Below are 461,373 nucleotides of genomic sequence, written 5' to 3' on the forward strand. Positions count from 1 at the left end.
ACGTCGTTGCTTCGGATAATCACGTCACGAAAAATTAAGGAAAAAACCTGCATTTATAGCTCAGTTCTTTTATAATGATAGAGGACTGAGTTTTTTTGTCGCCAACGTTGAGGTTGGCACCATCACGAGATGGAAAAAAGAAGAAGGAGGTGCTGCATGTCAGAGGGACAAATTCGCCAATCGTTGAGCGGCTTTTACGACGTTTTTAGCGATGGTGAGCTGTATCGAACCCGTGCGCGGGGCAACTTCCGTAAGCGGCGAATCACGCCACTGGTGGGCGATCGGGTGCGTTTCGAAAGCTCGACACCCAAGGAAGGGTACATCTTAGAAATCTTACCGCGGGATAACGCGCTGACCCGGCCACCCGTGGCGAACGTGGATCAGGGCGTGGTCGTGACGGCGGTAGCGTCGCCCGAATTCTCCACGAACCTGTTGGACCGGCAGTTGGTTGCCCTAGAGGTGAGTCACATTGCGCCGGTCATTTATTTCACCAAGACCGACCTGATTGCCGATGACCGTTACCAGGAATTTGAGAAGTTGGCGGCGGGTTACCGACAGATTGGTTACGAGGTCTGCTTGACGCGCGAACCGTTTGCCGAGAGTGGTCTGGCCGACCTGCGTCGCTTACTAGCGGATAAGGTGACGGTGATCATGGGACAAACCGGGGCCGGGAAGTCCACGTTACTTAACCACATCTCACCGGACCTGACGCTAGCGACCGGCGAGATTTCCACGGCGTTGAACCGGGGGAAACATACCACGCGTAAGGTCAGCCTGATGCCGGTGGCCGGTGGACTGGTTGCCGATACGCCGGGCTTCTCATCCTACGACACCCTGACGATTGACTACCGCGAATTGGGCCACTATTTCCCCGAGTTCGCGTTGGCTTCGCGGGATTGTCGCTTCCGGGGCTGCGTTCACGTGAACGAACCGGGCTGTGCGGTCAAGGACGGCATCGCCGCTGGAAAATTCATGCAGAGTCGTTACAACAACTACCTGCAATTACTCACGTTGTTAAAGAATCAAAAACCTGTTTACAATAAAAAGAAATGAGGAAGAAAATTTATGATTAAAGTAGCGCCATCAATTTTAAGTGCAGATTACGTCAATTTACAACCAGACATCGAAAAGGTCGACAAGGGCGGTGCCGAAGTCTTACACATCGACATTATGGATGGTAACTTCGTCCCAGCGCTGTCATACGGTCCGGGTTGGGTAAAAGCCATTCGCCCCATCACCAAGATGGTCTTAGACGTGCACATGATGGTTCAAAACCCAGAACGGTACGTGGATGACTTTGCTAAGGCCGGCGCCGACATCATCGGGGTCCACGTTGAAGCAACGCCACACATTCACCGGGCTCTGCAAATGATCCAAAACGCTGGGGTAACCCCCGAAGTGGTCATCAACCCAGGAACCCCAGTGTCCGCTATCGAACCGGTCTTAGACATGGTTGGCCAAGTGCTGGTCATGACCGTTAACCCCGGTTTCGGTGGCCAGAAGTTCTTACACAGCACGGTCGAAAAGATTGCGCAACTCGACGCCATCAAGAAGGCCAAGGGTTACGACTTTGATATCGAAGTTGACGGTGGGGTTAACGACAAGACGGTCGTTGACTGTGCCAATGCCGGGGCAACGGTTGCCGTGGCTGGGTCGTATGTTTTCAACGCCGATGACCCGGTTGAACGCATCAATGCCTTAAAGGCCGCAACGAAATAATGCCACGGGGCGGAACGTTCAATCTCCTCGTGGGTGGGCCCAAGGCTGAGTGGCCGGACGACCTGCGTTCACGGAAAATTGACGGCTCCTGGATTGGCGTTGATCGGGGGACGTTACGGTTAATCGATCACAATATTCAGCCGGTGGCGGCGATTGGGGATTTTGATTCCTTACAGCCAGACGAGCTCCAACGGGTTCGTCGCAACGTTAAGGATATTCGCCAGGCCAAGGCGGAAAAGGACTTCACCGATACCCAGTTTGCGGTGTCGGTGGCGTTGAACGACTATGGGGCCGAGCGCGTGGACATCTACGGGGCGACCGGTGGCCGGTTGGACCATTTTCTGGCCAACCTGTTCATCGTGCTTCAGCCGGAGTATAAGCGCTACGCGAACCGGATTCGCTTGATTGATAAGCAAAACACCATTTCGTTTTACCTGCCCGGGCACTATCAAATCACGCGGGAACCGGATAAGCATTATCTGGCCTTCATCCCGCTGACGTCGATCGACCACCTGAGTCTGATTAACGAAAAATACCAACTTCACAACGAGCCGATTCCGTATCCCATTTCGCTAGCCAGCAATGAATTCATGGGTGACACGGGCGAGTTCCAATTCGATACGGGCTTGCTGTGTGTCATTCAAAGCTGTGATACCTACGAGGCCCGCCACGAATAACGTGAGGGGTACCGGGGTAATTATGGTAGCTGATTAAAAATCGTCGTTCACGGGAATTTTTCCGGTGAGCGACGATTTTTTGGTAGAAGTATTGAACTAAAGGTTGGAAGTAGACTTAACACGCTGCTTCCGTAACGACGGTGTTCTGTCCACTAAAATTAGTGAAGCCAGAGGCCTACGCCTGCCAGGGGTTCCGCCTGCTATGGGGGACGCCTCCAGCCTGAGAGGCGGGCTTTCGGTTCGCTTGGAAGCCTTGCCAAACCCGCAAGTCTCCCAAGTCGCCCCACGCTGTAAGCTGAGAAAAAACCTCAGCTAACACCGTCGCCACAGCTGGTTCCACCCCTGGCGATCTCCGGCGGGGTAGTTCTTACCAGCAGCATCAAAGTTTGTCGACAAATCAATTGTTATCCGGGGGTAAGCCGTTGGTTGCTGGTCAGCGCTCTCGCAGCCGTGAGTGAGCCAAATATAGGTTCAGCCGTGGGAGTTCCCTTAGTGGCTCGGCCCGTCCGCCCACCGCGATCCAACCCATATTTGGCGAACGGTAAGGCGGCCAGCCCAGAAGATAGTAAACCACGTTGTGCTGAACACGAAAAAAGCGAGGGGCACAGGTGAACCTGTACTCCTCGCTTTTTTCGTTTAACCGTGTCCGTTTAACTAGACGCGGGTTACCTTACCTGATTTCAAAGTCCGAGCAGAAACCCAAACCTTCTTCGGCTTACCGTCCACTAAGATGCGAACCTTTTGTAAGTTCGGCTTCCAAGCGCGACGACTTGAATTCAAAGCGTGAGAACGCTTGTTACCGAAGCGCGTCCGCTTGCCGTTGATAAAATCCTTTGCCATGGCGTAAACCCTCCTTTGTTGATTCATTCATTACTTTTTTTAAAAGCAGTGCTTTTTGCTCACCTGACTAATTTACCATACTCTTTTGCGGAACGCAACGTTTTCTTTCAAGGAAATCTACTTGACACCTATTTCCCCTTAGAACGTGGTTTTCAGTCTTCCCATTTCTATTTTGGGCGTGGTTGTGGTAAGATTAATTTCTGTTAAGATTGTATATCCAGATAAGGAGGCTATTTCCATGGCCGTAAAGATTAAGACTCAGTACGGAACAATTGATATTACAAATGAAGTGATTGCGACCGTAGTTGGGGGTGCCGCGACTGATAATTATGGTGTCGTGGGCATGGCAAGCAAAAATCAGATTCGGGATAATGTCAATGACATCTTACGACGGGAGAACTACGCCCGCGGGGTGGTTGTGCGTCAGGAAGACAATGGCGTGGCCATCGATGTTTACGTGATTGTGAGCTACGGGACGAAGATTTCCGAAGTTTCACGGAACGTTCAATCTAAAGTCAAATATAACCTAGAAACGATGTTAGGCGTGACGGCTAATTCCGTTAACGTTATTGTTCAAGGGGTGCGGGTGTTGGCTGATTAGCCAGACGTACTGAAATCAAGGAGGATACTTAGTTGAAAGTAACAGAAATTACTAATCTTGAGTTTGGTAAGATGGTCCAAGCCGCCTCGCAAAAGCTAAACCAGAATGCCGATTTTATTAATTCATTGAATGTTTTCCCCGTTCCTGATGGGGATACCGGGACTAACATGAGCCTGTCGCTACAGAGCGGGGCCAAGTACGAACGCGACGCCGATACCGATGCTGTCGGGGCGTTGGCGACCGCACTGGCCAAGGGCTTGTTGATGGGGGCGCGGGGAAATTCCGGCGTGATCCTGTCTCAGATTTTCCGGGGCTTCTCGCGGAAATTGGCCGACAAGCAGACGTTGACGGCGCAAGACCTGGCCGATGGGTTCGCAGCCGGCGCAGAAACGGCTTATAAGGCCGTTATGAAGCCGACCGAGGGAACTATCCTCACGGTGGTCCGCGAGGGGGCTCAGGCTGGTTTAAATGCCGCTAAAGAATCCGACGACGTGTTGGTCGTGATGGATGCCGTGTTTGAGGCCGCTAAAGCTGCTTTGGCCAAGACACCAGATCTTCTGCCCGTCTTGAAGCAAGTCGGCGTGGTCGATTCCGGGGGCCAAGGGTTGACCTTTGTGCTGGAAGCCTTTAATGATTCACTGAACGGTCGCGTGGCCGAAGAAGGCGACTACCAACCAGACAACGCCGAAATGGATGAAATGATCGAAGCTACCCACCACCAAAGCGTGCAAGGCAAGCTCGATCCCGACAGCATTAAGTATGGTTACTGTACCGAAATCATGGTCCGCATTGGTCGCGGCAAGCAAGTTCAACACGACTTCGACTACGACACCTTCTACAAGTACCTTGCCGATCTCGGGGACTCCCTGTTGGTGGTCAATGATGATGAGATCGTCAAGGTCCACGTCCACACGGAACACCCAGGCAAGGTGATTGCTTGGGGCCAAGAATTTGGGGATCTGGCAAAGGTTAAGGTCGATAACATGCGGATGCAGCAAGAGACCATCATGGAACATGATGAAGAGGCTGCTGAAGCGGCGGCACCGGCGACTGAAGAAGAAGCCCCTACCGATACGGCAATTATCGCCATTGCGGCCGGTGACGGCTTAGCCACGCTCTTCAAGAGTCTGGGCGTCACGCACGTGGTCAACGGTGGGCAAACCATGAACCCAAGTACCCAAGACATCGTGGACGCCATCAATGGGAGTAAGGCCAAACGGGCCATTGTGTTGCCGAACAACAAAAACATCTTCCTGGCCGCCGAACAAGCGGCTAAGGTGGCGGACATCCCAGCCGTGATCGTGCATTCCAAGACGGTTTCGCAGGGGATGACGGCCATGTTGGGTTACAACCCCGACGCCGAATTGGCGGATAACCAGTCGGCAATGGAAGAAAACCTGAGCGCCGTGAAGAGTGGTCAGGTGACCCACGCCATTCGGGATACCGAACTTGATGGTTTTGACATCAAGGAAGGCAACTATATGGGAATTGTCGATGGCACCATCAAGGTGACCGATGCCGATTTGCTCAAGACGGCGGTCGCTACGGTGAAGGCCATGTTAGACGATGACAGTGAAATTGTCACGATTATTTACGGTGCCGATACGACCGAAGACGTGGCGGATCAGCTACAGTCGGCCGTTGAAGACTTAGACGACGAATTAGAAACGGAAGTTCACAGTGGGGGCCAACCGGTCTACCCATTCCTGATTTCTGTGGAATAAGGCTTAACCAAAGGGGTCCAGGACATTTGTCCCGGTCCTCTTTCACGTTATTGCGGCTTGGATTGGTCCGTGATTTCGGTCTAGTCGGGTTAGCGAGAAAGTCGTAAAATAAGGATAGCTAGAAATTAAGAAAGCGTCACCGATGCTGGTGGACGATTGACGATGGTGGCTTGCCGTCAAAGGGATCAGCTGCGCAGTTCAGAATGACTGGCTAGTTCGCCACTGGTCAGCGGCTACGTTGTTGATCAGAGTAAAAGTTAAACGGCTTTCGAATGGACGTGACCTCTGGGCTGTTCACTGTCCTGCCGGAGATCGTCAGTAGTGGAGTCAGCCGTGACAACGCCCTTAGCTGGCGATTTCAGCCAGGTTAGGGCGTGGGACGACTTGGGAGACTCACGGTCTGGGTGAGGCTTCCAAGCGAACCGGAAGCCCGTTCTGTGGCTGGAGGTGGTCCCCACAGCAGGCGGAACTGCTAGCAAGCGCAGGCAACAGTTTTAGCCAATTCTAAAACAAGGTTAACCAAGCAACTAAAATGATGGGAGGGGTGTTGGCATGGTTAGTTTAAATGACTCGGTCAGTGAACTGGCTGGCGTTGGGCCCAAGCGCGCGCAGGCCTTGAAGTCGCTGGACATTGAAAATGTGAATGATTTACTGACGTACTTTCCCTTCCGTTACGAGGATCTGCAGGCCAAGGACCCGGCCGAGTTGACCGACCAGGCGAAGGTCACGTTGAAGGGCACCGTGGCCGCCGCTCCCGTCATCTCGCGGTTCGGTCGGCGCAAGACCCGCCTGAACTTTCGCCTGTTGCTGGATGAACATACCATTATTCCGGTGACGTTCTTCAATCAGCCTTGGTTGAAGGATAAGCTCGAAGTGGGCAATGAGCTGGCCGTGTACGGGCGGTTCGATGCCAAACGCCAAAGCCTGGCCGGGATGAAGATTATTGCCAGTGCCGATGGCGGCATGGGGTCCATCTACCCGGCCAATAAGGAAGTTCGTCAGGGTACGATTCAGAAATTGGTGGAGAGCGCCTATACCACCTACGAACCGGTCATCGTTGACCTGATTCCCGAACCGTTGCGTGTCCAGTATCGCCTGCTGCACCGGCGCCAAATGATTCATGACATGCACTTTCCGGCGGGGGATGCCGCCGCGAAGGCCGCCCGGCGCACGGCCAAGTTTGAAGAATTTTATTTATTCGAGACGCGTCTGCAGATCGTTAAGCAACAGGATCACACGTTACATGGCCAGACCCTGGCGTATGATTTGACGCGGCTCAAGGCCTTTATTGCTGCGTTACCTTACGAGCTGACCGCCGCGCAGAAACGTGTGGTCAACGAGATTTGTTTTGATTTAAAACGCCCCGTACACATGAACCGGTTGCTACAAGGCGACGTTGGGAGTGGGAAGACGGTGGTGGCGGCCATTGCCATGTACGCCGCCATCACGGCCGGGGCGCAGGCCGCGTTGATGGCACCCACGGAAATCTTGGCGGAACAACACGCCAATAATTTGGCGAAGTTATTTGCCGACTTTCCGGTGAACGTCGCGCTACTGACCGGGGCCACGAAGCCCGCCGCGCGCAAGACGCTATTGCCGCAGATTGCCAACGGAACGGTCAACCTGATCGTTGGGACTCATGCGCTGATTCAGCCGGAGGTGAGCTACCATCACCTAGGCTTAGCCGTGGTAGACGAGCAACACCGCTTCGGCGTCAATCAGCGTCAGGCCTTGCGCGAGAAGGGGCAACAGCCCGACGTTTTGGCCATGACCGCCACGCCGATTCCCCGGACGCTGGCGATTACGGCTTACGGTGAAATGGACGTTTCGGTCATCAATGAATTGCCGGCCGGTCGCCAGCCGATTAAGACCACGTGGATTCGCAGTAATCAGGTGGACGCCACGCTCCGTCAGGTCAAGGCCGAGTTGAGCAGTGGCTCGCAGGCCTACGTGGTGACGCCGCTGATTGAAGAATCGGAAGCGGTCGACATGAAGAATGCCGAGGCCATTTACGCGCGGTTTAAGGAGGAGTTTGAGCCGACGTACAAGGTGGGCCTGCTTCACGGCCGGATGAAAAATGATGAGAAGAACGCCGTCATGGATGCCTTCAAGGCCAACGAGTTTCAGGTGTTGGTGGCCACCACGGTGATTGAGGTGGGGGTCGACGTGCCCAACGCAACGGTCATGTTGATTTACGATGCCGACCACTTTGGCTTGGCTCAGCTTCACCAGTTGCGTGGCCGGGTCGGTCGGGGCAAGAAGGCCTCGGCCTGCATCCTGATTGCCGACCCGAAGAACGAGTTGGCGGTGGAACGCATGACGACCATGACCAGCACCAATGATGGTTTTGTTTTATCGCAAAAGGATTTGGAATTACGGGGCCCGGGTGATATTCTGGGTAAAAAGCAATCCGGGGTGCCGGACTTTAAAGTCGGCGATCCCGTGGCCGATTTGAATATTTTGAGCGTGGCCCAACAGGCGGCTAAGGAAACGGTGGCCGCTCCCGACTGGGCAGAGCAAGACGCCAATTTGGCATTGGCCGCGTTTCTCAGTACCACGGCCCACCAGAATACTACGATGGATTAGAAGGAGACGAATGATGAAAATTGCCGTTGATGCAATGGGTGGCGACTACGCCCCCGCTGAAATTATCAAAGGGGTTGAACAGGCTCGAGACGCTTACAGCGACGTTGAGTTCTTGGTGTATGGCCAAGAAGAGCAGGTGAAACCGCTGATTCAAGACGACACGCGCATCACGCTGATGCCGGCCGCCGAAGGCATTACCATGGAGGACGAACCGGTCCGCGCAATTCGCCGCAAGAAGCAGTCTAGCATTGTTCTGGCGGCGACGGCCGTGAAGGAGGGGGCCGCGGATGCCTTCTTCTCCGCCGGAAATTCCGGTGCCGTCTTGGCCGCGGGTCTGTTGATTGTTGGCCGGATCAAGGGCATCGACCGGCCGGGGCTGACCACTACGTTACCCGTGTTGCGGAAGCCGGACCAGTCCAGCTTTGTCATGCTGGATGTGGGGGCTAACGCCGATACCAAGCCATTCAACGTTGTCCAATACGCCGTGATGGGTCAGTACTACGCGCAATCGATTATGCACGTCAAACAGCCGCGGATTGGTCTCCTGAACAACGGGACCGAGGCCGATAAGGGGGATATGGCTCATCAGGCGATCTACCAAGCCCTGGCCAGCATCGACAGCCTCAACTTCATCGGTAACGTGGAATCACGGGAACTGTTAAACGGGGCGGCGGACGTGGTCGTTACCGATGGTTTTACCGGAAACGCCACGCTCAAGGCCATCGAAGGGACCGCGTTGTCCATGCTCAAGCTGATCAAGGGTGAAATCATGAGTGGTGGCCTGGGCGGTAAGATTGGGGCCGGCCTGTTGAAGCCGGTCTTCAAGAACGTCCAGAGTGCCATGGATTACTCGCAGTACGGCGGGGCCGTTCTGTTGGGCCTTAAGGCACCGGTTGTGAAGACTCACGGTTCCAGCAAGGCACCAACCGTCAAGAACACGATTGGTCAGATTCGCGAATTGGTCGAAACCAAGAGTGCCGACCAGCTCGTCACGTATTTCGCGGACCACACCGATGAGATGGCGGCACTAAAGGAATCCTTGAAGTAAAGTTGCCTCGATTTGATGACTGAACGACGTAAGGTGACCGCGGTGAGCAATTAGTCGGTTGCTGACGAGCCATTCGGTTTATACTGGTGGTGGGAGTCAGACCGTCACCGGCAGGGCGCAGGTCACCCGTGAAACGACGAAGGGTGCCCTATTAATTTGCTAGACAAGGTCTGCCAAAACGGTTAGACTACTTATTGAATACTGTGAGCGAGGGATTAGATATGACAAGAGCAGAAATTTTTGACAAGATTGCGGATATTATTGCCGACCGGTTTGAAATCGATCGGGACCAGATCAACGAGCAGTTGAACTTTAAGAAGGATTTAGACGCCGATTCGATTGATTTCGTGGAATTTGTCCTGGAATTAGAGGATACTTTTAACGCGGAAATTTCCGACGAGGACGCCGAAAAGTTAACGACGATTGGCGAAGTGGTCGACTACGTTGTGGCGCATCAATCCGAAGCAAAATAAGCACTGAGCGAGTCCGGGCCGCATCCTTTTGCCCCGGGCTTTTTCAATCAAGAGCGGTTGGGCTGCGGGTGCGGCCAGTGGTCGGAAAGCCGCATGAGGGCAGCCGTCGCGAATTTGGTGCTATGCCGCACTGAAGGGCCGCTGGTGGCTTTGCTTGTAGTCAATCGTTGGATGGATTAGCAACGTAGCCGGGAGTGAAGCCCCAGATGAGCTCAGCCGTGGGATTATCTAAGTGGCGATAGCCGGTTAGATAATGGCGTCTTGGAAACACCGATTTGGGATGGTTCCAAGCGAGTTTCGAGACCGTTCTTTGGCTCGAAACGTCCTGCCCACCGCGTTCCAACTCATCTGGGGCGAACGGCAAGGCGGCCAGCCAAAACTACCACCCATCAGTCAAGGTAAAGAAAACGCAATAGAAATGAGGGAATTAGCGCGTGATTGCTGGATTAAATCAAGAATTAAAGGATAATTTTGATATTCATTTTAAAGATCAATCCCTGCTAGATGAGGCGTTTACGCAGGCTTCCTACGTGAACGAACACCCCAATCAGGGCTTGAAGTTCTATGAACGGATTGAATTTTTAGGGGATGCCGTCATGCAGTTGGTCGTCTCCAACTATATCTTCCGTCGCTACCCGAACATGCCGCAGGGGCGGTTGACGCGGCTGCGGGCCGCCATGGTTAACGAACAGAGCTTTGCTAGTTTTGCGCGTGAGTGTCACTTCGACCGGTACATTCGGTTGGGTCGGGGTGAAGAGAAGGCGCAAGCCCGGCAACGGGACTCCCTGTTATGTGATATTTTTGAATCATTCATCGGGGCGTTGTACATGGACCAAGGCTTGGACAAGGTCGTGGCGTTTGTGACCACGGTGGTCTTTCCCAAGTTGGATGAGGGTCGGTTCGATGAGTTCTTCGATCACAAGACGGAACTCCAGGAATTGGTTCAGCAGCACGGGTCGGTGGACATCGACTATCGCTTGTTAGACGAAGAAGGTCCCGACAACGATCGGGCCTTTGAGGTGGCGGTTTACGTGGACAATAAGAAATTGGGTGAGGGCCACGGCCACTCGAAGAAGCACGCCGAACAGAACGCGGCGCGCCACGCCCTGGAGAATTTGAAAACAGAGTAAGGATGACTAACGATGCGGTTGAAGACATTAGAAATTAGCGGGTTCAAATCCTTTGCAGATAAAACCCGAATTGACTTTTTGCCGGGAATGACTGGCATCGTCGGCCCTAACGGCAGTGGCAAGAGTAATATTTCCGAAGCCGTCCGTTGGGTTTTGGGGGAACAGTCCGCCAAGAGTTTGCGCGGCAGCAAGATGCCCGATGTGATTTTTGCGGGGTCGGCGGACCGGCACCCGTTGAATCGGGCGGCCGTGGCAATTACGCTGGACAATAGCGATCATTATCTTAAAAGTGACTACACGGAACTCACCATCAGTCGGATTCTTTACCGGTCCGGCGAGAGCGAGTACCAACTAAACGGTCAGAGCTGTCGGTTACGCGACATCACGGAACTGTTGATGGATTCGGGAATGGGGCAGGATTCCTTCTCGATTATTTCGCAGGGCCGTGTTGAAGCAATCTTTAACAGCAAACCGGAGGACCGCCGCAACATCATTGAGGAAGTTGCGGGCGTTTATAAGTATCGGAAACACAAGGAAAAGGCCCAGCGTGAGCTCGAGGAGACCATGACCTACCTGCATCGCGTTGAGGATATCATTGCGGAGTTGGAAGGACGCTTGGAGCCGCTGGAAGAGCAGAGCAGTTTGGCCGAGGATTATTTAGACCAGCAAAAGAAGTTCGCCCTGTTGGAGAAGACCCAGTTGGTGCGGCAACTCCACACGGAACTGGATCAAAAGGGCGCGGCCGATGACGCGGTGACGGCCAAGCAACAGCAGGTCACCGATCACCAGGCCGCCGAGCGCCAACAGACGACGACGGTTCAGCGCCTCAAACAGCAACAGGCCGACCTGTTGGCCCAAAAGGATGCGCTTCAGGCTAAATTGGTGGCGGCGACCCGGCAGGTTGAGCAGTGCCAAGGCCAGGTCAATCTGTCCGGTGAGCAGCAACGCCACCAAGACGAGCAACGCCAGGCAACCGAGAAGCAATTGGCGCAATTGGCCACCGACATGGCCCACGACCGCGAGCAGTTAGCGCAAACGGAACAGAACTTGCAGGACTTGACGGCCCAGTTGAAGACGGCCCAGCAAACAGTTCGCGACTTGGTCAAGGCGACCGCGCCGGAAACGGTGACGCAACTGCGCCAGCACTTGGAGAAGTTACGCACACAGTATTTTGACCAAAAACAGGCCGTGGCCAACTGGCGCAATCAACGGCAGTATATTCAGCAGAATCAGGAACGTTTGCTCCAGCAGGGAGAACGGGTGGCCCGGCAAATTGCGGACCTCCAAGCTACCGAACGCGAGGCCCAAGCGAAGGTCGCGACCGCAACCGAAGCGGCGACCAGCCACAAGGCGGCCCTGAATGAAGCGGAACAGGCCTTGGATCAAGAGGCCGGTCATTATCAGCAACAGCAACAAGCCTATCGCCAACTCCAGCACAACTGGCAGGCGGCGTTGGAAGTCTATCAGCGGGCGCAAACGAAGGCGGTCAGTCAACAGGCGGCCTCGGCCGAATACGGCGGCTTTTATCAGGGGGTCCGAGCCGTTCTTAAGCAGCGGCAACGGTTCCCTGGTTTATTGGGAGCCGTCTCGGAACTGCTGGACGTGCCGGAACGCTATACGGTGGCCGTGGAATACGCCTTGGGCGGCCAGCTCCAGCAGGTGGTGGTGGATCAAGAAGCCACGGCCAAACAAGCCGTGAGCTATCTCCGCCAACAGCGAGCCGGCCGGGCAACCTTTCTACCGCTGACGGCCATTCGCGGTCGGCAAATCGACCGGGGGACGCGGCAACAGTTAACGCAATTATCGGGATTCTTAGGCATCGGGAGTGACTTGGTCAAGATTGCCGATCAGGCCCAAAGTATTTTGCATTATCTGTTAGGAACGACCATCTTTGCGGCCGATTTAGACACCGCGGTGGCCATCAGTCAGCAGATTCATCACCGTTACCGGGTGGTCAGTCTGGCCGGTGATGTCGTCAGTGCCAGCGGGGCCATTACCGGGGGACAAAACCGGCAGAATCACAGCAGTGTGCTTCGCCAGCAGCAGGAATTGCAGCAGCTGCAGGCGTCCATTGGTCAGATGAAACCGCAACTCCAGGAACAAGAGACTAAGATTAAGGCGGCCCGTGAGGCGATGCTGGCCAGTGAACAACGGAGTCAAACGTTACAGGCCAAAATCAACCAGTTACAGCCGCAGTGTCGGCAGCTGGATGACGAACTCGCCCAGGCGCAGACCACGTTGACGCAGGCTAGCCGCCAGGTCAAGGCCGCCCAGTTGGATATCGACCAGGCCAAGAATGCCGGGGATGACCAGCAGGACGCGCATTTGGCCGAACAGATTCTAACCGGTGAAAAGCAGATTACGACGACCGAAGCGCAGGTGCAAGCCGTACAGAAGCAGATTGAAACGGTCACCGCTGAACAGGCGGACAAGCAGTCGCAGCTCACGGAGAAACAAGCGTGGCAAGCCGCGGCCAAGGAACGCCAACAGCAGCAACGGGCAACCTGTGCCGACCTGAAGGCCCAGATCGAAACGGCCCAGCAACAGGCTGAACAGTTGACCGCCCAACGCGATCAGCTCGACCACCGTGCGGACCTGTCACCGGCCGAAGCCCAACAGCAGTTGGCTCAGGCCCAAAAGGATCGGCAGGCCATCGACCACGAGTTACGGACGACCGATGAGCAATTGACCACGGTCAACGATCAGCTCGCGCAGGCCGAGACCGCCAATCAGCGAACCAGTGGCCTCTTACAGCTGGCCAACGATGATTTGCAAAAGGCTCAGGTGCAGCAGACCCGGCTCGCCGCCCTAATTGACCAGCAACAGAATCAGTTGGCCGAGAAATATCAGTTGAGTCTGGCCGGGGCCGAGCAGGAAGTCAGCGATTTACCGGGTAACGAACTGGCCGTGCAGCTGAAGCTCCTCAAGAAGGGCCTGGACGAGATCGGTCCGGTCAACGTCAACGCCATTGACGAGTACCAGGAGGTTCGCGACCGCTATGATTTTCTAACCAAGCAGCGCGACGACCTGCTCACGGCGCGTGACCAACTCACGACCACGATGGACGAGCTCGATGGCCAGGTTAAACGCCGCTTCAAGCAGAGTTACGACCAGATTGCGGCCAAGTTCTCCGCCACCTTCCAGCAAATGTTTGGCGGGGGGAAGGCCGAGCTGGTCTTGACCGATCCGCATGATTTATTGACAACCGGGATTGACATCATGGCGCAGCCGCCGGGCAAAAAGTTCCAGAACATGGGGCTTCTGTCCGGGGGAGAACGCGCCCTGACCGCCATTACCTTATTATTTGCTATTTTACAAGTACAACCCGTACCATTCTGCATTTTAGACGAAGTGGAGGCAGCGCTCGATCCGGCCAACGTGACCCGATTCGCCCGCTACATCCATCAATTCCAAGATCAGACTCAGTTCATCGTGATTACCCACCGTCAAGAAACGATGGTGCAAGCCGACATTCTTTACGGGGTAACGATGCAGGAGTCCGGCGTTTCCAAGATGGTCGCCGTGGATCTGGACCAAGAAACCACGAAGGAAAGGAAGCAATCCTAATGGGATTATTTGATATTTTTCGGCGCCGGGCGAAGAAAGAACCCGCCAGTGAAGCGCCCCAGTCGGCCGCTAGCAGTGCCGCCACGGAAACGTCGACGGCATCTTCCGCCGCTACGACCACGCCTAGCAGTAGTGCGGACGTTGCCGTAACGCCGGCCAGTGCGGCGGAATCGACCGCGCCGAGTTCCGCGAGCGTAACCGAAGCACCGGCGTCAAGCGCTGAAAGTTCGGCGGCACCAACACCCGACGCCACCAGTGAGGCGGCTGTTGAGCCGACCACGCCAGCCGAATCCATGGCAAGCTCTGCTGCGGCGTCACCCGCTAATGTCGCAACGAGCGAAGCGGCGGACGAAGCGCCCCAGTCCGTTGCAGCAGCGGTGTCACCAGCACCGGAGTCTGTGGCCGCTGCGGAACCTGCGCAGCCAGAATCAGCAGAGACACCGGCCGAGGCGCCAGTTGAGTCGGCCGCTAGCAGTGCCGCCGCAGAATCGACCCCCGCTGCTCCGGATGACCAATCGGCAGCGGCGCAACCCGTCAGCGACGAACAGCTCTACGACAAGGGCCTGGCCAAGACGCGGCATACCTTTGGTGAACGGCTGAACGCCTTGTTGGCGAACTTCCGGCACGTCGATGAGAGTTTCTTCGATGATTTGGAAGAAACCCTGATCGGCGCCGACGTGGGCTTCGACATGGCCGTTAAGCTCAGCGATGAATTGCGCGACGAGGTCAAGCTCCAGAACGCCAAGAAGTCTGCCGACGTGCAGAACGTGGTGGTCGAGAAGTTGGTGGAAATTTACGATGCTGCCGGTAATGACGAAAGTACCGCGCTGAACATGGCCAAGGAAGGCCCGACCGTGATCCTGTTTGTCGGGGTCAATGGGGTTGGAAAGACCACGACCATTGGGAAGATGGCCAACCGCTACCACCAGGACGGCAAGAAGGTGCTGCTGGCCGCGGCCGATACCTTTAGAGCCGGGGCCACGGAGCAGTTGGACGTCTGGGCTAAACGTGCGGACGTGGACATCGTGACCGGGAAACCCCAGTCCGATCCCGCCGCCGTGGTCTTTGACGCCGTGCAGAAAGCCAAGCGCGAAGACTACGATATCCTCTTCGTGGATACGGCCGGTCGGTTGCAGAATAAAGTGAACCTGATGAACGAATTGGCCAAGATGAAACGGATCATCACGCGTGAAATTCCCACGGCACCGCACGAGGTCTTATTGGTGTTGGATGCCACAACCGGGCAGAACGCGCTGACGCAGGCCAAATTGTTCAAGGAGTCCACGGACGTGACGGGAATCGTGCTGACCAAGCTCGACGGCACGGCTCGTGGGGGAATCGTGTTGGCCATTCGCAACGAGCTCCACGTGCCCGTGAAGTTTATCGGCTTGGGTGAACAGATCTCCGACCTGCGACCGTTCGATCCGAACGAGTTTGTCTACGGCTTGTTCAAGGGGTTAATCGACGTTAAGGCGTTGGAAAAGTAAAAATTTTGACCTGAATGAAGGCTAGGTGGTCTTGACCGTTTTGCGGTTTCCGACGACCTAGCCTTTTTGCTTGCCGTTGCCCCCACTTACGGCGATATGATTCGTGATAACTGATGAAACTGTAACCGTTATGTCATAGTCGCGTTCGGTAAAATTGGCGTAAACTAGAATTAGTCCGGTTTCATTGCGGGGTTAAGTGGAACTAGACAGGAAAAGTTAGGGAGGAATTTAGGTATGAAAAAGATTGTTCAAACACTATTGGTTTTGGGTGTGGGGGCCGGCGTCATGGGCGCCACTAGCCTGTCGGCGTCCGCTAACAGCCAGTATTCGGCCAAGCGCTCCAAGTCGGTGCGGTTGGTTTGGCGTAAGCCTATGAAGCAACACGCCTTCACGGCAACGCAGGGCGCCCGTTATTCCCGCCACTTGGGGATTCGTTACAGTAATAACGATGTCACGCCGACCGTGACCTGGTACACGGATGCCCATGAAAAATTGTACAAGAAGAATAAGGGATACAGCGCCATCTACTACCACGTCAAGAGTGCGGATGGAACGTTACAGGGGTGGATTTGGCGCGGCTACTTAAAGGCCGCCGGTAGCACGCCGACCACGACTAAGCCGACGACGCCGACCGTCTCGGCCCCCACGGGTAAGCTCACCGAGAGCAATGAAAAAGCCTTTGCCGCGGCGCTGAAACAGTTATTCCCCGGCACGATTACCGACCAGAAGCTTTCTCGGGAAGCCAATGCGGCGGCCTGGCCAACGGATGCCGTTGACGGCGATTACGTGGGGCCTCATCAAACGGTGATTCATTTACGTAATCCCCAGTCCGATGCCTTGCCGTTCTACTTCAAGGCTTACGAACCACTGTTGACGGCGGCCGGTTATCCCGCTAGTGTCCGGGCCGGGTATGCGGGTTGGCACATTGGAATTGATATCCATGACGATTGGGGCGATGAGGGCGCTAACCGCGGCGACGCCCTGATTTACCTGGAACCGGCTAACGACTAGGCCAAATCAGACTTTATGACGGCAGGGCTAGCCGTTTCCAGCAGCTTTGTCGGGGTCTGTCCGCCTAACCGTTCGCCAAATTTGGTCTGGAACGCGGTGGGCAGGACGGGAAAAGCCAAAGAGCTGTCTTTTCCCTCGCTTTGAGCCGAAAATCACGTCTCAAAGGCGCCATTTCTTCAAGGAGACCACTTGAAGAAATCCCACGGCTGAGACCAAATTTGGCTCACTCACGGCTACGGATGCTGTGACCAATTACCGTGACTGAAAGCCGCCGTCCCAGTGCTGTTCGTGTGGGCTGGCTTTAGCCGCTTGTAACCGGAGGCAGTCAGAGATGGAGGCAGCCGTGACGGCGGTGTTAGCTGACGTTCTGGGTCAGCTTACAGCGCGGGACGTGTTTGGAGACTGATGGTCTTTATCAGGCTCCAAGCCGAGCCGGAGGACCGTTCCTCAGGCCGCAGGCGGTCCCCACAGCGCCGGAATCTCTGGCAGACGCAGGTGGTCAGTGGCGAACGGTAAGGCGGCCAGACGAGAATATTGAATCGGTTTCACCGAGAAGTCATTTCCTAAACCGTGGAATGGCTTCTTTTTCTATCGTTTAGCGGAGAACCCGCGAAAAAAATTGACGAAACCGCTAAAAATCGGTACTCTAGTAGAGTGTGTAAGTCCGTTCGGTTTGGTCGGCGAGGGTGCGCTGGTGACCGGGCGGCAATGGGTGACTATCTGGGAGGACCAAGCATGGAGATTGAAAAAAATTATCGGATTAATTCCTTATTTGCGTTCTACCAGCCGTTGCTGACCGCAAAACAGAATAATTATATGCAGTTATATTACGGTGATGACTATTCCTTGGGTGAAATTGCCGAGGAATTCAACGTGAGTCGGCAGGCGGTGTACGACAACTTGCGGCGAACCGAGAAGATTTTAGAGGATTACGAGGGTAAGCTGCATTTGTATCAGGAATTTACGGCGCGCAACCAGCAGGCCGATGAGATTCAATCGTACGTGGCGGACCACTATCCCCACGATGCGACGCTGAACCGGTTGGTTGCGGGACTTGAAAATCTAGAAGAACAATGAAAGTTAGGTGGCAAGACGAATGGCGTTTGAAGGATTAACGGAACGATTACAAAACGCAATGCGTAGACTCAGAGGAAAGGGGAAAGTTTCCGAGAGTGATTTACGCGAAACGATGCGAGAGATTCGCTTGGCTTTACTGGAAGCCGACGTTAATTTTACGGTCGTTAAGGACTTTGTTAAGCAGGTCCGCGAACGGGCAATGGGTGCCGATGTGCTGGAGGGGTTGAACCCCGCCCAACAGATCGTCAAGATTGTTGACGAAGAATTAACCAAGACCATGGGGGACGAAGCCGTTCCCCTGAACAAGTCCGACAAGATTCCCACAATTATCATGATGGTGGGGCTCCAAGGGGCCGGGAAGACCACGACTGCGGGTAAATTAGCCCGGAAGTTGAAGGAAGACGAAAATGCGCGGCCACTGATGATTGCCGGCGATATTTACCGGCCAGCCGCCATCGAGCAGTTGGTTCAGGTTGCTAAGGGCATTGACGTGCCGGTCTTCCAATTAGGAACGGACGTTGATCCGGTCGAAATCGTGCGGCAAGGGTTGGCGCAGGCTGCCGAGAACCACAACGACTACGTCATCATTGATACGGCCGGTCGTTTACAAATCGATGAACAGTTAATGGACGAATTAGCCAAGATTAAGGCCTTGGCGCATCCGGATGAAATTCTTCTGACCGTCGATGCCATGACCGGGCAAAACGCCGTGGCCACCGCCGAAGGGTTTAACGATAAACTCGACGTTACCGGGGTGGTTCTGACCAAGTTGGATGGCGATACCCGTGGTGGGGCCGCCCTGTCGATTCGGGCCGTCACCGGCAAGCCAATCAAGTTCATTGGTCAAGGTGAAAAGATGACCGACCTGGACGTCTTCCACCCCGATCGGATGGCGTCTCGGATTCTGGGGATGGGGGACATGTTATCCCTGATCGAAAAGACCCAGAAGGAATACGACGAGAAGCAAGCCCAAGAATTAACGGAAAAAATTCAGGAAAACTCGTTTGACTTTAACGACTTTCTGGACCAAATCGCTCAGATTCAGAAGATGGGTCCCATGGATGAAATCATGAAGATGATTCCGGGAATGGCCAACAATCCGGCCATGAAGAACGCCCAGATGGACCCCAAGGATATGGAGCATCTGAAGGCCGTGGTCTACTCCATGACGCCGCAGGAACGGACGAATCCCGACCTGTTGAATCCGTCACGGCGCCGGCGAATTGCGGCCGGTTCCGGTCGGCCCATTCACGAGGTGAACCGCATGATTAAGCAGTTCAACCAGATGAAGAAGATGATGAATCAGGTCTCCAAGGGTAACATGTCCGGTATGGAACAATTAATGGGCAACACGGGCATGGGCGGTGGCGCCGGCATGGGCCGCATGCAGAAGATGGCCATGAACCGGATGTCCCGTCAAATGAAGAAAAATAAGCGTAAGCGCCTCAAGAGTAAGAAGAAGCGGCGTAAGTAACTGGGCGCTGGACTAGCGACTGAACGGTCGACAGTCCGCAACGCAAAAGGGTAGACAGCGACTGATTTATCCGGTATACTACCCCTAAAGCAAGTCATAAGGGAGTAACTAGCAGGAACCTCTGCGGCAATATCGTCAGCAAGAAGCCAATCCGGTATTGTCTTAAATAGTGAGACTTATGTGTGTTCACAATTTTGTGTGCATGCGTAAGCCTCATTTTTTTAACCGGTAATTGTGGTCGTTAATCATGATTATCAGTTAACTAAATGGGGCGAGCGCACACCATAGGAGGAAATGGAAAAATGGCCAAGATCCCAATTTACCAGCAACCTGTATCCACTATTTACCAGGCGCTACAGACCGATGACCACGGGCTGAGCGCCGCCACCGTGCAAGAACGGCTGGCCCAAAACGGCAAGAACGCGTTGAATCAACAGAAGACCACCTCGCTCTTGCAAAAATTCATAGCGCAATTCAAGGACTTTATGATTATCGTACTGCTGGTCGCGGCCTTGATCGCCGGGCTGACCGGTGAGGTGGTCGATGCCATCATCATCCTGATTGTGGTGGTCTTAAACGCCATCTTCGGGGTGTTCCAGGAGGCTAAAGCCGAGGAAGCCATCAACGCGCTCAAGGAGATGTCGGCGCCCAACGCCACGGTGCGGCGGGACAACGTGGTCACCACCGTCAAGAGTGACGAGCTGGTGGTCGGCGACATCGTCTTACTGGAGGCCGGCGACATCATTCCCGCCGACTTACGGCTGACCGAGGTCGGCTCGTTAAAGGTTGAGGAATCGGCGTTAACCGGTGAATCCGTGCCGGTCGAAAAAAGCGCGGCGGTATTGACCGCCGACGACTTGGCTATCGGTGACCGGGCGAACATGGCCTTTATGAACAGTAACGTCACCTACGGCCGAGCCACCGGGGTCGTGGTCGCGACGGGGATGCAGACGGAGGTCGGCCGGATTGCCGGCATGCTGGAAGCCGCCGACGAGACGACCACACCCCTGCAGGCCAACCTGACGCAACTCGGGAAGTCTTTGACCATTCTGATCCTGGTGATTGCCGCCATCGTCTTTGCGATGGGGATGTGGCGTCAGGCCGAGAGCTTGATTGACATGTTGTTGACGGCGATTTCCTTGGCCGTGGCCGCGATTCCCGAAGGATTGCCGGCCATCGTCACGATTACACTGGCGCTGGGAACCCAACGGATGGCTAAACGCCACGCCATCGTCCGGAAGCTTCCGGCGGTGGAAACGCTGGGGAGTACCGACATTATCGCGTCCGATAAGACCGGGACGCTGACGCAAAACAAGATGACGGTCGAAAAGGTTTATCAAAACCATCAGTTGGTCGATGCGGCGACGGTGGACTTTGCGCGCGACAACCGCCTGGCGCAGACCATGATTCTCAGTAACGATACTAAGATGACCCCAGACGGTTTGGCCGGGGACCCGACAGAAACGGCGTTGGTCCAGTATCAACTCGACCGGCACTATCCGGTCCAGCAGGTTCTAACCGACTTGCCCCGGGTAGCCGAGATTCCCTTCGATTCCGAGCGGAAATTAATGTCGACCGTTCACCCGCTACCCGATCAGCGCTTCCTGATTGCGGTGAAGGGGGCGCCAGATGAGCTGTTGAAACGGACCACACAATTGGCACGGGATGGCCAAGTGGTACCGCTGACGGCAGATGACCGGCAGACGATTCTAACGACCAACCATGATTTGGCGACCCAGGCGCTGCGGGTGTTGGCCTTTGCCTACCGCATCGTCGATCAGGTGCCAAGTGAGTTAACCAGCGACCGGGTGGAAAATGACCTGGTCTTCGCCGGCATGGTAGGGATGATCGATCCCGAACGGCCGGAGGTGGCGCAGGCCGTGGCCGATGCCAAGGCAGCCGGAATTCGGCCGCTGATGATTACCGGGGACCACAAGGATACGGCGGCCGCCATCGCCACGCGGCTAGGTATCATGACTGCCGGTGAGACGCAGGCCGTGGTGACCGGTGCCGAACTGGATGAGATGGACGATGCCACCTTTGCCAAACGCGTCAAGGACTTTGCCGTCTACGCGCGGGTCGCGCCCGAACATAAGGTGCGGATTGTCAACGCCTGGCAACAGCACGGCAAGGTCGTGGCCATGACCGGGGACGGTGTGAACGATGCGCCCGCCCTGAAGGCCGCCGACATTGGAATTGGCATGGGGATTACCGGGACCGAGGTCTCCAAGGGGGCCAGCGACATGGTCCTCGCCGACGATAATTTCTCGACGATCGTGGTGGCCGTGGAAGAGGGACGGAAGGTCTTTGCGAACATTCAAAAGGCCATTCAGTACCTGCTGTCCGCCAACCTAGGGGAAGTTCTGACGCTCTTCATGATGACCATGTTGGGCTGGCAAATCCTGGCCCCCGTTCACATACTATGGATTAACCTGGTGACCGATACGTTGCCGGCGATTGCTTTAGGGGTGGAACCCATGGAACGTAACATCATGAAGCAACCACCGCGGGGGCGTCAGTCGAATTTCTTCTCGGGCGGGGTCCTCGGCGGGATTCTCTACCAGGGCCTGCTCGAAGGGGGCATCACGCTGTTCGTTTACTGGATGGCCATCACGTACCCCGTGCATGCGACGGCTAGCCTGGCTCACGCGGACGCGTTAACCATGGCGTTTGCCACGCTGGGACTGATTCAGCTCTTCCACGCCTTTAACTCCAAGTCGATTCATGGCTCGATCTTTACGGTGGGGCTGTTCCGCAACAAGTTCTTCAACTGGGCGATCCTGATTGCCTTTGCCTTACTGGCCATGACGATTCTGGTGCCGGGCTTAAACAGCTTGTTCCACGTGGCTAGCCTGAACCTGTTCCAGTGGAGCATCGTCCTCGGCGCCTCATTGATGATGATTGTGATTGTAGAAATCGTTAAGTTCTTCCAGCGACGCGTGGTAAAATAAGCGTAATAGCTGGTTGACTGACCGAATTAAAAAACGGTGGTCGTTTACCTGAGCGACCGCCGTTTTTTAGTTGTCAGGCGACCATAGATTGGAGTGAAGGTCGTGGCATTGACGTATCAGGCCTGTCTACAGGCAACGAATGTAATCTTAGCGAGTGGTAGCGTGCCCACCATCGTGGGTGAGGCCGGCATTGGAAAGTCGGCGTTAGTCGCCGATCTGGCCCGACAGCGCCACGCCAAGTTGTTTACCACGGTGGTGAGCCTCGTGGAGAAGGGGGATCTGGTGATTCCGGTGCCCCCACTGACCAGTGATTCCTTCGTTCAGACGGAAAAATACGGGTCGTTGGCCGATGTTCAATTCGGCTACTCGCACACGCTGGTCGCCATGATTCGCTACGCCGAGGCCCATCCGGATCAGGAAATTATCTGGTTTCTAGACGAATTTAATCGGGGCACGCAGGCGGTCCAAAGTGAGCTGATGAACCTGGTCTTACAGCGGCAAATCAATACGCTGACGCTTCCGGAACAGGTGCATCTCATCTTGGCGGAAAATCCGGACGCGACCATGGCCGGCTTCGAGCAGAGCCACTACGGCGTGACGCCGGGGGATGCCGCGATTGCCGACCGGACGACGCGCCTCGTGCTGGCGGCCGACACGAAGACGTGGCTGAGCTGGGCCACACAGCCGGTGGCCGGTGAGCCGCGGATCGTGCCGCTGGTGACCGACTATTTGGCGGAGAACCCCGCCGATCTGCACGTGGTGGCCACGGCCAACGCGACGGCCGATGACGACCTGCAGCCGACGCCGCGGGCCTGGGAACGTGTCTCACAGGCGCTCCGGGAGCTGGAGAACCAGCAGCTGTTCAACCAGACGGCGGTCGTGACCGCCATCATGCAGGGGAATCTGGGGATGACGGTCGGCACGGCCTTCGCGGGTTACGTCCAGGAGAAACGGCCGGGGCTGACCGTGGATCAGGCCTTTCAAGACGCCACGGCACCGACAACGTTTAAGGCCCTCGCCCCCGCCCAACAACAGCAGATTTTACGATTATGTCTGGCCGATCAGGCCGATTGGCCGCTGACCACGGGAAGCAACGCCCAGCGGTTCAGTGAGCTGTTGGCGGGGTGTCCCGCCGATGGGCAATTTGCCATCGCTCAGGACATGGCGGATACGCCGAACCTCTTCGAACAGTTGGCCGCGGCCACGGCGACGACGCCGGGGGTGGCTCAGCTGTATCAGCAGCTCACGGCGATTGGTCGGCGCGGCAGTCAGATCGAGGTGTAAGTGATGCCGAGTTTAACCCAGGATTTGAAACGATTAGCAACCGGCCCCGCCGCCCAGCAGGACGCCAATGCCCACCAGGCCTACCGGGATGCCGTGATGTACCTCTTACAAACAGACCCGTTCTACGGCCGCGTTTTGAGCCAAATGACCGTGGAGATTGCGCCGGGTCACTCGCCCTTGGCGTTGCGCCCCACGGCCACGGATTGGCGCTTACGACTGGCTCCCGCGGCGCTCGGCCGACAGGATTGGACGGGGACGCAGTGGGTCGCCATGTTGCGGCATACCGTCTTGCATTTACTCTGGCAACACCCTCAGCGCTACGCCGAGGCCCTCAAGACGCCGGCACAGGCGGGTCTGGTGCGCTGGGCGACCGATGCCGCGGTGAATGATTATCTGACGGACCTGCCGACCACGGCGATTACCAGTCGGCGCTTGCAGCAACTCATTGGTCAACCGGTGCAGCGCCAGCAGGATTCGGCCGTGTACCTGCGGCAATTGCGGGACTGGCGGGCGAAGCACCCCGCGAGCGCTCGGTCGCTACCGACCGGTGGTCCCGCCAACCGCGGTGATCAGGTGGCGCGGCGAAGTGCCGAGGCCGGAAACGACCCTAGCGATCTGGACGGTCACGCCACGTGGCGGGCAGCCGATGCGACCGCGGCGGCCACGCGTGAACAGTGGCGGCGCCAGCTCTTTCAGCGAACGGCCGATTCCCTGACGGCTAAGCAACGGGGGACCTTACCGGGAGCCATGCGCGCGGCGTTGACGCCCACCGTCGCGGAACAGCCACTGGACTGGCGGCGGCTATTGAAGCGGGGGCTGGGTCAGGTTCCCGCGGGGCGGCAGCCGGCTTTCGGCCGATTCAATCGGCGCCAGCCCGCGAGAATGGAGTTGCCGGGGCAGATCGTCACGACTTGGCAGAAGATTTCCGTGTTCGTCGACGAATCGGGGTCCATGGGGAACCGCGAGATTAGCTACCTCCTGGGGCAATTGGCCACGTTATTGGCCGTTTATCCCGCGCAGGTGACCGTTTACCCGTTTGATACGGTCGTGGACCCCCAGCGCCGCTTTAGCCTGCAGCGGCGCCCCCAGCATCTGATGCGAACGGGCGGTGGTGGCACCCGGTTTCAAGCCGTATTCGATGCCTTACCGCGGCTATTGCAGGGCGCGGCCGGTCAGCTGGTGATTATCTTGACGGACGGTTACGGCGAACGCCAGCTTCAACCAACGCTACCGGTGCCCGTCATCTGGCTACTAACGAGTCCGGTAGCGGCATTTTCGGTGAAAAACGCGCCCGGCACCGTGGTGAGTCTGACGACCGATCCACAGTGGCAGGCGATAAGGGGGCAAAAGTCATGACACAACAGTTAACGGCAAGTGAATTAAGAGCGCTGATTAAACGAACGGCCCCTTACCGAAACGCCCAGGCCATCCTGGCCGATGAATGGGGGAGCCGGGCGATGGAAAATCCACTGTTTCAGGCCCCGATTACCGTGGCCGACCTACGTTTTGCCCAGGATTTACAGGCGGCGGGGGTCTTTCCCGTGAAATTAGACTTCACGGATTACGGCGCCGTTCAACGCTGGATTGCCGCCAATCAGCGGTTTTTAACGGCGGACGATCGGGCCTGGTTACAGCGTCCTTTTGAATAATTTCGAGGTGTAAAGAAAAAACCCTTTACATCATATCCAGAAACTGGTATATTATTACACGTTGAAAGAAATACAGGAGGTGTCTACATGTCAGTTAAGATTCGTTTAAAGCGGATGGGCTCTAAGAAGCGTCCATTCTACCGGATTGTGGTTGCCGACTCACGGAGTCCTCGTGATGGCCGTTTCATCGAACAAGTTGGAACGTACAACCCAGTTACCCAACCTGCTTCAATCACGTTGAAGGAAGAAACTATCATGAACTGGTTGAACAACGGTGCTCAACCTTCAGATACGGTTAAGACTTTACTCTCCAACGCTGGTATCATGAAGCAATACCACGAAGCTAAATACACTAAAAAGTAGTGATTAGCCATGACCGATTTTAAGGCATTAATTCTAGCAATTGTTAGCCCACTCGTGGAACATCCCGAAGCGTTGGTGATTACACCGGCGGAGACGGACCGGTTCTATGAATATCGGTTAACCGTTCATCCGGACGATATCGGGCGGGTGATCGGTAAACAAGGCCGCGTGGCGCAGGCGATTCGTACGATCGTCTACAGCGTTCGCGTTCAAGGCAATAAACGGGTACGACTCATCATTGATGACCGCCCGGCAAAGACTCTCGAGTGAGGCGACAACGTTTCCTCGAGTTTTTTTGTACCCAATATCACGGGAAATGTGCTGGGGTCGCCTTGCCGTTCGCCAAATATGAGCTGGAACGCCGTGGGCAGGACCGGGACGAGCCTGTGAAGCGGTCTCGTCCCTCGCTTGGAACCACCAAAGGCCGGTGCTTCCAAGCGAGGTGGAAGCCCGTCCTTTGGCTGGAGCCGGTCCCCACAGCAGGCGGAATTGCTGGCAGCCGCAGGCCTCGTTGCGGGTAAGGCGACCAGTACGACGACAGTTGCCAGAACAATACAAGATTTAATGAAGCAATCAAAAAAGTTAAAAATAAGGAGGCCAGTCAGATGGCATATTACACAGTCGGCACCATCGTCAACACGCACGGCATCAAGGGGGAAGTTCGCGTGGTCGCCATCACCGATTTTCCAGAGAGTCGGTTTGCGGTCGGCGCCACGCTCTACGCCTTTCAGAAGGGGCAGACCCAACCGGTGAAGCTTACGGTGGCGTCCGAACGGCCCCATAAGAATTTCTACCTGCTGAGCTTTGAAGGCAAGCCGTCCATTAACGACGTGGAGATTTATAAGCAAAGCACGCTGAAGGTGACCGATGACCAGCTACAAAATGACCACCTCCAACCCGGTGAGTACTACTACCACCAGATTGTGGGCTTGGACGTGGTAACCGAAGACGGCGAAAAGCTCGGGACCATCAAGGAGATTCTTTCGCCCGGCGCCAATGACGTCTGGGTGGTTGACCGTCCGGGTAAAGACGATCTGTTATTGCCTAAGATTGACCAAGTCGTCAAGAACGTTGACCTGGAGAATCAGCGGGTCACGGTAGAATTGATGGAGGGACTCGAGTAATGCGAATCGATGTGTTAAGTTTATTTCCCGATATGTTTTCCGGTCCCATGCACGACTCCATTGTTGGTAAGGCCATCGAAAATGGCCACCTGACCATGCCCGTCACCAATTTTCGGGATTATTCGACCAATAAGCACGGCAACGTGGATGACTACCCGTTCGGTGGCGGGGCGGGGATGCTGCTGCAACCCCAACCGATCTTCGATGCCGTGAAGGCCACGCAGGAACAGGCCGAAGCCGAGGGGTTACCCAAGGGCCGCGTCATCTTGATGGACCCGGCCGGCGTGACCTTTAATCAGCACGTGGCCGAGGAATTTGCCCACGAAGAACACCTAACCTTCCTGTGTGGGCACTACGAGGGCTATGACGAGCGGATTCGCTCACTCGTGACGGATGAAGTCTCCTTGGGAGATTTCGTCTTGACGGGGGGCGAATTGGCCTCAATGGTCATGATCGATGCCACGGTGCGTCTCTTACCCGGCGTGCTGGGCAACGAGGAATCTGCGCCCGGCGATTCCTTTTCTTCCGGCCTGTTGGAATATCCGCAATACACGCGGCCAGCCGATTTTCGAGGAATGAAGGTACCGGACGTCCTCATTAGCGGCAATCACGGGAAGATTGACGAGTGGCGGCAAAAAGAGGCCCTGCGGCGGACCTACACGCGGCGACCGGACCTCATCGACCATAGCAAGCTGACTAAGGAACAGAAGCACTTGCTGGCGGACGTTCGGATTGAAGAGGAAGAGCGGCAGGCCGCCGAACAGGAGTCAAGAAAATAACCTTTACAGGCATTTCGAGATATGATACACTTACTTTTGGCTGTTTAGCCACAAAAACAACATTCCGCTGTCGAAACTGAGAATGAGTGTTGGCGAAAGGATAGAATTAATTATGCGCCAAAATACTTTAATTGCTAAGATCAACCAAGAACAATTACGGGACGATGTGCCAGACTTCCGTGCCGGGGATACTGTTCGGGTTCACGCCCGGATCGTTGAAGGTACCCGCGAACGGATCCAGTTGTTCGAAGGTGTCGTCATCAAGCGTAAGGGTGCTGGCATCCAAGCAACTTACACGGTACGTAAGATGAGTAACGGTGTCGGTGTGGAACGGATCTTCCCATTACACTCCCCACGGGTTGCTAAGATTGACGTTATTCGTCAAGGTCGTGTTCGTCGTGCTAAGCTGTACTACCTCCGTGAACTTAACGGTAAGGCAGCGCGGATCCCAGAACGCCGTCGCAACTAGTTATCAGTCAAAGACCAATCACTTCGGTGGTTGGTCTTTTTCTATGGCCAAGTTCGTCCTGGTTGTGTTCGCAAGAGCGTGGGCAGTGAGGTGAAGCAATCTGTTGGGGACGAGGTCCGGTGAAGAATAAGAATGAGGATTTAAACTAGCATCGTAATTTTTCGTTCGCAAAACAAAGCAGACCAACCAGTGAAGGACTCACCAGTTGGTCTGCTTTGTTGGGTTCTGGGCGTTAGGAACGCGAAATTTTTAAATCATTATTTTTGTGGGTCGTCGATTGCCGTTGTCCGAGGACGCATGAGCTTGAACCCGATCAGCGCGCCGCCCATCAAAACGATGACGACTGCGGCAGTTATCCCCATGGTCAGAACCGCGGGACTAATCCCGGTGCCACTGAGGGCTTGCGTCAGTCCCAGGTTGGCGTACGTGACTGGCAGGAATTTCGCTAGCGGCGCGTAGAGCGTCTTCACGGTTTGGACCGGGAAGATGCCATTGGCGACGCAGAGCTGTAAGAAGAACAGGACGCCGATGACCAGAACGGCCAGGCGACCCATGAAGAGCCGGAGCACGAGTTCGACGACTAAGACGGCTAAGGCGAAGAGACCGGTTAAGGCCATGAAGGTAAACGGTTGGGCCGCATGGAGCATGATGGCCATACCGGCACTGGTAATCAGGGATTGTAACAGGACCCAGCCCGTTAAGTTGGCCAATTGCCGCGGCGTTTGTAACTGTTTACGATAATCAAACCAGACGACCAGGCCGGTCAGTCCCAAGAAGGTTAGGAGTGAAACCACGAATGGTGCGATGGCGTGGCCGAAGTTAGGGACGTAGCTGAACCGCTCGTGAGCCAAGGTCGAAGGCGAGGCAAACATGTCGGCCGTTCGGTCATTCAGTGGTGTGGCCTTCACCTGCTTGGCACCGCTTTGTAGGGCCGTGGCCAGTTTACCATTACCCCGTTGGAGCTGCTGCGTGCCCGCCATTAGCTTAGGCGTGTTTGCGGCGAGCTGCTGTGATCCGGCCGATAATTTGGTGACGCCAGCGACTAGTTGGGGAGCCTGCTGGTTCAGGGCTTGGAGCCCACCACGGAGTTGCGTGCCACCGTTAGCCAACTTGGAAACGCCGGTAGTCAAGGCCGGAACTTGACTGTTGAGCCGGGTCAAGCCGTTCGCCAATTGGTGAGTTCCCGTGGTTAGTTGCCCGGCACCGGTGACCAACTGGCCCATGCCGCCGGTCAAGGCAGGGACCTGACCATTTAAGAGGTCCAACCCGTTAGTGAGCGTGAGTGACCCGTTGAGTAGTTGGGTCACGCCACCGGTTAAGGCGGGCACTTCGCCCTTGAACTTGGCGGTGCCGGTCGCCAGTTGTTGGGAACCGCTGATTAGTGCTGGCCCGTTGGTGGCGAGCTGCTGGCTACCGGCAAGCAATTGCTGCACGCCGGTGGTGAAGGCCGGCACCTTCTGATTGACCTGTGTTAGGCCACTGGCCAGTGTTTGGGTGCCACTAACGAGGGTACCGTACTGCTTGACGAGGGCATCGTCGTTGGTGTTGACGGCACCGTTGAGTTGACTTAGCGCCTGGTTTTGTTGGGTCATCGCGCCCGTGATAGACGAGAAGAGCGCTTTGAGTTGCTGGGCGTCTTGCATGACCTGTAGTAGGGCGGTCGAAGGTGTTGTCTTGCCGGTTGGGGCCAAAGCCGCCACCTCACGCTTTAGCGTGGCCACCGTTTCTGACGAAGTTGACGTATCTGGCGTGGCCGTAGCACTCGCTTGGGCGAGTTCATTGGCGGCCGCCGTGACGGCTGCCTTCGCCGCGGTCGTATTCGTTGCGGTGGCCGACTTATGCTGTCCAGCATTGGTTAGGGCCGCGGTCATGGCAGCCTTCTGCGTCGCGGACATCTTCGTTTCCTGGGCCACGGCGTCAATCTTGGCGTCGATTTCGGCTTGGGTCATCCCGGTCGACTGCGAGGCTGCTTGGGGCTGGTCCAATTGCGCGACCGCCGCTTTTAATTTGGTCGCCGCTCGTGAGACCTTGGGGGTGCTGGTCGTGGCGGCGGAATCTTGTAGCTGGGTCAGCGTGGCTTGAACGGCCTGCACCTTGGCAGACGATGCGCTACCGCTGGCGAGTGTGCCGGCTAAAGTGGCTAAATCAGCCTGAAGCTTCTGCTGTAGCTGATCGCCTTGGGTTTGCAGGGTGGCGGTCCCGCTTGCGGCCTGGTCCTTGAGGCTGGTCATGGCGGTCCCCAACCGGTTGACGTCGGCCTGTCCCGCGGCCACTTGACTGGCCAATGACGAAGAGCCGTCGCTTAATTGGGAGACGGCGCTGGCCAGCGTTTGACCGTTCGTGTCCAGCTGTTGTAAGCCCGTATGGACCTGATAAACGCCGTTGACATATTTAGCCGTACTCGTGGCCAGTACTTGACTGCCATCGGCCAGTTGGACCACGCCGGATGCCAGCGCGCCAGTCTGTCGATTGAGCTTCTTGAGCCCGGCCGTGACCTGGGCGGAACCGTTGTCTAACCGGTTGACGCCACTGGTCAGGGGAGCCGTCTTGGTGGCCAATTGCTGCAGACCGCCGGCTAGCGTCGTAGACCCGGTCGAGACCTGGTTGGCGCCGGTGGCTAGTTGGTTGACGCCGCTGGCTAGCGGTTGGGTTTGGGCCTGAAGGGTTCGAAGGCCGGTCGACAACTGATCGGCGCCCGCGGCCAGTTGGTGAACCCCCGTGGGCAACTGCTGGACTTTCGTGGTTAGCTGGAGCAGGCCGTCCTTAACCTGGTTGACGCCGGTCGTGTAGGCATTCATGCCGTCTGCCAGTGTGACGGTTCCATCCTTGAGTTGCGTGGCCCCGTTGGCGGCCGTTTGAAAGCCGCGCCCGCTGGCCTTGATCTGGTCAAACATACTCAGTGCGTAAGCCTTGGTCACCGCTCGTTTGACGGCGGTATTTAGTTCAGCGGCGCCGGATTGACTGATAATCTCACCAATATAGTTCAACGAGTCGTTGGTTTTGTAAGCGAGACGCATCTTTTGGGGATGGCCAGAGGTCACGGTCGTGGCGCGCTGCGAGAAATTAGCGGGGATGGTGACGACGGTGTAATACCGGTTGTGGCGCATACCCGTGGCGGCAGCCTTAGCGGAAAGAAATTTCCAGCCCAGCTGATGGTTATGCTTGAGTTGGTGTACGACCTGTTGGCCCACCGCCAGACGTTTGCCTTGATAGGTAACCGGGCGATCCTCATTCACGACGGCTACCGGCAACTGATCGGTCCGACCGAACGGGTCCCACAGTGAATGGACAACCAGGCCGGCACAAACCACGGGCAGTACCAGTCCGGCGGCTAGGGCACCACCGGTTAAAAGCTTATGTTTCATTCTCCACACTCCTCAATAATGCCTTAAAATGTATAGGGCATGTCGCATTGTAATGCAAGACCTGATACTGATTTATCTCCGCCTTAGAAAATTAGTATAGGGCATGTTGCATTTATGCTAAAAAATTGACTGAAATTTCAGCCATATTTTGGAGTCTACTCGTCTAGGTTTTAGATTGCAAGGTTTATTTTTTGATGGAAGCCCATCCAAGCCTGGAATGGTGGGGCGTTTGGCTTGGTGATTTTTTTCACTGGACAGGGGAAATCAGGGGGAGTTGGGGAGAATTTGAGGGTTCTATTTTTTTCGAGTTGAAATACTTATTGGGGCGACGATTAAATAGACGTTGTTGGGGGGCCTTACCGTCATCTTATTTAGAATCATTTGTAGAGGTTTGCCTGAGTGTTTGGGAGAATTCCCGATTAACGAAGTCTGATGACAGCAAAGTCAAAATAAACCTTGACGAGTCAGACTTTATCGTGTATAGTTACTTCTTAGAGTTTAAGAGATGCTAATAAAGAGATTCAGAGAGATTGTTTAGCAAGCCGGAGTTTCTTAGATTTGAAAGTCGCTCGCCCATTCGTAGGAATGGCGGGCGATTTTTTTATGCCTCTACTTATTACTAATGGACTTTCCACTAATTTTGTTGCAAGTTTTCACTAATTCCGGCGAAAAAATCGTTTTAACCCTTAACTCGTTCAGTAACTCATCAATTTGGTTAGATACTTCCTCAAGCTAGGCTCGCTGATTGGCTTTAACCGGGTAGTTCAGTATGATGGGTAGCAAAGAGGGAGGAATGCCAAATGCCAAAGACAGTTGTGCGGCTCATCATTGAGATTATGGGGGGCCTGGTGGTATCGGCGGGCCTATTGTCGCTATTTATCTCCGGGACCTACGCCTACGTTCACGCGGCCGGGGTGACCCATTACACGTTGAATTTATTGGGATTGGCCTTTTTCCGGATTAGCTATGTGGCGGGCCATTACGCGGGCCACACGATTTCTGCCGGCATGGGAATCGTGTGGCTACTGACCACGGCTTTTATTTTAGTCCTAGGAGAAATTCGTCATCGGCTCGTGACGCACCGGTGGTTGTAGGGGGTGTTTTCGCGTGAAGATGACGACACAAAAACTCACGGGGGTGGGGATGCTAATTACGCTGGGAATCGTCTACGGCGACATTGGTACCTCGCCTCTTTACGTCATGAATGCGATCATCGACCAGGCGGGCCGCCGCGAACTCACGACGATAACGCCGGTGATGTTAGGAAGTATCTCACTGATCTTTTGGACGCTGATGCTGATTACCACGGTTAAATACATCCTGCTGGCCATGCGGGCCGATAACCGGCATGAGGGCGGCATCTTCGCGCTGTATGCGTTGGTCCGCAATCGCGCCAAGTGGCTGATCCTACCGGCCTTGATTGGTGGGGCCGCCTTGCTGGCCGATGGAACGTTGACGCCCGCCGTAACGGTGACCTCCGCTATCGAGGGCTTGAAGAATCAGACGTTTGGTCCGTTTCACTTCAGTGGGGAACAGGGCTGGGTTCTCTTGGTCGTGACCGGGATTTTGGTGGGGTTGTTTCTGGTCCAACGCGTGGGGACGCAACTGATCGGCTGGTCGTTTGGCCCTTTGATGCTGATTTGGTTCAGCTTTATCGGATTGGTGGGACTGTACAATTTGGCCGCCGACCCGGCGATTCTGCAGGCGCTATCGCCGCTGTACGCCCTGAATTTTCTGGTGAGTCCGGACAACCGACAGGGCGTCTTCATCCTCGGTAGCATCTTCCTGGCGACCACGGGGGCCGAGGCGCTGTACTCGGATATGGGCCAGGTGGGCAAACGCAACATTTACGGGACCTGGCCGTTCGTCTACCTGATGCTCATGCTGAGCTACCTGGGCCAGGGGGCGTGGATGATCCGTCACGCCGAACAGGCCGGTGTCAATCGGTTGGTCAATCCCTTCTACGCGATGGTGCCCAGTCAATGGCGTTTATTTGCGATTGGGATCGCCACGATTGCTGCCATCATCGCTTCGCAGGCCCTGATTACCGGGTCGTATACGTTGGTCCACGAAGCGATTGGCCTCAAGTTGTTGCCGCGCCTGCGGATTAAGTTTCCGGGAAATGAAATCAGCCAGCTGTATATCTCCACGGTCAACTGGCTGCTGTGCTTGGTCACGCTGAGCATCGTCTGGTTCTTCCGGACCTCCAGTAACATGGAAGCGGCCTATGGTTTGGCGATTACCATTACCATGCTGATGACCACGCTGCTCCTGCACGCCTTTCTCCAGCAGCGGGGACACCGGCACCTGGCCACCCTGTACGTGGTCGCCTTTGGCTTGTTGGAAAGCCTCTTCCTGTTTGCCAGCCTCGCAAAGTTTATTCGCGGTGGGTACGTGACGCTCTGTCTGACGCTGGTGATCTTAACGGTCATGGTGTTTTGGTACTACGGCAATCAACGGCGCAGTGCCCACGTGGCCGAGGACGAGCACGTCTCACTACTGGATTTTCTGCCGCAACTGACGGCGTTGAGTGGCGATGAGCGGGTGCCGTTATTTGCCACGAATCTGGTCTACGTGGGCCACGTGACCGCGGATTACGAGATTAAGCGGGCGGTCGTCTATTCCATCCTAGATCAACAGCCCAAGCGCGCGGCAGTCTACTGGTTCGTGACGGTTAACGAGACGGATACGCCCTATGAATGTAGCTACGCGGTCAAAACGTTGGGCACGGATAACGTGATGGATGTGCAACTGTACCTGGGTTTTAAGAAGCCTCAGCGTCTAAACGTTTACCTGCGGCAGATTGTAAATGACCTCTTGGCCTCCGGTAATCTGGCGGATCAGACGCCGAGATACGCCAGTGAACCGGGCCGGCAGGTGGGGAATTTTAAATTCGTCATGCTTAACCAGCAGTTACAGGACTTGGGTGCCCAGGACGACCTGCCCCCGTTGGACCGTTGGCTGATCGGTGGTCGGCTCCTGCTACAACGGATTAGCTTGTCGCCGCAACACTGGTACGGCCTGGAGTTTAGCGATGTCGTCGAGGAGCGGGTGCCGCTGTTTATTGCCCATGCGCCGGACCGGACGTTGCGGCGGCGGTGACCAGAGAACGCCTTATCGGTGGGCACTATAACTGAATTTAGACGAAAAAAAGTTCTCAGACACCACATCTGAGAACTTTTTAAAATCACAATTAATCTTCGTCATTGGCCGTGACATTCTCCTTAGCCGAACGCTTCTCGGCGTTGCGGTAGAAGATCCAAGCGACTGCTCCGAAGAAGATGGGGCCGATGATCGTCCAGAAGGCGGTCTTGTAATCGGCGTCCAAGATTGGTTGGAGGCAGGTGAAGACGATGCCGGCAATCAAGACGAGCAACACGATGCCCACGATGATGTTAGTGAAGACCTTGTTCTTGTAAACCACGAATGGCCGTTCCAAGTCGGTCCGCTTCTTAAAGAATGGGAAGGCCCCAATCAAGAAGAGGTATGGTGCCGACGTAGAAACGTTGGCCATGTTGGTTAGGATTTGGTAGAATTCCTTGGCAGCGGAGCCCCCAAAGGAAACGAAGAAGATGAAGACGGCAACGACCGTGGCTTGAATCCACATGGAGTAAGCCGGCACGCCAGCCTGGTTGAGACGCGTCATCTTCTTAGGCCAGAGCTTTGGTGAAGAGCCCAAGATAAAGGACTTCAGTGGGGAGTAAACCAACACGAAGAAGGACCCCAGGTAAGCCATGAACATGCTGAGTCCAGTTAGTCGAGCCAACACGTCTCCAATCAACACGGACGTGCCGTGTGACAGGTTTAGAGCGTGGCCCATGACCAGTCCCAAGTTATTCATCAACACATAAGTAATGTTCCCCAAGTTAACGGAGCCACTCCCGAGGACGTCATGCCAGTTGGCACTGATCCCCCAGAGGAAGATGGACAGGGAGTAGGCGATGGTGATGGTAATCGTGGAAATGATCAGCCCCTTAGGGAAGGTCTTTTCCGGCTTATCCATACTATCGGTGATGCCCCCCATGGATTCCATCCCGGCGTAGGCAAAGACGGCGTAAATCACGAATGACAACAGGGCCATCGGTGACTGGAATTGCGGGTTAGGTGAGGCGATGAAGCTGTGTAAGCCATTAACCGGTTCGGCCAGTTGACCACCATTTAAGAACCAGATTAAGATGCTGGCAATGAAGAACAGGATAGTCAGACCCATCACGAAGATCCCACCCAATGATGAAATCTTAGCGATGGAGCTAACGCCACGGGTGGCAAAGAAGGTGACGGCCAGGATCCAGACAATCCCGAGAATCCCGATGGTTTGCGTGGAACTGAGGCCCAGGATTCCCCAGGTCTGCGTCTGGTCACTCCCGGAAATCAGCGTAGATAGTGGGATCCAGACCTTGGTTGAGGTCGACAACATCCAGATAATCCAAGAGGATAACCAGATGAAGGTCCCGATGAAGGCCATCTTTTCACCGATGGATTCGGCGAGCCAGGAGTAGATGCCCCCCTTGGCTTCCTTAAAGGTCGATCCGTATTCCGCCAGCATTAAGGCACTCGGCAGAAAGAAGAACAGCGCGGCGAGGACGTACCAGATGATACTGGCATAGCCCATTTGGTCGTAGGCCACGGTTCCGTTGGCGAAACCATAAATGGCCGAAAAAATCATTAAGATCAGGCTAAAGAGTCCAATCTTTTTTTGCTTTTCCATTAGATTAATATCTCCCATATTGGCGTGAAGGCTAGGCTTCACGTGTGTTTATAAATTCAAATCTTGGTGATAGTTCAACGGGCCCAGATCGGTTGCTTGGGTGATCAGGGTAGCCGCTAGCTCGCGGTAACGTCGAATTCCCAATGCGGCGTTAGCGTTGGCCTGTTGCGTCAAATAATGGCTGAGTTCGAGACCGCTGAGTTGCTGGCCCACGGCATCGGTCTGCTTGACGGATTGCTTAAAGGCGATTCGCAAGTCTTTTTGAACGGCGCTGACGGTCGGCCAGGCCTCATGGTAGTGCGCATCGAGCAGGACGCTAACTAACTTGTAGACCCAGTAAGCGGACTTGGAATCATAGGTGGCTTGGCCTAAATGGTAAGCGTCCGGCGTGGCGTCGATGCCGGCGTAGAATGGCACGTAGACGCTCTGCGCGCCGACCCCCATGGCCAGCCACTGAATGCCGGCTAGGGCCGGATCCAGGTCGGGCCGCAGCTGTAAGACGTGTGATTCCTGCGTCTTGGCCAGGCTGACCGGGCGGAACCGTTTGCGCTCTTCGGCGGTGCCAGACCCGACTGGATCGTAGGGCGTTTCTTCAAAATGACTGCTGAGGTAGCCCTGGGCATCGTCAATGCTTAGTAGCTGGTCGGCGTAGCGAATGAAGGGCAGGTTGAAGGATTGCGGGTCCTGGTCGATTTCCGGATTGAAGCGGCGTTGGCCATACCAGACCCGGGGCGTATTGTAGTAGAGATCGGATTGATCCTGCGTCCCGAAGATGTCGCGCCAGCTAAAGCGACCGCGACTTGGATTCAGGTGATTGTCGGCCACGAATTCCTGCAGATGGCGGGCAAACATGAAGTTTTCGCTATCGTGGAAGTCGATGTCTTGAATCGCCATCTGGTTGGCGACCACGGCGTAACCGTTATCCGGAATGCGCTGGGCGACCCAGTAGTGGCCGGCCCCGGTTTCCAGATACCAGGCTTCGTGTTGGTCGGCGAACAAGATGCCGTTGGATTCGCTGGTGCCGTAGTGTTCGACGATTTGGCCTAAACGGGCCACGCCGGCTCTGGCGGTTTGGACGTAAGGGAGAACCACGGTCACCATGGCTTCCTCGCCAATCCCGTCCTTTACTAGCGGATCGGCACCCAGCACGCGTTCGTTAGAATACGTACTCTCGGTGGCACTCATGGCCACGCCAAACGCGTTGATCCCGTCTTCCTCGAACAGACCGTACTTGTCGGTCCACTCGGGCGTGGCGGTATATTTGGCCGCACTCAGGGGTAAGGGCATGGTGAAGCCGTTATCCGTGCTGACAAACTGTTGCGGCGTGGTCGCAGTGTGGGCGGGGTGAACGACGAAATGCTTGGGCCAAGCGGCCTTGGCGTCTTCGTTGCGGCCAATCATGACCGACCCGTCCGTGGTGGCTTGCGCGCCAATTAAAATACTGGTACAAGCGGAATAATTCATGGGCGTACTCCTTTCTGTCGGTTGAATAAAATGTACGTTATTCATTCTAACATTTTTAAGGGAAAACGGGACTAGTTTCGGGATTTTTTTAATTATTTTACACGATTTTCTCATCATAATAAATATTTATACAATTTTATGATTACGGTTATCCCGGGGCTTTCAATTGTTGTGGGTCTGAAAAACTGTCGGACTGGTTGTTATTGGGCTGGCTAAGTCGCAGGAGTTGTGGTTAAATAGTGAAAACGACTGACGATAGAAAGGCGTGAAAATGAGAATTATGTTAGAAACTAAGCGACGCGAGGTCGGCAAACACCTCCTAATCTTGGTAGGATCGGCCATTATTACAGCCATTGCGCTAAATGAATTCTTAGTTCCCGGTAAGATTTTCAGTGCCGGGATCAACGGTATCTCTCAGATTATTGCCACTTTGTTGGCGGCGGGCGGAATTCACCTGAGTACCGGGTGGTTCATCCTCCTCTTTAACATTCCGATCGGCTTGCTGGGCTGGTTCAAGGTGGGACGCGGCTTTACCATCTATTCCATCATGGTCGCGGTGCTGAACTCGGTCCTGGCGATCATCATACCGGTTAATAATATTTCTAATAATTCGTTACTGGCCGCCTTATTCGGGGGAATTCTGACCGGGGTGGGCGTGGCCTATCCGCTGAAGAATGGCTTTTCGACCGGTGGAATGGATATCGTGGCCGTGGTGCTAGAGAAGACCACGGGACGGACGATTGGGACGCTGATGTTGATGATTAACTTCGGCATCGTGATCGTGGCCGGTTTCCTCTTCGGCTGGGAGAGCGCGTTATACACGATTATTTCGATTTATGCAATGTCACGGGTGGTCGATAGCATTCACACCCGCCATCAAAAACTCACGGCCTTTATCGTCACGTCGCAGCAGGAGACCGTCATAGCGGAACTTAATAAGACTCTCATTCGGGGTATCACGGTGATTCCGTCGTTTGGGGCCTATACGCGGCAGTCGAGCACGGTCCTGATGACCGTTATTTCGCGGTATGAACTTTATACATTGGAGCATGCGGTCAAGGAAGTCGACCCCCAAGCCTTCGTCAACCTGGTCAATACGGTCGATATCGAGGGGAACTTCTATAATGAGACGGAACAGTTGAAGTTGCGCGAGGAGACGGCCAAAAAGTAAGCCAGTAATTGCCATCATCGGTGGTTACCGGTATAATAGCCATATCCATAAAGAGAAGGGAACGAAAAAAATGCCAATTGTTAACATTGATTTGATTGCGGGTCGTTCACAAGACCAACTCAAGGCCTTGGTCCAAGACGTGACGACGGCGGTTACCAAGAACACCGGTGCCCCGGCTGAACACGTTCACGTGATTCTGCGCGAAATGCAGCCTAACCGTTACGGCGTGGCCGGCGTTTTGAAGAGCGACGAAAAGTAATCAGAATTTCCGAAATCTTATAAACCGCCACCAACCCCGATACATTCGCCTTGGTGGCGGTTTCATTTGCAAAAACGTTTGGCGCGGCGGACACTTTTCGGTATACTAGAGACAAGTGCGACATCACGGTGGATTTAGGCCGTTGCTAACAACGAATGAATGGAGAGTCTAAGACAATGAATGATCAACAATACATGATGGCAATTGACGAAGGGACGACGAGTACCCGGGCTATTTTATTCGACCGGCACGGCCAAATTGCTGGACAGGCGCAGCGGGAATTTCACCAATACTTTCCGCAACCGGGTTGGGTGGAACACGACGCCAATGAAATCTGGAACGCGGTCCAGTCCGTCATTTCCGATGCCCTAATCGATTCCGACGTGCAACCGTACAAGGTGCGGGGCATCGGGATTACCAACCAACGGGAAACCACGATCGTGTGGGACAAGAAGACCGGGGAACCCATTTATCATGCCGTGGTTTGGCAATCCAAGCAGACCAGCGACCTGGCCGATCAATTGAAGGCCGATGGCTACACCGAGGCGATTCACGACAAGACCGGGCTGGTCATCGACTCCTACTTCTCGGCAACCAAGATTCGTTGGATCTTAGACCACGTTGACGGGGCCCAGGAACGCGCTGAACGCGGCGAACTGCTCTTTGGGACCATTGACACCTGGATTCTCTGGAAGCTCACCGGTGGCCGGGTTCACGCCACCGACTACACCAACGCCAGTCGGACCATGTTATACAATATCCACGATTTAGTGTGGGACGAAGACATTTTGAATTGGTTGAACATTCCGGCAGCGATGTTGCCAGAGGTGCGGTCATCTTCCGAAATCTACGGTTACACGGCCGGTTACACGTTCTCCGGGGTCCAGGTGCCCATTGCCGGAATTGCGGGGGACCAACAGGCGGCCCTATTTGGTCAAACGGCCTTTGACAAAGGGATGGTCAAGAACACCTATGGGACCGGGGCCTTCATCGTGATGAACACCGGGGAAGAACCTACGTTGTCCCACAACGGCCTGTTGACGACCATCGCCTATGGCCTGAACAATAAGGTTACCTACGCGTTGGAAGGGTCAATCTTCGTGGCGGGGTCCGCCGTGCAGTGGCTTCGCGATGGCATGCGGTTCTTCGAGCACGCCAGCGAATCCGAGAAGATGGCGGTCGATGCCAAGACCACTGGGAACGTTTACGTCGTGCCGGCCTTTACCGGGTTGGGGGCGCCATACTGGAATCAGGAAACGCGGGGCGCCGTTTTTGGCCTGACTCGCGGGACCACGCGCGAACAGTTCGTGCGGGCCACGGTGGAAGCCATCGCCTATCAGACGCGAGACGTCGTGGATACCATGACCAACGAAACCGGTCTGGATATCCAGTCGCTGAGTGTCGACGGGGGTGCGGCCAACAACAACTTCCTGATGCAGTTCCAGGCGGATATCCTAGATACGCCAATCAAGCGGGCGGCCATCAACGAAACCACCGCGCTGGGTGCGGCTTACCTCGCCGGCTTGGCGGTTGGCTTCTGGCCAGACATGGACGCCATTCGGAAGATGCACGCCTTGCGTGATGAGTTCACGCCTCAGATGGCGGCCGACAAACGTGAGAAGTGCTACAAGGGCTGGCAAGCGGCGATTAAGGCGACGCAGGCTTTTGAAGACTAGACGACTTAAACAAACGACCACCGCCCGTCATGGGTAGGTGGTCGTTTTAGGTTATAGAAAAACTCCCAAGACGGCCGATGAACCGCTCTTGGGAGTTTGACGATCAAACTAGATAGTGATTTATCGTTTGACCGACTTGATGCTTAGAATTAAGATTCCGCCGATCAGTGAGAAGACGAAGGAAACGATGAAGATCCCGGAGTAGCCGAACATGGAGATGACGGCCGCGGCAAGTACCGGCGCGATGGCCTGGGTAATGGTGTTTCCCAGGTTGTAGACGCCCAGGAAGAAGGCCACCCGGTTCTGGTCGGGAATTACTTCCAGATTCAGCAGGTTGTCTAGAGAATTCCATAGCCCCATCCCGATTCCGGCGGCAAAGGCGTAGGTCACGATGCCAAACGTATCACGGAAGAAGAATAGCATCAGGGCGGCCAGGGCCAGAAATAGCGTGGAGAAGCCCACGGGGAGCTTCAAAATCTTAAATTTGTCGGCCACGGGTCCGGCCACGAAGCCCATGAAGACCCCAAAGATCAGCATAATCAGGTTGATTAATTGAATGGACGACTGGGTTTGACTGCCCCGGTGAAGGAAGTCGGTCATGATGTAGAGGATGTAGCCGGTGATGGCAAAGTTGCCGACGCCTTGGAACAGCTTGGCCAGTAACGCCATGTAGTAGTCCCGTCCGATCGACCAACGGGGGAAGATTGAAGCGGCGTCCTTCAGGGTTAACTTGGGCTTGGGTGCCTTCTCGGCCAGCTCCTCATCGAGGTTAGAGGGTTCGTGGACGATGAGCGCGGCGATGGCGACCCCGATAAAGGTAAAGATCCCGAAGATAATGAAGCCGAGTCGATATTGACTGAGGAAGAGGGCGCCAACCACGTTGAACCCGTTATTTCCTAGTGCCATCCCTAGCCCCCCGTAAGCGGAGGAAGCCGTTCCCCGGCCATCCTTGGGGGCAAAGTCAATCCAAGCCACCATGGGCGCCACGATGAAGTTGAGGGCGGCTTGGCCCACCATCCACGCCGTTAGGAGAACCGGAATGTTGGGCGAGAAGGACGCCGCAATCATGGCTAGCATGAAGACGAAGGCCCCACCCAGTAGCCAGGGCGCACGCTTACCGAACCGGGACTTGGTCTTGTCCGACAGGGCTCCGGCGATCATGTTGGACAATGCCGCCACAATCATCCCACAGGTCGAGAAGAGTGCGACCAACTCTACCTTGTGGGCGGCGTTGAAGTGCTGAATCAGTGCCGGCAGGAATAAACTGTTCATGACGATGTAGGGACCGAGCCAGCTGGCCGGACCAATGATGAGTCCAGGAATCAGACGCTTGAGAGAAATCGTGGTTTTAGTCATAGCTGAAAGCCTCTTTCTTAATTGTTTTTGACCGTGTAGTAATCAAAGTCGGCGTAGGACTGTAGCTGATGGGCATCGACGGCACCGATGAAGTTGAACAACGCCGTGAAGCCCCCGATTTCACCGGGCGCGCCGTTAACGCCCTCGTCCGACAGGTAGGTCACGTTAAAGGCGTCGCCTAAAGGCTGCCAATCGGCCGATCCGTCTAAACGGTAGGTAACTTGAGCGGTCCCCTGATGGTAGTCCAGCCGAATCTCGGTGGTGTCGTTAGGGACCGTGACCTCGTCAAAGACGTGATCGATGCGGTCGCCTAACTTGGCTTGCAGAACGCGTAGGACGGTGTGGTCTTCGGTATCGGCCTGACAGATCCGGGTGTATAGCCAGTTGTTGGAGTCGTAGTAGAGCCCCAGTCCGGCCGTTTCTGAATAGTGGTCGGGATGGAAGGTAAGCTTGGTTTGAACCGTGTAGTCCAGCGAAGTGGCGCGCGTGGCCATAATGCTGGGATTCACCTGAGAGAAAAACGAGTTATGCCCGTGAATTCGCAGGTGGCCGGGATTTTCCGTGGTATTCACCCAGCTGGCGTCTTGCGTTCGGTACGGCGTCATGAAGCGTCGATCGTAGGTGGTCTTGGCGAAGTCATCGTGAATGTCAAATTGTGTTGGCGATTGGGTGGTCGCTACCCCCTTTAAACCGGCCACTTGCATCTTAGCCAGATTACTGCCATCGGCCATTTCCAGCCAGCCGTCTTGGGTCCAACGCATCTTTTGCAGGGAGGTTTCGCGGCCCAGTGGATTCTTCTTTTGCCCCGCCAGTGGCCGGGACATCAGGTGTGCAACGTACCATTCATCCGTTTGCGTGTGGACCAAGGAGCCGTGTCCGGCCTTTTGCATGAGCGACTGCGGGTTAAACATCTCGAAGTGTCCGGCGTCCGGATCGCCCAGCGAGAAGAGGTGACGGGGGGACGAGGTAATGATGGGTTCACCGGTAGGATTGGGTTCGTAGGGACCGAAGACGGTCTTGGCGCGGCCAATCTCAACGCCGTGCCCGTAGCCCGTTCCGCCGGCCGCAATCAGGAGATAGTAGTAGCCGGCGTGTTTGTAGAGCTGTGGGGCTTCGGCGCAGCCACGCGTGGTAAAGCCAGTAGTGACCCGGTGCCAATCGCCGATGATACCGCCATTTTTCAGGTCAACCTCGGCAATGACGATATGGCCGGGAGCCTGGTAGCCGGTGCGGGTCTCCCATTCAAGAATGGCGGCGTAATGCTTGCCATCGTCATCGTGAAAGAGCGCCGGGTCGAAGCCGATGGAGGTCAGATAGACGGGGTGGGACCACGGCCCGGTAATGCTATCGGCCGAGACGGCAAAGGAATCCGAGTTGAACTCGCGACCGGCCATGTTTTGCATGTGGGAGTAAGCTAACCAGAATTTCTGGGTATGCGCATCATAGGATAAATGGGGCGCCCAGATGCCGGCCGGCGTGTTGGTTCCCCGCAGGTCAACTTCGCCGTGGTTGAGGGCGTAGCCAATGAGTTGCCAGTTGGCGAGGTCGGTTGAGTGGAAGATTTGAACGGCGGGCGTCCAGTGGAAGGTTGAGGTGGCGATGTAATAATCCGCACCCACACGAATGATTGAAGGGTCGGGGGCCATTCCGGGAATAATTGGATTTTGAATTTGTGACATGGTAATTTCACACTCCATTTGTTAAAATTAGGGTACTTGTAGGCTGTCGTAACAGCACTTCGATTAGTCGATAATGAGAACTAATTTCTGAACTCAGAATACTTTGGAAGCGGATACAAGTCAATGATTGCTCATCAGGTTGTCGCTTATTGCTGGCAACTAGGTAATGATTGTCACTTTTTTGGAAAGGATGAGGACGATGACTCGGCAACATCACGAAAATGTCGTGTCCAACTTAGACATTGGGATTCGGTTCTACGAATCTGACGTGACCACCAGTGGGTACGTCCCCTTTCACTGGCACAGTAGCCTCGAATTGGTTTGTGTGCTGGCCGGCCGGCTGACCTTTCAGTTCGACGGTCGGGCCCACGTGATTCGGGCCAACCACTTCGCTGTGGTTTCCTCCGGCGTGATTCACGATGTCACGAATACGCCGAACCGGTCGCTGGTTTTGCAGATTCCACTGGGGTTCATCGAACAGTACGTGAGTCATCCGGAACGGTTGAATTTTTCCACTATGGGTTTAGAGGATACGCCGGCCTATCGCGAAGTGGTGACGACGTTTAAACGTTTAAATCAAATCAACCACGAACGGCGGCGTGGCTACCTCCTCGATACCGGTATCACGGTCTTGACGCTATTGAAGATACTGGTGTTAAACTTTACTGACTCAGACGATCCCTTGACGGAGAGTTCAAGTCATTTAAAATCGATTGTGATTTATATCAACGAGCATTACCGGGAAAAATTGAGCGTCAAGGCGGTGGCTCATCAATTTGGATATAATGCCAGCTATCTGTCGCGACTATTTAAGGCCCAAACGGGGGTCACCCTGGGGCACTACGTCTATCTGATTCGCTTGAATAACTTGTATCGCGACTTGTTGGATACGGAGATACCGGTGGACACGTTGATGGATAGGCACGGCTTGACGAACCGGCGAACCGCCCGTGAGATGTTTCAAGAGATGTATGGGGCACTTCCCAAGCAGATTCGGCTGCGCTATCGGCGAAAACGAGAGTGACCAGGGAAAACAGCTCGTTTTTTTGGTTGGAACGGGGAATTAATATCGCTTGATACGGCTTTTTGTAGCCTACATTTACCGGTAACCTCACCCGAATTGCCTTAAAATAGGCGGATATTCTGAAATCTGAGCCAAAATAAGGTCGATTCTGTGAAAACTGCAATATCTAAATGCTGTTAAATCAGCTTATTGTAGCTAGCAACCATTATTTTCGGCAAGAATGCAACAAACTCCCGAAAATTTACATTAGTAAAAGTAGTGGGGTAAATTGGAATGTGACGGCACCGACCGGGCGGAAAGTAAATCCATGAGTTTAATGATTGATTGCGTTACAATTTAAGTAATTAAGGAGGAATCAGCGATGGCAGTGTTTACGGATGAACAGAAATTACAGATTCTTGAGGACCTGGTGGCGATTCGGTCGGTGAACGATCACGAAACGCAGGTTGCCACCTACCTCCAACGGTTGTTGGCCGACCACGATATTCAGGCCGAGTTGCGTCCCTTGAGTGACACGCGCGCCAATTTAGTGGCCGAGATTGGAACGGGCCACCCCGTTTTAGGCGTTTCCGGGCACATGGACGTGGTGTCGCCCGGTGACGAGGCGGCTTGGGCCAGTGACCCGTTTCAACTGACACAGCGTGGTAATAAGCTGTACGGTCGCGGGATCACCGACATGAAGGCCGGTCTAGCGGCGCTGGTCATCGCCATGATTGATCTACACGCGGCCGACCAGCCAACGCAGGGCACGATTCGACTCATGGCAACCGTGGGCGAAGAAGTTGGCGAGACGGGCTCTGCGGCCTTCTATGAGGATGGCACGATGAGCGATGTCGACGCCTTACTGATTGGCGAACCCACCGGCTACCACATCTTCTCCGCGCACAAGGGGTCGATGGACGTGAAATTAACCTCGCAGGGGAAGGCGGCCCATAGCTCCATGCCCGAATTGGGGCAAAACGCGATCGATCCGCTCCTGTCGTTACTGAGTCAGGCCAACGAAGCCTTTCGCCAGACCGATCGGGTCAACGCCACGTTGGGCGAGCTGACCTTTAACACGACCGTCTTCAACGGCGGTAATCAGGTCAATTCGATTCCGGCCAGCGCCACGGCCGAAATGAACGTGCGGACGATTCCCGAGTTTGACAACGCGGCCGTGACTCAGACGCTCCAACAACTGGTGACCCAGGTCAACGAACAGGGCGGTCGCGTGACCATGGACATCTACATGTCACAGTCCCCGGTCGAGGAGCCCAAGGATAATGACTTGAGTAATCTGGCGGCGGCCATCGGTGCGGGGTACGCGGGGGCCCCGGTTCCTAAGCTCGCCTTGCCGGCCGTGACGGATGCCTCGAACCTCTTAAAGGACAAGGGGCACAACTATCCGTTTATCGTCTTCGGTCCCGGTAACGAGACGGCCCACCAGGTCGACGAGTACGTGGATCGGCAGATGTATCTGGACTTCACGATGCTCTACCAGAAGCTGATGACGGCCTACTTGGCGGACTAGGTCGAGTGTGTTGTGAATAAAAGTGAGGTTAACAAAAAGCCAGCGTCGAGCATCTAAAAACGATTGCTCGCGCTGACTTTTCTTATCTTTGCGTCTATTCGGCTAATTTTAAATAGTCCTGCAGGTAGGTGGCTAACCCGTCGTGGTCGTTATCTCGCGTGGTCATGTCATTGGCCAGTTGCTTGATGGGGGCCGTCGCATTTTGCATTGCCACCCCCCAACCAGCGTAATCAATCATGGCGGCATCGTTATGCTCGTCGCCAAAGGCAATGATGTTTTGCCGTTCCACGTGATAGTGGTGGGCCAAGACTTCGACGCCGGTGGCCTTCTGCACACCCTTTACGCCGAGTTCCACGACCGCGTTGGGGCCACCCCACGGCGCCGCATCAATCGTATCGCTAAAGTTGTGGCGCAGGTAACTCAACAGGTGTTCCTGATGGCTACGGTCCACCGCCACCGTCAGACTGGTTGGGTTCTCGCGCAGCGTCTTTTGGTTCAAGATTTCATTAGATTTCAGCACCGTGGGGAAGAAGCCGACTTCCACGGGATGTTGACGCACCGCCAAGAAGAGGTTCTTACCCTCGGCCGCAATCATGTTGATGCCGAGCTCCTCGCGGTGGGCCAGGAGGTCAAAGGCGATCTCCTTGGTAAAGGTATACTGGTATTCACCCGACCATTGCTGGTGGGGGATGTGCCCCAGACTACCATTAAAGTTGATCATGGGACCATCCAGATTGAGTTCATCGTAAAAATTTGCCGAGATGCGGTTCGGCCGTCCCGTCACAATGCTGACGATGTGACCGGCTTTGCGGGCCTGAGTCAAAACGGCTTTCGTCTTAGCCGAGATCTGGGCATCCGCATTTAAAGTGGTGCCATCCAAGTCGATGGCAATAAGTTTTCGTTCCAACAGAGAACACCTCGCAATTTTGAAATAAAGTAACCCTTACAATTTAACACAGATTGCGGTTGGTTGCATCCTTTTCGCGCCGCCGTGGGGTAGTGCTGGCTTCTTAAAACGGGTATAATAGGCAGAGGAAAAGTTCCAAATGCGGCATTATGTATATAGCAAATAGATTGATTGTAACATACAAGATGGAGGAATAACGGTGAATTTACCTGAAGACTTTGTAACGAAGTATCAACGGCTACTGGGGCCAGAAGCGGCCGATTTTTTGGCGAGTTTTGACGCGCCCAGCCTGAGCGGCTATCGCGTTAACCCGGCGCATCACCATTTGGCGGCGGCTTTGACCGCGGCCAAGCCGGTGCCGTACGAGCCGCTGGGCCATTTCGGCACGGTGGGCGGTCGGACCCTGGCGCACCAGAGCGGCGCCGTGTACAGTCAGGAACCCAGCGCCATGTTTGTGGGGGCCACGGCCGCACCACAACCTGGTGACAAGGTGCTCGACCTCTGTGCCGCGCCCGGGGGCAAGACGACCCATCTGGCCAGCTACCTGCAAGGCAGCGGTCTGCTGGTGACCAACGAGATTAATCGCAAACGCGTGAAGGTGCTGGCGGAAAACGTCGAGCGTTTCGGCGTCCGGTCGGCTGTCATTTTAAACGACTCGCCGGATCGGCTGAGTCCGGTCTTTCCCGCGTATTTCGACAAGGTTCTGGTAGACGCACCGTGTTCCGGTGAGGGGATGTTCCGTAAAGATCCGGATGCCATGAGCTACTGGTCCCTCGATTACGTTCAGGAGTGTGCGGACCGGCAACGCGAGATTCTGACCGAGGCCCTGAAGATGGTCAAGCCCGGCGGCCAACTCATCTATTCCACGTGTACCTTCGCCCCGGAAGAAGATGAACAGATGATGGCGTGGGTCCTGCAGAACTTCCCCGACTTTCACCTCGTGCCCATCACCAAGGTTGGTGGCGTCGTGGATGCCCGGCCGGAGTGGGCCGATGGCAATCCAGAATTAAAGAAGGCCGCCCGGCTCTTTCCCCATTTGATGGCCGGCGAAGGGCACTTTGTGGCTAAATTAGAGCGTGCGCAGGGCGATGTTCCGGCCGTGCACGGCCAAGCAAAGTTAGGCACGCCCCTGACCGGCGACCAAAGGAATCTCTGGCAGGACTTTGCCCAGCAGGTCTTGGGCACCACGACCTTGGCCAATCTAGTGACGGTCAAGGATCAACTCTTCGCCGTTCCCGCCGACTTGCCTAATCTCAAGAAATGCCACGTCTTCCGGCCGGGCCTGCATCTGGGTACCTTCAAGAAGAACCGCTTCGAGCCGGCCTACGCCTTGGCGCTGGCCAGCGATCCTCTGACGGTCAATCAGACCTTGGCCATTACGCGTGACCAGTGGCGCGCCTGGGTTCACGGCGAGACCTTCACGCTAGCCACCGCGCCGCAGAAGGGCTGGTACCTTCTAACCTGTGCCGATCAGCCCGTGGGCTTCGGCAAGGTCGTGGGCACCACGGTGAAGAATTTCTTCCCCAAGGGGTTGCGCTTCACGGTCTACGATACGGACGCCACCCTTTAATTCGAATCATCGTTAACGCAATAATCCCCAGTAAGGTCACCTCCTGATGGTAGCATCAGAAAGCACCTCACTGGGGATTTTATGGTTTTTGTAAGGGACAAAATGCGTTACTTCGTCAGACCGCGCTGCCGGCAATAACTCTCCAGTTCAGGGGAGAGGAGGAGCTGTTTTTCCCGGAGGGCCGCCAAGTTGCGGGTGCCAAGTAACGTCATGATGGTCCGCAGACCGGTTTGCCAGTCCAGTAGCATCTGGGTGGTCGTGGCCTCGTCGGTCTTGATCAGGCTGTGTAAAATCCGCCCGGCGCTCCCCACCACGGACGCCCCCAGGGCCAGCGCTTTGATGGCGTCCAGCGGTTGGCGCACCCCACCGGTCGCAATGACCTGAAGTGCGGGGACCTGACGCGCCTCAAACAGGGACTCGACGGTCGATTGCCCCCAGCCGGCCAGATAGGTGAGTTCCTTCTCCGGTCGCCGGAAGTTTTCAATCTGGGCAAAATTAGTACCCCCACGGCCGCCGAGGTCCACGTATTGCACGCCGATTGCGGCCAGTTGGGCCAGTGTTTCGTGAGCCATGCCGAAACCGACTTCCTTGACAATCACGGGCACGTCGAGGGCGGCGACAATCTCGCCGATTTCGTCTAGCCAGTGAAAGTCCCGGTCTCCCTCGGGCATGACCAATTCCTGGGCGGCGTTGATGTGAATCTCTAAAGCGTTGGCGGCCAACATGTCGACCGCGGCCTTCGCCTGGGCCACCGAATGGCCAGCCCCAATGTTGGCGAAGACCAGGCCGTCGGGGTTATTCTCCCGCAGGACGGTGAAGGTCGGTACCGCACCGGCGTCCTTGAGGGCAATGCTCTGAGAGCCACTGGCCACGGGCATCCCGGTGGTGGCGGCGATGCGGCCCAGCGCGGCGTTAACCTTGCCCGTCCGCGGACTGCCGCCGGTCATGGCCTCAATCATCAGAGGAACCGGCAACGTGAGAGGGCCGAGGGTCGTGTGGACGTCGACGTCTTCGTAAGCCATCTCGGGAAGCCCCTGGTGGACGAACCGTAGCTGGTCAAACTGACTGGTTGCGGTGGGTTGATAGAATTTTTCGGCCAGCGAAAGGTGTTCGTCCTTCCGGTGGGCGTGCCGTGAAAGTTGTGCCATAAGGGCGTTCTCCTTTTATTCGATCACGTGATGAACGTTTAACTTCAGGGGTTCAATACCGCGGTGTTCCCATTCCTTGAGCAGGCTAGCGAGATCCTTGGCCGCATTGATGATGACGATACCACAATCCCCGCCACCGGCACCGGACGACTTGGCCGCGCCGCCGATGTGGACGGCGATGTCGCACATGGTCTTGAGCAACTTGGTCTCGATGGTGACGTGACTGAGATTAGCCAGTTGGTTCAGCAGTTGACGGTTAATACCGATTTCGGTCTGAATAGCGTTCAGGTCTTGGGCGTGGAAGCCGGCGATCATGCGTTGCAGACAGGCCTTGCTTTCTCTGAGGAAGGCGTGGTAGTCCTCGCGCCGAGTGGCCTTAAACAGGGCCACCTTGTCGACCAGGTGAGAGGTGGAGGCCGGCGTACCGGTCCAACCAATCATGAGCCGCAGTGATTCCGGCGGCGTCAGCAGTTCAATCTGCAGGCCGGGCCAGTCCATCTGGAGCAGGTCCGTCAGGCTAATTTCACGGCGCGCGGAGGCTAACCAGTCGCGATCGAAGGCCTGGTAGGCAATCCAGCCGCCGTAAACGGAGGCTGCGATATCACCCAGTGAACCATTGCCCTGCACGTCGAGGTGCGCGATGGCCGCCAGCTTGAAGAGCCGGTCCTTGGGCATGTCGATGTCGTAGAACTGGCATAGCGCCTTGACGGTGGCCACGGTGACGGCGGCCGAAGACCCCAGCCCGTATTTCTTACCATCGGCACTGTCGAGGTCACTGTTGACGTTCAGGTGGTAGATGGCAAGGGGCTTGCCCAGCGACTGCGCGTACTGTTCGGTTAACCGAATGGCAGATAAGATGTAGTGAAAGGGATTATCCCGATTGTCAAAAACGAGCTCGCTTCCCTGGCGTTGCCAGTAAAGAGAGTTCTCTTGGTATTGTTTGGAGGCGATCCGGCCGTAGTCGTGGCTCGGCGTGATGGTCACGGTGACGAATTGGTTCAAGGCAACGATAATCGCCGGATAGCCCGGCTCCACCACGGCGTATTCGCCAGCAATATAGAGTTTTCCGGGTGCTTGCGCGGAAATCAAAAAATCAGGTCCCTTCTGTAACCGTTAATAAGTTTTATAGTGTTTAATCAAAGTATTTTAGCCTTTAAGATAGTGTCGTCAACTCAATCGAGAAATTGGATTCCCGGACCGGGGTGGGCGACGATGACGTTGTTTGCGCCGAATTGTTGCGTGAAACGTGCCGTTAGCGCGGGCACGTCGGCGGTCTGACAGAAGACCTTGAGGTTGGGACCGGCGTCTAGCGTGTAGTAGCAGGCGATTCCCTGGGCACGGAGCTCCTTGACCGTCTGCATGGCACCGAGGGTGTCGCCGTTAAAGTAACTGTACGGTGGCCACGCGCTGAGCGTCAGGGCGTGCATCCGCATGGCGTTGGACTCGAGCGTCTCGCCCACGGTGGTAAAGTCGTGAGCCAAGATGGCCGGCTTGATGGCCGCTAAATCATCGGCGACGATCTGTTTCCAGGCGGGGTAGAAGGGCGACGTGTTCACGCTACTCTGCATCCCTTGCCGCGAGCTAATCTTCTTATGATGGGGGTCAAGCACCAACGCCACAACGGCGATGGGCCAATCCACATCCTCGACGAACGGCACGCCATACGAGCTGAGGTCGTCGTGACCCGCGTGCCACTCAACGAAGCCACCGAAGACGGACCGGGTTGCGGAACCCGATCCGCGGCGGGCCAGCCGGGAAAGGGCTGTGCGGTCAAGCGTCAGCCCGGCCGCACGACTGGCCGCCCCGGCTAACGCGGCAAAAGCGGAGGCCGAGGAAGCCAGGCCGGCCGCGGTTGGCACGTGATTTACGGACGTTACTCGCGCAAAAGAGGTGCGCGAAGACTGCTGGCGCACCAGGTTCAAGAAGTTATGTACTTTAGTGGCCTGGCTGGTCGACAGGCGTTGACCGTTCACCGAGACCTCATCGGCGGTCAAACGGTCGTCAAAGACCACCGTGGTGTCGGTGTAGAACTGATCCAGGGTCAGGGACAGGCTTCCCGTTTGCGGGATAATCAGGTCGGTGTCGGCCTTGCCCCAGTATTTAACCAGCGCGATATTGGTGTGGGCTCTTGCGGTTACCGTGGCATTCATTGGTGTTCCTCCTCTAGGTTAAAGGCTTCAATCCACGTTGCCGTGGCCCCGGCCGCGACTAGGCTGTCTCGCACCCGTTGCGTGGTCGTTAAATCGGGACACAGGGCAATTAGACAACCGCCCATGCCACCCCCGGTTAATTTAGCACCGAGGGCGCCGTTGGCCGTGGCAATCTGTGTCAAACGATCCAGCTCGGGGGAGCTCACGCCTAGGCCGTGGAGCTGCGTCTGCGCCGAACTGATGATGGTGCCGAGTTGAGCCAGGTCCGGTTTAGCTAGGGCCGACCGGGCTTGCACGCTGAGGGCGCCCAGCGTTTCAATTTGTTGGTCGGTTTCGGTCGGTAGCGTGGTTTTACGCCGCGCCACGGCGGCCACGGCCTTACCGGTTTGGCCCTTGATCCCGCTGTCGGCGATGACCAGGTAACCCTGTAAGGCAAAGGGAATCTGGGTGGTCTCTTGGTGCGGAACGAACCAGATGGGCACGTCCGAGCTGACGGTGGCGGCATCGATGCCGCTGGGGTTGCCGTGCGTAATCTTTTCCGCAATTTCCGCGTTGGCCAGCAACAAGTCGCGATTCAGCGGCCGGTCAAAGAACGCGTACATCGCGCGGGTGATGGCGACCGCGACCGCCGCCGACGACCCCATGCCCCGTTCGGCGGGCAGGTCGCTGGTGATGACCATGTCGAAGGGCACCTCGTGACCGTCGAAACGGGTGAGTAAGGTGTCTATTAATTTCGCCACGCCGGCGAGGTTCTGCCCCAGCTGGCTAATCGGGCCATCGAAGTAGCGACTACTCAGCCGCTGTCCACGGGTGGCCGAACGCATGGTGACGTTGGTGGTGACCGACGGCAAAGGTAAGGCGATAGCGGGTTGTCCGTACACCACGCTGTGATCACCGATCAGAATGATTTTGGCATTACTTTGTCCACTTACCGTTCTACCCAAGTTTGGTCGCTCACTTTCTCCATTAAATTTCCTACCAGAATATCATACTCTACTGATTCTGATTGCGCTAGTTTTGCTATCGAAAATTCGCAATTCTACGAAAAATTAACCCTTTCTATAGAAAGTTTGGCGGAAAAACTGGAAGTAAGGGCCCCTGATAGCAGGTATTTAGGGCCGATGACGGGCAAAAAAAGGGGGGTTAACCCAACGGAAATTAGCCAAAATGACTTTTAATTCGAAAAATTGTGGCAACCCTTTCTCAATTAGGGCGGTGTTGGTTTACCCGCATTAGACGCTAAGCGATAACGCATTTAACTAAAGATTGAACGTAGAACTAACGCGCTGATGCCCGTAACAACGGTGTTCTGCCCACTAAAATTCGTGAAACCAGGAGCCTACATCTACCAGGGATTACGCTCGCTATGGGGGACGCTTTCAGCCTAGAAAGCGGGCTTCCGGTTCGCTTGGAAGCCGTGCAGAACCCGCAATTATCCCAAGTTGTTCCACACTTACCAATCGTAGCGGCCAGGTCAGAGAATGTCCGCACGTTGGTAGTAGCGTCGGGCGCCTAAGTGGTGTATCATAGTGCCAGTTATTAACGCAATCGTGCAGAAATTGGTGAGCAAATTATGGATAAAGACACGGTTTACGCGGTGGTCGATATTGAAACTACCGGAACCAGTGTGACAGATGGCGACCGCATTATCCAAATCGGGTGCGTCTTCGTCCAGCATAACAAGATTATTAATCATTTCGAAACCGACGTGAATCCGCTGCGGGAGATTCCCGCGGGCATTTCGCGGCTAACCGGCATCACGAACAAACGGGTGCGGCACGCGCCACTCTTCGATGACGTGGCCGCCACGCTGTACAGCCAGCTGACCAATACGGTTTTCGTGGCGCACAACGTCAACTTTGATTTACCCTTTATTAACGCGGAGTTCGCCCGGGTGGGGTATCCCAAATTAAACATTGAAGGCTTAGACACGGTGTCGTTGAGTCAGATTTTACTGCCCACGGCCGCCAGCTTCCGGCTGCGCGACCTCAGTGGCCTCTTTAACATCGAACACGACAATCCCCATTCGGCGGATAGCGATGCCAGCGCCACGGCGGAACTCTTCATTTTCTTGTTCCGGCGCTTACGGGCCTTACCCCTGGTTACGCTTCAACAAATGATCGACCTGCATCCCGAACTACCGCTCCAAACGGCGGCTCTTTTTGACGTGGCCTTGCGGCTAAACACGGCCAAGCCCCGCAAGTTACCGGATTATCTATACATTAAAAACGGGCTGGCCCTGCGGCGAACCCCCGAGCTACCGGCCACCACGTTAGCCGAACCGTCGAAGTATCCCAAGACCAAAAAACAAAAGCAAAAGCTGATGCCGGCTAACCTGGAATGGCGACCGGAACAGGCCAAGATGATGAATTACATTTATAACAATTACGCGGCCAGCGATCAGCATCCCGTCAAGCAGATGATTGTCGAGGCGCCGACCGGAATCGGGAAGAGCCTGGGGTATTTGTTGCCGATGGCCTATCTCAATCAGCAGGGACGCGCCGTGGTCATCAGTACGGCCACGACCTTGCTGCAAGAACAACTCCTCGACCAGACCTTGCCCCTCTTGAACCAGATCGTGCCGTTTCAGATTAACGCGGTGCTGGTCAAGGGCAGTCGGCACTATCTGGACTTACAAAAGTTTGCGGCCACGTTGCAAATTGCCGAGAGTTCCAAGCAGACCCAGCTGTTGAAGCTTCGCCTGCTGGTGTGGCTGACCATGACGACTACGGGCGACCTGGACGAACTGCACCTCGCGACGTACCGGGCCCCGTACTTCCAAGAGGTGGTCCACGAGGGCGCGACGTCAACGGACAATCCGTTTTACGAAGACGACTTCTTACGGCGCCGCGACCAGCGGATGGCCCAGGCGCAGGTGATTATCGTCAACCACGCCTATTTGAGCGAACACGCTCAGGACCTGGGGGAGCAGTTGGATCGGCCTTACCTGGTGATTGACGAGGCCCAGCACTTGGCCGAAAGCACGCTACGACAGCGGCGGACGCAGGTTAAGTTCGCTCAGTTGACCAACGCCTTACATCACGTGCAACGGGACATCAATCGTGAAATTGGTCCCAGCCTCCTCAACCTCTTTTTAGGGGATGCGCAGGCGACGGCGATTCTCAATCGCATGGTGCGCTTGAGCGAGGAGCTGGAGGCCACGCTGAATCAGCTGGTGAGCCAACTCTTCTTGGCCTTTCTGGCGCGACAGCGGGGAAATAATCAAAACCAGACCATCGAAAAATTAATTCCGACCGCGGACCTCGACGCCTTGCGTCCCCAAACGGACCCCCTCGTGGCGACGGTGGTGGCGGATACCACCGACCTGTTGGCGGAACTGGGCGCGTTGCGGCGGAGCTTCGATCGTCAGCAGGACCGCTTCTCGGCTTCGGAACAACACCTGTTTGCGCAGGTCGACACGCGGATTCACCAGTTTGACGACGAGATCTCCCAGCTCCAAGACATCTTCGCCCAGGTGACCAAGACCCACACGGCCAGCCTGTTTTGGGTGACGATTAACCACGTGGGCGATCGGAATAGCTTACAGTTGGCCAGCGGTTTGCTGGCCACGGCGGGCTTTTTGCGCCGCCAAATCTATACGCACTTTCAGCCGGTTCTCCTGACGGGGGCCACGCTCTTCTCGTCCGGGCGCTCACAGTACGTGTTGGATCAATTCGACCTGGAACGCGATGAGACGGTGACCCACCGAATGCGGTCGAGCTTCGACTACGCCCAGCAGGCCCAACTCTTTATCGCCGATTCCGGTCCCGAGTTGAATCGCGTCTCGCCCGACGATTACGTGGTGTACTTGACCGCGGCAATCACCCAGATTGCGGGGGCCGTGGACAAACAAACCTTGATTCTCTTCAATTCGTTAAGCGTGATTGCCCAGGTCTACCAGCAGTTGGTTAAGCAACCAGAATTTGCCCAGCGCGAGATCTTCGCCCAGGGGATTAGTGGGAGTCGCGAACGCATGGCCAAACGCTTCGCTACCAGTCACGGCGCCATCCTATTGGGGGCCGCCAGCTTCTGGGAGGGTATCGATTTGCCGGCCGAACAGCTGGAACTGCTGATTGTGACCCGTTTGCCGTTCGATTCGCCAGACCGCGTCTTCGTCAAGGCCGATTACGTGCGGCTGGAGGCGGCCGGCAAGAATCCGTTCTATAATGCGGCCTTACCGGCGGCGACCCTCAAGCTTCGGCAGGGGGTCGGGCGCCTGATTCGGACGCCGGACGACCACGGCGCCATCGTGATTTTGGACCAACGCCTCATCGAACGGCATTACGGGCAAAGTATTCTCCGGGCTTTGCCAGCTGACTTACCACGAACCACCGGTGATGTGACGGCGATTTCCCAAGGTTTAGTTAATTTTTTTGAAAAAAGACCAGTCGATTCCCAGACGCCACCGGAAGTTTGATATACTTGGGAGAGATTGAATTCTGACAAGGGAGTACGATGGAAATTGATGAGACAACAATATCAACGGCGTCAGCGACCACGCCACTGGGTTCTGCTCAGTGTACTAATCGTGATCCTGATTCTGTTGCTGAGTGCGGGCTACGTGATTAATAAGGCCACCAAGCCCCTCAGCCAAGACCAAGCGCGAGCGGAATCGGTCGCCAAGAAGTCTGGCCATCTGACCAGCACCAGTGGGTTTTACTGGACGAATCTGGATACGACCTACTACACGGTTGCCGGTAAGAACAAGGCGAAACAGGCCGTCTACGCCATCGTCCCGAAGTCCGGGAAGAACGTCACGGTCCTCAAGCAAAGCGACGGGCTCTCCCGGAATGCGGCCTTACAGAAGGTGTGGCAACACAACCCGAAGAAGGTGCTCTCCGCGGCCCTCAGTATGTTTAACGGGAAGCCGGCCTGGCAGATTAGCTACCTCAATAAGAGTGGCAAGCTCTGCTACCTGACGTACCAGTACAGTAACGGACAAGTCTTACAACAAATCTCCAACATTTAATTCAGGAGGCGGGTAACATGCATTTGTCAAATCGCGCCCAGGGGGTCAGCCCCTCGGCCACGTTAGCTACCGGGCAACGCGCGCAGGCGCTTCAAGCCCAAGGCATCGACGTCATCAATCTTAGTGTCGGGCAACCGGATTACACCACGCCGCAAGCCATTAAGGATGCGGCGGTCGCGGCAATTCAGGCCGATCGGGTCAATGGGTATACGGCGACCGAGGGCGTCTTGCCCTTGCGCCAGGCGATTGCGGCCAATCTGGCCACGTTGCACGACATCCACGTCGCCCCCCAGCAGGTCGTGGTGACCACGGGCGCCAAGATGGCCCTCTATGCGTTATTTCAGGTGCTGCTCAATCCTGGGGATGCCGTGTTACTGCCCGCACCTTACTGGGTCAGCTATAGCGAACAGGTGAAGTTGGCGGGCGGGCAACCTATTGAGGTAGCCCCGACCGATTCGCTCAAGGTGACCCCCGCGCAGTTAGCGGCGGCCGTGACGCCGACGACCCGCGCGATTGTCTTAAACTCGCCGCAAAATCCCAGCGGGACGACCTATACGCGTGCGGAACTGCGGGCAATTGGTGAGTTTGCCGTGGCCCACGACCTGGTCATCGTGGCCGATGAAATCTACGGCGAACTGCTCTACGATACGGACCAGGTGGCCCCGTCGATGCTGGGTATCTCGGCGGCCATTGACGACCACACGGTGCTGATCAACGGGGTGTCTAAGACCTACGCGATGACTGGGTGGCGGATCGGCTATGCCGTGGCCAATCCGACCATTACCCAGGCCTTGAAGACGCTACTCTCTCACATGACGGGAAATCCGGCGGCGGTGAGTCAAGCCGCCGCCACGGCCGCGTTGACCGGGAGTCAAGCCTCGGTGGCCGAAATGAAAGCGGGCTTCAAGCACCGCCGCGACGTCATTTATCCGCAATTGGCGGCGTTACCGGGCTTTCGCCTGACGAAACCAGCCGGGGCGTTTTACTTCTTCCCGGACGTCACGGCGGCGATGGCACGCAAGCACGTCACGACCACGGCGGACTTCGTGGACTTGATCTTAAACGAGGCCCACGTGGCCACGGTCACCGGCGAGGCGTTCGGCTTACCCGGGCACATTCGGTTGAGCTACGCCACGGACCTCGCGACGTTACAGGCCGCGGTCGATCGACTCCGGGCGTTTATGAGCGATTAAGCCACACAACTTTTACTTTTTAAAAGGTTAGACTAAAAACGATCGGACCGCCAGCTAGGCGTTCGGTCGTTTCTTGCCACTGACGGCTTGACGGCATCGGTGGCTGAACAGGGGGATTTTTAGAAATGGAAGATTTTACACAGCGGTATGTGCAGGCCGGGCAAACGAGCATTGCCAACTATCTGCTCGACCACTTTCGTGAGGTGGGGATGACCACCGACCAACTCTTGGTGTTCCTACAGTTACGGCGTTACATGGACCGGGGCCAGAAGATGCCGGAGGCCGAAGATATTGCGGACCATCTCGGTTGGGATAAGCAACGCGTCTATCAGATTTTACACGAGTTGATTGCCAATAAATTGATGACGATTACCAGCGTACCGGACGCGCAGGGCCAGAAGCAAGACGCTTATGACTTTCGGCTATTGCTAGAAAAGCTCAGTCAATTGGCCGTCCAGACCACGAAGCAAGAAGTGAAACAGGCCGAGACCACCGACCGGGCCACCGTCTTTAACCAGATCGAAACGGAATTCGGTCGGCCACTGTCGCCACTAGAGATGGAGAGTATTAACCAGTGGCTAGACGACGACCACTACCGGCCGGAGCTGATCCAGCTGGCGTTAAAAGAAGCGGTCTTAAGCCAGGCCTACAGTCTAAAATACATGGACCGGATCCTCTTGAATTGGGAAAAGAAGAATCTGAAGACGGCCGCTCAGGTTCAACGCGACAAGGAACGTCAGAATCCCCGGCCCAGCAAGCAAAACACGGCGACACCGGGCAATGATATTCCGGACGTGCCGATCTTTAAATTAACGGATAACTAGCGCCGGGTAACCAGTAACGACAACATTAAACCAAAACAAAAGTTGAAAGATAGAAAGTGACTAAAACTAAGGTCATCGCGCAACTCATGGTGTTAAGTTTAGTCGTTCACAGTTTCGCAGTGGAAAGTGATCGCCTTACCGTTCACCAAATATGGGTTGGATCGCGGTGGGCGGACCGGACCGAGCCTGAGAAACGGTCTCGGCCTCGCTTTGAGCCGAAAGATCACGTCTCAAAGACGCCAGTTCCCTAAGCGGCATGAATCGTGCCACTAAGGGAACTCCCACGGCTGAACCCATATTTGGCTCACTCACGGCTACGACAGTGCTGACCAGCAACCAGCGGCTCAACCCTGGGTAACAATTGATTTGTCGACAAACTTTGATACTGCTGGTAAGCACTACGCCGCCGGAGCTCGCCAGGGGTGGAGCTAGCTGTGTCGACGGTGTTAGCTGAGGTTTTTTCTCAGCTTACAGCGTGGGGCGACTTGGGAGACTTGCGGGTTGGGCAAGGCTTCCAAGCGAACCGGAAGCCTGCCTCTCAGGCTGGAGGCGTCCCCCATAGCAGGCGGAACCCCTGGCAGGCGCAGGCTCCTGGTTTCACTAATTTTGTGGACCGAACACTGCCGCTACGGAAATCAGCGCGCTTATTCTGCTTTCAACCTTTAAGCCAAAACAAAAGCGATGCACCGTTCTCAATGAAGGGAACGGCGCATCGCTTTTAATTTAGGCTAGTTATCATCGTCTTTGTTCTGTGTGTTATTTGCGGAAGACGTGGTGGTTGAACTCGAGTTGGTGGTCGTGTTGTCGTTGTCGTCATTACCATTGTTACCGCCAGTGGTCTGCTCCGTGCTGGAGGATTCCTTGCTGGTGCTGGACTGGCTAGTGGTTGACGATTCCGTTCGATAACTGCTACTGGAATTCGTGGTGACCTGACCGTTGCTGCTGTATGCGGAAGAGCTCGTGGTATTGGTCGAACCGTACTGGCTGGTGGACGTGGTGTCGGAGACGGTTCCCGGATGACCGGTGATGTAGTACTCCGTCTTGCCGTTTTGCGTGGTCTCGGTGACCGTACTTGGTTTCGTCCAGTCCGAGTTGGTACTCTTGGTGGCCAGATAGTTCATTTCATACTTGTAGATCTCTTGGGCAATGGTCGTCTGGGTCTCGCTGACGTAGTGGCCGGTCTGGAACTGCTTGTCGTACCCGGTCCAAACGGAAACGGCGTAGTTCTTGGTGTAACCGGTGAACCAGGAATCCATCGTGGCCCCGTCCGGCACCTTGTCGGCGTAGTCATCGGGGTAGGAGTCCGTCCCAGTCTTCCCGGCTTGGTACAGCCCGGAAATGGCGGCGGAACGACCCGACCCGTTTTCATTGGTCATGACGTCTTTCATCATATCGGTTAGCATGAAGGCGGTCGCGGCACTCATGGCCCGTTTGCCCACGGAAGCGTAATTGTGGGCCTTGCCGTCTTGGGTGACAACCTTGGATACCAGATAAGGCTTGTAGTAGGTCCCACCGTTAGCGAAAGCGGCGTAGGCGGCGGCCTCCTGTTCGGTCGAGATGTACAGGCCAATCCCATTTTGCAGGGTCAGGGTCTTGTCAAAGGACATCCCCAAGCCATTCAGGAACGTGGTGGCCTTCTTGATGCCCACATTTTGGAGGGTCCGAACCGCGGGAATGTTCCGGGATTCGTAGAGGGCTTTGCGCATGGTGATGGTGCCCTGATACTTCTTGTCCCAATCGTACAGGCTCTTGGTGGTCCCGGGATAGGTGAACGCCGTATCCTTCACAGGCTCGTACGTCGGGTACTTCAGATATTCGATGGCTGGACCGTAATCCATCAGCGGCTTGGCCGTGGAAGCACTGGAACGGTCGGTCTGCACGGCACGGTTCAGGCCGAAGGTGACGTTACCGGTCTTCCGGCCCCCAATCATAGCGACGACCTTCCCATTATTCGGGTTGACGATGGTCGATCCGACCTGGAACTTATTGGACGGGAAGTTGACGTAGGCCGTCCCGTTGACGATGTTGTACAGCTTCTTTTGGGCGCCCATGTCGAGGTTAGTGTAGACCTTCAGGCCGCCGGTGGTCGTGTTATAGCCCTTGGCCTTTAGCTCGGCGTAAACCTGTTTGAGGTAGGCGTCGATGACCTTGGTCGTCTTGGCACTCGCCGTGGCGGTCGACTTATGGGTCGAGGACAGGCCGGCCTTGATGCTGGTAGCCTTCGCTTGAGCCGCCTGGGCGGTGGTGATGACGTCATTCTTGGCCATGGCGTCCAGAACCAGGTCCCGGCGCTTCTTCGCTAGTTCGGGATAGGTCGTTGGGTCGTAGTTCGTAGGGGACTGCGGCATACCGGCTAACAGGGCCAGTTGAGCCAAGTCTAAGTTTTTCAGATTGGTGCCGTAGTAGTACTGGGCGGCTGTCTGCATCCCGTAGACCCCGTTCCCCATGTAGACCTTATTAATGTAGTACTCGAGAATCTGGTCCTTGGAGTAGTTGTGATCGACCTTCAAGGCCAACCAGGCTTCCTGGGCCTTACGCTTGAGGGTTCGATCGGAGGCGGCGGTGGAGAAGACCGATAACTTCACGAGTTGTTGGGTTAATGTACTGCCCCCCTGCATTCCTAGGGAAGAGCCGGTGACGTTGGCCAAAGCCGCGCCCACAATCCGGATGGGGTCAACCCCATTGTTCTTGTAGAAACGCCGGTCTTCGGTCGAGACTACGGCCTTCTTCAAGGCGTCCGGGATGTTCTTGGACTTGACGTAGCTGCGGTTCTGCGCACCCAGACGGGAAATCACGGTTCCGTTGGCATCGTAGACTCGCGTGGAGGCGTCGCTGGATAACGCGGACTGGGAAATCTTCGGCGCACTCTGCGCGTAGAAAAAGAACAGGCCGGCGCCAAACAGAATTCCAAGAACGGCCACGGCCACGATGACAAAGAGCACCCGGCGGAAGGTCCGCCACCCGTTGTGTGGTCGCTTGGGACCGCCGGATTTACCGGTCGGTCTGACATTACGTTCGGCATTGCGACTCATCCGGGTCTCTCTGCTTGAATTGTTACTAGACATGGTAATCTCCTTTGCGTTTAAACGTGTCAGCTACCGCTTTAGTAGTTGGTCCACGGCGTTAAGATAGGGTACCGGCAGCTGAAGCTGGGCGGTAATTTGGATGCCACTAGCGGCAATCTCCGTATAAGGAATGGATTTGCGACCACCGTTAGCTTGAGCATCCCAGAAGGTAAACAAATCGGCGGCGGGGTACAGATAGATTTTTTGGCGTTTAACGAATTTGATAATGGCAAAACAGATACCGCCTTGAACCGTGCAGGCCCGCATATGATCGATCTGATGTTGATGGAAGTTCTTTAGTGGAAACGACGACAAGTTCTTGGTTTCCTTGGCATCGAAATCCAGGTAGTGTCCCTGGTAGACACCGTTATAATCAGTCGTGGACGCGGTGCTGAAGTAAGCTTCTTTAATCACCGCGGCACTGCGCTTGGGATAGTCGACCTTGACGATCCGAATGGGCGTTGGCTTCTTGTGAACCACCGCGAGCCCGTGCGTCTGATAATAGGTGTTACTCTGATTCAATTCTTCTTCCAGCGTCATACCCCGTTTACCATAGTTGGTGTAGTGGCTGGCAAACTTGGGCCCCGTTGCGGTTGCTGGCGCTTGGTAGGCATGCCCATTGGGATACCGAATAGTCATTGACTCCTCACTCCTTGTTGAAAGCTGGCTTTCATTTGCGGCCCAGTTATTGACATTATACCAAGCTGACCCGGAAATAAAAACTCCCAAACAAATTCTAAAGAAATTGTTTTCTTTTTCAGTCGGCTTTTCAGGCCCGGCTAATCGCTGATCATTGGAAACTAAAGGTTGAAAGTAGAATTAGCGCGTTTCCTCCCGTAACAACGGTGTTCTGTCCACTAAAATTAGTGAAACCAGGAGCCTGCGCCTGCCAGGGGTTCCGCCTGCTGTGGGGGCCACCTCCAGCCTGAGAAGTCGGCATTTCAGGCCCGATGAACCTGGGCCATCGGCAATTAAGGGGGCGTTAATCGTCACAGCCGATAATTATTTTGAAGGGACCACCGCAGTTAGCTGTCAGCGCTTACAAATTGTGCTACGATAACTTTAAGCAGTCACAATCATGAAGGGAGCACACCGATGCCAATTTTAGTTAAGGAACAACAATTTCACCTACAGACGGCGCACACCAGCTACATCTTTCACGTGATGGAAAATGGGGAGTTGGGGCAGTTGTACTACGGTCCACGGCTTCACGACCAACCCGCCTTTCCCGAGTTGACGGCGCGCGAGGAACACGGGGCCATGCCGGCGTGGCGGTTGGACCACCCGGACGTTCAGCCGGAGACGTTGAAACAGGAATTTGCCAGCCTAGGTAAGGGGGACTACCGCGACCCGGCCTTTCAGATTACCGGGGAAGACGGTAGCCGGATCAGCGAATTTCGCTATCAAAACGCGCGGGTTATCGCGGGCAAACAGCGGCTAGAAGACCTGCCGGCCACGTTCGATGACAGCGCCGATGACGCGCAGACACTGGTCATTACCTTGGCGGACGCCGTTACGGGGCTGACGCTGGCCTTGAGCTATGCGGTCTTTCCCCATCAAGACGTCATCGTCCGGAGCGCTAAGTTCACCAATCACGGTCGGGCCACGGTTAAGCTGGATCGGGCGTTAAGCCTTCAGCTGGACTTGCCGGACGCCAACTACGACCTGCTGCAGTTCTCCGGGAGCTGGGCGCGCGAACGCCACTTGATTCGCCGTCGGCTCCGCAGTGGCATTCAGAGTGTGGGGAGCTTGCGAGGGGCTTCCAGTCACCAGCAGAACCCCTTCATCGCTTTGGCCCGGCCGGATACCAACGAAGATCAGGGCGCGGCGCTGGGCCTAAACCTGGTCTATTCGGGAAACTTCCTCGATCAAGTAGAGGTTGACGCCTTTGGTACGGCGCGGGTCTTGACCGGCATTAATCCGACCGAATTCGGTTGGCAACTCGCGGTCGGCCAGAGCTTTCAGACGCCGGAAGCCGTGCTGAGCTACACCGATCGGGGATTGAACCAACTGAGCCAGCAAATGGGGGCCTTTTACCAGCAACATCTGGTCACCCCCCGATTCGCACAGCGGCCGCGGCCCGTGCTCATCAACAATTGGGAGGGGACGTATTTTAATTTCGATGAGGAGAAGCTGTTGGCGATTGCCCGCGAGGCCCAGCGCCTGGGGATTGAAATGTTTGTCTTAGACGATGGCTGGTTCGGCCACCGAGACGACGACACCACCTCACTGGGGGATTGGGACGTCTACGCGGCCAAGCTACCAAACGGAATCGCCCACCTAGCTAACCAAATTCACGGGCTGGGCCTGCAGTTCGGGCTGTGGTTCGAACCGGAAATGATTTCCCTCGATAGCGACCTGTATCGCGCCCATCCCGACTGGACGGTCGGGGCACCTCACCGGGAAATGACGCCGGGGCGGAACCAGTTCGTCCTTGACATGGCCAATCCGGTGGTCGTGGATTACCTCTATGATAAGATGAGTCATCTGATTGAAGACGCTCGGTTGGACTACATCAAATGGGACATGAACCGTAATATCACCGAGGCCTTTAGCCAAACGTTGCCGGCCAACCGGCAAGAGGAGTTCGCTCACCGCTACATGCTGGGCGTTTACCGGCTGTATGCACGGTTGACCGCGGCCTATCCCGATGTGCTGTTTGAATCCTGCGCATCCGGTGGTGGGCGCTTCGACCTGGGAATGATGGCCTACGCTCCGCAAGCCTGGACCAGCGACGATACCGATGCCGTGGAGCGATTGCGGATTCAATTTGGCACATCTTATGGCTATCCACTGGCGATGATGGGCGCCCACGTGTCCGCGGTACCCAACGACCAGACGGGGCGGATCACGCCGCTGGCGACGCGCGCGGCCGTGGCCTACTTCGGTGATTTGGGCTACGAGCTCGACGTGACGGCGTGCTCGACCGCCGAAAAAGCGGCCATTAAGGCTCAGGTAGCCTTTTACAAGGCCCACCGCGACCTGTTCCAGCAGGGTACGTTCTACCGGTTAGACAGTCCCTTCACGGGCGATAAAAACGTCGGCAGTTGGCAGGTCGTGAGCGCCGATGGCCGCCGGGCGGTGGCGGCGCGCTATCAAATCCTGAATCAGCCCAATCCGGCGTATAATCGGCTTTACTTGCGTGGTTTGTTGCCCAATCAACGGTACCAAGTCGCCGGGGACGACCACGTCTATTTCGGCGATGAACTGATGCACGCGGGGCTGCTCGTTCCCAACCTACTCACGACAACGCAGGGCGTCGACGCCTCGGCTGACTTCAGCGCGCGGGTCTTCGTGATTGCGGCGGTCGATTAGCACGCGATTTAGTTGCCGTTAGCGAAAAACTTCGCTACACTATAAGGTATAGACCTAAAGGCTGAACGGCATAGCTTAGGCGAAATCACAATCGTTGCGTCGGTAAGCCTTGTGTGAGCTGGCCGCCTTACCGTTCGCGGAATCTAGGCTGGAACGCTGGGGAAGGCCGGTCCGAGCCAAAGAGCGGTCTCGGACCTTGCTTTGAGCCGGGAAATCACCGCCTCAAAGTCACCGATTTAACGGCAAAAGTCGCCGCTAAATCCCCCGGCTGAGCCTAGATTTCGCTTCACTCACGGCTATGGTCATGTGCGCCAAAATGGTTGATTTGGTTCAGTCTCGCTGGTTCTTGCTTGGTGCAGACTAGCATCGTAGTGTGGCGTCGTTTAGGAGATGCACGGTTACGGTCATCGCTAGCGGGGCAACTTTCAGCGTGAGTAGTTGGTTATGCCCCGTATAGCCGTGAGTGAGTCAAATTTGGTCTCAGCCGTGGGATTTTCCCAAGTGCTTTGCTTGGGAAAATGGCGTCTTTGAGACGCGGTCTGACGGCTCAAAGCGAGCGACGAGACCGTTCCACAGGCTCGGCGCGTCCTGCCCACCGCGTTCCAGACCAAATTTGGCGAACGGTAAGGCGGCCAGCGCGATCAATCTGAGCATTCAACCTTTAGGTAGAGACTAATTGAAGAGGGGGTAGTCGGGTGAGTCGACTGTGGCTAACGGGCTATCGAAGCTATGAACTCGGGGTATTTGGTAATCAGGACCCCAAGCTACTGGTCATTAAGGATACGTTACGTAAATTGTTGATAAATAAGGTCGAGTCCGGCACGGATTGGTTAATCACGGGTGGCCAATTGGGCGTTGAGCAGTGGGCCGCCGAGGTGGCGCTCAAGCTCAAGACGGATTATCCGGAGCTAAAGATCGCGATAATGACGCCGTTTGCGGAATTTGGCGGCAATTGGAACGAGGCCAATCAGGCGCAGTATGCGACCTTGGCGAGCCAGGTGGATTTTCACCAATCGGTTAGTGAACAACCCTATCATGGCCCCCAACAGTTAAGAAACTATCAAGAATTTATGCTGACCCATACGGATGAGGCCGTAATGGTATATGATTTAGAAGTCGAAGGCAAACCCAAGTATGATTATCGCGCCATTACGCAGTTTCAGGCGCAACATACTTACCCCTTAACCCTGATCGATATGGATTGGTTACAGGAAAGTGCCAACGAATATCAAGAAAATTTAAATAATGGTTCCCAAATCGAATGAAAACTGGTATTATATTAATTGCCGGTTTGATAAGACAACGAGGTGTAGAGGACAATGGAAAACGTTAATTTCACTCCCAAGGAAATTTTGCAAAAGCAATTTCGACAAAAGATGCGTGGTTACGATCCAGACGACGTCGATAGCTTCTTAGACAACGTCATTAAGGACTACGACACCTTTGTTAAGGAAAATCAACGGCTTCAAGAAGAAAACGAACGGTTGTTAGCGAAGGTCGATGAACTAACGAAACAAGTTCAAGTGGGCGGCAGTCAACGCCAAGCCTCAACGACCAGCCAACCGGTTTCAAGTGCCACGAATATGGACATCTTGAAACGGCTTTCCAATTTGGAACGGCACGTTTTCGGCTCACAATTAGATAATGATCCAAACGAGTCACATCGTTTGTAGAATTATAAAGACTGGTGTAAATCCTGAGTAATCGCGGTCGGCTTTTGTCGGCTGAGGAAAGTCCATGCTCGCACAGACTGCGATGTCTGTAGTGTTCGTGCTCGGTGAAAAAATAAGCCGGGGGACGTTAGTGATAACGTTACGGCGGGAAAACACGGCTACGGCTTCGGCTATGCCCTAGTATCCCTGAAAAGTGCCACAGTGACGATACGTCTAGGGAAACTTAGACGGTGGAACGCGGTAAACCCCTCGAGCGGGCAACCCAAACTTTTGGTAGGGGCGCTTCACATATGGAAATGAACGAAATGTGGGGGGAGAGGAAACTCTCGAGATAGATGATTACTGCCAGTCAGCCGTTTGCCTGAAACGGTTGGGTGGTACAAAACATGGCTTACAGGGATTTACACCATGTCAGGTGGGTGGGAGCTTGCTCCCACCCTTTTTTTAAACATTTAACGGGGGAATCCCCAAGGTGTTCATGGGTTGACCGGGGCGATTGGTGGTACACTAATGGCAGTTAAGCCGGTGGTACCTGTGAACGGGACAATCGAGTGGATTGTCGGTATCAGATTGAAGATGAGGAGGAAGTTATGAAGAAATTTCACTTATATGCCGCCACTGCGAGTGGTATCGAGGCGTTAGCCGGGCGCGAATTGCGCGACCTAGGGTACGAAACGCAGGTTGAAAACGGCCGGGTCCGCTTTGACGGGACGGTCGAGGATATTTTACGCGCCAACCTGTGGCTACGGACTGCCGACCGGGTGCGGATCATCGTGGCCGAATTTAACGCGGTGACCTTTGACGAGCTGTTCGAAGCCACTAAGGCGGTCGCTTGGGACGAACTGTTACCCATGGACGCGGCCTTTCCGGTCGAGGGCCGGTCGAAGAAGTCACAGCTACATAGTGTGCCGGACGCTCAGGCCATCGTGAAGAAGGCCGTGGCCACGAAGCTCGCGGCCGTCTACCACCGGCGGACCCGGATGCCCGAAACGGGGGCCACTTATCCGCTGGAAGTCATGATTGACAAGGATCACGTCATGCTGACGCTAGACACCACCGGCCCGAGTCTATTTAAACGTGGCTACCGGGTTGGCAAAGGGGGCGCGCCGATTAAGGAAAACATGGCGGCGGCCTTGATTGCGCTGACCAGTTGGCACAAGGACATGCCGTTCTGGGATCCCGTTTGTGGGTCCGGAACGATTCCAATTGAAGCGGCGTTGATTGGGCGGAACCTTGCCCCCGGTTTCAACCGCGACTTTACCTGCGAGAGTTGGGAATGGGTGCCCCAAGAGTTGAGCGACAAGGTGCGCGACGAGGCCGATGCCAAGGCGGACTACGACACCCCGCTCCAGATCTTTGGGACCGATATTGACGAGAACATGGTTGCCATTGCCAAGAAGAACGCCGAGGAAGCGGGCTTGTCGCAGGACATCACGTTCCGCCAGCTGGCTGTGCAGGATTTCCAAACGGATCTGAAGCACGGGGTCATCGTGGCCAACCCGCCTTATGGGGAGCGGCTGAGCGATCAGGCCAGCGTCCGGGAACTGTATAAACAGATGGGGCAGGTCTTCAAGCCCTATACCGACTGGTCCAAGTACGTCTTGACGGCCGATTTGGAGTTCGAACACTTCTACGGTCAAAAGGCCACCAAGACGCGGAAACTGTATAACGGTGCGCTACGGACGGACTACTTCCAGTTCTGGGCCCAGCGCAAACCACGGCAACGTAAGGGGTAATGTTTCGTGATTAAAGCGGATTGCATCTTTTGCCAAAAATCCGAGATCGTCTTGGAAAATGACCTGGCGAAGGCCTTCTGGGACATCCATCCGGTGCGCGAAGGCCACCTGTTGATTGTCCCCAAGCAGCACTACGCCACGTACTTCGATGTCCCGGTCGAAACCAAGCGGGCGCTCGATGACTTATTGACGGCGGGGAAACGATTGCTTGATGAACGGTACCATCCGGCCGGCTACAATATTGGCATCAACGTCAATCCGGCCGCGGGGCAGACCGTGATGCACGCCCACATCCACCTCATTCCCCGGTATCCGGGGGACGTGAAAGATCCGCGGGGCGGCATTCGCAAGATGATTCCCCACGCGGTAAAGGCTTGGCGCCATAAATAAAACCAAAAACGATTGATGGTCGACGTTGAGCGACCATCGCTAAGGCTAGCCGACACGGTGACGTGCGGCTGGCCTTTTTCGCAATCTTTTTTTAGAAGATTATGTAAGGAAACATAACATAGTCAACCGGCTTAGTGGGAGGACACCTAGACCAAATGGCTTGATTTAGGTCGTTAGTAAGTCAAAGCGGCTAACAATAGGCTATTCTAAATCTAAGAGTAGACGTGGACCATTTTCAATGTTAGAATTTGTGACATTAAGAGATAAAGAGGGCGTCGCAGATGAATCTTGCTAACACCGCATTTGTTTTAATTGCTAGTATTCTGGTCTTGTTCATGACCCCGGGATTGGCCTTTTTCTACGGGGGATTGGTTTCGGAAAAGAACGTGGTCAACACCATGCTGTCGGTCTTCATCATGACGGGGGTGGCGATTTTACTCTGGATCTTCGTGGGCTACAGCATGGCCTTCTCCGGTGATGTTGCCGGTGTCGTGGGGAATCTCCACCACATCTTCATGGCCGGGGTTAACCTGGCGAGTTTGACGGCGAGTCACATTCCGCTGGGAGCCTACTCCTTGTTTCAAATGATGTTTGCCATCATCACGCCAGCGTTATTTGTCGGCGCGGTCGTTGGCCGGATTCACTTTAAGTTTCTTCTGATTTTCCTGATTGCTTGGTCCATTCTGATTTACTACCCCATGGTTCATCTGGTTTGGAGTCCACTGGGCTGGCTGGCCAAGTTGGGGGTCCTGGACTTCGCCGGCGGGACGGTCGTTCACATCAACGCCGGGGTCACGGCGCTGGTTCTCTCTGCATGGCTGGGACCACGGCTGTCCGGTAACCGGGACAATCCTCACTACAACTTACCCTGGGTCTTGCTGGGGACGGCCATCTTATGGATTGGCTGGTACGGGTTCAACGCCGGCAGTGCCTTAGCCGTCAATGGCGTGGCCTTGCAGGCGGCCATTACGAGTACCGTGGCCACGGCGATGGCGATGGTCACCTGGATGTTCTTGGATATTTGGACCACCGGGAAGCCCACGCTGGTTGGGGTCTGCACGGGAACGCTGTGCGGCCTCGTGGCGATTACGCCGGCGGCCGGGTACGTGACGGTCATGGGGTCCGTGGCGATTGGCCTGATTGCCACGTGTACCAGCTATGCCTTCATTCGCCTGCTGAAGCCGCGGCTGGGCGTGGATGACGCGCTGGATGCCTTCGGGTGCCACGGCGTCAGCGGAATTGTCGGCAGTATCCTGACCGGGGTCTTTGCGACCAAGGCCGTTAACCCGACGATTGCGGAGAATGGCTTGGCTTACGGCGGCGGCTGGCACCTCTTTGGGATTCAGCTACTGGCCACGGCCTTCACGATTGCCTTCGTGGCCATCATGGGTTGCGCGGTTGTCGCTATCTTACAGCGGTTCATGCCGATGCGGGTCACGGCCGGTGAAGAGGAGTTGGGCCTCGACCAAGGCGAACACGGCGAACAAGCCGATTACGCCGTGGGCCTTAGCGAACGCCTGATGGATGAACAACCGGACCAGGCCCGGTATGAAACGGAATTTCGGGGACAAATGCAACACCTGGAACACCCACTGCCGCAGTCACCGCACGGCAATGATCATTAGAGCCACGCAAAAGTTAGTGACTTTATTAAGCTTGCTCAAAGTCGTTGTCGCTAGCGTGTAGACCTGCTAAACTAAACGTGTGGTTAGGGGCCACGAAAATTAATTTAGCTTGGGGGGAGCAATATGACAAAAGACACGATTGCTTTAACGGTTTTAGTGGTCTTAGCGGTGGGCTTCTTGAGCCTAGTGCTGGTCTTAATGAAATCACCGATGTGGATCGTCTTTCCGGCCGTATTTGGCGGCTTGGGACTGGTCTGCTATGGCATCGATAGTGTGATTGGAAAAGTTAAAAGTCGTGAACGCGAAGCTTAATTAAGCGAGATTAAAAGGGCCCCCAGGGCTGGAAAGAGATTTCCGGTCCTGGGGGTTTAGTGTCCTTGGCGGCGTGGTCTTTACAGGCCGACCGGCGACTTGCTAAAATGGGAAGGGTAAAGGCGATGAGTGGACGTGAAAGTAGAAGAAATGAATCAAGTGGCCGATGGCGGCGATTACTTAAAAATTGTGGCCTGCACGGCGGTGATGCTCCAATCCGTCCTGGGCTTAGCCTGGGATGTGCCGCGGGTCGTCGCCTTACGACCAGTTTTGGCTGGGCTTTATCTGGCCGTTAAGTTTACCGCGCCGGCCTTCATCTGTGGCATCTTGTTCACCACGATGCGAACCACGGCGACCCACCAGCCGGGCTACGGGGCGTATTTGAAATGCCAGTGGTCGGCCCTGTTTTTCCCCACCATTTGTTGGACGCTGGCGTATCTCGTGATCTTTCCTGGGTTGCAGCAACACCACCCCTACCATAATAGGTTGAGCTTTGGCTGGCAGTTTATTAACGGTAATGCGGCGCCCCATCTGTGGTACAACACGATGATGCTGCAGATGATTTTTCTAATGCCCCTGTTTTGGGCCATTCGTCGGGGGAGCCGAACGCGGCGGATGGCGCACTGGATTTTAGGTCTGACCGTGCTGGGCTATCTCTTGTGGCTGGGATGGTACAACTTGAGCGTGTATCCTACGTCGCGGGTAACCCGTTGGTATCTTCTGGACCGAATCTGCTTGGGCTTCTTTCCATACGCGATTCTGGGCATCGCGGCCTGGGACAACTGGGCTATTTGGCAGCGACGCTTACGCCGGTGGTGGCCGGTGCTTCTGGGGCTAGCGGTGGTCGCCTTAATCGGGCAGTGGCGTACTTTGATGGCGTGGACCTTACCAATCAGCCTGGACCGGACGAGCTATTACCTGCCGGCCACGGTCGGCTACGTGTTGGCGGTGATCGGGCTGGTGTTGGCCGTAGCCGGTTGGCAACAAGCCCACCGGTCGCGGTGGCTGCCGGTCATTCATCGACTGGCGGGGATGGCCTATCCATCCTATTTGGCCAACGTCTTTTGGCTCCAGGTGATCTGGCGATTGGGCGGCGCGGCCCTGACCCGCAGCCAGCCCGTCATCGGGATTGGCGTGTGCTACCTGCTAACCTGGGGCTGGTCGTTTGGATTTACGGCCGTTTTGACTAGAGTGATTAAATGGAGGAAACGACAATGACGAGAACGCAACCGGTAGAATTGGTGACGATGGTGATGGTGACGGACCCCGCGACTGGCCGAGTCCTGGTCGAAGATAAGGTGAACGTGCCATGGAAGGCGGGGCATAGCTTCCCCGGCGGTCACGTGGAAGTCGGGGAGAGCTGTGCGGCCGCCGCAATCCGCGAGGTCTTCGAGGAGACGGGGCTGTCGTTAAAAGAAGTGACGTTCTGCGGGACCTGCGAATGGTTCTCGGCCGACCGTAGCCGACGGAAGCTGGGTCTGTTGTATCGCGGCGATCGCTTCACCGGTGAGATTCGAGCCAGCGATGAGGGGCCCATCTACTGGTTGGACCCGGCCACGCTGACCGTGGCAAACAGTGCGGAGGGCCTCATGACTTTACTCAAGGTCTTTCGTCACGAGACGGCGGCCGTGGTGAGCGATGCGTGGAATGGTCCGCTCCGGATAGACGGCGGGTCGATGGCGTGAACCGTTTGAAAAAAATGGCAGAATGCGTACACTGGAGTTAGGGTCAAAAAGGAAGCGATAAACGTGAAGACGATTAAGGAAACCCAACGCTGGTATGGCTACTTCTTTATGGGATTAAGCGTGCTGGCCTTGCTGCTGACCGCGGTGGTACGGGTTGCGCCGTTTCAACGCGCCTTGCTCCTAACCACGGCGTTGACGCTGCTGGTGTACGGCCTCACCTATGAAGCCAAGATAACCCGTCGATGGTGGCAGGTTTTGCTCGCCATCAGTGGGGTCGTGTTCCTGCTGGACGTGGGCACGACCTTGGCCACCACGACACGGTTGCTGGCGCCGCTACTGAGCTTCTTATTACCACTGACTTTTCTCGGCATTTTGCTGGGGTATCTCCGGCGGTATATTATCCGTTAACTAAAAAATTCTGGGCGATTAGGCCCAGAATTTTTTTGTTCTAATTTAAAGGTTGAAAGATAGAAATCGACTAAAACTATGGTCGTCGCGCAACTCATGACGTTAAGATTAGTCGTTTACAGTTTCGCTGTGGAAGGTGGTCGCCTTACCGTTCGCCAAATAGGGGTTGGAGCGCGGTGGGCGGACGGGCCGAGCCACAGTGCGGTCTCGACACCTCGCTTTGAGCCGATAACCCGCGTCTCAAAGACGCCAGTTCCCTAAGCGGCAACCCGTGCCACTTAGGGAACTCCCACGGCTGAACCCCTATTTGGCTCACTCACGGCTACGAAAATGCCGACCAGTAATCAGCGGCTTAGCCCGACGTAACGACTAGTTTGTCGATAAACATCGGTGTTGCTGACAAACACCCTCCTGCTGGAGATCGCCAGGGGTGGAGCCAGCTGTGTCGACGCTGTAAGCTGAGGCGACTTGGGAGACTTACGGGCTTGGCAAGGCTGCCAAGCGAACCGGAAGCCCGCTTTCCAGGCTGGAGGTGTCCCCCATAGCAGGCGGAACCCCTGGCAGGCGCAGGCTCCTGGTTTCACCAATTTTAGTGGACAGAACACTGCCGTTTCGGGAATCAGCGCGTTTATTCTATCTTTCAACCGTTAGTTCTAATTTAGAAAGCCGAAACGAGCATCAAAGGGCAATTGTTCGGCTTTCTTTTAAGCGAAGAGCGTGACCAAAATGTCCCAGGTCATGTGGACGGCGATGCCGGGCCATAGCGAGCGGCTCTTGGCGTACAACCAGCCGAAGAGGGCACCGAGGGCCGCCACGGTAATCAAGTTGCCGACCCAGGTCATGGGGCTCATCACCGGTACGGTGGTCAGGTAGCGGGGGATGTGGAGGCAGGCGAAAGCCAAGGCTTGAATCGTGTTGGCCTTCGCTAGGCTGAACTTCTTGAGCAGAACGTTGAAAAAGTATCCCCGGAAAAGGAATTCTTCGGCGACCCCCACGACGAGGAAGTACCGGCCCCAGTATTCGGGGATAAAGGTGGGATTGACGCGTAGGCCGTGATGAACGATCCAAAATTCCGCCAATAGATAGACCACGATGCCGGCCCAGATGGCGTAACCGGCCGCGAAGTGCCAGTTGGGCCGCCACTGTTTGCGCTGGTCGATCGCTAAAGCCTCGGTTGGCGCGCGATGAAGGAGCAAAATGGCCCCACCCACCCAAACGGCTAATTTGGTCGCGTCGAGGGCGAGTTCCTCCGGCCACCCGGTCAGGTGATGCTCAATGGGGGTGTTGATGCCCAGCTGGACCAGCAACCAGATAATCCAGAAGATGATCAGCTGTAACGTAAAACGACGAGTAGAGATGGTTCGTGACATAGACGGCACTCTTTTCTAAAAGAAGTTTATCCCCATTATAAAACTTTTGCCGGCGTTTGCGTGTAAAGCTTATGTAAGGATTACCACGAGAAGAAAATGGATGTTATCATCGTTTACATTTAATGTATACAGTGATAACATATTGATGTAAACGGTAGTAACATGCAAAAGGAGGCCGAAATTTTATGACAGAACACCCGTACCATCGTCAAAATTTGGCAGCGGCCATTGCCCAGCAGGCCCGCCAGCAATTGGAAGAACAGGGGGTCGACCAGCTTTCGCTCCGGCAAATTGCCCGGTTTTTAGCGGTGACCCCGGCGGCCGTATATCGGCATTACCCGGACAAGGCGGCCTTGCTCGCCCAGCTGCGCACGGAAATCGTCGAAGAGCTGACGGCGGCCCTTCGCGCTGGCGTCTTGGATTCGGCCGACGCGCCCACCATGTTGCGGCGAATGGTCACCAACCTCTTAACTTATGCGGCTGAGCATCCCCGTGCGGTGACCTTTATTTTGAGTGCGCCATTGGTGGCACCGCAAAGCCTGCGGACGGTTGTGACCCTACTGCTGGCTCAACGGGCAACGGCTTTGTCGGCAGAACAGGCCACGATGACCGTTTGGACCTTTCTGTTAGGCGTCCTGCTACGGCTGCCCGATCCGGCCGTGGATGTCGAGTGGGTAACAGCCCAGTTACAGAAATTACTCGTGGCGTGAGGCAAAACGATAGTTTAGTAAACAAAAATAGCCAAGTAAAATATTTAGTTAAACGCTTTACTTGGCTAATTTTGCACCCACCGTGGAACCGGTTAATCCCCTAGTGAGACGCCGACCGACCATACCTAATCGCCTGATAGGTCAGGCGTTTGGGTTGAAAAATCACTTTACTTCCTAAAAGTAAGTGATAAACTATTAAGCAACGTGACGCAAGTCTGCCAAGCAAACGATAACTTAACGAAATGAGGCTATTAACATGAAAACAAACTTTATTGAACTCGCCAAGCAACGCCGAAGTATCTACGCACTGGGTCGTAACGTCTCCTTCTCTCAGGACGACCTGGTCGATCTGATCGAAACCAACATCAAGCAGGGACCGTCCTCCTTTAACAACCAAACCACGCGGGCCATCATCTTATTCGGGGCTTCCCACGAGAAACTCTGGGATATCGTGGCCGCTGCCTTACGCAAGGTCGTCAAGGACGATGATGCCTTTGCCAAGACGCAAGCCAAAATCAACGGCTTCAAGGCGGCTTACGGTACGGTGCTCTTCTTCACCGAGACCCAGACGGTTAAGGAATTTGAAGAAAACTTTCCACTATATGCGGACAACTTCCAGGACTGGTCCGAACAATCCCAAGGGAACGCCCAATATGCGGTCTGGACCTCGCTGGCCGAAAATGGCTTGGGGGCAAACCTCCAACACTACAACCCACTGATCGACGACGCCGTGCGGGAAGCCTTTGACGTCCCAGCCAGCTGGCGGTTACGGGCAGAAATGGACTTCGGTTCCATCGAAGCTCCAGCCGGTGACAAGGACTACATGGACGACGGCGAACGGTTCCGGGTATTTAAGTAGGTTTCAATTTTTTAAAGCAAACTAAGGAAAAGCTCAGCATTAGTGAAGGCGTTCATACTAATGCTGAGCTTTTTTAGATTTGGATGATGCAGCTGTATCGTCATTAGGAGCTGGACCAAGCTTAAGCTAAGCGTCTTGAATGGGCGCTGATGGCCAAGCGACTCAATCACCGCGGTTGTAGCCTGTAGCCAACCGCAACAACGTTGCCCCCGAAGACGGCAAATGAATGCCATCCTCGGGGATCACTAATCCATCAGAACAACATAAGCGGTCGCCAGTCCCAGGACCTCATAGGTAAAGAGGAGCATGGCCAGCTGATAGGTGAGAAGAAAGGTGTGGAGGTGTGGTGTACGGCCGAGGAGCAAGGCGTGTTGCCGGTAAACCTGGCGCAAGCGGTGGTCGATGACCAGGTGGCGTCCAGTCGTAACAGTCACGCCGATAGCGAGGATGACGAGGAGCGTCAGCAGGCTAGGGGCCGAATCGAAGTTGGGGAAGAGGTTGGGTAAAAAGATGAGCACGACGGCGGACGACAGGATCGCCGCAATCATGGTGAGAGCGGCGATGAACCGCCAGTGCCGCGATTGATTGGCCAGTCGTCGGACGGCGGGATGGGTCTGGTGAAACTGTTCGAGCTTGAGGACGTGTTGTGCCTGTTCGGTGAGCGTTTTATCCTTAGAAATGCGATAAATAATCACGAGATAGGCCACCGCCAAGAGAACTATGATGAACGCGGAAACGTAGAAAAGGCGGTTAAAGAATAGTAGCATGCGAATCTCCTCCAAATGACACGGATTTGTGTTAAATGATACCCTTTTTGGGACCGGTAAGGAGGCTTAGCCGCTCTTATCGGCCATCGTCCTAAATTTATGCGAGGTTAGGCCTCGCTGATGGAAAATGTGAGCGTCGCGGATTAACTAAGCGTTATCCCCAGCAAGGTATGCTAAAATGAGAGCTAGTTAATATTGTCTTGATTAGGAGGTCAAGTTGCATGCAAAAGAGAATTGCCATTATCGGTGGCGGGATCGTTGGGGCCACTGCAGCTTATTATTTGAGTAAATTACCGGGTAGCGAAAAGGTCAAGGTCACGCTGTTCGATGACGGCGTGGGCCAGGCGTCTAAGGCCGCCGCGGGCATCATTTCACCGTGGCTCTCTAAGCGTCGGAATCAGCAATGGTACCGCCTGGCGAAGGCCGGGGCCGACCTCTATCCCGAATTGATTCACGAGGCACACCTGGGCACGGACGTCTATCAACAGACCGGAACCATCGTAACACGCGAGGACGAGGCGGATCTGGAAACCTTGTTCGCCCTAGCTCAGGATCGCCGGAAGACCGCCGCAACCATGGGTGAGGTCAGCACGCTAACCGCCCAACAGGTGCAGGCCCAAGTCCCACTGCTAACGAATCCGCAACCGGGCGTCCTGATTACCGGTGGGGCACGGGTCGATGGCGCGGCCTTGGTCAACGGCCTCTTGGATCTGGCTAGTCAACGCAACCTCAAGGTCAGCCACGAACGGGTCAAGCTTAACGCCCAGGGTCAGGTATTGACCTCGTTGGGGGCTCGGCAATTCGATCGCGTCATCATTGCGGTTGGCGCCTGGCTCAAGGAACTGATTGCGTCGTTAGGCATCGTGGCCGATGTCCGGCCACAGAAGGGTCAACTCATCGAACTGGCCGTGAAGGACTATCCGCTCCAAGAACACATGCCCGTGGTCATGCCCGAGGGCGAGCGGGACTTTGTGCCGTTCGATCACGGGAAGTTAATCGTGGGGGCGACTCACGAAAACGATGGCAAATTCGACCTCAGCGTTAATCCCGAGGTGACGGCCGACCTGTTGGCCAGTGCCCAGCGCTTGGTCAAAAACGTAACGGCCGACAGTCTGACCGGCGTGCGGGTCGGTACCCGGGCCTATACCCGGGACTTCGCGCCTTTCTTCGGCCTGGTACCGGACCACGAGGACTTCCTAGTGGCGTCCGGCCTGGGGTCGTCCGGTTTGACCACGGGACCACAGATTGGCAAGTTCTTGGCCGGATCGGCGCTGTACGGTGGGACCCCCGATTGGAGCCAGTACGAGAAGCCGTTGACCACCTACTTGACGTCTTCGGCCGAATGAAGCGCCTGATTGGCCAGCGTGTGGGCGCCCTGGTTTTGCTTTTCAGGGACCCACTGCGTGAGCACCAATTGGAAGGGGGCCTGGGCGGCCAGTAGCGCGTCGACCGCCGATTGGTAATGTTTTGCATAATGTTTGGTTAAACTGTCGTTGACAATCTGGCTATCGGTATAGAATAGAACGGTCGTCGTGGCACAGTCGGCACCGACCAACCGGGCGAGTTCCAGAAAGCCCAGTCGTGCAATTTCAAATTCGGCGGCGTGGTTGTTGGTGGCGGTGAGGGCGAACTTGAGCTGGGTCTGTTCGTGATCGTGAACGATCAGAATGCCCCCGGCGCTCAGGCCACTTTGCGGCTGAGTCGCGGCATCGGTATATAAGGAAAACAAAGAATCACTCCAATCTTTTGCGTGAGGTGTTTTAAGTTATGATAACCCAAGAACGACGATTTTTGTATCAACCTAATCCGGTCAGCAGCATTATTTGCTGGAGCTGGACGCTGATGGTGCTGATGCTCGGCGCCATCTTCTGGCTGGAAGTGACCCACTTTAACTGGTGGACGCTGGGCCTGTTTGCGGCGTTTGCGCTCCTGTGTTGGATCGAGGTGCACTACCGCAATATCACCATGGCTAACGGCGTGCTCACCGTCAGCACCGTGTTGAATCACCACCACCTGGTGATTCCGTTGACCCACGTCAGCAGTGTGCACGTGTCGCGCTACCGGTTGGGGCTGGTTGCTCAGGGGAAGATTTATCAATTTTTGCTGCCACGGAACTCGGCGATTGAACTGGCGGGCCTGATTCAGGCCGCCATGCTGGACGTGGTGAAGGAGGAACGGCATTGAACGATATTGAAATTTCACAGGCGACGCCGCTAGAGCCTATCGAAAAAGTTGCGGCCAAGGTGGGGTTAACGCCTGACCAGATCGATCCGTACGGCCATACGAAGGCCAAGATTAACCTACCACTGGCTGGCCACCACGATGCGGGCAAACTGGTGCTGGTCACCTCGATCAACCCTACGCCGGCTGGTGAGGGGAAGTCGACGGTCGTGGTGGGCCTCGGGGATGCCCTGAACCGCGCCGGCCATAAGACGGTCCTGGCCTTGCGGGAGCCCTCGATGGGGCCGGTCATGGGCCTTAAGGGAGGCGCGACCGGTGGCGGTTACGCCCAGGTGGTCCCGATGGAAGACATCAACCTACACTTTACCGGGGACTTTCACGCGCTGACCGAGGCGCACGACACCTTAGCGGCCCTCATTGACAACCACATTCAACAGGGCAATGAGCTGCGGCTCGACCCCCGGCGCATCGTGTGGAAACGCGTCTTGGACATTAATGACCGGGAATTGCGGCAAACGGTGATTGGCCTAGGCGGGCGGACGTCCGGGGTGCCGCGGCAGGATGGCTTTGACATCACCGTGGCCAGCGAGCTGATGGCCGTGTTGTGCTTGAGTGAGGACCTCGCGGATCTCAAACGCCGGGTCAACCGAATCCTGATTGGCTATAACGTGGATAAGGAACCGGTGACGGTGGGCGACTTGAAGGTTGGCGGCGCGATTACGCTGCTTCTGAAGGACGCCATTAAGCCTAACTTGGTGCAGACGTTGGAACACAACCCCGCGATCATTCACGGCGGGCCCTTTGCCAATATTGCCCACGGGTGTAACTCCGTGCTGGCGACCCAAACGGCGCTACAACTTGGGGACTTCGCCGTGACCGAGGCCGGCTTCGGTGCCGACCTGGGTGGTGAAAAGTTCATGGACATTAAGACGCCGGTTCTTGGTAAGACGCCGGATGCCGTGGTCATCGTGGCCACGGTGCGGGCCCTCAAGTACAACGGTGGGGTCAAACGCGCCGACTTGGAACAAGAAGACGTGGCCGCCTTGCGGACCGGCAGTGCCAACCTGAAGCGCCACATCGCCAGCATGCAGCAGTATGGCGTGCCCGTGGTTGTGGCAATCAATCGCTTCACAAGCGATACCGATGCCGAGATTGCGGCGTTGACGGCCGAGATTACGGCCCTAAACGTCCCGGTAGCCACCACGACTGTTTGGGCCGATGGCGGTGCGGGGGCGATGGATTTGGCCGAAAAGGTCGTGGCTGCCACCCAACAACCGAGTCATTTCAAGCGTCTGGCGCCGGAACACGCGGATCTGATGACCCAGATGACGGCCATCACGCAGAAGATTTACGGCGGAGCCAAGGTTGAACTGTCGACCAAGGCGGCCCGGCAGTTGAAGACCTTTGCCAAATACGGCTGGGATCATCTGCCCGTCTGCATGGCCAAGACCCAGTATTCGCTGAGTGATGACGCGCATCGGTTGGGGGCGCCCACGGACTTCACGATTCACGTCCGCGAGTTCGCCCCACGGCTGGGGGCCGGCTTCGTCGTGGCCCTGACCGGTAACGTCTTGACCATGCCCGGCTTGCCGAAGCATCCGGCGGCCCTGGACATGGACATCGACGCTGATGGCAAGATTACGGGATTGTTCTGATTTTTGAGTCGTCAATCAATGATTGGGGAGGCCGAGTGTAAACTTGGCCTCCTTTTCTGACCCTGAGACAAAGCTCGGTGACGGTCTCTCTATTAAGTACTAATGTATTTTTCGACCGATTTGTTGCGAGAAATTTGACTAAAAACGATATTTTCGTTTTAATGGTCAATTGATTCAGCTGCTGACCGATTAACCAGATGCGCCGCGATCGCCGCTGGACTGGGCTTTAACGCCGGTTGGGGCACACACATTTCCGGGCCATAACCGTTGGGCCCCACACTGACTCAGCGGTTGGGTCGGGTTCTCGAACTTTTATTTCGTTCAAACCGTCGGAAGCCGGCTTTTTCTGGTATAATTTTCACCAACGACTTATAGGAAAGGTGTTCCAGAAGTTATGCTGATTGCTGATACGATCTTAATTATCTGTCTGGTCGGAATCGACCAGTGGATCAAGTCCGCCGTGGTGGCCAACATCCCCCTCGGCGGCGAACAGAGCTTCATTCCAGGCGTGGTGTCGTTGACCCACCTCCGGAATAACGGGGCGGCCTGGAGTATCCTGCAGGGGCAAATGTGGTTCTTTGCCGTGATCGCGGTGGTGGCCCTGGGGATTATGGGCTACTTCTTTTGGCAGTACCGCAATCGCGGGGAACACTGGCCGGAAGAACTGGGTCTGGCATTGATGATGGCCGGAACCATCGGGAACTTCATTGACCGCTTAATGCAAGGCTACGTGGTCGACATGTTCCAACTGGACTTTATTAATTTTCCAATCTTTAACTTTGCCGACAGTTGTTTGACGGTCGGTGTGATATTTATTGCGATTGGCGTCTTTTTGGCCGATCGCCGGGAGGCATAGTCATGCAAATAGAAGATTTTACCGTTCAGGAGACGGCTCGCTTGGATAAGCTGGTTGCCGAAACGGTTGCCACCATTTCACGGTCGCAGGCCAAGGGGGCCATCGAGGCCGGGCAGATTACGGTGGATGGCCAGGTGGCTCGGCCCAAGGACAAACCGGCCGTGGGGGCGCAGATTCACATCGAATTGCCCGATCCGCAGCCGATTGACCTGACGCCGGAGAACATTCCCCTAGACATCGTCTACGAGGACGACGACGTCATCGTGGTGAACAAGCCGCAGGGGATGGTGGTCCATCCCGCCCCGGGGCATCCCAACCATACGTTGGTCAACGCACTGCTCTATCACAGCCCGCTGTCTAGCATCAATGGGACGTTGCGGCCGGGGATTGTCCACCGAATTGACAAGGACACCTCAGGTTTATTGATGGTGGCCAAAAATGATCACGCCCATCAGAGCCTGTCGGCGCAGTTGCAGGCCAAGACCAACCTCCGCGAATACGTGGCTATTGTCCACGGTAATTTCAAGGAAGAAGAGGGCGTCATTCGCGCGCCACTCGGTCGGTCACCCAAGGATCGCAAGAAGCAGGCGGTCGTGGCCGATGGTCGGCCGGCCGTTACCCATTTCCGGGTATTGGAACGGTACGGCGCTTACACGCTGATTGCTTGTCGGTTAGAGACCGGCCGGACACACCAGATTCGGGTGCACATGGCCTACATCAATCATCCGGTGGCCGGTGACCCCTTGTACGGCCCCAAGAAGACGCTCAAGGGTGAAGGCCAGTTCCTACACGCCCGCGAGCTGGGCTTTGTTCAACCTACGACCGGTGAACAGCTGGACTTTACGGCGCCGGTGCCCGCGCACTTCAAGGCTGTGGTTCAAAAACTGCGGCGTGAGGCCGGATTACCGGTTGACAAAGCAATTTAGGTTTTTTATGCTAAACGTACGAGATAAGCGGGTTTGCCGGTAGCTAGGCGGGCGGGTTTCTTCACCAGATTTTGCCGAAGAAGCCTGCCCGTTTCCTGCACATGAACGCCGTGAAACTTTAAGGAGGAATTTAAGATGGCAAAGGTAGTTGTGGACGCAATGGCAATGCAACGGGCCCTGACCCGGATCACATATGAAATTATCGAAAGAAATAAGGGTGTGGATGACCTCGTTATTCTAGGCATCAAAACCCGTGGCGTGTATTTAGCACGACGAATTGCCAGTCGCTTACAACAACTTGAGAACGTGACGGTCCCTGTGGGCGATCTGGATATCACGTCTTATCGAGATGACATTGAACACGATGCCGACCGCGACCCCAAGGTATCCGCGGCCAACATCAACTTTTCGGTTGCCGGCAAGAAGGTCATCTTGGTCGACGACGTGCTCTACACCGGCCGGACGATTCGTGCGGCCATGAGTGCCGTGATGGACCTGGGCCGGCCTAAGTCCATCAACCTGGCCGTTTTGGTCGATCGGGGACACCGCGAATTGCCGATTCGTGCGGACTTCGTGGGCAAGAATATTCCGAGTTCCCAACGCGAACGGATCAAGGTCTCGGTCAGTGAGATCGATGACCGTGACGCCGTAGAAATCCAACAGGCATAGACTTGACGAAGGGGCCGATTTAGCATGGCAAAACGCTATTTGATTTTAGAAGACGGCTCGGCCTACGCCGGTGAAGGATTTGGTGCTGGCGCCACTACGAGCGGAGAAGTCATTTCCAGCCTGAACCTCTTGGGCTATCAGGAAACGATTACCGATCAAATTTATCACAACCAAATCATTATTTTTGCACAACCTGCCATTGGCAACGTGGGGATCAACCACGACAGCTACGAATCGATTCTACCGACCGCCAAGGGGATGGTGGTGCGCGACGTTACGAACATCTCGACCAATCGCTTGTCGCGGTTGTCCCTCGACGAATTTCTTCAGCAGCACAACATTCCCGGGATCAGCGGCATCGATACTCGCTATCTGGTACGCAAGCTTCGTAAGATGGACGGGCCAGTCAAGGGGAGTATCGTGGATGTCGCGGACGCACACGCCTTTGACCAGTTGAACGCCACGGTGCTGACGAATCGCCAGGTCGATCAGGTTGCCACGCCCAAGCCGTATCCCAACCCGGATACCGGGAAGAACGTGGTGGTGATTGACTTTGGCCTCAAGCACGGGATCTTGCGGCAATTGTCCGAGCGGCGGTGTAACGTCACGGTTCTGCCGTGGACGGCCAGCGCCCAGGACGTCTTGAACCTGGACCCGGATGGCGTCTTACTCTCCACCGGTCCCGGGTCGCCCCTGGACTTAGGCGAAGGGGTTTTGGAGATGATTCGGACGGTGCAAGCCGAGATTCCGCTGTTTGCGATTGGCTTGGGGCACGAACTGTTTGCCCTGGCCAACGGGGCCCAGCTCGCGGCACTCCCCGTCGAGTATCACGGGAGCAGTCACCCCATTCGCCGGATCATTACCAATGACATTCTTTACGCGACGCAGGGTCAGGGGTACGCGGTGATTGGCAAATCAATCGACCGTGACCGTCTGATTACGACCTACGTGGACTTGATCGATGGGACCGTGCAGGGCTTACGCCACCGGGATTACCCGGCGTTTTCGGTGCAGTTCTTTGCGGACGGGGCCCCGGGGCCGCACGAGAGTCGCGACCTATTCGATGAATTCATGGAATCTATGACAGCACGGGAGGGATAAGGCTTGCAGAACTTGGATGACTTACAGAAAGTTTTGATCATTGGGAGTGGTCCAACGGAGATTGGCCACGAGACCGAGCTGGATAGTGCCACGGTACAGATCATCACGAATTTTAAGAAACACGGGGTCCGGACCATGGTGATTGATAACAATCCCTTCTCCGTGGCCCTCGAAGAGATTCAACCCACCAATATGTACATTCAGGCGGTGACGACCGCCAATGTTCGCCACATCATTGAACGCGACCAACCGGACGCCATTCTCCCCACGCTGGGCGGTTTATTAGGCGTGCGGATTACGCAGGAACTAATTGAAAGCGGCGACATTGGCCGCTTCGGGGTCACCATCTTGGGGATGCCCGCGGCGACCGTGCGGCAGATTAACAATCCCGCGGCCCTCAATAGCACGCTCAAGGAGATTCACGAGCCGGTGATCGAGGCCCAGGTGGTGGGTACCGAGGACGAGGCGTTGGGCCTGGTCGAATCGATCGGCTTTCCGCTGATCGTTAAACCTGTGGCGCCCCGTTTAGACACCAACCGCACGATTTGTGAAAACGTCGACGAGATGCTGGACGCCCTGAGCCAGGGCTTTTCCCAGTCGCGCTTTGACCAGTGTACCTTGGAGCGCAGTGTGGTCGGCTACAAGGAAGTCGAAATGATTGCGATTCGCGACGTGGCGGATACCAAGATTCTGATTGCTGGCCTGGAAAATGTGGACCCCATTGGGATTCACTCCGGCGATTCGATCGTGGTGACGCCACCGCAGACGCTAAACGATCGGGAGTATCAGGACTTGCGGGACGCGACCTTCCGCGTGATTAGTGAGCTCAACGTGGTGGGGGTCATTCACATCCACTTTGCGCTCAATCCCGACAATCAACACTTCTACGTCACAAAGATTGCGCCATACTTCACCCGCGGGGTGGCGCTTGCCGCCCGGACCACGGGTTACCCGTTGGCCTTTGTCGTGGGGGCCTTACTGCTGGGACAACGGCTGGTGGACATCAAGCTCCCGAGTCGCTTCATCAAGCAGACGGCCATCATGGAGCCGACCATTGACCACGTGAGCGTCCGGATTCCCATCTGGCCGTTCCAGGAGATTCCGGATGCCGATCAGCACCTGGATACGGCCATGAAGGCGGTGGGGTCGACCATCGGGATTGGCCGGTCGGTGGAAGAGGCCATGCTAAAGTCGGTCCGTAGTTCGCAGTTCTCGCCACGAGACGTCCTGCCCAGCGTCAGCAATCTCACCGATGGGGAAATGATTAGCCAACTGATTCATCCGTTGGCGAACCGAATCCTCGTCTTGATTGAGGCGTTACGCCGGGGGTACGCGCCCGATGAATTGAGCGAATTGACCAAGATTGATAACTTTTACTTCGTGAAGCTCCAGCATCTGTTGAAAATCGAAAAGCAGATTAAGGATAACCCGCTAGATGTGGCCACCCTGAAAGTGGCGCGCTACTACGGCTTCGGTGACGGGATGATTGCCCGCATTTGGCAGACGGATACGGCCACGATCCGTGGCTTGTCCGCCGAGGCCGACATTCGGCCGACCTACAAGATGATTGAACCCACGGCCGGCGAATTCGATGAGCACGCCAGCGGTTACTACAGCACCTTCGAGTACGAAAACGAAAGTGAACCCCTGGGGGACCGGACGGCCTTGGTTCTGGGGCGTGGCGGCAATCAGCTGGGCCCCAACACGGCGGCTGAATACTTCACCACCGAGATGCTCAAGCAGCTCAAGCGCGCGGGGTATCACACCATTTTGATGAATACGAACCCCAACGCCATCGGAATCGCGCCGGAATTCACGGATAAGCAGTATGTGGACCCCATTCAACTGGGGGACGTGCTCAACGTGATTCAAGTGGAGCACCCGGACATCGTCATCGTTCCGGGGAACCGACACTACCTGACCCGCGAACTGGGCAAGCTGGAGCTGAACCTCCACGTCTTGCCGCCGGACCAAGAGATCGGCCGACCACAGCCGCAGCGTGCGACCATCGGCGTGAGCCTGTTTGTTCACGAGCAGCATAAGATTGCGGTGGGCATCATGGACATGATTGCCCCGGGGATGAATCAAACCATCGCACAGGTCACGGCCTTTCGAATGCCCGCTGAGCTCCCCAAGGCCGATCGCTTACGGTTGGTCGAGCAGGCCAAGCAGGCCGTGAGTGAGCATCAGTTGACGGGGATGGTTCAGGTGCTCTTTGCGCCCAAGAAGGACAGCAAGCAACTCGAAGTCGTAGGGTTACGGCCGACGCGGCTGACCGAGATGGCCTTCTTGAGTAAGGTCACCGGGATTAACTGGGTCCGCATGTTGACGCGCCAACACATCGGCACGCTCGATGACGCCGAGTTAAGCGCGGTCAAGATTGACCTGAACAGCCAACGCGTCGCTTTGATGAACGCCGTCTTCCCGTTCCGGCAATTGCACGTCTTGAACCGGCCGGGGACCACGGACCAGGAGATGGGCGCCACGATTGCCTTTGGTTCTAGCGAGGCGTTGACGCTGAGCAACCTCAGTGACACGGAACAATTGGATAAAATTATCAACCGGACGATTTAAGCGGTCTTTCGGTAAAAACAAATTAATTGTATAGTTCAAAAAGCGTCCCATCAATGAAACTGATGGGACGCTTTTTGCGTTAAGAATCATTTGTATAATACAATCAGACTAGTTATCCGCCAGCTTTTCAACCAGGGTGCTCTCTGGGGTGACGTAGACCGTCCGTTGTCCCGTGAAGATGACGAAACCGGGCTTGGCGCCGTTGGGCTTGTGCAGGCGCTTGACGGGCAGGTAATCCACGGGCACGTTGCTGGACTCGCGGGCCTTGGAGAAGTAGGCGGCCAGGTTAGCGGCCTCCAGAATCGTGGCCTCACTCGGGTTATCCGAATGAATGATAACGTGGGACCCCGGCATGTCCTTGACGTGGAGCCAGATGTCCGTGCGCTTAGCCGTGTGCAGGCTCAGCTGATCATTTTGGAGGTTGTTCTTCCCCACGGAGATCTTAGTGCCGTCGCTAGCCGTGAAGCGGTCGGGCTTGCTGACCTTCTGCCGGCGTTGCTTCTTGTTCTTCTTCTGGTGATCGTGGTCGCGCAGGTAGCCACCTTGTTGGAGTTCCAGCCGAATGTCGACCAGGTCCTTGGGGGCGGCCAGCTCGATCTGGGCCATGATGTTGGTGAAATAGTCCACGTCGGCCTGCGTAAGCTTTAACTGTTCGTTCACGTAGGTGACGGCGTTCTTGGCCTTTTGATACCGTTTGAAGTATTTCTGTGCGTTTTGATTGGGCGATAATTGGTTGCTTAGCTTAATCTTTAGGGGTTTATTCTCATCGTAGAAGTTGGGCAGGGAGACCTCGGTTTGGCCGCGTTCAACCTGGTTCAGGTAGGTGGTCAGGATTTCCCCCTTGATCCGGTATTCGTCGGCGTTTTCCGTCTCGGCCAACGTCCGCTGGAGCTTCTTTAACTTGTTGCGGTTCTTCTTGAGCTCGTTACGGACCACGCGGATGAGGACGCTCCCTTGTTGCTGGACGCGGTCACGTTCGGCCTTATCCTGGTAGTAGGTGTCCAGTAACGTGCTGAGGGTTTCGGCGGTCTGCTGCTGACCCTCTGTAGGATAGGGGAAGGCCGTGAAGCTAGTCTTGCCCTTGGGCGAGATCGTCAGCGTCGGTGCGGGCCGATCGAAGCCGGCAAAGAAGTCTTGGAAATGCGTCACGGCATCGCCCGGTTCGTGAAGGACCGAGGCAAGTGCTGCCGCAGTATCCTTACCCAAGCCTTGGTACTGGTGCTGCAGCGTCTGGGCGAGGACTTCGCGGTTCGGAAAGTCCCGTAAGGTCTGCGCGAGGTCCGGTCGTGGCCCGGCAAAGGGGTCGCTTAAGTCCTGCTTCGGCGGATTGATGTACTGGGCACCCGGCAACAGCAGGCGGTAGCGGTTCTGGTCGGACCCCACGTGCTTGATGGCGTCCAGAATCTTTTCGCTGGCGCTGTCCACTAAGATAACGTTACTGTGACGTGCCATAATTTCAATGATTAAGAGGAGTTCCTGTTGGTCCCCCAGCTCGTTGCGGGAGGTAAAGTGTAGGTGGACGACCCGGTCGTTGGCCACCTGGGTGATGCCCTTCAAGATGGCGCCTTGTAAATACTTACGCAGAATCATGGTGAAGTTCGTGGGTACGGGCGGATTGACATAGGGAATCTGCGTGACTTGAATCCGCGCGTAGGTCGGGTTAGCCGATAGGAGAATCGGGTAGTTGTGACTGTTGGCCCGAATCGTCAGGACGACTTCATTGTCGTAGGGCTGGTTAATCTTGCTAACACGCCCCGTCGTCAGGGTGCGCCCGAGCTCTTGGACCATGGCATGGGTAAAGGACCCGTCAAATGACATAGAAAACAACACCTTTCTAATGGTTAATTTTTAAGTTTAGTAATGGAGCTTTGCGGTCCGGTGGGGGTTCTCACAATTGGGGACGGCCAGCGCCAGCCAATTTCACCGTTAAAAACGACACAACTTAAAGTATACCGGCCCGGGGAAGGAAGTGCAAAGAAGTTTCCTTGGAATCCGAAAATCTTCCGTAAAACTTGTCATCAAATTGACTTGTGATTAGCAAGCAAATCGTTGTACAATACAATCAAAAGGAGTGAGGGCAAATGAAATCCAGTTTGGCGGCGTTAATGGCCATCAACAAAGTACAACAGACGTTGCTGCAACGGATGACCAAGCAACATCATCTGACCGTATCCGAATGGCAGTTACTGGACCATATCGGGAGTGGTGAGAACACCCAAGAAATTCTAGCCCAACAGACCAAGTTGGATACCTCGACCCTGAGTCGTCAACTCAAGGGGCTGGTGGCCAAGGAAATGGTCACCAAGAAAGCCATCGGTCGGGATAAGCGTCAGTTGGTGTATACAATAACGGACAACGGTACGGAAACGGCCGCAACCATTAACTCGGCCTTCGAGACGTTGTCCGATGAGGTCTTCGAACATTGGTCAACCGATGAACGCAATTTACTACAAATATTATTAAACCGGCTCGATAAAAGTATGGACCGGCAACGCACCGTCAAGGAACTTTGAGGGGCGTTTAAGCATAAGGAGTGAGTGATTATTCAGCAAAGATTAGTTGTAATTTCACTAGACGCAATGGGTAGTCGAGACTTAGATGAACATTTGGAAGAGTTGCCGAATCTTCGGCGCTTGGTGGCCACGGGTACGCGGGTCCGCCGCGTCCGGGGGATTTACCCCACGCTGACGTACCCCTCCCATACCACGATTATTACCGGGCAGTATCCGGCGGTTCACGGCATCGTCAACAATACCAAGTTACAGCCGCAACGCCAGTCGCCCGATTGGTACTGGTATCAACGGGACGTCAAGGTGCCGACGCTGTATGATCTGGTTCGGCAAAAGCACGAGAAGACCGCGGCCTTCCTTTGGCCCGTTACGGCCGGCAGTAAGATCACGTACAATCTAGCCGAGATCTTTCCTAACCGGATCTGGACCAACCAGGTGCTGGTCTCATTGAAGGCCAGCAGTCCGGCCTTTCTCCTGCGGATGAACCAGAAGTATGGGCATCTGCGGCGGGGCATTCAGCAACCGGAACTCGACGACTTCATCACGGCCTGTGCGGTTGACACGCTGGTACATAAGAAACCCACGCTGACGTTGATTCACCTGGTCGATATGGACAGCATGCGTCACCGGTATGGGGTGCGGTCCACGGAAGCCATGGCGGCCCTCAAACGCTTGGATGCGCGGGTGGGCAAGCTCATCGATGCCACGATTGCGGCCGGGACCTTTGCGGCCACCAATTTCGCCATCCTGGGCGACCACTACCAAATCAACGTGGATCACATGATTCATTTGAACCAGGCTTTCGCCGAACGCGGGTGGCTGACGCCCACGGCCAACGGTACCGTCAAGAATGACTGGCACGTCTGGGCCAAGTCCTGTGACGGGAGTACTTACGTGTACACGCGAAACTTCGCGGATACCAAGAACCTGCGGCAATTGCTGGAACAGACGCCGGGGGTGGCGGGTGTCATCACCGGAGCGGCAGCGGCGAAGCGCGGGGCGGACCCGCACTGCCAGTTCATGGTCGAGGCGCAGGCCGGCTACTACTTTACCGATGAGGCGAAGCGCCCGGCCGTGGTTGAGACCGTCGATCCGGACAGTCTGGGGCAACCCGACCGTTACCACGGGGTCCACGGCTACGATCCGGATAAGCCCGATTACTTTACCACGCTGGTGTTAAACGGGCCGGCCATTAAGCCTAACGTAACGATCGAAGAGGCCCGGCTGATTGATGAGGCGCCGACGTTTGCCAAGTTACTCGACGTGCACTTTCCGGAAGATTTGCCCGGACAGGCGCTAACCGCCGCATTTAAGGGGGCCGCGCATGAAACTGACTAAGGAACAGTGGAGCTGGGTCTTCTACGACTGGGCCAATTCCGGCTACGGAATCATCGTCACCACGGCGGTCCTCCCGATCTACTTCAAGGGTGTGGCCGAGAGCAGTGGCGTCACGGCGGCCAATGCCACGGCTTATTGGGGATACGCCAATAGCTTTGGCACGCTACTGGTCGCCATCTTGGCGCCGTTTCTGGGGGCGTTAGCGGACTACCAGGGCTTTAAGAAACGCCTCATGGGGGGCTTTGCTAGCCTGGGGATGGTGATGACGCTAGGATTAGCGCTCCTGCCGTCCTCGCAGTGGCAGTGGCTCCTGGTTATCTACATTCTCTCGATTCTCGGCTACTCCGGGGGGAACCTCTTCTACGACAGCTTTTTAACCGACGTTAGTGATAACCGGCAAATGGACCACTTGTCCAGCGTCGGTTACGGCTTTGGCTATCTCGGCGGCGTGCTGGCCTTCCTGCTCTTCATGGTGCTGGAATTCACCAACGGCTTTGGTCAGCTGTCCAGCCTGGGGGTGGCGCGTTGGGGCTTTGCCTTGGCCGCCGTGTGGTGGATCGTCTTCTACGTGCCGTTCCAACGTAACGTTCACCAACGCCACGCCCTAGACGTGACCACCGCGCCGTTACGCCAGAGTTGGCGGCGGGTGTGGCAGACCATTTTGCACCTACGCCAGCATAAATATCTGGCCTGGTTTTTAGTCGCTTATTTCTGTTACATCGATGGGGTCGATACCATCTTCACCATGGCGACCTCGATTGGCCTCGATATCGGCATCAACAGCACCACGCTGATTATGGTGCTGCTGGTGGTACAACTGGTGGCCTTTCCCTTCTCCATCTTCTACGGGTGGCTAGCGGGCAAGACCAGCACGCGAACCGGGATTCTCATCGCCATCGTGGTCTACCTGCTGATCTGTCTGGACGCCCTGAATTTGAAGACGACCACGGACTTCTGGATTCTAGCCGTCCTGGTCGGAACCAGTCAGGGGGGCATTCAAGCCCTCTCTAGGTCCTACTTCGGGCGTTTAGTCCCCAAGGAGCGGTCCAGTGAATTCTTCGGTTTCTACAATATCTTAGGTAAGTTTTCGGCCGTTCTGGGTCCCGTGCTGGTGGGGGTGGTCACCCAAATGACCGGCCAGTCGCGGATTGGTGCGGCCTCACTGTCCATTTTATTTGTACTCGGGTTGATTATTTTTCTGTCAATTCCGCGAACAGCCGTGGACAAATCCTAGTCGTGTCGCGTGATTTATGGTATTCTAGTTTCTGAAACTTAATTCGTTGTTGAATTGAAGATAGGGTTTAAAGTGATGCGGTGTTCAAGGCTCGGCGGTTCTTTTCCAATCGGGGGAGGTTGCCGGCAGGTCTCTGAGTCCCGTATTCGATAAGGCCTAAACCAAAGATAAAGTGGGGGTACAAACATGAAGATTGCTGTGGTCACCGATAGTACCAGCTATTTGTCCGCAGAAGAGGTCGAGCGGTATCACATTCACGTCGTACCAATTCCGGTGATCATTGATGGTCGCTCCTATGATGAAGATGTTGATATTACCACGAGTGAATTTTACGAACGATTACGAAATTCTAAGTCCTTTCCGAGCACGTCGCAGCCACCGTTAGGCGAAATGATTAATCTCTATGATCATTTGGCCGATGAGGGGTATGACGCGGTGATTAGTATTCACCTGGCCAGCACGATTTCGGGCTTCGTTAACCAATTAAAGGCCTTAGCGCCGACGATTGAAAAGATCAAGGTGATTCCTTACGATTCGCAAATCACCGTTAAATTGATGGGATATTTGGCCATTGAGGCTTCCCGGATGGCGGCCAAGGGTGCCGATCCGGATGAGATTATCGCCAGATTGGATGACTTACGGTCCACAATCGGGGAATACTTCGTCGTCGATGACCTGCAGAACCTGGTTCGTGGGGGTCGCTTGTCCAATGCGTCCGGTTTTATCGGTAGCGTCTTACGGATTAAGCCGTTATTGACGTTTGACGATGAGACCCATGAGATCGTCGCCTTTGAAAAGGTGCGGTCGCGTAAGAAGGCGTTGGCCCGCGTGGAGGACCTCTTTGTTGAGGCCCAATCCAAGGTCGATTACCCCTTGCGTGCGTTGGTCTTAGACGCCAACGATCCCGAGGGCGGTCAGGCCTGGGCCAACAAGATTGCCACGCAGTATCCCGAGATTCCCGTGGAGCGGTCCTACTTTGGGCCGGTCATTGGGACTCACCTGGGCGAAAAGGCGTTGGCCTTGGCGTGGCTGAAAGATTTTGATCGCGCGTAACGCGTGCATCTCCTGGTGGGTTATGGTAAGCTAGTTGCTGTAATTAAAATTTACGGAGTAGGAAATAAAGCGTCAAGTGCCGGTGGAACGCAATGTGAACGCCGGACGAAGGGCAATTGGCCCGCGATTTTATTTCCGCATTGGCCGCAGCGATGTGGCAACTCCCTTAGGAGATGTCTGAATTGAAGATGACAGTAGAAACTCGGCTACCCAAGCTGAGCACGTTGAGTTTGGTCACGATGGGCCTGTTGATGGCGTTACAATTGGTGATCAAGAGTTTCTCGGTGGGACCGGCGTTCCTGAAGTTTAGCTTTACGTTTCTGGTCGCGGCGTTGATTGCCCGGTTGTTTGGCCCCTGGTGGGGGATGATGACCGCCGCAGTCGTGGATGTGATTGGGACGTTGATGTCGGGCGGGCCGTTCTTTATCGGCTTTACCGTTTCGGCCGTGCTGGGTTCGCTGATTTACGCGCTGTTCCTGTATCGTAAACCGGCCAGTTGGTCCCGGTTGATCATCGCTCAGGTGATCATCTCAGTGGTGGTTAACGCCCTGCTGAACACGTTGTGGGTCGCGATCATGTATAAGACCCCGTTCTGGGGCTTGCTACCGATACGGCTCTTAAAACAGGGCATTATGACGCCTATTCAGGTGATCTTACTCTACCTGTTGTTCAAGAGCCACGTGGTTGCCGTGATCCAGCAACGTTTAAAACTTTAAATGATAAGCAAGCACCATTTCGGCGGCGACGTCGGGGTGGTGCTTTTCCTTGGAATCAACTAGGTTAGCTTAAATAAATTACTTTAACTTACAACATTTACTCAAACACCTCTCCCGCCACAACGACTAACCAACCACTTAAACACTAAAGATCCCTAGGGAGAGAGTTCGTTAAGTGCCGGAACCCTTAACTTTTTCTATTGAATCGGGGATTTGGCTTGTGTCGCATGACAATTTCAGTTATAACAAGGGTTGACGAGGTGCCATTTCGGGGAGGATTTTTATGAAACAGCTACTACAGCTCTATGATAAATATAAAAGCGTCATTGCATACCTGTTCTTCGGGGGACTGACCACGTTAGTTAACCTGGTCGTGTTCTTTGTGACCGCCAGCATGTGGCACTGGAACTACCAGATTGGGACGGCCGTGGCGTGGTTTGTGTCGGTGCTGTTTGCGTACCTGACCAACCGTGTCTGGGTCTTCCACTCCCATTTCACCACGTTTGGCGCGCTGGGCCGCGAGATTGTCACGTTCTTCTCGGTCCGCGCCGTCACACTGATTATGGACGAAGGAATTATGTGGATCGGGGTCTCGCTGTTATCGCAAAACGAGATGTTAACCAAGCTGGTTGACCAGGTCGTCGTGGTCTTGGCCAACTACTTCTTCAGCAAGTGGTTTGTCTTTCGGAAGACCAAGGCGGCTTCGTCGATGAATGACTAATTAAAAATAATGATGCCAAAAATCACGCTATCTCTTAAGAGAGCGTGATTTTTTTGCGATCATTTAGACGGTTTAGGGAGACAATACTTTTACAGTTAATACGATTTTGTGGTTTTTTTGCCAAATTCTGCAACAAAATCATCGTAAATTACATTAGTAATAAGTAGGGCTTCCAATTGTGACGGAAACGGCGTGTACCCAAAGTTGGCTGGCGAGCATTAAGGTTGATAACTGGATAATTCCAGGCTTGGAATGGTCTGATTATCAGTGGAACCGACTGTCTTTTGGCACCCGTTTGGCTACTTAAGGGAGGGACATACAAGGGTCTGATTTGCTTTGTCCCAGACTTTGGACGAGGGATATTAGGCCACGGCTCGCTGTTGCTGGCGATGGTGGCGTCGCAGACGGTCGTAGACGGCCACAGTGGCCCCGCCGATGAGAATGCCAATTGCGTTGGCCAGCACGTCGTTAATATCACTGCTACGGTTAATTAGCCAGTGTTGGGAAAGGATGTACTGCATGGTCTCGATACTGCTGCCGGCGAAGAGGCCGAACAGTCCTACGCCCAACAGGGGCAACTTGGGGGCCAACCATTTCAGCAGTAGGCCCAACGGTAAGGTTAGCAGAATATTTTCTGCGAAGCCTAGGTTAAAGACGTCGAGTTGGGTAAGGTTCACGCGGCCAAAGCCGACCGGCATGATGTAGACGCCGGTGCCAGAAAAAGAGATGGGGGTAAAGAGAATTGCCGCTAATCCGGTCAAATAGGCCAGAGTGATCAAAGCGAACCAGCGATGTTTACGCATGGTGGTGACAATCAACAGGCCACTTAAGCAGGCCATGAGGAAAATAATTAATAGGGGTTCCCAGCGCATCGAATCACCTCCGTGAGATGCGAAAGACTTAAACGGTCGATTAACATGTTTCTAGACTAACGCACAATCGGGCGACCGGGGGGATTCCGGCTTGGGTTTTAAGGTTTCTTTGGCGCTTTAGCAAATTCATAAGGTCTTCGGCAAAGAAAGGTCACACTTTATCGTGATTAGGGCGTGGCACCAGTCATCACGTGGTATAAATAAATTTGTAAGGCGGACGCTTTGGTGAATACCGGCAAATCTGCTAAAGTTGAAGACAGACATAATGGACATCACAAGGGGGAATTAGATGCAACGGTGGTTAACGTGGCCGGTGTTCTACGAATTAACGGAGATCTATACGGCGCCTTTAAATATCATGTGGTTCGTCTTGGGGGTGGCGATCGCGCAATTTCATTTGGGCGTGGTGAACTGGGGCAATGTGGGTTTGTGTTTGATTACGGTCTTTGTCTTCGATCTGGCCGTCAATGTGTCGGACAACTATTACGATTATCTTCACGCGCATGACCGGGTGGACTATGCGCAGAAGACCAATCCAGTGGGCCGGTTGAATCTGCCAGTGGCTGGTGTCGGCTACCTCGCGATTGGCCTGTACATATTGGCTCTTTTGCCGGGAGTCTGGTTAGTCTGGCGAACCGGCTGGGTGGTTTTCCTGCTGGGCGCGTTGGGGTACGCCATTGGGATTTTCTATACGGCGGGACCACGACCGATTAACGCGACGCCGTTCTGTGAAACGGTGGTGGCCTTGTCGATTGCCTTTTTGATTCAGCTCACCTGCGTGGTCGTTTCCACGTATGGGCGCAGTCCGCTGACGTGGCACACGGTGGGGATTACCTTTCTGCTGTGTCTGCCGTTAACGTTGATTTTCTTCACGTTACAATTGGCCAATAATACGGCGGATCGTGAGGAGGACATTCGTAACCGGCGCTACACGTTGGCGTATTACTTGGGACAGTCGGGGGCGGTCAAATTGATTCAAGCTTTCCTGATTATCGGCAGCCTGTGGCCATTAGTCAACGTGGTGCTTCATATCGCGCCTTCAAGCACTGGTTACACGGTCTTGGTGCTGCCGGCAATGTGGTGGGGTATGCGACCATTCTTTAAGGTTCAGGACAAACAGAAGACCTTTATGGCCACGGTGAAGAGTGCGTCACTGTTCTTCATCGCTTATCCGTTACTGTTTGTGGCGGGGGCTTGGCTTTAGTTTAGGTGAACGCTCAAAGCGAGGGCCAAGACCGGGTTGGGTTTGGCTTGGCCCGCTCCTGTCCACCGCGTTCCAGGCCAAATTTGGCGAACGGTAAGGCGGCGGGTAATCCACAATATAGTCGTCGCCGACAGAAAAAACGATCGTGCAAGCTGTCACCAACTTACACGATCGTTTCGTTTAAACGCCTCTATAAAGAATTAACTAGGCGCTACTGACAATGTCCAGGTTACGGTGCTCTGATAGTCTCCGGCCGTGATTTCGGGATCCGCTGGGAAACTCAGCTGACTGTCCGTCACATCGAAGCTTTGCCCATCGTAGTCGCTAGACGTATAAATCTTGGTTGCCGTATTGGTCGCCGGAACGTCTTCGTCCAGCCGTGATGTCGGATCGTACAGATCGAGAATCACCGAACTGAGCTGACCGTTATCGCCATCGCTAAGCGTGAAGGGTGCTAGGCTAGCGGTTAACGTCCAGTCGCCACCGGTTTCTCGGCTATCCATCACGGTTAATTCACCATTATTGTTCCCATCATAGTTACTGCCGCTGGTCGCTTCATCTAAGTTTTCCAGCGTGGTACTGCTGGTGGCTGCCGAAGCGACCTCGGTACTGCCAAAATTGAAGTTAGGCACCGCCGTCAGTGACAACAGGCCACTCTTGTTGACGGTGAGGAGTGCCGCGTTGGTGTTGACCGTCTTGGTGCTCCCGTTAACGGTGTAGTTCAATGTGGCGTAGTACGAGGTGCCGTTGTCGCCACCGACAGTGGTCTTGCTGACGGTGTAACTGGATGCCGTCGAATTGAGCGCGGTGGTCGTACCGTCATCGACCTTGTACCAGTTTGCGACGGTCATGCCGTCCGGTAAGTCCTTCAGCGTGAACGTGGCATCGCTGCCTTCGTTCACGGTGACGTTTTGCAGGGCGCCGACCATAATCTTGGTGGAATCGCTGTGACCATTACTGGTCCCGGTGATCGTGACGAGGCCGTGGTCGTTCGCGGTACCGTCCATGTTGCTGGAAACACTGGCGGTTGTCACGTTACCATACGCATCAACGGCGGCGAGGCCGGGATCACTACTGGTCCAGGTGATCGGGTCGGTCGCGTTGTCTGGCGTCAGCGTTGCGTGAACGGTGGTACCTTCGCCGTTGTACAAGGCATTGCTGTCGGCGGAAACTTGAATATCGGTCGTTGGAACTCGGTCGGGCGTAACGGTTACTGTGGCAATTCGTGACCATTCGTTGTAAAAGAGACCAATCCCGGTAAAGTCATATTCACATTGAAACATGACTGGCGTGTCCTTGGTGACGTCGGGTGCGGTAAACGTATAGGTCGTGCTGTTACTACCGACCTGTTGATATGTTGTGCCGCCGTCCGTGGATTCCCACCAGACGTATTTCCGACTGCCGAGAGGGTTCGTGGCGGCTTCCAAAATATTACGCGTCCCTTTAGCGGATAGCGTCACACTATGACCAGAAATGACGTTGGAATCGATGGGTTGCTGAGTAAAGCCACCGGCGAGGTTAATCCCAAGAATCGACGTAGGAGGCGATGTTGGTGTTTGTGGGGCGCTCGTGGCCGCTTGCGCCGTGGTGCCGGCAACCAACCAGCCCACTAACACAGCGAGGCTTACGAGTAGGCCTCGTAAGAAGCGTTCCCAATGCATCATCATTCCCCCTTTGTCACGACTTTAAATGAGATTGGGCCTCGTCCGACGGCTTGGTCGATGACGTCTGGCTATCGGTATGGGTTAACGTCGATTCCGGCGTATCCGGATCATCGTCGTCGCGTGAACGGCGCTTGCCTAACCAGTAGGCCAGACCGATCAACAACAGAATCAACAGGATAGCGAGGATGACGAGCCAAATCCACCAATTGTTAGGCGTCTTATCCGAGTGCAAGACGGCATTGTGTGTCCGAGCGGTCTTAGCGGTCAACGTGAACGACCGGCTAAAGTTCCAGACGCGTTTGCCACTGGTGGCGTGTAGTTTAAGTGTATATTGACCAGCGGCTAAACGCTTCTTGCCCAGTCCAATACCGAAGTTGAACCAACTATTGGGCGCCATTGACCCGTTCTTTAAGGATCGCGTCAAAACTTGCTTCCCCGTCTTCGCGTTCAGGACTCGAGCGTGAATATCTAAGTCACCGAAGAGGGCTGGTGTGAGATTACGCAACTTGGCCAAGACCTGAGGCTGACCATTTTGCTTTTTAACCGTAACATCGGCTAACTTAAGATTGATAGGTAAGATTTGATTTGGCTGGCACCATAAGGAAACGGCAACGACTTCCGCATAACGGTTCTGGAGGTTTAAGTTGCCACGCGCAGACGATGGATTGACGTTTGGATCAGTCACGAAGAGGCCGCCTAAGACTTCTCCGGTGAAACCAGATGCCGGCGTCTTCGTGGTAAACGTCACGGTCTTGCCCTGGTGTGCGGCCAGATGGACGGTAACCGCGCCAGACGTCATTTCAGTAAATGTGACTTGTGCGGAAGGGTCCGTGCGATTTGATGGCACAAACACGGCCTTCCCGGTGTCTGAAGTCGTCGCGTTAACTGGGATGACCTTGAGTGTTCGTGCGGACTTGCTAGGATTCGTGACGGACAACTTGAGAGTTTGACTGCCACTGGGCTGAACTTTGAGGTCGTAATAGTCGGCCTTTTCTGAGATCTGATTCTTAGGAAGTAGTGGCGTTGCGGCGAAGTTTGAATTCGTCGTTTCCGCGGCGTGCGCCGAAAGTGACGCACCACCACCCAACAAACTAATCAGAGCCAGAAACGCAACGAGCCACCATTTAAACCTGTTCAAATTCATTGTCAGCACCACCTTTAGTCATTAGAATTATGAAGCCGGCGTTGCGGTTGGTGCAGCTTGCAAGGCCCAGAAGAGCGTTGCATCGTAAGTCCCAGAAGAAACAGAGGCTGGTTGTTGACCAATCGTCAAGTCAGTGTTCGCATTCGTGGTTGCACTGTTGCTACCTTCACCGGATTGCGCAGGTGCGGTCCACAAAGTAGAAGGATTAGAAATCCAATCGTTGGTGATTGCACCACCGCTAAGCGCAACATTGGTTGGTGCTGGGGTTGCGGTGTTGGCCATATTTTCTGGCGTCATCGACAAGTTCAACGTGGTGTCAGAAATCGTTTCACTGCCGGTCAGTGAGGTGAAGGGACCCATCCCCACGGTCAAAGACCAACCCGCGTGGCTACCACGGTAATCGGTAATGTTTAAGTTCCCGGTGTTGTTCCCATCGTAACCCTCACCACCGGTCGTACTCCCAGCAGCCAACTTCAAGGTGCTGGTCCCGGAAGTTAAACCACTGATGCTGGCGTTACTCAGTAAGAGGTTTGGGACGGCGTTAAGGGTTAACATCCCAGGCGTCACTGAGAATTGAGCGTTAGACATCGCCTCCGCATTGCTGGTAGCGGTGGCTTCGTATCCCGTAGAAACCGTGGTTAAGTTACTCGTTGCGGTCCCTGGACCGGCCGCGTTAGCTACCACAGGGGATAATCCTAAAACTAAAGCAATCACAGCAAAACTACTGCTGGCACGATTAATAATTTTTTTGATGTTGATCATCATACTTCCTCCAATCTAATTGTGCCCAGTTTGAACCGACTGACCTGTTTACTGAAGCGGCAAGCAGGCCAATCATAAAACAACTTTAAATATAATTGATTAAGTGACCATTTCCCTCTCTGCAACTCTATAGTAGCAGGTCTAGACGGGGACTTGGACCGATTGGCTTACTTTGCGATGTCTGTATACTAACCGCTAATAGTGAGATGCTGATTTTGACATTTTAGAAAAAGCGTCACCACTAACGACGCGGCACAGTCATTTGCTGGGTCGATTAGTCGTATAGTTTACCTGATAATGTCTAGTAGATAAGCCATGCGTCGTGGGCCACTTGTTGAGCAAAAGGTAATGGGGTTAGCGATTCTTCCGGAAAATCCAGTAGAGTCCGCCGAGTAATAGGATGACCAGCAAGGCGCGCACGCCCCAGCCAATCAGCCAAAGGACCATGGCTTGGGAAACGATTTGATTCCAATCGGTCGCGAGGGTGATCAACATCAGGATCAGGCCTCTTTTCTATAGGGACAGTGCCTTAATCCGCGAGCGTGAGCGTCTCGGCGATGGCGACCAGTGACTGGAGATTTCGGGCGAAAGCCTGCTTGGCGATGGGCGCTAGCAAGCTGAGGGGTACGCGTAACTGGGACGTTTCTCCTACCTGCAGGGTTTCCGTCAGGGTAGTCAGACCCGCAGCTTGCTTTAGCGTAAAGCTGAGGCGGTAGGCGAGCTGACCCTCGGTACTTTGGTAAATGACCTGTTCGGCAGTTGTGGTGATGCTGACGCGCTCGTGGACGTTCAGGGCCGGTGGCCGGCGCGTGATGAGAACATCGGCGTTGTCCGGCGTAACGCCGGTAATTGCCGGATTCCACAGGGGAAGTTTTTCCGGTTGAGTTAGTATGGTGCGCAAGCGGTCGGCAGGTACCGATGTCGTTACGGTGTTTTGAAAAAGCGTGTTTGTCATAAAAAAGGCCTCCTTAATTTGGATGGCCTTACTGTACCCGATTATCGCGGTCGGTGATAATCAGGATTCTGATAATTTAAAATTTTTCGGGAACTGCTTCGTGAAAAAGCGTGGAGAGAAAGCGTTGCTTTTGCCGGGCCTCCGCCGCGTCGAGCGCATGACCGGCCCGTTGCGCAATCTCCGCAATCAGGCGGTAGCAGTTGGCCAGCATGTAATGGGACTGATGGTCGGTGATGAAGCGAATCCCCTGTAATAGCCGATCGGTGGCGAGTTCGGGTTCTTGTAGCCAGTAGGCGGTCAGTGCTGCCAAATAAAAGAGAATATTTTGATTTTCCTCGTAGGGCATCTGATCCAACTGGGCTAGGGCTTGCGCCGTGAGCTGCTGGGCGCTACGGGGCAAGTGTTGCTGGGTCTTGACCGTGGCCAGCGAGGCGAGCGCCAGTCGCGTAAGGGTCGTGGGTCGGCGAGACACAGCCATATCGGCGGCAAATTGCAAATTTTGCTGGACGGCGGTGAGACCAGCGTCACCGTGAAGTTGCGCCACGCCCAGGTAATAGTAATAGGCTTGGGTCTGTGCGTCCGTGGTGACGGCGGCTAGCGTTGACGGTGCCAGGAGAAAGTCGCGGAGGTCGCTGTAGCGGTGCTGGTTACAGAGGACCTGCATGCGTGTGTTCAGCGCATCATCTCCGCTGATGGCAAAGTCGCTGGCAAGACTAATTTGATCAAGGGAGATGGCTAACCGGCGACATAGCGCCACGAGTAGCTTGGCATTGGGCGTGTAGCGGTCGTTTTCGATGGCGGATAACATGGATTGCGCACAGATACCGGTCGCCACCGCGGCCTGGGAAAGGCCTTGGCGCTTGCGGGCCTGCTTGAGAGTGGTGCCAAGTGACATGACGGTCTACCTCCTAAACGGATTGAGTTGGTTTAAATGTACCGATTTGCGCTGGCGATTACCAGCGATTTGCCCGCTAGTCGTCAAATTTCGATGAGGGTTACCTAGCGGATTTGTCCGCTTATCTTTTTTGGTGGCATCCCTCAAAGGTCGGCGTCATTAACGCTAGGTAAGCGGTACACATTAAATCTTTTGGGGGCCAGATTGCGGTGATGATCGCGCCCTTTTTCAATGACACGTAAAAGAATCTTGAATTTGACGCTCACCTGAACCGTAAAGTCGGGTAGTATAGAGGTAAAAGAAAGTGGGGGCGTACCATGTTAAAAGACGATCAGATTGTTTGGGCGATTCATCAGATGGAAGCGGAGATGGGGCCGGTGGGGCCGTCGCTAGATTCGCGGACACCATTTCAATACTTAATCTCGGTGATTCTGAGTGCGCAGGCGACGGATGTGTCCGTCAATAAGGTGACGCTGGTGTTGTTTGCGAAATATCCTAACCCGCAGGACTTGATGGTTGCGGATGTGACCGACGTGGAAGGTATCATTAAGAGTGTTGGTCTCTTCCACAACAAGGCCCGCAACATCATTAAGACGGCGCGCATCGTTCATGAAGAATTAAACGACGTGGTGCCGACCGATCGCAAGGGCATCATGGCCTTACCGGGTGCCGGGCGGAAGACGGCCAACGTGGTATTGAGTGACGTCTTCGACCAGCCGACGTTCGCGGTGGATACCCACGTTTCCGCCATTTCGAAGCGGCTGCACTTCGTCGACCAGGCGGCATCCCCGTTGCAGGTAGAAAAGAAGATTGTCGGCGTATTAAAACCGGAGGAGCTGCACCAGGCGCATCACACGATGATTGAATTTGGCCGGAAATACTCGATGAAGCTGACGCCGGAAAAAGAAGTTTGTCAGCTGATTAAAGATTGCGATCGATTGAATGAGGAGAATGAGGGCTTAGCGTAAAGGAAGTGTGCGCATGACGTATACATTTATTGGCGATATTCACTCGGCGGCGGATGATTTGGAGGTGCTCCTCCACGCCAGCGATCTACAGAACAGTCGGCTGATCTTTCTTGGCGATTATGCGGATGGCCTGGCGTTGCGAGCTGGGACGGATCGGCCAGATCTCATTGCCCCGTTGGCCGTGTTGGACTTGATTCGCGACCGCGTTAACCACCACGGGGACGTCGCCCTTTTGGGAAATCACGATGACTTTTGGGTCCAAACGGCCCGCGGTGACGATCTGAGTTATCAGACCTGGCGACTAAATGGTGGGGCGAGGACTTGGCGTAAGCTGGGCATTCATTCAAGTAATCCCACTGTCGTGACGGCGGCGCTCAATGCGGAGCCGTTGCGTGGATATACGGCATTTTTAGCGAGTCTGCCCCTGACTTGGGAGCGACCACACCTACTGGCGGTGCACGCCGGTCTTAACTGGGATTATCCGCTTGACCAGCAGGTGCGTGATGATCTGATGTGGATTCGTGAGGATTACTACTTTGACCAGAGGCGTCAGTGGCATCGTAACCTGACGAACAAGGTCATCGTGACCGACCACACGCCGGTTCAAGCTTTAACGGATTCGGACTACGGCTTCGTGAAAATGCAGGCGGACGCCCAGGACACGCCGCGGTATTTGATTGATGCTGGCAGCCGATCGGGCGCGGCTAATGGCGGCATCTTTGCTCTGACGTTGACCGCGACCGGCGAAGTGGTTGCCATGAATTGGGTAATTCAGGGACAGCTCTATGACGGCGCCGCCCCGCATTTATTGGGATAGTTGAAAGCGACAAGCGTTAGTGGGGGGCTCCGTCAATTCTTGTCGATTTATATGAAATAAGTGGTGTTGTCTTGACTTTAAAAATGAAAAATAGTGACGTTCTAATCATCTAGAGCGTGGCTATTTTTCTGACCGTCCGAACCATAGAATAGTGACTATTAGGGGTTCACGGAAGCAATGGGCCGTGTTCGGTGAGGAGACTCGGGTACCGCGTACGCTGTCTACTTGTGACGAATTTAGGATGACTGGTTGTCCGTCTGACCGGTGATTAATGATTTTTTATCGTCATTCGGCAAGTTTCATTCGTATAATATCTTCAATAAATAAAATATTACGGATATAAACTTTGCACGGCGAGAAGAAAGATTTATACTCTATGTTGAGTCTAATCGAAACAGAGAAATTGAAACAAACTATGGCGGGCCTTTAACCATCAATCTGGGAAAACTTAAGCCAAGCCATCAGTCTAATCCTAGCGATTAGCGCAAACGAGGAGGATGTTATGTCACTATTCTTTGCCATTATTTTGTTATTACTGGCCGTCATTCCGGCGCAGTTGCTTTTTGATCGATTCAATCGAATTCCCTTGGCGATTTACCAGATCTTGTTGGGACTGGGCCTGTCATTCCTACCACTATTTGCCAACTTAACGATTGACCCTGAGGTGTTCTTGTTGGTGATCATTTCCACCCTCATGTTTAGCGATAGTCGTCACCTAAACTTAGGCCGTTTTGCCGATTCGCTACGGGGGACGCTGGCCTTGGCCATTAACCTAGTCGTGTTATCAATCCTGGTGGTGGGGGCTTTGGCACATTGGATTACCCCCGAGCTGACGTGGTTTGGTGGCTTCATGTTGGCCGCCATTCTCTCCCCAACGGATGCCGTGGCGTATCAGTCGATCACGGCGAGAACGCCACTCCCGGCCGATGTCAATGATCAGCTTGAAAATGAGTCGTTGTTAAATGATGCGACTGGCCTAGTGGCCTTTAACCTGACCGTTTCGGCGTTGAGTACGGGCCATTTTTCATTGGTGAAGGGGCTCACTAATTTTGGGTACGTCTTCTTAGGCGGCATTGTGATGGGCCTTTTCTTGGGCTGGGGCTTCATGACCATCCGTCGTTGGATGATTATGCACGATTCCAGTATCAATATCGTGATTGTCCCCTTAATCTTAGGGACGCCATATTTCATTTACTTTGTGGCCGAGGAGCTGGGCATGTCGGGAATCCTGGCGGTCGTTGCGGCGGGGCTCATTCGAACTTGGGAACAGAGCAACTGGCAATTTACGGCCTCTCGTATTTAGAATAGTGCGTATGCCGTTGAGGATCTGATTAGTGCCGTTCTGAATGGGGTGGTCTTCATCATTCTCGGAATTAATCTGCCTACGATTTATCGCTTGGGGATTAACCTGAATATGAGCCTACTGCGGATTGCGGTCATCAGTCTGGTCCTCTATCTGGCCTTGGTCGCCGTCAGGTTCGGTTGGTTCTACACGAGTTATGCGCGTGAAGGCCGGCGAGAACGGGTACGGAAGAGCTTATTGGCCGGATTAAATGGGATCCACGGTACGGTCACACTGATGATGGCCTTATCCATCCCGCAAACTTTGCCGGGTCTATCGATGCAATTACGATCGGCTCTGGTCTTAATCACGACACTGGTGATTCTATTGAGCATGTTGCTGCCAATTATCTTCACATCCAGACTCGTGGGAGAAGCGGTGACGCCCGACCCTGGACGCGACGATGCGGAGATTTGGAATCAACTCGTTGATCGGGCGTTACGGGAGCTGCAGAAGCAACAGCTCCCAGCGGAGTTCTTTAACTTTATCTATCCGTTGGTCGTCACCCAACGGCCGATGGCGAAATTAAAACAACGTGAGCTGATGCGCTTATTTCATCAAACACAAGACATCGAGCGTCAGGCAACTGGCCGTTTGATCACCGAACAGCAGGTCACACCGGCCGTTGTCGCACAACATGCGGCGGCCATCGATCGCGAAGTCTTGAATCAGCAGTTAACGCCGTGGACGACCTTACTGTATTGGTCGAAAGTGCTCAAACATCAGCCAGCAACAAAGGCGGATGTCCAATCGGACCATGACCGTATGCATCAGCGGCAGCGAATTGAAGCCGCGAGTTACACGGCCATTATGAACTTTTTAAAACGACAGGATCGGGATTTTCAGTCGGTCGAGGCGAACACGTTAGCCCGTATTTATAGTTCCCGGCACGATGAAACCTTGGATACGGGGACGATTAATCAGGAACGGTTTTACATGCTACAGTTATTTGCGGCAGAAATCGAACAGGTGCATCACTTGTATTGGCAGCATGAAATCACGCTTGCGAAAAGCCGACAGTTTATTTACGATTTGAGTTTGCAACAGACGACGTTTATCGGTCACCATTTTTAGTAGGCGGCTTATACGAGAAGGCGGCTTTTTCATTTTGGCAGACGACTGAGTAAATCGCTACTAGAGGGACTGTGAAACAGTCCCTCTATCTATTACTAATGTAATTTGACGGGAATTTGTTGCAGGGGTTGGGTGCGATTTAAGCCTTTCTTAAATGTTGCGCATTAAAGACGGGGCCTGATCTATATTTCAAGAAGTAAAGCGTCATTTTTTCAAGTAGCTGAGGTGATTTTACAATTTGTTTTTTAAAATTATTACACGGAAAAAACCACTGGATTGGCAACAATCAGGTGGGCTTTTTCAAATATCTTGATTATTTACAACTGTGCTATAAGATCTTTAAATCTTTGCTCGATATTGTTTAGGTGTCATTCCAAATGATGATTTGAATTTCTTTCCAAAATAACTGGCAGACTGAAATCCACAATTTAGCGAAATTTCCGTTAATGGTTGTGAAGTGTCTTTTAAAAAGGAGAGTGCCATCGACATTCGATAATCGTTTAGAAATTCATTAGGCGTTTTATCAAAGACAGATTGAAAAATCCGAAAACAGGCGGTGCGACTGATTTGTGCATTTGAAGCCATGTCTTCGACGGCGAATTTTCGTGAATAGTTTTCATGAATAAATTGAATGAGTTGCTTAATTATTTCTTCGTTTTTCTCATCACTAACCGATTCATCTCTGAAGAATTGAAATTTAGTGATAAGTTGATTTCAAATTTTAAAGGTCAGTTCGAGACTCTGCAGGTCATACGTAACCCCAGTGCCCGTTAACTCACAAAGATGGTTGATACTGGAAGTTATTTCACTATTGCTATGATCAGTTTTTTGAAAGAAGAGATACTTTCGATTTGAATGAACGACAGGTGAAAGTGCTTGTTCTCCAAAATTCCCAAACGCAGGTGTATTGAAGAGCGTTCTGGGAAGCGCAAAACAATTTAAAATTGAGCCGGCAGTCTAAGCCTTAGCGCTATGGAGGACTTCAGAATTATTGACATTGTTGCTGACATGTAATATAATGACGATTAATAGATGCCGGACGGGCCTTAGGGCGCCGTTCCGGCCCTTTTTTTTGGAGGTGTTTTTAAATGTGCAAGACAGGCAGAAGTGCAAAAGAAGAAGTCATCCAAATTCCAAATGATAAATTGAATAAGGCATATACGCAGTTTCCTTATACTTTGGACGAACCAGATGGAAGTAAGAGAAGTCTTCTATTAAAAAGAGACGGTTATTCTTTCCCGATTACTGACATACATAATGTTTTACCGGATGGAACTCAGTTTCTAAAAAAAACAGTCAAGGTTCCGCTGTCAACTTCAGAGTTAATCGAAAAGTTACAAGACAAAATTCACAAGATTACTTTTACCGATAGTGAGAAACAACAAGCGCAAGCAGATCTTGACGTAATCAACTATTACAGAATTTCGGCTTTCAGAAAAAACATTAACCAAGATAGCACAACTTACACTGACTTGATTGCTTTATATCAATTTGATCGCTTTTTACGAAACTCCATTAGTAGGTTAGTACCTACAATTGAAATATCGCTTAAAACTTCATTAGCAAGGTTTATTGCAATGAACTATAAAAATAGTGATCTGGAATATTCTGGTGGACTAGCATACTTAAACCTCAGCATTTACAAGCAGAGCTCAGGTAAACAATTAGAAGTGAAGAGAATGCTGTCTCAATTTTCCGAAGAAATGACTCGACTAATCAATAAAGACAGTATGATTAAACACCACGTTACCAATTATGGTGGTCAGATTCCAATTTGGGTACTCTTTGAAGAAATAACGTTAGGCGAGTTCTCCAAATTTGTCTCACTGCTACCGTCAGAACTAGTTCAACAATGGTGCGAAGACTTGTTTGTTGCACCTTTCAGGATCTTTTCCAACACACATAAAGATGTTAAAGGGTGGATATCTACAATTCAGGTGTTACGCAATACCGCGGCCCATGGATCGAAGATTTACGGGCAATTTTTGACGTATAATCCACGTATTTCAGATGAGAATTTGAGCCGTTTAGATTTGGAAAACATGGGAAGAATCACTCCAGAAAACCTGAGACATACTTTGTTTGCTGGATTGTTGACGCTTAAAATATTTTATTCACGACTTAGACTAGCAGATAAAAAAGAATGGAATACCTTTTTAGATAAACTATCTAACAAAATTAAAAAGAATAGCATTGTAGACATAAGCAAAATTGGTATGCCACAGAACTGGTTTGAAGTTTTACAAATAGATTTGGAAGAACAGTAGGTTAGCTATTAAGAGGAAAATGTTGTCACTACTTGAAAAATATTAAAGCCTGATATTATTTTTCATGTGTAAATTGCAAGAATAAGTTAGCGATTAGGACCAAATACTGATACCAAGGGGTCCTCAGGAGCTTGGAGTGGAGTAATACGCCTAGCCGCGCTCAGCTGGCTATCATGAGTTTCATTTACGCGATTGACGAAGATGACCTCATCCTAATTGGCATTCGCATAGGCACGCACGATAAGTTGTTTTTTAAACAGAATCATGCTAACAGATGAGAGGATTCTGTTTAATTATCATCAGGTGTCAGCCAAAGAGCCGTAAATGCACAAGGGTCTGGGACAAACGTTCCAGGCCCTTGTGCATTTACTTTAATTCGCCAAAACGTGCGCCAAAAGGAGCCGGCTAATCATCCCTTTGTTCCACTTTCGTTTTTTACCGTCCGGACCAAAATATAGAGAATAAGCCAATGATAAAGAGTCCTGCCAGCACGGCCCACCAGTAACCAGCAAGAAAGGTCCCAGAAGTTCATGCGACCGAATCGGCGGACGTAGCGGTTGTGTTTAGGGTCGAAAACAAATTCAGTCGTATCGACCTGGGCCTCGTGTGCGGTTCCAAACACGAGGGTATCCAGGCTCACGTTAAAAATGTCCGTTAGTTTTGTGAAGTTAGCGAGATCAGGCGTTGAGTCGCCAGATTCCCATTTGGTGATGGCTTGGCGGGTGACAAAAAGTTTGGTCGCCAGGTCGTCTTGCGTGATGTGCTGGTCCTTACGTAATTTTTTAATTGTTCGGGAAATTGGCTCATTTTGGATACTTCCAGGAAATTAGAAACGTTTCTTTCTAAAAATTAGATAACCGGTCACGATAAAGATGAGCGTATAACTGAGTGTTCCCAGTAATAGCTGGCCATTGCTGAGGTGACTGGTCGCGTGATACATGATGTAATTGTAATATTGTCGGGTGAGACTGGTCATATTGAAGGGGTTCCAACGCAAGAGCTGGACCCACTTTTCCGCATTCAATAGATTAGCTGAGACGAATTGGCCCGTGTAGACCATCAGCAGGCTCACGCTGATGACTAAGGCATTACTAAGGTTGCATCTGCCTGCTGGTAAGCCGTATGCGATGGGGTGAGTAGTTGGGCGGTGAGCTGCGGATTGGCCGTCATCAGGCGGTAGTAGCGTTGATGGCGCTGATTGAACGTGTTGATGGTCCACAATGATCTGGCCATGGTCAATCAAAATGACCTGAGTCCATGACCTTCTGCAGTTCACTGAGAATGTGACTAGAAATCAAGCGCAAATTGCAAGAACAAGTTAGCCACTGAGGCCAAATACTGATACCAAGGGGTTCTCAGGGGCTTGGAGAGGAGCAATACGCCTAGCCGAAGACGCCGACGAAGCGCTCAGCTGGCGTTTGGAAACCCAGTTGGCGACGAGGCAAGTTGTTTAGCTTGTCGGCCGCCCTGGCAACGTCAGCTGGACTGATAGCGTCGAGGGACGTGCCCTTAGGAAAGTACCGGCGAATCATACGGTTATGGACCTCGTTTGAACCGCGCTCGCTGGACGTGTAAGGATGTGTAAAGTAGACTGGGGCAACTATGCCATGACCTGCGGAAGGGTCGTAAACTCGGGACCATTGTCCGCAGTAATTGATTTGATAATGGGCCCGTACTCAGCGATGATTGACTTCATCGCGTAGGCCACTGAATCGGCGTTGCGACCATCAATCAAGCGGATAATTTGGAAGCGCGTCTGGCGTTCAATCAACGTCAAGATGACACTCTCTTGACCATCGCGCTTCACGACGATTGTGTCGATTTCAAAATGCCCGAATGTCTCACGAGAATCCACTTCCGCAGGGCGTTCCTCAATACTTTGACCCAATAGGCGCCGATACTTGTGGGCGGTGCGCACGTGCTTTGGTGGGCGACGGCTCAGCTTCTCGGCAAGATCCAGGTTACAGACCTCGAGAAATTGCTTATCGATGTACTTGTAAAATGTCTGGGTGCAGACCATCTCTTCCGGTCGAAAGAGGCCAAGCGCTTTAGCGCGACCGACCACGGCGTCTGGTGCCCAGCCGTCGGTCTTAAAGCGCTCCACAAAGAAGGTCAGGAAGTCCGCCACCTGGGTGAATTTGTACGGCCGGTGACAGGCCACCCGTTTCTCGTGATAGCGTCGTTCGGCAAGCTCCGCAACGTAGACCTCAAAGTACTGTTCCTTGCCGTTAACCCGCTGTTTATTGGACACCAAGCCTCGTCTGATCTCGTTACTGATGGTCTGGTGACTGACCCCAATCAAATCAGCTATTTTACGGCGAGAATAGCCGTCATGGTTGAAGTAGACCTCAATGTTTCCACGTTCTTTCAAAGTTAGATGGTGACCCTTGGGGCGATTCATGGTAAGCTGTTCTTGCATCAAGACGAAGACCTCTTTCATTGTTTGTGTAGGAACTCCAATGATACCTGAGGTTTACGTCTTGGCGTATTTATTTTGGTCTAGATTTCTAAGTGGCAAACTTGATTATAAAATTCGCCGTCAAAATAAAGTCCGTTTTTTCTACATTTAATTTAGTTGCTCATTGTATGATTACATAAAATGAAGTTCAGTATTATACAGTACACCAAAATCTTCATGTTCTAAGTAGTGGAGATGTTGTTTGTGAGATTAACCACTTAAAAGGGTAAGATTGAATGGATTGGTTCAGATAATTTTATCAGCGAATGGCTAGAATGTCGTCATAAGAACGAAACTGAAACAAAACGGAACAGGCAATTACTCGCTTGTGAGTTTGCCTGTTCCGTTTTTTAGTTATATTGTTTGAGTCGTAACGATTATTTGGTCAATTGTGCGATAGCTTCACCCAGCTTAACTGGGTTCATGTACTCGCGATATTCACTAATTAAGCCGTCATTATTTGTACGGACATAGAAAACGTAGTTTTGATCGTACGGCGTATCGTTAACTAGTGTAGCATCTGCATGAGCAAAGCCAATCGCAAAGTTATCATCATTTGTTTCAACAATTTCTACATTACTGTAGTCCATGTTCTTAAACATTTGTGGTAAGCTACCGAAAGTGCTGGCAACGGCTTCCTTACCTTCGATTTTATCAGGTGTTCCGGCTGGAGCAAATGGGACAAATTGAGTAACATTGTTAGCAAACATGTCTTGAACGCTTTTGATATCCATTTTTGAGATTGCGTTTAAGAAATTCTCTAAAGTTTTAGCTGCTTGTGACATTGTAATTCCTCCTTGAATTTGACTGACTATCTTAACAGTTTTATTGTAAATAGTGGGCATGCACTGAACAAGTACTAAAAAAAGTTTAGTAGGTAAGAAATGGAGAATATTATGGAAAACTGTGATACAAAATTCGCTTTGGAAATCATCTAAGGAAAGTGGCGCCTTCGTATTATTTGGGAACTCATAAAAGATGAGCCAATTAGATTTAATGAGTTACAGCGACGTGTAACAGGCATCTCGCCAATTGCACTTTCTAATGAGTTGAAGCACCTGCAAAAACTAGATTAGATGTGCGACAACAGTACGATTCAGTACCGCCACAAGTTGAATACCGGTTAACGACTGTCGGTCGTCATTTAGATCAAGCATTATTTGCTTTGGGTGACTGGGGACACCAAGTGCGTGAGAAACAATCATGAAAATGTTTAATCTATTATGAAATATTTTGTTGACGGCGCTTTTGAATACCGTCAATAATTTCTTGAACCGTAATTTTTTGCATTTCTTTTTCGGTAGCGCTTTGAATCCGATCGTAAGCGTCATTTAATGTTTGCTGAATGTTAGCACCAACCGGGCAGTCCATATTAGTACGCGGATCTACATGAAGAATATCATGATTAGTTTCAACGGCTTTAAAAACATCTAATAATGTAATCTCAGAAGCTGGTTTCGCCAACCGTGGCCTTGCGGCACCTACCGTGCTGGCCAGTAAACCGGCATCTTTTAAGTTAGACATTAAACGTCTTACGACACTTGCATTGGACTCAATACTTTCAGCAATAGTATTGCTACTAAGATTGCCGGCTGGAACAATACTTACATAGGCTAAGATATGGATTGCGTCACTGACTTTATATGAATACTTCATGTAAAAGTACCTCCTTAAAATTGTTTCTAACGACTGGGCTTAATTGGAAACATTGCATTTCCACTTGCAGTTTTTTCAGCTGGAACTTCTTCTTGTAGAACATCCCAATGTTCATTAATTTTTCCATTGTCATCAAATCTAAAGAAATCAACAGCAATCATTGTTTTGCCAAAAAAGTTTGTATATCTTCCGTGTACCGCAACAATGTCGCTTTCTTCCATCACGACACTAGGTTCCCAATTCATTTCGTTATCGGTCAAAACACCTCGTAAAGCTTCAATGCCATTTTTTACGGAAGGGTTATGTTGAGTCCAGTCATTACCAAAGAAGGTTTCAACCTTATCCATATCCTTTTCAGTGAACACAGCATTCATATAGTCAAGAGCACGTTGTTTGTTTGTCATAATCAATTACCTCTTTATCTGTTGCTTTATTAAGCACAAGTAATATCATAACACCTGTTGTTTTAATGTCAACAGATTAATTTTAGTTTTGATATAAAAATGTAGATAATTAATCAAAATTTATGTGTGTTTTTAGCAAAAAAGTAAAATTAAAAACGGCTGGAAAATTTTTTTACTTATTTTCTGCTTTTAAAAGTAAATTTTTCTGAACTTTATTCTTAAACAGTCAAAAAGGTAATGACAACAGCAGTGTTAACACCAAGGCAATACTTTTATTCGATTTTTTTAAAATAGCACTTTTTTATGACGTGTCCGATTGCAGACCTTGTCTTTTGAATTGTTTTTAATTAACTGAAAATAATTCTTTGGCGAATTTTATAATCAAGTTAACCACGATAAACGGTTCCTAGAGATCTGTAACCTAGATCTTGCTGAGAAGTTAAGCCGTCGCCCACCAAAGCACGTGAGCACCGCCCACAAGTATCGGCGCCTATTGGGTCAAAGTATTGAGGAACGTCCTGCGGAAGTGGATTCTCGTGAGGCGTTCGGACATTTTGAAATCGACACAATCGTCGGGAAGCGCGATGGTCAAGAGAGTGTCATCTTGACGTTGATCGAACGCCAGACGCGCTTCCAAATTATCCGCTTGATTGATGGTCGCAACGCCGATTCAGTGGCCTACGCGATGAAGTCAATCATCGCTGAGTACGGGCCCATTATCAAATCAATTACTGCGGACAATGGTCCTGAGTTTGCGACCCTTCCGCAGGTCATGGCATAGTTGCCCCAGTCTACTTTACACATCCTTACACGTCCAGCGAGCGCGGTTCAAACGAGGTCCATAACCGTATGATTCGCCGGTACTTTCCTAAGGGCACGTCTCTCGACGCTATCAGTCCAGCTGACGTTGCCAGGGCGGCCGACAAGCTAAACAACTTGCCTCGTCCCAACTGGGTTTCCAAACGCCAGCTGAGCGCTTCGTCGGCATCTTCGGCTAGGCGTATTGCTCCTCTCCAAGCCCCTGAGAACCCCTTGGTATCAGTATTTGGCCTCAGTGGCTAACTTGTTCTTGCAATTTGCGATCAGAAATCAAAGTAGCTAGCATAGAAAAACGCTCAAGGCCTGAATACCTTGAGCGTTTTTACGCGATTACATTTTTTCCAAACCCTGCCGTTGCTCCTCATCAATAATATGCGTGTACAACCCCGTTGCACTGGTCGAATTCTGACCAAGCTGGGTAGCCACGAGCTGTTCGTTCTTGGTGGCTAGATAGAGCTTGGAAGCCAGAGTGTGCCGGAGCTTGTGGGGGGTAATTCGGACCTTGAACGCCGCCGAGTATTTGGCGACCATCTTTTCCATGGAATTGGCCTGCATTCGCGAGGCCTGACCGCGATAATTGCTGAGAAATAAGGCACGGTCGCCACTGAGGGCGTGGTAAGTGGCCGTACGATGGTCGACGTAGTCCTGAATGTACGGTAGCGTCCACGGGGCAATCGGGACGGTGTCGCGTTGACCGCCCTTACGGATGACGCCAATCGTCCCGGTCTTGAGATTCAGATGCCGCAGGTCGGCGTTGGCCGCTTCGGAGACCCGCAGCCCGCTGCCCAGTAGCAGGGCGTTGATGGCCAAATCTCGGCGTTTGTCCCGGTGAAAGTAGCGCTTCTTGGCCGGCGACAGGAGCGCCTCATATTTTTGATCGATAAAGTCTAGGTAGTCGTGGTCGGTATTCCCCAGCATGAGCTTGGTCTTGAGGTTGGCTGCTCGGGTGGCATAGGTCTCGCTGGTGCGGACCAGGGCAATCTTGTGCATGACGTTGCGGTCGAAGTAGGCCTCGCCGTGGTCGTCCTCCGTATCCTCGGTTAGGTATTTAAAGAGTGAGGAGAGGGCATTGAGTGACCGATTGATCGTGGGGTGGGTGCGACTGCCAGGAGCACCGGTCAGTTTGGTCTGGTTCAGCAGGGCCGATTTATACAGCTCAACGGTTTCTTTCTTTAATGTCGCCAAGACCTGAATGTCAATGTCGGCGGGGCGTTGAGCGGGGGTCAAGCCTTCGCTAATCAGCCAGTTGAAGAAGCGCCGGAACTCTGTTAGGTATTGGTATAGGGTGGCTGGCGACAGGGGAATTGTGGCCTTGGCCTGATAATATTCCTGAACGTACCAGGGTGCCGTGGCCAATTCTTCGTCGATTAATTTTAAATAATGTTGTTTTTCCATAGAAGTGGCCTCCAAACATATGTTCTCATTAACCATGATACCGGGGAATCTAAAAATTAGCAAGTCCCCCGTTTAATTTTTGTGGACTACTATCTTTAAAATATTTGTTTTAATGAAAGTAATTGCCATATTAATTATCGCCAAAACCTAGGTCACCTAAGACTTGCCAAGTCAACGGATGGCACGATCAGGTAGCAAAACCACCGTTGTGGCGGCATTTAACGCAATTTGCCCTGACTGACAACGGTTTTCTTTGAATTGACCGACTATTGGCAACGAATCCCGGTATAACAACGTTTATCGCGGCTTTTAAGTCCTGAGAGTCGACTTGAAAGCCGGTTGTAAGTCGCAATACCGGTCAACTTTGAAGCCAGCGACGGCTTTATCTGAATTGGCTAGAATTACCCAGGCGGCGATTAACATTAACCGCCAAGCCCTAAGTATGCCAGTCCAGCTTAGACTGGTGATCGGTCGTCCAGCGCTCACGTTGTCAGCATCTGAATCGACCGAGACGAGACCTCGACCAGTCGCTAAATCAAGCGGTCCTAGGCGGCCATTTTAGACGTCGATTCTGAGCACACGTTCAGCAATCAGATGGAGACCTGACCACGAGATTAACGCAGAATGCGCCTCAAAATAAAGCTGATTGGCGTTGTTCTAACGGTCTAACGACCACAACCGGTGAAGCGGTGAGTGGTTAGCCATGTCGAGAACGCCAGACGAAAAAATTTGCAGCGACCTTTGATGAAGAACCTTATTTACTTCGACAGCTTCTGGCGGGTTAAGCCGGCTAGAAAGTCGCAGCCGGATTCGGTCAGTGAATGTGGTGACCAATTAAAGTGGAATGGGGGCACCACCAAAATTCACGGTGGAAGTTTATTTCATTCTCTACTTTACATAATATATATTATCGAAAGTAGATTAAAATCCAAAAAATAAGGGCGTTTACGCAATCTGGTTCTTCAACCTACCGATCACGCTGAGCCCTTATCTCGTATTTAAATTTGGCCTTCACGACTTAGCGCTTGTAAAATCCGCCGCGTGATTGGCGTAAGTTCTGTTGGCAACGCGTCCAATGGAAAATATGTGGCGCTGCTGGTTTCGGTTTGGTCCGCATACAACTCGCCGGTCGCCGTCAGTTGGTAAACCGTGGTCACGGAATCAATCTGGTCGCCATTGGGATACGTATACTGCATGCCCGGACCGCTAACCACCGTCAGCAATTTTGCTTGTCGACCGATTAAGCCGGTTTCCTCACGCAGTTCACGACTAGCCGTCGTTGCCAGGTCTTCGGCGAGTTCCTTGGAACCGGCCGGCAAGCCCCAGAGTCCATTGTCCGTTCGTTTAACCAGTAAGAGTTGTTGCGCGCGTAATACCAAGGCCGCGGCGCCCACGACGATTAGCGGCTGCGAGCCCATTTTTTGCCGTAAATCCAACACGTAACTCATGACGTCACCATCCTTTACCCTTAATTGTAACGCACACCTAGACAGTTAGGCCTGCCAATTTTGACGAATAAAGTCCTCACGACCGCCCATTTCCTCAATCTGATAGCGAAACGGGTTCTTGCGGTAAAAGTCCTGATGTTCTTCCTCCGCGGGATAAAACGGTTGGGCGTCCTCGATGGTTGTCACAATGGGCGCATCAAATTGACCACTGGCGGCGAGCTTAGCCTTAGAGGCCGTGGCGATTTGACGTTGCTCAGGACTATTCACGTAGATGACGGGCCGGTAGCTGTCGCCGCGGTCCTGAAATTGACCGCTGGCATCGGTGGGATCGGTTTGCCGCCAATAAATCTCGACGAGGTCGGCGTAGCTGATGATGGTCGGGTCGAACGTAATTTTCACGGCTTCGGTGTGGCCGGTCGTGTGACTGGCGACCTCGGCGTACGTGGGATTGACCGTGTGACCACCGGTGTAGCCGGAAATCACGGATTCGATGCCCGGCTGCGTGTCGAACGGCTGAACCATGCACCAGAAACACCCGCCGGCAAAAATCGCGGTTGCTTTTTCACTCATAACGGGACCTCCTTAGGATTGTTTCGGAAATAATTGTTCAAAGTCGTGGTAGCCCTGGGCCTCTAGTTCGCTGGCCGGGATAAACTTCAGGGCCGCCGAGTTAATACAGTAGCGTAAGCCCCCCGCTTCCTGCGGCCCGTCGTTAAAGACGTGACCGAGGTGCGAGTGCGCATCCGAGCTCCGAACTTCTTGGCGAACCATCCCGAACGAATGATCCGTATTTTCCTTGACGTTGGCGGCGTCGATCGGTTTAGTAAAGGACGGCCAGCCACAGCCCGCATCGTATTTATCCGTGGAACTGAAAAGCGGTTGGCCACTCACCACGTCCACGTAAATGCCGGGTTCATAAAAGGCATCGTATTTACCGGTAAAGGCCGGCTCCGTCGCGGCGTTCTGTGTCACGGCGTATTCCTCGGCAGTTAGCCGGGCTTTCAAATCAGCTGCTGAATCGGGTTGTTTCATGCGAATTCCTCCAATCAATTGCACACAATCTTTTGCCTTAGTTCTAGTGTAAGACTCTGAGGCCAAAAGGCAACTAATTTGCCTAACTAATCTGCCTAACTAATCTGCCTAACTAATCTGACCCCCAACCGATGCGATTCTGATGGACTTGATGGTTGAAACATTGCAGCGGCCGATCGTTTAGCCGCTAAGACAAAAAGCGCCGACCCCTCGCGGATCGACGCTTGCCTTCTATTCAGCTGATTAGCTGGCTTGTCCAGCCGGTGTTAGATAGCGCTTCTTGACCCCGTTGATGTCGACCTGTTGGATGCCAACGGACCGATTCTGGTAGTACATCACGCTATGCTTCGATGGGTTGTGAGCGAGGCCCATCGCGTGTCCTAATTCGTGTTCTGCAACGTGTAAATCATCTGATCGAGAATAGCCGTAGCTGTGAAGCAAGGACGGATTGAGTTCCGAATCGACCTTGAAGAAGTAGTCGTTTCGCGCCCAAAATTCCGTCAAACCAACGTCCCTGCCTAACCGCTTCGCTTGGCTTGCCGAAGCCGTAGACAACTTAATTTGAGCCGTCTTGTTGGAAGCAAGCCTGAAGGTAAAGGCCCCCGTTTTATTCCAAGCCTTGATTGCCGAGCGCCAGATCCGTTGGTAGTAAGCGGATTTGGTGGTAATGGCGTAGGTGGCATGGTTCTGCGCGAATCTTTCAGGTCCAAACGGTGTCGTGGTGGCTGCCAACGCCACAGCACCACCAACTTGGCTGACAAAAAGACTGATCGCAACAATGGCCATTACGATTTTTCGACCCCAAGTACTTCTTGTCATGCAAAATCCCTCTCTCTTATCAGAGGAAAATGCCTGACGACTACCATCGACCCGTATTATATGCGGGTCGGTTAAAAGTTGCGATAAAAACGCCCCGCGCAGCGAAAGTTTCTGCACGGGGCGTCCCAATTATTGTAAATTAACCAAATTAAGCGTTAAAAGCATCGGTCAATGGTGGGACCACTTGCTTCTTCCGAGAAACGACACCAGGTAAGCTGGCTCGGTTGTCTTCAAGCTTGGCGTTAAAGGCTTTTTCAACGATGTCTTTAGGTTCACCGGCAACGATCATTTCGGAATCGCTGTTCAAGACATTCGTGGCCAAGGTGATGAACAGGTCGTAACCGTCAGCGGCGATTTCGGCGTTCATTTCCTTTTCCAGACCGGCTTGACGAGAAAGCACATCGTTCAGGTCAACCGTGTTGATTTGGCCAATCCGGACGCTGTGACCGTTCATGTCGAAGGATTTGGCATCGCCATCAATTAATTCCTTGTCGCTCTTGGCGGACAGATTAGTGCCGGCCTTCAGCATGGCAATCCCATAGCTTTGAACGTCGATGTCGGCAATTTCGGCCAAGGCCCGTACGGCTTCGCGGTCCTTATCGGTGGTGGTTGGGGACTTCAACAACAGGGTGTCGGAAATGATGGCGGATAACATCAAGCCCGCTAACTTAGCTGGGATTTCAATCTTAGCTTCGTCAAACATTTCCGTCAGGATGGTGCTGACACACCCCACGGGTTCGGCCCGGTAGTACAGGGGTGAATCCGTGTGGAAGTTAGCAATCCGGTGATGGTCCACCACGAAAGTGACCTGAACCTTGTCGAGGTCGCTGACACTTTGTTGAGCTTCGTTGTGGTCGACCAGCATAACTTGGTCGACTTCGTTTGAGGCCGTCTTGATGACCCGAGGAGCGGGTTCGTCAAAGTGGTTCAACACATAGTTGGTTTCCATGTTGGGTTCGCCCAAGGCCACGGCTTCAACGTCGTAGCCCTTTTGAGTTTGGAGGTAGGCAAAAGCCTTAGCTGCCACGATGGCATCCGTATCAGGATTTTGGTGACCGAAAATTAACGCTTTACTCATTAGTAAAAAACTCCTTTAATCCATATTTTTAAGGTTATTTGTTACGCAATTGTTTAAGGCGCGAAATGTAATCGTCGGTGTGGAGATAGCGATCAAACTGCGCGAGAAAATGGCTGATGCGCGGGATCTCCGCCTTGCCCTTGCGGAAGACAAAGGCTAAATCAAAGCGAATATTGGGCTCAAAGTGCGCCGTCCAGGTCTTAGGCAAGTCGTCTTGCCCGACCATAAACGAGTTAGGCAACGCCGTGGACGCCCCGGTCTGCATGGAAAAGTGCAGTAATTGGGTTGGCGTGGTGAAGTTGGCCACCCCTTTGGGAAAATCAGCCAGTTGGTTCTTGTAGGCCTCGTGAATCGTTTGATTCAGGTAGTAGCCGTCCGGATACATGGACCAGACGTTGGCCGTGGTGTCCTTGAACTTAATCCGGTGTTTCTTGGCGAGTTGTTCATCGTGGTGAATAAACAACAGGTCATCCGAAATAATCTTCTTGGATTCGTACGGCTTCCAATTCTTAATAGAATCGTCCGGCAGGTACATGATCGCCAAATCAATCTTGTTATTTTCCAGCCGCTCCCAGATTTCCTTTCGGGTCAACATGTGAAAGGAAATCTTGAGTTCGGGATTGTTCTGGTAAGACAAGATGGCAAAATCTTCAAAGACCGCGTCCTCGATGGAAGCCAGCAAGCCAATGTTAATTTCACCCTGCGTGGCACTCGTAGACTGCTGAATCTCATCGGTCGCCTGGTTCAAAATGGCGTAGATCTTGTGGGTCGCATCTAACATGGTGTAGCCCGCATCCGACAACCGGAGCTTCTTGCCCACGGAGTAGAAGAGCGGTGCCCCCACCGTTCGTTCGAGTTTCTTAATCTGTTGGGTTAAAGCTGGTTGGGTGATGCCCAGAATCTGGGCCGCCTGCGTATAATTCATGGTTTCTGCAAGTTGCAGGAAATACGTCAGGGTTTTAGAAGAAAAAATACTCTCTTGCTTCGTCTTCATCCGCATTTACTCCTTATGACTGGCGTGACGAACCGTCTTAGCCGACAACTACGTCAGCCTAATAGTAACTATTAATCTCTATAATAGGCTGTTTTGAATGAAAGCGCAACGATTACCGCTCGCAAATCCACGCGTTGCCGGGTCGACATCACCTAATCGAGGACTAATTCGGTGGGCTTGACGCGCAGCGACACGGGCGTTCCTTCCACGTCCGTATCCACCACGAATGAGCCGTTGGAGTAGCGTCCGCTCAGCGGGTGTTCGGTTGGTAAGACGTCGTGTGTGCGTTCGCGACTGGTCATGATTTCCAGTGGCGGATTGCCGGCCGGAATCGTCATGAAGTCCACGACCCGGTGCGGATCACGCTTTAATTCGCGCAGGACCAAGACCCCACGCCGCGCCCGACTGGTGACGGAGAGTTCCTTCATCGCCAAACGCTTGAAGCCCCCACGCTGGGTGACCAGCGCAATGGTATCGGTGTCGGTGACCAGGGCCAAATTAACCACCTCGTCATCGTCACGCAGGTCCATGGACCGGACGCCGGTGGTTCTTGCCCCGTTGACCGAGACCTCATCGACCGGATAACGGAGGGCGTAACCGTTCTTTGAAATCAGGAGAATCCCCGATTCCACGGGTTCCGTCAGGTAGCTGACGTGAACCACGCGGGCATCGTCGTGCTTGAGCTTTTCGTAAACCGCGGCTCTGCTCTTATACGTCCGTCCTGGCGTCAGGTCGCTAAAGGCCGTCTGCTTGACGTACCCGTCGCTGGTCGCAATCAGGAAGCGTCCGGGTTCCTTCAGTGACTTAAAGGCAAAGGTGGCCACGATTTCCTCGTCGCTAGCGAGACCAATCGTCTGGGAAATGTGTTCCCCGGTCTCCTTCCACTTCACGTCACTAATCTCATGGACGGGCCGGTAGATTAGATTCCCCTTGCTGGTGAACATCATGAGGTGATCTAACGTGCTGAGCTTCTGCATAAAGATTGGGTAATCCTCGTCCTTGAGCCCATTGTCCTCGGGATCGGAGGCGGTATACGACCGGACACCTGAGCGCTTCAGGTAGCCGTCGTGACTGACCAGGACGACGACCTCTTCATCGGCGACCGTGACGGTGGTCTTAATCTTGAGGTCTTCAATCTTGTCCTGGATCTCGGTCCGTCGAGGGTTCCGGTAGGTCTTGGCGATGGCCTTGAGTTCCTTGCGGAGCACCGCATTTAACGTCTTGGGTTCGGCCAAGATCTTATGGTCCTGTTCGATGGCCGCCGACAGCTTGTCGGATTCGGCTTGGAGCTGGGTTACGTCCGTGTTGGTTAACCGGTAAAGCTGCAGGGCCACGATGGCGTCCGCCTGCTTTTCGGAGAAATCATAGGCGCTGACTAAGTTGTCGCGCGCATCACGACGGTCCTTGCTGGCCCGAATGGTCGCAATCACCTTATCCAGAATGGACAAGGCCTTAATTAACCCGACCACGATGTGTTGCCGGTCCAAAGCTTTTTGGAGCTCATATTTGGTCCGCTTGGTGATGACGTCGCGTTGGTGTTCCAGATAGGCGGTCAGAATGGTCTTTAAGCCCACGTGTTCCGGCCGCATGTGGTTAATGGCCACCATGTTGAAGTTATACGTAATCTGTAATTCGGTGTTCTTAAACAGATAGTTCAAGACTCCCTGTGCATCGGCATCACGCTTCAATTCGATGGCGATGCGCAGGCCGTCCCGGTCCGTTTCGTCCCGGACTTCGGCGAGGCCTTCGACCTTCTTGTTCAGGCGAATCTCGTCAATCTTCTTGACCAGTTGGGCCTTGTTGACTTCGTAGGGAATCTCGGTCACGATGATCTGACTCTTGCTACCACGGAGGGGTTCAATCGCCGTCTTGGAACGGACGACCACCCGACCCCGCCCGGTTTCGTAAGCCTTCACGATTCCGTCTTTCCCCTGAATGATGCCCCCAGTTGGGAAGTCGGGGCCCTGAACAAACGACATCAGTTCCTCGAGCGTGGCCTTGGGATGACTGAGCAGGTAGACCAAGGCATCCACGACCTCGCCCAAGTTGTGCGGCGGGATCTCCGTGGCATATCCGGCGGAAATCCCGGTGGACCCGTTCACCAGCAAATTAGGAAAACGGGCGGGTAAGACCGTGGGCTCGTACTCGGTGTCATCGAAGTTTAAGACCATTTCAACCGTGTCCTTGTCGATGTCACGCAACATTTCGCCGGCGAGCTTACTGAGCCGGGCCTCGGTGTACCGCATGGCGGCCGCCGGGTCACCGTCCATCGACCCGTTATTCCCGTGCATTTCGACCAGGGGTTCGCGAACCTTCCAGTCTTGACTCATCCGGGTTAACGCTTCATAGATGGAGCTATCGCCATGGGGGTGAAAGTTTCCCATGACGTTTCCGACGGACTTGGCGGACTTCCGGAAGCCCTTGTCGTAGGTGTTACCGTCCTTGTTCATAGCAAATAAAATTCGCCGTTGAACGGGCTTCAAGCCATCGCGAATATCGGGGAGTGCCCGCTCTTGAATGATGGATTTGGAATACCGGCCAAACCGGTCGCCCATGACTTCTTCTAACGTTAATTCTTGAATCTTTTGTCCTTCACTCACGAAAGATGTGCTCCTTTCACCGGTTATTTAGTCGTTGGATCCACAGGTTCTGAGGCTTCCAACAGGCTGGTGTTATCGTCTTCCAACGTAAATTGCACGTTGTTTTCAATCCACTTCCGGCGGGGTTCAACCTTGTCACCCATTAACGTGGTAACCCGGCGTTCGGCCAGGGCCGCGTCGTCGATTTGGACCCGAATCAGCGTCCGCTTGTCGGGGTCCATAGTCGTGTCCCAGAGTTGTTCGGCATCCATTTCACCGAGTCCCTTGAACCGTTGGAGGTTGTAGCCGTGCTTGGCGATCTTCTTGGTCTTCTGGTCTAATTCATCGTTGGTCCAAGCATAGTCGATCGTGGACTTCTTACCGGTCGTCTTAATCCGATACAACGGTGGCAAGGCGATGTAGACGCGGCCAGCGTCAATCATCGGCCGCATGTACTTGTAGAAGAAGGTGAGCAGCAGAATCTGGATATGCGCCCCATCGTCATCGGCATCGGTCATGATAATAATCTTGTCATAGTTAGCGTCTTCGATGTTAAATTCGGCGCCGACTCCCGCCCCGATGGTATAAATCATGGTGCTAATTTCTTCATTCTTCATGATGTCGGGCAGCTTGGCCTTTTCGGTGTTCAGAACCTTCCCCCGGAGCGGCAGGATGGCCTGGAACTTACGGTTACGCCCCTGCTTAGCGGAACCCCCGGCGGAATCCCCTTCGACTAAGAACAGTTCATTCTTCGCCGAATTCTTGGATTGTGCGGGCGTCAGCTTACCGGACAAGAGGCGTTCGTGCTTCTTGTGACGCTTGCCATTCCGGCTCTCGTCACGGGCCTTCCGGGCGGCCTCACGCGCTTGGCGGGCCTGAGTCGACTTGCGAATCAACATCTTCCCGAAGTCGCCGTTTTCCATGAGATAGTAGCCCAGCTGTTCGCTGATGATGCTATCCACGGTTGCCCGAGCTTCCGGCGTTCCCAACTTTTCCTTGGTTTGCCCTTCGAATTGCAGAAGGTTTTCCGGAATCCGCAGGGAAATGACGGCGGACAGGCCCTCTCTGACATCAGTTCCTTCGAGGTTCTTATCGCGATCCTTGAGTAAGCCGACCTTGCGGGCATATTCGTTGAATGCCTTGGTCCAGCCACTCCGCATACCGACCTCGTGAGTCCCGCCATCCTTGGTACGGACGTTGTTGACGAAGGACAAGAGGTTTTCTGTGTACCCGTCGTTGTATTGCGCGGCGACTTCGACCTCGATGCCGTCCTTCTTGCCGTCAAAGTACATCACGTCGCCGAGGGTATCCTTGTCTTCGTTAAGATAACTCACGAATTCCTTGATGCCATCTTCGAAATGGTATTCTTCGGCCTTCTCCTGACCCTCGCGTTCATCGGTCAGGGTAATCTTGACGCCCTTGAGCAGAAAGGCCGATTCCCGCAACCGTTCGGCCAGGGTGCCGAAGTTGTAGACGGTCGTGGTGAAGATCTGACTGTCTGGTTTAAAGGTAATCGTGGTCCCGCTATGCGCACGCGTCTTGCCTTTCTTTTCTAACGTGCCTTGGGGATGGCCCCCCTTGGCGAATTTTTCTTGATAGCGGACCCCGTCACGCACGATGGTTACGGTCAGTGAGCTGGAGAGCGCGTTGACCACGGAGGCCCCCACACCGTGCAGCCCCCCAGAGGTCTTATAGCCCCCTTGGCCGAACTTCCCGCCGGCGTGGAGCACCGTTAAGATGACTTCCGGCGTCGGTAGTCCCGAGGCGTGCATACCCACGGGCATACCCCGGCCATGGTCAACGACCGTGATACTGTTGTCCTGGTGGATGGTAACGTTGATTTCCTTACCGTATCCGGCCAGTGCTTCATCAACGGCGTTATCGACAATTTCGTAGACCAGGTGATGAAGCCCCCGGCCGTCGGTGGAGCCGATATACATCCCAGGACGTTTACGGACAGCTTCCAATCCCTCCAAGACTTGAATAGAGGAATCGTCATATTTAGGTTGTGCTTTCGCCATGCGTAAATCCCCTTTACTTTTACTAGTTTCGATTTAACTTTACGATACCCTTTAGTTTACCGCAATGCGAACGTATGTTCAAATGAACCGTTTAAATCGCATGGGGCGGGTTTTCAGTAACCACATTATCATACCACAGGAAACTAAAAACTGGCTAGTTTCCTGATATAATTGGCGGAACGCGGAAAACATGCTAAAATATAGAGCAGCTTATTAGTGGTGGCAAACAGGCATTGCGAATTGCCACCGGGAGAAAGAGCGGAGGAATGACGTGTGAAATTAATCGGGTTACTCATGGTGGCCTACCTGCTGGGGGCCATTCCAAATGGCGTCTGGGTGGGCAAGACCTTCTTCCATACCGACATTCGGCAGTCTGGTTCTGGAAACATTGGGACGACCAATACTTACCGGGTGCTGGGCCCCTATGCCGGGACGGTGGTCATGGTCTTGGATATCGCGAAGGGAACCGTGGCCACGTTGCTGCCCACCTGGGGGCACGTGACCACCATCTTGGGAACGGCCACGCCCCTACTCTTCGGCTTATTTGCCGTCTTGGGGCACACCGTCTCGGTCTTTGACCACTTCAAGGGGGGCAAGGCCGTGGCAACCTCAGCGGGGATGCTACTGGCCTACAATCCCATCATGTTCGTGATTGCGGCCGGCCTGTGGGTCAGTCTGATCTACTGGACCAGCATGGTCAGCCTAGCCAGCATGATTGCCTTTTCGCTAATCACGCTGATCTCGCTAGGCTTTCACGATTGGTACCTGACCGGAATTGCCCTGGTCCTGACGATCTTCGTCTTTTACCGGCATCGAACCAATATCGTCCGGATTAAGAATGGAACGGAATCCCTGGTGCCATTCGGACATGGCTACCAGAAGCGTCACGCCAAATAAGAACACGGAAGGCTCTCAACGACTATTGCCGTTGGGAGCCCTTTTTAATGAGCCAATAAACGTTAGAAATAAGTCACCTGGTAAGCGGCGTGAAAGTCGGCCCCACCGGCCAGTCGTTGAATGGCCACCTTGGTGGTTAGGTCGCCCGTTGCTTGGACGTCGTCGGCCAACCCCCACCAGGGCTCCAGACAGACGAACGGCGCTTGCTTGGGGTACGGTGACCAGATGCCCAGGTACGGAGCCGCCACCGTCAGGGCAACGCCGTGGTCGTCCGCTGGGGTACTCAGCATGACGGTCGTTTCGTGATTGTCCAGCGTGAGGACCTGCGCATCGTGGGCAAAGAGCTCGTGATTCAGGGCCAGCGGCTGCGTGAGGTCTAGGGGTACGCTATGCTGGGTATCGCTGTATGGCCCCACCAATGGGACGCGCTGATAGACCTTTTTAGGCGAAACGGTCACGTGGTAGTCGGTAAAGTCCGCGGCGGCCCTGCCGAAAGGCACGTTGAACCCGGGGTGCGCGCCGAACGAGAAGACCATGGGCGCGGTGGCCGGATTGGTTACCGTGGCACTGACCCGCAGCTGATGGTCGACCAGTTCGTAGGCTAACGTCAAAATGAAGTCCAGTGGGTACAGGGCCTTGGTCTGCGCGTCGGCTGTGAGTTCCAGGCTCACCCGAGTCGCCGTCTGTTCGGTGACGGTGAATTCCCGGTCGCGGGCAAAGCCGTGCTGGGTCAACCGATACGTCTGGTCATTCAGGCGGTACTGGTTATCCTGTAAGCGCCCCACAATGGGAAAGAGGATGGGCGCGTGGCGGCCCCAATAGGCCTTATCCGCTTGCCACATGTACTCTAAACCACTGTCATTATCCTTAACGCTGGTTAATTCGGCCCCTAACGGATTGATCTGCACCGTCAGGTAATCGTTGTGCAACGTAATCATCGAAATTCCTCCCACTTATTCTGCTGGCCCTTTGGCACGAAGCCTCCCAAATACTGGCGTACCGAGGCGAGATGACCACGTGTGCGCCGAAAAAGTAATCGGTTTCACGCGCGTCTTGCCTCATTCGGGCCCGTTTAATCTCTATCATACCGTATCCCACGAAAAAGGGCCAAGACAATCGTCCTGGCCCCCACATCGGTTTATAGGATGTACCGTGATAAATCCTTGTTTTGAACAATGTCGCCGATCTTATCGTTGACGTAATTCTCGGTAATCGTGACATCGCCGGTCCCCATGTCGGGCCCTTCGTACAGCAGGTCTTCCAGGAGTTTTTCCAGAACGGTTTGTAACCGCCGCGCCCCAATGTTTTGGTTCTCGTGGTTGAGCTCAAAGGCCAATTCGGCAATCCGTTCGATGGCTTCCATCGTGAAGGTTACCTTGACGTTGTCGGTCCCGATCAGCGCGATGTATTGCTTAATCAAGGCGTTGTTCGGTTCCGTCAAGATCCGTACGAAGTCTTGCTTGCTGAGGTCGTTTAATTCGACCCGAATTGGGAAACGCCCTTGTAGTTCGGCAATCAAGTCGCTGGGCTTGGATTCGGCGAAGGCGCCGGCCGCGATGAAGAGAATGTGGTCGGTATCAATCGTTCCGTACTTGGTCTTCACCTGAGTACCTTCGACAATGGGGAGAATGTCGCGTTGAACCCCTTCACGAGAGACGTCGCCACTGTTTTGGCCACTGCCCTTGGTGATCTTGTCGATTTCATCGAGGAAGATAATCCCGGTGTTTTCGGCCCGCTTGATGGCATCGTGGTTGATGTCGGCGTTGTTGACCAGCTTCTCGGATTCCTCGCTGACCAAGATTTCCCGCGCTTCGGCCACCGTGACCGTCCGCTTAATCCGCTTCTTGGGCATGATGGCGCCCAGGGTGTCGTTTAAATCAATGCCCATTTGGCCCAGCATGTTGTTATCCGTGGCGCCGGCTTGTTGGGGATCGTCCATTTCAATTTCAACGGTGTGGTTTTCCAACAGCCCTTGATTGAGTTGTTCCGTCAAAGAGAGACGCTCATTACGAATCTCGTCAGTGACTTCTTCCTGTTCGCTGGGTGCGGTCGGCATCTGGCCGTTTTGCATCTGGGAGAACATGTTCATCATGTTGGCGAAGTCGTTGTTGTTCTTGTTTTCCTTCTTCTTCGCCGGGGCCAACAGCTTGACCAAGCGCTTGTTTGCAGCTTGGGTCGCGTCGGTCCGGACATTCTTAAATTGGTCTTGTTTTTCCATGGCCACGGAGACCTCGACCAGGTCGCGAACCATCGATTCCACGTCGCGGCCCACGTAACCAACCTCGGTAAACTTGCTGGCCTCGACCTTGGTGAATGGCGCGTGAACAATCTTGGCTAACCGGCGGGCAATTTCGGTCTTCCCGACCCCGGTTGGTCCAATCATCAGCATGTTTTTAGGGGAAATTTCCTCTTGCATGGCGGCATCCAGTTGCATCCGCCGGTAACGGTTTCGTAAGGCAATGGCGATAGCCTTCTTGGCTTCATCCTGGCCAATGACGTATTGGTCCAGTAAGCCGACAATCTCTTTAGGTGTTTTATTAATGGCGTCCACTGTACAGTCCTCCAGTATTAAAGTTCTTCAGAAATAACGTTTTCGTTGGTAAAGATATCGATACCACCGGCAATGTGAATGGCGCTTTCGGCGATTTCCTTGGCGCTCATATCCTTGGCGTGGTGGTGTAGGGCCGTGGCGGCAGCTAAGGCAAAGTTACCACCGGAACCGATGGCTAAGATGTCATCGTCGGGGGCAATGACTTCCCCGGAGCCGGAAACCAGCAGCATTTCGTCCTTGTCCATGACAATCAACAGGGCTTCGAGCTTCTGTAGGGCTTGATCTGAGCGCCATTGCTTGGCGAGTTCGACAGCGGCCCGTTGAAGATTACCGCTGTATTCGTTGAGTTGACCTTCGAATTTTTCTTCGAGGTTAAAGGCATCGGCAACGCTCCCGGCGAAGCCCACGACGACTTGATTGTTGTAGATCCGCCGAATCTTGTGGGCGGTCCCCTTCATGATAACTTTTTCTCCCATCGTGACCTGTCCGTCACCGGCCATTGCGTTGTGACCGTTGTGCCGAACCGCACAGATGGTAGTTGCTTCGAATTTTACTGGCATTAGTTAATCGCTCCTTATGATTGTGTCGAATGATCGTGATCTTCGGTGGCGCGCGGGAAGAATTGGCGATAATCGCGTTGAAGATGTTCCCGCGTCACGTGGGTATAGATTTGGGTGGTCGACAGGCTACTGTGACCCAGTAGTTCCTGAACCGACCGCAAGTCCGCCCCGTTATTGAGTAAATGGGTGGCAAACGTGTGCCGCAGCATGTGGGGATGAATCTCAGTGGTGAGGCTACTGCGTTTGATAATCTGATTCAGCAGGTAGGTCACCCCCGCTGCGGTCAATTGCCCGCCGTGCGCATTGATAAAGACAAAGTCGTGCTGCTGATGGTACTGGGCCATTAGGGGCGTCCGCGCGGCGTCGACGTAAGTCGTTAGAGCGTCGCTGGCGTAGTGGCCGAATGGGACGTACCGTTCCTTATTGCCCTTCCCGTGAATCAACATGATGCGGTTGTCAAAGTCAATATCGTGCAGGGTCAGGTTGACACACTCGCTGACCCGGATACCCGTCCCGTACAGGATCTCCAGCACCGCAGAATCGCGGGTGGCCAGTTGGTGATTGGCGTTGCCCGCGGCGGCCGTGAACAACGCCGTCATTTCCCGCTCGTAGAAAAAGCGTGGCAGGTGATTCTGATGGTGCTTGAGCTGGACGTAGGCAAACGGATCGTCTGTCGCTAGCCCGTTACTCATCAGAAAATTGTAGAACGAGCGTAACGTGGAGAGCTTGCGGGCAATCGTGGTTCGCGCGTAGTGGTGATCGTAGAGGTCACTGAGATAGACTTCGACGTCCAGCTGGTCAATCTGCGTCCAGGGTTTAAGGCCCCCGTTATCGCGCAGAAACTGGCTGAACTCGTCTAAGTCTTCCTGATAGGCCTTGACGGTTTCGGGTGAGTATTGCCGTTCCCCCTGCAGGTACGTCATGAATTGTTCGACTGCTGAAGCCACGGCTGACACCTCCTGTACGTGTTAATGCTAGCAAACGCGCTTAAAAAACACAACTAACTCATCAAAAAATGGCGGATTAGGGGGCTGACGGCCAACGTGACTGGGGAGGGTCGCTTTTAGCGGCCATGTCTTGGGGCAAAAAAAGCCCGAGATAACCTTATCCCGGACCCTTGATGCATGCTTATTTCATTATTTTTGTGGAGCTTCTTCGTAATCGCCATTTGGACAAACGATCTGAACGCCGCCTCTAATCTTCTTGGCAACCAGGTAGTGACCGTCCTTAGGGCAATCACGGCCGACCGGCTTGTCCCAGGAGACGAAGTCACAGTCGGGATACCGGGAACAACCGTAGAAAATCCGGTTCTTCTTAGACTTCCGTTCGATGACTTGGCCCTTGTGGCAAACGGGACAAACCACGCCGATTTCCTTCACGATTGGCTTCGTGTTGCGGCAATCTGGGAAGCGGGAGCAGGCGTAGAACTTACCGTAACGCCCCATCTTCACGACCATTGGGGCCCCGCAGATGTCACAGTCAAAGCCGGCAGGTTCGTCACGAATCTGAATCTTTTCGATGGCTTCTTCGGCGTGGGACACCTCGGTAGAAAACGGCTTGTAGAAGTTGTCAATCACCTTGACCCAGTCCTGCTTGCCCTCTTCAACCCCATCCAATTCGTCTTCGAGGTCGGCGGTAAAGCCCACGTCCACGATATCGGGGAAGTAGTCCTTGATAATCTTATCGACGATTTCCCCCAGCTCGGTGGGTTCGAAGCGCCGGCCAACTAGTTTGACGTAGTACCGCCGTTGAATTGTGTCCAGCGTTGGTGCGTAGGTCGATGGCCGGCCCACACCGTTTTCTTCCAACGCCTTAATCAGGTTGGCTTCGGAATACCGTGCCGGCGGCTGAGTGAAGTGTTGGGCCGGATCGGTCTTGGCCAATTTCACTTGGTCACCGATTTCGAGGTCGGGTAGGAGATTATCCTTTTCCTTACCGTCCTTATAAATCTTTAAGAACCCTTCGAACTTCATCTTTGATCCGTTGGCCCGGAACGTCACGCCGTTTTGTTCCAACGTCACGGCCATGGTGTCCATGATGGCGTTAGTCATTTGGCTGGCAACGAAGCGGTTCCAAATGAGTTGGTATAACCGGAACTGGTCCCTGTTCAACCGTTCCTTGAGGCTAGCCGGTGTCCGGAAGACAGACGTGGGCCGAATCGCCTCATGGGCGTCCTGGGCACCCTCGGGCAGCTTGCCCTTGATGGGCTTGGTTGCCGCATACTCGGCACCGTACTTCTCGTGAATGAACGTGGAGGCCTCATGCTTGGCGATGCTGGAAATCCGGGTGGAGTCGGTCCGCATATAGGTAATGAGCCCCTGCGTCCCTTCCTTGCCCAGGTTAATCCCTTCATAGAGCTGTTGGGCGGCCATCATAGTCTTACGCGTCCGGAAATTCAGCTTGCGGTTGGCGTCCTGTTGCATGGAACTCGTGGTAAATGGGGGTTGTGGCGAACGCTTCCGTTCCTTACGTACCACGTTGGTGATGTCAAAGTTCCCCTTCTTATCGAGCTTGGCCAAGACGTCCTGCACCGCGGCATTGTCCTTCAGGCCGGCTTTCTTGCCGTTGAGGCCGTAAAAGCTGGCACCAAACGTATGCCGGGCCTTCTTGAAGTTGGCATCGATCGTCCAGTATTCTTCGGGTTGGAACGCCTTGATTTCATTTTCCCGTTGGATAATCAAGGATAAGGCGATCGACTGCACCCGACCAGCACTGAGGCCCTTCTTAACCTTTTTCCAGAGCAACGGCGAGATGGAGTAACCCACCAGACGGTCCAATATCCGCCGTGCCTGTTGGGCATTGACCAGATTCATGTCGATTGAACGGGGCGTCTTAAAGGCTTCCTTAACGGCGTCCTTGGTAATTTCGTTAAACGTTACCCGGTTCTTGTCGGTCACATCTAGATTTAAAATGTGGGCAAGATGCCAGGCGATGGATTCCCCTTCACGGTCGGGGTCAGAGGCGAGGTAGACGGCCTTGGCTTTTTTGGCCTCGGACCGCAATCCCTTGATGACGTCACCCTTCCCCCGGATGGAAATGTAATGCGGGTCGTAGTTGTTATCGAAGTCGATCCCCATCGAACTCTTAGGTAAATCTCTGACATGGCCGAGACTAGGCACAACCTTGTAGGTGCGGCCTAAATATTTCTCAATGGTCTTGGCTTTAGCCGGTGATTCCACGATAACTAATTTTTTTTGCGGTTTCCGCCGCTTCTTTGTACTAGCTTTCGCTTTGGTCTTAGTCGGCAAATCACATTACTCCCTCGGTGGGCAGACCACAAAGCCCCGTTGCACGCGTGGCCTCGCGTCTACATACTTGTTTTTACGACGAACAATCCGTTCGCTAATTTTTTCACTATAATCCCACTCATGGTATTTCAAGTTAGGGTAACTTGTCAACTAAAAGTTCTTCCATTATATGTTCGGAATTCAAGATTGGTTTTGCGCCAGCTAAAATTAATTCGTTGGTCCCGACCGAGTTTTGACCGTCAATCGTGCCCGGGACGGCCAGCACATTTCGATTTTCTTGTAGCGCGATATTGGCCGTGATTAGGCTGCCGGAGCGGTGTGCGGCCTCGATGACCAGAACGCTCTGTGCCAGACCGGCGATGATGCGGTTGCGTTCCGGAAAATGATGGCGGGCTCCGGGCGTGCCCCACGGATATTCCGACAGGATGAGTTGATGGTGGGCTAAAGTTTTCATTAAGTCTCGGTTGGCGGCCGGGTAGCAGGTGTCTAACCCGGTGCCAATCACAGCGATGGTGGTTCCCCGGTGGGCCAACGCCACCTGATGAGTCAGCGTATCCACGCCCTGCGCCAGACCGGAGACCAGGCAGACTCGTTGTTCCACGATCGGCGGCAACAACAGGCGCATGGCCCGTAAAGCGTAGTCCGTGGGCTTACGCGACCCCACCACGGCCAGCTGGGGCGCCCGTAGCCGGCGGAGGTCGCCTAGAAAGTACAGGGCCAGCGGCGGCGCGTAGGTTTCTCTGAGCTGGACCGGATACGCCGCGTCGACGATGGTCATACAGCCGCTGTGGGTCAGATTTTCCGTGACGGTATCGTTGGTTTCACGACTGAACAAATCCAATTGGAGCGCCGCCGTCAGTTCGGCGTTGAGCGTGAGGTCCGCGGCCATTTGTGCGACCACCAGGCTATCTACCACGGTGATTTCGGGATGACCGTCTAACCACCGCCAGCAGGCATTCGCCGTTTTCCGGCCAACGCCCCGTACTAAATTTATCCGCATGAAAAAATCACGAAGTGTCAGTTGCATGGAATCAACCTCCCAGTCCTCTTTAGGACTAACTCCGTGATTGTGCGTCAATTATTTTTCGAACAGGTGAAAAAGTTTTGCGATGAATCGGGGTCACGCCCCGGTCGGCCAGTCCGGCCAGGTGTTCGGCGGTGCCGTAGCCCGCGTTATTTTTAAAACCATACCCGGGATACAGCCGGTCGTAAGTGTCCATCAGGTGGTCCCGGTAGACCTTGGCTACGATGCTGGCGGCAGCCACGCTGGCACTCTTGGCATCACCCTTGATGAGGCGCGTCTGCGGCAGGTCCACGGGGATCTGCATGGCATCAACGATCAGGTGTTGCGGGGCCACCCCTAGTCCCAGTACGGCCCGCTGCATGGCCACGCGCGTCGCCTGGTAAATGTTAATCTGGTCAATCAGAGCGCTACTGCCAATCCCGATGCTGACGGCCGTGGCCTGAGCGAGAATCAGCGGATAAAGTCGTTCCCGTTCCTTGGGCGTCAACTGCTTGGAGTCGTTGACCAAGGGGATGTCGAAGTCTTGCGGCAAAATCACGGCGCTGGTGACCACGGGACCGGCCAACGGTCCACGGCCGACCTCGTCGATACCGGCCACCAGCTTTCCGGCGGCCCAGAGTTGGCGTTCGAAGTGCAGACGTTCCTGGAAGGCATTTTCGGCCGTTGCCTGGCGGTCTAAGCGCCGTTGAATCTGTTTCAGGAGCAACTGGGCCCCCTTCCGCGAATCGGCCGCTAGCGTCACAAGACGGGGGTCTGCGGGGTCGGTTACATCGGCCAGGTCTTGTTTTAAACTGGCGAGGCTAGGTTGCTTACTACTCACCGGACTCACCCGCCTGTGGTGCGCGGTCTAAGGTGAAGCCGCCGAGTTTCTTCCGCCGGGCGTCTAGAATCAACCGTTCGCTGGCCCGTTCATAGTCGTCACGCATACCAACCTTTTCCGTAATCTTTAGCAGCAGGTCGACATCGCTCAGGTCGAGGTCGGCATCGTTGAGGTGGTAACGTTCTAACAGGGCAGAGGCGTGGTATTGACGGAAGAAACCGAGGGCGTACAGGGCGACGTCGTCCTTGGCGTAGAGCTTCTCTTTGATGGCCCCGGTCAACGCCAATTTCTGAGCGGTTTCTTGGTCCTTGAACTTGGGCCACAGAATGCCGGGGGTGTCTAGCAGCTCCAGATGTTTGCTGGAACGGAGCCACTGTTGGCCCTTGGTGACGCCGGGAGTGTCCCCGACCTGTGCGGCCTTGCGGTTCACCAAGTGATTGAGCAACGTGGACTTTCCCACATTGGGGACGCCGACCGTCATGGCCCGCATCGGCCGTTCTTTCAAGCCCTTGGCCTGTTCGGCGGCTAGCTTGTCGGCCAGAATGTCCAGGGCAATCTTGGTAATCTGCTTGGGGGTCACGTTCGCCCGCGAGTCGATGGCGATGGCGGGTTGTTGGTGTTCCCGGTAGTAGCTGAGCCAGGCAGCGGTTTGCTGCGGATCGGCCAGGTCCTTCTTGGTTAAGATGATTAAATGGGGCTTGTTCTGCGCGATTCGGGCCACCTCGGGATTACGTGAGGCCGCGGGAATCCGGGCGTCCACGAGTTCGAAGACGATATCAACCAGATGAACGTTTTCTTCCATCTGGCGAATGGCCTTCGCCATGTGCCCGGGGAACCATTGAATAGTGCTCATAGTGCTCTCTCCTTTGATATAGCAACGTTTGTAGTGTGTCAAAATTTTAAAATTACCAGAATTTGCCATAAATGTGCCCTGTGGCCTGTATGAATTACGGCAAATTCTCTTCATGATCAATCCCCGTATCTTCAGCGAAGATTTCAATTGTACGTACCGAGTTTCTCTGTGAGTGGGCCATGAGATGGATATATCCGTCTGTCGTTATTTTTTCGATATGGTCCACTCACGCCTGAACCTCTTTTTTCTTTCGCTTTTCGAAGCGCATGCTTTTATTCTTTCTCGTTTGATTAAAGAAAAAGATGAAATGGAATTCCAATTAACGAATCCCATTTTACCATTTTCTCTATTGTTTTAGATAGACATGTTGCTTCCCAAGCAGAAATTCCTTAAATAAGTCGAAGGTGATCCAGATCAACTTGTGAAATGCCCCTCAAGGTTGGACGTGTGAAGCTTAGAACACTCTGAAAAGCTAAAATATCTTTCCATTCGTCGAAGTCTAAACAACATCCATAAATCATGGCAAGTCTTTATTAAAATTTTCCTGTAATCCAAAAACGACCACCATTTCTGATAGCCGTTTTCGGTGAATTTCACAAATTATTTGACGGTCATAACTAATTTCTTATTGGCTGTAATATACTGCCCATTTTGCAAAACGAACCGGGTCGTTAGGTTGTGGCGCTTAATCGCAGTTACTTTAAGCGTCTTTCCCTGCTTGACGGTTTTCACTTTTCCAGTCAGGTTTAGGTTTCGGTACACATTGATGCCTGACTTGCTAAGAACTTTGATTCGCTTGGCCGCTTTTTGGTAATAGACCGGGCCAACAAAGTCCGTTCTGGCTGTGATGTACCCCGTCTTACCGGCGGTCTTACTGTTGTGATTGACATCCTTGACTTGATACCGCAATAAACCGGCGTTAGAACGGGCATAACCAGTGACGACAAACATGGGCCGTTGAGACCGTTTGGCCTTAGCGTATTTGACGATTCTCTGATTTTGCTTGAAAGTAGGCTTCTGATACAAATACAACGTCTTCAAGCCATAAACCGCAGACTTCTTAGACACAACGGTTTCCGTATCAGCTTCCGCAGCATTAACCGTTAATTTCACCGTCATCGTTTTTCCATTGTCTGCCTTGAGAACGACGTCGTAGGTGCCCGGCTTGGTTAAGTCGATTTGGCTTGTATCCACTGTCACCGGTATCTCATTTCCAGATGAATCCTTGGCTTGGGCATTGAATGTTGTGGCGTCTACTTTTTGACCGACCGTGATCGTTGCACTGGAATTAGTGGTTAAATCAGATTGATCAACGTGAACTGGGCTGACTGGGATATTGTCGCTTGGTTTTGATTCCAGGTTGATGTAGAAATCAGCCTGGTACGTTGAAGAACCCGCTAACTTAGTTAATTGTAATTTTTGGGAGGCTGCTTCCTTAGTTTCAGCCAAATTCATCGTTGCAGATTTATAACCACTCTCATTGTAAAGTTTAAAGCCGTTGTCTAGAGACTCTTCTGCCATCGTTCGAGGGGTCATTCCGTATTTTGCTGCGGTAGTGGCGTTCACAAATGGCATAATTTCCTGGACTGCTTTTTCATACGAGGCGGCGGATTGGTCGTCAGCGTATTTAAAAAGCACGTTGTACACGTCAAAAACATCATAATTTGGGGTGAAGTAGTCATCAGGAAAATACTCGTCAAAGCCTTGCTGCATGGTTACCCCGTTGCTAATAGCCATTGATTCAGTAAAGTCTATAAAAGCTTTTGGCTGCTCTCCCTTTACCCGGGTACAGACCCTGAAGTGAACATCAGCAGTATCTCCTGCTTTATCAGCCGCACTTGCAACATCAACGTTAAGAAAAGTCCCAACCACTAGCGAAATCATAGCGAGTCCAACTGCAATCACTAACTTTTTCCAACGCGTATGTATCATCCATATCACTCCTTCCCCCAAATTATACCGCTCACATAAACGGTTTGACCACTAAAACTTTGATAATACTTAAAATATATCGAGAGAAACTTCAAGTGCCTTGGTTTACTTCCTTCTGACCGCCACACCCCGGTCGTTCACTAACAGCTCGGGCCGAGCATAGCCCAAGAAACACGCTTAGCGATAAGTGATTTGAGTCTCGTTTCCAAAGGATAAAAGCAAATGCTCATGTCCTCCAGATTTTCGTTTGACACCACAAAGGCCCACTAGCATATTTCGTTAGTGGGCCTTTCCATAGAGTGAAACCAGCGTCAATCATCGGGCTATAAATTTGGCAGATCACGAAATCTGTAACCACTAGCTACGCTTGCTTGACACTATCCCTATGGCATGTGATCGGCATCAAATGAAAGACAGGAGAAAAAATCATGAGTAAAATTCAGAGCTCCCTTTTAAGTTATCCCAACCGTGGCCAATGGGACGATAGCCGGTACCGCGACAACGTCAGCGGGCGCGGCATCAAAGATTTACCGGAGACTTACCATCCTAAAAGATTCAAAGTAATCTTAAAAATTTCACTTTAGAGTAGCCAAGCGCTGAATTTTTGCCACGGTTGGAACTTGTTGCATTAGATCAGGAATATGCTTGGTAATCCAGCCAATATCACGTTGCCACCAAGCGAGATCAAGTAACGCTTGAATCACGTCTGGCTCAAATCGCTTCCGAATCGGTTGTGCCGGATTACCACCGACAATCGTGTAAGGTGCCACATCTTTGGTCACCACACTATTTGCCCCGATAATTGCCCCATCACCAATTTGGATGCCCGGCAACACGGTCACATTTTGACCAAACCAAACATCGTTGCCAACTACGGTATCACCCTTTAACGGCAAGTCCGTCAAACTGGGAGTTTGGGTCTGCCATTCACCACCTAAGATATTGAATGGATAAGTCGAAGCACCTCGCATCATGTGATTAGCACCGTTCATGATAAATTCGATGCCGCTAGCAATCGCGCAAAACTTGCCAATGATTAATCGGTCATCCAAAAATGAATAGTGGTGTGTCACATGAGCTTCAAAGTTTTCTGGGTTGACGGGATCATCGTAATACGTAAAGTCGCCAACTTGAATCGTTGCGCGCTGCACCACGTTTTTGATAAAAACCAATGATTTAATTGCTGGATTTGGATAAATCGCGTTTGGATTAGGAATTGCCATCATTACTTACCCATAACTACCGCCGATGACGGGTAGTTTTCCTTTCGTTAAGCTACACTCATTGTATTCGGATTGCGTAATTCTTGCCAGAAATCGCGCTGTTGCAAAGCGAGCCTGCATTTCACGTAAACCAGTGAGTCTTTCGTTAGCGGCCCCGCTTGACTTGGCGAACAATATCTCTCGTTTTAATGGCTGAGCACCGCCGTTATTTTTTGTAAATCCGAAAGCCCAGGAAATTGATTGCCGTATCTGCTCAATTTCAGCGGATCACAGAAGTCACTTTGAAAATAATTCCTGACGGCTTGGTTGCGGTCGAATTCGGTAATCGTTTTAAAACGGAAGGCATCTATTAGCGCACGTTCGGGCTCATAGATGTTGAGTGAACCGCTATCTTCTTCATTTCGAACGCTTGTCAAACCAATGGGATAATACCGATTGTCAACGTGATGAATCGTCACGATATAGTTTTCAAATGCGTTAGGAATCTTGTAGCCACGTGGAACAGTCAGGTCTAAATACGTGTATTGGCGGTCAATGAGGTGCCACCAAGTTAAAGCCGTTTGCCCCGAAATAATTGCTTTAGGGTAACGTAACTGAATAGCTAAAAAATCATCATTTGACAGATTCTCGTTACTCCATAATTGAACGCCGGCACGTCCAGTACCAAACCTGGCGACTTCTCCAGCATCGACCAACTTGTTCAGATAGTATTTGGAAATTCCAGCGTCCTTAGCCTCTCTGGTTGTAAAGATTGCGTTTAGTTTGAAGAGTCTTGGAAGAAGCGATTCAATCTTCATTTTCACACCTCGTACAATACTTTTTGGTAATTATAGCATGAGGGTTCAAAAAGCACGTAAGATTGACATCGTCCTTTTCGGCCTTCCCTTCGACGACAAAATAAAAACCCATCAGCTGCATGCCAATGGGTCTTCACATCATCTGTTAAGCTAACGCCGCCAAATACATTTGCCAAGCATCGTCGAAGATGGTCATGGACGGTAGGTACGCCGCATTTTCCTCGAGGTACTTGGATAAGGGGTCAAATTCGGTCTCCTGCTTGGGGAACGAACTGTCCAAAAAAGCATTGTTGGCAAAGCTTGCGACGGGGTCGTAACTTTCAGGATTGCGTTGAGTCATTAAAAACTGGTAAAACGTCTTGGGCATGACGGGCCTCCTTCATTAATCCGGGATCCGGGCTTGGAAGACAAACTTACCAGCGCCGGACATATCAATCTTCTTGGCCGCGTACGACAACTTTTTCCCGTTGCCAATCGCGGTTAGGTGCAACGTGGCAATCTTTTTGTGACTGTCCATGGATACCCACTTGGGCAGCGGATAATTCTTGGCCACGTAGCTCATGACGAAGCTGACCGGAACGGGTAGCGACCCGACCGAGAGCTTCTCCGCCTTCAGCTGCACGTCCCCCGAGGATAACACGGTTGGCTTCAGGAGTAAAACAAAATTCACGTTGGCCCCCAAAACTTTGGTGGAACCCGTCAAGATGGCGTGGTCGGTCACTTGGAAACTATACTTCACGGACTGGCCCTTTAGCGATTTATTGACGTAGTAATCGGCCAAGGCGTTGACCTGCTTCTTGTTCAGCGTCACGTCAATGTTGGTGGTTTCCGTGGCGGGTTTGGCCGTTGAGGCAACCTTCGTGGTGCCGGTGGCCTTAATCCCCACGGTAATCAAAGCGATGACCAGTAAGGCCACCAAGGCTAGGAAACCCCATTTCCACCAGTTTGGGGCCGTATTTTCTTTTGGTGCTGCATGCCGTTGCATATGATTAATTTCCTCCTTCTCTGACCGCGCTTACTTCAACAGCCACTGCTGCTGATGGGCCTGCATTTCCTTGAAGACGTAGCGGGTCATCAAGCGATACCCCTTGGCGTTGGGATGGAAATGGTCCGCCGGCGACAGGTAATGATTTAACTCGTCGCTTGCATCGCTGGCCAGGATGGTGGCCTGGAACGTCTGGGTCGAAATCTTACCGTTGTTGATGTCTTGCGAATTGCGTTTCAACTTGGCCTGTTGCGTGGCCGACTTGAACTGACCGACTGACAGCGCTCGGTTGATATCGACCCAATACAGGTTATGATAGCTGCTGGCCGTCTTCTTGGTCGCGACGTTCCAGTCATCTACGGCATTGGTGACCTGATCGATGTTGGCGAAGTAGACGTAGACCGGATTGTAAATGGAATAAAGGAAGATCGGCGCCTTGGGATTGTATTGTCTTACCGTATTCAACAAGCGCTGAAGCTTCTGTTGGTAAGTATCCTCCGCATTATCCAGTTGCGTGTTGAGCTTTGATTGCTGGCTAATCGTGACGTTTTTGGTCAGCGTCTGCAGCAGGTCGTTACCGCCCACGGTCATGACAATGGCCTGGGACTTCTTGACCTGTTGCTGCATGGCCGGGCTATTCACCAGGCGCTTTTCAATCTGGTCACTACGGTCACCGGACTTGCCGTAGTTGTGCATGACCACCTTGACCTTGTCGCGGCGGTGAATCATGGTCTTCAACCGACCGGTATAGCCGCCCTTCTTCTGCTGGTCACCGACACCCTGGGTCAATGAGTCCCCCAGCGCCACGACCCGCACGACCTTACGCCGATTGACGGCGTTGGGATGGGGGCCACTCAGAGTGGTACGCGCGCCGGGATGCCAGTACGTCAGCACGGCCAGCGTGACCAGGACCACGAGGAGAACCACCCCCGTAATCTTACTAAACCCTTTTACATTTTTCACAAATATCCCCCCTCGGGATAAAGAAAAAGCGGTGGCCTAGCCACCCCTTTTTCATGGTTAATGACTTATTTACTTGGTTGGATCGGTGTAGTACATCAACGCGAAGGCCCCAGGCCCCCCGTGAGTGGCAATGATCGGCACCGTTTCACGCACGAGCACATCCTTATCGGGCAAGATTTCGTGCAGGTGGCCCTGAATCTTATCGACGGACTCGAAGGCCTCCACGTGAGAGATTCCAATCGCCATGATATCGGGGGTTTGTTTGATCTGTTCATAGACTTTGTCAAAGTACCGATCGATGGTCTTCATACCCCGACCCTTGGCGCGAATCTTCAGCTCGCCACCGGTGACTTGTAGCACAATCTTAATGTTCAACAGGGACGTTAACATGCCGGCGGCCCGGCTCAACCGGCCCCCCTTGAGGATGTTTTCCAAGGTGACGATGCCCATGAACAACTTGGTGTGGTCGCGTACGGCCGCGGCCCGGTCCAAGATGGCCTGTTTGTCGGCGCCCTCGGCCGCCAATTTAGCCGCTTCGACGACTTGGAAAGCCAGAGCTTGGTCGGTGTATTGGCTGTCAACCACAGTCACATCGGTCTTCGACAGCTGAGCGGCTTGTTCGGCCGTGTGCACGGTCCCACTGATGGCGGCTAACATGTTGAAGCAGATCACACTACTGCCATCTTCTCCCAACTTGTCGAAAGTTTCAACGAACTTGCCTAAAGGCGGCTGGCTCGTTTTGGGCAAGACCTTGGAGGCCTTCATCTTATCAATAAATTCTTTATTCGTGATGGATTCCCGTTCAACGTAAATGGTGTCATCAATCATGACCGTCAACGGGATAATGGTAATATTGTAATCCTGGATTTGCTGATCGGTTAGACCCGCAGACGAATCCGTAACAATTTTAATTTTAGCCATGGGTATCCCACTCTTTCTGACCAGAGATTTTGGTTTATGCTACAATATGCGTAATGAAACATACGGTAATAGTATAGCAGAATTGTTGAACTTTTTCAGTAATTCTGCGAACTCACCGCGCTGAATATCAGAATTTTCTGATAACAATCCCTAAAGGAGGAATTTGTTTGGTAAAAGAACGGAGTCGCACGTACCAGATTGTCAATGAGGTGTTGAACGCCGTGACGCATGGGATTGGTGCCGCCCTGAGCATTGCCGGCCTGGTCATCTTGATTCTACAGGCCCATGGCAAGGGTGGCAGCCTCCGCATGACGACGTTTCTGGTCTACGGCATTATTCTCGTGCTCTTCTATTTGGCGTCAACCCTCTTCCATGGTCTGTACTTTACCCGTGCGAGCCACGTCTTTCAAATATTTGATCATTGCGCCATTTACTTGTTAATTGCGGGGACCTATACCCCATTTAGTTTGTTAGTCGTGGGGGGCAAACTTGGCTGGTGGATGTTCGGGATTATCTGGGCCATGGCCGTGGCTGGGATTATTTACAAGGCCATCTGGCTGGGCAAGCTCCAAACCCTCTCGACCGTCATCTACGTGGTCATGGGGTGGATGTGCCTGATGGGCATTGGCCCGCTATACCACGGACTGGGACTCGTCGGCTTCCTGCTCCTCTTTTTCGGGGGCGTGGCCTTCACGTTAGGTGCCGTCATCTATAGCTTCAAGGGCGTCCCGTTTGGCCACGTCATCTGGCACCTCTTCGTCATGCTGGGGACGGGACTGATGTATTTCTCGATTCTGCTTTACGCTTAATCGTGTCGACAGGTAGAAATTGGCTAAAATCATTGTCACCAGACGATTTAGGGTGTTAAAAAAACTGCCGCCAATCATCGAGATTTTGATGATTGGCGGCAGTTTTAGCAGTTTAACGCCGCTGATACTGTTCAAAATGGTAGTCGTAGGGATTCTGATCGTTGCGAATGCCCGGCTGGGTCGCGATTAACTGGAACTTATCGTAGTCAATGACGGGCATCCAGGTATCGCCGGTAAAGTTGGCATCAATGACCGTCCGATACAGGAAATCCACGTCGTCTTGGAGGCCGACAAAGAGCTGGGCGCCCCCGACGACGAAGAGCTTCTCGTCCTGATGGGCCGCGGCGTATTGCCGCACGGCGTCCAAGCTATCGAGGACGATGACGCCCTCCGGAAAGTTGGCGGCCGGTTGATGGGTCACCACGATGTTTTGCCGATTCGGCAGTGGTCGCTTGAAGGACCGGTACGTCCGAGCCCCCGCGATCACGGTGTTACCCGTGGTGACGGTCTTAAAGAAATGCATATCGGCCGGCAGGTGCCACGGCAACTGGCCATTTTGGCCAATCACGCCGTTGTGCCCTTCCGCCCAAAGAAAGATTAACATGGTTCACCCTCCATTCTGGTTAAACGGCGACCGGTGCCTTGATGGCCGGCGCTGGATCGTAACCGGTCACCTTGATATCGGCCATGTCGTAATCGAAGATGCTTGATTTGTCGGGATTCAACCACAACTTTGGTGCGGCCTTAGGTGTCCGGGCCAGCTGGGTCTTCACCTGTTCGATGTGATTGCTGTAGATGTGAGCGTCCCCCAGCGTATGCACGAAGTCGCCGACCTCTAGGCCAACTTCCTTGGCAATTAACGAGGTTAACAGCGCGTAGCTGGCGATGTTAAACGGCACCCCGAGGAAGATGTCACCGCTCCGCTGATAGAGCTGACAGCTCAATTTACCGTCGTTTACGTAGAACTGGAATAACGTGTGGCACGGTGGTAGCGCCATGGACGGCACATCGGCCGGGTTCCATGCCGAAACGATCATGCGCCGGGAATCCGGGTGCGTTCGCAAGGTCTCAATCACGTTGGCAATCTGGTCAATCGTTTCGCCATTCTTGTCTTGCCAAGCCCGCCATTGACTGCCGTAGACCAAGCCGAGGTCGCCGTACTGGTCGCCAAAGGCCTGATCGGTGAGAATCCGGTCGTCGAAAGCCTGCTTCTCGGCTTGATACTGCTGTTTAAAGTCCGCATCGACCAGGGAGCGCCGGCCAAAGTCGGTCATGTCCGGGCCGTGGTAGTCGGAGCTTTCGATGAACCGCTGAAAGGCCCATTCGTCCCAAATATGGTTGTGGTGTTGCAATAAGAAGCGAATATTGGTATCGCCCCGTAAGAACCACAGGAGTTCGGATTTAATCAGGCCGAACGGCACCTTCTTCGTGGTCAGTAATGGGAAACCCGCTTGCAGGTTAAATCGCATTTGGTAGCCAAATAAACTCAGGGTTCCCGTCCCGGTACGGTCGGACTTCTGGTGGCCCTCCGTCAATACCTTACGCGCCAAATCCAAGTAAGCATCTTCTAGCATTCAGGTCGTCTCCTATTCCGCGTATTCACTGAGGTATTCCCAGCGTGTCATCTTTTCATCGAGTTGCTTATCCAAGTCGTCCAATTGCGCTTGCAAATCGGCTAGCTTGTCGTAGTTGTCCCCGTTGGCATTCATTGCGTCTTGGACCTGAGACTTCTGGTCTTCCAAGCCATCGATAACGCCCTCGATGCCTTCCCATTCCTTCTGTTCGGCATAGGTCAACTTGACTTTTTTCTTCGGCTTGGCCGGTTGACTGGTTGCGGGCTTGGCCGCCTTTTCCTTAGCCGGCTTGGCTTTGGCCTTGCGCTGCTGTTGCGCCGCGGCCAGGTACGCACTGAATCGGCCGGAGTAGCGTTCAATCTGGCCATTGCCATCGAAGATTAACAGGCGGTCGGCCACCTTATCGAGGAAGTAACGGTCATGGGAAACCGTAATGACGGTGCCGGCAAACTGGGAAATATAGTCTTCCAAGACGGTTAACGTGCTGATATCCAAATCGTTAGTTGGTTCGTCCAGCAGCAGGACGTTGGGCTGTTCCATCAGAAGCTTGAGCAGGTAGAGCCGCCGCTTTTCACCCCCGGAGAGCTTGCGAATCAACGTGCCGTGCATGAACCGTGGGAAGAGGAATTGCTCCAACAATTCGGTCACACTGACAGAGTTCCCCGCCTTATCGGTCACGTTTTGGCCGACTTCGGAGAGGTAGTTAATCATCCGCTTATCGTCCGGAATAGGCTCAATTTGCTGGGTGTAGTAGGCCATCTTGACCGTTTCCCCAATCGTCACGATCCCGGAATCCAGCGGTAGCCGTTGGGCAATCACGTTGAGCAGGCTGGACTTGCCGGCCCCGTTCTCACCGCTAATCCCAATGCGTTCGCCCCCCTGAATCAGGTCGCTGAAGTCCTTGAGAATGGTATGGCCGCCTAGGGTAAGGTTGGCGTCCTTTAACTCAATCACTTTCTTGCCGAGCCGTTGTTGGCCCAGCGAAATGGCCACGTTGTCTTGAACTTGCCGCGTCCCCACATTGCTGGCCAGATCGTTGAAACGGTTAATCCGGGCCTGTTGCTTGGTCGATCGCGCCTTGGCCCCGGCCTTCATCCAGGCCAATTCCTTTTTGTAGAGCCGTTGTTGCTTCTGGTCGGCCTCGGCTTCTTGGTTTACCCGTTCCGCCTTCTCCTGGACGTAAGCTTGGTAGTTGCCGGGATACTGATAGAGCTTACCAAAGTCGAGCTCCCAGATCTGGTTGGCCACTTGGTCCAAGAAGTACCGGTCATGGGTGACCACGAGTAAGGCACCCTTGTAGGATGCGAGATACTGCTGTAGCCAAGCGATGGAATCGAAGTCCAAGTGGTTCGTCGGTTCGTCTAGCAGGAGTAAATCGGGCGATTGGATCAGGACCTGAGCGAGCCCCACCCGCTTGATTTGGCCCCCGGACATGGTCTTAATGGACTGTGAGAGGTCCGTAATCTTCAGCTGGGTCAGGATGGTCTTCACATCGCTCTCGGCTGTCCAAGCTTCCTCTTCGTTCATCTGCGCCTCGGCGTCCAGGTAGCGTTGCTGGGCCTTGGCATCTTCCGGATGGTCGCCATAGACGGCTAAGGCCGCCTCGTAACGCCGAATCGTAGCGAAGACGGGCTGGTCACCGGAGAAGACGGCGTCCATCACGGTTAAATTCTGGTCCAAATCGGGCTGCTGCGTCAGGTAGCCAATGGTATAGTCCTTAGGGGTAGATAGCTCGCCGGACTGCTCATTGCTGACCCCGGCCAGCGTATTCAGTAGAGACGTCTTCCCACTCCCGTTGACTCCAATCAGGCCAATGCGGTCGTGTTCGTTAATAATAAAATTTAAATTGTCAAAAAGCGTCTTCTCGCCGTAAGTGCGGTGGAGATTTTCTGCGCGTAAAGTTTGCATAGTCTTTTCACTCTCTTACTTAAAATTATTCGGTTGTGGCTTGAGCCACTAAGGCCGCGCGATCGTTGGCCACACTGCCGGTCACAACGCGATATTCAAGGTCGCCTAAGATGGCACCAAGTTGTGGACCGGGTTGAATGCCGGCCTGCATCAGGTCCTTACCCGTCACGGCCAGCTCCTTTTTATTCCGGATCGGCAAGGCTGCCAAACGTTCGGTCAGGCTGGCCCGGCGATCGGGCGCCCCGAGAATCACGGCAACCTCATTGGCCGTAGCGATTAACTGCCGACCGCACTGATAAAGCTGCCAGTCGCTTAAGTCCCCTTGGCCTAGCAACGTGGCGGTCTTGTTGGCCGTCTGCACGGCGTTAATCGCCTGGTTGGCCGTCTTCCAGTGTTTCATAAAGGTCGTTATGGCGGGGGTATCTAAGCCAAAAGCGGTGGTTAGTAGGGTCCAAGCGGCGATGTCGGATGAGACGCCGTGGGTCAGGCGTTGCGCCAGGTCCCGTATTGCCGTTTCGTGGGGGGCGAAGTCCGGACAGTACTGCCACAACCCGGTGGCCAGCATATCAGTCACCCCTCGTTGTGGCGTCTTGCCCGTCAGTAATTTGAGTAATTCGACCTGCGTCCGTTCCACGGCAATTTTTGCCAGTAGTTGCGCATGGTCGGTGATGGCGGCCAGCGTGTCCGGCACGATGGTAAAGTCGAGTTGACTGGCAAACCGGACGGCCCGCATCATGCGTAGCGCGTCCTCGTGGAACCGCTCCTGGGCGTTGCCAACGGCGCGAATCCGTTTCTGCTGTAAGTCGGTTAAGCCATCGAACAGGTCGATCACTTCACCGTTCTCGCGCATGGCCAACGCGTTAATCGTAAAGTCACGGCGCTTCAAGTCCTCGGCGAGCGACCGGACAAAGGTCACCTGGTCTGGCCGGCGAAAATCCGTGTAGGTGGATTCCGACCGAAATGTCGTGGTCTCGTAGCCCGTCCCGTGGTCGAGAATCATCACGGTGCCGTGCTCAATCCCGGTGTCCACCGTCCGTTTAAACAAGCCCTTAATTTCCTTAGGATAGGCGCTCGTCGCGATATCGACATCGTGGATAGCCTTGCCGAGAATGGTATCCCGGACACTTCCACCGACAAAGTACGCCTCGTAGCCGGCTTGCTCAATAGTCTGGAGGACCGGTCGGGCAAGCTCAAATTCTTGTGGTAAGTGTTCCAACTTCATGGTTAATGTCACCTTTCGCCAGCTGTAATAGCCAAATGTGCCCGATAATTTTATCGCGACACTCTATATGTCAGTCTAACAGATTCAAGCGGATAATTGAATTTAAAGTGGCCCACTGACCACGAGTTTCTCGCCGGTTACCGTTTGCACTGTGCTATGATGGAAAAGTAAAATTTATTTTGGTTAGGAGAGAACGTCATGACTCAAGTTAAAGACGAATCTATCCGGCTGATTGACCTGTTGATGATTGGGATTGGCTGTGCCACCATGGCTTTTAGTCTGGTATTTTTTAACATTGCCAATCACTTAGCGGATGGCGGAATTTCGGGGATTACCCTGATTATTCGGGCCCTCTTCCATCTAGACCCGGCCTATTCAACCATTTTGATTAACGCCCCCTTACTCCTGATTGGGTACCGATTTTTGGGGCGGCAATCCTTGATTTACACCATCTACGGTACGGCGATGCTGGCCTTATTCCTGTGGATTTGGCAGCGGGTTCCTCTGGCGATTGACCTCCACAAGGATCTCTTACTGGCTTCGCTGGGAGCCGGTCTGACCGGTGGCTTGGGGTCCGGCCTGCTCTACCGATATGGCGGTACCACGGGCGGCACGGACATCGTAGCTAGAATCATGGAGCGATTCTACGGGGTGCCGATGGGTCAGACCCTATTGTGGCTAGATGTGGTGATTCTGCTGATTTCGTTAGTTTACATTGATATTCAGCACATGGCCTACACGTTAATCTACTCCTATGTCTTCGCCCGGTTGGTGAATTTCACGCAGGAAGGCGCGTATGCCGCGCGCGGAATTATCGTAGTGTCGGCGCACTACCAGGCGATTACCGATAGCATCATGGATGAGCTACAGCGCGGCGTTAGCCTGATCAATGGCGAAGGTGGCTTTTCCCATCAGCCCCGGCAAATGATTTACGTGGTTGTGGCGCCTAGTGAGCTCCACCGTCTCCGGCAGATCATCGCGCGGCATGACCCCAAAGCCTTTGTCTCCGTGATTAATGTCAACGAGGCCCTGGGCGAAGGGTTCTCCTTTGCGCGACCGAAGAAGAGTTTTCTCAGCAAGTTCAAGCCTTAGTTTAGGTTTGGCAACCGCGGTTTTTGCGGTTGCCTTTTTTGTGTGGATACAAGTTAAAGTAATTATTGTGTGCTAACCTAATTAAAAAAGAATGATTCCTTAGAACCACTCTTTCGTCCAAACTGGCTTAAAAATCCTGATAGCCTTCGAGCATCAACGCCATGTCGGCATCGTCCGGCACAATCTTTAAATACGCCGTGAGGAGCTTGACCACCTGCTCGCTGGCCCCCTCTTCGCGGTAGAAGTAGATGGCGGGCTTCAGGAAGTCGGGCTGATCCATGAAGAATGGTGCCGCCGCATCGTAGTATTTCCGGGCGGCCGCAAAATCTTCCTGATGTTCGGCCGTGACCGCCAAGTTCCAGTAGAGTTGTGGATCGGCATCGTCGGCTGAGACGTACGGCTTGGTCAGCGCCGCGTTCTCGTCCCAACGTTCTTGCTTCACGTACAGGTTGCTCAGCTGAATCACCGCCGCGAGATCGTCGCTGTCGAGATCGTGGCCCTTCTTCAGGTACTTCTCGGCCAAGTCCTCATCGTCGAGCTTCGTGGCCACGTGAGCCGCCTGGAGCCAGAGTTTCTCGTTGTACTGGTCGACCCCGAGACCCTCCTGCAACGCCGTCAGAGCTTCCGCTAGACGATTCTCCTGTTCCAACGCCTGCCCCAGGTACGGGTACAGGGAGGTGTAGTGGGCGTCGCTATCCTTCAACTCGTTGAAGAGTTTGATGGCCTCGGTCCGTTCCTTCAGCTGCAGGTAGGTAAAGGCCGTTTCAAATTTCACGTCCGGCGTCATATCCCCGGTATGAATCTGCTTGAGGTAGCCGATCGCCTGCTCGAAGCGTCCGGCGTTGGCGTAGGCCACCCCCAGCCGTTCCACCAGGTTGACCTTGGAGAGCTCCGTCGTTCCGGCCGTAATCAGGTCTAAATACAGCGGAATGGCCTTTCTGAACTCACGCATGGTGAAGTAGAGCTCCGCCAGCGCAAACGTGATGACGGGCTCGTCAGGGGCCAATTTTTTGGCCGTCAATAATTTCTGTTCGCTGACCTCGAACAGCTCCTGGGTCTGGTATAGGTCCGCCGCCACCATCAAGGCTTCAACGTAGGCCGGAGAATCCGGGCTCACCTGATTCAAGTAGTCCAAGGCCTCGTCGTTCTTATCCTCATCGATCGCGATATCCGCCAGGTTGGTCCGGAGTTCATCCTCGTCCGGATACTTCTTCAAGAGTTTCTCGTAAATCCGCCGCGATTGATTCAAAAAGCCCAGGGAGTAAAGCTCTTCTCCCAGGCTAAACAGCGTATCATCGTCATCGTGACGTAACGCCAAGGCGTACTGCTTCTTAAAGTCATCGAGCTGCCCTTTTTCCAATTCATCAAGTGCTGTTTGTGCGTAACTCATAACCCGCCTCCATTAGTCTCGTTCTACCGCGTTACCGGGCAATTGGCCCGCGCGTTTTCTTTATCAAAAATGGTTGAAAATTCGCTATCTTCGGCACGGCCACCTTGCCAGTAATAGACGCGTCCTTCAGCAAGCCTTTACTGGGATTATCAGCGACCGTTTCCAACTAAAAAGCAACAGCTACCATTATACGCAATCCCTTCAAACATGGAAACAATCAACACTCGGTCGGCCAAATTTTGGCAAATAAAAAACCAGTCCGACGATTGCCGACCTGGCCCTTTATCCATTAAATAATTAATTGTCATTACTTAACGGCATCCTTTAAAGCTTTACCTGGCTTGAATGCAGGTACTTTGCTTGCTGGGATTTGGATTTCTTGTCCAGTTTGTGGGTTACGGCCCTTACGAGCTGCACGTTCACGTACTTCAAAGTTACCAAAGCCGATCAATTGAACCTTTTCGCCTTTTGCTAACGTTGCTTGGACAGAATCGAATACTGCATCAACTGCAGCAGTTGCGTCCTTTTTAGTTAAACCAGTTGCAGTTGCAACGTCGCTAACCAATTGTGCTTTGTTTGCCATGTTTGAATTCACCTCCTGCAATGAAGATTAGATGAATGCCATCTAGTAATCATTTTTGAGTGGTCCAAAAATGATGAAACAAATACGGTCAACCGCATCATTTCTTAATCAAAGATAGCACAGGAAGCCTTATATGACAAGGGATAACGCCATTTTTTAGCAATTATCCGCTAATTTTACGTTTTTCACCCGAAAATGGGCCAAAATCGGCCTTAGAGTAGGTCTAAAGCGCTTTTTTCCTACTTCCGTGCGCGCTCGATCAGATGGATGGGCGTCCCCTCGAAATCGAAGTGTTCCCGGATCTGATTTTCCAAGAACCGCTCGTAAGAAAAGTGCATCATCTTCGGGTCGTTGACGAAGACCACAAAGGTTGGCGGTGCCACGGCCACTTGCGTTGCGTAGTAGACCCGCAGGCGCTTCCCGTTATCGGACGGCGTTGGGTTCAGGGCAATCGCGTCCATCACCACGTCGTTCAACGTGGCCGACTGAACCCGCTTGTTGTGGTTCTCGGAAACCCGTTTGATCATGGCCGGCAATTGTTCCAATCGTTGGCCCGTCTTCGCGGAAACAAAGATAATTGGGGCATAGCTGAGGTATTGGAACTCCAAACGAATCAGGTTTTGGAAGTCCGTCAGGGTGTGGTTGTCCTTCTTCAAGGTATCCCACTTGTTCACCAAAATGATGATCCCGCGCCCGGCTTCATGAGCGTAACCGGCGACGCGCTTGTCCTGCTCACGAATGCCTTCTTCGGCGTTCATGACCATCAGAACCACGTCAGAATTATCAATGGCCCGCATGGCCCGCATGACACTGTACTTTTCGGTGTTCTCGTAGACCTTCCCACGCTTCCGAATCCCGGCCGTATCGACCATGGTAAACTTCGTGCCATCGGCGGTAAACTTGGTATCGATGGCGTCTCGCGTGGTTCCGGCAATGTCGGAAACAATCACCCGGTCTTCACCCAGAATGGCGTTCACCAACGAGGACTTCCCCACGTTAGGCCGGCCGATCAGACTGAAGCGAATCGTGTCGTCCTTGGGAGCGCCGGTATCGTCTGGAAATTCCTTAACGACGGCATCCAACAGGTCTCCCAAGCCCAAACCGTGGGCCCCGGAAACGGGGTACGGATCGCCCAATCCCAGAGAATAGAAGTCGTAAATGGACTCCCGGACCTCCGGGTTATCGGCCTTATTGACGGCCAATAGGACGGGCTTATTCGCCCGGTAGAGAATCTTAGCGACGTTTTCGTCCGCATCCGTCACCCCTTCAGGTGCGCTGGTAATGAAGACAATCACATCGGCTTCTTCGATAGCGATTTCCGCCTGTTGGGTAATTTGGGTGATGAATGGTTCATCACTGAGGTCAATCCCCCCCGTATCAATCATCCGAAATTCGGTGCCCAGCCATTCGGCACGCGTGTAAATCCGGTCACGCGTGACCCCCGGCGTATCTTCAACAATTGAGATTCGTTCACCGGCGATCCGGTTGAACAAGGTCGATTTCCCGACATTTGGGCGACCCACGATAGCGACTACTGGATAAGCCACGACAAATCCCTCCTTTTTTAAATCACTTATAGTTTAATTTAGATGACGCACTAGTCGGCCGGATTGGCCAACCGCACGCAAGTATCTTAGTCTACACGACAAACCCCGGACTGTCAAAGCCCGACTTGCCGTGTCTTAGGCGGTATGACAACAAAAGGGTTTGGTGCGAAACCAACAAAGTTCCGCGCCAAACCCTTCTTCAACCAAACATGTTAGTTGTTTTCGTTGTCTTCCATGTCCTTCTTCAGGCTATCACCAATCAGATCGCCTAAAGAGAAACCAGTGCTTTCTTCTGGGGCGTTAGCCGTTGAAGTTTCAGCAGAGTTCCGGTTGTTCCGACGACGGTTGTTGTTACCGCCGTTGTTGTTCCGGCTCCGATTGTTGCTGTGGTTTTCGGAAGCTTCGTCACCAGATTGTGGCTTTTCTTCCAAAGCCTTGATGGACAATGCCAAACGGTGATCGTTTGGACGAACATCTAAGACCTTAACCTTGATTTCTTGACCAACCTTCAGCACGTCAGCAGGCGTTGCGATGTGTTGGTGAGAAATTTGAGAAATGTGAACCAAGCCTTCAACGCCAGGGAATACTTCAACGAAGGCCCCAAAGCTCGTCAAACGCTTAACAGTTCCGTCTAAGACACTGCCTTGTGGGGCTTTGTCTTCAATACCATCCCAAGGTTCTGGCAAGGTTTGCTTGATGGAAAGGGAAATCCGGTCGCGGTCTGGATCTACGGATAAGACCTTAACCTTAACTTCTTGACCCACCTTCAAGACATCGCTAGGCTTTTCAACCCGTTCAAAGGCGATTTCTGAAACGTGAACTAACCCATCAACACCACCAAGGTCAACGAAGGCCCCGAAGTTGGTCAAACGAGCAACCTTACCTTCGACAATGTCGCCGGCGGTCAGCTTAGCCATGATTTCGGCCTTTTGTGCTGCCCGTTCCTTTTCAACGATTGCTCGGTGAGATAAGATCAGACGGTTTTCGCTAGGTTCGATTTCGACAATCTTGAATTCCAGGGTTTGACCCTTGAATTGAGATAAGTCTTCAACGAAGTGATCGGAGACCATGGATGCGGGAACGAATCCACGCACACCGGCATCAACGACTAACCCACCCTTAACCACTTGGGTAACGGGTGCAGTCAACGTGTGGCCTGCTTCGAATTCCTTTTGGATGTCGTCCCAAACCTTACGGGCTTCCAAACGACGTTGTGACAGTAAGTAACTGCCGCCTTCCTTGTCAGTACCAATACGCGAAATTACGACGAGGTCTAAAACGTCCCCGACTTTAATTACAGAATTAATATCATCAACTGGCTTCGTGGAAAGTTCCTTCTTTGGAACAACCCCTTCAATCCCAGTGTCAGCAATACCGACGATTGCTTGTTGGTCGTCATCGATCGTTAAGACTTCACCCTTAACGACGTCACCGACTTTAACGTTATCGATGCTGTTTAAAGCATCCAATAGTTCGTTATTTTCATTGTTTTGACTCGTGCCATTTTCACTCATGCGAATTTTTCCTCCTTGCGACAACTCTAAATACCATTTTAGCTGATTATGCTGCTAAAAGCTAGTAAAATGCCCATTTCTATAGGGATTCTTTTTCACGGATAATTTCAGCGATCCGATCGGCCACTTCTTGGATGGACATTGAGGTGGTATCTAAGCGAATCGCATCCTTAGCCTGGGTTAACGGTGAGATCTTACGCGTGGAGTCTTTTCGGTCCCGCTCCTCAATCTCGTGTTTCAACGTGGCCAGCGGCGTATCGATGCCCTTGGCGGCGTTATCCTTCAAGCGCCGTTGCGCCCGTTCATCCACGCTGGCCACCAAGAAGATCTTGACCTCAGCGTGGGGCAAAACGGTGGAGCCGATGTCGCGACCGTCCATGACGATACCCCCGGCCTCGGCAATCTGCCGTTGACGCTCGGTCAGTTCAGAACGAACCGCCGACTGGGCCGAAATCTGCGAGACGGCATTGGTCACGTCCGGCTGGCGGATGGCCAACGTCACTTCGGTATCGTCCACGAACACCTTTTGAACGGGTGTCCCCGGTTCGAAACGAATCGTAATCTGATCCAGCAGTTGTTTGACCGCGGCCTCATCATCTAACGCCACGCCCGCTTGTAACACCTTCCAGGTAATCGCCCGGTACATCGCGCCCGTGTCACAATATATGTAGTGAAACTGTTGGGCCACGATCTTAGCGACCGTACTCTTACCGGCCGAAGCTGGGCCGTCAATGGCGACCTGCAAACCTTGTTTTTCCATGCAAACCAAACTCCCTATCAATGAATTAAATCTTATCTAACCCGTAGCTTTTGCCCAGGGTGTAGTGAAGCCCCTGAAGAAAGTCCGTTGAGTTGTAACAACTTATCGACCGAAATGCCGGCGTTTGTGGCCACCCGGTAGACACCCTGACCGGATTCAACCGTGGCGTACTTTTCACCGGCCGTAGAACTGCTGGCCGAGCTGCTAGCACTGGTGCTGTGACTACTCGTGGCCGCGGAACTGCTATGGCTGGTCGTAGCCGAAGAACTGCTAGCCGTGGTTGCCGAACTAGCAGTTGTGGTCGATGTCGTTGATTTTTTGCTGCTTGCCGAAGAAGTGGTCTTCTTCGATGATGCCTTGCTTGATGATTTATGGGTGCTCTTGGCCTTCTTAGAAGATGAGCTAGACGAACTGGCCGCCACCTTCTCCGTATTCTGTGGCCGATTGACCGCACTTTGACGGGCCAGGCCGTAGACCAACGAGGCTGCCGCAATCACAATGATGATTGCCACCAAGATAACGGTAACCATGGTGTTGCTATGATTTTGCCGCCGCATTTTCGTTCGTGACAGGTTTCCCTGATCGTCGCGATCATCGGCAAACGAAGAATCCCATGGATGGGACGCTTGCTCCTTCGACGTTTGATCGTCACGCTTTTGACTCATCATCTAACCTCCCTGAAAAACTTTCAACCGTAATTGTACCATACCAGCCCGGCGAATTCTCTAAAATCTTCTTAAAATAACCGTCGTAACCGTTTTGTCCAATCCGCAACCGGGGCCTCCGTGACCGGCTCGGTCGGGGCCAGCAAGCCCAATCGTGCCAAATCCAGGGGCATCCCCGCCGGCGAACAGCAATGGTCATCGTGTTCGGCACTCTGTTCATCGAATGCCAGTAGCCAGTTGTGCCGCAGGCAATGCGGCTCCCGCACGTAGGCCAGCATCTGGGCCAGCGCGCGGTTACGCTCCTTCTCCCGACGACGGAACAACTGGATGACGGCCGCCTCACTAATCCCGTGCCGGCGATAAAAGGCCAACAGGGCAATGGCCGCATCGTCTTCGCTGAAGGCTTGCGGTCGCGCATAGTAACGGTGGATGGTCTCGGCTTCCGGTCGGTTGGTTTGCCCCAACATCAACGGCAGCTGTTCATCCCCACTGGCATACAGGAGGATCGCCACACTCGGTTGTCCGTCACGCCCGGCCCGGCCAATCTCCTGCGCGTAGCTTTCAAAGTCGGCCGGTAAGTGGTAGTGAATCACGTAGCGCACATCATTCTTGTCGATACCCATACCAAATGCACTGGTCGCACAGATGACGTCCAACTGCCCCGCCATGAACTGCTGTTGAATCTTGAAACGGTCCTCACTGCTGAGACCGGCGTGGTAAGCCGCCGTTTTCCGCTGGGTCTGCTGTTGCAGGCTCAGGGCCGTATCGGTAGCCTGCTGCTTACTCGAGAAGTAAATCACCCCGGGGCCCTGTAGCTGACTCACCAGCGCCGTCAGCCGTTCCTGCTTAGCCGGTTCGTTAGCGACCTGCTCCACATCGAGAAAGATATTGGGTCGATCCACGGACTCGGCTACCACCGTGGGCCGGGTCCGCAACTGTTTAGCAATCTCGTGACGCGTCGTTTGTCCCGCCGTTGCCGTGAGCATCAGGGTCAACGGTTGCTGTAGCTGGGTACGAATCGCCCCGAGCAAGAGATACTCCGGTCGAAAGTCCGGTCCCCACTGAACGATGCAGTGGGCCTCATCGATGACGAGTAGGCTTAGCGGTAGCTGCTTCACCCGCGCCAACATCTGCGGTTGCGCCAGCATTTCCGGCGACATGAAGAGAAATTGGTAGGTGTCCAGATGCTGCAAGATAGCCTGACGATCGGCATAGCTAGTCAGCGAATTAATCGCCGCCGTTCGTCGAAAGCCGGCCATGTGCATCCGGTCTACCTGATCGTTCATCAACGATAATAGCGGCGAAATAATCAGGACACAACCCGGATGCCGGTACCCGTACAATTGATAGATGAGGGTCTTCCCCGCCCCGGTCGGTAACACCGCCAAGGTATCTTCTCCCGCCTCCAAGGCGGTGAGGGCATTCCGCTGGCCCGTCCGAAACGCGTGAAAGCCAAAGACCTTCTCCAAACTCGTGGTTAAAGGTTCAAGCACGCTGCTCACCTCGCTTATCACACCAAATCGCATACAATCGAAAATAAAAGAAGGCGTAGCGCGCCTGCAACGCCTCGGGTAAGGCCGTGTATTGCCAGGAATCAATCGGTCCGGTCAAGGCCGCGGCGAAGGCCTGGCGAATCGACGCCGTCAAGATGTCGTCGTAGGGAAACCGCGTCAGGGGCAGTAAAATTGCCGCCTCCAGGAGATGTTCTCTGGCCGTATTAACCTTGATTCCCCGAGCCGCTGCAATCTGGTCCAACGTTCGGCCCTGTCCTACCGCCGCTAACGTCTGCTGGGCGCTTCGGGTCACCGGCGACTGCCACGTTGGCCGCAGTAAAGACGTCAACGGCCCGGTCGTCCGCGCGTCCAACGCAATCTGCATCATCCCGTCCAGTTGCATCAGCGTCACCTCCCACGGGGTATACTGCCACGCTTGAGCCAACTGTGCGGCCGTCTGCCCGGGTTGCTGATAGCCGGTAAATAGCGCCGTGACGGCCTCGGCCACCTGCGTGGGCAACCGGTTCAGGCTTTCTTTTAGCGAATCGAACATTTGTTCGGATAGGCTAGAATGCGCCTGCTGATAGAACCAACGGCGAACGGCCTGCCGCGTCTGCGTCCCGGTTGCGAGCGGATAATAGCGTTTCACCGCATGAGCATACTGGCTGACCACCTGAACCGCCAGTAAAATTCGCTCCCTGGCCGCCATGAGGTCGATCTGATTCCAGGACGCACGGGTCAGCGGGGTGAAGTAAGTTGCCTGCCGTTGCGCGTCCAGCCCCTTCTCCGTTAACCGCACCTGATCCGGCGTCTCACCGGTCACGATGAGGCCCCGTTCTTGGAGTGCCTGGGCCGGGGCGTCTAGGGCCCCCCGGGGGAGCTTCTTAGCCAGTCCCACCAGATATAAGGCCCGGTAGCGTTGCCCCCAGTAGAGGGTCGACACCGTCTTCTTTCCGCGTAACAGGTTCTCAATCACCCGCAGGCGCCGAAACTGTTGTGCATCTAGTAAAGCCAGCAGATCCGCCGCTTCCATGGTTCCCCGCTCCTCTCGATTTAGTCTGCACCTAGTTTACCATACGAAAAGGGCCGGCAGTGCGCCAGCCCTTGATTTCATACAAATTCGTTATCGATTGACTCATGATAGCGTGTGCTTACGTAGCCAGGGCGCCATTCGCCGATTCAGCAACATGAACAGCACCCCAAGGACGATCCCCTTGATGAGGTTGAAGGGGATCACCCCGAACAAGATGAGCTTATTCACCGGTAACCCCAGGGACATCCCCCAGACCTTCAGATACAGGGGCGTAATGATTCCCCAATTAGCCAGTGACAAGACGATCGTCAGGCTCAATGTCCCCACGATCACCGCCACTACCTGGCGCTTGACCGTCCATTCGTGACGCCGTAGCACCGCACTCATCGGCAGTACCAGCGCGAGGTCGGCGATAAAGGCCGTCAACACGCCAATGAAATTCACGATGTCCAAGCCGGTGGTCACGAAGTACAACAGCTCCTTGACGGCGGCAACCGTCACCGCCCCCACGGGACCGAAGACCCCCAGCCCGAGTAACACGACCAGATCACTGAGGTCGAGTTTCATGTACGGGACGATGGGAATGATGGGAATGGAGACAAACATTAAGACGTAGGCCACCCCGGCAAATAACGCCATCTCGACCATCGCGCGAACGCTGAACCGTTTCTGACTACTTTCCATGACACAAATTCCTCCTTGCGGCCATCCCAGTGACGCGACCCCACGAAAAAAGGCCTCGCCACAGAAGAGCGAGACCTTGGAGTTTACGTCAAAATTAAGCTACGCAAAAAGCAACGTCCCATCTTCTGCATACCAGACTATACTGTCGGTTTCGGAGTTGCACCGAATCAACCGCTCGCGCGGGTCGCGGACTTTACCGCCGGTCGGGAATTACACCCTGCCCTGAAGATGAACCTTAAATTTTAGTACACCTTTAATGTACTAAACGAACCAACGTCTGTCAACGATTTGCCTCAGGCCAACCCGGTCAGCCGCCGTAGTTCCTTGACTTCTTCCGGCTTGAGGTGCCGCGATTCGCCGGGTTGAAGCCCCTTGAGCGTCAAGAAGCCGTATTCCTCACGCTTTAATTTTTCCACGGGATAGCCCACGGCCGCCAGCATCTTCTTGACCTGGTGGTTCTTGCCTTCGTGAATCGTCAGCGAGACAATCGCAATCTTTTTCTTATCGTCGCTACTCAGCAGCTTAAACTTCGCTGGCGCGTACTTGACGTCATCGACCGTGATGCCTTGGCGTAGTTGCCGCATGGCATCGTTGGTTGGAATGCCCGTGACCCGCGCCACATAGGTCTTCTCCACGCCGTACTTCGGATGGGTCAGCCGATTGGCCAGTTCCCCATCGTTGGTCAGTAGGAGTAGCCCGGACGTATCATAGTCCAAGCGGCCAACCGGGTAAATCCGTTGGTCCACGTCCTCGATTAAATCGACCACCGTTTGACGGTCCTTGTCGTCATTAGCCGTGGAGATGACACCCCGGGGCTTGTACAACAACATGTAGACCGGCGCTTCGCTGGTAATCGGCACGCCGTCGACCAAGATCTTATCGTGGACGCCCACCTTGGTGCCCAGTTCCGTGACGACACTGCCGTTGACCTTCACGCGACCGCTCATGATCAACTTTTCTGATTGACGCCGTGAAGCCACGCCATCGTGGGCTAACACTTTTTGTAGTCGTTCCATTTATGCTTCATCTCCTGTTTCTCCTGATTGGTTCAATTGCTGGTTAAAGGCCTGTAAGAACAGGTCGCCACCCTCTTCATCGGTCGCTTCACTCGGGTTCGCCGCCGCTGGTAAGGGGGGCAAATCGGTGAGTTGCTTGAGACCAAAGTAATCCAAGAAGTACGCCGTGGTCCGGTAGAGCTTCGGTCGCCCGGGTTCATCCAAACGCCCAGCGTCTTCGACCAACCGCCGTAAGACCAATTTTTGGACGGTCGAGGCGCTCTGCACCCCACGAATCTCATCGACTTCGATGCGCGTGATGGGCTGGCGGTAGGCGATGATGGCCAGCACCTCCAGTGAGGCCGGCGATAGGCTTGTACTCAGGGGATTCTCGAAATATTGCTTAATCACGTCGCCGACCGCTTCCTTGGTCACCAGGCGGTAGGTGGTGTCATTGACCATGAGCTCGAGGGCCGAGTCCGGGTCCGCCGCATACTTCTGGGCCAACCGTTCCAGACTGGCTAAGATGGCGGGCCGCAACAGGCCGGTCGCCGCCGCTAGGTCCGCAACCGTAATGCCCTCATCGCCACTCACGAACAATAAACTTTCAATCTGTGCTAGGGGTGACATCCGTGGCATACCGTCCTTTCAATCGTAAGAAGTTAACCTGTAGTGGGACCAGACGACTCACCTGCTTTAATGCAACCTGGCGTTGCCGGGCGAGCTCTAACACGGCCAAAAAGGTCGTCACGATCTCGGGCAGGACCGGCGTCTCGCCGATGAGTTGTTCGAAGCTCAGTGCCCCGTGACTGTGTTCCAGGCGGTGCAGCACCGTTTTCATCTGGTCCTTAATCGTGTAGTGGGCCTGCTGGATGCTCTGGGTGACCGGCTTGGCCACCATCGCCCGGTGCACGAGCTTGGCTAGGGCCGCCTGTAGGTCTGCCGTTTCAATCCCCGGCGCCACCGTCAAGGCCACCGAATCCGGTACGGCCATGGCCGGTCGGGTGAAATGCTGCTGACGTTCCTGGGCCCGGGCCTTTAAGACCTGCGCCGCCTGCTTGTAACGCTGGTATTCCAATAGCTGGTTAACCAAGTCTTCTCGTGGATCACCTAAATCGTCCTCATCGCTGGGTTCCAGCGTCTGGGGCTTGGGCAGAAGCAGCTTCGCCTTAATGGCCATTAAATTGGCCGCCATCACGAAGTACTCCCCGGCAATGTCAAGCCGTAACGTCTGCATCTGATGCAAGTAGTCCAAGTACTGACTGGTGATGGTGGCAATGCGGATATCATAAATATCCATTTCGTTGGTTTTGATTAGATGTAACAGTAAGTCCAGGGGGCCTTCAAAATCACTGACCTGAATCAGTGGTTGGCCGCTGGTTGTGGCTTTGTCCATGGTGATACTCCCATTTCGCAATAATCTTAGCTGTGGAGAGGGTCCCCATCAGTCGTTTCGTCGGCAGAGTCGTCGCAAGTTGGTCCACCAATTGCCAGGTATTCTCCGTCAGATCCTTGTCGGGCATCAGCGTCAGCAGCTGAACAATCACGTACTTGCCCTGCACCTGCGTCCCGACAGCCCCGGCAAAGTCATCGTGATCGTCCTTCCAGAGATACAGTGTGCGTTCCTCGCTACTCTGGTACCAGGCCAACTCGTGCTGCAGGCGATCCCAGTCCTTAAAACTCGGCATCAGGCTCAACAACCCCATGGCAATCTTTTGATAATCACTCCGATATTTCAGTAACATACAGTGCCTCCGTTAAGTCGTCTCCATACTCTACCACACTTGTGCCCTCGCGGCTAGGCCCGGGGGTGATACTGGTCATAAACCGCGGCCAGTCGTTTCTTCGAAATGTGGGTGTAAATCTGCGTGGTGGTGATGTCCGCATGGCCCAAAAGTTCCTGAACCACCCGGAGATCCGCCCCGTTCTCCAGGATGTGCGTGGCAAAGGAGTGGCGCAACGTATGGGGCGTCACGTCCTTTTGAATATCGGCCAGCGCGACATAGTGCTTAATCTTTTGCCAAATGGCCTGCCGAGAAAGACCGCCACCATGGGCGTTTAAGAACAGATACGGGCTCTTGCGCTGCTTGAGTAGTCGCGCGCGGCTGTGGGCCAGGTAACGCTGGACCCAGTCCGCGGCCACATCGCCAATCGGAATGATCCGTTCCTTATCGCCCTTACCAATCGTCTGAATGAGCCCCATCTCCAGGTGTAAATCCACCAGCTTGAGGTGGACCAATTCGCTGACCCGTAGCCCGGTGGCGTACATAACCTCCAGGATGGCCCGGTCACGCAAGCCGTACTTGGTGCTGGTATCCGGGGCGGCTAACAGGCGATCCACCTCGGCCACCGTCAGGACCGCCGGCAAATGCTCCGCGTGCTTGGGCGCGGCAATGTTGGCCATCGGGTTATCCGCCAATTGGTGAGTCTGCACGGCGTACCGGTAGAACTTTCGCAGCGCCGACACGGCATGAATCACGGAATTACGGGACTTGCCACTTGCCGTCAGGGCGCTCAGATAATTCATGACGGTCAACCGGTCGACCTGCCAAAAACTCGTAAGCTTTTGGCAGGTCAGATACGCCGTAAAATTGTGGAGTTCCTGCGTATAGCTCGTGACGGAATTCTTGGCCAGCCCCTGCTCCACGGTTAAATAGTGGGCAAAGTCTAACGTCTGATCGGCTAGTTCGGTCATCCGAAACGCCCCCTCGTCTGATTAGTCCTTGGTCTGGTCCGCGTCCGCAACCAGCCACAACTGCCCATCGTGTTGGGTAATCTTCCGCGCCTTCAACAGGTGACCAATGGCCCGTTTGAACTGACCCTTACTAATCCCAAAGTAGGCCTTGATGGCCGCCGGGGCACTCTTGTCGCTAAAGTCCAGATGGCCGTCCTCACTGTGTTCCAGCGCGGCCAGGAGCATTGCGGCATCGTCATCGATGGCTTCGTAGGTCCGGGGTCGTAAGGAAAGGTTCAGGGTCCCATCGTCGTGGACGCCAATCACCCGCGCGTGCAACTCTTCACCCAACCGCGGTTCCGTTTCCCGTTCCGACGGATGAATGAAGCCCAGTTCGTAATGGTCGGTCATGACCCGGGTTCCCACCAATTTCAGCTGGTAAGCCCGCGCCACCACGTTAGAGTTTTGCAGCATCTTCTTAGCCGGTTGGGCAATTGCCGCATAGATGTCGCCATCGGCCAGCACACCCCATAACCGTTGCTTGTTGTCCTCTCGTAAGGCAATCATCAGCCGGTCGCCCTGTTGTGGCCAAAGTTCCATCATGGCTGGCAGGTCATCCAAGGACACCACGATATCCTTATTGGGCAAGCCAATATCCACGAAGACGCCCAACGTCCGTTGCGTCCGAACCACCGTCCCGAAGCCGTAATGATCGACTTGGACCTGTGGCGCGTTCCGGGTGATCTGCATATCATGGTCTTCGTTTTCGTAGGCGAACCCCTTGAAATTAGAGCCCAGTTTCAACGGCTTCTTGATCTCCGCCTTATCCAGTCGAAAGGTCGTCCCCGCGACTTGGACATAATAATCATTTTCGTTTTCATCGGTCACTTTTCCCGCGATGATGCGGCCTAATAGTTCTTCCATAATCTCCTCAATTCTACTGGTTTACCCAGTCAACCGTACAAAAGTGTCTAACCTTTATTTTACACGGAAACCCCCGAACTAGCGAGCCTTATTCTGACAAATTTATTTATGCCGAACGACCACCCTCGACTAGTGTTCGGGCTTAACCGTCTGGCCCCCAGCAAAGAGCCTAGGTTAGAGCCTTCCCGACGCTTGCGAGTCTACTTTAAATCGCCGTAATGCATACCGGCTAATCGTCCTTGGTTCCACTCTCCCCAAACAAAAACGGACCCCCGACAGAGGGTCCGTTTTCAATAACAGGTTTATCTCTTATTAAAGCGCGTTGGAAGCACCGTGGTAAACGATACCGCGACGTGAGTCAACAGTAATCAATTCGCCATCGGAGATCTTGTCGCTGGCACCAGTAGCGCCAACGATAACAGGAATCCCCATGGAAATTCCAACAACAGCTGCGTGAGAAGTCAACCCACCGTTTTCAACGATAACGGCGCTAGACTTTTCGATAGCTGGCAGGTAGTCTTTGTCGGTGTTCTTGGCAATCAAGATACCACCTTCAACGACTTTAGCGTTGGCATCAGCAGCGGAGTTTGCGATAACGGCCTTGCCGATTACCGTGTCATCACCGACACCTTGGCCTTGAACTAACTTTGAGCCGATCAATTGGATCTTCATCAAGTTAGTCGTGCCGCGTTCGCCAACCGGTACACCGGCAGTGATTAAGATCAAGTCGCCTTCCTTGGCCAAACCAGTTTCAACGGCCTTGGCAGCAGCTAAATCAAACATAGCGTCCGTATTAGCTGGCTTTTCGGTAACGATTGGGTAAACACCCCAGTTAACCATCAAGCCACGACGGGTCCGGTCGTCAAAGGTAACGGCTAAGATATCAGCGTTTGGCCGGTACTTAGAAATCATCTTGGCAGTGTAACCAGATTCCGTAGCTGCAACGATGGTCTTAACACCTAATTCGTTAGCAACCCGGGCAACGGAAGCACCGATGGATTCAGTAACGTCACCGTTATCAAAGTCCAAGTTGTCACGGCCAAATTCTGCCAAAGCATTTTCAGCCTTGATGTCGATCCGGTTCATAGTAGCAACGGATTCTACTGGGTATTCACCGTTAGCACTTTCACCAGAAAGCATGGTTGCGTCGGTACCATCAAAGACGGCGTTGGCAACGTCAGAAGCTTCGGCACGCGTAGGACGTGGGTTTTCTTGCATAGAGTCCAACATTTGGGTAGCGGTGATAACAGGCTTACCTAAGACGTTGCACTTCTTGATCAAAGCCTTTTGAACCAAAGGCACGTTTTCCGTTGGGATTTCAACACCCATGTCACCACGAGCGACCATCAAACCATCGGAAACCTTGATGATGTCATCAAAGTTGTTGATACCTTCTTGAGATTCGATCTTAGGGAAGATTTGAACGTGTTCCATGTGCTTTTCTTCGAGGAGTTCACGGATGTCCATAACATCTTGTGGCTTCCGAACGAATGAAGCAGCGATGAAGTTGATTTCGTGGTCCAAACCAAAACGAATATCATCGGAGTCCTTTTCAGTAATCCCTGGTAAGTTGATGGAAACGCCAGGTGCGTTAACACCCTTACGGGAACCTAAGACACCATCGTTTTGAACCTTAACAACTAATTCCTTAGTTGCATCGTCTTTCTTTTCAACGACAGTATCTAATAAACCATCATCGAATAAGACGTGGCCGCCTTCGTGGACGTCATCGTATAAACCAGGGTAGGTAACAGCGATCTTTTCCTTCGTACCTTCGAGTGATGCATCCATGGAGATCCGGAATACGTCGCCGGTGTGGAAGTCAAGCTTGCCACCCTTTTCAACAGTCGTCCGAATTTCGGCACCCTTAGTATCTAACATGATACCAACGGTCTTACCAGTAATCTTTTCAGCCTTGTGGACCTTTTCCAAACGGTCTAAATGTTCTTCATGGTCACCGTGTGAAAAGTTGAACCGGAAGATGTTGGCGCCAGATTCGATTAACTTAACAATCGTATCAACGTCAGTACTTGCAGGACCAAGGGTACTTACGATCTTGGTTTTCTTCATTAGAAAAATCTCTCCTTTAGAATTGGCCGAAACGGTTCACCAATCTCGTTAAAAATTGGCATGCCAAAAGTTTCGGCTCAAATTTGATTCCAAAATTATTCTATCACTTTTGAAAATTTATGTCTGCTATGTTTATCGATTTTTCGTCACTTTGTACACAATTTCTCAAAGTAAGCGTTTTCCCTTTTCGGACGGGGCTGAAAACGCACTGAAAGCTACTCGTTTTATAACTCATTCGTTATTGAAAAAATAATCAACCGATTTTAATTCGGCCAACTTTTGACTCTATTTTTTCGGTCGCCTGCCCACCGCAATCCAACCTATATTTGGTGAATGGTCAGGCGGCCGCTTTCCACTACGAAATTGTAAACGACTAAAATTAGCGCCATCAGTCGCACGATGACAACAGTTTAAGGCAATCTCCGCCTTTCCACCTTTCCCCCATTATTCCCTCACTAGCTCTACTCCCCCGTCAAATAACTCAAAACAAAACGACCGCCCAGAACGGAGACGCTTTCTGGACGATCGCTAACGATTTAAACGGGTTTTGAGTCTCGTGTTAGTGCTGCCCGAGAGCTCCCTTTATCCTAAGCCTCGGGATTAACACATTGCCGGCATGTGGCTAGGCCTCACCCGGCACCGGAATCGTGAAGCCTAGTTCGGCGATGTCTTGGTCAAACGTCTTCACGGTATCGACCGACACCTGGAAGGCGTCCTTGCCAAACTTATCGAGCTTGTTCAAAATCTTCGGTGGCACCGTGATGATGTCACAACCGGTCTCATCGGCCTGAACCACGTTAATGGATTCTCGGGTGCTGGCCCAGAGCAATTCGACGTTGGCCTTGGCGTGGCAGAGTTCCGCCGACTGCTTCATCAGTGGCAGTGGGTCCACGCCCGTGTCGGCCACCCGACCGGCGAAGACGGAGACGATACCCCCGGTCTTAGCGTCTAAGGCATCCACGGCCAGCCGCACTTCCGCTAGCGTGGTAATCGCCGTCACGTTCACCCGAACGCCCGCGGCAGACAACGCACTGATAACGGCCGTGTTGTCTTCGCCGTTGGCCCGAATGATGGGGACCTTAACGGCCACGTGCTGCCCGAGGCCGGCTAGCACCTTGGCCTCGGCCAGCATGCGTTCCGGCGTGTTACCGAAGACTTCAAAGCTGATGGACTGGTCCGGGAAGGTCGCCACGGCCTCTTTGGCAAAGGCCAGATAATCCGTAATGCCGGCCGCCTTCATCAGGCTCGGATTGGTGGTAAAGCCCTCGACTAACCCCCTGGCCGCCACGGCCTTCATGTCGGCTAACTGGGCCCCATCGGAATACACTTTAACGTTTAATTTCATTAAAAAATACCTCCAAAGTTGAATATCTCGTTCATTGGTATATATAATACAGAACATGATATGAATAGTCTAGAGGTATTTTTAGCAAAATTGGTCTATCCATTTTCATAAACCACATTTCCGGCACCCATCAGGCGCTCCAAGGGTCCCTTTAAAGTGGGGTCCGCCCGCAGCCACTGGGTCTTGGGCAACAGGCGTTTCTGATCGGTCTGGGGTTGATAAACAATCACCGGGACCGGTCCGGCATGCTGGGTGAGCAGTTGGGCCAATTGCTGGGCCACCGGTCGTTGGTCGTGGTCGGCATCCACCCGAATGAACCAGCGCTGACCCGATTGCGCCGTCGACTGGCTCGGCTGTAAGTTTTCGGCCGGCTCCAAGCGGTCCGCCACAATCTGCAAGCCACGTTGCTGTTCCACCTTGCCCCGCACCACGATGACCTGGTCCGTCTTGAGCCATTCACTGGCCAGCCGGTACTGGTTGGGGAACACGGTAATGCTGACGTCGGCGGTCTCGTCACTCCCGGTGAGAAAGGCCATCGGCTCGCCGCGCTTGGTCCGAATCGTTCGAATCCGCGTGACGTAGACCACCACGGTCACCCGCCCGTTGACGGCCAGGTCGCTAACCGTCACGGCATGCAAGCGTTCGGCTAATTTAGCAAACTGCGCGACGGGATGCCCCGACAAATAGGCGCCCAGCACGGCCTCCTCCTGCGTTAGCTTGGTCATCAGGTCGAAGTCGGGCTTGCGCGTAACCTTGGGCGCAAGGGCTGCGAACAATTCCACGTTGTCGCCGGACAGCTCCACGCTACTCAGAAATTCCGGTAAAGCCGCGATCAACTCCGCGCGATTGTACCCGAAGTGGTCGAAGGCCCCGGCGTACACCAAGGCGTTCAACAGGTCGGCCTTCCGGTATTTACCGTCGATGCGCTGCAAGAATTGATGGAGGTCTCGGTACGGCCCGTGCTCGTGTCGATCCGCGAGTAATTCTCGCAAGAAGTCGCGGCGCACGCCCTTGATGGAACTCAGCCCGAAGATGATGGCTCCGTCGCGAAGGTTGAAGTACGCCGAGGAGCGGTTGATGTCCGGCGGCAGAATCGTAACGCCGTGGCGCTTGGCCTCCGTCAGGTAGAGCTTGGTCTTCACCGGCACGTTAATCACCGAATTCAACAGGGCCGCGTAGAACGGTCCGGGGTAATGGGCCTTGAGGTAGGCCAACTGAAAGGCCAGCTTGCTGTAGGCCACGGCATGTGATCGGTTAAACCCGTAATTGGCGAACCGGTCCATGTAGGCGAAGACCTGTTCGGCCGTTTCCGCCGCGTAGCCCAGTTGTTGCGCACCGCCAACGAACTTCTTTTGCATGGCATCCATGGTCTGCTTCTTTTTCTTACTCATGGCCCGCCGTAGCAGGTCGGCTTCCCCGAGGGTAAAGCCCCCCATGGTGCTGGCCACCTGCATGACCTGCTCCTGATAGACCAGAACCCCATAGGTCGGTCCCAGGATCGGCTTGAGTGCCTCGGCCGCGTAGGTCACGCGTTCCTTGCCATCTTTGCGCTTGATGAAGGTATCGATGTTTTCCATGGGGCCCGGCCGATACAAAGCGTTAACCGCGGCCACCAGTTCGAAGCTATCCGGACTGAGTTGCCGCAAGACGCGCTTGATACCGGCGGATTCGAATTGAAAGACCCCGTTCGTCTCGCCCTGCGCGAAGAGTTTCAGCGTGGCCGCATCGTTGAGGTCGATACCGTTGATGTCCAGCGCCTGTCCCGTCTGCTTTTTCACCAGTGCCAAGGCGTTGGCCAGAATGCTCAGATTCCGCAGGCCCAAAAAGTCCATTTTTAACAGGCCGACCGCTTCGACGGTGTCCTTGGGATACTGCGTCATCAGCAGCGTGCCGGCGCCCGGTTGCAGCGGCACCAGTTGGGTCAGGTCGCCTTGGCTCAGCACGATACCGGCCGCGTGGGTGGAGTAGTTTCGAGGAAGCCCTTCTAGCTTACTGGCCGTTTCAAAGAGCAACTTATTCTGTGAACTATCGGCCACCAGGTTTCTTAGCTTCTGGGACTGCTGGTAGGCCGCGGCCAGCGTAATGTGTAATTGGTTGGGAATGGCCGCACTCCAATCGCTCATCTGGTACGGCGCCATCCCCAGGACCCGGCCCACGTCACGCAACGCCGCCTTGGCCGCCAGCGTGCCAAACGTAATGATCTGCGCCACCCGAGAATGGCCGTACTTGTCGTGGACGTATTGGAGGACCTGCTCGCGTTTATCGTCCGGAATATCCAGGTCGATATCGGGCATCTGGGCCCGCTCCTCATTCAAGAACCGTTCGAACAGAAGATTGTAGGCCAGAGGGTCCACTTCCGTAATCGCCAGGACGTAGGCGACCAGGGAACCGGCCGCCGAACCCCGGCCCGGCCCGGTCTGGATGTGCGCGCGGTGCGCAAAGTTCATGACGTCCCAGACAATCAGGAAGTAGTCGTCAAAGCCCATGCGGTGAATGACCCCCAATTCGCGGTCTAAGCGCTGCTGGTAGGGCTGGCTATCCGTGATCTCGTTAGCCGCTAGCCGCTGACGGAGCCCCGCGACGCACAGCTGACGGAGGTAATCTCGTGAGCTCTGTTGGTCGGGCGTGGGAAATTGGGGCAGTTGGGGTTGTTGAAATTTCAAGGTCACGTCACAAGCGGCCGCGATTCGTTCCGTCGTCGCCACGGCGTCCGCTAGTCCCGCGTGGTTAAAGCGTTCCGCTTGTTCCGCGGCCGGGCGCAACCAGTGGGCGCCCAGCGTCTTCTGTGCGGCGGGGAGATCCTCGATCACCGCCCCAGCATCAATCGCCCTGAGCACCGTCACGGCAAAATGGTCCTCGCGGTCGAGGTAGTCGACCGGTGTCACCCCTACCAAGGGTACCTGCGTGGTCACCTGTAGCTGTTGGAGCTGCTGTTGGGTCATTTCCGGTAGATCGGGACTCACCCCCACGGCCAGCCGCTGTGGGACCCACTGCTGGAGCCGTTGGACCACCCGCGTGGCCGCCGGTGCATCCCCAATCGCCAGCAATTGATGAATTTCGCTATCGAGCGGGGCAATGACGTTAAGGTGGGTTAAGTTGGCCACCTGTTGGCTCAGATCAACGGGCGCCGCGGCCACCTGATAGGCCGTGGACAGCCGCATCAACTGCTGATAGCCGGTGAAATCCCGCGCTAGAAAAATCAGGTCGGTGGGTTGCGTGGCATCCCCGGTCGCCTGTACCGTCAAGGTCAGTCCCAAGATGGGCTTAATTCCCGCTTCTTGGCAGGCATTATAGAAGGCCACCACCCCGTACATGACGTTCTTATCCGTCAGGGCCAGCGCGGTGTATCCACGGTCCTTGGCCGTTTGGACCAACTTGGGAATCCGATTGGTACTCTGCAGCAGGCTATAGGTACTCATGACCTGTAATGGGACAAACATCCTGTCCCCTCCTTTCGTGATGATCAGTTATCGTTATTATACCAGAAAATGGGGTAAAAACCGGGATAGCGAACAACTGTTTGCTTGGCAATTTTACCCCTTCCCGGTAAGCTGACGGTTACGGTAAAGCCCGCTACTTATTTTAGTCGACCTGCTGTCTTGCGCATTAACCGAGAGACGCTCACCAGCAGTTGCAACTCACCACCCTAACGCAATACCCGTTCCCATCAAAAAAGCCGCCCGCCAGTATTTAGGCGGACAGCCTTCATCACATCATGATTACAATAAGCAAGGAGCTGAAATCAGCTATCCACGCTAAGGAAAAGTGGGGTCAACTGCCTCCAATTGGCCATTAACCCCACTCTTCATGTCGAATGACGCCTTAGCCCTCCGGCGTCTGCACCGTCTTCACCTGTAAGGCGTGTGTGAAGACCAGCCGATCGTCGGCCACATCAATCGTAATCAGACTATTGACGGGGATGTTCCCGGCAATGAGTTGCCGTGCCAGTGGCGTTTCCACGTGGGTCGTGATGAACCGCTGCAGGGGCCGAGCCCCATAGGCTGGCAGATAACCCTTTTGCGCAATCCAAGCTTGGGCGGCCGGCGTGATCGTCAGGTCCAACTGCTGTTCGTGAAGCCGGTTAGCCAAATGGCCAATCAGCTTAACCACAATCTGTTGAACATCGGCCAGCGTCAATGGCGTAAACATGATAGTCTCGTCGATCCGGTTCAGAAATTCCGGTCGGAAGTGGGCCTGCAAGAGCTTGGCCACCTGCTCCTGGGCACTGGTCGAGATATGCCCCTGATCGTCGGTCCCCTGCAAGAGCAGTTCGGACCCCAGGTTAGAGGTCATGATGAGAATCGTGTTCTTGAAGTCAATGGTCCGGCCCTGACTATCCGTCAACCGACCATCGTCTAAGACCTGTAGCAAGAGGTTAAAGACGTCTGGATGGGCCTTTTCGACCTCATCGAAGAGCACAATGGTATACGGATTACGCCGTACGGCCTCGGTCAGTTGACCGCCTTCCTCGTAGCCCACGTACCCGGGAGCCGCCCCGACCAATCGCGAGACGGATTCCTTTTCCATGTATTCACTCATGTCGATCCGCACCATATGGTCTTCACTGTCGAAGAGGTTCTCGGCCAACGCCTTGGCCAGTTCGGTCTTCCCGACCCCGGTCGGCCCCAGAAAGAGGAAGGACCCCAGTGGCTTGGTCGGGTCCTGCAAACCCGCTCTGGAACGCAGGACGGCATCGGCCACCGCCGAAACGGCCTGGTCCTGACCCACCACGCGGTCGTGCAAACGATCGGCGAGTTTTAACAGCTTCTCCCGTTCGCCCTGAACCAGCTTGGTCACGGGAATTCCCGTCATCCGGCTCACGACGTTGGCAATTTCATTTTCCGTAACGGATTCGGAGACCAGCCAGTCCTGCTGCTGATCTTGCTTTTCCAGGTCAGCCAGCTCCCGTTCCAACCGCGGAATCGTCCCGTGCTGCAGCTCGGCGGCCTTGTTCAGGTCATACTGGGACTCGGCATTCTCCAGGTCCCGCTTGGCCCGGTCCAGCTCGGTCTTCTTGGCCCCGACGCTCTTGATCGCCGTCTTTTCCTGATTCCAGCGGGCACTCAACTTGTCGACCTTTTCCTTGGTGTCGGCCAATTCCTTGGTCAGTTCCTTGAGGCGGGCCTGCGAAGCCTCGTCCGTTTCCTGCTTCAACGCCGTCTGTTCGACCTGCATTCGCATCATTTGCCGCCGGGTCTGATCCAGTTCGGTCGGTGCGGAGTTCATTTCCACTCGGATCGAGGCTGAGGCCTCATCGACCAGGTCAATGGCCTTATCCGGTAAGAACCGGTCGGTCAGGTAACGGTCGGACAATTTGGCCGCCGCAATCAGCGCGTTGTCGTGAATCTTGACGCCGTGGTGGATTTCGAAACGCTCGCGCAATCCCCGCAGAATCGTCACCGTGTCGTCCACGCTGGGCTCATTGACGACCACCCGTTGGAACCGCCGCGCTAACGCCTTATCCTGTTCCAAATATTTCCGGTATTCATCCAACGTGGTGGCCCCAATCAGGTGGAGTTCGCCACGGGCCAACATCGGCTTCAGGAGGTTACCGGCGTCCATGCTCCCTTCGCTCTTGCCGGCCCCCACGATGTTGTGGATTTCATCAATGAACATGATAATCTGCCCGTTACTCTTGGTGACCTCCTTCAAGACGGCCTTCAGCCGTTCCTCGAATTCACCGCGGTACTTGGCCCCGGCGATTAACGCCCCCATGTCCAGGGAAAAGATGGTCTTGTTCTTCAAATTATCGGGGACGTCACCGCGCACGATCCGTTGGGCCAAGCCTTCCACGATGGCCGTCTTCCCGACACCGGCCTCCCCGATCAAAACGGGGTTGTTCTTGGTCTTACGCGACAGGATCCGAATGACGGAGAGAATCTCCTCGTCACGGCCGATAATCGGGTCGATCTTGCCGCTACGCATGGCCTTCACCAGGTCGATGCCGTATTTTTCCAGCGCCTTGTACTGGTCTTCTTGCGTCTTCGAGGTGACCCGCTCGCCGCTTCTAATCTTATCCACGGCGTTACGAACCATCTGTTCCGTGATGCCCTGGGCCTTCAGGTAGTCCGTCAGGCTCTCGCCGTTCAGCTGCATCAGGGCGATGACGACCGTGTCGGTGGCCAAAAAGTCATCGCGATACTTGTCCTTGATCGCATCGGCCTTCTGGAGCAGATCCTTCAGGTTGCGGGAAAACTCCTGCCCGTACTGGATGCCACTACCGGAAACCGTGCTGATGCTGTCGAGTTCCCGGTCGAGTTCGCCGTCCATCCCCGCAATGTCCACACCGGCATTGGCCAGAATCTCGCGCCCGAGTTCCCCGGGTTGAATTAAATACTTGAAGAGGTGAGCCACCGTCACGGCCTGGTGCTTACGCGTCATGGCGATCCGTTGGGCCTCGCCCAGCGCCGCCGTTAGGGCTTCCGTCATTTTTTCTGGATTCATCGTACGTCCTCCTTGAGTCATTGAATTTAAGTCTATCGATTAGTCACAGCCCCCGGCTTAACGAAACCAAGGGTCAAAAAAGAGGCAACCCTCAGGTTAACCTCCATTTTTCACTCATATTCTAACTGATTTTGACCAAAATTCAAAATAATTTGACCAATTTTGACTAATTAATTTAAGCCTGTTGTTCGGCGAGTTCCGCAATCTTGATGACCACATCCGTTGCCTGTTCCATAGTTTGTTCGGAAACGTATTCGAACCGCCCGTGCATGTTTTCTCCACCGGCAAACAGGTTCGGCGTTGGCAGACCCAGGTAAGAGATCTTGGAGCCATCGGTCCCCCCACGAACGGGGAAGATTAACGGCTTGATGTTCAGGTCTTCCAGAGCTTCCTTGGCCAGGTCAACCACCGTCATGTCCTTTTCGATGACCTCACGCATGTTGTAGTACTGGTCCTTGATGGTGACCTTAACCCGGTCGCTACCGTAAGCCTTGTTCAACTGGTCGGCCACGCCTTGGAAGAGCTTCTTGCGGTCCTCAAAGATTTGGCGATCGTGATCGCGGATGATGTAGCTGAGGTGGGCACTGTCAACGGTACCGTTCATGCTGTACAGATGGAAGAAGCCTTCCCGGCCTTCGGTATGTTCCGGCCGGTCGTGTTCTGGCAAGGCCGCGTGGAAGTCCATGGCCACTTGCGAGGCGTTAACCATGACGTCCTTGGCCTCGGCCGGGTGCACGTTAGTCCCGGTAATTTCAACCTGCGCGTCGGCCGCGTTAAAGGTTTCGTATTCCAATTGCCCAAGTGGCCCCCCATCGACCGTGTAAGCGATGTCGGCGCCGAAGTCCTTCACGTCGAAATGGTCGGCCCCGGTCCCGATTTCTTCATCGGGGCCCAAGCCAATCTCGATTTCACCGTGTTTGATTTCGGGATGAGCCAGTAAGTATTCGGCGGCAGCCATGATTTCGGCAACCCCGGACTTGTCATCGGCCCCCAGCAAGGTGCTGCCATCCGTGGTAATCAGGGTGTGGCCCTTGTAGTTCTTCAGGTTCGGGAAGACGGCCGGGTCCAGCGTGTACTTGCCGGCGTCGTCCAACTTGATGACGGACTTGCCATCGTAGTTTTCCACGAATTGGGGGTTAATGTTTTCACTATTGAAGTCGGCGGTATCGAAGTGAGAGATAAACCCAATCTTCTTAACCTTCTTATCCGTGTTGGCTGGTAAAGTGGCATAAACGTAGGCGCATTGTTGATTAATGTGCACATTCGTTAAGCCGATTTCCTTCAGGTCTTGGACCAAGCCCTCAGCGAATTTGGTCAGCTCCGGTGTGGATGGAATCGTCCCGGAGTTCGGGTTAGAACGCGTGTTGATCTTGACGTACTTCAAGAACCGGGGAATCAGGTTTTCATACTTTGCCAAAATAAATCACTCCTCAATTGAATTAACTAACTTACGTTTTCAGTGTACCCGTTTTCACGGCTAAATAAAAGTGAAGGGATCGGTATTTAATTGCGAGGCCACCACCGTGATGGGCCAGTCGTTCTCGGTCGCCCACTGGGTGAAGAGCGCCTGGAGATGGGGCTTACAAATACTCTCGATGTGGTGCCCGGGATCGACCACGTTTAACCCCGCGGCAATCATATCGTGACCGGGATGATACGAGATATCGCCGGTCACGTAGACATCGGCCCCCTTGGCTAGCGCCGCCTGGTAGAATGGCCCGCCGCTACCACCGAGGACGGCCACGCGACTAACCGGGGCGTCCGGTGTATGGCTAATGAGCCGCAAACCGGCCACGTTGAAGATGCGTTTACAGTCCTCGGCAAATTGCCGTACCGTAGTCGGCTGGGCCAGGTTGCCAATCCGCCCCATCGTGATTGCATCCGTGGCGGTCGCCCCGTTGCTGGGCACCAGACCCGTGATGTCTTGCAGGCCCAGCGCTTCTGCCAACCAATCGTTCATGCCGTTGGGCGCGCTATCCAGATTGGTGTGGGCACCGTAGACCGTGATGTGGTGCTGCAACAAAGTCGCATACATTTTATTCTGTGGAACGGCCAGGTCGAGATTCTTGGCGGGGTGAAACATCATGGGGTGGTGGGCAAAGATAAAGTCGGCCCCCACAGAAATGGCCTCGTCCACGACCTCGGGCCGCACGTCTAACGTCACCAACACCTTGTGAACCGGGGCATCCAAGTCGCCTAGTTGTAGACCCACCGGATCACTGGGTTCCGCCCACGTCTTCGGGGCGAACTGTTCAAATCGATCGACTAACTCACGCACCAACACGTTGCAAGACCTCCTCAATCTCCTTGATTTCCGTTTCTAACGCCGTCACCTTTTCCGTGGGCACGACCTTGGCCGACCGGACCTGTGCTAAGACCTGTTGGGTGCGGGCCAACTCACGCCGCCATTTGGCGATAAAAATATCATTATGCTCGGCCAAGAGGTACGGGCCAAAGCGCAGTTGCTCGGCCGTGTACTGCTCGGGCTGCGCGGCTTTATCGGCCACCAGAATTTCATAGTCGTGGCCGTCCTCCGTCACGATCTTTTCGGTAACCAGCTGGAAGCCGTGGGTCATCAGGAATTGGCGCACGTTTTGCTCGCCCACGTTGGGTTGTAGAACCAGACGCTTCACACCGGCCAACCGGTTGAAGTCTCGCGTCAGAATCTGGGCAATCAACGTGCCCCCCATGCCGGCCACGACCACCGTATCGATGTGGTCGCTAGCCTTAATGGCCTGTAAGCCGTTGGCCAGCCGCGCCGTGATTCGGTCGCTTAAGCCCTCTCTTTCAATCTCGTGTTGCGCATTTTCAAACGGGCCCTTGACGACCTCGCCGGCCACGCCGCCCACAATCTTTCCGCGCTTAGCCAGGTTGACTGGCAAGTAGGCGTGGTCGGTACCGATGTCCGCCAAACGGCTACCCGCAGGGACGTACTCGGCGACGGTGGCTAGCCGAATTGATAAATGGTCTGCATCCATTCACACATCTTCCTCTCTATTTTTTCACTAGTCTAAGTATAAGCTAGTCCGTGTCGCTTGAATAGCGGGAAATGGTTCACAAGCAAAATTAGTGATTTTCGGCAACGTCGTCCTTGCCATCCGCCTTACCGTTCGCCAAATTTGGTCTGGAACGCGGTGGGCAAGACGCCCTGAGCCTGAGAAACGGTCTCAGGACTCGCTTGGAACCGCCAAGAATCGGCGTTTCCAAGTCGCCATTATCTAACCGGCTATCGCCGCTCAGATAATCCCACGGGTGAGACCAAATTTGACTCACTCACGGCTACATGGGATGACGATCAATCTAGTTTGGTTGAATATTGCCTTACCAGCAATGCTACTATCAATTTCAAAGCGCTCAATTCTCGCCATCAGATCCCGCCTCACCGCGCTGGCGCAATCAACCGAGACTAGAATGACACCTTCTAATCTTTTTTCAAAAATAATTCTTCAAAACGTGCAACAAATTCCGTGATTTTTACATTAGTAATAATAGAAGGTCCAAAAAAGCCCGCTCCACCAGCAGGCAGAACGGACTTTCTCTTCATGTCAGACCTAATACTTATGAACGGTTACGACGCGTCGGTTTTTCTTCGCGTTGTTCGTCCGCTTCGTTCTGGGCCCGTGCCATCTTAGAGTATGGATACGGGTAGGTAATCTTCATGACGGCTGGCATCACGATTGGCAGCAAGATGACTAACAGGATAATCCCGATAATCACGGCCAGCGCAATCTGAATCAGCGTCATGACCCCGGAAGGAATCAATGCGGCGAACGTTCCACTCAGGATAACCCCGGCGGACAAGACGACCGTCCCGATTACCGTTGCGGCACGCAGCATCTTTTCGCTGGTAGCGCCCGGCTCGTGGAGGAACTCACGGTACTTCCGCATCAGGAAGATCGAGTAATCGACCCCTAAGGAGATCAGCATGACAAACGTGAAGAACGGTGTGTTCCACGTCAACATGTCGGTGCCCAGTAGTGGATCAACCAACCAGTGCACGATGGTCAGCGCACCGGAGTACGCCACGACCAAGATTCCTTCGATGACGATCGGTTGAACCAGTGAACGGGTCACGATCATCAAAGCGATGAAGATCCCGGCTAACATGATGATGACCGTCCGCGTGAAGTCACTGGAGGCCATATCGTTGATGTCGTTGGTCTGTGACGTGTTCCCGCCAAAGGCTACTTCGGCATTCTTCAGGCTCGTTCCGGCCAAGGCGCCGTTAACGACCTTCTCGAGTTTTGGCAAACGCGCCATGGCGGCCGCCGAACTCGGGTCATCGTCCAAGACCACCGTTAACTTGGTAATCTTCTTGTCGGGCGACAGGTAGGTCTTTAATGCCGGCTTAAACGCACTGCCGTGGAGCTGCTTGCTTGGAATGTAGAAGGTTTCCGAAGCCGCCGACTTTTGCAGGCCCTTCAGATAGGTGTTGGCCGAGCCCACCCCGGTGGAAACCTGGGTCAGGCCGGTCGTTGCCGACGTCAGGCCCTTACGCAACGCCGTCAGTTGTTTGCTCATAGCGGCGAGCTTTTCGGCCATGGTCTGGTTCCCTGCGGCAACTTGGTTGGCGCCGGAGACCAGCGTTGGCATCTTGCCGTTGATGGTAAACATTGCCCCGGACAATTGACTCGTCGCACTAGCCAACTGGCTGGACTGGGCGCTGGCCGTCTGTAAGGCGGTCGCGGCCCCCGGCAAGACAACGTTGGACTTCTGAGCTAACGTGGCCACGGCGCTCTGGAGTTGCGCGGTCGAGCCTTGCAATGCTTGAAGCTGACTGGCGACGGTCTGATCGGCGGAGCCAATCGAAGTGGCGTCGCTCCCAATCTGCTTGAGTGAACTGCTCAACGTGGCCTTCAACTCGCTTTGCGCGGCACTTTGCTTCTGCAAGATACCGGCCAAGACCGTCTTTTGCGCGGCCGACAGCGGGACGCCCTGTTGACTAAAGGCCGCCGCCACCGTGCTGGCGCTCATGCTTGGCAGGTTCTGAGTGGCACTTTGCACCTTGGCCAGTTGTGAGGCGATGTCTTGGGTGCTGTTCTTGATGGTCGTCAGCGAGGTCGTCACGCCACTCGTGTTGGTCGAGCTAGAGGCCACCTGCGAATTCAACTGCTGAATGGCCGCGTTCAATTGCGGTAGAGCTGCTTCTAACTGTGCGAGTTGCGCCGCCTGTTTCCCGCCGGAAGCGGAAGAAACCTGACTGTTCAACGAGTTCACACCGGTAGACACCTGCGAAATGGCACTCTGCAGTTGCTGCGTCCCGGTGCTGACCTGCTTGGCACCGGTGGCCAACTTGTTGGCGTCCTTCACCGCACCACTGACGTTTTGTTTGCTCAGTGAACTGTTGGCGGACTTCAGGCCCTTGTTGACCGTGTTGACCCCTTTTTGGGCCTTGGCCAAACCGGTCGTGACGGAACTCATTTGATTCCGGACGTAGAGCTTCTTGATGGCCTTCCCCCCCGGTTGGGTGACGGAAGCCACCGTCTTGACCCCTTCGGATTGTTGGAGTTGCTTGGTCAAGCGATCCACAATCAACAGGGTCTTCTCGTTGTCCATCTTGTGTTTGCTTTGAATGTAAATCGTGGTAGGTTCGGCAGTCCCCTTGGAGAAATGCTGTTGTACCACCTTGAAGCCTTGCTTGGCTGGCACATTGTCGCCAATCTCGACTAAGTTATCATAGTCCAGCGTGCCGTGAGACGTCAGGGCCAACGGAATAAAGACGATTCCCGTGACGATTAGCGTAATCACGGGGCGGATCATGGCGTGCTTGGCCATGCCGTGCCAGAGGCGACTGTCGCCCTCGCCCTGGAATTTCTTGATGGGCCAGAACATGTGGGGCCCACAGATCGCCATGAAAAATGGGTTCAGCGTCAGGAGGACAGCCAGTAAGACCACGACCCCCACGGCAATGCCGACCGCCGAACGATACAGCGAGAAGTTGGCAAAGCCTAGGACACTCATCCCAATCAGGACGGAGAGCCCAGAGTACAGGACCGTCCGCCCACCGACCTTGGTGGCTTCCTTGGTCGCCGTGTAGCGGTCCTTGCCGCTCGCCAGGCGCTCGCGGAACTCGTTATATAGAAGGATGTTGTAGTCCGTCCCAATTCCGAACAAGACGATGACGATGAAGACTTCCGTAAAGTTTGAGAACGGGAAGTTAAAGCGGTTGACCAAGTTGGCCACCACGGAAATCGAGGTGATCACGGACACCGCCACCGTTAACAGTGAGAACAACGGTGTAATTGGTGACCGGAAGACTAGCCAGAGCACCAGGAAGATGAAGATGGCGGCAATGATTTCCGTCTTCTGCACCCCGGCCTGGGTGGCATCGGAGAAGTCTTGGTTCAAGACGTCCGCGCCGGTAACGTAGGTTTTGACCCCGCTGGTCTTGGCCAGCTTGGTAATCTGGTCACGAATCTTGGTGACCGAATGACTGGAGGACTTATGCACGTTCAGCTGAAGCAGCTGGGTACTCTTGTCCTTGGAAATCAGCTGGGAAGCGGCCGTGGAACTGTCGCTAGCCGCGGTCACCGAGCGAATCTGGTACTGATCTTCGTGATTCTTGATGCGGGTGATGGTCCGGTCGATCTGGTCGTTCTGCGAGCTAGTGAGCTTCGAATTGCCATTGTTAAAGACCACCACGACCGCCGTGGTGCCCCGTTGCGAGCGACCCCACTTGTCTTGCATGGTCGTTGCCCGGGTACTTTGGTAGCTGCTAGGAACGGTAATCTGCCCCTTATCCGCCACCAATTTACTCATGTTGGGAATCGTGACGATGGCCAAGATCACAATGACCAGCCACCCAATCACATTCCAGATGTAGTGCTTATTCATCCAACGCACGGTGAAACCTCCTTGACGATTTTCGTTTATTTTTACGGTCGGTCGACGGCGCACACGGCGGTCCGGCCGACACTATTCTGCTGATTAACGGGTCAGCCACTTGGTCCAATCCAGTTGGAGGGATTGGTCCCCCGTGGTCGGCAACACATCGCCAATTGATAATGTTGCCAGTTCCTGACGAAAGCGGGCCTCGGCCTGGGCAAAGACGCTCAGGACGTTGGCCACCGGCCGCGTATCCTTGAAGTCTTTCAATTCATACGTTTCCATGAAAGCGTCCTTGTGTTCCAGGTCGAAAACCTTGGAAACCAGCCCCGTGCTGTGCACGAAGGCCGTGGTCCCCTCAATGGCATTGAAAACATCCAGTAGGGTAATTTTCACGGGATCTTTGGTCAACACGATGCCCCCATCGCGTCCCGGAACGGTCTTCACGATCCCGCCGGCGGCCAATTTTTGGACAATTTTCTTCAAATAACTGGTCGAAATGTCTAATCGCTCGGCCACCAAACGACTATGTAGCGGTATTTCTCGGTCCTGAATCCCCAATAATGCCACGATGCATAGGGCCTGTTCCAAACTCGGTTTTGCCCTCACGATGGCCCTCCTTTCTCCTGTCTCCCTTAACTTTTAAACGAGATACATTATATCCCCTTTAGCCATTTTTTCAAGACTTTTGACGCAATAAATCGCCTGATCACCAATTATTTTTTAGTGTAAACGATTTCAATTCGTCGATGCCACTATATTATAAATGACCAATAATAAAAACCATTTTGGCTCGCCCCTGGTCAATTTTGAGCTGGCGTCTTCCCAGCTCGTTGGCCAGCACGCTTTCTGAGCGTTTTCTCACGATTGCCCGTTCTATTTTCAGTTCATTTTCATTTTTTACAGCCAACTGAAAGCAAAAAGCAATTCACCTTTCAAACGTGATGTAATTTCTAAGTCGGCCTGACTTTTTCATCAAAATTGGACACAAAAAAGCCCCGTCAGCCCAACAGCCACTCAGCTGTCGGTCCAACGAGACCTTGATCGTTATTAAATTATTCCAAGAAATCCTTCAACTGCTTGCTCCGTGACGGATGACGCAGCTTCCGTAAGGCCTTGGCTTCGATTTGACGAATCCGTTCCCGGGTAACCCCGAAGACCTTGCCGACTTCTTCCAGAGTCCGGGTCCGACCATCATCCAAACCAAACCGCAACCGCAGAACGTTTTCTTCCCGGTCAGTCAGCGTGTCCAAGACACTTTCCAACTGTTCCTTCAGCAGTTCGTAGGCCGCGTGATCGGCAGGACTCGTGGCATCCTGGTCCTCAATGAAGTCACCCAAGTGCGAGTCGTCCTCTTCACCGATTGGCGTTTCCAAGGAAACCGGTTCTTGGGCAATCTTCAAGATTTCCCGAACCTTTTCCGTCGGCATGTCCATTTCGGCCCCAATTTCTTCGGGCGTTGGTTCCCGCCCTAAGTCTTGGAGGAGTTGCCGTTGAATCCGAATTAATTTGTTGATGGTTTCAACCATGTGCACGGGAATCCGAATCGTCCGTGCTTGATCGGCAATCGCCCGCGTAATCGCCTGACGAATCCACCAAGTGGCGTACGTGGAGAACTTGAACCCTTTCCGGTAATCGAATTTCTCGACGGCCTTCATCAGCCCCATGTTCCCTTCTTGAATCAGGTCCAGGAATTGCATCCCCCGGCCCACGTAACGCTTGGCAATGGAAACGACCAGCCGTAAGTTGGCTTCGGCCAATTCTTGCTTAGCCTCTTCCTCGCCGTTTTCAATCCGTAAGGCCAAGGCCACTTCTTCGTCGGCCGTTAACAGGTTAACTCGACCAATTTCCTTCAGGTACATCCGCACGGGGTCGTTGATCTTAACCCCGGTGGTCGTCCCGGCGTCCTTTAATTCCTTCTTCGAAACGGCCTTTTGGGCTTTAACGGCCCGTGGGTCTGGCTCACCCTTAGCATCAACCACACTGATCCCAGCATCGGAAATCGTTTCGAGTAACTTATCCATCTGCTTAGCATCCAGCGTGTAAGGTGTCGCGACCTTGTCAGCCAGGTCATCGTAGGTGATGCTCCCGGCCTTTTTCGTGTTTTTAATTAAAGCGCGCACCGTTTTGTTGTATGCTTTCTGATCAAACATTGGTTGATCCGTGGTCTTTTTCGCCATTAAAATACCCCCTAGATTAAACTTGTTTGTTCGCTTGACGCTGTCGTTCTAATTGAACAATCTCGACAACGAGTTGGCGTTGTCGTTCGGCATCGCCGAGTCGCGAGGCTTCCGTCAGTTGATTCTTCTTCTGACGCAGTTGCGCTTCGACCGGTGCCTCATCCATAATGACCGCTAAATAGTCATCGATTTCCCGCGGGGTTGCCGCCGCGGACATGGTCGTTGTCGTCTCCAAATCAATGACCAGTTGTTGCAGGCGGTCTTCTTGAATGAAGTCCGTGAACTGCGCCGTCTGGTACACCTGATGGGTTTGAAAATAACCTTGGGCCAAGGTGTAAATAATCTGATAATCGTCGTGTACGAAGCTAAAATCGGCAATGCCAGAAAGCTTCGCCCACACATTACGGTCGTGCAAGCACCGGTAGAGCAGGCCGCGTTCCGCGCGCTCCAACCGATTCAACGGTCGTTGTTGCCGATGAACGGTTACCGGCGGCTCATTACTGGGAGCCGGTTCCGGTGTTGTCGGTCGTTGGCGTTCCTGCTGGGCCGCAGTGTCTCGCTGCACCTGCTTGAGTTGCGCCGTCAATGCCGACTTGTCAATCTGCAGCTCGGTCGCTAACTGGCCCAGATACAGATCCAATTCAACCGGCTCGTTGACCTGAGCCAACAGGGACAAGACCTGGTTGACGTAGGCCAAGCGCTCGCTATCCGTTTCCAGCGCCCGATTACGCCGCAGAAAACGCATTTGAAAGCGCAACGGCGGTTCCTTAGCCGATTCCAGCATTTGCCGAAACGCCGCGTCGCCGTGAGCCTTGCGATACTCATCGGGGTCCTGCCCCTCGGGGAGCTGAATCACGCTGAGCGCCAAGTGACTGTGTTGGCCCAACAGTCGCAACGCCCGGTCGATGGCCCGCTGTCCGGGTTCATCCCCGTCGTAACAGACGTTGAGCTTATCCGTGGTCCGCTCGATGGCGTAGATTTGCTCGGTCGTCAGGCTGGTCCCCATGGAGGCAATCCCGTTCTTGACACCGGCCTGGGTCGCCGAGATGACATCCATGTACCCCTCGAATAGCGTCACCTCACCGGCCTGCCGAATCGCGGGCCGCGCCAAGTCAAAGTTAAACAACAGCTTACTTTTATTGAATAATGTGGTTTCAGGGCTGTTTAAATACTTTGGCTGGTCATCGGCCTTATGCAGGAGTCGCCCGGAGAAGGCGGCCACGTGCCCACTGGCATTGCGCAGTGGAAACATGACCCGTTCGGTGAACCGGTCGCGCAGGTCCCCCTGGGCATCTTCGATGAAGAGCCCGGACTGGCGCATGAGCTGATAATCGCTCTGCCGCTGGTCGAAGAAGGGCTTGAGCAACCGCTGGCCCGGGGCAAAACCCAACTGGTAGGTCTCAATCGTCTCGTCGGTGAGTCCCCGGTCGTGCAGGTAGTCCAGCGCCGGCTGCCCCATCTCGGTGTTCACCAGGATGTGGTGGTACAGCTTGGCCGCCTGCTCGTGTAGGGCCAGAAGCTGGCCGGTCTTCGAATCCACGGCGGGACCCGTGGACTCCTGTCGGTACTCACTGGCCAGATCAACGTGACTAAAGTCGGCCACCTTGACCACCGCTTCGGGGAACGTCACGTGCTCCAGCTCCATCAGGAACTTGAAGACGTTGCCGCCCCGTCCGCAACTAAAACAATGGAAGATCTGCTTATCTTCCGAAACGGAAAACGAAGGTGTCCGCTCCTCATGAAAAGGACACAAGCCAAATAAATTTTTACCGGACTTCTTCAGTTGCACGTACTGGCCGACAACGTCCGCAATATTTGTGGCCGTTCGAACCGTCTCAATCACGTCTTCGGGTATCTTCGCCAACCAATCACTCCCTTACGTGTTCCCGTTTGCCCACCATAGCCTTGAAAAGTCGCACCCCGGAAACCCGAAAAGTGCGACTTTTTAATTAGAATTCGTGCGCAAAAATACACTATATATGATACCACCTATGGGGGCATTGTCAACTTTAAAGGCTCACGCTAACACTGAGTCCATTATAGCAAATTTCTGGCGGTTCGGGGCAAGTAACGCGAGCCCTTTTTTCGGGGTTGCCAACTTCAGCCATCAGTCGACGCCGCAACCGGAAATTTAGCCCAAACAAAAGAGGCCGCAACTGCCGGCCCCTTCATACTGCTACGTCGACGTCACGCCAACGCGTTAAACTCTATTTGACAATCAATTGATCCAAATCACCCAGACCCATGGCGAGACTAGCCAGCTTGCTTAACTCGGTCAGCCGGTTGTTCCGAACGGCATCGTTCTTGTCCATGACCATCGTGGCTTCGAAGTAAGCGGCAATCGTCGGTTGGATGTCGGCCAAGGCCGTGTACAGGTCGTTTAGCCCCTGGTTAGCGGCCGTCGCCACTTGGGCAACGCCTTGATCCAAGGCCCCTTCGCTGTCGTTTTCAAACAGTTGTGGGTCGACTTTGGCCGTCGCCAGGTCGGCTGGAGCCTTCTGGGCTAAGCGCATCACCCGCGTCAGAGATTCGATGACGGCCTTAAAGTTATCGTCATCGGCATGGCTGGCCAAGATATCGGCCGCCGTGAAGATCCGTAAGACATCGCTGCTGGAGCCGTTAGTCACGGCGTCGATGATGTCGTGGCGTTGCTTAGCAGACCGTAAGATCTTGCGAATCCGGTCCTTGATGAAGTCAACAACCGCTTGGATTTGGCTGGCTTGATCCAGGTCAGGGGCCACTTGAGCTGACGTTTCGGCCGCGATAAAGTCATTGGCCAATTCGGCAACGGGTAAGGCCCAGCCTTGATCCTTGGCAATCCGGACAATCCCGGTTGCCTGCCGCCGTAAAGCGTAAGGGTCGTTGGAACCGCTTGGAATCATCCCGGCGGCAAAGAACGTCAGAATGCTGTCGAACTTGTCGGCCAGGGCCAAAACGGCACCCGGAACGGATTCCGGCAGTGCACCATCGGCAGAAATGGGTTCGTAATGTTCGCGAATGGCTTGGGCAACGGCTGGATCTTCGCCGTTGAGTAAGGCGTATTTCTCACCCATGACCCCTTGCAACTCGGCGAATTCGCCGACCATCCCGGTCACCAGGTCGAACTTGTAGATTTCGCTGGCCCGTACGGCGGCCTTGGTTTGAGCATCGTTTAGGTTCAGATGCTTGGCCAAGACCTTGACGATGGCCGTGACCCGGTTCATCTTTTCTGCCATGGTACTGATCTTGTCGTGGAAGCTAACCGACTTGAGGCGTTCCACGTAGTCGGCAATGGTCTTCTTCTGATCTTCGGTGTAGAAGAACATAGCATCTTCCAGCCGAGCGGTCAGCACCTTTTCGTTACCGGCGACCACGTTTTGGAGATCGTGGTCCGTCCCGTTCCGAACGGAGATGAAGACCGGCAGTAACTTACCGCTGGCGTCGCGAGCGTAGAAGAAGCGTTGGTGATCGCGCATGGAGGTGATCAGCACTTCGTCGGGGATGGTCAGGTACTTTTCGTCAAAGCTTCCGGCAAAGGCGGTTGGCCATTCGACCAGGTTGTTGACCTCTTCCAGTAATCCCGCATCAACATCGACCGTCCAGTCGTTGTCGGCGGCCAACTGGTCAATTTGTTTCTTGATGAGGGCCTTGCGCTTGTCGGCATCGGCAATCACGTATTGGCTGGTCAAGTTTTCTTCGTAGTCCGCAGCCGTGGCCAATTCGATTTCCTTACCCAAGAAGCGGTGACCGCGCGTGGTCCGGCCGGTCGTCACGTCCAGGATGGTAAAGGGAATCACGTCATTATCCAACAGTGCCACGAGCCAACGAATTGGCCGGATGTATTGGAAATGGTGGGTACCCCACTTCATCATGGTTGGGAAGGTCATGGCCATGATGATGTCGCGCAGACCCGCTAAAACAGTGGCAACGGGTTCACCGGCGATAAACTTATCAACGTAAACGTATTCCGTGCCCTTGATTTCCTTGAAGGTAATGTCGTCGGGGGTCAGGCCCTGTCCACGGGTAAATCCGATGGCGGCCTTGGTCCAGTTACCATCGGCGTCTTGGGCGATCTTCTTCGCCGGACCCTTGACGGATTCACTAATATCTTCTTGCTTGTCGGCCAAGCCGCTGATTAAGAGGGCTAAGCGTCGAGGCGTGGAGAACGGCTTGATTTCCGCATAGTCCACGCGTTGTTCCTTCAGGTAATCCGCCGTGCGCTTGACCAGTTGCTTAATGGCTGGCGTCACCACGTGGGCGGGCATTTCTTCCAAACCAATTTCCAGTAAAAATGTGTGTGCCATTATTTGGCCTCCTCATCAGCTAATAATTGTTCACGAAGCTTCTCGTCTTTGACCAACGGGAATCCACGCTTCTTCCGTTCGGCAACGAAGGCCCGGGCCACGGACCGCGCCATATTCCGGATGCGAGAGAGGTAGCCGGCCCGTTCGGTAACGGAGACGGCGCCACGGGCATCCAACAGGTTGAAGGTGTGACTGCACTTTAAGATGTAGTCGTAGGCCGGGTGAACCAAGCCGTTAGCAATCTGCTTCTTGGCTTCGGCTTCGTATTCGTCGAAGTGCCGCAGCAACATGTCCTGGTCGCTTTCTTCAAAGCTGTACTTGGAGTGTTCGTATTCGGGTTCCTTGAAGATGTCACCGTACTTGACGCCATCGGCCCATTCCAGGTCGAAGACGGAGTTGACGTCTTGCACGTAGGAAGCCAAACGTTCCAGGCCGTAAGTGACTTCGGAGGTGACGGGATCAACTTCCATCCCCCCCACGACTTGGAAGTAGGTAAATTGGGTGATTTCCATTCCGTCTAACCAAACTTCCCAACCAACACCGGCACAACCCATGGATGGGTTTTCCCAGTTATCTTCCACGAAACGAATATCGTGTTCCAATGGGTCGATGCCCAGTTCCCGTAAACTGTTCAGGTAAAGTTCTTGAATGTTGTCGGGTGACGGCTTCATGATGACTTGGAATTGGTGGTGTTGGTACAACCGGTTAGGGTTCTCCCCGTAACGACCATCGGCTGGCCGGCGGGATGGTTCAACGTAAGCCGCGTTCCAAGGTTCCGGACCGATTGCCCGTAAGAACGTGTAGGGACTCATGGTACCGGCCCCTTTTTCAGTATCGTAAGCTTGCATCAGCATGCAGCCTTGTGCAGACCAATACTGTTGTAACTTTAAAATGATTGCTTGCATGGACAGTTTTTCTGTCATGGGTGCAGTTCCTCCTTGTTTGGTTGCCAGGCGACAAAATGCCAGCTGGTTGACCGATTAAACAAATAAGCGCGCAAAAAATCCCTACGAGAATTCACCGAGGCAAATTCACGTAGGGACGAAGTTTTATTTTCGCGGTTCCACCCTACTTCTAGTCAGCGACTAGCAGCTTACTTGGAAACGACTCCGAATGTGCCAACTCACACCGCCCTGGATTCGGCTTCCACTCTCCCGAACTCGCTAAACCAGTGACACTGCAACTCTCATTCATCATAATCGACTTATTTAACTGTGTTTTATGATAGCCGTCCGGAGCGGGGTTGTCAATGGGCTTTGCGCAATTACGCCGACCCTTAACCAAATTTTGAAACGGTCTTTCCCTTTTCCTGGTGCTTGAGTAAATCGCGATACTCACGGATGTACTTGAAAGGAAATGGAATCACCGTGTACTGATTGAGACGAACGAAGAAGACTTGTAGCAAAGATTCATAGGTTTGAAACATGTTTCGAATATCTTCTCGCGGTTGTCGGCTATCCAACACCTCAATGCATTTCAATGGAATCGCCTTGGCCAGCTGATCCTTAATCGGTTGATGATTTCCCACAAAGTAATAAGATTTCCCTCGAATCTCGAGCAACCCCATCCCATAGGTACCAATCCAATATTTGGCAAATCTTTTCTGTCGAACCGGAGGATAGAGCCAAATACCGTTCCGCTCGTGCAACTGATCGTTCAACGCCTGGATAACTTTTAACTGCCGACCGAGTGTTAGTTGCAGATTAACTTGTTTCACCTTTAACGTGGACTGGTTCAATCGAGAGAGTTCCGCCATCAATCGCACGTGGTCCCGTGCTTGTTTGGCGTTAGTCAATGTCAGGCCCTTAGCCGCCTCAATGAGATCATTTTGGTAGATTCGGTTATTACCATCGGCAGCGATTAACTCTTTTCTCAAGTGATTGCCATCGGGAAGCGTCATCAACTCGGTGCCATAGATTAGAAAAACCTGCGTGGCACTTTGAAGTGCACCCAACAATTGACTGGTCCGACTTCCTGCAGCCTGCCAGATCCGCCAAGCCAATTGGCTTAACTCGGACTCAGTTGCCCCCCTTGCGTCCGCCGCAAATGTCGTCGATTCAAATGATAATTGTCCCGTTGGTGTAACCGTCAAACGCGTCGCCTGAATGAGCGTTTGCTTAGTGGCGCTTTTGGCCTTGTTGATCACAATATACCGAAAACGGGCTGCGGCGGCTATTTTTTCCGGCGTTGGCAATCGTAGCTGACGCGTGATCACCTCCCATTTAATCATCAATTGTGCCAGTGTCATGTGGAATTTCTTATCCTTCAGCAGCTCATCGGCTTTAATCCGCCACTGATAGTCACCGGTGGTTGCATTAAAGTCAGTAAAATTAGCTAAGGTTAAATGCTGAATGATATGCTGACCATCGCTGCAAAGGTAATCTGGATCATTCAAGTCTTTGACCACTTGAAGATTCAATCCTCGTATCGGTTTGGTTCCCGCAGTAATGGTCACATTGTGCGCCTGCAATACGTTGCTTTTCTGCGCCCGATCAACGAGATCCTTCATGAAGGCAACGACCACCGGCTGTGCAGGGTTGGCCAAAAAATGCAATCGCTTTTCGGCAAGTAAGGTCGTCACAATGGGCTCATCCGTCGAAAGTTTTGGCCGTTGATAATCTGCCACCGGAAATGCTCGGAGCTGGAGTAACTGCTTTAAGCACATTTCATACTGATCATTCACCGTTGCAATAATCTGATCAATAATACCCACTCTTGTCTTTTCGAATTGTGGTAATTCTTGAACCGATAAAAAGCGGGTCACGTTCTTTTGACCATTTAAGCTATGTCTTTGAAAAACGGGCTGAGTCTTAGACTTCGTGTATTTGAAGCAACCATTGCTAACCACAAATCCTCGGTCATTAGAACTGGCTCTAAAGGTCCGGGTCTTGAGCTGCAGAATATGCTGTTTAATCTCAACCTGAACAGCCGTACGCAACGTCTGCGATTTTTCTGGCTCAAGTACCAAGTAAAGATCACTCGTTGCTGCTCGATTGACCAGCTTTGCGTGGTCATCTCTTCGTCCCTGCCACGACCTTTTAATCAGTAGCATGAGCACCATGTCGGAATCAAACCCCGCCGAACGAGCCTGCGATAGCGTCATTCGCGTTTGTTTAATCACACGACTTTTAATGCGCTTTGTTGACTGCTTGTCCGCCAACACTAAGTAGCTGTACGTTGAGGTTGCTGCATCAATCGGGCGTTTGCCCAACCCCTTAATCGCTGTGACACCACTTTGCTCAAACCAGTTGGTCAGTGCGGCCGGTTGACCCGTCTCAATCAAAGCAAGTTCGAAACGCTGGTCAAACCCGACCTCATCAAATTCATAATCCAGGTAATTGGTCAAAGCCAAATCGCTTACATCAGCCATTTAAGAAGTCTCCTATCTCTCTTTGATCGGCCATGGTCACCGCAAATTCGCCCTTTCGATTCAACAAGAAGGGTACCTCCATGATACGATCATCCCTTAATTTCTGTGAATGAAACTGTCGTGTTCCCACTGGTTCCAATAAATTAACGATCAACACCCGCCAATTTTTACCGGGGTCTCGTTGCTGAATTTCAGTTAACTTGGACTTTACATGTCGGCGTTCATCCCCAACATCTCGACGGTGGGGCTGTCGCCAATGCTTAAAATCAACCAAAACGTGTTCCTTCGTCTGAAAATCAAAAAGTTCATAGTTCGGAAGCGTTAAGGGCTGTAGACGCACCGGCCAGAATTTTTCGATTAAGTACTGACCGCACTTTTCACCCAGAATCCCCAAATAGCTGTCAAATTGAGCTGGATTCATCACGTAGTCAGTGGCTTGCCAACTTAATGGCCACTGATTTTCATTAAACAACCGGCGTAAGCCGGGATTACGGTCGATAATTGGTAAATCTGCTCGTTCGGCCGAAACTTCCATGTTTCCAGAATGATCCTGCTTAAAGTCAAAGTTTTCGCCTTCGCGCTGCACGCGGTAGGCGGTATCGTTTCGCTGAAGATAGGCAAATTCCGGCTTGGTTTGCCGCATATTGTACTGATGCATTGTCATTGTGGGGTACTTAATGAGCGTTTCCCGATATCGACGGTACTGCCGGCCTGCTTCTTCCTTCTTTTGTAAATGTTTCACCATCTCGTCAACGGCTCGTTGCGTTTCACAAGTTTGCTCTAGCCAATGGATGCCTTGAATTTGATCTGGCGTTAAAATGAGATGCTTTTTCTGACGCTGATAGTCCCGAATTGCCTGAGCAACTGACCCCAACTGATAATCCGCCAGCATCGTCACATTAAAGTAATCCGCGACCTCTGTTCCTAACATTACGGTTGTCTCCGGCAATTTGTTAAAGGCGCGATCCAGGCGACCAACCGCTTGTAAAATTATTCGCGTGTGAGCACCCACGTAACTCAACGTTTGTCGAAACTGCCGAACCGGAATTCCCTGACCCTGGAAACGCGCATAACGATCTACTTCCGCCAAACTAATTTCACCGTTATCAACCAATCCCAGTAATTCATAAAATCCTTTGATCCATTGAAATCGGTTTTGCTGGGTAGCCACTGCTGGAATTTGCGTGAAAACGTTGGTCACCTGACCCAAGTAGACCCCACCGATATCAACCATCTTAAATCGCTGATCAGAGGCCCGGGCAGATTTCGGCGCAATAGCTAACGTTCGCCCTCGCTCCAACTTGCCAATCGGATAATGCAAGTTTTGCCCCACACCTAGCGTGGCATACGCACTGAGCAAGTACACGCGAGTTGCCTCTTTGGCTGGCAGCTTTAGTGCTGTGGCGACTTGCATTTCAATAGGATCTTGATTGGGCGACAGTTTCTTAGCGATCATACAGAGGCGTGGCTGGATGGCCTCTGCTGAACACAAGGCTTGGGTCAATCCCTGCCAGACATTCTCGATGAATCTACCACTCATCTGTAAAGACTGATAATCCTCTTCTCGCTTCGGCAGAATGCTCTGTAATCCCAAAAACGTCGGGATTTGCGGATGGCCCAAAAAGTAAATAAAACTGTCAAATAAGTCTAAGTATCGCTTTTGAATGAACGCATAATAATCCGGATTTTGACTATCTTGAAACTGCTGGTGAACCTTTTTCATCGTTTGCTTAACATCCTGTTCCAGTTCTTTAAGCCAGCTTTGCTGCTCTTTAGACAGCCGAAAGTCAGGCACCCGCTGCCGGATGAGTTGCCGCAAACAGGTTCCACTCTCACAAATCGCCGATTGCGTCGTCACTTCTAAGACCCGAACCTTGCCCTCCTTTTCTCGGTAGCGGCGGCTTACATCAAATTCACTTAGCACCTCTTCGGGCAGATTTTTCATGCCATCGATCAAACGTTCTCCCAATTGTTCACGTAAAAAATTAAAATCGAAGTTGTTCAACACGGTTTCCACATTCACCGTTGCTGATAGTCCCACCACGATTCCGCGCTTGACCAGTTTTAATAAGAATTTTTCAGGAGTGGTTTGAACATTTACGACTTCGATTTGTGTCCGATTGAGATGCGCATCGCTATCCGTCAAAGAAGTGAGCTGGAGCCCATATTTTTGCAGATGTTGTCCGCAACGATCCGCAAACCTTGTAGGAACGAAGTTTGCCTGTTTTACCTCGGGTTGTTGGGTGAGTCGATCGACCGTTCGCTGGGTTTCCTGGGACAGCCACAATGCATCCCCAATGGTACGGACGGCATCCTCCAAACGTAACTGATTATCCAAGTCGGTCCGGTGACTATTCACCTCATCTTGATAGGAACCACCCCACGCATTCATCAGACGAATCAGGGTTTTCAAGAGGCGATGAAGCTCCCCGATCATCCCATAAAAATGCAAATTTTTACTTACCTCGGGACGCACTTTAGTCAAGACGACACGTTTATTATCTGGATCGTCTTGACTCCACCACGCATGACTACTGGTGATGGTTAAACTGGATACGTTGAAGATAAAATTAGTCTGTGCCAAGGCATCAACCGTCTTATAGTCCATCGTCAGCTTATACGCATTTTCCAGCTTATTGGTCTGCTTCTTTAGCTGACTAAATTGTTGATTGCAACGTAAGATGGTCATGATTTGTTTAGAACGACTTTTCTGCGGATGATTCATGGCCGAATAAAGTTCTCGAAAAAAGGCTAAACAATCAAGCGGCATTTTCAAGGCTTCCTCGATAATCTGATTCACGAGAATTCCCTTCATTTCATCAATCTCGTCCAAAACGATCATCGCATTTCCCAGAGAATCTGTACTGGCAAGGTTGATCGATGAAGTGCCAAAGAAAGCCGGATGACTCCTAGTGAACTTAGACCAAGTAAGTAAGACTAACTGATGACGATGTAAATTAATCTCCGGGAAATAGCGATTCAGATAGTGCGCAGCGGGTGTGTCAGCGTGAGCCACGTACTGACAAAATTGAGTCTGACCCTGACGTGACAACGGCAGGTCTAACTTTAATTCCGCGGCAACAGCCTGAATGAGCAACTGCTTGAATGCCGTGTAGGCTTGTCGCAAGTTTTGATAATCCTTAATTTGGCCCTCTTCCATCATTTGTTCCGGTTGCTGATGATGTCGTTGATGGTAAATTGTCAATTGCTCCAAGGCTCTGGTCAGTTTTCCCGACCTAAATACCGGCGGAATATCCGCCTGGCCCTGTAAAATGGCCCCCACACTCTCCTCGAGTGAGCGGAGAACGGCCATCGTTTGATAAACGTAGCGCTCTTGCTCGGATTGCGACTTAAACGACCCGTTCCTCAGTTCATACTGATCAACTAACATCTTTCTGAATTCATTGGGATGCAGATTGATTTTCTTGGTGGCTACAAAATAGGCCCGAAAAGAAGAATCCTCAACTATTCGCCGACACAAATAAGTCAATACGCCAAAGGTCTTACCGCTTCCAGGAGGCGCTGAAACCGTCACCAACGCTCCCGGCTGATCGGCGTTTAAATCGTACACCGGTTGTAAAATTTTGGCGAAATCCAAGCCTGTCATTATTAACTCCTAATTTCATTTACAACTAATTTAGCAAAAAGCGGGATTTTAGACAACTACCTTTACATATTCTGTACATGATTTACCGTTAATTTACGTGGATATTAATTTTATTTTAATCGGTCCCATTTTAATCATAAAAAAAGAACGACAGCCCTCGCCATCGTCCTTCCATACTTTCATTCATTTAGGCTTGCGACTCAGGCCCCGACTCGCCCGGCGGCATCGTCATCCGAGCCGACCAGGACTGCATCTGATCCAAGAACCGCTTGCTCTTGGGGTGCACCCCAATTTGGCTATCGTAGATTTCATCCATCAATTGCCGAAGGGCGTGTTCCGTCTGCGGTTTGACGTTGATCGTGTGGAGCTTGTCTAGGTCGAGCACGGAGAACTGTCGCAGATAGTAAATCGTCCGCTGATTCAGGTGCAAGCGCCGCGGGTCCAACTGCCAGTGTTGCTGGCACAACAAACCCCCGTAGCTTTCCGAATAGTCAAACGGCAGGTCATTACGGCCACAGACTGCACACCCCTGTAGTTGCGGCGCGACGCCAAAGGCCGGCATCAGCTGAATCTCCATGATGTTGGTCACAATGGCGGCGTTGACCCCATCGTCAATCAGCGTCAGGGCGCGCTGCACACGGTGATACCAGTCCGGTAGCGGTTGGCTATCCGGGAAGGCCACATCGACCAAGCTCATGACGTAGGTCGCATAGGCATTCTTGAAGATATCCGCGCTGATGTTCTGATACTGGCTGGTCTCTCTGGCCGTACGGATATAGGACAGGCCATCATCGGCGATATCGCCGACGTAGCTACCCACCGTAAACGGCAAAATATCCGCCACCATCTTGAAGCCCTTCTTCTTCGCGCCGCGGACCAGGAACATCTTCTTCCCGAATTCCTGCGTCAGAAATTTTATCAGGAAGTCGCGTTCTGCATAGTCCCGCCGAAACAGGAGGATGCCGTGAAAATCCGTCACGTTACGTGCCACCGTCATCCCCGCTTTCTTTTCAGTCTAAAGGTCATCCTTGCGATAGCCGTAGCTCTTCAGCAACGTGGCCTTGTCGCGCCAGTTCGGTTGGACCTTGACCCACAGTTGCAGGTAGACCTTACTACCCAGCAGGTGTTCAATGTCGCGGCGTGCCATAGTCCCAATCTTCTTGAGCATGCTACCACCCTTGCCGATCATGATGCCCTTTTGCGTTGGCCGTTCGACAATGATTGTGGCCTCGATGTGGACGTGATCCTCGTCCTTTTGCTTCATGCTTTCGATCTCAACCGCCACGGAATGCGGCACTTCCTCACGCGTCAACATGAAGATCTTCTCGCGAATTAATTCGCTAACCACGAACCGTTCGGGGTGGTCGGTCACCTGATCTTCGGGATAATACTGTGGACCGTTGGGCATTTCACCCACGAGGGCCGTCAAAAACTCATCGACGTTATTACCCTCCAACGCGGAGATCGGGTAAACGGCCTTCCACGGTAGCGCCGTCTTGTATTGATCCATGACGGACAGGAGGTCATCAGGGTGAATCTGGTCAATCTTATTGATCAACAGGTAAACCGGGGCCTTGATGCCCTTCAACCGGTCGATAATAAAGTTGTCCCCGGCGCCCCGTTTCTCGGCGGCATTAATCATGAACAGCACGGCATCGACTTCGTTTAGCGCGGACATGGTGGACTGCACCATGTAGTCGCCCAACTTACTCTTAGGCTTGTGCACCCCCGGCGTATCGATAAAGACGATCTGCGCCTCATCGGTGGTGTAAATCCCCTGAATCTTGTTCCGCGTGGTTTGCGCGGTATCCGACATGATGGCAATCTTCTGGCCAATCACGCGGTTTAAAAACGTTGATTTCCCCACATTGGGCCGGCCAACGATGGCCACGAAACCTGATTTATAATTTGGATTATCCATATTTTCCTCCACTTAGAACCAACGACTTAACGCCGGCAACATGACCAGCGCCCCGACAATCACCGCAAAGATGGCGGCCAGTAGCACGCCCCCCGCGGCCACGTCCTTAGCGCGTTTAGCCAAATCATGATAGGTCGTCCCCACCACGAGATCCACGACGGCTTCCACAATCGTATTGAGCGTCTCGGCAATCAAGACCAGAAAAATGGCCAGAACCAGCCACAGCCACTCATTTAGCGTCAACCGCAGAATAACTCCGGCGATCACGGCCAATGACCCCACCGCCAAGTGTTTGCGGAAGTTTCGCTCATAGTGAAATAACGCCCGTAGGCCATCCCACGCATGACCTAACGACTGCACAAAGGCACGATTCTTGCTGGTTTGTTGATGCTTATCGCTTGAGGCCATAGGCATCTAGGATATCGGCCTGCAGCTTGAACATGACTTTCTCGTCTTCCGGCTTCATGTGATCGTAGCCGTTCAAGTGCAAGAAGCCGTGGACCACGAGAAAACCCAGTTCCCGTTCGTAGGAATGGCCCAGGTATTCGGCCTGTTCTTCGACCTTATCCATGGAAACGAAGATGTCGCCAATGTTTTCTGGAATCTCGGCGGCCATTTCTTCATCCATGACCAATGGGAAATCATCATCGGCCGTCTCGTCATCCTCGATGGCAAAGCTGATGACGTCGGTCGCCCGGTCAACGCCACGGTATTTCTTGTTGATCTGATGAATATCTTCGTTGTTCATCAGGGTCACGGACATTTCGGTATTTTCGGCCAATTTCAAATATTTACCGGCATACTCCAAAACATCCTTAATCATGTCCACGTGCTTCGCTGGCACGCCGTCTTTGGTCTTATCATAAATCTCTAAATCCATTATTTATTAGCTCCATTTGGTTTAGTATCGTTGGCTTCATAAGCATTAATGATGCTGGCCACGACTGGGTGCCGGACCACATCATCGGCATTAAAGGTCACAAAGTTAATGTGGGCCACGTTCTGCAAGATGTGTTGGGCCTGAATCAGCCCCGACTTGGCATTGTGTGGCAGGTCAATCTGCGAGATATCCCCGTTGACAATCATCTTCGAACCAAAGCCCAGCCGCGTCAGGAACATCTTCATCTGCATGTTGGTCGTGTTCTGCGCTTCATCCAGGATGACGAAGGCCGACTCCAATGTCCGCCCACGCATGTAGGCCAGCGGCGCAATTTCGATGACGCCCCGATCCATCAAGCGGGTGGTATGTTCAGCACCTAAAATAGCGTACAGGGCGTCATAGATTGGCCGCAGATAGGGGTCAACCTTTTCCTTCAAGTCCCCGGGCAAGAATCCCAGACTTTCACCGGCTTCCACGGCCGGACGGGTAATGATCAACTTCTCGACATCCCCGTGCTTGAGGGCGGCCACGGCCATGACCACGGCCAGGAAGGTCTTCCCGGTTCCGGCCGGGCCAATCCCGAAGGTAATGTCGTTGTGTTTGATGGCGTCGATATACTGCCGTTGGCCAAAGTTCTTAACCCGCACGGCCCGGCCCTTGGCATCCTTAATCAGCGTTTCCGTGTAGAAGTCCTTGAAGTACGTCAAGGTCCCCTTACCGGCCATCTTCATGGCGCTAATCACGTCGGCACTGTTGAGCTTGATGCCCTTGGCCAATAGGTCGCTCATATTTCGTAAGATAGCCAACGTTTGGTCGACCGCATCCGCAGCGCCGGAGACTTTGATTGAATTGCCAAAGGGCTTGATGGTCACCCGTAAGCCCTCTTCCAGGATGGTGACAAACTGATCCTGGGCACCCAGCAAAGCAACCTCGTCTTCGGGCCGCGCCAAGATATATTCTTTTTCAATCGCTGTATTTTCAGTCAAATACGGTGGCTCCTTTGTTTTTTAAATTAACGGCTAAGGGGCGTTCTAATCCGCGCCGCACCGGGCATGACTGACTCAAATCCAATCAACCACTCGCGGCGGTCCCCTTAGCGTGTGTCCAATAGTCAAATTTTAGCATACTGCCGGGGATTGTAAAAGGATTCAGCGCGAAAACCGGGGAATTAACCCGTCCAGTTCGGACTTTATGAGGGTTAACCGTTTCCATCATCGTTTTGATATTCAAGCCGAGTGATTCCGCTTAAAAACGGGAAACCGTCAGCATCGACGAATTTCCCGTTTTCCATAGCTTACTTATTCAACTGGGCCTTCACCGTCTGGTTAACGATGGCACCATCGGCCTTACCCTTGACTTGGGGCATGACCACACCCATGACCTTGCCGAAGTCGCCCATGCCGCTAGCGGAGACCTTGGCGATGCTGTCCGCCACGATCTTAGCGATTTCGTCTTCGCTCAATTGCTTAGGCGCGTACTTTTCGACGATGGCGATTTCTGCCTTGACGCCCTCTACCAAGTCATCGCGATTCCCCTTGGCAAATTCCGCCATAGATTCCTTACGTTGCTTCAGTTCACGCGAGACAATCGTCAATTCTTCGTCCGACGACAAGTCGTGACCTTGCTTAACCTTTTCGTTGGTTAATGCGGTCTTCATCATCCGGATAACGTTCAGGGACAGCTTGTCGTGGGCCTTCATCGCCGTCTTTAAATCAGTGTTGAGTTGGGTTTCTAAACTCATTTCATTTCCTCCTAAAAAACATGATTACTGTTAAGTCTACACCTATTTAGCCGAAACGTCAGCCGAAGTTATTTCACTACCGGACGACAGGTCCAGTTGGCACACTGAGGCTGGGCCAATAACGCTAAGTCCCGTCAGAGCCTTCCGGATTGTCTTTCCCACCAAAATGCGCTAACCTAGCCATAGCTTCAGCAGTGACGAAAGGGGAATTTTATCATGCCAGATATGCGGGCGATTGGGTTTACCGAGAAGTTACCCATTGAAAATGAAAAGAGTTTAATCACGTTTTTCGAACCCCGGCCAACGCCGAGCGGCCACGATCTATTGGTCAACGTTCAAGCCACTTCGGTGAATCCGGTGGATACCAGCGTCCGGCGTGGGACGACCGGCACCCTAACCACGCCCAAGGTCATCGGTTGGGATGCTTACGGCACCGTGACGGCCGTGGGTGAAGCCGTCACGCTCTTTCATCCCGGCGACCGGGTCTTTTACGCCGGATCGTTTAAACGGCCGGGAACGGACAGTGAGTACCAGCTGGTGGACGAACGTCTCGTGGGTCACGCCCCCACGACCCTCAGTCCGGCCGAGATTGCGGCGATGCCCTTGACCGCGCTCACCGCTTGGGAGGCCCTCTTTGAACAACTGGGCATCACGATGGACCCGGTCGTCAACGCGGGTAAAACCATCCTCATCATCAACGGGGCCGGTGGCGTTGGCTCCACGGCGACCCAGTTGGCCCACCTCGCCGGACTGACCGTCATCGCTACGGCCTCGCGCCCCGAGACGATCGCCTGGACCCGAGCTCACGGGGCGGACGCGGTCGCTAACCACCGCAAGGACCTGGTCACCGAGGTCCACGCCCTAGGTTATCCCACCGTGGATTATATCCTAGAGTTGAGCAACCTCAATCAACATTGGGCCGAGATCGTCGCGTTGATTAAGCCCAGCGGTCACATCGTGTCCATCACGGGTAGCGACCAGCCGATTGACCTGCGCGCCCTCAAGCAGAAGCGCGCGACCTTCGCCTGGGAATGGATGTACACCAAGTCTTACTTCGAGACCGACGACATGATCAGCCAACACGAGATTTTAGAAAAAGTGAGCGCCCTGCTGGACAGCGGTCAGCTCCAGTCCACGGTGACCAAAACCTTTACGCCCATCAACGCCGCCAATCTCCGGGCCGCCCACGCGCTAGTGGAAGCCAACCGGATGATTGGGAAGGTCGTGTTAGCTAACTAAAGCTAACTATCTTCTATTATCGGACAAAATAGCCATTTCTACTGAAATAAATTCAGTAGAAACGGCTATTTTAGTTCATATCGAGTTATTGATCTATCGCACTCTACTTAGTCAAATACGACAATTGGTTTGATTACCTTACCGCTAGCCGAATCTGCAAAGGCTTGATTAATCTCTTCAAACTTGTAAAGCTTGGTCAGCTTATCGAATGGGAAGAGACCCTTTTGATAATATTTAACGATTTTAGGGATGAAGATCTGTGGAATGGCGTCACCTTCAATGACCCCCGCAATCGTCTTGCTTTCAGCCATAATGTCATCATTCACGTTGAACGTGACGTCGCCAGCAATTCCGACAACCGCATCAGTTCCACGCGGCTTGATTGCATTAGCCGATTCTTTGATACATTGTGCAGCCCCAGTCGTCTCCAAGGCAAAGTCGGTTCCATTACCCGTAATACGTTTGATTTCGGCTACAACATCAACATCGGGCTTGCTTTCAATAATATCGGTTGCCCCTAACTCACGAGCCATGTCCAACCGATATGGGTTAGGACGATTAACAACAATGATGTGTTCCATGTTTAACAGCTTAGCCGCCATAACACCGGACAAACCAACCGCTCCAGCACCAAAGATGACAATAGAATCGCCAAATTTAGGCTTAAAATATTGGAGCACGGTTCCCGCACCAGTCTGAATTCCACAGCCTAATGGCCCGAGTAACTTAAGATCGGCACTCCTATCGACCTTTACTACGCCACGTTCGGAAACGACCGAATAAGTACTAAACGAAGATTGACCGAAGAAGTTTGAGATGGCTTGACCATCTTGCGTGATGGCGGCGGAGCCATCTTTTCGACGACCACCAAAGTTAATTTGGTTCAACTTCTCACATTCTGCAGGATGCCCGGTCAAACAATTGTCGCATACCCCACATGAATTAAATGACAAGACAACGTGGTCTCCGGCCTTAACCGTCGAAACAGAGGCGCCAACCTCTTGGACAATTCCTGCGCCTTCGTGACCAAGGACCACTGGGTAACCTGCCATGCCGGCGTCACGGCCGACTGCATCGGTATGACAGACACCGCTGGCGACCATTTTTACGAGAACTTCATCACTTTCCAAATCTGCTAGTTGGGCTTTCTCAATCGTTAAAGGTTCGCCAGATTGACGAGCCATCGCTACCGTAATATCCACTGAATCTACCTCCATAGTTTGATCATCATTTAACAAATAGTTTTATTTTAACCCAAAATTTGCAAAAATCAATGATTCCTAATGAAAGTTTAGTTAATATTCACTATTCCGCTTGGCTACTTAACCTTGAACGGCCGCCACGATTCAGCTTACAACAATTTCCCCATACAAAAAACCGCCGACCCATTCAGGTCAGCGGTTTTTGAGTTAAATTGCAAAAAGAGCTTAGTAACGCTTCTTCTTGGCTTTACGCTTACGCGCAGCTTCTGATTTTAACTTTTTCTTCACACTTGGTTTTTCGTAAAATTCACGTTTACGGTATTCTTGTAAAGTACCGCTACGGGAAACCGTACGTTTGAAGCGCCGAAGAGCGTCGTCAAAAGACTCGTTTTTGCGAACGACTGTCTTTGCCATATAAAATTCCCTCCCTCCGAGCACAAGTAATAACGCCGGTTAGCTTTTGACCACCGGCGTAACGGTTCTTAACTATTATACATAATCATCCAAACCGCGTCAATAACGCAAGTAAAGAAAATTTGAACCGTTTTATCAGTGGGGGTAAACTAAGGGTAATCACCTATTAAATACGTCAGAGGAGTTGCTCGCCATGCCGCAGATTACGATCTTTATTATTTCCGATTCTTCCGGGGAAACGGCGCTAACCGTGGCCCAGACGGCCGTTTCTCAGTTTCCGACCGTGCAAGCCAGCTATCAACGATTTCCCTTTATCCAAACCGATTCCATTCTCGATGGCATTCTTAATTTAGCGAAAAAACAGCGTGCTATGATTTTTCACACGTTGGTCAACGCCACGCTGAGCAAGAAAGTTAGGGAATTTGCGACCACCAATCAGCTCCAGCAGTTCGACTGCATCCAACCCGCCATGGGCGTCATGCAGCGGGCAACCGGCCTGACCCCCGAGGGCGTGCCCGGACTAGTCCACAATCTAAACGATACCTATTTCGACCGAATCGCCGCCATGGAATTCGCCGTCACCTACGACGATGGCAAGGACCCCACCGGCCTGTTGAAGGCCGACATCGTGATTCTCGGCGTCTCACGGACCTCCAAGACCCCGCTGTCCCTCTTCCTGGCCAACCGGAATCTTCGGGTGGCTAACCTCCCGTTAGGCCCCACGACACAGCTTCCCGATGAACTCTGGCAGGTCGATCCCAAGCGAATCTTCGGCTTGACCAACAAGCCCGAGGCACTCCGTAAGATTCGCCAGGAGCGGATGATTTCTTACGGCTTGCCCGCGGACAGTGCTTACTCCGACACCAAGAAGATCAGCGAGGAACTGGCTTACGCGCAGAAGATTTATAAAAAAATCGGTTGTCTCGTGATCGACGTATCCAATAAATCCATTGAGGAAACGGCCACGCTAATTATGGAGAGTGTGGACTACGACTTGATTCCGCATTCCTTAACGGATTAACGACGCACCCTCCCTTTAAACGACCAAACTCGGAAAACCAACTAAGGCTTTCCGAGTTTTTTTTCAATTTTTATCGGTCTGATGGCCCCCGCTTTAGCCACTATCGCGTCAAATAAGCCGCTACCGGATTACCCGCCAAGACATCGGCTTCCAGATCCGGATTGAACCGTTGGTGCTTGAGCATCGCAACCTCGTAGCCGTGCGGGTTAACCCCGTGCTTTCTGTCCGGACCAATCACCGGTGTTTCCATAATCTTCGGCACCGTGGTGAGCTGCGGATGGTGGGCCACGTAATTCAACACGTCAAAGCCCAGCGTTCCCAGGCCAATGTTGGTGTGCCGGTCCTTGTGGCTACCCTGGGGATTCTTAGAATCGTTCAGGTGAATAACCTTGAGCTTATCCAGTCCAATCACGTGGTCGAATTCGTTCAGGACGCCATCGAAATCCAGGCCAATCGCATAGCCGGCATCACTGGTATGGCAGGTGTCAAAGCAGACCGACAGCCGGTCGTTAGCCGCCGTCGCCGACATAATCGCCGCCAATTCCTCGAAGGTGCGACCGACCTCGGTTCCCTTACCGGCCATCGTCTCCAGGGCAATCTGTACGGGTTCGTCGGCCGCCGCCAGGATCTCATCGAGGCCCTTGGCAATCTGGGCGATGGCGGCATCCGGACCGGCCCCCACGTGTGCGCCCGGGTGAAGCACAATCTGTGTGGCCCCTAAGGCCGCCGCCCGCTTGACCTCGGCCGTCAAGAATTCAACGGCAAAGGCGAAGTTCTGTGGCTTCATGGTATTGCCAAGATTCACCACGTACGGCGCGTGAATAACCACCGCGCGTTGATCGTGGTCGGCCATGAACTGCCGGCCGGCGGGAATATTCAGCTCGGCGATGGGCTTGCGCCGCGTATTCTGCGGTGCCCCGGTGTAAATCATAAAGACATTCTCACCGTACTGGGCGGCCTCCTTGGCCGAGCCCAGCAGCATCTCCTTGCCCTTCATGCTGACGTGAGAACCAATCAGAAATTCTGTCATCTTCAGTCATCCTTTCCACTGATCATCAAGCGGGCCACGCGTTGACTCGCCGTGCCGTCTTCCCAGTCACAGAACTTCTGGTAGAAGGCCGCCTGTTGCTGCCGATACGCCGGAAAATCGCCCTGCCGTTGCCACTCATCCAGTTGTTGATAGAAGGCCGGCGCGGTGGTGACCAACGGCCCGGGAATCTCTCTTTGATAGTCGAAGTAAAACCCGCGGAGTTGGTCACGATAGTGCGCCAAGTCATAGGCGAAGAACAGCTGGGGACGTTTGAGATTGGCGAAGTCAAACATCACGGAGGAATAGTCGGTAATCAACAGATCGGTCACCAGGTACAGCTCGGCGATGTCCGTATCGGCCAACACGGTCACCCGGTCCTCGTAGCCGCGAATATCCACGGCATCCTTAACCAGGTAATGCGGCCGAATAATCAAATGGGTCCCGGCCGGAACGTGCTGGAAAAATTCACCCAGGTCAAACGGTAAATCAAAACGGTAGACGCCGGGGCGGACCGCCATGTCATCCCGCCAGGTCGGCGCGTAGGTCACGATGAGCCCGCTGACCGCGCCCAGCAATCGCTGCCGCAGGGCCGCAATCTTGGCCGGCTGATTAGCCGTATACAGAACATCATTACGCGGATAGCCAATCGTGAGAAAATGCCCCCGGTAGCCAAACGCGCGTTTAAAAATATCACGGGAATATTGATTCGGCGCAATCAGGTAGTCCCAGCGCGACGAGGCCGTCACGAACTGCTGGTGATAGTCGGCCGTGCTGGTCCCCGGAATGGCCACGTGCTCGATGTCGGCGCCCAACTTCTTTAGCGGCGTGCCGTGCCAGGTCTGAATGGTCCGGGTCCGGCGGTTGGGTCGCCACCAATTCGGTAACCGCGAGTTCAGAACCCAGTACTGGGCCCGTGCCATCAACCAGACCCACTTGGGCGTGAAGCGCTTGACCAACCGGATCTCCGGATAACGGGCCTTCAAGGCCGCATACGTCCGGGGCTTGACGCTAAAGTACGCCGTTTCTCGATAGCGCGGGTCAGCGGCCACCAGCGCCCGGTAAATGGCCGCCGGATTGTCGTTAATATCCTTCCCGTTAAAGCTTTCAAACATCACTAGTCGCCGTTTAATAGGTAAACAAATAAGCCCATCGTTCAGCACGATGAGCCCATAGCGAGCAACTAGCTTCAATGACTGCGTGATTTTTCGTAAACCGTTCGCCATTTGAGGTTGCTCCTTTCAATTAGATTAAATCAACAAAGCGTGACCGGAACTTGTAGTGCAGGTGGGACCCCACAAGCAGTAAGAAGAACACGAAGAGCCAGAATTCCAGCGTCAACATCGGCTTATCCCAGAACCAGCCGGTCCCCAAGAAGGATTCCCGGAAGCCCGCAACGATGTAGTAGTACGGGTTCAATTCCAGTAAATGAATAAACGGTGTTGGGAAGGATGGCGTCACGAAGTTAAACAGCACGCCGGACACGTAGAATAACATCCGCATCACGGATTGTAACAGGATGTGGTAATCGCGGACCAGCACACTGATACACGAGTTAAAGATCCCTAAGGCCACCAACAGGCAGATCATGGCGAAGAAGTAGTAGATCCACTGGAACCAAGCCACCTTCGGGTAAACCCCGTTGAGCAGGCCAATAAAGATGGTGAAGACCATCATGGTCCAGAAGGAACTCAGGTTGCTGACGATTTTAATCGTTGGCAACGCGGAGACCGGGAACTTCATCTTCGCCACCATGTTGACCCGTTGGTAGATACTCTTTGAGCCATCCAGGGTCGCCCGGTTCATGAAGAACCACGGCGAAATCCCGATGACCATCCACGGCAGGTAGCCGACACCACTAATGGGTTGACCGTGCTTTAACCCCACACCGAAGACTAACCAGTAAATCGCAATTTGAATCAACGGGTATAAGTACTCCCACATTAAACCTAAGTAATGACTTTGATAACTTGCTTGATCTTCGTAGCGCGAAATCCGAAAAATAATTCCGATACTCGAGACCTGTTCTTTGAATAAGGTCATGACCTCTTTCAAGGCACTGCACTCCTTTAAATTTTAATCGCTGATGCTTACTTCGCGAGTAGCGCCGCATAGCGGGCCACAACGCGTTGGGTTGCCGCACCATCGTTGGCGGAATTCCACCGTTGGTTAAACTGTGTCAGATCGGTGGGTTCATCGGCGCGAATGGCCGCGGCCAATTGCGTCGTGGTCTTAATGATCGGCCCCGGCAACCAGTCTTCCAGATCGGGTTGAACGCCCGGATCGCGCCGGTAGTCGTCCCAGTCGAACAGGAAAAACAACAGGCTATGCGCGTTGGGCACCAGGCTGTAGTCAAAGGCCACCGACGAATAATCCGTCACCACCGTTTCAGCAACGTTGAGTAAGTCCGTAGTACTGATGGACTCGGTAACGACCACCTGTTGGCCGAGCTGTTCTTGGAGCTGATGGGCGCTGGCCTTTAGGGCCGGATGCACCTTCACCACCACTTTAGCGTTCGGGTCGGCCGTCAATGCCGCTGCCAAGCCGGCCGGCGGCGTGAAGGTCACGCCCTCCCGGTAGGTTGGCGCGTAGAGAATCACGCGGTGTCCCGTCAGCTCGGGCGCCGCCTCGGCCACGGCTTCGCGCGACAAGCGTTGCCACTTGGGATCGCGATACCGATCCGATCGCGGATAGCCGAGCACCTGCATGCGCGCCAACGGTACCCGGTAGCTTCTTGCGAAGACGCGTGCCATGGCCGGAGACCCCACGACGTATTCATCAAAGTGGTCATATACCGCCTGGAACCGTCGCTGATCGCTGGCCGACCGTTGCGCCGTGGTGGGATCGTCCCACCCAAAGCGCTTGATGGCCCCCGCCGCATGCCAGACCTGAACGATCCGCATGCGTCGGGGATGGCGCAAGCCGCCGAGAAACGCGTAGTAGTTATCGCAAAATAGGACGCGCGCCTGCATCACCGTTGGAATCCCGGTGAAGACGAACCGCAGATCATCGCGAAACGGCCGCACATCAATCCCGGACCGCGCCAAACGCTGCGCCGCCCGTTCCTGCTGCGGTCGGTAGAACACGACTAATGGTTGTGTGACCGGTGACGCCTGCGCCAACGCGCGAACAAAGGCCAGGTTATCCCCGAAGCTCATCAGGTAGATGAACCGCCGTTGCCGGCGCCAACCGCACAACCCCGACATCAGTCGGATTAACCACAAATAAATATCTTTCACGCTATCACCAATATCACTTATTTTCGCTGTCCATAACACCGAGAATTATACCACATCTCCGTCACGAACCTAGAGAAATTTAATAACCTTTAAGAAATGGCCCATAATTTCGCTAATTTTGATGGTTCTCGGCGACCGCGTTTGCATCAATCAGCCGCCACTGACCCCTTCACCTCAGAACCAGCGGCCGACATTTGGGGAGCCACCGGGTTGCGACTTACCCGAGCAAAAAATTTCCGAAATCCTGCAACAAATTCCCCCGATTTTACATTAGTAATAAGTGGGGGGGCAAATAAATACAGCGGTGAGGCCCCGCCCCATCGCTGCATTCATTACCACTTCGGTTCGTAGAAATGTCCCAACACCTTAATCGTATCCGAGATGCTCACGAAAGCGTGGGGATCGGATTCTTCCATGGCCACTTCTAGCTCATCCATTTCGTAACGCGTAATCACCGTGAAGAGGATTGTCTTCTCATCGTGACGGTAAGCCCCTTCCGCACCGTGGACGATCGTAATCCCTCGGCGCATGTGGTTTTGGATACTGTCAATCACCGTCTTGGGCCGATCGGTAATCACCATGACCTGCATCCGCTGTTGGCGCGTGAACGTCATGTCGATGACCTTAGCGTTCACGAACAGCCCCAATGCGGAGTACAGGGCATACGGCCAGCCGTAAACGAAGCCGGCACTGATGACGATCAGACTGTTGAAGGCAATGTTGATCGTCCCCATGCTGCGCCCGGTCTTACGCCGCAACACGATGCCGATGATGTCGAGTCCCCCGGTCGAGATACCATTTTTGAGGGCAAAACCGGTCCCAAAACCGTTGACCGCACCCCCAAAGATCGCACAAATGATGGGGTCACTCGTCAGATGCACGGGCTGGATGACCCGAATCATGACGGACGCGAACAAAACACAGATAAACGTGAAGACGGTAAAGGACTTGCCAATCTGCTTCCAAGCCAAGACGAACATCGGAATGTTAATCAGGAAGAGCCCAAGGGCCGTGGTGATGTGAAACGCGCCTAATCCCGCTGTCAAACTGTTCACCAACTGCGCCAACCCGGTCACACCGGAGGAGTAAATATGCCCCGGCGTCCAGAAAAAGTTCACCGCAATCGACACCAAAACCCCGTAAAAGAACGCCACGGAGAATTTCGCCGTATAGGTATGCCGTTTTAACAACTGCTGCACATCATCCATGATTTAAAACCTAACCTCGCTTCATTTGTCCTATTTCACACTATGCTCGGCTTAGTATAGCATTTATCCCGGTCAACGGCCACGGCAATGCGTATCTTTTAGCGACTTCTAATGATTCCGCCAGTGCTGGTCGATAAAGGCGGCGCGACCCCCGGCCTCTTCTTCGGCGAAACGTTCGGTATGCTTGCGATAGAACTGTTGGTGCCGCTCCTCGGCCACGAAGAACGGTTGAACGACCTGAATCTGCGTTACGATGGGTTTATCGAACTGTTCTCGTGCTTGCAGGGCCGCTTTAGAGGCGGTCGCGGTGGCCGCTTGAGCCGCACTATTGACAAATATCACCGGTCGATAGTTCGTCCCTCGGTCCTGAAATTGCCCGGAAGCATCGGTCGGGTCGGTTTGTTGCCAGTATAACGTAACTAACTGTTCATAGGAGACCACACTGGGGTCAAACCAGATCTTGACCGCCTCGGTGTGGCCGGTCGTCTGACTCTTGACCTGCTCGTAGGTCGGATCGGTGACGGTCCCGCCGGTATACCCGGACAGCACCTTCACAATGCCGGGAAAGGTGTCAAACGGTTTTACCATGCACCAAAAGCACCCGCCGGCAAATGTTGCCGTTTCAATTTGTTGATTCATATCGATCACTCCATCTTCTAATAGTCTTCTCTGTTTTTGGGGAGGTGTCGACTAGCCCTGACGACCCTCTCGCAAGGCACTAACGCTGGGGGGGCCAGGCACTAATTCCTGATAGGCCTGTCGCATCAGGGGGCTCCCGATTAGCAACAGAAGACCCCGCCACAGATAAAGCGGTCACCGACCGGCTGGGCCTACCCGTCGCCGATTCATCAGCATTTGCACCTTGATTGCCACCCCAATTCACCCGTATTACTTTAAAATATTAAAACTTAATGAGAAAAAGTCAAGCGACCTTCCAACCCCCGATGACCGAATCTGCCCGGTTCACTCAAAAACGCCAACCGCATCCGCAGTTGACGTTTGATGAGTTCTGATTAACCTTGGTCGGTTTCATCTTTCTTCGCGATCAAGAGGTCGAGGTCAAGCAATTGCTTGTCCGCCACCGTGGTTGGTGCTTCGGTCATCGGTTCCGTGGCCTTCGAGTTCTTAGGGAAGGCAATCACATCACGAATGTTATCGCGCTTAGCTAACAACCGGGCGAAACGATCCAATCCGATAGCCAGACCACCATGAGGCGGGAAGCCGTAATCCAAGGCTTTCAGCAGGAAGCCAAATTGCTTTTCGGCCCGTTCCGGCGTAAAGCCTAAGGCCTTCAACATCTTCATCTGTAACTCGCGGGTGTGAATCCGGATGGACCCTCCACCGAGTTCCAGACCGTTCAAGATGATGTCGTAACTTTGGGCGTAGGCCTTGTGTGGGTCCTCACCATCGTTCAAGTAATGGGCATCCCCTTCAGCCGGCATCGTGAATGGGTGGTGCGCTGGGACCCAGCGTTCCAAATCAACATCGTAGTCGAACAATGGCCAGTTCACGATCCACAAGAAGGCCCACTTATTTTCGTCGATCATGTCTAGTTCCTTGGCAATGGCCACCCGCAGGTAACCCAACGTCTGGGCCACAACCCGCTTAGAGTCGGCAGCAAAGAGCAACAGGTCGCCACTCTTGGCCCCGGTAGCGGCGGTAATCTGGTCGAACCAGTCGCCTTCCTTGAAGAACTTCGCGATTGGGCCGCTGAAGCCGTCATCGGTGACCTTCATCCAGGCCAAGCCCTTGGCCCCGAAGCGTTCGATGTATTGACCGTACTTGTCGATGTCCTTACGGCTGTATTTATCAGCCCCGCCAGGAACGGCAATGGCCTTGACTTGACCACCGTTGGCTACGGCGCCAGAGAAGACCTTGAAGTCGGTGTTGGCCATGATGGCAGACAGGTCCTTCAGTTCCATGCCGAACCGGACGTCTGGTTGGTCGGTCCCGAAACGGGCCATGGAATCGTCCCAGTCCATCCGTTCGAATGGCAACTTCACGTCGACGTTCAAGGTATCCTTCATGACCTTGGCAATCAAGCCCTCGGTCAGGTCCTGAATTTCTTCGGCCGTCAGGAAGGACGTTTCCAGGTCAATCTGGGTAAATTCGGGTTGCCGGTCGCCCCGCAAGTCTTCGTCACGGAAACAACGGGCGATTTGGTAGTACCGATCGAAACCGGAGCCCATCAGCAATTGCTTGAACAATTGTGGGGATTGCGGCAAGGCGTAGAAGTGCCCCGGATAGATCCGTGAAGGAACCAGGTAGTCACGGGCCCCTTCCGGCGTGGACTTGGTCAGGTCCGGCGTTTCGATGTCGATAAAGCCGTTCTTATCAAAGTAGCTGTGGACGGACTGCACGATCCGGTTGCGCAGCATTAAGGACTTTTGCATTTCTGGCCGGCGCAAATCCAAGTAACGGTATTGCAACCGCAAGTCGTCGGAGGCGTTGACACCATCCTTGATTTCAAATGGCAATTCCTTGGACTTGTTCAGCAGGTTGATGCCGGTAACCCGGACTTCAACCTTCCCGGTACGCATGTCCGGGTTGATTTCCTTGGGTGCCCGCGCAACGACTTCCCCTTGGATCTCAATGACGTATTCGCTCCGTAATTGGTCGGCAACGGCCAGGGCGTCTTCGCCGTATTCTTCACTAAAGACCAGTTGGACGATGCCTTCGCGATCCCGCAGATCGATGAAGATCAAGCTCCCGAGGTCCCGGCGCTTTTGCACCCAACCCTTTAACACAACGGTTTGGTCGAGATAGTGTTCATCGACTAAGCCGGCATACGTGGTACGTTTCAAATTCTTTTCCATGCTTATCCCCTCTTATTTTGCCGCAAACTTGGTGTTCACAACGTTTTGGAAATCTTGGTAAACGTCAGCCAATGGGACGCTGACTTCTTCACCGGTTTCCATGGATTTTAAATTAGCCGTTTGATTGGCCAACTCTTGGTCACCAATAGTTAAGGTATACTTGGCCGCTAGCCGGTTGGCCGTCTTGAATTGGGCCTTCGGTTTGCGCGCGAGGTAGTCGCGATCGGCGGTCAACCCGGCGTGCCGAATGGCCTGAACCAACTTGAGCGTCTCTAGCGAGGTGTCGTCCCCGATCCCCACGACGTAAACGTCTAAGGGGTGATCGTTGGGAATTGTGACCTTTTCAGCCTGCATCAGTAAGACCAGGCGTTCAACCCCGAGGCCGAATCCGACCCCTGGCATTTCTGGACCGCCCAGTTCCTTGACTAAGCCATTGTACCGGCCACCGGCCAAGACGGTCGTGTAGCCCTCACCCAGGGCCGGTGAATCGGCCATGATTTCAAAGATGGTGTGGTTGTAGTAGTCCAGCCCGCGCACCATAGTGGAATCAACGTCGTAGTCGATCCCGAGTGCATCGAGACTCGCTTTTACCCGATTGAAGTGGGCCGTAGCATTCGGCGTCAGGAAGTCCAGAATCGACGGCGCATCGGCCACGATTTCTTGGTCGTGCTTGTCCTTGCTGTCCAAGACCCGCAGTGGGTTCTTGTGTAACCGCACCTTGGAGTCCTCACTTAATTCGTCAAAGTGTGGTTCCAGGAAATCGATCAGCGCTTGACGGTAGGCATCGCGACTTTCCTTATCGCCCAAGGTGTTGAGTGCTAGACGCAGATGCTTTAAGCCTAGCTTACCCAGCAGGTTCATCCCCAAGGCAATGACTTCAACGTCTAATTCCGGCGCGTCACTACCAAAGGCTTCCACCCCGATCTGATGAAATTGCCGTTGCCGACCGGATTGCGGCCGTTCGTAACGGAACATCGGCCCCATGTAGTAGACCTTGTAAGGCTTGTTGGTTTCTGGTCCGTAGAGTTTATTTTCAACGAAGGCCCGAACCACACCGGCCGTTCCCTCGGGACGCAGGGACAAGTGACGATCCCCCTTATCCTTGAAATCGTACATTTCCTTGGTCACGATATCCGAAGTGTCCCCGGAAGTCCGTGAGAAGACCTCGAAGTTTTCGAACATAGGTGTCCGAATCTCTTCGAAGCGATAGTTAGCAAACAACTGGCGCGCGGTGGCTTCGACGAATTGCCAGGTCTGTGATTCGCCCGGTAAGATGTCGGCCGTTCCCTTTGGTCGTTGATAACGCATGAGCATTCTCCCTTTCTACGCCTGCAACGAACCCGGTAGTCTCAGAGCATAAAAAACGCCCCTGTCAATTGACAAGGGCGCAGGTATGCACGGTACCACCTTTTTAAAGTTCTCTGCAGGATAACGTTGCAAACGAATGACGCAAGCGCCATTAGCCTCAAAAGTGTCTTCGGAGTCACACCGCTAACCGCTCCCAGCAACGCGGTCTCTCTTCAAGCGGGCTTTCCCTTACTATTCTCTCTCATTGGCAATCTATTTTATTCTTCCTAAGCTTACTGAAAGTGCCGTGAAAAGTCAAGGCACGCCCCACAAATTTAAAGGTCTTAAAAATCTTTCGTGGTATAATTGAACCTAATTTGATGAAGGAGAACTCAGCATGCATTTTAAACCACGCAACTGGCCGGGGCTCATTACCGCGCTAGTCATCCTCTTGATCGCCGGGGGGCTGTTATTTAGCTTCACCCGCAATAATTCCGTGACCGCCACCGTCAGCAATCTTAATCTCCGAAACGGTCCCGGTCTCACCTACAAAGTGACCCATAAGGTTAAACCCAATAGTCGCCTGACCATCCTGGGCGAAAAAGACAACTGGTATCACGTCCGCGATAGTCAGAATCACTTCGGCTGGGTCGCCAGCTGGCTGGTGGACCATCCGGGCAGTCTCAAGAAAGTTACGAATCTGTCGGAGGCCACGGTCGTCTTAGACCCGGGTCACGGCGGGAGTGATTCCGGCGCCCTGTCGATTGACCAGAAACACGACGAGAAGACCTACACCCTGGCCCTCGCCCAGCAGGTGGCCAAGCAACTCCGGGCCCGCGGAACGCACGTGATCATGACCAGAGATAGCGATAAGTCCGTCAGCCTGGCGGATCGACCGGCCCTGGCCAACACGAATCAGGCCAGCGCCTTTATCAGTTTTCACTTTGATTCCTCGCCGACCAACAACCTGGCCTCCGGAACTACCACGTACTATTATCACCGGAATACCTCCTATAAGTTGGCCGAGGCCATCAACGGTGAAATGAACGACCTGGCCCTCGCCAATCGTGGTATCAAGTACGGTAACTTCGAGGTCATTCGCGACAACAGCCGCCCATCGTTGCTCCTGGAGATGGGCTACATCAACACCAAGAAGGACTTCCAGTCCATCAAGAGCGCGCATTACCAAAGACAGGTGGCCACCCGTGTGGTCAAGGGTCTCAGCGCCTACTTCAGCTCGCAATCCTAGCATTTTAATATAGAAAGAAGATCTTCACATGCAACTCACTTCGGCATGGCTCAACCAATTGCCGTTACCCACTATCACGGCGGCAACGCCCGTTTCCGGTGGCGACATCAACGAAGCCTTTCGTCTAGAAACAGCGGAGGGCCCCTACTTCTTGTTGGTCCAACCCGGCCAACCCGCCAGTTTCTATGCCCACGAGGTTGCCGGTTTAAAGGCCCTCGGTCAGGCCGTCAACGTTCCGGAAGTCATCGCAACCGGCGAAATCGACCACGATGCCTACCTGGTCCTGGAGTTCCTGGAAATCGGGGACGGTAGCCAGTATGAATTGGGGCAGGCCGTCGCCCGCGTCCACCGCGTGACGGCCCCCAAGTTTGGCTTCGATCAGAGCAATCTGGTGGCCAAATTGCCCAAGGACAACACCTGGCAGACGGATTGGACCACCTTTTATCTGAACCAACGCTTAGATCCGCTGGTGGCTCGGGCAACGGCCCACGGACTGTGGAACGCTTCCCGGCAAACGGCCTACCAGCGCGTCCGTCAAGCCATTGTCGATGAAAATCGGGAGCGCACGATCCAACCGTCCTTATTGCACGGCGATCTGTGGGCCGGTAACTACCTGTTCACGGCCGATGGCGTCCCCACGCTGATTGACCCCGACGTGTTGTATGGCGACCGGGAGTTTGACCTCGCCATGACGACGATCTTTGGTGGCTTTACCGCCGAATTCTACCGGGGCTATCAGGACGCTTACCCCCTGACTGCCGGCTACACGGAACGCCTGCCACACTACCAGCTTTACTACCTGCTGGCCCACCTCAACTTATTCGGGGAGACCTATGGTGAGGCGGTCGACCAGACGCTGGCCCGCGGATAGTTTCCGAAAGGTTGCCCAAATTGAGCAAAAGCTCCCGTCTTCTTCACGGAAGACGGGAGCTTTTTGTTACCTTTCACTTTCGATAGGCAAAAAGCGTTTTATTAGGAACTTGTATCATACAAAATTAAGTATTTAGCTTCCGGATATCAATCTATTAATAACTAGGTGATTCGGTTAGTTTCACCCCAAAATGAGCCGATCGACTCTCAATTTCCCCTAAATCACTTGTAGCTAACAAAAAGGGTTACCTCAGTCCTAGGGAATCCTATTTCGCCGCTAACCAAGCCTGTAAATCGGCCAATCGCGTCACCCGGACCTCCGGCTGGCTCTCGTCGACAATCAGATGTTCCGGATCGAACAGCGCGCCGGCCATGCCAGCTCGGTGACCGGCCGCGACATCCAGGTTTCGATCGCCAATCATGATTGCCGTGCGCTTGTCCACTGCGTATTGCCGACAGAGGGCCAACAGGCTGGTGGGGTCCGGCTTACGGGGATAGTCATCGTCTTTGGTCACCGCCCCACTGAAGTACTGGGCCAAATCTAATGCCGCGAGCCGGTCCCAAGCACGGTGGTCGCGGTGCGTCAACAAGAAGTTTCGTCCACCGGCCGCCGTCACCGCGGCTAACAGATCGGCCGCTCCGGCGAACGCCTCCGTTTGCGCTAATAGCGGCGCCGCCAACTGTTCATAAATCTTGGTCAGGCGATCGCGGTCCACCTGAAATTCCGCGGTAAACCGCTGATAGGCCCGCCCCAGACTGTGCTGGCGCATGGTGCGGTAAATTTCTTCCTCGTCAATCTCAAAATCATTGACGCCACAGGCAATCAGGGCATCCCCGAAGGCCTGTACCATTCCGGGATACGTGTTGACCAGGGTACCGTCGAAATCCCAAAAGAGTTGCTGATAACGCATCGTTTTTCCTCCTACAGACGGACGTAACCCGCCTCAATTTATTTGTGATCCGTGTCAAACCAGATGGTGACCGGTCCATCGTTGACCAGGGCCACCTGCATGTCGGCACCAAAGACACCGGTAGCGACCGGAATCCCCGTGGCGGCCAATTTCTGATTCAATTCCTCATACAACTTTTGGGCATGTGCCGGTTCGCCGGCCGCCGTGAAGCTGGGGCGGTTGCCCTTTTTGGTACTAGCATATAAGGTAAATTGCGACACGGATAGAATGCTACCGTCCACATCGGCCAGGCTCAGATTCATCTTGCCATTTTCGTCCTCGAACACCCGTAATTTACTAATCTTGTGGACCAGGTAATCGACCTCTTCACTGGTGTCGCTGTCCTGGGCGCCGACCAACAGGCAAAATCCCTGTTGAATGGCCCCGTGGACCTGCCCGTCAATGGTGACGGACGCCTCACTAACTTTTTGAAGTAATACACGCATCTGTCCAATCCCGCCTTTCTGATTTTTCGCGCGAAAAAAGGGCGACCAACCGCCCCTCATCGCGTTAATGCTTTAATGGAACGCCCGCTTAACCACGTAGACGTCCGGAATATTCTTGATATTATCGATGATCCGTTGCAACTCAAACTGGTTACGCGTGCCGAGGCTGACCGAGATGATGGCCATCCGGTTGTGATCGACCTTGCCGTTGATCGACGTCAGGAACTTCGTGTTGTTGTTAATCGTCCGCAGCACGTCGTTTAACATGCCATTACGGTTATAACCCTGAACCTCGATGTCGGCATTGTAGTTGGTCTTGTCGCCGGCCATGTTGCCCCAGCGCACCGCCACGATTCGCTCGCCATTTTCCTCGGCGTGCTTGACGTTGGGACAATCCTTGCGGTGCACGGAAACCCCACGCCCCTTGGTGATGTATCCCACGATGTCGTCGCCGGGAACCGGTGAACAACAGTGGCTCAGCCGAATCAACAGGTTGTCCACGCCTTCGATCACCACGCCATCGGATTCCTTGCCCTTCCGATCCTTGCGATCATTGTCCGGATCGTTCTTAATGGTCTGGTGTTCCTCCAGCAGTTCGCGTTCCTCCTGTCGCTGGCGCTCGTTCTCCTCGGCCTGGCGGACCCCCTCCGTCAAACGGTTAGCAACGCCTCGCGGCTGGATGTCGCCGAACCCAATGGCCGCCAGCAGGTCATCGGCGTGCTGGTAATGCATCTTGGCGGTGACCTTCTCCAAGTTCTCCTTGTTCATCAAGGCCTTGGGGTCGTAGCCCAATTCGCGAATCGTCCGCTCCACGGCGTCCTGACCAGCCACGATATTTTGCTTGCGGTCGGTCTGCCGGAAGAACTGCTTAATCTTGTTTCGTGCTCGCCGCGTCGAAACCAGCTTCAACCAATCCCGACTTGGGCCGGCCGAACTCGAGGACGTCCGAATATCCACGATGTCCCCGTTCTTAATCTCATAGTTCAACGGGACAATCTTACCGTTAATCGTGGCCCCGGTGGTGTGGTGGCCGACCTCCGTGTGGATGGCGTAGGCCATATCCAACGGCCCGGCGCCCTTCGGCAGTTCGAGCACGTCGCCCTTCGGTGTAAAGGCGTAGACGTGGTCGCCAAAGAGTTCGCCCTTGACGCTGTCCATGAAGTCGGAGGCGTCATCGGTGTCTTCCTGCAATTCGATGATGTGCTTGAAGATGTTGAGCTTGTCACCGGTATTGGTCTCTTGAACCTTGTCCTTGACGCCTTCCTTGTAGGCCCAGTGTGCCGCCACCCCATATTCGGCAACGGCGTGCATTTCCTTGGTCCGAATCTGCACCTCAAGCGGCCGCCCCTCGGGTCCAATCACCGTGGTATGCAGCGATTGGTACATGTTGGCCTTGGGCATGGCGATGTAGTCTTTAAACCGCCCGGGCATGGGTTTCCACTGGGAATGAATGGCCCCCAAGACGGCGTAACAATCTTTAATGGTATCGACAATCACCCGGATGGCTAAAAGGTCATAGATTTGGCTAAACTGTTTGTGCTGATCCTTCATCTTCCGGTAGACCGAATAGATATGCTTGGGCCGGCCGTAAATCTCCGAATCCAGGTTCAAATCCTTAATGGACGCCTGAATGACCTTGATAGCCCCGGCAATGTACTGTTCTCGCTGATCACGCCGCGAGTTCATCAGGTGAACGATGCGGTAGTACTGCTGCGGATTCAGGTAACGCAGGGAAATATCTTCCAGTTCCCACTTGATCGTGCTAATCCCTAAGCGATCGGCCAATGGCGCGTAGATTTCCAACGTTTCATTGGCAATCCGACGCTGCTTATCGGGCCGTAAATGCTGGAGCGTCCGCATGTTGTGCAGACGGTCGGCCAATTTAACAATCATGACCCGAATGTCCTTGGACATCGCCAGGAGCAGCTTCCGGTGGTTTTCCGCCAACTGCTCACGATTGGACTTGTACTTGATCTTCCCCAGCTTCGTGACGCCATCTACAATCAAAGCCACGTCATCGCCGAAAAGTTCCCGCACATCACTCAGCGTTACCCCGGTATCCTCCACGATATCGTGGAGAAAGCCCGCGGAAACCGTTTCCGGATCCATATTCAAATCGGCCAGAATGCCGGCCACCTGAATGGGATGCATAATGTAGGGTTCACCAGATTGACGATGCTGGTCCTTGTGGGCAACCGTTGCGAAATGACAGGCTTTAACCACCATCTCAACGTGTTGCGCATTCATATATTTACCGACTCTGGCAATTACTTCTTCAGCCGTCCAGACACGTTCTTTGGTCATATTGGACGCCACCACCCTTAGTTATAAATTATGATTCGACAGTCTTCTTCGTTTGGGTCAATCCGTAACTGAGGTACGACAGGCACAGATAGACCACCGCGAAGTAAATCGTATATTGCGGTAAAAATAGATAAGCTCCAATCAGATAAGTCACGGGCCAGATGATAAGCCACCACCCCGGTTGCGTCCGCCGATAAATGGCGCGTCCCAGACCGATGGCCAGGCAACCATTCACCACGGCTAATAGGCCGCCGAAGCGCCAGACGGGACTAATCCCCACCCAGGCGACCAGCGCGGAAACCACGATTCCCATGATCAGACCGATAACCCAATACCGCCAACCAATTTTCTCCAAAAATGCCATTGCACGTTCACCCAACTCTCTTATAATTGGAACTATTTTAGCATGTTTTCACGGAGATTTCATCAAATCATCTCGGTTGTTGCAGTTCCAATACCATCGACATGGCCGAAAGTAGGTATAACGGCGCCGTTTCGGTCCGTAAAATTCGCGGTCCGAGGCCAACCAACGTGGTTTGGGCGGCCTGCGCCAACGCGACTTCGGCCGGGCTGATCCCGCCCTCGGGTCCGAAGATGGTCAGGACCTTTTGACCGGGCGTTAACGCCTGTAGCTGCCGATTTAAGGCACTCTGCTCGCCCTGCTTGGCCGATTCTTCATACGCCATCAAACGCACGTCTACGGGCTCCTGAAGGACGGTTTTGAGGTTGGACGCGTAGCTTACGACGGGGCGGCGCAACCGATGTGATTGTTCGGCCGCGCCGTGGGCAATCTTCGTGAGGCGTTTGAGCTTCTTGTCGACCTTATTGCCCTGCCACTTGGCCACGGACCAGTCGCCACCAAAGAAGATGATTTGGTCGACACCCAGTTCGGTCGCCTTTTGGGTAATCCACTCCGCCTTTTCTTGCTTGGGTAAACCGCAGGCAATGACGGCGTGTACCGGCAATTCGACTCGCGGCGTGGGTACCGCCGTTAACCGGACCCGCGCCTCATCGCCGGTGACTTGGGTCAACTGACCGTGAAATAAGTGGGCCGTGGTGTCGACGAATTCGGCGGTGGCCCCCACCTCGGCCCGTAAGACGGTGATCCAGTGGTGGTAAATCACGGCGGACAACGTCACCTGGTCGCCGTCTCGATGCGCGGATTCTAGGAAATAACGTTGCATGCCTATTCGTCCTCCGTTGGCTTGTGCGCGATGACCCCGCGCCAATCCTTCATTTGTAAGATGTTATCAATGATAAAGCCCTGCTTTTGCTGGGCCGCAACGACCTCATCGAGCTTGTCGGCGATAATGCCGGACGTCAGGAAGTAGCCGCCAACGGTCAGGTTTTCCCAGGCTTGGGGCACCAGTGGCAGGATAATTTCGGCCAAAATGTTGGCCACAATCAGGTTAACCGGTTGATGAATGCCCTTCAAAAGGTCGTTAGGCTTAGCAATCACGTCCTTAGCCACGGGGTTCAGGTCCAAGTTGGTCTTGGCGGACCGCACGGCCACCTCATCGAGATCGAAGGCTGTGACGGACTTGACGCCCATGTATTTGGCCGCAATGCTCAAGACACCGGAGCCCGTTCCCACGTCGTACATAGATTCGCCGCCCCGCACGACCATCTCTAAGGCCGTCATGGAAAGACGCGTGGTCGGATGGGTCCCGGTCCCAAAGGCCATGCCCGGATCAAGCCGAATGACGTTTTCGCCGGCCTGAACGGGTTGGTAATTTTCCCAGCTCGGCGTCACGGTTAAGTAGCGGGTGACCCGGACCGGATGGTAGTACTTCTGCCAAGCCGTGGCCCAACTCTCGTCGTCCACGGCCTTAGTCGTAACCGTGCCGGGCTGCGGATCGAGGCCAAACTGACTGAGTTCGCTGACCCGCTGCTTGATAGTCGGTAGGATTTCCGGCACGAAGACCGTCTCCGGATAGTAGGCGGTAATCAGCGCGCCCGTCGTCCGGTGCGGAATCGTCTTTAAGTCCACGATTTCACCGAACTTTCCGGCCTTGAGGTTGGCGTAATCCGCGGCATCATCGATCTTGACACCACTCGCCCCGGCCTCCTGTAAGATGTTGCTGACCGCTTCAACGGCCTCATTGGTGGTTAAGACACTCACTTCGGTCCATTCCATAACTGATTTCCTCCTTATTTTATGTAAAAAAGAGCTGGGGACAACGTACATGTCACCAGCTCACCGCTAAACATTTAAGAAATTGACGAAGACGGCCGCCTAGACCTTCTCGGTTTTTGACGGGTGGTCAGCGTTTTTTTGCTTTCGCTGGGCAAGACGTGTTTCCAGATAATCCAACATGTCCGCCTCATTTTGGAATACGCGGGGATGCTTCTGTTTATGCAGGCGCAAATCAATCTCGTTGATTCGCTGACGCCCGGTCCACGTATGCCCATACCGAATGATTACCCGGTTATTGAGCGAATCTTTTCCGAATTTGAAGACGTAGACGCTCTCTGGCGCCATCAACGGCCGAATATAGGACTTCTCGTAACGATAGTTGTTCTGCCGCAAAAACTCTTTGGTTCGACTCAGCATGGTAATCACCTCCTAATTCATGACAATCTACTCGGTTCTCAAACATTTTAAGGCCACTTCGGTTGTCTAACCCACTTTAAAATGTATCAATAATTGATAATAGTTGATTTCACACCAGATTGCAAGCAAAACGTCCACGCGCCACAACATTTGTGGCCCTTGATTTCAGTCTGGCATCGCCTATTTTGTAAACACTTACATTATACCATACTGTCCTCACGGTTTCCGTAAAAATCCAATGGCTTTCTGTAGAAAAAACGGTCTCAGCGTTTCGGTTGCAATTTATAAATAAATCGTTAAGAATAGAAGATAAAACGAAGCGGCTAGTGGCCGCGAGGAGGAAAATTATCGTGATCAAAGAGTTTAAAGAATTCATCGCCCGCGGCAACGTCATGGACCTGGCCGTTGGGGTCATTGTCGGGGCCGCATTCACGGCCATTGTCAATTCATTGGTGGAAAATCTGATTAACCCGCTACTGGGGATTTTCATTGGGAATATCGATTTTTCCGATCTGGTGTTCACCGTGGGGCAGGCCCACTTCCGCTACGGGGCGTTTATCAACGCCATCATTAATTTCTTAATCATCGCGTTCGTGGTCTTCTTGCTGATTAAGTTCCTAAACAAGTTGCTTCCCAAACCCGCCGAGAAAGAAGCCGAACCGGAACCCAGCAAGGAAGAACAATACCTGCAGGAAATCGTGGAACTTTTAAAGAAGGAACAACACTAAGCTTACTTACCAAGAGAGTGCGTGACAAGGGGCGATTGGCCGGCACGCCTAACTGATAACCGAACAGTCCCAGGCTGGGGATGGTTTGGTTATCCGTTTTAACCGGAACCGCCACGTTTCAAACATTTAAGGTGATGCACAAGGTCTGGGATATTTTCCTAGACCTTTTTTGTTCCCCCCGACGTACGTGATTTAACCCAAAGTTTTTGGTCACCGGCTTTATTTTTGGGCAAATTTAAGAATTCATCTTGAAATCCCTATCACAGCCCCATAAAATTAAAGACAGCGATTGAGGCCTCCCGTCCTTTTTGACGGCTAAAGCCGCAATCCCTGCAATTATTTTTGATAAGGAGCGACAACGTATGCTAATTTTTATTTGGCTACTGGCTTGCGCTGGCGGTGGCTACTGGGCCTATACCCACCATCGTAAGTGGCTGGTAGCCCTCAGTGCCGTCCTATTCGTCTTTGGCGGCATCGGTGCGCTGGGCGCCAGCCAACCCGAGACGACCACGAAAACGGTAAAGGTCGGCACGCAGCGACTCGCCAAGGCCCAACGCGAATCCAAGCAGCTCGCCGCCTCAGCCAGTCGCCAAGACCGGGCGTTGGCCCTCGTGTCGAGCCAAGCCGAGGAATCCGAATCGGTGAGCGAATCCAAGGCGGATAGCGCGAGTGAAGCCGTGGCCAGTTCTCGGGCCACCGCCAAATCCGCATCCCAGGCGGCCGCCAAAGCCGCTTCTGAACAAGCGGCTTCCAGCAGTCAAGCGACCCGGACCAGCCGAGCAAGCCACAAGCAAGGCGATCTCGACACCGACAAGGCCAAACAGATTGTAGGGAACCGCAATTCCAAGATTTATCATACGCCCGATCAGGCCGGCTACCACATGAACAGCAGCAATGCCGTTTATTTCCAAACGGAAGCCCAGGCCAAGGCGGCGGGCTATAGAAAGGCGTTACGCTAATGAAAAAATTAATTACCCTGACCGTAAGCCTCCTCGCCCTACTAGGCATCGGGCTGAGCGGTTGCGGTCAACAAAAGTCGACGGCCAAGTCCGCCAGCTCCAGCACCAAGGTCGTTTACGACCACGGCCCCCAGAAGAAGGCCAGCAGCCTGGAGAAGGCCAACTCCGCAGAAAAAGCCCGCTTAGATAGGCGACAGGCCAAGTTAAATCGGCAACAGGCGAGCCTCAAGGCGGCGGACAAGGCCACTAAAGCCCCGGCACACCATGCGACGAAATCGTCCGGCGTCAACCTGGCGAACCTGACCTACAGCGGCCAACAGGAAATCACCGTTAACCAAAACAATCCCGGCTTCAGTCAGTCCGAGCTCTCCACTAAACACGGCGCCTGGGCGACCTATGCCAATCTGGATAGTTTGAACCGGGTGACCGGCGCATCGGCCCTGCTCAACCAGTCACTCATGCCGTCCGCGAATCGGGAAGCCTTGACGGTCGACCCAACCGGCTGGCATAACAAGCGAACCAGTCACGGCTGGTTGTACAACCGCAGTCATTTGATTGGGTATCAATTTACCGGGCAAAACAACAATCCGAAGAACTTGATGACCGGGACGCGGACCCTGAATAGTCCGAACATGCTGCACAACGAGATGGACGTGGCGACCTACCTGAAGGCCGATAAGTCCCACTACGTCCGCTATGCGGTGACGCCCATCTTCAAGGGTGATGACTTGGTCGCCCGTGGTGTGCAGATGCGGGCCCAATCGGTGGGGTCTAACGCCGTCCGGTTTAACGTCTATATTTTTAACGTCGAACCCGGCTATACCATTGATTACGCGACCGGCTACAGTCATGCGAGTTAATGACTTGACCAATGTTTACGAATAATTGACCCGTTCGCTTACCATTCTCGGAGAAAATGCTATACTATTTTAGAGATACGATAGCGTAAAGAAAATGGTTAATCCGACAAAATCGTTACCTAAATTTAGGAATCGGCAAGAGGATGAATAAGATGAGAAATGAGAAACTAGAACTGACCAAGACGGATTGGCAACGGGCCCAGACGGCCGTTTTCAACGAGTACGATCGGTTCGTGAAGCAACTTCACGTTGAGGGCGTGGACTACACGATTCTCCAGGCCCGGCGAATTGTCATTTATCAAGACTTGATTGAGGAATGGAAGCATAACTTACCAACGTTGATGACGGACCTGGAAGATAATACTCAGGCTCTCACGGTGTTTGCCGACCTCGCGAAGGATGGCCAAAGTCACCTCCTAACGCGTTGCGCAAAGAAGATGGAGGCTTGGCCGGACTACATCCCATCGCAGCTGACAATTTGGCTGGAACTCGCCGAAGACGCGGAACGGGAATAACTAAAAACGCGTAAGACCACTGGCCCTACGCGTTTTCTAATGGGACGGCCTCATCGGTAGCCCAGGTAATCAAATTGAGCCGTACGAGCCGGTTCAGGTAAAGCGTCAGTTCGGCCGCGGTCAGATTCAGCTTGCGTTGAATGGCCGCCATGGTCATGGGCTGTTGCGGTTCGATGGCGATACCTAGTAACGTTTCCACGAGTGACACCTCGATGGGATCCAACCGATCAATCACTTGGTTCAGTCGTTGACTGAAGAGGCGAATGCCCCCTTTGAAATTAAAAACCATCATTCTCATCCCCCAAATAAGTTACGATTTTCAACTGGTTCAGTCTTAGCCTATCACCACGGCGACTAATTCGAGTTGTTAACGACTGACTAAGAAAGCACGCTTGACCAACCAACTTCACCGGTTAAGGAGGAAACTTGTCATGGATTCATTGGTTCAAACAATTTTAGCAAAAGTGGCGAAATTGCCCGCCAAGCGGACGTTGATGTACGATGTCGAGGGCTTTGAAGAAGACCAGGTCACGGCGCTACAGGAAAAATTAACGGCGGCCGCGGACTTACACGTGGAGGTCACCGGCACCCGGCACCATCCGGTATTGGAAATTCACCAATAAACGTTGAAAGGACCAACACTCAAGCGGCGTTGGTCCTTTCGTTTAAACTGGCTTGCCATAATCTAATAAGTGCAATTGCTGAAATTTGGTGAGTCGCTGTTCGATTTCCTCGGCCGAAAGCTGAATTTCCCCGGCCGGAATCACCGAGTCGTTCGTCCACGACCACTGGGTAATCTGATCTAACAAGTGAATATCCTCATCGTCTAAATCGTTAATCACCATGGTCAGTTGGTGTATAAAGGCCTTCGTTCCGCCGTGAAAGGTAAACGCTAATCCCTTAATCATCGTCCACTCCCCCTTTGTTCGAGTTGGCTGTGTCCCTCTATTTACCTGCAAGGTTACCATCATCGGCGTTAACTACGTCGAAATTTGACTTGTCTAGGTAGGACAATTTATGAACGATCTGAGCGGCTGATTAATTTGGTTGGCGGACGCGGGGTAAAAGAATTGGCACCGCGCTGACATCCCCCCCCTACTTGTGCCATAATATGGGTAAATGACTGGTAGCGTCACTGAACCGGGGAGGTCGCGTTCATGAAGGAAAAGATCGGGTGTTGGGGCTGGCTGGGAATTCTGCTGGCCATCGCGTTAATCTATGATTATTGGTACATCATTGTTCCTCTGATGGTTGCCGCCTACTGCGTCTTGCTTTGGCGGAAAAAACACGCTGCGCCGAAGGACCCGATTGTCACGGACAGTGTTTCGAACCCCACCGAATCTTTGCCGGAGAACGTCCCAACCATCGACGCCAGGCCCACGGTTAAAGACCTGTTTGACGCGACCAAGGAATCGAGTGCCCTAACCCTCCGGCTGGATGAAGAGAATAAATTTTACGATTTTCAAGACGACCAATTGGACTTTAACCTAGTCTTAGCGGACTACCAGAACAATCCCGGCCAGGCGCGTCAGGACATGCAAATAATCGTGGATAGTCTGTGTGAGCTCAGCCAAACGGTTTACGAAGAGACTGGCGACCTAGATTATTCGTTTCGCGAATACATTTACCAACCCGACTTCACGATTTTGCTGGTTCAGGCTAAGGCCGGCCAAGTGGAATACTTTCTGCTAGATGATCCCCAGTTTTTGCGACTAGCCAATGGGGATCCGGAACACCCACTGCTGGAAGCCGCCCCCATGGACGACAACCTCGCGATGCAGCTTCGCCAACTCAAGGCCTTGTTTGACGAGGGCGTCATTACCCAAGCGGAATTTGAGGCGAAGAAGCGGCAGTTGTTGGGAATTTAAACGATCTGAGGATTGCTAACCGCCACCTAATTTAATCCATAAATCAAGCTTACCCGCTGACACGACAATGGGGTAAGCTTTTTTCATGGATTGGTTTTCGTCAGCCCCCGCCTATGGCCGATGACGGCCAAAAATCGTGGCCCCTAGGGAACTGAGGGCCAAGCCAATGATGCCCCAAACCTTCAACTGGCTATGTCGCTCGTTCGTCTGGGGCAGTGTGGCTGGTGTGGGCTTTGCCCCGGGCTTAGCATTGCCCCTCTCCCTGACGGATACGACTCGTTGGGCCGAGAGCCGGGGACGTTCGGAAAGGTTGACCGGAATCCCCTGAATCATCGCACCAGCGCTATCGGCTACCGCAGTGGCTTCATCTAGCATGTCTGGCGTAGAAGAAAGTAGCTGTGTTGGCGTTGGGGCTGCTGGCTGAGCCGGGGTTGGCGTTAACGGCACGGGCGTAACCGGCACAATTGGTGGCGTCACAGGATCCGGGTCACTGACATGGGTATCACTGCCGTTATTGCTGCTATTACCGGTGCTGTGATTATCGTCAGCCGCCATGGCCGCTGCGTAAATGTAGATAACCGTTTGCGGGGTGGCTGTGTATTGCCCAGTCGCGTTGTGGTCTTTAACCGCCTTGAACGTGTACCCTTTGATCTTTAGTGGACGGGTCGTGTAAGCTTCTCCAATGTAGCCATGATCTAGGACCTGGTCCTGAGCGAGTGCCTTTCCAGCTTCGTCTTGATAGTGAACGGTTACGGCTGCGGCTTTGTCGGCTAGGATGTAAGGCTGGACAACGCTAAAATCGGGGCTTGCATCACTGCTTCCACTAACGCCAGTCAAAAAATACAAATCTTTTTGGTGAACGATATTTGGAAAATAGTTTGGAAAATTATCCAAAAGTTTTCCTGAAAGTTGGTCCTTAATACCGGTAAAAATCAAGCCATGATTTTTATCTGAAGCAAAATATGAAGCTCCTAAAATGTAATAACGTCGATAAATTTCACCATCCCTATTTATCCAAATAGGTGCACTTGCCCCACCAGGTTTAGTAGATAAAGTAGCTTTTACTCCGTTTGGATAATAATAATTACTTGTTAAATGTGCCGTCCGGGTTTTACGATCAATGTATATTGGTTTCAGTTTGATAAATTGATTTCCAAGACTAGGATTCACCAAATTCGGCAAATTCTTCAATGGTCGAAAATCACCGATATCATTAACTATTGCATTAAAATACTTCAGATTAGTTAAGTTAGTTACTATCGAAATATCACTAACCCGATTACACTGAATGTCCAAAGAAGTTAAATTTGTCAATTTAGCCAATGGTGAAATATCTCGAACATCGCCCTGAAAAAAAAACATGATCATCGATACCATTACTATTACTATCTAGATTTACACCATTATTAAGCCGAATTTCCGTTAGATTGGTTGCGTACTCCAGCCCCTTCAACGAATACTCAGTTTCACCATCAATATAGGTGTCATTATTGCTAAAGCTTGTGAGCAATAGCATGTCGTCCTTGGAAATATCCGCAACTTTTTTCCACTGCCGACCACTACTTAACTCATTTAGATTTCTTAAAACCGCCTGCTGCAACCTTTTATTAGGCATCCACTGGTCAATGGTTTCGGCATCGATTCGTGCGGTCGGCATAGGCTTTTCCCCCGCCGCTACCGACTCAGGTCTAACACGCCTGGCAATTGTAACCGTCGTATCGCCTGAACCACTATCATCAGGGACGCTCAAACTACCCGAGTGCTCATCACCGTGGTTACCATCCTTTATCTCCCGCTGATCATCGCCGTCTTCCAAAGTCGACTGGCCCGAGGGTTCTGGCGTTGTGCCTTCATCCCCGTCAACAACTTGACGGCCATTAGCATCATGGGAATCGTTGTTATTAATCTCATTATTGTCAGCATTATCAGTATGCTTTGGGGGTATCGACGTTTTCTCTTCATCTGGCACCCCATCCGGCTTCGCTTGCCTTTCACCATTAGAAATAACACTTGATTGCCGCGCACGATCCTCGGCTGGAACAGTATCCGCCCGCGCCGTTTGCCCACTGACACTAATCAACGTCAAGGCTATTACGGCCGCACTTGTTAAACCCCCACACCTAATCGATTGTGGCCTTTCTCTCACCCGCATTGCATCCACTTCTCCCAATAGAAATAGTTTACAAAAACCGCCCTGCACTTATGGTCAAACAAAGCATAGCATGAGCCAACAAATTAGGCAATACTATAAACAATTTTATATAATCTCTCAAATCCCTAATGGCCACGGGATTTAGACGACCTCTCCATCTTATTTTCACGCGCACAATCCGGATAAAATATTAGAAATACACGATACAAATAAAAAAATTATATTTCCATTTAAATAATTCGGCCCTATCCGCAATAAGTCCCCTCCCAGCGAGCAATTACTGGGAAAAAATAAAAACGCCCACAGGGGACGCTTTAGAAATCTCGCGCTTTTATTTTCATGCGCAAGCTCGGGTTAACCTAACACTTTCAATTCTTAATTCATCACCCAAGAATCGTCATACGCCAGTGAAAGCGCGACGCCGTTCGAATTTCTACCAAATTAGTGCTGTGACACGCCACCTAGAAATTCCCTCGCTTAACATCCTCCCACAGCCCATCACGAGACTTAATGTGTAACTCATACTCATGGCTAGCCGCATTTAAGATGAGGTAGCGAAACGTCGCGCCATCCCCATCAGTCAGATTAAAGCTTAGGCTATGGTTAGCCGTCACGTCCCGATTGAACTGATTCCGATGCCCATGGATTGCGATAATACCGGCCATTTCAGTCGAATCCGCCCACACCCGATCAATATCTCGCGTATAGACCGAGCGCTGGCCGTCACTCAGTCCATGAATAAAGGTATTGGTCGCCGTCAGGGCAATGCCTGCCGTTAAATGCTTCGGTTGAAGCCACTGAGCCACTTGCACCGGTTCCAAGCCGGCATGACTCAGCAGTAACTTTTTCCCGGCAAAATTAATCGCTAAATAGGTCCCCATTCCAGCAATTAAAGTTTGAACCTCCCTTTCGGTAATTCCTGCTGTCTCTAATTGTGGCAACGTTTTCTCTGTAAATTCCTTTAATGCGGCAGAATTTTCTCGATGCTCCTGATACCAAGCCAATAAGCGATGTTCATGATTTCCCAACAGGTTCAAGCCATCATTATGCGCAATTAAAGCTCTAATCACACCGGCAGGATCTGGACCGCGGTCAATGGCATCTCCTAAGAAGGCCACCATCGTATCAGGACCTAGCCTCGCCAATTGCTCGTTCAAATGACGGGAATCCCCGTGGACGTCGCTAAATACCACGAGTTTCTTAGGCGAATGAAGCGTTTCGAAGCGCAATGGCTTCACCAATTCGTCAAGCATCTCGTGGGGAGTGATAACGCGACCGAACCCGGACCAGTCAACGTTTTCGTAGCGCCGAGTGTACTTGGGCAATCGGTCCACGGATTCATCGTCATACCCTTCTCCTAGACCGCCAGGATTATCCATCGCCTTAACGACGATCACCTCATATCCCCAGGCAGCCGCCTTGACCTTTCGAAACCACCGTAAGGCTTCCTTGGACAAGAAGTTTATGGCTAATACGAACGGCTCCTGATTATCTAAACGTTGGCGAACCAAGCGATCCAAGACTCTCTTGGATAAAGCTACAGAACTAGCATTGACGGTCTTAATCAGTCTCCCGTTGCGAAGCAAGACGCGCGGATTTCCTGCGGCCAAGCGAATACGCTGCTCCGAGACGACATAGGGCTCCAAGCCCTCCTGATGATAAAGCCAGTCTTCCGCACCTGGGAGACCAACGTAGGCATAAATCTTTTTCGTACTACCCGTTAATCGCTCACCTAAGTACGCCATCACCTGATTGCTCTCCTTCCGCTCACCTCAAGCATTATTTCTTCAACTTCAATCTATCTTCTCGATCAAGCTCCGCATACCGCCGTTTAACAGCGGCAAGGAATTCGAGTTCTTGTTCAGAGTAGAAGCTCTTAAATTCATCAACGCTAAACCCTGCCGGATCATCGGCCAAAAACTTCAGGACTTCATCAAACGAATGCGCGTGTTCTTGATGGTGGTCTTTACGTGAGCGACTATTCCAAAGGGGAAAATACAGCCCGCTGTCGGAAAATTCACTCATGACCCAAATAATATCCCCTATCTCCGGTCCATGACTTCCGAAACTGCCCGTTGAATCTTCTTGACGCCATTTCTGTTGGAACGGTGTATCCACCACCCATAATTCCTCCCGTAAATGCTTCTTGGCAACGTTGACCGGTCGCATAACCCCCTCATACTTTCGCTCAAACCTGCGTTCAGCGTGATCAGCCCACAAACGACGAATAAATTTAAACGTGACCCCCATCTCCCATCTCTAATAACTATTTTCTCGCAATACGATTATTTATCTTCAAATGCTTCAATTAATCGACCACTGTCAGCATCAAATACGGCAATATTTCCAATCTTCCCGGCAGGACCACTGTGGTTGCCGCCATCAACAAAGTAGCGTGGTTGCTCACCCGCATACTGAATCGTCAGAACGCCACTGGGACTTACCGTCCGATTACGCAACGTTGACTTCGACTTGGGAGCGTCGTAAATCCCCGTAATCAGGGAGGTTGGCGTATGCCCACTGATAATTGCATAATCTAGCCAGTTATGCGCATAGTTCGGGTAGATAGGGCCGTACCAGTAGGGTTCTCGTAGCCAATATTTTTCATGCCGCGGCGTGTCGGCTATTGGATCGGTAAGCGTCAGGTCTAACCCCGCGTGGACAAACAACAACTTACCCATCTTCAAAGTTAGTGGTAAGGCGCCCATCCATGCGATCAACTCGGCATAGAATTGTTTAACGATCTGAAAAGCATCGTCAATATTCTTTGCCGTTTCCCCCGTGGTCAAGACTGCTTCAGCAATGACATCCTCACCCATGCCATCTAACCAAAATTCATTCTTTCCCGTTAGACTTTCCCAAGCAGCGGCATCATGATTCCCCTGGATAACGAAGACGTGCGTGGGGTCTGCACGCTGCATGTCAAAAATTTTCTGGGCCACCGCAAAACCTGTATGGTGGTGAAAAGAATCTTGATAATCTCCGAGAAAGACCACCGAAGCCTGGGGATGACGTGCCCAGATTTCAGCTAACTTGGGAAAGACCAACATTTGGCCATGTACATCCGACAGTACTATCACCTCTCGAATAGGATCATCCCTTCCATATAAATCACAAATCGATTGACGTTTCGACCTGTAGCGAACGGCAAGCCTGCAACCGAATCGTTAGTCGACTGCGCCTAATCATCTTCAAACTTATCAATCAGTAGGCCGGTTTCACTGTCAAAAACACCGATATTCCCTAGTAAATCCGGACTACCAGCGCCAACACCAACATCAAGGTATTCGCACCGTCAAAACTAAGTCAAGCATCCCGATAGCTATTACGAAAGAAATCCAGGGCCGCCTGCTCGTGATTTCCCATCAACACCACGGTATGTGCCGGATTGGCTGCTTGCATGTGCCGTATTCGGTCAATTAAGGCGAATCCCAGGTTGTCGGTAGACGTATCTATGTAGTCGCCTATAAACACGGTCGTCGCGCTACGATACTTGGCCTGAACCTTTGCCAGTTGGTCTAAAGTCTCTAATTTCCCGTGTAAGTCATCGAGTGCTATATAAATCGCCACTTTATCCATTCTCCCTGACGCAATGATTTTAATCGCAATTGTTACCACCTTTGGCAATGCTCAGTATAGCACTTTACCGTACAGACAGCATCTATGATATTAATCGCGAAAAATAAACGTTCATAGTAACGGCTGGGTCCTCACAGGTTTTTTTTCGAGCCCACCACTAATACTCACATGCCATTCACAAGATTTAATTGCAAGACTGTCGATATCCTTTTTGAACTGATGATGAACCTGTAGCCTAACTCGACGTTTTTTCCTCGTCTCATCCTGCTATTTCAGCTTTCGTCGAATACAGGTTCGACTAATTTTTTACCATAAGACTACCTAAAATTGGAAGTTCGACCTCCGAACGTTGACCGGCTACCAAAGCATCTTTACAATAGTCTTTATGGAGGTGTCATATGGAATCACGAAACCAGAAGTTCCGGCGTTTAGGCGCAGGTAGGATGACCCGAATTTTTCAGGTGATGAACCTCATCGCTAATTTGAGTGCCCCTCAATATGTTTATACCATTGAGGATATCACTGAGCTATTTAACACCTATCAAGAACTAGGCAAAGCCTCTCAGAAATATTTTCAAGAGACTGGCCCTACCCGTTACAACGAAATGCCTGATAGTTTTACCTTCACTAATCAATCAACCACCAACCCGGAATCACGCGTTGCTCACGAACGTTTCCGCCGATTAGCCGAAAAGAGAATGAGCCGTGTTGTTCATACCCTGCGCTTGCTAACCAATCTCTCGGACCGTTCGAATTACACCTATTCTCCTGAAGAAGTAACTGAATTATTTGTGGCTTTCAAGAAAAAGGGACAAGCGGTAGAAGCGCTGTTTGCGCCCTTGGAAACTGAATTTACTTTTAAAAATCAAGAGTGACTATTCCCCAAATTTACTCGACCAAATTTAAAATTCACAGCCACGTCAACGAAGTGTATTTTAGCATAATACAGTACATATATCAAATGTACGTTCCATTTTCCTTATTTACTTTTAAACGGCAAGCTAAATAATGCGTTTGGTGTCTACTCGTCCATAGCCTTACTATATTTTTAACTGTTACGTAAAGGGAACTATTCCCTATTTATTTAGCTCAGATTTGAATGATTACCACCTTGAAGTTTTAATTGAATCATGGAAAAGATCTCTATTTCATGAAATTTTACTACTATGAACAACCGTAGTAGTGCGTATCCTACTTTAAATAGTACGGGATAAGTTCATATAAATCGAGTAGTTATTGAAAGATAATAGATTCAATCATACAAGTTTGAAGAAAATACAAATCAGCTACCCAAGGTTTTTACTTTATTTTCAGCAAAAGCCAAGTACCGACTAACACCATACATGCTGACAGGGCCGAATTTAGTGTTTCTCATCTGAGTAATGTTGGCCACTTCCTAAGTGTGAACAAAATAAAAACGCCCCGAAGGACGTTGTATGCTCGAAATTATACTTCTAGTTTTGTTCTTAACGCCTCAGTTAATACCTGGGAAACATTAATTTTCCGTTCCTTAGCAATTACATTTAAATATTCTGGGATAGTCACATTTTTGCGAACGGTTCGTGAATACTTAATACGAAATTCCGCTAAGTCAACGGAAATATAAACCAAATATTCTCCATTTTCTAGTTTAATATCTTTCGGATCAGATGGTTTAGGATAATCCGATTGATCTTCCAATAAGTTACCAATCAGATCTTCAGCCATAGCAACAGCGTCCAAGGTATCGTTTCCTTGCGTAAACCCGCCTTTTAGGTCAGGGACTCGAACAAAAATATAGTCCCCATCTTCGCTAAAAATAGCAGGGTAAATTACCATATCCTTCTTCATAGAGTCGATCTCCTTTGTGTTTTTTGTCAGTTTCATACTGTAGATAGAAAAAATTAAGTTAGTACTTGAGAGTATACCAAAACGATCACTCATTTTGGCCGCAATAAAGGAACGCTATGGTTTCTCTATATTTGCTTCTCTCAAAATCGCGCGCTCCAACCCTTTCCCAAGTTCCTTAGCATGAATCGGTACCATGACAGTAACATTGCTTTGGATGTTATAGAGTTTTAAATGCGATGATCCATTCTGCGATTTCTCGATAAAGCCATGTTCCTTCAACAGTTTAACCATCTGTCGTGGCTTCATCGGCATACTACTCACCTCTTTATTATCGATAGTCACATTATACACATTGAATACACACTTAGCAATAAAAAGATATTCTTATGTACAAAAAAGGGAGCTATTCTACCGCATAAGGCTCCTCAGACTAATTTTGGTTCTATGATATTTGGTGTTGATGGAGAAATCCCTCGACACTATTTTTGTGTAAAAAAGAGTAAGCACCTAATAACTGACCGTCTATGATTGGTGGCCACAACACGATATGATTACCTCATCAAATAAATTGGTGAGGTTTTTTATGGAAGATAAGGTCTGTCCTCAAAGGCCTTATCTTTTTACTACAATTCAATATGGCCGGTTATTTGGTGCTTACTCAATTTCTTCCCACAACCCACTATTTACGTGGAAAAAGTGCAAAAAGCGCCACACATTAGGCATTGAAGCTGCCCAATATGTGGCGCAAACGTTGCTATATCAACGTTTCACTACTTCGTTTCATCCTCATCAGTCTTCAAAACGGCCATGAACGCCTCCTGTGGGATATCCACCTTCCCCACAGCCTTCATGCGTTTCTTCCCAACTTTTTGCTTCTCCAACAGTTTCATCCGCCGGGTACGGTCACCACCGTAGAGCTTGGCGGTCACGTCCTTCCGGTAGGCCTTGATCGTAGTTCTGGCAATGATCTTGGCGCCGATTGCGGCTTGGACTGGGATTTCGAAGTTTTGCCGCGGAATGATACCCTTCAACCGTGAGGCAATCTCACGACCGCGTTGCGCGGCGAACGTCCGGTGCGCAATAAAGCTCAGCGCGTCGACCTTATCCCCATTCAACAGGATATCAATCTTCACCAGATCGGCCTCCTGGTACCCGTTACGTTCGTAATCCAACGACGCGTAACCGCGGGTACTGGACTTCAATTTATCAAAGAAATCGAAAATAATTTCCGACAATGGCATGTTATAGATAATATTCACGCGGTAATCATCCAGATATTCCATCGTCAGGAACTGGCCCCGCCGATGTTGGCACAGCTCCATGACCGCGCCCACGTAGTCGTTAGGCGCCATAATCGTCGCCTTTACGATCGGTTCCTCGATTCGTTTGATCGCGGAAGCTTCCGGCATCTCGGCCGGGTTCTCCACCGTCTTCATCGTCCCGTCCGTCAAGTACGCGTGATACGTCACGGATGGCGCCGTGGTAATCAAATCCAGATTGAATTCCCGTTCCAGTCGTTCCTGAATAACATCCATGTGGAGCATCCCCAGGAACCCACACCGGAACCCAAAGCCCAACGCCTGCGAGGCTTCGGGTTCGAATTCCAACGCGGCATCGTTTAACTTGAGCTTCTCCAGGGCTTCACGCAAGTCATTCAGCTTGGCGTTATCCGTGGGGTACAACCCGGCGTAGACCATCGGATTCATTTCCCGATAGCCCGGTAATGCCTTCTCCGCGGGCATCTCGGCGTTAGTGACGGTATCACCCACCCGGGTATCCGCGATATCCTTGATGCTGGCCGTGATGTATCCCACATCCCCGGCAATCAGGTAATCACGCGAAATCGGCTTCGGTGAGTTCACCCCCACCTCGGTGACTTCGTATTCACTGCCGCTATTCATCAGGAGAATCTTATCGCCCGGTTGAACGGTCCCCTCGAAGAGTCGCACGCTCATGACCACGCCACGATAATCATCGTAAACGGAGTCAAAGACCAAGGCCTTCAACGGCGCATCCAGCTTTCCAGTTGGTGCCGGCACCTTGTGAACGATCTGTTCCAACAATTCCGGAATCCCCACGCCTTGCTTGGCACTAGCCAAAACGGCATCGGAAGCATCCAGACCAATCACGTCTTCAATCTCTTGCTTGACCTTATCCGGATCGGCCGCCGGTAAATCAATCTTATTGACGACCGGCACGATTTCCAAGTCATCGTCCAGCGCCAAATAAACGTTGGCCAAGGTCTGCGCCTCGACCCCCTGGGCGGCGTCAACGACCAACACCGCACCCTCACAGGCCGCCAGACTCCGTGAGACCTCATAAGAGAAGTCCACGTGACCCGGGGTATCAATCAGGTGAAACTCATAGTCGTGGCCGTCCTTGGCGTGATACGTCAATTCAACCGCGTTTAACTTAATCGTAATTCCACGTTCGCGTTCAAGATCCATGCTATCCAACACTTGATCTTGCATATCGCGCTTGGAGATGGTATCCGTAAGCTCCAAGATTCGGTCCGCAATCGTTGATTTTCCGTGGTCGATGTGGGCCACGATGGAAAAGTTACGGATGTATTTTTGATGGTTTTTTAATTTCTCAAGATCCATGTTGATTTCCTACTTTCTTAAACACCATGTCCAGACAATTATACCAACCATCAGCGGTAAGCACAAACCAAAAGGAAGGCCGGCGTCGTAAATTTTTGCGATAACGCCGCCATGACAAAAGGTCCGGGCATTCACCCGGACCTCCTGAACTATTTCGTCTCGTTTTCGTACTGTTGCAACTGATTAGGCCCTAACTGCTGCCATTGCTTCTCATAGAATTTATCATTAATCTTGTAGTGCGGTTGCGCCTGCTTCTGAGTTAAGAAGGGGTCCACCCGCCGATCAATGGCCAGCCAGCCCCGCCAGCCGGGATGAATCGTGTCGGTCATAAAGTACGGCACGTTCCCCTTGTCTGACAGGTCCACAATGTTATTAAAGCCTTGCGACTGCAGTTGATAATGAATCTTCTGGTCGAACTGCTTCAACATCGTAGCGGACAGGCCGGTATACTTCTGCCACCGTTGGTTAATCGGTGGAATGATAAAGATGACGTTGGTATTCAGACGAGCAAACTGATCCAACACGAGCTGGAAGTCACTATATTCGGGTGACTTGAGGTACGAGAGATTCTTCTGGAACCCTTTCAGATTCCCCGACTTAATCTCTTGCTTCAATCCCTGGTTATAGAACTTATCACTAATCTGGAATCGGTTATTGCTCGTTGCCTTTTTCCCGAGCCGACCACCGAGTTGATCCAGCGCCGAATAGGAGTAATGAGTGGGTAACTTCTTGGCTTGCCGGTCAACTCGACTCAAGTTCCGCGATGGTAAATTAATGCCGGAGAAGAACTGATCCTCTTGGGTCAACATGTTCTTCCGCGTTTGCAGGTAGAACCGTTGATAATCCGTCAATGATTTACCAGCCGCCACCCGTTGTAAGGCCGCATAGATGAAATGATCGGACTTGGCCGCCGGCATCTGTAAGAGCCGCTTAGCCGCGTACTGGTCAATCGCATCGTGGCGGTAATGGGATAGCCATTCGGTCGTCTGCAATTGAGAATAGTAGAAACCAAAGGCATCCTTCCGCGTCCCGTTTTTCACGAACCACTGCGGTGAAACAAAGAAGACCGCTTTCTTATTCCGTAACTCCCCTTGAATATTCTGCATCACGAAGAATTGCGTTAACGACTGCGTTCCCCGGGCACCTAAGAGAAACGGCCGGTAATCCCGATGATACTTCTGGGCCAGAACGGACGGATGCATCGGATCAATCCGTGACCATTCCGAGGACCCGAAGAACGGGACGTACCCGTTGCTCAGCGCCGCTTCCTTAATGTGCTTACCGCGTAAAACGTTGGGTGACAGTGACACCGCCGCCTGGCGCTCGCGAGTGGCACTAATGTGCTTAAACCCGAAAGTCACCGGTGAAGCGAGCACCGCAAAAACTAGAATCGCCGCGAGAATTAACGGACCAAAGATCCGTAGTAATCGCTTTGCCATTGGCTAGGCCAGGCTTTCAACTTTCGCAATAATCTTGTTGGGCGTGTCCCACTCTGACCGCTCAAATTCGGAAACGGGCACATTCACACCCAGTTCGCTTTGCAGCGACAGCAATAATTGGACGGACGCCATGGAGTCCATGATGCCGCTATCGAACAGATTTTCATCCATTGCCCCGCTAACATCGCTACCCGTTAAGTCGTTTAAAATGTTTAAAACCGTTTCTTTGATATCCATTTTTATTTCCCCCTCGATGAAATAAACCCTTTTAAATTAGTTAAAACCAAATTTTATCCAAAATCCCCGAAAAGATTAGGAAGCTAAAGCAGACCAAGTTGCCCGTCAAAAAGATGGCAAAGATCTGAGTGAAATGATTGTGCGGCACGCTCTGACGATGCTTCTTCTTGTAGCGCAACCACATATCGTTGACCATCAAGGCCACCCCGTGGAAGAGGCCGTAGGTAATGTAATACCACGTGACCCCGTGCCAGAACCCCATGACTAACATGTTAATCACGTAGGTCACATTCGCCGTGGTCGTCGGTTTCTTGAAGACCTTATGCTTCATGAACCAGAAGACCAGACGCATGTAAATGAAGTCTCGGAACCAGAAGGACAGCGTAATGTGCCACCGATTCCAGAAGTCCTTGATGTTCGGAGAACGCCACGGTTGCTTGAAGTTCATCGGCGTGGCGATCCCCATGATATAGGACGTCCCCACGGCGAACAAACTGTACCCCGCAAAGTCAAAGAACAGGTCGGCACTGTAGCAGTACATGTACCCGACCAGTGGCCAGGAGATATCCAAGAAGCCGCCCCGAGAGTGCATCGCCATCAGCTGCAACTTCGGCATCAAAATCGTTCCGAAGTAGTAGGCCAGAATAAACTTGTACATGAAGCCAACGAACAGGTAACGAATCCCCTTTTGCAACATCCCCAGGTACTTATCCCGATCCGGTACCGACCGATAGTCCGCCTCAAACCGGCGATACCGGTCAATTGGCCCGGACGAGATGGTTGGGAAGAAGAGCATGAATTGCAGGAACGTCATCACGTTGTAGTTCTTGATGGCCCCATCCCTGGTCTCCATAATCGTCTGCACGGCTCTGAAAGTCAGATAGCTAATCCCCAGAAAACCAATCAGTGAAGCCTGACCGTTTTCCACGGCCGGCGTCACCTTGACAATCGTCAGTGGCGCAATCGCCAAGATGACCATCAAGTAAAAGAACGGCCCCGAATTGTGATTCCTTCGGTAAACGGCATACCCCCAAGTCAAGCCCACCTCGTACAAAATGTAAATTATCAAGGCCACCCCTTGGGTCCATTTGGCACCGCCAAAGGTTAAGACCAGAAAGAAGATTGAAATTAACGTTTCGTAAAGGCGTGACCGTTTACCGTACAGAAGACCAATCATCAGTGGCAGTAACGCCACCCCCAACAAGGCGAAATACGTTGGGTTGCCGTACGGTTCAAATGTCAACATTAGTGATTGACCTCAGCAATAATTGATTTGATATCGACCTTGCCGTTGGGGGTCATCGGTAGGCTGTCCTTGTACACAAAGCGCTGTGGAATCATGTATTCCATCATGTCGCCACCCTGTAAATTATCCTTGATCGCCTTGGTAAGGTCTAATTCACTGGCAAAGTTGTGTTCGCTAGGAACCACCCAAGCAATCAGTTGACTGACCTTGTGGTTCCGGTCGTAACGTGGCACCGCCACGCCGACCTGAATGTGGTCTTCTTGGGACAGGTAGTGGTTCACCTCTTCCAATTCGATCCGATAGCCGTGGAGCTTAATCTGAAAGTCGGTCCGGCCCCGGTACATAATCAAACCATCGGCCTGCATCACACCCAGGTCCCCGGAGCGATAGACCGTCTTGCCGTCAACCGTGACGAACGCCTTAGCCGTCTTCTCCGGATTGTTCAGGTACCCCTTCGACATTGAGGGCCCACTAATCAGAATTTCGCCCTCGGTTCCAGCTGGTACCGGCTTCAGCTGGTCATCGACCACACTGATTTCGGTGTCACCCTTGGCGTAACCAATCGGCAGCCGTGGGTAATTGGCCAGCGTATCGGCGGTAATTTCCACCTGAGTCACCGCTACCGTGGTCTCCGTCGGCCCGTAGGTGTTAAAGATCCGGGCATCCGGGAACCGACTGTGCAGCGTCTGGGCCGTGGCATGCGTTAACTCCTCGCCACAGAACAGGAACCGGCTCAATCGTGGATAATGTGCGGCATCAAAAGTGGGCTCCAACAAGCAAATGTCCATAAAGGACGGCGTTGACACCCAGACATCCAGGTCCATCTGCGGTAACGTCTCAAAGAGTTGTTTGAAATTATCCGTGACCGTCTTCGGCAGGGCCACCAACGTGCCACCACTGGCTAGCGTGGGCCCCCAATCCATGACCGACAGATCAAACGAATACGGTGCTTGTGATAACGTCCGTGGTTGCGTTGGCAATACAAAGTCTGCACTGAGCATCCAGTTGACGTAGCTTAATAAGTTTTTGTGTGAAATTTGAACGCCCTTCGGTTTACCAGTCGTTCCGGACGTGAAGATGATGTAATAGTTCTCATCCCCACTCACGGCATGATCCGCCTGGTAATCCACGGCGGGACCCGCGAAGATGGTCTGCAAATTGTCCGGCGTCACCACCGGTGTAGCACCTAAGGTTGTGGGCAGCGCGCTGACCGCAATAGCCGCGGCGGGCTGCGCAATTTCATTAATCGTTGTAATCCGCTCTAATGGTGAATGCGTATCTATCGGAACGTAAGCGTGGCCGCTTTTGACAATCCCTAAGAAGGTCGCCATCATATTAAACGTTTGGCCCCCATAAACTAAGATGGGCGCATGTGCTGGTAATTGCATGGCATCCAAATGGGCGGCCAAAGCATCCGAGCGTTGTTTCAGGTCTCCGTACGTGTTCGTGTGCCCAAGATCATCATACGCAATTCGATCCGGTTCGCGCGTCGCAAACCGATCGATCGCCGTGATCATGTTTTCTATCATTCTATATCCCCCCCAAAAAATCCGTGGTTAGTGGTTAGCTGACCCCGCAGCTAGAACTCGTTGTAAATAAACGTCGAGTTGTTCAACCCACTATAACCATACAAGTAAACCAAAATCATCAAAATCACAAAGTAGAATAACGTCCACCCAATAAAGGCCACTACTGGTTGATGCCAGATCGCCAGCCACTTTGCTCTCATGAAATTCACCCCCAAGTTTGCTGGTCGATTCGTCCCCCAAACCAGCTTCCGTTCGCAACCACGCACCGTGTCATTTCCCCGACGAATCCACGATGCGTGGTGAGGAGTTCCGCAGTTACCCTGCGCTCCTTATGTTCTGAGAGTATCATTGGCAAAAGCTGATTGCAATTAACCTTACTCAACCTTAAGGCTTTCTTTTGTTTTCATAATTTTCGTTATTGATTCGGCCCATCAAAAAAGGCCGCCGAACTCGTCGGCAGCCTTGATAGATTAGCACTTAGAGCACTTCGGCCCGCAAGCTAATTTTCGTTGAATTTATCACGCATTTTGTTAAATAAGTTACCTTTGCCAGAACCTGTAACACTTTCACCGCTGGCCTTGGCGAAGTCTCTGAGCGCGTCCCGTTGACCCTTATTCAGGTTCTTCGGCGTCATGACCTTGACCGTCACGTGCTCGTCACCGTTACCGTTGCCGCGAAGCCGTGGCGCCCCCTTACCGCGTAAGCGGAAGGTGGTGCCGCCCTGCGTCCCGGCAGGAATCTTTAGTTTGACGTCCCCGTGAACGGTCTTGACCGTCACATCATCCCCCAGAGAAGCTTGGACGAATGAAATCGGTTGATCAAAGTAAATCTCAGTCCCATCACGCCGGAAGTCTTTGCTTGGCGTGACTTGGAAGATGATGAAGAGGTCGCCATAGCCACCGCCATTTTGACCGGCTTCACCCTGACCCTGGAGCCGCATTTGTTGACCGTCATCAACCCCAGCTGGGATCGTGACTTCAACTTCGTGCTGTTCTTCCTCGTGGCCAGAACCGCCACAAGTTGGGCACTTTTCCTTGATTTCCTGACCAGTACCGTGGCAGACGGGGCAAGGTTGTTGACTCCGCATCCGACCCAACGGTGTGTTGGTTTCGGTCGTCACATAACCCGAACCGCCACATTGGTGACAGGTGACGGGTGACGTCCCCGGCTTAGCACCGTTCCCACCACACGTATGGCATTGCGCCTCGCGAGTGTACTTGATCTTGGTCTTCTTGCCAAAGATGGCCTCTTCAAATTTGAGGGTCATCTGGTACTGTAAATCACGGCCCGGGCGTGGGGCGTTAGGATTACGTTGTGCGCCACCGCCGCCAAAGAATTGGTTAAAGATGTCGTCGAAACCACCGCCGCCACCAAAACCGCCGAAGCCGCCACCGGCACCAGCACTACCGCCGCCAAAGCCACCAAAGCCTTGGGGACCATCGGCTGAACCGTATTGGTCGTAATTAGCCCGTTTATCCTTATCACCTAAGACGTCATAGGCATCCTGAACCTCTTTGAACTTGTCCGCCGCGTCGGGGGCCTTGTTCAAATCTGGATGATACTTCTTAGATAATTTCCGGTAGGCCTTCTTAATTTCTTCTTGGCTGGCATCCTTGGAGACACCTAATACGCCATATAAGTCCGATTGCGCCATCGTTTTCCTCCCAATCCATTCCGAAATTTTTCGCTACTAGTAAGAATAGCATACTCGAAACAAAAAGCCAAAGCCCCACGGACTCTGACTTTTTGCCTTACTCCTTGCAACGAGACAACGACCGTTTACTTCTTATCCTTGTCATCGTCATCGTGGACTTCATGGAAGTCACCGTCAACGGTGTCACCATCTTTGCCATCAGCCTTGGCACCATCGGCACCAGCGGCTTGGCCAGCAGCACCATCAGCGCCACCTTGAGCTTGTTGGGCTTGTTGGTATAACTTGACAGACAAGTCTTGGATAATCTTGGTCAGATCATCCTTCTTGGTCTTCATGTCATCCAAGTTGTTGGCTTCTTGAGCCTTCTTTAAGGCATCACGAGCATCTTCGGCCTTCTTGATTTCATCGTCGGAAACCTTGCCCTTAACGTCTTTCAACGTCTTATCCGTCTGGAAGAGTAATTGGTCGACTTCGTTCTTGGTGTCGACTTCTTCCTTACGCTTCTTGTCGGCAGCTTCGTTTTCCTTGGCTTCCTTCATCATCTTGTCGATTTCTTCGTCGGACAGACCACCGGAACTCTTGATGGTAATCTTTTGTTCCTTGTTCGTACCCATATCCTTAGCGGAAACGTTAACGATCCCGTTCTTATCGATATCGAAGGTGACTTGGATTTGAGGAACCCCACGAGGTGCGGCTGGGATGTCAGCGAGTTGGAAGTTACCCAACGTCTTGTTGTCGGCAGCCATTGGCCGTTCACCTTGTAAGACGTGAATATCAACGGCTGGTTGGTTATCCGCAGCGGTTGAGAAGACTTGGGACTTGCTGGTTGGAATCGTGGTGTTCCGGTCGATTAACTTCGTGAACACGCCACCCATGGTTTCAATCCCTAAGGACAATGGGGTCACATCCAACAGCACAACGTCCTTCACGTCACCGGTGATAACCCCACCTTGAACGGCGGCACCTAAAGCAACGGCTTCGTCAGGGTTGATTGAGTGGTTGGATTCCTTACCCGTCCACTTTTCAACGGCTTCTTGAACGGCTGGAATCCGCGTTGAACCACCGTTTAAGATGACAACGTCGATGTCGCCAGCCTTTAAGTCGGCATCCTTCAACGCATTTTCAACAGGAATCCGCGTCTTTTCAACCAAGTCAGCGGTCAATTCGTTGAACTTAGCCCGGCTCAATGACTTTTCCAAGTGCAAGGGGCCGTTTTCACCAGCGGAAATAAATGGCAAGCTGATTTGGGCTTCAGTCACACCAGAAAGGTCCTTCTTGGCCTTTTCGGCAGCGTCCTTCAACCGTTGTAAGGCCATCTTATCCTTGGATAAGTCCACACCATTTTCTTGCTTGAAGTCGGCGATTAACCAGTCCATGATCTTCTTATCGAAGTCATCCCCACCTAAGTGAGTATCACCATTAGTTGACAGAACGTCAAAGACACCATCACCTAAATCCAAGACGGAAACATCAAAGGTCCCACCACCAAGGTCGTAAACCATGATCTTTTCATCTTTGTCTTGCTTGTCCAAACCGTAAGCCAAAGCAGCGGCCGTTGGTTCGTTGATGATCCGTTCAACGTTCAACCCGGCAATCTTACCAGCATCCTTCGTTGCTTGACGTTGCGCGTCGTTGAAGTAAGCTGGCACCGTGATAACGGCCTTTTCAACCGTATCACCAATGTAGTCTTCGGCGAAAGACTTCAAGTGTTGTAAGATCATCGCTGAGATTTGTTGTGGCGTGTAATCCTTGCCATCAACCGTGACCTTGTAGCCGGCTTCACCCATGTGACTCTTGATGGATGAAATGGTGTTAGGGTTGGTGATTGCTTGACGCTTGGCCACTTCACCGACTTGTGTTTCACCATCTTTAAAAGCGACAACGGATGGCGTCGTCCGAGCGCCTTCCTTGTTCGCAATAATCTTCGGGGTACTACCTTCAAGAACGGCAACGGCTGAGTTGGTCGTCCCTAAGTCAATTCCGATAATTTTGTTACTTGCCATCAAAAATTCCCTCTTTATTAGTTTTTTATTTGATTTATTGTGCTACGACAACCATCGCTGGCCGCAGAACCCGGTCCTTCAATTGGTAGCCCTTCTGGAGAACCTTGACCACCGTTTCAGTGGTTTGGCCCTCTTCAACAGGAACCGATTGAACGGCTTGATGCAACGTTGGGTCAAAAGTCTTCCCAATGGCTTCAATCTCCGTGACGTGGTTACGCTTCAAGGCATCTTCCAAGTGATCGTAGGTCATCTGGACACCCTTCTTCAGTTGTTGCCCCGTCTCGTCCGTTGCTTCGACCGCCAGAGCGCGCTCCAGGTTGTCAATGACGGGGAGCACGTCCTTCGCCAGTTGCTGGCCATCGTACTTGATAAGTGTGGCTTGTTCCTTTTGGAAACGCGCCTGCATGTTTTGGACTTCCGCCTCCGCACGAAGATACTTATCTTCAAAGTCACTGGCTTTGCTCTTGAGTGCATCGACTTCAGCAGCAGTGGCAACCTTCTTAGCAAATTTTGGTTTCTTTGGTGCTGCTTCCTTAGCCGGTTCAGTCTTTGAATCTGGCTTGGTCGTGGCGGCCTTTGCCGCAGTTTGGTCATCGGTAGACGCTTGTTGCTTGTCAGCCACGATAAAAACCCTCCCTTTCTTTACTCGTCATAAAACCGGTAATAATCTAATAGTTTTTTCGCGAGCTCTTCACGAAACGCGCCGACAATGCCGAGCATCCGAGAATATGGCATCCGCGTGGGTCCTAGAATGGCAATCATGCCCTGACCGTGCTGGTCAACGTCATAGGTTGCCGTGATTAAACTGAAGTTCCGCAGCGCATCGTTGGTCATTTCATTTCCGATCCGCACCGAAATCTTATCACTGGGTTGCCCCAAAACACTGGCAATATCATCGGTCTTATCGATCAATGAATACAGTGACTTCAGTGAATCAACATCACTATCCTGGGAGAAGTTCAGGAGGTTGAGTCGCCCGCCAACGTAGAACCGCTCCTGAGCGGCCCGTGTCAGCACATCGCCGAAGATATCCAAGAATCCCTGTGGACTCTGAAGATAATTGGCAATCTGCGCGGGAATCTCGGCCTGCAACTTCTTTAAGACTTCCGGTAAAGTCAACCCCACGAGTTGGTCATTAATCAAGCGCACCACAGCCTCTAGCTGTTCGCCATCGACATCACCCGCCACGTCAAAGGTCTGATTCTCAACGTCCCCGCTATCGGTCACGAGAATCGCCATAATCTGCCGCTTACCCAGTGGCACCAAGCGGAACCCACTGAGTCGGCTATCCTTCAACTCCGGCTTGAGCGTAAACGCCGTGTAACTCGTCAAGTTGGACAGGATCGTCGCGGATTGTGAAATGATTTCGTCAATCTTGTGAAAATCGCCGCCCAATGAGGACTGAATCACATCGATATCGTTCGGCCGTAGTGGATCGGGCTTCACCAGATGATCAACGTAATACCGGTAGCCTTCGACCGAAGGAATCCGGCCGGAAGAGGAATGGGTCTTCTTAATCAGACCCTGTTCCTCCAAGGCTGCCATCTCGTTACGAATTGTCGCTGAGCTTACGTGGATGGGTAACTGCTTGGCTAATGCCTTAGACCCCACCGGAACACCGGTATTGGTGAAGTCACGGACAACGGCTCGCAGAATCATCATTTGTCTTTCTGAAAGCATCACAATCACCCCTTTTTTAGCACTCAAACTAATCAAGTGCTAAGACACATATATAATGTAGCAAAACCGGGTTTTGAAGTCAAGAAATCTGGTAGAAAAATTAGCAATCTCTGCAATTAAGTGCTAATTTGCCAAATTGTAACCGATTTACCGTGTCTCTAGGCTTTTCGTCGGTGATCAGCCTAACCAGTCCCCAGCATACCAAATATTGGGGGACTTGCAATTATCTTCCCAAACCGAGCGTTGTGCCCGGCCACGGCAAAAAGCCCGGACACTGCCGGGCTTTTGTCGTTAATTTGGAGATGACCGGAATCTCTGACGAACGCCGGTAGTCATTCACGACTACCCGTGTTTGTGCGCGAGATCAGTCGGCCGCAACCTGCGAGAAATACTCCCGGGTGGCCACTTCGTCTTGTTTCAATTGGTCGATGAGACCCTGGGCGGAATCGAACTTGACTTGCCCCCGTAGCCGGTGGTGCCACTCGACCTCGACGTTTTCACCGTAGAGGTTGCCCTGATAGTCTAGGAGGTTCATCTCCACCGTAATCGGGCGATTGTCGCCAAACGTGTCATTGCGGCCCACCGAAATCATGCCGGGATACCAAATGGCCCCGACCTTGAGCCGGGCCGTGTAGACGCCAATACCCGGAATCCATTCGTTCTCCGGCGTTAAGACGTTAGCGGTTGGAAAGCCAATCGTCCGCCCGCGAGCTTCCCCGTGAACCACCACGCCAGTCGACCGGTACAGGTAGCCCAACAGATTATTGGCCGTATCCACATCGCCGGCTTTCATGGCCTGACGAATCCGTGTGGAACTAATCTTCTCCTGGTCGCTGGCTTCCTTGGCGACGGTCTCCACGTCAAAACGGCCCTGCGCGTACGCCGGGAGCCGGTCCATCGTGGCCACGTCTTTCTTGCCATAGGTGTGGTCAAAACCCGCCACGGCCGCAACCGTGTGAAACGCCACGAGGTAGTTATCCACGAACTCCTGGGGCGTTTGGGCCGAAAAATCTCCGGTGTAGCTCACGAGAAAGACGCGATCCACGCCCAGTCGGTCCAGCTGCTGGAGCTTTCGGTCCGGCGTGCTCAAGTATTTTCGGTCATCGCCCTCTAGCGGCCGGTAAACCAGCGCCGGATGATGATCGTAGGTCAATACCGCTAGCTTCACATGCTTGGCCGTAGCGAGCGCCTTAGCCCGTCTGATGACCGCCTGATGCCCCCGGTGGACACCGTCAAAGAATCCCATGGCCAAAACGACCGGATCATCGGGAATCTGTCGCGCATCCAGGGGGTGATGTATTCGAATAACTTCCATGACAAGACGCCTCTTTCTCAAATCTTAATTCACCGCAAACATCTTGAGCGGCTTATATTGCTTTTTTTCGGGTAAATACTGGTACAGACACTTTGTTTGATCCTGATAAGTCAGGGCCACGACCGGAGCCGTACTGCCGACTTGTTCTTCGTCCAGGAACACGCCATTTCTGACGAGACCCCAGAGTCGTTCGGACAACGCCACGTGAGGGTAATCCCGCAAGGCATAGTCGATCGGCCGCAGAATCGGGGTCAGGTCGTCGGCGGCCATGGCGGCTTCCACTTGGGCTAACGTCACCGTCTGGTCCAGTGTGAAACCACCACTCCTTAACCGCGTCAGGGAGGCCATCACCGCGGGGACACCGAGCTGCCGACCCAGATCGACCGCCAGTGTCCGCACGTAGGTCCCCTTGGAGCAGGCGATCTCAAACGCAATCGTCTGGGTTCCCTGTTCGGCATCGAACTGGCCCTCGTCGACGAGGTCAAAGGACTTCACGGTAATCGTCCGGGTGGGGCGTTCCACCGTCTCGCCGGCTCTAGCGTACTCGTAAAGCTTGCGCCCCTTCACCTTGACCGCCGAGTACATGGGCGGCGTCTGTTGAATGGTACCGGTCAGTGCCGCGGCCGCTTGAAGCAGTTTAGCGCGATCGAACGGCGCTGTCAAAGGCTGCCGGTCAATCACGTCGCCGTCCAAGTCCTCCGTGGTCGTGGCCAATCCCAACGTGACGGTCCCCTTGTAAACCTTACCCGAGGCCATCAGGTAAGGCACGACCTTCGTGGCACTTCCAATACAGATGGGTAGAACCCCATCGACACCGGGATCTAACGTGCCACTGTGTCCGACCTTTTTGGTGTGCAGGATGCCCCGAAGCTTCGCCACGCAGTCAAAGCTGGTGAGGCCCCGTTCTTTATAAAGCGGAATAATCCCGTCCATGTCATGCTTCCTCCGTTTCTGGATGTTGCTTTGCTTTCTGTTCAAAAATATCATTGGGGGGCAATTGGCGTTGCCTGGCCATTCGCCTGCGGCTGGGCTGAAACGCTGGGGACGGACCGGAGAGAGCCTGAGAAACGGTTTCGCTCCTCACTTGGTGCCACCAGAGTTCGGTGTCACCAAGACGCCCATTCCTGACTGGTAAATCATCAGTCGGAAATGCCCCGACTAAGCCCAAATTTAGCTCACTCACGGCTCTATTACAATCGACCAGCAATGTTAGTTTACACTCAAATTAACGGATACACCGAAAAACAGTGTTTATTCAAACTGCATCGCCGGAGGAGGCCAGGAATGGAGCCAGCCGTGGGTGTGAAGTTAGCTGGCGTCTTGAGTCAGGTTACTGGTTACTTCACCGGACGCACTTGGAGACGCGTTCTTCGGCTCCAAGTCGAGGCAAAAGACCGCTTCATCAGGCTTTTGCCGGTCCCCACAGCAGGCGGAATTTCTGGCAGCCGCAGGCGATAGTTTTGGCGTACGGCCAGGCAATCACCCCCGGTGGAACCTAAAAAGAGGCGTTGATCCGTTTGGACCAACGCCTCCATCTCGTTCACGCGGAGATTACTCCTGGTGATGGAGATCGTTTAGCAGTTCATCGATCCGGCTACCGTAACGCACAGACTGGTCCTGCTCAAAGGTTAACTCGGGCGTCTTGTAGATGCTCAAGCGTGACCCCAATTCAGACCGAATCAGTCCCGTAGCTTTCTTCAGGCCCTGCTGTGTCTTTTCCACAGAAGAAGCCTTGTCCGATAAAATACTGTAGTAAATCGTTGCCTGCTGCAAGTCACCTGTGACTTCCACGCCGGTAACGGTGACGCCCTCGACCCGTGGATCGCGGACACGTTTTAGGAGAATATCCGTAACTTCCCGCTGGATTTCTTGTTCCAACCGGCCAACTCGATATTGTGCCATGACGTTTGCCTCCGATTTTTATTTAACGGGAACTTCCTTCATCACGTAGGCTTCGATCACGTCGTCTACCTTGATGTCGTTATAGTTCTCGATAGTTAATCCTAATTCATAACCCATCTTAACTTGCTTGACGTCGTCCTTGAAACGCTTCAGACTGCCCAGCTTGCCTTCGTAGATGACCACGCCATCCCGAATCAACCGAACATCGGCGTCCGCGGTAATGTAACCTTCCGTGACCATCCCACCGACAATCGTGCCGACCTTGGAAGCGTGGAAAATGTCCTTAACTTCAACTTGGCCCGTCACTTGTTCTTCGTAGGTTGGTTCCAACATCCCCTTCATCGCCGTTTCGATTTCATCGATGGCGTTGTAGATGACGTTGTGGAGTCGAATATCAACCTTGTCACTGTCGGCTTGGGCCCGTGCTTGTGGCGTTGGCCGTACGTTGAATCCGATGATAATGGCATCGGAAGCTTCGGCTAAGGTGACATCACTTTCGTTAATGGCCCCAACAGCGGAGTGAATAATGTTAACCCGCACACCGGAAACGTCAATCTTCTTGAGACTGCCGGCTAAGGCTTCAACGGAACCTTGAACGTCCGCCTTGATGATGACGTCAACTTCCTTCATTTCGCCTTCCTTGAGGGAATCGAAGAGGTTGTCCAACGTCACGTGGCTGGTGTTCTTCCGTTCCTGAACCAAGGCTTCCTTGGCCCGTTCTTCACCAGCGGCCCGCGCCGTCTTTTCATCGTCAAAGACCACGAACCGGTCCCCGGCTTCTGGCACATCGTTTAAACCGGTGATTTCCACTGGCGTTGATGGCTTAGCGTCTTTGATGCGACGCCCACGTTCGTTGGTCATGGTCCGCACCTTACCAAAGGTATTGCCAACCACGATTGGGTCCCCAACGTGTAGGGTCCCTTGTTGAACCAACAGGGTGGCTACGGAACCGCGACCTTGATCCAACCGTGCTTCGATGACGGAACCGGCCCCATTTTGTTCTGGGTTAGCCTTTAATTCCAGCACTTCGGCCTGCAGTAAGATCATGTCGAGCAGTTCATCGATGTTTTTGCCAAACTTCGCTGAGATTTCAACGAAGATGGTGTCGCCACCCCAGTCTTCAGGAATCAATTCATATTCCGTCAATTGTTCCATGACGTGGTTCGGGTTGGCACCCGGCTTATCGATCTTGTTGACGGCCACGATGATTGGCGTCCCGGCGGCCTTGGCATGGTGAATGGCTTCGATGGTTTGTGGCATGACCCCATCATCAGCGGCCACAACTAAGACCGTAATGTCGGTGATTTCGGCACCACGCGCCCGCATTTCGGTGAAGGCCGCGTGTCCTGGCGTATCCAGAAAGGTGATGGACTTGTCGTTGTAGTGGACTTGGTAGGCACCAATGGCCTGCGTAATCCCCCCGGCTTCACCCTCGGTAATGTGTGAATGCCGCAAGTGGTCCAACAACGTCGTCTTCCCGTGGTCAACGTGGCCCATGATGGTCACGACTGGAGCCCGGGTTTCTTGATGGTCCGTGTTGGCCATCTCGGCATCGAAGAACTTATCAATATCCGAAACGTCAACTTGAACCTTTTCTTGGGCTTGGATGCCGTAGTCATCGGCTAAGATTTCAATGGTATCTTTATCCAATGACTGGTTCTGGTTGACCATGACGCCCAACATGAAGAGCTTCTTCACGATTTCGGCTGAGGAACGGTGTAAAATTTTGGCCAAGTCTTGGGCGTTCATCCCGTCCGTATAGACTAAAACATCTGGTAAAGCCTTGTTCTTCCGTTCTGGCGCACCCTTGTGTTGATTGGTGTCCTTGATCCGTTGGTTCTTCTTGTAGCGATTGTTGTTATTATTACGGCGGCGATTGTTGCGGTTGTTCCGGTTATTCCGGCCCCCACGACTATTGCCGTTGCTACCGCGCCGGCCGTTACTGTTATTTGTATTATTATTCAAGCTTCCACCAAATCTGCCGGTCCCGGAATTATGTTGCGTGCTGTGTTGATTTCCGGACTGGCCATTTTTATTTTTATTATCGTTACGGGTGTTCCGTTGTTGATTCCGATTGCCACCGTTGCCGGTCGCGTGCTGGTTTGTCGTTTGGTGATTGCCGCCATGATTAGCGCGGTTGCCACCGTTGTTTGCGTGATTTCCCGCTTGACCGGTCGGCCGGTTACCATTGCTGGCCGCTGGTTTATGACTGGTCTTCGGGTGATCACTCTTTTGACTAGCCGGCCGTGCTGCTTGCATCGCCGGTTGCTTGGCTGGCTTAGCCTGCTTAGGCTTGCCGGCCGGTCGGTTGCTAAATGCTTCGCGGAGCTGACGTTCTTCGTTCTCGCCGAGCGTTGACATGTGGTTTTTCACCGGAAAGCCCTTTGCTTCGGCTTTCGCAATGATCTGTTTACTGGAGACATTAATTTCTTTGGCGAGTTCATAAATTCGCTTTTTCCCCATATCTTCACACTCCTTTGTATTCTGCCGATCACGAGAACGTCAGGCGGCTACTTAGCAAGTAATTGTTGTAACTTCCGGACGAAACCCGGATCGGTGATTGCAAGGACCGTGCGCGCCGACCCAATGGCCGTGCTCAACTGGTCCTTCGTAAAGTCCTCGTTTAACGGAACGTCATAGCTGGTGGTCTTGTCGCGAAATTGTTTCTGACTGGTCTTGCCCGCATCGTTTGCGAGTAACACCAGCTTAGCGGAACCATCGCGGACCGCTGCCATGACGAAGGATTCGCCGGTGACCAGCTTGCCTGCTCGCCGAACCAATCCTAAAAGTTGTAAAGCGCGCTCGAGATTAGTCATTGTCGAATAATTCCCGCCGTGCTTGTTGATGATCCACGTAGGCAATCAGGTCATCGTAGAATGAATCATCAATCTTAACGCCAAAGACGTGATCGAAGGTCCGTTCCTTCTTGGCCCGCTTGGCAATGTCCACATCCAAAGCGATGTAGGCACCACGGCCGGATTGCTTACCGGTAGGATCGACACTAACCTCTTGGTCCTGGTTACGGACGACCCGAACCAATTGTTTCTTCGGTGCCATTTCCCCAGTGACAATATCCTTACGCATGGGGATCTTTCGTTGTTTCATGGGACCAAACCTCCTTAGATGTGGTCTTACTCAGCCGATGAATCGTCAGTCGCAGCGTCACTCGTCTCATCGACGTCCGCTGGGGCTGCCGTGGCATCATCGTCAGTGGAAACGTCCGGCGTGTCTGCGGAAGCCTCAGGCGTTTCGTCTGAAGCGGCAGGAACGTCTTCGTCCGTCGCTGGCTGGTCATCGGCTGCCTGGTCAGCTTCCATTATAGCAGAAGCTTCGGATTCTGATTTAATATCAATCTTATAACCGGTCAACTTAGCGGCTAAACGGGCGTTTTGGCCCCGCTTCCCAATGGCCAGGGATAATTGATAGTCCGGCACGATGACTTGGCAAGCCCGTTCGTTGTTCGGGTCAAAGATGACGTCCAACACTTCGGCGGGGTTTAGGGCGTTAGCGATAAACTTCGCTTCGTCGTCCGTCCATTCCACGATATCCATATTTTCGCCGCCCAGTTCATTCACGATGGTCTGAACCCGTTGGCCACGAGGACCCACACTGGTTCCCACGGGGTCGATATCGGGGTTATTGGAGCGAACGGCCACCTTGGCGCGGTCACCGGCTTCACGGGCAATTGCCATGATTTCAACGGTTCCGTCAAAGATTTCAGGCACTTCTTGTTCGAACAACCGCTTCAATAAGTCAGCGTGCGTCCGGCTAACGAAGACTTGGGGGCCTTTAGTGGCATTTTCCACGCGGGTCACGTAAACCTTAATCTTATCGTGAATCCGGTACGTTTCGTTAGGCATCTGGTCTTGACGGCCCATGACAGCCTCAACCTTGCCTAAGCTGACGTAAACGAAGCGGGAATCTTGACGTTCAACTTCACCGGTGATGATTTCATTTTCATACTGGCTGTATTGATCGTAGATGATGTTCCGTTCAGCTTCCCGTACCCGCTGTAAGATGACCTGCTTGGCCGTCTGCGCCGCGATCCGACCAAAGTTCTTGGGCGTCACCTCAAACTTGATGTCATCGCCAATTTCGTAGCCCTTACTGATGGTTAAGGCTTCGTCTAGGCTAACTTCCAGCCGTGAATCGTAGACCTGGTCCACGACCTTCTTAACGGCATAGACGTGGATGTCACCCTTCTTCTGGTCGAATTGAACCTCGACGTTTTGGGCTTGGTCGTAGTTTCGCTTGTAAGCCGAAACCAAGGCCGCTTCCAAGGCGTCAATGACGACTGATTTCTGGATACCCTTCTCCGTCTCCAGGACGTCAAGGGCACCTAATAATTCTTTACTCATGTTGTGTTTCGCTCCTTATTTAGTTAGAACTTGATGGCTAACCGGGCTTGGGCAATCGCGTCACGTGGAATGGTCAACGTCTTGATACGCCCCTTTAAATTAACGGTTAAGTCCAGTGAATCGTCACGTAGCTCTTCTAACGTGCCTTCATAAACCTTGCTTTGGCCAATCTTTTGGTAAAGCGACACATGGATGTAATCACCCACGGCCCGCTCGAAATCTTCCGGCTTCTTCAGCGGGCGTTCGGCACCGGGTGAAGAAACTTCCAGAAAGTAGGCTTGGGGAATGGGGTCCGGATCGATAGCGTCTAGCTTCTCAGACAACTCATCACTCACCATCGCACATTCTTCAATATTAATGCCCCCGGGCTTATCAATGTAGACCCGTAGGTACCAGCTCTTACCTTCCTTGACAAATTCAACGTCAACTAATTCAAACTGATGATGCGCCACAATTGGCTGGGCCAGGGCCGTCACGGTCTCGACGACTGTACTCAAAGAATTCCGCCTCCTACATTTTTTCCATTAAAAAGAGTGAGCATGGACTGCTCACTCATTTAAAAAACGAGTTTAACTACAAAGCCTACTTTACTACAGTTCACGCGGGATTGCAACCATTGTGCCGACTACTGCTCGCAAGTGAACAGTAGCAAAATAAATCCCGCAATCGTAATGAATTCAAAAACCAATAGATTCAGTCGATTCAAAGCCATTTCCTTTAAGCTAATCGCCTTCATCACCGTCAGAATAAATGCAATCAGGAAGTAACCAATCACAACCGCGAGGAACGGTGCGGCCGCAACAGTTGCCACCAAACCACATAACACATAACCTAAACCAATCAAACAATAGCCTGCCAGAAAAAGCCATCCATCTGGTAACCGTGCAAACCGCTGGAGCATGGTGAACACCCGCTTTCGTTAGAGTTTATTACTGGTTTCATGGTTCTTTGATTCCTCACCATCATTGTACCATAGTTCGGTTGTTTTGTAAGCGCTTACCGGCCGATTAATCCGGTTAACTGCGGGTTAAGCGTCGATCCCTAGCGGCCGGTCTTGTCGGTCAGCTAACCAACCCCAAAAAGCCCATTAGCACAGCGTTTAAGCTGTCCTAATGAGCTTTCTAAATCGGCATAACAAAATTCTCGGGCTTGCGCTACCCACGACTGGGGCCAAATTTGACGCACCCACGGCTGGATCAGCTATGACCAACTCATTTTGATGGTCACCCTCGCCAGTCAACTACGCTGGGCTCTCAACTGATGTGAGCGGTCAAAATTAGAACCAACGATGCTACAGCTGTTGGTTATCTCAACTGATGCCACGAAACGCGTTTCGACTGACGCAGATCATCCCGATCGGAGCCGAGAGTGAAGCCCAGTATGAGCTCAGCCGTGGGATTATCTGACTGGCGTAGCCAATTAGATAATGGCGACTTTTGGTGGTTCCAAGCGATTTCTGAGACCGCTTCTCAGGCTCAGGACGTCCTGCCCACCACGTTCCAGCTCATATTGGGCGAACGGGAGGCGGCCAGCACCATCCCAAGTTGTCTGACCAAGAAAACAGTCATAATCTACATCATGTCGTCGAACAAGCTCAATTGGTTCTCATCCGGTAAGCCATCGAGCACGCCGTTTTCCGTCATGAAATCAATCAACGTCTTGGAAACCTTCCCCCGCTTAGCGAGGTCTTCTTTCGAGATGAATGGTCGGTCGTTACGGGCCGCCACAATCTGCTTGGCCACGTTCAACCCGAGCCCGGGAGCCGCCTTAAATGGTGCAATCAAGGTATTCCCCTCGATAATCCAGTCGGCCGCATCGGACTTCTCCAGGTCAATCATCTTAAATTCGTAGCCCCGTTCCAACATTTCATTGGCCAGTTCAAGCACTGTCAACAGGTTCTTATCCTTCGCCGAGGCATCCATCCCCTGGTCATTGATGGCCTTCATGGCCGCCTTCACCGCCGTTTTCCCCTGGGCCATGGCCACGACATCGAAGTCGTCGGCCCGCACGGAGAAGTATGCGGCGTAGTAAATAATTGGGAAGTAAACCTTGAAATAGGCCACCCGCAGCGCCATCAGCACGTAAGCCGCGGCGTGGGCCCGAGGGAACATGTACTTGATCTTTAAGCAAGAATCAATGTACCAGTCCGGGCAGTCCGTTTGCTTCATTTTTTCTTGCCATTCGTCGGGAATTCCTCGGCCCTTCCGCACGTGTTCCATGACCTGGAAGGACGTTTCGGAATCTAAGCCGAAGTTGATCAAGTCGGTCATGATGTTATCCCGACACCCAATCACGTTGGCGATGGTGGCGGTCCCCGCCTTGATTAACTCCTCGGCGTTACCCAACCACACGTCGGTCCCGTGAGACAGACCGGAAATTTGGAGCAGTTGTGAATAGTTTTTCGGGTGAGTTTCTTCTAGCATCCCCCGGACAAAGCGCGTCCCGAATTCAGGCACACCCAGCGTCCCGGTCTTCGACTGAATCTGCTCCGGCGTGACGCCCAGCGAATCCGTACCGGAGAACAACGCCATGACGCCCGGATCATCCATCGGAATCGTCTGCGGATCCACCCCAGACAGGTCTTGGAGGGTCCGGATCATGGTCGGGTCATCGTGGCCCAGGATATCAATTTTCAAAATATTATCATGAATCGAATGGAAATCAAAGTGGGTCGTCTGCCAAGCCGCGTTCTGGTCATCGGCCGGGTACTGGATCGGCGTAAAGTCGTAAATGTCCATGTAGTCCGGCACAACAATAATTCCCGCGGGATGTTGGCCAGTGGTCCGTTTGACCCCGGTCGCGCCCTTGGCTAGTCGGTCAATCTCCGCGCCCCTAAACGTCTGTTCCGTATCGCGTTCGTAGGCCTTCACGTAACCGTAAGCCGTCTTATCCGCCACCGTACCGATGGTTCCGGCCCGGTACACGTTCTTCTCGCCGAACAAGACCTTGGTGTAGTTATGGGCGATGGGTTGGTAGTCCCCGGAGAAGTTCAAATCAATATCGGGGACCTTGTTTCCCCTGAATCCCAAGAACGTTTCGAACGGAATGTTATGGCCGTCGCCGATCATTAAAGTACCACACTTCGGGCACTTCTTTTCGGGCAAATCGTATCCCGAGCTGTATTCCCCCTTGGTGTAGAAGTGAGAATACTGGCAGTTCGGGCAACGATAGTGCGGTGGTAACGGGTTGACTTCCGTAATTCCGGTGAACGTGGCGACCACACTGGAGCCAACGGACCCCCGGGACCCAACCAAGTAACCATCCTTGTTGGACTTGGCTACCAGCCGTTGGGCGATCAAATAAATCACGGAGAACCCGTTGCCGATAATCGACTTGAGTTCGCGGTCTACTCGGTGTTGCACCAGCTCCGGCAAGGGATCGCCATACCAGGCGTGCGCCGTATCCAGGGTCCGTTGCCGAATTTCATCCTCGGCCCCTTCCATGCGCGGCGTATACAGCTTGTCCTTCAACGGATGAACCTCGTCAATCTCATTAGCAATCTTCTGCGTGTTGGTGACGACAATCTCCTTAGCCGTGTCCTCACCCAGATAGGCAAAGTCGGCCAACATTTCATTGGTCGTTAGGAAGTGTGCATCCGGTAGTTCCTGCCGGTTCAGCGGGTTGGCGCCCCCCTGCGAGTGAATCAGAATCTTGCGGTAAATGTAGTCTTCCGGATTCAGGTAGTGAACGTCCCCGGTCGCCACGACCGGTTTGTTCAGGTCATGGCCGAGTTGGACCATATTGCCCACGATTTCTTCCAGGTTAGACTCATCGGCAATCAAGCCCGAATCAATCAGGGGTTGGTAGGCCGCCTTGGGTTGAACCTCCAAGTAATCGTAATACTTAGCCTTCGCCGCAGCCTCCACCTGGCCTTTTTGCATCATCGCGGTGAAGACTTCACCGGACGAGCAGGCCGACCCCACGATAATACCCTCGCGGTAGTGATCGAGCACGCTGCGTGGGACCCGGGGTACGCGGTAGAAGTAGTCTACGTTCGACGCTGAGACCAGCTTGAACATGTTCTTCAAGCCCTCCTGCGTCTTCGCCAACAAAATCGCATGGCTGGGCCGCGCGTGTTTATACGCGTCGTTGTCGGTCATGTGGTCATTGAGCTGGTCGTGATACTGGATATCGTAGCGGTCCTCGGCATCCTTTAAGAACAGGTAGTTCAGGTGACCGGTAGACTCGGCATCGTAGACGGCCCGGTGATGGTGCTCCAGACTGACGTGGAAGCGTTTAGCCAGCGTATTCAACCGATAGCTCTTGAGCGTCGGGTATAGGAAGCGAGCCAACGTCAGAGTATCGATGATGGGATTGCTGATTTCCGGCATGCCGTGGCGCTTGTAACCGGTATTCATGAAGCCCACATCGAAGGTCACGTTATGTCCCACGATAATGGCATCCCCGCAGAATTCCCGGAATAGCTTGAAGACCTCTTCTTCGGACTTGGACCCGGCCACCATATCGTCGGTGATACTGGTCAGGTTCGTGGTCTGTTCGGACAGCGGAAAGCCGGGATCGATGAATTCTTCGAACTGATCGACCACGTTCTTGTGTTCCATCTTGACCGCCGACAGTTCAATCACCTTATCGTAAATGGCGGACAAGCCGGTGGTTTCCACGTCAAAGACGACGTACGTGGCACCGTCTAACGGAACGTGAGCGCTGTTGTAGCCAATCGGTACCCCATCGTCCACGAGGTTCGCTTCGACCCCGTAGAGCATCTTAATGCCGGCTTTAGCCCCGGCATTGAACGCGGCGGGGAAGCCTTGGACGTCGGCGTGATCCGTAATCGCCAGAGCGGGCATCCCCCACTTCTTCGCCTGACTGACGTAATCACCAATCGGATTGGTGGCGTCCATCTGACTCATCGTGGTGTGCAAGTGGAGTTCCACCCGTTTCTCGTCGGCGGGCGCAGTGTCCTGGCGACTGGCGTGTTTAACCTCGTTGATGTCGTAGGCGTTTAGGGCCAGGTCACGCATGAAGCTATCTTCCTGGACGCTCCCACGAACCTTCACCCAGCTGCCCTCTTCGACACCGGCAAATTGGGCCTCGTCCTCGGCACCGCGGGAGAACTTCTTCACCACGATGGAGGATGTGTAGTCGGTAATCTTAATCGTTAACAGTTGCCGACCGGACCGCAACTTCCGAACTTCCTTGTCGAAAATGTAGCCTTCAACGATGACCGACCGTTCTTCTTGAGTGATATCGACCATCCGCATCGTCGGTTGGTCGCCCTTGATGGCCTTCCCAATCTGGGTGGGGCCACTGGCGGCCTGAACCTCACCGTTGTTCTGACTGGCGCGTTTCTGATTGGCCTTCTCGATGGCTGCGGCGGCCTGTTGGGCCAGCTGGGCATCGGTCTTTTCTTGGCGGGCCTTGAACTCGTCGATCTTGGCCTGCGACTTGGACTCATCGACCATTACGTGAATGTTGAATTTCGGGAAACCCGCCCGACGATAGGTATCCTCAATGGGGCCCAGCGCTTGGCTGGCTAGGAAGTTCTTGACGACCTCGTTTTGCGCGTACAGGAGGACTCGGCCATCCGGGTCCATCTGCGGCACCTGGGACTGGCAGAGTTCCTGTACCAGATTGCTGGTCAGGCCGCTGTTCTTAACGACCCATTCCCAGTAGTCCCCCAGCAGGCGATCGGTCAACGCCGGTTGGTCCACCTCGATAGAGGCTTCGACCGTCGCAATCTCCCGAAAGGCAATCTGAAGGTGGTTATGAAATTCCACGAAGGCCGTAAATGGCAAGATGCTCGGCAGCTTCAGGTAAAAATGCCAGCGCCGTGACTGTTCGTGAACGGTCAACCGGTCAATGGTCGCGGTCTGGAAATACGGCCGATCCGCCGCTCCAGACAAATCTAGTTGTTGTAATAATTTTTCAAATAATGCATGGCGATCTTCGTCCACAAGCGAACTCCTTTCACACTGTTTGACTCTATTTGCAGTTTAAATGGTTTTAAGCTGGCTGAGCGGAATCTTCGACATTAACCACCGCAGACTAGCGACGCTAACGCGAGGGGGCTTCCCGCTCATTTTGGGCTCTCGTCACGTAGAGCAGTAACCATCAGCCTCGTCTTGGCAGATGCCAGCGTTCCAGCTCATAGTTGGCAAACGGCCGGGCAGCCAATCCCGCCAGCCATTCCTAAGTTAAAAGACTAAAAAGACCAGCAGCTAGCTGGTCTTTTCGGTAAGCTAGTCGATGTCTTTAAAGAGAATTTCCACAGTGCTTGCGACTTCGTCCTTAATAACTTCGACCGTTTCACCAGTCTTTCTGATCTTAATTTCAACGATACCTTCACCGGCCTTCTTCCCGATGGTGATGCGGACCGGAATCCCCATCAGATCGGAATCGGCAAACTTGACGCCGGTCCGTTCTTTCCGGTCGTCCGTCAAGACGCGGTAACCCTTAGCCGTCAACTGTTCTTCCAGTTCATCGGTTAAGTTGGCTTGGTCTTCTTTCTTCAAGTTGACCGGAACCAGGTGAATGTCAAATGGCGCGATGTTCCGTGGCCATACCAGACCGTTCTCGTCGGCCTGTTGTTCGGCAATGGCCGACAACAACCGACTCACACCAATTCCGTAGGACCCCATGACAACGGGCTTTTGACGGCCACCCTCATCGAGCACGGTTGCGCCCAAAGCATCGGAGTACCGGGTACCCAGCTTAAAGATGTGACCAATTTCAATTCCCTTGGTGAACTTCAGCACACCGGAACCGTCTGGCGACAAGTCCCCCGGTTGAACTTCCCGGAAGTCCGCGTAGTCGTCGACTCTAAAGTCACGGCCCGCGTTGGCGTTGATATAGTGGTGACCATCTTCGTCGGCACCCACGGTCACGTTGACCATATCACCCACGTACTGGTCGGCCAGGATCTTCACGTCTTCACCAACCCCCACGGGACCCAGGGAGCCAAAGTTAGCGCCTAAGTATTCCCGAGCCTGGTCCGGCGTAGCGGGATCTAAGAAGTCCGCGTTCAAGTAATTCTTGAGCTTGGTTTCGTTGACCTCGTGATCACCGCGAACCAAGACCATGACGGGTTGGTCATCGGCGTCCACGTACTTCGCCACGTACAACATACTCTTGACCAAGGTCGATGGCTTGACATCCAGAAATTCGGCGACTTCGTCAATCGTCTTAGCACCCGGCGTCGCAATCTTTTGTAGCTCTTCGGGTTGGGCGTGCGACTTCTTACTGATGAAGAGGCTCCGCGCCATTTCCAAGTTGGCCGCATAATCGGAGGAATCGGAATAAACAATCGTGTCTTCACCCACTGGCGCAATGGCGGAGAATTCCTTGGAATCCTTCCCACCCATGGCACCACCGTCACCAACGATAGTCCGGTAGTTCAAGCCCACGCGATCAAAGATGTTTTCGTAAGCCTGTTCCATTTGATTGTAGATCCGGTCGAGGTCTTCATCGTTGATGGTAAAGGAGTAGCCATCCTCCATGATGAATTCCCGTCCTCGCAAAAGACCATAGCGGGGCCGATCTTCATCCCGATACTTGGGCTGGATTTGGTACATGACCAGCGGCAAGCGCTTGTACGACTTGATGGCGTCCCGTACCAGCATCGTGAAGGTTTCTTCATGGGTGGGGCCCAAGATGAAGTCACTGTCGTGGCGGTTCTTGAGCTTAAATAAGTTGGGGCCATACGTTTCGTAACGACCGGATTCTTCCCACAGAGAAGCCGGTAAGATGGCCGGCATCAGGGTTTCCACGGCGTCAATCTTCGCCATTTCTTCCCGGATGATCTTTTCGATGTTTTCCAGCACCCGGTAGGCCAGTGGCAGGTAAGCGTAAACGCCCGCCGTGACCTGGCGAATATAGCCCGCCCGCAGCATCATTTGATGACTCAGGGCCTCCGCATCATTGGGTACTTCCTTAAGCGTCGGAATGAGTAATTTCGATTGTTTCATAGTCAAATATTCCCTTCTCGTTACATCCCTATTTTACTAGTGAATAAAGTAGCGTTCGATATCGTTCCAGGTAACCAGGAGCATCAAGATTACCAAGAAGCCGACACCCACCAGCGTGATCCCCGCTTCCACGTTCTCGGAAAGGGGCTTGCGCCGAATCGCCTCAATAAAGTTCAATAATATTTTACCACCATCTAAGGCTGGAATTGGCAGTAAATTGACAATTGCCAAGTTAATTGAGAGGAAGGCCAGGAAGTTCAGGACGCCGACCAGACCAAATTGCGTGGCCTGCGACGTCGTGGCAAAGATGGCCACCGGCCCGCCCAAGTCGTTTAGGCTAAAGTGCCCGGAAACCATACTCCAGAGCGCCCCGAATAAGGCCTTGGTCATGGTCCACGTCTGGGTAAACCCGGACAATAAGATAGGCCCAATGTGCTTGTTCTGGGCCTGGGTAATCCCAATCATCCCCACCGTCTTGCCGTTCGAGGTCTGGCCTTTGGGCGTCAGGGTCAGCGTCTTTTGGGTCTTACCGCGCTGAATAACCACCTTAGTGGCCTTGTTCGCCCGCGGCTGAATGGCCGTACTCAACGCCGTCCAGTCCTTGGTTGGCTGACCGTTTACCGATAAAATCTTATCGTTGGTCTGAATGCCGGCCTTTTTGGCAACCGACACCGGTGAACTGGCGACCTGAACCTGGTTGGTGCCCATGGCCACGCCACCCTGAACGAACGACATCAGCATGAAGGTCACGATGGCCAAGATGATGTTGTTCATCGGACCGGCAAAGTTGGTCATCAACCGCCGCCCGAGCGACGCCGCCTGAAATTGCACGTCTTTAGGCGCAATCTGAAGCTCCGTGCCGTCCGTTTCGATAATCGTGGCGTCGTGGGCCACGGGATAGCGTTTGACCTCGGATTCGTCGCCGTTTTCGTAGCCTTCGATCCAGAGTTCTTCCTCCAGGTCGGAACCGGTAATCTCTACCGGAATCCCGTTAAACAGCGTTGACTTCTTGCTGGCGTTAATGCGCTCAACCTGATCATCCTTACCGAGGTAGAGACTGACCGGCGTCCCCGGCTTAATCTCATCTTCATCATCTTCGGCTCCCGCCATGCGGACGTAGCCGCCGACCGGCAATAGCCGAACGGTATAGGTGGTGCCGTCTTTCCCCCGCCGATAAAACAGCTTGGGGCCCATGCCAATGGAAAATTCCCGCACCAGAATTCCACCGCGTTTAGCGAAATAAAAATGACCAAACTCGTGGACAATGACCAGAATCCCAAAGACGATAATAAACGTAATAATCGTGGTAATCACAGCTGTCGTCCCTTCTACTGTTCGTCTTGATTTATCTATTTTTCACTGCTGTCTAGCATACCCTAACCACCCTAGATGGCGCAAGCGAACAGCCGAGGTTAAATCAGCCCAAACAAATGAATAACTGGCAGTACTAACAATAAACTATCGAACCGGTCCAAGATACCACCGTGCCCGGGCAGAATCTTACCGGAATCCTTCACCCCGTAGTACCGCTTCAACGCGGATTCGACCAAGTCACCGAATTGCCCGACGATTGAGAAAATCAGCGTCAAGACGACCATGACGATCAGACTGTAATGGCCGATGGGGAAGAAGTACCAGAAGACACTGCCGACAATCGTGGCCACCAGCGAGCCGCCGATGGACCCTTCCCACGTCTTGTTTGGACTGATGTGGGGGGCTAGCTTGTGTTTCCCCAACTTCCGACCAATCATGTAGGCGCCGGAGTCCGTGGTCCACACGATGAACAACGCGTACAGCAAGGCCACCAGGCTCACGGCTCTGGCCGCAATGAAGAAGTGAAAGCCAATCCCAATGTACAGCATGCTCAGGGTAATCATCCCGGCATCGTCAAATGAAAAACGGTTCTTGGACACGACCGTCCGCAGTAGTAATAAGAGCACGAATAGGTAGACGATGTACCAAGGGTCTAGGAAGTGGGGTAAATCCACCCACCAGCTCTGTGGCGCAATCACCAAGAGAATACCCAACCCAGAGATGATGGCTTCCGGACTCACTAATAATTTCTTGCGCATAATTAAAACTTCTGATAAGGCCACTAACCCTAATGCAAAGGCGGCAATGTCGATCCAGATGTGCCCCGCAACGATGATGGGGATAAAAATAATTAAGGCGACAACCGCCGTGATAACCCGTTGTTTCATGTCATAAATTCCTCGATTTCCTTATTTTTGATCAGGTGTCGGCGTCAGCCCGCCAAAGCGCCGGTGACGCTGCTGGTACGTGTAAATTGCCCGTTCTAGCGTGGTCTGGTCGAAGTCTGGCCAATGTTCCGTCATGAACACGAACTCACTGTAGGCGACCTGCCAGAGCATAAAGTTCGAGAGTCGTTCCTCACCGCTGGTCCGAATCAGGAGATCGGGGTCGGCCAAATCTCCCAGGTCTCCGGTCATCAGTTGCCGACCTAGCATCTCGGCCGTAATCTCATCAGCGGCCAACTGACCCGTCCGGACGCGTTCGGCTAGCTGTTGGGTCGCGGTTACCAGTTCGGCACGCCCGCCGTAGTTCAGGGCAAAGTTCAGGACCATCCCGGTACACTCGGCGGTAGCCGCAATGGCATCGCGCACGGCCTTTTTGGTCGCCGCTGGCAATTGGTCCGTGTACCCCATCACCTTAACGCGAATATTATTCTTCACTAAATCGGGCACAAACGTCCCAAAAAAGTCAACGGGCAACTTCATCAGGTAGTTCACCTCACTCGAGGGTCGCTTCCAGTTCTCCGTGGAAAAGGCGTAGAGGGTCAGAACCTTGACCCCCAGATGACTGGCCGCTTTGGCCACCGTCTTAACGGTATTCATGCCCTGCTTGTGACCCGCAATCCGTGGCAAGTGCCGCTGCTGGGCCCACCGGCCATTCCCATCCATAATAATGGCAATGTGCGCGGGGATATTCTGCTCGTCTAACTGGCGCTCCGTGACCTCGCCCGTGGCTTGATCTTTATTTAAAAATGAAAACACTGCGCACCTCCGTTGATTCTGACATCCGTTTATCGCTGATGATCACCTCGACTTACGTCACCAAATCGGGAAACCCATCAGTCAGTTTATCTCTACAACCTCTCATCATAACAAAAAAAAGGCCGGGAAACTATCCCGACCCCCAAATTGAGAAAATTCTTTAAATTTTAACCGAATTACTCGATTAACCGCCATTCGCCACGCTTGGCATCCACCAACGTCCCGAAGTAGCTCAGGAGATTGTTGGCATCGTCGGCACTGACTTGGCCTAAGAGGTTGAGGCCTTCACCAGTTGGCAATGGATCGGAAAGATCGGTAATTTCGTTGCCGTTTTCAATCGTTGCCTTGGAGAAGGCCACGATCCAGTCGTCCCCAATCAATTGGGTGACCACGAAGAACAGGTTGAAATCATCGCTCACGAAAGCGGGTTGGGCGTATACGCCGTCTTGAATCTGTTCCAATTCGGCCCCGTTATAGTTCAACACGGAGATGTTTTCGGCATTAACCGGGTTGTTTAAGCGGAAAACCATCTTGCCAAATTGTTCGGTACCTGGGGTGATTTCAATGTTATCTTGATTATTTTGGTTATCTTCTGCCATTTTAAAGCGCTCCTTACTCAGTTGGATTAGTCCGTTAAGACTTCTTTTTCCTTATCTGCCGCAATGGCATCGACGCCCTTGATGGCCTTGTCCGTGACCTTCTGCACTTGGTCTTCCAAATTGTGCAGGTCGTCATCGGTGTAGTCCCCATTCTTGTGGCCCTTCTTAACGCTATCCATCGCATCACGCCGGACGTTACGAATAGCCACCTTGCCTTGTTCCGCAGTGGCCTTCACTTGCTTGGCAATTTCCTTACGCCGTTCCTCGGTCAGTTGTGGAATCACTAACCGAATGGCCGTCCCGTCATTGGCGGGCGTAATGCCCACGTCAGATTCGAGGATACCCTTTTCGATATCTTCGAGGGCGGACTTGTCGTAAGGCGTCACCATCAAGACCCGTGGTTCCGGAATCGTGATTGAGGCCACTTGGTTCAGTGGCGTCTGGGCACCATAGTATTCCACCATGACCCGGTTTAAAATACTTGCGTTGGCGCGGCCGGCACGAATCGTTCCCAATTCACGCTTCAACGCGTCCTCGGCTTTTTTCATCCGACTCTGTGCATCTGTAATTATCTGATCTGCCATATCTATTTTCCCCTAACTGTGGTCCCGATGTTCTCGCCCTCAACGACCTTGCGAATGTTGCCACTCTTATTGAGATTGAAGACGACAAACGGGATATCATTATCCATCGAAAGTGAACTAGCCGTGGTATCCATGACGTGTAAGCCCTTGTTGATGATGTCCAACTGCGTCAACTGGTCAAACTTAACGGCGTCCGGATCCTTGTTTGGATCGGCGGAATAAATCCCATCGACACCGTTCTTGGCCATTAAGATCGCATCGGCATTGATTTCGGCCGCCCGCAAAGCAGCGGTGGTATCCGTGGAGAAGTACGGGCTACCCGTTCCCCCAGCAAAGATTACCACGCGTTCCTTTTCCAGGTGCCGAATGGCCTTGCGCCGAATATACGGTTCGGCAATCTGCCGCATCTCAATAGAAGTCTGAACCCGCGTTGGGACCCCAATTGACTCTAAGTTATCTTGCAAGGCTAACGCGTTCATGATGGTGGCTAACATGCCGATATAGTCGGCTTGTGCCCGTTCCATGCCCATTTGTTCACCAGACACGCCACGCCACATGTTACCGCCGCCAACCACAATAGCGATTTGAATGCCTAACTGATAGACACTCTTAACCTCTTCCGCTACGGTTTTAATCACCGGCGGATTAATCCCAAAACCCTTGTCGCCGGCCAAAGCCTCGCCACTCAGCTTGAGCATAATCCGTTTATACTTTACGTCCGCCATTGTGTTTCCTCCTATTGTATTCTGACAATAATTTTATCATATTCCCGGGGCTAGTGATAGTCACCGCTCATGAATTACCGAATTTCACTTAAAAATCTAACAAAAAAGCGTAGCCTCCCACCGGAATCTACGCTTTTTTTGAAATTAGCCGTTGATTTGGTCGTTAACTTCCTTGGCCAAGTCACTCTTCGGCTTTTCGATACCTTCGCCGACTTCGTAACGGACAAAGTTAACTAACTTGCCACCCTTGCTAGCCACGAATTGGCTAACCGTTTGGTCGCCATCCTTAACGAATGGTTGGTCGGCTAAGCTGATTTCGGATAAGAACTTGTGCAGACGGCCTTCGACCATCTTTTCAACGATCTTTTCAGGCTTGCCTTCGTTCAAGGCTTCTTGCTTCAGGACTTCACGTTCGTGGGCCAAACGGTCGGCTGGAATATCGTCCTTGGAAACGAATTCTGGGTTGATTGCGGCAACGTGCATCGCCACGTCCTTGGCAGTGGCTTCATCGGCACCGTCTAAGACCACGACAGCGGCGATTTGGCCACCTTGGTGTAAGTATGCACCAAAGGTTTGGCTATCCGTCTTCTTAACCACGGCAAAACGACGTAATTGAACGTTTTCGCTGGTAACTTGCGTGGTCTTAACGATGGCATCGTTTAACGTTTCGCCATCGGCGGCTTTCAATGCCAAAGCGGCATCCAAGTCGGCTGGTTGTTGGGCAGCAATCGTATCAGCAACCTTGTCAACCAAGGCGTTGAACGTGTCGTTCGTTGCCACGAAGTCGGTTTCGGAGTTGACTTCGATGATGGCAGCGGTGTTGCCGCTAACCTTCACGCGCGCCAAACCGTTAGCCGCAACGTTGCCGCTCTTCTTCTTGGCCTTAGCGATTCCCTTTTCACGCAAGAAGTCGATTGCCTTGTCCATGTCGCCTTCGGAAGCAACTAAGGCCTTCTTAGCATCCATCATCCCAACTTGGGTTTTGTCCCGTAATTCTTTAACTTGTGCCGCAGTGATTTTGCTTGCCATGTGTAATGGCCTCCTTTTATTAATGCATCTATTTCCGCAAAAAAGACTGACTCAATCTCAGGCCATTATCGGTCCTAAACATTAAGCCAGCCCAAGGTGCTTTAAATCTTATATTTGGAAAGTGTCAAAACTGACACCTTGCATTTAATTACTTGTTGTCGCCTTCAACGGCGTTAACGATGTCTTCCATCGAGTTGTCAGAAGCAGGCTTGTCGCCCTTCTTGTCAGCTGACTTCTTGCCTTCGAAAGTCTTTTCGTCAACTTGGTCTTCACCCTGACGGCCTTCAACGATAGCGTCAGCCATCTTGGAAGTGATCAGACGAACGGCACGGATAGCGTCATCGTTAGATGGGATAACCACGTCAATTTCGTCTGGGTCGGTGTTCGTATCAACCATAGCAACGATCGGAATGTTCAACTTTTGTGCTTCGTGAACAGCGATTTGTTCCTTGCGAGGGTCAACGATGAACATCACGTCAGGCAACTTAGGCATATCTTCGATACCGCCTAAGAACCGTTCCAACTTGTCTTGAGACTTCTTCAGTAAGGAAACTTCCTTCTTAGGAAGAACATCAAAAGTACCGTCGGTTGCCATCTTCTTCAAATCTTTAAGACGCTTGATCCGAGTTTGGATGGTTTCCCAGTTGGTCAAAGTTCCACCTAACCAACGGTGGTTAACGTAGAATTGACCAGCACGGGTAGCTTCTTCTTCGATAGAATCTTGCGCTTGCTTCTTAGTCCCAACGAACAGAACAACGGCGCCCTTAGCGGCTTCGTCCTTCATGTAGTTGTAAGCAGCGTCAATCAACTTCACCGTCTTTTGTAAGTCGATGATGTAGATACCGTTACGTTCCGTAAAGATGTATTGCTTCATCTTAGGGTTCCAACGACGGGTTTGGTGACCAAAGTGGACACCGGCTTCGAGCAGTTGTTTCATTGAAATAACAGCCATGATAAAATGCCTCCAAATAGTTTTTGATTTCCTCCCCCACGATCAATTGACCCGAGAACTCGCAAGCGAGCACCCCTCGAATCATCACGCGAGGTGTGAATTGGCGCATACGCACCGAAAGTTATTATACAAAACTCCGGGCCCTAACACAAGGAAAACTTGTGATTCTGCCAGAATTTCCGCAATCCGCCGCCGATTGCGCATTCAACAGCGAGACGAATCCCCGTTTAATCGCGGCCGCGGCCCTTCCAACGAGGTGTCGATCACTACGGACGTCTGACGGATTGATTTATTGTTTGCTCAGCCAGCCCTTTAGCTCGGGTAGCCAACCTACTTAACCAGTCAAATCATCAAACGCCCGTTGCTTTTATTTCTGGTTATGGTAAACTGCTTAGGCATAACTGAGGAGGAAACGATTATGATTAAAGCGGTCGTCTTCGATGTCGATGACACGCTCTACGATCAAAAAGCGCCCTTCGAGGCCGCACTTGCGCCAATTTTAAATTTACCGCAAGCGTTTGATCTGAATTTGACCTTCCAGACTTACCGCCAGCAAAGCGCCGAGGCCTATGCCCACGTTGCCAGTGGTCGGTGGTCGCATCAGGAAATGGCCGTTAAGCGATTGAACACCGCACTGCTTGCCCAGCACTTACCCGCCGTGGACACCGCGGCGGCGTTGGATTTCCAACGGGCTTATACGGCTGGGCTCCGCCAAATTAAATTGTTTCCCGGACTGGAAACTGCGCTCGATCAACTCAGCGAGCAGTACCAGCTAGGAATCATCACGAACGGCCACACGGATACGCAGTTGGCCAAGGTCATGCAACTCCAGATGCATCGATGGATGACTAGGGAAGCCATCATCACCTCGGAGGAAGCGGGCCTGGCTAAACCGGATCCCCAGATCTTCACGCTCATGAACCGCAAACTTAATCTGCGGGCCAGTGAAGTGGCCTACGTTGGCGATAATTACAGTATGGATGTCAAGGCCGCCAAACAAGCGGGCTGGCACGCCTTTTGGTTCAATCATCGCAACTTAGAAATTCCCGATCGTCAGTGGATTCCCGATCAAACCGTGACGGATCCCTTCGAGCTACAGGATCTCCTGTTAGCCCTCACCGTCGCCTGTTCGTAAGACGACATGACGATAGCAAAAGGGCCTGAGAACTTACTCAGGCCCTTTTGCTATACGCTGGGCTAAGCTAGAAAGCGACTTCGTTTTCTGCCTTGCCGGTTTCAATCAATTGTTTGTTGTTGTTCAACGCGAATTGCACCATGTTCTTCACGGCCGTCCGCGTGTAGAAGGCGATGTGCGGACTAACCAACACGTTCTCACGTTTCATCAGGTTCTTCAGCCGTTCGTCTGGAATAGCGTCAAAACTACCGAAGTCGGCGTTGAAGATACCCACTTCGTCTTCGTAAACGTCCAGGGCGGCTCCGGCAACCTTGCCGCTGTCGAGCGCCCGAATCAAGGCGTCCGTATCGATCAAGGCCCCCCGCGCCGGGTTCAAGATCCACACGCCATCCTTCATCTTGGCGAAGCTCTCGTCATTTAACATGTGGGTGTTGTCCTTGGTTGCCGGTGCATGGAGGGAAATCACATCGGCCTGGGCGTACAGGTCATCCAAGGTATCCACGTAGATACCCTGCTTTTCCAATTCCGGATTGTGGAAGACATCGTAGGCAATCACCTTGGCCCCGAAGCCCTGATAGATCTTCATGGCCGCGCGACCAATTCGGCCGGTCGCCACAACCCCGACCGTCATCGAATTGAGTTCGTCGGCAATGTCTGGGGCCCACCGCAAGTCGCCGTTGGCTTGTTTGCGGTCAAAGGTTGGCGTCCGCCGCAACAGCCGCATCAGCTGAGTCACCGTAAATTCGGCGATGGCTTCTGGGGAATAAGCCGGCACGTTGGTCACCTTGAAGCCATTTCGCTTCACGGCGTCGGCATCCACGTTGTCCACCCCCACGTTTCGCAGGGACAGATTGGTGACGCCGTTAGCCGCTAACTTATCGAGAACCGCTGCCGTATACGGTTTTTGTTGATAAACCACTGCCCCATCGTAGCCCTTGGCCAGATCAACCGTGGTGTCATCTAACAGATCGGCCACGGCCTTGACTTCAATGCCCTGTGCTTGGGACCATTCTTCTAAGTAAGGTCGTTCGTCATCCCGGATACCGTAAGCAATAATTTTCATAATAAGTTCCTCCTTCGCTTGTCTGAAAAACAGGATTTACTACCCGCCACAAGTGTACCATAGTCCCTATTATTTCAGGGGGAAAACGCCTACTTTTCCAAGGAAATTCCCTGCTGTTTTAAAAACTGAAGTTTCTTTTGACGGGTCTGGTGTTTGAACGCCCATTCGGCATGCAGCGCATCGTGTTTACTCGTGAATTCCTGGCTAAATAACACCTTTAGCGGTCGGTGCACCTTGGTGTATTTCGCGCCCTTACCGGCAAGATGGGTGGCAAACCGTTTGGCAACGTCGGTGGTAAAGCCGCCGTACAGTGACTGGTCCGCACACAGGAGGACGTAGAAATAATACTTTTTAGTCGGTGCCATACAGTAACGCCTTCACTTCTGGGGTGTAGTCGCCCCGTTGATCATAGACCATTAAAGGGGCCAGGAAACGCAGGCCACCGGGCTTGCCGTCCTTGATGGCCTCCACCAGCACCATGTTGGCCTCCTTGCCGGGCTTGGGATGAACCAGCCGGATGCGCTTGGGCGCCAGACGATGGGTCGCCATAAGCTCCAGCAATTGGAGTAAGCGGTCGGGCCGGTGGACGAAGTAGGCCTTCCCGTTCATCTTGAGCAACCCACTCGTGGTGGCCACCACGGTCGCCAGGTCCGTGGTAATCTCATGCCGCGCGATGGCGAGGTACTGGTTGGGATTCTTCTGACTGGCCGGAAGATCCGCGAAATACGGCGGATTGCAGGTCACCACATCCACCGAGTCCTTGGGAATCCACTGGTTGACCTGGGCCAGGTCGCCCTCGTACACGGTCATCCGGTTGCCTAATTGATTGAGAGCCACGCTACGCCGGGCCATGTCGGCCAATCGTGGCTGAATCTCCACCTCGGCGATTTTGCCACGGGTCTTGGCACTCATGAAGAGTCCCACCGCGCCGTTTCCCGCACACAGGTCCACGGTCTGACTGGCCGACCGGGCCGGGAGCTTGGCGAAGTCCGCCAGCAACACGGCGTCTAGGGAAAAAGCGAAGACCTCGGGACTTTGAATAATTTGAATATCTTGACTGTAAAGCTGGTCAATTCGTTCGCCCGGCTTTAATTCTGGGGTCGTCACGCGCCCCACCTTCTTTCATTTTTCGTTAAGATTACTTGCAACCCCGGTCGTTTTTTTGCATACTAGATGCATTAGATTCACTGCGAGAGGAGCACAACCTATGTTTTATTCGTTTCTGCGGAACGTTATCCGCGTCATCCTATTTATCGTAAACGGTAAGGCCAAATACCTCAACCGTGAAAAATTACCCGATGGGCCCTACGTCCTCGTTGGTCCCCACCGAACCTGGTTTGACCCCGTCTACTTTGCGTTAGCGGCCAGTCCCCGAAAGTTTAGTTTTATGGCCAAAGAAGAGCTGTTCCAAAACTCCATTTTCCGATGGCTGCTCTACCATGTCAATGGTTTTTCGGTAAATCGGGAACATCCTGGGCCTTCCGCCATCAAAACACCGGTCCGGATTCTACGCAAAGGCGAGCTCTCACTCATCATGTTTCCTTCCGGTTCCCGGCATTCGCAGGAACTCAAGGGGGGCGCGGCCGTCATTGCCAAGATGGCCAAGGTGCCACTGGTGCCCGCCGTCTATCAGGGACCGTTGACGTTTAAGCGCCTGTTCTCCAGGAAGCGCGTCACGGTGGCCTTCGGTGACCCCATCACCATCGACCGCAAATTAAAGTTGGACGAAGCCGGGCAGGCCGACATCGAACAGCAGATGCAAGCGGCCTTCAACGCCCTGGACAAGCAGATTAACCCCAACTTCGAATACGTCGATGTGACGGGTGAAAAAGAAAAGGAAAAAGAAAAACAAGACTAAAATTAAAGACCGTTTCAACTCACAACCGGTGTGGGCTGAAACGGTCTTTTAGTTTACTGTTGCCCCCTAATCAGTGGGTGGGCACGCAATTGTTCAAAAGTTTTATCGCTAGTCGTGCAACAAATTTGGGCAAAAATACATTTAGTAATAAGTAGCGGGCCTAAATGGCCTGACTACTCCGCCACGTGGGCCGCATTTTGCAGCTGAATCATGTCGTAGTAGTACCCCCGCTTTTGCATCAAGTCGTCGTTGGTGCCGCGTTCCACAATCTTGCCGTGGTTTAGCACCAGAATCAGATCGGCATTTTGAATGGTGGATAACCGGTGGGTAATCGCAATCGTGGTGCGGTTTTCCTGAATCCGCGACAGACCGTTCTGAATCATCGTTTCCGTTTCGGTATCCACGTTAGCCGTGGCCTCATCCAGAATCAGAATCTTCGGATCGGTCACCACCGTTCGAGCGAAGGTGATGAGCTGGCGTTGGCCGGCCGAGTACTCCGTCCCCCGTTCCAACACGGGCGTGGCGTAGCCCTCGGGCAACTGGTCAATGAAGTCGTCGGCCTGGACGAAGTGCGCCGCGCGCTCAACCTGAGCATCGGAAATACTGTTGTCAAACATCCGAATGTTGGTCTGAATGTCGCCGTAGAAGAGTTGGGGTTCCTGAAGAACCAGTCCCATCTTCGACCGCAACTCCGCGGCCGGATACTCGCGAATGTCGCGGTCATCGATGAGCACCTCACCGGATTGGAATTCGTAGAAGCGCATGAGGACGTTAATCGTCGAGGTCTTCCCGGACCCTGTTTGTCCGACTAAGGCCACGGTTTGGCCGGGTTCGGCCACGAAGGACACGTCCTTTAAGACCGGATGTTCCTGGTCGTAGGCGAAGGTCACGTGGCGGAATTCAACCTTTCCGCGCGTAATCTTGGCGTCAGCGACCGGGTGTTGGGCCGGGGCCAGCGTTTGGTCATCGACCACACGCAGGACCCGGGACCCGGCAACCATCCCGTTCTGGAAGTCACTCAGGCTATCCATCATGTTACTCATGGGACTGTAGAAGTTGTTGAGGTAGGTAATAAAAGCATAAATCACCCCGGCCGCCACGACTTCGTGGAGCCCCCGCATCCCAAAGATGCTCAGGACAATGACCGTCCCTAGTGCGTAGAACAGATTAATGATGGGACTCAGCAGTAACGAGTTGGTCCGAATCATGGCCTTACGCGTATCGTAGTAGGCCTGGTTGGTCGTTTCGAAGTTAGCGGCAGTACGGCGCTCTTGCCGGAATTCCTGAATCACACTGATCCCGGTGATTGCCTCGGCCAGCTTCGTGTTCAACTCACTGAGGCGTTCACGCATCCGGCGGTAGACCTTGGAACTGTAGCGTTGATAGTACCAGATGGTGACGCCTAGAAATGGCACCAAGACTAGCGTCCACAGCGCGACCGTCACGTCGGTAAAGATCATGGCCAGAAACGATGACACGACCGCGAAGATGGCCAGAATTAGGGTGTTCAGTAGCGCCCAGAAGTTGGAAAAGGTCATAGTGTCGTTCATCAGCCGCGACAGGATGGACCCGCCCGGCGTCTGATCGAAGTAGCGCATCCCCTTGCCATGGAGTTGGCTAAAGAGTTTGCGGCGGACATTTTCCAGCATGTACTCGGCGCCCATCGTACTGGTATAGTTCTGCCAGAACTGCATCAGCGCACGCATCACCATGCCAAAGAAATAGAGCCCGGCAAACAGCCACATGATGACCACCGTGGCGTTGCCCGCCCGCAGATAACGGTCCATGTACATCTGCAACAGCCAAGGTAGGAACACGTTGACCCCGCTAATCAATGCCGACAAGATAATTGATCCAATAAAGAACCATTTATACGGCGCCGCAAATTTTAGCAGGCGCTTGATGACCGTCCACTGTTCTCTGGTCGTCATACTATGGGCCCAAGCCGATTCATGTTTATCCGCCATCACGAACGCCTCCCTTCACTTGCGTCTCGAGTTGTTGCTGATTGAACATGCGTTGATACCAGCCGTGAGCCGCCATCAACTCAGCGTGGGTCCCGCGTTCGACAACCTTTCCTTGGTCGAGCACCAGAATTTCATCGGCGCCCATGACCGAGCTCAGTCGATGCGCGGAAATGATGGTGGTCTTATTTGCCCGTTCGGCCTTGAGGTTCTCTAGAATCTCGGCCTCGGTCTCGGCATCCACCGCGGATAACGCGTCGTCCAAGATGAGCAGCTCCGGATTAATCAGGAGGGCCCGGGCAATCGCCATCCGTTGGCGTTGCCCCCCGGATAGTGAAATGCCTTCTTCACCCACCTGAGTGTCGTAGCCGTCCGGCAATTGCGCAATCTGGCCGGCCAGGTCGCTCTTGGCGGCCGCCGCCTCAACCTCTGCCTGCGTGGCGTCGGGTTTAGCGAAACGAATGTTTTCAAAAATATTGGAGGAGAAAAGGAAACTCTCCTGCGGGACGTAGCCAATCGCCGGTAGGTAGCTGTCCAGCGCGTAGTCCTTGATAGGGTGGCCGCCGAAGCGAATCTCGCCATCGTAGGCGTCGAATTCCCGAAGAATCAGCTTCATGATCGTCGATTTACCGGCACCGACCCGGCCGACAATGCCCAGCGTCTTCCCTGCCTGCAGATCGAAGTCAATCTGTTGCAGGCTGGCCCCAGCATCATCGGGATAGTCGAACCGTTTAACGTGATAGCTCAGGGTCCCGGTTGGCCGCGTCTTTAACCCATTGACCCGATCAATAATGTGGGTCTTCTGGTTCAGAAGCTCCATGACCCGGTCGTAACTGGCATTACCCCGTTCCATGGTGTTAAAGAGCATCCCCACGGCAAACATCGGCCAGACCATCATGGCCAAATAGCTAATGAAGGAAACCAGATTGCCAATCGTGATGACGTTGTGGGTGACGAAAAGCCCACCCAAGACGATGGTCGCCACGTAAGAAAATGAAATCACCAGCGTGATGGCCGGATCAAAGAGCGAGTCTAGCCGGTTGACGCGTCGGTTAATCTTAATGGTCTGATCAACCTGCTGATCGAAGTCCGCCACGTCATCGGCCTCTTGACCCAACGCCTTGATGACCTTGATGCCGCTAATGCTTTCCTGGGCCTTGTTGTTGAGCCGCGAGAAGGCCGCCTGAGACGCCCCGAAGGCCCGGTGAATCCGTTGACCCAAGAACCACGAAATGACGGCGAGAAATGGAAACGGAATGATGGCGATCAGCGTCAAGCGCCAGTCAATCAGCGTCATCATCGCAATCAGCGTCGTGCCCCCCGTGATGATGGCATCGGCGAACTGGAGAATCCCCCCGCCGGCCACCCGTTGCACGGCTTCCAAGTCGTTGGTGGCGTGGGCCATGAGATCCCCGGTTCGGTAATGCTGATAGAATTCCCGGTCCATCACCATGAAGTGATTGAACAGGCGATTTCGCAGGAGCTGTTCCAGGTGGGCCGCCCCACCCCAGATGGCATTTCGCCAAAGGTACCGGGTGGCGTATTGCCCCAGCGCGGCCAGGGTGACGAAGGCCAGGTCGATGACCAGCAGGCGCCCCGTCATGGTTTGCCCGTGAATGCCGTCGACCATGTTTCCGATGATCCGCGGCGGAATAATTGCGATGATGGCCGTCAAGAGTAGCCCAATGACGCCGACCAGGTAGGTTCGCCATTCCAACCGAAAGTACCAGGCTAATTTACGAAAAATACTCACGAACATCCCTCCTTAAATTAAAATATGATTAAAAAAGTAACAGACCTTCCAATTCTACAGAAAATCCCGTAAAATGCAAACAAAAAAACTCGCCCCCAGGAAAACCGGAAGCGAGTCGTCAGTAAAACCAGACCTATTTTTTGTTGTGCGCGTTTTGTTGCATCGCATTCATCATTTGATGTAACTTCCGTTGTGATGGCTTTTGCCCCATCTGCAACATCATGGCACGCAATTGGTCTTCGTTAATTGGCGGATTGTCTTTCAGGTAGTTTTCCATGTACTTACGGGCACCGAAGAAGCCCCCGGCAGCACAGCCCAGGCCGACAACGATGACGATAATGATCCAAATCCAAGTTGACAAGGTATTCCCCTCCTTTTTTGCAGTCATTCATTTTACAATTTTACACAAACTTAACGCAAAATAAAAGAGCGAATCCGGTAAAAAGACCCGCTCCCTGAATTAATTGTCGCGTAAACCCTTTTTGCGCTGAATATTACGGACCTTTTCCGGTGTGACTTCCTTGCCGTTTTTGTCGTAAACCTGCATCATTTCGACCTGGCTCTTGAAGCTGGCCCGGAATAACTTGAGGTACTTCTGCCTTAGCGTGGCCCGTTCAGCCGTTTCTTCAGCAGTTAAGCCCTCACTCGTCTTGGCCTTGTGTGCCAATTCGTTGATCCGTACCAATAAGGTGTCCATCGTTTCTTCCGCCATGAACAGCCCTCCTTTAATTAATTTTTTAACGCTCGATCGGTAAGCGACCGGGCCTGTCGTCACCCCATCGCCATTGTGCGCGAGGTTCTCCATTGAATCGCGCGGAGAATTTATCCGGTTGTTTCAAGACATGCCCTATCATATCAGGGTTAATTTCAGATTTCAACTCGTTTAACCGAACATCTGTTTGAAAACGTGGCGAACGTATGCTACACTGTGATTAAACTATACTACGAATGACGAACGAGGTGGCAAAAATGAGTAAAGCTTCTGAAAGTAAACAGTTAGCCGTCCTGCGCTTCATTTGGGAACGGGTAAATGAAAAAGGGTATCCGCCGACCGTCCGTGAAATTGGCGAAGCCGTCTCCCTGTCCTCGACCTCTACGGTACACGGCCACATCGCCCGCCTGGAAAAAAAGGGCCTGTTGACCAAGGACCCCACCAAGCCACGGGCACTGGAAGTCACGCCGGCTGGTCTGGAGGAATTGGGTGTTCACGAACAACAGACGCGAATCCCCGTTCTCGGGACCGTTACCGCCGGGGAACCCATCCTAGCCGTGCAGGAAGCCACGGATTACTTCCCAGTTCCACCCGAGTTTGAACGGGACGACGATCAACTCTTCATGTTGACTATCCGCGGGGAAAGTATGATTAACATTGGGATTCTCAACGGTGACCAGGTCATTGTCCGCCGGCAACAGAACGCCGACAATGGCGATATCGTGATCGCCATGACCGAGGATAACGAAGCCACGTGCAAACGCTTCTTCAAGGAGGCCGACCACTTCCGCCTCCAACCGGAAAACGACACGATGGCGCCCATCATTCTCAACAATGTCAGCATCTTAGGTAAGGTCGTCGGTCTCTTCCGCGACGACGTTCACTAAAATGGTCAATTAAGGCGCTAGGCTAACGGGTCCTAGCGCCTTTCGTTTCGCCACAAACCTAAAAGTGCGATCGTCACCAGCCGCTTGGCTAGCCCGATCGCACTTCTTTTAGTTCTAGATGACATCACCATGGTAGTGGCTCTCTGGCAGCGTCGAAAAGTCGTAGGCGGCCAAGGCCTCGGCTTCGCGCACGTAAGCGTGAAGGCCCTCGGCAATCATGAGATTCAGGGTCGTGTCCTTTTCATGTAAGATGACCACCGGCTTCTTGCTGTGGAAGGCATAGCCAATCTCAAAGGCGGTGCCGGAATCCACCTGGTCATCGACAAAGTCAACCATCCCCACCACAACATCGGCCTGATCGATCTGGTTGACGTCCATTTGGAAGGTTTGCGTGGCCCACTCGGGGGTCCCCATGGTTAACCCCGGGATTTCATTCTTCCGTGGGCTAAAGAAGCTGTTCACGCGGGGGGTTAGCGGCTAAGGCCTGTTCCACCCGTTCAATCCGCGAAATCTGTTCATCATCGAAGAAGGGTCCTGCTAAATAAACATTGGTCACACTAATCTCCTCATTTCTCTCAAATATGGTTCTTATTATACCGGAAACATTAACTTTTAGCGACAACATTTTAATTAATATTCGGTTATAAAACGTTAAGGCCGCCTAATTTAATAAATCTGTTAATATTATTCGAATTTGAGCGACGGTTCGCGGTAGCCCTTTCACGAGCGAATTGTTTCATGCTATACTGAGAGCACTTCACATTGGGGGCAAGTAAAATGATGATTCTTGGATTTGCAATCATGGGTGGGTTAATTACGATAATTGCGGGTTTCTCACTGCTGACGGTCATTCAAAACGGGGGCTCAAAGGTCGGCGTCAGCCTACTGCTGGCGGTGGCACTGCTGGGAACGGTTTTTGCCATCTGGAAATTGCCGTACTGGTCGCATCAGTCGACAGCACCAGCCACGCACACGGCCAAAAAACAGTCCCAGATTAGTTCGCCGTCCGGACAGGCCTTCTCCGCGAGTTCTAGCGGTGTCACGCAGGCGGACAACGAGAAAAGCGTGCAGCAACAGTTGGCTAAGGCCCTGACCAAGCTGGGGGACGTCACCTTTGACGCCGCCAGCAAGACCTATACGCTAACCGTCACCAACAGCGACCTCAAGCAGACGATTGCGGCTCTCACCAAGAAGCCAAGTCTCGCCAAGCAAGCCAAATGGCCCCGCTTCGTGGAGAACTTCACTAAAACCAGCGGCTCTTTGGAAAAATCGCTGGGCAAGGGCTATCGCCTGGAGGTGCGCGTCGGTCAGCAGTCGCCGGTGCTGGTCTTCAAGGACGGCTATGTCATTAAAAACCAATTCGAATAACGGCTATGGTGCTAACAAAACGCGCCTCGGAAAAGTTTTCCGGGCGCGTTTTTTCTGATCAAATTTTACTTTTAACGGTGCCGATACTGGCGCTGCTGATTCTGACGGCCGGCCAAGTAGTACGGCGCGTCATCGTCACCCACGGCGAGCCGAACATCACGCCCATCGTTACTGAGTTGCCGGCGATAAATCGCCTCGTATTCGGCCACGCTTACCCGTTGGCGTTGCGCCAACAGTTGTGTTAAGGCCGCGTCATCGAAGCCTTGGCGGAAGTCCGGTTGAAGCAGACCACTGAAGAATTCGCCCTCGGCCCCGGACCCGTAACTGAAGAAACCAATCCGATTGCCCGCCGTCAGCTGGCCGTGCCGCAACAGCGACAGGAAGCTCAGGTACAGCGAACCCGTATAGAGGTTCCCCACGTGGCGGTTGTCCTCCTGACTGGCCTCGAAGGCCGCCTTGAGTGTGGCTTGCTGGTCGGCAGCGGCCTCCGGCAGGATTTGGCGCAAGCCCTTACGGCCCATCTTGGTGAACGGCAGGTGGAAGGCAAACGCATCAAAGTCGGCAATCGTTCGCTGCGTTTGTTGCTGGTAGTCGGTCCACACGGTTTTAAAGAAGTCGAGGTAGACATTCGTGGAATATTTGCCGTCGACCAAGGCTTCCGTCCGGTAAACAGGACGCCAGAAATCCATGACATCCGCGGTGTGGTAGCTGCTGACGGGCTCCAACGCCAAAATCTGGGGGTTCGCGGCCACCAGCATCGCCACAGCACCGCCACCCTGCGTGACCTCACCGGCCGTCCGCAGGCCATAGCGGGCGATATCGGCCCCAATGACCAAGACCTTGGCCGCGGGATGGACCCGCACGTAATCGGCGGCCAATTGCAGACCAGCCGTGGCCCCGTAGCAGGCCTGTTTAAGTTCAACGGCGCGGGTGTGACTGGATAGGTCCAGCAGATGAGCCAGATACACGGCCGTGGCCTTCGAGTTATCGATACCGGACTCCGTGCCAAACAGAACCATGGCTACGTCATCTTTGACCTCGGGCGTGAGAATCTGACTGGCGGCGTTGGCGGCCATGGTCACGACATCCTGCGTTGGGGGAATCACCGCCTGCTGCGACTGGCCAATCCCGATTAAATACTTATTAGGGTCCTCGCCCCGGGCGGTTGCCAACTCGGCCATGTCCAAGTAGAGTCCTGGCGTGTAGAAACCGATTTTATCAATACCAACACTGATGCTCATCTATTGAGACCTCCTAAAAGATTGCGTGACCGTGACGGTGTTTGACCCCCATCACCATTAGTGGATCAACGCGTAATGTACTGTAACGATTGTACTGCACAATTTGGCGTCCAGTGGCCGTCACCACCAATCCCTAACGAACTCTTAACAATCAGTAGCATCAAAAAACTATCGAAAGTCTCGTGATTCGAGTCAAGCGGTGGCCAAAATCACGTTTCATTCGATAGTTGTATGTTACAATTTACGGATATGAAACCCCGTCCTAATTGCCGATAGATAGCTTTTTGCATCTACCAATTGCCCTATAATTTATGATCTTTCAGCTGTTGGAGCACCTCACGCAACTTCCGCTTGGTATCCGCACTAACCTTCGGATATTCCGGGTGCAAGGCTTGCAAGCGATCGATTAGAATATTCGAAACGGTCAGTCGGGCAACGCCCTTGTCATCGGCCGGAATCAGGTACCACGGACTCTTCGGCGTCGCGGTCTTCTCCAGCATGCGGGTGTAAGCCTCTTGATAGTCATCCCAGAATGCCCGCTCCTGCATGTCGCTGGGCGCGAACTTCCAGTTCTTGCTAGGCACCTCGATCCGGCGTTCGAAGCGATGGGTCTGCTCGTCCTTGGACAGGTGTAAGAAGAATTTGATGACCTCGAAACCTTGGTGTCGCAGGTATTTTTCGTAATTTCGCAAGTCGTGATACCGGTGATTCCAGAATTTATCGTCCACGTCTTCCACCGCGTCCACCCCCGGCAAATTCTGGGTGGTTAACATCTCCGGATGGACGTGGCTAATCAGCACGTCCTCGTACTGCGAGCGGTTAAAGATCCGAATCTCCCCGCGAGACGGCAACGCCTGATTGATCCGCCAAAGAAAGTCATGGTCCAACTGCAAGTGCGTGGGCTGTTTAAAACTGACCACGCTGGTTCCGGACGGGTTCAGGCCACTAAAGACGTGTCGAATCAGACCGTCCTTGCCGGCGGTGTCCATCCCCTGCAGAATCACAATGATCCCGTGCTTCTTTTGCGAATACAACCGGGCCTGTAAATCACTCAACGTCGCCACGTTGGCCGCCAACGCACTGTTGATGACGGCCTGATTGGGCCCCTTCTCCACGCGCGTTGCTAATTGGGCCAAGTCCAGGGCATGTTCTCCCGAATAACGATAACTGCTCTCAGTATTCATTACGCACCATCTCCTAATTAACCTTTACCTTAGCATGGTTATTGTTTGGATTCCAGCGAACATATGACCTTTTTTGAATTTAGCGGCAAAATCTTCGCGTTCCCTTGATAAGCTTGATATACTAAACTTGTAAACACTTACTTGATCAATGGAGGCCTCGGTAAAATGAAGAAGATTACGGCATATTTTGTGCGTCACGGTCAAACCATGTTGAACCACTATAATAAGGTGCAGGGCTGGATTGATTCCCCCCTCACCGCGAAGGGTCGGGCTGATGCTAAGCGCGCCGGGCAACAACTCAGTCGGATTCCCTTTGTCGCGGCCTACAGTAGTGATTCTGGCCGGGCCATTGAGACGGCACACATCGCGCTGAAGGAAAATCCGGATAACATGAACATTGTGACCTACCAGTACCCGGAATTCCGGGAACAGTGCCATGGTTATTTCGAAGGCAATGACCTGAATCAGATGTGGCAATTCGTGGGGGCACAGGTGGGGCTGACCTCCGAATCCAAGGTGCTCGGCACTTACGGATTGGAGAAGGCCCGTGACTTGATTCACCAGGCCGACCTGTACGGTGAAGCCGAAAACAACGCCATGTTTTGGGAACGTCTCGACCGCGGCTTCGACAAGCTCCGGGCCAATTCTAAGGATGGTGACCAGGTGCTCGTCGTCTCCCACGGCATGACGATCCGGTCCATCATCGACCGCTACGCCCCGGAACTCGATGAGGGCGTGGCCACCATCAACGGTAGCATCACCAAGCTAGAAATCACGGATGACGACATCCACGTCGATTTCTTTAACAAAATTGATTTTCAATCCTAATCTGCAAGGGAGGATGTTCTCATGAAAAGTATCCACCGCTCAGCCACCGACCGCATGTTCGCCGGGGTCATCGGCGGCATCGCCGAGCACTTCGACTGGAATTCTAATATTGCGCGCGTCATCTTTGTCCTACTTGCCATCACCCCGATGTTCCCTGGGTTGATTGCCTACCTAATCCTCTGGATGATCATGGGCGACCCCGAATAAAGCGTTAAAGTCCGAGCCCGTCTCGGACTTTTTTCATGCTTAAAAACAAAATAATGAAAACGCTAACAAAATATTCATAATTCGATTGACGTTGCGGAAAGGTTAGTCTACAATTTGAATTAACAACTCGTTATACCCGCTATAACTTGGACGCTTTAAAAACTCAAGGAGGTTCTCTACCATGGCGAATTCAGAAAAAACTTTAGTATTAGTTAAACCGGATGGTGTTGCGGAAGGACATATCGGTGAAATTATTTCACGGCTTGAAAGTAAGCGCTACCAAATCACAGCCCTCAAGGTGGTCAACGCGACAACCGACCAATTGAAACGCCATTACAGGGAGCAGGTCGATAAGCCCTACTTCAACGAAATCCAGACCTACATGCAGGAAGGCCCACTGGTCGCTATCATCGTGACCGGGACCGATGTGGTCAAGGCCGTCCACAACCTGGCCGGTAAGACGCGGCCCAACGATGCCCAGCCTGGGACCATCCGGGGCGATTACGCCCACGAATATCCCGATGGTATTTTACGGAACATCGTCCACACGGCCGATAGCCGGGAGAACGCCCACCATGAGATTGCCATCTGGTTCCCCGAATTAGCCGTGGCCGCTCATCAAAAGGTCGCCGCGAAGGAAAAAGTTGGCGCTAAATAAATTGACATCTTAATAAATCGGCCTGACAACTACCCGCTGTCAGGCTTTTTTGATGAATTAATTAATCGGCGCACGTTTACGAAGTCCCCGTTTAGCGGCGATCCACACGCCCCTCGGGCCCAGTAAGGCCTAAACTAGAGCTAGTTGAATCACCCCATTAATGGCCAACTCGATTGACCTATGAATTAGTTCTGTTATATAGTATTCATAAGAAATAAACATTTTTGTCATGGCTTTGTCTTCTTAGCGGACTACACTAGTGATAATCAGAAAGGGAGTTTGCCACATGAGCGATTTATTTATCAGCTATCAATCAGCCGATCCTTTAGCCCACTCGTTCCAGGTGCAGCTCCTCGAATGGGCCGATCAGCACTGGGAATTTCCCACCATTAGTTTCCACGAGCAACGGTTGCCCGAAAAGTTCTTAGGCGCCCGGGCGGCCGGAATTAAGCGCCGACTCCGGCGGGAAATCAAACGTTCACAACGCATCTTGGTGATTATCAGTCGTGAGACCTGGCAATCGGAATGGACCGACTGGGAGATTGCGACGGCTCGGCAAGAAGATAAGCAAGTCTTAGCCGCTAAGCTGGATAGTACCAATATTTCACCCCTGGAACTCCACGCGGCGGACCCGGCCTGGATTGACCCGTTCGATCCGGCGGTCCTCGCCCAACCAAATTTTTGAAAATCCCCTTGCATTTATGGTCATTATTGGTAAAATATACTAAGTAGTGACTTGGAGAGTTGGCAGAGTGGTAATGCACCGGACTCGAAATCCGGCGAACCGGCTAATACCGGCGCGCAGGTTCAAATCCTGTACTCTCCTTATTAGAGCAGTAGAGAACGGTAAGTAAAAATAAGAACTCCGGCAAATCAACGTTTGTCAGGGTTCTTATTTTTTAGAACGGGCTAGAAAAGGTAAGAAAAACAAACCATTTTGCGCATATTTTGCGCGTAGAATCGATTGATACGTATAGGGTTAGGCGTCGTCTGAATTGAGCATTTTGCGCAGTGGGCTGAGTACAGGATTTCAAAACGTTGATATATCAACATTTGTACCACTATCGCGCAAAGTCTGCGCAAAAAATGTACTGCTCAATTAAGACCAGGTACAGAGTCTTTTATTTTCTATTCTGACTAAGTGTAATCGCACTTAATGTAAATCCATCAATAATCATTCCCTTTTTGACTTCCGCTAAAACATCCGCTATATCCATTAACCTGTACGCAACTATCTTTTCCGATGACTGCAACTTAACTTCTTTTAACTCAGAAATATCAATGCTTATTACATGTATTGAACTTGTAATCAATCCAGAGTCCGGTTCTACCTCCCCTAAATCAGTTGCTTTTATTACATTGACTGAAGCCACTCCTAATTCTTCGTTAAGTTCTCTTTTGGCTGCTGCTAAATAGTCAATCACACCACCATCCATTTCTTTTGGTTCAACAAACCCTCGTGGAAACTCCCAATTGAAACGACCGTCAGATCTTTTAATTTTAATCATCAAATACTGATTACCTACAGTTGGGACAGTCACTACACCGGCAGTATTCTGTTTTAGAGATAGAATTCCATGATTAATATTGACATCATAGTAGCTGAAATTCTTTTTTCCATTGCTATAATAATCAAAATCAAGTATCCAAGTTTTCCAAGAATTTGCTTTCTTAACTCTTTTGTTTAGTAATCGGTGCATATATCGAAAATAAAATATAAATATCAGTACAAAGACCAACATCAAAATAATTAACAATCCAATCTGGTTATTTTTCGATTTAACCAACTCATAAATACTGTGCTCAATCATAATCAATGGAACCATGGAGAAAATCCAGACCCCATAAAACATACTATCTTCGGTATATGTCACGGTATGCGTAACCCATTTTCCAACTTTAACTAGTGGGGGCTCTGTTTCCTTGGTTGGTCCATCCGCTGAATTCTGATTATTTACTAACATCTCTTGAATTCTGTTCTTTAAATCATCTACACTTGCATAGTGCTCTTGATGAGCCATCGCATAATTAATTACATAAATTGCATCCAAGTATTGCGTATGCCAACCGCGCAAACTGGCAATTGCAATACATACCGTTGCTCCGATAATGCATAGGGCCAAATCTAATAGCATCATCATTATAGGTCCACCAAAGTTTACTTGAATAGTATGATTTGCAGTAATTACAAAACTAAGTAAAACCGCATAAAATGTAACTACCTGGTCCCTCTTATGTTCCTGCTCCCGCAAATGTTCATTTGCTTGATCGTATATTTGCTTTAAATAGTCTAAAAATATTTGCTTGTTTTCATCCATTAGGCAACAACCTTTCATTTGAGTAATTATACAATAGTCCCCTAAATAAAAAAATCCCCGTACCAGTCATTGCAACCAGTACGGGGATTTACTTTACTTCAGTTTCTTGGTTAGGTCTTTTCGAATTGAGATATACAGACCAGATTTTAATTTAAAACTCCAGTAGCCATTACCACGCTTGACCACTTTAGCCACTGTGTAAACACCAGGCTTAGCAGTACCTACTTTAGTCTTTAAGTCAGCATCTTTATACGTGCTGACCACCTTAAGCGTCTTGATTTGCTTAATATCACGATCTACATAGTAGTAATTATTGACCCACGTTTTCTTACCAGTCACCCAGCCTGCGTCACTTTTAAAGGCCGTCGAACCAGTTGACCGTACGTACATCTTGCTAACGCTGATGATATCACCTTTATGGTAGGTAAACGCCATTTCAAAAATAAGAACGGCTTTTCACGAAAAAAAGAAGCTGAACAATGGGCCAACAGACTGGAACAGTCTAAGTTTGACAAATCTATTGGAAAGGCAGATCCAACTATACTTTTTGAGGACTATTATCAAGAATGGTTGAACACCTACAAGATTGGAAAGTTAGCACGTATTACTGAACAAGAGTATCGCTACACTCACAAACAAATTGAGACCCTGCTCCCCCACGTCAAGTTAAGTGAAATGACCCGTTTGCGCTATCAACAATTCATTAACGACTTTGTTCATGGAGACGAAACACAGCGTGCCAGCCGTCATTTAAATGGGGACGAACCCTACCACAGCAAAGCTTCAGTTGAAAAATTGCATGGACATATTCACGCCGCGGTTATTGATGCGGTTGCTGATGGCCTCATTAAGTCCGATTTTTGTTTTCATGTAGAACTTGGCGGCCACGCTGGTAAGTCTACTCAGCTCAAATATCTTGAACTAGATGATATGAAAAAGTTGGCGACTGAAGTCAATACGAACATCAAACTCAGCTCAACGAGTAAGTCTATGATTTACACCGGCTTATTGACGGGCATGCGTGTTGCGGAAGTTTCGGCTCTTACTTGGTCCGATGTTGACTGGAATAAGAAAACAATTCGAGTTAATAAATCGTGGGATTACGTCTACGGTCAGAAGTTCAAACGAACTAAGACTGTATCTAGCATCCGCACGATTTCAGTAACTGACAAACTTCTAAATCACTTGAAACAGCTTCATAGTCTCCAAATGGCAGCTCAATTGGATAATCCCGATCACCTTGTCTTCATGAACCAACGTGGTCGTATTCCAAGTCCTGGTGCTTGCGATTCACTTCTAAAAAAGTATCACAAAGAATTAGGCATTAAGCGAATCAGTTTTCATGGTCTACGGCATACCCACGCTAATTATCTACTTTACTCAGGTGTGAAAATGGAGTACATCTCAAAACGTTTAGGCCATAAAAATACCGCGATTACGAGAAACATCTATGCCCATCTTCTAGAGGCTGACCAAAGTATCGAAGACGATAGAACGCTCACAGCCTTGACTAAAATCAATTAAATACTGGTGCATTTTTGGTGCACTTTTTCAAAAAAGCCGCGTTAAAGGCCGCTATATCAACGTTTATAGAGAACACTTCAAATCCTGTACTCTCCTTAATCTAATTAATCGATAAAACCAGCACTTTCAAAGGCCATTTGAAGTGCTGGTTTTTTGTCCCCAATATTCCGTACACCAGCGCTAGCCCACCTAGTACAACCGATCGTGATAACCCTCTGGGACATATACCGCAACATTCTCCGCAATCGCGCGGTCAATGACGGCCGCTAGACGTAAGGCCCCCTCAATTGAAAAATTATATTTTTCATTTTGCGTCACCCGTAAGTACACATACAATGGAAACTCTTGCTCAAAATGACGGCTATATTTTTCCATACTCGCCTCAATCATAGCCATGGCACCCGGCTCTGCAGAAAACATGGTCCGCCTCCTTTAATTCAGTTGACCCAACCGACCAGCCCTTACCTTGAACGATACCATGGCTCGACAAATTAAGCGACATTTATTAACTGAATACGCGACCGTTAATTTTCCGTCATCACCAGCGACTTGCATTCGACCGGCCCTCTTCCTTATACTAAAGTTAGTCGTTAACCAGCAGAAAGGAAGTCGTGTATGGTCAAGCTTATCGCCATCGTTCTTGCCGTCATTGCCCTCGGCATCGCTCTCTACAGTTATTTCATCGCTAAAAAGAACCAATAATCCACTAATTTATCGCCTTTTTAAACGACTTCACCACGAAGTCGTTTTATTTTTAGGCATTTTACTTGCCAAACAATCTCTTTTAAGTTATAGTATAACCATTAACTAATCTAGTTCATTAGTTAACTGGAAGTAATGGCACTTAACCCATCTTCAAAAATGAGTCATCTTGTCTGCTGCCCACGTCAAGCATAAAGGAGGTAACCCCCATGTACCAACGCTTACTCGTTCCACTCGATGGTTCCAGCAACGCTAACGAGGCGCTCAAGTCCGCCATTGACCTGGCCAAGGATTGGCAGGCCAAGCTGGTCTTACTGAATGTGATTGACATCACCCAGTTCTCTCCGCAAGGACTCGGTGGTGGCTATGCAGCCGTGATTCAGGGGCTGCGGCAATCCAGTCAAGAGATTCTCCAGCAAGCGAAGGAAACCGTCGAAGACGCCGGCTTGGAAGCTTCCCTGATTGTTCGTGAGGGCGCACCCAAGCAAGTGATTGTCGATGTCGCCAACGCCGCCGATGCCGCGATTGATTTAGTCGTGATGGGCAAGACGGGGACCAACGCCTTCTCCCGGATGATCGTGGGATCCACCACGAACTATGTGGTCCAGCACGCCGCGCCCAATGTCGTGGTCGTAAACGACGTCGCCGTCACCGAATAATCCGTCCAACCTTAAGTTGTCACTGAAGCTTTCAGAGAGGTCCTCCCCTCTCTGTTTTTTTGCGTTCAGCACTGATTTTGCCTTTTCAGAAAATAGATCAAAATTCGAGCGTTTTTTCATGAAAAGTTCCTGTTCCCCTTTTACCCGTCCCGGTGCCGGGCTATAATGAAATCATGGATTTTTTAGGAGGATTTTTATTTTGAAACAAACACAATCGCGGTGGTTCTTAATTGGTATGATGCTCATTGCGGCCAATCTCCGCCTGCCCATCACCATCATTCCACCCCTGTTACCGAGCATTGAAAAGACACTTAATCTGCCGAGCTCAATGGCGGGACTCATCACCTCAATTCCGTTGGTGACCTTCGCCATCTTCTCGCCGATTATCGTCAAACTCGCCCAGCGCTGGGGCAATGCCCGTACCGTCTTTGCTCTCTTCTTGCTGCTCATCGCCGGGACCTATCTCCGAATCATCCCCACACTAGCGGCGCTACTCTTCGGGACCTTTCTCGTCGGGATCGGGATCGACAGCGGAAACGTCCTGGTGCCGGCCCTTATCAAGGAGCACATGCCCTATAAGATTCGCCTGGGCACCAGCCTCTACACGCTCTCCATGTTACTGATTGGGGCCATCGGGACGGCCGTCTCCGGGATTCTCATCTCGCGGACCAGCCTCGCCGCCACGCAAGCCTACCTCGGCCTCATCAGCATCATCGCCATTTTTGCGTGGTTGCCCAACGTCCGCTCGCAGCGTCAGACGCCACTGACCGCCGAACAACGGTCCCACATCCCCCATTACCAAAGCGTCTGGCACCAACCCCTGGGCTGGCTAATTACGCTCTTCTTTGGTCTCCAATCGCTGGTCTATTACGCCATCATCACCTGGTTGCCGTCGATTCTGGCCGTCCACGGCGTTTCCACCATCACGTCCAGTAACCTACTGACCTTACTTCAAATCAGTGGTCTACCGCTGTCCTTCATGGTGCCGTTACTCTTTAACAAGCGCCACGGGGTCAGCTGGTTGCTGGGAATCATGGCACTCGGCTACGTGGCGGCCCCGCTGACGTGGCTAATCGACACCCAATCCGTTCCTTTTCTCACGGTGGTCTGCCTGGTCACCGGGCTGGGGTCCGGGGTAGCCTTCAACCTGGCCATCATGTTCTTTACCGAAAAGACCACCAATCCGTACCAGACGGCCGCCATTTCCGGCATGGCCCAATCGGCCGGCTACCTACTAGCGGCGGTGGGCCCGATTCTCTTCGGGTATCTCCAGCAGTTCAGTCACTCCTGGGTTCCGGTCATCTGGCTACTGGCCGCCTTCGCCACGGCCCTCACCGTCACCGGCATGATCGTCCAGCACCGCGGCATGATTGCCAACTAACGCTATTTTAATTAGAGGTTGGAAGTAGAATTAACGCGCTGATTCCCGTAACAACGGTGCTCTGCTCACTAAAATTGGTGAAACCAAGGAGCCTGCGCCTGCCAGGGATTCCACCTGCTATGGCGGACGCTTTTCACTACAAAATTGTAAACGACTAGGATTAGCGTCATAAGTTGCGCGATGATAGTCGTTATAGTCAATCTCTATCTTCCAATCTTTAGTTCCGTACGCAAAAGACGCGTTCAACCAGTTTCGGTTGAGCGCGTCTTTTTTATCGATTATTAGTAAGTCATCAAGCTAAAGACATCGTAGCCCTTCAGCTTGTCGCGACCATGCAAGTCCTTCAATTCGATCAGGAAGGCCGTACCAACCACGATACCGCCGAGATCTTCGACTAATTGAATCGTGGCGCCAATGGTTCCACCGGTGGCCAGCAAGTCATCGGTAACCAAGACTTTTTGGCCCGGCTTGATGGCGTCCTTGTGCAGGTACAGCGCCGAAGTGCCGTATTCCAAGTCGTAGGATGCCTTGACCGTTGGCCGGGGCAGTTTCCCTTCCTTACGGGCCGGCGCAAAGCCGATACCCATCTGGTAGGCCACCGGGCAACCCACGATAAAGCCGCGGGCCTCGGGACCAACCACCATTTCAACACCCTTGCCCTTAGCGTAAGCGACAATTTCATCGGTTGCGGCGTGGAAGGCTTCACCGTCCGCCATTAATGGGGAGATATCCCGGAACATGATGCCCTTTTCTGGGTAATCCGGAACGGAAGCAATATATTTCGTAAAATCAGTTGCCATAATAGAGTAGCTCCTTTATTTTATATCAATGGGGCGAGACGCTTCGTTAACGCCGCAGTCGAGCAGGCCAGGAGTTCCGTCTCCGTCTGCATCTGCTGTTGTCGAAGCTGGTAACTCGGGGCAGTCGTCAGATCCTTGTGTGCCGGATGCGCCACGCCATCCATCAGCCCATGGTCGATGGTGACGAAGCCACATTCGAAGAAGACCTGAATCATGAAGATTAACTGGGTCCGCGGAATCTGTAGGAAAGTTGCAAGTTGCGTCAGCTGGTGCCCCACATCTACTTGTCGATGCGTTGCAACGAACTTAAATAGTTTAGCATATTGCGCGCGAGTTGGCATCCCTAATTGCGAAAGACTTTCTTTCTTATAGAGATAAACGGTCACTTTAGCCGGTTGTAGCTGCCGCAAGACGGTGGTTAAGTCCGCCGTGGCATCGGGACAATCGACCACAAACACGGTCGATCCGGCCGGCAACTGGGCCACCGCACTCCCGTCAAACAGGACCGGCGTGGCGGACTCTGGCAGTTGGTTAGCCAACTGGCGGAACACATTTTGATGGAAGAACACGTAGGTCCCGGCTTGGGCAAACATGGCCTGATGGAGCTGCGTCGTCCGCTGATCCTGAATCGGATTCTCGGTTAACTTTAAATCCTTGACCATCAACTGCAGGGAATGCCGCCCCTGCCAGACGTTATCCTCGATGGCCCCTAAGACCGCCGCATCATCCGGGGCCGCCGTCAACGCATCCACGTAGCGTCCGGCACCGAATTGGATGGCATTCAGTTGGTGGTCGCCCTCCTGCAAGCGGAACTTTAGGTGGGACCCGTCCTTACCGATCGCCTTGACCTGCGTCAAACTGGCCGATTCGAAGGCAAACAATGGCTGGCTATTGTCCGTCCCAAACGGGGCCAACTGGGCCAAGTCCTGATACAAGTCGGGCGTTACCGCCGCCACGTCCAGGGCCGCCGCCACCGAAACCGCGGTCGGTCCGCTCTCCGTCAAATGTTGGTTGGCCGCCTCCTGATCCAAGGCGTCCGCTAACGCCCCTAACTGCGCGCTGGGCACGGTTAGGCCCACGGCCATGTGATGGCCCCCAAAGGCCGTCATCAGGTCTCTGTGCGGGTCTAAGGCCGCAAACAGATTAAAGGCGTCCACGCTACGACCCGACCCCTTGGCCCGGCCGTCCGCATTGACATTCAGAACCAACGCCGGCTTACCCGTGGTCTCCACCACTTTACTGGCGACAATGCCGAGCACGCCTTCGTGCCAATCGTGACCGCTGATAATCAGGGCGGCGCGATCGCGGTGGTCGGCGTCCTCGGCCTGAGCCAACGCCGATTGACTAATCTGTTGGACCAGTTCCTGCCGGTGACGGTTCTGCGACTCCGTTTGCTGAGCCAAGTCCTTGGCCACGGCGAAATCCGGCGTCGTCAGTAACTCGACCGCCGGCGCCGCATCCTCCAGACGACCCAGAGCGTTCAACCGGGGGGCAATCCCGAAGCCAATCGACTGTTCGGTCAATTCGTCGGGTTTAATCCCGGCCCCGCTCATCAGGGCCTGTAAGCCCGGTCGCTCGTCCTGCTTGAGCAGTTGTAAGCCAAAGTAGACTAGCACGCGGTTTTCATCGATTAACGGAACCAAATCGGCCACCGTCCCGATGGCGGCCAGGTCCAAAACATCCTGGGGAATCTCTTCTCTTAAGGCCTGCGCCACCTTGAAGGCGACCCCGGCACCGGACAGGCCACCGAAGGGATACTCGGCTCCCTGGTAACGCGGATGAATGATCGCGTAGGCCGCAGGTAATTCCGCGGGCAACTCGTGGTGGTCGGTGACCACGACGTCGATGCCCGCCTCATTGGCGGCCGCGATGGCGTCGTTGCCGGCGACCCCGTTATCCACCGTCACGAACAGCTGGGTCCCCGCGGCAATGAGTTTCTTAAAGGCCGCGACATTGGGACCATACCCATCGGTGAACCGATTCGGGATATAATAGTTGACCTTGGCGCCCATTTCATTAAGGGTCTCGTACAGAATGGCGGTGCTGGTTACCCCGTCGGCATCGTAGTCCCCGTAGATCGTAATCTGTTGGTCGTTGCCAATCGCGTCCTCAATCCGGTCAACGCCCTTTTGCATATCGTGCAAGAGTAGCGGGTCATGGAGCTGTTCCGGGCCGGGATTGAGAAAGTCGTGGACGGCAGTCGGCGTCTGATAGCCCCGATTCCACAAGATTTGGGCAACAATCGGCGAAATCTCCGCCTGTTGCGCCAGCTGCTGCGCCTCGGTTGATGGCTGATCAACGTTTTTAATGTCCCATTGGTATTGTGCGGCAATCACCAGCAAATCATCCTTTCTAAACGGGAGAAGAGCGGTGTCACTGGCACCGCTCCTCTCTATCGGTTCTGTCCTTCAGTTACTTACTTCGCGGTGTCGGTCGATTGATTAGCCAATCGCGCCTTCAACGCCGCATTTTCACGTTCTAAGTCTTGAAGTTGTTGTTCCTGTTGCCCCGTGACCTGCTTACTCTTGGAGTTCTGCAGGCGCTTGGTCAACCGGTCATTATCCTTCTGTAGCGCAGTAATCCGGTCTTGGCTGGTCTGTTCCAGCTCCTTGTAAGCCCGGTTATGCTGAAAGACCGTAATCGTCGAGAAGAGAATCATCAACACTGCGCCAATCAGGATGGAGACCAATAGAATCAGAATCAAGGGCCAGTGAACCGTCGTAAAACCAAAGGAAACCGGGACACTTTCCACGTTTAAGATGGCAAAGATTGCCACGATAATCACTAAGAGAATAGTTAAGACGATTCGCCATTGATTTTTCATTGTTGGGTCTCCTCCTGTTTAATCTTACGAAACGGCACGTTAATTTCATCGAAATCCTTCACCACGCGCGTGTTCTTGAAGACTTCTCGAGCTTGGTGTTGTAACTCCAGCGCCATCTTCCCCGTGTAGCGGGCCGAGATGTGGTTTAGCAGCAGTAGCTTCACGTGGGTTCGCTTGGCCAATTCCGCCGCCTGAATATTGGTTGAATGGTAGTAGGAACGCGCCAACTTGCTTTCACCCTTGGCAAAGGTGCTCTCGTGAACCAAAACATCCGCGTCCTGGGTCAACCGCGCCGCATTCGGCGTCTGCCGAGTATCGCCCAGAAAGGCCACGATTCGGCCCGGCTGGCTCGGCCCCAAGAAGTCCTGGCCATTGACGGTCCGACCATCGGGTAAGGTGACCGTCTTGCCGGCCTTTAATTCTCCATAGACGGGGCCAGAGGGAATCTGGGCCTCGCGAAGCTTAGCGACCATCAATTCACCCGGATGGTCCTTTTCCACCACGCGGTAGCCAAAGCATTCGATGCGATGGTCCAGGTGCTGAGCGTAGACCCGGAACTTATCGTCCTCAAAGATCAGGCCATCCGCCGACAACTCACGGTAGTGAATCCGGTAAGATAGCTTGGTCTCTGAGACGCGCATACTGACCTCTACGAAGTCGCGAATGCCCTTGGGCCCATAGATGGTCAGGGGTTCGTTACCGCCCTGAAACGAGCGACTACTGAGCAATCCTGGCAGGCCAAAGATGTGGTCCCCGTGCAGGTGGGTAATAAAGATTTTATCAATCTTCCGCGGCTTTAACGTGGTCCGCAGAATTTGATGCTGGGTGGCTTCGCCCACGTCGAACAGCCACACTGAATTACGCTCATCGAGTAAGCGCAACGCCGTACTGGTCACATTCCGAAACTTTCCGGGTGACCCGGCGCCCGTCCCTAAAAATTGAATTTCCATATTTTTTTCGTTCCTATTCTATAATTAAAGTCCGTCCACTATTTTAGGGGATTTTGGCCGAAATCGCAACTCTCAAAACTGCCTCCCCGACTGTAAACGTGATTGTGACTAGGGTTCTGATTCAAAATTCGGTATAATTAAGGTAAGCTTGTGATTGGGGGAAATACCGCATGCGGCTCATTGACTTTAACCTCTCGACCATCGACCTGCACCCCGCCCTGCGCCTTTACTGGGAGCATGACGGCCAGCGTGTGCCAGTGGTGGACCTACAAACCCAGCACCAACAGCTTCACCTCGTCACGGGACCAGGCCGGCCCTTAACCTTAGACCAGTTGCGGACCCGCACGCAGCAGGTTGACCAGCAGATCAGCCTGTTTATCGCTCAGGAACCCCCGCAACGGCTCTACGGCTATCGCCTGGTGCCCCACCAAATTTTATTCGGTTGAAAGGAGTTTTACCATGCACAATCTCAAGGCATCCCTACTCGTGGGCCTGGCCGTGCTCACGCTAGGCTTAACCGGTTGCCAGTCAAACGGCCATCAAAGCACCGCCAGCTTCAAGGAGAGTAGCAGTCGCCAGTCCAGTAGCTACAGCGCAAAGGAACCGGACGCGGCTGTCACGGCTTCCTCGTCCGCGAAGAAAGAGGAGGCCCAGACCTACCGTCCTAAGGCGGCGCAAACCAAGAGTCGCCAGTACGTCAAATCCGGAAATCTCAGGCGTTCCGGCCAGTATACGTTTGATAAGGTCGGTACCCAGTTGACGCTGGCCAAGGTTAGTCATCCTAAGACGACTATCAAGTCCGGTCAGCTCACCTACAAGGTCACCACGGTACGGCTGATCAAGAATACCGCCAAGACCGCGGCAGCCAAACGCATGGCGGCCCAGGCGTTGAATTTAGCTCAGATTAAGAGCCCGTACTACACCCTCCAGGTTAAGTTCACCATTTATAACCAAGGTAAGCGGGATCTCGCTACCGATGGGATTCAGGCCATTCGCCTCAGTCGTCAGCACCAACTCAACGCGGCCAACCAGCTGAGTGACGCCAGCGCCGGAAAGACTATTCCGGCCAAGGGCAAGCTCGCCACCTTCGCCACGGGGTTGGCTAGTGAGAAGACCCAGCCGACGATGAAGACCGTCAAGATTAAATTCGCGGGGGCCTTCGCCGACAAGAAACAAGTGGTCAAGCCAACGTCTTGGCTCAAACTGACGTTGTGACTCGCGACCGGGCTTCACTAGCCCGGTCTGGCCGCCTTACCGTTCGCTAGAGATGCGTTGAAACGCGGTGGGCGCTGGTACCCGGCCTAACCGATTTAAATTCAAAAAACTTAGCCAAAATGAAACCGTGAGCACGTTGGATCTGAATCCAAGGCGCTCACGGTTTTTCTATCGCGTTATGCTTGATGATTAGGCCATGTACTCGAAGGTGAAGTCGTCAATCTTAACCAAATCACCGTTCTTGGCGCCGTGGTCTCGAAGGCTACTGTCAACGCCCATCCCCCGCATCTGCCGCGTGAACCGTAACAGGCTTTCATCGTGGTTGATGTCGGTCATCCGGAAGAGCTTCAACAGCTTGTCGCCGGTCAAGACCCAAGTGCCATCGGCATCCTGCGTCACTTCGAAGTCGGGTTCCGGCTTGAAGTCGTATTCGGCCTTTTCGACCACTTCTTCTTGCTTAACCGGGAACTTCGGCGTAGCGGCCAAGATGTCCGCCGTCCGTTGCAGGAGTGGCGTTAAGCCGTCGTGCGTCAAGGCGGAGACGGCATAGACCTCGGGTGCCGTTGCCAACAGTTGATCTTGTTTCAAGTCTTCCTTGAACTTCGCCAAATTGTCGGCAGAATCCGGCATATCCATCTTGTTGGCCACCACGATTTGCGGCCGCTTCAAAATATCCGGATCGTACATCTTGAGTTCTTCGTTAATCTTTTCAAAGTCATCGTACGGATCGCGGCCTTCCAGACCGCTCATGTCGATTAAGTGTAAGATGACCCGCGTCCGTTCCACGTGGCGCAGGAACTGGAAGCCCAGCCCCACCCCGTTAGCGGCGCCTTCAATCAGTCCGGGTAAGTCAGCCATCACGAAGTCGCGACCATCGGGTAACCGGACCATCCCCAGGTTAGGCACTAACGTGGTAAAGTGGTATTCGGCAATCTTCGGCTTGGCGCTTGTGACCGTGGACAACAGCGTGGACTTTCCCACGGATGGGAAACCAACCAGACCCACATCGGCCAAGACCTTTAATTCCAAACGAATCTCGAATTCCTGCCCCGGCTCCCCGTTTTCGGCGATTTCCGGCGCGGGGTTCTTTGGCGATGCAAAGTGAATGTTGCCCCGGCCACCGCGGCCACCCTTGGCTACGACGGCGGAGTCGTCACTGGCCACTAGGTCGGCAATCACCGCACCGGTCTCGTCATTATAAATCGTAGTACCTTGGGGCACGCTAATGATGGTGTCCGTGGCGCCACGACCGGTCATCGACTTAATCGCACCGTTACCGCCATTTTTGGCCTTGAACTTGCGTTGGTACCGGAAGTCCATCAGCGTCCGCAAGCCTTCATCCACGGCAAACACGATGTTTCCCCCGCGGCCACCGTCACCGCCGGCTGGACCCCCGTTGGGCACAAATTTTTCCCGGCGGAAGGCAACCATTCCGTCGCCACCCTTACCGGCCTTAACGTTAATTTTAACTTGATCTACAAACATAATTTTATTCCTCGTTTTCTAAGCCAGCCCGTGCTGCCTTCTTCGTAAGTATCCTGCTAGCCAGTATACCGGCAAACGGCCGCCACGTCAAAGTTTGGTTGGCGTTCGCGGATTTTTAATCTCCGCGGTCTCGGCCTGCAGGGTCAGTCGAATCGTCTGCGCAACCGTTTTACTAATCCCCAGGTCGCGTAAATCATCCACGCTGGCCTCGCCAATCTTCTTGGTGGAACCGAACTTCCGCAGTAATTTATTCCGCGTCTTCGGCCCCACACCGGGAATTCGGTCCAACCGCGAACTCAGCGAGTGCTTGGTGTGAACCTGCCGGTGGAAGGTAATCGCGAACCGGTGAACCTCGTCTTGAATCCGCTGAACCAGGTAGAAGCCCTGACTCTTGGGGTCCAAATGCACGTGGTGGTCGTCGGGCCCGAACAACAGGTCGGCCGTCTTATGGTGGTCATTTTTCACCATCCCGGCCACCGGAATGTGCAGGTCGAATTCATCGGCCAACACTTCCTTGACGGCGTTCATCTGAATGTCGCCCCCATCCATCAAGATGAGGTCCGGCATCTGCGCGTGTTCCTTGAGCAAGCGCCCGTAGCGCCGCCGAATGACTTCCAGCGTGCTGGCCGTTTCGTCGGCGTGGTCCACCGTTCGGAGCTTATACTTCCGATACAGCTTCTTATTGGGCTGCCCGTCCACAAAGACCACCATCGCAGAGACCAGGTCGGCCCCTTGAATGTGGGAGTGGTCAAAAGCCTCAATCTTATGCCCCGGCGCAATCCCCAGGGCATCGGTGATTTCCTTCATCGCCCCCGTGGTCTTGCCCTCATCGAGCTCCAGTAGCCGAAACTTCTCTTCTAAGACCAGTCGGGCGTTCTTACCGGCCATGTTGAGCAGGTCGCGCTTGGTCCCCCGCTGCGGCGTTCTAACGGGCACGTGGAGGATCGACTCGATCGTCTCGCCGTCGATGCTGGCCGGCACCAGAATTTCCCGTGGCAGGACGGTATTCTTCCGCTGATAAAATTGCACGATGAAGCTGGCGAGTTCTTCCTCGGCCGTGCTGACGATAGGAAAGAGGCGCTTCTCGCGTTTCATCAGCCGTGCCTGGCGAATAAAGAAGACCTGAATCGACAACCACCCCTTATCCAGGTAAAAGTTAAAGATGTCACGGGGGGTGCTGTCATTGGAAATGATCTTCTGCTTTTCGACCGTGGCTTCGATATAACGAATCTGATCGCGGAGGTCGGCGGCCCGTTCGTAGGCCATGTCGGCGGCCGCCGCGGTCATCTGATCGGTCAGCTCCTTTTCCGCGTGGCCCACGTTGCCGTTGAGAAAGGACTTGATCTTTCTAATCTGTTCGTCGTATTCGGCCTCGGGAACCTCCTTGAAGCAGGCGCCTAGGCACTGACCCATGTGATAGTACAAGCACGGCCGCCCCTGATAACCGGTACACCGCCGGAGCGGATAGACCTTCTGTAAGAAGTGAATCGTCTCTTCGGCCGCATAAACGTTGGGATATGGGCCAAAGTAGTAAGCCCCATCCTTCTTCACGTCATTCACCAATAGCAATTGCGGGTCCCGCTCGTGGGTAATCTTGATGTAGGGATATCCCGTTCCCCGCTTAAGCTTGATATTAAAGTAGGGTTGGTGCTTTTGAATCAACGTGATTTCGAGGAGAAAGGCCTCCTTATCCGTTGATGTAATGATGGTTTCAAAGTCAACGATCTCGCTGACCAACTGCGCCGTCTTCCCGGTGTGACTACTCTTGAAGTAGGAACGCACCCGGTTCTTCAGGTTCTTAGCCTTCCCCACATAAATAATCTGGCTGTTAATGTTCTTCATGAGATAACAGCCGGGAAGGCCCGGCAATAACGCCAGTTTGTGTTCCAAGTATTCCGATGCCAAGGGCCTAACCTCCCGTTCATTTCTCGAATTAGCTAATAAAGTATAAGCCGAATATCTGTTTGGTGCAAGCAATTTACCCCGGTCTACCGGTGCTTTCCGGTGGCCGATGACGCACCTGCCACTCGGATTTTCTTCGATTTTTGCCAAGTCTTGCCCCGATAAATGACAAACCCCGGTAATTCTGCTATGATACTGCTAAAGACAAGGAGGTGGCTTGAATGGCTCTTAAAGTAAAACGCCAGGATGACCTTGACTCCATGTTCGGTAAATTTGCTGAGATGGACCCGACGGACGTGAAGCGCGACAAGTTTTTGAAGCGTGCCGATGCCCACAAGGATAACAAGCGTGCTAAAGGCTTGATCAAATCTGATAAATCAAAACACGAACAGGATCACAGTCAGGACTAACGTCATAAACGGAAAGGACTCACGGTAAGTTTGCCGTGGGTCCTTTTTCACGTTATCTCGTTTGCCTAAACCGGCGTGTCCCGACTACCGTTCCGGTTGAAAGCCGTGCGGATACCGTTCGTTTAAGCGTTTAATGTTATCTTGAGCCACCTCATCAAAGTCAATGTCGGCCCACTGGGCAATCTGACTGAGATACCAGAGCACGTCGCCCATTTCCTTCACGATCGCCTCGTGGTCCAGGTCCTGGCCGTGGAAGGTGTAGTTCTTAACCAGATCAACGACCTGCCCCGATTCACCGGCCAGGCCCAGCGCACAATTGGTCAAGACCTGTTCGTTGCCGTAAAGTGTCCGGTTCGCAGCTTTTTGATAATCATTAAATTCCATGTTATTTCCCCCCAAAGGCTTGTTGTTCGATCCAGTTCCAGACGGCATCCTTACCGATCTTCTTGGGTGCTGAGAACATAATAATATTGTCGGTGTTCGGCAGATCCATGGACTTCTTGATCTGACTGACCGCCTGATTCCATTTGCCCCGCGCAATCTTATCGCTCTTGGTGGCGACAATCAGCGTTGGCAGGTTGAAGTACGCTAAATACTGGTACATCTGAACGTCGTCTTCGGTGGGGGCGTGCCGCGCATCGACCAAGGAAACGACCCCCTTGAGCTGATCGCGTTGGGTCAGGTAGGTCTCGATCATCTGCCCCCATTTCTCCCGTTCCGTCTTGGAAACCTTGGCGTAACCGTAGCCCGGGACATCGACGAAGTAAAGCTGGTCTTCAACGTTGTAAAAGTTCAACGTCTGCGTCTTACCGGGTTGACTAGATGTCCGTGCGTATGACCGCCGGTTGATTAAAACGTTGGTCAGCGAGGACTTCCCCACATTCGACCGACCAACTAACGCAATTTCTGGGTACCCCGTCGTTGGGTACTGTGCGGGGTCAACCGCACTCATGACTAATTCCACGTGATTGACTTCCATTGGTTAATGCCATCCTCTCCAAATATCTTTCATCATTTTAACACAGAACGTCACGCGACTGGGGGACTTTCTCAAAGCCTCCATCGACAATAAAGCGGTTAACGCCCGCCACGGCCGCCTTCACAGACCATAAAAAAAGCGACCAGTCATCACGACTAGTCGCCACGCCACACTGTGTGGCAATTATGAAGCTTTTTGGTCCTTTAAGATCACTTCGGGTTCGGCATGGTCGGTCACGGTCTTCGCCGTAATCACAACCTTGGCCACGTCATCACGACTTGGCAGGTCGAACATGATGTCACGCATGACATCTTCAATGATGGACCGCAATCCCCGTGCACCGGTATTCCGCGCAATGGCTAACTTCGCCATTTCACGTAAGGCGGCCGGCTGGAATTCCAGCTGAACATCATCGAGTGACAAGAGCTTCTCGTATTGCTTAACCAATGCATTCTTTGGTTCCGTTAAGATCCGCACCAGATCGTTTTCATCCAGCTTCTCGAGCGCCGTCAAGATTGGCAGCCGTCCGATAAATTCTGGAATCAGCCCGAATTGGAGTAGGTCTTCAGGAATCACGTGTTGCATCAAGCTATCGCCGGAAGCCAGGACATTCTGTTCCTTGGTGTCGGCACCGAAGCCAATCGTTTGGTCACCCAGGCGCCGCTTCACAATGCCGTCAATGCCATCAAAGGCCCCACCAACGATGAACAGGATGTTCGTGGTATCAATCTGAATGAATTCTTGTTGCGGGTGCTTACGGCCTCCCTGAGGCGGCACGTTGGCAATGGTCCCTTCCAAGATCTTCAAGAGAGCTTGTTGAACCCCTTCACCGGAAACGTCACGCGTAATGGAAACATTTTCGGACTTCTTGGCGATCTTGTCGATTTCATCAATGTAGATAATCCCTTTTTCCGCCCGATCAACATCGTAATCGGCGTTTTGTAAGAGCTTCAGTAGGATGTTTTCGACATCTTCACCCACATAACCAGCTTCAGTCAAGGTCGTGGCATCGGCAATCGCAAACGGCACGTTTAAGATCTTGGCCAGACTTTGCGCCAGGTAGGTCTTCCCAGAACCAGTCGGCCCAATCACCGCAATGTTACTCTTTTGCAGTTCGGGACCATCATCGTCTGCTTGTGCCATTTCATTGACCCGCTTATAGTGGTTATAAACGGCCACGGACAAGGTCCGCTTGGCTTCACTCTGACCGATCACGTACTGGTCGAGCGTGTTGACGATTTCAGCCGGCGTTGGCACTTCTAAGGTTTCTTGTGCGCTGTCTTGGCTGAATTCTTCATCAATAATCTCCTTGCAGAGGTCAATACATTCATTACAGATGTAAACACCTGGGCCAGCAACGATCTTCTTCACTTGATCCTGTGATTTTCCACAGAAGGAACACGTGACTGGGCCATTTGTTTCGGTGTTTTCAAACAATAAACTTCACCCTTTCTCTCCAGGCTTAAGCCTAACTCATTAAAAAATTCATTTTGGTCAGTAAACCTGTCGAACTAACCAGGTTTTCCCTATCAATCGTGTACTATACCACAGATAAGCGTACGAGAGAATCAATTTGCCTCGCACGGTCAAAACCCGATTCTAAAGAAAAACCGGAACAACAGCGACTGTCGTCCCGGTCAAGCACCTTAACAATGAACTAGTCCTTGTCTTCGGCGTCTTTCTTCTTGTCTTGCTTTGCAGAATCAGCAATCAAGTCAACGGCGCTCTTGATAGCAATGTCATGCTTCAACATGTCATCGGAAAGGGCACTGCGAACAGCACTTTCTTCCATGCCGTATTGACCAGCTAAGTCCTTCACTTCAGCAGCAATTTCGTCTTCTGAAGGTTCGATCTTTTCAGCAGCAACAACGGCTTCGAGAACCAAGTTCGTCTTAACCCGCTTTTCGGCACCGTCAGTGAATTGCTTCCGCAAGTCGTCTTCGGTCGTACCGGTCAATTGGAAGTACATCTTAGGTTCGATACCTTGTTGTTGCATGTTAGCCAGATATTGGTCCATTTGACGGTTGATGTCATCCTTCAGCATAGCTTCTGGGATGTCGGCGATTTCAGCGTTGTCAACGGCTTCGCTGATAGCTTCGTCTTCAATGGCATCGTGGGCAGCCTTGGTCTTTTGTTCCTTCAGGTTGTCCTTCGTCTTGGCTTGTAATTCTTCTAAGCTGTCAACTTCTTCGTCGACGTCCTTAGCGAATTCATCGTCCAATTCTGGTAATTGCTTTTCCTTAACTTCGTGGATGGTAACCTTGAAAGTGGCTTCCTTGTCACGTAAGTCTTCGGCTTGGTAATCCTTAGGGAAAGTGACCTTAACGTCAACGTTTTCGCCGGCCTTGTGACCAACTAATTGGTCTTCGAAGCCAGGGATGAAGGAGTTAGAGCCCAATTCCAGGGAGTAGTTGTCGGCCTTACCACCGTCAAATTGCTTGCCATCAACGTAACCGTCGAAGTCAATCACAACCGTGTCGCCCTTAGCAGCGGCTTCGTCTTCCTTAAGCACTAATTCAGCTTGTTGTTGACGTTGCTTTTCTAATTCGGCGTCGATGTCCTTTTGGTAAACCCGCGTGTTTTGCTTCGTTACGCTAAGACCCTTGTAGTCGCCCAGCTTAACGTCTGGCTTAACCGTCACAACGGCCTTCAGCACCCAAGCCTTACCTTTGTCCATGGATTCAACATCCACTTGAGGTTGGTCGACTGGTTCGATACCAGCGTCCTTGATAGCTTGTTCGTAAGCATCTGGTAAAACGATGTTCAAAGCATCTTGGTACAATGCTTCTTCACCGTACATTTGGTCGAAGATTTGACGAGGTACCCGACCCTTACGGAAACCAGGTACAGCTAAGTTCTTCTTGGTACGCTTGAAGGCCTTGTCCAGACCATCTTTGATCATATCAGGAGCAATTTCAAAGGTTAATTCGCCTTGATTAGAGCCCTTTTTTTCCCATTTTGCAGCCATTATTTTCCCTCCGAAATGAAAGATATTACTATTTACAATTCTATCAATTGCATACTGTATAAGTGTACCTTATGCTCTCCGAATTGTAAAATGATTTTTGTCGAAATGCCGTGAATGACGCGGCTTTCCTTGAAGTTTTCCGTTAAATTCCGCCGAAAAGTAAACCGCTACCGCTTTATTTTCATCAACGTGCCTAGGCCATTAGTCGACGAACATGATAGCTGATACCCTAATCACCCTGATTGGGATGGCTTGGGTATCCGTTTTAAGCGGAACCAGTTGTGCTTTGCCGCAGATTTCAGCACCAGATACTCAGGAACCATCAGTCGTGGGGCTTCACCAATCAGTCACTTAAGGACCCTCACAATTAAGGTACGAAAAAAGGACCGAAAAGTTAACCTTTTCAGTCCTTTCTTCTAGGTACGCTAATTAAAGAACTTTAATTAGTCGTCGATTTCCGTAACGGTACCGGCACCAACAGTGTGGCCACCTTCACGAACAGTAAACTTAGTACCCTTTTCAATGGCAGCTGGTTGGATCAGTTCAACAGTGAACGTCACGTTGTCACCAGGCATAACCATTTCAACGCCATCTGGCAATTCGATAACACCAGTGATATCAGTGGTGTGGAAGTAGAATTGTGGACGGTAGTTTGAGAAGAATGGCGTATGACGGCCACCTTCTTCTTTGCTCAAGATGTAAACTTCACCCTTGAACTTTTCGTGCGTTTGGATCGAGCCTGGTTGAGCCAGAACTTGTCCACGAACAACTTGGTCACGGTTGATCCCACGAAGTAAGGCACCAACGTTATCCCCGGCTTCACCAAGGTCCAACGTCTTACGGAACATTTCAAGACCGGTAACCGTCGTCTTCAATACGTCGTCATGTAAACCAACGATTTCAACTTCGTCACCGACTTTAACAGTCCCACGGTCGATACGACCAGAAGCAACAGTCCCACGACCAGTGATCGTGAAGACATCTTCAACAGGCATTAAGAATGGCTTGTCGTTTTCACGTTCTGGCGTTGGGATGTAGTCATCAACGATGTCCATCAAGTGAAGGATAACCTTAGTTTGTTCTTCGTCGCCTTCAAGAGCCTTCAAGGCAGAACCACGAACAACAGGAATATCGTCACCAGGGTAATCGTATTCAGACAACAGCTCACGAACTTCCATTTCAACTAAGTCAACCAATTCGTCATCGTCAACTAAGTCGGTCTTGTTTAAGAAGACAACGATGTAGTTAACACCAACTTGGCGAGCAAGTAAAATGTGTTCACGCGTTTGTGGCATAGGGCCATCAGTAGCGGCAACAACCAAGATAGCACCGTCCATTTGGGCAGCACCAGTGATCATGTTCTTGATGTAGTCAGCGTGTCCTGGGGCATCGATATGCGCATAGTGACGCTTTTCAGTTTCGTATTCAACGTGGGCGGTGTTGATCGTGATACCACGTTCACGTTCTTCTGGAGCAGCATCGATATCAGCGTAATCTTCGGCCTTTGCTAAACCTTTGTCAGCAAGTACCTTAGTGATTGCAGCAGTTAACGTCGTTTTCCCATGGTCAATATGGCCAATAGTACCAATATTTACATGGGGTTTAGTTCTTTCATAATGTTCTTTTTCAGCCATTAATGAAACCCTCCTGTATTTTATCGCAAGGATAATCGCATTTCTGACGAAAATTAATCACCCTTTGCGTAAAATTATACTACTTCTTTTCAGAAAGGGAAAGCTGGAACCCTCCCAAAAAAGAATCCTTGACCAGTATATATGCTGTAGAATTATTTGTAAACTAAAATCTTGCCGAATTTACGGTTTTTCATGATTTTCATCGTCAATTGAACCAAATAAAGCCGCCATGAAGCGATTTAAGCGGTGTTGCCACACATTAATTTCTTCTAATTCTGCGTCACTGGCCTGATCTGTCACCGATTGTTGCGCCGCGATTTGAATCCAAGCGACCGGATTCTTAATGATTTTGTCAATAAACGGGTACAACATCATTAATTGTAACGTAATTGTTTGGGAAATGTTAGCCATAAGCATCGGATCTTGCTGGGCTAAATTTTCATGTAGATAGCGTTGCATGGTTTGGGCGGCCCGACTCGCCCCGACCGGTTGTAGCTGACCGGTATCCACCGGATAGGTCTGGTCATCGAGCCAGTGCACCTGAACGGTCTGCGTGGTCCGCAGCCGCAGGAGCTCTTCGAGTAAGGTGGCCCGCATCAGCGGATGTAAGAACGGATCGACCAACAGGTACTGGACGCCCTTCATGAACTCGCGCAAGGGCAGCTGCCGCGCCCGCTCCAGGCGTTGGCGTTGTTCCGTAAAGGACCCATCACCCAGATGGTAGAATTGCTTGGCCAAGACCCGTTGCGTTTCCGCCAATGTCTGGCGCGAGGCGTCCTCCGCCGCGGTAATCTGGGTGAGCCCCGCCGCACGCCACGCTTCGGCCGCCGGCAAGGCACAGAACTCCCGGGCAAAGATGAATTGCTGATTTTTTAACGCCACGTCCAGGCGCAATTGAAACGTCTCGGTCGTTGCCAAATAAACCGCGTCCTGTTCCGCCGCAAATTGCTCGGCGGCCAGATACTTTTCATCGTGGTAGAGACTCGCCACCAAATAACGGTTGAATTCGGCCGTTTGCTGGTCGTTGTAGAGCTTCTCGAACAGATCGGCAGCCGTGGACCACTCCTCCGCCGAAAAGGCCTGGTGGGCCTTCTCAACGGCTTGTTCTCTGGCGGCCGGACTGGAAAATTCTCCCATGGCGTTCCCTCCTCTTCCTTATTTTTAGGAACCAAAACGGACCGACGCCAAAACTGGTCTCGGTCCGCTTCTATTAATCTTTCTTATCGGCTACTGGGGCTGGTTTCTTCGCTCTGGGCCGCCGCTTCCGGTTGTGCCGGGGCTTGGTTGCTTGCCCATCCTTGGCCTTAGTCGTGGCTGCCTTGGCCTTGGGTTTCGCCGACCCTTTAGCCTTAGACTTGGACTTAGGCGCGGTCCTGGCTCCCTTGGCTGGCGCCTTTCCCGCGGACTTGTCCTTACTGCTCGTCCGTCGATGGTGCTGGTTCACTTCCATGATGACCGGCAAAATCACGGGCCGTCTGTGGGTTTGTTCAAACAGATAGTGGCTCAGGTGTTCGCGCACGTCCTGTTTCAAATGGCCCCAGTCAAACTCCTTGTTGTCCAAATTGTTCTGGACGGCCTTGCGGATAATCTGACCACTCTCCTGCATCAGATCCTTATTAGCCTTGACGTAGACGAAACCACGCGAGGTAATCTTGGGTTCGGCCACAATCTGTTTCTTCTTACGATCGATGGTGACCACCGCGATGAAGATCCCATCGTCGGCTAAGACCTTCCGATCCCGCAAGACAATGTTGCCAATGTCGCCAACACCAATCCCATCGATCATGGTGTCACTAACGTCGATACCTTCGCCCAGGCTCATGGTTCCCTTGGCGTAGGTCAGCACATCTCCCTTGGCCAGGATAAAGATATGGTCGGCGGGCATGCCCAGTTCCATGGCGGCATTTGCGTGGGCGTTTAGCAACCGATATTCACCCTGAATCGGCACCAGATAGGTTGGCTTCAACAGGTTTAGCATCAGTTGGAGATCGCGCTTGTAGGCGTGTCCCGAGGAGTTCATCTCATCGGAAATGGCCTTAACCTCGCCACCGGCCCGGTACACCATGTCCCGCGTCTGCGCCACCGTGGTATCCATGGCATGCGATGGGGTCGTGGTGATGTAGACCAGGTCGCCCTCTTGAATGTTAAGCGTTTTTTCTTGCTTGTTAGCCATCCGTTGAATGGACTTGATGGGTTCACCCATCTTCCCGGTCTGTAAGATGACCGTTTCGGCGGGCTTCAGGTCGGCCAATTGTTCCGGCGTAACCAGCAAGTCATCGTCAAAGGACAACTTGCCTAACTTCATCGCCGTGTTAACAATTTTTTCCAGATCTTGACCGGTCAGGCAGACCTTCCGTCCCGTCTTTTCGGCGGCATCGAAGACCTGTTGAATCCGTAAAATGTTAGAGGCCACACAGGCCACGACGACCCGACCCTCGCGGTAGTTAAACGTCTCCTCGATGGATTCGGCAATCTCTTGTTCGGAGGCGTTCATGTTGGGATTCTCGGCGTTGGCGGAATCGCTCAACAGTGCCAGTACACCGGCCTGACCAATGGCGCCTAACCGCGCATAGTCGGTCTGGTAACCAGGTTGCGCCGTTTGATCGAATTTAAAGTCCCCGGTGTAGACAATCTGGCCCTCGTCCGTTTTCAGATCGATCCCCAGAGATTCTGGGATCGAGTGGGTCGTGGAGAAGAAGGAAACGACGACGTCTCCGAAGTCAATCTCGGTCTTCTCGTCAACCACGTGGAAATCATCGTAGTTTTTGACCTTAGGTTCGTCGGCCACGTTTAATTTAGCCAACGCAATCGTCATTTCGGACCCGAAGACTGGGACGTTGAATTCACTCAGGAAATAAGGCAGGGCGCCAATCGCATCGGCGTGGCCGTGGGTCAAGAAGACCGCCACAATCCGATCCTTATTCTCGCGCAGGTAACTCCAATCCGGAATCACCACATCAATCCCCAACAATTCGTTCTCGGGGTACTTCAATCCACAATCTAAAATATAAATACTACCGTTAACGTCCACGGCGTACATGTTCTTTCCGTTCTCGCGGACACCGCCGAACGGTACAATCTTTATCTTCGCACTCATAAGTTCACCTCAAGTATCTTTACTAGTTTTAAGTTAATCACTGATCTTGACCGATCAGTCTTTTCTTATAGGTATCGTGACCTAGATTCGTCCATGATTAAACTTTCTCAAGTTTACCATACTTTAGGCAATTACTGAACTACGAAGGTACACCACGCAAAAAAAGTCCATCTCCTCGATAGGAAATGGACTCACAGGTGCGGCGAATTAACGACGCAAGCCTAAGCTCTTGATTAATTCACGGTAACGTTGAACGTCAGTCTTCCGTAAGTAAGCCAACAGGTTACGACGGTGACCGATCTTCTTCATCAAACCACGTTGGGAATGGAAATCCTTACGGTGATTTTGCATGTGCACGTTGATTTCGTTGATATCAGCGGTCAAAACAGCAACTTGGACTTCAGTAGAACCCGTGTCGCCTTCGTGACGTGCGTATTGCTTGATGATTTCGTTCTTCTTTTCTGGACTAATAGCCATGGTAAATGTACCACCCTTCATATAATTGCCCTAAACTGAGTAAGTCGACGGTGGTGGTCGAGCCAACTAAGTTAAGGGTTTGTGCTTTTGCACAGTTACCTATCATACTGAACTCTGGGAAAAATAGCAAGTTTTTCTTCACCATGACCTATCAAGTAAAATTGCTTTACATTTATCGCGGGAAAGTATTGCATTCGGTCGGTGGGTTCTGTATAATTACATACGTTGAAATTAAGATTTCCGGTACAGGAATTCTCATTCGGAGGTGAAATTTTCATGCCAATTATCAAATCAGCAATCGAACGTGCCAAGACCAACGTTAAGGCCAACGAACGTAACTCAGCACAATTAAGCACGATGCGGACTGCCGTTAAGCGTTTTGAACAAGCTAAGACGGCCGGTGCCGACAACGCGGAAGAATTATTCCGTTTAGCTAGTGCTGCTGTTGACCGCGCCGCTTCCAAGGGCTTGATCAAGAAGAACAAGGCTTCCCGTGACAAGTCACGGATGGCTGCACGTTTAGCTAAGTAATCAATTAATCAATCAGATTAGATGATGCAATTCAGGGGGTCGACCAATTCTGGTCGACCCCCTTTTTTGTGCGCTTTAAGCGGTTTGCCCACCGGCGAACTGCGTCATAAATAATGAAAATAACATTTCCGGTTCCATGGACGTGGACTTCATTTGACGCTCCACGCGGAATAATCCCAGATAGGCCTGGTTCAGATCGGTCAACCGGAATCGGCGTTGTGACTGCAACGCCAGCTTAATCCGGTACGGGTGAACCTTCAGCAGACTGGCCAGTTTCCCCTGACTATACCCCTGCTTGGCCAACACCTTGGTCTGAATCAGGAGCCGGAACTGTCCCTGTAAGATGGCGTTGATTTTCAACGGTTCCTCCTTGGCCAGCAGCAACTCCCGGTACAAGGTAACTGCCTTAGCCGTATCCTTGGCCAACACCTGATTGACTAGGTCAAAGACGTTTTGGGTCAACGTCTGAGCCACCAGTCCCGTCACCGCATCGGGCTGAATGGCCTTTTGCGGATAGGCAAACAATTCCAGTTTGGGGAGTTCTGCCATCATTAACGTGAGGTCGGCGTCGGTTCGCTGAATCAATTCATTCAGCGCGGCCGGCGCCATGGTGTACCCGTCGTCTTTTAACTGAGCCGTCACAAACTGACGGACGTCGCGTTCGGAGAAGTTGCCAATATCAATGGTCGTGGCCACCTTCTTCAACTGCTTGGAAACCTTCTTGCGCCCGTCTAGCTTCTCATACGGCGCGAAGAAGACCAGCACCGTGCTGGGCATGGGGGCGCCCAGGTAGGTCTGTAGACTCCCGATATCGTGGTCGACCTTCTGTTTCTTGGTCTCCCCGGTTAAAAACTGGGGGTTGTCGATACAGACCACCCGGCGTTCCCCGAAGAACGGGGTCGCCATGGCATCGTCCAACGCGACCGCTAGGGGGACCGTATCCATATCGTAACTGGCATAATTCATGGTCTGTTCTTCGGCCGGGACGGTCGCCTTAAAGGCCGTCTTAAGCCGGCGCTGCAGGTAGTCCGCCTGGCCCATAATTAAATAAACTGGTGCGAGCTGACCGCCCGTGGCCAGTGTTTTTAAAAGTTCATTAATCGTCACGCTTTATTCCCCTTTTAATTTAGTCTGCCAGCTACCGTGAGTCCCCGTATAAACGTAACGGATCATCCCACTGGTCTGGGTACTGACGGCCGGCACCTGTGCCGCTTGCAGCGTGGCCAAGGTCTCTTCGTTCGGGTGGCCGTAGCGGTTATGCCGCCCGGCCGAGATCACCGCCCAGCGCGGCTGTAATTGACGAATAAACGCCGGTGCGCTGGCCGTCTTACTGCCGTGGTGTCCTAATTTTAACACGTCCGTTCGGAGCTGTGGGTGATCCGCCAAGATTTTTTGTTCGCCCGCCTGGTCCAAGTCGCCCATGAAAAGAAAATTAAGGCCGCCAAAGTCCCCTTGCAAGGCCAATGAATTGGCATTTTCCGCAGGGGCCGCCTCGTAGGGATGCCGCACTGTCAAGGGCACTGCACTGCCAATCTTAATCGGCTGAATCACCGTGGCGGACCGGATCGTCCGTAAGAGTCGTTGCCAGCCCGGTTCACGTTCCATCCCCGCGGGCACCAAGAGACGCTTGACTCGCAAGGCCGCCAGAAACGCCGGCAGATCACCGATATGGTCGGCATCGTGATGCGTCAGGTACAGGTCGTCAATGTGGTCGATGCCCAGACTTCGCAGGTAATTGAGATTGGTAAAGGTGGCGCCGTAGGTCTCGGGCGTCTTGGGCACCCACTTGGGCTGGGGAAAGGCCAGGCGTCCGCCCGTATCAATCATGGCAATGCGGCGATTGAACGGTGACCGTAAGAGAATGCTATCGCCCTGCCCCACGTCAAAGTAGGTCACCTCGCCCTGAAGCGGCAAGTGAATCAGCCCATAGACCACGCCATAACTCGCCAGCAAGCCCACCAGCCAGCGCTTACGCCGTCGGGGTGGCCGGCTGAACAGCCACCAGCTACCGGCCAACCACAGCCAACAGACCCACCACCAGGGCTTACCAAAGCTGACATTCCCCGGCAGATCGGCCATTCGAGCCAGACCGCTATCCAATAGCCCCAAGAGCTGGGCGCACCACTCACTGACAACCGGCACCCAGGCGAAGCTGACCACCCCCAGCAACGTCGCCGGGAGCATCACGAGCGGAAACAGCGGCACCAAGACAACGTTCGCCACGACAGTCAACACATGCCACTGAAAGATGCCGCTGAGCAGACTGGGTAGCCCCAGCAGTGTGAGGCCAATCTGCCGCCAGCCGGGCGACTCGCGGGCCAGCACGACGAGGCCCAACGATAAGCCGTAACTGAGCTGACTGCCCAACTCGAACAGCAAACCTGGATTCACGATCAGACCGACCAACAAGGCCCCCGCCCAAGCGTCCAGACCGGTCACCTTGAGGCGGAGTTTATGACCACCCAGCTGGATGCCCCGCATCAGACAGGCTCGGAGCACCCCGCTACCCCCACCGGCCAAAATGAGGTACCCCGGCAACCCGAGCAAGAGTCCCCATTCCCAGTGTTCTTTCTGCAGGCGTAAGTGCACACAGACCCACTCAACCGCCGTCAGTAGCAGGGCCACATGTAACCCGGAGATGGAAAATAAGTGCAGGAGTCCTAGCGTCTTCATCCCCTGAAGTTCCTGCGCCGCCTCCACGGCTCGACTCCCGGGAAGCAGGCCCAACGCGTAGACCCGCAAGGCCCCCGGCAGATGGTCGCAGTAACGAATTAACCGGGCGCGCCAGTGATGCCACCAGTCCCCATAGTACGTCAACAAGGACCGCGCCGCACGGGCTCGCCGTGTTACGGAGACGACCTTAACCGTCTTAGTCACGCCACGATGGGCCCAGTACTTCGCCGCATCGAATTGGCTAAAATTCGTGGCCGGTAAAATACCGGACTGCTGGCCGCTGATTTGCCAAGACTGCGGGTACTGGATTTCTTTGAGTCGCCGCAACTCCGCCGCCGAAGAGGCCCAGCCCCGCAAGAGGACGTTTTCGCCATTGGCCTGGTTTCGCGCAATCAGCGTATAACCCGCACCACGAAAGCTCAGGGCATCCGGCTGAAAACGCACCGTTAGCGCCACATCACTCGTCTGAAAGGGCGAAATCTGCCGGCGACTAACGGCGTACTGTTGCCAAACCAAATAACCGCCAATACCGACCAGGGTGACCAGCGTTAGCCATAGCGTGAGCCGATGCCGAAGCGTGATCACCCGGGCTAAGGCCAATGCCAATAGTCCCGCGCCCGCTACCGGATGACCGCCTAAAACGACGCTAAAGGCGGCCACGGGCAGGCTGACGAATAGCCAGTGATTCGCCACTAATCGTGCTTGGGTTGGTCAAAGGACAGCTGCGACAACAACGCCGGATCTACAGTTACCTGTTTCAAGGCAACGTGCTTTAACGCAATGAGTTTCTGCGCGTAAGGGTCGTTATGGTAATTTCGCATGTAGGTAATCTTCCGAATCCCGGCTTGTAACAGCATCTTGGTGCACTGTAGGCACGGGAAATCCGTCACGTAAATCTCCGCGCCGTCCGTGGCCTCGCCAAACTTCGCACACTGTAAAATCGCGTTCATCTCGGCGTGGATGGTCCGGACGCAGTGCCCATCGACCAGGTAGCACCCCTCGTCTAGGCAGTGGGCATCGCCCGACACCGAGCCGTTATAGCCGGCCGCAATGATTCGCTTATCCCGCACCAAAGTCGCCCCGACCGATAGCCGGTTACAGGTACTGCGGGTCGAAATCACCAACGCCTGAAGCATAAAGTATTGATCCCAAGGAATTCGTTCTCGTTGCATCGTTACCTCTCCATTTCACGTTTAGATTGATGACGCAATGGTACCCACGCCTACTAGCTTACACCCGCTAGTAAAATTTAACGACACCCTTTTTATGGTCGGTTGCCCGCCCTTTTCCAGGACTATGTCGTCAGCTGATCCTGAAGGTTGGCCACCGTTTTTTCGCCAAAACCCGGGACCTGTGCCAAGTCCTTCACCGTCTGAAAGGACCCGTGAGCCGTACGATAATCCACAATTTTCTGGGCCTTCTTTTCGCCAATTCCGGTCAATTGCGTCAGGTCGCTGACGGTGGCCGTATTGAGGTTGACCACCGCCGTGGCGCCATCCTTAGCCGATGTGCTCCCGGCACCAGCAGGCTTCGCCGTCGATGGTGCGGTCGCGCTGGCCGCTGCGGAGGTGGCGTGTTCGCCCTTTTGGGGAATCGTCAACTGTTGCTGGTCGGTCAAGCGACTGGCTAGGTTCACCTGTTGCCGATCGGCCTTGGCCGTCAGTCCCCCTGCGGCCTTGATGGCATCGGCCACCCGCATCTCAGGCGTGAACTGATACAGCCCCGGATGGGCCACGGCCCCCTGAACGTCTACAAAAACGTGGGTATCGTGACTGCTAACCTGACTGGCACCGCTCGCGCCCACGGCCGGGCGACTACTGGCCACGTGACTGGCCGAGGTCTGGGTCACCGGCACCGTGGCCGGTAAAGCCGCGGGCGCCGGACGACTCAGCCACCACCCCAGCAGACCAATTCCGACCAACAAGGCCAGTCCACCACCCACCATAAGTTGCCGCTGCCGGGTCAAGCCCAACCACCATTCACTAATCTGTTGCATTGCTCCTACCCCCTTTAGACTTAACTCCGGGATAGGTGCCGAAAATTTTTTGAAATCGCCAAAAAAGTTTGGACTCAAAAAACGCCCAAACTTTCGTCTAACAAATTTAAATCACCGAAACGCCCGCCTGATTACCTTTAATGCGTCTTCAGGTAATGAACCGCGTCATCGAAGGACTTGACCGGAACCACCTTCATGTTCGGCGCATACTTCTTCGCGGTAGCCTTGGCCAACTGATAATTGGTTTGATGGTGCTCCTCGTACTTCAACAAGAGCTTGCTGGGCTTGACGTAAGGCGCAAAGAACACCGTCGCCCCGGCACGTTTGGCCGCAATAATCTTCTTATCGATGCCGCCAATCTCGCCGACGTCACCATTCGCATCAATGGTCCCTGTCCCGGCAATCTTCTTGCCATGACGGAGATTCTGCCCCGTGAGTTGCGTATAGATCTGCAGGCTAAACATTAACCCACCGGACGGACCGCCAATGTTGCCGGCGTCCACGCTAACTTTCGGCCGGGCATTCACCTTGACGTTATCGGTCAGGGTAATGCCGATCCCCGCCTTCTTGGTGGGCAAACGCATCAACTTTTCCGTGGCCGTACGAGTCTTACCGTTGTGGCGGTAAGTAATCGTCGCCTTGGCCCCCACCTTTTGACGCTGAATGTACTGCTGGTAGCCCACCATCGAATTAAAATGGTGGCCGTTCACACGCGTCACCGTGTCGCCCACCTTCAGTTGCTGGGCAAACGGCGATTTGGCATCGACACTGAGCACATAAATGCCGAGGTACTTGCGGGTCACCGACCGATGAGCCGCCTGATAGGCCGTATAAATGGATTCATTAATGGCACTCTGCATATAAAAATCCTGAACCTTATCGTAGGTGGCATTGCTTTGGCCACCCGTAACGTCGGCCACGCTTTCGATACTATAGTATGAATTCAGCTTGGCATACAGGTAGGTTGCCGGCCGCGCTTGCGCCAAGGCGACCGACGTAATCATGTACTTTCCGGCGTATTTGTCCGGATGGCCGGGCATCTTGACGAACGTCTTTAAGTTGTCCGCTTCACCGGGCCCCTCGATGTACTTGGGCAGTGGCAGGAAGAAAAAGGCCAGCACGGCCAACGCCGCAATCGCCGTCCCGATGACCTGCCACCACTGTTTGCGGGTTAACTTCCACATGGCCTATTCACGCTCCAATCGCTCACGCAACCCCTGGGCCACGGCGGGCGGCACCAGCGCTGTCAGGTCGCCCCCAAACTGCGCGACTTCCTTCAACAGACTCGAGGACACGTACTGATACTTGGGCGCAGCCATCAGACAAATCGTGTCAATGTTGGGGTCGAGCGTCCGGTTCATCCCGGCAATGCCCTGCTCAAATTCAAAGTCCGTGCTGTTGCGTAGGCCCCGGACTAAAACCGTGGCGTGAATCGACCGCATAAAGTCAACGGTCAATCCCGTTTCCACCCGGACGGAAACGTTGGGCAGATCGCGGGTTCCGTCCTCGATAAAGGCCACGCGCTCGCTGGCCGTGAAGACTCCCCGTTTAGACGTGTTTTGCCCGACCGCCACCACCAACTGGTCAAACATCCGGCTGGCCCGCTGAATCAGGTCCAGATGACCGTTGGTTAGCGGATCGAAGCTCCCTGGAAAAACGGCAATGGTCATGAGCGATCACTTCCTAACGCATAGATGGTCAGCTCCGTAATGCCGTAATCGCGGCGCTCGACCAGGTCAAAACCCGGGAGATCGTCCGGCAATTGGGCGTTTTGATCCGTCTCACAAATGATGCGTGCGCCTGGCGCCAGCAACCGAAGTTCCCGAAGCGTCGCCATCTGCTCGGCAATCTTTTGTAGGGCATAGGGCGGATCAAAGAAGACCAAATTGAATTGGTCACCCCGGGCGGCGAGTTCCTTGATGGCCCGGTTGGCGTCGCGTTTTAAAATTTCAAAGCGTTCGGGCGCCTTGGTCACCGCCACGTTATCCTTAATCGTCTTGATGGCCGCGTACTGCTTGTCGATCAGAACCGCCTGAGCGACCCCTCTGGAAACGGCCTCAATGCTCAGGCCACCGGACCCGGCGAACAAGTCCAGACTGCGCCCGCCATCGAAGTACGGACCAATAATGTTGAACAAGGCTTCCTTCACCTTGTCCGTGGTCGGCCGCGTGGCCATGCCCGGTACCGCCTTTAGCCGGCGGCCACCAAAATCACCTGCTACAATTCTCATTCGTCATCTTCCTTTGCCGCCGCCATGTCTTCCGCGACTCCGTTAAAAGTTTCGTTAATTTCCGGCCGTTGGGACGCCACGACCCGTTTCACAAATCGTAAATGATTCAATTGTTCCGTCAATGAGGCCACATCCGCCCGATCAACGTATAACACCACGTAGCGCATCTTCTTGGAGACGTACATCACCGTCCCGTAACGCTTCAATTGCCGGGTTTGTTTCAGGCTGTACGTATACACAATCAGACTCTGCCGTGGTTGAATTTCAAATGCCATCGTTAGGACCTCCTCGCTTAATGTGTCGCGCGGTACCGCTTCTGCCGCGCGCTAATATTCATGACGACGCCCATTACCAGGGCGAGCGTCCAGGTACTGGACCCCCCGTAACTAATGAAGGGGAACGTGACCCCCGTAATGGGCAACAGGCCCAAGACCCCACCCAAGTTGAAGAGGGTTTGAACCGTTAAATAGGTGGCCGCCCCGTAACAAATCAGCGTATGATAACCGGAATTGCTCCGAATCCCCACCAACACCGTGCGGGTGATGATGAGAAATAGCAGGGCAATGACGCCTAGCGCGGTAATCAGTCCGAGTTCTTCGGCCAAAATGGCCATGATAAAGTCGGTGTTGGGCTCCGGCAAGTACCCCGTCTTCTGGATACTATTGCCCCAGCCGACCCCTAGAATACCCCCGTTACTCAGGGCATAGTAGGAATTGACCAGCTGTTGGCCGACCCCCTGCGAATGCTTGAACGGATCGACAAAGGCCACGACCCGTTGCAGTTGGTAAACATTCTTGGCAAACCCCATCTCGGAGACCTTAATCGCCAGTGGAAAGACGATGCCCACCACGAGCAGTAGCATCCCCAGAAAATAAACGATGGCCCGCCGCCAGTTAAAGCCACTGGACAGGAGCATAACGAAGACGATGCCGGCGTTGATGGCCGCCCCCCCTAAGTCGGGTTGAATCAAAATGAGGATGATCAGCCCGGCACTGATGAGCACCGGCCGTAGCATGACGGCCCACCACCCTTCAAGGGCAATGGCGTCCTGGCGCCGGTCGATGATGTGGGCCAACCAAATAATCAGGTAAAATTTCACGAATTCCGCGGGTTGAATGCTGATTGGGCCCAGCCGAATCCAACCGGCCGCCCCGTTGATGGTCTTGCCAATCACCAAGAGAAACAGCAACGAGCAGACCGCCAGAATACTGGCATATTTAAGCAACCGCTTGTCGCGTAATTTATTCAGATTCATTAGAACCATGAAGGTGTAAATGGCCAGGCCCAAGACGACAAACATTGTCTGTTTCAGTAAGTAACTGCCGGGACTTCCCCCATTTTGAGCCCCAATATCGGCACTGGCGGAGTACACCATGACGATCCCAAACAGGCTCAAAACAATATATGGCACAAATAGCCAGTAGTCTAAATATTTTAACTTTCGCATACGATTCACTCGCTCCAAGTCTACCGTCCGTAAACGGTAATCGAATGTTTATATTATAGCATAGCTTCTGCTTAAGTTTATACTAAACCTCTACCGCTGGCGGTTCCCGCCAGGCCCAGACATCCCGCATCTGGCGAGACGCAAAAACCGGCAGTAACCACGCTAACGCAGTCCCTGCCGGTTCAAATTTAAATTAAAGTTTAGAAATTACTTCCGTGCAGCGGTCTTCCGCTTCTTGGCAGCCTTTTCCCGTTCGCTGGTGTTCAGAATTTGCTTCCGCAGACGAACGTGTTCTGGGGTGATTTCACAGTATTCATCTTCGTTGATGAATTCCAGTGATTCTTCCAGAGACATCTTAAGTGGGGTCTTAACCTTGGCAATATCTTCAGAACCAGCGGCCCGGACGTTGGTTTGGTTCCGGCCACGGGTGATGTTAACGGAGATATCGTTGTCCCGGCTGTTTTGGCCGATGATCATCCCTTCGTACACTTCGGTCCCAGCTTCAGTGAAGATGGTCCCACGGTCTTGAACGGCCATGATAGCGTACGTCGTAACCTTACCAGAGTTGATGGAAACTAGGGTCCCGTTGTGACGACCAGGGTTCCAGTTCTTGATAACTGGCAGGTACTTGGAGAAGGTGTGGTTCATGATCCCGTAACCACGCGTTAAGGATAAGAATTCGGTTGAGTAACCGATCAATCCACGTGATGGGGCCAAGAAAGTCAAACGCGTTTGACCGTTCCCAACGGCTTCCATGTTCTTCATTTCACCCTTGCGTTGTGACAAGGTATCGATGATCGAACCGGTGTATTCGTCAGGCGTATCGATCTGAACGGATTCGAATGGTTCGCAACGAACGTTATCGATCGTTCTGTAGATAACTTCTGGACGAGAAGCTTGTAATTCGTAGCCTTCACGCCGCATCGTTTCGATCAGGATGGACAAGTGAAGTTCACCACGACCGGAAACGATCCAGGCACCAGGGTTATCGGTGTCGTCAACCCGTAAGGAAACGTCGGTATGAAGTTCACGCTTCAAACGTTCTTCCAATTGACGAGACGTCACGAACTTCCCTTCGCGACCAGCAAATGGTGAGTCGTTGGTCCGGAAAGTCATTTGCAGCGTTGGTTCGTCAATCCGTAAGATTGGAAGTGGTTCCAACGTGTCAGGCGCAACCACCGTTTCACCAACGTTGATTTCATCCATCCCGGAAACGGCAATCAAGTCACCAGCTTGGGCTTCCTTGATTTCCAAACGCTTCAGACCGAAGTAACCGAATAACTTGGTCACCCGGAAGTTTTGCTTGGAGCCGTCCAACTTCATAACGGTAACGTTATCGCCAACCTTAACCTTCCCACGGAAGATTCGGCCAATCCCGATCCGACCCACGAAGTCGTTGTAGTCCAACATTGCAACTTGGAACTGTAAAGGTTCGTCCGTGTTGTCGATTGGGGCTGGAATGTGCTTAACGATGGTGTCAAAGACTGGCTTCATCGTGTGTTCTTGCGTGTCTAATTCTGGGTCGTAGCTAGACGTCCCGTTCATAGCTGAGGCGTAAACCACTGGGAAGTCCAGTTGGTCTTCGTCGGCACCTAATTCGATGAAGAGGTCTAAGACTTCATCAACGACTTCGGAAGGACGGGCGCCTTCACGGTCAACCTTGTTGATGACCACGATTGGGGTCAAGTGTTGATCCAGGGCCTTCTTCAAAACGAAACGGGTTTGGGGCATCGTGCCTTCGTAGGCATCGACAACCAGCAAAACGCCGTCAACCATGCGCATGATCCGTTCAACTTCACCACCGAAATCAGCATGTCCTGGGGTATCCAAGATGTTGATTTGCTTGTCGCCGTAACGCACAGCAGTGTTCTTGGACAGGATCGTAATTCCCCGTTCCTTTTCGATAGCGTTAGTATCCATGGCGCGGTCGCCAATGGACGTATGTTCGTCTAACGTATCGGATTGTTTAAGCATTTCGTTAACCAGGGTCGTTTTCCCGTGGTCAACGTGGGCAATGATGGCAATGTTACGGATATCATCTCTGAATTTCAAGTGTATTTCTTCCTTTCGTGCTTGTTGAATTAGATGGATCACGGCATGCTTACGTCGTCGGTAAGTACGCTTATTGTAGCGTGATTGATTAATAAAGTCCATCTGTACCGACCGGCCGCATAAAAAAACTGTGACCGTGTCACAGTGAGACGTCATCTTCTTCAATTTGGAGAATATCACGTTGCGCTTTTTCCGTCGCTACTAGTACAAGGTTAGATGATAGCATATTGAGCGGCTGGCCGTCAATGGTTGAGACCCGAACGCCCAAAAAGTTTAGCATAACTTGGCCCGCAGCAATGTCCCAAGGCTTCAAATAAGAAATATAGCCCAGCGTCTTGCCGAGGAGCACGTTAATCATTTCAATTCCGGCACTCCCGTAAATCCGCATGCCTGCGCTATCGTGCACAATCTTCTGCATGTGGGCGATGTCGTGGACAACCAGAGGCGCACTGGCCCCAATCAGGCCGTCCGCCAGGGCAATGTTGGCCGGCGCACTGAGGGGGCGATCGTTGGCCCAGACCCCATTAATCGCGGGCCCGCCGGCATACAAGACGTCATTCATCACGTCATAGATGAAGCCCAATTGTCCCACGCCATCCTGATAGATCCCAATCATCATGGCAAAGTTATCGTGCTGCTTCACAAAGTTCATGGTCCCATCGATGGGGTCCACGATCCAGACGCGGCCGTCCAGGCTAGTCAGCTGATCGCCAAAGCCCTCTTCGCCTAAAACTTTCGCCTGAGGGTCCATTTGTCGAATGCCTTCGATTAAGAATTGTTCATTACTCTTATCAATATTAGTGACTAAGTCCTTACGGCTGGTTTTCTCATCCACCGTCATCGGTCCGGCCATCTTCGCAATCACCTGACGTCGCCCCTCACGGAGTAATGCCGAGACGTCGCGCGCGGTCTGTTGCCAATCTTCTGTCATAAATTTAACGATCCCCTTTCATCCTAATTCGGCCACCCTGTTCGCGGGCCTGCTTGACGGTCCGGTAGATGCTGTAGCCGGAGACCTGTTCAAATTCACGCCCTAATTGTTTTTCCTCGAACTTCTGGGGGACCACCTTTTGAAATTCCCGATAGGCGGCCAGTAATGCCTCGGCCGTCACGCCTTGATTCAGTTCGTAGGCGTCCTCCACGCGCTGATACAGCGTGGTCACGGCTACGATGTCTGCGGTCGACCAATCGGCCTGCAGCGGATATTCATAATTACTTGATGACTGGGTCACGTGTTATTTTCCCTCCGTTTGTTGTGCTTCAATCGTGGCAATCTGCTCACGAATCGCCGCCATCTGCGCGGCGTAGTCCTGTTGTTCGTCTTCAGATAAGACCAGGTTGGTTAAATGCCGAATTCCCTTGGCCCCCACCAGTACCGGTGAGGCGGCGGCAAAGGCTGGCTCTTCCTCATGAATGTTGGTCACCGCCGCGATAACCGGCTGATCGGACAGAGTCGCCTGGAGCAGGCGAATAATGGCCAAGTCGCGCAAGGTGCCTTGCTGCTCGGCGGCCTCCCGCGTCAGCCAGGTGCTCATCTTGCCCAGATCATCGGCATCGAAGTCGGCGTCCGCATTCGCTAAATACATGAGTAACGGTGCCGGGCCCACGTAGGTGCGACTCCAGGCCACAATGGGGGTCTGCGCCGTACCGACCACCGTCGCCTGAATCACGGCGGCCCCCACACCCAGCCGTTCGGCCAACCGATACGTCAGCAAGCGCGTCAGCGGGTAGGTCCCCAGCCCCCAGATTTGACTAGCCGGCAACCCGGAGAATTTCCACGCAAAGTACGTCAGCAGTTCATCGTGCGCTCCGGAAAAGATCAACTGGCCGTTAAAGTCATTCTCCACAATCCGTTTCATCAGTAAACGTAAATCCGCCACCAAGTTGGCGACCGGCGTATCACTTGTCGCGCGGTCCAGCACCATCAGCCAGGTGGCCTGACCGTAATCCGCGGCGGTCCCCACCCGAATCGTCAGGCGCGGACACAGGGCACTGGCAACCACCAGGGGTTGGTAGCGCGGCGTATCGTCCGTGGTGTTGGGCATCACCACACAGTCGAGCGGTAAATCCGTCACCAGCAGCTGATGGAGCAACTGACTGGCCTGATCAAAATTTCCCTGAATCACTAACATTGGTTTCATGGGTGACCCTCCTTTTACCAAAACGATGGGTAACTGACCGCGACCACCAACCGCGAATACGTTGAACTCACGCCGTCTGGCCGCCGATTTAAGGCCGCAGCCTCACCCTTTCAGATGAAGCCCCGGCTCATTTCCGTCAAAAATAACCACATAGTCCCATTATAAGTGAACCCCGCCGGATAGCAAGTTAGAACTCCCCCATCCCACGAAAAAAGGCGCTCCCGCTATGGGAGTCGCCTTTCTTCGAAATCGTAGAGTTGTCACAAGTCGCTTTAGACGTGGGTTGGGAACCCTAAGGCAATGTCCGCAGCTTCTTGGATTGGTTCGTTTAACGTCGGGTGTGGGTGAATGGTCAACGCCACATCCTCGACGTTCAAGCCGCCATTCACGATTAAGGATAATTCACCCGTCATCGTGCTGACTTCGGGACCAACCGCTTGAGCACCGACGATGTTCTTGTTGTCATCGTCCGTGTAAACGAAGCGAACAAAGCCTTCAGGTGCGTCCAAGGAAACGGCCCGAGCATTCCCGGCAAATGGGAATTTCGCGGTCTTTACCTTGATGCCCTTGTCCTTGGCTTCGGCTTGGGTGTAACCCACCGTTGCCAGTTCAGGGTCGGCGAAACATACGGCCGGCACACTCAACCAATCGTTGGCAGTCTTCTTACCGGCAATGGCACCAGCGGCCGTCTTGGCTTCGGCAAAGGCCTTGTGAGCCAGTGCAGCGCCAGGAACCACGTCACCCACGGCCCAGATGTGTTCTGAAGCCGTCCGACCTTGGTTATCGACTTCGATTTGACCATGGTCGTTTAACTTAACCTTGGTGTATTCCAAGCCCAAGTCATCCGTATTTGGCTTCCGGCCAACCGTGACCATGCAGTAATCCGCCTTGATCGTGGTTTCCTTGCCATCTACAGAATAAGTGACATCGACACTGTTGTCATCTTGCTTCGAACTCTTAGCCATGGCGCTGGTAATGACGTCAACGCCCTTCTTCTTCAAGTTCTTCAGTACAACGGAGACCATATCCTTTTCAAAGTTAGGCAGGATGGATGGCGTTCCTTCAATGATCGTGACGTGTGCACCCAGACTAGCGTATGCGCCCGCTAATTCGGTTCCCACGTAACCACCACCGATGACGACGAATTCTTTAGGAATTTCTGGCAAGTTGAGCCCACCGGTCGAGTCAATGACCCGGCCTTCAAACTTGAATCCAGGAATTTCGATTGGATGGCTCCCCGTCGAAATAATAATGTTATTGTATTCGAAGGTTTGGCCCGTATCCGTCGACATGAATTGCTTTTCACCAGTTGGCATAACCCGCAGTTGGGTATCGCTCAAGAAGACCGCTTCACCATTGACCACGTCAACGTGATGCTTCTTCATCAGCATCTTAACCCCACTGGTCATCCGGTCAACAACCTTCTTTTGCTTCCAGTCTTGGGTCTTCTTGAAGTCGATCTCAGCCGAACTCGTCGAAATCCCGTAAGTGGAACCATCCTTGGCTTGTTCTAACCGGTGACCCGCTTGGATTAACGCTTTGGAAGGAACACAACCAACGTTCAGGCAGACACCGCCCAGCGTATCAGATTTTTCAACCAACGTAACCTTTTGGCCTAATTCAGAAGCCCGAATCGCAGCAACGTAGCCGCCGGGGCCGGCACCAATGATGACGGTATCCTTTTTTTCAACATCTGCCATATTTCTGTCATCCTTCCATTAAGAGCATTTCTGGATCGTGAAGCAATGCTTTCATTTCGTTTAAGATATTTTGAGCTAAGGCTCCGTCGATTAAACGGTGATCGTAACTCATGGAAAGCTTCAGCATCCGACCAACCACGATGTCGCCATCTTCGTTGACGTAAGGTGCCTTTTCAATCCGGCCAACCCCCAGAATCGCAACTTCAGGTTGGTTAATAACTGGCGTGAACCAGCCGCCACCAATGGACCCAACGTTACTGATGGTGATAGAACCACCGGCCATGGATGCTGGTGACAACTTGTTATCGTAAGCGGCTTGGGTGTTTTCACTAATTTCCTTAGCGATTTCAAACATTCCCTTGGAGTCCGCGTTCTTGATGTTTGGTACGTACAGACCGTGGTCCGTGTTCGTCGCAATCCCAATGTTGTAGTAGTGCTTCGTCACAATCTCTTGGGTGGTGTCGTCGATGGAGGCGTTCAGTTCTGGGAAGTCCTTCATCACGGCAACCAAGGCCTTAACGATGTACGGCAAGAAGGTCAAGTGAATGCCCTTGTCGGCAGCGGCTTGCTTGTACTTCTTCCGGTTAGCCATCAAGGCTGAAACTTCAACTTCGTCAAATGAGGTAACGTGTGGCGCAATATCCTTGGAAGTCCGCATGCTCTTGGCAATAATCTTCCGCATTGGGGACATTGGTTCACGCGTTTCCAGTTCTGGCCGGTCGGCGTTCCAAGGCTTGATTGCTTGGCCCGTGGCCTTAGCGGCAGCTGGCGCAGCAGGAGCGGCTGCGGCGGCTGGTGCTGGGGCAGCGGCGCCGTTGAAGTTATCAATATCGGCCTTCAAAACTTGGCCGTGGTTCCCGGTTGGGGCAACCTGGGTAATATCAACACCCTTGTCCCGGGCGTATTGCCGAACGGATGGCATGGCCATTACTAACTTATTCGGATCAGCGGCGGCCGGCACACCGGTTGGGGCAGCAGCTGGCGCTGGCGCAGCGGCTGCGGGTTCTGCGGCTGGTGCTGGAGCTGCTTCTTCGGCAGGCGCTGCATCGCCACCCTTGCCTAAGTCAGGTGGGGTATCTGAACCGTCATCAATGACGATCAATGGATCACCGATTTCAACGGTATCCCCCTCCTGTGCGACAATTTTTGAAATCGTACCATCGACGGGTGATGGTAATTCCGAAACAGACTTATCGTTTTGGATTTCGACTAACGTGTCGTCTTCCTTAACGGCGTCTCCTTCTTTCACGAGCCATGAAGAAATTTCACCTTCAGCCATTCCTTCACCGAGCTCAGGGAGTTTGAACGTATAAGCCATGGGAAAACTTCCTTTCTTTCATTTAATGCAGAATGTTCCCACATCGAGTTTTATCTTTTAATTAAGTAGAGCGGTTACATTTTAATAGTTCGCGATTTCACGGACCTTGGCTTCAATGTCATCGGCATTTGGAATCCAATCATTTTCGGCTTGGGCGAATGGGTAAACGCTATCTGGCGCAGCGACCCGACCGATTGGGGCGTCCAAGGACATGATCTTTTCTTCGGCAATATCCGAAGCCACGACGGCACCAACACCGGCCATCCGTTGTGCTTCTTGGACGACAACCACCTTGTGGGTCTTGTCGATCGAAGCAAAGATGGTGTCCGTGTCAATTGGTGACAGTGACCGCAAGTCAATGACTTCGGCGGAAATACCATCCTTAGCCAAGGCATCGGCGGCCGTCAAGGATTCGTTGACTTCTGCACTGTAAGCCACGATGGTAATATCGGTCCCTTCGCGTACAACCTTAGCAGAATCTAGGGGAACCGTGTACTTTTCATCAGGAACTTCATCCTTCATTGACCGGTAGAGCTTCAAGTTTTCCATGAACAGCACCGGATCATCGCTTTCGACTGCGGAGATGATTAAGCCCTTCGCATCGTATGGATTAGCTGGGGTAACCACCCGCAGGCCAGGGGTACTGGTAAAGTAGTTTTCCAAGTTATCCGCGTGCATTTCGGCGGTATGAGTCCCCCCACCAAATGGCGTCCGTACCGTAACTGGGAAGTTCTTTTGACCACCGAACCGGTAGTGATCCCGGGCTAACTGGCCAACAATCCCATCCATGGCTTCGAACGTGAATCCCATGAATTGGATTTCTGGAATTGGCCGCCAACCGGTTAAGGATAACCCGATTGCCAAACCTAAGATTCCGGATTCAGCCAATGGGGTATCGAAGACCCGGTCTTCACCATACTTGTCTTGCAGACCAACCGTGGTCCGGAAGACACCACCGTTTTTACCAACATCTTCACCGAAGATCAAAGTCTTGGGATCATCGTTTAAGACTTGATCCAGACCAGAAGTGATCGCTTTAATATACGTCATTTTAGCCATGATTACTTCGACTCCTTTGCTTCGAATTCTGCAATTTGCTTCTTAACCGCTGGAGTAGGAACATTGTAAGTCCACTTCAGGAAGTCGGAAACCTTTTGTGCTGGGGCTGCTTCCGCTTCCTTCATTGCTTCCTTAAATTCGTCTTTGTATTCGTCGACTAATTTGTCTTCTTGATCTTGTGACCACAGACCCTTGTCCGTTAAGACTTTCCGCATCCGAATCAATGGGTCGGCATCGAACCAAGGCTTTTCTTCTTCCTTCGTCCGGTAACGCGATGGATCATCCCCGGCTGAAGAGTGGGCACCATAACGGTAAGTTAAGGTTTCAATTACCACTGGACCATTGCCAGCAGCGGCAAATTCACGGGCAGCTTTAGAAACTTCGTGAACGGCCACGATGTCCATCCCGTCAACTTGAACGGAAGGAACCCCCATGGCAACCGCCTTTTGTGCTAAGGTTTCGGCACCGGTTTGCTTCTTACGTGGTACGGAAATCGCCCAACCATTGTTTTGAACGAAGAATACGGCTGGTGCTTGGAAGGCACTGGTGAAGTTAACCCCTTCATACCAGTCCCCTTGTGACGTCCCACCATCACCGGTGTAGACGAAGGCAACGCGGTCTTCGTCGCCGTTCTTCTTAATCCCCAAAGCAACGCCGGCAGTTTCAACGTATTGGGCACCGATAATAATTTGTGGGAAGAGCATGTTCGGGTTTTCATGTTGATTGCCTTGAACATGACCCTTAGACCATAAGAAACCTTTTGCAACAGTTGTACCGTGTTGAATCATTTGTGGTAAATCACGGTAAGCAGGTAACAGGAAGTCATTTTCTTTAAATGCTGTGACACTTCCCATTTCACTGGCTTCCTCACCGGCAGTTGGAGCATAGAATCCGAGGCGACCCTGACGGGAGAAGTTCATTGTTTGTTCGTGTAACGTACGCTCCCAAACCATTTTCTTCATGAAGTCAACAAGTTGGTCATCTGAATATTTTGCCAACGTGTCTGGATCAACAACCTTCCCTTCCCGGTCAATGACTTGCACCGGGTGCTTATATGGGTCGGCCATCGTAGCTTTGATTTTGGCAAAGTCTACAATCTGTTTGCTTCCATTAGCCATAAGTAACACTTTCCTTTCACTTGATATGAAATTGTTAACAAGAGTGAGTTAACGTTGCGTTTCCTGACTACACCCCTAAAGTACCATTTTTTCACAACCGTTGCAAGCCCTTTCATTAACGGAAATAAAGGTTTGCTGCAAAATCTTTGACGATGCTTGTGATTCTCAGCTTTCGCTATTTTTAATGTATGGAAACCGTTTTCTTTCATTTCATTTTGTCGGCGTGATATGTTAAAATAAGTGGTAATTATGAATTAAATGCGGAGGTAATGCGCTTGTTTCTCATGAAAGATATTGTCAGAGATGGCGATCCCGTACTGCGTAAGGAAGCGGCTGAAGTCACGTTCCCCTTATCAGCAGAGGATCAACAACTCGCTAAGGACTTAATGGAATACTTAGTGGTCTCCCAAGACCCTGAGCAATGTAAGAAGTATGGGCTGCGGGCCGGCGTTGGCCTGGCCGCTCCCCAAGTCGGCGTCTCCAAGAAGATGGCCTCTGTCCTGGTGCCACCGGCAGAAGAAAACGGGAAGTCACCGTTCACCGACGTCATCATCAACCCCGTCATCGTCTCCGAATCCGTTCAGTTGGGGGCCTTGACCGAGGGTGAGGGCTGCCTCTCCGTGGACAAGGACGTGCCGGGCTTCGTGCCCCGTCACGACCGGATCACCCTGCGTTATTTCGACGTCAACGGTGAAAAGCATCAGATTCGCCTGAAGAACTACCCCGCGATCGTGTGCCAACACGAGATCGACCACTTACACGGGACGTTGTTCTACGACCACATCGACAAGGACCAGCCGTTCAGCCGGGCCGAAGATACCATCATGATTGAGTAATTCGTTGCAAAAGGACCGCGCCGCTTTCACAAATTTCTGCGAAAGTGACGCGGCCCTTTTCAGTTCGGTTACTTACTTAACCACGGGATCGTCTAACTTTTTCAAATCTTTTAAATATTCCACGGTCGATTCATTCATCAGATAAGCTACGTCGAGATGGAGTTCGCCCGTGTAGACCCAGATGTCACTGACCACGAAGGCCGACCCCTGAACCACCGACTTAATCTCGTGGTCGGCACTAAAGCTGGCCAAGGCTTGGTTGAAGGCCCGTTCCAACTCCGGTAAACGGCGCTCCGTATCCATGCCGGCGGGAAAACTGTACTCAAACGACATGACGCCCCGGCCCCAGACGTCGGCCACCGTTTCGGCCGCCTCAATCTGACATTCCGGCTCGGTCAACACGTCTTCGTTCACCAGCCGTTGGAGGGCCGCCTTGACCGCCACATCCGTCTCATCCTGGGCAGATCGGCGAACGATTCGCGTGGCCCGTTGGACAATAGTGCGGTGAATCATTTCATAAATCACAATGGCAATGATAATCCCAATGATGATCTCTACTATTAATGCCATGGCGTCTCCTCCGTTCACTTTGCGTTAGCTTAATCATAGCATGTTTTATCGTCCAGTGGTAATTCTATACAATCGCCTGAAACTATGCTAAAATTGTGCTAATTGTTGTGTAAGCAACCCGCAGTTCGGATGGACCAATGACTCGCCGGTACACTGACGAGTTAAATTATTTTGTTAAAGGAGTTTTGTCAGTGATTTATAAAGTTTATTACCAAAACGATAAAAAGCGGAATCCTAAGCGCGAGGATACCCATTCTCTTTACTTGGAAGCGGACACCGAAGTTGAAGCTCGGGCCCAAGTAGAAGAACACACGGAACACAATATCGAATTCATCGAAGCGATTGAAGGGAATACGCTCGCTTACGAGCAACAGAATCCGAATTACAAGTTAACGGAGTTCAATGAATGAACAAGTTAAACGTCAAAAATAACGAGACCGCTATCTTTGGCGTGGGTGGACTTGGTGAAATCGGGAAGAACACGTACGGCATTCAGTTCCAGGATGAAATCATCCTGATCGATGCCGGCATTAAGTTTCCCGAAGACGAATTATTAGGGATCGACTATGTCATCCCCGATTACCAATACCTCGTTGAAAACCAAGCCAAGATCAAGGCGCTAGTGATTACCCACGGCCACGAAGACCATATCGGCGGTATCCCGTATTTATTGAAGGCCCTCAACGTCCCAGTGTATGCTGGTCCGCTGGCCTTAGCATTGATTAAGAACAAGCTTGAAGAACACGGATTACTTAAATCGACTGAATTACACGCAATTGACGATGATACTGTGCTTAAATTCCGTAAGATGAGTGTCACCTTCTTCCGGACGACCCACTCCATTCCCGATACGTTGGGAATCGCCGTTCACACACCGGTTGGGACGATTGTGGAAACCGGGGACTATAAGTTCGACTTAACACCAGTCACCAACCAGCCGCCTGATCTTCAAAAGATGGCCAAGCTGGGCGCTGAAGGCGTGCTCTGTCTGATGTCAGATAGTACCAACGCCGAACGGCCGATCTGGACGAAATCCGAAAAATGGGTGGGCAAATCCATCCGTAAGATTTTCGACCAAGTCGAAGGCCGGGTCATCTTTGCCACGTTCGCTTCCAACATCTCGCGTATCGAGACCGCTTGCGAAGTCGCGTTGGCTCACGGTCGGAAGATCGCTGTCTTTGGTCGTTCCATGGAAGCTGCCATCGTCAATGGTCGCGAACTGGGTTACCTGAACATCCCTGACGAGGCGTTAGTGGATGCCAACACCATCCGGTCTCTCCCTGCCGAAAAGGTCATGATTCTTTGTACCGGATCGCAGGGTGAACCCATGGCGGCCCTCTCACGGATTGCCAACGGAACCCACCGGCAGATTGCCATTCAACCCGGTGACACCGTCGTCTTCTCCAGTAACCCGATCCCCGGCAACACGATTTCCGTGAACCGGGTCATCAACGAGCTGGAAGAAGCCGGCGCCAACGTTATTCACGGTAAGGTCAATAATATTCACACCTCCGGTCACGGTGGTCAAGAAGAACAAAAGCTGATGCTGCGGCTGATGCAACCGAAATTCTTCATGCCGATTCACGGGGAATACCGGATGTTAAAGATTCATACCGAGTTGGCCGAGCAGTGTGGCGTGCCGTTAGACCATAGTTTCATCCTGCAAAATGGGGATGTGCTGGCGCTAACGCAGGACTCCGCACGGGTTGCCGGTCACTTTACCGCTGGCGATGTTTACATCGACGGTTCCGGCATCGGAGACATTGGCAACGTGGTCTTACGCGACCGGCAACTGCTCTCCGAAGAAGGCTTGGTCGTCGTGGTCGCTACCATCGATCTCAAGAACCAAGAGATCAAGGCCGGCCCCGACCTGCTCTCTCGTGGCTTCGTCTACATGCGTGAATCCGGTGAACTTCTCAACGAAGGCCGCCGGCGCGTGTTCCAGACGATTCGGCGTGCGATGCGTAATCCGAAGGCCACCGAGGCTTCAATTCGGAACGCGGTCATCGATGATCTCCAGAACTTCCTCTTTGCGAAGACGGAACGTCACCCGATGATTTTACCGATGTTTATTATGACCAAGTAAGCTTATGCTTGAAGGGATGTCCCCCGAGACATCCCTTTTTTGCTGGGCTTGAATCCCCCTTCAACTGACGAAACGAACGCCAAATTTTAGGACTCCGGAAAGTTCCGCTAGAATCACTAGGCAGTTTCACCGATTTCGTTTATAATAGTGAGGATTAATAATTGAGAGGAGAAGTATGGTGAGTGTCCAGTTCTATATCATCTTAAACGAGCACGCGGGGAGTGGCCGTGCCAAGGTCTTGTGGCCGGAAATCAAGCAACAGCTCGATGACGCCCACGTCGACTACGAGCTCGCCATTTCAGAATACGCCAACCATGCGATTCTTTTAAGCGAGCAATTTGCCAAACAATTACCGGACGCCCCCCATCAAAATTGGGTCGTCCTCGCTGTCGGTGGCGATGGGACCTTGCATGAAGCCATCAACGGCCTCACCAAACACCCCCGAACCTATCCGATTCCGGTCGCCTACCTGCCGATTGGTTCCGGCAACGACTTCGCCAGGGGTGCCGGAATGGCCCTCAAGTGGCAGGACGCGCTGAAACAGGTCATCCAGTGTACCCACGCCACGACCTACGATATTGGGAGCTACGACGAAACCATCAAACAGGAACGCGGCGTCTTTACCAACAACCTGGGGATCGGCTTCGATGCCGCGATTATCTCGCAGGCCAACCAATCCAAGGCCAAGGTGTGGCTAAACAAGCACCACATGGGGAAACTGTCCTACCTGGCATCTGCGCTGGACGTGTATTACAACCAAACGGGGTTCACGCTGACCGTCCACGTGGGCAATCAACGTGACATCTACCCCAATGCCTTTCTCGTGACGACCACCAACCACCCCTACTTCGGCGGTGGCGTGGGGATTGTGCCCAACGCAACGATTGAGGACCATCAGTTACACCTGGTGGTCATTGAGAAGCCTAACTTTTTCAAGTTGATGTGGCTGGCCCTACGCCTCGTATTCAAGCGTCATTTGACGTCTAAGGCCGTTCACTACTATCAGGCATCAAATATCCACCTGACCGTTCCGTCCATCGAATACGGCCAATTAGACGGCGAGGAGATGGGCGGGCGCTTCTTCGACGTCTACGTGGGACTCAAACGGTATCCGTTCTGGTTCGACGTCACGATTTAGTAGATAACCGCACTTTTCTGAAAATGGTTTCATTAAAAACAGCGTAACGACAAGTTTTCTTGCCGTTACGCTGTTTTTGAAGCCGCAATTTTTGAAAATGCCTAAGCTAGTGTCTAATTCCCAGCTAAGTAAGCCTTGACCCCCATCAAATTAGCCGCTACCGACCACCTGCGTCTGCCAGAGATTCCGGCGCTGTAAGCTGATACTCAGCTAACACCGCTGTCACGGCTACCTCCATCTCCGGCTGACTCCGGTTAAGACAGGTCAAAAACCGTAAAACGCGCATAAACAGTGCTGGGACGATAGCCTTCAACCACAATCATTGCTTGAAACCCCAGGTAGCCGTGAGTGAATCAAATCTGGTCTCAGCCGTGGGATTTTCCAGATGATTTTTCTGGAAAATGGCGACTTTGAGACGTGAGTTGTCGGCTCAAAGCGAGGGAAAAGACAGCCCTTTGGCTTTTCCCGTCCTCCCCACCGCGTTCCAGACCAAATTTGGCGAACGGTAAGGCGACCAGAACCGGATAGAGGGATTGGCAACATCTCCCTTTAATTTCAGATATTCTGCTGTACCATAGGCGATAACTAATTTTCATTTTCAATCTGACGCCGGAGATCTAAAAAAGCTCCCCGCGTCATCTGACCGGAGAGCTCGACGGCGACCAACGTCACCGTGCTAATTATCTTAATCTTCCGAAGCAGCCATTGCTTCCAGAATCATGTCTAGCTGAGCGCACTTATTACTGAGGTAGTTCATTTCCTCACCATACCGCGGTTCAATCCGTACGGTTTCATCAGTACTTTGAACAGTTGCGGATTCCTTTTCTTTCAACGTGGCTAGCTGTGAATTAGCCTGCCGATACTCTTCCAGAATCTCTACCCGATTACTCATCACTACACAACTCCTTTAACAAAAATAGTTTTGATTCCCGTTTTCTTAAACGACTAAAAGGAATCATACCACTTGCTAACGGATTTGTTAACGATTATCTTAAACTTTTTCAACGAATTTCATAAACTTTTCGCCTGCAACCGATTACTTGACCGTCCCGGCAAAGGAAGGCATGAAGTACTTGCTGATCTGGTGAACCTGAACGTTTTGCCCAGGCGTTGGCGCATCAACAAATTGGTTATTCCCTAAGTAGATGGCATCATGGTAAGTGGCACCCTTCGACCCCCAGAAGAGGATATCGCCGGGTTTAGCCGAACCTACCGAATGCGTCGAAACGTAAGCTTCTTGGGCCACCGTGTTATGTGGCAAGCTGACGCCCATCGCGTTCTTGTAAACGTAAGCGACCAGACCGGAACAGTCCATCCCGCTCAGTGAGGACCCGCCCCAGACGTATGGAATGTTGGCCGAAGCCAATTTTAAAGCCAATCCGGTCACGGAACCACTGGTGAGGCCGGCCGTACTGGTCGTCTTCTTGGTACTGCTACTCGTGGCCACCGTTGCGGAAGAACTAGAACTGGTTGAACTGCTACTGCTGGTCTTAGCTGCCGCTTGAGCCGCCTGCTTCTTAACGGCAGACTGCGTGGTGGTCTTGATCCGCTTGGTCCGAGTCGTAGCCGTAGCGTTCTGACTCCCCGTCTGAGCTTGACTGCTCTGGGAGCTGGTGGTCGTGGCACTAGGTGCGGACTGGGCTACGGATTGCGAGCTGGACTGACTGGTGCTGGATTGCGCCGACGCACTGGAACTAACGGCCGAACGGGTCCGGCGTTGTGGTTGCGTAGTTTGACTGGCACTAGTCGTCGAACTTGAGGTCGAACGAGTCGCGTTACTCGTCGTATTAGCACTCGACGAGGTGGTACTGCTGCTCGAAACACTGCTGGTAGCGGCTGACGATGCCACATCGGCACGGGATGACCGCGTCATGGCATTCGTATGCTGCTTCGTCACGCTACTCGTGGCAGCGCTACTACTGCTCTGTGAAGTAGACGTCGTGGCCGCGGACTGTTGGGTCGTTGACGATGACTGTGAGCTGGTAGCGGCCGCCCTTTGCTTCTGTTGCTGCTGGGTGGCTGCGGCTTGCTGTTGGGCCACGATTTGAGCCTGAACGGCATTCGCTTTTTGCGTGGATTGCCGCGTGGCACTGCTGGTGGTCCCGGTCGTTGGCGTCGTGGCCTTTGCCACCGTGCTCCCCCGCGGAATCGTCAGCTTCTGGCCCACACTCAAGACATCGCCGGTCATGCTATTGGCCTTTTGCAATTGGGCCACGGAAACGTGGTACTGCTGGGCCAGATCCCACAGCGTATCGCCGGACTTCACCGTGTACGTCTGGGTGGTCTTGGCAGAACGAACCTGTAACTTTTGCCCAACAAAAATTAAATCAGTCTTACTGTCAATCGAGTTTTGCGCTTCGAGGTCGTCAATCGAGACCCCGAGTTTTTGTGAAAGTTCCCAAACGGTGTCGCCCTGCTTGACTTGAATACTGTCGGCATTGGCGGTGATGGTTGCGCCGGCTGCCAAGGCACCCATGGCCCCCACAACGCCGACCAATGCTTTTGTTTTACGTTGTCCTGTACTCATTTTCAACAACACGTCCTTTTATGACTTTTTTCAAACGCAAGTGAACGAAAAGTCCCCGCTGAGCAGCGGTTCACTTTCGGTCGTTCATAGTAAATACGAATCACAAATTAATATTACCACACGTTTTCCCCGTTTCTTGTGAAATATTAAGGAAATCATAACGGATTTTTAAGGTTAAACACACGTTCTCGTTTTAGCCATCATCCGACTAGTGATCGCCGAGAGTCACCGTTAAATCAGTATTTTATCGTCAGATATATCCAAACAGACGTTCAAAAGTGACTGATTTCGTCCCTCACACGTTTGCTTGAGGCCGCCAACCGATTGTGTAATCACCAGTAATTGCAGAATACAAGTTGGGCCTGACAGCGCTTTCTGTAGGTTACAATCGTTGCAAATGGCGGCGACTTTGTGAAATTAAAAATTTCGACACAAAAAAATGGGAGAAACTCTCCCGTTAGTTAGTAATCCGCCCGTTCTGACTGGTTTTAGTTGAAGAGGCCTTGGAAGAAAGCCACAACCTTATGCCAGATTTGAACGAGGAAGTTTTCAGCTTTTTTCGCATCGGCACTGTTGGCAAAGTCTTTCACATTCGCCATTTTGTTACCAATACTATTGGCCAAATTGCTGGCGACATTGGTGACGTTGGTGACGTAGCTCTTGCTGGTCGATACCGGCGCCTGTTGCACCTTGCTCAGGGCCACCGCAATGTTGGTAATCTGGGTTTGGCTGGTCTTGCCGTCAATCCCTTGCTTGGCCAAAGCCTTCTGCAGCATGGCTTCGATATCGGCCTTGGTAGCCAAGTCATCGCCATTCTGCCGCTGCTTAGCCAAGTCCGAGGATACGGAGCCGACCGCCGACATCAATTTACCCGGATATTTCTTATCACTACTATTATTATCAATCGCTGGTTGGGTCGCATCCAACACGCCATTGGCGGCTTGCGTGTTTTCCGAATTCAGCGTCAGCCCATCGGCGGCCAAGGCCTTGTACACCCCGGTCAGCGCAGACTCTCCGGAAACGGACTTATCGGCCGTCACCGTGATAATCACGTCCTTGACCCCCGCCATGGTTGCGACCATCGCGTATTGTTGCGAGGTGACTTCCGTAATATTATTGCTCCCGTTGTAATCGGCGATGTTCACCTTCACGCCAGTCCCCGGATCGGCCGGCGCCAATGCCACCGAACTAATCATACTGGCATCGGTCGTCCCCGCGGAGTTCAAGTACTTGGCGTAATCGCTCCCCGTCGCCGTCAGCGTGGTGTAGTTAGATTTAACGCCCAGTGCGGACGCCACGCTATCTTTGTCCTCACTGGCCAGACCAGCACCATAGACCACATAGGCCTTAGACAACGCCTTCGTTTGAACCGTGCTCCCACTGGTAGCGGAACTACTGGTCTCGCTGGTATCGGTAGCCGTGGTATCGGCATGCCCAATCACACTGCCACCAATTCCCACGACCAGAGCGGCCGCGGCTAAGCTCAAGATCATTCGCTTTAATTTCATTGTGTGCACTCTCTTTTCACTTGAATTTAACTTCTCCCGTGAAAATAGTATAGCACGACGAAATCTTAGCGGGCGAAATTCAACGTGACCTTAGAGAATTCTTCAGACTTGTTCCTTATTGCCAGAAGCGCCGTGCGCCGGCGTATTCTGGGGCAAAGGCGGACTTTGCCATGCTGCTTTCCTCGACCTGACCACCCGGCTTAGGCGCGTGGAGAATCTGCCCAGCACCGGCGTAGAGGCCCACGTGGTGAATGTCCCCCGTGCCGTGTTCGGTAGCAAAGAAGACCAGGTCCCCCGCCGTCAGCTCTTCGGGCGCAACCGGATAGCCATTGGCGAATTGATCCTGGGCATCCCGGGGAACCGGAATTCCCAAGGCACGGTGCAGAGCGTACACGAAGCCCGAACAGTCAAAGCCCGCAGGTGTCAGGCCGCCCCAGAGATAAGGGGTCCCGATAAACTGCCGACCCAGGGCCAAGATTCGGTCGCCGTCATCCGCCCCGTTGACGCTCAACTTAGCGGCTGCGGCGGGAATCTGGCCGGCACCCAAGGGCGTCACCACTTGAATCCAATCGGCGTCTTGGCTGGTGGTGGTCAGAATGGTCCCCATCGGCAGATCCAACACGGGCTGCTGGCTCGCGTCCAACAGTGTCGTGGTTGGTTGAACCAATCGGACCGTGGTCGTCGGATATTCTAGTTCGGCATCGCTCGTGGTCAAGTGACGCAATGGAATCCAGCCCGGGTAGCCCCGGCGCTCGTTCCGATTAGCCTGACGCGTCACGAAGACGTGCGCCCAGTCGCCATCCTGCCGGTCTAACACGACCCGGTCGTTGAAGAGTGCCTCCGTTACAATCCCGTTGTTGTCGGCTAAACGTTGTCGATCTGTCGGTTGAAGCGCTGCCAACCAGGCCGTTAAATCGCCATCCTTCAAGTACGTTTGATCAGTCTTTGTGGCTGCCGTCGGTGCGGACCACACTAATGCCGTGGGAACCTTAATCCGTCGAATCTCCATGAAAACCGCCTCCAGTTTCTTTACCCCAATCTTACCAATAATTCGGTCAACTTACTAGATTGTTCTGCATTTCTTCGCCGCTAGAACCTGTTTTTTCGGGCAACTCGGTGGTCCTTGACCCCCTTGCCGTTCGCCCAAGATGAGCTGGAACGCGGCGGGCAGGACGGAGAAAGCCTGAAGGGCGGTCTTTCTCCTCGCTTTGAACCGCCAAAGACCGGCGTTTCTAAGTCGCCATTATCTAACCGGCTCACGCCGTTCAGATAATCCCGCGGCTGAGCTCATCTTGGGCTTCACTCTCGGCTCCACTGATGATACCCGCAATTAAGCGCGGCAACCAACCCTTCGTGCTAGCTACCGAACCGTGACGGCTTGAACAACCGCTGACGACCACCACGCTGGAGGAGGTCGGGGATGGTGCCAGCCGTGACAACGGTGTTAGCTGGCGTCCTGGGCCAGCTTAGACCGTGGGCCGACTTGGAAGACTCGTGATTTTCGAGGCTTCCAAGCGAGCCGGAAGCCCGCCCCTTGGCTGCAGGCGGTCCCCACAGCAGGCAGAATCCCCGACAGCCGCAGGCAATCGTTGCGGCGAACGGCAAGGCGGCCAGCTCAGACAACCCTGCCGCAGATGTCATAAAAGCCACGCTAGTTGCGGAAGCCTAGCGTGGCTGAAGGACGATTACATTATAGTAGAAACAATTTCAACCTACAGTAGATCCAGGTAGGCTTGAACCACGTGCTCCGGCGTGAAACCGGCCATTTCAACCACGGTTGCACCGTTGCCACTCGCCCCAAATTGTTCCTGAGTGAGCGCAATACCGTCTAGACCCACGTACCGGTACCAGCTTGCCCCACTGGCCATTTCGACCGCGACCCGTCGCCGTAAGTGCTTAGGCAGGACGCTTTCTTGGTAGTCGGCAGATTGTGCGTTGAATTTTTCGAAGCTTGGCATCGAAACCACCCGAACATCGTGGCCAATCTCGGCCAACCGCTGTTGAGCATCCACGGCTAATTTCACTTCTGAACCGGATGCCATCAGAATTCCCTCGGCCTCGTGTTGCGCTTCGGTGACCACGTAGCCCCCTCGTTTAACGCCGCTACGAACCTTCGCGGCCGCCTTAGGTAAGGTTGGTAGCCCCTGCCGCGTCAGGACGATGGCCGTTGGGTGATCCGTGGCTGCAATGGCCTGTTCCCAGGCCGCCACTGTTTCATTCCCATCGGCCGGCCGGAAAACGGTCAAGCCCGGAATGGAACGCAACGCCGCTAATTGTTCGACGGGTTCGTGGGTTGGGCCATCCTCCCCGACTGCCAATGAGTCATGCGTGAAGACGTAGATGACCGGCAGTTTTTGTAGCGCGGCCAACCGAATCGCCGGCTTCATGTAATCGGAGAAGACGAAGAAGGTTGAGCCGTAGACCCGGGTACCCCCGTGAAGGGCAATCCCGTTCATCGCCGCGGCTTCGGCGAATTCCCGAACGCCGAACCATAAGTTCTTTCCGGTTGGGTTATCCCGACTGAACCGGTCCTCATCTGTCACGGCCGTCTTGTTCGAGCTGAATAGATCCGCCGATCCCCCCCAGAGGTTGGGGCAAGCCGCGCTCAACCGCTGTAAGATCTCATGGCCACTGGCCCGGGAAGCCAACGCATCCTTCTTGTAGTAGGTCGGCAAACTAGCCTGATAATCGGCCGGTAGCGTTTGACTGATGCCCTGGGCAAATTGGGCGGCTAATTCCGGTTCGGCATCGGAGTAACGCGTCACGAGGTTCGACCACTCTTGATGGCTCGCCCAGCCGCGTGACTTCACCGTGTTTTGGAACCGCGAACGCACCTCTGCCGGAACCGTGAATGGGTCGTTGTCCCACCGGTAGAAGTCACGGGTGGCGGCAAGGTCCTCGTCATTGAGCGGCGCCCCATGAACCTTGTTGGTCCCTTGATGGGGGCTCCCGGCACCAATCACCGTCTTGACCTCAATCAGGGTCGGTCCGGTTTGGCTGTTCTTGGCGGCATTAATCGCCTCGTCAATCGCGGTGAGGTCGTTGCCGTCCGCCACCCGCAGGTAGTTCCAGCCATAACTCTCGAACCGCGCGGCAACGTCATCGTGGCAGGCGTTGCTCAGGGGGCCATCCAGCGAGATATCATTTGAATCGTAGAGCACGATTAATTTATTTAATTTTAACTGACCGGCCAGGCTGGCTGATTCGGCAGCCACCCCTTCCATCAGATCCCCATCCCCACAAATCGCGTAAGTATAGTGGTCCACCACGTTGAAGGTTCCCCGGTTATAGGTCGCACCCAGGTGCATCTCGGCCATGGCCATCCCCACGGCCATCCCAATACCTTGACCCAGCGGACCGGTCGTGGCATCCACGCCCGGCGTCACGCCGTATTCCGGATGACCGGGCGTCTTACTACCGATTTGCCGGAAATTCATCAGGTCCGACTTGCTTAGGGCGAACCCGCTCAGGTGAAGCAGGCTGTAGAGCATCGCCGAGCCGTGACCGGCGGAAAGGACGAAGCGGTCACGGTTAAACCATTGCGGGAAGGATGGATCCACCCGCAAGTGGCGGGAGAATAGGACATAGGCCATTGGTGAAACGCCCAGCGGCAAGCCCGGATGTCCGGAACGCGCTCGCGAAATCATATCCATACTGAGCATCCGCACCGCCGTAACGGCTTGCGTATCAATTTCATCAAAATCTGCTTTTTTAACAACTTGTTCATTCAACATTGGTAAATAACCTCACTTTGAGCGACTGGACCACTTGCCGTCGCTAGTTTTGATTGGCACATGCACACGCTGATTTAATCGATATCGTCAACGGCATCTCCTTGACTTTTCTAACTATACCAATCTAACTAAAATAATGCAACCATTCTGTAATAAGTTATTCTACCGGCATTTATGCTATCAAATTGTCTGCATAGCCAAATATACCGATTAGATGATGTTGCAACCGGTTGTCAAAAAGGTGCAAAAAAAAGCAAATTTTTTCGGAAAATATCCGGAAAAATTTGCTTTAGACCAATTTATTTCAGAAAAGCTTACTTTTTGCTAGCCGCCACGATTTCATCGTAAGTTGGAATGGATGGCATGGCCCCTAAGCCCTGAACCGTCAAGGAACTAGCCCGTTGTGCGAAGGTTAACGCCGATTCAATGTTGCTCAGATCGCCCTTTAATTGTGAGCTCAATGCCCCAATGAAAGTGTCACCGGCAGCGGTCGTATCCACAGCCTTGACCTTGAATGCGGGAACGAAGCCAGATTCCTTTGCCGTTGCGTAGTAAGCCCCCTTACTCCCCACGGTGATGATCAGGTTCTTGACGCCCATTTCGCGGAATTTAGCGGCATTGGCGTCCATGGAGGCCCGGTCAGTGACTTCAATCCCGGTCAAAACGGCACTTTCCGTTTCGTTAGGGACCACTAAGTCCGTCACCTTTAAGATGGCTGGATCAATCTTAGCGGCTGGTGCGGGGTTCAAGATCGTTGTCACACCGTGCTTCTTAGCAACCGTAAAGGCGGCCAGAGCGGCGGCTTGTGGCGTTTCAAATTGGGTAATCAGGAAGTCAGCCTTGGCAATCTCATCTTCGACCGCAGTGACCTCATCCGCCTTAATCTGTTGGTTCGAGCCCCCGTAGACCAAGATACTGTTCTGGCCGGCTTCATCCAAGAGAATGAAGGCAGAACCGGTTCCGACCGTCTTGTCGGTGACGATGGCACTCGTATCAATCTTGTCTTCTTGCAGTGATTCAACCATGAAACGACCTGCGTCGTCGTTACCGACCTTACCGATGAACCGCGTTTCGGCACCGGCACGAGCAGCGGCAACGGCTTGGTTGGCACCCTTTCCACCGGCGGCACTACTCTTGTTTTCAGTTGACAGCGTTTCGCCCGGTAGCGGCATCCGAGGAACCCGTAAGGTTGTATCCACGTTGAGACTTCCAAGAACAGTTACTTTGTTTGCCATAATTAACTTCCACTCCTTAACCATTTATCCGTTCGTAAAACGTTTTACGTATTACCGACACGCCCGGTAACCCGTTTCAGATTACTACTAGCGTATCATGTTTCGAAAAGGCTTACAAGTAAAACTTGAAATTTTTTTCAGTTGTTTTTAAAAATTTGTCGGTTTATTTACGAATTGCAGCTGTGCTCTCCCGTTGCCGCAATTCCACCGGCAATTCCACCGTTTGGGGCGCCAATTGGCGTTTCTGAATCCGATTAATCAGTAGCGTGGTGGCCTGCTCGCCCATGGTGACCACGGGCTGGTGAACCGTACTGAGCTTCGGCACCACGTAATCGTCTAGGTCGATGTCATCGTACCCCAGCACAGAAATGTCTTCCGGCACGCGAACGCCCCGCTCATGGAGCCCACGAATGAGGCCCAACGCCATCTCATCGTTGACGGCAAAGACCGCCGTGGGTTCTCGCTTCAGCACGGCTTCGGTCGCCTGATAGCCACCCAACTTGGTCATCGGTGAAATGATGAAGGCCTCCTCCGGTATCGTGACCCCGGTCTGCGCCAGATAATGCTTGAAGCCTTCTAGGCGGACCACCAAGTTATCCGTGGGATCTTCGGGTAAAATGACCGCGATCTTTCGGTGCCCCAACGACAGCAGGTGTTCCGCGGCCAGTTGTCCACCACGTTGATCGTTGATGCGTACGCTATCCAGACTGGGCCCGCCGTTTTGGTCAATCAGCAGGTAGGGAATCCCATTTTTCTTTAAAATATTGTCGATAGCTTCCACAGTAATTGAGGAGCTAGCGATGATTAAGCCATCCACGGCCCGCTTGATGAGCTCCTGCAAATAGTAACCCTCCAGATCCTCATCGTAGTTCGCGCCAAAGATCAACGGAATAAAGTGCCGCTCACGACTGGTCGCCTGAACCCCCTTGATGAACATACTGAAGAAGGGGTTACCCAGGTTCGGCACAATTACCCCGATTGTCTGGGCCGACCGCATAATCAGGTTCCGCGCGTTGAAATCCGGCACGTAGCCCATTTCTTCTTGGAGCTGATGCACGCGGGCCCGCGTATCCATGCTGAAGCGTTCGCCCTTCCCATTCAAAATCTGCGAAACTGTGGTGACTGAGACGCCGGCAGCTTCGGCCAGGTCTCGAATCGTTACTTTTCGTGTCATAGCACCCTCCACACCAATCTTTTAAAATCTCTACTCAGTTCCGGTAGGCGCCGCGAAATTCGTCGGCTACCAGAACTCCTGCGTTAATTATACCCTATCCTTGCTGCCAGTTGCTGAACAATTTTTGTTATATTCCATCGGGACATTCGTTATTGCTAGCCAACAGCAAGACTTAACGCGGTAGGGCCAAATGGTTCGGGCCGGCCGACTTGCCAGGAATGAGTTGAGCCAGTCGACCGCTGCCAAGCGATCGTTAGCTCATCAGACCTCCCACTTGGCTGAGGTGGCTGAATTCAAAACCCGCCAATCCGATCCCAGCCAAAATTGGTGATTCAACGCGAACCTACCGCGACACGGTCCACCTCATCTCACGAAAAAAAGACTAACAGCGTCGATTCTCACGTTGCTAGTCTCCAGTCGTCCTAAGCCTTTAAAATCCGATCAATCGCTTGTAACTCTTCGTCATCGAATTCCAAGTTCTGAACGGCCTTAACGTTTTCATATAAATGTTCAGGTTTGGAAGCACCGGTAATCACACTGGTAATTACGGGATTGTGCAGTAACCAAGCCAACGCCATGTGCGACAGCTTCTGACCGCGGCTGTGGGCAATCTTATTCAAGCCCTGCAGCTTCTTCAGCATCTTATCGCGACCGGCATCCAGGATGAATTCACTAGACCAGTGAATGTCAACGTCTTCCGGAATCCCATCCAGATACTTGTCGGTCAACAAGCCTTCACACAGTGGCCCATAGGCAATGGCCCCCGCATTATTCTTCTTTAACATGTCGAATAAGCCATCGTCATTGGCCGTCTGATTCAACATGTTGTAGGACACTTGGTCCACCACGAATGGCGTGTGCAAATCTCTAAAGATCTTGATCATCGCTTCGGCCTGAGGTGCCGTGTAGTTCGAAATCCCCACGTAGAGGGTCTTGCCTTGTCGGACCATGTCATCCAAAGCCACGGCCGTTTCTTCCGGCGAGGTTTCGGCATCATAACGGTGACTGTAGAAGATATCCACATAGTCCAACCCCATGCACTTTAATGAACGGTCCAGCGAAGCCATCAGGGCCTTGCGTGAACTCATCTGGCCGTATGGTCCGGGCCACATGTGGAAGCCGGCCTTACTACTGATGACCAACTCATCACGGTACGGCTTTAATTCCCGTTCCAACACTTCGCCAAAGAGGCGTTCCGCTTCGTAGGAACCCGGACCGTAGTTAGCGGCCAGGTCAAAGCTGAAAATACCGGCGTCAAACGCCTTTAAGATAATGTCGCGGGTATCGCCATAGTTGGCGTGTTCCCCGTACTTATGCCACATCCCAAAGGAAATTGCTGGTAATTGAAAACCAGTATTTCCGGCACGCCGCACTGGAATTTTTTCATAACGATGTTCGTCTGCTAAATACATTTGCCACATTCCTTCCCTTTATGCCTACCTACGAGTATAAAGGAATTGGTGTGGACCAGTCAAGCTTTGCGTTAAGCGTGTTGTACATCGTCACTCAGCTTAACGGCTTGCGAGACGTGACCACCCGTGGCATCCAACAACTTCTTGGCCTCCGCAATCGTCCCCTTGGTTTCAATCAGGACAATCGCTAACGGCACGTTATTGCCGGCCCGGTCGAGTGCCCGTTCCGCCGCCAACGTTGAGGTTTGGGTCGCCTCGGCGATAATCTTCTTGGCCCGCTCAAAGGTTTTGCCGTTGGTCGGTACCACGTTAATCATCAGGTTCTGGTAAACCTTCCCCGACTTCACCATGATCCCGGTGGACAGCATGTTCAGCACCATCTTTTCGGCGGTTCCGGCCTTCAGTAGCGTCGCCCCCGTGATGACTTCGGGACCCACGACCGGCGTAATCGGAAAGTCGGCCAGCTGGGCTAAGGGACTATCCTCGATGCAGGAAAAGCCAATCCCCGTGGCACCGTGTTCCTGGGCGAACTTCAACGCCGCCACCGTATAGGCGGTTTGACCCGAGGCGGCACTGGCCACCACGATATCATTTTCCGTGAGCTGAACCGCCGCTAAATCATCCTGTGCCAATTCCGGCGAGTCTTCCACGGAAGGTAACGTGTGGGTCAGCGCCTCGTTGCCCCCGGCGATCAGGCCAAACGTCTGTTGCTCAGTCAAGCCGTACGTTGGTTGTAGTTCGGTCGCGTCAATCACGCCCAGCCGTCCGGAAGTCCCGGCGCCAACGTAAATGAGCCGACCGCCCCGATCGAATTTCGGATAGGCGGCGTCAATGGCGGCCGCAATCTGCGGCAATTGCTTTTGCACGGCGCGCGCTACCCGATGGTCTTCACGATTAATCGTCCCAACCATCTCCAACGTCGATTCGCGGTCAATATGTGTCGACCGGTGATTTCTCTGTTCCGTAAGTAAGTCTTCAAATTGCATGGTGTTGACCTCCTACTTTCATTAGACTTGTCAAAATTATGTATTCGCTTTCATAGTGACTACTCTAGGTATAACATGTTTCATACATAATTTCAATTGTGAATATTAATTGCCCCATATTCACGATTATTTACAGGGGCGATCACCCGGGATTTTCAGCCGTTTTTTTCTGTTCGTCCCAGTCAGGCTTATTTTCACGATAGCGCGATTGATTTTCACTTTTTCCCGAAAAAAAAGGCCCGCTAAAGTCGACTTTTTCAGTCAACCCTAACGGACCTTCTCAATCATCGTTTACTGTTCAACACGCATCCACTGGTACCCACGGCTCATGCCGGCTGGGTTCCAGACGTAACCCGTGACCTTGGAATTCCACATTTCAACCGTGGCGGGTTGATACAACGGAATAACCCCTTGTTGGGCCATCAGCCGCTTCTCGGCGTTAACCAGGTCATTGTACCGAGCAGTTGGCTTGTTGGCGTCTTGGTTCTCGGAACGCTTCAAGTAGTTATCGTATTTCGCGTCGGAGAAGCCACCATTGTTGTTGGTGTTACCGGTACTCATCAACGATAAGAAGTTGATCGGATCGGCAAAGTCTGCGCCCCAGTTCGACAGAACCAGGTCAAAGTTGCCGCTGTTCGACCGGCTTAACCGCGTCTTGTAAGGTAGCGTGTTCAGCGTCACCTTCACGTTGGGCAACTTTTCCAGGTTGGCCTGAATATCCTGGGCTACCGTCTTGGTCACGCTAGTATCATCGGCCATCAGCGTCAGGTTCAATTCCTTGGTACCGCTGGCCTTCAAACCGGCCTTCATCAATTGCTTAGCCTGCTTCAAGTCGTAGGTAACCCCACTCTTGACGTAGGCATCCTTGGCAAAGTCCGCCTTGGTCTTCGGGTTTTGCGTCAGGTTCTGAGACACGAAGCCTAACGGTGCTTTGGAACCATCCCGCAGGACATTCTTGGCCAACTGTTGCTTGTTAATGGCCATGGACAAGGCTTGACGGACCTTCAGATTACGCAACGCCTTAATCTTCTTCTGATTCATCTGCATGTAGTAGGTTGATCCGCCAACAAAGGTCTTCATGTCCTTGTTGTTCTTGAGGTTAGCCACCTGCGTCCCATCAAGAGTCGTAGCGTCCAACTTCTTTTGTTGATAGAGGTTCAAGCCGGTCGACGGATCGGCCACAACCTGGAAGTTCAGCTTCTTCAGCGTAATCTTCTTTTTATCCCAGAACTTGGTGTTCTTCACCAGTTGCCAGTTCTGATCGGTTCCTTGCCACTTGGTCATCACGAATGGCCCATCATAAGCCGTCTTTTCGCTGGAATGACCATAGCTCTTCCCGTACTTGTCCACGACGCTTTGTTCCTGAGGGAAGAAGGTTGGGAAAGCCAGTAAAAGCTTGAAGTAGGCAACGGGCTTACTCAACGTGACTTCCAGCTTGTACTTACCCAGAGCCTTGACGCCCAATTGGCTAGGCGCCAGTTGGCCATTTTGGACCTGGTTATAGTTCTTGATTCCGGCCATCAGATAAGCATATTCCGCGGCCGTCTTGGGATTAACGGTCCGTTGCCAGGAGTAAACGTAGTCCTTAGCCGTGACCGTCTTGCCATCGTTCCACCGATTGTCGTGGCGAAGATTAAAGACATAGGTCTTCCCGCCATTGCTGACTGTGGTCTTCGTGGCCATGGCGTTGATGAGCTTCTCATTTTTACCTAAACGATACAATCCCTCTTGCGTATGGTACAACTGCGTCAAACTCGTTGAGTCCGCCGCCTTGGAAACGTCCAAGGTCGTGACCTCGGACTTCGTGGATAGCTTGACCTCTTGATCTGCCGCCAACTTCCCCGATTGACTGGACGTTGCCGATTTCCCGCAAGCAGCGAGTCCACCCACGATTAATGCTGTGACGCCCAGTAAAATTCCGAAATGTTTTCCTCTCAAACTACTCGCTCCTTAATCTCAATTTCTCGCCGATCGGCCGGCCTGCCCCGACGAAAACGTCGGTAGGCAATTGCCCCCTTTGCCGATTCAGCCTGACACAAAACAAGAACCATCACCAGCGTGACGGCCCTCGTCGTTTACTGCTTATGCTGCTTTAATGCCTTGTGAAACAGGGAATCCACCGGCTCCTGATGATAAATTAAATCCATCGCCTTACCGAACAAGTCGCCGACCGACAGTACGACAAACTTATCACTCTTCTTGTCATCTGGCAACTGAATCGAATCGGTGAAGACCACTTTTTCCAATGGTGAGTCTTCGATCCGGGACGTGGCTTGACCGGATAGGACGGCATGGGTCGCACAGGCGTAAACGTCCGCAGCCCCAGCGGCCTTCAATGCCCGAGCCGAGACGGTAATCCGCAACGCCGTGTCAATGATGTCATCGACCAAGATGGCGCGTTTACCCTTCACATCCCCAATCACGGCATCTGGATGCGCGGTATTCTCGGTATCGTCACGATTGTCAATAATCGCGATCGGTGCCCCGAGCAATTCGGCTAATCGCCGTGCCCGGCTGACACCCGCGTGGTCCGGCGCAACGACGACGAAGTTATCGTCCGTCATCTCCGGATTGTCGACAAAGTAACTCGCCAGCAGGCGGTCACTTTGTAAGTGATCCACTGGAATGTCAAAGAATCCTTGTAGCTGGGCCGCGTGCAGGTCCAACGCGATGACCCGGTTGACCCCGTCCATCTGGAGCAACGAGGCAATTAGCTTAGCCGTAATGGGTTCCCGTGAGCGGGCTTTCCGGTCCGCCCGTGAGTACCCGTAGTACGGAATGACCACGTTGATCTTCTCAGCGCTGGCCCGCCGTGCGGCATCCACCATGATCAACAACTCCATCAGGTTTGTGTTGACGGGGTCCGAGACCGATTGAATGATGAATAGTTGGTCCCCACGAATACTTTCATCGATACTAATCTGAATTTCACCATCGCTAAAGTGTTTGATCGTGGCTTTACCCAGCTCAACGCCAGCCGCCTTTGCAATCTTTTCCGCGAGTGGCCGGTTTGAATTCAGTGCAAAAACTTTCATTCTGCCAGCTTCGACATGTTCTGCCATAACAGCCTCCCAGTGGGTTTCCCCAAGTTCATTTATAGTTTTAAAGGTGCGGCGGATTACCGCTAGTGTCCCATCCATTGGAACCGCCATTATCAGCAATCCGAGATAATCCGCACAAGACTTAATTTACTGTTTACATTATCGCAATCTTTGGCTGGAAACGCAACGATTCACGCCGCACTTTTAGTTTGTTGCCATGAATTGCGCGGGCGTAATCCCCTGCATGCCAATCATCGGGTCAATCTTACGACCGAGCACCAACGCCGGTGTTAAGCGATAATTGGCCGGTTCATCCGGCGCGGTGGCGGTGGATGAAGGCGTTTGCGTCGCGTCCGACGTGGCCGCCATCGTTTTCTCATCTTTAACCGGCTGCGCTTCGGAAGTTGGCGTAGCGGTCTCCGCGGCCGCGGGTTGTGGCTGCTGGTCCGGGGCCAAGACGCCCTGAATCCGCATCGTCAGCGTGGTGTGCCGGTTAACCGACAGATTCGTCACGCAAGCGGCAAAGGCGTTGGGTTCCCCCAGCAAAATCAGCATATCCGCCGCCCGGGTGACCGCCGTATACAGCAGATTTCGCTGCAGCATCCGGTTGTATTGCCCAACCATGGGCAGAATCACCATTTTAAATTCCGACCCCTGCGACTTGTGAATCGACATGCAGTAGGCCAGCGTCAGGCGATTCCAGTCGTTTCGAGAGTACGTGACCTCGGTCTGCTCAAAGGCAATCGTCAACTGATCGGCCTTAATCTTACTGTTCTTGGCGTTGGCGAGGTCAATCCCCGTGATGGTCCCGATGTCGCCGTTAAAGACGTTATTTTCCGGGCTATTCACCAGGTGGAGGACCTTATCGCCAATCCGGAATTTCTGATTTCGAAATTCCACTTCCTTGGTGCGCTCGGACTTGCGGGGATTCAGGATGTCTTGCAAGACCACGTTGAGCCGGTCGATGCCTGCCGAACCACGGTACATGGGCGCCAGCACCTGAATGTCACTGGCGGTAAACCCCTTGGCGTGGGCCTTGGCGACAATCTGATCGATCACGTTTTCGACCTGATTAGCGTGGCACGGGATAAACGACCGGTCCGGCTGATTCTGCGTAAAATCTGCCGGCAACTGCCCATTCTTGATGGCGTGAGCCAGCGGAATGATGGAGGACCCATCCCCCTGCCGATAGATGGTATCTAGCTGAATCTTTTGGAGCTGGTCGCTGGCCAACAGGTCGTGAAACACCTGTCCGGGTCCCACGGAAGGGAGCTGATCCTTATCCCCCACTAAGATGACCTGCATGCCCACCGGCACCGCCTTGAGCAAAGCCTTCATCAGGTAAACGTCGACCATGGACGTCTCGTCGATGATCAGCAGGCCCCCCTCGAGGTCCTTGGTGGTCGCAGCATCCAGGTCGTCTTCTCTACCCGTCAAGCCCAACAATCGGTGAATCGTGCTGGCCGGTAACCCGGTCGATTCACTCATCCGCTTGGCGGCACGACCAGTTGGGGCGGCCAAGAGCACGGGGAACGGCCGCTCCTTATATTCATTAATGTCGAGCGACACCTCGTGTAACCGTGCGTACAGGTTGACCAACCCACGAATAATCGTGGTCTTCCCGGTACCGGGTCCCCCGGTCAGTAGCATCACCTTGGCCTTGGCCGCGGCGGTTAGGGCCGTGGTCTGCGACTCATCGTAAACGATGTCCGCCTGCTTTTCCACGATTCGCAATTGCTTGGCGATGGCGTCATCGCTGAATTTCTGGTCGTCTTCGCCCCCCTGGAGGAGTCGCTGAAGGTGTTCGGCAATCTGCCATTCGGCATCATATAACGTCTTCAGGTAGATTCGCTGGTCATCGCCCACGACCTTCTGTTGCTTGGCCAATTCGAGCAACTGGTCGGCCAGATCCTGGGGATTCAGCCGTACATTGCGGGCATTTTCCAGCAGGCTGAGCGTATTGGCCAGTAGTGGCTTGGCGGTGGTGTAGGTGTCGCCATTGGCCACGGAAAGGTCCGTCAACGTTTGAAGCAACCCCGCCTGCAAGCGCTCCGGGCGATCCGCCGCGTAACCCAGTTGCGTGGCAATCTGGTCGGCGCGCTTAAAGCTGACCCCGGCGATGTCTTCGGCGAGTCGATAGGGATTGTCGTGAATCACGTCGAGCGTCTTGGCTTCGTAGCGGTTGTAAATGGCCGCCGCGAGCGTACTCCCGAAGCCATAGCCGTTAAGGCCGATGATGATCTGCTCCATGCCGTTGTTGGTCTGGAGCTGACTCACCAACGTGGCGGTGACCTTCGCCGACAACCCCAGGGGTGTGAGGACCGCGCTGTCGTCTAAAATCTTCTCAATCGCGTTGGTCCCCAATTGATCGACAATCTTAGTGGCCGTCTTCTTCCCCAAGCCAGGGAAGTCATCCCCACTCAGGTAGGCAATCACGCCACTCCGCGAGGTCGGTGTCTCATTTTGATAGTTGTCCGCCTGAAATTGCACGCCATACTTGGGATGGTCGACCTTTTTTCCGGTAAAGCGGTACGTCACGTCGTCCTTCACATCGGCGAAGTTTCCGGTCACGACAATCTCGTCTTCGTGCCAATCTAGGCTGGTCTCGGAGACCTTAATCAACATCACCTTGTAAAAACTGTCCTGGCTCGCAAAGAAGACCGCACTGACGGTGCCCACCACGTAATCGGCCTGGTCGCCCTGATCCGTTGCGAATAAGTCTAGTGATTCGGATGCCATCTGCTTGTCTCCTCTCTATTATTTCTGATCGGCCCCTTGGCCCTTCTGCGTCTGGATGAACCGTTCGATATCGGCCAACTTCTTCTGGCCCTTGTCAAAGTAAGTGGGGTCCAACCGCTTGGCGGCATCGAAATACGGGCCGTAGTTTTCGCCCTGAACCATCGCCACGATTCCGCGGTCAAAGTTGGCCCGCCCGTTGTCGGCGTCCAACTGTAAGACTTGGTCGTAGTACTGGGCGGCCTGTTCCATGTTGCCCACCGCCAGTAAATTCTCGGCCACCACCTGCAGCGTAGCGACGTCGTGGGGTGCACTCCCTAGCGCGGTCAGTCCAAAGGCCAGAGCCCGCTTGTGATCGCCGCTAGCCATATAGCTTTGCGCCATCATCAGGTAACCGGCGCCCTTCAACTGGGCACCCAATTGGTCGAACTGGGCAATCGCCTTAGGGTAGTCCTGCGCCGCATAGTAGACGTTGCCCAAGCCATAGTGGAGTTTTTCCACGGTGGCCGGCTGTTCGGCAAACAGTCCCAGCGCCTTCATCAGTAATTCCTCCGCCTGTGCAAAGGAATTCAAGTCCACGAGAACCGTGGCCAGTTCGTAGTACGCATCGGCATCGCCGGGATGGCTATTAATGTGTTGAACCAATTCGTGAACCATTTGTTCGGAACGTTGCTTATCTTGGTCGCGTCCCGTTGCTTGTTGTTCCGTCATTTTTTTATGAACACCTCAATTTCTAAATCGTATCGGTCGGTGTGGCCGCAGCCGTTAAGAAGCTGGTATCGTTCCAGTCACGCAGCTCAAAGTGCTGGCCGCCATCCGTAGTCTCTAGGACCGTGATGCTGGTATTCCGCAGCCCACCACGTTTCCGTAAATCCGGAAGCGGCGTACCCAGCAGCGCATTGATCTCGGCGTTCAAAGCCGCCCCGTGGCTCACCACCAGGACGTTGGCCTGAGGCTGGGGATTGGCTGCTACAATCGTCTGAATGCCCGGCGTCATGCGGTCAATAACTTCCTGAAAGGTCTCGCCCCCGATACGCGTGGTCGTATACTGGTCGGGATGGTTACGAAAGGCATCCAATTCAGCTGGAAATTGCGCTTTCACGTCATCGAAGGCCATCCCCTCCAGCTGACCTAGGTGAAACTCTTCCAACCGACTCATCAGCGTCAATGGCACGTGCTGGTGAAGTTCCTTGATGACGTGTTGCGCCGTAATCCTAGCCCGCCGAATCGGACTCGAATAAGCGTGCTGAAAGCGTGTGTGCCGTAAGAAACGACCGACCTGAACCATTTGCCGATAGCTTTCGGTTAGGAGCTCAGAATCGCCGCCAGCCCCCTGGAACCGGCCCTCCAAATTCCACTGCGTCTTGCCATGGCGTACAAAGTATAATTTCAAAGCTCGGTGCCTACCTTTCCCTAATCTCTGCTTATAATCGTTCAACTTCACTATTCACTGATTGGTCAGCATTACCCGTCCAATCGCGCGATAGTCACATCACCTTATTATGCCAGTTTTCGCCGACTTTTCAAAGAAGCTAACTTGAAAAAATAACAAAACCCGCCAACGAGGTCAACTCGTCGACGGGTTATCAGTTAGCTATTTTCATGATTCAGGGACCACCCGAATATCGAATGTAGCCTAAATCAGCTGTAACTCACGGTCCTTGTTGTAGGCAGCGTCGATAATGGCACTCCCCAGGCACTCGTCGCCATTGTAGAAGACGACGGCCTGCCCCGGCGTAATTGCCCGGGCGGGATCATCAAACTCAACGGTGACCTGCTGACCGTCGTCACTCAAGTGAACGGTCACGCCGGTATCCTTCTGCCGGTAACGGAACTTCGCCGTGCAGTGGAAGTCACTGCCGCGATCAATCGTGTTGACCCAGTGAATATCGGAAGCGGACAGATGGGTCGCGTAGAGGTGTGGGTTGTGGTAACCCTTCCCCACGTAGAGGATATTCTTGGTCAGGTCCTTACCAATCACAAACCAGGGCTCGTTGTCCTCACCGTCACCACCGATGCCTAAGCCGCGGCGCTGACCAATCGTGTAGTACATCAAGCCGGCGTGATCGCCCTTGATCTCACCATCAACGGTCATCATCTTGCCGGGCTTGGCTGGCAGGTAGGTATTCAAGAAGTCCTTGAAATGGCCCTTTTCACCGATAAAGCAGATCCCCATGGAATCCTTCTTGTCGGCCGTTGCCAGGCCAGCGTTCTTCGCAATCTCACGAACCTGGGGCTTAACCAGGTCGCCGATTGGGAACATCACGCGGTCCAACTGATCCTTGGATAACTGGCTCAAGAAGTAGGTCTGGTCCTTGTTCTGGTCCACGGCCCGCATCAAGTGAGCGTTGCCGTTCTCGTCACGCGTCAACTGCGCATAGTGGCCGGTAGCGATGTAGTCTGCCCCTAACTCTAAAGCGTAGTCGAGGAACGCCTTGAACTTGATTTCCTTGTTGCAAATCACGTCAGGGTTCGGCGTCCGGCCCTTCTTGTACTCATCCAAGAAGTACGTGAACACGCGGTCCCAGTACTCCTTTTCAAAGTTGACGGAGTAGTAAGGAATGCCAATCTCTGAGGCAACCTTGGCTACGTCCTTGTAGTCTTCGGTAGCGGTACAAACCCCGTTCTCGTCCGTATCGTCCCAATTCTTCATGAAGACGCCGATCACGTCATAGCCCTGCTGCTTTAACCGCAAAGCGACAACGGAGGAATCGACCCCGCCACTCATACCAACGACAACTCGCGTTTGGCTGTTGTCCTGCATGGTATCACCATCATTTCATTCAGATTCTGGAGAATCTACGATTTGAAGGTCGCATAAATCCAGTATTGCCTAGTTTACCTATTTTGCCGCTGATTTGCAAGCCTGGCGTTTCCTTTCAGAAAACACGGGGCACTTCGCCCATTTTACGAGGCGGATCGCCTTTTCTTTCGGTTGAAACCGCAACATAGTGGAAAGTGGTCGCCTTACCGTTCGTCAAATATGAGTTGGATCGCAGTGGGCGGACCGGACCGAGCCTGAGAAGCGGTCTCGGCCTCGCTTTGAGCCGACAGCCCACGTCTCAAAGACGCCAGTTCCCTAAGCGGCATGAACCGTGCCACTAAGGGAACTCCCACGGCTGAACCCATATTTGGCTCACTCACGGCTGTGAGAGTGCTGGCCAGCAACCAGCGGCTTAACTCGACATAACGACTGATTTGCCGATAAACCTTACTGTTGATGGCTAGCACTACCTTGCCGGAGATCGCCAGGGGTGGAGCCAGCTGTGTCGACGGTGTTAGCTGAGGGCCTTTCTCAGCATACAGCGTAGGGTGACTTGGGAGACTTGCGGGCTTGGCAAGGCTTCCAAGCGAACCGGAAGCCCGTTTCTCAGGCTGAAGGTGGCCCCCATAGCAGGCGGAACCCCTGGCAGGCGCAGGCCCTGATTTCACCAATTTTAATGGACAGAACACCATCGTTCCGGGAATCAACGCGTTAATTTTTCTTTTGCCTTTTAGCTAGTAACTAAAAACCGCTCCCCACCACAGTTGGCAAGAAACGGTCTTTATCGGCGTTAAGCTTTCTTTTGAATGATTTCGCGGTCAATCAAGTTCTGCAGGATAAAGTGGTATTGTTCCACATTTCCCTCGGCATGGGCGCCCTTGAAAATGTTGACCCGGCGGTTGCCGGACGCATTCGTCGTGGACATCTTAAAGCCGCTGAGATCCTTGGCCACCACGACCCGCAACATCTGATTGCGGTTGTAGGGCGAGGTTGGGTCCACCGACCGTTCCAACGTGTAGTTGCCCGCGTTAGACAATTGGAAGCCCACATCCTTCAAGGCATAGGGTTTCACGTTGGGATTTAATTCGTAAACATCGGCGTCACCGTCTACTTGCATCTGCTTTTCGAATAACACGTTACTTCACCTCACTATGTTGTTTGTTCAAGCGCTTCACGATAGCCGAAACCGCCGTCACGAAGGCGTCAATCTCATCACTAGTGGTCTGTTGGCCAAAGGAAAGCCGAATCGACTCCGCAATCCGCGGGCTCTTCTCGCCAAACATCGCCGTCAACACATGGGACGGCTCGATTGACCCGGCCGTGCAGGCAGAGCCCCCGGAAACGGCAATCCCCGCCAGATCCAAGTTGGTCTGCATCACATAGGTTGAAATCCCCTTAATCCAGATGTTTAAGACGTGATCGAGGTTCTCGCCCTCTAGCGACCCGTTGACCTCAAAGTCCACGCCGTTAGCGGTTAGGCCCTGAACGACCTGTTCCTTGAAGCCGTGGAAACGGACCCGCTTCTCGGCCTTTACTTCCGGCGTCAGGAGTTCCGCCGCCTTAGCAAAACCGGCGATGGCGGGCACGTTTTCCGTCCCGGCCCGGCGCTTTTCCTCCTGGTCGCCCCCCTTGATCAGGCTCGGGAAGTTGACGCCCTCTCGCTTGTAGAGGAAGCCGATCATCTTGGGGCCGTTAATCTTGTGGGCCGACGTCGACAGCATGTCGATGTGGTCGCGCTGCACGTCGATATCCAGCAGACCATACGTCTGGACGGCGTCGGTGTGGAACCAAGCCTGGTGGTCCTTGAGAATCTCGCCAATCTCGTGGATCGGCATCCGACTGCCCACTTCGTTGTTCCCCATCATAATCGTCACGAGGATCGTATCGTCTCGTAGCGCGGCCTTAAAGTCATCGAGGCTAATCCGACCGTGCGCATCGACCGGCAAATAGGTCACCTCAAAGCCCTGTTCCTCCAACGCATGGAGTGGCTTCAAAACGGCCTCGTGCTCGATTTCGGTGGTGATGATGTGTTTACCCAAAGACTGCCGCGCCAGGGCCGTTTGCGTGATGGCGGTGTTGTCGCCCTCACTGCCGCCACTGGTAAAGATGATTTCTTCATCACTGGCCGCGTTGATACTGTTGGCAATGACCTGGCGGCTATTTTCCATCACCGTATGGGCTTGGCGACCCAAGCCGTATAGCGTGGACGCATTCCCATAAACGTTGGCCATCTTATCGGTCATTTCCGCCAAGACCTCCGGGGCCATTGGCGTCGTGGCAGCGTTGTCGAGGTAAATTTCCTTGACGGCGTTGCTATTCTCAATGTGCATCTCTTTCACTCGTAAAACCTCCTGAACGGCCGAGTTAGTCTTGCGCGGCTAACAGGGCTAATAACATCTGCGCAGAACGGTGTCCCGCGTCAATAATAAAGTCATCAAAGTTAACGCCGGAATCATTGTCGGCGTTATCGGACATGGCCCGAACGACCACGTAAGGGACGTCAAACTGGTGAGCCACTTGACCGACCGCGGCCCCTTCCATTTCACCGGACAAAGCATCTGGGAAATGGCCCATAATGGCCTTAATGGTTTCGGGGCTGTTGAGGAATTGGTCGCCGGACACGATCAACCCTAGCTTGGTCTTGAGGCCGGTATCCGCAGCGGCCGCCACGATCTTTTCGCCCCATTCCTTGGAAGCGGCGAACCGAGCTGGCTGTTGGGGTAATTGCCCGTATTCGTAGCCAAAGGCCCGGGCATCGGCATCGTGATAGGCCGTTTCGGTGGAAACAACCACGTCGCCGATGTTTAAATCTGGTGCCAACGCTCCGGCGGATCCGGAATTAATCACGAGGTCCACGTTAAACTGCGTAATCAGCAGGGCCGTGGTCAACCCGGCTTCGACTTTTCCAATACCGGAACGGACCAGCACAACGGCCTGGCCACTAATGGTCCCTTGATAAAATTCGAGGCCGTGAATGTCCGTAGTTTTCGCGTCTTGCAAGGCGTCGTGCAGTTCCTTAATTTCTTCTTCCATGGCGCAGATAATTCCAAATGTCATGTGGTGTACTCCTTCATCTTAGTCGTGAATGGCGTCACACTTGGCGCCGCCACGCAACGCTTTCGGTTTTTTCATCGTTAGTTCATAAAGAACAAGATTAAATAAACAATAATAATCAGGGCGACTAACCAAAAAATCGCCCAGTTGAGGCGGTGGCCCAGTCGCTTCCGCTTCACTTCGGCCGGACTAACCCGTTGATCGATAGGCGATTCATCGGTGGGTTCGTTGCCCTTAGGATTGCCGTGTTTACGGGCATATTCCTTCTCGACCTGCACCCGTTTGCGGTCACGTTCCTGAAAGTCTTTTTCGGCCTGCTCCTGCTCGCGGCGGTAATCCGCTCTCGTCTTGGGCGGTTCATTTTGGTCTTGCCAATCGTCGTTCATCGCTGTCACCTACTTCTGTAATAGCCAGTAATAGATGGCCGTAATCGTCTTGGCGTCGTTAATCTCGCCGCTCTCAATCATGGCCTGGGCTTCCTGTTTGGTCACCGTCAGTAGCTCTAAATTCTCGCCACGGTCCCGGGGGAGTTTGGTGGTTACCGGCTTCAAGTCCGTCGCCAAGAATAACGTCATGTATTCGTCGGAGAAACCGACACTGGAATAAAACCCAGTAATCCGTTTTAACTGGCCCGGTTGGTAGCGAATTTCTTCGTTAAGCTCCCGCAACACCGCGTGTTCAACGTTGTCCGCATCCCGACTATCCAATTTGCCGGCCGGAATCTCCAAGGTTGCCGCGGCAATCGGTGCGCGCCACTGCCGTTCCAAAATCATCTTATTATCGTCAGTCAGCGCCAAAATTCCCACGGCGCCCGCGTGTCGGACAATTTCTCTGGTCGCGGTGTCGCCGTTGGGGAGTCGAACGCTCTGCCGTTCTAATTTTACAATCACACCATCGTAAAGTTCTTCGGTGGATTCAACGTGTTCTTCTAAGTCCATGCTAAACCTCCTCCGTGCTGCCCGTGACCACGGGCGTCACTTTAGCTGCTTGTGGCCCACGAATCCCTTGGACAATCACGAATTGCACGGTCTGGCCGGGTTCTAGCTTACGAAAGCCTTCCCCTTCACCAATAATGCCCGTGTAGTAGACAAAGACATCTTCACCTTCTGGCGTGGTGATAAATCCAAAACCGCGTTGTTCACTGTAACTTTTTACTTTTCCGGTTAACATGGTATCCCTCCCATACATAGCCCAAATTATACTCGCTTGGCCGGAAGACCGCAAACACCGGGGCTCGCCGTTGCTTAACCCCGGCGTCTACCAGAAGTGTCGTCTTCACCGATCGCCTTGCCGTTCGCCGAATCCGGTCTGAAACGCGGTGGTCCGGCCGGGAACGCCCCAGCCCGTTTTTTCCATCACTCGGCGCGACTAACCCCCGTCTCCAACCCAAAAATGCCGCAAGACGACCTCAACGGGCCAGCCTTACGACATTTTCTGATTTAAATTTAACTTAACGTTTAAGCTTTACTTTTCGTCAAAACCTTCCGTTGCCGTTTCCGGGAAGTTCTCCCGAACAATCGCAGCACAACGGGCACAGAAGTGTGGGTAAGCGGCATCGCTACCGACATCTTCCTTGGTCAACCGGCAACGATCGCAGACCTCACCGGCAGCCGCCGTCACCTTCACCGCAACGTGATCAAAGGTCAGGGCATCGGCTGGTGCTTGGTCCAACGGCGCGAAGTCCAGACCCGAAACCAACAGGATTTGTTGAACATTCACATCCAGCTGATCCAGTAACGTCTTGGTCTGATCGTCAATGTACAAGTCGAGGTGGGCTTCAGCGGCCTTCCCAATCAACTTGGCATCGCGGGCTTCTTCCAGAGCCTTCAGGACGTGACTCCGCAACTTCATGAAGTGATCCCAAGCAGACTTTTCACTGCTGTCTTCGACTTCATTGGCATCGTCCAGGTCCAGAACCTTAGGCATTTCCGCCAACTGAACGAAGTCTTCGGGTTCCTTCAAGAAGCCCCAGAGTTCTTCGGCCGTGTGTGGCAGGATTGGCGTAATCAACTTGGTCAAGCTAACGGCAATCTGGTAGAAGACCGTCTGCATGGAGCGCCGGGCGTGGCTATCAGCGGCATCGATGTACAGGATGTCCTTGGCAAAGTCCAGGTAGAACGCGGACAAGTCGGTCACGACGAAGTTGATGAGTTCCTTGTAAATGTTCAGGAAGTCAAAGTTTTCGTAGTGGGCCTCAACGCTCTTGGTGAATTCGTTGAGCTTGTACAGCATGTGCCGGTCAACGGCAGTCAACTGGTCAGTCGCTACGGCATCCGTCTTCGGATCGAAATCACTGGTGTTCGCCAGCAGATAACGCATGGTGTTCCGCAACTTCTTGTAGCTGTCGGAAATCTTGACGAAGGCTTCGGTGCTGACCCGCACATCGGCGGAAGAATCAACGGAAGTGACCCAGAGGCGAACGATGTCGGCCCCCATCTTCTTGATGATTTCGTCCGGTGCGATCGTGTTCCCCAGCGACTTGGACATCTTGTGTCCGTCCTTATCCAGGGTAAACCCTTGGGAAACGACCTGCTTGTACGGCGCCTTGCCGGTAGCGGCAACACTCGTGATCAGACTGGAGTTGAACCACCCACGGTACTGGTCGGAGCCTTCCAGATAAAGGTCGGCCGGGAAGTCGAGGTAGTCGCGTTCGGCCAGGACGCCTTGGTGAGACGAGCCAGAGTCGAACCAGACATCCATGATGTCGGTTTCCTTGGTGAACTCACCGTGAGGCGAATGTTCGCTGGTAAAGCCTTCTGGCAATAAGTCCTTGGCTTCGCGTTTGAACCAGATGTTAGACCCGTACTTGCCGAACAAATCGGCTACATGGTCCACCGTTTCCGGCGTGATGATGGCTTCCCCATCTTCACCGTAGAAGATAGGTAACGGCACACCCCAGACCCGTTGACGGGAGATGACCCAGTCGCCACGGTCCTTGATCATGTTAGCCAACCGCCGTTGACCCCAGTCGGGTTGGAACTTAACATCCTTCAGCGTGCCCAAGATTTCATCACGAATCTTATCCACGGAAGCAAACCATTGCGGCGTTGCCCGGAAGATAACCGGCTTCTTGGTCCGCCAGTCAAATGGGTAACTGTGTTCGTAAGGCATGTACTTCAGCAGCGCATTGGCCGCCTTTAACTTGTCCAGCGCAATCTGGTTGGCGTCATCGTAGAAGACTCCGTCGAAGTCGGGACCGGCTTCGGCCGTCATGTACCCTTGGTCGTTAACCGGAACGATAACGGGCAAGTTGTACAGCTTACCCACGTTAAAGTCGTCTTCCCCTAAACCGGGTGCGGTGTGGACCAACCCAGTCCCGGAATCGGTCGTCACGAAGTCGCCTAACATGACCACCAACTTACGGTCGGCGATAAATGGGTGTTGGGCAATAATGTTGTCCAGATCTTGACCCATCACGGTCTTCAAGATTTTGACGTCCTTCCAACCAAAGCGTTCCGCGTTTTCGGCTACTAATTCGTTAGCCAAGACGAACTTACGGTCTTCGCCTGCGGGTTGTACCACCGCGTACTCGATGCCGGCATCAATGGTAATCCCTTCCGAACCCGGAATGGTCCACGGGGTCGTGGTCCAGACCACCAGGTAGGTGTCGTCGTCTAAGACGCCCTTGCCGTCGACCACCTTTTCACCGTAAAAGGCAGATGGGGACGTCACATCGTGGTATTCCACTTCGGCTTCCGCCATGGCGGATTCGGAAGACCATGACCAGTAAACCGGCCGCTTGCCCTTGTAGATCAGGCCACGCTTAGCCATTTCACCGAAGACCCGCACTTCTGCGGCTTCGAATTCTGGCTTCAACGTCAGGTAAGGATTGTCCCATTCGGCGGAAATTCCGAGCCGCTTGAAGCCGTCCCGTTGCAAGTTAACTTGCTTCAGGGCGTATTCCCGACAGAGGTCCCGGAATTCGGCGGTGGACATCTTCTTCCGGTCGTAACCGGCCTTGGTCAATTGTTGTTCGATGGGTAACCCATGCGTATCCCAACCAGGAACGTAAGGAGCCCGGTAGCCACTCATGGACTTGTAACGAACGATGATATCCTTAGAAATCTTGTTCATCGCGTGGCCCATGTGGATCGGACCGTTAGCGTATGGGGGGCCATCGTGCAAAATAAACGTTGGCTTCCCCTCGTTTAATTTTTGGCGGGCTTCATAAATCTTGTTTTCAGCCCAGACTTTTTGCCGTTCGACTTCTTTAACTGGCAAATTGCCACGCATCTTGAACTTGGTCTTACCCAGGTTCAACGTGTCTTTCACTCGCATACCGTCATTTCCTCCTTTAAATTAATGCCTTCACGGTTGGTGAACCGGTGAGCTCAAGCCGCTTCTGGCCTCAGCTCACCGGTCAACCACTGTGTCGTTCACTTCGCCTTGCCAGGTGATCTGCTAGACGCTGGAACGCCGTGGCCACGACTTGAAGCCTCACCTAAATCGTGAGTCTCCAAGCTCGGGCTTATGCTAAGTCGGCAGACAATCCCTGCCGGCTAAGCATAACGACACGGCTGAGCATCTAGCAAACCGCCCTCACGGCTTAAGCGTTGTTTCAAGTCAATCACTGGTGACCAGCCGTCAATCCGGACTGGATCTAACCGGCCTCCGCTGCCACCTTCCAGTGACGCGTTGCTGTTCCCATATCACCGAGTAACTTCTCGGCATGACAGGTCCGTCTCACCAGATTTCCAGCTGACAGCGCGCTATTCCCATTCTGTCGCAAACAAAAAACGACCTCGCCGCAAGGGACGAAATCGTTCGTGGTACCACCCAAATTCGGAAAACGGCCATTGCCGTCTTCCCTCAACACACCGTATCGGGGTGTCGTCGCCACGGCTTACTGTTGGTTCAGCCGTGGAACTTGGAGAATGATACCAACTAAACAGAGCGGGTGTTAGCCTTCCACCATCGCTAACTCGCTAGTACCTTCTGTTTTAGTCGGCGGATTTCTCTGCCAGTCGTTAATTATTGTTTGTCTTGGTCAAAATGCGGTTGATCGTTATCTGGGAAAATCACAACGGTCTCACCATTATCATCATTCGTATCCGTCACCGGTGATTCTTCAACTGGGGCATCCGCCTCGGCTGTCTCGTCATCCGGTTGCGATGCATCTGAGTTTACGCCTTGAGCCGTGTCGTTGTCAAGCCGGTCACCCACGACCTTCTTGATTTCTTCGTAGCTCGACATGGAACCTTCCTTCAACAGGCTGTCCCAATCGTTAGACTTAACCACTTCCAATTGACTTTCCAGCATGACCTGAAGTCGCTGGCGGAAGACCCGCGTGCTCTTCTTCAAGTCGTCGGTTTCCACCGCCAACTTTTTGGCGCGCTTCGAGGCTTCGTCCATGATCTGATTGCCCTTGTTGGTGGCCTCAGAAACGATATCGGAGCTTTGCTTCTGCGCCTCTCTGATAATGATTTCGGATTCCTTTTGGGAATTGGCCTTCACCTTATCGGCGGCTTCCTGTGCAACCAAGATGGACTGGTTCAAGGAGTCCTTCAAGTCGTTGAAATACTTGAGTTTTCCGTTCGCCGCATCCAACTGTTCTTCCAGTTCCTTGTTGTGGTTCAACGTGATTTGGTAGTCTTTAATCACTTGATCTAAGAAGTCATTGACCTCATCAACGTTGTAGCCGCGCATTTTCGTGCCAAACTCTTTATTATGAATGTCTAATGGACTTAGTACCATTGTGTTCCCTCCGCATCTATTTCTTCAACACCGCTAGGGTGACCCGAATTTTTTCCTTTTTCGTCCGGCCAGCCACTTCGTCTAACCGCACCCGGCCGAACCCGCGCACCGACACGATGTCGGCCACGTCGAGCTCGTAATCCGGTTTGAGCGTTTCCGTCCAGTTCACCCGGACGTGGTTACCCTCGATCAATTCCTTGGCGCGGTGACGGGACAAATGAAAGCCGGTCCCCACGATGTTGTCCAGCCGCAACGATGACAGGGTGGCCGATTCGGCCTCCCACTCATCGATCGGTTGAATCAACGCATCGAAGTCGCTGACGACCAGTCGGGCCTTCACTCGGCCGATGTGATCGACTTGCCCCGTCAAGTAATCCGCCATCGACGCTTCCGTCACCACCTGCCACACTTCACCGTCCGTCAAGATATCACCCAGGATTTCCCGTTCAATCCCCGATCCCAGCAAGGTTCCGAGGATCTGACTGTGATGGAGCGTGGCGAATTTGACCGGATAGTCCACCCGCAGCAGGGTTAACTCAAAATCCTGCGGTGCGGGTTCGTAGTAATCCGGAAAAAACAGGGCCCGTTGCATCTCCGCCAACTGGTGGCCCCCGCTAAACTGAACCTTCACATCGGCCCGATGCGCCAATGTGGTGGCAATGTAGACCTGCCGTGGGTTCAAGAAATGCGTGAGGACGGGCCGATATTCATCGGCCACCTGTTGGAGCCAGCCACCAACGGCATCAATGAAGGATGCCTCATCGGGCCGGAAATGTTGCATGACGTTCTCATCCACGTCTCAAACCTCCCCTCGACTTGTCAAACGAACAAACTTAAAACAATGTATTGCAAATATTGTAAGCCGTATTGCACTAACGATAGGACGATGATGGCCACGACTGGGCCAAAACCTAAGGGTCCCACCGAAATAAAATTAAAGTAACTCAGAAATGGTTCCACCAATCGACCGATGAATTGGCCTAGCTTGGACTGGTAAGCCCCTGGCAACCAACTCATTAACGCGTAGACCACAATCAACAGGATATACGCGCTCACCGCCCAACTGAGGACTTGGAAAATAAGATTCACTATTGTTAACAAGGCGTCGCTCCTTTACTTCGTAAACTGCGTTCCTAAATTAGCTGCGACGTCTCCGCTAACTTCAAAGTTATGCGGGGTACACAGAAAGATCTGTTCGCCAATCCGCTTGATCTCGCCACCCACCGCAAATGCGGTCCCGTTTAAGAAATCCACGATGCGTTGGGCCTGAGCCTCATCGACTCTGGCAAAGTTCACAATCACCGCATCGCCGCCGGTCAACTGCTTGGCAATCGACTTGGCATCGGAATAGATTCGCGGTTCACAGATGGCAATGTGACTGGCATTGGGTTTTGCATTGCGCATGGCAACCACCTTTCGACTATCAACCGGCCGATTAGGGGTAGCTGGCGTTGGTTTCGCTACCGGAGCTGATTCAGGTTCCTGATAGTCTTCGTCATAATCATCGTTCACACCGAAAAATTTGCTAAGACTAAACTTCTCCGCCATGGTTGGCCACTCCTCTCATAACGATTACTACCGGAATAGGTTACTTCCGCCGCCGCTTAAAGAATGGTGGCGTGTCTTCACCCTTGTTTCCATCATCAGCTGCATTATCGTTGTTCGAACTTGGGTTAAAAATGTTAAAGTCGGGCTTATCTACCCCGGCAAATTCATCCCGGGACGAACTTGGCTTGGGTTCTGGCCGGTGCGCCGGTTCGCGAATGTCCCAGTTGCCGAAGGGATCCTGGTCGGTCTCTTTAGGGGCCTGAGCGTTCGTGTTATCCGCTTGCTTAGATTGGCTAGCTTCGCGCCGGGCAACGCGGCTATGTTGGGCAGCTTCGCGTTCTTCCTTCTTCTTGTCAATCCCGGTAGCGATGACGGTAACCCGGACTTCGTCGCCGAGTTCTTCGTCGATGGACGTCCCGAAGATGATGTTGACATCGCTGGTAGCGGCATCGGACACGATTTGTGAAGCGGCTTGAGCTTCAAACAAGGACAGGTCCGGACCACCGGTAATGTTCAGTAAGACTTGTTCGGCACCATCGATGGAAACTTCCAGTAATGGTGATGAAATGGCCTTCTTGGTGGCATCTTCCGTCCGGTTTTCGCCGTTGGCAGAACCGATTCCCATCAAAGCCGCGCCTTGATCCTTCATCACCGTCTTGACATCGGCGAAGTCCAAGTTGACGTAACCGGGACTCGTGATCAAGTCGGAAATCCCTTGAACCCCTTGACGCAGGACGTTGTCGGCTTCTTGGAAGGCTTCCATCATTGGCGTCTTCTTGTCGACAATTTCCAGTAAGCGGTTGTTGGCGATGACGATCAGCGTATCGACGCTTTCCTTCATGGCCGCCACCCCTTCAGCGGCGAACCGGGCACGCCGAGGACCTTCGAAACTAAATGGCCGGGTGACAACCCCCACCGTCAGGGCACCACTGTCCTTGGCGATTTTAGCCACGATAGGTGCGGCACCGTTACCGGTACCCCCGCCCATACCAGCGGTGACAAAGACCATGTCGGCACCGTCTAGGGCTTCCGTGATCTGTTCTTCGCTTTCTTCGGCCGCCTTGGCCCCCACTTCTGGGTTGGCCCCGGCACCGAGGCCCTTGGTCAGCTTCGGTCCAAGTTGAATCTTGGTTTCGGCCTTGGAAGCTTCGAGGGCCTGGACATCGGTGTTCGCCACGATAAATTCGACACCCTTAACATCTTCGGTGATCATCCGGTTGACGGCGTTGTTACCCCCGCCACCGACACCGATAACTTTGATATTCGCGCCGTGATTTTGCGCTGAATCTAGTGAGTATTCCATATTTGTGTATTCCTCCATCTCGCGTTAGTCGAAGAAGTCGCTAAAGAACTTCCGGAACCCATCAGTTCGCTTTTTCTTTTGTTTTGGTTGTTTGGCCTTCGGCGCCGGCGATGACTGGTTAGCCGCGTTATTGGCCGCCTCCTTGGCAGCCTCGCGGGAACGAATCTCGTCGGTTTCATCGGCTAATTGGGTGGAGCCCGTCAAAGCACTCTTGATGAGCAAATCAATCTCGCTCAGTCCCCCAAAGTATTTCACTAAGGCCAGGGCCAGCGTGAAGGACGGGTGCCGAAGCCCCATCTGATCCGGAACGTAAACCCGGACGTTCGTCCCAAACTCATCCGTTGCCAAGTCGGTGATGCCCGGTAACGCAGCCACGCCACCGGTCAACACGATACCCCCCGGTAATTCTAAGGCTTGAACTTTGTCTAAGTTGGTCCGCAACCGCTGGAAAATCTGGTCGAGTCTGGCTTCAATAATTTCAGCTAAGTATTTTTCCGAAATTGGCGTTGGTTGACTCTGACCGACCACGTCAACAGGAAATTCATCTTCGTCGCTCGCTTGGGTTGAGTCGGCGTAACCGTAATCACGCTTCAACTTCTCCGCGCTGTCCAGAGAGGTGTTCAGAACCACCGAGATATCCTTGGTGATGAACTGGCCACCCTCCTGATCGACATCAATGTATTTTAATTGGTGATCGTGAATCACAGCGGCCGTCGACTGGCCCCCGCCGAGATCCACCAGGATGGTTCCAAAGTCTTGTTCACCATCGTTCATCACCATCATGCCTTGAGCCATCGGGTTAATAACTGTTCCCCGCAGGTTAAGACCGGCCTGTTCCACGGCTTTGCGGGTATTGTGCATGATCGTCTTGGGGCCGGTGAACAACGTCCCGTGAATCTCAAGACGAACCCCCACCATACCGCGAGGATCCTTAATCCCGTCAAATCCATCGACCACGAATTCGTCGGCTAAAATGTCCACGACTTCCCGTTCTGGCGGCAGACTTTGAATCAAGGCGGCGTTGGCGACCGTCTGGACGTCACGCCCCGTGATTTCACGGGACTGATCGTCAATGGCAATCATCCCGCTGCACGGTTCAATTTTTAACATATTTGCGGGAATTCCCACAATCACATCGTGAATTTCGATGCTGGCCTTCTCTTCGGCTTGTCGAACGGCGCGCTGAATCGCTTCAGCTGCCTTGTCAATGTCCACGATGACCCCGCGGCTGACACCATTCGAACGTTCGTTTCCCACACCAATAACGTTCATCTGCCCTTTAACATTCTCAGCAACAATGACTTTTATTGAGGTGGTTCCTATATCGAGACCAACGTACATCCCTGAATTATCCATAGAAAAAGGAACCTCCTAAGTTAATCTAATATCAACACTGCATGAATTCACTTTTTCCCCTAATTATTTTTCAGTTTACCACATTTACTAGGGGTTGAAAAAGCCTTATTGACGCTTTTTCGCCGTTGCAATCAAAATGAATTATTTTGTAAAGGGGGTCGAGTACGCCCCCACTTCCAAATTGACCACACCTTTTTGCTTCATCTTCGCCGCAATCCCCGGATAATACGCCATTTTCTGGGCAAACGTGGAGATGCTTGCGTAGACTTCGTTCCCGTCGTTCATGAAGAGATGCACCCGGTTAGGATTGTCCTTGCTCGGGGCATCGTGAATCTCACTGATATTGCGTTTAATCTCCGAATCCAGCTTGGCATACTGCAGAATCATGCGGTGTAGCCGTTGGGCACTCTTGAAATTACCATACACCGGCGTCCCACTTTTGGGTTGGGTAACCGATTGTCCACTAACAATACCATTTTCTAAGACTTCATAGTAACGATTTTGCTTCATCACGTAGCCCGCGGTAGCGTATTCGGTGACTTGAATCGTGGCGTGATTTGGCCGTTTAAAGTGAATCGTGACCTTCTTAAGCCGCGAATTCCGTTGCGGCGCCTGGCGCTCCAGCCGTTGAGTGTGTCCCAACAACTTGAAGATTGAATCGCCCGGCTGAATCTGCACGGCGCGCTGAACGCGACGCGCACTCAACGCGTGGGCCCCTCGGACCGTCACGGTTTGCAAGTGACTGAGCGGGGAAACCAAGTAGACCATGGCCCCAATCACCACCGCAAAGCTGGTCAACAGTATGGCTAACCGGCGGACCAACTTGCGGTTCCGTTGGTGCTTTAATCGGGGTAATTTGTCCCCGATGCGTTTGGCCTGGTGAATCCACTTCGGTGCTCTGGCTTGCTTGCGCTGGGCCGCCGCTTTCTTCTGATAACTTTCCCACGGCGTCAGCGTTTCTTGTTGCTTCTTGTCGTTGCGGTTCAAACGAAACTTCACAGCCGCACACCCCCCACTTGCTGGATTAGCGCGCTAGTCACGCTTGAGTGAAAGAACCACGTCCAAGACCCGGTCCGCGGCATCCGGTACCCCTAGTTGTTTAGAGGCGGACGCCATATCTTGCCGCAAATCATCGTCGGTCATCAGTTGGTCGGCCTTGGCCACCAGGGTCTCCCCGGTCAGGTCGGCCTCCTTGATGATTTCGGCCGCACCCACGTTAGCCAACGACCGGGCATTCTTGGTTTGATGATCCGCCGTCACATAGGGACTGGGAATCAAGATGGACGGAATCCCATCGGCCGTAATTTCGGCGATGCTGGTGGCCCCGGCACGCCCCACAATGGCCGCCACCTTAGGCAGAACCTCCGGCATGTTGGGAATGTACGGCTTAATGACCACGTTGTCGCCAATCGTGGTGGCCTTGAGTTGGTCCATCACGCCGTCGTAACGTTTCTGCCCGGTGACGAAGACCACTTGATAGTCCCGCTGGTTAAACGCCGGAATGGCCGCCACCGTCGCCGAATTAATCTTGAGCGCCCCTTGTGAGCCCCCAAAGATCAATAAGGTTGGCACATCATCCTTGAGGTTGTAGGTGCGCCAGCTAAAGTTGCTGACCACCTCGGCGGCTTCCTGGGCCCGGGGATTCCCGGTCTTCACCATCTTGCTGGCTGGCAATTGATCCAGCGCCGCATCGAAGACGTAGGCAATCCGATCCACGTAACGGCTGAGGAACCGGTTGGTAATCCCCACCACGCTGTTTTGCTCGTGAATCATCGTTGGCACGTGCAACCGACTGGCCGCATAGACCACGGCACCCGAGACGTACCCCCCGGTACCCACGACCACGTCCGGTTTGAATTCTTTAATCATCTTCTTGGTTTCGTGGACGCTCTTGAGGAAGAGGTAGAGGGTCTTGAAGTTCTCTAAAGACAGTGAACGCTTAAACCCTTGGATCTTCGTCGACTTAAAGGGAATGCCCTTGGCCGGCACAATGCTACTCTCCAGGCCCCGTTCGGACCCCACGTAGAGGACCTCGGCGTTGGGGTCCCGTTTCTTTAAAGCTTTGATCAGCGCCAGTGCTGGGTAAATATGCCCACCGGTACCGCCACCCGATACGATTAGTCGCATTTACTTTTCCTCCTGCTTACCCGTGAGGTCTTCCACGGCTTTGATAAACCGATCGCCGCGGACCTCAAAGTTCGGGTACTGATCCCAACTGGCATTGGCTGGCGATAAGAGAATAATATCGCCGGGATCGCTCAGTTGATAAGCCACCGGCACACCGGCTTCGGCGTTTTCGACTTTCTTGATGGTCGTAATCCCCGCCTGTTTAGCCGCGTCTTCTAGCAGATCGGCCGTCTGGCCAAAGAGCACGATGGCCTTGACGTGGGCCTTCAAGGAAGGCACAAGCTTCTCGAAGGTGTACCCGCGATCCAGGCCACCCGCCAGTAAGACCACCGGCGCCTTGAAGCCCTTCAAGGCCATCTCGGTGGCTTCCATGTCGGTCGCCTTGGAGTCATTGTAGTATTGACGACCCTCGGCCTCCAGCACGTACTGGGTCCGGTGACGCACGCCCCCGAAACTCTTCAGGACGCTGACGATTGCCGCGGTGCTGACACCCTTGATCTTGGCAACCGCGATGGCGGCCAGGGCGTTCTCCACGTTGTGATCACCAGGTACCTTGATGTCGCTGGCGGCCATGATCCGTTCGCCGCGGAAATACAGCTCGCCATCGGCCTCGTAGGCCCCATCCTGGGTCTTGTTCAACCGGGAAAACGGGACGACTTGAGCCGCAGATTGTTGGCTCAACTCACGCCACTCGGGATTGTCGAAGTTCACCACGAAATAGTCCGCCGCCGTTTGATTAGCGGTAATCTTCATCTTAGCCGCCACATAGTTGGCCCGCGTCTTGTGATAGTCCAAGTGATTGGAGAAGATGTTCGTCAACACGGCAATGTGGGGATGAAACTCGGTGGTCCCGACCAGCATGAAGCTGGAGACTTCTAGCACCAGCGTGTCGTCGGCCGTCACTTCTTGGGCCACCTTGCTAGCGGGGACCCCAATGTTACCGGCGTAAACGGCGTGGCCGGCAGTCCGGTCGTGATCCAACATCTTTTGAATCATCGTGGTCGTCGTGGTCTTCCCGTTACTCCCGGTGACGGCGACCAGCTCGGCCTCGGCCACCTCACTCGTCAGTTCCATTTCGGTGATGATGGGTAGCTTTAATTCCAAGGCGCGCTTAACCACAGGCACATCGTACGGAATTCCGGGGTTCTTTACCATGAGGTCGTAGCCGGCATCTAACAGATCTGGCGTTTGCTTGCCCAAGATCACCTTGAAGCCAGCCGCCTGCAATTCCTGGGCGTCCTTATTTTCTGCCAATGGTTGCACATCACTGACGGTGACCGTAGCCCCCAAACGCTTTAATAATTTTGCTGCATTGGTGCCGCTCTTAGCCAATCCTAAGACCAGCACCTTTTTCCCTGCATATGTCGTGATCTGCTTCATAATGCCGTTCGCTCTCCATTCATTCTTAGTGTTACTTGATTTAATTGTTTTAACCGGTCGGCCGGACTACCGGTCAACCTTGTTCCGAAATAACAGTGGGACAGCTTCGATGGTGCCACGTTGAAAACCCGAACCTTTCGCCACTGATTTCCCTAAATTCGGCACTACCTCTAGTTTATCAGGTTAGCCGCGTTATCTCACTAATTCTGCCAAAATCTACAAGAAATCTTCGATATTCGTCAGGATTTTGGGTTAAATCTGCCCCTCATCGTCCAAAATTCGATGATTTGGGCAACGTCGCGTGGACTGACCGCCTTGCCGTCCACCCAGTAGTCCTGATCTGCAATAATCGGTTAATCTTGTAGCGACGGTCAGCCAAGTCCCTTGTTTCCAATAACCTCTTGACTAAAAAAGGGCTAGCCCCACTCTAACGAGCAAGCTAGCCCATTAGTCGTCCGTGCTTACTTGGCAAGAATCGTCCACACACCCGTCAACGCGGTTACCAAGCCAATTCCCCAGAATGTCAGGTCAATCTTCCATTCACTCCAACCCTTCATTTCGAAGTGGTGGTGAATCGGACTCATCAGGAAAATTCGCTTGCCCGTCAACTTGAATGAGGCAACTTGCAGCATCACACTCGCCGTCTCAATCACAAAGATTAATCCAATCCACAGCAACGATAGTTCATGATGCAACAGGATGGAAACCGCTGCTAATGCCCCACCGAGGGCCAGCGAACCGGTGTCACCCATGAAAATCTTTGCGGGCTTGTGATTAAAGATGAGAAAACCGAGAAGACTGCCGACTACGGCAAAACAAAAGATAGCAATATTAATTTGATGTTGTTGGTAGGCCACGATCCCGTAAGCCGTAAAGGCAATGCTAGCCAACCCACTGACCAGGCCATCCAGCCCATCAGTCAAATTCACGGCATTCGAGAAGCCGACCAACCACAGGATAATGAAGACGGCGTACCAGCCGCTCATGTGCCAGTCGCCCAACCCCGGAACGTGCAGAGCCATGGGTAACTGCTCGTGCGTGTAAACCCAGAATAGAATCAGGGCACCCACGATTTGGCCCAGCAATTTTTGCCAAGCCTTGAGTCCCTCATTTTGACGGTGGAACAGCTTGATACTGTCGTCCCACATCCCCAGCGCCCCGTAAAGGACCAGGATAAACAAGAGAATCCAGGTCGTGGAGAGCATGTGGTGCGGCGCTAACGCAAAGCTCGTCACCAGCGTCATGACGACGATGGCAATGATGTAAAGCAGGCCCCCCATCGTCGGGGTCCCCGACTTTTTCTCGTGCCAGGTCGGCCCCTCTTCACGAATCATCTGACCTTCGTGACGTGCTCTGAAGTAGCGGATTAGTGCTGGCATAAACGCCACGGTAATTATAAAACCACCCAGTAAGGGTATAACGACATTCATCATTTCTCTTTCTCAATCCTCATTCTTATTTATTTTGTTTCAGGGTCACCGTTAACGTTGCGCCGGAGGCAACGGTGGTGCCCGCCTTCACACTTTGTTTCGTGACATACCCGTCACCGATGACGTTGAGCTTTAAGCCCTCGATCTGAGCTAATTTTACCACATCACCCTTCGACCAGCCCGTCAGACTTGGCAGTGCGACGGTGCCCCCCGTACTCAGGAAGACGCGCTGCTTCTGATACAGCGTGGTTCCGGCGGCGACGGATTGTTTGGTGACTTTCTGACCCGTCCCCAACGTGGTGACCGTGGCGCCAGCCTTGGTCAGTGCGCTGGTGGCTGCTGTGAGCGACTTACCGGTAACGGCGGGCATCTTGGCCACCTTGGTAGTCTTGGCCTCTGTATCTTCTTGCAAGGCCCGGGCCATGACCGGCTTCATGATCGAAGCCAGCAGTTGCGTTGCCGTCTTACTCCCGAGGTGGGGTTGCTTCATCGTGATGTACATCACGTACTTAGGATGGCTAGCCGGCACCATGGCCGCTACGGAGTAGAGATAGTTGTCATCGCCCGACAAATACCCCTTCCCGTTACTAACCTGGGCGGTCCCAGTCTTGACGGCCACACGTTGCCCACTCATCTTGTAGTCACTCCCAATACCATAACTCTTATAGACGACATCTTCCATATGTTTTCGGACGGATTTCGCCGTTTTAGCAGAAATTGGGTTGCCCATGACCTTGGGCGAGTATTTCTGAACCGTCTCATTGGTGTTCGGGTCGGTCACCTTACTAATCACGTACGGCTTCATCATTTTCCCATCATTGCTGACGGCCGTCAATGCCTGCAGCATCTGGAAGACCGTGACCTGAATTCCTTGGCCAAACGCCGTATCAGCTTGTTCAATCGGGCGCTGGAACGCAATGCTTCCGCTCAATTCACCAGGCAGACCGGAGTTCGTGCTCTTGAGGAAACGGAAACGGTTGATATACTTCTTCCAGGTCTTGGCCCCCATCTGTTGTTCCAAGTGGGCCATGGCAACGTTACTGGACAGCGCAAACCCCTTGTTATAGGTAATCGTTCCCCACCCGGAGGTGTTCCAATCGGGCACGGTTTGGTTGCCAATCGCGTATTTTCCGGATTGATAGGTGGCGTTCCCATTGTAGTTGCCACTATCAATCGAGGAAGCCAGCGTAAAGATCTTCATGGTGGACCCGGGTTCGTAAGCGTCCTGAACCAACGTGTCCCGCCAGATCTGGTTAATGCCCTTCTTGGTCGTGGCGTTAAACGTCGGCCGTTGCGTGGCGGCGAGAATGGCCCCCGTCTTGGCGTTCATCAAGACCGCATTCATCGAACTAGCCTTCACCTGACTCTGGACACTACTCATTTCGGTTTCCAGCAGCGTCTGCAGGCGCGTATCCAGCGTGGTGTACACGTTGTCGCCGTTCTTAGCCTTCTTCGACTTCTGCTTGGTGCCCGGTAGCTGGTAGCCGTACATGTCCTTCTTAATCTTCTGTGAGCCGTTGGTCCCGGTCAGTTGCTTGTTGAAGGCCTGTTCGATCCCCATCGAGCCGGTTAGCGTGGTCTGGCCGTTGCTGGTGGTCTTGGGCTGCGCTAGGCCAATCAGGTGAGAGGCAAACGTCCCGTTCGGATAGAGGCGGGATTCCTGCTGAATGAAATTGACCCCGCTGAGATGTTCGTTTTGAATCTTCTGCTTGGTGGTCAACGAGATATTCTGGCCGGCCGTCCCAAATTCAACCTGGAACGGGTGCCCCGAACTAGGGTTGAGAATCTTCAAGGCCTTCTTACGACTGATTGGCAGGTACTTCGCCAACACCGTGGCAATCTTTTCCTTATTCGTGGCATACAGTTTCTGTCCATCCACACTCTTCTGCCGCTTGTCGAGCACGACATACAGGGAGTAAACACTGGTGTCCTCGGCAATCGCCTGCCCGTTGGCATCGTAGATGGTTCCCCGCTTGGCCTTCAAGGTCTCGTTGGCCGTGTAGAGCTTCTGGGCAGACGCACTCAGATTGACGTTTTGGACCTTTTTACCAATGGAGATATACGAAAAGCGACCAACGATGAGGATAAAAACCGCAATGAAAAGGAAAAACAGAAACTGGCCAACGTACTTCCGGTTCCTGCGGGGTTGCTTATTCATCATTTGTCGCTTATTTGGGTCTTTCATTATTTGTTAACATTCCTTATACGGTCGTTTTGGAGCGATAGACCTTGCTTTTTAGCAATTTTATCAAGCCGACTACGACTCTGCAACTCATTTATTTGTTGTTGCTTATTGGTATTGCGATTGGTATAGGTGGTCACAGCACTATTGACGCTTTGTAGCTCGTGCTGGGCATTGCTCAATGAAATTTTCGCGGAAACGACACAGACCATCAGCACGGCTAAAACTAGGCCGCACACGGTCATCAAACATTTTTCAAATTTAGAAACCGGTAACTTGTGGCTGTTCGGATTGCCCTGCGGTTGAACCTGGGGCTGCGCTTGCCGTTGCGGTTGTTCTATGTTTGGGCGTTGTTGGGGTTCCGGTGTTAGGGGAACGGCTTCAGCTAAATTATTTTGCGCCATAATTGATCATCTTCCTATGTCAATATTTAGTGATTGGTTTAACTATTTAACTTTTTCTAAAATTCGCAGTTTCGCGCTATGTGCCCGGTGATTGGCCGCTAATTCTGCTGGCGATGGTGTAATCGGCTTGCGGTTAACCAGCTGGTAATCGGGTTGCAAATTGTCCGGAATGACCGGAATACCGTGTGGCAACTCCGGCAGTGAAGAATTTTCCCGGAACATGGTTTTGACTAACCGATCTTCCAGAGATTGGAAAGTAATCACACTCACCCGACCGTTTAAGGCCAGCAAGCCAATCGCCTGTTCCAGAGAATCCTCGAGGGCCCCCAATTCATCGTTGACGGCAATGCGGATGGCCTGAAAGACTTTCTTAGCGGGATGCCCTCCGTGCCGCCGTGCGGCCGCGGGAATCCCCTCTTTGATGATTTCAACCAATTGCCCCGTGGTGTCGATGGGGGCCGTGGCACGGTGCCGCTCGATGGCGCGGGCGATGGGCTTAGCAAACTTCTCTTCGCCATACCGGTGGAAGATCCGCAGCAGGTCGTTAAAGTCCCATTCGTTGACCACGATCCAGGCGGTGAGCTTGGCGCTTTGGTCCATCCGCATATCTAACGGTGCGTCGTGTTGGTAGCTGAAGCCCCGGTCGGCCTCGTCAAATTGCGGCGAAGAAACACCAAGGTCGTAAAGAATCCCATCGACCTCGGTGATGCCCCGAGCATTGAGTTCTTCTTTGATTTGACGGAAGTTACGCTTGATAAAGGTAAGCTTTCCGGCTTCAACGTACTTTTTTAAATGTTCTTGATTGTAAGTAATCGCGGTCTGATCTTGGTCAAAGGCATACAGGTGACCCGTGGTTAACTGCTCCAGAATGTGTTGGCTATGGCCGCCACCACCGAGAGTGCAGTCAACGTAGGTGCCCGTTGGCTTAATGGCTAACCCCGCCACTGCTTCATTTAACAAAACCGTTACATGATGAAAGTCTTCCATGAACACTCTCCTCTCCTGAGCTACATCCCGAAGTCGATTAAATTTTCGGCAATATCGTCGAAATCTTCTTCGGCGGCGGTGGAAAATTGTTCCCACCGTTCTTGACTCCAAATTTCAAAGCGGTTCGCCACACCTACAATCACACATTGTTTAGTCAGTGCGGCATGTTCCTGCAAAGATTTGGGTAAGTTGATGCGACCCTGTTTATCCAGTTCACATTCCGTCGCGGCGGAGTAGAAGAACCGGACAAAAGCCCGGGCATCTTTACGGTTAACTGGCAAGGCTTTCAATTTTTCTTGCAAGGCTGACCACTCGGACATGGGATAACCGAATAAACACCCATCCATGCCGCGGGTCACCACAAATTGTTCGCCAAGCTGTTCCCGAAATTTCGCGGGAATAATGAGCCGGCCCTTGGTATCAATTGAATGTTCAAATTCGCCCATGAACATGGCCATTACCCCCTATTTGTAACTATTGTCAAGTTTACCACATGCCCCCACTTTCTACCACAACGTTTCCGAATTTTTATAAATTTCCCCACAAAGCTTAAAAAAGCCGCGGCGAACATCTGTTCACCGCGGCTGGAAGCCCTTCATATTTCACCCAAAAACCGGTTCAATAATCAAAAATATTAATATTTATGCATTAACTAACTAATTACAAGTAAGAAACAGCTCACGAATCCTAGTAGCCAATAGAGGTCGGTCAGCCGCCAAAAAGTCTTAAAGAACGTGGGATATAGAATCTCATGATTGCGAACCGCCTGAATCAACGTGACCAACACGCCAATCAGCATCCAGCCCATCACCAGCCAGGGCAGAATCAGTCCAGCCCCCGCCGGAATTAAGACCAATGAGCAAATCAAAAAAAGTGGTGCCATGAGATCCCACGTACTCAGCCAGGCCGGCCAATGCCGACGCAACAGGCGCTTGGCTCCCCGAATGATCAGGAACCCAATCGCCAATACCGCCAGTTGCCCACCCGGCGAGGTCCAAAACGTCATTTTACTTCCCCCCACTGCTAGTCTCCGTTATATTATAGAGATTTCAGGAGGGACTTGCAATCCGGGATTTGTAACATCTCCTTGACAAGTTGGCTGAACCTGTTGCATTTCGACCGGTGCCACGGTAAACTAGTTGAGTAAAATGGGACGTAAAGAGGTGGCTATTCACGTATGGAAAAGAAAAAGAAATCAACATTTCAAAAGATTCTCAACGTTTTTGTTTGGATTATGATCATCGCAACGATTGGGTCACTTGTTTTCGGTGCCATTACCGCATTCATGAACTAAACATGCCTAAAGGGTAAGTCGTCTCGCGCATTAGCTGGCTGGGGACTTGCCTTTTATTTTGCCCAAAAATCCGGTTGCTTAGTACCGGCCAGCAGTTCTGCCTACTATGGAGCCACCTGTAGCCAAAGGATGGGCTTCCAACTTGCCTGGAATCCACGCAAAATTCGTGCGGCTCCTAAGTGTCCATGCTGTAACCTATCCCAACCGCCAGCTAATGATATCACCACAACTATCTCCACTCCCAGCGAGCTCTGGCGAGTAGTGACTATCCCATATAATATGTTAATACCCATTAGAATTGGTAGATTACCATCGCCAATCGGTGCGGACAACAACCCTTGTAGCCGGGAGTGAAGCCCCAGATGAGCTCAGCCGTGGGATTATCTGAGCGGCGTGAGCCGGTTAGATAATGGCGCCTTGGAAACGCCGGTTCTTGGCGGTTTCAAGGCGAGTCTCGAGACCGCTTCCCAGGCTCGAGGCGTCCTGCCCACCGCGTTCCAGCTCATCTGGGGCGAACGGTGAGGCGACCAGTTCGGACAAGGTTGCTGGCCGGCATCGGCATCTGAATTTAGTGACGCGCGTCATCACTCGTTTTTGCATAAAACCCACATAGCGTGGTGGGCCTCCCGGCGTGCCACAAATCGTGGGCTCCACTGGCAATAAGTCAATTCAGTTAATTAACTAATGAGAGCGGTTTCGCACAACAGCTTCCGCTCATCCCCCGTAGTCCTTGCTAAAAAAATCGCACCTTGAAATCAACTCACGCGATTTCAAGGTGCGATTATTCTATTCTGCTTAGTTTTTGACGTTTAAGCCTAATCCCCGCTTACCGGCAACGCCTCAACGCCGCCAGCTGTTGATCGACGGCCTGGCGATTGGGGACGGCCTTTTCGACCAATTGGAGCAGTTGATCCCCCGTCTCCACCACCACGGCCGTGACCTCACGCGTGGTCAGCGAGGCATACACGTGCAATAGTACCTGCAAGCTCTGATAATCCGTGTGCCACTGAACATCCCGTTGTGGATTGGCCAACAGATCGGCCGTCAAGCGGCGAATATTTTGATTAATCCGCTCGCGCGTGACGCGCTTACGCCGGCGTTCCCGAAATAACGGCAAACTCAGTACCCCCGCGATTATGACGAGCTCAACCATGGCTTTAAGCCAACTGGTTCCCATTTCCCCTACCATCGAAAAAGCCTCCCCCGTTTAGCTAACAGGATACGCCCGTTAACCATGCCGGCCAACAATTTTGACGGCAAGGGGGAGACTTGGTTAGGTCACTTAATCACTTAATTCGAGGTAGACGGTTGATCGGCCGAACTGTCCGGTTGCTTGTAGACCTGGCGGGGCTTACTGCCCTCCTGTGGTCCAATGTAACCGCGCTGCTCGAGGTCGTCCATGATCCGGGCCGCTCGGTTGTAGCCAATCCGGAATCGCCGTTGTAACAGCGACGTGCTGGCCTTTTGTTGCTCTACGACGAATTTCAAGGCATCGTCAAACAGCTCATCATCGCTGTCGCCGGCCTCTTCTTGCTGAATCTCTTCGTCGCTGACCATCATGTCTTCGTCATAGTCAGCGGTCTGCTGTTGCTTGATGAAATCAACCACGTTGGCCACGTCTTCATCCGGAATGAAGGCCCCTTGGACCCGCACCGGTGAATTGGCGTCCACGGGCTGGTAGAGCATGTCCCCGCGACCCAGTAGCTTTTCGGCCCCGTTCGTGTCCAGAATGGTTCGCGAGTCAATTCCACTCGACACGGCAAAGGCAATTCGGGAAGGCACGTTGGCCTTGATTAAGCCAGTAATGACGTCCACGGATGGCCGTTGCGTGGCCAGAATCATGTGGACCCCGGCCGCTCGACCCATCTGAGCCAACCGAATGATGGCGTCTTCGACTTCGCTGGAAACCGTCATCATCAAGTCGGCCAATTCATCGACGACCACGACGATGTACGGCAACGTTGGTCGTGCCTGATCGTCTTCGGCATTAGCCTTCTGCACGAACGCATTGTAGCCGGAGATTTTCCGTTGACCGAACTGCGAGAACAGTTCATAGCGCCGTTCCATCTCCGCCACCACCTTGTGCAGAGCCCGCGCCGCCTTCTTCGGTTCGGAAACCACCGGCGTGAGGAGGTGGGGAATCCCGTTGTACACGCTCAATTCAACCTTCTTGGGGTCAATCAGCATGAGCTTCACCTGATCCGGCCGCGCATTCATTAAAATACTGGTAATAATGCCGTTGATTGCCACGGACTTCCCGCTCCCGGTCGCCCCGGCAATCAGCAAATGCGGCATCTTGGTCAAGTCCATGCTGACGACTTGGCCGGTCACGTTGCGACCCAGGGGAACCTGCAACGGCTTGTTGGGATGCGGTGGCTGGGCTTCGACCACGTCACGAAAGGCCACGGTCGAAACCTCTTTGTTGGGCACTTCAATCCCAATCAACGACTTCCCCGGAATCGGTGCCTGAATCCGAATGCCCTTCGCGGCCAAAGCCAGCGCTAGGTCATCGGCCAGATTGACGATCCGAGAAACCTTGACCCCGATGGCCGGGTGCAGTTCGTACTCGGTCACTGAGGGACCCAGGCTAACGTTTTTGACCTCGGCGTCGACGCCAAAGCTATCGAGCGTCTGCTTCAAAATCTTCGTGTTGGCATCAATCGCATTCACTTCGTCGGTCTGATCGGTCGGAGGAACCTGTTTCAGTAGCTCCGCCGTGGGAAGCTGATAGTTCGGATCAACCGGTGTGCTGTTCACCAGGCCGGCCTCATCGGGCTCGTCGGCCTCGGTGGGCGTTGCCGCAGCACTGCTAGGCGCCGCGGGATGTTCGTCAGCCGCCACCGTAATGTGGTAGCTCGGCTCGGCACTGGCGGGATGCGCCTGGGCTACGGGCTCCGGCAACTCCTTGTCATCCGGGTCTTGCGGCGTGACGGTCGCTTGTGCCGTTGGTTTCGGCTTAGCCGCGGCACGTTTGGCCCGTAAGTCTTGGGCCTTTTCGTTGCCCCGCTTCAGTGCATCCCCGCTGGCCTTGACGCCGTGATGCAGCGCCTGTGCGATGGCCTGTAGCCAGCGCTGAATATCGGCAAGCGGAATCTGGAAGAAGACGATGACCCCGCCAACCATGATGAGCCAGGCCGCTACTTGGGCGCCGACCAACGCGATTAGCCAGGCCACAATGCTCAGTTCGAGGGCACCAATTGCCCCGCCACCAAGTTGGGCGGTCAGACCGCCACTCCAGAGATCAGCTAGGCCCGACTGCCAGGTTGTCGCCAGAAATTGGCTGTGCTGATCGACCTCGATGAAGTGGTTCGCCGTGATCCACAGCAGCCAGCCCCCGTAGATGAGGCCCCCGCCGAGCCAATAGTGCCGGGCTAACTGGGGTAACATACCGGTGACCGCCAGCGCGGCCCCGACTGCCCCGATTAGCACCAAGCCAAACTGATAAGTATCCCCAATGAAGAGGCGAATTAAATTGGCCCACAACGTCCCCAATAGGCCAAGATTAAAGAGTCCCAAAGCGGCCAAGGCCAGTAGCACCAGGCCAATGACGTTACTGGTATAGGGAAACGGCTGCTTTTTCGTCGTCCGCCGCTTAGTCGGTTTACGTTTCGTTGGCCGACGCCGTGACGTCTTTCGTTTCGTAGCCAAGAAGCGGCCCCCTTTCGTTATATAAATTATTTCAGTTTATCGTGTGGGTATTGATGAACCCGTTCGAGATTCGGAAATTGTTGTTGCCTTAAGACTTCGTAAATCACGATGGCCGCCGAATTGGACAGGTTCAACGCCCGAATGTGCCGGTCGTCTTGGGGAATCCGAATACACTTCTCGGCGTTCTTGCGCATGAAGGGTTCCGGCAGACCGGTGGTTTCCTTACCGAATAAGAAGTAATGGTCGTGGTCGTTCAGACTGTAATCGGGTTCGGTGTAGTCCTGGTCGGCAAACTTGGAAACCAGATACAGCTGGGTCGGATCGGGAATTGATTCCAGAAAGGCCGGTAAATTCTCGTGGTACCGAACGTCCACCTTGTCCCAGTAGTCTAACCCGGCTCGCTTCAAATGGGCATCGTCAACCGAGAAGCCCAGCGGCTTAATCAGGTCCAAGACGGTGTCCGTGCCGGCACAGGTCCGGGCAATATTTCCCGTGTTGGCCGGAAATAGTGGTTCAAATAACGCGATGTGATTCGTCATAATCTCTCTCCGTTCTGTCTATCAAACATTCGTTCTGTTCCATCATTATAGCCATTCTGGTAGGCTTTTGACAAGGCCCGCTTTTCTCCCGCCGCCACCGCAATCAGACAGTCACCACAGTCACTTAGAGTCGAAAAAAAGCAGTTCCTCGGTGTGGGCACGGCGAGGAGCTACTTTAGTGAAGTGCTACTTGTCAGCCGCTAACAGACTAAGCTGATATCGACCGCCAAACGATTTCTCATGGGTAAATATAACACCGCTTTGTCAGGTTCGCAAGTCCCCTGCCTAAGATTCTTTAACGTTTTACTCAGTTCACTTGCGCGCTTAACAAAGTCACATCGACCGTGATGTGGTCGAATGGATGGGCCTTGACCTGTGCCAGCTGATCGGCGTCGGCCCCCCAGTGCATGGGGGTCATCAGCATGAGATCCGCGAACAATTCCGTGGGTACCGGAACTTGGTAGCGAATCCGCTGGGATGTGGCCGTGGGATAGTGTTGCTTGAAGAGGCCCAACACGTTGCCGTTATCGTAGGTAGCGTGCGCACTCCCCGCGGGGAAAATGGCCTGACGCAGCTCAATCAGGTAGTCGGCGTTAGGAATCACCTTCAGCAACCGACCGCCGGGGGCAATCACCCGATTAAACTCCTTATAGGCGGACGGTGAGAAGAGGTCTAGAACCGTAGTAAAGGCATCGTCGCTAAACGGCATCTGGGCCAAATCGGCCACGCAGAAGAAGGCCGGACTGCCGAGTTGCGTGGCCAGGTTGATGCCCGGTTTGGAGAGGTCAAAACCAATAGCCGTATCCCGATCGCCCCGTTGCCGGAGCACATCGGCCAGTGGCGTCCCTTCCCCACACCCCACGTCCAGAATCGTCTGGGGGCTGGCGGGCATTTGTGCGGCGAATTCGGCGGTAATCCCGGCGAACAATCCGGCTTGCAACATCCGCCGTCGTGCCGCTAACATGGCGTTGTCATATTCGCTTGCCACCGCGCGCTGCATGAAGTACAGCGTGCCCTTCTTGGAAAGGTCCACGTTATGACCGTGGGGGCAGACCAGGCTGTGACCGTCGACGTGGTCGTAGGGCGCCAGGCAGACGGGGCAGCGAAATAAGTTTACATGGGCCGTTAGAAAAGCGGCCGCTTCATCAATCTTTTTCATCAGGTGTTTTTTCTCCTTGTTCAGTCACAGGCGGGACATTTTCCTCGTAGCCCCCCACAAACTGGCGGTACCAGCGAAAACTCTCGGTAGCGATCACGCGAATCACGGCGTATCCGGGAATCCCCAGGACGACGCCAAGGACGCCAAAGGCTTTCCCGGAAATGAGTAAAATAAAAATAATGGTTAACGGGTGAATCTTTAACGAACTTCCTAGAACCAGCGGTGAAATGAAGCGGCCCTCCAGCGTTTGTTCCACGATGAAAACGATGAGGACCTTCACCAGCATCCACGGCGAGATGAAGGCCGCCACGACCACCGCGGGAACCATGGCTAAGAAGGAACCCAGGTACGGCACCAGATTCAAGACGCCCGCAACAATTCCCAATAGCAGGGCAAAGCGTAAGCCAATGATCAGAAAACCCACGTAGAAGAGCATGGCTACAATAAAGGCCACGATGAGTTGTCCTCGGACGTAATTGCTGACTTGGCGATTCATTTCGACCAAGAGATGCTTGGCGGACTCGCGGTGTTTAACGGGCAACACTTTTGCCAAATAATCCGGCAGTTGGTGCCCATCTCTTAACAGATAGAAGAGAATAAACGGCGCCGTCACCACCCCAACCGCAATCGCCACCACGCGCCCCACGATATTTCCCACGGAGCTAACCGTACTCTGCGCAAAGCTGGAAATAACCGAAGAGGAGCGCTCGGCCAGCTGCTGGTTAAAGTGATCCAATTGATCCTTGAGGCCGCTCAACCGGTCGTCCTGTAGCCAGGTGGACAGCGTCTGGGTCACCTCTTGCCAGTAGTGCGGCCACTCGGCGATTAACGTCGTCAGTTGCCGCTGAACCATTGGAATGAGGCTGCCAATCCCCCAGACCAGCAGTAGCGCCACGATGATGAACAGGCCGAGAATCGACCAGGTCCGTCCCACGTGATGCTTCTCCAGCCGGTCGACCAGTGGATTGAGTAAATAATAACCGACCCCCGCCAAAATGACCGGTAAGCCCACGATTTGCCAGACTAAAACCAGCGGCGTCGCGAGCCACGGGACTTTACTTAGGACTAGTAAAATGAGTAAAATAAGAAGGGTGATGGTTAGTATGGAAACTAACCGATTATTGACCACCCAGTTCCAAAACCACGAACGTGACTTATGCGTCTCTGCTTTCAATAGCTTCACTCCCGTTGATAGCGTGCGTATATTGTACCATACCGTTAGCTTCATTGACGACTATCTAACTTGAGAAAGGATTGACGATTTTGCTGTTAGTCGAACCGTTATTAGAAAATTACCCGCAACTTCCTGCTGCGGTGGAAGCTGGTGCCAAGCGGGTTGCCCTCGCTGACAACCTAGCAGTTGGTGGCACCACCATTAGTAAGGGGGTCATGGGCGAGGCCGTCCGTTACGCCCACGAGCACCAGGTCACCTTGGACGTTGTGATTGCCCCCCGTGGCGGCCACAGCCCCTACGATGACGTTGAAATTAAGATGATGGAGGCCGATCTCCTAGAAGCACAACAGCTGGGGGTAGACGGCGCCATCTTTGGTGCTCTGACCCTGCAGCATCAGCTCGACCAAGAGGCGCTGAGCCCCCTGATTGCGGCCGCCGGTGGGATGACCCTTACCTTTAGTACCGCCTTCGACCAGATTCGGCCGCAAGATCGCGGTGTGGCGATCGACTGGCTGGCCGGTCAGGGATTCGATCACGTCTTGAGTACCGGTCTGGCCAATGAAGACCGGCTGGAAGATTGGACGATGACCAAGCGCCTCACGGATTCCGTGGGACTGACGTTGGTTCCGGCCGGCGTTACGGCCAATGAGGTTAAGCAGATTGCCGATCAATTGGGGACCAACCTTTTTTATGGTAAGAAAGTCTTATCCCTATAATTATCAAGAACCGAATTAATTCTTAATGACCGACTTAAAGGGAGCCGTGGCCAGCGTGCCATGACTCCCTTTGTGCTGAGCGAACACCCGCCAATCTTCGAGTTGCCGCAACGATATCGTAGAAGTGATTCACCACTTTCTCACTCGCCAGTCCATCCTAATAGGCCATTTTCTCTAGCAAATCCCCCCATTTACGAGCAACAATCGCTTTAGAATAGTTTTCTGCAATACGCACACTATTTCCCATATACTTGCTTTGCCGCTGCAGGTCACGCAAATAGTCGCGAACCTTCCGATACAATTCGTCTAGATTATCCCGTTCCACTAAATTGCCGTTAATATTGTCTTCAATCATTTCTGTTGGCCCATAATTAATATTGTAGCTAACAACTGGAACACCATGACTTAAGGCTTCCAATGTGGTTAACGAAAAGCCCTCTTCTTTGCTAGTCACCATTTCTAAGGATGCCTGAGCATACTCTTCAGCTAGATTAGGGACAAATCCCCGAAAGAAGACGTGATTCTTTAGCTTATGCTGTTCTACATAATCTCGCAATTTCTGCTCTTCCGATTGACCACCAAAGCCGAACAAATGTAGTTCAATATCGGGAAATTCCGCAGCTAATCGCTCAATGACTCGAATTTGATGTAATACCTGCTTCTCCGGAGAAAATCGCGCAACGCCAATGATTCGATGCACTTTCTTTTTCTTGAAATCTACACCAATCCGCCCAACATAGCCAACCGGAATCACCGAAATTGTTGGTAGCTTATCGAATCGGGCTAATAAATCTTGCTTCTGAAGCTCCGTAGAAACAATGAAATGGCTGAATTTTTCAGGCTTCGCAAGCGGTACGCGATATGGACTCTTTAAAGGAGATTGTATGACATCATCTTGTTCTCTAGCATGTGTGCTGTGAAAGACTGCGCACACAGGTATGTCACTGGCAGTATCTGCCAAAGCTTGGCCAATGTATCCATTCTTATCACAGAAATAGACATCACCAGCTTCAAACAGGTTATTGAAAAAGAAGGTTTGTAGCTCTGCCTCGGTATCAAAGAAATAGTCACGTTGCTGATAACTACGGAGAATAATTCGTTTGAGGGTCGTTCGCTCGTTGATTTCTTGATAGGTCTTTTCTACCTTTATCTGTCCTTGACGGTTAAAAAATAATTCGCTTTGTACTTGCTGTTGCTCTCGCAAAAATTTCGACTGACTAAGAAAGCCTCGCGAGTCATAAATATCTCGTTGTACCTTCTGATGATCGCGATCAAAGTAATTGATATAAACTGGCCACTGATAGTCTTTACCTGTGAAATGTGCGTACATAATAAAGCGGCCACATTCATCAAATACTCGTATATCAGGTGCAATATCAACAAACTCAAGTCGAAAATGACAGGTTTCCTGCCAAAAACGAACCCAATCTTTGGGTTGTTCTTGATCGTCCGCCACAGCTTCCTGAAAATAATCATACAGCGTAAAGCATTTACCCTGAATTCCAAATTTTTTCGCATTTTCATGAATTCTGGGATTGTATTTTGTATATAAGCACTCTGCCGGCCATCCTTGTTCCATAAATAATTTAAGTCGATTAACCTGCGCTTTCTCGATTCCCGTCAGCTGACTGTTAAAATAAGCACCCACAAAATAGTTCATACCATAATTCTCCTTAGTTTTCCCACGGATACTTTCCATTCTTATCTTTTCTGGTATGTTTCATCATATACTCCGTTTGCCGATCCATCCGCTTACGGGTCTTTTTTTTATTATGTCGACGGACAACCAGCACAACAATTCCCAGTACGATATAGATAGATAATCTGAGAAACATTTGAACGGATTTATAAGCAAAGACGCTTGCAAGCAATACCATTGTCACCCCTCCTAAAAGCCATTATATAGTTGTTTTGAAAGTCAAGAGTTCTTCAGCTATCGCTTTGCCACACAGTAAATAACGCTTATTATGATTCGCAAATATTTACCATGCGTCCATTTTCGTTAAATCAAACTTATCAATTTTTAGCAATCAATCCCATATTCTTCATAGTGGAGTTAGTTCAGCTAACTCGTTTCTATGTATAAGAGTTCCCCCAGTTTGACCCAAAGGGAACCCACTTTAACATCAAGTCTGCGATGTTCTATTTAACGTTGCATTAATAAATCTGCAACCTTTAAAGATTGTCATCATTATCATCTTTCTTCCGACGCTTACCACCAAAGAACCACCATGAGCCACCAGTTACTGCCGCAATTGCCGCTAAGATTGAACCCCAAAGTGTCAGATCGCCATCTTCTTTGTGACTAGATTGGCTTCCATCTACCGCATCACCGGTTATTGAATCAGCATCTCCAGAAGTTTTAGCCGTCGATGACTTATCCTTTCCATCATTATCCGATGAACTATCTTCTGAGGCAGAATCACTAACTGGCGTGGCATCTGCCAAATCAGTCGTAGCTGGTTGAACGTTGCCTGCAGTATTTTCACTATTTGTTAGATTCAATGGTGTAGCAGTTGCACCCGAAGAGGTGAATCCGGAACCAGTTCCGTTAGAGGTCGACGAATTCAATTCATTATCAGCAAATCCACCAGTGTTTCCACTTGTAGTCCCTGAATTGCTATCATCGCCAGTGCTACCACTTCCAGCTCCACCAGCATTACTGTCATTAGAATCGGAACCATTGGTATTACTATCAGAATTCAAATCATCTTCTGAGTCGGAATCGGTTCCAGCATCAGAGTCGGAATCACTATCAGTGTCTGGCTCACTATCGGATTCCGAGTCACTATCAGAATCGCTGTCAGAGTCCGAATTGCCGTCCGAATCTGAGTCACTATCCGAGTCAGAATCACTGTCCGAATCAGAACCGCCATTCGAATCAGAATCGCTATCGGTGTCGGAATCGGAATCACCACCGTCAGAGTCGCTATCTGAGTCAGAGTCACTGTCCGAATCGGAGTCACTGTCCGAATCGGAGTCGCTATCCGAGTCACTATCGGAATCCGAGTCGCTGTCCGAGTCAGAGTCACTGTCCGAATCTGAATCGCTATCTGAGTCGGAGTCACTGTCGGAATCTGAATCACTGTCCGAATCGGAGTCGCTATCCGAATCGGAATCACTGTCAGAGTCAGAATCACTGTCGGAATCACTGTCCGAATCGGAGTCGCTATCTGAGTCAGAATCACTGTCAGAATCGGAATCACTATCGGAGTCGGAATCACTGTCAGAATCTGAGTCGCTATCTGAGTCAGAATCACTGTCAGAATCGGAATCGCTATCCGAGTCTGAGTCACTGTCTGAATCGGAATCGCTGTCGGAGTCTGAGTCACTATCGGAATCGGAGTCACTGTCGGAATCCGAGTCGCTGTCTGAGTCAGAATCGCTGTCAGAGTCAGAATCACTGTCAGAATCCGAGTCGCTATCTGAGTCAGAATCGCTGTCAGAGTCAGAGTCGCTGTCTGAGTCACTATCGGAGTCTGAGTCACTGTCTGAATCGGAATCGCTGTCAGAGTCGGAGTCACTGTCAGAATCCGAGTCGCTATCTGAATCAGAATCACTGTCGGAGTCAGAATCACTGTCCGAATCCGAGTCGCTGTCCGAGTCGGAATCACTATCCGAGTCGGAGTCACTGTCAGAATCCGAGTCGCTATCTGAGTCAGAATCACTATCGGAATCCGAGTCGCTGTCCGAATCACTGTCCGAATCAGAATCACTGTCAGAATCCGAGTCGCTATCTGAGTCCGAGTCACTGTCCGAATCCGAGTCGCTGTCCGAATCACTGTCCGAATCCGAGTCGCTATCCGAATCAGAATCGCTGTCGGAGTCTGAATCGCTATCTGAGTCGGAGTCAGAATCGCTGTCGGAGTCGGAGTCACTGTCTGAATCGGAATCGCTGTCCGAATCCGAGTCGCTATCTGAGTCGGAGTCACTATCCGAATCTGAATCGCTATCTGAGTCGGAGTCACTATCCGAATCTGAATCGCTATCAGACTCGGAGTCGCTATCCGAATCCGAGTCGCTATCTGAGTCAGAATCGCTATCTGAGTCAGAGTCGCTATCCGAATCACTGTCAGAGTCAGAGTCACTGTCAGAGTCGGAATCACTGTCAGAGTCACTGTCAGAGTCACTGTCAGAATCCGAGTCGCTATCTGAGTCCGAATCACTGTCGGAGTCGGAGTCACTGTCAGAATCTGAATCACTGTCAGAATCCGAGTCACTATCCGAGTCTGAGTCACTGTCCGAATCCGAGTCGCTATCTGAATCCGAGTCGCTGTCAGAATCTGAATCGCTATCGGAGTCAGAATCGCTGTCAGAATCTGAATCGCTATCGGAGTCGGAGTCACTGTCCGAATCCGAGTCGGAGTCACTGTCCGAATCCGAGTCGCTATCCGAGTCAGAATCACTGTCAGAATCAGAATCACTGTCAGAGTCAGAATCGCTGTCAGAATCGGAGTCGCTATCGGAGTCGGAGTCACTATCCGAATCTGAATCGCTATCGGAGTCGGAGTCACTGTCGGAATCTGAATCACTGTCCGAATCCGAGTCACTGTCAGAATCTGAATCGCTGTCAGAGTCAGAATCACTGTCAGAATCCGAGTCGCTGTCAGAATCGGAGTCGCTGTCCGAGTCAGAATCACTATCCGAGTCGGAGTCACTGTCCGAATCCGAGTCACTGTCCGAGTCAGAATCGCTGTCCGAATCCGAGTCACTGTCCGAGTCAGAATCACTGTCCGAATCGGAGTCGCTGTCTGAGTCGGAGTCACTATCTGAATCTGAGTCGCTGTCTGAGTCTGAGTCGCTATCTGAGTCAGAGTCGCTGTCCGAATCGGAATCACTATCAGAATCGGAGTCGCTATCTGAGTCGGAGTCACTATCTGAATCACTGTCCGAATCACTGTCCGAATCGGAATCGCTATCCGAGTCAGAGTCACTGTCCGAATCGGAGTCGCTGTCTGAGTCTGAGTCACTATCGGAATCGGAGTCGCTGTCTGAGTCTGAGTCACTGTCCGAATCGGAGTCGCTGTCTGAGTCAGAGTCACTGTCCGAATCGGAATCGCTGTCCGAATCGGAGTCGCTATCCGAGTCAGAATCACTATCAGAATCGGAGTCGCTATCTGAGTCGGAGTCACTATCTGAATCACTGTCCGAATCACTGTCCGAATCACTGTCCGAATCACTGTCCGAATCGGAATCGCTATCCGAGTCAGAGTCACTGTCCGAATCGGAGTCGCTGTCTGAGTCTGAGTCACTATCGGAATCGGAGTCGCTGTCTGAGTCTGAGTCACTGTCCGAATCGGAGTCGCTGTCTGAGTCAGAGTCACTGTCCGAATCTGAATCGCTGTCCGAATCGGAGTCGCTATCCGAGTCAGAATCACTATCGGAGTCACTGTCTGAATCCGAGTCGCTGTCCGAATCTGAGTCACTATCGGAGTCCGAGTCACTGTCAGAATCCGAGTCGCTATCTGAGTCGGAGTCGCTGTCCGAATCTGAATCACTATCGGAGTCTGAATCACTGTCGGAATCGGAATCGCTATCTGAGTCAGAGTCACTGTCAGAATCCGAGTCGCTGTCCGAATCGGAATCACTGTCCGAATCGGAATCGCTATCCGAATCGGAATCACTGTCAGAATCTGAGTCGCTATCCGAATCTGAGTCACTGTCTGAGTCAGAGTCACTGTCCGAATCTGAGTCACTGTCTGAGTCAGAGTCACTGTCAGAATCAGAGTCAGAATCACTGTCGGAGTCAGAATCGCTATCTGAGTCAGAATCACTGTCTGAGTCAGAATCGCTGTCCGAGTCTGAATCACTATCGGAGTCACTGTCGGAATCAGAGTCGCTGTCAGAATCTGAATCGCTATCTGAGTCAGAATCGCTGTCAGAATCTGAATCGCTATCTGAGTCAGAATCACTATCGGAATCTGAATCACTGTCAGAATCTGAATCGCTATCCGAATCTGAATCACTGTCTGAGTCCGAATCACTGTCTGAGTCCGAATCACTGTCGGAATCTGAATCGCTATCCGAGTCTGAATCGCTGTCGGAATCCGAGTCGCTATCTGAGTCTGAGTCACTATCTGAATCTGAGTCGCTGTCAGAGTCAGAATCACTATCCGAGTCGGAGTCACTGTCAGAATCAGAGTCAGAATCACTATCGGAATCCGAGTCACTGTCCGAGTCAGAATCGCTGTCAGAATCCGAGTCGCTGTCTGAGTCGGAGTCACTGTCAGAATCGGAATCACTGTCAGAATCGGAGTCGCTGTCGGAGTCAGAATCACTATCGGAGTCGCTGTCAGAATCGGAATCACTATCGGAGTCCGAGTCACTGTCCGAATCGGAATCGCTATCCGAATCGGAGTCGCTATCTGAATCGGAATCACTGTCAGAATCCGAGTCACTGTCAGAATCCGAGTCGCTATCCGAATCGGAATCACTGTCGGAATCTGAATCGCTATCGGAATCGGAATCACTGTCGGAGTCTGAATCACTGTCAGAATCCGAGTCGCTATCCGAATCGGAATCACTGTCGGAATCTGAATCGCTATCGGAATCGGAATCACTGTCGGAATCTGAATCGCTATCGGAATCGGAATCACTGTCGGAATCTGAATCGCTATCTGAGTCTGAGTCCGAGTCACTGTCAGAATCCGAGTCGCTGTCAGAATCGGAATCACTATCCGAGTCGGAGTCACTGTCAGAATCCGAGTCGCTATCTGAATCAGAGTCGCTGTCAGAATCGGAATCACTATCTGAGTCAGAATCGCTGTCGGAATCAGAATCACTGTCAGATTCAGAGTCGCTGTCCGAGTCTGAATCACTATCGGAGTCACTGTCGGAATCAGAGTCGCTGTCAGAATCGGAATCGCTGTCAGAATCGGAGTCACTGTCGGAGTCTGAATCACTGTCGGAATCGCTATCTGAGTCAGAGTCGCTATCAGAATCGGAATCACTGTCAGAATCCGAGTCACTGTCAGAATCCGAGTCGCTATCCGAATCGGAGTCGCTGTCAGAATCGGAATCACTATCTGAGTCTGAATCGCTGTCAGAGTCAGAATCACTGTCAGAATCGGAATCACTATCCGAGTCAGAATCACTATCGGAATCAGAGTCGCTGTCGGAGTCAGAATCACTGTCAGAATCTGAATCACTGTCTGAGTCAGAATCGCTGTCAGAATCGGAGTCGCTATCAGAGTCCGAGTCACTGTCAGAATCTGAATCACTGTCTGAGTCAGAATCACTGTCAGAATCACTGTCTGAGTCAGAATCGCTGTCAGAATCTGAGTCGCTATCAGAGTCCGAGTCACTGTCAGAATCTGAGTCGCTATCCGAATCAGAATCACTGTCAGAGTCAGAATCACTGTCAGAGTCAGAATCGCTGTCAGAGTCAGAATCACTGTCAGAATCCGAGTCACTGTCCGAGTCGGAGTCACTATCGGAATCTGAGTCGCTGTCTGAGTCAGAATCACTATCGGAATCTGAGTCACTGTCGGAGTCGGAATCACTGTCGGAGTCAGAATCACTATCCGAATCACTGTCGGAATCTGAATCCCCTTCAGCCGCAATTGCAAGTTCTGCATAGCTTAGAGCATCATTTGCAGCAGTAGCAGCTTTATCTTTAGCGTCTTTTGCGGCTGAAGCTGCTGATTGTGCTTGGGACGCGTACTCCTTGGCGGCAGAATTATCACCGGCCGCTTCGGCAGACTTTGCATTACTATAATTATCGGCAGCCGTTGAGGCAGCAGCTGACGCATCAGAGGCGGCTGTTGAGGCCATTGCTGCAGCTGAATTTGCCTGTTCAGCATACGATGCCGCACTTGAATTATTTAAAGCATATTGATCTGCAACATTAGCGTACGAGCTCGCTATGGAGGCATAATCGCCAGCAACCTCGGCAGCTTCAGCTGCTTCGGAGGCAGCCGATTCGGCGTCTTCAGACGTTACACCATTAACAGTTAATAAGCCTGCTCCTAACGTAGTCGTAGAGCCATCGGAAGTAATCGCCAGGAAGTAATATCCGGCTTGATTAGTCTTAATGTCTGATAAGCTCAACGTAGCATTGGTAGCACCGCTAATCGCCGTTTTCGCCCCGTTCTCAGTACTTGCGTAGTACCACTGATAAGTCGCTGAGTCAGAAGCTGAGCCTGAGCCGATTGCTGGTGACCATTCTAAGTCGCTTCCAGCATCAACTGTTTGATCATTCAATCCGCTACCAACTGTGACTGTTTTACTAGCCGTATAAACTGATCCATCTGAATTCGTAATGGTGGCCGTAATAACAGTTGTACCCTTAGCATCTTGGACAGCTGACAAAGTTCCTGAAGAATCAATCGTCGCAACGGCAGTATTGCTACTTGTCCAAGTCACGTTGCCAGTTGCATTGGCTGGATTGGTTGTCGCTGTATAGTTCGTGACATCATTAGTAAAGACGTAATCATCCCCAACGATGTCCAATCCAGTCGCTGGGATTTCACTATCATAAACAACCACTTCGGCCAAGTTACTATTCAAAGTTGTAATGAGCCCAAACGAGGATTCCAATTGGAATATCAACGATCCCGTAAAATCATCGTTTAATTCAACAGTCAATGTGGAAGACATAGTCGTCGTGGTGATAAATCCACCAGATTTATCCTTACTAGACGCCGATTTTAAATAATTGTTAGATACCGCCTTTTTCACGGTCATCCATGAACCATTGACTTGGACATACCAAGCTCCAGACGATAGGAAATTCCCTAGCCCAGAAACCTTAGACGTCGCTGTCAAGGTGATAGTACTCCCAGAAACTGTCGTGGTTAATGCAGCCGGCTGTTGCGAGTAACCCGAGCTCACCGTAATCCCCCAAATTGATGTGGCATTGCCAGAAGGCTTACTTTGATACGTGCTCAAATCATTTGAATAGTTTACTGCGTTACTTGCCGCAAGGGTTGATGAAGCTGCTGCTGATGCCGCGGTTGCTGCATACGAAGATGCATCCGCCATTGAAACATCTGCTGAGGAGGCATACTGACTAGCCTCGACAAAGTTTCCCGCACTCACTGCTGAGGAGGCCAATGTCATATAGCTCGTAGCCGCAGCGGCAGCTTCATCACCATATGCTGCAGCTAGTAACGCTGACTGTGCATAGTAAGCAGCGTCAGCAACATATGATGAACCCAAACTAGTATTGGTCTTCATCGCTGAAGCCAAGGAATTAGCGACGGATGACGCCGCACTGGCTTCCGATGCCGCAGCTGAAGTGACCGCACTGGCCGATGACGCTAATACGGCCGTGTTGTCATACTGCGCCTCGACAATAATCTTAGTAACCGAGTTGGCTGCACTCGATGCTACTGCTAATGCATCTTTGGTGTACGCTAAGTTAGTAACCGCTTGATCGTACATCATTTGTGCGGTGTCAGCATCACCTTCGGCGGCAGCTGAAGCAGCAGTTGAAGCCGCACTCGATGCAATTTCAGCTTGAGATTGAGCTTCCGCAGCTGCAGAAACAGCCGCCTCATAATACTCAGTTGCCCCAGAGTTAAAGTCTACTGCCGAAGAGTAAGCATTGGTGGCATCATTAGCATGTGACCCAGCCACTGCAGCTAGACTAGCCGCTTCACTGGCCGTATTAGCGGTCAAAGTTGCATAACTCGATGCCAAGTAATCCGTTGCTTTAGCTTTTTCAAGTGCCGTATTGACATTATCTAGTGCAGCACTAGCTGCCGTACTAGCAAGCACATTATATGAACTAGCCGTCGACGCGGCTGAAGCGGCTTCCAAGGCATATGAACTTGCGGCCGAGTAATCCTTATTCGTTTCATAAGCCGCGGCATTGCTATAAGCCGTACTAGCCGCGAGAGCTGCGCTGGTTGCATACGAAGCATTTTCCATAGCAGTTGACGCTTGACTTTTGGCGATAGTAAAGTAAGATTCCGCTGCTGGGACATCGTCCAGATTGCTGGCAACCTCGTAAGCATTCGAAATAGCACTACTTGCAGCAGATGCTGCGGCATTTGCCGCATCAGCATAACCAGCAGCTAAACTGGCGGAGCTGGACGATTGATCGGTATAATTTCCGTTTGCATCAGTAACAATAACAGTCAGAACGTTTGAAGAAGCCGTGAATGGCGTGGAGCCAATCTGAAGTGGGTAGGACTTTTTCCCGGACACAACTGCCTGAAAATAGTAAGTCCCAGCGGTATTTAACGTCATCGAGTTGGTCGTGGTCGTATTCTTTCCAGTCGTCTGCATAAATTGCGACCAAGTCTGGCCATCGGTTGAATAATACCAAGTATAAGTTTGTGTACCCGTCAAACTATACAAATAGATACCACTCGTTAAATTAGAAATAGTAGTTGTCACAGTTAAACTATCGCCAACAGATAGCGTATTTTTGTCAGTGGTCGTTACCAGTGTTCCACCGTCCACGACAGTTTGTTGGCCCGATACATCCGTATCAAATTCCTTGGCAAATGTTGCAGCCGTTTCCGCCTCTTCTGCTGCCTGTGAGGCAACGAGAGCGGCACTGGAAGCTACTTTAGCGTAGGAAGTGGCATCCTGCGCATTTGACGCATTCAACGCGTTACTTGCCGCCGTAGCAGCTTCCGCGGCTGCAGAAGCTGCCGTTGCTGCGGCACTAGCAGCAGTACTGGCATATACGACCGATTGATCACCTTGATACTGTGCAGCTTCATTGGCAGCATCACTTGCTACCGTTGCTGAGGACGTTGCCGTGGTGGCTGAGACAGCCGCCGTACTCGCAATATGACCTACCGCCAGTGAAGTAGCTTCCTCCGCCTTATCTGCTGCTGTGTTGGCATTAGCCGTTGCCGTGGCTAAATCAATAGTCGCATCGCTAGCCAAACTATTAGCAGTTGATAAAGCACCAACAGCCGCCGTGTATTCCGTATCATCGGTTGCTGTGGCCGCAGCCGTAGCGGCACTACTTGCTACCATTAAGGCTTGAGAGGCTTTAGTCGCAGCTTCACTCAAAGTTGCAGCAACGCTTGACGCTGCAATAGCTGCACTATTGGCCGCTGAATAGGCAGCCAAAGTTTCTGCATTATTTTTATCGTATTGGGTTGCTGTATAAGCACTATTAGCGGCAGTGGCGGCGGCAGATGCCAGATCTGTCGCTATACTTGCGGCCGAATAAACCCCTACGTTGGCACTACTAACTAAATTGACAATTTGCTGCGTTGCAGCGTTACGTGCTGCAGTTGCCGCTGAGACGGCGACCGAAGCATAAGAGCTTAATTCCCCTGAATAAGAACTAGCCATAGACAATGCATTCACATATGCTACTGTATTAGCGCCAACATCGCCGGCGGCACTTCCGGCGGCAATATCAATGGAGGCCTGAGAATACATTGTGGCCAAACTATTGTAGTGCTCAACAAAAACATACGCCTCTTGAGCTTGCTGATAGGCGCTCTGTGCCATGCTATTTGCTGCTGTCACATCCGCAGCGTTCAGGCTTTCAACAACTTTCGCATAGCTACTGGCCGCACTTGCAGCGGAAGAAGCAGTTGCTAGGTCAACAGCCGCGGCAGAATTTTCTGATGACGTGTCATCATCCGCCGTCGAAACAGAAATGTCAGCGTTTTCAACGACTGGTGTGACCACAGATTTTCTAGTTGTAGCCACGGTGGCCACGGTCTCGCTTACCTCGGTGGTTAAAGTTACGTCAACGTTGGCCGAAGTAGCCAGACTAGCCGCAGCGGAAGCTGAATCGTTGGCCGTGCTGGAAGCACTGGTCGCTTCGGCTGTCGTTGCTACTGATGCCGCTGTAGACTTTGCTGCACCGGAGCTCGTTGTAAGATTACTTGTTGAAGAATTTTCGTTATCCGCATTTGACGACACTGCTTCTGAACTATCACTGGCAGCAACCGTTGCCTCTTCAGCCGTGGAACTCGCTGCAGAGGAGCTATTACTAGCCGCCACGGGGCTTACTGAACCTTCACTTGATGCGTTACTACTTGATGAACTAAGTTTGACCTCATTAGCCGCTGAGCTTGCTACGCTTGCCGCCGACGAAACCGTTGCAACGTCACTGCTGGTATCACTTTGACTTGTTTCATCCGCACTTGCAGTCAGTGATCCAGCTCCTAAAAGCGAAAACGACGCCAAAGCAGCAAAAACCCAAGTCTTCCCTACCTTGTACATCTTATACCGCAATTTAGGGTCGCCATTAAAAGCTTTATTCCGCATGAACTTCACTTTTAATCGTCCTCCTTAAGTTGTCTGTGAAATTTCTGATTGTAAAAGTGCCTCCCAAAAACATCACTTCTACAAATTTCATCCGTTGAGCTTGGCCATTCATTTTTATTTTCGCAAGAAAAAGTTGCATATACAAAAGCGTATCTCCTGTAAACAACTTCTCAACGATGCTAGTTTATCATAAAATTTATTATTAGACTATTTTAAAGAAATATTTATTAGTGGTCTATCTGAGAAAACGGCAAAAAGAGAGGAAAACTTTTTAGACTAGCATGAAATTTTAATATTCAAGAGTTGATAGCTGGCAGTCATTTAAAAGCTATGAAAAGTTTAAAAACTGATTTCATCAGTTCGTTTATCTCTTATACAGCAACGATTATAGCAATTCAGTTTTGTACGATTAATATCGGCACGAATTTCATTATATATGTAACCGATGACATTGGCGTCACTGTTAGTTGTTTTATTTTACTTGTAAAATTATATTTTGATTAGAATCAGCTGTCTACCTGCACCATTTACCAGCCATATTTCGTTAAATATCTCAAGGATAATGACTCAATTTCTAAAAACATTTCAATATTTTTACGATCTACTTTCAGCTAAGCATCCACATATCGTTAGTTGTGTAACCATTCATTTTGCCTTGTTTTAAAGATAATTGTTTGATTTACTTGTTAGATCGTTCAAATCAGCTTGCGACCAACTATTCTCAAAGGCTTTCGCTTTTGATTTGTCTAAATGAGTTCACCCCTCACTCTAAAACAAATGTTACTATTATCATTTCGATGCATAGAAGGTATCTGATTGATCTTCACGAAATGTACAGCTTATCTTGAACTGAAATTCATGCCACAGCGGCGTTTTCTCTGTATCTCCTTCACTGCTAGCTTCGTACGTTTCATTGTTTTCTCTCAACATTATTATTGGTTGCGAACAAATAGTTCATAGTTTATAGTAATAGTTAGACAAAGGGGGATTGGCAGTATGTCTACTACAATTAATGGCATCACTTTTTTTCAAGATAACTTAGTTGCTACCCATTCACATCGCAATCGACTTTTAACTTTCAATAATGCTTTGGGAACACTCCTCGATAAGCGACATATTTATACTTTGGCACGAAAGCGGACAGCGCATCGCATCACCAATGGCGCACTGGTTCGAACACCATTAAATTTACAAATCGAACCCTATAGTATGTTTCTAGTAGGCCAACAATTTTTTTCAATGGGTGCTTTCAGCTCATCCAACAGTGCACTTCCAGTCAATTCGATCGTTGGACGTTACTCTTCCATTGCAAGCAAGGTTAGCCGGATGCAAGGGAGTCACCCGACTGACCGGTTCACGACCTCCATGTTGACCTACGATACGCATGTCAGTGCTTTCAATGATTATCTTGCCGAAACTGGCCACACCTTTGATCACGTACCCAACTCCATACCCAATGGTGGGCCCATCATTATCGGCAATGACGTTTGGATTGGCCAAGACGTTCGCTTTGCTCCCACGGGTGTAACCGTTGGTGATGGTGCCGTGGTTGCCGGTGGTGCATTGGTCACTAAGGACGTTCCCCCCTACGCAATCGTTGGCGGCGTTCCCGCGCGCATCCTTAAGTACCGTTTCCCGCAAGCAACTATTGACAAACTTTTGGAACTTAAATGGTGGCAATTCGGATTTGGTGACTTTCAAGGAATTTCCCCAGACATCGATATTGAAGCCTTCATTGACCAGATAAATGAACGCGTTGCCACTAATCATTTACATCCCTACACACCAGTCCCCACAACGTTTGAAGATTTCGATACAACTAATGACCTACAACCACAAGATAATTGAAAATACTGCGGTTATCGATAATCATCAAGCACCGCAAAAGAGCAGAAAACCTGTTACCAAATACATCAGGTTTTCTGCTCTTTTTCCACTAATTTTTAGATTGTACTGTCGTCACACGTCCATCATGATAGAGGACCGCTTTTTGCCCCGTTAGCATTGACCCTCCCAATTTCCGTGGTCGTTGCCAACTGATTCCAGCCAACGCAATAGCTGCCGCATCCATTCGACTGCTTCTAATCCCCCTACGATTAGCCGGTAAGACGTTGGGGCCGGTTTCCCAGACCCCCATCACTTCCGTGGTAATGTAGCCCTTGGCCGCTGCGTTACCGCCAACTTTTCCACCACCTAGATTGGGAATTCCCAAAGCATGCCCCATCTCGCGAATGAGAACCGCTTCTCGATTATCTAGATCTTCCGTTGCAGTGAACCCCTTCGACACCCAGTTTGCCGGGAAAAACTCCATTCCAGTACCATCATAATGTTGGCCGCCAATATATTTGGCCTGAGTCTTGCCATCATGAATCACTTCATCACTTGCACGGGCAGTTTTGACCACCTCAACAACACGATGACCAGCCACTTGATTCCAAAAACTAGCCGCGTCTCGAACCATTGGCGTCGTCATCATCTTAGATTCATTGTACAACTGAAGCACACCATCACTACCCATGAAATTACTAATGTTTTTGCCTGCTTGGTGGTATTTATAATGTGTCGCCACCTCATCCAATCCCGTATTTCCTGTATATTGCGTACCATGGGTTAGCACTGTTAATCGCCGGAGGGTGTTTTTATGGTAAATTTTTTGATTAACTAACCCTTCAGAGGTGCTATAAGGTTTCGTCCGTTGATAATATCGTGAATTTCCAAACATGAGAATATGCATGCGGGTCATCCCCATAAAAACGCCTACTACCACTACTGCCAGTACTGCTAAGAACCCCAGTCGTTTTACAATCTTCACCACGCTATCCCCCTATCAAATCGTTGAGGTAATTTGACCATCATTGTAAATCACCACAGCCTGTGGATTCGTTAATACCCAACTAGCCAGTCTGCGTGGTGTTTGCCAACTTAAGCCAGCCAACGCCAATGCCGCTCCGTCAACTGCCGTACTATGCACGCCAAATTCATTCTGTCGAGGAGATTTTTCTAATCCCACCGACCACGGCCCCATAAACTCAACCGTTGCACGCTTATCATTAATGGCATTGTTACCGAAAGGACCACCCCCAAGATGAGGAATCCCCAACCCGTGACCAATCTCATGAATTAGAACGGCCTCTTGCCAATTGTGCCGATCTTTCTTTGACAGATGCGAAATGCGCCAATTATCTGGATAGAATAGCAGGCCTCGACCATGATACGTCTGCCCCCCTAGCACACGCCGGGATGATTTTCCATCATGAATCACCTCATCACATAGTCGATGCTGATCAACAATTTCTACGATCGTCTCACCCGCTAGCAAATTCCAATATTTGGCGGCGGCTTCAACCATTGCAGAAGTCATAAAGGTCGATTCATTATACAAATGTAAAACACCCTCTGGACCAACAACGTTAGGTATATTCTTCTCACTCATACGATAAACTTGCTTACTAGCCACTTCATCTAAGCTCGTATTCCCACAATACTGGTCACCATGCGCCAACTTTACAAGTGCTTTAATCTCGGATTGATTGTACAGCCCCTGCTGAACTGTACCTTTAGCATAGGTTTTGGTGCGCTGGTAATATCTGCGATTAGGTCCACCAACGATTCTCCAAATAATTCGGAAACCGATGTAGCCGACCAAAATTATTCCCAGAATCACAGCCATCCATATTTCTCCTGATCGATGCATACCTTCCTCCTGTTGAAAAAACGCCCAAGCTAAATCAACTTCGGCGACTTTTTCGCGATCAACCGCACTATTCAGCGGCAGTAATGGTCATTAAATTTTCAAAATAATCCAGCAACTGCCGCCACTGGTCGAACACCGCGTCCTCGGAATACCGCTTGGCATTCTCGTAGGCGGCTTCGCTGAAATCCTGGAGTTTCTGCCGGTCACCCAGTAGCTGAATTAAAGCGTCCGCCAGCTGTTGTGGCTGTCCATTTTCGGTCAAAATCCCCGTCTGACCATCCTGAATAATGTCGCTGGGCCCGTACTTAACGTCATTTGCCACCATTGGCACGCCGTGTGACTGGGCTTCCAGCAGCGTCAAGGAGAATCCTTCGGCCCGACTCGGCAACACGCCAATCTGCGCTCGGTCATAGACCGCCCCAATGTCGTGGGTATAACCCTTGAAGCTGACCACATCACTCAGACCAGCATCCACGACCTGCTGCTTGAATTTCTTTTCAATGTCCCCATTCGCATAGCCCCACAGTTCCAGGCGCGCGTCCGGAAATTGTTGATGGACCTGCGCAAAGGCCTCGATGGAATGGTTCTGCTGCTTTTCCGGTGCCAACCGCGCCACGTGGACGATCAGATTCTTCTGACGTTGGTCGAAAGCCTGGTGCTTGGCCGCAATCTCGGCGTCCGTAACGTAACCCACGGGAATGGTAAAGGCCGGAATCGCCGCCCCAAACCGATCGACCACGTCTTGCGTCTGCTCGGGCGTTGCCGAGATGACGGCATCCCACTTATGCCAATTGTTCAAGGCGTTCGTATAGTTATTGTTCAGCGGTGAATGAAGCATGTCGCTGGGGTCGCTGACGTGGTCGTTATGAAGATGCAGGACCTTAAAGGCCGGCGTTTCCATATGGAAGAGTCCCCAGTCACACTCCACGGTTCGATCACAAATAAAGACGTTGGGTGTCGTCTGCCGGTTTAATTCGTCATAGAAGAACCGCGTTAACTCGTTCATTCCGGTAAAGACCCAACTGCCCCCCTGATAATTGAAGACGCGCCACGACAGGCAAGACTTCCCCGCGCGATTGAGGTAGTGGTTCTTCTCAATATGTGCCTGGCCATCCGGACCAAAGTACTGTTCCTGCGAGATTTTTCCGTCCCAATCGAAGAATTGCTCCAAGCACTTGAAGCCACGGACGTCCCACCAGACCATCTTGACGGTTCGACCGTTCACATCAAAGTACTGGACGTTGCTAATCTCCTCGCTGTTCTTTCGGAAATAGATAATCATCAGCATCTTACCCTGCGCGAAGACCTGAAGCTGATTATTTTTCCGGGTCGTGGTCGTATTGGCCGGCAGCGGGAAGTCCCCCATGGTAAACGACCGCTCGGCCACGTCACCACTACCACAGAAAAATTCAAAGAGGTTCACGAAGTTCTCGCGCGCAATACCGGCCTGCTCTAAAATCCGACTGAGTTCCATCGAAAACACCCGCGTCACGATCTTCGCCGGGACCCCATGCTTGACGAACAGTCGGAGCCGATTGATTTCGGCCTGTTCAATTCCCGACTTGGAATACTGCATATTATCATTTAAGAAATAGTACATACTGGCATCGTCCTCCCTAAACCGTCACGTTCGCTGCTAATTCCTTCTGCCATCGGTTCCACACCTTGCGCCGCGTCCATTGCGTGTGTGCCGTGGTGTAAGCCGCCTCGCTGAAGGCCGCCAATTTTTCCGGATTCGTGAACAACGCCACGATCTTCTCCGCCAGGGCCAGAGTCTGCCCCGGATCAACCAAGTAGCCATCCTGACCGTCCGTGACAAACGCGGCCGGGCCATAATTAAAGCGATAGCTCACCACCGGCAGACCGTGCATCAGCGCTTCCATCATCGCCAACGGCCCCCCATCGGCCAGCGACGTGTTGGTCAAGACCTGGTAGCGGTCGTAATCAGCCGCCAAATTCGGCACGTAATCCTTAAACGTCACGCTGTCACCGAGGTTCAGGCTGTCCGCTAGTTTCTGCATGTCCGCCACGTACTTGGCATCGCCGTAGCCGTACAGCGTGAACGTCGCGTCCGGCACCCGGTCCTTGACCAGTGCAAACATTCGCAGTTGCTGATCAATCTGTTTATCCTGACCAATCCGGCCCACGTAGAGCAGACTATGCGGTTGTCGATCGCTAGGGGCGACGCGATCCGTGCCATCCTTAGCCAACGGCACCGTGGTTACCGCGGGCATCGCGAAGACCCTAGCCTTCGGGAAGCGCGTCGCCAGATTTTCCGCCTGTTGCGGTGTGGCCGTAATAAAGCCGTCGAAGTGACTAAAGTGTTCAAAGGCCGGTTCCAAGAAGCCGTCAAGATTGGCATGAATAGGGTCGTTGGGATTAACGGCGTGGTTAATCGGAATGTACAGATATTTGTGAGACGCATCGTTTAAGGCCAGTAACGACTGAACCCCCGTCCCCGGTCGATCGACGATAAAGGTCGTGGTCTCAGCGTCTCGATTGCTCAACTCATTCAAGAAGAAGGTGAAAAGGTCGTCACGATTCTGGAAGAAACGGTCGCCCTCCCCGCGATAGTCCTTGAGAATGATTCGCGACAACAGGGGCTTACCCGCCGTGTCCGCCGCGTAATATTCCTCCAGCGCGGTCTGTCCGGTCGGCGTGTAATAGCGCTGCAGGATTAACTGACCATTTTGCCCGAAGTACTGGGTCGCCGACTTGAAGCCCCGCCAATCCCAAAGGTCGGTACCAATCCGGTTGCCCTGGGGATCGAAGAACTCCTGGTAGAAGACGCGCCCAATCGTTCCGAGGATGAAGCCCACGTTCTCCACGAGACGGTCCCCGTTGGCCACGCTACTGAAATTGGCGCCCACCGTGATTTCATATTCAATCGGAATATTGAGATTATCCGTCGTCTTGACCTGAACGTCTGTCACGTCCGTGGCCTTTTGGAAGTAGTCAAACATATTTAAGACCTGGTCATCCGTCACACCAAAGTCGCCGATGGTCCGGTGTAACAGGCGGTCGTAAATCTTCGTGACGATTTTAGCCGGGGTCTTGTAGTGGTTAAAGAGCTTGACCCGGTTCATCGCCGTATGCTCCACACTCGAATTTTTTTGGAGAATATATTCGTTAACAAAATAGTACACAGCGCAACACTCCCATTCGTTTTAATGGTGTCATTCCCTCTATGTATGCGGTCACCCGTTCAAGGGCGTCACCGCATCTCAACATCCATCAATTATACCTAATTTCTTTCACAATTAAAACTACTTGCTCCTAAAAATAAAAATTCAGTCAACGGGATTATTTAGACTTCGAACCAATTTTTCCCACTTTTGCATGGTCTTCGTCGGCGAATAATCCAGTACTAGGTGCTGGGCATTGCCCATGAAAGTCCGCTGTAATGCCGGATTGGCTAGGTATTCGCGAATCTTAGCGACCAGTTGTTCCTGGTCATTAACTGGCACCAGAAAGCCGTTCTCGCCATCATGAATCATTTCATTCGGCCCATAGCGAATATCGTAGCCAATTACGGGAACGCCGTAGCTCAATTCCTCTACGGTCGACAGCGAGAAGCCCTCCTCCACACTAGTCATCAGCGCTAAGGACGCCTGCTGGTACTCGTTAGTCAGGTCCTTTTGGAACCCCCGCAAGAAGACATGCTCGCCCAACTGGTGGTCGTCGATGTAGCTTTGCAGTTCCTTTTGAATTTTCTGCCCAAATCCCAGCATGTGTAACTGAATGTGCGGGAATTCCGGAATCAGCTGCTCAATCGCCTTGACCTGATGCATGAGCTGTTTTTCCGGTGAGTAGCGCGCCACGCTGATAATCCGATACGGATCGCGACGCATCACGTCCACCGGATGCGGTGTGGCGAAGCCCACGGGGATGGTCGTAACCGGTGGTAAATTATCAAAACGCTTCAGCAAGTCGCGGCGCTGCTGGTCGGTCGACACCACAATCCCGTTGAACCGCGCGGGATGGGCCAGAATATAATCGTAAATGCCGTGCTTGAGCTCCCCGGTCACGATGTCTTGGCCCACCCGCACGTGGGTACTGTGAAAGACCGGACAAATCTTAATCTCCGGGCGCGTCCGATCCAACGCGGTCGCCATTTGCCCGTTGCGATCGGTGAAGAAGATATCTCCCGGTCGGGCCAACTCATCTAAGAAAAACGTCCGTAGCTCGGTCTCATCGTTAAAGAAGTAGTCTCGCTGCCGATACTGTTTCAGCGTAATCTCGCGTAAGACCGTCTTCTCGTTGACCTGCTTAAATTGCTTAATGAGCTTGACCTGTTGCTCGGGATTGTAATACAACTCCGTGTCGGTGACGCCCTTGTCCCCCAGCAGGCTGGTCCGACTTAAGAATCCGCGGCAATCATAGACGTCTCTGCGGATTTTGGCGTGATGCCGGTCAAAGTAATTGACGTAATCCAGCCGGGTATTTTCCTGATCGAGGAAGTGGGCGTACATGAGGAAGACGCCATCGGCATTATCCACCCGCACGTCCTGGGTGTTGGGCACGTCTCGTAGCCGATAGTGACAGGTCTCCTGCCAGTAATGGCGCCAGTCGAAATGACCGATGGGTGCCGACTTCTGACTTTCTTGAAAATAATCGTACAGGGAAAAACCGACGTTGGCGTACCCGAACTTCCGAAGATGCTCGTGCAACCGTGACCCGTAAGATAGGTACAGCAACGTTGCCGGCATCCCCGCCGTCTGAAACAACTGCATGCGGTTAAACTGGGCCTTCTCAATCCCGGTGACCGCTGACCCCAAACTTGTATCGACAAAATAATTCACAACGCTTGCCCCCTCTTAGCGTTTCGCTTTCCATTCGATTTGAGTCATCCGCATGAAAGCATTTGCAAGTATATGCTTTTAATTTAAGCCAAATCGCTCGAGCAAGCAACTAATCCAACCTCAAACTTCGTTGTCAGCGGACATGGTAAGGTGACCTTACTAAATAAAGAGCGACTAAAACTACGGCCATTAGACAGCTCATGGCGCTAATCTCAGTTACAGTTTCTTAGCGGAAATCGGCTGCCTTACCGTTCGCCAAATATGGGTGAAACGTGGTGAGCGAACCGCTTAGGACAGAGGTGGCCGCCAGAGCAGGTGGAATTGCTGGCAAACGTCGGCCTCTGATTTCACTCATTTTGGTGGACAGAACACCATCGTTCCGGGAATTAGCGCGTTAAGTCTGCTTTCAACCCTTAGCTGTCTTTCCAACACAAAAGCCAGCCCCCTTTGGATAAAGGAAGCTGGCTACGTTTTAATTTAATTTCTAAATTTCGTTAAACGCATTGGCTTGCGACACAGCAGGCGGAATTGCTGACAGCCACGGGCAACGGGTATGCCTCATTACTTCGGCTCATCCAGAATCTCCCGCTGAATGACGCGTGCCATGTCATCTGGAAGTGGCGCGTAGCAGGTGATCCAGCGTTGCTCAAATGGCTGGTAAAAGGACAACCGCGCGCAGTGCAAGGCCTGCCGGTGAATCCACGGGTTGGTCTGCGTTCCGTAAAGCCAATCGCCTAACAGAGGGTGGCCCAGCGCCGCGCTGTGCACGCGAATCTGATGCGTCCGGCCCGTGTACAATTTCACCGCCAGCAGGCTGGCCGTGTGAGAGCGTGCCACCACACGAAACGCCGTCTTGGCCTGCCGACCATCCGGCCGCACCGCGCGTTTGATAAAGGACCCGGGTTCTCGCCCAATCGGTAATGTGACCGTAAACTGGCGAGGCGTCACCGGTCCCGCGGCGACCGCAATGTAGCGTTTATCCAACTGCCCCAACTTCAACTGCTTATCCAAGATGGAGTGGGCAAAGTGGTGCTTGGCGAACAGCACGGCCCCACTGGTCTCGCGGTCCAATCGCGTGACGATGTGAGTCACCGTGCTGGGCGCTTGAATCGCCGTGAGATGGCCCTTCACCCGGTTAGCCAACGTGTCATCCGGATAGAGATGGGACGGCACGGAGGCCATTCCCGCCGGTTTATTGACCACCAAGAAATGTGGATCTTCATACAAGATCTCTAATGGTTCGTAGGAGGTCGCCACGTTAGCATTGGCCGGTTCGGGCGGCAATTGTAGCCCCACCGTTTGACCGGGCTGGGCCATGGCAATCACACGAACTTCTCGGCCGTCGAGGGTCACGACCCCGCCATGAAACTTGACTTGCTTGAGAAAGGTCCGCGTCACCCCGTGGTCCATCAACACCGTGCGCACGTGCATGGGACTGGTGCCCGTAACGCGCCAGGCAAATTGGGTCATCCGTTCTCCCTCCCAATGAAAGAAGACTCGACCCGTTGCCAGAAGTGGGTGTGTCGGTATTCGGCAAACGAAATCCGCTGCTGGGCAATCTGATACGAAATGGCCTTGATCGGCCGACCTTCGATGCTAAGTTGGTCACACATCAACACGTTATTCGCCGAGCTGGCTGGTTCCACGCGAATCCACTCGTCGGCCGGAATAATCAGCGGCGACCCCAGCGTTCTAAAGACCAGGTTGTTAATCGAGGCAATTTCGGCCATCTGAATCGCGTTAAACTGCGGACTCAGCACCGCCCCACCCACGGCCTTATTGTAGGCCGTTGAACCGGTGGGTGTGGAGATGCACAGGCCGTCTCCCCGAAAGCTTTCGAAGAACTCACCCTTGATGTAGACGTCGGCCACCATGGTCCCGGAGACCTTCTTGATGGTCGATTCATTCAGGGCCAGTGCCTGGTCTGGATGCGTGCCATCGGCGTATTCCACCTTGATGGTCAATAAGGGATAGCTCACGCTCTGGCCGTTATCCTCGACCAGACTGTCAATGAGCTCTTGAACCTCATAATCCCGCCAATCCGTGTAGAATCCGAGATGACCGGTATGAATCCCGACAAAGCGGACCCGGTCCAAGCGATCATTGTAATGGTGAAAGGCCGACAACAACGTCCCGTCGCCACCCACCGTAATCACAATGTCCGGATCGAGGCTATCGAGGGCAATTCCCGCCGCCGTCAATCCCTTTTTCAAGGCCGTTGCGACCTTCGTTGAGGCCTGACCGTTATTGCCATAAATGGAAACCTTCATTGCGTCAATCTTCCTTACTTTGAGGCGCATTCGGCGCATCCCCACCCGTCCCGTTTTTCGGCGTGTAGTGTTGTGCCTCCTGAATCTCTTCTCGAATTTCGGACATTTCCGTGTCCAACTTGAAGGCGGCCTCCGCCGCGCGCTGCAGTCGAGCACTCAGTTCCGTGGGGAAGTCACCCTGATACTTATAATTTAAAGAATGTTCAATCGTTGCCCAGAAATTCATGGCCAGGGTGCGCACCTGAATTTCCGCTAAAATCTTTTTTTCACCCGTAATGAGCTGAACCGGATACTCAATCACAATGTGGTAAGACCGGTAGCCACTGGGTTTTTCATTATGAATATAATCGCGTTCCTCAAGAATCGTGAGGTCGGTCCGTTGCCGGAGCAGGTCCACAACTTGATAAATATCCTCAACAAATTGGCACATGATTCGTAGTCCCGCAATGTCTTGCATATCCTGTTCCAACCGCTCCTCGGCCACGTGGCGCCGCGTCATCTTCTCGACGATACTCGGGACCGGCTTGACCCGCCCGGTGACAAATTCAATGGGCGGTCGCTGATTGCGATTTTCAAATTGTTTCCGAATGCCGCGGAGCTTGACTTTCAGCTCACCCACGGCCTGTTGATAGGGTAATAAAAATTGATCCCAGTTTGCTATCATGCCGACTATCCCCCAACCTTAATTACACAGCTTACCTCTGAATTTTACCATAATTCCCGCGGAACCGAGACTAATTACTTCCTATCCGCCCGTTAAATTTGAAAGTTGCAGGAAGTTTGGTTTTCACGAGGCGTTTAGCTTTACCTCATCGCAAAAATGTTGCATGATTAGGTTGCGTTTTAAACGAACAGGGCTTGCCAACAAACAAACGTTTGGATTGCTATTTTTTGTATTTTTGCTAAAGTAGTGCTATCGTAGTTTTTTGTTTGGTGACCCTTGCTGATTACCAACAGGATAGATATTAGGAGGAAGCAATGTGTTAGAAGTCTATTTGTTCGTCAACCCGCTGGGCGCGCGCTGTATGCGTTCAGAACAGAATATTATGCGGTTGGCTGACCACTTAAATAGCAAGGTGTCGTTTCAATTCGTCCCGCTGCTAAATCAACAAATTATCGAACAGGCCCTGCCCGAACGGCATAGTTTGGCGCAACGCAATGCCTATTTCAACGTTTACTATCAAGCCATCCTCGCCTACAAGGCCGCGCTCTTTCAAGGTAAGCGTAAGGGACGGAAATTCCTGCTCGACATGCAGACGGCCGTTGTCAACGACCATCGCCACTTCTCTCAAGAACTGGCCGTGGAAGTCGCCAAGGACTGCCACTTAGACCTCGACATGTTTACGGAAGATTGTGACTCTGACTTAGCGAAACAATCTTTCCAGACGGATCAGAAAATGGCCGCCGAGATGAAAATCCAACAATCTTCATCGGCCGTCATCTTCAACTGTGATGTTTCCGAATGTGGGCTATTACTCAACGATGTGACCTACGATTCCCTCTGCGATGTTTGCGAAAGCCAAGGCGTTGCGACGCGAGAAATGTTAATGGGAGAACCTAATTACATGGCAAATAACCAACCCAATTCAGCAGCTACTGGTACCTCGGCACCCCACTTGCGGGTATTATAAATCGTTTTACAATTGGCCTAGAACCCCATCGTTCGGGCTTTTTTTAGTGACCAAATAATTTACGGGTTCCCTAAAATCTTCAACTAAAATTCGCCCGGATCTCCCGTGAATATGGTATGATTGAGCCAACTATTTTTTAACCCAGAAGGGGAACGTTTATGACAACAGCCATCGTTACAGATACCGCTTCCTACCTTACCGCCGCTCAAGTGGCACAGTACCCCATCACGGTGCTACCCATCACGGTCATTCTCGGTGGCCAGCAGTATCCCGAATCCGAATTAAGCGTCCAAACTTTTTACGACTATCTCAAAACCGATCAGGAGCTACCCACCACGGCGCAGGTCTCCTTAGGCCAGATTGAAGACGCCTATGACCGCCTCGCTAGTCAGGGCGTCGACGAAATCATTTCCATTCACCTTTCCAGTGGGATCACCTCGTTCATGAGCAATCTCCGCATGTTCTGCCAGACCTACACCAAGGCCAAGATTTTCCCGGTGGATTCGCTGGTCGCCAGCGCCGGTGAAGCCAACCTCTGCTTGTTGGCGGGGAAACTCATCACGGCCGGACAAACTGCCGAGGAGATTGTGCCGCAACTCCTGGCTTTGCGCGATACCCAACAGGTTTACTTCGCGGTCGATAACCTCAGTCACCTCGCCCGCACCGGCCGGTTGACCAACCGTTCCGCCATGATTGGTAATCTCCTGAATATCAAACCCCTGCTGACTTTTAACGATGCCGGGCAAATCATCGCCATCGACAAGGAACGCACCATGCGGCGGGCCTTTGGCTTCATCACGGCTCACCTGAAGGCCGACCTGCAACGGGTCGATTATCCCTTGCACGCCACCGTCATCGACGCGAACAACGAGGAGACGGCCGTGCGCTGGCAGCAGGCTCTCCACGAACAATTCCCAACAGTTCGGGTCTCACGGAGCACACTCGGCCCCGCCATCAGCGTGCACACCGGCGAGAAGACCATGGGCGTTCTCTGGCAACAGGATTGGCAATCCATTCCGGACTAAAGTAAAAGGCATCCCCCACACAACCGTGGGGAATGTCTTTTTTTCTAACCCTTATTTCTTCAACTCATGCGCCAATTGGCTGAATTCGGCCAATCGCTCGTCAAACGTCTTGAACGCCGTCTCCAAGTAGTCTGGCTTCGTCATGTCAACGCCAGCCTTCCGCATGACTTCGATTGGCAGCGCCGAACTCCCCGACTTCAGATAATTCAGGTAAGCATCGCGCTTGGCCGCGTCACCGCTGAGAATCCGTTGTGCTAGCGTGGTTGCCGCCGCGAATCCGGTCGAATACTGGTAAACGTAGTAATTGTAGTAGAAATGCGGAATCCGCGTCCATTCGTCAGCAATCTGCGAATCGGAAATGACCCCATCACCGTAGTAACGGCGGTTCAGGTCCCCGTAGAACTTGCTCATGAAGTCGGCGGTCAACGTTTCTCCGGCCGCGTCCTGCTGGTGAATGTAATCCTCAAACTCGGCAAATTGGGTTTGCCGGTAAACCGTTCCCTTGAAGCCATCCAGATAGTGATTCAGGATGTAGGCCCGGACTTGCGGGTCCGTTTGAGTCTTCAACAGATAATCCGTTAAGAGATTTTCATTGGTGGTCGAGGCAATTTCAGCCACAAAGATCGAGTAGTCTCCGTACTGATAAGGCTGGTTGGTCCGCGTGTAGTGACTGTGCATGCTGTGCCCCATCTCGTGGACCAGCGTGAAGAGGCTCTCCAGACTATCCTGCCAGTTCAGCAAAATATACGGCTTGGTATCGTACATCCCACCGGAGTAAGCCCCCGTCCGTTTGCCCTGGTTTTCCACGACGTCGATGTCCCGGCCGTCGAACATCTTCTGCACGTTGGCCACGTAATCCGGCCCCAGGACACTTAACGCCTTGAGCGCCTCCTGCTGGGCCTCCGGGTAGGTATACTTCAAGCTCGGTTCCCCGGTGATCGGCGTATATAAATCATACATGTGGAGTTCCGGCAGGCCAAGAATCTCCTTACGTAAGTTCACGTACTGATGGAGCGAATCCAAGTGTGCGTTGACCGTCTTCACCAAGGTATCGTAGACCACGGCCGGCACATGATTACGACTCATTGCAGCTTCACGGGCACTCCCGTAATGCCGGACCTGAGCGCTAAAATTATGCGTTTTAACCTCACTAGACAGCGTGCTGGCAAAGGTATGCCGGAATTGCTGATAAACGCTGTATAACGCCTTAAAAGCCTGTTCACGGACCTTGGGTTGGGTCGACTGCAGCAAGACACCATATAACCCTTCCGACAAGCGGACGTCCTTACCATCCTCGTCTTGAACCACGGGGAACCGGAGATCGGCGTCACTTAAGACGCTGTAAGTCTTGGCGGACGCACCAAAGATATCACTGGCACCGGCCAAGAGTTTTTCCTCAGCCGCCGATAACGTATGGTCCCGCTGCTCACCCAACACGTCAAAGAAGTGCTGGTATTCGGTCAACCGGGGTTCGGCGTCAATCAGGGCTTGAATGACGACCTGGGGCAAGGCCAAGACTTCTGGTTCGTACCAAGACGTTGCCGCTGCTACCGTGGCGACGAGGCTTTCCGCCTGGCCGGACAGCGCCTGTGCGTTGGCATCGCTGGTATCCTGATCATTTTTCAGGGAGGCATAGACGTAGACCTTCTCCAATTGACGGTTCAGGTCAAAAATCGCCGCCGTCACCTCGTAGAGATCGGCCGCACTCTCCGCCAACTGGCCTTGATGGGTGGCCACCTCCTTGGCTTGTTGCTTAACCGCCGTCACCGCCGCTTTAAAGGCCACATCATCGGCAAAGATGGGGGTCAGATCCCAGGTTAACGCCTCGGGAACCGCCGCACGTTCGGGAATTTGTTGCATATCCAGTCCTCCTTCAAATTTTACATACTCCCAGTTTACCACTTTCATTCCCGATGTTGGCGACTGATCGTTCGATCATCTCATTATTTTTTAATCTTCATCCAGCCACCGTAACGGCCGGCAAATCACCCAGCCATCAGTCATGGCACGTAAATAGCCCTGGTTAACGAGATCGGCCATCAACTGGCGCTTAGCAATCTCTAATGAACGGGTGGCCGTCACCCCCACGGCCTGAAGGTGCCCGCCCACCACGTCAAAGCTACTCGTCGCGAGGCGGTTAACGGTCGCCACCGTTACTTTTGAGGTGGACAAGGCAAAGAGTCTCGCGGCGACGAGTACGCGCCACATCAATAGGCCCTGGCCAAAGAGCGGGACGGTCTGCGCCGTTGTGGCTAAAACCGCGGGAATATGCAGGAGATGGTGTCCCAGCGGATACAGCTGTTCTTGAACCGCCATGATTGCCGGCGCCTTAAGATGAAGGTCCCTGGCCAGCCGTGCGCGCCAAACCGGGTAATTCAAGACAACTTGGGGTAAAGGTTGCTGATAACCGGCGATTAGCCCGGCCAAATTCACTAGCCAGGTCGTGCGGCCGTGATAATTTCCCAGCGCGTCTTGATAGAGGTGATGGTCGATGCGCAACCGCTGCCGGCGAACGTCCCAGAACAGAAGGCACAGCCCCCACCCGCGTAAAGGCAAAGCAAAGCGTTCGATCAACGACCATCCTAATTTCTGCCGACCATAACGACTGCCCAGAATCCATAGCGGATAGACCCCCAGTCGCTGGTACCCCCTGGTCCGCGACCAAACCTGTTGCGTGGCAATGGGGCTACACTGAAATTCAAGAGCGAGCGGTGGGCGGTCTGACCGGGCCACCCAGCAATCGGCACGCTGCTGAATCTGGGGCAACACGTGCTCCAAGGTTACCACGCCCCCGTCCGCAAAGAACGCGGCCAGTTGGCGTTTCCCCGTGATATGTTGCGCCGTCTCCCCCTCGCCGAGAATCGAACAGGACGATTGTGGCCGATGAGCAAAGTACGGCTGAACCCGCGTCCCGTGCCGTAAGCCCACCCGCTGATGACAGGCTGGGCAGGTATAGTCCGCTCGTCGCTGAGCGTAAAGCGCATCCACCAATTGATCCCGTAACTGTGCGACTAACACCTGACCACCCCTCTCTACGCTTAACTCCGTAAAAAAGGGCGTTATCTTTTTTAATTTCACATTTCTATTAAAAAAGCCCGCGGACACAAGTCAACACTTGCCTCCACGAGCCACTACTCGTTATATTTACTTCTCAGCTAAAGATTGAAAGCAGAATTAGTGCGTTTGTTTCCGTAACAACGGTGTTCTGCCCGCTAAAATTAATGAAACCTGACGCCTGCGCCTGTCAAGGGTTCCGCCTGCTATGGGGGCCACCTTCAGCCTGAGAGACGGGCTTCCGGTTCGCTTGGCAGCCTTGCAAAACCCGCAAGTCTTCCAAGTCGCCCCACGCTGTAAGCTGAGAAAGAACCTCAGCTAACACCGTCGACACAGCTGAGTTAGTCACTCGACTAGTCATGACGTTGGTTTAAGCCGCTGGTTGCCGGCCAGCACTGTCGTAGCCGTGAGTGAGCCAAAGATGGGTTTAGCCGTGGAAGTTCCCGTGGCGGCGGGGTTAGCCGGTTAGGGAACTGGCGTCTTTGAGACGTGATTTCTCGGCTCAAAGCGAGGTGTCGAGACCGCACTGTGGCTCGGCCCGTCCGCCCACCGCGATCCAACCCATGTTGGGCGAACGGTAAGGCGGCCAATTCTCACTACGAAACTGTAAATGACTAAAATTAACCATGAGTTGCCCCATGATACGAGTTTTAGTCGATCTCTATCTTTTAACCTTTTGCTATTTACTTCTCGGTCGGGAAATGCGCGATCACTTGATAGATCGGCCCCTTGGCTGAGAATTTTTGTTCGTATTCGGTCTGAATGTCTTCCACCCCATCGGTAGCGGCGTGCAGATCCAGCCAGACCCCATCGAAGACCAAGCCGAAGTTGTTCAGACTGGCCAGGGAGTATTCAAACAGGCCTCGGTTATCCGTCTTAAATTGAATAGCCCCCTCCGGCTGCAAGACATCGGCGTAGTGCGCCAAAAATACTGGCGACGTTAACCGCCGCTTGGCGTGCCGCGACTTGGGCCACGGATCGGAGAAGTTCAGGTATAGCCCGGCCACTTCACCGGCGGCAAAGAACGTATTAACAGCCTCACCGTCCGTGTGTACCAATTGAATATTGGTTAATTCACTCGCCACAACCTTCTTCAAGGCTACCGCAATCACGGAAAATTGGATTTCAATCCCAATAAAATTCCGGTCGGGATGGGCCTTGGCCATCTCAACGATGAACTGGCCCTTCCCCGTTCCAATCTCGACATATAGGGGCTGTTCCTTAGGAAAACGGCTCTGCCAGTTGCCCTTCAATGGTTCTGGTTCCTCGACCAACCGTTCTGGATGGCTGGCCACGTAATCCTTGGCCCACGGCTTGTTTCGTACACGCACGATTAAGTTCCTCCTCTAATCACAACGGCGGGCGCAAGGTTCTGCCTCGCTCCCGCCACTGGTTAATCCGTCACTGACGCTCGCGTCAGCTTTTCGAGTAAAATTAAATGTTGATTCATAATTTGAAAACGTTGCTGGTGGTAACTGTCCGCAATCACGCTCAGGCAGTGAATCCGCGCATACCAGTTCACCCGCGCGGTCAGGTCGGCCGTAATCTTCTCACCGTAGTCTTGCAACCAGCGTTGCCACTCCTCTAGCGGCACGTACTCACAGAGTAAGGCACCTAGATCGTAAGCGGGATCGGCAAACGTGGCCGCATCCCAATCCACGAGATACAAGCGCCGGCGGTCGGATAACAGCCAGTTCTTATGATTCAAATCACCATGACAAACTTCGTAATGCGTCTTGGGCAGTTGTGGTTGCTCGCCTTGTAATGTGGCAAACGCCGATTGAATCAGCGGATGCCGGCGTAGGTCAGCGGCTAGGGCTGGCTGTAAGCGGCTTAACAACTGGGCGGGCGTGGTAAATCGTCCGCCGACTTTTAATAACATATCATGAAGTAGGTGGGAATGATGCACCCGATGAAGCAATCGGGCCACCCGTTGCTCGCGCATTTCCTCGCGATGCAACGTTCGACCGTTCAGCCACTCCTGAGCCGTCATGACATCCCCACTGGCCAACCGCTTGGTCCACACCAACCGGGGTGTGATGCCCTCCATCGAGAGCGCGGCAAGAAACGGTGACGCATTTTGTTTTAAGAACACTTTTTGTGAAGCCTTTGTTCCCATATACGCCGTGCCGGTATTGCCGCCCAGCGGATACAGACTCCAGCCGTCACTGATATCCAGCGCCATGGCCACCCCTCCTCGATTTGTCAGCTATTATTAATTCTATGGGCAAACGGGAGCTACGTCAACCCCTAATTTCAATCGAACGAGCCAATCGTTGAGGCGTATAGATTCTTGCCAAATACCAAACCTCCACGACCTCAACTAACAGCGTAATTCCCGCCGTCAGGACGTGGGGATTGGCAATGACCACCACCAGCCAGAGCAGAAACGCCGTCACACCCAAGATCAACGTGACCAGCGTCACAAAACTCTTGAGCCGTTGCGCCGGTAAGACCGGGTAGACGTGGGTAAAGACCACGTCATCGTACTGCTGGAAGAACGGTAGCAACTGGAAGCCAATCAGGTAGATGAAAAGCGCCGCCAAGACCACCGGCAACCATTCCCCCCGCACGAAGTAGAGCAGCAGCATGCCGATGACCGTCAGGCGGACCACCAGCCCACTGAACTCGCTGCCCCGGACCATGCCGCGGCTAAAGAGATACAGGTACAGGTGGTCGTGGCGCGGCTTAATCAGCTTGTACAGGCCATCCAGATACCGCCGCCGTTTGATCGTTCCCGCCAGCATCGGTACCTCGGTGAACATGTTAAAGAAGCGGTAAATCCCAAGCATCCGGTTATCCTCAATCTTAATCTGCTCGCGCCAACGAATCTGTTGCTTTTGCCAGTGTTGGGCCAACCATACGGCCACGGCCACATCGAGCACCAGTGCCAGAACGATAGCGACCAGCGGCAAGGTCCAGAGGCCGGCCGCCAGGATAATCAGGCTCACGCCCCACTTGATGGCCCAATGGTTCATTCGCGTCTGCCCGTTGATCTGATAGGCACTCGCGAGATCTAACCGTAACAAGGCATCCTTTAAAATCAGCTGCGCGATTCCCAATTCCACCAGGCTCAGTACCGGCCAAGCCATCGTGACACTCATAAAGGGCGCCAGTAAGAAGACCGCTACGATCTGGGTGGCCTGAGCCAGCCCCTGGCTGTACCGCCGCGCCACCACCAGATAGGCGTGCATGGCGCGTTCCTTAGGGAGTAGGAAGACGCGGTCGGCATCTTCAATCAGGGTCGCCAGCCGGCCAATCTGCGCCACCAGTACCAGCACCAGTAACGCCACCACAGGCGCCCACCAGTAGCCGGTCTTGAGCGTTTTCAGCATGTTCGAGTAACCGTAGCCCAAGCCTCCCAACAAGAAGAGCAGAGCGAAGACGAAGAAATCATTGAATACCAGCCGCAAATACTTGGCCATTTCCCGGAGATGGCGCTGCAGCCGGGTCTTAAAGAGCGCGGTCATCGGCGATCAACCTTGGTCATCGACAGATAAATATCGTTCAGCGATTCCCCCGCCTCCGGAAGAGCGGCTTGTAATTCGCTGAGCGTTCCTTCAGTCTTGACCTGACCATCGTGTAACAGGACGAAGCGGTCGCAGTACCGTTGGGCCGTATCCAAGACGTGCGTCGACATCAGGATGCTGGACCCTTGGCGTTTACGATCTTCGATTAATTGGAGCAAGTCGTTAACCGCTAAGGGGTCGAGCCCTAGGAACGGTTCGTCAATGATGAAGAGCTTGGCCTGCGTCAAAAAGGCACAAACGATCATGACCTTTTGCTTCATCCCCTTGGAAAAGTTGGCGGGGAACCAATCCAGCTTGTTGTCCAGCCGGAAGGTCTTCAAGAGGTCATGCGCCGTGGCCCACGCCTGATCGTGGTCCAGGTCATAGGCCATCATCGTGACCTCGAGGTGCTCACGCAACGTTAATTCCTGGTAAAGTACCGGGGTTTCCGGAATATAAGCAATCTGTTGCTTGTAGGCCTGACTGTCCTGCTGAATCGTCACGCCATTCAGCGTAATCGTTCCCTTATGGGGCGTTAACAACCCAATAATATGATTAATTGTCGTTGATTTACCGGCACCGTTTAGCCCGATTAAACCAACCAATTCGCCGTCCTTAACGTCAAAACTGATATCTTTTAAGACGGGAATCTGGGAGTACCCCCCCACAACGTGGCTAACTTCTAACGCCATAATCATTCCCTCATTTCTCTATTTAAATGAAATACCTGGCGGCTGGAGTTGCTCGCAACTCCCTACCACCAACGACCAATCCACTGGTCATAACTCAGCTATTATACCATAGCTCACCCAGTGAACGAACGATAGAGGTGAATCCGCCCCTATTGATGGTGTATAATAAACGAAATCGAAGCGAAAGAAGGAGATTTCATGGCTAAAATGACACTCGAACCGCACTATGATGACGACTGTGTCTTTTGTAAAATCTTAAAGGGAGAGATTCCTAGTTATACCGTCTATGAGGACAATATCGTCAAGGCCTTCTTAGACATCTCGCAGGGAACCCCGGGCCACACGCTGGTGATTCCCAAGACCCACGTCAAGGATATCTTTGCCTACGACAGCGACTTGGCGGCGGCCGTCTTCTCCCGGATTCCTCGGATTGCCCGGGCCGTTCAAGCGTCCAACCCCGCCATTACGGGCATGAACATCGTCAACAACAACGGTAAGGTGGCCTACCAATCCGTCTTCCACTCCCACTTCCACCTCGTGCCCCGCTACACGGACGATGACGACTTTCGGATGATCTTTAAGGATAATTCCGATAACTACACGCCGGATGATTACGCGGCCATTCAACACAAGATTGCCGCGCAAATGGAGGATTAAGCCATGAGCATTGGAAAATTCTTAACCGGCGTCACCCTGGCTACCGGGGTTGGTTTGGCAGCCTACTTTACCTTGACAAAGCAGGACCCGCGGACTTGGGCCAAGCAAGTTGGCCGGCAGGTGCAGGACACGGCCGACCAGGTCAGCGACATCAAGACCGCCAAGGATAACCTCACGAATAAGACCCAGGCCCTTAGCGCCGCGGTCACCGCAGCCACCCCGGCCATCGAAGACATTCAGGAAGCCGTGGAAAAATTCAGCTTTAAGATTGCCCCGCGCGTCGAGATCATCGAGAAGACGGTTTCGCGATGGGACGATCGGTAATTTTGAACTTTTTGTAAAGCTTCTCGTACCTTTTTGGGTTTGCGAAATTTTGTGTTATGATATCCAAGTATGGTGTTTACACCAATTTTGATGAATGGATGTGTTGAGTAATATGAAGAAATGGTTTATCGCCCTTGCCGGCTTGTTACTGACCGTAACACTTGCTGGTTGTGGGAACCAAACCGTTGCAACCACTAGCGGTGGGAAAATCACCGAAAGTGCTTACTACAGCAGTTTGAAGGGAACTTCATCTGGTAAGCAAGTTCTGCAACAAATGATCCTGAACAAGGTCTTGGAAAAGCAATACGGTGACAAGGTTAAGAAGTCCCAAGTTACCAAGCAATTTAACACTTACAAGACCCAATACGGTTCATCATTCAAGAGTGTCCTTTCTCAAAGCGGCATGACGGAATCCAGCTTAAAGACTGAAATCCGTTCTAACTTACTGCTGAAGGAAGCCGTTAAGGACAACGTTACGATCACGGACGCGCAATACAAGAAGCAATTCAAGAGCTACGAACCAGAAGTTTCCGTTGCCCACATCTTAGTTTCCAAGAAGTCCACTGCTAACAAGATTATCAGTGAATTGAAGGACACCAAGAAGAGCGACATGACGAGTGAATTCACGAAGTTAGCTAAGAAGTACTCTACTGATACGGCTACCAAGAACAAGGGTGGTAAGTTGAGTGCCTTCGATAGCACCGACACTTCTCTGGATTCAACCTTCAAGAAGGCCGCCTTCAAGCTGAAGACTGGCGAATACACCGCAACGCCTGTTAAGACGCAATACGGTTACCACGTCATCTTGATGCTGAAGAACCCTGGTAAGGGAACCATCAAAGAACACAAGGCCGAATTGAAGAAGCAAATCATCGACAACGACATGAACGATTCTACTGTTCTGCACAACGTGGTTGCCAAGGTCTTGAAGAAGGGTGACGTTTCCATCAAGGATAACGATTTGAAGAACATCTTGTCTGATTACTTATCATCAAGCAAGTCTTCCACCACTTCAAATTCATCATCTAAGTAATTTCTGAGTCATGAAATCCCCGGATCATCGGTTACGATGGTCTGGGGATTTTTTATACAGTTGTGAAGACTGGCCGCCTTACCGTTCGCCAAATTTGGTCTGGAACGCGGTGGGTCGGACGGCTACACTAGTGGTTACCATCGCCTAGCCTCTTCCTAAATATTGGTATTGTCACTCACTGTCAGATAATGAGTTGAACGCTCATGTGGTCTATCATTTATCGAACTCCGAACCAGCGCTTTCAAAAAAACTAGCGGCCACCGCCGACCTCCCCTTTCGAGACGTCCCGTGGACACTAGTTTTTTTAACCCTTTTATTTCTCAAATAACGCCGGGTCAATCCGCCGATCCTTGAAGTAAAATTCGCGGTCGTGGTCATTGACCTTGCGCAGGATGCGGCCGGGGTCGCCTACAACGACGACGTTATCCGGCACATCCTTGGTGATGACGCTACCGGCACCGATGACCACGTTGTCGCCAATCGTTATGCCCGGCAGTACGATCACGCCGGCTCCCAGCCAACAATTGCGCCCAACGTGGACGGGCATGTTGTACTGGTAATTTCGATACCGCAACTCCGCGTTGATCGGATGACCCGCCGTCGCCAGCGTGACGTTAGGCCCAATCATCGTGTGGTCCCCCACGTAGATGTGGGTATCATCGACCAAGGTCAGATTGAAGTTGGCGTAGATGTCGGAGCCGAAGTGCACGTGATGCCCGCCGAAATTGGCGTGAAACGGCGGTTCAATGTAACAGTTAGGCCCCAACTCCGCAAACAGTTCGTGAAGGATTTTCTGTTGCCGATCGGGCTCGCTAGGCCGGGTGTGGTTGTAGTCGTACAGCCTATCCAGATAGCGTTTCTGCTCGACCTCGATGGCCGGGTCATCCGGCAAGTAGAGGTCGCCCGTATGCATTTTTTCACGATTGGTCATGAGCTAAAGTCCTTTCCGCAATAAGTTCTATGAATTTGGTTGATCCTTCGGGGCATCGCTCGTCGGCCGGTAGAAGCGGCGACCGTCCAGGGCGAAGACCCGTTCCGAAAATTCTCCCGGTTCGGTGTGTTCCACCACCGTATCCAACATCATAATCGAAGCGTCCAACTCATCCAGCTGGTGGAGCACATCGGCTTCGCGCAGGGCTGGCCGCACGGGTGAACCGTATTCCAACAGACCGTGGTGACTTAAAATCATGTGCCGCAATAACAAGACGTCTTCGGCCTGCGGGTCTAATTTCAACGGATCACAGGCCCGGACCAGTTCGCCATCAATTAAGACGATGTGGCCGACCAGGTTCCCGGCCAGCGTGTAGGTCGTCGACTGAGGCCCAGATAATTCGATGGTCTTCCCCAGGTCGTGCAGGATGGCACCGGCAAATAACAGCGGTCCGTTCAAGTCCGGATACTGCTTCACCACCGCATGGGCCAGCTTGAGGATGGAAATGGTATGGAACGCCAAGCCCCCCTTAAACGCGTGATGATTGCTCTTGGCCGCCGGGAACGTGAAGAATTGGTCCTGGTATTCCCCCAAGAGCTTTCTGACCAGGCGATTCCAGGTCGGTTGGGTAATTTCAAAAATCGTTTGGTTAATGTAATCTTCCATGGCTGCGCGGTCCATGGGGGCCTGTTCAATGAACAATTCGGGATCGGTCGGTTCTCCGGGCTTGGCTAACCGAAGATGAAAAATCTTAATCTGCGGATGCGTCTGGTAATTCTCGCGCTTGCCTTGCAAGTGAACGATCCGGCCAGCCACGTAGTTCGTGACATCCTCGTTCGAAGCGTCCCAGTATTTCCCAGAAATTTCACCGGACCGGTCCTCGAAGACCAGGGCAATGTACTGCTTGCCGTTCTTCGCCACCCGCACATCGGCAGACTTGAGCAGGACGAACAAATCGACCGCTTCGTCTACCGCATAGTCCATTAATTGTTTTGTTGCCGCCATGTTAGACCCTCCTAATCAGTTAATCGAATCAAATTTTCCGTGGGTAATGTTTCAGTTACCAATGAATCCGCCGTTAACAAGATGACCTGAACATCGGTGCTAATGGTCGCTAACAAACGATAAGCCGCCTGCCGTCGTTGCGCATCGAAATTCACGAAGCCATCATCGATCACGACCGGCATGGCCACCCGTTGGGCCATCACCACGGCGAAGGCCAACTTAACCGCAAAGTCCAGTTGTTCGGCCGTCCCGCGTGACAGCTGGCCCACCGAACGCCAGGCGCCATCCGTCCGGCGCACCCGTAAGGTCGTCGGTGTGAGCTCAATTTCAGTATACCGGTTTTCAGTCAATTTACCATAGAATTGGCTAGCCGTTTTGACAATTTGGGGCAACCGATCGCCAGAAGCCGCGGCCAGAGTCGCCGCAATCCACTGACTCACTAGCCGATTGACCAGCCATTCCTGCGTGACGGCTTGCATCTGCGTTTCCAAATTGGCTAATTTTTGCCGTAAGGTCGACTGCGTGCCGCTAGCCGTCAAATGGGCCAATTGCCCGGCGCCCGTGGCTAACTGCGTTGTGACCGTGTCCAACTGTTCCTGTAGGGCCGTCACTTTGCTGGTCGCCGCGGTCGTCTTCTGTGCCAACGCCGACCGGCTCGTCACGCGTTTTAACTGGGCCAATTGCGTTTCACCCATCTGCTGGGCCAGGGCCGTGCGTTGACTGGCACGACTGCCCTGCTCTTGGACGCGCTGATAGCGCTGATAAAAGGCCGCCGTGCTCCGCAGATTGCGCGTCTGGAGAAAGGTCGTGACCGCCTGCTGCGACTGATCGACGGCGGCCTGATCGCGTTTCAACCGAGCCGCAATCGCTGTGACGTCGCTCTCCTGAGACTGGAGCCGCTGTTGCGTGGCCTGCAAGTCCTTCAGCTGGGCCGTCAGGGTTGCCAGAGAGGTCGCATCAACGGCCGGCAACGCTGCCTGAACCGCCGCGGTGAACTGCTTAACCGTCTGCTCGGCGGTGGCCAATTGCGCTGCCGCGGCCTCCAGTCGTTGCGTCAACCGTTCCCACGTCACGATGGCCTCCTGGGCCGCCGTCCACTGTTCCACGGGCAAGGCGCCCATGCCGTGCGCATCGCCAATGTCGTCGAGCTGACTGGTCAGCTGCTCAATGGTCCGCCCCCCCTCGCGCAACTGCGCCTGAACATCGCGAATATCGTCTTCCAGCGACTGTTGCTGGCGGCTAGCCGGGGTGCTACTGTCCACGATGAAGACGCCATAGTACCCCACGGCCACGCCGAGTAAGGCTCCCACGAGTTTAAAGAAGGTCGACGGCAAGAACATCGCGCCCACCAACACGATCAGTCCCGCAGCCAGCCAGCCAATCTGCTTGTCCGCGAGCGGATTTTTCTGCCGCTGGCGGGTCGGCTGCTGTTGCCGGTACTGTTCGTTTAGCTGATTGAGTTGTTGCTGCAGTCGCCGGCGTTTTTGCGTGGCTAGTTGCAGATTGGCCGTTAGTTGCCGGACCTGCTGCGTGGTCGCCAGTGAAAAGGTCCGCGGCATCTGGCCGTTCGTCGCGTACTGCTGCTCCAACACCTGGGTCTGTTGCTGCAGACCATCCCGCTCGCCTGCCAAGCGTTGCCGCTCGCGGTCGGCGATGGTGATATCCGGAAGTCGCGCCAGCAAGGGATCGACCTGCGCCGTCACCAGGAGATAGTCTTGAAAAAGTGGTGAGAGTTGTTGCTGGGTCTGCAGGCTCTTGAGTTGGGTCTGATCGGCCTGTTGCGTGGCCGTGGCCGCCTTAACCTGATTGGTCAGCCGCTCCAGCATCGTGGCATCCGCCTGCTGAAACCCAGTGTTCGATTGCGCTGGTTCCGTCGCCAGGGCTTGCCACTGCTGATAGACCGGCCATAAGGCGAGTTGCTGGTCGTACTGGCTGGCAATCCGCCGTTGCACCACTAATTGGCGCTGTAAGTCGGCTTGCTGCCGTTGCCGCTGCTGTTGCTGCTGGAGCAGTTCCCAGTAGCTGGCGTAGCTCGCATTGGCCTTATTTAACTTGGTCGTCACCTCGCGATGTTCCAGAAGGAGTTGGTTCAACGTGGGCTTCCTGCCTTGCGGTTTGTATAGGGTGTCGGCGGTACGGTCCAGCTGTTGGGCCTGCTGGAGCCAAAAGTCACTGCCCACGGCCCCCACGTGCCGCAATCGATCGACCAATTCCTGCTTGGATGCGGTAAACACCGTCCCCAGTTGGGGCTCGTTAATCGCATAAACATGCTGAAAGAGTTGGGCATCAACCGGCGCCAGGAGGTGGGTTAACGTGGCAGCTGGCAACGCTAGATCCAGCGTGGTATTGCGCAACGTCACTTTCCCACCGCGCGGGCCATCGACCCGACTGACGAGGTAGTCCGTGCCGGCCAGAGAAAAGGCAATCTCGCCACCGAAACGGCTCCCATCTAGCGGTTCATACCGTAATTCCAGATGCTTCTTCGTGGGAAAGCCGAAGAAGATGGCACTGATGAATTGGGTGAGCGTTGATTTACCGGCCTCATTTGGCCCCAATAAGACGTTCAGGCTACTATTCAGCTGAAAAGTGCGATCGTGAAACTTCCCGAAACCATAAATTGTCAGACGCTTAAGCTTCATGGTCGTGCGCTTCCTCCCCCATTAATTCGGCTAATTTTTGTTGCGCGGCGGTTTCTAAGTCCGAAGCCGTCTGCGGCCGTGTAAACCAATCGGCCAACACGGATTCCTGGGCTAATTTGCCAAATAAATCCTGCAAGTTGGCCGCAGTAAAAGTGCTGGCCGCGCCTGCTTCCCAATACTGCGCGTCCAGTTGTGGCGCGGCAACGGTCGCGGGAGCCGCCACCACCTTCACGGCAATCACGTAGCGGTTAGCCGCACGCATCGCCCGTTGCTGCGTGCGCTGCCACAACGCCAGCCAATCCCCGCTCGCCAATTGCGCGGCGTCCGCCCCACTCAGCGGTTGCGGCAAGTGAACCGTCAGGGCCGTCAAGGTGGGCAGGCCCGCGGGATTTGCCGCCAACCAGGCCACCACCTGCTGCCCCAGATCGGTTAGCGTGGGCGTGGTGGTTACCGTTAAATTGGGAGCTGCCCACCCGATAACAGCGGTCTTAAAGAAGTGCGGCACTAACTGCCCCGCCTCACTGGTCACGAGATAGGCCCCGCGGTCACCCGCCTCGGTAATCGCCCGTCCCTGGGGATTCCCCGCGTACAGGATGGGGGGCTGTTCATTCAATAATTGGCGCTGGTGAATGTGACCCAACGCCCAGTAATCGTAGCGCTTCGCTAGTAATTCCGCGACCGTGAACGGCGCGTAATGGTCGGCGGCGCCCCCGGTGCTCACGGCACCGTGCAACAGGCCAATGTGCCAGTCAGTGGCCGCGTGCTCTGGAAAGCCGGGGGTCTGGTCGGTGGCCACCCACCGTTGCGGGTAGCTAAACCCGCTGACGGCCACCGTTTCGCCAGAAGCCAGCGTCAACGTCTGGGTGCTCACCTCGGCGCCAAAGACCGTGACGTTATCCGGATAAGCCACGGTCTGGTGCTGGTCGGCCAGATAATCGTGATTGCCGAAACTAATCAGCACGGGAATCTGGGCGTCCTGTAACCGCGTGAACTGTTGGAATAAGTACGCCTGCGCCGCCACACTTTGTTCGGCCCGGTCAAACAAGTCCCCGGCCAACAGGACAAAGTCCACGTGCTCGTCGATCGCCCGATCAAAGATCACGGTGGCCGCGTCGAAGGTGGACTGGCGGACCTGGGCTAACAGACTCGCCGGTAAATGGCGCAGTCCCAGAAACGGACTATCTAAATGTAAATCGGCCGCGTGAATAAATTTCATGCGTGGGACCTGCCTTTCTTCGAATTCTTTTAAAATATCGTCACTCACTAAAGGCTGAAAGCAGAATTAACACGCTGACCATAGTTTTCGTCGATTCCCAGTTTCCAATTTCAACCCCTAACTAAAAAATCGTTGGCACCAATTTCCTAAAGGGAATGGTTGCGCCAACGATTCTTTGTACCCTAACCCTGGTAAATTGCTTGAATAGGTTGAGTAATCATCTTGTTTAAATCAGTCAACAGGTCGTTAACGCCCCGTTCCTTATCCATCAACGCCTTGATGGCATCCTTTTCGGAAACGCGACCGGCAACTTCTTGGACGTGCTTCATTTCATCATCCGTTGGTTGTTGACCCGTCATTTGCTTTTGTTGTAGGTCCATTTGAATTTGTTCAAATTCCTTAAACAATTTGTACGTTTCATCGTCGGCCTTCATCGTATCAAAAGCTGCTTGAAGGTCTTTAAATTCTTGCGTTTCTTGCAAGGTTTGGGCCACTTGTTCACCCAATGCGTGCATGTCTGCCATTCGTGTTCCTCCTTGGTGGGCATCCGCCCGGATAGGTTAATCAACAACTATTGTACCATGCTTTAGCGTCCAACCCCAGTGCGTTTCGGCTATTCCACGTAGGATTTTGCCTTTTCCCACCACGATTTTACCTTGTCGGCGGCGTTATTGAAGGTCTTCCCTGCATTATCAATGCCATCTTGTACCTGATCCCAGATGTCACTGGCCGATGAATCGGTACCGGAACTTTCTGCCTTGGCCAGCGTAGACGCATCCTTGGTGGTAAACGAGGTCCCCTTGGTGTTCGGCAGAATCCCCTGCATCTCGGCCTGGAACAGTGGTCCTTCGCCGGTGCCACTGACGTTCTCCAGGTGATGCTTGCTACTGGTGCTGTCAAAGCCTTCCCAGGTCGTCACGACCACGTCCGGCGTGTAACCCACGATCCATTTATCACGGGTGGCATCGGCATCCCCATCGGCCTCGGTACTCCCGGTCTTCCCGGCAATCGTGTAGCCATATGGCTTGGCACTGACTCCGGTCCCATAGTTAAAGACGCCCATCATCATACTGGTCATCTGCTTGGCGGTCTTCTGGGACATCACCTTAGTAGTCTTGGCCTGACTATCATCGGTGCTGACGACGACATTCCCCGAGGCGTCCACAATCTTTCGAATGTAGTGGGCCGAAGACATGGTGCCGTTGTTGGCAAACGCCGTGTAGGCTTGCGCCAGCTGCTGCGGTGAAACCCCGGTCTTCAAGCCCCCGAGCGCTAACGCCAGGTTCTTGTCGGCCTTGGTGACGGGCAGCCCGAATTTCTTCACGGAGTCGTAGCCCTTGTCCACCCCAATCTTATTCAGCAACCAAACGGCCGGCGCGTTGGTACTCTGCGCTAGGGCCTGATACATCGGGATTTTTCCGCTGTACTGGTTGCCGTAGTTCTCGGGCGTATACTTGTTCGAGCCGTAGGATTTCTTCTTATCGGTCAGTTCGGAGTCGTAGTAGTAACCATTCTCCAAGGCCGGCGTGTAGACCGCCAATGGCTTAATGGTTGACCCGGGCTGCCGCTGCATCTGAGTGGCTCGGTTGTAGCCCCGGAAGACGTGCTTGCCACGACCACCGACCACGGCCTCCACGCCCCCGGTATTCGGGTCGATGGCGATGCTGGCCGCCTGAACCTTGGTGCCGTCACTGGCGTTGGCCGGGAAGTAACTACTATTCTTGAAGAGCGTCTGCATCTGCTGCTGGTTCGATTGATCCAGCGTCGTGTAGATCTTATACCCCTTGTTCATGATTTCCGATTCCGTCAAGCCATACTTGCTGACGGCTTCATTAATCACGGCATCGAAGAAGTACGGGTATTTATACGTATTCTTGTAGGCGTAGTTATCACTGGTGGTCAGGGCCGTGGCCTGATACTGCTTGGCCTGGCTACTAGTAATGGCGCCGGTCTCGGCCATTAAGCCCAGCACCACGTTACGCCGCGACCGAGACGCCGCCGGATGATCGATCGGATTGTAGCCGCTCGGCGACTTCAGCATCCCCGCCAGCACGGCCGATTCGGGAACCGTCAAGTTCTCGGCGGACGTCCCGAAATACCGTTCAGCCGCGTCCTGCACGCCCCACACTCCATTACCGAAGTAGGCGTTGTTGAGGTACATCGACAGAATATCTTTCTTGGAATACACATTCTCAATTTGTATCGACAAAAAGAGCTCTTTAAACTTTCGCGTAAAGGTCTGTTCCTGCGACAGGTAGGCGTTCTTCGCCAACTGTTGCGTCAGCGTACTCCCCCCACCACTAATATAATTACGGTGTAAGACCTTATTCTTCGCGTACAGGAAGAAGGCCCGGGCATACCCCTTAACCGAAAAGCCATACTCGTGGTAAAAGTTTCGGTCTTCCGTGGAGATGACCGCACCCTGAACATTGGGCGAAATTTTTTTCAGCGGAACGTAGGTACCCTTTTGGGAATACAGCGTTCCCGCCTTCTGATTACTCCGGTCATAAATCTGGGTTGGATTCTCCAACGCAGCTTTGAGATCCCCAACGTTTGCCGTCTTGGCCACGAACGTCAGGTAACCACTTAACACCAAGAATCCACTCAGGACAATCACAATCAGCCACCGCGTTAACTGGAATCGGTGCCAGATGTACTTGAAGCGATTCTTGAAGCCTGACCAAAAGTTCTGATTAGGTTGTTGGTTATTCATAATAGCCTCTTCTTATTATCTCATTGTTAGATGAAACGCCGAAGCGGCGGCATCGCCAGCACAATTGCGTTGACCCAATGTCTCCTCCCAGGATTCATCACTAGTCGGCCACCCACCGCTGAGCCAGTCACGACCCAACAACGGGTAGCGGGTAATATCACCATTTTAGCATAGTCCGCCAGACCACCTGCATTTTCACCGAAACTTTACGAAGCTTTAAAATAGCTTAACGCGCCCGTCCCATTAAAAAAAGCGCAAAGTCAACGGTTTCGACCTTTACGCTTCTGCCTATCTAGTTAGTTAATGAACAATATCCGGATTCATCTCACCGGCAATCATGTCGTGGAGCTTCTCGGCGACCTCGGCACTAGGACTGATGATAAAGATGGTATCGTGGCCCGCCAATGTTCCGGCCACCTCGGGAAGATTCAAGTCGTCAAAGATAGCGGCCAGTAGGTTCCCGTTGCTCGGCAGCGTTTTCAAAATATTGACGAATTCAACGCGCGTTAACCCCGTGACCACCTCGTTGATGGTCTCCCGGAGCCGCTCTTCCTCGCTGCGATTACCGGCCTTGAAAATCGTGTAGCGTAAATGCCCGTGGCCATCCTGGGCCTTCACAATCTGCATTTCACGAATATCCCGCGAGATGGTGGCCTGCGTAGCTTGAATGCCAACCTCCTCGAGGTGCTCCATTAATTCTTCCTGAGTACCGATGGGATATTGATTGATTAGTTGCTCGATTCGTGATTGACGCATGCTTTTCTTCATAGCGACCACCCTCCCGCATAAAATTGCATTAAGTATAACAAAGGATGCGGAATTTAGCCACATGTCTCTGCATATTTATAAAGCAAGTGTACCAAATATTCGTTTTCAACGCAAAAAGAAGCGTTATTTTGGTCGGAAAATGGCTGAACTTGCGGTCGGCCCTAGCTCAAAGCGTGGGGCGCCTTGGAAGACTTGCGGGCTGGGCAAGGCTTCCAAGCGAACCGGAAGCCCGCCGCTCAGGCTGGAGGCGTCCCCCACAGCAGGCGGAACCCCTGGCAGGCGCAGGCTCCTGGTTTAACCAATTTTAGCGGACAGAGTACTGACGTTCTGGGAATCAGCGCGTTTATTCTACTCTCAACCTCTAGATCGTAGCAAAAAGGCTGTACCCATTCGTTTTCCCGCTGGGTACAGCCGCTTTAAACATATTGCTTTAATGTTACTGATTACATTTCATCCGGTGCCTGAACACCCAACAACCGGAGGGATTCCTTGAGGACCGTGGAAACGGCCTTGACTAAGGCTAACCGGGCTGGTAATTCGGCGTCGTCCGTTAAAATCTTGGAGTGCGCGTAGTACTTGTTGAAGGTCTTGGCCACGCGAATCGCGTATTTGGCCACGACGGAAGGTTCCAGCTCCTTGCAAGCCAGCTTGACGATGGCTGGGAAGTCGGCCAGGGCCTTGATCGTGTCCCAAGCCTCGGGGTCCGTGATGTGGTTACCCGCCGGCTGAACGTCCGTGTTGGCCGCCTTACGCAGGATGCTTTCTGCCCGCGCGTGGGAGTATTGGACGTAAGGGCCGGTTTCGCCTTCGAACTTCAACTGGTCGGCTAAGACGAAGTCGATGTTATTGGTCCGTTCGTTCTTCAGGTCGCCGAAAACAATCGCGCCGACACCCACCTGCTTGGCCACTTCAGCCTTGTTCGGTAAGTCAGGGTTCTTTTCATTGATTTCTTCGCCAGCCAACTTGATGGATTCCTCCAAGACCTTGGCCAACAGAATAATCCGGCCGGAACGGGTTGACAACTTCTTGCCGTCAACGGTAATCAGCCCGAATGGCACGTGTTGCAGGTTATCCGCGGACTTCACACCCATTTCCTGCAGAACGGCTTTCAATTGCTTGAAGTAATAGGTCTGCTCGGATCCAACCACGTACAGGTTCTTGGCTGGTGCGTAGGTCCGGTCACGGTACAGGGCCGTGGCGATGTCCCGAGTGATGTAGAGCGAAGCCCCATCACTCTTCAAGATTAATGCTGGGTTCAGGTCGTACTTGCTGAGGTCAACCACTTGGGCACCTTGTGATTCAACCAGCAGGTGCTTGTCCTTCAAGATTTGAACCACTTCGTCCAGCTTGTCATTGTAGAAGGCTTCCCCGTTGTAGGTGTCAAACTTCACGCCCAACTCATCATAGACGTCGTTGAATTCCTGTAAGGAAGCTTCCCGGAACCATTTCCACAGGCGGTGAGCTTCTTCGTCGCCGTCTTCAAGCTTCTTGAACCATTCGCGAGCGATGTCGTCCAGTTCAGGCTTGTCCACGTCTTCCTTGTGGAACCGCACGTAGTATTCAACCAGCTTGTTGATTGGATCGGCCTTAACGTCGTCTTCGTTCCCCCACAGCTTGTAGGCCGTGATTAACTTCCCAAATTGGGTTCCCCAGTCGCCCAGGTGATTGTCCTTGATGGGATGGTAGCCGTTCTTGGTCAGGATTTCGGCAATCGAATTCCCAATAACCGTCGACCGCAAGTGCCCCATGGACATTGGCTTGGCGATGTTCGGTGAGGACATGTCGATCGGCACGTTACCGCCGTTGCCGTCTTCGTTTTGACCGTAGCTCGCGCCCGCGGTCAGCACCGTCTTCAGCGTGGCCTCGCTGTAAGTCCCCTTGTCAAAGAAGAAGTTCAGGTAAGGGCCCACAACCTCGACCTTTTCAAAACCGGTCGTATCGAGCTTATCCGCTAAGTCCTGCGCAATTTGTTGTGGCGCGCGGTGTAAGACCTTGGCTAACGTAAATGTGGGAAAGGCCAGGTCCCCCTTGTCGGACGTCTTTGGCCGTTCGAGCTTGGCGGCAATCTCGTCTGCGGTCAATTGACCGGCCAAAGCCTTGGCTAATGCGGCAGTCACTGTTTGTTTGTAATCCATGCTAATTTTCCTCCCTATACTTAACTTCATCCATGACGTGGTGGGTTTAGTTTACATCATTTTACCGCGAGAATAAAAAAACGTCTCCTACAAAAATGTTTGTAAGAGACGAGATTTCCCGCGGTACCACTCTGTTTGACTTAAAAGTCCACTTAAATGATCAATTTAATTAACCCAGACGCTCCGTTCCGCGATGCTGATTACCCGGCTCACAGCCTCCCGGATTCGCTGAAAATCACATCATCACGTACTATTTCGTTTGGGGTGCTTTCGAATAATAAGAAAGACGACCCTAAGGCCGCCCCATTCGAAAGCGGGTGACGGGAATCGGACCCGCGACGCAAGCTTGGGAAGCTTGAATTTTACCACTAAACTACACCCGCACAACACAAATGAGTATAGCATATCATTTGTGAGTTGTCATTAACTTTTTGCAAATAAATTCAAAATAGTTGGTGAAAACTAGTTTTTATCCGCTTTGTTTCCCGTAATCTTAGCAGCTGACTTACGCACAACGGCACGGTTGTTCATGTCTCCGACCGCCGTCTTATCAGCTGGATCATAGTCCCGAATCTCGACTAAAACTGAATTATCATACACTTTGGTGACTTCACCCGTGAAATCGTGTTCCAGGGGACCAAATTTCTTTGCCGCAACGTAATCGCCAATCTTAATCTCAGTCGTCTCAGCCATTGCTCGTCGCTCCTTTCGTATGCAAATAACAATTATAGTCAATATCCACTTTGAGCGCAAGCATTGACCTCCCCCTATTCTGCCATCTAAATGTAAGAAGTTTGAAACAAACGGCAAATGGCGAACCTTAACCCTTGTTTAAAATACATTTTGGCGAAAACCCGATAGTTATCCAGTTTATCTAACCGTTTATGCTTGAATTTCGCTAAAATCCGAACAAGTCCGATAGATTACCCCCTAACTTGTTTAATATTCAATCTTTGAAAAATACGTTATAATCGAGGCGTTGCGTTACAACTTTTTTTAAATAAGGACCATGCAGTAGGAGGAGAAGTTATGATGAAGAAATGGCAACGCTGGACAATTCGGGGAATTGCCTTGACAGCAGGATGCCTCGGCCTATTCTGGTCGTCCACAACCGCAAGTGCTAATGCAATCAACACCTACATTAGCAATCAGGATTACAGTACCCCTAAGATTACCAAGTCTTACAAGTCGGTACTGCCGAAATACAGTTATCGGTACAACAAGCCCGAGGGGGTCGTGGTGCACGAAACGGCCAACCCTAATTCGACGATTTTCGGCGAAATCAACTATATGACCAACAACTATAGCAACGCTTTCGTCCACACTTTCGTGGATGCTGGCAATATTATCAACATCGCCAACACGAAGTACTTGTGCTGGGGAGCCGGCCCCGTAGCTAACCAACGGTACGTCCAATTCGAACAAGTCGAAGTGCACTCTAAAGCCGCCTTCGCTTCCGAACTGAACAACGCGGCCTACTACACGGCTTATATTTTAAAACAGTACGGCCTGACGCCTAAGCGCTACACGACCGTCCTCTCCCACCACGACGTGTCAAATCGGTTGGGGGGCACGAACCACTCCGATCCGGACGGCTACTGGTCAAGCAGTGCCAAGAAGTTCTTTGGGACCACTTACACCATGACCGACTTTGTCAGCCTGGTTAAGTCCCAGTACGCCGACCTTGGAGGCAATACCGCCACGGAAACGACGGACGTCACGGATGATTCCACGCAGCATACGGTGGCTAAACCAGCAACGAAGCCTAAGGCCAAGACCGTTAGCTACTATCACGGGGGCAACAACGAAACGGCAACGTTGGCGAACAATTACACCAACTGGACCGTTTACAACCACGTGAAGGGCACGAATGGCGCACGGAAGATTGGCTGGGGTAACCTCAGTGCCGATCACCGTGGGACCAAGGTGTACGTCGACAGTCGAGGCGTTAAAAAAGGCGGCTGGAGCGGTACCTGGTACCGGATTCGTTTCAGTAAGAACTCCGGCTACAAGTACTGGGTCTACAGCAAGGTCTTAAACTTCCCGAAGGTCACTTACAGTGATGCTAGCGGGACGGCAACGCTGAACACGGACAAGAATTTTGCGCTGTACAACCACGTCTTGAACTCGAACTACCTGTCCAAGACGGTGGCCCACACGCAGGACTTCAAGGCCGATACGACGGCTAAGATTAACAAGCAAGGCAATAAGGCCAGTGACCACTCCACTTGGTATCGCGTAACCATCAGTGGAAACACGTACTGGGCTAAGTCCACGAGCCTGAACGGCTTAGACTAATCATTAATTAAGGGAACGATTCGCCAGGGGTGGGTCGTCCCCTTTTGCTTAGGAGGAAAACAATGGGTCGAATTCAATTCTATGGGGCCATCTCACTGGATGGCTACCTCGCCACCCCGGATGACCAGATTGACTGGCTAACCAACCTTCCCGGCGTTCCCGCCGATGTGGGGGCAGCCGTTCTGGCTAAAATGACCAGCACGATTCTCGGTCGCGTGACCTACGACGCGGTCCAGGCCATGGCACCCACCACACCGCTGAACCCCTATCACCCGCAAATGACCAGCTACGTGCTGACTCATCAGTCAGTCGCCGAACGACCGGGCGTGGTCTTCACGAACACGTCCGTAACCAACCTGGCTCGGCGCCTCAAGAGCGACGGTAACGTGTGGATCGTCGGTGGCAGTGGCGTCCTCACGCCTTTGCTAGCGGCCGACCTCGTCAATGATCTGTACATTCAGATTGCGCCGGTGTTGCTGGGGCGCGGCAAGCGACTGTTTGGTGAGTTGACTCAGCACAAGGCCTTCCAGCTGGTGACGACCAACCAGTATGGGCCGTTGGCGGAAGTCGTTTATCGCCTGAGAAATTAATTCACTTTTGCCTATTTAATATGGTAGTCTTGACTCAAACGGTGTTTAAGGGAGCGGTTACGATGTGGTTAGCCTTACATTTTTGGACCTGGATCATCCTCACGGTTTTGGTGATCGTTGGTCTTACACGACGGTCGGAAAAGCGGATTACTCAATTTTTACTCCTAGCCCGCTTGGCCTATCTCGTCATGATTATCAGTGGGGTCGTGCTGAGCATCCGAACTTTCGGCCATGCTCCCCTGTTAATTAGCCTCAAGTTTGTGCTGGGAATCGCCACGATTGCTTTAATCGAAGTGAGCTTCGGCCGTAAACTGGAACGCGACACGCCACATCTGATTTACTGGATTCTGGGCGTTGTGGCGTTGATTACGGTTGGTTTGGGGCTGACGTTGGCGTTTCATTAAATGAAATTGTATTATTTACGAAATAACCCAAGGAAATGGCAATGACCATTTCCTTGGGTTATTTGACATCTCCTAAAAACAAGTAGCACCATATTGTGAGCTCACAAACTCAATCATACCAGGTATTCAGTCCTCTAATCACTTGCCAGTTATATTTCAATCAGTTTATCCTCATTTTACGGTTTCATGATTATTTTTGACCACCTTTAGATTCAGGGCGTCACTTTGACCGCCTCATTTAGCAATTGACGAATTATTGCTGTGTTTTCGGCCTTCAACAGCCTTTGATAGAGGCCTTCATTCTGTAGCAATGCTAACAATTGCCCTAAAGCGCGGACATGGGCTTCCCGATCGATTGGTGCCAATCCAAAAATCAACCGTACTTGTCGCTGCTGACCCTGAGTCGAAATTATTGCAGGCTTCTTAAGGACTAGTAGAGACATCCCTAGTTTTTGAACGCCATCTTCCGGTTTAGCATGCGCTAACATAACTCCTTCTTTAATCATCATATATGGTCCCTTTTCCTTGGTGATTGCAATGATATGGTCAGTATATCGTGATTGAATAAACTGAGCATCCTGTAAAGGTTGCAAGCATCGTCGAACAGCCGACTGCCAATCCAACATATCACTGCTAATTTGAATATGCGCGGGCGTGATCAAATCAGCAAGCGTCGACTGAACTTTGGGAACGTCTTGAGTTGACGTTTGTTCAAAGTAATCCCGTAAACTTGCCGTTAATCCATCAAAATCGTCGACCCTTGCATAGTCCGTAATAATATCTAAAACTGCATGCACTAGCTTCGTATCTTGCGAAGGATCCAACAATCCTAATCGACGAAATTCTTGATCTATACGTTGAAAATCATTAGCTGTTGGTATGGCTTGGACTAGCAGTGTCGGTACCTTTAGAACTTGTCGAATCCTAGCCGTTGTTAACACTAGTTTAGGTGTTCGACTATCTAAATCCATCTTCTGAAAATCGGCCAAACTAACTGGTTGAGAAAATGTAATATCTTTATAACGGGTTGTCAGTTGTTGATACAGCAACTGACTGGTCCCAATGCCACTAGTACAAACTAAAATAACATCTACCCTTCCTTCCGTCTCGAACCAATCGGGGGATAACCGTTTGACTTCTCCACCGAAATAAATGGCAATTAAAACCAATTCATCATTGGAGACGGGTGCTCGTAGAAACTCCTCAAACGGCTTAAGCGCATACTTAGTCAAATTCATTAGGTAGCTATAGGTCGACTTCACTTCAGCCAAATTGGCATTTCGGTACTGTACATGATAGGTAATACGAAAATATGTTGAAAATAAATGTGTCGCAAGGGCCTCTAAAAACGATGATGTCATGACATCAATTCCTGAAACGACGCTAAAGCGACGGGCAACTTCTCGGGTCGTGTCCAACAACTGCTTTACAAACCGATTGTTTTCATTTACTTGCTGTAATTGTCCAGCCAATAAGATCTCTCGCAAATTGCCTATCTCCGCTGAAGTCACGCGTGCATGAAGCGCCAAGAACTGCCCACACCACCGACTAATCTGATCAGTTGGGTAGCGATCAGTTGTCGTCAAGACATACCGTGGATCTTGTAGCCGATCAATTAGCCAAACCAAATACCAAACTAATGTCTGCGCCGCATCGCCACTATAAAAATTTCCGGTTTTAGTCTGTAATTGTGCTAATGCCTCCGTAACTACTTGAATATTTGAAAAACCTTTTAAATGCTCAATAATCAGTGAATTTTGTTGGACTAATTGCTGATAAATCCATTGCCGTTGTCCAACTTCACTGCCGACTAAGACTTTTCCATGACTGGTATTTTGAATCTGTGTATTCTTCGGCAATTCATCGGTTAATTGCTTAAAATCTTTAATGATCGTATTTTTAGAAACTGCCAATCGATCCGCTAAATTTACCAACGAAAGGTTGGCATCTCGTTGGATCAAATACCATATGATTAATTGTTTACGTTGACTTGCACTAAAAATCCGTTTACCTTCTGGTTTTGACTGCTTTTTTAGTTCATTCAACGTGGATTGTGTTAGAAAGTATCCCCCTTGAGGTAGTCGTTGAACATCATCCAAGTCCATATTCTTCAAGGTTAAATTGAGATGCTTCAACCAATTGAAAACACTGCGACGGGATAAGCCCATCTTAGTTTCCAGTTCAGATACGGTTTTATACTTCTTCCCCGTTGCCAAAATGGTAGCTAGACGGTTAATCTGTCTTTTTTCGCTGACATTTAACATTCAATTACCACACACCCCTCTTATCAACCTTGTTGATCATACGTGATACGTATTATTAGCGATTCTTATAATTTAACTGCTCTCAAAATAACAGCCTAAAAATACTAAACGCATGATGCCAAAATGATCGGCAACCATGCTATTTAGAAAAAATTATTCTTTTATTATTTTCCTGTTGCTAAGCCTGAAGGTGCTTTTCAACTAGGGACTTTACCTCTTCATTGGTTCGACACTGAGTGATGGCTTGTTCGACCACCTTAGCCCAATCCGTTGTTACTAAACTCTTCATCTGGCTGCGAACACGGAGAACTGAAGTTGCACTCATGGAATATTCATCCAGCCCCATCCCCATTAGCAATGGGACAGCATATTTATCACCAGCCATTTCACCACACATAGCTGCAATTTTGCCTTCCCTGTGTGCAGCGTCAATCACATTTTTGATTAACCGAAGGAGAGCTGGATTGTATGGTTGGTAGAGGTAGGAAACGTGTTCATTCCCACGATCAGCCGCGAATGTATACTGAATCAAATCATTCGTCCCAATGCTGAAGAAGTCGACTTCTTTAGCAAATTGATCTGCAAAAACTGCAGAAGCTGGTATTTCAACCATCATCCCCAACTTAATCTTTTCGGCGACCGGAACACCTGCTGCGACTAATTTAGCCTCTTCTTCAGTGAAGACTTTTTTGGCTTCACGAAATTCGTTAACTGTCGCAATCATTGGGAACATAATCCGAATTTCCCCGTAATGAGAAGCCCTAATTAAGGCCCGTAACTGGGTTCTGAAAATCTCCTGGCGATCCAACGAAATTCGAATAGCTCTGTAGCCTAAGAATGGATTCATTTCCTCTGGCAACGGAAGGTAGGGTAAATGCTTATCACCACCAATATCCATGGTTCGAATAACTACCGGCTTACCATTCATTGACTGAACGACTTGTTTATAAGCCGTAAATTGCTCATCTTCTGAAGGTAAGCGATCACTGTTCATATACAAGAATTCCGTCCGGAACAACCCCACTGCTTCAGCCCCTGCATCGACCGCGGCTTGGACGTCATCAGGCGTTCCAATATTAGCTGCCACCTCAAAATGACGACCATCCTTAGAGACCGAAGCTGCATTCTTTAGTTTTTGCCACTCAGCACGCTCTTGTGCATAATGATCGGCTTCCGCCTGATACTTTGCTTTCTCACCCGCTGTAGGATTGACTAACGCAAAGCCATCTAAACCATTCAAAATTAAACTATCGCCGTCTTGAACTTCAGTGGTCGCATCGCCTGCGCCAACTACCGCTGGTATTTCTAGAGTTCGTGACATAATCGCGGAGTGACTTGTTCGACCGCCTAAATCCGTTAGAAAGCCTTTAACAAATTTTCGATCCATCTGAGCTGTATCAGAAGGCGTCAAGTCATGTGCAATCACAACAACTGGTGAATCAATCAAGGCTGGGTTAGGTAGCGACTTTCCTAATAGGTGGCTTAAGACCCGCTTCGTAACATCTTTAACATCGGCAGCACGTTCCTGCATATATTGGTTATCAGTCATTTCCTCGAAAATAGTAATAAAGTGATCAGTTACTTCTTTCAAAGCTTCCTCAGCATTTAACTTTTTATCAGTGATGACGCTCTTAATCTGTGATATCATTTCCGGATCAGCTAAAATCGCAATATGGGCGTCAAACACGGCGGCTTCTTCTTCACCCAAGTTTTCAGCAGCCTTCTGCCGAATCACCTTTAACTCATTCGTTGATGCCACCATTGCTTGTGTTATTCGTGCCAGTTCTGCATTGACATCCGTAATGACGTGTTTTTCAAAACTTAGATCTGGGTCTACTAGTCTATAGACTTTGGCAATACCGATACCATCGCTTGCCGCAATCCCAGTAATTCTTTTTGACATTACTACTATTCCCTTCTCTATTCAGACTTTTTCCAAAGATCTTCATACGTTTTAACCACTTTATCTACATTGAAGTTAAAGTGATCAACGACTTCCGATCCCTTGCCACTCAAACCAAAAGTATCAATTCCGAGGTTGGCACCATTTAAGCCGGTATACTTACCCCAGCCAAACGTACTATCCATCTCAATTGAAATTCGTTTGTCCACTTGCGGTGGTAAGACACTATCACGATACGTTTTACTTTGCTGTTCAAACAACTCAAAGCTAGGCATTGAAACAACCGACACATCGTACTGCTTTTTCCGCAATTCAGCTTGTGCCTGTAGTGCCAGAGATACTTCCGAGCCACTGGCTAGTAAGATGCCATCAGCAGCTTCTGTACGTGCTGGTGAAACCACATATCCACCACGAGCAACATCTTCAGGACGGGTTTCAGCAAGTAGCGGTAACCCCTGTCGCGAAAGCACTAAGACTGAAGGTCTATCAGTAGTTCGTGCAATGATTTGCCAAGCGCCTAAAGTCTCATGAGCATCAGCAGGCCTAATCACATTTAAATTAGGAATGGCTCGTAACCCGGCCAATTGTTCGACTGGCTCGTGTGTTGGACCATCCTCACCAACTGCAATAGAATCATGCGTAAAGATATAGGTGACGGGTAACCCTTGTAAGGCAGATAGGCGAATCGCAGCCTTCATATAATCTGAAAATGTAAAGAATGTACTTCCGAAGACGCGAGAACCTCCATGCAAAGTCATTCCGTTCAAAGCAGCAGCTTCACCAAACTCACGAACACCAAACCAAACATTACCGTTTGCTGGGGCATCCGGATTAAACCGCCCCTCGTCCTTCAGTTGTGTCTTGTTACTAGACGAGAGATCTGCAGCACCACCCCAAAAGTTAGGATTATACCAAGCGATTTGTTGTAAAATTTCTGAATTGGTGACCCGAGTCGCTGTTGCCTTACCGACTGTTTCATCGGCTAGTTTGACCTGACTAACATTCAACTTGGGCCCAACTTCTGGTGTGAAATCAGCTGCTAATTTTGGTTCATTGCGCTGGTAGTCTGTGTAGACCTTGGTCCACTCATGATGAGCACCTTCACCACGTTCTTCTATGCCTTGTTTAAACTGCGCATAAGCGTCTTCAGATACCGAGAAAGGTGTTTGACTCCAATGGTAAAATTCTTTAGTCTTCCGAATATTTTCAGCACCTAATGCCGCACCATGAACCTTGTTAGTTCCCGCTTCAGGTGAGCCATATCCAATCTGAGTTTTAATTTCGATCAGAGTCGGCTGTGTTGAATGTTTTGCTCGGTTGATGGCATCGTTAATAGCTGCTAGATCCTCACCATCTGCAACAAAGAGATAGTTCCACCCAGCACCTCGGAAGCGATAACTCTGTGTTTCAACAGAACCATTAGCCAAGGGGCCATCCAAGGTAACGTCATTAGAATCATACAAAACAATGAGCTTATTCAATTTCTCTTTGCCCGCAATGTTAATGGCTTCCTGGCTAATCCCCTCCATTAAATCGCCATCCCCCACAAGCGAGTAGGTTCGGTGATCAATTAAGTCATAGTTCGTTGTATTATACTTGGCTGCCAAATGCTTCTCGGCCAGAGCCATCCCAACGGCCATACCAATCCCCTGGCCCAATGGTCCTGTTGTTGCGTCGACTCCTGGCGTATGACCATACTCTGGATGTCCCGGTGTTAATGAGCCAGTCTGGCGAAACCCCTTTAGATCTTCTAAACTCACAGAATAACCACTCATATGCAATAGACTGTAAAGTAACGCTGAGCCATGACCCGCGGAGAGAACAAATCGATCACGGTTAATCCAATTTGGACGCTTGGGATCCGTCTTCATATGGTAATTCCACAAAACGTAAGCCATAGGTGCTGCATCTAAACATAGCCCCGGATGCCCTGACTTCGCCTTTTCAATCATATCCACGCTCAACATCCGTAGAGCATTGACCGCTAATTCATCCTTCTTTGTAAAATTCACTTGAACTTCGCTTGTGCCTGTGTTTATCATTAACGATTACTCCTTATCCATGGACTATTTAAAAACGTGATCTTAACTTATCCTTGGGCCTTTTGTGAGTCGCTCTTCTTGCTACTATCTTTGAGGAAGAAAGACCAAACAATGACAATTAAAACGAAAGCAATGATGCCACCTGTTACAGCAACTTGGCCAAAGCTACCTAAGTTTCCGAGTAGGATTCCAGGAATCAAGTAATCGGTATCGGCAAATGTTGAAGCCGCTAACTTCAAACCACCCAAAACTGGCAAAATGAATAATGGTAGCCAACTGATTAGCAGACTGTTAACTGCGGAGCCAATGATGGCCCCCCGACGGCCCCCTGTAGCGTTACCATAAATACCAGCGGCACCACCACAGAAGAAGTGACCAACGACCCCAGGAATAATAACGGTCGTTCCCATCCCAATCATGGCGAACATACTTAACGTCCCAACAATGAAACTAACAAAGAAGCCAATTAACAAAGCGTTTTGACCATAGGGGAAAATAATTGGAACATCCAAGGCAGGCTTAGCATTTGGAACTAATTTAGTCGCAATCCCTTGGAAGGCTGGAACGATTTCACCTAAGATCATCCGCACACCAGCTAATACCACGTAGAATCCAGCAGCAAATGTTCCGGCTTGCGTAATGGCATAGACTAAGAAGTTGGTACCTGAACTCAACTTAGTTTCAATAAAGTGTGGTCCTGAAACAATGGCTAATACTAAATAAACAATGGCCATAACTAAAGTAATCGAAACGGTTGAATCCCGTAAGAAACTCAAGCCCTTAGGAAAGTTGATGTCTTCCGTAGACTTCTTGGCGTTACCAAACCACTTACCCATTAAGCCCGCGGTTGCGTAACCAATATTCCCAGTGTGTCCCATGGCAACATTGTCACCACCAGTGATTTTCCGCATAAAGGGTTGGCAAAGAGCTGGTGTTACTGTGAGCAATGTGCCTTCAAATAAACCACCCAGAATGATCGTCCAACCATTGGCCTTCATACCCGTAGAGATCAAGATAACGGCAGTTAAACAGGAAACATACAGCATCGCTTGTCCGGTTAAGAAAATGTACTTAAATTTTGTGAAGCGAGCGAGCAAAACGTTCACTACCATTCCAACAAACATAATCAATGCGGTCGTTGTTCCGTATTGTTGTAACGCAATCGCCACAACGGCTTCATTGGAAGGAACCACCCCTTGAACATGTAAAGCGAACTTAAACATCGAGGCAAACGGCGTTAATGCTCCTTGCAAGATACCAGCGCCACCGGTAAGGACCAAGAAACCTACGAAAGTTTTGATTGTCCCTTCCAAAGTTTTCGTCCCCGGCTTCTTCTGCAAAGCCAATCCCAACATGGCAATTAACCCGACTAGGATGGCAGGTGTACTAACAATTGAAACAATAAAATTAATAACTGCTTGCATAATCGCTATTCCTCCAATCAATCATTAAACACTAGTTGTGTTTAATACCTTCCTTGTCCAACAAAGTATTGATTTTTTCTTGTAATTCACTTTTATCGATGATACTTTGCAAAACGAAAACCCGTTCTTGCGGTAGATCCGAAGCTTGTTCAGCTAAATCGCTACCTAAAAAGAAATAATCCGCCGCATTAATATTCAAGCCACCGGTATCAAAGTGTGTAACCTCAATATTATCTGTATCGACGCCCTCATCTTTTAAGACGCTTTCAATATTCATTTGAATCATAAAACTTGACCCTAAACCTGATTGACACACCGCTGCAATTTTCATTATTCTTCCACTCCTTTAAATTCAGTAACTAATTCTTCAACTGTTGTTGCCTGCTCAATCTTATTCAGGCTCTCCGAGTTTTGTAACTTTGTTGCTAACTCTTGAAGCGCTTGTAAATGGGTCGTATTATCGCTGGCTGCCAAGACAAAAAATAATGTAATAGGATGCTCAGCGCTCACCAGATTAATGGCCGGATTAACTTTCATCAAGGCCATTCCCATGTGGTTAACCCCATCTTCTGGTCTGGCGTGTGCCAAGGCGATGTGCGGACCAATATTAATAAATGGTCCATTCTTCTTTACGACTGCAATCATGGCATCGACATATTTCTGCTCTACTTTCCCTGCTGTTAACAGGGGGGTTGCTGCCTGTCGAATCGCCTCCTCCCAATCAAGATTACCGGCCTGCCTTACCTGAACAGTTTCCGGCGTCAATAAAGTTTCCAACATTCCAATCAACCTCCACTTCTAAAGACAATTTATACTTTAGATCATGCAGTAAGCGTTTCCAAGTTCACTCTATGCACATACCCCCCGTGCAAAAATTGCACTCTTTTGAAGCGCTTTCTAAAAAAGTTAAAAAAAAAGCAAATTTCCTCAATTGAGGAAATTCACTTTGATAGCGATCAACTTAATCTAGCTTTAGTCGCAATAAGTCTTTCTCACCACTAGTGGTACTCATTTACGCATAACCATTTAATCTTCGGAGATATTTTCCCGTTCCTTCAACGCCAATTCCAACGTCCGGTCAACCAGCACCGATTGGCCATCAATCGTGGGAATCTCGGTCTCCGGTTCCCGTTCCTGGGCCAGCGACAGCTCGGTACAGCCCAGAATTACCAGGTCGGCGTGCTGCTCGGTCACCATTTCCCGTAGAATCCGGTGATACAGCTCGGCATCGACGTGATTGTTTTCCTTGATGTTGTCATAGATCAAGGCCATCGTTTCGTCCTCAATCGCCGGCGTCGGCAGGACGGGTTCTAACCCGGCCACCTTGACCTCATGTTCGTAGATCTTGTCGGCAATGGTTCCCCGCGTCCCGGTAATCCCAATTCGCTTAGCCTGTGGATAACGGCGCTTAATTTCCTTAACCGCCTCGCGAGGCATGTGCAGAATCGGAATATCCGTCGCCGCTTGCAGGTCCTCATAGAAATAGTGGGCCGTGTTACACGGCAGCGTAAAGAATTCCGGCCGCAACTGACTCTGCTGCTTGATGTCCTCCAGCAGGCTCGGCAGTGGACTGGGCTGACTATGGTCTAAAATATAGTCCGTCCGGTCCGGGACCGTGGCGTGGTTCACCAAAATATAATTCAAATACTCCTGATCAGCGTGGGCCGGCGTCCGTAAGTTCAGCTGGTGCACGTAACTCTCGGTGGCCATGGTGCCCATGCCGCCAATAATCGTAAAGAATTTTTGCATGGTTATTACCCCTTGTTTTCTGCGAAATACTTCTTGAAGTTCACGGTGTAATTGTGCTGCATCCACTGAATCAACGCCCAGCGCTTCAGATTCATATCCTGGTCGTAACGGTACGTGGTGCCATACTTTCCGGCGGCAATCAGCTTCAACGCCCGTTCCTTGTCGGCATTTTCACGCGTATACTGCTTAAAGACCTTGACCGGTACCCCGAGCCACAGGGCCTGCTGACTCTCGTCCTGGTTCCCGTAAACGGTGGGGGCATCAACCAATTCATGCTTAACATAGTCCTTCACTACCCAATCCGCCAAGTTGTAGCCGTTCAACGTGACGAAGAAGCTACTCCGCCCCTGACGCAGATTGATTTCAAATAACTTGAAGGTTTGATCACGCACGTCATACTTCATATCGAAGTTGGCATACCCGGTGAATTCAATGGCCTCCAGGAACGTCTGAATGTTGTGGTAGATGGTCTCATTGTATTCCGGAATAATGGCCACGTAGTTTCCAATGGCCGATGGGGCCGGGTCTTCCAGCAACGGGTGCCCCAGACACATCATCTTCACGTGATGGTGCTGGTCCACGTAGGCGTTTAGCACCCGCATGTTACTGTCATCGCCGGGCACGAAGTCCTGTAAAATCAGGTCGGACGTGTAGCCGTTCGCGTAGATTTTACCCACGATATCCTTGAATTCGGCCTCGCTTTGAATCCGGAACGCCTTCTTCCGCCCCTCAAAGTGGACGTCCAACCATTCCACACTGTTGGCGGGCTTTAAGGCAACCGGGTAGTCAAACGGCTGTTCCACATCACCGGCCATGGCTTCGTCCTTGGTGATGATCCGCGTTGCCGGGTAAGGCAACCCGTATTGGTCACACACCTTGTAGAAGTTTTCCTTGTTGTTTAGATGCCGTAATTTATCGTAATCAATGTATGGGCAAATGAAGACGTCTTCGAGCTCCGCCTTGTGCTTACTGATCAGTTCGGCATAGCCATCCCCACACCCGATTAAGATCACGGGTTCGGGATGGTTGGCATACCGTTCCTTCAGCTTGCGCATCGTTTCAATCCAGACGGGATCCTCATCAAATCCCGGAATCAATTCCAAGTTCACGACTTTCGTATAACGGGTAGGCGCTAGCTGAATGCTGGCAAAGGCCTGAACGGGTTCGTGGTACAACTCGTAAAACGACCGGGCCATCCCGTAAACGTTAAAGTCACTCCCCAACAAGATGGGGGTAAATTTTACGCCATTGTTTTCCATAACGAATTAAAGTCCCTTCACAACTACTTTTTTCTGAATTAAACACAATCAAGGTTGTTAGCGGACGAGTCCAATAGCAACCTTGAGCGTTATCGGTGAGCCATTGCTGGCGGACCGTTAGATATTAAACTTGCGTCCGGTGTACCAGATCAACCGTCTTGGCCGTCGTATCTTCTGGGAAGTAAACTTCGTACCACAGGATAAACGTGTAGATGGTGAAAATCTTTTGCATGCTGGACTTACCGTTGATGTGTTCACGTAAGATGTCCATCAAGGCTTCGGTATTAAAGAACTTGTGCGCGACATCGGAATTAAAGGCTTCGATGATTCGTGACTTGTAAGGTTCCGTCTTAATCCACGTGGCGATCGGGGATGGGAAGCCCATCTTTTCCTTCTTGGCCACGCGTTCTGGCAATTCGGCTTCGGCGGCCGTCCGCAGAGACACCTTGGTCTCATCGGCGTGAATCCGCGTCTTAACCGGCATGGTGGCCGCAAACTTAGCGACTTCCTTATCGACCAGCGGCGTCCGGACTTCCAGCGAGTTCGCCATACTCATGCGGTCGGCCTTGTGTAAGATGTCGTAAGGTAACCACGTATTGATATCGAAGTACTGCATCTGCGTCATTTCGTCCAGGCCCTTCACATCATCGAATAAATGCTTCGTGTAGGCACCAGCGTCCTGATTCAACTTCGGATTTTTCAAAATCTTGTTCCGATCGTGATAATCGAAGACGTAGTTCACCCGGTAGTAGCGTTCGCTCAGCGGTTGGGCACCCCGGACCAAGAACCGCCGCCCGTGGAACCGCGGGAACTTCTCGGCGATTGCGCCCAGCATCTTCCGAATGCCCTTAGGCACCCACTTCTGGTAGCGTTCAAACGGAATGGCTTCCAGGTAAGTGTTGTAGCCACCGAAGAACTCATCGGCCCCTTCACCGGACAACGCAACCTTCACGGACTTACGGGTCCCCTTCGACAGGTAGTACAGCTGCATGGCTGACGGGTTGGAGAGCGGTTCGTCCATGTAGTACATGATGGTTGGAAGAATATCGAAGTAATCATCCCCGGTCATGTATAATGGCGTGTTCTTTTGCTTGATTTCCTTGGCAAATTCCGTGGACCAGCTCAACTCACTGTACTTGGAGTTGTTGAACCCCAGGGAGAAGGACTGGATTGGCTTTAACTTAGACGCTTCGTTCAAAACGTAGGAAGAGTCAATCCCACTGGACAGGAAGCTCCCGACTTCAACGTCGGCAATCATGTGAGCCTTGACCGATTCGTCCACGATCCCGCGAATCTTCTTGGCATCCTCTTCGACCGTCTGACTGTTGTCGATGTGGTCGTAGTTGAACTTGAAGTACCGGTGCGTTTCCGTTTCACCATTGGCGCGGTGAATGAAGTATTGACCCGGCAATACCTTGTAAACGTTCTTAAACATCGTGTCGCGTGACGGAATGAATTCAAAACTCAAGTGAATTGGCAAGAGTTCTTCGTTGAATTCCTTCTTGAAGTTCGGGTGTTCGAGGAACGCCTTGATTTCGGACGCCCACAGGAACGTCTTGCCATCGTCGTAGTAGTACATGGGCTTAATCCCAAAGTGATCCCGGGCACCAAAGACTTCGTTCTTCGTCTTGTCGTAGATGGCAAAGGCGTACATCCCCCGGAGCCGGTCTAACAGCTTAGGCCCCCAGGCATCGTAACCGTGAATCAAGACTTCTGAGTCCACGTCCGTTTGGAATTCGTAGCCGAGCTTTTGTAAATCCGCCCGAATTTCTTGATAGTTATAAATTTCACCGTTAAACGTCAAGACCTTGGTCTGGTCTCGGTTATACATGGGTTGCTTCCCGTGAGCCAAGTCAATGATTGACAAACGACGGAAGCCCATGACGGCCTGATCATCGCTGAAGTAGGCCTCGTCATCGGGTCCCCGGTGTTTGATCCGGTCTGCCATATCATTAATGGTGGTTGCCGGAACATCCTTTTGATTCACATAGCCAACGAATCCACACATGTGCGTATCCCCTTTTTCCTGTTTATTCGTAATTCTTATCTCATTTGGTCGTTCATTAAGCGGTTAATGAAACACAACACCCATCATTTTAGCAAATTTATTTCGGGAATACCATATAATTAAGGATTCTTAAACGGTTCGCTGAAAATGCTTTATGACGGGGCTAGGGCATCGAGTTTCATGGAATCGGTTACTTTAATCTGACGGCGCCCAATCGTCTCAATAATCCCATCCGTCGCCAGTTGCCGCAGCTTCCGGCTCAGGGACTCCGGCGTCATGCCCAAATAAGCGGCCAAATCCTGCTTACTCATGGGCAAATCCACGGTACCGGCCGTATGGTTGCTCAGTTCCTGTAAATAGCCTGCCAAACGCGGCAAGGCGTCCGGGATCGCCAGCAAGGTGGCTTGCCGTTCCGCGGCCTTCAGTCGGTCGGCCAGGGCGCCCAGCAGCGCCATGGATAGTGGCGGCAGCTGCTTAATCAGAGACGTGAGCGCTGCCCGGGAAATCGTGCAGAGCTCGGTGGTCTTGGTGGCTTCCGCGTAGGACGCGTGAATTTCATCGGTGAATAAGGCAATTTCACCAATGAAGTCTCCGGGATTCAGAACCCGCAAGACCTGCTCACGGCCGTCCTCGGCCAAGTGGTAGAGGCGGACCTGGCCTTGGTTAACGATATACAACGTTTGGGAGACTTCACCGGTACTAAAGACGGTGCCCCCCTTTTCCGCGTGAATCGGCCGGGTGACTTGAGCCACCGAGGTCATCTGATTGGCGGACAAGCGTTGAAAGATTGGGACCTGGGAGACACACTCAAGTTCCCGCTCAATCGAATGTTCATGTGTATGTCCGTGTTCCATGACGCCATCTCCTTCTTATCATCCACGGTCTATTCTAGCAAATTCTCGCCCAAAATCGGTGGTAAACGCCTCACTTCGTCAAATATGCTATAGTAAAATTGGAATAACCATCCCGAAGGAGGAACCTGCATGACCCGTCAAACACACCAAGCCTGTACATCTTTCCTAGCCGGAAAACACGCCACCATCGATGGTAGTCCCCTGATTGCCCGTAACGAAGACAACGGGGTCGCCATCTGGCCCAAAAAGGCCGTGGTCCATCCGGCCGTCGACCACGATTCACCCGTGACCTTTGTTTCGAAGAACAACCAATTTACCACACCGCTACCGGCCCACGCCGATCACTACACGGCCGTTCCGGACAGTGATCCCAGCGCCGGCGATTACGCCGAAAGTGGGATTAACGCCCACAACGTGGCAATGAGCGCTACCGAATCCGCCTACGCCAACAGCCGGGTACTGGGCGTGGACCCCCTCGTCAGCAACGGCATTGCCGAGGACGCCATGGTCACGGTCGTCCTGCCCTACGTCACGTCCGCCAAGGCCGGCGTACAACGGCTCGGCCAGCTGGTCGAAACCCACGGTGCGGCGGAAGCCAACGGCGTTCTCTTCTGCGATAGCGATGAGGTCTGGTACCTGGAAATCGTGAGCGGTCATCACTGGGTGGCGCAACGCATTCCGGACGACATGTACGCGGTCGTGGCCAACCAATTGGCCATTCAAGACATCGACTTCGACCGCCCCGCAGACTTTTTAACCTCCGCAAACATCCGCCATTTCGTCCAGCTTCACCATCTCAACCCGGACGGCAACCGCTTCAACGCCCGCCACATCTTCGGCACGCAGTCGACCTTTGACGCCCACTACAACACCCCTCGCGTCTGGTACGGCCACCGACTGCTGACGCCCAGTGCCTTTGAGAACCCCACCGATCAGGAACTCCCCTTTCTCCGTCACGCCGAAAAGAAAATCAGCGTGCCCGACGTTGCAGCCCTGCTCGGCTCCCACTATCAAGAGACGCCGTACGACCCGCTGGGCAATGGGACTGCCACGGAACGTCATCTCTTCCGAGCCATTGGCCTCTCGCGGACCGAAAACTCCCATATTCTTCAAATTAGACGCCAAGTGATTCCACAATTGGCCGGCATCGTTTGGCAATGCTTCGGCAACCCCGCGTTTAATCCCTACGTGCCGTTCTACGCGGCCGGCGACCAGTTCGGGCCGACCTACAGTGCCGACAATCAGCAGTTCTCCCCGCAAAATCCCTATTGGGCCGGTAAACTCCTGGAAACATTGGGTGAGGCCCACTACCGACAGAATCGCGAGCAGATCGCTAACTTCCTCAAGCACACCCAGGCGTTAGGCATTCAACGGTTAACCGCTGGTGACGCGTTGGACCACCCGACCGCCGCGACTCTGGGGGCCTTCAACGCGGCCACGGCCGACCAGTTTGCCACCGAGATGACCACACAAACCGGCAACCTGCTCTGCGCCAACGCCGAACAGTCGCGGCTGTCCTTCAAGATGGACCAGAATTTGTGAAATGATATCGTTTTCAGAGCAAGTGCGGTATAATGAAATTAGCAGCTAGCCCCGAAAGGAATGATTACGATGGATGAAGTTGTACTCTTTAACCCTGGCGATTCAATTGGTAACTTTCATGATTATCACGAAGCCGTGCAGACGGCCCAAATCTATCGAGCCCGTCACACCGATTCCGGTCATGTTTTGGTCGTAAAAAGTGAAAAAGGCGAGCCGTCTTTTGATATTTTTCTAGCAGAATCTCAATTAGGAAACGGCCAAACCGGCCACGCGGCCAGCGAGAAGTACCGCATTAGCAAGAAACTTTAATTTTGGATAAGACGAGCGTCAACGGAAGTGATTTCGTTGACGCTCTTTTTGCGTTGGCACTCAGCGATTTCATGCGACAACGCTCGTGTTTATTTCGTTTGAAACAGATCTAACTCCGCCTTCAAATACCGACCCGTCACACTCGCCGGGTTCTGACTGACTTCGCTCGGCGTTCCGGTGGCTACCAGGTGACCGCCGTTGATGCCGCCACCCGGGCCCATGTCAATGACGTAATCGGCATTGGCAATCAGATCCAAGTCGTGTTCAATCGCAATCACCGTGGCCCCCTGCTGAAGCAACTGATCGAAGACCTTCACCAGCTGTTGGATGTCCAGGGGGTGTAACCCCACGGTCGGTTCGTCGAAGATGAAGAGCGTCCCGTTCTGGCGCTTGCCAATTCGCGAAACCAGCTTCAGGCGCTGCGCCTCGCCACCGGACAGGGCCGGCGTGCTTTCGCCGAGCAATAGATACCCCAGTCCCATGTCGTGAAGTGTCTGGAGCGTCTGCTCAATGCCGGCCTCACCAGCGAAGACGGGCAAGGCCTCATCGACCGACAGGGCCAAGACATCAGCAATGCTGTAGTCGTGCCATTTCACCGCCAACGTCTCGCGATTGTAGCGCTGGCCGTGACATTGCGGGCAAACCTCCGTGATGTCCGGCAAGTATTGGACGTCTAAGGAAATCTGGCCGGTTCCGTTACACGTGGGACAGGCTCCAGCTTTGACGTTATAGGAGAAGCGACTGCTGGTATACCCCTGAGCTTGAGCGGCCGGAGTCGCCGCAAACAATTTACGCAGTCGATCCAAGATGTCCGTGTACGTGGCCACCGTCGACCGCACGTTCTTCCCCACCGGCACGGAGTCCACCTTGACCACGTGGCGAATGCCGGCGCGATCGAGGTGCTTGACGTGTTGCGGGAGTGGACGGCGAGCCACATCATTTTCAATCGCCGGAATCAGGCTATCCAGCACCAGGGTGGTCTTGCCGGCCCCACTCATCCCCGTCACGGTCGTCAACCGATTCTTGGGGAACTTGACCGCGACGTCGTCAATGTTGAAGCGGTGCTGAACCTCTAAGCTCAGGTTGCCCTTCTGCCAGAGAGCCTGGTCGCTTAACTGCGGCCGCTCGCGCAGCTGCGCGGTTCCCTTTAGAAATGGCGCAATCAGCGACTGCGAACTCTGAACCACCTCGGCGACGGTCCCCTGATCGACCACGGTACCGCCTAATTTACCGGCGCCCGGGCCAATCTCAATCACCTCGTCGGCCGCCGCAATGATGCGGGTGTCGTGGTCCACCACCACCACGGAATTTCCCTGGGCCACGAGGCCATGAAAGGCTTTGATTAAACCGGTCACGTTGGCCGGATGAAGCCCAACCGAGGGTTCATCCAACACGTATAGCACGCCGGTCGTGGCGCTCCGTAGCGTCCGCCCCAACTGAATCCGTTGGAGTTCCCCAGTGGACAGGGTCGCTCCGGGCCGACTGAGCGTGAGGTAATCCAATCCCAGATCCACCATGGGTTGCAGACTCGCCAGAAGTTCAGAGACCAGGTCCGTCCCCAGCTTGTGCATGCGTGCAGGCAGCCAGTCCACGATGGTCTGGGCGAACTCGCGAAGTTGGTTAACCGGTAAATCGCAGACCTCCGCCAGATTCTTGCCATTGAGCTTTTGCTTCAATAGCTCGGGGTTCAGCCGCGTACCGTGACAGGTAGGGCAGGTGTCAAACGTGTAGAACTTGTTTAATTTGGCAATGGTTCGCTCGTTTTTCGTGGTGGCCAGGCTGTCCTCGACCGCGGCGAAGGCATTCTCATAGACCGCATTGTCCATGTGAAAGATCTTCCCCTTACTGCTGGGAATATTAATGGCGACCGTCTGCTTCTTGCCGTGTAAGACGCGTTGCTTGTCAGCGGCACTCAGCGCCTTATAGGGCACGTCAATCGGGATACCAATGGCATTGGCCACGATGGGCATAAAATTGCGGCCTGGCAGGTGCCAGGAGGCCACGGCCCCCTCCTCAATTGTCTGATCCTCATTGGCAATCAACAAGGACGCGTCCAGCTGCCGAACCTCGCCTAATCCGCCACAGGTGGGGCAAGCCCCATCGGAATTGAAGGCAAAGTCCTCCGCCCCGGGCGCGCGGAACTTGACGCCACAGGTCGGGCAGACCACGTAGCCGTCATTTTCGGCGACCTCTAGGGTTGGGGGCACCTGGTGACCGTTGGGACAGACCGGCGAGCCCAGCCGCGAGAAGACCAATCGTAAGATGTTGAGACTTTCCGACATCGTCCCCACCGTCGAGCGAACGCCCGGCACCGCTGGTCGTTGCCGCAACGCCAAGGCCGAGGGTAGATACTCGACGGAATCGACCGCCGCCTTGCCCATTTGATTAATCCGTCGGCGTGTGAAGGTCGACAGCGCGTTTAGATAGCGTCGTGCCCCCTCGGCGTACAGCACGCCCATGGCCAGCGAGGACTTGCCGGACCCACTGCGACCGGTGATGGCCACGAAACGATTCAACGGAATATCCACGTTTAAATTCTTCAGGTTGTTGACCCGAGCACCCCGCACCTTGATGTGGGATGGTAACTGATTAGGCATAGAAATAACGGACCCCTTTCGAATTTAGTCAGTGCTTTCATTCTACCCTAGTTCCACGGAAAATTCAGAACCGAGGTCCGCCAATCGTTTTAAGGATGCATTGATTTTGCCAGCAGACTACTCGGAATTTAATCCATTATTGTGGCCAACCATTTCGGTCATCTTCCGGCCTAACGTGTATACTATTTAAGAAAGTCACCCGACTTACTGAGGAGGATTTCCGTGAAGAAGAAAAGCAATCTATCAACGAGCATTGTGGTTTTCCTAATTTTAGACGTGGTTCTCGGCATCATTTTTTACCTCATGGGGCAGGCCATCGCCTGGTCAACCCTCATTGCGGTGGGATTGGCCCTCATTTACTGGTACTTTCCTAAAATTGGCCGACTGGTTGGGCTGAATCGACCGCAAGCGCCGCGGCCGACTGACGCCCCCCACTACGACTATTATCAGCTCAACTGTCAGCTGGATAAGACAACCTGTCCGGCGTGTGGGGCCCGCGATGGCCGCATTTACCGAACGGACGAGGCGCGTCCCGGGCTTAACTACCCGCCCTTTCACCCCGGCTGTCAGTGTCGCACCACGCCCTGTACGGGAGAACTGCCCGCTACCCCCGACCGGCCCTACCGCGATCCGGTGACTGGAGAATCCCGGCATGGCGCCTATCTGACCTATGGCGACTGGCGTAAGGCCATGCTCGCCCAATATGGGCCTGCCGCCTTTGACCCTAAAAAGTCGGAAAAGTGATTGTTCCAGTTCCGGCAAATCGGTATACTAAAAAACGTGAGGAGTGAGATAATGATTCGATGGTTACCCTTTATTTTAGTCAGTTTACTGTGGGTCACCTTGATTCTAAGTGATTGGCGGCATTCCCGCTTTCGCCGCGTACTGTGGTGGCTAGGCTGTTGGGGGTTGAGCATGCTGACCTGGACGCCGATCGCCATTACCCTGGGCAGTAGCGTCGGTCAGATTCAATCGTTTCAGTGGGCGGGTGGCACCTGGGTGCTGTGGCCGCTCCAACCGGCCAGCCTCGATGCATCGTTTTGGCTAAATATCGTCATGACGGTACCGCAGGGGATGATCTGGCAATTCAATCATGGGACTCACCGCTGGCGCCAATGGCTGGTGGCGGGGCTTGCCACGGGCTTAACCCTTGAGAGTGGCCAGGCCATCTTCAATCGTCTCGTCGGTCTCGGGCGGTGGGTCGACATTAATGATGTCATCACAAATTGCCTAGGCGTGATGATTGGCGCAACCATCATGCTTGCCTTACAACGGCGCTATCAGATCTTAAAATAAGGAGGAACAACTCATGTTCATGTCAACTGGTGGGTTGAATCGAACCCACGCCATTCAAGGAATTCTAACGGCTACCGCACACACCATGCTCCGGTCGGAGAAGCCGGATCAATTCGAATTATTTGATGATTTATTCGCCGAGGTCAAGCAGCAATTGATGAAGCAAGCCCAGGATGGTGGCGCCGATGGCTTGATTGAAGTCCGCTTCAATACCGAGGTTGTCCGCATGAATGTTGCCCCCAAATTCCTGGTGGTTCACGGCTATGGCACGGCTATCAAATTTCCAAAATAAAAAAATTTAAATTAGGGGTTCACATTTATACAAGGATAGTGTAATATATTACTTGTTGTTGAGTTGCCCCGATGGCGGAACTGGCAGACGCGCAGCGTTCAGGTCGCTGTTTGAGAGATCAAGTACAGGTTCGAATCCTGCTCGGGGCATCATTTAACAAGCTAAGGAAACGTTGAGAAATCGACGTTTCCTTTTTTTATGCGCTAATTGAATATTTAGAGACATAAGGATACCGGCTGACCGGAAAAATGAGTACTGGCTATTTCGGCCACTTAAAATGGTACGCCCACCCGGATTCTCGCCAAATCTTAACCCTAAAATCAGCCCACTTTCTTTGTGACATCTGGCCGCCGACCGTTCCGCGCCAAATGTTATGCCACCATAACAGAGAATCCTTGGAAATCGGCGTCATTTTCTCATTATCATTTTCATAAAATTTAACTTTTCATTTACGAATCTTCTGGTATACTAAAGCAGGCTTATCAACCGACTTTGTAGTTGACCGCTTAAATCACGTCATCCTCGCCTATTTTGCGATGTTTATTAAATAAGGTGCCGGTTATTTTTTCGGCGTGGGGCAGACTTACGCCAATTGCACATACCCTGTACAATTCTGCCAGTTTCTGTCGCGGTCAGTCGCCGATCACGGTTAATTTGTCAATAGGTATTGTATTTACTTGTCGATACGCTATATAATTAATCTGGTGTTACGTTTCACCTTATCTGGGCGGTCATGGGCTTGTGCACGTGCACAAGTGACTGTCTCCTTCACCGAACGTGCAAGATGTTTTACTTGCCAGCGGCAATTTAATTGTATACAATACTCTGGAAGTAAGCGAAAGGAGGCCAATGCAATGGCAGACGTTAATCCTGTTCTGTTGGACGAACAATTATGCTTTTCCATTTATTCGGCCAGCAAGAAATTTAATCATTTTTACCAAAGCGCCCTCGCGCCCTTCGGTTTAACTTATCCCCAATACATTGCCATGCTCGTCCTGTGGGAAAAAGCCCCACTGACAGTTCACCAACTCGGCGAACGCCTGGAACTTGACAGTGGTACCCTGACCCCGTTACTTAAACGACTGGAAAAACAAGGTTGGGTTAGTCGGGTTCGTAGTCAAACCGATGAACGCCAAGTCCTGATTCATTTAACCGAAATGGCCACCACGAAGCGTGACGAAGTTTACTCACGAATCGGCCAATGTCAAACCTTACTCGGCATGTCAACCGAAGAAATCGATTCGATGATGTCCGAACTGGTTACCGTTAAGGAACAACTCGATACGGTCAGTCACAAGCGACTGATTGCTAAAGAAGTCGATAAAACGAATTAAAAACGACCAACGCCCCCTACTCGAGTGCGTTGGTCATTTTTTGTGGTTCGTTAAAATAGCGCGGTCCTGGTCACCTACCGTTCGTGGAAGTTGGTCGTAACCAGTGCCTGCGCCTGCCAGCAGTTCCGCCTGCTGTGGGGAGCGCCTACAGCCAAAGAGCGGTCTTCCGGCTCGCTTGGAAGCCTTACACAACCCGTAAGTCTCCCAAGTCGTCCCACGCCGTAATCTGGCTCAAAACGCCAGCTAACGGCGTTGTCACGGCTGGCTCCACCACTGGCGGTCTCCGGCGGGGTAACGATGATCACTGACGCGGCGTCAACTTGCATCAATGTGGCTGGCTACCGCTGTACACGGCAGACCGCAAGATTCAACTCTTCAGTGAGCACCGTCAGTGCAGCGTCGCAATCATGGCGCCCACGGCAATCAGGTTATTGAAGCCGTGAAGAATGATGGTCGTCTGCAGCTTATCCGTCTTACGATAGATGTAGGCAAACGTCCCGCCCATAATGGCGTAAATCAGCCAACTGATCAGGTTATCGCTCTGATGGACCAGTGAGAAGACCACGCCACTCGTGATGACCGGTAGCCAGAAGGTCTTATCCGGAAAGCATCCCCCGACCAGAATTCCCCGGAAGGTCAGTTCCTCCAGAATCGGCGAGGCCAACACGGCGGTTAAACTTAACATCACCAGCGTTAGCGTGCTGTGCCCCATAATCTCGGCAATCAGCGCGTTGTTCTTGGTGCTGGTCTCGTTGAAGAAAGAAATGTTGACCACGTTGAGGGCCATCTCCGCGATAATCATGAAGAGATACCCCTTCACCATTAGCTGCCAGTCCTGCCGCGTTAGCCGTTGCCAGTGTCCCGGGTGAACCCGTGAGAAGATCCACCCCCCCACGCCAATGGCGACCACGAAACCGAGCAGATAGCCCCCGGCCCAGAGTCCGCGTTGTCCGAGCGTCCCTCGACTCATAAAGCTCAGTGGAATCTGAACGATTGAGACGATGACGATCATGATTAATACCCAGCCAAAATTCCAATATTTAGATGGCTGTCCTGTGCTTTTCACGTTACCATTCCCTCGATTCATTTTGTTTTTTTAATAAACTAACCCCTATCGCCTCTACAGTACCAGTCATTAGCGACTAAATTCCAAAAATCAGAAAAAAATTGCCAAATATTTATTTTTTAATAGCATTTTTCATAATTCTGAGTTACTATAGGGTTGCGGGTAAGTTTGAACTAACTTCGACTTACGCGTGAGGCTTCTGTCCTCATTCAACAGACAGATTTCATTTTACTCCCCCAAAGTAGATGAAATTTTTACAACATAATCCCCCAATTATGTTGTAACCTTACTCTTTGGCCATTGCGACTTATCGTAATGGCTTTTTTTGTGCCTATTTTTACACTTAATCGTCTTCATCCGATTGGCGTGGCCACAGGAACCAAAACAATCCGAGGTTGACCACCGTGGCGACCGCCAAACCGGCCAAGCCAAATAACACCTTGATCCAGCCCGTCAGCGCCCACGCCAACAGACCCCACATGGTCCCGCCAATGATGAGCCCGGTCATCACGAGAATTAAGATTGCCGTTATGCCTTTCATCGGTGTGCCCCTTTCACTACTAATGCTAAAAGCTTACCACGTTTCGTCCATTTACCGAAGTGCTTTTCCCGGACATCCCCGGCCAACTGGTCGAACCAATGCTAGTCATCACAAATCGTGCAATCGCTTGCAACGGCGCTGTTTAAGCGTTTTACCTCATCGCTATTTTCGGAAAATCAAGGGGAATTAATTGCTTATTGTCACCGGGTACCCTAAGATAAATAGTGAATGAATACGCTAAACGTTAGCAGAAAGGACGACGATCAAGCTTGAAAATAATTACGTTACACGTTTTAGACGATTCCCTGCAGGTGAGTTATGCGCCGGCCGGCCAGCCCGCCGCCGAGCGTCAATTTACGATTGCCTACAACTCGGACCAAGGGATTGGTGAGAACCTGGAAAATCTGCGCGTGAAGTTAGTGGGGCTCGACGTTGACGCGGCCGTCATCGACAACGCTCTCAGCTACCCCTTCTCCGATACGGTCGTGGGCATTAACCACCAACGTATCGATATCGGCCTTGCGATTACCAACATGCTCAACATCCCCGTGGTCAGCAGCCAAGCGATTGCTAAGCAAGGGTTGAATGCTGCGCTCCAAGCCAAGCGTGACTATCTGAGTTGGCATCTGGACTATTACGGCCAGTACCAAGGCAAACGCAACTACGGCCAGGAAGCCATGTTGACGGTGGGTAACGGGTTCTTCGGTCTGCGGGGAGCCTACACGGAAGCCCACGCCGATAAGGACAACTACCCCGGCCTGTATACGGCTGGCCTGTACGATCAGCTGACGACCAACATTAACGGCCGTCAAGTCACCAATGAGGACTTGGTTAATTTGCCAAACGCCCAAGCCCTAACCTTTGGGGTGGACCATCAAAATCCCTTCCAAATCAAGGCCAGCGACATTCAAGACATCTACCGGAGCCTCGACTTGCACACCGGCGCACTGACCACGACCATGTTGGTTCAGCTTTCCACCGGACACAGTCTACAGATTAAGACCACGAAGCTGGCCAACATGCACGACTGGCACCGCCTGAGTATCCAATACAGCGTGACCCCCCTCAACTTTGCCGGGTCTTTACAGATCTATTCCGAAATAGATGGTAGCGTTATCAACGCCAACGTCGACCGGTACGCCGCCTTTGACCAACGCCACATCAAGGTTACCGGTACGGGGCAACAGCCCGATACCATCTACCTGGAAGGCCAGACGCGGGCCTCGCAGGTTGGCTTCATCTTAGGCTCGCATCTCGCGGGTCCTGGCGAGGCCCTCGCGGCACCCGTGGACGTGCGTCCCAACGCGGAACAACACATTCAGCAGATGCGCTCGGTCGCCGTCCAGCCCAATCAGACCTACACCTTTGAGAAAAACGTTGTGCTCTTCACCGACCGGGAAACCGACGGCGATCTGATGACCGCGGCGAGCGCCGAACTGGCCAAGACGGCCTTCCAGAATTCGCTAGCCAGCAACACCACTTACTGGCAGAAACGCTGGCAAGACGCCGATATCCAGATCGATGGCGATATCACGGCGCAGAAGCTGACCCGGGTCAACCTGTATCACCTCTTTATTTCCACGCAAGCCATTGCTTCCGGCAAGATTGACGCCTCGGTCAACGCCCGGGGCCTCGACGGGGAAGCCTACAGAGGCCACGTCTTCTGGGATGAAATGTTCGACCTGCCCGTCTACGCCCTACACGATCCGCAATTGGCCAAGCAGCTGCTCATGTACCGGTACCGCCGTTTACCCGCGGCCAAAAAGAACGCCCAAGCGGCCGGATTTGCCGGGGCCATGTACCCTTGGCAATCCGGTGAGGTGGGCGACGAACAGTCTCAGGTGGTCCATTTGAACCCCTTAACGAACACCTGGGATCCCGACTACTCATCGCTCCAGCGTCACATCTCCCTGGCCGTGGCCTACAACGTCATCATGTACACCCACATTACCGGGGATCAGGCCTTCATGACCGACTACGGCTTGGAAATGTTGGAAGAAATCGCCCAATTCTGGCTCAGCAAGGCCAAGTTCGACGAGCAGACGCAACGTTACACCATTGACCAGGTCATGGGACCCGACGAATTTCACGAAAACTATCCCAACTCAGACGATACCGGTCTCAGCAATAACGCCTACACTAACCTGATGGTCACCTGGCTCTTCAACCAACTGACCACGTTGCGGCAAAAATTGCCACAGGCCAAGGTCCAGGCGGTCGACCAGAAGACCGACTTCACCAAGGCCGTGGCCGAAAAGCTCTACGGGGTTAGTCACCACTTGAAGCTCGACATCAACGAAGACGGCATTATTGGCCAATTTGAGGGCTACTTCAAGCTCCCACAACTCGACTTCAGTAAGTACCAGAAGAAGTACGGCGACATCTCCCGAATGGACCGGATCTTAAAGGCCGAGGGCAAGACCCCCGACGCCTATCAGGTCGCAAAGCAGGCCGATGCCTTAATGGCCTTCTACAGTCTGGACGCCAAGACGGTCATGGGCTTGCTGAAGCAGTTGGGTTACGACCTGCCGAAACAGGCGCTGCTCAAAAACCTGCAGTTCTACCTCGACCGCACCACCCACGGTTCCACCCTCTCTCGTATCGTCTACGCCGTTCTAACGGCGATGGCGGGGAACATGGACCAGTCGTGGCAACTCTTCTCTCAGGCCCTGTTATCCGACTATTACGACATTCAAGGCGGTACCACGGCCGAAGGGATTCACCTCGGGGTCATGGGCGCCGTCACCCTCATGTCCACCCGGCACTACGCTGGCGTTGACGTGTTGGCACCGACCATCACCGTTAAGCCGCATCTGCCGAAGCAGTGGCACGCCCTGCGGTTCAGTCAGTTAGTCCGCGGCATCCGCTACCACTTCGCGATCGACCATCACCAGGTCAAGGTCACGGCGGATCACGCAACCACCCTCACCATTGGTCAACATCAAGTTTCACTAAAACCGCAACAACCCGCAACTATTTCATATTAAGGAGTGTTTTTCATGACAAAGTTCGCTGATATTAAAGGATTCGTTTTCGATTTAGATGGGGTCATCACGGATACCTCCGTGCTCCACGGCACCGCTTGGCACCAACTGGCCGACTATCTCGGCGTGGCCTGGAGCGAAGAGCTCGCTAACGGCCTCAAGGGCATTAGCCGGATGGACTCTTTGGAAATGATCTTAAAGGCCGGGGGTAAGGAAAACGACTACACCCCAGCCGAAAAGGAAGAACTCGCCGCTAAGAAGAATACCAATTACGTGGCCGAGGTCGACAAGATGACACCAGCCAATATTTTACCCGGGATGAAGGCCTTCCTGGACGATCTACGGGCCAAGGGCTACCAATTGTCACTGACCTCCGCTTCGAAGAATGCGCCGCGGGTCTTGAGCAAACTGGAATTGGCCGACTACTTCCCTAAGGTTGTTGACCCGGCCAGTCTGACGCACGGTAAGCCCGATCCTGAGATTTACACTAAGGGCGCCGAGCTCCTGAATCTGCCCGCCGATCAATGCATCGGGGTCGAAGATGCGGCCGCCGGCGTTCAGGCCATCAACGCGGCCGGTGAGGTCTCCCTGGGCATTGGCGATGCCACCGAATTGGGCGCCGCCGACATGGTCTTCGCCAACACGGCGGACGTCACGTTAGCTAATATCGAGAAGAAACTCGGTTAACGCAACAGGTTTCAGCAACGCGGGTAGTCGCGATTTCGGTCGCAACTGCCCGTTTTGTTTTGCCCACCTACTTATTACTAATGTAAAAAATCACGATTGGGTTGCGGCCAAAAGTCGACCTTTACCAAATTTTACAAACTCTCCCAGTCACTCAACACGGGTAATGCCTCATCTGAGTCGGTCGCCGCCACTCCCCTGGCCAACTCTGCCCTCAGTTTCAGGCCGGCTAAAATCGCCGCTTTTTGCCGTAAAAACGGCGTATCCTCTACCCCGCTCTGATCAGCCGGTCATTGGATACGCCGTTCGTTATTTTTTAAGTTACTGAATCAGCCCAAAATGCCGCAGGCCCTTGACGATCCCGTCGTCCATATTCCCGGAGGTCACGTAAGCCGCCTTGTTCTTGGCCTGAAAGACACCGTTGCCCATGGCGATGGGGATATCCACCTCATCGAACATCTGGAGGTCATTTAAGCCATCCCCAAACGCATAGGTTTTGACGCCGGTGAGACCGGCTTCCTTGAGAAACGTCCGAATTCCCGTTTGTTTGGTGATTCCGGTCCGCATGGTGTCTAGTGCCCGCGGATTATTACGCACGAAGGACAACGTGCCGGCAAATTTTTCCTGATAAATCTTCTCCTTGTCACGATTAAAGACGTTCAGGAAGTTTATCTCTTGGTGCTGATACCACGTCGGGTCGACCTGGGCATCCAACCGAAGTAATTTAAAATTATCAACCGTATCCTGGTTGGCTTGACTCAACCGGAAGCCGCGATTGTTGAAGTAGCCCAGTGGATCGCCCTGCGCCTTAGCGAAGGCCGTAATCTCGTCGAGCGTGGCCTGGTCGATGACCGCGGCCGTTAATTTTTTGCCCTGATACTGGACGTAACTCCCGTTAGCACTGACCACAGCGTCGATGCCGGTCGCGTCGAGGACATATTGAATCTCAAAAATGTTTCTTCCAGTCGCAATAACTGGTAGAATATGATGTTGTTGCATTTCTTGAATGGCTGCGACACTTGTCGGTAAAACATTCTTGTCGTCGTCAAATAAAGTCCCATCCAGATCAAAAAAGACGATTGCTTGATACATTTAATCAACCTCCTAAATCCACTAATACCAACGGTTTCATTATACAACAATGACCAAAGGACCGGAAATGGCGGAAATTTTTCTTCCCGGCAGATGTAGTAGTCAGTCATTTTATGGTACACTATATCTTGTATTTCTAATAAAAGAGGGGCTATCATGGTGATAATTACAGCTGGAATGATCGGGGTCGGCAAAACGACCCTAACTGGAAAAATCGCATCACACTTAAATACGCAAGCATTCTTCGAACCCGTTGGTGATAACCCGGTGTTACCGCTCTATTACCGGGACCCGAAGCAATATGGTTTCTTGCTTCAGATTTACTTCTTGAACAAACGCTTTAGTATGATTAAGCGGGCGCTCGCGGACGACAACAACGTCTTAGACCGCTCCATCTACGAAGACGCCCTGTTCACGCGAGAAAACAACGCTGAAGGTAACATCACGGACACCGAGCTTGAGGTTTACTTACAACTCCTCGACAACATGATGAACGAATTAAACGAGCTGCCAAAGAAGGCGCCAGACTTACTGGTCTATGCGGACGCCGACTTTGACACCATCCTTCACCGGATCAAGAAGCGTGGCCGGGACTACGAACAATTCGACAACAATCCTGAACTGGAATCCTACTACAAGAAGATGTGGACGGCTTACCAAGGTTGGTTTGCCGATTACGACATCAGTCCTAAGATCAAGATTGACTTACAAAAGTATGACCTTGACCAACCAGGCAACACCGAAATCGTTCTGGGTCAGATTGACGAAGCCCTCAAGAGCATTCGCACCGACACAGCGGTTTAAAACCCAAAAATCTCCCGTAAACCAACACTGGTTTGCGGGAGATTTTTTGATCTAGTGATCGGCCGTTTCGGATGGCAATAGAATAATCTGGCTGTCGCCATCGTCATATGCCAAGACGGTATCCGGTAGTTCGGGAGCATAAGCGAAATTGGTATCAAACCCTGCGCTCAACGCAGCGGGCTGATCGTCCGCATCCATTTGAACGTATTCAAACGTGGTGGTCCCTTGATTGTTGTGCAGTTTGAACGTTAATAGATTCTCCAATGGGAAGACCCCTTGAAGATCGTGGTCGATAATTTTCCAAACGGCGTCGATCATGTCGCCGGGTAGAACCGCAACGGTGCCGTAACTGGCATAACGTGCATGATTTTTTTCGAACATTTTCTTCGCCTCCACTCTCGGTCATTTAGAACTATTATACCGTACTCACCTGTAAAACGGGAATAATTACGCTTGATGGTCACTGAGACTCTGGGTCTCGCGCCGGTCAAACAGATTGACGATAAAGGACAAGACGATCAGGAGCACCCCAGCAATAAAGATCAGATGGAGCCCTTGATACAGAATACCATGAAGCGTGGGTAAAAGGTGTGCTGGCAAATCTTTGGCCGTCTGTGGGTTAATCAACTTATTCATCATTGCCAGGTTGGTGCCGGCATGGCTGGCCACGCCGCGGGCCATGGCAACGTTCATGATGATACCTAAGACTGAAACCATGACGGTCTGTCCCAAGGTCCGGGCCAGCGTATTAAACGAGGTCGCCACGCCAATCTCATCGACGGCCACCTTGCTTTGAACCGTCACCGTGGTGGTGGTAATCGTAATCCCAAAGCCAGTTCCACAAATAGCGGCAATTACGAAGAAGCTCCAAAATGGCGTGGTTGCGGGAATCACGGCCATGGTCACCGCCCCTACGAGCACCAGGCTCAGGCTAATATTGACAATCTGATACGGCGACCGCTTCATTAATAATTTACCGGCGATAAAGGACCCGACAATCCACATCAAGGAGCTCGGGGTGATGGCAAAACCGGCCTCGGAGGCCTTTAACCCCAGCAAGCCTTGGGTCCAGGTGGGCAGGTAGACTTCAAAGCCCATGATGAACCCGCTCAATAATGCTGCGATTAAGTTTTGGACCACGAAAGTTCGGTTAGCGAACAAGGCCATGGGAATCAGCGGATCATTGGCCCGTTTTTCCTGGCGAATGAACGCCCAGAACGCCAGGATGGCCACGATAAAGCCGGCAATCACCCAGGTCACGTTCAGGTCGCCCTCACCGAGAAGCTGGAACGTCAGCATGACCGCCAGCAAGCCGACGGACAGCCAGATACAACCGGCCCAATCCATGCTGAAGGCCTTGCGTTGAGTATTTTCATTGAGATAAAACCAGATTAGCCCCATCGTGACAATTCCAATCGGAATGTTAATGAAGAAGATCCAGTGCCAGCTGAGCTGATCGACGATGAAGCCCCCCAATAAAGGCGCAACAACCGCCGCAATTCCCCAGGCGGACCCATTGAGGCCCATCACCCGGGCACGCTGCTCCACCGGGTAAATATCGGCTAGAATCGTAAATGAGACGGGCATGATGGCCCCGGCACCAATCCCCTGCAGAGCGCGCCAGGCAATCAAGGTCTCCATGCTATGCGACATCCCCGATAACGTGGACCCCAGCACGAAGATGAAGAGCCCGACCAAAAAGACCACCTTGCGGCCCATGGTATCGGCCAGTTTGCCATAGATTGGCGTGGCGATCGCACTGGTCAGCAAGAAGATGGAGAAGACCCAGTTCATCAGGGCCACCCCCCGCAAATCACCGACGATGGTCGGCATGGCGGTTGAGACAATTGTTCCTTCAACGGCGGACATAAACGTTGCCACAAAAACAGCAATCGTGACAACTTTAACGTTTGTTTGTTTCTTAACCATAATTTCCTCCTACCGTTGGGCCCCACCACACAACGAAACTGAGTAGCCAAGCGCGCTACTTCCCAAGTTCTGTTTGAAACAGTAATACCTTATATTATCACGGGTCATCCCTAAAAAAACAACCCCTGAGAAAAATAAACCGGCACGGTGCTTCATTTTCTGGATAGCGTGGACATGTGGGCTGGCCGTCTTGTCGTTGCCCACCGCGTCCCAGCTCATCTGGGGCGAACGGTAAGGCGACCAGCTCACGCAAAGTTTCCGATGACAGGACCTCTGCCGGATGCAGGCCACCAGTCTCGACGTTCTTGCCGCCAACCAAAAAATCCCACTAGCAAGTCGTTAGCCCACTAGCAGGATTGGAATTTAAACGTTAATCAGGATACTTTACTTGCAAGCCGCCTTCAAGGCATCGACCTTGTCCGTGTGTTCCCACGGCAAGTCAATGTCGGTCCGGCCAAAGTGACCGTACGCCGCCGTTTGCTTGTAGATTGGCCGCTTCAAGTCGAGCATCTTAATGATGCCAGCTGGACGCAGGTCAAAGAGTTGACGAACGGCTTGGGCTAATTTGCCTTCCGAAACCGTCCCGGTGCCAAACGTGTTGATGGAAACGGAAACGGGTTCCGCCACCCCAATGGCGTAGGCGATCTGAACTTCACATTCGCTGGCTAATTTAGCCGCCACGATGTTCTTGGCGATGTAGCGGGCCGCATAACTCGCGGACCGGTCCACCTTGGTGGCATCCTTACCGGAGAAGGCCCCACCACCATGGTGCGCGGCGCCACCGTAAGTGTCCACGATGATCTTCCGTCCGGTCAGACCGGCATCCCCTTGGGGACCACCAATCACGAAACGACCCGTTGGATTGATAAAGTATTTCGTTTGATCGTCTAACAAGTTAGCCGGAATGACTTCCTTAACCACTTGGTCGATGACGTCTTGACGAATCCGATCGAGCGTCACGTCCGGATCGTGTTGCGTACTCAAGACGACCGTGTCGACCCGCATTGGCTTGCCGTCATCGTCGTATTCAACGGTGACTTCCGCCTTGGCGTCTGGCCGTAAGTAATCAATGGTGCCCATCTTCCGCA

At 52.6% G+C, this 461,373-nt stretch carries 407 protein-coding genes, 3 tRNA genes, 1 other RNA gene, 4 pseudogenes and 2 riboswitches (2 of these 417 only partly in view); of the genes and pseudogenes, 128 read left to right on the forward strand and 287 right to left on the reverse strand.

The window, feature by feature from the left end; translation table 11 throughout:
- The 4 genes from pknB to V8I28_RS00665 all read left to right on the forward strand — a co-directional run.
- Positions 1-38: the 3' portion of a Stk1 family PASTA domain-containing Ser/Thr kinase gene (pknB, locus tag V8I28_RS00650; protein ID WP_341778203.1), read on the forward strand. It extends 1,993 nt beyond the left edge of the window; 38 of the gene's 2,031 nt are visible here — the last part of the coding sequence; its start codon lies beyond the left edge, outside the window; the stop codon is at positions 36-38.
- A 118-nt stretch (positions 39-156) separates the two neighbouring features.
- Entirely contained in the window at positions 157-1,053 is an 897-nt protein-coding gene (gene rsgA / locus V8I28_RS00655) for a ribosome small subunit-dependent GTPase A (protein WP_341778204.1), read from the forward strand.
- Between the two features lie 12 nt (positions 1,054-1,065).
- On the forward strand, positions 1,066-1,719 hold the full coding sequence (gene rpe / locus V8I28_RS00660) for a ribulose-phosphate 3-epimerase (protein ID WP_341778205.1): 654 nt from the start codon (positions 1,066-1,068) through the stop codon (positions 1,717-1,719).
- On the forward strand, positions 1,719-2,396 hold the full coding sequence (locus tag V8I28_RS00665; RefSeq protein WP_341778206.1) for a thiamine diphosphokinase: 678 nt from the start codon (positions 1,719-1,721) through the stop codon (positions 2,394-2,396). Before rpe ends, V8I28_RS00665 begins: the two co-directional genes overlap by 1 nt.
- Before the next feature lie 654 nt (positions 2,397-3,050).
- Here V8I28_RS00665 and rpmB read toward each other — a convergent pair.
- Entirely contained in the window at positions 3,051-3,236 is a 186-nt protein-coding gene (rpmB, locus tag V8I28_RS00670) for a 50S ribosomal protein L28 (protein ID WP_125575175.1), read from the reverse strand.
- A 238-nt stretch (positions 3,237-3,474) separates the two neighbouring features.
- Between rpmB and V8I28_RS00675 the strand changes: the two genes are divergently transcribed.
- From V8I28_RS00675 to rplS, 20 genes are all read left to right on the forward strand, one after another.
- The gene (locus tag V8I28_RS00675; RefSeq protein WP_341778207.1) at positions 3,475-3,837 is read left to right on the forward strand and encodes an Asp23/Gls24 family envelope stress response protein; all 363 of its coding nucleotides are present in this window, start codon (positions 3,475-3,477) and stop codon (positions 3,835-3,837) included.
- A gap of 32 nt (positions 3,838-3,869) precedes the next feature.
- A complete protein-coding gene (locus tag V8I28_RS00680) occupies positions 3,870-5,561 on the forward strand; it encodes a DAK2 domain-containing protein (RefSeq protein WP_341778208.1) in 1,692 nt (563 codons plus the stop codon).
- Positions 5,562-6,113: 552 nt separating this feature from the next.
- Positions 6,114-8,147: an ATP-dependent DNA helicase RecG gene (gene recG / locus V8I28_RS00685; protein ID WP_341778209.1), complete on the forward strand. Its 2,034-nt coding sequence runs from the start codon at positions 6,114-6,116 to the stop codon at positions 8,145-8,147.
- 13 nt (positions 8,148-8,160) lie between these two features.
- On the forward strand, positions 8,161-9,195 hold the full coding sequence (gene plsX / locus V8I28_RS00690) for a phosphate acyltransferase PlsX (RefSeq protein ID WP_341778210.1): 1,035 nt from the start codon (positions 8,161-8,163) through the stop codon (positions 9,193-9,195).
- 221 nt (positions 9,196-9,416) lie between these two features.
- Positions 9,417-9,668, forward strand: coding sequence for an acyl carrier protein (acpP, locus tag V8I28_RS00695; protein ID WP_341778211.1), 252 nt, complete (start codon positions 9,417-9,419; stop codon positions 9,666-9,668).
- Between the two features lie 434 nt (positions 9,669-10,102).
- On the forward strand, positions 10,103-10,798 hold the full coding sequence (gene rnc / locus V8I28_RS00700; protein ID WP_341778212.1) for a ribonuclease III: 696 nt from the start codon (positions 10,103-10,105) through the stop codon (positions 10,796-10,798).
- Between the two features lie 12 nt (positions 10,799-10,810).
- Positions 10,811-14,365: a chromosome segregation protein SMC gene (gene smc / locus V8I28_RS00705; protein WP_341778213.1), complete on the forward strand. Its 3,555-nt coding sequence runs from the start codon at positions 10,811-10,813 to the stop codon at positions 14,363-14,365.
- Positions 14,365-15,852, forward strand: coding sequence for a signal recognition particle-docking protein FtsY (gene ftsY / locus V8I28_RS00710; RefSeq protein ID WP_341778214.1), 1,488 nt, complete (start codon positions 14,365-14,367; stop codon positions 15,850-15,852). The genes smc and ftsY overlap by 1 nt, the downstream gene beginning before the upstream one ends.
- 234 nt (positions 15,853-16,086) lie before the next feature.
- Positions 16,087-16,863, forward strand: coding sequence for a hypothetical protein (locus V8I28_RS00715; protein WP_341778215.1), 777 nt, complete (start codon positions 16,087-16,089; stop codon positions 16,861-16,863).
- A 735-nt stretch (positions 16,864-17,598) separates the two neighbouring features.
- Entirely contained in the window at positions 17,599-17,940 is a 342-nt protein-coding gene (locus V8I28_RS00720) for a putative DNA-binding protein (RefSeq protein ID WP_057735329.1), read from the forward strand.
- 19 nt (positions 17,941-17,959) lie between these two features.
- Entirely contained in the window at positions 17,960-19,414 is a 1,455-nt protein-coding gene (gene ffh, locus V8I28_RS00725; RefSeq protein ID WP_341778216.1) for a signal recognition particle protein, read from the forward strand.
- Positions 19,415-19,716: 302 nt separating this feature from the next.
- On the forward strand, positions 19,717-22,365 hold the full coding sequence (locus V8I28_RS00730; RefSeq protein ID WP_341778217.1) for a cation-translocating P-type ATPase: 2,649 nt from the start codon (positions 19,717-19,719) through the stop codon (positions 22,363-22,365).
- A 102-nt stretch (positions 22,366-22,467) separates the two neighbouring features.
- A complete protein-coding gene (locus V8I28_RS00735; protein WP_341778218.1) occupies positions 22,468-23,649 on the forward strand; it encodes an ATP-binding protein in 1,182 nt (393 codons plus the stop codon).
- A gap of 3 nt (positions 23,650-23,652) precedes the next feature.
- Positions 23,653-25,005 (forward strand): vWA domain-containing protein, encoded by a 1,353-nt coding sequence (locus tag V8I28_RS00740; RefSeq protein ID WP_341778219.1) that lies wholly within the window; start codon positions 23,653-23,655, stop codon positions 25,003-25,005.
- Positions 25,002-25,298, forward strand: a complete 297-nt coding sequence (locus V8I28_RS00745) for a hypothetical protein (RefSeq protein ID WP_341778220.1) — start codon at positions 25,002-25,004, stop codon at positions 25,296-25,298. The genes V8I28_RS00740 and V8I28_RS00745 overlap by 4 nt, the downstream gene beginning before the upstream one ends.
- Before the next feature lie 87 nt (positions 25,299-25,385).
- A complete protein-coding gene (gene rpsP / locus V8I28_RS00750) occupies positions 25,386-25,661 on the forward strand; it encodes a 30S ribosomal protein S16 (RefSeq protein WP_341778221.1) in 276 nt (91 codons plus the stop codon).
- 9 nt (positions 25,662-25,670) lie between these two features.
- Positions 25,671-25,931, forward strand: coding sequence for a KH domain-containing protein (locus V8I28_RS00755; RefSeq protein WP_057735322.1), 261 nt, complete (start codon positions 25,671-25,673; stop codon positions 25,929-25,931).
- Positions 25,932-26,266: 335 nt separating this feature from the next.
- Positions 26,267-26,785: a ribosome maturation factor RimM gene (rimM, locus tag V8I28_RS00760; protein ID WP_341778222.1), complete on the forward strand. Its 519-nt coding sequence runs from the start codon at positions 26,267-26,269 to the stop codon at positions 26,783-26,785.
- Entirely contained in the window at positions 26,785-27,564 is a 780-nt protein-coding gene (trmD, locus tag V8I28_RS00765; RefSeq protein WP_341778223.1) for a tRNA (guanosine(37)-N1)-methyltransferase TrmD, read from the forward strand. The genes rimM and trmD overlap by 1 nt, the downstream gene beginning before the upstream one ends.
- A 112-nt stretch (positions 27,565-27,676) precedes the next feature.
- Positions 27,677-28,033, forward strand: a complete 357-nt coding sequence (gene rplS, locus V8I28_RS00770; protein WP_168900518.1) for a 50S ribosomal protein L19 — start codon at positions 27,677-27,679, stop codon at positions 28,031-28,033.
- A 257-nt stretch (positions 28,034-28,290) separates the two neighbouring features.
- Here rplS and V8I28_RS00775 read toward each other — a convergent pair whose 3' ends face one another.
- Positions 28,291-31,398: a YhgE/Pip domain-containing protein gene (locus tag V8I28_RS00775; RefSeq protein ID WP_341778224.1), complete on the reverse strand. Its 3,108-nt coding sequence runs from the start codon at positions 31,396-31,398 to the stop codon at positions 28,291-28,293.
- Between the two features lie 800 nt (positions 31,399-32,198).
- On the opposite strand from V8I28_RS00775, the gene V8I28_RS00780 reads away from it, so the two are divergent.
- Entirely contained in the window at positions 32,199-32,492 is a 294-nt protein-coding gene (locus V8I28_RS00780; protein ID WP_341778225.1) for an LlsX family protein, read from the forward strand.
- A 19-nt stretch (positions 32,493-32,511) separates the two neighbouring features.
- Positions 32,512-34,500: a KUP/HAK/KT family potassium transporter gene (locus V8I28_RS00785; RefSeq protein WP_341778616.1), complete on the forward strand. Its 1,989-nt coding sequence runs from the start codon at positions 32,512-32,514 to the stop codon at positions 34,498-34,500.
- 91 nt (positions 34,501-34,591) lie between these two features.
- Here V8I28_RS00785 and yjeM read toward each other — a convergent pair whose 3' ends face one another.
- Positions 34,592-36,106, reverse strand: coding sequence for a glutamate/gamma-aminobutyrate family transporter YjeM (yjeM, locus tag V8I28_RS00790; RefSeq protein ID WP_341778226.1), 1,515 nt, complete (start codon positions 36,104-36,106; stop codon positions 34,592-34,594).
- Between the two features lie 48 nt (positions 36,107-36,154).
- Positions 36,155-37,570: a C69 family dipeptidase gene (locus V8I28_RS00795; RefSeq protein WP_341778227.1), complete on the reverse strand. Its 1,416-nt coding sequence runs from the start codon at positions 37,568-37,570 to the stop codon at positions 36,155-36,157.
- A 280-nt stretch (positions 37,571-37,850) separates the two neighbouring features.
- On the opposite strand from V8I28_RS00795, the gene V8I28_RS00800 reads away from it, so the two are divergent.
- The 3 genes from V8I28_RS00800 to glpK all read left to right on the forward strand — a co-directional run bounded on the left by V8I28_RS00800 (position 37,851) and on the right by glpK (position 40,676).
- On the forward strand, positions 37,851-38,741 hold the full coding sequence (locus tag V8I28_RS00800; protein ID WP_341778617.1) for a YitT family protein: 891 nt from the start codon (positions 37,851-37,853) through the stop codon (positions 38,739-38,741).
- A 43-nt stretch (positions 38,742-38,784) separates the two neighbouring features.
- The gene (locus tag V8I28_RS00805; RefSeq protein WP_341778618.1) at positions 38,785-39,000 is read left to right on the forward strand and encodes a 2-hydroxymuconate tautomerase; all 216 of its coding nucleotides are present in this window, start codon (positions 38,785-38,787) and stop codon (positions 38,998-39,000) included.
- A gap of 176 nt (positions 39,001-39,176) precedes the next feature.
- The gene (gene glpK / locus V8I28_RS00810; protein ID WP_341778228.1) at positions 39,177-40,676 is read left to right on the forward strand and encodes a glycerol kinase GlpK; all 1,500 of its coding nucleotides are present in this window, start codon (positions 39,177-39,179) and stop codon (positions 40,674-40,676) included.
- A 120-nt stretch (positions 40,677-40,796) separates the two neighbouring features.
- Here glpK and V8I28_RS00815 read toward each other — a convergent pair whose 3' ends face one another.
- Positions 40,797-42,032, reverse strand: a complete 1,236-nt coding sequence (locus V8I28_RS00815; RefSeq protein WP_341778229.1) for an MFS transporter — start codon at positions 42,030-42,032, stop codon at positions 40,797-40,799.
- A gap of 17 nt (positions 42,033-42,049) precedes the next feature.
- Positions 42,050-43,711 carry a family 43 glycosylhydrolase gene (locus tag V8I28_RS00820; protein ID WP_341778230.1) on the reverse strand — a complete coding sequence of 554 codons (1,662 nt, stop codon included), beginning with the start codon at positions 43,709-43,711 and terminating at the stop codon, positions 42,050-42,052.
- Between the two features lie 199 nt (positions 43,712-43,910).
- Between V8I28_RS00820 and V8I28_RS00825 the strand changes: the two genes are divergently transcribed.
- On the forward strand, positions 43,911-44,735 hold the full coding sequence (locus V8I28_RS00825; RefSeq protein ID WP_341778231.1) for an AraC family transcriptional regulator: 825 nt from the start codon (positions 43,911-43,913) through the stop codon (positions 44,733-44,735).
- A 361-nt stretch (positions 44,736-45,096) separates the two neighbouring features.
- Entirely contained in the window at positions 45,097-46,245 is a 1,149-nt protein-coding gene (locus V8I28_RS00830) for an ArgE/DapE family deacylase (RefSeq protein ID WP_341778232.1), read from the forward strand.
- A 94-nt stretch (positions 46,246-46,339) separates the two neighbouring features.
- Here V8I28_RS00830 and V8I28_RS00835 read toward each other — a convergent pair whose 3' ends face one another.
- Positions 46,340-47,152: a Cof-type HAD-IIB family hydrolase gene (locus V8I28_RS00835; protein ID WP_341778233.1), complete on the reverse strand. Its 813-nt coding sequence runs from the start codon at positions 47,150-47,152 to the stop codon at positions 46,340-46,342.
- A gap of 199 nt (positions 47,153-47,351) precedes the next feature.
- On the opposite strand from V8I28_RS00835, the gene V8I28_RS00840 reads away from it, so the two are divergent.
- Positions 47,352-48,722 carry an RsmF rRNA methyltransferase first C-terminal domain-containing protein gene (locus V8I28_RS00840; protein WP_341778234.1) on the forward strand — a complete coding sequence of 457 codons (1,371 nt, stop codon included), beginning with the start codon at positions 47,352-47,354 and terminating at the stop codon, positions 48,720-48,722.
- A 107-nt stretch (positions 48,723-48,829) separates the two neighbouring features.
- Here V8I28_RS00840 and fni read toward each other — a convergent pair whose 3' ends face one another.
- From fni to mvk, 4 genes are all read right to left on the reverse strand, one after another.
- Positions 48,830-49,870: a type 2 isopentenyl-diphosphate Delta-isomerase gene (gene fni / locus V8I28_RS00845; protein ID WP_341778235.1), complete on the reverse strand. Its 1,041-nt coding sequence runs from the start codon at positions 49,868-49,870 to the stop codon at positions 48,830-48,832.
- Positions 49,871-49,885: 15 nt separating this feature from the next.
- Complete coding sequence (locus V8I28_RS00850) at positions 49,886-50,959, reverse strand: phosphomevalonate kinase (protein WP_341778236.1); 1,074 nt, start codon at positions 50,957-50,959, stop codon at positions 49,886-49,888.
- 83 nt (positions 50,960-51,042) lie between these two features.
- On the reverse strand, positions 51,043-52,020 hold the full coding sequence (gene mvaD / locus V8I28_RS00855) for a diphosphomevalonate decarboxylase (RefSeq protein WP_341778237.1): 978 nt from the start codon (positions 52,018-52,020) through the stop codon (positions 51,043-51,045).
- Positions 52,017-52,964, reverse strand: coding sequence for a mevalonate kinase (gene mvk, locus V8I28_RS00860; protein ID WP_341778238.1), 948 nt, complete (start codon positions 52,962-52,964; stop codon positions 52,017-52,019). Before mvk ends, mvaD begins: the two co-directional genes overlap by 4 nt.
- Before the next feature lie 629 nt (positions 52,965-53,593).
- Here mvk and V8I28_RS00865 point away from each other — a divergent pair.
- The 4 genes from V8I28_RS00865 to V8I28_RS00880 all read left to right on the forward strand — a co-directional run bounded on the left by V8I28_RS00865 (position 53,594) and on the right by V8I28_RS00880 (position 59,006).
- Positions 53,594-56,437, forward strand: a complete 2,844-nt coding sequence (locus V8I28_RS00865) for a helicase C-terminal domain-containing protein (protein ID WP_341778239.1) — start codon at positions 53,594-53,596, stop codon at positions 56,435-56,437.
- 48 nt (positions 56,438-56,485) lie between these two features.
- Positions 56,486-56,989 (forward strand): cell wall elongation regulator TseB-like domain-containing protein, encoded by a 504-nt coding sequence (locus V8I28_RS00870; protein WP_341778240.1) that lies wholly within the window; start codon positions 56,486-56,488, stop codon positions 56,987-56,989.
- A gap of 17 nt (positions 56,990-57,006) precedes the next feature.
- Positions 57,007-58,182 (forward strand): pyridoxal phosphate-dependent aminotransferase, encoded by a 1,176-nt coding sequence (locus V8I28_RS00875; RefSeq protein WP_341778241.1) that lies wholly within the window; start codon positions 57,007-57,009, stop codon positions 58,180-58,182.
- Positions 58,183-58,307: 125 nt separating this feature from the next.
- Positions 58,308-59,006, forward strand: a complete 699-nt coding sequence (locus V8I28_RS00880; protein WP_341778242.1) for a DnaD domain-containing protein — start codon at positions 58,308-58,310, stop codon at positions 59,004-59,006.
- Positions 59,007-59,734: 728 nt separating this feature from the next.
- Here the strand turns inward: V8I28_RS00880 and V8I28_RS00885 are convergent.
- Together V8I28_RS00885 and recU are read right to left on the reverse strand one after the other, a co-directional pair.
- Positions 59,735-62,071: a transglycosylase domain-containing protein gene (locus tag V8I28_RS00885; RefSeq protein WP_341778243.1), complete on the reverse strand. Its 2,337-nt coding sequence runs from the start codon at positions 62,069-62,071 to the stop codon at positions 59,735-59,737.
- A gap of 30 nt (positions 62,072-62,101) precedes the next feature.
- Entirely contained in the window at positions 62,102-62,710 is a 609-nt protein-coding gene (gene recU / locus V8I28_RS00890; RefSeq protein WP_341778244.1) for a Holliday junction resolvase RecU, read from the reverse strand.
- Positions 62,711-63,166: 456 nt separating this feature from the next.
- Here recU and V8I28_RS00895 point away from each other — a divergent pair, with 456 nt between their 5' ends.
- The 11 genes from V8I28_RS00895 to V8I28_RS00945 all read left to right on the forward strand — a co-directional run bounded on the left by V8I28_RS00895 (position 63,167) and on the right by V8I28_RS00945 (position 73,215).
- Positions 63,167-65,386 (forward strand): alpha-galactosidase, encoded by a 2,220-nt coding sequence (locus V8I28_RS00895; RefSeq protein WP_341778245.1) that lies wholly within the window; start codon positions 63,167-63,169, stop codon positions 65,384-65,386.
- Between the two features lie 695 nt (positions 65,387-66,081).
- A complete protein-coding gene (locus V8I28_RS00900) occupies positions 66,082-66,651 on the forward strand; it encodes a DUF1273 domain-containing protein (protein ID WP_341778246.1) in 570 nt (189 codons plus the stop codon).
- Positions 66,652-66,705: 54 nt separating this feature from the next.
- Positions 66,706-67,059: a cell division regulator GpsB gene (gene gpsB, locus V8I28_RS00905; RefSeq protein ID WP_341778247.1), complete on the forward strand. Its 354-nt coding sequence runs from the start codon at positions 66,706-66,708 to the stop codon at positions 67,057-67,059.
- Positions 67,060-67,078: 19 nt separating this feature from the next.
- An RNA gene (rnpB, locus tag V8I28_RS00910) (RNase P RNA component class B) lies at positions 67,079-67,458 on the forward strand.
- Between the two features lie 191 nt (positions 67,459-67,649).
- Entirely contained in the window at positions 67,650-68,795 is a 1,146-nt protein-coding gene (locus V8I28_RS00915) for a THUMP domain-containing class I SAM-dependent RNA methyltransferase (protein WP_341778248.1), read from the forward strand.
- 6 nt (positions 68,796-68,801) lie between these two features.
- Positions 68,802-69,185, forward strand: coding sequence for an HIT family protein (locus V8I28_RS00920; RefSeq protein WP_341778249.1), 384 nt, complete (start codon positions 68,802-68,804; stop codon positions 69,183-69,185).
- A 281-nt stretch (positions 69,186-69,466) separates the two neighbouring features.
- Entirely contained in the window at positions 69,467-70,810 is a 1,344-nt protein-coding gene (locus tag V8I28_RS00925; protein ID WP_341778250.1) for an ammonium transporter, read from the forward strand.
- A 123-nt stretch (positions 70,811-70,933) separates the two neighbouring features.
- Entirely contained in the window at positions 70,934-71,122 is a 189-nt protein-coding gene (locus V8I28_RS00930) for a hypothetical protein (RefSeq protein ID WP_341778251.1), read from the forward strand.
- Between the two features lie 135 nt (positions 71,123-71,257).
- Complete coding sequence (locus V8I28_RS00935) at positions 71,258-72,340, forward strand: acyltransferase (RefSeq protein WP_341778252.1); 1,083 nt, start codon at positions 71,258-71,260, stop codon at positions 72,338-72,340.
- Complete coding sequence (locus V8I28_RS00940; RefSeq protein WP_341778253.1) at positions 72,337-72,807, forward strand: 8-oxo-dGTP diphosphatase; 471 nt, start codon at positions 72,337-72,339, stop codon at positions 72,805-72,807. The genes V8I28_RS00935 and V8I28_RS00940 overlap by 4 nt, the downstream gene beginning before the upstream one ends.
- A 63-nt stretch (positions 72,808-72,870) precedes the next feature.
- Entirely contained in the window at positions 72,871-73,215 is a 345-nt protein-coding gene (locus V8I28_RS00945) for a hypothetical protein (RefSeq protein ID WP_341778254.1), read from the forward strand.
- Between the two features lie 704 nt (positions 73,216-73,919).
- Here the strand turns inward: V8I28_RS00945 and V8I28_RS00950 are convergent.
- On the reverse strand, positions 73,920-74,585 hold the full coding sequence (locus V8I28_RS00950; protein ID WP_341778255.1) for a CPBP family intramembrane glutamic endopeptidase: 666 nt from the start codon (positions 74,583-74,585) through the stop codon (positions 73,920-73,922).
- A gap of 185 nt (positions 74,586-74,770) precedes the next feature.
- On the opposite strand from V8I28_RS00950, the gene V8I28_RS00955 reads away from it, so the two are divergent.
- A complete protein-coding gene (locus tag V8I28_RS00955; protein ID WP_341778256.1) occupies positions 74,771-75,295 on the forward strand; it encodes a TetR/AcrR family transcriptional regulator in 525 nt (174 codons plus the stop codon).
- A 256-nt stretch (positions 75,296-75,551) separates the two neighbouring features.
- The gene (locus V8I28_RS00960) at positions 75,552-76,154 is read left to right on the forward strand and encodes a nitroreductase family protein (RefSeq protein WP_341778257.1); all 603 of its coding nucleotides are present in this window, start codon (positions 75,552-75,554) and stop codon (positions 76,152-76,154) included.
- 245 nt (positions 76,155-76,399) lie between these two features.
- Here the strand turns inward: V8I28_RS00960 and V8I28_RS00965 are convergent, their stop codons facing one another.
- Positions 76,400-76,921 (reverse strand): hypothetical protein, encoded by a 522-nt coding sequence (locus tag V8I28_RS00965; protein WP_341778258.1) that lies wholly within the window; start codon positions 76,919-76,921, stop codon positions 76,400-76,402.
- 221 nt (positions 76,922-77,142) lie between these two features.
- Here V8I28_RS00965 and V8I28_RS00970 point away from each other — a divergent pair, with 221 nt between their 5' ends.
- Positions 77,143-78,267 (forward strand): NAD(P)/FAD-dependent oxidoreductase, encoded by a 1,125-nt coding sequence (locus V8I28_RS00970; protein ID WP_341778259.1) that lies wholly within the window; start codon positions 77,143-77,145, stop codon positions 78,265-78,267.
- Here V8I28_RS00970 and V8I28_RS00975 read toward each other — a convergent pair.
- On the reverse strand, positions 78,243-78,650 hold the full coding sequence (locus tag V8I28_RS00975; protein ID WP_341778261.1) for a ribonuclease HI family protein: 408 nt from the start codon (positions 78,648-78,650) through the stop codon (positions 78,243-78,245). The two genes, V8I28_RS00970 and V8I28_RS00975, sit on opposite strands and share 25 nt — an antisense overlap.
- 38 nt (positions 78,651-78,688) lie before the next feature.
- On the opposite strand from V8I28_RS00975, the gene V8I28_RS00980 reads away from it, so the two are divergent.
- The 7 genes from V8I28_RS00980 to V8I28_RS01010 all read left to right on the forward strand — a co-directional run bounded on the left by V8I28_RS00980 (position 78,689) and on the right by V8I28_RS01010 (position 86,883).
- The gene (locus tag V8I28_RS00980; RefSeq protein ID WP_341778263.1) at positions 78,689-79,105 is read left to right on the forward strand and encodes an EbsA family protein; all 417 of its coding nucleotides are present in this window, start codon (positions 78,689-78,691) and stop codon (positions 79,103-79,105) included.
- A complete protein-coding gene (locus V8I28_RS00985) occupies positions 79,102-80,757 on the forward strand; it encodes a formate--tetrahydrofolate ligase (protein WP_341778264.1) in 1,656 nt (551 codons plus the stop codon). The genes V8I28_RS00980 and V8I28_RS00985 overlap by 4 nt, the downstream gene beginning before the upstream one ends.
- 394 nt (positions 80,758-81,151) lie before the next feature.
- Positions 81,152-81,613, forward strand: coding sequence for a signal peptidase II (gene lspA, locus V8I28_RS00990; protein ID WP_341778265.1), 462 nt, complete (start codon positions 81,152-81,154; stop codon positions 81,611-81,613).
- A gap of 2 nt (positions 81,614-81,615) precedes the next feature.
- Positions 81,616-82,539, forward strand: coding sequence for an RluA family pseudouridine synthase (locus tag V8I28_RS00995; protein ID WP_341778266.1), 924 nt, complete (start codon positions 81,616-81,618; stop codon positions 82,537-82,539).
- Positions 82,540-82,674: 135 nt separating this feature from the next.
- Entirely contained in the window at positions 82,675-83,208 is a 534-nt protein-coding gene (gene pyrR, locus V8I28_RS01000; protein ID WP_168899218.1) for a bifunctional pyr operon transcriptional regulator/uracil phosphoribosyltransferase PyrR, read from the forward strand.
- Positions 83,209-83,232: 24 nt separating this feature from the next.
- Positions 83,233-84,309 carry a carbamoyl phosphate synthase small subunit gene (locus V8I28_RS01005; RefSeq protein WP_341778267.1) on the forward strand — a complete coding sequence of 359 codons (1,077 nt, stop codon included), beginning with the start codon at positions 83,233-83,235 and terminating at the stop codon, positions 84,307-84,309.
- A 3-nt stretch (positions 84,310-84,312) separates the two neighbouring features.
- Positions 84,313-86,883, forward strand: a complete 2,571-nt coding sequence (locus V8I28_RS01010; RefSeq protein ID WP_341778268.1) for a carbamoyl phosphate synthase preATP-grasp domain-containing protein — start codon at positions 84,313-84,315, stop codon at positions 86,881-86,883.
- A 108-nt stretch (positions 86,884-86,991) separates the two neighbouring features.
- Here V8I28_RS01010 and V8I28_RS01015 read toward each other — a convergent pair whose 3' ends face one another.
- Complete coding sequence (locus V8I28_RS01015) at positions 86,992-88,701, reverse strand: NFACT RNA binding domain-containing protein (protein WP_341778269.1); 1,710 nt, start codon at positions 88,699-88,701, stop codon at positions 86,992-86,994.
- 263 nt (positions 88,702-88,964) lie between these two features.
- Between V8I28_RS01015 and V8I28_RS01020 the strand changes: the two genes are divergently transcribed.
- From V8I28_RS01020 to V8I28_RS01045, 6 genes are all read left to right on the forward strand, one after another.
- Positions 88,965-89,396: a MarR family winged helix-turn-helix transcriptional regulator gene (locus V8I28_RS01020; RefSeq protein WP_341778270.1), complete on the forward strand. Its 432-nt coding sequence runs from the start codon at positions 88,965-88,967 to the stop codon at positions 89,394-89,396.
- 24 nt (positions 89,397-89,420) lie between these two features.
- A complete protein-coding gene (locus tag V8I28_RS01025; RefSeq protein WP_341778271.1) occupies positions 89,421-90,731 on the forward strand; it encodes an alkaline phosphatase family protein in 1,311 nt (436 codons plus the stop codon).
- Entirely contained in the window at positions 90,718-91,965 is a 1,248-nt protein-coding gene (locus V8I28_RS01030) for an MFS transporter (protein WP_341778272.1), read from the forward strand. Before V8I28_RS01025 ends, V8I28_RS01030 begins: the two co-directional genes overlap by 14 nt.
- Positions 91,966-92,151: 186 nt before the next feature.
- Positions 92,152-93,018, forward strand: a complete 867-nt coding sequence (locus V8I28_RS01035; RefSeq protein ID WP_341778273.1) for a DegV family protein — start codon at positions 92,152-92,154, stop codon at positions 93,016-93,018.
- Between the two features lie 51 nt (positions 93,019-93,069).
- Positions 93,070-93,167: riboswitch (THF riboswitch) on the forward strand.
- A 39-nt stretch (positions 93,168-93,206) separates the two neighbouring features.
- Positions 93,207-93,734, forward strand: a complete 528-nt coding sequence (locus tag V8I28_RS01040; RefSeq protein WP_341778619.1) for a folate family ECF transporter S component — start codon at positions 93,207-93,209, stop codon at positions 93,732-93,734.
- A 283-nt stretch (positions 93,735-94,017) separates the two neighbouring features.
- Positions 94,018-94,455, forward strand: a complete 438-nt coding sequence (locus tag V8I28_RS01045) for a GtrA family protein (protein WP_233670042.1) — start codon at positions 94,018-94,020, stop codon at positions 94,453-94,455.
- 362 nt (positions 94,456-94,817) lie between these two features.
- On the opposite strand, the gene V8I28_RS01050 is transcribed toward V8I28_RS01045, so the two are convergent.
- On the reverse strand, positions 94,818-95,327 hold the full coding sequence (locus V8I28_RS01050) for a VanZ family protein (RefSeq protein WP_341778274.1): 510 nt from the start codon (positions 95,325-95,327) through the stop codon (positions 94,818-94,820).
- A 289-nt stretch (positions 95,328-95,616) separates the two neighbouring features.
- On the opposite strand from V8I28_RS01050, the gene V8I28_RS01055 reads away from it, so the two are divergent.
- Complete coding sequence (locus tag V8I28_RS01055; RefSeq protein ID WP_341778275.1) at positions 95,617-96,531, forward strand: prenyltransferase; 915 nt, start codon at positions 95,617-95,619, stop codon at positions 96,529-96,531.
- A 200-nt stretch (positions 96,532-96,731) separates the two neighbouring features.
- On the opposite strand, the gene V8I28_RS01060 is transcribed toward V8I28_RS01055, so the two are convergent.
- The 6 genes from V8I28_RS01060 to V8I28_RS01085 form a co-directional block, all read right to left on the reverse strand.
- On the reverse strand, positions 96,732-98,192 hold the full coding sequence (locus V8I28_RS01060) for a WxL domain-containing protein (RefSeq protein WP_341778276.1): 1,461 nt from the start codon (positions 98,190-98,192) through the stop codon (positions 96,732-96,734).
- 16 nt (positions 98,193-98,208) lie between these two features.
- The gene (locus V8I28_RS01065) at positions 98,209-99,339 is read right to left on the reverse strand and encodes a DUF916 and DUF3324 domain-containing protein (RefSeq protein WP_341778277.1); all 1,131 of its coding nucleotides are present in this window, start codon (positions 99,337-99,339) and stop codon (positions 98,209-98,211) included.
- 27 nt (positions 99,340-99,366) lie between these two features.
- Complete coding sequence (locus tag V8I28_RS01070; protein WP_341778278.1) at positions 99,367-100,101, reverse strand: WxL domain-containing protein; 735 nt, start codon at positions 100,099-100,101, stop codon at positions 99,367-99,369.
- A 354-nt stretch (positions 100,102-100,455) separates the two neighbouring features.
- Positions 100,456-100,596 carry a hypothetical protein gene (locus V8I28_RS01075; protein ID WP_341778279.1) on the reverse strand — a complete coding sequence of 47 codons (141 nt, stop codon included), beginning with the start codon at positions 100,594-100,596 and terminating at the stop codon, positions 100,456-100,458.
- A gap of 34 nt (positions 100,597-100,630) precedes the next feature.
- Entirely contained in the window at positions 100,631-101,056 is a 426-nt protein-coding gene (locus V8I28_RS01080; protein WP_341778280.1) for an SRPBCC family protein, read from the reverse strand.
- 76 nt (positions 101,057-101,132) lie between these two features.
- Positions 101,133-101,951 carry a helix-turn-helix transcriptional regulator gene (locus V8I28_RS01085; RefSeq protein WP_341778281.1) on the reverse strand — a complete coding sequence of 273 codons (819 nt, stop codon included), beginning with the start codon at positions 101,949-101,951 and terminating at the stop codon, positions 101,133-101,135.
- A 317-nt stretch (positions 101,952-102,268) separates the two neighbouring features.
- Between V8I28_RS01085 and V8I28_RS01090 the strand changes: the two genes are divergently transcribed.
- From V8I28_RS01090 to V8I28_RS01105, 4 genes are all read left to right on the forward strand, one after another.
- Positions 102,269-102,919 carry an endonuclease III domain-containing protein gene (locus V8I28_RS01090; protein ID WP_341778282.1) on the forward strand — a complete coding sequence of 217 codons (651 nt, stop codon included), beginning with the start codon at positions 102,269-102,271 and terminating at the stop codon, positions 102,917-102,919.
- 13 nt (positions 102,920-102,932) lie between these two features.
- On the forward strand, positions 102,933-103,736 hold the full coding sequence (locus tag V8I28_RS01095) for a metallophosphoesterase (protein ID WP_341778283.1): 804 nt from the start codon (positions 102,933-102,935) through the stop codon (positions 103,734-103,736).
- Between the two features lie 502 nt (positions 103,737-104,238).
- The gene (locus tag V8I28_RS01100; protein WP_341778284.1) at positions 104,239-105,039 is read left to right on the forward strand and encodes a cation:proton antiporter; all 801 of its coding nucleotides are present in this window, start codon (positions 104,239-104,241) and stop codon (positions 105,037-105,039) included.
- A gap of 48 nt (positions 105,040-105,087) precedes the next feature.
- On the forward strand, positions 105,088-106,152 hold the full coding sequence (locus tag V8I28_RS01105) for a hypothetical protein (protein ID WP_341778285.1): 1,065 nt from the start codon (positions 105,088-105,090) through the stop codon (positions 106,150-106,152).
- A gap of 339 nt (positions 106,153-106,491) precedes the next feature.
- On the opposite strand, the gene V8I28_RS01110 is transcribed toward V8I28_RS01105, so the two are convergent.
- Positions 106,492-106,737: a helix-turn-helix transcriptional regulator gene (locus V8I28_RS01110; protein ID WP_445928165.1), complete on the reverse strand. Its 246-nt coding sequence runs from the start codon at positions 106,735-106,737 to the stop codon at positions 106,492-106,494.
- Between the two features lie 503 nt (positions 106,738-107,240).
- Here V8I28_RS01110 and V8I28_RS01115 point away from each other — a divergent pair.
- Positions 107,241-108,419, forward strand: coding sequence for an Abi family protein (locus V8I28_RS01115; RefSeq protein WP_341778286.1), 1,179 nt, complete (start codon positions 107,241-107,243; stop codon positions 108,417-108,419).
- A gap of 409 nt (positions 108,420-108,828) precedes the next feature.
- On the opposite strand, the gene V8I28_RS01120 is transcribed toward V8I28_RS01115, so the two are convergent.
- The 5 genes and pseudogenes from V8I28_RS01120 to V8I28_RS01140 form a co-directional block, all read right to left on the reverse strand.
- Positions 108,829-109,233 (reverse strand): helix-turn-helix domain-containing protein, encoded by a 405-nt coding sequence (locus tag V8I28_RS01120; RefSeq protein WP_341778621.1) that lies wholly within the window; start codon positions 109,231-109,233, stop codon positions 108,829-108,831.
- A gap of 12 nt (positions 109,234-109,245) precedes the next feature.
- Positions 109,246-109,491, reverse strand: a complete 246-nt coding sequence (locus tag V8I28_RS01125) for a hypothetical protein (RefSeq protein ID WP_341778287.1) — start codon at positions 109,489-109,491, stop codon at positions 109,246-109,248.
- An 8-nt stretch (positions 109,492-109,499) separates the two neighbouring features.
- A complete protein-coding gene (locus tag V8I28_RS01130) occupies positions 109,500-109,652 on the reverse strand; it encodes a hypothetical protein (protein ID WP_341778288.1) in 153 nt (50 codons plus the stop codon).
- Between the two features lie 149 nt (positions 109,653-109,801).
- Positions 109,802-110,859, reverse strand: a pseudogene (locus V8I28_RS01135) (IS30 family transposase).
- Between the two features lie 395 nt (positions 110,860-111,254).
- Positions 111,255-111,662: a nuclear transport factor 2 family protein gene (locus tag V8I28_RS01140; RefSeq protein WP_341778289.1), complete on the reverse strand. Its 408-nt coding sequence runs from the start codon at positions 111,660-111,662 to the stop codon at positions 111,255-111,257.
- A gap of 165 nt (positions 111,663-111,827) precedes the next feature.
- On the opposite strand from V8I28_RS01140, the pseudogene V8I28_RS13080 reads away from it, so the two are divergent.
- Positions 111,828-111,953 (forward strand): annotated as a pseudogene (locus tag V8I28_RS13080) (winged helix-turn-helix transcriptional regulator); the annotation flags it as partial.
- A gap of 2 nt (positions 111,954-111,955) precedes the next feature.
- Positions 111,956-112,084, forward strand: coding sequence for a winged helix-turn-helix transcriptional regulator (locus tag V8I28_RS13085; RefSeq protein ID WP_445928166.1), 129 nt, complete (start codon positions 111,956-111,958; stop codon positions 112,082-112,084).
- 14 nt (positions 112,085-112,098) lie between these two features.
- Here V8I28_RS13085 and V8I28_RS01145 read toward each other — a convergent pair whose 3' ends face one another.
- Both V8I28_RS01145 and V8I28_RS01150 read right to left on the reverse strand, forming a co-directional pair.
- Positions 112,099-112,533, reverse strand: a complete 435-nt coding sequence (locus V8I28_RS01145) for an Rrf2 family transcriptional regulator (protein WP_341778290.1) — start codon at positions 112,531-112,533, stop codon at positions 112,099-112,101.
- A gap of 26 nt (positions 112,534-112,559) precedes the next feature.
- Positions 112,560-112,937: a nuclear transport factor 2 family protein gene (locus V8I28_RS01150; protein ID WP_341778291.1), complete on the reverse strand. Its 378-nt coding sequence runs from the start codon at positions 112,935-112,937 to the stop codon at positions 112,560-112,562.
- A 394-nt stretch (positions 112,938-113,331) separates the two neighbouring features.
- On the opposite strand from V8I28_RS01150, the pseudogene V8I28_RS13090 reads away from it, so the two are divergent.
- Positions 113,332-113,935, forward strand: a pseudogene (locus V8I28_RS13090) (IS30 family transposase); the annotation flags it as partial.
- A gap of 151 nt (positions 113,936-114,086) precedes the next feature.
- Here the strand turns inward: V8I28_RS13090 and xerS are convergent.
- From xerS to parE, 9 genes are all read right to left on the reverse strand, one after another.
- Complete coding sequence (xerS, locus tag V8I28_RS01160) at positions 114,087-115,151, reverse strand: tyrosine recombinase XerS (RefSeq protein WP_341778292.1); 1,065 nt, start codon at positions 115,149-115,151, stop codon at positions 114,087-114,089.
- 998 nt (positions 115,152-116,149) lie between these two features.
- Positions 116,150-116,599 carry an NUDIX hydrolase gene (locus V8I28_RS01165; RefSeq protein WP_341778293.1) on the reverse strand — a complete coding sequence of 150 codons (450 nt, stop codon included), beginning with the start codon at positions 116,597-116,599 and terminating at the stop codon, positions 116,150-116,152.
- Between the two features lie 45 nt (positions 116,600-116,644).
- Positions 116,645-117,169, reverse strand: coding sequence for a peptide-methionine (S)-S-oxide reductase MsrA (gene msrA, locus V8I28_RS01170; RefSeq protein WP_341778294.1), 525 nt, complete (start codon positions 117,167-117,169; stop codon positions 116,645-116,647).
- A 12-nt stretch (positions 117,170-117,181) separates the two neighbouring features.
- Positions 117,182-117,631, reverse strand: a complete 450-nt coding sequence (msrB, locus tag V8I28_RS01175; protein ID WP_341778295.1) for a peptide-methionine (R)-S-oxide reductase MsrB — start codon at positions 117,629-117,631, stop codon at positions 117,182-117,184.
- A gap of 243 nt (positions 117,632-117,874) precedes the next feature.
- Positions 117,875-118,450, reverse strand: a complete 576-nt coding sequence (locus V8I28_RS01180; protein WP_341778296.1) for a matrixin family metalloprotease — start codon at positions 118,448-118,450, stop codon at positions 117,875-117,877.
- 148 nt (positions 118,451-118,598) lie between these two features.
- Positions 118,599-119,528: a manganese-dependent inorganic pyrophosphatase gene (locus V8I28_RS01185; RefSeq protein ID WP_341778297.1), complete on the reverse strand. Its 930-nt coding sequence runs from the start codon at positions 119,526-119,528 to the stop codon at positions 118,599-118,601.
- A 34-nt stretch (positions 119,529-119,562) separates the two neighbouring features.
- A complete protein-coding gene (locus V8I28_RS01190; protein WP_341778298.1) occupies positions 119,563-120,522 on the reverse strand; it encodes a LysR family transcriptional regulator in 960 nt (319 codons plus the stop codon).
- Positions 120,523-120,674: 152 nt separating this feature from the next.
- Positions 120,675-123,122 (reverse strand): DNA topoisomerase IV subunit A, encoded by a 2,448-nt coding sequence (parC, locus tag V8I28_RS01195; RefSeq protein ID WP_341778299.1) that lies wholly within the window; start codon positions 123,120-123,122, stop codon positions 120,675-120,677.
- A 23-nt stretch (positions 123,123-123,145) separates the two neighbouring features.
- Positions 123,146-125,122 carry a DNA topoisomerase IV subunit B gene (gene parE / locus V8I28_RS01200; protein WP_341778300.1) on the reverse strand — a complete coding sequence of 659 codons (1,977 nt, stop codon included), beginning with the start codon at positions 125,120-125,122 and terminating at the stop codon, positions 123,146-123,148.
- Between the two features lie 273 nt (positions 125,123-125,395).
- On the opposite strand from parE, the gene plsY reads away from it, so the two are divergent.
- Positions 125,396-126,019 (forward strand): glycerol-3-phosphate 1-O-acyltransferase PlsY, encoded by a 624-nt coding sequence (gene plsY / locus V8I28_RS01205; RefSeq protein ID WP_341778301.1) that lies wholly within the window; start codon positions 125,396-125,398, stop codon positions 126,017-126,019.
- Between the two features lie 62 nt (positions 126,020-126,081).
- Here the strand turns inward: plsY and V8I28_RS01210 are convergent, their stop codons facing one another.
- From V8I28_RS01210 to V8I28_RS01250, 9 genes are all read right to left on the reverse strand, one after another.
- Complete coding sequence (locus V8I28_RS01210) at positions 126,082-126,957, reverse strand: aldose 1-epimerase family protein (protein ID WP_341778302.1); 876 nt, start codon at positions 126,955-126,957, stop codon at positions 126,082-126,084.
- Positions 126,958-127,157: 200 nt separating this feature from the next.
- The gene (gene hslU, locus V8I28_RS01215) at positions 127,158-128,570 is read right to left on the reverse strand and encodes an ATP-dependent protease ATPase subunit HslU (protein ID WP_341778303.1); all 1,413 of its coding nucleotides are present in this window, start codon (positions 128,568-128,570) and stop codon (positions 127,158-127,160) included.
- A gap of 17 nt (positions 128,571-128,587) precedes the next feature.
- Entirely contained in the window at positions 128,588-129,130 is a 543-nt protein-coding gene (hslV, locus tag V8I28_RS01220; RefSeq protein WP_168848589.1) for an HslVU peptidase proteolytic subunit, read from the reverse strand.
- 14 nt (positions 129,131-129,144) lie between these two features.
- Positions 129,145-130,053: a tyrosine recombinase XerC gene (gene xerC, locus V8I28_RS01225; protein ID WP_445928170.1), complete on the reverse strand. Its 909-nt coding sequence runs from the start codon at positions 130,051-130,053 to the stop codon at positions 129,145-129,147.
- 213 nt (positions 130,054-130,266) lie between these two features.
- Positions 130,267-132,378, reverse strand: a complete 2,112-nt coding sequence (gene topA / locus V8I28_RS01230; protein ID WP_341778305.1) for a type I DNA topoisomerase — start codon at positions 132,376-132,378, stop codon at positions 130,267-130,269.
- Positions 132,379-132,511: 133 nt separating this feature from the next.
- Entirely contained in the window at positions 132,512-133,405 is an 894-nt protein-coding gene (gene dprA, locus V8I28_RS01235; RefSeq protein WP_341778306.1) for a DNA-processing protein DprA, read from the reverse strand.
- Positions 133,406-133,433: 28 nt separating this feature from the next.
- Complete coding sequence (locus V8I28_RS01240) at positions 133,434-134,222, reverse strand: ribonuclease HII (protein WP_341778307.1); 789 nt, start codon at positions 134,220-134,222, stop codon at positions 133,434-133,436.
- A complete protein-coding gene (gene ylqF, locus V8I28_RS01245; RefSeq protein ID WP_341778308.1) occupies positions 134,215-135,075 on the reverse strand; it encodes a ribosome biogenesis GTPase YlqF in 861 nt (286 codons plus the stop codon). Before ylqF ends, V8I28_RS01240 begins: the two co-directional genes overlap by 8 nt.
- A 600-nt stretch (positions 135,076-135,675) precedes the next feature.
- Positions 135,676-137,007 (reverse strand): DUF5776 domain-containing protein, encoded by a 1,332-nt coding sequence (locus tag V8I28_RS01250; protein ID WP_341778309.1) that lies wholly within the window; start codon positions 137,005-137,007, stop codon positions 135,676-135,678.
- A 428-nt stretch (positions 137,008-137,435) separates the two neighbouring features.
- Here V8I28_RS01250 and V8I28_RS01255 point away from each other — a divergent pair, with 428 nt between their 5' ends.
- On the forward strand, positions 137,436-137,591 hold the full coding sequence (locus tag V8I28_RS01255) for a hypothetical protein (protein WP_341778311.1): 156 nt from the start codon (positions 137,436-137,438) through the stop codon (positions 137,589-137,591).
- On the opposite strand, the gene V8I28_RS01260 is transcribed toward V8I28_RS01255, so the two are convergent.
- From V8I28_RS01260 to V8I28_RS01285, 6 genes are all read right to left on the reverse strand, one after another.
- Positions 137,583-138,230 (reverse strand): Vat family streptogramin A O-acetyltransferase, encoded by a 648-nt coding sequence (locus V8I28_RS01260; protein ID WP_341778312.1) that lies wholly within the window; start codon positions 138,228-138,230, stop codon positions 137,583-137,585. The genes V8I28_RS01255 and V8I28_RS01260 overlap by 9 nt on opposite strands.
- A gap of 185 nt (positions 138,231-138,415) precedes the next feature.
- Positions 138,416-139,027, reverse strand: coding sequence for a type IV toxin-antitoxin system AbiEi family antitoxin domain-containing protein (locus tag V8I28_RS01265; RefSeq protein ID WP_341778313.1), 612 nt, complete (start codon positions 139,025-139,027; stop codon positions 138,416-138,418).
- Between the two features lie 145 nt (positions 139,028-139,172).
- Positions 139,173-139,394 carry a YozE family protein gene (locus V8I28_RS01270; RefSeq protein ID WP_168898578.1) on the reverse strand — a complete coding sequence of 74 codons (222 nt, stop codon included), beginning with the start codon at positions 139,392-139,394 and terminating at the stop codon, positions 139,173-139,175.
- A gap of 15 nt (positions 139,395-139,409) precedes the next feature.
- On the reverse strand, positions 139,410-140,012 hold the full coding sequence (locus V8I28_RS01275; protein WP_341778314.1) for a YpmS family protein: 603 nt from the start codon (positions 140,010-140,012) through the stop codon (positions 139,410-139,412).
- A 30-nt stretch (positions 140,013-140,042) separates the two neighbouring features.
- Positions 140,043-140,975: an SGNH/GDSL hydrolase family protein gene (locus V8I28_RS01280; protein ID WP_341778315.1), complete on the reverse strand. Its 933-nt coding sequence runs from the start codon at positions 140,973-140,975 to the stop codon at positions 140,043-140,045.
- Positions 140,976-141,044: 69 nt separating this feature from the next.
- The gene (locus tag V8I28_RS01285) at positions 141,045-141,896 is read right to left on the reverse strand and encodes a DegV family protein (RefSeq protein ID WP_341778316.1); all 852 of its coding nucleotides are present in this window, start codon (positions 141,894-141,896) and stop codon (positions 141,045-141,047) included.
- A gap of 167 nt (positions 141,897-142,063) precedes the next feature.
- On the opposite strand from V8I28_RS01285, the gene trhA reads away from it, so the two are divergent.
- Entirely contained in the window at positions 142,064-142,705 is a 642-nt protein-coding gene (trhA, locus tag V8I28_RS01290; RefSeq protein WP_341778317.1) for a PAQR family membrane homeostasis protein TrhA, read from the forward strand.
- Positions 142,706-142,817: 112 nt separating this feature from the next.
- Here the strand turns inward: trhA and V8I28_RS01295 are convergent, their stop codons facing one another.
- The 4 genes from V8I28_RS01295 to V8I28_RS01310 are packed head-to-tail and all read right to left on the reverse strand — an operon-like array spanning position 142,818 to position 147,409.
- The gene (locus V8I28_RS01295; protein WP_341778318.1) at positions 142,818-143,309 is read right to left on the reverse strand and encodes a dihydrofolate reductase; all 492 of its coding nucleotides are present in this window, start codon (positions 143,307-143,309) and stop codon (positions 142,818-142,820) included.
- Between the two features lie 19 nt (positions 143,310-143,328).
- Positions 143,329-144,279, reverse strand: a complete 951-nt coding sequence (locus V8I28_RS01300) for a thymidylate synthase (protein WP_341778319.1) — start codon at positions 144,277-144,279, stop codon at positions 143,329-143,331.
- Between the two features lie 12 nt (positions 144,280-144,291).
- The gene (locus V8I28_RS01305; RefSeq protein WP_341778320.1) at positions 144,292-146,187 is read right to left on the reverse strand and encodes an ABC-F family ATP-binding cassette domain-containing protein; all 1,896 of its coding nucleotides are present in this window, start codon (positions 146,185-146,187) and stop codon (positions 144,292-144,294) included.
- A gap of 25 nt (positions 146,188-146,212) precedes the next feature.
- Positions 146,213-147,409, reverse strand: a complete 1,197-nt coding sequence (locus V8I28_RS01310) for a CCA tRNA nucleotidyltransferase (protein ID WP_341778321.1) — start codon at positions 147,407-147,409, stop codon at positions 146,213-146,215.
- 198 nt (positions 147,410-147,607) lie between these two features.
- Here V8I28_RS01310 and V8I28_RS01315 point away from each other — a divergent pair, with 198 nt between their 5' ends.
- The gene (locus V8I28_RS01315) at positions 147,608-148,501 is read left to right on the forward strand and encodes a YitT family protein (RefSeq protein ID WP_341778322.1); all 894 of its coding nucleotides are present in this window, start codon (positions 147,608-147,610) and stop codon (positions 148,499-148,501) included.
- Between the two features lie 127 nt (positions 148,502-148,628).
- Here the strand turns inward: V8I28_RS01315 and V8I28_RS01320 are convergent, their stop codons facing one another.
- From V8I28_RS01320 to V8I28_RS01505, 38 genes are all read right to left on the reverse strand, one after another.
- Complete coding sequence (locus V8I28_RS01320) at positions 148,629-149,891, reverse strand: tetratricopeptide repeat protein (RefSeq protein ID WP_341778323.1); 1,263 nt, start codon at positions 149,889-149,891, stop codon at positions 148,629-148,631.
- Between the two features lie 307 nt (positions 149,892-150,198).
- Entirely contained in the window at positions 150,199-150,474 is a 276-nt protein-coding gene (locus V8I28_RS01325) for an HU family DNA-binding protein (RefSeq protein WP_011667553.1), read from the reverse strand.
- A gap of 239 nt (positions 150,475-150,713) precedes the next feature.
- Positions 150,714-152,021, reverse strand: a complete 1,308-nt coding sequence (der, locus tag V8I28_RS01330; RefSeq protein WP_341778325.1) for a ribosome biogenesis GTPase Der — start codon at positions 152,019-152,021, stop codon at positions 150,714-150,716.
- Between the two features lie 212 nt (positions 152,022-152,233).
- A complete protein-coding gene (gene rpsA, locus V8I28_RS01335) occupies positions 152,234-153,535 on the reverse strand; it encodes a 30S ribosomal protein S1 (RefSeq protein ID WP_341778326.1) in 1,302 nt (433 codons plus the stop codon).
- Between the two features lie 79 nt (positions 153,536-153,614).
- Positions 153,615-154,295, reverse strand: coding sequence for a (d)CMP kinase (cmk, locus tag V8I28_RS01340; protein ID WP_341778327.1), 681 nt, complete (start codon positions 154,293-154,295; stop codon positions 153,615-153,617).
- A 32-nt stretch (positions 154,296-154,327) separates the two neighbouring features.
- Entirely contained in the window at positions 154,328-154,960 is a 633-nt protein-coding gene (locus V8I28_RS01345) for a LysM peptidoglycan-binding domain-containing protein (protein ID WP_341778328.1), read from the reverse strand.
- Positions 154,961-155,031: 71 nt separating this feature from the next.
- Positions 155,032-156,453 carry a RecQ family ATP-dependent DNA helicase gene (locus tag V8I28_RS01350; protein ID WP_341778329.1) on the reverse strand — a complete coding sequence of 474 codons (1,422 nt, stop codon included), beginning with the start codon at positions 156,451-156,453 and terminating at the stop codon, positions 155,032-155,034.
- Positions 156,446-157,486, reverse strand: a complete 1,041-nt coding sequence (locus V8I28_RS01355; RefSeq protein WP_341778330.1) for a helix-turn-helix domain-containing protein — start codon at positions 157,484-157,486, stop codon at positions 156,446-156,448. Before V8I28_RS01355 ends, V8I28_RS01350 begins: the two co-directional genes overlap by 8 nt.
- Before the next feature lie 102 nt (positions 157,487-157,588).
- Positions 157,589-158,170: an ECF transporter S component gene (locus V8I28_RS01360; RefSeq protein ID WP_341778332.1), complete on the reverse strand. Its 582-nt coding sequence runs from the start codon at positions 158,168-158,170 to the stop codon at positions 157,589-157,591.
- A 116-nt stretch (positions 158,171-158,286) separates the two neighbouring features.
- A riboswitch (FMN riboswitch) is annotated at positions 158,287-158,404 on the reverse strand.
- Between the two features lie 59 nt (positions 158,405-158,463).
- On the reverse strand, positions 158,464-159,186 hold the full coding sequence (locus V8I28_RS01365; protein ID WP_341778333.1) for a pseudouridine synthase: 723 nt from the start codon (positions 159,184-159,186) through the stop codon (positions 158,464-158,466).
- Positions 159,187-159,795: an SMC-Scp complex subunit ScpB gene (scpB, locus tag V8I28_RS01370; RefSeq protein WP_341778334.1), complete on the reverse strand. Its 609-nt coding sequence runs from the start codon at positions 159,793-159,795 to the stop codon at positions 159,187-159,189.
- Positions 159,773-160,561, reverse strand: a complete 789-nt coding sequence (locus V8I28_RS01375; RefSeq protein ID WP_341778335.1) for a segregation and condensation protein A — start codon at positions 160,559-160,561, stop codon at positions 159,773-159,775. Before V8I28_RS01375 ends, scpB begins: the two co-directional genes overlap by 23 nt.
- Complete coding sequence (locus tag V8I28_RS01380) at positions 160,515-160,910, reverse strand: N-acetyltransferase (RefSeq protein WP_341778336.1); 396 nt, start codon at positions 160,908-160,910, stop codon at positions 160,515-160,517. The genes V8I28_RS01375 and V8I28_RS01380 overlap by 47 nt, the downstream gene beginning before the upstream one ends.
- A 53-nt stretch (positions 160,911-160,963) precedes the next feature.
- Positions 160,964-161,860, reverse strand: coding sequence for a site-specific tyrosine recombinase XerD (gene xerD, locus V8I28_RS01385; protein WP_341778337.1), 897 nt, complete (start codon positions 161,858-161,860; stop codon positions 160,964-160,966).
- 21 nt (positions 161,861-161,881) lie between these two features.
- Complete coding sequence (locus tag V8I28_RS01390; RefSeq protein ID WP_341778338.1) at positions 161,882-162,763, reverse strand: CvfB family protein; 882 nt, start codon at positions 162,761-162,763, stop codon at positions 161,882-161,884.
- A gap of 312 nt (positions 162,764-163,075) precedes the next feature.
- Positions 163,076-164,833, reverse strand: a complete 1,758-nt coding sequence (gene pyk, locus V8I28_RS01395) for a pyruvate kinase (protein WP_341778339.1) — start codon at positions 164,831-164,833, stop codon at positions 163,076-163,078.
- Positions 164,834-165,455: 622 nt separating this feature from the next.
- Positions 165,456-166,178: a transaldolase gene (locus tag V8I28_RS01400; protein WP_341778340.1), complete on the reverse strand. Its 723-nt coding sequence runs from the start codon at positions 166,176-166,178 to the stop codon at positions 165,456-165,458.
- A gap of 95 nt (positions 166,179-166,273) precedes the next feature.
- Positions 166,274-169,618: a DNA polymerase III subunit alpha gene (gene dnaE / locus V8I28_RS01405; protein ID WP_341778341.1), complete on the reverse strand. Its 3,345-nt coding sequence runs from the start codon at positions 169,616-169,618 to the stop codon at positions 166,274-166,276.
- A gap of 382 nt (positions 169,619-170,000) precedes the next feature.
- Positions 170,001-172,622 carry an ATP-dependent chaperone ClpB gene (clpB, locus tag V8I28_RS01410; RefSeq protein WP_341778342.1) on the reverse strand — a complete coding sequence of 874 codons (2,622 nt, stop codon included), beginning with the start codon at positions 172,620-172,622 and terminating at the stop codon, positions 170,001-170,003.
- 175 nt (positions 172,623-172,797) lie between these two features.
- Positions 172,798-174,039, reverse strand: a complete 1,242-nt coding sequence (gene pepT / locus V8I28_RS01415) for a peptidase T (protein ID WP_341778343.1) — start codon at positions 174,037-174,039, stop codon at positions 172,798-172,800.
- 60 nt (positions 174,040-174,099) lie between these two features.
- Entirely contained in the window at positions 174,100-174,906 is an 807-nt protein-coding gene (locus V8I28_RS01420) for a Nif3-like dinuclear metal center hexameric protein (RefSeq protein ID WP_341778344.1), read from the reverse strand.
- Positions 174,893-175,600 (reverse strand): tRNA (adenine(22)-N(1))-methyltransferase, encoded by a 708-nt coding sequence (locus V8I28_RS01425; RefSeq protein ID WP_341778345.1) that lies wholly within the window; start codon positions 175,598-175,600, stop codon positions 174,893-174,895. The genes V8I28_RS01420 and V8I28_RS01425 overlap by 14 nt, the downstream gene beginning before the upstream one ends.
- 443 nt (positions 175,601-176,043) lie before the next feature.
- The gene (locus V8I28_RS01430) at positions 176,044-176,166 is read right to left on the reverse strand and encodes a hypothetical protein (RefSeq protein ID WP_341778346.1); all 123 of its coding nucleotides are present in this window, start codon (positions 176,164-176,166) and stop codon (positions 176,044-176,046) included.
- Between the two features lie 14 nt (positions 176,167-176,180).
- Entirely contained in the window at positions 176,181-179,456 is a 3,276-nt protein-coding gene (locus V8I28_RS01435; RefSeq protein ID WP_341778623.1) for an MMPL family transporter, read from the reverse strand.
- A 93-nt stretch (positions 179,457-179,549) separates the two neighbouring features.
- Entirely contained in the window at positions 179,550-180,056 is a 507-nt protein-coding gene (locus tag V8I28_RS01440) for an RrF2 family transcriptional regulator (RefSeq protein ID WP_341778347.1), read from the reverse strand.
- 151 nt (positions 180,057-180,207) lie between these two features.
- Positions 180,208-180,357 (reverse strand): hypothetical protein, encoded by a 150-nt coding sequence (locus V8I28_RS01445; protein WP_341778348.1) that lies wholly within the window; start codon positions 180,355-180,357, stop codon positions 180,208-180,210.
- Between the two features lie 145 nt (positions 180,358-180,502).
- The gene (gene rpoD, locus V8I28_RS01450) at positions 180,503-181,633 is read right to left on the reverse strand and encodes an RNA polymerase sigma factor RpoD (protein WP_445928171.1); all 1,131 of its coding nucleotides are present in this window, start codon (positions 181,631-181,633) and stop codon (positions 180,503-180,505) included.
- A gap of 10 nt (positions 181,634-181,643) precedes the next feature.
- Entirely contained in the window at positions 181,644-183,491 is a 1,848-nt protein-coding gene (gene dnaG / locus V8I28_RS01455) for a DNA primase (RefSeq protein WP_341778349.1), read from the reverse strand.
- A 343-nt stretch (positions 183,492-183,834) separates the two neighbouring features.
- A complete protein-coding gene (gene glyS, locus V8I28_RS01460; protein WP_341778350.1) occupies positions 183,835-185,910 on the reverse strand; it encodes a glycine--tRNA ligase subunit beta in 2,076 nt (691 codons plus the stop codon).
- Entirely contained in the window at positions 185,910-186,833 is a 924-nt protein-coding gene (gene glyQ, locus V8I28_RS01465; protein ID WP_233670109.1) for a glycine--tRNA ligase subunit alpha, read from the reverse strand. Before glyQ ends, glyS begins: the two co-directional genes overlap by 1 nt.
- 353 nt (positions 186,834-187,186) lie before the next feature.
- The gene (locus V8I28_RS01470) at positions 187,187-189,280 is read right to left on the reverse strand and encodes a hypothetical protein (RefSeq protein ID WP_341778351.1); all 2,094 of its coding nucleotides are present in this window, start codon (positions 189,278-189,280) and stop codon (positions 187,187-187,189) included.
- Positions 189,273-192,296 carry a hypothetical protein gene (locus V8I28_RS01475; protein WP_341778352.1) on the reverse strand — a complete coding sequence of 1,008 codons (3,024 nt, stop codon included), beginning with the start codon at positions 192,294-192,296 and terminating at the stop codon, positions 189,273-189,275. The genes V8I28_RS01470 and V8I28_RS01475 overlap by 8 nt, the downstream gene beginning before the upstream one ends.
- 778 nt (positions 192,297-193,074) lie before the next feature.
- A complete protein-coding gene (gene recO, locus V8I28_RS01480; RefSeq protein WP_341778353.1) occupies positions 193,075-193,884 on the reverse strand; it encodes a DNA repair protein RecO in 810 nt (269 codons plus the stop codon).
- A gap of 18 nt (positions 193,885-193,902) precedes the next feature.
- The gene (gene era, locus V8I28_RS01485) at positions 193,903-194,808 is read right to left on the reverse strand and encodes a GTPase Era (RefSeq protein ID WP_341778354.1); all 906 of its coding nucleotides are present in this window, start codon (positions 194,806-194,808) and stop codon (positions 193,903-193,905) included.
- A 12-nt stretch (positions 194,809-194,820) separates the two neighbouring features.
- Entirely contained in the window at positions 194,821-195,222 is a 402-nt protein-coding gene (locus tag V8I28_RS01490; RefSeq protein ID WP_341778355.1) for a diacylglycerol kinase family protein, read from the reverse strand.
- Positions 195,200-195,688, reverse strand: coding sequence for an rRNA maturation RNase YbeY (ybeY, locus tag V8I28_RS01495; protein ID WP_341778356.1), 489 nt, complete (start codon positions 195,686-195,688; stop codon positions 195,200-195,202). The genes V8I28_RS01490 and ybeY overlap by 23 nt, the downstream gene beginning before the upstream one ends.
- On the reverse strand, positions 195,688-196,674 hold the full coding sequence (locus V8I28_RS01500; RefSeq protein ID WP_341778357.1) for a PhoH family protein: 987 nt from the start codon (positions 196,672-196,674) through the stop codon (positions 195,688-195,690). The genes ybeY and V8I28_RS01500 overlap by 1 nt, the downstream gene beginning before the upstream one ends.
- 308 nt (positions 196,675-196,982) lie before the next feature.
- Positions 196,983-197,429, reverse strand: a complete 447-nt coding sequence (locus V8I28_RS01505) for a GatB/YqeY domain-containing protein (protein WP_341778358.1) — start codon at positions 197,427-197,429, stop codon at positions 196,983-196,985.
- A 225-nt stretch (positions 197,430-197,654) separates the two neighbouring features.
- Here V8I28_RS01505 and V8I28_RS01510 point away from each other — a divergent pair, with 225 nt between their 5' ends.
- Entirely contained in the window at positions 197,655-198,668 is a 1,014-nt protein-coding gene (locus tag V8I28_RS01510; RefSeq protein WP_341778624.1) for a zinc-binding alcohol dehydrogenase family protein, read from the forward strand.
- 107 nt (positions 198,669-198,775) lie between these two features.
- On the opposite strand, the gene V8I28_RS01515 is transcribed toward V8I28_RS01510, so the two are convergent.
- Both V8I28_RS01515 and rpsU read right to left on the reverse strand, forming a co-directional pair.
- Complete coding sequence (locus V8I28_RS01515; protein ID WP_341778359.1) at positions 198,776-199,870, reverse strand: NAD(P)-dependent alcohol dehydrogenase; 1,095 nt, start codon at positions 199,868-199,870, stop codon at positions 198,776-198,778.
- Between the two features lie 225 nt (positions 199,871-200,095).
- Complete coding sequence (rpsU, locus tag V8I28_RS01520; RefSeq protein ID WP_125575857.1) at positions 200,096-200,284, reverse strand: 30S ribosomal protein S21; 189 nt, start codon at positions 200,282-200,284, stop codon at positions 200,096-200,098.
- A gap of 193 nt (positions 200,285-200,477) precedes the next feature.
- On the opposite strand from rpsU, the gene V8I28_RS01525 reads away from it, so the two are divergent.
- Entirely contained in the window at positions 200,478-201,305 is an 828-nt protein-coding gene (locus V8I28_RS01525; RefSeq protein WP_341778360.1) for a pyruvate, water dikinase regulatory protein, read from the forward strand.
- A gap of 100 nt (positions 201,306-201,405) precedes the next feature.
- Here V8I28_RS01525 and V8I28_RS01530 read toward each other — a convergent pair whose 3' ends face one another.
- The 8 genes from V8I28_RS01530 to hisS all read right to left on the reverse strand — a co-directional run bounded on the left by V8I28_RS01530 (position 201,406) and on the right by hisS (position 210,903).
- Positions 201,406-202,335, reverse strand: a complete 930-nt coding sequence (locus V8I28_RS01530) for a deoxyribonuclease IV (RefSeq protein ID WP_341778361.1) — start codon at positions 202,333-202,335, stop codon at positions 201,406-201,408.
- A gap of 2 nt (positions 202,336-202,337) precedes the next feature.
- Positions 202,338-203,558: a CDP-glycerol glycerophosphotransferase family protein gene (locus tag V8I28_RS01535; RefSeq protein ID WP_341778362.1), complete on the reverse strand. Its 1,221-nt coding sequence runs from the start codon at positions 203,556-203,558 to the stop codon at positions 202,338-202,340.
- A gap of 19 nt (positions 203,559-203,577) precedes the next feature.
- Positions 203,578-204,387 (reverse strand): ABC transporter permease, encoded by an 810-nt coding sequence (locus V8I28_RS01540; protein ID WP_341778363.1) that lies wholly within the window; start codon positions 204,385-204,387, stop codon positions 203,578-203,580.
- A 35-nt stretch (positions 204,388-204,422) separates the two neighbouring features.
- Positions 204,423-205,538 carry a CDP-glycerol glycerophosphotransferase family protein gene (locus V8I28_RS01545; protein WP_341778625.1) on the reverse strand — a complete coding sequence of 372 codons (1,116 nt, stop codon included), beginning with the start codon at positions 205,536-205,538 and terminating at the stop codon, positions 204,423-204,425.
- A gap of 365 nt (positions 205,539-205,903) precedes the next feature.
- The gene (locus tag V8I28_RS01550; RefSeq protein WP_233670120.1) at positions 205,904-206,779 is read right to left on the reverse strand and encodes a YitT family protein; all 876 of its coding nucleotides are present in this window, start codon (positions 206,777-206,779) and stop codon (positions 205,904-205,906) included.
- Between the two features lie 108 nt (positions 206,780-206,887).
- Positions 206,888-207,418: a peptide-methionine (S)-S-oxide reductase MsrA gene (msrA, locus tag V8I28_RS01555; RefSeq protein WP_341778365.1), complete on the reverse strand. Its 531-nt coding sequence runs from the start codon at positions 207,416-207,418 to the stop codon at positions 206,888-206,890.
- Between the two features lie 374 nt (positions 207,419-207,792).
- Complete coding sequence (aspS, locus tag V8I28_RS01560) at positions 207,793-209,583, reverse strand: aspartate--tRNA ligase (RefSeq protein ID WP_341778626.1); 1,791 nt, start codon at positions 209,581-209,583, stop codon at positions 207,793-207,795.
- Between the two features lie 24 nt (positions 209,584-209,607).
- On the reverse strand, positions 209,608-210,903 hold the full coding sequence (gene hisS / locus V8I28_RS01565) for a histidine--tRNA ligase (protein WP_341778366.1): 1,296 nt from the start codon (positions 210,901-210,903) through the stop codon (positions 209,608-209,610).
- 376 nt (positions 210,904-211,279) lie between these two features.
- On the opposite strand from hisS, the gene V8I28_RS01570 reads away from it, so the two are divergent.
- Both V8I28_RS01570 and V8I28_RS01575 read left to right on the forward strand, forming a co-directional pair.
- A complete protein-coding gene (locus tag V8I28_RS01570) occupies positions 211,280-212,131 on the forward strand; it encodes an N-acetylmuramoyl-L-alanine amidase (RefSeq protein ID WP_341778367.1) in 852 nt (283 codons plus the stop codon).
- Between the two features lie 28 nt (positions 212,132-212,159).
- Positions 212,160-213,002: a fructosamine kinase family protein gene (locus tag V8I28_RS01575; RefSeq protein WP_341778368.1), complete on the forward strand. Its 843-nt coding sequence runs from the start codon at positions 212,160-212,162 to the stop codon at positions 213,000-213,002.
- Between the two features lie 265 nt (positions 213,003-213,267).
- Here the strand turns inward: V8I28_RS01575 and V8I28_RS01580 are convergent, their stop codons facing one another.
- From V8I28_RS01580 to V8I28_RS01610, 7 genes are all read right to left on the reverse strand, one after another.
- Positions 213,268-213,912, reverse strand: a complete 645-nt coding sequence (locus tag V8I28_RS01580) for an HAD-IA family hydrolase (RefSeq protein WP_341778369.1) — start codon at positions 213,910-213,912, stop codon at positions 213,268-213,270.
- Positions 213,913-213,950: 38 nt separating this feature from the next.
- Positions 213,951-214,397 (reverse strand): D-aminoacyl-tRNA deacylase, encoded by a 447-nt coding sequence (gene dtd, locus V8I28_RS01585; protein WP_341778370.1) that lies wholly within the window; start codon positions 214,395-214,397, stop codon positions 213,951-213,953.
- 72 nt (positions 214,398-214,469) lie between these two features.
- Positions 214,470-216,701, reverse strand: coding sequence for a RelA/SpoT family protein (locus tag V8I28_RS01590; RefSeq protein WP_341778371.1), 2,232 nt, complete (start codon positions 216,699-216,701; stop codon positions 214,470-214,472).
- A 28-nt stretch (positions 216,702-216,729) separates the two neighbouring features.
- Entirely contained in the window at positions 216,730-217,065 is a 336-nt protein-coding gene (locus tag V8I28_RS01595; RefSeq protein WP_341778372.1) for a hypothetical protein, read from the reverse strand.
- A gap of 67 nt (positions 217,066-217,132) precedes the next feature.
- A complete protein-coding gene (locus tag V8I28_RS01600; RefSeq protein ID WP_341778373.1) occupies positions 217,133-217,885 on the reverse strand; it encodes a 16S rRNA (uracil(1498)-N(3))-methyltransferase in 753 nt (250 codons plus the stop codon).
- 2 nt (positions 217,886-217,887) lie between these two features.
- A complete protein-coding gene (gene prmA, locus V8I28_RS01605; protein WP_341778374.1) occupies positions 217,888-218,838 on the reverse strand; it encodes a 50S ribosomal protein L11 methyltransferase in 951 nt (316 codons plus the stop codon).
- A gap of 99 nt (positions 218,839-218,937) precedes the next feature.
- A complete protein-coding gene (locus V8I28_RS01610) occupies positions 218,938-219,255 on the reverse strand; it encodes a hypothetical protein (protein ID WP_020088552.1) in 318 nt (105 codons plus the stop codon).
- A 350-nt stretch (positions 219,256-219,605) separates the two neighbouring features.
- On the opposite strand from V8I28_RS01610, the gene mscL reads away from it, so the two are divergent.
- The 4 genes from mscL (at position 219,606) to V8I28_RS01630 (ending at position 222,317) form a co-directional block, all read left to right on the forward strand.
- Positions 219,606-219,983 (forward strand): large-conductance mechanosensitive channel protein MscL, encoded by a 378-nt coding sequence (gene mscL / locus V8I28_RS01615; protein ID WP_341778375.1) that lies wholly within the window; start codon positions 219,606-219,608, stop codon positions 219,981-219,983.
- Between the two features lie 362 nt (positions 219,984-220,345).
- Entirely contained in the window at positions 220,346-220,942 is a 597-nt protein-coding gene (locus V8I28_RS01620) for a sunset domain-containing protein (RefSeq protein WP_341778376.1), read from the forward strand.
- Positions 220,942-221,802: a DNA/RNA non-specific endonuclease gene (locus V8I28_RS01625; RefSeq protein WP_341778377.1), complete on the forward strand. Its 861-nt coding sequence runs from the start codon at positions 220,942-220,944 to the stop codon at positions 221,800-221,802. The genes V8I28_RS01620 and V8I28_RS01625 overlap by 1 nt, the downstream gene beginning before the upstream one ends.
- A gap of 152 nt (positions 221,803-221,954) precedes the next feature.
- Complete coding sequence (locus tag V8I28_RS01630; RefSeq protein ID WP_341778378.1) at positions 221,955-222,317, forward strand: hypothetical protein; 363 nt, start codon at positions 221,955-221,957, stop codon at positions 222,315-222,317.
- A gap of 25 nt (positions 222,318-222,342) precedes the next feature.
- On the opposite strand, the gene V8I28_RS01635 is transcribed toward V8I28_RS01630, so the two are convergent.
- Positions 222,343-222,609 carry a hypothetical protein gene (locus V8I28_RS01635; RefSeq protein ID WP_341778379.1) on the reverse strand — a complete coding sequence of 89 codons (267 nt, stop codon included), beginning with the start codon at positions 222,607-222,609 and terminating at the stop codon, positions 222,343-222,345.
- A gap of 139 nt (positions 222,610-222,748) precedes the next feature.
- On the opposite strand from V8I28_RS01635, the gene V8I28_RS01640 reads away from it, so the two are divergent.
- On the forward strand, positions 222,749-222,940 hold the full coding sequence (locus tag V8I28_RS01640; RefSeq protein ID WP_341778380.1) for a hypothetical protein: 192 nt from the start codon (positions 222,749-222,751) through the stop codon (positions 222,938-222,940).
- A 42-nt stretch (positions 222,941-222,982) separates the two neighbouring features.
- On the opposite strand, the gene V8I28_RS01645 is transcribed toward V8I28_RS01640, so the two are convergent.
- Positions 222,983-223,225, reverse strand: coding sequence for a hypothetical protein (locus V8I28_RS01645; RefSeq protein WP_341778381.1), 243 nt, complete (start codon positions 223,223-223,225; stop codon positions 222,983-222,985).
- Positions 223,226-223,474: 249 nt separating this feature from the next.
- Here V8I28_RS01645 and V8I28_RS01650 point away from each other — a divergent pair, with 249 nt between their 5' ends.
- Positions 223,475-224,185 (forward strand): SHOCT domain-containing protein, encoded by a 711-nt coding sequence (locus V8I28_RS01650; RefSeq protein ID WP_341778382.1) that lies wholly within the window; start codon positions 223,475-223,477, stop codon positions 224,183-224,185.
- A gap of 111 nt (positions 224,186-224,296) precedes the next feature.
- Here V8I28_RS01650 and V8I28_RS01655 read toward each other — a convergent pair whose 3' ends face one another.
- The 6 genes from V8I28_RS01655 to V8I28_RS01680 all read right to left on the reverse strand — a co-directional run bounded on the left by V8I28_RS01655 (position 224,297) and on the right by V8I28_RS01680 (position 229,907).
- Entirely contained in the window at positions 224,297-225,553 is a 1,257-nt protein-coding gene (locus V8I28_RS01655; protein WP_341778383.1) for a MucBP domain-containing protein, read from the reverse strand.
- Positions 225,501-226,265 (reverse strand): hypothetical protein, encoded by a 765-nt coding sequence (locus tag V8I28_RS01660; RefSeq protein ID WP_341778384.1) that lies wholly within the window; start codon positions 226,263-226,265, stop codon positions 225,501-225,503. The genes V8I28_RS01655 and V8I28_RS01660 overlap by 53 nt, the downstream gene beginning before the upstream one ends.
- Before the next feature lie 533 nt (positions 226,266-226,798).
- Positions 226,799-228,082 (reverse strand): metallophosphoesterase, encoded by a 1,284-nt coding sequence (locus tag V8I28_RS01665; protein ID WP_341778627.1) that lies wholly within the window; start codon positions 228,080-228,082, stop codon positions 226,799-226,801.
- A 34-nt stretch (positions 228,083-228,116) separates the two neighbouring features.
- Positions 228,117-228,587 carry a hypothetical protein gene (locus tag V8I28_RS01670; RefSeq protein ID WP_341778385.1) on the reverse strand — a complete coding sequence of 157 codons (471 nt, stop codon included), beginning with the start codon at positions 228,585-228,587 and terminating at the stop codon, positions 228,117-228,119.
- A gap of 35 nt (positions 228,588-228,622) precedes the next feature.
- Positions 228,623-229,417, reverse strand: a complete 795-nt coding sequence (locus tag V8I28_RS01675) for a metallophosphoesterase (protein ID WP_341778386.1) — start codon at positions 229,415-229,417, stop codon at positions 228,623-228,625.
- Between the two features lie 226 nt (positions 229,418-229,643).
- Positions 229,644-229,907: a metallophosphoesterase gene (locus V8I28_RS01680; RefSeq protein WP_341778387.1), complete on the reverse strand. Its 264-nt coding sequence runs from the start codon at positions 229,905-229,907 to the stop codon at positions 229,644-229,646.
- Between the two features lie 407 nt (positions 229,908-230,314).
- Between V8I28_RS01680 and V8I28_RS01685 the strand changes: the two genes are divergently transcribed.
- Entirely contained in the window at positions 230,315-230,791 is a 477-nt protein-coding gene (locus V8I28_RS01685; RefSeq protein WP_341778388.1) for a hypothetical protein, read from the forward strand.
- A gap of 571 nt (positions 230,792-231,362) precedes the next feature.
- On the opposite strand, the gene V8I28_RS01690 is transcribed toward V8I28_RS01685, so the two are convergent.
- The 32 genes from V8I28_RS01690 to rpsB form a co-directional block, all read right to left on the reverse strand.
- A complete protein-coding gene (locus tag V8I28_RS01690) occupies positions 231,363-231,746 on the reverse strand; it encodes a type II toxin-antitoxin system HicB family antitoxin (protein ID WP_341778389.1) in 384 nt (127 codons plus the stop codon).
- Positions 231,747-231,860: 114 nt separating this feature from the next.
- Positions 231,861-232,058, reverse strand: coding sequence for a type II toxin-antitoxin system HicA family toxin (locus tag V8I28_RS01695; protein WP_341778390.1), 198 nt, complete (start codon positions 232,056-232,058; stop codon positions 231,861-231,863).
- 458 nt (positions 232,059-232,516) lie between these two features.
- Positions 232,517-234,349, reverse strand: a complete 1,833-nt coding sequence (gene lepA, locus V8I28_RS01700) for a translation elongation factor 4 (RefSeq protein ID WP_341778391.1) — start codon at positions 234,347-234,349, stop codon at positions 232,517-232,519.
- A gap of 149 nt (positions 234,350-234,498) precedes the next feature.
- Positions 234,499-235,788, reverse strand: coding sequence for a D-alanyl-lipoteichoic acid biosynthesis protein DltD (gene dltD / locus V8I28_RS01705; protein WP_341778392.1), 1,290 nt, complete (start codon positions 235,786-235,788; stop codon positions 234,499-234,501).
- 3 nt (positions 235,789-235,791) lie between these two features.
- The gene (gene dltC / locus V8I28_RS01710; protein ID WP_233670147.1) at positions 235,792-236,025 is read right to left on the reverse strand and encodes a D-alanine--poly(phosphoribitol) ligase subunit DltC; all 234 of its coding nucleotides are present in this window, start codon (positions 236,023-236,025) and stop codon (positions 235,792-235,794) included.
- Positions 236,026-236,065: 40 nt separating this feature from the next.
- On the reverse strand, positions 236,066-237,271 hold the full coding sequence (gene dltB / locus V8I28_RS01715; protein ID WP_341778393.1) for a D-alanyl-lipoteichoic acid biosynthesis protein DltB: 1,206 nt from the start codon (positions 237,269-237,271) through the stop codon (positions 236,066-236,068).
- Positions 237,271-238,800 (reverse strand): D-alanine--poly(phosphoribitol) ligase subunit DltA, encoded by a 1,530-nt coding sequence (gene dltA / locus V8I28_RS01720; protein WP_341778394.1) that lies wholly within the window; start codon positions 238,798-238,800, stop codon positions 237,271-237,273. The genes dltB and dltA overlap by 1 nt, the downstream gene beginning before the upstream one ends.
- Positions 238,801-238,850: 50 nt before the next feature.
- On the reverse strand, positions 238,851-239,000 hold the full coding sequence (locus V8I28_RS01725) for a teichoic acid D-Ala incorporation-associated protein DltX (RefSeq protein ID WP_341778395.1): 150 nt from the start codon (positions 238,998-239,000) through the stop codon (positions 238,851-238,853).
- A gap of 299 nt (positions 239,001-239,299) precedes the next feature.
- On the reverse strand, positions 239,300-240,454 hold the full coding sequence (gene dnaJ, locus V8I28_RS01730; protein WP_341778396.1) for a molecular chaperone DnaJ: 1,155 nt from the start codon (positions 240,452-240,454) through the stop codon (positions 239,300-239,302).
- A gap of 125 nt (positions 240,455-240,579) precedes the next feature.
- On the reverse strand, positions 240,580-242,457 hold the full coding sequence (dnaK, locus tag V8I28_RS01735) for a molecular chaperone DnaK (RefSeq protein WP_341778397.1): 1,878 nt from the start codon (positions 242,455-242,457) through the stop codon (positions 240,580-240,582).
- Positions 242,458-242,491: 34 nt separating this feature from the next.
- Positions 242,492-243,079 carry a nucleotide exchange factor GrpE gene (grpE, locus tag V8I28_RS01740; RefSeq protein ID WP_341778398.1) on the reverse strand — a complete coding sequence of 196 codons (588 nt, stop codon included), beginning with the start codon at positions 243,077-243,079 and terminating at the stop codon, positions 242,492-242,494.
- A gap of 20 nt (positions 243,080-243,099) precedes the next feature.
- The gene (hrcA, locus tag V8I28_RS01745) at positions 243,100-244,137 is read right to left on the reverse strand and encodes a heat-inducible transcriptional repressor HrcA (protein ID WP_168898668.1); all 1,038 of its coding nucleotides are present in this window, start codon (positions 244,135-244,137) and stop codon (positions 243,100-243,102) included.
- Positions 244,138-244,501: 364 nt separating this feature from the next.
- Positions 244,502-245,452, reverse strand: coding sequence for a riboflavin biosynthesis protein RibF (ribF, locus tag V8I28_RS01750; RefSeq protein ID WP_341778399.1), 951 nt, complete (start codon positions 245,450-245,452; stop codon positions 244,502-244,504).
- 24 nt (positions 245,453-245,476) lie between these two features.
- Complete coding sequence (gene truB / locus V8I28_RS01755) at positions 245,477-246,385, reverse strand: tRNA pseudouridine(55) synthase TruB (protein WP_341778400.1); 909 nt, start codon at positions 246,383-246,385, stop codon at positions 245,477-245,479.
- Positions 246,386-246,789: 404 nt separating this feature from the next.
- The gene (locus tag V8I28_RS01760; protein ID WP_341778401.1) at positions 246,790-246,996 is read right to left on the reverse strand and encodes a hypothetical protein; all 207 of its coding nucleotides are present in this window, start codon (positions 246,994-246,996) and stop codon (positions 246,790-246,792) included.
- A gap of 7 nt (positions 246,997-247,003) precedes the next feature.
- Positions 247,004-247,354: a 30S ribosome-binding factor RbfA gene (gene rbfA / locus V8I28_RS01765; protein WP_168849026.1), complete on the reverse strand. Its 351-nt coding sequence runs from the start codon at positions 247,352-247,354 to the stop codon at positions 247,004-247,006.
- 18 nt (positions 247,355-247,372) lie between these two features.
- Complete coding sequence (gene infB, locus V8I28_RS01770; protein ID WP_341778404.1) at positions 247,373-249,817, reverse strand: translation initiation factor IF-2; 2,445 nt, start codon at positions 249,815-249,817, stop codon at positions 247,373-247,375.
- A 47-nt stretch (positions 249,818-249,864) separates the two neighbouring features.
- Positions 249,865-250,170 carry a L7Ae/L30e/S12e/Gadd45 family ribosomal protein gene (locus tag V8I28_RS01775; protein WP_341778405.1) on the reverse strand — a complete coding sequence of 102 codons (306 nt, stop codon included), beginning with the start codon at positions 250,168-250,170 and terminating at the stop codon, positions 249,865-249,867.
- Positions 250,163-250,459 (reverse strand): RNase P modulator RnpM, encoded by a 297-nt coding sequence (rnpM, locus tag V8I28_RS01780; protein ID WP_233670158.1) that lies wholly within the window; start codon positions 250,457-250,459, stop codon positions 250,163-250,165. The genes V8I28_RS01775 and rnpM overlap by 8 nt, the downstream gene beginning before the upstream one ends.
- Positions 250,460-250,485: 26 nt before the next feature.
- Positions 250,486-251,712 carry a transcription termination factor NusA gene (nusA, locus tag V8I28_RS01785; RefSeq protein ID WP_341778406.1) on the reverse strand — a complete coding sequence of 409 codons (1,227 nt, stop codon included), beginning with the start codon at positions 251,710-251,712 and terminating at the stop codon, positions 250,486-250,488.
- A 23-nt stretch (positions 251,713-251,735) separates the two neighbouring features.
- On the reverse strand, positions 251,736-252,209 hold the full coding sequence (gene rimP / locus V8I28_RS01790; protein WP_341778407.1) for a ribosome maturation factor RimP: 474 nt from the start codon (positions 252,207-252,209) through the stop codon (positions 251,736-251,738).
- Between the two features lie 128 nt (positions 252,210-252,337).
- On the reverse strand, positions 252,338-252,613 hold the full coding sequence (locus tag V8I28_RS01795) for a hypothetical protein (RefSeq protein ID WP_341778408.1): 276 nt from the start codon (positions 252,611-252,613) through the stop codon (positions 252,338-252,340).
- A 670-nt stretch (positions 252,614-253,283) separates the two neighbouring features.
- Entirely contained in the window at positions 253,284-257,627 is a 4,344-nt protein-coding gene (locus tag V8I28_RS01800; protein ID WP_341778409.1) for a PolC-type DNA polymerase III, read from the reverse strand.
- Positions 257,628-257,912: 285 nt separating this feature from the next.
- Positions 257,913-259,637, reverse strand: a complete 1,725-nt coding sequence (locus tag V8I28_RS01805; protein WP_341778410.1) for a proline--tRNA ligase — start codon at positions 259,635-259,637, stop codon at positions 257,913-257,915.
- A gap of 36 nt (positions 259,638-259,673) precedes the next feature.
- Entirely contained in the window at positions 259,674-260,951 is a 1,278-nt protein-coding gene (gene rseP / locus V8I28_RS01810; RefSeq protein ID WP_341778411.1) for an RIP metalloprotease RseP, read from the reverse strand.
- A gap of 98 nt (positions 260,952-261,049) precedes the next feature.
- Positions 261,050-261,838 (reverse strand): phosphatidate cytidylyltransferase, encoded by a 789-nt coding sequence (locus tag V8I28_RS01815; RefSeq protein WP_341778412.1) that lies wholly within the window; start codon positions 261,836-261,838, stop codon positions 261,050-261,052.
- A gap of 21 nt (positions 261,839-261,859) precedes the next feature.
- Entirely contained in the window at positions 261,860-262,651 is a 792-nt protein-coding gene (locus V8I28_RS01820) for an isoprenyl transferase (protein ID WP_341778413.1), read from the reverse strand.
- Positions 262,652-262,827: 176 nt separating this feature from the next.
- Entirely contained in the window at positions 262,828-263,250 is a 423-nt protein-coding gene (locus tag V8I28_RS01825; protein WP_341778414.1) for a hypothetical protein, read from the reverse strand.
- Positions 263,251-263,276: 26 nt separating this feature from the next.
- Entirely contained in the window at positions 263,277-263,834 is a 558-nt protein-coding gene (gene frr / locus V8I28_RS01830; protein ID WP_445928167.1) for a ribosome recycling factor, read from the reverse strand.
- 2 nt (positions 263,835-263,836) lie between these two features.
- Positions 263,837-264,559, reverse strand: coding sequence for a UMP kinase (gene pyrH, locus V8I28_RS01835; protein WP_341778415.1), 723 nt, complete (start codon positions 264,557-264,559; stop codon positions 263,837-263,839).
- 144 nt (positions 264,560-264,703) lie between these two features.
- Entirely contained in the window at positions 264,704-265,588 is an 885-nt protein-coding gene (gene tsf / locus V8I28_RS01840) for a translation elongation factor Ts (RefSeq protein ID WP_341778416.1), read from the reverse strand.
- 148 nt (positions 265,589-265,736) lie between these two features.
- A complete protein-coding gene (gene rpsB / locus V8I28_RS01845) occupies positions 265,737-266,540 on the reverse strand; it encodes a 30S ribosomal protein S2 (RefSeq protein WP_168900149.1) in 804 nt (267 codons plus the stop codon).
- 418 nt (positions 266,541-266,958) lie between these two features.
- On the opposite strand from rpsB, the gene V8I28_RS01850 reads away from it, so the two are divergent.
- Positions 266,959-267,675: an HAD family hydrolase gene (locus V8I28_RS01850; RefSeq protein ID WP_341778417.1), complete on the forward strand. Its 717-nt coding sequence runs from the start codon at positions 266,959-266,961 to the stop codon at positions 267,673-267,675.
- A gap of 67 nt (positions 267,676-267,742) precedes the next feature.
- On the opposite strand, the gene V8I28_RS01855 is transcribed toward V8I28_RS01850, so the two are convergent.
- From V8I28_RS01855 to V8I28_RS01865, 3 genes are all read right to left on the reverse strand, one after another.
- Positions 267,743-268,738: a D-2-hydroxyacid dehydrogenase gene (locus V8I28_RS01855; RefSeq protein WP_341778418.1), complete on the reverse strand. Its 996-nt coding sequence runs from the start codon at positions 268,736-268,738 to the stop codon at positions 267,743-267,745.
- Positions 268,739-268,827: 89 nt separating this feature from the next.
- Positions 268,828-269,103 (reverse strand): GIY-YIG nuclease family protein, encoded by a 276-nt coding sequence (locus V8I28_RS01860; RefSeq protein WP_341778419.1) that lies wholly within the window; start codon positions 269,101-269,103, stop codon positions 268,828-268,830.
- Positions 269,090-269,845 (reverse strand): tRNA1(Val) (adenine(37)-N6)-methyltransferase, encoded by a 756-nt coding sequence (locus V8I28_RS01865; RefSeq protein WP_341778420.1) that lies wholly within the window; start codon positions 269,843-269,845, stop codon positions 269,090-269,092. Before V8I28_RS01865 ends, V8I28_RS01860 begins: the two co-directional genes overlap by 14 nt.
- 100 nt (positions 269,846-269,945) lie before the next feature.
- Between V8I28_RS01865 and V8I28_RS01870 the strand changes: the two genes are divergently transcribed.
- The gene (locus V8I28_RS01870; protein ID WP_341778421.1) at positions 269,946-270,596 is read left to right on the forward strand and encodes a lysophospholipid acyltransferase family protein; all 651 of its coding nucleotides are present in this window, start codon (positions 269,946-269,948) and stop codon (positions 270,594-270,596) included.
- 173 nt (positions 270,597-270,769) lie between these two features.
- Here the strand turns inward: V8I28_RS01870 and V8I28_RS01875 are convergent, their stop codons facing one another.
- From V8I28_RS01875 to V8I28_RS01890, 4 genes are all read right to left on the reverse strand, one after another.
- The gene (locus V8I28_RS01875; protein ID WP_341778422.1) at positions 270,770-272,563 is read right to left on the reverse strand and encodes an ABC transporter ATP-binding protein; all 1,794 of its coding nucleotides are present in this window, start codon (positions 272,561-272,563) and stop codon (positions 270,770-270,772) included.
- Positions 272,553-274,313 carry an ABC transporter ATP-binding protein gene (locus V8I28_RS01880; protein WP_341778423.1) on the reverse strand — a complete coding sequence of 587 codons (1,761 nt, stop codon included), beginning with the start codon at positions 274,311-274,313 and terminating at the stop codon, positions 272,553-272,555. Before V8I28_RS01880 ends, V8I28_RS01875 begins: the two co-directional genes overlap by 11 nt.
- 133 nt (positions 274,314-274,446) lie before the next feature.
- A complete protein-coding gene (locus tag V8I28_RS01885; RefSeq protein ID WP_233670177.1) occupies positions 274,447-274,674 on the reverse strand; it encodes a YneF family protein in 228 nt (75 codons plus the stop codon).
- A gap of 99 nt (positions 274,675-274,773) precedes the next feature.
- A complete protein-coding gene (locus V8I28_RS01890; protein ID WP_341778424.1) occupies positions 274,774-275,025 on the reverse strand; it encodes a DUF896 domain-containing protein in 252 nt (83 codons plus the stop codon).
- Positions 275,026-275,282: 257 nt separating this feature from the next.
- Between V8I28_RS01890 and lexA the strand changes: the two genes are divergently transcribed.
- A complete protein-coding gene (gene lexA / locus V8I28_RS01895) occupies positions 275,283-275,912 on the forward strand; it encodes a transcriptional repressor LexA (protein ID WP_168849000.1) in 630 nt (209 codons plus the stop codon).
- A 114-nt stretch (positions 275,913-276,026) separates the two neighbouring features.
- On the opposite strand, the pseudogene V8I28_RS01900 reads toward lexA, so the two are convergent.
- Positions 276,027-276,468 (reverse strand): annotated as a pseudogene (locus V8I28_RS01900) (nucleoside 2-deoxyribosyltransferase).
- Between the two features lie 221 nt (positions 276,469-276,689).
- On the opposite strand from V8I28_RS01900, the gene V8I28_RS01905 reads away from it, so the two are divergent.
- Positions 276,690-277,280: a hypothetical protein gene (locus V8I28_RS01905; protein WP_341778425.1), complete on the forward strand. Its 591-nt coding sequence runs from the start codon at positions 276,690-276,692 to the stop codon at positions 277,278-277,280.
- A 71-nt stretch (positions 277,281-277,351) separates the two neighbouring features.
- Here V8I28_RS01905 and V8I28_RS01910 read toward each other — a convergent pair whose 3' ends face one another.
- Positions 277,352-278,521: a hydroxymethylglutaryl-CoA synthase gene (locus V8I28_RS01910; RefSeq protein WP_341778426.1), complete on the reverse strand. Its 1,170-nt coding sequence runs from the start codon at positions 278,519-278,521 to the stop codon at positions 277,352-277,354.
- A gap of 302 nt (positions 278,522-278,823) precedes the next feature.
- On the reverse strand, positions 278,824-279,705 hold the full coding sequence (locus V8I28_RS01915) for a PPK2 family polyphosphate kinase (RefSeq protein ID WP_341778427.1): 882 nt from the start codon (positions 279,703-279,705) through the stop codon (positions 278,824-278,826).
- A 165-nt stretch (positions 279,706-279,870) separates the two neighbouring features.
- On the opposite strand from V8I28_RS01915, the gene V8I28_RS01920 reads away from it, so the two are divergent.
- The 5 genes from V8I28_RS01920 (at position 279,871) to V8I28_RS01940 (ending at position 282,224) form a co-directional block, all read left to right on the forward strand.
- Positions 279,871-280,533 (forward strand): histidine phosphatase family protein, encoded by a 663-nt coding sequence (locus V8I28_RS01920; RefSeq protein ID WP_341778428.1) that lies wholly within the window; start codon positions 279,871-279,873, stop codon positions 280,531-280,533.
- A gap of 21 nt (positions 280,534-280,554) precedes the next feature.
- On the forward strand, positions 280,555-280,740 hold the full coding sequence (locus V8I28_RS01925) for a PspC domain-containing protein (protein ID WP_341778429.1): 186 nt from the start codon (positions 280,555-280,557) through the stop codon (positions 280,738-280,740).
- Positions 280,741-280,921: 181 nt separating this feature from the next.
- Complete coding sequence (gene ndk / locus V8I28_RS01930) at positions 280,922-281,398, forward strand: nucleoside-diphosphate kinase (RefSeq protein ID WP_341778430.1); 477 nt, start codon at positions 280,922-280,924, stop codon at positions 281,396-281,398.
- A 286-nt stretch (positions 281,399-281,684) separates the two neighbouring features.
- The gene (locus V8I28_RS01935; RefSeq protein ID WP_341778431.1) at positions 281,685-282,083 is read left to right on the forward strand and encodes a TIR domain-containing protein; all 399 of its coding nucleotides are present in this window, start codon (positions 281,685-281,687) and stop codon (positions 282,081-282,083) included.
- Positions 282,084-282,136: 53 nt separating this feature from the next.
- Positions 282,137-282,224, forward strand: a tRNA-Ser gene (locus V8I28_RS01940).
- Between the two features lie 295 nt (positions 282,225-282,519).
- On the opposite strand, the gene V8I28_RS01945 is transcribed toward V8I28_RS01940, so the two are convergent.
- On the reverse strand, positions 282,520-283,716 hold the full coding sequence (locus V8I28_RS01945; RefSeq protein WP_341778432.1) for an NUDIX hydrolase: 1,197 nt from the start codon (positions 283,714-283,716) through the stop codon (positions 282,520-282,522).
- A 93-nt stretch (positions 283,717-283,809) separates the two neighbouring features.
- The gene (locus V8I28_RS01950) at positions 283,810-284,106 is read right to left on the reverse strand and encodes a DUF5776 domain-containing protein (protein ID WP_341778433.1); all 297 of its coding nucleotides are present in this window, start codon (positions 284,104-284,106) and stop codon (positions 283,810-283,812) included.
- A gap of 27 nt (positions 284,107-284,133) precedes the next feature.
- Here V8I28_RS01950 and V8I28_RS01955 point away from each other — a divergent pair, with 27 nt between their 5' ends.
- A complete protein-coding gene (locus tag V8I28_RS01955; RefSeq protein ID WP_341778434.1) occupies positions 284,134-285,240 on the forward strand; it encodes a tyrosine-type recombinase/integrase in 1,107 nt (368 codons plus the stop codon).
- 189 nt (positions 285,241-285,429) lie between these two features.
- Here V8I28_RS01955 and V8I28_RS01960 read toward each other — a convergent pair whose 3' ends face one another.
- Positions 285,430-285,660, reverse strand: coding sequence for a hypothetical protein (locus V8I28_RS01960; RefSeq protein ID WP_341778435.1), 231 nt, complete (start codon positions 285,658-285,660; stop codon positions 285,430-285,432).
- 491 nt (positions 285,661-286,151) lie between these two features.
- Here V8I28_RS01960 and V8I28_RS01965 point away from each other — a divergent pair, with 491 nt between their 5' ends.
- Positions 286,152-286,601 carry a universal stress protein gene (locus V8I28_RS01965; protein WP_341778436.1) on the forward strand — a complete coding sequence of 150 codons (450 nt, stop codon included), beginning with the start codon at positions 286,152-286,154 and terminating at the stop codon, positions 286,599-286,601.
- A gap of 199 nt (positions 286,602-286,800) precedes the next feature.
- Positions 286,801-287,982 (forward strand): CynX/NimT family MFS transporter, encoded by a 1,182-nt coding sequence (locus tag V8I28_RS01970; RefSeq protein WP_341778437.1) that lies wholly within the window; start codon positions 286,801-286,803, stop codon positions 287,980-287,982.
- A gap of 281 nt (positions 287,983-288,263) precedes the next feature.
- Here the strand turns inward: V8I28_RS01970 and V8I28_RS01975 are convergent, their stop codons facing one another.
- From V8I28_RS01975 to rnz, 4 genes are all read right to left on the reverse strand, one after another.
- Positions 288,264-288,782 (reverse strand): adenine phosphoribosyltransferase, encoded by a 519-nt coding sequence (locus tag V8I28_RS01975; RefSeq protein ID WP_341778438.1) that lies wholly within the window; start codon positions 288,780-288,782, stop codon positions 288,264-288,266.
- A gap of 20 nt (positions 288,783-288,802) precedes the next feature.
- On the reverse strand, positions 288,803-291,118 hold the full coding sequence (recJ, locus tag V8I28_RS01980) for a single-stranded-DNA-specific exonuclease RecJ (protein WP_341778439.1): 2,316 nt from the start codon (positions 291,116-291,118) through the stop codon (positions 288,803-288,805).
- Positions 291,119-291,198: 80 nt separating this feature from the next.
- The gene (locus tag V8I28_RS01985; protein WP_341778440.1) at positions 291,199-291,606 is read right to left on the reverse strand and encodes a LapA family protein; all 408 of its coding nucleotides are present in this window, start codon (positions 291,604-291,606) and stop codon (positions 291,199-291,201) included.
- Positions 291,603-292,556: a ribonuclease Z gene (rnz, locus tag V8I28_RS01990; RefSeq protein ID WP_341778441.1), complete on the reverse strand. Its 954-nt coding sequence runs from the start codon at positions 292,554-292,556 to the stop codon at positions 291,603-291,605. Before rnz ends, V8I28_RS01985 begins: the two co-directional genes overlap by 4 nt.
- Positions 292,557-292,726: 170 nt before the next feature.
- On the opposite strand from rnz, the gene V8I28_RS01995 reads away from it, so the two are divergent.
- Positions 292,727-293,002 (forward strand): hypothetical protein, encoded by a 276-nt coding sequence (locus tag V8I28_RS01995; protein ID WP_341778442.1) that lies wholly within the window; start codon positions 292,727-292,729, stop codon positions 293,000-293,002.
- Positions 293,003-293,015: 13 nt separating this feature from the next.
- On the forward strand, positions 293,016-293,771 hold the full coding sequence (locus V8I28_RS02000) for a hypothetical protein (RefSeq protein WP_341778443.1): 756 nt from the start codon (positions 293,016-293,018) through the stop codon (positions 293,769-293,771).
- Between the two features lie 189 nt (positions 293,772-293,960).
- On the opposite strand, the gene obgE is transcribed toward V8I28_RS02000, so the two are convergent.
- Both obgE and uvrC read right to left on the reverse strand, forming a co-directional pair.
- Positions 293,961-295,256 carry a GTPase ObgE gene (gene obgE, locus V8I28_RS02005; protein ID WP_341778444.1) on the reverse strand — a complete coding sequence of 432 codons (1,296 nt, stop codon included), beginning with the start codon at positions 295,254-295,256 and terminating at the stop codon, positions 293,961-293,963.
- A gap of 87 nt (positions 295,257-295,343) precedes the next feature.
- The gene (uvrC, locus tag V8I28_RS02010) at positions 295,344-297,161 is read right to left on the reverse strand and encodes an excinuclease ABC subunit UvrC (protein WP_341778445.1); all 1,818 of its coding nucleotides are present in this window, start codon (positions 297,159-297,161) and stop codon (positions 295,344-295,346) included.
- 218 nt (positions 297,162-297,379) lie between these two features.
- Between uvrC and V8I28_RS02015 the strand changes: the two genes are divergently transcribed.
- Positions 297,380-297,568 carry an SPJ_0845 family protein gene (locus V8I28_RS02015; RefSeq protein ID WP_168848981.1) on the forward strand — a complete coding sequence of 63 codons (189 nt, stop codon included), beginning with the start codon at positions 297,380-297,382 and terminating at the stop codon, positions 297,566-297,568.
- Between the two features lie 84 nt (positions 297,569-297,652).
- On the opposite strand, the gene V8I28_RS02020 is transcribed toward V8I28_RS02015, so the two are convergent.
- The 8 genes from V8I28_RS02020 to rpsO form a co-directional block, all read right to left on the reverse strand.
- Positions 297,653-297,952, reverse strand: a complete 300-nt coding sequence (locus tag V8I28_RS02020; RefSeq protein WP_168848980.1) for a MazG nucleotide pyrophosphohydrolase domain-containing protein — start codon at positions 297,950-297,952, stop codon at positions 297,653-297,655.
- A 1-nt stretch (position 297,953) separates the two neighbouring features.
- On the reverse strand, positions 297,954-298,547 hold the full coding sequence (gene yihA / locus V8I28_RS02025) for a ribosome biogenesis GTP-binding protein YihA/YsxC (RefSeq protein WP_233670200.1): 594 nt from the start codon (positions 298,545-298,547) through the stop codon (positions 297,954-297,956).
- 183 nt (positions 298,548-298,730) lie between these two features.
- Positions 298,731-299,984 (reverse strand): ATP-dependent Clp protease ATP-binding subunit ClpX, encoded by a 1,254-nt coding sequence (gene clpX, locus V8I28_RS02030; RefSeq protein WP_341778446.1) that lies wholly within the window; start codon positions 299,982-299,984, stop codon positions 298,731-298,733.
- Positions 299,985-300,204: 220 nt separating this feature from the next.
- On the reverse strand, positions 300,205-301,515 hold the full coding sequence (tig, locus tag V8I28_RS02035; RefSeq protein WP_341778447.1) for a trigger factor: 1,311 nt from the start codon (positions 301,513-301,515) through the stop codon (positions 300,205-300,207).
- 443 nt (positions 301,516-301,958) lie between these two features.
- Positions 301,959-303,149 carry an elongation factor Tu gene (gene tuf, locus V8I28_RS02040; protein ID WP_341778448.1) on the reverse strand — a complete coding sequence of 397 codons (1,191 nt, stop codon included), beginning with the start codon at positions 303,147-303,149 and terminating at the stop codon, positions 301,959-301,961.
- A gap of 180 nt (positions 303,150-303,329) precedes the next feature.
- A complete protein-coding gene (locus V8I28_RS02045; RefSeq protein ID WP_341778449.1) occupies positions 303,330-304,286 on the reverse strand; it encodes a hypothetical protein in 957 nt (318 codons plus the stop codon).
- A gap of 73 nt (positions 304,287-304,359) precedes the next feature.
- Positions 304,360-306,246 (reverse strand): ribonuclease J, encoded by a 1,887-nt coding sequence (locus V8I28_RS02050; RefSeq protein WP_341778450.1) that lies wholly within the window; start codon positions 306,244-306,246, stop codon positions 304,360-304,362.
- Between the two features lie 207 nt (positions 306,247-306,453).
- Positions 306,454-306,723 carry a 30S ribosomal protein S15 gene (gene rpsO, locus V8I28_RS02055; RefSeq protein ID WP_057733828.1) on the reverse strand — a complete coding sequence of 90 codons (270 nt, stop codon included), beginning with the start codon at positions 306,721-306,723 and terminating at the stop codon, positions 306,454-306,456.
- 276 nt (positions 306,724-306,999) lie between these two features.
- Here rpsO and rpsT point away from each other — a divergent pair, with 276 nt between their 5' ends.
- Entirely contained in the window at positions 307,000-307,254 is a 255-nt protein-coding gene (gene rpsT, locus V8I28_RS02060) for a 30S ribosomal protein S20 (protein ID WP_341778451.1), read from the forward strand.
- A 75-nt stretch (positions 307,255-307,329) separates the two neighbouring features.
- Here rpsT and holA read toward each other — a convergent pair whose 3' ends face one another.
- The 17 genes from holA to pdhA all read right to left on the reverse strand — a co-directional run bounded on the left by holA (position 307,330) and on the right by pdhA (position 324,988).
- Entirely contained in the window at positions 307,330-308,361 is a 1,032-nt protein-coding gene (holA, locus tag V8I28_RS02065; RefSeq protein WP_341778452.1) for a DNA polymerase III subunit delta, read from the reverse strand.
- 3 nt (positions 308,362-308,364) lie between these two features.
- Positions 308,365-310,620 carry a DNA internalization-related competence protein ComEC/Rec2 gene (locus V8I28_RS02070; protein WP_341778453.1) on the reverse strand — a complete coding sequence of 752 codons (2,256 nt, stop codon included), beginning with the start codon at positions 310,618-310,620 and terminating at the stop codon, positions 308,365-308,367.
- Positions 310,620-311,099 (reverse strand): ComE operon protein 2, encoded by a 480-nt coding sequence (locus V8I28_RS02075; RefSeq protein ID WP_341778454.1) that lies wholly within the window; start codon positions 311,097-311,099, stop codon positions 310,620-310,622. Before V8I28_RS02075 ends, V8I28_RS02070 begins: the two co-directional genes overlap by 1 nt.
- Before the next feature lie 122 nt (positions 311,100-311,221).
- The gene (locus tag V8I28_RS02080) at positions 311,222-311,923 is read right to left on the reverse strand and encodes a ComEA family DNA-binding protein (RefSeq protein ID WP_341778455.1); all 702 of its coding nucleotides are present in this window, start codon (positions 311,921-311,923) and stop codon (positions 311,222-311,224) included.
- Between the two features lie 137 nt (positions 311,924-312,060).
- Entirely contained in the window at positions 312,061-313,107 is a 1,047-nt protein-coding gene (locus tag V8I28_RS02085; protein WP_341778456.1) for a SepM family pheromone-processing serine protease, read from the reverse strand.
- Positions 313,108-313,110: 3 nt separating this feature from the next.
- Complete coding sequence (gene coaD, locus V8I28_RS02090; RefSeq protein ID WP_341778457.1) at positions 313,111-313,593, reverse strand: pantetheine-phosphate adenylyltransferase; 483 nt, start codon at positions 313,591-313,593, stop codon at positions 313,111-313,113.
- Positions 313,590-314,153 (reverse strand): 16S rRNA (guanine(966)-N(2))-methyltransferase RsmD, encoded by a 564-nt coding sequence (rsmD, locus tag V8I28_RS02095; RefSeq protein ID WP_341778458.1) that lies wholly within the window; start codon positions 314,151-314,153, stop codon positions 313,590-313,592. The genes coaD and rsmD overlap by 4 nt, the downstream gene beginning before the upstream one ends.
- Positions 314,150-314,428 carry a YlbG family protein gene (locus V8I28_RS02100; RefSeq protein ID WP_341778459.1) on the reverse strand — a complete coding sequence of 93 codons (279 nt, stop codon included), beginning with the start codon at positions 314,426-314,428 and terminating at the stop codon, positions 314,150-314,152. The genes rsmD and V8I28_RS02100 overlap by 4 nt, the downstream gene beginning before the upstream one ends.
- 17 nt (positions 314,429-314,445) lie before the next feature.
- Complete coding sequence (locus tag V8I28_RS02105; protein WP_341778460.1) at positions 314,446-315,600, reverse strand: FtsW/RodA/SpoVE family cell cycle protein; 1,155 nt, start codon at positions 315,598-315,600, stop codon at positions 314,446-314,448.
- A 207-nt stretch (positions 315,601-315,807) separates the two neighbouring features.
- Positions 315,808-317,652: a translational GTPase TypA gene (typA, locus tag V8I28_RS02110; protein ID WP_341778461.1), complete on the reverse strand. Its 1,845-nt coding sequence runs from the start codon at positions 317,650-317,652 to the stop codon at positions 315,808-315,810.
- Between the two features lie 139 nt (positions 317,653-317,791).
- On the reverse strand, positions 317,792-318,583 hold the full coding sequence (locus V8I28_RS02115; protein WP_341778462.1) for an inositol monophosphatase family protein: 792 nt from the start codon (positions 318,581-318,583) through the stop codon (positions 317,792-317,794).
- Positions 318,584-318,587: 4 nt separating this feature from the next.
- Positions 318,588-318,884 carry a UPF0223 family protein gene (locus tag V8I28_RS02120; protein WP_341778463.1) on the reverse strand — a complete coding sequence of 99 codons (297 nt, stop codon included), beginning with the start codon at positions 318,882-318,884 and terminating at the stop codon, positions 318,588-318,590.
- Between the two features lie 3 nt (positions 318,885-318,887).
- Positions 318,888-319,793 (reverse strand): lactate dehydrogenase, encoded by a 906-nt coding sequence (locus V8I28_RS02125; protein WP_341778464.1) that lies wholly within the window; start codon positions 319,791-319,793, stop codon positions 318,888-318,890.
- A gap of 272 nt (positions 319,794-320,065) precedes the next feature.
- Complete coding sequence (gene lpdA, locus V8I28_RS02130; RefSeq protein ID WP_341778465.1) at positions 320,066-321,493, reverse strand: dihydrolipoyl dehydrogenase; 1,428 nt, start codon at positions 321,491-321,493, stop codon at positions 320,066-320,068.
- 7 nt (positions 321,494-321,500) lie between these two features.
- Positions 321,501-322,811, reverse strand: a complete 1,311-nt coding sequence (locus V8I28_RS02135) for a 2-oxo acid dehydrogenase subunit E2 (protein ID WP_341778466.1) — start codon at positions 322,809-322,811, stop codon at positions 321,501-321,503.
- Between the two features lie 81 nt (positions 322,812-322,892).
- Entirely contained in the window at positions 322,893-323,870 is a 978-nt protein-coding gene (locus V8I28_RS02140; protein WP_341778467.1) for an alpha-ketoacid dehydrogenase subunit beta, read from the reverse strand.
- Positions 323,871-323,872: 2 nt separating this feature from the next.
- On the reverse strand, positions 323,873-324,988 hold the full coding sequence (gene pdhA / locus V8I28_RS02145; RefSeq protein WP_341778468.1) for a pyruvate dehydrogenase (acetyl-transferring) E1 component subunit alpha: 1,116 nt from the start codon (positions 324,986-324,988) through the stop codon (positions 323,873-323,875).
- Between the two features lie 275 nt (positions 324,989-325,263).
- Between pdhA and def the strand changes: the two genes are divergently transcribed.
- On the forward strand, positions 325,264-325,824 hold the full coding sequence (gene def / locus V8I28_RS02150) for a peptide deformylase (protein ID WP_341778469.1): 561 nt from the start codon (positions 325,264-325,266) through the stop codon (positions 325,822-325,824).
- Between the two features lie 72 nt (positions 325,825-325,896).
- Here the strand turns inward: def and V8I28_RS02155 are convergent, their stop codons facing one another.
- Positions 325,897-326,394 (reverse strand): hypothetical protein, encoded by a 498-nt coding sequence (locus V8I28_RS02155; protein ID WP_341778470.1) that lies wholly within the window; start codon positions 326,392-326,394, stop codon positions 325,897-325,899.
- A 191-nt stretch (positions 326,395-326,585) separates the two neighbouring features.
- On the opposite strand from V8I28_RS02155, the gene V8I28_RS02160 reads away from it, so the two are divergent.
- The 3 genes from V8I28_RS02160 to V8I28_RS02170 all read left to right on the forward strand — a co-directional run bounded on the left by V8I28_RS02160 (position 326,586) and on the right by V8I28_RS02170 (position 329,618).
- Complete coding sequence (locus tag V8I28_RS02160; protein WP_341778471.1) at positions 326,586-326,804, forward strand: DNA-directed RNA polymerase subunit epsilon; 219 nt, start codon at positions 326,586-326,588, stop codon at positions 326,802-326,804.
- Positions 326,801-328,480: a ribonuclease J1 gene (rnjA, locus tag V8I28_RS02165; protein WP_341778472.1), complete on the forward strand. Its 1,680-nt coding sequence runs from the start codon at positions 326,801-326,803 to the stop codon at positions 328,478-328,480. The genes V8I28_RS02160 and rnjA overlap by 4 nt, the downstream gene beginning before the upstream one ends.
- Positions 328,481-328,655: 175 nt before the next feature.
- On the forward strand, positions 328,656-329,618 hold the full coding sequence (locus V8I28_RS02170; RefSeq protein WP_341778473.1) for a diacylglycerol/lipid kinase family protein: 963 nt from the start codon (positions 328,656-328,658) through the stop codon (positions 329,616-329,618).
- 685 nt (positions 329,619-330,303) lie between these two features.
- Here the strand turns inward: V8I28_RS02170 and V8I28_RS02175 are convergent.
- The 38 genes from V8I28_RS02175 to V8I28_RS02360 form a co-directional block, all read right to left on the reverse strand.
- Positions 330,304-330,510 carry a hypothetical protein gene (locus V8I28_RS02175; protein WP_341778474.1) on the reverse strand — a complete coding sequence of 69 codons (207 nt, stop codon included), beginning with the start codon at positions 330,508-330,510 and terminating at the stop codon, positions 330,304-330,306.
- 144 nt (positions 330,511-330,654) lie between these two features.
- Positions 330,655-332,145 carry a LysM peptidoglycan-binding domain-containing protein gene (locus V8I28_RS02180; RefSeq protein ID WP_341778475.1) on the reverse strand — a complete coding sequence of 497 codons (1,491 nt, stop codon included), beginning with the start codon at positions 332,143-332,145 and terminating at the stop codon, positions 330,655-330,657.
- 488 nt (positions 332,146-332,633) lie between these two features.
- The gene (locus V8I28_RS02185) at positions 332,634-333,653 is read right to left on the reverse strand and encodes a DUF1002 domain-containing protein (RefSeq protein WP_341778476.1); all 1,020 of its coding nucleotides are present in this window, start codon (positions 333,651-333,653) and stop codon (positions 332,634-332,636) included.
- A gap of 115 nt (positions 333,654-333,768) precedes the next feature.
- Positions 333,769-334,662 (reverse strand): C40 family peptidase, encoded by an 894-nt coding sequence (locus tag V8I28_RS02190; protein WP_341778477.1) that lies wholly within the window; start codon positions 334,660-334,662, stop codon positions 333,769-333,771.
- 347 nt (positions 334,663-335,009) lie between these two features.
- Positions 335,010-335,294 (reverse strand): hypothetical protein, encoded by a 285-nt coding sequence (locus tag V8I28_RS02195; RefSeq protein ID WP_341778478.1) that lies wholly within the window; start codon positions 335,292-335,294, stop codon positions 335,010-335,012.
- 71 nt (positions 335,295-335,365) lie between these two features.
- Positions 335,366-337,387 (reverse strand): transketolase, encoded by a 2,022-nt coding sequence (gene tkt, locus V8I28_RS02200; protein ID WP_341778479.1) that lies wholly within the window; start codon positions 337,385-337,387, stop codon positions 335,366-335,368.
- Between the two features lie 314 nt (positions 337,388-337,701).
- Entirely contained in the window at positions 337,702-338,622 is a 921-nt protein-coding gene (rbsK, locus tag V8I28_RS02205; protein WP_341778480.1) for a ribokinase, read from the reverse strand.
- 163 nt (positions 338,623-338,785) lie between these two features.
- Complete coding sequence (rbsR, locus tag V8I28_RS02210) at positions 338,786-339,796, reverse strand: ribose utilization transcriptional repressor RbsR (protein ID WP_341778481.1); 1,011 nt, start codon at positions 339,794-339,796, stop codon at positions 338,786-338,788.
- A gap of 422 nt (positions 339,797-340,218) precedes the next feature.
- The gene (locus V8I28_RS02215) at positions 340,219-341,208 is read right to left on the reverse strand and encodes an aldo/keto reductase (RefSeq protein WP_341778482.1); all 990 of its coding nucleotides are present in this window, start codon (positions 341,206-341,208) and stop codon (positions 340,219-340,221) included.
- Between the two features lie 71 nt (positions 341,209-341,279).
- Positions 341,280-342,194 carry an N-acetylmuramic acid 6-phosphate etherase gene (murQ, locus tag V8I28_RS02220; RefSeq protein ID WP_341778483.1) on the reverse strand — a complete coding sequence of 305 codons (915 nt, stop codon included), beginning with the start codon at positions 342,192-342,194 and terminating at the stop codon, positions 341,280-341,282.
- Between the two features lie 291 nt (positions 342,195-342,485).
- Entirely contained in the window at positions 342,486-344,132 is a 1,647-nt protein-coding gene (locus tag V8I28_RS02225; protein WP_341778484.1) for a peptide ABC transporter substrate-binding protein, read from the reverse strand.
- Between the two features lie 137 nt (positions 344,133-344,269).
- Entirely contained in the window at positions 344,270-345,256 is a 987-nt protein-coding gene (locus tag V8I28_RS02230) for a ribose-phosphate diphosphokinase (RefSeq protein WP_341778485.1), read from the reverse strand.
- A gap of 183 nt (positions 345,257-345,439) precedes the next feature.
- Positions 345,440-347,974, reverse strand: coding sequence for an SF1B family DNA helicase RecD2 (gene recD2 / locus V8I28_RS02235; protein WP_341778486.1), 2,535 nt, complete (start codon positions 347,972-347,974; stop codon positions 345,440-345,442).
- A gap of 18 nt (positions 347,975-347,992) precedes the next feature.
- Positions 347,993-348,682: a tetratricopeptide repeat protein gene (locus V8I28_RS02240; protein ID WP_341778487.1), complete on the reverse strand. Its 690-nt coding sequence runs from the start codon at positions 348,680-348,682 to the stop codon at positions 347,993-347,995.
- Between the two features lie 22 nt (positions 348,683-348,704).
- Positions 348,705-349,364, reverse strand: a complete 660-nt coding sequence (locus tag V8I28_RS02245; protein ID WP_341778488.1) for a histidine phosphatase family protein — start codon at positions 349,362-349,364, stop codon at positions 348,705-348,707.
- A 243-nt stretch (positions 349,365-349,607) separates the two neighbouring features.
- On the reverse strand, positions 349,608-350,735 hold the full coding sequence (gene mnmA, locus V8I28_RS02250; protein ID WP_341778489.1) for a tRNA 2-thiouridine(34) synthase MnmA: 1,128 nt from the start codon (positions 350,733-350,735) through the stop codon (positions 349,608-349,610).
- A gap of 790 nt (positions 350,736-351,525) precedes the next feature.
- Complete coding sequence (locus V8I28_RS02255; RefSeq protein WP_341778490.1) at positions 351,526-351,870, reverse strand: DUF1831 domain-containing protein; 345 nt, start codon at positions 351,868-351,870, stop codon at positions 351,526-351,528.
- A gap of 1 nt (position 351,871) precedes the next feature.
- Positions 351,872-353,065 carry a cysteine desulfurase family protein gene (locus V8I28_RS02260; protein WP_341778629.1) on the reverse strand — a complete coding sequence of 398 codons (1,194 nt, stop codon included), beginning with the start codon at positions 353,063-353,065 and terminating at the stop codon, positions 351,872-351,874.
- A gap of 34 nt (positions 353,066-353,099) precedes the next feature.
- Entirely contained in the window at positions 353,100-353,792 is a 693-nt protein-coding gene (locus tag V8I28_RS02265) for a 5'-methylthioadenosine/adenosylhomocysteine nucleosidase (protein ID WP_341778491.1), read from the reverse strand.
- 77 nt (positions 353,793-353,869) lie between these two features.
- Positions 353,870-354,175, reverse strand: a complete 306-nt coding sequence (locus V8I28_RS02270; protein WP_341778492.1) for a hypothetical protein — start codon at positions 354,173-354,175, stop codon at positions 353,870-353,872.
- 9 nt (positions 354,176-354,184) lie between these two features.
- Positions 354,185-354,727 carry an NUDIX hydrolase gene (locus tag V8I28_RS02275; RefSeq protein ID WP_341778493.1) on the reverse strand — a complete coding sequence of 181 codons (543 nt, stop codon included), beginning with the start codon at positions 354,725-354,727 and terminating at the stop codon, positions 354,185-354,187.
- 1 nt (position 354,728) lies between these two features.
- Entirely contained in the window at positions 354,729-354,959 is a 231-nt protein-coding gene (locus tag V8I28_RS02280; protein WP_341778494.1) for a cold-shock protein, read from the reverse strand.
- A 294-nt stretch (positions 354,960-355,253) separates the two neighbouring features.
- Positions 355,254-358,067, reverse strand: a complete 2,814-nt coding sequence (ileS, locus tag V8I28_RS02285) for an isoleucine--tRNA ligase (RefSeq protein WP_341778495.1) — start codon at positions 358,065-358,067, stop codon at positions 355,254-355,256.
- A gap of 693 nt (positions 358,068-358,760) precedes the next feature.
- Positions 358,761-359,483, reverse strand: a complete 723-nt coding sequence (locus tag V8I28_RS02290) for a DivIVA domain-containing protein (protein WP_341778496.1) — start codon at positions 359,481-359,483, stop codon at positions 358,761-358,763.
- Between the two features lie 16 nt (positions 359,484-359,499).
- Positions 359,500-360,279 carry a YlmH family RNA-binding protein gene (locus tag V8I28_RS02295; protein ID WP_341778497.1) on the reverse strand — a complete coding sequence of 260 codons (780 nt, stop codon included), beginning with the start codon at positions 360,277-360,279 and terminating at the stop codon, positions 359,500-359,502.
- A gap of 23 nt (positions 360,280-360,302) precedes the next feature.
- On the reverse strand, positions 360,303-360,572 hold the full coding sequence (locus V8I28_RS02300) for a YggT family protein (RefSeq protein ID WP_341778498.1): 270 nt from the start codon (positions 360,570-360,572) through the stop codon (positions 360,303-360,305).
- 24 nt (positions 360,573-360,596) lie between these two features.
- Positions 360,597-361,031, reverse strand: coding sequence for a cell division protein SepF (locus V8I28_RS02305; RefSeq protein ID WP_341778499.1), 435 nt, complete (start codon positions 361,029-361,031; stop codon positions 360,597-360,599).
- Between the two features lie 40 nt (positions 361,032-361,071).
- Positions 361,072-362,334: a cell division protein FtsZ gene (ftsZ, locus tag V8I28_RS02310; protein WP_341778500.1), complete on the reverse strand. Its 1,263-nt coding sequence runs from the start codon at positions 362,332-362,334 to the stop codon at positions 361,072-361,074.
- Positions 362,335-362,358: 24 nt separating this feature from the next.
- The gene (gene ftsA, locus V8I28_RS02315; RefSeq protein ID WP_341778501.1) at positions 362,359-363,690 is read right to left on the reverse strand and encodes a cell division protein FtsA; all 1,332 of its coding nucleotides are present in this window, start codon (positions 363,688-363,690) and stop codon (positions 362,359-362,361) included.
- A gap of 141 nt (positions 363,691-363,831) precedes the next feature.
- On the reverse strand, positions 363,832-364,689 hold the full coding sequence (locus V8I28_RS02320; protein ID WP_341778502.1) for a cell division protein FtsQ/DivIB: 858 nt from the start codon (positions 364,687-364,689) through the stop codon (positions 363,832-363,834).
- Between the two features lie 33 nt (positions 364,690-364,722).
- Positions 364,723-365,817 (reverse strand): undecaprenyldiphospho-muramoylpentapeptide beta-N-acetylglucosaminyltransferase, encoded by a 1,095-nt coding sequence (murG, locus tag V8I28_RS02325; RefSeq protein ID WP_341778503.1) that lies wholly within the window; start codon positions 365,815-365,817, stop codon positions 364,723-364,725.
- Positions 365,818-367,197 (reverse strand): UDP-N-acetylmuramoyl-L-alanine--D-glutamate ligase, encoded by a 1,380-nt coding sequence (gene murD / locus V8I28_RS02330; protein ID WP_341778504.1) that lies wholly within the window; start codon positions 367,195-367,197, stop codon positions 365,818-365,820.
- Positions 367,198-367,658: 461 nt separating this feature from the next.
- Complete coding sequence (gene mraY, locus V8I28_RS02335; RefSeq protein WP_445928168.1) at positions 367,659-368,630, reverse strand: phospho-N-acetylmuramoyl-pentapeptide-transferase; 972 nt, start codon at positions 368,628-368,630, stop codon at positions 367,659-367,661.
- A gap of 22 nt (positions 368,631-368,652) precedes the next feature.
- Positions 368,653-370,812: a penicillin-binding transpeptidase domain-containing protein gene (locus tag V8I28_RS02340; protein WP_341778506.1), complete on the reverse strand. Its 2,160-nt coding sequence runs from the start codon at positions 370,810-370,812 to the stop codon at positions 368,653-368,655.
- Positions 370,812-371,213 (reverse strand): cell division protein FtsL, encoded by a 402-nt coding sequence (gene ftsL / locus V8I28_RS02345; protein WP_341778507.1) that lies wholly within the window; start codon positions 371,211-371,213, stop codon positions 370,812-370,814. Before ftsL ends, V8I28_RS02340 begins: the two co-directional genes overlap by 1 nt.
- Positions 371,214-371,255: 42 nt before the next feature.
- Entirely contained in the window at positions 371,256-372,200 is a 945-nt protein-coding gene (rsmH, locus tag V8I28_RS02350; protein WP_341778508.1) for a 16S rRNA (cytosine(1402)-N(4))-methyltransferase RsmH, read from the reverse strand.
- A 20-nt stretch (positions 372,201-372,220) separates the two neighbouring features.
- Entirely contained in the window at positions 372,221-372,652 is a 432-nt protein-coding gene (gene mraZ, locus V8I28_RS02355) for a division/cell wall cluster transcriptional repressor MraZ (protein ID WP_233670264.1), read from the reverse strand.
- 200 nt (positions 372,653-372,852) lie between these two features.
- Entirely contained in the window at positions 372,853-373,206 is a 354-nt protein-coding gene (locus V8I28_RS02360; RefSeq protein ID WP_341778509.1) for a DUF3397 family protein, read from the reverse strand.
- A 171-nt stretch (positions 373,207-373,377) separates the two neighbouring features.
- Here V8I28_RS02360 and V8I28_RS02365 point away from each other — a divergent pair, with 171 nt between their 5' ends.
- Positions 373,378-373,494 carry a DUF4044 domain-containing protein gene (locus tag V8I28_RS02365; protein ID WP_020088822.1) on the forward strand — a complete coding sequence of 39 codons (117 nt, stop codon included), beginning with the start codon at positions 373,378-373,380 and terminating at the stop codon, positions 373,492-373,494.
- 826 nt (positions 373,495-374,320) lie between these two features.
- On the opposite strand, the gene V8I28_RS02370 is transcribed toward V8I28_RS02365, so the two are convergent.
- From V8I28_RS02370 to V8I28_RS02390, 5 genes are all read right to left on the reverse strand, one after another.
- The gene (locus V8I28_RS02370) at positions 374,321-374,683 is read right to left on the reverse strand and encodes a hypothetical protein (RefSeq protein ID WP_341778510.1); all 363 of its coding nucleotides are present in this window, start codon (positions 374,681-374,683) and stop codon (positions 374,321-374,323) included.
- A gap of 101 nt (positions 374,684-374,784) precedes the next feature.
- The gene (locus tag V8I28_RS02375; RefSeq protein WP_341778511.1) at positions 374,785-377,142 is read right to left on the reverse strand and encodes an FtsK/SpoIIIE family DNA translocase; all 2,358 of its coding nucleotides are present in this window, start codon (positions 377,140-377,142) and stop codon (positions 374,785-374,787) included.
- A 26-nt stretch (positions 377,143-377,168) separates the two neighbouring features.
- Positions 377,169-377,681, reverse strand: a complete 513-nt coding sequence (locus V8I28_RS02380) for a tRNA (cytidine(34)-2'-O)-methyltransferase (RefSeq protein ID WP_341778512.1) — start codon at positions 377,679-377,681, stop codon at positions 377,169-377,171.
- Between the two features lie 307 nt (positions 377,682-377,988).
- A complete protein-coding gene (locus V8I28_RS02385; protein WP_341778513.1) occupies positions 377,989-378,840 on the reverse strand; it encodes a methyltransferase domain-containing protein in 852 nt (283 codons plus the stop codon).
- Positions 378,827-380,014: an AI-2E family transporter gene (locus tag V8I28_RS02390; protein ID WP_341778514.1), complete on the reverse strand. Its 1,188-nt coding sequence runs from the start codon at positions 380,012-380,014 to the stop codon at positions 378,827-378,829. Before V8I28_RS02390 ends, V8I28_RS02385 begins: the two co-directional genes overlap by 14 nt.
- Positions 380,015-380,103: 89 nt before the next feature.
- On the opposite strand from V8I28_RS02390, the gene V8I28_RS02395 reads away from it, so the two are divergent.
- Positions 380,104-380,730: a copper homeostasis protein CutC gene (locus V8I28_RS02395; protein WP_341778515.1), complete on the forward strand. Its 627-nt coding sequence runs from the start codon at positions 380,104-380,106 to the stop codon at positions 380,728-380,730.
- Positions 380,731-380,887: 157 nt separating this feature from the next.
- Here the strand turns inward: V8I28_RS02395 and V8I28_RS02400 are convergent, their stop codons facing one another.
- The 3 genes from V8I28_RS02400 to V8I28_RS02410 all read right to left on the reverse strand — a co-directional run bounded on the left by V8I28_RS02400 (position 380,888) and on the right by V8I28_RS02410 (position 392,922).
- Positions 380,888-382,390: a glycosyltransferase gene (locus tag V8I28_RS02400; protein WP_341778516.1), complete on the reverse strand. Its 1,503-nt coding sequence runs from the start codon at positions 382,388-382,390 to the stop codon at positions 380,888-380,890.
- A 13-nt stretch (positions 382,391-382,403) separates the two neighbouring features.
- Complete coding sequence (locus V8I28_RS02405) at positions 382,404-382,607, reverse strand: hypothetical protein (protein ID WP_341778517.1); 204 nt, start codon at positions 382,605-382,607, stop codon at positions 382,404-382,406.
- 298 nt (positions 382,608-382,905) lie between these two features.
- Complete coding sequence (locus tag V8I28_RS02410) at positions 382,906-392,922, reverse strand: KxYKxGKxW signal peptide domain-containing protein (RefSeq protein ID WP_445928172.1); 10,017 nt, start codon at positions 392,920-392,922, stop codon at positions 382,906-382,908.
- Between the two features lie 996 nt (positions 392,923-393,918).
- Between V8I28_RS02410 and V8I28_RS02425 the strand changes: the two genes are divergently transcribed.
- Complete coding sequence (locus tag V8I28_RS02425; protein WP_341778518.1) at positions 393,919-394,770, forward strand: CatB-related O-acetyltransferase; 852 nt, start codon at positions 393,919-393,921, stop codon at positions 394,768-394,770.
- 88 nt (positions 394,771-394,858) lie between these two features.
- Here the strand turns inward: V8I28_RS02425 and V8I28_RS02430 are convergent, their stop codons facing one another.
- From V8I28_RS02430 to V8I28_RS02465, 8 genes are all read right to left on the reverse strand, one after another.
- A complete protein-coding gene (locus V8I28_RS02430; protein WP_341778519.1) occupies positions 394,859-395,734 on the reverse strand; it encodes a hypothetical protein in 876 nt (291 codons plus the stop codon).
- A gap of 15 nt (positions 395,735-395,749) precedes the next feature.
- Positions 395,750-396,616, reverse strand: coding sequence for a hypothetical protein (locus tag V8I28_RS02435; protein WP_341778520.1), 867 nt, complete (start codon positions 396,614-396,616; stop codon positions 395,750-395,752).
- Positions 396,617-396,683: 67 nt separating this feature from the next.
- On the reverse strand, positions 396,684-398,216 hold the full coding sequence (locus tag V8I28_RS02440; RefSeq protein WP_341778521.1) for a glycosyltransferase family 4 protein: 1,533 nt from the start codon (positions 398,214-398,216) through the stop codon (positions 396,684-396,686).
- Positions 398,217-398,232: 16 nt separating this feature from the next.
- The gene (gene asp1 / locus V8I28_RS02445) at positions 398,233-399,762 is read right to left on the reverse strand and encodes an accessory Sec system glycosyltransferase Asp1 (protein ID WP_341778522.1); all 1,530 of its coding nucleotides are present in this window, start codon (positions 399,760-399,762) and stop codon (positions 398,233-398,235) included.
- A 144-nt stretch (positions 399,763-399,906) separates the two neighbouring features.
- Positions 399,907-401,418, reverse strand: coding sequence for a glycosyltransferase (locus V8I28_RS02450; protein WP_341778523.1), 1,512 nt, complete (start codon positions 401,416-401,418; stop codon positions 399,907-399,909).
- 561 nt (positions 401,419-401,979) lie between these two features.
- Positions 401,980-402,888, reverse strand: a complete 909-nt coding sequence (locus V8I28_RS02455) for an RluA family pseudouridine synthase (protein ID WP_341778524.1) — start codon at positions 402,886-402,888, stop codon at positions 401,980-401,982.
- Complete coding sequence (locus V8I28_RS02460) at positions 402,885-403,688, reverse strand: NAD kinase (RefSeq protein ID WP_341778525.1); 804 nt, start codon at positions 403,686-403,688, stop codon at positions 402,885-402,887. The genes V8I28_RS02455 and V8I28_RS02460 overlap by 4 nt, the downstream gene beginning before the upstream one ends.
- Before the next feature lie 4 nt (positions 403,689-403,692).
- Positions 403,693-404,352, reverse strand: a complete 660-nt coding sequence (locus tag V8I28_RS02465; protein ID WP_341778526.1) for a GTP pyrophosphokinase — start codon at positions 404,350-404,352, stop codon at positions 403,693-403,695.
- Between the two features lie 316 nt (positions 404,353-404,668).
- Here V8I28_RS02465 and V8I28_RS02470 point away from each other — a divergent pair, with 316 nt between their 5' ends.
- Both V8I28_RS02470 and V8I28_RS02475 read left to right on the forward strand, forming a co-directional pair.
- Complete coding sequence (locus V8I28_RS02470) at positions 404,669-405,319, forward strand: DsbA family protein (RefSeq protein ID WP_341778527.1); 651 nt, start codon at positions 404,669-404,671, stop codon at positions 405,317-405,319.
- Positions 405,320-405,477: 158 nt separating this feature from the next.
- On the forward strand, positions 405,478-406,344 hold the full coding sequence (locus V8I28_RS02475) for a DegV family protein (RefSeq protein ID WP_341778528.1): 867 nt from the start codon (positions 405,478-405,480) through the stop codon (positions 406,342-406,344).
- A gap of 51 nt (positions 406,345-406,395) precedes the next feature.
- Here the strand turns inward: V8I28_RS02475 and pepF are convergent, their stop codons facing one another.
- From pepF to V8I28_RS02505, 6 genes are all read right to left on the reverse strand, one after another.
- Positions 406,396-408,204, reverse strand: coding sequence for an oligoendopeptidase F (gene pepF, locus V8I28_RS02480; protein WP_341778529.1), 1,809 nt, complete (start codon positions 408,202-408,204; stop codon positions 406,396-406,398).
- Between the two features lie 90 nt (positions 408,205-408,294).
- Positions 408,295-409,362 carry a competence protein CoiA gene (locus V8I28_RS02485; RefSeq protein ID WP_341778530.1) on the reverse strand — a complete coding sequence of 356 codons (1,068 nt, stop codon included), beginning with the start codon at positions 409,360-409,362 and terminating at the stop codon, positions 408,295-408,297.
- 719 nt (positions 409,363-410,081) lie between these two features.
- On the reverse strand, positions 410,082-410,729 hold the full coding sequence (trmB, locus tag V8I28_RS02490) for a tRNA (guanosine(46)-N7)-methyltransferase TrmB (protein ID WP_341778531.1): 648 nt from the start codon (positions 410,727-410,729) through the stop codon (positions 410,082-410,084).
- 62 nt (positions 410,730-410,791) lie between these two features.
- Positions 410,792-411,583, reverse strand: coding sequence for a phosphotransferase family protein (locus V8I28_RS02495; protein WP_341778532.1), 792 nt, complete (start codon positions 411,581-411,583; stop codon positions 410,792-410,794).
- A gap of 58 nt (positions 411,584-411,641) precedes the next feature.
- Positions 411,642-412,868, reverse strand: coding sequence for an ABC transporter permease (locus V8I28_RS02500; RefSeq protein ID WP_341778533.1), 1,227 nt, complete (start codon positions 412,866-412,868; stop codon positions 411,642-411,644).
- Positions 412,865-413,599, reverse strand: a complete 735-nt coding sequence (locus V8I28_RS02505) for an ABC transporter ATP-binding protein (RefSeq protein ID WP_341778534.1) — start codon at positions 413,597-413,599, stop codon at positions 412,865-412,867. Before V8I28_RS02505 ends, V8I28_RS02500 begins: the two co-directional genes overlap by 4 nt.
- Before the next feature lie 198 nt (positions 413,600-413,797).
- Here V8I28_RS02505 and V8I28_RS02510 point away from each other — a divergent pair, with 198 nt between their 5' ends.
- The 3 genes from V8I28_RS02510 to V8I28_RS02520 all read left to right on the forward strand — a co-directional run bounded on the left by V8I28_RS02510 (position 413,798) and on the right by V8I28_RS02520 (position 415,613).
- Positions 413,798-414,256 (forward strand): HIT family protein, encoded by a 459-nt coding sequence (locus V8I28_RS02510; RefSeq protein WP_445928169.1) that lies wholly within the window; start codon positions 413,798-413,800, stop codon positions 414,254-414,256.
- Between the two features lie 3 nt (positions 414,257-414,259).
- Positions 414,260-414,580 (forward strand): hypothetical protein, encoded by a 321-nt coding sequence (locus tag V8I28_RS02515; RefSeq protein ID WP_341778535.1) that lies wholly within the window; start codon positions 414,260-414,262, stop codon positions 414,578-414,580.
- A gap of 112 nt (positions 414,581-414,692) precedes the next feature.
- Positions 414,693-415,613, forward strand: a complete 921-nt coding sequence (locus V8I28_RS02520; RefSeq protein WP_341778536.1) for a peptidylprolyl isomerase PrsA — start codon at positions 414,693-414,695, stop codon at positions 415,611-415,613.
- A gap of 313 nt (positions 415,614-415,926) precedes the next feature.
- Here V8I28_RS02520 and V8I28_RS02525 read toward each other — a convergent pair whose 3' ends face one another.
- The 10 genes from V8I28_RS02525 to V8I28_RS02570 form a co-directional block, all read right to left on the reverse strand.
- Entirely contained in the window at positions 415,927-416,544 is a 618-nt protein-coding gene (locus V8I28_RS02525) for a sugar O-acetyltransferase (RefSeq protein WP_341778537.1), read from the reverse strand.
- Between the two features lie 27 nt (positions 416,545-416,571).
- Complete coding sequence (locus tag V8I28_RS02530) at positions 416,572-417,549, reverse strand: 3'-5' exoribonuclease YhaM family protein (RefSeq protein WP_341778538.1); 978 nt, start codon at positions 417,547-417,549, stop codon at positions 416,572-416,574.
- Positions 417,550-417,560: 11 nt separating this feature from the next.
- A complete protein-coding gene (locus tag V8I28_RS02535) occupies positions 417,561-420,188 on the reverse strand; it encodes an ATP-binding protein (protein ID WP_341778539.1) in 2,628 nt (875 codons plus the stop codon).
- The gene (locus V8I28_RS02540) at positions 420,178-421,404 is read right to left on the reverse strand and encodes a metallophosphoesterase family protein (protein ID WP_341778540.1); all 1,227 of its coding nucleotides are present in this window, start codon (positions 421,402-421,404) and stop codon (positions 420,178-420,180) included. Before V8I28_RS02540 ends, V8I28_RS02535 begins: the two co-directional genes overlap by 11 nt.
- Before the next feature lie 182 nt (positions 421,405-421,586).
- Positions 421,587-421,928 carry a YlbF family regulator gene (locus V8I28_RS02545; protein WP_057733519.1) on the reverse strand — a complete coding sequence of 114 codons (342 nt, stop codon included), beginning with the start codon at positions 421,926-421,928 and terminating at the stop codon, positions 421,587-421,589.
- Positions 421,929-422,017: 89 nt separating this feature from the next.
- On the reverse strand, positions 422,018-424,117 hold the full coding sequence (locus V8I28_RS02550; protein ID WP_341778541.1) for a PBP1A family penicillin-binding protein: 2,100 nt from the start codon (positions 424,115-424,117) through the stop codon (positions 422,018-422,020).
- Between the two features lie 300 nt (positions 424,118-424,417).
- Positions 424,418-424,885, reverse strand: coding sequence for an arginine repressor (locus V8I28_RS02555; protein ID WP_341778542.1), 468 nt, complete (start codon positions 424,883-424,885; stop codon positions 424,418-424,420).
- Positions 424,886-425,328: 443 nt separating this feature from the next.
- Entirely contained in the window at positions 425,329-427,020 is a 1,692-nt protein-coding gene (argS, locus tag V8I28_RS02560) for an arginine--tRNA ligase (protein WP_341778543.1), read from the reverse strand.
- Between the two features lie 312 nt (positions 427,021-427,332).
- Positions 427,333-427,403: transfer RNA gene (locus tag V8I28_RS02565), tRNA-Gly, on the reverse strand.
- A gap of 79 nt (positions 427,404-427,482) precedes the next feature.
- Positions 427,483-427,713, reverse strand: coding sequence for a DUF2187 domain-containing protein (locus tag V8I28_RS02570; protein WP_057733531.1), 231 nt, complete (start codon positions 427,711-427,713; stop codon positions 427,483-427,485).
- Positions 427,714-428,049: 336 nt separating this feature from the next.
- Here V8I28_RS02570 and V8I28_RS02575 point away from each other — a divergent pair, with 336 nt between their 5' ends.
- The 3 genes from V8I28_RS02575 to V8I28_RS02585 all read left to right on the forward strand — a co-directional run bounded on the left by V8I28_RS02575 (position 428,050) and on the right by V8I28_RS02585 (position 430,312).
- Positions 428,050-429,318 (forward strand): peptidoglycan recognition protein family protein, encoded by a 1,269-nt coding sequence (locus V8I28_RS02575; protein WP_341778544.1) that lies wholly within the window; start codon positions 428,050-428,052, stop codon positions 429,316-429,318.
- 62 nt (positions 429,319-429,380) lie between these two features.
- Positions 429,381-429,908, forward strand: a complete 528-nt coding sequence (locus V8I28_RS02580; RefSeq protein WP_341778545.1) for a dihydrofolate reductase family protein — start codon at positions 429,381-429,383, stop codon at positions 429,906-429,908.
- A 41-nt stretch (positions 429,909-429,949) separates the two neighbouring features.
- On the forward strand, positions 429,950-430,312 hold the full coding sequence (locus V8I28_RS02585; RefSeq protein ID WP_341778546.1) for a DUF1516 family protein: 363 nt from the start codon (positions 429,950-429,952) through the stop codon (positions 430,310-430,312).
- Between the two features lie 212 nt (positions 430,313-430,524).
- Here V8I28_RS02585 and V8I28_RS02590 read toward each other — a convergent pair whose 3' ends face one another.
- The 10 genes from V8I28_RS02590 to V8I28_RS02635 form a co-directional block, all read right to left on the reverse strand.
- A complete protein-coding gene (locus V8I28_RS02590; RefSeq protein WP_341778547.1) occupies positions 430,525-432,576 on the reverse strand; it encodes a BglG family transcription antiterminator in 2,052 nt (683 codons plus the stop codon).
- A gap of 178 nt (positions 432,577-432,754) precedes the next feature.
- Positions 432,755-434,479 carry a phosphoenolpyruvate--protein phosphotransferase gene (gene ptsP, locus V8I28_RS02595; RefSeq protein WP_341778548.1) on the reverse strand — a complete coding sequence of 575 codons (1,725 nt, stop codon included), beginning with the start codon at positions 434,477-434,479 and terminating at the stop codon, positions 432,755-432,757.
- Between the two features lie 17 nt (positions 434,480-434,496).
- Positions 434,497-436,521, reverse strand: a complete 2,025-nt coding sequence (tkt, locus tag V8I28_RS02600) for a transketolase (protein WP_341778549.1) — start codon at positions 436,519-436,521, stop codon at positions 434,497-434,499.
- 47 nt (positions 436,522-436,568) lie between these two features.
- Positions 436,569-437,945, reverse strand: a complete 1,377-nt coding sequence (locus tag V8I28_RS02605; protein ID WP_341778550.1) for a PTS ascorbate transporter subunit IIC — start codon at positions 437,943-437,945, stop codon at positions 436,569-436,571.
- 31 nt (positions 437,946-437,976) lie between these two features.
- Complete coding sequence (locus V8I28_RS02610) at positions 437,977-438,276, reverse strand: PTS sugar transporter subunit IIB (RefSeq protein WP_341778551.1); 300 nt, start codon at positions 438,274-438,276, stop codon at positions 437,977-437,979.
- Positions 438,276-438,725 (reverse strand): PTS sugar transporter subunit IIA, encoded by a 450-nt coding sequence (locus tag V8I28_RS02615; protein ID WP_341778552.1) that lies wholly within the window; start codon positions 438,723-438,725, stop codon positions 438,276-438,278. The genes V8I28_RS02610 and V8I28_RS02615 overlap by 1 nt, the downstream gene beginning before the upstream one ends.
- Before the next feature lie 246 nt (positions 438,726-438,971).
- Positions 438,972-439,694 carry an aspartate/glutamate racemase family protein gene (locus tag V8I28_RS02620; protein ID WP_341778553.1) on the reverse strand — a complete coding sequence of 241 codons (723 nt, stop codon included), beginning with the start codon at positions 439,692-439,694 and terminating at the stop codon, positions 438,972-438,974.
- A gap of 5 nt (positions 439,695-439,699) precedes the next feature.
- Positions 439,700-440,953, reverse strand: coding sequence for a carboxylate--amine ligase (locus V8I28_RS02625; RefSeq protein ID WP_341778554.1), 1,254 nt, complete (start codon positions 440,951-440,953; stop codon positions 439,700-439,702).
- Between the two features lie 124 nt (positions 440,954-441,077).
- Positions 441,078-442,961: an asparagine synthase (glutamine-hydrolyzing) gene (gene asnB, locus V8I28_RS02630; RefSeq protein ID WP_341778555.1), complete on the reverse strand. Its 1,884-nt coding sequence runs from the start codon at positions 442,959-442,961 to the stop codon at positions 441,078-441,080.
- 152 nt (positions 442,962-443,113) lie between these two features.
- Complete coding sequence (locus tag V8I28_RS02635; RefSeq protein ID WP_341778556.1) at positions 443,114-443,815, reverse strand: Crp/Fnr family transcriptional regulator; 702 nt, start codon at positions 443,813-443,815, stop codon at positions 443,114-443,116.
- Positions 443,816-443,944: 129 nt separating this feature from the next.
- Between V8I28_RS02635 and V8I28_RS02640 the strand changes: the two genes are divergently transcribed.
- Both V8I28_RS02640 and V8I28_RS02645 read left to right on the forward strand, forming a co-directional pair.
- Complete coding sequence (locus tag V8I28_RS02640) at positions 443,945-445,357, forward strand: C69 family dipeptidase (RefSeq protein ID WP_341778557.1); 1,413 nt, start codon at positions 443,945-443,947, stop codon at positions 445,355-445,357.
- 69 nt (positions 445,358-445,426) lie between these two features.
- Positions 445,427-445,666: a hypothetical protein gene (locus tag V8I28_RS02645; RefSeq protein WP_341778558.1), complete on the forward strand. Its 240-nt coding sequence runs from the start codon at positions 445,427-445,429 to the stop codon at positions 445,664-445,666.
- A gap of 89 nt (positions 445,667-445,755) precedes the next feature.
- Here V8I28_RS02645 and V8I28_RS02650 read toward each other — a convergent pair whose 3' ends face one another.
- The gene (locus V8I28_RS02650; RefSeq protein WP_341778559.1) at positions 445,756-448,263 is read right to left on the reverse strand and encodes an excinuclease ABC subunit UvrA; all 2,508 of its coding nucleotides are present in this window, start codon (positions 448,261-448,263) and stop codon (positions 445,756-445,758) included.
- 222 nt (positions 448,264-448,485) lie between these two features.
- On the opposite strand from V8I28_RS02650, the gene V8I28_RS02655 reads away from it, so the two are divergent.
- The 5 genes from V8I28_RS02655 (at position 448,486) to V8I28_RS02675 (ending at position 451,185) form a co-directional block, all read left to right on the forward strand.
- Entirely contained in the window at positions 448,486-449,007 is a 522-nt protein-coding gene (locus V8I28_RS02655) for a minor capsid protein (RefSeq protein ID WP_341778560.1), read from the forward strand.
- A 51-nt stretch (positions 449,008-449,058) separates the two neighbouring features.
- Positions 449,059-449,559 carry a VanZ family protein gene (locus V8I28_RS02660; protein WP_341778561.1) on the forward strand — a complete coding sequence of 167 codons (501 nt, stop codon included), beginning with the start codon at positions 449,059-449,061 and terminating at the stop codon, positions 449,557-449,559.
- Positions 449,560-449,572: 13 nt separating this feature from the next.
- The gene (locus V8I28_RS02665) at positions 449,573-449,851 is read left to right on the forward strand and encodes a heavy metal-binding domain-containing protein (RefSeq protein ID WP_341778562.1); all 279 of its coding nucleotides are present in this window, start codon (positions 449,573-449,575) and stop codon (positions 449,849-449,851) included.
- A 65-nt stretch (positions 449,852-449,916) separates the two neighbouring features.
- A tRNA-Leu gene (locus V8I28_RS02670) sits at positions 449,917-450,000 on the forward strand.
- Positions 450,001-450,705: 705 nt separating this feature from the next.
- Entirely contained in the window at positions 450,706-451,185 is a 480-nt protein-coding gene (locus tag V8I28_RS02675) for a MarR family winged helix-turn-helix transcriptional regulator (RefSeq protein ID WP_341778563.1), read from the forward strand.
- Positions 451,186-451,573: 388 nt separating this feature from the next.
- Here the strand turns inward: V8I28_RS02675 and V8I28_RS02680 are convergent, their stop codons facing one another.
- Positions 451,574-452,251 (reverse strand): CPBP family intramembrane glutamic endopeptidase, encoded by a 678-nt coding sequence (locus V8I28_RS02680; RefSeq protein ID WP_341778564.1) that lies wholly within the window; start codon positions 452,249-452,251, stop codon positions 451,574-451,576.
- Positions 452,252-452,594: 343 nt separating this feature from the next.
- Complete coding sequence (locus V8I28_RS02685; RefSeq protein ID WP_341778565.1) at positions 452,595-452,792, reverse strand: hypothetical protein; 198 nt, start codon at positions 452,790-452,792, stop codon at positions 452,595-452,597.
- Positions 452,793-453,061: 269 nt separating this feature from the next.
- On the opposite strand from V8I28_RS02685, the gene V8I28_RS02690 reads away from it, so the two are divergent.
- Positions 453,062-455,779, forward strand: a complete 2,718-nt coding sequence (locus tag V8I28_RS02690; protein WP_341778566.1) for a glycoside hydrolase family 65 protein — start codon at positions 453,062-453,064, stop codon at positions 455,777-455,779.
- Positions 455,780-455,791: 12 nt separating this feature from the next.
- Positions 455,792-456,463: a beta-phosphoglucomutase gene (gene pgmB, locus V8I28_RS02695; protein ID WP_341778567.1), complete on the forward strand. Its 672-nt coding sequence runs from the start codon at positions 455,792-455,794 to the stop codon at positions 456,461-456,463.
- A 318-nt stretch (positions 456,464-456,781) separates the two neighbouring features.
- Here the strand turns inward: pgmB and V8I28_RS02700 are convergent, their stop codons facing one another.
- The gene (locus V8I28_RS02700; RefSeq protein ID WP_341778568.1) at positions 456,782-457,552 is read right to left on the reverse strand and encodes a Cof-type HAD-IIB family hydrolase; all 771 of its coding nucleotides are present in this window, start codon (positions 457,550-457,552) and stop codon (positions 456,782-456,784) included.
- 156 nt (positions 457,553-457,708) lie between these two features.
- On the opposite strand from V8I28_RS02700, the gene V8I28_RS02705 reads away from it, so the two are divergent.
- On the forward strand, positions 457,709-458,356 hold the full coding sequence (locus tag V8I28_RS02705) for a deoxynucleoside kinase (RefSeq protein ID WP_341778569.1): 648 nt from the start codon (positions 457,709-457,711) through the stop codon (positions 458,354-458,356).
- Positions 458,357-458,407: 51 nt separating this feature from the next.
- On the opposite strand, the gene V8I28_RS02710 is transcribed toward V8I28_RS02705, so the two are convergent.
- From V8I28_RS02710 to metK, 3 genes are all read right to left on the reverse strand, one after another.
- The gene (locus V8I28_RS02710) at positions 458,408-458,737 is read right to left on the reverse strand and encodes a DUF960 domain-containing protein (RefSeq protein ID WP_341778570.1); all 330 of its coding nucleotides are present in this window, start codon (positions 458,735-458,737) and stop codon (positions 458,408-458,410) included.
- A 66-nt stretch (positions 458,738-458,803) separates the two neighbouring features.
- The gene (locus V8I28_RS02715; RefSeq protein ID WP_341778571.1) at positions 458,804-460,285 is read right to left on the reverse strand and encodes an MDR family MFS transporter; all 1,482 of its coding nucleotides are present in this window, start codon (positions 460,283-460,285) and stop codon (positions 458,804-458,806) included.
- A gap of 384 nt (positions 460,286-460,669) precedes the next feature.
- On the reverse strand, positions 460,670-461,373 hold the 3' portion of the coding sequence (gene metK, locus V8I28_RS02720; protein WP_341778572.1) for a methionine adenosyltransferase. Its footprint extends 484 nt past the window's final position; 704 of the gene's 1,188 nt are visible here — the last part of the coding sequence; its start codon lies beyond the right edge, outside the window; it ends in the stop codon at positions 460,670-460,672.

It is taken from the genome of Levilactobacillus sp. HBUAS70063 (assembly GCF_038374745.1).
In the GTDB taxonomy this organism is placed as follows: domain Bacteria; phylum Bacillota; class Bacilli; order Lactobacillales; family Lactobacillaceae; genus Levilactobacillus.

Bases quoted from the DNA above. Each gene is read 5' to 3' on its own strand.
- rsgA (WP_341778204.1), top strand. From the start codon at position 157: ATGTCAGAGGGACAAATTCGCCAATCGTTGAGCGGCTTTTACGACGTT.
- rpe (WP_341778205.1), top strand. From the start codon at position 1,066: ATGATTAAAGTAGCGCCATCAATTTTAAGTGCAGATTACGTCAATTTA.
- V8I28_RS00665 (WP_341778206.1), top strand. From the start codon at position 1,719: ATGCCACGGGGCGGAACGTTCAATCTCCTCGTGGGTGGGCCCAAGGCT.
- rpmB (WP_125575175.1), bottom strand. From the start codon at position 3,236: ATGGCAAAGGATTTTATCAACGGCAAGCGGACGCGCTTCGGTAACAAG.
- V8I28_RS00675 (WP_341778207.1), top strand. From the start codon at position 3,475: ATGGCCGTAAAGATTAAGACTCAGTACGGAACAATTGATATTACAAAT.
- recG (WP_341778209.1), top strand. From the start codon at position 6,114: ATGGTTAGTTTAAATGACTCGGTCAGTGAACTGGCTGGCGTTGGGCCC.
- plsX (WP_341778210.1), top strand. From the start codon at position 8,161: ATGAAAATTGCCGTTGATGCAATGGGTGGCGACTACGCCCCCGCTGAA.
- acpP (WP_341778211.1), top strand. From the start codon at position 9,417: ATGACAAGAGCAGAAATTTTTGACAAGATTGCGGATATTATTGCCGAC.
- smc (WP_341778213.1), top strand. From the start codon at position 10,811: ATGCGGTTGAAGACATTAGAAATTAGCGGGTTCAAATCCTTTGCAGAT.
- ftsY (WP_341778214.1), top strand. From the start codon at position 14,365: ATGGGATTATTTGATATTTTTCGGCGCCGGGCGAAGAAAGAACCCGCC.
- V8I28_RS00715 (WP_341778215.1), top strand. From the start codon at position 16,087: ATGAAAAAGATTGTTCAAACACTATTGGTTTTGGGTGTGGGGGCCGGC.
- V8I28_RS00720 (WP_057735329.1), top strand. From the start codon at position 17,599: ATGGAGATTGAAAAAAATTATCGGATTAATTCCTTATTTGCGTTCTAC.
- ffh (WP_341778216.1), top strand. From the start codon at position 17,960: ATGGCGTTTGAAGGATTAACGGAACGATTACAAAACGCAATGCGTAGA.
- V8I28_RS00730 (WP_341778217.1), top strand. From the start codon at position 19,717: ATGGCCAAGATCCCAATTTACCAGCAACCTGTATCCACTATTTACCAG.
- V8I28_RS00740 (WP_341778219.1), top strand. From the start codon at position 23,653: ATGCCGAGTTTAACCCAGGATTTGAAACGATTAGCAACCGGCCCCGCC.
- V8I28_RS00745 (WP_341778220.1), top strand. From the start codon at position 25,002: ATGACACAACAGTTAACGGCAAGTGAATTAAGAGCGCTGATTAAACGA.
- rpsP (WP_341778221.1), top strand. From the start codon at position 25,386: ATGTCAGTTAAGATTCGTTTAAAGCGGATGGGCTCTAAGAAGCGTCCA.
- V8I28_RS00755 (WP_057735322.1), top strand. From the start codon at position 25,671: ATGACCGATTTTAAGGCATTAATTCTAGCAATTGTTAGCCCACTCGTG.
- rimM (WP_341778222.1), top strand. From the start codon at position 26,267: ATGGCATATTACACAGTCGGCACCATCGTCAACACGCACGGCATCAAG.
- trmD (WP_341778223.1), top strand. From the start codon at position 26,785: ATGCGAATCGATGTGTTAAGTTTATTTCCCGATATGTTTTCCGGTCCC.
- rplS (WP_168900518.1), top strand. From the start codon at position 27,677: ATGCGCCAAAATACTTTAATTGCTAAGATCAACCAAGAACAATTACGG.
- V8I28_RS00775 (WP_341778224.1), bottom strand. From the start codon at position 31,398: ATGAAACATAAGCTTTTAACCGGTGGTGCCCTAGCCGCCGGACTGGTA.
- V8I28_RS00780 (WP_341778225.1), top strand. From the start codon at position 32,199: ATGCCAAAGACAGTTGTGCGGCTCATCATTGAGATTATGGGGGGCCTG.
- V8I28_RS00785 (WP_341778616.1), top strand. From the start codon at position 32,512: ATGACGACACAAAAACTCACGGGGGTGGGGATGCTAATTACGCTGGGA.
- yjeM (WP_341778226.1), bottom strand. From the start codon at position 36,106: ATGGAAAAGCAAAAAAAGATTGGACTCTTTAGCCTGATCTTAATGATT.
- V8I28_RS00795 (WP_341778227.1), bottom strand. From the start codon at position 37,570: ATGAATTATTCCGCTTGTACCAGTATTTTAATTGGCGCGCAAGCCACC.
- V8I28_RS00800 (WP_341778617.1), top strand. From the start codon at position 37,851: ATGTTAGAAACTAAGCGACGCGAGGTCGGCAAACACCTCCTAATCTTG.
- glpK (WP_341778228.1), top strand. From the start codon at position 39,177: ATGAATGATCAACAATACATGATGGCAATTGACGAAGGGACGACGAGT.
- V8I28_RS00815 (WP_341778229.1), bottom strand. From the start codon at position 42,032: ATGACTAAAACCACGATTTCTCTCAAGCGTCTGATTCCTGGACTCATC.
- V8I28_RS00820 (WP_341778230.1), bottom strand. From the start codon at position 43,711: ATGTCACAAATTCAAAATCCAATTATTCCCGGAATGGCCCCCGACCCT.
- V8I28_RS00825 (WP_341778231.1), top strand. From the start codon at position 43,911: ATGACTCGGCAACATCACGAAAATGTCGTGTCCAACTTAGACATTGGG.
- V8I28_RS00830 (WP_341778232.1), top strand. From the start codon at position 45,097: ATGGCAGTGTTTACGGATGAACAGAAATTACAGATTCTTGAGGACCTG.
- fni (WP_341778235.1), bottom strand. From the start codon at position 49,870: ATGGCACAACTTTCACGGCACGCCCACCGGAAGGACGAACACCTTTCG.
- mvaD (WP_341778237.1), bottom strand. From the start codon at position 52,020: ATGAATGCCACGGTAACCGCAAGAGCCCACACCAATATCGCGCTGGTT.
- V8I28_RS00865 (WP_341778239.1), top strand. From the start codon at position 53,594: ATGGATAAAGACACGGTTTACGCGGTGGTCGATATTGAAACTACCGGA.
- V8I28_RS00870 (WP_341778240.1), top strand. From the start codon at position 56,486: ATGAGACAACAATATCAACGGCGTCAGCGACCACGCCACTGGGTTCTG.
- V8I28_RS00875 (WP_341778241.1), top strand. From the start codon at position 57,007: ATGCATTTGTCAAATCGCGCCCAGGGGGTCAGCCCCTCGGCCACGTTA.
- V8I28_RS00880 (WP_341778242.1), top strand. From the start codon at position 58,308: ATGGAAGATTTTACACAGCGGTATGTGCAGGCCGGGCAAACGAGCATT.
- V8I28_RS00885 (WP_341778243.1), bottom strand. From the start codon at position 62,071: ATGTCTAGTAACAATTCAAGCAGAGAGACCCGGATGAGTCGCAATGCC.
- recU (WP_341778244.1), bottom strand. From the start codon at position 62,710: ATGACTATTCGGTATCCCAATGGGCATGCCTACCAAGCGCCAGCAACC.
- V8I28_RS00895 (WP_341778245.1), top strand. From the start codon at position 63,167: ATGCCAATTTTAGTTAAGGAACAACAATTTCACCTACAGACGGCGCAC.
- gpsB (WP_341778247.1), top strand. From the start codon at position 66,706: ATGGAAAACGTTAATTTCACTCCCAAGGAAATTTTGCAAAAGCAATTT.
- V8I28_RS00915 (WP_341778248.1), top strand. From the start codon at position 67,650: ATGAAGAAATTTCACTTATATGCCGCCACTGCGAGTGGTATCGAGGCG.
- V8I28_RS00925 (WP_341778250.1), top strand. From the start codon at position 69,467: ATGAATCTTGCTAACACCGCATTTGTTTTAATTGCTAGTATTCTGGTC.
- V8I28_RS00930 (WP_341778251.1), top strand. From the start codon at position 70,934: ATGACAAAAGACACGATTGCTTTAACGGTTTTAGTGGTCTTAGCGGTG.
- V8I28_RS00940 (WP_341778253.1), top strand. From the start codon at position 72,337: ATGACGAGAACGCAACCGGTAGAATTGGTGACGATGGTGATGGTGACG.
- V8I28_RS00950 (WP_341778255.1), bottom strand. From the start codon at position 74,585: ATGTCACGAACCATCTCTACTCGTCGTTTTACGTTACAGCTGATCATC.
- V8I28_RS00955 (WP_341778256.1), top strand. From the start codon at position 74,771: ATGACAGAACACCCGTACCATCGTCAAAATTTGGCAGCGGCCATTGCC.
- V8I28_RS00960 (WP_341778257.1), top strand. From the start codon at position 75,552: ATGAAAACAAACTTTATTGAACTCGCCAAGCAACGCCGAAGTATCTAC.
- V8I28_RS00965 (WP_341778258.1), bottom strand. From the start codon at position 76,921: ATGCTACTATTCTTTAACCGCCTTTTCTACGTTTCCGCGTTCATCATA.
- V8I28_RS00970 (WP_341778259.1), top strand. From the start codon at position 77,143: ATGCAAAAGAGAATTGCCATTATCGGTGGCGGGATCGTTGGGGCCACT.
- V8I28_RS00980 (WP_341778263.1), top strand. From the start codon at position 78,689: ATGATAACCCAAGAACGACGATTTTTGTATCAACCTAATCCGGTCAGC.
- lspA (WP_341778265.1), top strand. From the start codon at position 81,152: ATGCTGATTGCTGATACGATCTTAATTATCTGTCTGGTCGGAATCGAC.
- V8I28_RS00995 (WP_341778266.1), top strand. From the start codon at position 81,616: ATGCAAATAGAAGATTTTACCGTTCAGGAGACGGCTCGCTTGGATAAG.
- pyrR (WP_168899218.1), top strand. From the start codon at position 82,675: ATGGCAAAGGTAGTTGTGGACGCAATGGCAATGCAACGGGCCCTGACC.
- V8I28_RS01005 (WP_341778267.1), top strand. From the start codon at position 83,233: ATGGCAAAACGCTATTTGATTTTAGAAGACGGCTCGGCCTACGCCGGT.
- V8I28_RS01015 (WP_341778269.1), bottom strand. From the start codon at position 88,701: ATGTCATTTGACGGGTCCTTTACCCATGCCATGGTCCAAGAGCTCGGG.
- V8I28_RS01020 (WP_341778270.1), top strand. From the start codon at position 88,965: ATGAAATCCAGTTTGGCGGCGTTAATGGCCATCAACAAAGTACAACAG.
- V8I28_RS01030 (WP_341778272.1), top strand. From the start codon at position 90,718: ATGAAACTGACTAAGGAACAGTGGAGCTGGGTCTTCTACGACTGGGCC.
- V8I28_RS01035 (WP_341778273.1), top strand. From the start codon at position 92,152: ATGAAGATTGCTGTGGTCACCGATAGTACCAGCTATTTGTCCGCAGAA.
- V8I28_RS01040 (WP_341778619.1), top strand. From the start codon at position 93,207: ATGACAGTAGAAACTCGGCTACCCAAGCTGAGCACGTTGAGTTTGGTC.
- V8I28_RS01045 (WP_233670042.1), top strand. From the start codon at position 94,018: ATGAAACAGCTACTACAGCTCTATGATAAATATAAAAGCGTCATTGCA.
- V8I28_RS01050 (WP_341778274.1), bottom strand. From the start codon at position 95,327: ATGCGCTGGGAACCCCTATTAATTATTTTCCTCATGGCCTGCTTAAGT.
- V8I28_RS01055 (WP_341778275.1), top strand. From the start codon at position 95,617: ATGCAACGGTGGTTAACGTGGCCGGTGTTCTACGAATTAACGGAGATC.
- V8I28_RS01060 (WP_341778276.1), bottom strand. From the start codon at position 98,192: ATGCATTGGGAACGCTTCTTACGAGGCCTACTCGTAAGCCTCGCTGTG.
- V8I28_RS01065 (WP_341778277.1), bottom strand. From the start codon at position 99,339: ATGAATTTGAACAGGTTTAAATGGTGGCTCGTTGCGTTTCTGGCTCTG.
- V8I28_RS01070 (WP_341778278.1), bottom strand. From the start codon at position 100,101: ATGATCAACATCAAAAAAATTATTAATCGTGCCAGCAGTAGTTTTGCT.
- V8I28_RS01075 (WP_341778279.1), bottom strand. From the start codon at position 100,596: ATGTTGATCACCCTCGCGACCGATTGGAATCAAATCGTTTCCCAAGCC.
- V8I28_RS01080 (WP_341778280.1), bottom strand. From the start codon at position 101,056: ATGACAAACACGCTTTTTCAAAACACCGTAACGACATCGGTACCTGCC.
- V8I28_RS01085 (WP_341778281.1), bottom strand. From the start codon at position 101,951: ATGTCACTTGGCACCACTCTCAAGCAGGCCCGCAAGCGCCAAGGCCTT.
- V8I28_RS01090 (WP_341778282.1), top strand. From the start codon at position 102,269: ATGTTAAAAGACGATCAGATTGTTTGGGCGATTCATCAGATGGAAGCG.
- V8I28_RS01095 (WP_341778283.1), top strand. From the start codon at position 102,933: ATGACGTATACATTTATTGGCGATATTCACTCGGCGGCGGATGATTTG.
- V8I28_RS01100 (WP_341778284.1), top strand. From the start codon at position 104,239: ATGTCACTATTCTTTGCCATTATTTTGTTATTACTGGCCGTCATTCCG.
- V8I28_RS01110 (WP_445928165.1), bottom strand. From the start codon at position 106,737: ATGGCTTCAAATGCACAAATCAGTCGCACCGCCTGTTTTCGGATTTTT.
- V8I28_RS01115 (WP_341778286.1), top strand. From the start codon at position 107,241: ATGTGCAAGACAGGCAGAAGTGCAAAAGAAGAAGTCATCCAAATTCCA.
- V8I28_RS01130 (WP_341778288.1), bottom strand. From the start codon at position 109,652: ATGGCCAGATCATTGTGGACCATCAACACGTTCAATCAGCGCCATCAA.
- V8I28_RS01140 (WP_341778289.1), bottom strand. From the start codon at position 111,662: ATGTCACAAGCAGCTAAAACTTTAGAGAATTTCTTAAACGCAATCTCA.
- V8I28_RS01145 (WP_341778290.1), bottom strand. From the start codon at position 112,533: ATGAAGTATTCATATAAAGTCAGTGACGCAATCCATATCTTAGCCTAT.
- V8I28_RS01150 (WP_341778291.1), bottom strand. From the start codon at position 112,937: ATGACAAACAAACAACGTGCTCTTGACTATATGAATGCTGTGTTCACT.
- xerS (WP_341778292.1), bottom strand. From the start codon at position 115,151: ATGGAAAAACAACATTATTTAAAATTAATCGACGAAGAATTGGCCACG.
- V8I28_RS01165 (WP_341778293.1), bottom strand. From the start codon at position 116,599: ATGAGTTACGTGTTGGATTTACGGCAAAAAATGGGCTCGCAGCCGCTA.
- msrA (WP_341778294.1), bottom strand. From the start codon at position 117,169: ATGAGTGAAAAAGCAACCGCGATTTTTGCCGGCGGGTGTTTCTGGTGC.
- msrB (WP_341778295.1), bottom strand. From the start codon at position 117,631: ATGAAACAACCCGATTCAGCAGCTGATTTGAAAGCCCGGCTAACTGCC.
- V8I28_RS01180 (WP_341778296.1), bottom strand. From the start codon at position 118,450: ATGACAAGAAGTACTTGGGGTCGAAAAATCGTAATGGCCATTGTTGCG.
- V8I28_RS01185 (WP_341778297.1), bottom strand. From the start codon at position 119,528: ATGAGTAAAGCGTTAATTTTCGGTCACCAAAATCCTGATACGGATGCC.
- V8I28_RS01190 (WP_341778298.1), bottom strand. From the start codon at position 120,522: ATGAAGACGAAGCAAGAGAGTATTTTTTCTTCTAAAACCCTGACGTAT.
- parE (WP_341778300.1), bottom strand. From the start codon at position 125,122: ATGGCGAAAGCACAACCTAAATATGACGATTCCTCTATTCAAGTCTTG.
- V8I28_RS01210 (WP_341778302.1), bottom strand. From the start codon at position 126,957: ATGATTACGTTGCACAACGATTACCTGACGGTGCAGATCAATCCGTTA.
- hslV (WP_168848589.1), bottom strand. From the start codon at position 129,130: ATGCCAGTAAAATTCGAAGCAACTACCATCTGTGCGGTTCGGCACAAC.
- xerC (WP_445928170.1), bottom strand. From the start codon at position 130,053: ATGACGTACCTGCAGGGGGAACGGCAATACTCACCCGAAACCGTCAAG.
- dprA (WP_341778306.1), bottom strand. From the start codon at position 133,405: ATGCAACTGACACTTCGTGATTTTTTCATGCGGATAAATTTAGTACGG.
- ylqF (WP_341778308.1), bottom strand. From the start codon at position 135,075: ATGAGCACTATTCAATGGTTCCCCGGGCACATGGCGAAGGCCATTCGC.
- V8I28_RS01250 (WP_341778309.1), bottom strand. From the start codon at position 137,007: ATGATACATACGCGTTGGAAAAAGTTAGTGATTGCAGTTGGACTCGCT.
- V8I28_RS01255 (WP_341778311.1), top strand. From the start codon at position 137,436: ATGAGTAAAATTCAGAGCTCCCTTTTAAGTTATCCCAACCGTGGCCAA.
- V8I28_RS01260 (WP_341778312.1), bottom strand. From the start codon at position 138,230: ATGGCAATTCCTAATCCAAACGCGATTTATCCAAATCCAGCAATTAAA.
- V8I28_RS01265 (WP_341778313.1), bottom strand. From the start codon at position 139,027: ATGAAGATTGAATCGCTTCTTCCAAGACTCTTCAAACTAAACGCAATC.
- V8I28_RS01270 (WP_168898578.1), bottom strand. From the start codon at position 139,394: ATGCCCAAGACGTTTTACCAGTTTTTAATGACTCAACGCAATCCTGAA.
- V8I28_RS01275 (WP_341778314.1), bottom strand. From the start codon at position 140,012: ATGCAACGGCATGCAGCACCAAAAGAAAATACGGCCCCAAACTGGTGG.
- V8I28_RS01285 (WP_341778316.1), bottom strand. From the start codon at position 141,896: ATGGCTAAAATTAAAATTGTTACGGATTCGTCTGCGGGTCTAACCGAT.
- V8I28_RS01295 (WP_341778318.1), bottom strand. From the start codon at position 143,309: ATGTTAATCTTTCTTTGGGCGGAAGGGCACAACGGCGTGATTGGCCAA.
- V8I28_RS01300 (WP_341778319.1), bottom strand. From the start codon at position 144,279: ATGCTAGAAGATGCTTACTTGGATTTGGCGCGTAAGGTATTGACGGAG.
- V8I28_RS01305 (WP_341778320.1), bottom strand. From the start codon at position 146,187: ATGCAAACTTTACGCGCAGAAAATCTCCACCGCACTTACGGCGAGAAG.
- V8I28_RS01310 (WP_341778321.1), bottom strand. From the start codon at position 147,409: ATGAAGTTGGAACACTTACCACAAGAATTTGAGCTTGCCCGACCGGTC.
- V8I28_RS01315 (WP_341778322.1), top strand. From the start codon at position 147,608: ATGACTCAAGTTAAAGACGAATCTATCCGGCTGATTGACCTGTTGATG.
- V8I28_RS01320 (WP_341778323.1), bottom strand. From the start codon at position 149,891: ATGAGTTACGCACAAACAGCACTTGATGAATTGGAAAAAGGGCAGCTC.
- V8I28_RS01325 (WP_011667553.1), bottom strand. From the start codon at position 150,474: ATGGCAAACAAAGCACAATTGGTTAGCGACGTTGCAACTGCAACTGGT.
- rpsA (WP_341778326.1), bottom strand. From the start codon at position 153,535: ATGAGTGAAAATGGCACGAGTCAAAACAATGAAAATAACGAACTATTG.
- cmk (WP_341778327.1), bottom strand. From the start codon at position 154,295: ATGGAAAAACAAGGTTTGCAGGTCGCCATTGACGGCCCAGCTTCGGCC.
- V8I28_RS01345 (WP_341778328.1), bottom strand. From the start codon at position 154,960: ATGAGTCAAAAGCGTGACGATCAAACGTCGAAGGAGCAAGCGTCCCAT.
- V8I28_RS01355 (WP_341778330.1), bottom strand. From the start codon at position 157,486: ATGGAAGCGGCGGATCTGCTGGCTTTACTAGATGCACAACAGTTTCGG.
- V8I28_RS01360 (WP_341778332.1), bottom strand. From the start codon at position 158,170: ATGGAAAGTAGTCAGAAACGGTTCAGCGTTCGCGCGATGGTCGAGATG.
- V8I28_RS01365 (WP_341778333.1), bottom strand. From the start codon at position 159,186: ATGGAACGACTACAAAAAGTGTTAGCCCACGATGGCGTGGCTTCACGG.
- scpB (WP_341778334.1), bottom strand. From the start codon at position 159,795: ATGTCACCCCTAGCACAGATTGAAAGTTTATTGTTCGTGAGTGGCGAT.
- V8I28_RS01375 (WP_341778335.1), bottom strand. From the start codon at position 160,561: ATGGACAAAGCCACAACCAGCGGCCAACCACTGATTCAGGTCAGTGAT.
- V8I28_RS01380 (WP_341778336.1), bottom strand. From the start codon at position 160,910: ATGTTACTGAAATATCGGAGTGATTATCAAAAGATTGCCATGGGGTTG.
- xerD (WP_341778337.1), bottom strand. From the start codon at position 161,860: ATGACCGAACTAGCCGATCAGACGTTAGACTTTGCCCACTATTTAACC.
- V8I28_RS01390 (WP_341778338.1), bottom strand. From the start codon at position 162,763: ATGGAAGAACTATTAGGCCGCATCATCGCGGGAAAAGTGACCGATGAA.
- pyk (WP_341778339.1), bottom strand. From the start codon at position 164,833: ATGAAGAAAACCAAGATCGTAAGTACCCTTGGTCCTGCAAGTACTGAC.
- V8I28_RS01400 (WP_341778340.1), bottom strand. From the start codon at position 166,178: ATGAAATTAAACGTTAAAGTGTATTCCGATGGGGCCCAGTTAGCCGAC.
- dnaE (WP_341778341.1), bottom strand. From the start codon at position 169,618: ATGTTTGTCCCATTACAGGTCATGAGTACCTATAGCCTGCTGCAGAGT.
- clpB (WP_341778342.1), bottom strand. From the start codon at position 172,622: ATGAATCCAGAAAAAATGACGGAAGCCCTAACGGCGGCGCTGGGCGAG.
- V8I28_RS01425 (WP_341778345.1), bottom strand. From the start codon at position 175,600: ATGGATGCAGACCATTTATCAATTCGGCTAGCCACCGTCGCCGAGTAC.
- V8I28_RS01430 (WP_341778346.1), bottom strand. From the start codon at position 176,166: ATGAAGAGAAAGTCCGTTCTGCCTGCTGGTGGAGCGGGCTTTTTTGGA.
- V8I28_RS01435 (WP_341778623.1), bottom strand. From the start codon at position 179,456: ATGAATAAGCACTACATCTGGAATGTGATTGGGTGGCTGGTCATTGTG.
- glyS (WP_341778350.1), bottom strand. From the start codon at position 185,910: ATGGCACACACATTTTTACTGGAAATTGGTTTGGAAGAAATGCCCGCC.
- glyQ (WP_233670109.1), bottom strand. From the start codon at position 186,833: ATGACAGAAAAACTGTCCATGCAAGCAATCATTTTAAAGTTACAACAG.
- V8I28_RS01470 (WP_341778351.1), bottom strand. From the start codon at position 189,280: ATGGCTGATGTAAGCGATTTGGCTTTGACCAATTACCTGGATTATGAA.
- recO (WP_341778353.1), bottom strand. From the start codon at position 193,884: ATGACGGTGGCACGTAACGTGACGGATTTTCACGGCATCCTCCTGTTT.
- era (WP_341778354.1), bottom strand. From the start codon at position 194,808: ATGGATAATCCAAATTATAAATCAGGTTTCGTGGCCATCGTTGGCCGG.
- V8I28_RS01490 (WP_341778355.1), bottom strand. From the start codon at position 195,222: ATGCCTATGGCCTCAAGCGATAAGCATCAACAAACCAGCAAGAATCGT.
- ybeY (WP_341778356.1), bottom strand. From the start codon at position 195,688: ATGGATTTAGAGATTTATGATAAGACCAAAGACGGCGTGCCAGCGAAG.
- V8I28_RS01505 (WP_341778358.1), bottom strand. From the start codon at position 197,429: ATGAGTTTAGAAACCCAACTCAACACTGATTTAAAGACGGCGATGAAG.
- V8I28_RS01510 (WP_341778624.1), top strand. From the start codon at position 197,655: ATGCGGGCGATTGGGTTTACCGAGAAGTTACCCATTGAAAATGAAAAG.
- rpsU (WP_125575857.1), bottom strand. From the start codon at position 200,284: ATGGCAAAGACAGTCGTTCGCAAAAACGAGTCTTTTGACGACGCTCTT.
- V8I28_RS01525 (WP_341778360.1), top strand. From the start codon at position 200,478: ATGCCGCAGATTACGATCTTTATTATTTCCGATTCTTCCGGGGAAACG.
- V8I28_RS01530 (WP_341778361.1), bottom strand. From the start codon at position 202,335: ATGACAGAATTTCTGATTGGTTCTCACGTCAGCATGAAGGGCAAGGAG.
- V8I28_RS01535 (WP_341778362.1), bottom strand. From the start codon at position 203,558: ATGGCGAACGGTTTACGAAAAATCACGCAGTCATTGAAGCTAGTTGCT.
- V8I28_RS01545 (WP_341778625.1), bottom strand. From the start codon at position 205,538: ATGTCGGGGTTGTGCGGTTGGCGCCGGCAACGGCGGTTCATCTACCTG.
- V8I28_RS01550 (WP_233670120.1), bottom strand. From the start codon at position 206,779: ATGGATGATGTGCAGCAGTTGTTAAAACGGCATACCTATACGGCGAAA.
- msrA (WP_341778365.1), bottom strand. From the start codon at position 207,418: ATGAATCAACAAATTGAAACGGCAACATTTGCCGGCGGGTGCTTTTGG.
- hisS (WP_341778366.1), bottom strand. From the start codon at position 210,903: ATGCGTTATCAACGACCAAAGGGAACGGCCGACATCTTACCGGGCGAA.
- V8I28_RS01570 (WP_341778367.1), top strand. From the start codon at position 211,280: ATGCATTTTAAACCACGCAACTGGCCGGGGCTCATTACCGCGCTAGTC.
- V8I28_RS01575 (WP_341778368.1), top strand. From the start codon at position 212,160: ATGCAACTCACTTCGGCATGGCTCAACCAATTGCCGTTACCCACTATC.
- V8I28_RS01580 (WP_341778369.1), bottom strand. From the start codon at position 213,912: ATGCGTTATCAGCAACTCTTTTGGGATTTCGACGGTACCCTGGTCAAC.
- dtd (WP_341778370.1), bottom strand. From the start codon at position 214,397: ATGCGTGTATTACTTCAAAAAGTTAGTGAGGCGTCCGTCACCATTGAC.
- V8I28_RS01590 (WP_341778371.1), bottom strand. From the start codon at position 216,701: ATGACCAAAGAACGTGTCTGGACGGCTGAAGAAGTAATTGCCAGAGTC.
- V8I28_RS01595 (WP_341778372.1), bottom strand. From the start codon at position 217,065: ATGGCATTTTTGGAGAAAATTGGTTGGCGGTATTGGGTTATCGGTCTG.
- V8I28_RS01600 (WP_341778373.1), bottom strand. From the start codon at position 217,885: ATGCAACGTTATTTCCTAGAATCCGCGCATCGAGACGGCGACCAGGTG.
- prmA (WP_341778374.1), bottom strand. From the start codon at position 218,838: ATGGAATGGACCGAAGTGAGTGTCTTAACCACCAATGAGGCCGTTGAA.
- V8I28_RS01610 (WP_020088552.1), bottom strand. From the start codon at position 219,255: ATGCTGAGTCGAACCAAAGAGTTTTTGCGGCAGAACAACTATCGTTAC.
- V8I28_RS01620 (WP_341778376.1), top strand. From the start codon at position 220,346: ATGCTAATTTTTATTTGGCTACTGGCTTGCGCTGGCGGTGGCTACTGG.
- V8I28_RS01625 (WP_341778377.1), top strand. From the start codon at position 220,942: ATGAAAAAATTAATTACCCTGACCGTAAGCCTCCTCGCCCTACTAGGC.
- V8I28_RS01630 (WP_341778378.1), top strand. From the start codon at position 221,955: ATGAGAAATGAGAAACTAGAACTGACCAAGACGGATTGGCAACGGGCC.
- V8I28_RS01635 (WP_341778379.1), bottom strand. From the start codon at position 222,609: ATGATGGTTTTTAATTTCAAAGGGGGCATTCGCCTCTTCAGTCAACGA.
- V8I28_RS01640 (WP_341778380.1), top strand. From the start codon at position 222,749: ATGGATTCATTGGTTCAAACAATTTTAGCAAAAGTGGCGAAATTGCCC.
- V8I28_RS01645 (WP_341778381.1), bottom strand. From the start codon at position 223,225: ATGATTAAGGGATTAGCGTTTACCTTTCACGGCGGAACGAAGGCCTTT.
- V8I28_RS01650 (WP_341778382.1), top strand. From the start codon at position 223,475: ATGAAGGAAAAGATCGGGTGTTGGGGCTGGCTGGGAATTCTGCTGGCC.
- V8I28_RS01655 (WP_341778383.1), bottom strand. From the start codon at position 225,553: ATGATCATGTTTTTTTTTCAGGGCGATGTTCGAGATATTTCACCATTG.
- V8I28_RS01665 (WP_341778627.1), bottom strand. From the start codon at position 228,082: ATGGCGTACTTAGGTGAGCGATTAACGGGTAGTACGAAAAAGATTTAT.
- V8I28_RS01670 (WP_341778385.1), bottom strand. From the start codon at position 228,587: ATGGGGGTCACGTTTAAATTTATTCGTCGTTTGTGGGCTGATCACGCT.
- V8I28_RS01685 (WP_341778388.1), top strand. From the start codon at position 230,315: ATGGAATCACGAAACCAGAAGTTCCGGCGTTTAGGCGCAGGTAGGATG.
- V8I28_RS01690 (WP_341778389.1), bottom strand. From the start codon at position 231,746: ATGAAGAAGGATATGGTAATTTACCCTGCTATTTTTAGCGAAGATGGG.
- V8I28_RS01695 (WP_341778390.1), bottom strand. From the start codon at position 232,058: ATGCCGATGAAGCCACGACAGATGGTTAAACTGTTGAAGGAACATGGC.
- lepA (WP_341778391.1), bottom strand. From the start codon at position 234,349: ATGGATCTTGAGAAATTAAAAAACCATCAAAAATACATCCGTAACTTT.
- dltD (WP_341778392.1), bottom strand. From the start codon at position 235,788: ATGGCAAAGCGATTACTACGGATCTTTGGTCCGTTAATTCTCGCGGCG.
- dltC (WP_233670147.1), bottom strand. From the start codon at position 236,025: ATGGATATCAAAGAAACGGTTTTAAACATTTTAAACGACTTAACGGGT.
- dltB (WP_341778393.1), bottom strand. From the start codon at position 237,271: ATGTTGACATTTGAACCGTACGGCAACCCAACGTATTTCGCCTTGTTG.
- dltA (WP_341778394.1), bottom strand. From the start codon at position 238,800: ATGATAGAAAACATGATCACGGCGATCGATCGGTTTGCGACGCGCGAA.
- V8I28_RS01725 (WP_341778395.1), bottom strand. From the start codon at position 239,000: ATGAGAGCAAAGTGGCTGGCGATCTGGCATCAACCAGTAGTGGCCTTT.
- dnaJ (WP_341778396.1), bottom strand. From the start codon at position 240,454: ATGGCGCAATCGGACTTATATGGCGTATTAGGTGTCTCCAAGGATGCC.
- dnaK (WP_341778397.1), bottom strand. From the start codon at position 242,457: ATGGCAAGTAACAAAATTATCGGAATTGACTTAGGGACGACCAACTCA.
- hrcA (WP_168898668.1), bottom strand. From the start codon at position 244,137: ATGCTTTCAGAAAGACAAATGATGATTCTGCGAGCCGTTGTCCGTGAC.
- ribF (WP_341778399.1), bottom strand. From the start codon at position 245,452: ATGGAAGTTATTCGAATACATCACCCCCTGGATGCGCGACAGATTCCC.
- truB (WP_341778400.1), bottom strand. From the start codon at position 246,385: ATGGACGGGATTATTCCGCTTTATAAAGAACGGGGCCTCACCAGCTTT.
- rbfA (WP_168849026.1), bottom strand. From the start codon at position 247,354: ATGGCACAATATCGAGTTGGCCGGTTGGAACAAGAAATCCAGCGGGAA.
- infB (WP_341778404.1), bottom strand. From the start codon at position 249,817: ATGGGGAAAAAGCGAATTTATGAACTCGCCAAAGAAATTAATGTCTCC.
- V8I28_RS01775 (WP_341778405.1), bottom strand. From the start codon at position 250,170: ATGACTAATCTCGAGCGCGCTTTACAACTTTTAGGATTGGTTCGGCGA.
- rnpM (WP_233670158.1), bottom strand. From the start codon at position 250,459: ATGAAACAACGAAAGATCCCCATGCGTAAGGATATTGTCACTGGGGAA.
- nusA (WP_341778406.1), bottom strand. From the start codon at position 251,712: ATGAGTAAAGAATTATTAGGTGCCCTTGACGTCCTGGAGACGGAGAAG.
- V8I28_RS01795 (WP_341778408.1), bottom strand. From the start codon at position 252,613: ATGCTCCAGCGGTTTGCACGGTTACCAGATGGATGGCTTTTTCTGGCA.
- V8I28_RS01805 (WP_341778410.1), bottom strand. From the start codon at position 259,637: ATGAAACAATCGAAATTACTCATTCCGACGCTTAAGGAAGTACCCAAT.
- V8I28_RS01815 (WP_341778412.1), bottom strand. From the start codon at position 261,838: ATGAAACAACGGGTTATCACGGCGGTTGTCGCCTTAATTATTTTTATC.
- V8I28_RS01825 (WP_341778414.1), bottom strand. From the start codon at position 263,250: ATGGCAGAAGATAACCAAAATAATCAAGATAACATTGAAATCACCCCA.
- frr (WP_445928167.1), bottom strand. From the start codon at position 263,834: ATGGCAGATCAGATAATTACAGATGCACAGAGTCGGATGAAAAAAGCC.
- pyrH (WP_341778415.1), bottom strand. From the start codon at position 264,559: ATGGCGGACGTAAAGTATAAACGGATTATGCTCAAGCTGAGTGGCGAG.
- tsf (WP_341778416.1), bottom strand. From the start codon at position 265,588: ATGGCAAGCAAAATCACTGCGGCACAAGTTAAAGAATTACGGGACAAA.
- rpsB (WP_168900149.1), bottom strand. From the start codon at position 266,540: ATGGCTGTTATTTCAATGAAACAACTGCTCGAAGCCGGTGTCCACTTT.
- V8I28_RS01850 (WP_341778417.1), top strand. From the start codon at position 266,959: ATGATTAAAGCGGTCGTCTTCGATGTCGATGACACGCTCTACGATCAA.
- V8I28_RS01855 (WP_341778418.1), bottom strand. From the start codon at position 268,738: ATGAAAATTATTGCTTACGGTATCCGGGATGACGAACGACCTTACTTA.
- V8I28_RS01860 (WP_341778419.1), bottom strand. From the start codon at position 269,103: ATGGCACCGACTAAAAAGTATTATTTCTACGTCCTCCTGTGTGCGGAC.
- V8I28_RS01870 (WP_341778421.1), top strand. From the start codon at position 269,946: ATGTTTTATTCGTTTCTGCGGAACGTTATCCGCGTCATCCTATTTATC.
- V8I28_RS01875 (WP_341778422.1), bottom strand. From the start codon at position 272,563: ATGGCGGATAAACATGAATCGGCTTGGGCCCATAGTATGACGACCAGA.
- V8I28_RS01890 (WP_341778424.1), bottom strand. From the start codon at position 275,025: ATGGCGGAAGAAACGATGGACACCTTATTGGTACGGATCAACGAATTG.
- lexA (WP_168849000.1), top strand. From the start codon at position 275,283: ATGAGTAAAGCTTCTGAAAGTAAACAGTTAGCCGTCCTGCGCTTCATT.
- V8I28_RS01905 (WP_341778425.1), top strand. From the start codon at position 276,690: ATGATGATTCTTGGATTTGCAATCATGGGTGGGTTAATTACGATAATT.
- V8I28_RS01910 (WP_341778426.1), bottom strand. From the start codon at position 278,521: ATGAGCATCAGTGTTGGTATTGATAAAATCGGTTTCTACACGCCAGGA.
- V8I28_RS01915 (WP_341778427.1), bottom strand. From the start codon at position 279,705: ATGAATACTGAGAGCAGTTATCGTTATTCGGGAGAACATGCCCTGGAC.
- V8I28_RS01920 (WP_341778428.1), top strand. From the start codon at position 279,871: ATGAAGAAGATTACGGCATATTTTGTGCGTCACGGTCAAACCATGTTG.
- V8I28_RS01925 (WP_341778429.1), top strand. From the start codon at position 280,555: ATGAAAAGTATCCACCGCTCAGCCACCGACCGCATGTTCGCCGGGGTC.
- ndk (WP_341778430.1), top strand. From the start codon at position 280,922: ATGGCGAATTCAGAAAAAACTTTAGTATTAGTTAAACCGGATGGTGTT.
- V8I28_RS01935 (WP_341778431.1), top strand. From the start codon at position 281,685: ATGAGCGATTTATTTATCAGCTATCAATCAGCCGATCCTTTAGCCCAC.
- V8I28_RS01945 (WP_341778432.1), bottom strand. From the start codon at position 283,716: ATGGATGAAAACAAGCAAATATTTTTAGACTATTTAAAGCAAATATAC.
- V8I28_RS01950 (WP_341778433.1), bottom strand. From the start codon at position 284,106: ATGTACGTACGGTCAACTGGTTCGACGGCCTTTAAAAGTGACGCAGGC.
- V8I28_RS01955 (WP_341778434.1), top strand. From the start codon at position 284,134: ATGGTAGGTAAACGCCATTTCAAAAATAAGAACGGCTTTTCACGAAAA.
- V8I28_RS01960 (WP_341778435.1), bottom strand. From the start codon at position 285,660: ATGTTTTCTGCAGAGCCGGGTGCCATGGCTATGATTGAGGCGAGTATG.
- V8I28_RS01965 (WP_341778436.1), top strand. From the start codon at position 286,152: ATGTACCAACGCTTACTCGTTCCACTCGATGGTTCCAGCAACGCTAAC.
- V8I28_RS01975 (WP_341778438.1), bottom strand. From the start codon at position 288,782: ATGGCAACTGATTTTACGAAATATATTGCTTCCGTTCCGGATTACCCA.
- V8I28_RS01985 (WP_341778440.1), bottom strand. From the start codon at position 291,606: ATGAAAAATCAATGGCGAATCGTCTTAACTATTCTCTTAGTGATTATC.
- rnz (WP_341778441.1), bottom strand. From the start codon at position 292,556: ATGGAAATTCAATTTTTAGGGACGGGCGCCGGGTCACCCGGAAAGTTT.
- V8I28_RS01995 (WP_341778442.1), top strand. From the start codon at position 292,727: ATGCGGCTCATTGACTTTAACCTCTCGACCATCGACCTGCACCCCGCC.
- V8I28_RS02000 (WP_341778443.1), top strand. From the start codon at position 293,016: ATGCACAATCTCAAGGCATCCCTACTCGTGGGCCTGGCCGTGCTCACG.
- obgE (WP_341778444.1), bottom strand. From the start codon at position 295,256: ATGTTTGTAGATCAAGTTAAAATTAACGTTAAGGCCGGTAAGGGTGGC.
- V8I28_RS02015 (WP_168848981.1), top strand. From the start codon at position 297,380: ATGGCTCTTAAAGTAAAACGCCAGGATGACCTTGACTCCATGTTCGGT.
- V8I28_RS02020 (WP_168848980.1), bottom strand. From the start codon at position 297,952: ATGGAATTTAATGATTATCAAAAAGCTGCGAACCGGACACTTTACGGC.
- yihA (WP_233670200.1), bottom strand. From the start codon at position 298,547: ATGGAAGTCAATCACGTGGAATTAGTCATGAGTGCGGTTGACCCCGCA.
- tig (WP_341778447.1), bottom strand. From the start codon at position 301,515: ATGGCTGCAAAATGGGAAAAAAAGGGCTCTAATCAAGGCGAATTAACC.
- tuf (WP_341778448.1), bottom strand. From the start codon at position 303,149: ATGGCTGAAAAAGAACATTATGAAAGAACTAAACCCCATGTAAATATT.
- V8I28_RS02045 (WP_341778449.1), bottom strand. From the start codon at position 304,286: ATGGGAGAATTTTCCAGTCCGGCCGCCAGAGAACAAGCCGTTGAGAAG.
- V8I28_RS02050 (WP_341778450.1), bottom strand. From the start codon at position 306,246: ATGAGTGCGAAGATAAAGATTGTACCGTTCGGCGGTGTCCGCGAGAAC.
- rpsO (WP_057733828.1), bottom strand. From the start codon at position 306,723: ATGGCTATTAGTCCAGAAAAGAAGAACGAAATCATCAAGCAATACGCA.
- rpsT (WP_341778451.1), top strand. From the start codon at position 307,000: ATGCCAATTATCAAATCAGCAATCGAACGTGCCAAGACCAACGTTAAG.
- V8I28_RS02075 (WP_341778454.1), bottom strand. From the start codon at position 311,099: ATGCAACGAGAACGAATTCCTTGGGATCAATACTTTATGCTTCAGGCG.
- V8I28_RS02080 (WP_341778455.1), bottom strand. From the start codon at position 311,923: ATGCAACAGATTAGTGAATGGTGGTTGGGCTTGACCCGGCAGCGGCAA.
- V8I28_RS02085 (WP_341778456.1), bottom strand. From the start codon at position 313,107: ATGTGGAAGTTAACCCGCAAACAGTGGTGGCAGGTCATCGGGACGGCG.
- coaD (WP_341778457.1), bottom strand. From the start codon at position 313,593: ATGACCATTGCCGTTTTTCCAGGGAGCTTCGATCCGCTAACCAACGGT.
- rsmD (WP_341778458.1), bottom strand. From the start codon at position 314,153: ATGAGAATTGTAGCAGGTGATTTTGGTGGCCGCCGGCTAAAGGCGGTA.
- V8I28_RS02100 (WP_341778459.1), bottom strand. From the start codon at position 314,428: ATGGCATTTGAAATTCAACCACGGCAGAGTCTGATTGTGTATACGTAC.
- V8I28_RS02105 (WP_341778460.1), bottom strand. From the start codon at position 315,600: ATGCGAAAGTTAAAATATTTAGACTACTGGCTATTTGTGCCATATATT.
- V8I28_RS02115 (WP_341778462.1), bottom strand. From the start codon at position 318,583: ATGACAGAAGATTGGCAACAGACCGCGCGCGACGTCTCGGCATTACTC.
- V8I28_RS02125 (WP_341778464.1), bottom strand. From the start codon at position 319,793: ATGAAACCAATGTTAGTGATTCAGGGAAATTTTGATCAGGCCAGTCAG.
- lpdA (WP_341778465.1), bottom strand. From the start codon at position 321,493: ATGGCAGATGTTGAAAAAAAGGATACCGTCATCATTGGTGCCGGCCCC.
- V8I28_RS02135 (WP_341778466.1), bottom strand. From the start codon at position 322,811: ATGGCTTATACGTTCAAACTCCCTGAGCTCGGTGAAGGAATGGCTGAA.
- V8I28_RS02140 (WP_341778467.1), bottom strand. From the start codon at position 323,870: ATGGCTAAAATGACGTATATTAAAGCGATCACTTCTGGTCTGGATCAA.
- pdhA (WP_341778468.1), bottom strand. From the start codon at position 324,988: ATGGCTAATGGAAGCAAACAGATTGTAGACTTTGCCAAAATCAAAGCT.
- V8I28_RS02155 (WP_341778470.1), bottom strand. From the start codon at position 326,394: ATGGCATTAATAGTAGAGATCATCATTGGGATTATCATTGCCATTGTG.
- rnjA (WP_341778472.1), top strand. From the start codon at position 326,801: ATGAACAAGTTAAACGTCAAAAATAACGAGACCGCTATCTTTGGCGTG.
- V8I28_RS02170 (WP_341778473.1), top strand. From the start codon at position 328,656: ATGGTGAGTGTCCAGTTCTATATCATCTTAAACGAGCACGCGGGGAGT.
- V8I28_RS02175 (WP_341778474.1), bottom strand. From the start codon at position 330,510: ATGAGTAATCGGGTAGAGATTCTGGAAGAGTATCGGCAGGCTAATTCA.
- V8I28_RS02180 (WP_341778475.1), bottom strand. From the start codon at position 332,145: ATGAGTACAGGACAACGTAAAACAAAAGCATTGGTCGGCGTTGTGGGG.
- V8I28_RS02185 (WP_341778476.1), bottom strand. From the start codon at position 333,653: ATGAAATTAAAGCGAATGATCTTGAGCTTAGCCGCGGCCGCTCTGGTC.
- V8I28_RS02190 (WP_341778477.1), bottom strand. From the start codon at position 334,662: ATGGAGATTCGACGGATTAAGGTTCCCACGGCATTAGTGTGGTCCGCA.
- V8I28_RS02195 (WP_341778478.1), bottom strand. From the start codon at position 335,294: ATGACATCTGCGGCAGGGTTGTCTGAGCTGGCCGCCTTGCCGTTCGCC.
- tkt (WP_341778479.1), bottom strand. From the start codon at position 337,387: ATGTTGAATGAACAAGTTGTTAAAAAAGCAGATTTTGATGAAATTGAT.
- rbsK (WP_341778480.1), bottom strand. From the start codon at position 338,622: ATGGCAAACAAAGTAACTGTTCTTGGAAGTCTCAACGTGGATACAACC.
- rbsR (WP_341778481.1), bottom strand. From the start codon at position 339,796: ATGACACGAAAAGTAACGATTCGAGACCTGGCCGAAGCTGCCGGCGTC.
- V8I28_RS02215 (WP_341778482.1), bottom strand. From the start codon at position 341,208: ATGTATTTAGCAGACGAACATCGTTATGAAAAAATTCCAGTGCGGCGT.
- murQ (WP_341778483.1), bottom strand. From the start codon at position 342,194: ATGCAATTTGAAGACTTACTTACGGAACAGAGAAATCACCGGTCGACA.
- V8I28_RS02230 (WP_341778485.1), bottom strand. From the start codon at position 345,256: ATGGCAGAACATGTCGAAGCTGGCAGAATGAAAGTTTTTGCACTGAAT.
- recD2 (WP_341778486.1), bottom strand. From the start codon at position 347,974: ATGGCATCCGAATCACTAGACTTATTCGCAACGGATCAGGGCGACCAG.
- V8I28_RS02240 (WP_341778487.1), bottom strand. From the start codon at position 348,682: ATGACGGAACAACAAGCAACGGGACGCGACCAAGATAAGCAACGTTCC.
- mnmA (WP_341778489.1), bottom strand. From the start codon at position 350,735: ATGCAGGACAACAGCCAAACGCGAGTTGTCGTTGGTATGAGTGGCGGG.
- V8I28_RS02260 (WP_341778629.1), bottom strand. From the start codon at position 353,065: ATGCACATTGAGAATAGCAACGCCGTCAAGGAAATTTACCTCGACAAC.
- V8I28_RS02265 (WP_341778491.1), bottom strand. From the start codon at position 353,792: ATGACATTTGGAATTATCTGCGCCATGGAAGAAGAAATTAAGGAACTG.
- V8I28_RS02270 (WP_341778492.1), bottom strand. From the start codon at position 354,175: ATGAACGACGATTGGCAAGACCAAAATGAACCGCCCAAGACGAGAGCG.
- V8I28_RS02275 (WP_341778493.1), bottom strand. From the start codon at position 354,727: ATGGACTTAGAAGAACACGTTGAATCCACCGAAGAACTTTACGATGGT.
- V8I28_RS02280 (WP_341778494.1), bottom strand. From the start codon at position 354,959: ATGTTAACCGGAAAAGTAAAAAGTTACAGTGAACAACGCGGTTTTGGA.
- ileS (WP_341778495.1), bottom strand. From the start codon at position 358,067: ATGCGAGTGAAAGACACGTTGAACCTGGGTAAGACCAAGTTCAAGATG.
- V8I28_RS02290 (WP_341778496.1), bottom strand. From the start codon at position 359,483: ATGGTACTAAGTCCATTAGACATTCATAATAAAGAGTTTGGCACGAAA.
- V8I28_RS02305 (WP_341778499.1), bottom strand. From the start codon at position 361,031: ATGGCGGAGAAGTTTAGTCTTAGCAAATTTTTCGGTGTGAACGATGAT.
- ftsZ (WP_341778500.1), bottom strand. From the start codon at position 362,334: ATGGAATACTCACTAGATTCAGCGCAAAATCACGGCGCGAATATCAAA.
- ftsA (WP_341778501.1), bottom strand. From the start codon at position 363,690: ATGGATAATTCAGGGATGTACGTTGGTCTCGATATAGGAACCACCTCA.
- murG (WP_341778503.1), bottom strand. From the start codon at position 365,817: ATGCGACTAATCGTATCGGGTGGCGGTACCGGTGGGCATATTTACCCA.
- murD (WP_341778504.1), bottom strand. From the start codon at position 367,197: ATGAAGCAGATCACGACATATGCAGGGAAAAAGGTGCTGGTCTTAGGA.
- mraY (WP_445928168.1), bottom strand. From the start codon at position 368,630: ATGATGAATGTCGTTATACCCTTACTGGGTGGTTTTATAATTACCGTG.
- V8I28_RS02340 (WP_341778506.1), bottom strand. From the start codon at position 370,812: ATGAAAGACCCAAATAAGCGACAAATGATGAATAAGCAACCCCGCAGG.
- ftsL (WP_341778507.1), bottom strand. From the start codon at position 371,213: ATGGCGCAAAATAATTTAGCTGAAGCCGTTCCCCTAACACCGGAACCC.
- rsmH (WP_341778508.1), bottom strand. From the start codon at position 372,200: ATGGAAGACTTTCATCATGTAACGGTTTTGTTAAATGAAGCAGTGGCG.
- mraZ (WP_233670264.1), bottom strand. From the start codon at position 372,652: ATGTTCATGGGCGAATTTGAACATTCAATTGATACCAAGGGCCGGCTC.
- V8I28_RS02360 (WP_341778509.1), bottom strand. From the start codon at position 373,206: ATGACGTTTTGGACCTCGCCGGGTGGGCAACTGGCGGTATTGGCGATT.
- V8I28_RS02365 (WP_020088822.1), top strand. From the start codon at position 373,378: ATGGAAAAGAAAAAGAAATCAACATTTCAAAAGATTCTCAACGTTTTT.
- V8I28_RS02370 (WP_341778510.1), bottom strand. From the start codon at position 374,683: ATGGTAGGGGAAATGGGAACCAGTTGGCTTAAAGCCATGGTTGAGCTC.
- V8I28_RS02380 (WP_341778512.1), bottom strand. From the start codon at position 377,681: ATGACGAATCACATCGCGTTATTTGAACCACTATTTCCGGCCAACACG.
- V8I28_RS02385 (WP_341778513.1), bottom strand. From the start codon at position 378,840: ATGAAAAAGATTGATGAAGCGGCCGCTTTTCTAACGGCCCATGTAAAC.
- V8I28_RS02400 (WP_341778516.1), bottom strand. From the start codon at position 382,390: ATGAACTATTTTGTGGGTGCTTATTTTAACAGTCAGCTGACGGGAATC.
- V8I28_RS02405 (WP_341778517.1), bottom strand. From the start codon at position 382,607: ATGGTATTGCTTGCAAGCGTCTTTGCTTATAAATCCGTTCAAATGTTT.
- V8I28_RS02410 (WP_445928172.1), bottom strand. From the start codon at position 392,922: ATGCGGAATAAAGCTTTTAATGGCGACCCTAAATTGCGGTATAAGATG.
- V8I28_RS02425 (WP_341778518.1), top strand. From the start codon at position 393,919: ATGTCTACTACAATTAATGGCATCACTTTTTTTCAAGATAACTTAGTT.
- V8I28_RS02435 (WP_341778520.1), bottom strand. From the start codon at position 396,616: ATGCATCGATCAGGAGAAATATGGATGGCTGTGATTCTGGGAATAATT.
- V8I28_RS02440 (WP_341778521.1), bottom strand. From the start codon at position 398,216: ATGTACTATTTCTTAAATGATAATATGCAGTATTCCAAGTCGGGAATT.
- V8I28_RS02455 (WP_341778524.1), bottom strand. From the start codon at position 402,888: ATGACCCAATTTGCCTGGCGCGTTACGGGCACCAGTCCCATGCACGTG.
- V8I28_RS02460 (WP_341778525.1), bottom strand. From the start codon at position 403,688: ATGAAGGTTTCCATTTATGGCAATAACGGTCAGGCCTCAACGAAGGTC.
- V8I28_RS02465 (WP_341778526.1), bottom strand. From the start codon at position 404,352: ATGATAGCAAACTGGGATCAATTTTTATTACCCTATCAACAGGCCGTG.
- V8I28_RS02475 (WP_341778528.1), top strand. From the start codon at position 405,478: ATGACAACAGCCATCGTTACAGATACCGCTTCCTACCTTACCGCCGCT.
- pepF (WP_341778529.1), bottom strand. From the start codon at position 408,204: ATGCAACAAATTCCCGAACGTGCGGCGGTTCCCGAGGCGTTAACCTGG.
- V8I28_RS02495 (WP_341778532.1), bottom strand. From the start codon at position 411,583: ATGGCGCTGGATATCAGTGACGGCTGGAGTCTGTATCCGCTGGGCGGC.
- V8I28_RS02500 (WP_341778533.1), bottom strand. From the start codon at position 412,868: ATGACCGCGCTCTTTAAGACCCGGCTGCAGCGCCATCTCCGGGAAATG.
- V8I28_RS02505 (WP_341778534.1), bottom strand. From the start codon at position 413,599: ATGGCGTTAGAAGTTAGCCACGTTGTGGGGGGGTACTCCCAGATTCCC.
- V8I28_RS02510 (WP_445928169.1), top strand. From the start codon at position 413,798: ATGGCTAAAATGACACTCGAACCGCACTATGATGACGACTGTGTCTTT.
- V8I28_RS02515 (WP_341778535.1), top strand. From the start codon at position 414,260: ATGAGCATTGGAAAATTCTTAACCGGCGTCACCCTGGCTACCGGGGTT.
- V8I28_RS02520 (WP_341778536.1), top strand. From the start codon at position 414,693: ATGAAGAAATGGTTTATCGCCCTTGCCGGCTTGTTACTGACCGTAACA.
- V8I28_RS02525 (WP_341778537.1), bottom strand. From the start codon at position 416,544: ATGACCAATCGTGAAAAAATGCATACGGGCGACCTCTACTTGCCGGAT.
- V8I28_RS02530 (WP_341778538.1), bottom strand. From the start codon at position 417,549: ATGGCGGCAACAAAACAATTAATGGACTATGCGGTAGACGAAGCGGTC.
- V8I28_RS02535 (WP_341778539.1), bottom strand. From the start codon at position 420,188: ATGAAGCTTAAGCGTCTGACAATTTATGGTTTCGGGAAGTTTCACGAT.
- V8I28_RS02540 (WP_341778540.1), bottom strand. From the start codon at position 421,404: ATGAAATTTATTCACGCGGCCGATTTACATTTAGATAGTCCGTTTCTG.
- V8I28_RS02545 (WP_057733519.1), bottom strand. From the start codon at position 421,928: ATGGCAGACATGCACGCATTGGGTGAACAAGTGGCCCAAACCTTGCAA.
- V8I28_RS02550 (WP_341778541.1), bottom strand. From the start codon at position 424,117: ATGAATAACCAACAACCTAATCAGAACTTTTGGTCAGGCTTCAAGAAT.
- V8I28_RS02555 (WP_341778542.1), bottom strand. From the start codon at position 424,885: ATGAAGAAAAGCATGCGTCAATCACGAATCGAGCAACTAATCAATCAA.
- argS (WP_341778543.1), bottom strand. From the start codon at position 427,020: ATGGATTACAAACAAACAGTGACTGCCGCATTAGCCAAGGCTTTGGCC.
- V8I28_RS02570 (WP_057733531.1), bottom strand. From the start codon at position 427,713: ATGGCTGAGACGACTGAGATTAAGATTGGCGATTACGTTGCGGCAAAG.
- V8I28_RS02575 (WP_341778544.1), top strand. From the start codon at position 428,050: ATGATGAAGAAATGGCAACGCTGGACAATTCGGGGAATTGCCTTGACA.
- V8I28_RS02580 (WP_341778545.1), top strand. From the start codon at position 429,381: ATGGGTCGAATTCAATTCTATGGGGCCATCTCACTGGATGGCTACCTC.
- V8I28_RS02590 (WP_341778547.1), bottom strand. From the start codon at position 432,576: ATGTTAAATGTCAGCGAAAAAAGACAGATTAACCGTCTAGCTACCATT.
- ptsP (WP_341778548.1), bottom strand. From the start codon at position 434,479: ATGTCAAAAAGAATTACTGGGATTGCGGCAAGCGATGGTATCGGTATT.
- tkt (WP_341778549.1), bottom strand. From the start codon at position 436,521: ATGATAAACACAGGCACAAGCGAAGTTCAAGTGAATTTTACAAAGAAG.
- V8I28_RS02605 (WP_341778550.1), bottom strand. From the start codon at position 437,945: ATGCAAGCAGTTATTAATTTTATTGTTTCAATTGTTAGTACACCTGCC.
- V8I28_RS02610 (WP_341778551.1), bottom strand. From the start codon at position 438,276: ATGAAAATTGCAGCGGTGTGTCAATCAGGTTTAGGGTCAAGTTTTATG.
- V8I28_RS02615 (WP_341778552.1), bottom strand. From the start codon at position 438,725: ATGTTGGAAACTTTATTGACGCCGGAAACTGTTCAGGTAAGGCAGGCC.
- V8I28_RS02620 (WP_341778553.1), bottom strand. From the start codon at position 439,694: ATGCAAAAATTCTTTACGATTATTGGCGGCATGGGCACCATGGCCACC.
- V8I28_RS02625 (WP_341778554.1), bottom strand. From the start codon at position 440,953: ATGGAAAACAATGGCGTAAAATTTACCCCCATCTTGTTGGGGAGTGAC.
- asnB (WP_341778555.1), bottom strand. From the start codon at position 442,961: ATGTGTGGATTCGTTGGCTATGTGAATCAAAAGGATGTTCCGGCAACC.
- V8I28_RS02635 (WP_341778556.1), bottom strand. From the start codon at position 443,815: ATGGAACACGGACATACACATGAACATTCGATTGAGCGGGAACTTGAG.
- V8I28_RS02640 (WP_341778557.1), top strand. From the start codon at position 443,945: ATGACCCGTCAAACACACCAAGCCTGTACATCTTTCCTAGCCGGAAAA.
- V8I28_RS02645 (WP_341778558.1), top strand. From the start codon at position 445,427: ATGGATGAAGTTGTACTCTTTAACCCTGGCGATTCAATTGGTAACTTT.
- V8I28_RS02650 (WP_341778559.1), bottom strand. From the start codon at position 448,263: ATGCCTAATCAGTTACCATCCCACATCAAGGTGCGGGGTGCTCGGGTC.
- V8I28_RS02660 (WP_341778561.1), top strand. From the start codon at position 449,059: ATGATTCGATGGTTACCCTTTATTTTAGTCAGTTTACTGTGGGTCACC.
- V8I28_RS02665 (WP_341778562.1), top strand. From the start codon at position 449,573: ATGTTCATGTCAACTGGTGGGTTGAATCGAACCCACGCCATTCAAGGA.
- V8I28_RS02675 (WP_341778563.1), top strand. From the start codon at position 450,706: ATGGCAGACGTTAATCCTGTTCTGTTGGACGAACAATTATGCTTTTCC.
- V8I28_RS02685 (WP_341778565.1), bottom strand. From the start codon at position 452,792: ATGAAAGGCATAACGGCAATCTTAATTCTCGTGATGACCGGGCTCATC.
- pgmB (WP_341778567.1), top strand. From the start codon at position 455,792: ATGACAAAGTTCGCTGATATTAAAGGATTCGTTTTCGATTTAGATGGG.
- V8I28_RS02700 (WP_341778568.1), bottom strand. From the start codon at position 457,552: ATGTATCAAGCAATCGTCTTTTTTGATCTGGATGGGACTTTATTTGAC.
- V8I28_RS02705 (WP_341778569.1), top strand. From the start codon at position 457,709: ATGGTGATAATTACAGCTGGAATGATCGGGGTCGGCAAAACGACCCTA.
- V8I28_RS02710 (WP_341778570.1), bottom strand. From the start codon at position 458,737: ATGTTCGAAAAAAATCATGCACGTTATGCCAGTTACGGCACCGTTGCG.
- V8I28_RS02715 (WP_341778571.1), bottom strand. From the start codon at position 460,285: ATGGTTAAGAAACAAACAAACGTTAAAGTTGTCACGATTGCTGTTTTT.